This is a genomic window from Pantoea sp. FN0302 (assembly GCF_050113775.1).
In the GTDB taxonomy this organism is placed as follows: Bacteria; Pseudomonadota; Gammaproteobacteria; order Enterobacterales; family Enterobacteriaceae; genus Mixta; species Mixta alhagi.
The window spans coordinates 1,842,622-2,260,127 of the sequence record NZ_JBNJSM010000001.1 but is presented as its reverse complement, the minus strand read 5'-3'; the positions used below and the strand labels follow the sequence as shown (position 1 = coordinate 2,260,127).

The 417,506-nt window shown below is 54.2% G+C and carries 379 protein-coding genes, 16 tRNA genes, 1 rRNA gene, 3 other RNA genes, 12 pseudogenes, 1 riboswitch and 1 other annotated feature (1 of these 413 running past the window's edge); of the genes and pseudogenes, 230 read left to right on the top strand and 181 right to left on the bottom strand.

Annotated features, from left to right (window positions below):
- The first annotated feature begins 7 nt into the window (after window positions 1-7).
- Window positions 8-123, top strand: a 5S ribosomal RNA gene (rrf, locus tag ACQE32_RS10630).
- A 73-nt stretch (window positions 124-196) separates the two neighbouring features.
- A tRNA-Asp gene (locus tag ACQE32_RS10625) sits at window positions 197-273 on the top strand.
- A gap of 203 nt (window positions 274-476) precedes the next feature.
- Here ACQE32_RS10625 and yafC read toward each other — a convergent pair.
- On the bottom strand, window positions 477-1,373 hold the full coding sequence (yafC, locus tag ACQE32_RS10620; protein ID WP_427021737.1) for a DNA-binding transcriptional regulator YafC: 897 nt from the start codon (window positions 1,371-1,373) through the stop codon (window positions 477-479).
- Between the two features lie 194 nt (window positions 1,374-1,567).
- On the opposite strand from yafC, the gene ACQE32_RS10615 reads away from it, so the two are divergent.
- A complete protein-coding gene (locus ACQE32_RS10615) occupies window positions 1,568-2,371 on the top strand; it encodes an endonuclease/exonuclease/phosphatase family protein (RefSeq protein WP_085067889.1) in 804 nt (267 codons plus the stop codon).
- 52 nt (window positions 2,372-2,423) lie between these two features.
- On the opposite strand, the gene mltD is transcribed toward ACQE32_RS10615, so the two are convergent.
- Window positions 2,424-3,806 (bottom strand): murein transglycosylase D, encoded by a 1,383-nt coding sequence (gene mltD / locus ACQE32_RS10610; protein ID WP_427021736.1) that lies wholly within the window; start codon window positions 3,804-3,806, stop codon window positions 2,424-2,426.
- A 70-nt stretch (window positions 3,807-3,876) separates the two neighbouring features.
- Window positions 3,877-4,632 carry a hydroxyacylglutathione hydrolase gene (gene gloB, locus ACQE32_RS10605; RefSeq protein ID WP_250651909.1) on the bottom strand — a complete coding sequence of 252 codons (756 nt, stop codon included), beginning with the start codon at window positions 4,630-4,632 and terminating at the stop codon, window positions 3,877-3,879.
- 42 nt (window positions 4,633-4,674) lie between these two features.
- Here gloB and ACQE32_RS10600 point away from each other — a divergent pair, with 42 nt between their 5' ends.
- Window positions 4,675-5,409 (top strand): class I SAM-dependent methyltransferase, encoded by a 735-nt coding sequence (locus ACQE32_RS10600; RefSeq protein WP_426982258.1) that lies wholly within the window; start codon window positions 4,675-4,677, stop codon window positions 5,407-5,409.
- On the opposite strand, the gene rnhA is transcribed toward ACQE32_RS10600, so the two are convergent.
- Window positions 5,394-5,960 carry a ribonuclease HI gene (rnhA, locus tag ACQE32_RS10595; protein WP_250651911.1) on the bottom strand — a complete coding sequence of 189 codons (567 nt, stop codon included), beginning with the start codon at window positions 5,958-5,960 and terminating at the stop codon, window positions 5,394-5,396. The genes ACQE32_RS10600 and rnhA overlap by 16 nt on opposite strands.
- On the opposite strand from rnhA, the gene dnaQ reads away from it, so the two are divergent.
- Together dnaQ and ACQE32_RS10585 are read left to right on the top strand one after the other, a co-directional pair.
- The gene (gene dnaQ / locus ACQE32_RS10590) at window positions 5,914-6,645 is read left to right on the top strand and encodes a DNA polymerase III subunit epsilon (protein WP_426974740.1); all 732 of its coding nucleotides are present in this window, start codon (window positions 5,914-5,916) and stop codon (window positions 6,643-6,645) included. The two genes, rnhA and dnaQ, sit on opposite strands and share 47 nt — an antisense overlap.
- Before the next feature lie 133 nt (window positions 6,646-6,778).
- A tRNA-Asp gene (locus ACQE32_RS10585) sits at window positions 6,779-6,855 on the top strand.
- Between the two features lie 46 nt (window positions 6,856-6,901).
- On the opposite strand, the gene ACQE32_RS10580 is transcribed toward ACQE32_RS10585, so the two are convergent.
- The gene (locus ACQE32_RS10580) at window positions 6,902-8,392 is read right to left on the bottom strand and encodes an NCS1 family nucleobase:cation symporter-1 (protein ID WP_426982256.1); all 1,491 of its coding nucleotides are present in this window, start codon (window positions 8,390-8,392) and stop codon (window positions 6,902-6,904) included.
- 144 nt (window positions 8,393-8,536) lie between these two features.
- Between ACQE32_RS10580 and ACQE32_RS10575 the strand changes: the two genes are divergently transcribed.
- The 3 genes from ACQE32_RS10575 to puuE are packed head-to-tail and all read left to right on the top strand — an operon-like array spanning window position 8,537 to window position 10,986.
- Window positions 8,537-9,259, top strand: a complete 723-nt coding sequence (locus ACQE32_RS10575; RefSeq protein ID WP_427021735.1) for a GntR family transcriptional regulator — start codon at window positions 8,537-8,539, stop codon at window positions 9,257-9,259.
- On the top strand, window positions 9,256-9,993 hold the full coding sequence (locus ACQE32_RS10570) for an aspartate/glutamate racemase family protein (protein ID WP_426974737.1): 738 nt from the start codon (window positions 9,256-9,258) through the stop codon (window positions 9,991-9,993). The genes ACQE32_RS10575 and ACQE32_RS10570 overlap by 4 nt, the downstream gene beginning before the upstream one ends.
- A 33-nt stretch (window positions 9,994-10,026) precedes the next feature.
- Complete coding sequence (gene puuE, locus ACQE32_RS10565; protein ID WP_427021734.1) at window positions 10,027-10,986, top strand: allantoinase PuuE; 960 nt, start codon at window positions 10,027-10,029, stop codon at window positions 10,984-10,986.
- A gap of 46 nt (window positions 10,987-11,032) precedes the next feature.
- Here the strand turns inward: puuE and hpxZ are convergent, their stop codons facing one another.
- Genes hpxZ through ACQE32_RS10545 form a run of 4 tightly spaced genes read right to left on the bottom strand, consistent with a single transcriptional unit; the run spans window position 11,033 to window position 14,630 of the window.
- Window positions 11,033-11,422 carry an oxalurate catabolism protein HpxZ gene (hpxZ, locus tag ACQE32_RS10560; RefSeq protein ID WP_427021733.1) on the bottom strand — a complete coding sequence of 130 codons (390 nt, stop codon included), beginning with the start codon at window positions 11,420-11,422 and terminating at the stop codon, window positions 11,033-11,035.
- A gap of 4 nt (window positions 11,423-11,426) precedes the next feature.
- Window positions 11,427-12,854 (bottom strand): AtzE family amidohydrolase, encoded by a 1,428-nt coding sequence (locus ACQE32_RS10555; RefSeq protein WP_427021732.1) that lies wholly within the window; start codon window positions 12,852-12,854, stop codon window positions 11,427-11,429.
- Entirely contained in the window at window positions 12,851-13,033 is a 183-nt protein-coding gene (gene hpxX / locus ACQE32_RS10550) for an oxalurate catabolism protein HpxX (RefSeq protein ID WP_427021731.1), read from the bottom strand. Before hpxX ends, ACQE32_RS10555 begins: the two co-directional genes overlap by 4 nt.
- Before the next feature lie 10 nt (window positions 13,034-13,043).
- Entirely contained in the window at window positions 13,044-14,630 is a 1,587-nt protein-coding gene (locus ACQE32_RS10545; RefSeq protein ID WP_427021730.1) for a gamma-glutamyltransferase family protein, read from the bottom strand.
- Between the two features lie 119 nt (window positions 14,631-14,749).
- On the opposite strand from ACQE32_RS10545, the gene hpxU reads away from it, so the two are divergent.
- From hpxU to ACQE32_RS10510, 7 genes and pseudogenes are all read left to right on the top strand, one after another.
- Complete coding sequence (hpxU, locus tag ACQE32_RS10540; RefSeq protein ID WP_427021729.1) at window positions 14,750-15,589, top strand: MurR/RpiR family transcriptional regulator HpxU; 840 nt, start codon at window positions 14,750-14,752, stop codon at window positions 15,587-15,589.
- A 272-nt stretch (window positions 15,590-15,861) separates the two neighbouring features.
- Window positions 15,862-16,105 (top strand): annotated as a pseudogene (locus ACQE32_RS10535) (amino acid ABC transporter ATP-binding protein); the annotation flags it as partial.
- A gap of 13 nt (window positions 16,106-16,118) precedes the next feature.
- Window positions 16,119-17,360, top strand: coding sequence for a pyridoxal-phosphate-dependent aminotransferase family protein (locus ACQE32_RS10530; RefSeq protein ID WP_250651922.1), 1,242 nt, complete (start codon window positions 16,119-16,121; stop codon window positions 17,358-17,360).
- Between the two features lie 8 nt (window positions 17,361-17,368).
- The gene (gene hpxK / locus ACQE32_RS10525) at window positions 17,369-18,649 is read left to right on the top strand and encodes an allantoate amidohydrolase (RefSeq protein ID WP_427021766.1); all 1,281 of its coding nucleotides are present in this window, start codon (window positions 17,369-17,371) and stop codon (window positions 18,647-18,649) included.
- Complete coding sequence (gene uraD, locus ACQE32_RS10520) at window positions 18,649-19,140, top strand: 2-oxo-4-hydroxy-4-carboxy-5-ureidoimidazoline decarboxylase (protein ID WP_427021728.1); 492 nt, start codon at window positions 18,649-18,651, stop codon at window positions 19,138-19,140. Before hpxK ends, uraD begins: the two co-directional genes overlap by 1 nt.
- Window positions 19,137-19,472, top strand: a complete 336-nt coding sequence (gene uraH / locus ACQE32_RS10515) for a hydroxyisourate hydrolase (protein WP_426974730.1) — start codon at window positions 19,137-19,139, stop codon at window positions 19,470-19,472. The genes uraD and uraH overlap by 4 nt, the downstream gene beginning before the upstream one ends.
- Before the next feature lie 64 nt (window positions 19,473-19,536).
- On the top strand, window positions 19,537-20,862 hold the full coding sequence (locus ACQE32_RS10510; RefSeq protein WP_427021727.1) for a nucleobase:cation symporter-2 family protein: 1,326 nt from the start codon (window positions 19,537-19,539) through the stop codon (window positions 20,860-20,862).
- Between the two features lie 55 nt (window positions 20,863-20,917).
- Here ACQE32_RS10510 and ACQE32_RS10505 read toward each other — a convergent pair whose 3' ends face one another.
- From ACQE32_RS10505 to ACQE32_RS10485, 5 genes are all read right to left on the bottom strand, one after another.
- Complete coding sequence (locus ACQE32_RS10505) at window positions 20,918-21,406, bottom strand: hypothetical protein (protein ID WP_426974728.1); 489 nt, start codon at window positions 21,404-21,406, stop codon at window positions 20,918-20,920.
- A gap of 105 nt (window positions 21,407-21,511) precedes the next feature.
- Window positions 21,512-22,297: an AraC family transcriptional regulator gene (locus tag ACQE32_RS10500; RefSeq protein WP_426974727.1), complete on the bottom strand. Its 786-nt coding sequence runs from the start codon at window positions 22,295-22,297 to the stop codon at window positions 21,512-21,514.
- Window positions 22,298-22,313: 16 nt separating this feature from the next.
- Window positions 22,314-23,681, bottom strand: a complete 1,368-nt coding sequence (locus ACQE32_RS10495) for an MFS transporter (RefSeq protein ID WP_427021726.1) — start codon at window positions 23,679-23,681, stop codon at window positions 22,314-22,316.
- A gap of 362 nt (window positions 23,682-24,043) precedes the next feature.
- On the bottom strand, window positions 24,044-24,814 hold the full coding sequence (locus ACQE32_RS10490; protein WP_427021725.1) for an amidohydrolase: 771 nt from the start codon (window positions 24,812-24,814) through the stop codon (window positions 24,044-24,046).
- Entirely contained in the window at window positions 24,802-25,962 is a 1,161-nt protein-coding gene (locus ACQE32_RS10485) for a pyridoxal phosphate-dependent aminotransferase (protein WP_427021724.1), read from the bottom strand. The genes ACQE32_RS10490 and ACQE32_RS10485 overlap by 13 nt, the downstream gene beginning before the upstream one ends.
- A gap of 148 nt (window positions 25,963-26,110) precedes the next feature.
- On the opposite strand from ACQE32_RS10485, the gene ACQE32_RS10480 reads away from it, so the two are divergent.
- From ACQE32_RS10480 to ACQE32_RS10470, 3 genes are read left to right on the top strand one after another with little or no spacing between them, the layout of a single operon-like run.
- Window positions 26,111-26,722, top strand: coding sequence for a methylthioribulose 1-phosphate dehydratase (locus tag ACQE32_RS10480; RefSeq protein WP_426974723.1), 612 nt, complete (start codon window positions 26,111-26,113; stop codon window positions 26,720-26,722).
- Complete coding sequence (gene mtnC, locus ACQE32_RS10475; protein WP_426982246.1) at window positions 26,722-27,411, top strand: acireductone synthase; 690 nt, start codon at window positions 26,722-26,724, stop codon at window positions 27,409-27,411. The genes ACQE32_RS10480 and mtnC overlap by 1 nt, the downstream gene beginning before the upstream one ends.
- Window positions 27,408-27,950 (top strand): 1,2-dihydroxy-3-keto-5-methylthiopentene dioxygenase, encoded by a 543-nt coding sequence (locus ACQE32_RS10470; protein WP_426982245.1) that lies wholly within the window; start codon window positions 27,408-27,410, stop codon window positions 27,948-27,950. The genes mtnC and ACQE32_RS10470 overlap by 4 nt, the downstream gene beginning before the upstream one ends.
- Window positions 27,951-27,957: 7 nt before the next feature.
- On the opposite strand, the gene mtnA is transcribed toward ACQE32_RS10470, so the two are convergent.
- Complete coding sequence (mtnA, locus tag ACQE32_RS10465) at window positions 27,958-28,980, bottom strand: S-methyl-5-thioribose-1-phosphate isomerase (protein ID WP_427021723.1); 1,023 nt, start codon at window positions 28,978-28,980, stop codon at window positions 27,958-27,960.
- A 107-nt stretch (window positions 28,981-29,087) separates the two neighbouring features.
- Between mtnA and mtnK the strand changes: the two genes are divergently transcribed.
- On the top strand, window positions 29,088-30,287 hold the full coding sequence (mtnK, locus tag ACQE32_RS10460; protein WP_426982243.1) for an S-methyl-5-thioribose kinase: 1,200 nt from the start codon (window positions 29,088-29,090) through the stop codon (window positions 30,285-30,287).
- A 91-nt stretch (window positions 30,288-30,378) separates the two neighbouring features.
- On the opposite strand, the gene ACQE32_RS10455 is transcribed toward mtnK, so the two are convergent.
- On the bottom strand, window positions 30,379-31,869 hold the full coding sequence (locus ACQE32_RS10455; protein ID WP_427021722.1) for a sensor domain-containing diguanylate cyclase: 1,491 nt from the start codon (window positions 31,867-31,869) through the stop codon (window positions 30,379-30,381).
- Between the two features lie 324 nt (window positions 31,870-32,193).
- Here ACQE32_RS10455 and ACQE32_RS10450 point away from each other — a divergent pair, with 324 nt between their 5' ends.
- The 3 genes from ACQE32_RS10450 to ACQE32_RS10440 all read left to right on the top strand — a co-directional run bounded on the left by ACQE32_RS10450 (window position 32,194) and on the right by ACQE32_RS10440 (window position 34,833).
- A complete protein-coding gene (locus ACQE32_RS10450) occupies window positions 32,194-33,669 on the top strand; it encodes a TrkH family potassium uptake protein (protein ID WP_426974717.1) in 1,476 nt (491 codons plus the stop codon).
- Window positions 33,670-34,038: 369 nt separating this feature from the next.
- Window positions 34,039-34,311: a DUF1778 domain-containing protein gene (locus ACQE32_RS10445; RefSeq protein WP_427021721.1), complete on the top strand. Its 273-nt coding sequence runs from the start codon at window positions 34,039-34,041 to the stop codon at window positions 34,309-34,311.
- Between the two features lie 3 nt (window positions 34,312-34,314).
- Window positions 34,315-34,833, top strand: coding sequence for an N-acetyltransferase (locus ACQE32_RS10440; protein WP_427021720.1), 519 nt, complete (start codon window positions 34,315-34,317; stop codon window positions 34,831-34,833).
- Window positions 34,834-35,166: 333 nt separating this feature from the next.
- Here the strand turns inward: ACQE32_RS10440 and fadE are convergent, their stop codons facing one another.
- Window positions 35,167-37,614 carry an acyl-CoA dehydrogenase FadE gene (gene fadE, locus ACQE32_RS10435; RefSeq protein ID WP_426974714.1) on the bottom strand — a complete coding sequence of 816 codons (2,448 nt, stop codon included), beginning with the start codon at window positions 37,612-37,614 and terminating at the stop codon, window positions 35,167-35,169.
- A gap of 290 nt (window positions 37,615-37,904) precedes the next feature.
- On the opposite strand from fadE, the gene lpcA reads away from it, so the two are divergent.
- Both lpcA and ACQE32_RS10425 read left to right on the top strand, forming a co-directional pair.
- A complete protein-coding gene (gene lpcA / locus ACQE32_RS10430; protein ID WP_084971004.1) occupies window positions 37,905-38,486 on the top strand; it encodes a D-sedoheptulose 7-phosphate isomerase in 582 nt (193 codons plus the stop codon).
- Window positions 38,487-38,642: 156 nt separating this feature from the next.
- Entirely contained in the window at window positions 38,643-39,410 is a 768-nt protein-coding gene (locus ACQE32_RS10425) for a class II glutamine amidotransferase (RefSeq protein ID WP_426974713.1), read from the top strand.
- Here the strand turns inward: ACQE32_RS10425 and dpaA are convergent.
- Window positions 39,381-40,118 (bottom strand): peptidoglycan meso-diaminopimelic acid protein amidase, encoded by a 738-nt coding sequence (dpaA, locus tag ACQE32_RS10420; protein ID WP_427021719.1) that lies wholly within the window; start codon window positions 40,116-40,118, stop codon window positions 39,381-39,383. The genes ACQE32_RS10425 and dpaA overlap by 30 nt on opposite strands.
- A 255-nt stretch (window positions 40,119-40,373) precedes the next feature.
- Here dpaA and dinB point away from each other — a divergent pair, with 255 nt between their 5' ends.
- The 3 genes from dinB (at window position 40,374) to ACQE32_RS10405 (ending at window position 42,638) form a co-directional block, all read left to right on the top strand.
- Window positions 40,374-41,429: a DNA polymerase IV gene (gene dinB / locus ACQE32_RS10415; RefSeq protein ID WP_427021718.1), complete on the top strand. Its 1,056-nt coding sequence runs from the start codon at window positions 40,374-40,376 to the stop codon at window positions 41,427-41,429.
- A 316-nt stretch (window positions 41,430-41,745) separates the two neighbouring features.
- The gene (locus tag ACQE32_RS10410; protein WP_426974711.1) at window positions 41,746-41,877 is read left to right on the top strand and encodes a hypothetical protein; all 132 of its coding nucleotides are present in this window, start codon (window positions 41,746-41,748) and stop codon (window positions 41,875-41,877) included.
- A 158-nt stretch (window positions 41,878-42,035) separates the two neighbouring features.
- Window positions 42,036-42,638 carry a hypothetical protein gene (locus tag ACQE32_RS10405; protein ID WP_427021717.1) on the top strand — a complete coding sequence of 201 codons (603 nt, stop codon included), beginning with the start codon at window positions 42,036-42,038 and terminating at the stop codon, window positions 42,636-42,638.
- Window positions 42,639-42,712: 74 nt separating this feature from the next.
- On the opposite strand, the gene pepD is transcribed toward ACQE32_RS10405, so the two are convergent.
- The gene (gene pepD / locus ACQE32_RS10400) at window positions 42,713-44,167 is read right to left on the bottom strand and encodes a beta-Ala-His dipeptidase (RefSeq protein ID WP_427021716.1); all 1,455 of its coding nucleotides are present in this window, start codon (window positions 44,165-44,167) and stop codon (window positions 42,713-42,715) included.
- A 253-nt stretch (window positions 44,168-44,420) separates the two neighbouring features.
- Here pepD and gpt point away from each other — a divergent pair, with 253 nt between their 5' ends.
- The 3 genes from gpt (at window position 44,421) to crl (ending at window position 46,707) form a co-directional block, all read left to right on the top strand.
- A complete protein-coding gene (gene gpt / locus ACQE32_RS10395; protein ID WP_085067843.1) occupies window positions 44,421-44,879 on the top strand; it encodes a xanthine phosphoribosyltransferase in 459 nt (152 codons plus the stop codon).
- Between the two features lie 121 nt (window positions 44,880-45,000).
- On the top strand, window positions 45,001-46,245 hold the full coding sequence (gene frsA, locus ACQE32_RS10390) for an esterase FrsA (protein ID WP_426974708.1): 1,245 nt from the start codon (window positions 45,001-45,003) through the stop codon (window positions 46,243-46,245).
- Window positions 46,246-46,305: 60 nt separating this feature from the next.
- Complete coding sequence (gene crl, locus ACQE32_RS10385) at window positions 46,306-46,707, top strand: sigma factor-binding protein Crl (protein ID WP_426974707.1); 402 nt, start codon at window positions 46,306-46,308, stop codon at window positions 46,705-46,707.
- Between the two features lie 131 nt (window positions 46,708-46,838).
- Here crl and ACQE32_RS10380 read toward each other — a convergent pair whose 3' ends face one another.
- The gene (locus tag ACQE32_RS10380) at window positions 46,839-47,951 is read right to left on the bottom strand and encodes a porin (protein ID WP_427021715.1); all 1,113 of its coding nucleotides are present in this window, start codon (window positions 47,949-47,951) and stop codon (window positions 46,839-46,841) included.
- A gap of 244 nt (window positions 47,952-48,195) precedes the next feature.
- On the opposite strand from ACQE32_RS10380, the gene proB reads away from it, so the two are divergent.
- From proB to ACQE32_RS10365, 3 genes are all read left to right on the top strand, one after another.
- Entirely contained in the window at window positions 48,196-49,299 is a 1,104-nt protein-coding gene (gene proB / locus ACQE32_RS10375; protein ID WP_427021714.1) for a glutamate 5-kinase, read from the top strand.
- Between the two features lie 10 nt (window positions 49,300-49,309).
- Window positions 49,310-50,563, top strand: a complete 1,254-nt coding sequence (gene proA, locus ACQE32_RS10370) for a glutamate-5-semialdehyde dehydrogenase (RefSeq protein WP_427021713.1) — start codon at window positions 49,310-49,312, stop codon at window positions 50,561-50,563.
- A gap of 104 nt (window positions 50,564-50,667) precedes the next feature.
- A tRNA-Thr gene (locus ACQE32_RS10365) sits at window positions 50,668-50,743 on the top strand.
- A 13-nt stretch (window positions 50,744-50,756) separates the two neighbouring features.
- Here ACQE32_RS10365 and ACQE32_RS10360 read toward each other — a convergent pair.
- Together ACQE32_RS10360 and ACQE32_RS10355 are read right to left on the bottom strand one after the other, a co-directional pair.
- Window positions 50,757-51,914 (bottom strand): site-specific integrase, encoded by a 1,158-nt coding sequence (locus tag ACQE32_RS10360; protein WP_427021765.1) that lies wholly within the window; start codon window positions 51,912-51,914, stop codon window positions 50,757-50,759.
- Entirely contained in the window at window positions 51,797-52,147 is a 351-nt protein-coding gene (locus ACQE32_RS10355) for a helix-turn-helix domain-containing protein (RefSeq protein ID WP_426974703.1), read from the bottom strand. Before ACQE32_RS10355 ends, ACQE32_RS10360 begins: the two co-directional genes overlap by 118 nt.
- A 141-nt stretch (window positions 52,148-52,288) precedes the next feature.
- Between ACQE32_RS10355 and ACQE32_RS10350 the strand changes: the two are divergent.
- The 4 genes and pseudogenes from ACQE32_RS10350 to ACQE32_RS10335 all read left to right on the top strand — a co-directional run.
- Window positions 52,289-53,050 (top strand): annotated as a pseudogene (locus ACQE32_RS10350) (VapE domain-containing protein); the annotation flags it as partial.
- Window positions 53,051-53,203: 153 nt separating this feature from the next.
- The gene (locus tag ACQE32_RS10345; protein WP_427021712.1) at window positions 53,204-53,461 is read left to right on the top strand and encodes a hypothetical protein; all 258 of its coding nucleotides are present in this window, start codon (window positions 53,204-53,206) and stop codon (window positions 53,459-53,461) included.
- 101 nt (window positions 53,462-53,562) lie between these two features.
- Complete coding sequence (locus ACQE32_RS10340) at window positions 53,563-53,742, top strand: hypothetical protein (RefSeq protein ID WP_426974701.1); 180 nt, start codon at window positions 53,563-53,565, stop codon at window positions 53,740-53,742.
- Between the two features lie 345 nt (window positions 53,743-54,087).
- A pseudogene (locus ACQE32_RS10335) lies at window positions 54,088-54,261 on the top strand (transposase domain-containing protein); the annotation flags it as partial.
- An 8-nt stretch (window positions 54,262-54,269) separates the two neighbouring features.
- Here the strand turns inward: ACQE32_RS10335 and ACQE32_RS10330 are convergent.
- Together ACQE32_RS10330 and vapB are read right to left on the bottom strand one after the other, a co-directional pair.
- Window positions 54,270-54,686, bottom strand: a complete 417-nt coding sequence (locus ACQE32_RS10330; protein ID WP_427021711.1) for a type II toxin-antitoxin system VapC family toxin — start codon at window positions 54,684-54,686, stop codon at window positions 54,270-54,272.
- Entirely contained in the window at window positions 54,683-54,913 is a 231-nt protein-coding gene (gene vapB / locus ACQE32_RS10325) for a type II toxin-antitoxin system VapB family antitoxin (protein WP_085067815.1), read from the bottom strand. The genes ACQE32_RS10330 and vapB overlap by 4 nt, the downstream gene beginning before the upstream one ends.
- Window positions 54,914-55,223: 310 nt before the next feature.
- Here vapB and ACQE32_RS10320 point away from each other — a divergent pair.
- Window positions 55,224-55,569, top strand: a pseudogene (locus ACQE32_RS10320) (DUF523 domain-containing protein); the annotation flags it as partial.
- A 169-nt stretch (window positions 55,570-55,738) separates the two neighbouring features.
- Here the strand turns inward: ACQE32_RS10320 and lysC are convergent.
- Window positions 55,739-57,100: a lysine-sensitive aspartokinase 3 gene (gene lysC / locus ACQE32_RS10315; protein WP_427021710.1), complete on the bottom strand. Its 1,362-nt coding sequence runs from the start codon at window positions 57,098-57,100 to the stop codon at window positions 55,739-55,741.
- A 627-nt stretch (window positions 57,101-57,727) separates the two neighbouring features.
- Here lysC and ACQE32_RS10310 point away from each other — a divergent pair.
- From ACQE32_RS10310 to ACQE32_RS10295, 4 genes are all read left to right on the top strand, one after another.
- Window positions 57,728-59,113: a diaminobutyrate--2-oxoglutarate transaminase gene (locus ACQE32_RS10310; protein WP_250651962.1), complete on the top strand. Its 1,386-nt coding sequence runs from the start codon at window positions 57,728-57,730 to the stop codon at window positions 59,111-59,113.
- Between the two features lie 17 nt (window positions 59,114-59,130).
- Window positions 59,131-60,594: a pyridoxal phosphate-dependent decarboxylase family protein gene (locus ACQE32_RS10305; RefSeq protein ID WP_427021709.1), complete on the top strand. Its 1,464-nt coding sequence runs from the start codon at window positions 59,131-59,133 to the stop codon at window positions 60,592-60,594.
- 439 nt (window positions 60,595-61,033) lie between these two features.
- Window positions 61,034-62,587, top strand: coding sequence for a peptide MFS transporter (locus ACQE32_RS10300; RefSeq protein WP_426974693.1), 1,554 nt, complete (start codon window positions 61,034-61,036; stop codon window positions 62,585-62,587).
- A 1,286-nt stretch (window positions 62,588-63,873) separates the two neighbouring features.
- Window positions 63,874-65,226, top strand: coding sequence for an esterase-like activity of phytase family protein (locus ACQE32_RS10295; RefSeq protein ID WP_427021708.1), 1,353 nt, complete (start codon window positions 63,874-63,876; stop codon window positions 65,224-65,226).
- Window positions 65,227-65,370: 144 nt separating this feature from the next.
- Here ACQE32_RS10295 and ACQE32_RS10290 read toward each other — a convergent pair whose 3' ends face one another.
- The 3 genes from ACQE32_RS10290 to fsa form a co-directional block, all read right to left on the bottom strand.
- Window positions 65,371-66,132, bottom strand: coding sequence for a DNA-binding transcriptional regulator YciT (locus ACQE32_RS10290; RefSeq protein WP_426974691.1), 762 nt, complete (start codon window positions 66,130-66,132; stop codon window positions 65,371-65,373).
- Window positions 66,133-66,274: 142 nt separating this feature from the next.
- Window positions 66,275-67,537 (bottom strand): DUF1479 domain-containing protein, encoded by a 1,263-nt coding sequence (locus tag ACQE32_RS10285; protein ID WP_426974749.1) that lies wholly within the window; start codon window positions 67,535-67,537, stop codon window positions 66,275-66,277.
- A 211-nt stretch (window positions 67,538-67,748) separates the two neighbouring features.
- On the bottom strand, window positions 67,749-68,411 hold the full coding sequence (gene fsa / locus ACQE32_RS10280) for a fructose-6-phosphate aldolase (protein ID WP_427021707.1): 663 nt from the start codon (window positions 68,409-68,411) through the stop codon (window positions 67,749-67,751).
- A gap of 135 nt (window positions 68,412-68,546) precedes the next feature.
- On the opposite strand from fsa, the gene ACQE32_RS10275 reads away from it, so the two are divergent.
- The 8 genes from ACQE32_RS10275 (at window position 68,547) to ACQE32_RS10240 (ending at window position 79,879) form a co-directional block, all read left to right on the top strand.
- Window positions 68,547-69,446 (top strand): glycyl-radical enzyme activating protein, encoded by a 900-nt coding sequence (locus tag ACQE32_RS10275; protein ID WP_427021706.1) that lies wholly within the window; start codon window positions 68,547-68,549, stop codon window positions 69,444-69,446.
- A gap of 4 nt (window positions 69,447-69,450) precedes the next feature.
- Window positions 69,451-71,886, top strand: coding sequence for a formate C-acetyltransferase/glycerol dehydratase family glycyl radical enzyme (locus ACQE32_RS10270; RefSeq protein WP_427021705.1), 2,436 nt, complete (start codon window positions 69,451-69,453; stop codon window positions 71,884-71,886).
- A 355-nt stretch (window positions 71,887-72,241) separates the two neighbouring features.
- On the top strand, window positions 72,242-72,988 hold the full coding sequence (locus ACQE32_RS10265; RefSeq protein WP_427021704.1) for a metal ABC transporter ATP-binding protein: 747 nt from the start codon (window positions 72,242-72,244) through the stop codon (window positions 72,986-72,988).
- Complete coding sequence (locus ACQE32_RS10260; RefSeq protein WP_427021703.1) at window positions 72,985-73,848, top strand: metal ABC transporter permease; 864 nt, start codon at window positions 72,985-72,987, stop codon at window positions 73,846-73,848. Before ACQE32_RS10265 ends, ACQE32_RS10260 begins: the two co-directional genes overlap by 4 nt.
- A 7-nt stretch (window positions 73,849-73,855) precedes the next feature.
- Window positions 73,856-74,737, top strand: a complete 882-nt coding sequence (locus ACQE32_RS10255) for a metal ABC transporter substrate-binding protein (RefSeq protein ID WP_427021702.1) — start codon at window positions 73,856-73,858, stop codon at window positions 74,735-74,737.
- 310 nt (window positions 74,738-75,047) lie between these two features.
- Entirely contained in the window at window positions 75,048-77,009 is a 1,962-nt protein-coding gene (locus ACQE32_RS10250) for a glucose PTS transporter subunit IIA (protein ID WP_427021701.1), read from the top strand.
- Between the two features lie 136 nt (window positions 77,010-77,145).
- Complete coding sequence (locus ACQE32_RS10245; protein WP_426982224.1) at window positions 77,146-78,135, top strand: LacI family DNA-binding transcriptional regulator; 990 nt, start codon at window positions 77,146-77,148, stop codon at window positions 78,133-78,135.
- Window positions 78,136-78,289: 154 nt separating this feature from the next.
- Window positions 78,290-79,879: a methyl-accepting chemotaxis protein gene (locus tag ACQE32_RS10240; RefSeq protein WP_426974683.1), complete on the top strand. Its 1,590-nt coding sequence runs from the start codon at window positions 78,290-78,292 to the stop codon at window positions 79,877-79,879.
- 89 nt (window positions 79,880-79,968) lie between these two features.
- On the opposite strand, the gene ACQE32_RS10235 is transcribed toward ACQE32_RS10240, so the two are convergent.
- Window positions 79,969-80,937 carry a magnesium and cobalt transport protein CorA gene (locus tag ACQE32_RS10235; protein WP_426974682.1) on the bottom strand — a complete coding sequence of 323 codons (969 nt, stop codon included), beginning with the start codon at window positions 80,935-80,937 and terminating at the stop codon, window positions 79,969-79,971.
- Window positions 80,938-81,130: 193 nt separating this feature from the next.
- On the opposite strand from ACQE32_RS10235, the gene ACQE32_RS10230 reads away from it, so the two are divergent.
- Window positions 81,131-81,343: a hypothetical protein gene (locus ACQE32_RS10230; RefSeq protein ID WP_426974681.1), complete on the top strand. Its 213-nt coding sequence runs from the start codon at window positions 81,131-81,133 to the stop codon at window positions 81,341-81,343.
- A 122-nt stretch (window positions 81,344-81,465) separates the two neighbouring features.
- On the opposite strand, the gene dbpA is transcribed toward ACQE32_RS10230, so the two are convergent.
- Entirely contained in the window at window positions 81,466-82,845 is a 1,380-nt protein-coding gene (dbpA, locus tag ACQE32_RS10225; RefSeq protein WP_427021700.1) for an ATP-dependent RNA helicase DbpA, read from the bottom strand.
- A 297-nt stretch (window positions 82,846-83,142) separates the two neighbouring features.
- On the opposite strand from dbpA, the gene ACQE32_RS10220 reads away from it, so the two are divergent.
- The gene (locus tag ACQE32_RS10220) at window positions 83,143-83,502 is read left to right on the top strand and encodes a DUF1971 domain-containing protein (RefSeq protein WP_426974680.1); all 360 of its coding nucleotides are present in this window, start codon (window positions 83,143-83,145) and stop codon (window positions 83,500-83,502) included.
- A 61-nt stretch (window positions 83,503-83,563) separates the two neighbouring features.
- Here the strand turns inward: ACQE32_RS10220 and ACQE32_RS10215 are convergent.
- A pseudogene (locus ACQE32_RS10215) lies at window positions 83,564-83,875 on the bottom strand (ABC transporter substrate-binding protein); the annotation flags it as partial.
- 348 nt (window positions 83,876-84,223) lie between these two features.
- On the opposite strand from ACQE32_RS10215, the gene ACQE32_RS10210 reads away from it, so the two are divergent.
- The gene (locus ACQE32_RS10210) at window positions 84,224-84,514 is read left to right on the top strand and encodes a hypothetical protein (RefSeq protein ID WP_427021699.1); all 291 of its coding nucleotides are present in this window, start codon (window positions 84,224-84,226) and stop codon (window positions 84,512-84,514) included.
- Between the two features lie 474 nt (window positions 84,515-84,988).
- Here ACQE32_RS10210 and ACQE32_RS10205 read toward each other — a convergent pair whose 3' ends face one another.
- From ACQE32_RS10205 to ACQE32_RS10190, 4 genes and pseudogenes are all read right to left on the bottom strand, one after another.
- Window positions 84,989-85,747 carry an ABC transporter ATP-binding protein gene (locus tag ACQE32_RS10205; protein ID WP_426974679.1) on the bottom strand — a complete coding sequence of 253 codons (759 nt, stop codon included), beginning with the start codon at window positions 85,745-85,747 and terminating at the stop codon, window positions 84,989-84,991.
- Window positions 85,744-86,727, bottom strand: a complete 984-nt coding sequence (locus ACQE32_RS10200) for an iron chelate uptake ABC transporter family permease subunit (RefSeq protein WP_250652674.1) — start codon at window positions 86,725-86,727, stop codon at window positions 85,744-85,746. Before ACQE32_RS10200 ends, ACQE32_RS10205 begins: the two co-directional genes overlap by 4 nt.
- A gap of 10 nt (window positions 86,728-86,737) precedes the next feature.
- Window positions 86,738-87,697 carry an ABC transporter permease gene (locus ACQE32_RS10195; protein WP_426974678.1) on the bottom strand — a complete coding sequence of 320 codons (960 nt, stop codon included), beginning with the start codon at window positions 87,695-87,697 and terminating at the stop codon, window positions 86,738-86,740.
- Window positions 87,698-87,804: 107 nt separating this feature from the next.
- A pseudogene (locus tag ACQE32_RS10190) lies at window positions 87,805-88,758 on the bottom strand (siderophore ABC transporter substrate-binding protein); the annotation flags it as partial.
- A gap of 358 nt (window positions 88,759-89,116) precedes the next feature.
- Between ACQE32_RS10190 and ACQE32_RS10185 the strand changes: the two are divergent.
- The 7 genes from ACQE32_RS10185 to ACQE32_RS10155 all read left to right on the top strand — a co-directional run bounded on the left by ACQE32_RS10185 (window position 89,117) and on the right by ACQE32_RS10155 (window position 110,202).
- Window positions 89,117-91,303 (top strand): TonB-dependent siderophore receptor, encoded by a 2,187-nt coding sequence (locus tag ACQE32_RS10185; protein ID WP_427021698.1) that lies wholly within the window; start codon window positions 89,117-89,119, stop codon window positions 91,301-91,303.
- Window positions 91,304-91,647: 344 nt separating this feature from the next.
- Window positions 91,648-93,321 carry a ShlB/FhaC/HecB family hemolysin secretion/activation protein gene (locus ACQE32_RS10180; RefSeq protein ID WP_427021697.1) on the top strand — a complete coding sequence of 558 codons (1,674 nt, stop codon included), beginning with the start codon at window positions 91,648-91,650 and terminating at the stop codon, window positions 93,319-93,321.
- 12 nt (window positions 93,322-93,333) lie between these two features.
- Window positions 93,334-105,588, top strand: a complete 12,255-nt coding sequence (locus ACQE32_RS10175) for a hemagglutinin repeat-containing protein (protein WP_427021696.1) — start codon at window positions 93,334-93,336, stop codon at window positions 105,586-105,588.
- Window positions 105,548-105,847, top strand: a complete 300-nt coding sequence (locus ACQE32_RS10170; protein ID WP_427021695.1) for a hypothetical protein — start codon at window positions 105,548-105,550, stop codon at window positions 105,845-105,847. Before ACQE32_RS10175 ends, ACQE32_RS10170 begins: the two co-directional genes overlap by 41 nt.
- Window positions 105,848-106,136: 289 nt before the next feature.
- A complete protein-coding gene (locus tag ACQE32_RS10165; protein ID WP_427021694.1) occupies window positions 106,137-106,520 on the top strand; it encodes a hypothetical protein in 384 nt (127 codons plus the stop codon).
- A gap of 578 nt (window positions 106,521-107,098) precedes the next feature.
- The gene (locus tag ACQE32_RS10160; protein ID WP_427021693.1) at window positions 107,099-108,796 is read left to right on the top strand and encodes an Hsp70 family protein; all 1,698 of its coding nucleotides are present in this window, start codon (window positions 107,099-107,101) and stop codon (window positions 108,794-108,796) included.
- Window positions 108,793-110,202 (top strand): hypothetical protein, encoded by a 1,410-nt coding sequence (locus ACQE32_RS10155; RefSeq protein ID WP_427021692.1) that lies wholly within the window; start codon window positions 108,793-108,795, stop codon window positions 110,200-110,202. The genes ACQE32_RS10160 and ACQE32_RS10155 overlap by 4 nt, the downstream gene beginning before the upstream one ends.
- A 105-nt stretch (window positions 110,203-110,307) precedes the next feature.
- Here ACQE32_RS10155 and tehB read toward each other — a convergent pair whose 3' ends face one another.
- The 3 genes from tehB to norV are packed head-to-tail and all read right to left on the bottom strand — an operon-like array spanning window position 110,308 to window position 113,790.
- A complete protein-coding gene (gene tehB / locus ACQE32_RS10150; RefSeq protein ID WP_427021691.1) occupies window positions 110,308-111,171 on the bottom strand; it encodes an SAM-dependent methyltransferase TehB in 864 nt (287 codons plus the stop codon).
- A gap of 14 nt (window positions 111,172-111,185) precedes the next feature.
- Entirely contained in the window at window positions 111,186-112,319 is a 1,134-nt protein-coding gene (gene norW, locus ACQE32_RS10145; RefSeq protein ID WP_426980942.1) for an NADH:flavorubredoxin reductase NorW, read from the bottom strand.
- 4 nt (window positions 112,320-112,323) lie between these two features.
- On the bottom strand, window positions 112,324-113,790 hold the full coding sequence (gene norV, locus ACQE32_RS10140) for an anaerobic nitric oxide reductase flavorubredoxin (RefSeq protein WP_427021690.1): 1,467 nt from the start codon (window positions 113,788-113,790) through the stop codon (window positions 112,324-112,326).
- Between the two features lie 157 nt (window positions 113,791-113,947).
- Between norV and norR the strand changes: the two genes are divergently transcribed.
- The 6 genes from norR (at window position 113,948) to ACQE32_RS10110 (ending at window position 121,408) form a co-directional block, all read left to right on the top strand.
- On the top strand, window positions 113,948-115,465 hold the full coding sequence (norR, locus tag ACQE32_RS10135; protein ID WP_426974668.1) for a nitric oxide reductase transcriptional regulator NorR: 1,518 nt from the start codon (window positions 113,948-113,950) through the stop codon (window positions 115,463-115,465).
- Window positions 115,466-115,643: 178 nt separating this feature from the next.
- Entirely contained in the window at window positions 115,644-116,165 is a 522-nt protein-coding gene (locus tag ACQE32_RS10130; RefSeq protein ID WP_427021689.1) for a DUF2778 domain-containing protein, read from the top strand.
- A complete protein-coding gene (locus ACQE32_RS10125; RefSeq protein ID WP_426980947.1) occupies window positions 116,146-116,430 on the top strand; it encodes a hypothetical protein in 285 nt (94 codons plus the stop codon). The genes ACQE32_RS10130 and ACQE32_RS10125 overlap by 20 nt, the downstream gene beginning before the upstream one ends.
- A 178-nt stretch (window positions 116,431-116,608) precedes the next feature.
- Window positions 116,609-117,988, top strand: a complete 1,380-nt coding sequence (locus ACQE32_RS10120) for a glycoside-pentoside-hexuronide (GPH):cation symporter (RefSeq protein ID WP_250652008.1) — start codon at window positions 116,609-116,611, stop codon at window positions 117,986-117,988.
- Window positions 117,985-120,027 carry a glycoside hydrolase family 31 protein gene (locus ACQE32_RS10115; RefSeq protein ID WP_427021688.1) on the top strand — a complete coding sequence of 681 codons (2,043 nt, stop codon included), beginning with the start codon at window positions 117,985-117,987 and terminating at the stop codon, window positions 120,025-120,027. The genes ACQE32_RS10120 and ACQE32_RS10115 overlap by 4 nt, the downstream gene beginning before the upstream one ends.
- A gap of 427 nt (window positions 120,028-120,454) precedes the next feature.
- Window positions 120,455-121,408, top strand: a complete 954-nt coding sequence (locus ACQE32_RS10110) for an Rpn family recombination-promoting nuclease/putative transposase (protein WP_426980949.1) — start codon at window positions 120,455-120,457, stop codon at window positions 121,406-121,408.
- Window positions 121,409-121,557: 149 nt separating this feature from the next.
- Here the strand turns inward: ACQE32_RS10110 and ACQE32_RS10105 are convergent, their stop codons facing one another.
- The 3 genes from ACQE32_RS10105 to ACQE32_RS10095 all read right to left on the bottom strand — a co-directional run bounded on the left by ACQE32_RS10105 (window position 121,558) and on the right by ACQE32_RS10095 (window position 126,868).
- Window positions 121,558-122,352 carry an SIR2 family protein gene (locus tag ACQE32_RS10105; RefSeq protein ID WP_426974663.1) on the bottom strand — a complete coding sequence of 265 codons (795 nt, stop codon included), beginning with the start codon at window positions 122,350-122,352 and terminating at the stop codon, window positions 121,558-121,560.
- Window positions 122,349-122,909, bottom strand: coding sequence for a non-canonical purine NTP pyrophosphatase (locus ACQE32_RS10100; protein ID WP_426974662.1), 561 nt, complete (start codon window positions 122,907-122,909; stop codon window positions 122,349-122,351). Before ACQE32_RS10100 ends, ACQE32_RS10105 begins: the two co-directional genes overlap by 4 nt.
- Before the next feature lie 155 nt (window positions 122,910-123,064).
- Window positions 123,065-126,868: an NAD(P)-binding protein gene (locus ACQE32_RS10095; protein WP_427021764.1), complete on the bottom strand. Its 3,804-nt coding sequence runs from the start codon at window positions 126,866-126,868 to the stop codon at window positions 123,065-123,067.
- A gap of 695 nt (window positions 126,869-127,563) precedes the next feature.
- Between ACQE32_RS10095 and zapE the strand changes: the two genes are divergently transcribed.
- The gene (zapE, locus tag ACQE32_RS10090) at window positions 127,564-128,595 is read left to right on the top strand and encodes a cell division protein ZapE (protein ID WP_426980951.1); all 1,032 of its coding nucleotides are present in this window, start codon (window positions 127,564-127,566) and stop codon (window positions 128,593-128,595) included.
- A 160-nt stretch (window positions 128,596-128,755) separates the two neighbouring features.
- Window positions 128,756-129,613, top strand: coding sequence for a glucose 1-dehydrogenase (locus ACQE32_RS10085; RefSeq protein WP_426974660.1), 858 nt, complete (start codon window positions 128,756-128,758; stop codon window positions 129,611-129,613).
- 47 nt (window positions 129,614-129,660) lie between these two features.
- On the opposite strand, the gene ACQE32_RS10080 is transcribed toward ACQE32_RS10085, so the two are convergent.
- The 5 genes from ACQE32_RS10080 to ACQE32_RS10060 form a co-directional block, all read right to left on the bottom strand.
- The gene (locus ACQE32_RS10080) at window positions 129,661-130,482 is read right to left on the bottom strand and encodes a Cof-type HAD-IIB family hydrolase (RefSeq protein WP_426980952.1); all 822 of its coding nucleotides are present in this window, start codon (window positions 130,480-130,482) and stop codon (window positions 129,661-129,663) included.
- A 164-nt stretch (window positions 130,483-130,646) separates the two neighbouring features.
- On the bottom strand, window positions 130,647-130,982 hold the full coding sequence (locus ACQE32_RS10075) for a hypothetical protein (RefSeq protein WP_426980953.1): 336 nt from the start codon (window positions 130,980-130,982) through the stop codon (window positions 130,647-130,649).
- A gap of 59 nt (window positions 130,983-131,041) precedes the next feature.
- Window positions 131,042-132,430, bottom strand: coding sequence for a succinate-semialdehyde dehydrogenase (gene sad, locus ACQE32_RS10070; protein WP_426974657.1), 1,389 nt, complete (start codon window positions 132,428-132,430; stop codon window positions 131,042-131,044).
- A gap of 576 nt (window positions 132,431-133,006) precedes the next feature.
- Complete coding sequence (locus ACQE32_RS10065) at window positions 133,007-133,243, bottom strand: hypothetical protein (RefSeq protein WP_085067774.1); 237 nt, start codon at window positions 133,241-133,243, stop codon at window positions 133,007-133,009.
- A gap of 148 nt (window positions 133,244-133,391) precedes the next feature.
- A complete protein-coding gene (locus ACQE32_RS10060; RefSeq protein ID WP_249893730.1) occupies window positions 133,392-133,562 on the bottom strand; it encodes a hypothetical protein in 171 nt (56 codons plus the stop codon).
- Between the two features lie 479 nt (window positions 133,563-134,041).
- Between ACQE32_RS10060 and ACQE32_RS10055 the strand changes: the two genes are divergently transcribed.
- Entirely contained in the window at window positions 134,042-134,236 is a 195-nt protein-coding gene (locus ACQE32_RS10055; RefSeq protein ID WP_085067772.1) for a hypothetical protein, read from the top strand.
- A gap of 53 nt (window positions 134,237-134,289) precedes the next feature.
- On the opposite strand, the gene ACQE32_RS10050 is transcribed toward ACQE32_RS10055, so the two are convergent.
- The 6 genes from ACQE32_RS10050 to ACQE32_RS10025 all read right to left on the bottom strand — a co-directional run bounded on the left by ACQE32_RS10050 (window position 134,290) and on the right by ACQE32_RS10025 (window position 140,038).
- Complete coding sequence (locus ACQE32_RS10050; protein ID WP_427021687.1) at window positions 134,290-134,964, bottom strand: ABC transporter ATP-binding protein; 675 nt, start codon at window positions 134,962-134,964, stop codon at window positions 134,290-134,292.
- Window positions 134,957-135,796: an ABC transporter ATP-binding protein gene (locus ACQE32_RS10045; protein ID WP_426974655.1), complete on the bottom strand. Its 840-nt coding sequence runs from the start codon at window positions 135,794-135,796 to the stop codon at window positions 134,957-134,959. The genes ACQE32_RS10050 and ACQE32_RS10045 overlap by 8 nt, the downstream gene beginning before the upstream one ends.
- Window positions 135,786-136,643: an ABC transporter permease gene (locus ACQE32_RS10040; protein ID WP_427021686.1), complete on the bottom strand. Its 858-nt coding sequence runs from the start codon at window positions 136,641-136,643 to the stop codon at window positions 135,786-135,788. The genes ACQE32_RS10045 and ACQE32_RS10040 overlap by 11 nt, the downstream gene beginning before the upstream one ends.
- Window positions 136,640-137,692, bottom strand: coding sequence for an ABC transporter permease (locus ACQE32_RS10035; protein WP_426974653.1), 1,053 nt, complete (start codon window positions 137,690-137,692; stop codon window positions 136,640-136,642). The genes ACQE32_RS10040 and ACQE32_RS10035 overlap by 4 nt, the downstream gene beginning before the upstream one ends.
- Entirely contained in the window at window positions 137,692-139,260 is a 1,569-nt protein-coding gene (locus ACQE32_RS10030; protein WP_426974652.1) for an ABC transporter substrate-binding protein, read from the bottom strand. Before ACQE32_RS10030 ends, ACQE32_RS10035 begins: the two co-directional genes overlap by 1 nt.
- A gap of 121 nt (window positions 139,261-139,381) precedes the next feature.
- A complete protein-coding gene (locus ACQE32_RS10025; protein WP_426974651.1) occupies window positions 139,382-140,038 on the bottom strand; it encodes a CPBP family intramembrane glutamic endopeptidase in 657 nt (218 codons plus the stop codon).
- A 216-nt stretch (window positions 140,039-140,254) separates the two neighbouring features.
- Between ACQE32_RS10025 and ACQE32_RS10020 the strand changes: the two genes are divergently transcribed.
- The 3 genes from ACQE32_RS10020 (at window position 140,255) to ACQE32_RS10010 (ending at window position 144,230) form a co-directional block, all read left to right on the top strand.
- Window positions 140,255-142,867, top strand: coding sequence for a bifunctional diguanylate cyclase/phosphodiesterase (locus ACQE32_RS10020; protein ID WP_427021685.1), 2,613 nt, complete (start codon window positions 140,255-140,257; stop codon window positions 142,865-142,867).
- 262 nt (window positions 142,868-143,129) lie between these two features.
- Window positions 143,130-143,426 (top strand): I78 family peptidase inhibitor, encoded by a 297-nt coding sequence (locus tag ACQE32_RS10015; protein WP_085067765.1) that lies wholly within the window; start codon window positions 143,130-143,132, stop codon window positions 143,424-143,426.
- A gap of 261 nt (window positions 143,427-143,687) precedes the next feature.
- On the top strand, window positions 143,688-144,230 hold the full coding sequence (locus ACQE32_RS10010; protein WP_426974648.1) for a GNAT family N-acetyltransferase: 543 nt from the start codon (window positions 143,688-143,690) through the stop codon (window positions 144,228-144,230).
- 44 nt (window positions 144,231-144,274) lie between these two features.
- Here ACQE32_RS10010 and ACQE32_RS10005 read toward each other — a convergent pair whose 3' ends face one another.
- Window positions 144,275-144,529 carry a biofilm development regulator YmgB/AriR family protein gene (locus ACQE32_RS10005; RefSeq protein WP_085067763.1) on the bottom strand — a complete coding sequence of 85 codons (255 nt, stop codon included), beginning with the start codon at window positions 144,527-144,529 and terminating at the stop codon, window positions 144,275-144,277.
- A gap of 398 nt (window positions 144,530-144,927) precedes the next feature.
- Between ACQE32_RS10005 and cspE (ACQE32_RS10000) the strand changes: the two genes are divergently transcribed.
- Window positions 144,928-145,140, top strand: a complete 213-nt coding sequence (cspE, locus tag ACQE32_RS10000) for a transcription antiterminator/RNA stability regulator CspE (RefSeq protein ID WP_085067762.1) — start codon at window positions 144,928-144,930, stop codon at window positions 145,138-145,140.
- Window positions 145,141-145,324: 184 nt separating this feature from the next.
- Here the strand turns inward: cspE (ACQE32_RS10000) and ACQE32_RS09995 are convergent, their stop codons facing one another.
- Window positions 145,325-145,498 (bottom strand): general stress protein, encoded by a 174-nt coding sequence (locus ACQE32_RS09995; RefSeq protein ID WP_250652022.1) that lies wholly within the window; start codon window positions 145,496-145,498, stop codon window positions 145,325-145,327.
- 486 nt (window positions 145,499-145,984) lie between these two features.
- Between ACQE32_RS09995 and iraP the strand changes: the two genes are divergently transcribed.
- On the top strand, window positions 145,985-146,239 hold the full coding sequence (gene iraP, locus ACQE32_RS09990) for an anti-adapter protein IraP (protein WP_085067761.1): 255 nt from the start codon (window positions 145,985-145,987) through the stop codon (window positions 146,237-146,239).
- Window positions 146,240-146,283: 44 nt separating this feature from the next.
- Here the strand turns inward: iraP and proC are convergent, their stop codons facing one another.
- Window positions 146,284-147,096, bottom strand: a complete 813-nt coding sequence (proC, locus tag ACQE32_RS09985; RefSeq protein ID WP_426974747.1) for a pyrroline-5-carboxylate reductase — start codon at window positions 147,094-147,096, stop codon at window positions 146,284-146,286.
- A 157-nt stretch (window positions 147,097-147,253) separates the two neighbouring features.
- Between proC and ACQE32_RS09980 the strand changes: the two are divergent.
- Together ACQE32_RS09980 and ACQE32_RS09975 are read left to right on the top strand one after the other, a co-directional pair.
- Window positions 147,254-147,364: pseudogene (locus ACQE32_RS09980) on the top strand (YetF domain-containing protein); the annotation flags it as partial.
- Window positions 147,365-147,375: 11 nt separating this feature from the next.
- Window positions 147,376-147,861, top strand: a complete 486-nt coding sequence (locus ACQE32_RS09975) for a YaiI/YqxD family protein (protein WP_426974647.1) — start codon at window positions 147,376-147,378, stop codon at window positions 147,859-147,861.
- A gap of 101 nt (window positions 147,862-147,962) precedes the next feature.
- Here the strand turns inward: ACQE32_RS09975 and ACQE32_RS09970 are convergent, their stop codons facing one another.
- Window positions 147,963-148,694 (bottom strand): DUF2076 domain-containing protein, encoded by a 732-nt coding sequence (locus ACQE32_RS09970; protein WP_426974646.1) that lies wholly within the window; start codon window positions 148,692-148,694, stop codon window positions 147,963-147,965.
- Window positions 148,695-148,954: 260 nt separating this feature from the next.
- On the opposite strand from ACQE32_RS09970, the gene aroL reads away from it, so the two are divergent.
- From aroL to ppnP, 4 genes are all read left to right on the top strand, one after another.
- On the top strand, window positions 148,955-149,479 hold the full coding sequence (aroL, locus tag ACQE32_RS09965) for a shikimate kinase AroL (protein WP_426974645.1): 525 nt from the start codon (window positions 148,955-148,957) through the stop codon (window positions 149,477-149,479).
- A 185-nt stretch (window positions 149,480-149,664) separates the two neighbouring features.
- Complete coding sequence (locus ACQE32_RS09960) at window positions 149,665-149,856, top strand: YaiA family protein (protein ID WP_250652027.1); 192 nt, start codon at window positions 149,665-149,667, stop codon at window positions 149,854-149,856.
- A gap of 802 nt (window positions 149,857-150,658) precedes the next feature.
- Window positions 150,659-151,336 (top strand): AroM family protein, encoded by a 678-nt coding sequence (locus ACQE32_RS09955; protein ID WP_426974644.1) that lies wholly within the window; start codon window positions 150,659-150,661, stop codon window positions 151,334-151,336.
- Window positions 151,337-151,414: 78 nt separating this feature from the next.
- Window positions 151,415-151,699: a pyrimidine/purine nucleoside phosphorylase gene (ppnP, locus tag ACQE32_RS09950; RefSeq protein ID WP_085067753.1), complete on the top strand. Its 285-nt coding sequence runs from the start codon at window positions 151,415-151,417 to the stop codon at window positions 151,697-151,699.
- Between the two features lie 79 nt (window positions 151,700-151,778).
- On the opposite strand, the gene rdgC is transcribed toward ppnP, so the two are convergent.
- Complete coding sequence (gene rdgC / locus ACQE32_RS09945) at window positions 151,779-152,690, bottom strand: recombination-associated protein RdgC (protein ID WP_250652029.1); 912 nt, start codon at window positions 152,688-152,690, stop codon at window positions 151,779-151,781.
- Window positions 152,691-152,834: 144 nt separating this feature from the next.
- Between rdgC and mak the strand changes: the two genes are divergently transcribed.
- Window positions 152,835-153,743, top strand: a complete 909-nt coding sequence (mak, locus tag ACQE32_RS09940) for a fructokinase (protein ID WP_426974643.1) — start codon at window positions 152,835-152,837, stop codon at window positions 153,741-153,743.
- A gap of 16 nt (window positions 153,744-153,759) precedes the next feature.
- Here the strand turns inward: mak and ACQE32_RS09935 are convergent, their stop codons facing one another.
- The 3 genes from ACQE32_RS09935 to sbcD form a co-directional block, all read right to left on the bottom strand.
- Entirely contained in the window at window positions 153,760-154,131 is a 372-nt protein-coding gene (locus ACQE32_RS09935; protein WP_426974642.1) for a cell envelope integrity protein TolA, read from the bottom strand.
- Between the two features lie 70 nt (window positions 154,132-154,201).
- Window positions 154,202-157,876 carry an AAA family ATPase gene (locus ACQE32_RS09930; RefSeq protein ID WP_427021684.1) on the bottom strand — a complete coding sequence of 1,225 codons (3,675 nt, stop codon included), beginning with the start codon at window positions 157,874-157,876 and terminating at the stop codon, window positions 154,202-154,204.
- Window positions 157,873-159,102 carry an exonuclease subunit SbcD gene (gene sbcD, locus ACQE32_RS09925; protein WP_426974640.1) on the bottom strand — a complete coding sequence of 410 codons (1,230 nt, stop codon included), beginning with the start codon at window positions 159,100-159,102 and terminating at the stop codon, window positions 157,873-157,875. The genes ACQE32_RS09930 and sbcD overlap by 4 nt, the downstream gene beginning before the upstream one ends.
- Window positions 159,103-159,338: 236 nt before the next feature.
- Here sbcD and phoB point away from each other — a divergent pair, with 236 nt between their 5' ends.
- The 6 genes from phoB (at window position 159,339) to proY (ending at window position 166,740) form a co-directional block, all read left to right on the top strand.
- Window positions 159,339-160,028, top strand: a complete 690-nt coding sequence (phoB, locus tag ACQE32_RS09920) for a phosphate response regulator transcription factor PhoB (RefSeq protein ID WP_085067747.1) — start codon at window positions 159,339-159,341, stop codon at window positions 160,026-160,028.
- Window positions 160,029-160,042: 14 nt separating this feature from the next.
- Window positions 160,043-161,362: a phosphate regulon sensor histidine kinase PhoR gene (gene phoR / locus ACQE32_RS09915; protein ID WP_426974639.1), complete on the top strand. Its 1,320-nt coding sequence runs from the start codon at window positions 160,043-160,045 to the stop codon at window positions 161,360-161,362.
- Window positions 161,363-161,374: 12 nt separating this feature from the next.
- Window positions 161,375-162,292, top strand: coding sequence for a PstS family phosphate ABC transporter substrate-binding protein (locus ACQE32_RS09910; protein WP_427021683.1), 918 nt, complete (start codon window positions 161,375-161,377; stop codon window positions 162,290-162,292).
- Between the two features lie 194 nt (window positions 162,293-162,486).
- Window positions 162,487-163,590, top strand: coding sequence for a cobalamin-independent methionine synthase II family protein (locus ACQE32_RS09905; RefSeq protein WP_426974638.1), 1,104 nt, complete (start codon window positions 162,487-162,489; stop codon window positions 163,588-163,590).
- A gap of 405 nt (window positions 163,591-163,995) precedes the next feature.
- A complete protein-coding gene (gene brnQ, locus ACQE32_RS09900; protein ID WP_426974637.1) occupies window positions 163,996-165,315 on the top strand; it encodes a branched-chain amino acid transporter carrier protein BrnQ in 1,320 nt (439 codons plus the stop codon).
- 69 nt (window positions 165,316-165,384) lie between these two features.
- Window positions 165,385-166,740 carry a proline-specific permease ProY gene (gene proY, locus ACQE32_RS09895; protein ID WP_426974636.1) on the top strand — a complete coding sequence of 452 codons (1,356 nt, stop codon included), beginning with the start codon at window positions 165,385-165,387 and terminating at the stop codon, window positions 166,738-166,740.
- Window positions 166,741-166,863: 123 nt separating this feature from the next.
- Here the strand turns inward: proY and ACQE32_RS09890 are convergent, their stop codons facing one another.
- On the bottom strand, window positions 166,864-168,126 hold the full coding sequence (locus tag ACQE32_RS09890; RefSeq protein ID WP_426980965.1) for a mechanosensitive ion channel family protein: 1,263 nt from the start codon (window positions 168,124-168,126) through the stop codon (window positions 166,864-166,866).
- Between the two features lie 110 nt (window positions 168,127-168,236).
- Complete coding sequence (locus tag ACQE32_RS09885; RefSeq protein ID WP_426974634.1) at window positions 168,237-168,818, bottom strand: ACP phosphodiesterase; 582 nt, start codon at window positions 168,816-168,818, stop codon at window positions 168,237-168,239.
- Window positions 168,819-168,921: 103 nt separating this feature from the next.
- On the opposite strand from ACQE32_RS09885, the gene queA reads away from it, so the two are divergent.
- From queA to secF, 5 genes are all read left to right on the top strand, one after another.
- A complete protein-coding gene (gene queA, locus ACQE32_RS09880) occupies window positions 168,922-169,992 on the top strand; it encodes a tRNA preQ1(34) S-adenosylmethionine ribosyltransferase-isomerase QueA (protein WP_427021682.1) in 1,071 nt (356 codons plus the stop codon).
- A gap of 70 nt (window positions 169,993-170,062) precedes the next feature.
- Entirely contained in the window at window positions 170,063-171,187 is a 1,125-nt protein-coding gene (gene tgt, locus ACQE32_RS09875) for a tRNA guanosine(34) transglycosylase Tgt (protein ID WP_250652041.1), read from the top strand.
- Between the two features lie 24 nt (window positions 171,188-171,211).
- On the top strand, window positions 171,212-171,544 hold the full coding sequence (yajC, locus tag ACQE32_RS09870) for a preprotein translocase subunit YajC (protein WP_085067738.1): 333 nt from the start codon (window positions 171,212-171,214) through the stop codon (window positions 171,542-171,544).
- A 27-nt stretch (window positions 171,545-171,571) separates the two neighbouring features.
- Complete coding sequence (gene secD / locus ACQE32_RS09865) at window positions 171,572-173,419, top strand: protein translocase subunit SecD (protein WP_426980967.1); 1,848 nt, start codon at window positions 171,572-171,574, stop codon at window positions 173,417-173,419.
- Window positions 173,420-173,429: 10 nt separating this feature from the next.
- Window positions 173,430-174,398 (top strand): protein translocase subunit SecF, encoded by a 969-nt coding sequence (gene secF, locus ACQE32_RS09860; RefSeq protein ID WP_426974631.1) that lies wholly within the window; start codon window positions 173,430-173,432, stop codon window positions 174,396-174,398.
- A 95-nt stretch (window positions 174,399-174,493) separates the two neighbouring features.
- Here the strand turns inward: secF and ACQE32_RS09855 are convergent, their stop codons facing one another.
- Window positions 174,494-175,033 (bottom strand): DUF3251 domain-containing protein, encoded by a 540-nt coding sequence (locus tag ACQE32_RS09855; RefSeq protein WP_427021681.1) that lies wholly within the window; start codon window positions 175,031-175,033, stop codon window positions 174,494-174,496.
- Between the two features lie 170 nt (window positions 175,034-175,203).
- Between ACQE32_RS09855 and nrdR the strand changes: the two genes are divergently transcribed.
- The 6 genes from nrdR to pgpA all read left to right on the top strand — a co-directional run bounded on the left by nrdR (window position 175,204) and on the right by pgpA (window position 179,281).
- Window positions 175,204-175,653, top strand: coding sequence for a transcriptional regulator NrdR (gene nrdR, locus ACQE32_RS09850; protein ID WP_038627640.1), 450 nt, complete (start codon window positions 175,204-175,206; stop codon window positions 175,651-175,653).
- A gap of 3 nt (window positions 175,654-175,656) precedes the next feature.
- Window positions 175,657-176,763 (top strand): bifunctional diaminohydroxyphosphoribosylaminopyrimidine deaminase/5-amino-6-(5-phosphoribosylamino)uracil reductase RibD, encoded by a 1,107-nt coding sequence (gene ribD / locus ACQE32_RS09845; protein WP_426980968.1) that lies wholly within the window; start codon window positions 175,657-175,659, stop codon window positions 176,761-176,763.
- Between the two features lie 89 nt (window positions 176,764-176,852).
- Window positions 176,853-177,323 (top strand): 6,7-dimethyl-8-ribityllumazine synthase, encoded by a 471-nt coding sequence (ribH, locus tag ACQE32_RS09840; protein ID WP_085067733.1) that lies wholly within the window; start codon window positions 176,853-176,855, stop codon window positions 177,321-177,323.
- A gap of 19 nt (window positions 177,324-177,342) precedes the next feature.
- Window positions 177,343-177,762 (top strand): transcription antitermination factor NusB, encoded by a 420-nt coding sequence (nusB, locus tag ACQE32_RS09835; protein WP_085067732.1) that lies wholly within the window; start codon window positions 177,343-177,345, stop codon window positions 177,760-177,762.
- Window positions 177,763-177,819: 57 nt separating this feature from the next.
- Window positions 177,820-178,797, top strand: coding sequence for a thiamine-phosphate kinase (gene thiL / locus ACQE32_RS09830; protein WP_427021680.1), 978 nt, complete (start codon window positions 177,820-177,822; stop codon window positions 178,795-178,797).
- Complete coding sequence (gene pgpA / locus ACQE32_RS09825; protein WP_426974746.1) at window positions 178,778-179,281, top strand: phosphatidylglycerophosphatase A; 504 nt, start codon at window positions 178,778-178,780, stop codon at window positions 179,279-179,281. Before thiL ends, pgpA begins: the two co-directional genes overlap by 20 nt.
- Before the next feature lie 144 nt (window positions 179,282-179,425).
- On the opposite strand, the gene dxs is transcribed toward pgpA, so the two are convergent.
- The 3 genes from dxs to xseB are packed head-to-tail and all read right to left on the bottom strand — an operon-like array spanning window position 179,426 to window position 182,452.
- On the bottom strand, window positions 179,426-181,291 hold the full coding sequence (gene dxs / locus ACQE32_RS09820) for a 1-deoxy-D-xylulose-5-phosphate synthase (RefSeq protein ID WP_427021679.1): 1,866 nt from the start codon (window positions 181,289-181,291) through the stop codon (window positions 179,426-179,428).
- Between the two features lie 19 nt (window positions 181,292-181,310).
- A complete protein-coding gene (gene ispA / locus ACQE32_RS09815; protein WP_250652047.1) occupies window positions 181,311-182,210 on the bottom strand; it encodes a (2E,6E)-farnesyl diphosphate synthase in 900 nt (299 codons plus the stop codon).
- The gene (gene xseB, locus ACQE32_RS09810) at window positions 182,210-182,452 is read right to left on the bottom strand and encodes an exodeoxyribonuclease VII small subunit (protein ID WP_085067726.1); all 243 of its coding nucleotides are present in this window, start codon (window positions 182,450-182,452) and stop codon (window positions 182,210-182,212) included. The genes ispA and xseB overlap by 1 nt, the downstream gene beginning before the upstream one ends.
- A gap of 231 nt (window positions 182,453-182,683) precedes the next feature.
- Between xseB and thiI the strand changes: the two genes are divergently transcribed.
- Window positions 182,684-184,132 carry a tRNA uracil 4-sulfurtransferase ThiI gene (thiI, locus tag ACQE32_RS09805; RefSeq protein WP_426974626.1) on the top strand — a complete coding sequence of 483 codons (1,449 nt, stop codon included), beginning with the start codon at window positions 182,684-182,686 and terminating at the stop codon, window positions 184,130-184,132.
- Window positions 184,133-184,170: 38 nt separating this feature from the next.
- Here thiI and yajL read toward each other — a convergent pair whose 3' ends face one another.
- Both yajL and panE read right to left on the bottom strand, forming a co-directional pair.
- Complete coding sequence (yajL, locus tag ACQE32_RS09800) at window positions 184,171-184,773, bottom strand: protein deglycase YajL (RefSeq protein WP_427021678.1); 603 nt, start codon at window positions 184,771-184,773, stop codon at window positions 184,171-184,173.
- Window positions 184,727-185,647: a 2-dehydropantoate 2-reductase gene (gene panE / locus ACQE32_RS09795; protein WP_426974624.1), complete on the bottom strand. Its 921-nt coding sequence runs from the start codon at window positions 185,645-185,647 to the stop codon at window positions 184,727-184,729. Before panE ends, yajL begins: the two co-directional genes overlap by 47 nt.
- A 132-nt stretch (window positions 185,648-185,779) precedes the next feature.
- Between panE and ACQE32_RS09790 the strand changes: the two genes are divergently transcribed.
- Entirely contained in the window at window positions 185,780-186,271 is a 492-nt protein-coding gene (locus ACQE32_RS09790; protein ID WP_250652051.1) for a YajQ family cyclic di-GMP-binding protein, read from the top strand.
- A gap of 325 nt (window positions 186,272-186,596) precedes the next feature.
- Here the strand turns inward: ACQE32_RS09790 and ACQE32_RS09785 are convergent, their stop codons facing one another.
- From ACQE32_RS09785 to ACQE32_RS09750, 8 genes are all read right to left on the bottom strand, one after another.
- A complete protein-coding gene (locus ACQE32_RS09785; RefSeq protein WP_426974623.1) occupies window positions 186,597-187,961 on the bottom strand; it encodes an MFS transporter in 1,365 nt (454 codons plus the stop codon).
- A 126-nt stretch (window positions 187,962-188,087) separates the two neighbouring features.
- The gene (gene cyoE / locus ACQE32_RS09780; RefSeq protein ID WP_085067720.1) at window positions 188,088-188,975 is read right to left on the bottom strand and encodes a heme o synthase; all 888 of its coding nucleotides are present in this window, start codon (window positions 188,973-188,975) and stop codon (window positions 188,088-188,090) included.
- 13 nt (window positions 188,976-188,988) lie between these two features.
- The gene (locus tag ACQE32_RS09775; protein WP_141176762.1) at window positions 188,989-189,321 is read right to left on the bottom strand and encodes a cytochrome o ubiquinol oxidase subunit IV; all 333 of its coding nucleotides are present in this window, start codon (window positions 189,319-189,321) and stop codon (window positions 188,989-188,991) included.
- Window positions 189,321-189,932, bottom strand: a complete 612-nt coding sequence (locus ACQE32_RS09770) for a cytochrome o ubiquinol oxidase subunit III (RefSeq protein ID WP_085067718.1) — start codon at window positions 189,930-189,932, stop codon at window positions 189,321-189,323. The genes ACQE32_RS09775 and ACQE32_RS09770 overlap by 1 nt, the downstream gene beginning before the upstream one ends.
- A complete protein-coding gene (gene cyoB / locus ACQE32_RS09765; protein ID WP_426974622.1) occupies window positions 189,932-191,914 on the bottom strand; it encodes a cytochrome o ubiquinol oxidase subunit I in 1,983 nt (660 codons plus the stop codon). Before cyoB ends, ACQE32_RS09770 begins: the two co-directional genes overlap by 1 nt.
- Before the next feature lie 4 nt (window positions 191,915-191,918).
- Complete coding sequence (gene cyoA / locus ACQE32_RS09760) at window positions 191,919-192,845, bottom strand: cytochrome o ubiquinol oxidase subunit II (RefSeq protein ID WP_085067716.1); 927 nt, start codon at window positions 192,843-192,845, stop codon at window positions 191,919-191,921.
- 441 nt (window positions 192,846-193,286) lie between these two features.
- Window positions 193,287-194,762 carry a muropeptide MFS transporter AmpG gene (gene ampG / locus ACQE32_RS09755; RefSeq protein WP_427021677.1) on the bottom strand — a complete coding sequence of 492 codons (1,476 nt, stop codon included), beginning with the start codon at window positions 194,760-194,762 and terminating at the stop codon, window positions 193,287-193,289.
- 54 nt (window positions 194,763-194,816) lie between these two features.
- On the bottom strand, window positions 194,817-195,395 hold the full coding sequence (locus ACQE32_RS09750) for a lipoprotein (RefSeq protein ID WP_426974620.1): 579 nt from the start codon (window positions 195,393-195,395) through the stop codon (window positions 194,817-194,819).
- Between the two features lie 277 nt (window positions 195,396-195,672).
- Here ACQE32_RS09750 and bolA point away from each other — a divergent pair, with 277 nt between their 5' ends.
- The 9 genes from bolA to ACQE32_RS09705 all read left to right on the top strand — a co-directional run bounded on the left by bolA (window position 195,673) and on the right by ACQE32_RS09705 (window position 206,254).
- Window positions 195,673-195,987, top strand: a complete 315-nt coding sequence (gene bolA, locus ACQE32_RS09745; protein ID WP_427021676.1) for a transcriptional regulator BolA — start codon at window positions 195,673-195,675, stop codon at window positions 195,985-195,987.
- A gap of 308 nt (window positions 195,988-196,295) precedes the next feature.
- Window positions 196,296-197,600: a trigger factor gene (tig, locus tag ACQE32_RS09740; protein ID WP_427021675.1), complete on the top strand. Its 1,305-nt coding sequence runs from the start codon at window positions 196,296-196,298 to the stop codon at window positions 197,598-197,600.
- Between the two features lie 340 nt (window positions 197,601-197,940).
- Complete coding sequence (gene clpP, locus ACQE32_RS09735) at window positions 197,941-198,564, top strand: ATP-dependent Clp endopeptidase proteolytic subunit ClpP (RefSeq protein ID WP_085067711.1); 624 nt, start codon at window positions 197,941-197,943, stop codon at window positions 198,562-198,564.
- 129 nt (window positions 198,565-198,693) lie between these two features.
- On the top strand, window positions 198,694-199,968 hold the full coding sequence (gene clpX, locus ACQE32_RS09730) for an ATP-dependent protease ATP-binding subunit ClpX (RefSeq protein ID WP_085067710.1): 1,275 nt from the start codon (window positions 198,694-198,696) through the stop codon (window positions 199,966-199,968).
- Between the two features lie 188 nt (window positions 199,969-200,156).
- Window positions 200,157-202,511, top strand: coding sequence for an endopeptidase La (gene lon, locus ACQE32_RS09725; protein WP_426974619.1), 2,355 nt, complete (start codon window positions 200,157-200,159; stop codon window positions 202,509-202,511).
- Between the two features lie 337 nt (window positions 202,512-202,848).
- Window positions 202,849-203,121, top strand: coding sequence for a nucleoid-associated protein HU-beta (gene hupB / locus ACQE32_RS09720; protein ID WP_038627591.1), 273 nt, complete (start codon window positions 202,849-202,851; stop codon window positions 203,119-203,121).
- Window positions 203,122-203,367: 246 nt separating this feature from the next.
- The gene (ppiD, locus tag ACQE32_RS09715; RefSeq protein WP_426974618.1) at window positions 203,368-205,236 is read left to right on the top strand and encodes a peptidylprolyl isomerase; all 1,869 of its coding nucleotides are present in this window, start codon (window positions 203,368-203,370) and stop codon (window positions 205,234-205,236) included.
- Window positions 205,237-205,375: 139 nt separating this feature from the next.
- Entirely contained in the window at window positions 205,376-205,747 is a 372-nt protein-coding gene (locus ACQE32_RS09710) for a ComEA family DNA-binding protein (protein ID WP_427021674.1), read from the top strand.
- A gap of 108 nt (window positions 205,748-205,855) precedes the next feature.
- The gene (locus ACQE32_RS09705; RefSeq protein ID WP_250652058.1) at window positions 205,856-206,254 is read left to right on the top strand and encodes a YbgC/FadM family acyl-CoA thioesterase; all 399 of its coding nucleotides are present in this window, start codon (window positions 205,856-205,858) and stop codon (window positions 206,252-206,254) included.
- A 42-nt stretch (window positions 206,255-206,296) separates the two neighbouring features.
- On the opposite strand, the gene queC is transcribed toward ACQE32_RS09705, so the two are convergent.
- Entirely contained in the window at window positions 206,297-206,992 is a 696-nt protein-coding gene (queC, locus tag ACQE32_RS09700) for a 7-cyano-7-deazaguanine synthase QueC (protein WP_427021673.1), read from the bottom strand.
- A 115-nt stretch (window positions 206,993-207,107) separates the two neighbouring features.
- Window positions 207,108-208,145, bottom strand: coding sequence for a PLP-dependent cysteine synthase family protein (locus ACQE32_RS09695; RefSeq protein ID WP_427021672.1), 1,038 nt, complete (start codon window positions 208,143-208,145; stop codon window positions 207,108-207,110).
- Between the two features lie 116 nt (window positions 208,146-208,261).
- On the opposite strand from ACQE32_RS09695, the gene ACQE32_RS09690 reads away from it, so the two are divergent.
- The 5 genes from ACQE32_RS09690 to amtB all read left to right on the top strand — a co-directional run bounded on the left by ACQE32_RS09690 (window position 208,262) and on the right by amtB (window position 214,221).
- Window positions 208,262-208,723: an Lrp/AsnC family transcriptional regulator gene (locus ACQE32_RS09690; RefSeq protein ID WP_426974615.1), complete on the top strand. Its 462-nt coding sequence runs from the start codon at window positions 208,262-208,264 to the stop codon at window positions 208,721-208,723.
- A gap of 50 nt (window positions 208,724-208,773) precedes the next feature.
- Window positions 208,774-210,552, top strand: coding sequence for a SmdA family multidrug ABC transporter permease/ATP-binding protein (locus ACQE32_RS09685; protein ID WP_426974614.1), 1,779 nt, complete (start codon window positions 208,774-208,776; stop codon window positions 210,550-210,552).
- Window positions 210,545-212,314, top strand: a complete 1,770-nt coding sequence (locus tag ACQE32_RS09680) for a SmdB family multidrug efflux ABC transporter permease/ATP-binding protein (protein ID WP_426980971.1) — start codon at window positions 210,545-210,547, stop codon at window positions 212,312-212,314. Before ACQE32_RS09685 ends, ACQE32_RS09680 begins: the two co-directional genes overlap by 8 nt.
- 249 nt (window positions 212,315-212,563) lie before the next feature.
- The gene (glnK, locus tag ACQE32_RS09675) at window positions 212,564-212,902 is read left to right on the top strand and encodes a P-II family nitrogen regulator (RefSeq protein ID WP_007886947.1); all 339 of its coding nucleotides are present in this window, start codon (window positions 212,564-212,566) and stop codon (window positions 212,900-212,902) included.
- Between the two features lie 35 nt (window positions 212,903-212,937).
- Window positions 212,938-214,221 carry an ammonium transporter AmtB gene (amtB, locus tag ACQE32_RS09670; protein ID WP_427021671.1) on the top strand — a complete coding sequence of 428 codons (1,284 nt, stop codon included), beginning with the start codon at window positions 212,938-212,940 and terminating at the stop codon, window positions 214,219-214,221.
- A 54-nt stretch (window positions 214,222-214,275) separates the two neighbouring features.
- Here amtB and tesB read toward each other — a convergent pair whose 3' ends face one another.
- Window positions 214,276-215,136: an acyl-CoA thioesterase II gene (tesB, locus tag ACQE32_RS09665; RefSeq protein ID WP_426974611.1), complete on the bottom strand. Its 861-nt coding sequence runs from the start codon at window positions 215,134-215,136 to the stop codon at window positions 214,276-214,278.
- 215 nt (window positions 215,137-215,351) lie between these two features.
- Here tesB and ACQE32_RS09660 point away from each other — a divergent pair, with 215 nt between their 5' ends.
- Window positions 215,352-215,906, top strand: coding sequence for a YbaY family lipoprotein (locus ACQE32_RS09660; protein WP_250652063.1), 555 nt, complete (start codon window positions 215,352-215,354; stop codon window positions 215,904-215,906).
- A 30-nt stretch (window positions 215,907-215,936) separates the two neighbouring features.
- On the opposite strand, the gene ACQE32_RS09655 is transcribed toward ACQE32_RS09660, so the two are convergent.
- Window positions 215,937-216,245 carry an MGMT family protein gene (locus ACQE32_RS09655; protein WP_426980973.1) on the bottom strand — a complete coding sequence of 103 codons (309 nt, stop codon included), beginning with the start codon at window positions 216,243-216,245 and terminating at the stop codon, window positions 215,937-215,939.
- Between the two features lie 210 nt (window positions 216,246-216,455).
- Between ACQE32_RS09655 and ffs the strand changes: the two genes are divergently transcribed.
- Window positions 216,456-216,552: signal recognition particle sRNA small type (ffs, locus tag ACQE32_RS09650), an RNA gene on the top strand.
- 39 nt (window positions 216,553-216,591) lie between these two features.
- Here ffs and ACQE32_RS09645 read toward each other — a convergent pair.
- From ACQE32_RS09645 to ACQE32_RS09615, 7 genes are all read right to left on the bottom strand, one after another.
- Complete coding sequence (locus ACQE32_RS09645) at window positions 216,592-216,810, bottom strand: HHA domain-containing protein (protein ID WP_071883698.1); 219 nt, start codon at window positions 216,808-216,810, stop codon at window positions 216,592-216,594.
- A gap of 27 nt (window positions 216,811-216,837) precedes the next feature.
- A complete protein-coding gene (gene tomB / locus ACQE32_RS09640; RefSeq protein ID WP_085067696.1) occupies window positions 216,838-217,218 on the bottom strand; it encodes an Hha toxicity modulator TomB in 381 nt (126 codons plus the stop codon).
- Between the two features lie 148 nt (window positions 217,219-217,366).
- Window positions 217,367-217,720: a hypothetical protein gene (locus ACQE32_RS09635; protein WP_426974609.1), complete on the bottom strand. Its 354-nt coding sequence runs from the start codon at window positions 217,718-217,720 to the stop codon at window positions 217,367-217,369.
- A gap of 345 nt (window positions 217,721-218,065) precedes the next feature.
- Window positions 218,066-218,206, bottom strand: coding sequence for a type B 50S ribosomal protein L36 (ykgO, locus tag ACQE32_RS09630; RefSeq protein WP_085067694.1), 141 nt, complete (start codon window positions 218,204-218,206; stop codon window positions 218,066-218,068).
- Window positions 218,207-218,221: 15 nt separating this feature from the next.
- Window positions 218,222-218,479: a type B 50S ribosomal protein L31 gene (locus ACQE32_RS09625; protein WP_085067693.1), complete on the bottom strand. Its 258-nt coding sequence runs from the start codon at window positions 218,477-218,479 to the stop codon at window positions 218,222-218,224.
- Between the two features lie 183 nt (window positions 218,480-218,662).
- A complete protein-coding gene (locus ACQE32_RS09620; RefSeq protein WP_426974608.1) occupies window positions 218,663-221,812 on the bottom strand; it encodes an efflux RND transporter permease subunit in 3,150 nt (1,049 codons plus the stop codon).
- 17 nt (window positions 221,813-221,829) lie between these two features.
- Entirely contained in the window at window positions 221,830-223,026 is a 1,197-nt protein-coding gene (locus tag ACQE32_RS09615) for an efflux RND transporter periplasmic adaptor subunit (protein ID WP_426974607.1), read from the bottom strand.
- Window positions 223,027-223,166: 140 nt separating this feature from the next.
- Here ACQE32_RS09615 and acrR point away from each other — a divergent pair, with 140 nt between their 5' ends.
- The gene (acrR, locus tag ACQE32_RS09610) at window positions 223,167-223,796 is read left to right on the top strand and encodes a multidrug efflux transporter transcriptional repressor AcrR (RefSeq protein ID WP_426974606.1); all 630 of its coding nucleotides are present in this window, start codon (window positions 223,167-223,169) and stop codon (window positions 223,794-223,796) included.
- A gap of 7 nt (window positions 223,797-223,803) precedes the next feature.
- On the opposite strand, the gene rsmS is transcribed toward acrR, so the two are convergent.
- A complete protein-coding gene (gene rsmS / locus ACQE32_RS09605) occupies window positions 223,804-223,959 on the bottom strand; it encodes a pleiotropic regulatory protein RsmS (RefSeq protein WP_426974605.1) in 156 nt (51 codons plus the stop codon).
- 10 nt (window positions 223,960-223,969) lie between these two features.
- Window positions 223,970-224,212, bottom strand: coding sequence for a GlsB/YeaQ/YmgE family stress response membrane protein (locus ACQE32_RS09600; protein WP_426974604.1), 243 nt, complete (start codon window positions 224,210-224,212; stop codon window positions 223,970-223,972).
- Between the two features lie 129 nt (window positions 224,213-224,341).
- Here ACQE32_RS09600 and ACQE32_RS09595 point away from each other — a divergent pair, with 129 nt between their 5' ends.
- From ACQE32_RS09595 to ACQE32_RS09555, 9 genes are all read left to right on the top strand, one after another.
- Window positions 224,342-224,719, top strand: a complete 378-nt coding sequence (locus ACQE32_RS09595; protein WP_426974603.1) for a DUF454 family protein — start codon at window positions 224,342-224,344, stop codon at window positions 224,717-224,719.
- Window positions 224,720-224,926: 207 nt separating this feature from the next.
- A complete protein-coding gene (gene apt, locus ACQE32_RS09590; protein ID WP_085067686.1) occupies window positions 224,927-225,478 on the top strand; it encodes an adenine phosphoribosyltransferase in 552 nt (183 codons plus the stop codon).
- A gap of 79 nt (window positions 225,479-225,557) precedes the next feature.
- Entirely contained in the window at window positions 225,558-227,501 is a 1,944-nt protein-coding gene (dnaX, locus tag ACQE32_RS09585) for a DNA polymerase III subunit gamma/tau (protein ID WP_426974602.1), read from the top strand.
- Window positions 226,843-226,904: a sequence feature (DnaX frameshifting element), on the top strand. (Overlaps the previous gene by 62 nt.)
- Window positions 227,502-227,555: 54 nt before the next feature.
- Complete coding sequence (locus ACQE32_RS09580) at window positions 227,556-227,885, top strand: YbaB/EbfC family nucleoid-associated protein (protein ID WP_085067684.1); 330 nt, start codon at window positions 227,556-227,558, stop codon at window positions 227,883-227,885.
- Window positions 227,885-228,490, top strand: coding sequence for a recombination mediator RecR (recR, locus tag ACQE32_RS09575; RefSeq protein WP_085067683.1), 606 nt, complete (start codon window positions 227,885-227,887; stop codon window positions 228,488-228,490). The genes ACQE32_RS09580 and recR overlap by 1 nt, the downstream gene beginning before the upstream one ends.
- A gap of 103 nt (window positions 228,491-228,593) precedes the next feature.
- Window positions 228,594-230,462 (top strand): molecular chaperone HtpG, encoded by a 1,869-nt coding sequence (htpG, locus tag ACQE32_RS09570; protein ID WP_427021670.1) that lies wholly within the window; start codon window positions 228,594-228,596, stop codon window positions 230,460-230,462.
- A 249-nt stretch (window positions 230,463-230,711) separates the two neighbouring features.
- Window positions 230,712-231,356 carry an adenylate kinase gene (adk, locus tag ACQE32_RS09565; RefSeq protein ID WP_426974600.1) on the top strand — a complete coding sequence of 215 codons (645 nt, stop codon included), beginning with the start codon at window positions 230,712-230,714 and terminating at the stop codon, window positions 231,354-231,356.
- Between the two features lie 232 nt (window positions 231,357-231,588).
- Window positions 231,589-232,548, top strand: coding sequence for a ferrochelatase (hemH, locus tag ACQE32_RS09560; protein WP_426974599.1), 960 nt, complete (start codon window positions 231,589-231,591; stop codon window positions 232,546-232,548).
- 56 nt (window positions 232,549-232,604) lie between these two features.
- Complete coding sequence (locus ACQE32_RS09555) at window positions 232,605-233,909, top strand: inosine/guanosine kinase (RefSeq protein WP_426974598.1); 1,305 nt, start codon at window positions 232,605-232,607, stop codon at window positions 233,907-233,909.
- A gap of 34 nt (window positions 233,910-233,943) precedes the next feature.
- On the opposite strand, the gene ybaL is transcribed toward ACQE32_RS09555, so the two are convergent.
- Window positions 233,944-235,635: a YbaL family putative K(+) efflux transporter gene (gene ybaL, locus ACQE32_RS09550; RefSeq protein ID WP_427021669.1), complete on the bottom strand. Its 1,692-nt coding sequence runs from the start codon at window positions 235,633-235,635 to the stop codon at window positions 233,944-233,946.
- 504 nt (window positions 235,636-236,139) lie between these two features.
- Here ybaL and ushA point away from each other — a divergent pair.
- On the top strand, window positions 236,140-237,852 hold the full coding sequence (ushA, locus tag ACQE32_RS09545; protein ID WP_426974745.1) for a bifunctional UDP-sugar hydrolase/5'-nucleotidase UshA: 1,713 nt from the start codon (window positions 236,140-236,142) through the stop codon (window positions 237,850-237,852).
- 38 nt (window positions 237,853-237,890) lie between these two features.
- Here ushA and ACQE32_RS09540 read toward each other — a convergent pair whose 3' ends face one another.
- Window positions 237,891-238,322 carry a multidrug/biocide efflux PACE transporter gene (locus ACQE32_RS09540; RefSeq protein ID WP_427021668.1) on the bottom strand — a complete coding sequence of 144 codons (432 nt, stop codon included), beginning with the start codon at window positions 238,320-238,322 and terminating at the stop codon, window positions 237,891-237,893.
- A gap of 122 nt (window positions 238,323-238,444) precedes the next feature.
- Here ACQE32_RS09540 and ACQE32_RS09535 point away from each other — a divergent pair, with 122 nt between their 5' ends.
- Window positions 238,445-239,311, top strand: coding sequence for a LysR family transcriptional regulator (locus ACQE32_RS09535; protein WP_426974595.1), 867 nt, complete (start codon window positions 238,445-238,447; stop codon window positions 239,309-239,311).
- On the opposite strand, the gene ybaK is transcribed toward ACQE32_RS09535, so the two are convergent.
- The 3 genes from ybaK to copA form a co-directional block, all read right to left on the bottom strand.
- The gene (gene ybaK / locus ACQE32_RS09530; RefSeq protein WP_426974594.1) at window positions 239,308-239,787 is read right to left on the bottom strand and encodes a Cys-tRNA(Pro)/Cys-tRNA(Cys) deacylase YbaK; all 480 of its coding nucleotides are present in this window, start codon (window positions 239,785-239,787) and stop codon (window positions 239,308-239,310) included. The two genes, ACQE32_RS09535 and ybaK, sit on opposite strands and share 4 nt — an antisense overlap.
- Before the next feature lie 167 nt (window positions 239,788-239,954).
- Window positions 239,955-240,758: a TraB/GumN family protein gene (locus ACQE32_RS09525; RefSeq protein WP_427021667.1), complete on the bottom strand. Its 804-nt coding sequence runs from the start codon at window positions 240,756-240,758 to the stop codon at window positions 239,955-239,957.
- A gap of 116 nt (window positions 240,759-240,874) precedes the next feature.
- Window positions 240,875-243,460, bottom strand: coding sequence for a copper-exporting P-type ATPase CopA (gene copA / locus ACQE32_RS09520; protein WP_427021666.1), 2,586 nt, complete (start codon window positions 243,458-243,460; stop codon window positions 240,875-240,877).
- A gap of 173 nt (window positions 243,461-243,633) precedes the next feature.
- Here copA and cueR point away from each other — a divergent pair, with 173 nt between their 5' ends.
- Window positions 243,634-244,041, top strand: a complete 408-nt coding sequence (gene cueR, locus ACQE32_RS09515) for a Cu(I)-responsive transcriptional regulator (RefSeq protein ID WP_426974591.1) — start codon at window positions 243,634-243,636, stop codon at window positions 244,039-244,041.
- Between the two features lie 35 nt (window positions 244,042-244,076).
- On the opposite strand, the gene ACQE32_RS09510 is transcribed toward cueR, so the two are convergent.
- From ACQE32_RS09510 to tesA, 5 genes are all read right to left on the bottom strand, one after another.
- The gene (locus ACQE32_RS09510; RefSeq protein ID WP_426974590.1) at window positions 244,077-244,541 is read right to left on the bottom strand and encodes an NfeD family protein; all 465 of its coding nucleotides are present in this window, start codon (window positions 244,539-244,541) and stop codon (window positions 244,077-244,079) included.
- Window positions 244,541-245,458: an SPFH domain-containing protein gene (locus tag ACQE32_RS09505; RefSeq protein WP_250652079.1), complete on the bottom strand. Its 918-nt coding sequence runs from the start codon at window positions 245,456-245,458 to the stop codon at window positions 244,541-244,543. Before ACQE32_RS09505 ends, ACQE32_RS09510 begins: the two co-directional genes overlap by 1 nt.
- A gap of 55 nt (window positions 245,459-245,513) precedes the next feature.
- Entirely contained in the window at window positions 245,514-246,371 is an 858-nt protein-coding gene (locus ACQE32_RS09500; RefSeq protein WP_427021665.1) for a co-chaperone YbbN, read from the bottom strand.
- Window positions 246,372-246,451: 80 nt separating this feature from the next.
- Window positions 246,452-247,225, bottom strand: coding sequence for an SDR family oxidoreductase (locus tag ACQE32_RS09495; RefSeq protein ID WP_426974588.1), 774 nt, complete (start codon window positions 247,223-247,225; stop codon window positions 246,452-246,454).
- A 31-nt stretch (window positions 247,226-247,256) separates the two neighbouring features.
- On the bottom strand, window positions 247,257-247,877 hold the full coding sequence (tesA, locus tag ACQE32_RS09490; RefSeq protein ID WP_250652681.1) for a multifunctional acyl-CoA thioesterase I/protease I/lysophospholipase L1: 621 nt from the start codon (window positions 247,875-247,877) through the stop codon (window positions 247,257-247,259).
- On the opposite strand from tesA, the gene ybbA reads away from it, so the two are divergent.
- On the top strand, window positions 247,848-248,534 hold the full coding sequence (gene ybbA, locus ACQE32_RS09485; protein ID WP_250652082.1) for a putative ABC transporter ATP-binding protein YbbA: 687 nt from the start codon (window positions 247,848-247,850) through the stop codon (window positions 248,532-248,534). The genes tesA and ybbA overlap by 30 nt on opposite strands.
- Window positions 248,531-250,939, top strand: coding sequence for a putative ABC transporter permease subunit YbbP (gene ybbP, locus ACQE32_RS09480; protein WP_426974587.1), 2,409 nt, complete (start codon window positions 248,531-248,533; stop codon window positions 250,937-250,939). The genes ybbA and ybbP overlap by 4 nt, the downstream gene beginning before the upstream one ends.
- A gap of 36 nt (window positions 250,940-250,975) precedes the next feature.
- Here ybbP and purK read toward each other — a convergent pair whose 3' ends face one another.
- The 4 genes from purK to ppiB all read right to left on the bottom strand — a co-directional run bounded on the left by purK (window position 250,976) and on the right by ppiB (window position 253,905).
- Window positions 250,976-252,043, bottom strand: a complete 1,068-nt coding sequence (purK, locus tag ACQE32_RS09475; protein ID WP_427021664.1) for a 5-(carboxyamino)imidazole ribonucleotide synthase — start codon at window positions 252,041-252,043, stop codon at window positions 250,976-250,978.
- Entirely contained in the window at window positions 252,040-252,549 is a 510-nt protein-coding gene (gene purE / locus ACQE32_RS09470; protein ID WP_250652085.1) for a 5-(carboxyamino)imidazole ribonucleotide mutase, read from the bottom strand. Before purE ends, purK begins: the two co-directional genes overlap by 4 nt.
- Before the next feature lie 145 nt (window positions 252,550-252,694).
- Complete coding sequence (gene lpxH / locus ACQE32_RS09465; RefSeq protein WP_426980986.1) at window positions 252,695-253,411, bottom strand: UDP-2,3-diacylglucosamine diphosphatase; 717 nt, start codon at window positions 253,409-253,411, stop codon at window positions 252,695-252,697.
- Entirely contained in the window at window positions 253,411-253,905 is a 495-nt protein-coding gene (gene ppiB, locus ACQE32_RS09460; RefSeq protein ID WP_249893841.1) for a peptidylprolyl isomerase B, read from the bottom strand. The genes lpxH and ppiB overlap by 1 nt, the downstream gene beginning before the upstream one ends.
- A gap of 245 nt (window positions 253,906-254,150) precedes the next feature.
- Here ppiB and cysS point away from each other — a divergent pair, with 245 nt between their 5' ends.
- From cysS to ACQE32_RS09445, 3 genes are all read left to right on the top strand, one after another.
- Window positions 254,151-255,530, top strand: a complete 1,380-nt coding sequence (gene cysS, locus ACQE32_RS09455; protein ID WP_427021663.1) for a cysteine--tRNA ligase — start codon at window positions 254,151-254,153, stop codon at window positions 255,528-255,530.
- Window positions 255,531-255,710: 180 nt separating this feature from the next.
- Window positions 255,711-256,469 carry a DeoR/GlpR family DNA-binding transcription regulator gene (locus ACQE32_RS09450; RefSeq protein ID WP_426974584.1) on the top strand — a complete coding sequence of 253 codons (759 nt, stop codon included), beginning with the start codon at window positions 255,711-255,713 and terminating at the stop codon, window positions 256,467-256,469.
- The gene (locus ACQE32_RS09445; RefSeq protein WP_426974583.1) at window positions 256,462-257,553 is read left to right on the top strand and encodes an oxidoreductase; all 1,092 of its coding nucleotides are present in this window, start codon (window positions 256,462-256,464) and stop codon (window positions 257,551-257,553) included. The genes ACQE32_RS09450 and ACQE32_RS09445 overlap by 8 nt, the downstream gene beginning before the upstream one ends.
- Window positions 257,554-257,630: 77 nt before the next feature.
- Here ACQE32_RS09445 and ybcJ read toward each other — a convergent pair whose 3' ends face one another.
- Together ybcJ and folD are read right to left on the bottom strand one after the other, a co-directional pair.
- Window positions 257,631-257,843 carry a ribosome-associated protein YbcJ gene (ybcJ, locus tag ACQE32_RS09440; RefSeq protein ID WP_426974582.1) on the bottom strand — a complete coding sequence of 71 codons (213 nt, stop codon included), beginning with the start codon at window positions 257,841-257,843 and terminating at the stop codon, window positions 257,631-257,633.
- Window positions 257,843-258,709, bottom strand: coding sequence for a bifunctional methylenetetrahydrofolate dehydrogenase/methenyltetrahydrofolate cyclohydrolase FolD (gene folD / locus ACQE32_RS09435; protein ID WP_250652090.1), 867 nt, complete (start codon window positions 258,707-258,709; stop codon window positions 257,843-257,845). The genes ybcJ and folD overlap by 1 nt, the downstream gene beginning before the upstream one ends.
- 181 nt (window positions 258,710-258,890) lie before the next feature.
- Here folD and ACQE32_RS09430 point away from each other — a divergent pair.
- A tRNA-Arg gene (locus ACQE32_RS09430) sits at window positions 258,891-258,967 on the top strand.
- Window positions 258,968-258,985: 18 nt separating this feature from the next.
- Here ACQE32_RS09430 and ACQE32_RS09425 read toward each other — a convergent pair.
- The 3 genes and pseudogenes from ACQE32_RS09425 to ACQE32_RS09415 form a co-directional block, all read right to left on the bottom strand.
- Window positions 258,986-259,318: pseudogene (locus ACQE32_RS09425) on the bottom strand (tyrosine-type recombinase/integrase); the annotation flags it as partial.
- A gap of 525 nt (window positions 259,319-259,843) precedes the next feature.
- Complete coding sequence (locus ACQE32_RS09420) at window positions 259,844-260,161, bottom strand: colicin E3-like toxin immunity protein (protein ID WP_427021763.1); 318 nt, start codon at window positions 260,159-260,161, stop codon at window positions 259,844-259,846.
- Window positions 260,076-260,255: a colicin E3/pyocin S6 family cytotoxin gene (locus tag ACQE32_RS09415; protein ID WP_427021762.1), complete on the bottom strand. Its 180-nt coding sequence runs from the start codon at window positions 260,253-260,255 to the stop codon at window positions 260,076-260,078. Before ACQE32_RS09415 ends, ACQE32_RS09420 begins: the two co-directional genes overlap by 86 nt.
- Window positions 260,256-260,448: 193 nt before the next feature.
- Between ACQE32_RS09415 and ACQE32_RS09410 the strand changes: the two genes are divergently transcribed.
- The 3 genes and pseudogenes from ACQE32_RS09410 to ACQE32_RS09400 all read left to right on the top strand — a co-directional run bounded on the left by ACQE32_RS09410 (window position 260,449) and on the right by ACQE32_RS09400 (window position 261,952).
- On the top strand, window positions 260,449-260,637 hold the full coding sequence (locus ACQE32_RS09410) for a hypothetical protein (RefSeq protein WP_250652092.1): 189 nt from the start codon (window positions 260,449-260,451) through the stop codon (window positions 260,635-260,637).
- A 232-nt stretch (window positions 260,638-260,869) separates the two neighbouring features.
- Window positions 260,870-261,019 (top strand): annotated as a pseudogene (locus tag ACQE32_RS09405) (helix-turn-helix domain-containing protein); the annotation flags it as partial.
- A gap of 111 nt (window positions 261,020-261,130) precedes the next feature.
- Entirely contained in the window at window positions 261,131-261,952 is an 822-nt protein-coding gene (locus tag ACQE32_RS09400) for a Cof-type HAD-IIB family hydrolase (RefSeq protein ID WP_250652094.1), read from the top strand.
- Here the strand turns inward: ACQE32_RS09400 and ACQE32_RS09395 are convergent.
- Window positions 261,949-263,091: an iron-containing alcohol dehydrogenase gene (locus ACQE32_RS09395; protein WP_427021662.1), complete on the bottom strand. Its 1,143-nt coding sequence runs from the start codon at window positions 263,089-263,091 to the stop codon at window positions 261,949-261,951. The genes ACQE32_RS09400 and ACQE32_RS09395 overlap by 4 nt on opposite strands.
- Before the next feature lie 291 nt (window positions 263,092-263,382).
- Between ACQE32_RS09395 and gntT the strand changes: the two genes are divergently transcribed.
- Complete coding sequence (gntT, locus tag ACQE32_RS09390) at window positions 263,383-264,699, top strand: gluconate transporter (protein ID WP_085067644.1); 1,317 nt, start codon at window positions 263,383-263,385, stop codon at window positions 264,697-264,699.
- 87 nt (window positions 264,700-264,786) lie between these two features.
- Here gntT and ACQE32_RS09385 read toward each other — a convergent pair whose 3' ends face one another.
- On the bottom strand, window positions 264,787-265,032 hold the full coding sequence (locus ACQE32_RS09385; RefSeq protein WP_426974082.1) for a hypothetical protein: 246 nt from the start codon (window positions 265,030-265,032) through the stop codon (window positions 264,787-264,789).
- A gap of 1,326 nt (window positions 265,033-266,358) precedes the next feature.
- Here ACQE32_RS09385 and cspE (ACQE32_RS09380) point away from each other — a divergent pair.
- The 4 genes from cspE (ACQE32_RS09380) (at window position 266,359) to tatE (ending at window position 268,533) form a co-directional block, all read left to right on the top strand.
- Window positions 266,359-266,568: a transcription antiterminator/RNA stability regulator CspE gene (gene cspE, locus ACQE32_RS09380; protein ID WP_038627478.1), complete on the top strand. Its 210-nt coding sequence runs from the start codon at window positions 266,359-266,361 to the stop codon at window positions 266,566-266,568.
- Window positions 266,569-266,909: 341 nt separating this feature from the next.
- Window positions 266,910-267,335, top strand: a complete 426-nt coding sequence (locus ACQE32_RS09375) for a GNAT family N-acetyltransferase (RefSeq protein WP_250652096.1) — start codon at window positions 266,910-266,912, stop codon at window positions 267,333-267,335.
- A 45-nt stretch (window positions 267,336-267,380) separates the two neighbouring features.
- On the top strand, window positions 267,381-268,172 hold the full coding sequence (locus ACQE32_RS09370) for a deaminated glutathione amidase (protein ID WP_427021661.1): 792 nt from the start codon (window positions 267,381-267,383) through the stop codon (window positions 268,170-268,172).
- A gap of 160 nt (window positions 268,173-268,332) precedes the next feature.
- Window positions 268,333-268,533, top strand: coding sequence for a twin-arginine translocase subunit TatE (gene tatE / locus ACQE32_RS09365; RefSeq protein ID WP_085067639.1), 201 nt, complete (start codon window positions 268,333-268,335; stop codon window positions 268,531-268,533).
- A 90-nt stretch (window positions 268,534-268,623) separates the two neighbouring features.
- On the opposite strand, the gene lipA is transcribed toward tatE, so the two are convergent.
- The 13 genes from lipA to leuS all read right to left on the bottom strand — a co-directional run bounded on the left by lipA (window position 268,624) and on the right by leuS (window position 282,163).
- A complete protein-coding gene (gene lipA / locus ACQE32_RS09360; protein WP_085067638.1) occupies window positions 268,624-269,589 on the bottom strand; it encodes a lipoyl synthase in 966 nt (321 codons plus the stop codon).
- A gap of 172 nt (window positions 269,590-269,761) precedes the next feature.
- Window positions 269,762-270,421 (bottom strand): lipoyl(octanoyl) transferase LipB, encoded by a 660-nt coding sequence (lipB, locus tag ACQE32_RS09355; RefSeq protein ID WP_426974084.1) that lies wholly within the window; start codon window positions 270,419-270,421, stop codon window positions 269,762-269,764.
- Window positions 270,422-270,505: 84 nt separating this feature from the next.
- Complete coding sequence (ybeD, locus tag ACQE32_RS09350; protein WP_085067636.1) at window positions 270,506-270,769, bottom strand: DUF493 family protein YbeD; 264 nt, start codon at window positions 270,767-270,769, stop codon at window positions 270,506-270,508.
- Window positions 270,770-270,868: 99 nt separating this feature from the next.
- On the bottom strand, window positions 270,869-272,080 hold the full coding sequence (dacA, locus tag ACQE32_RS09345) for a D-alanyl-D-alanine carboxypeptidase DacA (RefSeq protein ID WP_426974085.1): 1,212 nt from the start codon (window positions 272,078-272,080) through the stop codon (window positions 270,869-270,871).
- 149 nt (window positions 272,081-272,229) lie between these two features.
- Window positions 272,230-273,321 (bottom strand): endolytic peptidoglycan transglycosylase RlpA, encoded by a 1,092-nt coding sequence (rlpA, locus tag ACQE32_RS09340; protein ID WP_426980995.1) that lies wholly within the window; start codon window positions 273,319-273,321, stop codon window positions 272,230-272,232.
- 10 nt (window positions 273,322-273,331) lie between these two features.
- Window positions 273,332-274,444: a peptidoglycan glycosyltransferase MrdB gene (gene mrdB, locus ACQE32_RS09335; protein ID WP_250652683.1), complete on the bottom strand. Its 1,113-nt coding sequence runs from the start codon at window positions 274,442-274,444 to the stop codon at window positions 273,332-273,334.
- 8 nt (window positions 274,445-274,452) lie between these two features.
- On the bottom strand, window positions 274,453-276,357 hold the full coding sequence (mrdA, locus tag ACQE32_RS09330; RefSeq protein WP_426980996.1) for a peptidoglycan DD-transpeptidase MrdA: 1,905 nt from the start codon (window positions 276,355-276,357) through the stop codon (window positions 274,453-274,455).
- Between the two features lie 53 nt (window positions 276,358-276,410).
- Entirely contained in the window at window positions 276,411-276,881 is a 471-nt protein-coding gene (rlmH, locus tag ACQE32_RS09325; protein WP_085067632.1) for a 23S rRNA (pseudouridine(1915)-N(3))-methyltransferase RlmH, read from the bottom strand.
- A 3-nt stretch (window positions 276,882-276,884) separates the two neighbouring features.
- The gene (rsfS, locus tag ACQE32_RS09320; protein ID WP_085067631.1) at window positions 276,885-277,202 is read right to left on the bottom strand and encodes a ribosome silencing factor; all 318 of its coding nucleotides are present in this window, start codon (window positions 277,200-277,202) and stop codon (window positions 276,885-276,887) included.
- Window positions 277,203-277,290: 88 nt separating this feature from the next.
- Window positions 277,291-277,935 (bottom strand): nicotinate-nucleotide adenylyltransferase, encoded by a 645-nt coding sequence (gene nadD / locus ACQE32_RS09315; protein ID WP_426980997.1) that lies wholly within the window; start codon window positions 277,933-277,935, stop codon window positions 277,291-277,293.
- A complete protein-coding gene (gene holA, locus ACQE32_RS09310; RefSeq protein ID WP_426980998.1) occupies window positions 277,936-278,967 on the bottom strand; it encodes a DNA polymerase III subunit delta in 1,032 nt (343 codons plus the stop codon).
- The gene (lptE, locus tag ACQE32_RS09305; RefSeq protein WP_250652102.1) at window positions 278,964-279,566 is read right to left on the bottom strand and encodes an LPS assembly lipoprotein LptE; all 603 of its coding nucleotides are present in this window, start codon (window positions 279,564-279,566) and stop codon (window positions 278,964-278,966) included. The genes holA and lptE overlap by 4 nt, the downstream gene beginning before the upstream one ends.
- Before the next feature lie 14 nt (window positions 279,567-279,580).
- The gene (gene leuS / locus ACQE32_RS09300) at window positions 279,581-282,163 is read right to left on the bottom strand and encodes a leucine--tRNA ligase (protein ID WP_427021660.1); all 2,583 of its coding nucleotides are present in this window, start codon (window positions 282,161-282,163) and stop codon (window positions 279,581-279,583) included.
- A gap of 288 nt (window positions 282,164-282,451) precedes the next feature.
- Here leuS and ACQE32_RS09295 point away from each other — a divergent pair, with 288 nt between their 5' ends.
- Complete coding sequence (locus ACQE32_RS09295; protein ID WP_427021659.1) at window positions 282,452-282,934, top strand: zinc ribbon-containing protein; 483 nt, start codon at window positions 282,452-282,454, stop codon at window positions 282,932-282,934.
- A gap of 47 nt (window positions 282,935-282,981) precedes the next feature.
- Here ACQE32_RS09295 and ACQE32_RS09290 read toward each other — a convergent pair whose 3' ends face one another.
- The 9 genes from ACQE32_RS09290 to miaB all read right to left on the bottom strand — a co-directional run bounded on the left by ACQE32_RS09290 (window position 282,982) and on the right by miaB (window position 292,249).
- Window positions 282,982-283,707, bottom strand: coding sequence for an amino acid ABC transporter ATP-binding protein (locus ACQE32_RS09290; RefSeq protein WP_426974091.1), 726 nt, complete (start codon window positions 283,705-283,707; stop codon window positions 282,982-282,984).
- Entirely contained in the window at window positions 283,708-284,385 is a 678-nt protein-coding gene (gene gltK / locus ACQE32_RS09285; protein WP_250652684.1) for a glutamate/aspartate ABC transporter permease GltK, read from the bottom strand.
- Complete coding sequence (locus tag ACQE32_RS09280; protein WP_426974092.1) at window positions 284,385-285,125, bottom strand: amino acid ABC transporter permease; 741 nt, start codon at window positions 285,123-285,125, stop codon at window positions 284,385-284,387. Before ACQE32_RS09280 ends, gltK begins: the two co-directional genes overlap by 1 nt.
- Window positions 285,126-285,279: 154 nt before the next feature.
- On the bottom strand, window positions 285,280-286,176 hold the full coding sequence (locus tag ACQE32_RS09275) for a glutamate/aspartate ABC transporter substrate-binding protein (RefSeq protein ID WP_085067622.1): 897 nt from the start codon (window positions 286,174-286,176) through the stop codon (window positions 285,280-285,282).
- Window positions 286,177-286,560: 384 nt separating this feature from the next.
- The gene (gene lnt, locus ACQE32_RS09270; RefSeq protein WP_427021761.1) at window positions 286,561-288,093 is read right to left on the bottom strand and encodes an apolipoprotein N-acyltransferase; all 1,533 of its coding nucleotides are present in this window, start codon (window positions 288,091-288,093) and stop codon (window positions 286,561-286,563) included.
- A 44-nt stretch (window positions 288,094-288,137) separates the two neighbouring features.
- The gene (gene corC, locus ACQE32_RS09265) at window positions 288,138-289,016 is read right to left on the bottom strand and encodes a CNNM family magnesium/cobalt transport protein CorC (RefSeq protein WP_085067620.1); all 879 of its coding nucleotides are present in this window, start codon (window positions 289,014-289,016) and stop codon (window positions 288,138-288,140) included.
- A 77-nt stretch (window positions 289,017-289,093) separates the two neighbouring features.
- Entirely contained in the window at window positions 289,094-289,567 is a 474-nt protein-coding gene (gene ybeY / locus ACQE32_RS09260; protein ID WP_426974093.1) for an rRNA maturation RNase YbeY, read from the bottom strand.
- Window positions 289,564-290,616, bottom strand: a complete 1,053-nt coding sequence (locus ACQE32_RS09255) for a PhoH family protein (RefSeq protein WP_426974094.1) — start codon at window positions 290,614-290,616, stop codon at window positions 289,564-289,566. The genes ybeY and ACQE32_RS09255 overlap by 4 nt, the downstream gene beginning before the upstream one ends.
- Before the next feature lie 208 nt (window positions 290,617-290,824).
- Window positions 290,825-292,249: a tRNA (N6-isopentenyl adenosine(37)-C2)-methylthiotransferase MiaB gene (gene miaB, locus ACQE32_RS09250; RefSeq protein WP_426974095.1), complete on the bottom strand. Its 1,425-nt coding sequence runs from the start codon at window positions 292,247-292,249 to the stop codon at window positions 290,825-290,827.
- A gap of 175 nt (window positions 292,250-292,424) precedes the next feature.
- Here miaB and ubiF point away from each other — a divergent pair, with 175 nt between their 5' ends.
- Window positions 292,425-293,597, top strand: coding sequence for a 3-demethoxyubiquinol 3-hydroxylase (gene ubiF / locus ACQE32_RS09245; protein WP_085067616.1), 1,173 nt, complete (start codon window positions 292,425-292,427; stop codon window positions 293,595-293,597).
- An 86-nt stretch (window positions 293,598-293,683) separates the two neighbouring features.
- On the opposite strand, the gene ACQE32_RS09240 is transcribed toward ubiF, so the two are convergent.
- The 11 genes from ACQE32_RS09240 to nagB form a co-directional block, all read right to left on the bottom strand.
- Window positions 293,684-293,758, bottom strand: a tRNA-Gln gene (locus ACQE32_RS09240).
- Between the two features lie 26 nt (window positions 293,759-293,784).
- Window positions 293,785-293,859, bottom strand: a tRNA-Gln gene (locus ACQE32_RS09235).
- Between the two features lie 6 nt (window positions 293,860-293,865).
- Window positions 293,866-293,942, bottom strand: a tRNA-Met gene (locus ACQE32_RS09230).
- A gap of 21 nt (window positions 293,943-293,963) precedes the next feature.
- Window positions 293,964-294,038 (bottom strand) — tRNA-Gln (locus tag ACQE32_RS09225).
- Between the two features lie 35 nt (window positions 294,039-294,073).
- Window positions 294,074-294,148 (bottom strand) — tRNA-Gln (locus ACQE32_RS09220).
- Window positions 294,149-294,170: 22 nt separating this feature from the next.
- Window positions 294,171-294,255: transfer RNA gene (locus ACQE32_RS09215), tRNA-Leu, on the bottom strand.
- Between the two features lie 7 nt (window positions 294,256-294,262).
- A tRNA-Met gene (locus tag ACQE32_RS09210) sits at window positions 294,263-294,339 on the bottom strand.
- 219 nt (window positions 294,340-294,558) lie between these two features.
- On the bottom strand, window positions 294,559-296,226 hold the full coding sequence (gene asnB / locus ACQE32_RS09205) for an asparagine synthase B (RefSeq protein WP_085067615.1): 1,668 nt from the start codon (window positions 296,224-296,226) through the stop codon (window positions 294,559-294,561).
- A gap of 291 nt (window positions 296,227-296,517) precedes the next feature.
- Complete coding sequence (gene nagC, locus ACQE32_RS09200) at window positions 296,518-297,738, bottom strand: DNA-binding transcriptional regulator NagC (protein ID WP_085067614.1); 1,221 nt, start codon at window positions 297,736-297,738, stop codon at window positions 296,518-296,520.
- Window positions 297,739-297,744: 6 nt separating this feature from the next.
- Window positions 297,745-298,893, bottom strand: coding sequence for an N-acetylglucosamine-6-phosphate deacetylase (gene nagA, locus ACQE32_RS09195; protein ID WP_250652110.1), 1,149 nt, complete (start codon window positions 298,891-298,893; stop codon window positions 297,745-297,747).
- A gap of 67 nt (window positions 298,894-298,960) precedes the next feature.
- Entirely contained in the window at window positions 298,961-299,761 is an 801-nt protein-coding gene (nagB, locus tag ACQE32_RS09190; RefSeq protein WP_085067612.1) for a glucosamine-6-phosphate deaminase, read from the bottom strand.
- A 342-nt stretch (window positions 299,762-300,103) separates the two neighbouring features.
- Here nagB and nagE point away from each other — a divergent pair, with 342 nt between their 5' ends.
- The 4 genes from nagE to chiP all read left to right on the top strand — a co-directional run bounded on the left by nagE (window position 300,104) and on the right by chiP (window position 307,176).
- Window positions 300,104-302,131: an N-acetylglucosamine-specific PTS transporter subunit IIBC gene (nagE, locus tag ACQE32_RS09185; RefSeq protein WP_427021760.1), complete on the top strand. Its 2,028-nt coding sequence runs from the start codon at window positions 300,104-300,106 to the stop codon at window positions 302,129-302,131.
- A 155-nt stretch (window positions 302,132-302,286) separates the two neighbouring features.
- Window positions 302,287-303,954 (top strand): glutamine--tRNA ligase, encoded by a 1,668-nt coding sequence (gene glnS, locus ACQE32_RS09180; protein ID WP_250652112.1) that lies wholly within the window; start codon window positions 302,287-302,289, stop codon window positions 303,952-303,954.
- A gap of 201 nt (window positions 303,955-304,155) precedes the next feature.
- Complete coding sequence (gene mtr / locus ACQE32_RS09175) at window positions 304,156-305,406, top strand: tryptophan permease (RefSeq protein ID WP_426974097.1); 1,251 nt, start codon at window positions 304,156-304,158, stop codon at window positions 305,404-305,406.
- A gap of 366 nt (window positions 305,407-305,772) precedes the next feature.
- Window positions 305,773-307,176, top strand: coding sequence for a chitoporin ChiP (gene chiP / locus ACQE32_RS09170; RefSeq protein WP_426981004.1), 1,404 nt, complete (start codon window positions 305,773-305,775; stop codon window positions 307,174-307,176).
- A gap of 77 nt (window positions 307,177-307,253) precedes the next feature.
- On the opposite strand, the gene fur is transcribed toward chiP, so the two are convergent.
- From fur to ybfF, 4 genes are all read right to left on the bottom strand, one after another.
- Window positions 307,254-307,697 (bottom strand): ferric iron uptake transcriptional regulator, encoded by a 444-nt coding sequence (fur, locus tag ACQE32_RS09165; protein WP_085067602.1) that lies wholly within the window; start codon window positions 307,695-307,697, stop codon window positions 307,254-307,256.
- A gap of 361 nt (window positions 307,698-308,058) precedes the next feature.
- Window positions 308,059-308,589 (bottom strand): flavodoxin FldA, encoded by a 531-nt coding sequence (fldA, locus tag ACQE32_RS09160; RefSeq protein WP_085067601.1) that lies wholly within the window; start codon window positions 308,587-308,589, stop codon window positions 308,059-308,061.
- A 138-nt stretch (window positions 308,590-308,727) separates the two neighbouring features.
- Window positions 308,728-309,003, bottom strand: a complete 276-nt coding sequence (ybfE, locus tag ACQE32_RS09155) for a LexA regulated protein (protein WP_085072204.1) — start codon at window positions 309,001-309,003, stop codon at window positions 308,728-308,730.
- A 155-nt stretch (window positions 309,004-309,158) separates the two neighbouring features.
- Window positions 309,159-309,923 carry an esterase gene (gene ybfF / locus ACQE32_RS09150; RefSeq protein WP_426974099.1) on the bottom strand — a complete coding sequence of 255 codons (765 nt, stop codon included), beginning with the start codon at window positions 309,921-309,923 and terminating at the stop codon, window positions 309,159-309,161.
- Window positions 309,924-310,175: 252 nt separating this feature from the next.
- Between ybfF and seqA the strand changes: the two genes are divergently transcribed.
- Window positions 310,176-310,727, top strand: a complete 552-nt coding sequence (seqA, locus tag ACQE32_RS09145) for a replication initiation negative regulator SeqA (protein ID WP_426974100.1) — start codon at window positions 310,176-310,178, stop codon at window positions 310,725-310,727.
- Between the two features lie 24 nt (window positions 310,728-310,751).
- Window positions 310,752-312,392, top strand: a complete 1,641-nt coding sequence (gene pgm / locus ACQE32_RS09140) for a phosphoglucomutase (alpha-D-glucose-1,6-bisphosphate-dependent) (protein ID WP_250652117.1) — start codon at window positions 310,752-310,754, stop codon at window positions 312,390-312,392.
- A gap of 60 nt (window positions 312,393-312,452) precedes the next feature.
- Here pgm and kdpE read toward each other — a convergent pair whose 3' ends face one another.
- Complete coding sequence (kdpE, locus tag ACQE32_RS09135) at window positions 312,453-313,130, bottom strand: two-component system response regulator KdpE (protein WP_250652687.1); 678 nt, start codon at window positions 313,128-313,130, stop codon at window positions 312,453-312,455.
- A gap of 262 nt (window positions 313,131-313,392) precedes the next feature.
- Between kdpE and ACQE32_RS09130 the strand changes: the two genes are divergently transcribed.
- From ACQE32_RS09130 to nei, 11 genes are all read left to right on the top strand, one after another.
- On the top strand, window positions 313,393-313,596 hold the full coding sequence (locus tag ACQE32_RS09130) for a YbfA family protein (protein ID WP_250652118.1): 204 nt from the start codon (window positions 313,393-313,395) through the stop codon (window positions 313,594-313,596).
- Window positions 313,597-313,767: 171 nt separating this feature from the next.
- Window positions 313,768-314,721: a YbgA family protein gene (locus ACQE32_RS09125; protein WP_426974101.1), complete on the top strand. Its 954-nt coding sequence runs from the start codon at window positions 313,768-313,770 to the stop codon at window positions 314,719-314,721.
- A gap of 21 nt (window positions 314,722-314,742) precedes the next feature.
- Window positions 314,743-316,206, top strand: coding sequence for a deoxyribodipyrimidine photo-lyase (phrB, locus tag ACQE32_RS09120; protein ID WP_427021658.1), 1,464 nt, complete (start codon window positions 314,743-314,745; stop codon window positions 316,204-316,206).
- Window positions 316,193-316,936 (top strand): type 2 GTP cyclohydrolase I, encoded by a 744-nt coding sequence (locus tag ACQE32_RS09115; RefSeq protein WP_250652121.1) that lies wholly within the window; start codon window positions 316,193-316,195, stop codon window positions 316,934-316,936. The genes phrB and ACQE32_RS09115 overlap by 14 nt, the downstream gene beginning before the upstream one ends.
- Before the next feature lie 175 nt (window positions 316,937-317,111).
- A complete protein-coding gene (gene pxpB / locus ACQE32_RS09110; RefSeq protein WP_427021657.1) occupies window positions 317,112-317,768 on the top strand; it encodes a 5-oxoprolinase subunit PxpB in 657 nt (218 codons plus the stop codon).
- Window positions 317,762-318,694 carry a 5-oxoprolinase subunit PxpC gene (pxpC, locus tag ACQE32_RS09105; protein WP_427021656.1) on the top strand — a complete coding sequence of 311 codons (933 nt, stop codon included), beginning with the start codon at window positions 317,762-317,764 and terminating at the stop codon, window positions 318,692-318,694. Before pxpB ends, pxpC begins: the two co-directional genes overlap by 7 nt.
- Complete coding sequence (gene pxpA / locus ACQE32_RS09100) at window positions 318,684-319,424, top strand: 5-oxoprolinase subunit PxpA (protein ID WP_427021655.1); 741 nt, start codon at window positions 318,684-318,686, stop codon at window positions 319,422-319,424. Before pxpC ends, pxpA begins: the two co-directional genes overlap by 11 nt.
- A gap of 44 nt (window positions 319,425-319,468) precedes the next feature.
- Complete coding sequence (locus tag ACQE32_RS09095) at window positions 319,469-320,197, top strand: DUF969 domain-containing protein (protein WP_427021654.1); 729 nt, start codon at window positions 319,469-319,471, stop codon at window positions 320,195-320,197.
- Window positions 320,197-321,213 (top strand): DUF979 domain-containing protein, encoded by a 1,017-nt coding sequence (locus ACQE32_RS09090; protein WP_427021653.1) that lies wholly within the window; start codon window positions 320,197-320,199, stop codon window positions 321,211-321,213. The genes ACQE32_RS09095 and ACQE32_RS09090 overlap by 1 nt, the downstream gene beginning before the upstream one ends.
- A 7-nt stretch (window positions 321,214-321,220) precedes the next feature.
- Window positions 321,221-321,868, top strand: coding sequence for a pyroglutamyl-peptidase I (pcp, locus tag ACQE32_RS09085; RefSeq protein WP_426981015.1), 648 nt, complete (start codon window positions 321,221-321,223; stop codon window positions 321,866-321,868).
- A gap of 12 nt (window positions 321,869-321,880) precedes the next feature.
- On the top strand, window positions 321,881-322,669 hold the full coding sequence (gene nei / locus ACQE32_RS09080) for an endonuclease VIII (RefSeq protein ID WP_426974109.1): 789 nt from the start codon (window positions 321,881-321,883) through the stop codon (window positions 322,667-322,669).
- Window positions 322,670-322,772: 103 nt separating this feature from the next.
- On the opposite strand, the gene ACQE32_RS09075 is transcribed toward nei, so the two are convergent.
- Window positions 322,773-324,056: a citrate synthase gene (locus ACQE32_RS09075; protein ID WP_085067587.1), complete on the bottom strand. Its 1,284-nt coding sequence runs from the start codon at window positions 324,054-324,056 to the stop codon at window positions 322,773-322,775.
- Window positions 324,057-324,678: 622 nt separating this feature from the next.
- Between ACQE32_RS09075 and sdhC the strand changes: the two genes are divergently transcribed.
- From sdhC to ACQE32_RS08945, 26 genes are all read left to right on the top strand, one after another.
- Window positions 324,679-325,068, top strand: a complete 390-nt coding sequence (gene sdhC / locus ACQE32_RS09070) for a succinate dehydrogenase cytochrome b556 subunit (RefSeq protein ID WP_426974110.1) — start codon at window positions 324,679-324,681, stop codon at window positions 325,066-325,068.
- Window positions 325,062-325,409, top strand: coding sequence for a succinate dehydrogenase membrane anchor subunit (sdhD, locus tag ACQE32_RS09065; RefSeq protein ID WP_085067586.1), 348 nt, complete (start codon window positions 325,062-325,064; stop codon window positions 325,407-325,409). Before sdhC ends, sdhD begins: the two co-directional genes overlap by 7 nt.
- A gap of 2 nt (window positions 325,410-325,411) precedes the next feature.
- On the top strand, window positions 325,412-327,178 hold the full coding sequence (gene sdhA, locus ACQE32_RS09060; protein WP_085067585.1) for a succinate dehydrogenase flavoprotein subunit: 1,767 nt from the start codon (window positions 325,412-325,414) through the stop codon (window positions 327,176-327,178).
- Window positions 327,179-327,195: 17 nt separating this feature from the next.
- The gene (locus tag ACQE32_RS09055) at window positions 327,196-327,912 is read left to right on the top strand and encodes a succinate dehydrogenase iron-sulfur subunit (protein ID WP_085067584.1); all 717 of its coding nucleotides are present in this window, start codon (window positions 327,196-327,198) and stop codon (window positions 327,910-327,912) included.
- A 254-nt stretch (window positions 327,913-328,166) separates the two neighbouring features.
- Window positions 328,167-330,974 (top strand): 2-oxoglutarate dehydrogenase E1 component, encoded by a 2,808-nt coding sequence (gene sucA / locus ACQE32_RS09050; protein WP_426974111.1) that lies wholly within the window; start codon window positions 328,167-328,169, stop codon window positions 330,972-330,974.
- 13 nt (window positions 330,975-330,987) lie between these two features.
- Window positions 330,988-332,211, top strand: coding sequence for a 2-oxoglutarate dehydrogenase complex dihydrolipoyllysine-residue succinyltransferase (gene odhB, locus ACQE32_RS09045; RefSeq protein WP_427021652.1), 1,224 nt, complete (start codon window positions 330,988-330,990; stop codon window positions 332,209-332,211).
- Window positions 332,212-332,280: 69 nt separating this feature from the next.
- Window positions 332,281-333,447: an ADP-forming succinate--CoA ligase subunit beta gene (sucC, locus tag ACQE32_RS09040; RefSeq protein ID WP_085067581.1), complete on the top strand. Its 1,167-nt coding sequence runs from the start codon at window positions 332,281-332,283 to the stop codon at window positions 333,445-333,447.
- Window positions 333,447-334,322, top strand: coding sequence for a succinate--CoA ligase subunit alpha (gene sucD / locus ACQE32_RS09035; protein ID WP_085067580.1), 876 nt, complete (start codon window positions 333,447-333,449; stop codon window positions 334,320-334,322). The genes sucC and sucD overlap by 1 nt, the downstream gene beginning before the upstream one ends.
- Before the next feature lie 706 nt (window positions 334,323-335,028).
- A complete protein-coding gene (gene cydA, locus ACQE32_RS09030; RefSeq protein WP_426974113.1) occupies window positions 335,029-336,597 on the top strand; it encodes a cytochrome ubiquinol oxidase subunit I in 1,569 nt (522 codons plus the stop codon).
- An 11-nt stretch (window positions 336,598-336,608) separates the two neighbouring features.
- Complete coding sequence (gene cydB, locus ACQE32_RS09025; protein WP_427021651.1) at window positions 336,609-337,748, top strand: cytochrome d ubiquinol oxidase subunit II; 1,140 nt, start codon at window positions 336,609-336,611, stop codon at window positions 337,746-337,748.
- Between the two features lie 15 nt (window positions 337,749-337,763).
- Window positions 337,764-337,877, top strand: a complete 114-nt coding sequence (gene cydX / locus ACQE32_RS09020) for a cytochrome bd-I oxidase subunit CydX (RefSeq protein WP_085067578.1) — start codon at window positions 337,764-337,766, stop codon at window positions 337,875-337,877.
- Window positions 337,877-338,170, top strand: a complete 294-nt coding sequence (gene ybgE / locus ACQE32_RS09015) for a cyd operon protein YbgE (protein WP_426974115.1) — start codon at window positions 337,877-337,879, stop codon at window positions 338,168-338,170. The genes cydX and ybgE overlap by 1 nt, the downstream gene beginning before the upstream one ends.
- Window positions 338,171-338,396: 226 nt before the next feature.
- Complete coding sequence (gene ybgC / locus ACQE32_RS09010) at window positions 338,397-338,801, top strand: tol-pal system-associated acyl-CoA thioesterase (RefSeq protein WP_250652134.1); 405 nt, start codon at window positions 338,397-338,399, stop codon at window positions 338,799-338,801.
- Window positions 338,798-339,484 (top strand): Tol-Pal system protein TolQ, encoded by a 687-nt coding sequence (gene tolQ, locus ACQE32_RS09005; RefSeq protein ID WP_085067575.1) that lies wholly within the window; start codon window positions 338,798-338,800, stop codon window positions 339,482-339,484. The genes ybgC and tolQ overlap by 4 nt, the downstream gene beginning before the upstream one ends.
- Window positions 339,485-339,497: 13 nt before the next feature.
- Window positions 339,498-339,926, top strand: coding sequence for a colicin uptake protein TolR (gene tolR, locus ACQE32_RS09000; protein ID WP_038627352.1), 429 nt, complete (start codon window positions 339,498-339,500; stop codon window positions 339,924-339,926).
- Between the two features lie 31 nt (window positions 339,927-339,957).
- Entirely contained in the window at window positions 339,958-341,166 is a 1,209-nt protein-coding gene (tolA, locus tag ACQE32_RS08995; RefSeq protein WP_427021650.1) for a cell envelope integrity protein TolA, read from the top strand.
- Between the two features lie 124 nt (window positions 341,167-341,290).
- On the top strand, window positions 341,291-342,586 hold the full coding sequence (tolB, locus tag ACQE32_RS08990) for a Tol-Pal system beta propeller repeat protein TolB (protein WP_426974117.1): 1,296 nt from the start codon (window positions 341,291-341,293) through the stop codon (window positions 342,584-342,586).
- Between the two features lie 44 nt (window positions 342,587-342,630).
- Window positions 342,631-343,158: a peptidoglycan-associated lipoprotein Pal gene (gene pal, locus ACQE32_RS08985; RefSeq protein WP_085067572.1), complete on the top strand. Its 528-nt coding sequence runs from the start codon at window positions 342,631-342,633 to the stop codon at window positions 343,156-343,158.
- 9 nt (window positions 343,159-343,167) lie between these two features.
- On the top strand, window positions 343,168-343,953 hold the full coding sequence (cpoB, locus tag ACQE32_RS08980) for a cell division protein CpoB (protein WP_426974118.1): 786 nt from the start codon (window positions 343,168-343,170) through the stop codon (window positions 343,951-343,953).
- A gap of 164 nt (window positions 343,954-344,117) precedes the next feature.
- Window positions 344,118-344,193 (top strand) — tRNA-Lys (locus tag ACQE32_RS08975).
- A 73-nt stretch (window positions 344,194-344,266) separates the two neighbouring features.
- Window positions 344,267-344,342 (top strand) — tRNA-Lys (locus ACQE32_RS08970).
- 76 nt (window positions 344,343-344,418) lie between these two features.
- A tRNA-Lys gene (locus ACQE32_RS08965) sits at window positions 344,419-344,494 on the top strand.
- Window positions 344,495-344,506: 12 nt separating this feature from the next.
- Window positions 344,507-344,633: non-coding RNA, RtT sRNA (locus ACQE32_RS08960), on the top strand.
- Between the two features lie 75 nt (window positions 344,634-344,708).
- A tRNA-Val gene (locus ACQE32_RS08955) sits at window positions 344,709-344,784 on the top strand.
- A gap of 2 nt (window positions 344,785-344,786) precedes the next feature.
- Window positions 344,787-344,862: transfer RNA gene (locus ACQE32_RS08950), tRNA-Lys, on the top strand.
- 29 nt (window positions 344,863-344,891) lie between these two features.
- A non-coding RNA gene (locus ACQE32_RS08945) (RtT sRNA) lies at window positions 344,892-345,016 on the top strand.
- A gap of 72 nt (window positions 345,017-345,088) precedes the next feature.
- Here the strand turns inward: ACQE32_RS08945 and ACQE32_RS08940 are convergent.
- Window positions 345,089-346,549, bottom strand: a complete 1,461-nt coding sequence (locus tag ACQE32_RS08940) for an AlkA N-terminal domain-containing protein (RefSeq protein WP_427021649.1) — start codon at window positions 346,547-346,549, stop codon at window positions 345,089-345,091.
- A 168-nt stretch (window positions 346,550-346,717) separates the two neighbouring features.
- Between ACQE32_RS08940 and ACQE32_RS08935 the strand changes: the two genes are divergently transcribed.
- The 3 genes from ACQE32_RS08935 to pnuC all read left to right on the top strand — a co-directional run bounded on the left by ACQE32_RS08935 (window position 346,718) and on the right by pnuC (window position 349,159).
- Entirely contained in the window at window positions 346,718-347,209 is a 492-nt protein-coding gene (locus ACQE32_RS08935) for a methylated-DNA--[protein]-cysteine S-methyltransferase (protein ID WP_426981021.1), read from the top strand.
- Window positions 347,210-347,370: 161 nt separating this feature from the next.
- Window positions 347,371-348,429 (top strand): quinolinate synthase NadA, encoded by a 1,059-nt coding sequence (gene nadA, locus ACQE32_RS08930; protein ID WP_426974120.1) that lies wholly within the window; start codon window positions 347,371-347,373, stop codon window positions 348,427-348,429.
- Window positions 348,430-348,451: 22 nt separating this feature from the next.
- A complete protein-coding gene (gene pnuC / locus ACQE32_RS08925) occupies window positions 348,452-349,159 on the top strand; it encodes a nicotinamide riboside transporter PnuC (RefSeq protein ID WP_250652140.1) in 708 nt (235 codons plus the stop codon).
- A gap of 4 nt (window positions 349,160-349,163) precedes the next feature.
- Here pnuC and zitB read toward each other — a convergent pair whose 3' ends face one another.
- The 4 genes from zitB to ACQE32_RS08905 form a co-directional block, all read right to left on the bottom strand.
- On the bottom strand, window positions 349,164-350,096 hold the full coding sequence (gene zitB / locus ACQE32_RS08920; protein ID WP_427021648.1) for a CDF family zinc transporter ZitB: 933 nt from the start codon (window positions 350,094-350,096) through the stop codon (window positions 349,164-349,166).
- Window positions 350,065-353,211 (bottom strand): ATP-binding protein, encoded by a 3,147-nt coding sequence (locus ACQE32_RS08915; RefSeq protein WP_427021647.1) that lies wholly within the window; start codon window positions 353,209-353,211, stop codon window positions 350,065-350,067. The genes zitB and ACQE32_RS08915 overlap by 32 nt, the downstream gene beginning before the upstream one ends.
- Entirely contained in the window at window positions 353,193-353,780 is a 588-nt protein-coding gene (locus tag ACQE32_RS08910) for a response regulator (RefSeq protein WP_427021646.1), read from the bottom strand. The genes ACQE32_RS08915 and ACQE32_RS08910 overlap by 19 nt, the downstream gene beginning before the upstream one ends.
- Before the next feature lie 174 nt (window positions 353,781-353,954).
- Entirely contained in the window at window positions 353,955-354,311 is a 357-nt protein-coding gene (locus ACQE32_RS08905) for a YbgS-like family protein (protein WP_426974124.1), read from the bottom strand.
- Between the two features lie 293 nt (window positions 354,312-354,604).
- On the opposite strand from ACQE32_RS08905, the gene aroG reads away from it, so the two are divergent.
- Entirely contained in the window at window positions 354,605-355,657 is a 1,053-nt protein-coding gene (gene aroG / locus ACQE32_RS08900; protein WP_427021645.1) for a 3-deoxy-7-phosphoheptulonate synthase AroG, read from the top strand.
- 67 nt (window positions 355,658-355,724) lie between these two features.
- Here the strand turns inward: aroG and gpmA are convergent, their stop codons facing one another.
- The 6 genes from gpmA to modE all read right to left on the bottom strand — a co-directional run bounded on the left by gpmA (window position 355,725) and on the right by modE (window position 362,482).
- Window positions 355,725-356,477, bottom strand: coding sequence for a 2,3-diphosphoglycerate-dependent phosphoglycerate mutase (gene gpmA / locus ACQE32_RS08895; RefSeq protein ID WP_085067561.1), 753 nt, complete (start codon window positions 356,475-356,477; stop codon window positions 355,725-355,727).
- 146 nt (window positions 356,478-356,623) lie between these two features.
- Window positions 356,624-357,655: a galactose-1-epimerase gene (gene galM / locus ACQE32_RS08890; protein ID WP_426974126.1), complete on the bottom strand. Its 1,032-nt coding sequence runs from the start codon at window positions 357,653-357,655 to the stop codon at window positions 356,624-356,626.
- Window positions 357,649-358,797 (bottom strand): galactokinase, encoded by a 1,149-nt coding sequence (gene galK / locus ACQE32_RS08885; protein WP_426974127.1) that lies wholly within the window; start codon window positions 358,795-358,797, stop codon window positions 357,649-357,651. The genes galM and galK overlap by 7 nt, the downstream gene beginning before the upstream one ends.
- Window positions 358,794-359,846: a galactose-1-phosphate uridylyltransferase gene (gene galT / locus ACQE32_RS08880; RefSeq protein ID WP_426974128.1), complete on the bottom strand. Its 1,053-nt coding sequence runs from the start codon at window positions 359,844-359,846 to the stop codon at window positions 358,794-358,796. Before galT ends, galK begins: the two co-directional genes overlap by 4 nt.
- A 307-nt stretch (window positions 359,847-360,153) precedes the next feature.
- Window positions 360,154-361,623: a molybdate ABC transporter ATP-binding protein ModF gene (gene modF, locus ACQE32_RS08875; RefSeq protein ID WP_427021644.1), complete on the bottom strand. Its 1,470-nt coding sequence runs from the start codon at window positions 361,621-361,623 to the stop codon at window positions 360,154-360,156.
- A 76-nt stretch (window positions 361,624-361,699) separates the two neighbouring features.
- Window positions 361,700-362,482 carry a molybdenum-dependent transcriptional regulator gene (modE, locus tag ACQE32_RS08870; RefSeq protein WP_426974130.1) on the bottom strand — a complete coding sequence of 261 codons (783 nt, stop codon included), beginning with the start codon at window positions 362,480-362,482 and terminating at the stop codon, window positions 361,700-361,702.
- 164 nt (window positions 362,483-362,646) lie between these two features.
- On the opposite strand from modE, the gene ACQE32_RS08865 reads away from it, so the two are divergent.
- The 4 genes from ACQE32_RS08865 (at window position 362,647) to modC (ending at window position 365,479) form a co-directional block, all read left to right on the top strand.
- Window positions 362,647-362,802 carry an AcrZ family multidrug efflux pump-associated protein gene (locus tag ACQE32_RS08865; RefSeq protein ID WP_426974131.1) on the top strand — a complete coding sequence of 52 codons (156 nt, stop codon included), beginning with the start codon at window positions 362,647-362,649 and terminating at the stop codon, window positions 362,800-362,802.
- A 150-nt stretch (window positions 362,803-362,952) separates the two neighbouring features.
- The gene (modA, locus tag ACQE32_RS08860) at window positions 362,953-363,729 is read left to right on the top strand and encodes a molybdate ABC transporter substrate-binding protein (RefSeq protein WP_426974132.1); all 777 of its coding nucleotides are present in this window, start codon (window positions 362,953-362,955) and stop codon (window positions 363,727-363,729) included.
- Entirely contained in the window at window positions 363,729-364,418 is a 690-nt protein-coding gene (gene modB, locus ACQE32_RS08855; RefSeq protein WP_426974133.1) for a molybdate ABC transporter permease subunit, read from the top strand. The genes modA and modB overlap by 1 nt, the downstream gene beginning before the upstream one ends.
- A complete protein-coding gene (gene modC, locus ACQE32_RS08850; RefSeq protein WP_426974134.1) occupies window positions 364,418-365,479 on the top strand; it encodes a molybdenum ABC transporter ATP-binding protein ModC in 1,062 nt (353 codons plus the stop codon). The genes modB and modC overlap by 1 nt, the downstream gene beginning before the upstream one ends.
- A gap of 93 nt (window positions 365,480-365,572) precedes the next feature.
- On the opposite strand, the pseudogene ACQE32_RS08845 reads toward modC, so the two are convergent.
- Window positions 365,573-365,797: pseudogene (locus ACQE32_RS08845) on the bottom strand (HAD hydrolase family protein); the annotation flags it as partial.
- A gap of 113 nt (window positions 365,798-365,910) precedes the next feature.
- Between ACQE32_RS08845 and ACQE32_RS08840 the strand changes: the two are divergent.
- The 3 genes and pseudogenes from ACQE32_RS08840 to ACQE32_RS08830 all read left to right on the top strand — a co-directional run.
- Window positions 365,911-366,540, top strand: a pseudogene (locus ACQE32_RS08840) (DDE-type integrase/transposase/recombinase); the annotation flags it as partial.
- 102 nt (window positions 366,541-366,642) lie between these two features.
- Window positions 366,643-367,104: an STM2901 family protein gene (locus ACQE32_RS08835; RefSeq protein ID WP_426974135.1), complete on the top strand. Its 462-nt coding sequence runs from the start codon at window positions 366,643-366,645 to the stop codon at window positions 367,102-367,104.
- The gene (locus tag ACQE32_RS08830) at window positions 367,089-367,418 is read left to right on the top strand and encodes a DUF1493 family protein (RefSeq protein WP_426974136.1); all 330 of its coding nucleotides are present in this window, start codon (window positions 367,089-367,091) and stop codon (window positions 367,416-367,418) included. The genes ACQE32_RS08835 and ACQE32_RS08830 overlap by 16 nt, the downstream gene beginning before the upstream one ends.
- 192 nt (window positions 367,419-367,610) lie before the next feature.
- Here the strand turns inward: ACQE32_RS08830 and ACQE32_RS08825 are convergent, their stop codons facing one another.
- Window positions 367,611-368,453, bottom strand: a complete 843-nt coding sequence (locus ACQE32_RS08825; protein ID WP_426981029.1) for a pyridoxal phosphatase — start codon at window positions 368,451-368,453, stop codon at window positions 367,611-367,613.
- A gap of 124 nt (window positions 368,454-368,577) precedes the next feature.
- Window positions 368,578-368,795: pseudogene (locus ACQE32_RS08820) on the bottom strand (HAD-IIB family hydrolase); the annotation flags it as partial.
- Between the two features lie 158 nt (window positions 368,796-368,953).
- On the opposite strand from ACQE32_RS08820, the gene pgl reads away from it, so the two are divergent.
- A complete protein-coding gene (gene pgl, locus ACQE32_RS08815) occupies window positions 368,954-369,949 on the top strand; it encodes a 6-phosphogluconolactonase (protein WP_426974138.1) in 996 nt (331 codons plus the stop codon).
- Window positions 369,925-370,095 (top strand): hypothetical protein, encoded by a 171-nt coding sequence (locus ACQE32_RS08810; RefSeq protein ID WP_426974139.1) that lies wholly within the window; start codon window positions 369,925-369,927, stop codon window positions 370,093-370,095. The genes pgl and ACQE32_RS08810 overlap by 25 nt, the downstream gene beginning before the upstream one ends.
- Here ACQE32_RS08810 and ACQE32_RS08805 read toward each other — a convergent pair.
- The 4 genes from ACQE32_RS08805 to bioA all read right to left on the bottom strand — a co-directional run bounded on the left by ACQE32_RS08805 (window position 370,092) and on the right by bioA (window position 373,680).
- Window positions 370,092-370,568 (bottom strand): kinase inhibitor, encoded by a 477-nt coding sequence (locus tag ACQE32_RS08805; protein WP_426974140.1) that lies wholly within the window; start codon window positions 370,566-370,568, stop codon window positions 370,092-370,094. The genes ACQE32_RS08810 and ACQE32_RS08805 overlap by 4 nt on opposite strands.
- Before the next feature lie 12 nt (window positions 370,569-370,580).
- Window positions 370,581-371,261, bottom strand: a complete 681-nt coding sequence (locus ACQE32_RS08800; protein WP_250652157.1) for a type 1 glutamine amidotransferase domain-containing protein — start codon at window positions 371,259-371,261, stop codon at window positions 370,581-370,583.
- Window positions 371,261-372,313: an NADP-dependent oxidoreductase gene (locus tag ACQE32_RS08795; RefSeq protein WP_426981031.1), complete on the bottom strand. Its 1,053-nt coding sequence runs from the start codon at window positions 372,311-372,313 to the stop codon at window positions 371,261-371,263. Before ACQE32_RS08795 ends, ACQE32_RS08800 begins: the two co-directional genes overlap by 1 nt.
- Before the next feature lie 74 nt (window positions 372,314-372,387).
- The gene (bioA, locus tag ACQE32_RS08790) at window positions 372,388-373,680 is read right to left on the bottom strand and encodes an adenosylmethionine--8-amino-7-oxononanoate transaminase (RefSeq protein ID WP_426981187.1); all 1,293 of its coding nucleotides are present in this window, start codon (window positions 373,678-373,680) and stop codon (window positions 372,388-372,390) included.
- 86 nt (window positions 373,681-373,766) lie between these two features.
- Between bioA and bioB the strand changes: the two genes are divergently transcribed.
- Genes bioB through bioD form a run of 4 tightly spaced genes read left to right on the top strand, consistent with a single transcriptional unit; the run spans window position 373,767 to window position 377,355 of the window.
- Window positions 373,767-374,798, top strand: coding sequence for a biotin synthase BioB (gene bioB / locus ACQE32_RS08785; RefSeq protein ID WP_427021643.1), 1,032 nt, complete (start codon window positions 373,767-373,769; stop codon window positions 374,796-374,798).
- Window positions 374,798-375,952 (top strand): 8-amino-7-oxononanoate synthase, encoded by a 1,155-nt coding sequence (bioF, locus tag ACQE32_RS08780; protein ID WP_426974144.1) that lies wholly within the window; start codon window positions 374,798-374,800, stop codon window positions 375,950-375,952. The genes bioB and bioF overlap by 1 nt, the downstream gene beginning before the upstream one ends.
- Window positions 375,933-376,691, top strand: coding sequence for a malonyl-ACP O-methyltransferase BioC (gene bioC / locus ACQE32_RS08775; protein ID WP_426974145.1), 759 nt, complete (start codon window positions 375,933-375,935; stop codon window positions 376,689-376,691). Before bioF ends, bioC begins: the two co-directional genes overlap by 20 nt.
- Window positions 376,684-377,355 carry a dethiobiotin synthase gene (gene bioD, locus ACQE32_RS08770; RefSeq protein WP_426974146.1) on the top strand — a complete coding sequence of 224 codons (672 nt, stop codon included), beginning with the start codon at window positions 376,684-376,686 and terminating at the stop codon, window positions 377,353-377,355. The genes bioC and bioD overlap by 8 nt, the downstream gene beginning before the upstream one ends.
- 7 nt (window positions 377,356-377,362) lie before the next feature.
- Here the strand turns inward: bioD and ACQE32_RS08765 are convergent, their stop codons facing one another.
- Window positions 377,363-378,079 (bottom strand): ATP-binding cassette domain-containing protein, encoded by a 717-nt coding sequence (locus tag ACQE32_RS08765; RefSeq protein WP_426974147.1) that lies wholly within the window; start codon window positions 378,077-378,079, stop codon window positions 377,363-377,365.
- A 913-nt stretch (window positions 378,080-378,992) separates the two neighbouring features.
- Here ACQE32_RS08765 and uvrB point away from each other — a divergent pair.
- A complete protein-coding gene (gene uvrB / locus ACQE32_RS08760; protein ID WP_250652165.1) occupies window positions 378,993-381,014 on the top strand; it encodes an excinuclease ABC subunit UvrB in 2,022 nt (673 codons plus the stop codon).
- A gap of 102 nt (window positions 381,015-381,116) precedes the next feature.
- On the opposite strand, the gene ACQE32_RS08755 is transcribed toward uvrB, so the two are convergent.
- A complete protein-coding gene (locus tag ACQE32_RS08755) occupies window positions 381,117-382,025 on the bottom strand; it encodes a gluconeogenesis factor YvcK family protein (protein WP_426974148.1) in 909 nt (302 codons plus the stop codon).
- Between the two features lie 305 nt (window positions 382,026-382,330).
- A riboswitch (molybdenum cofactor riboswitch) is annotated at window positions 382,331-382,462 on the top strand.
- Between ACQE32_RS08755 and moaA the strand changes: the two genes are divergently transcribed.
- The 5 genes from moaA (at window position 382,452) to moaE (ending at window position 385,151) form a co-directional block, all read left to right on the top strand.
- Window positions 382,452-383,438 carry a GTP 3',8-cyclase MoaA gene (gene moaA, locus ACQE32_RS08750; protein ID WP_085067538.1) on the top strand — a complete coding sequence of 329 codons (987 nt, stop codon included), beginning with the start codon at window positions 382,452-382,454 and terminating at the stop codon, window positions 383,436-383,438. It overlaps the preceding riboswitch by 11 nt.
- A 14-nt stretch (window positions 383,439-383,452) precedes the next feature.
- A complete protein-coding gene (gene moaB / locus ACQE32_RS08745; protein WP_250652167.1) occupies window positions 383,453-383,968 on the top strand; it encodes a molybdenum cofactor biosynthesis protein B in 516 nt (171 codons plus the stop codon).
- Window positions 383,969-383,970: 2 nt separating this feature from the next.
- Complete coding sequence (gene moaC / locus ACQE32_RS08740; RefSeq protein ID WP_085067536.1) at window positions 383,971-384,456, top strand: cyclic pyranopterin monophosphate synthase MoaC; 486 nt, start codon at window positions 383,971-383,973, stop codon at window positions 384,454-384,456.
- Complete coding sequence (gene moaD, locus ACQE32_RS08735) at window positions 384,449-384,694, top strand: molybdopterin synthase sulfur carrier subunit (RefSeq protein WP_085067535.1); 246 nt, start codon at window positions 384,449-384,451, stop codon at window positions 384,692-384,694. The genes moaC and moaD overlap by 8 nt, the downstream gene beginning before the upstream one ends.
- Window position 384,695: 1 nt before the next feature.
- Window positions 384,696-385,151, top strand: a complete 456-nt coding sequence (gene moaE, locus ACQE32_RS08730; RefSeq protein ID WP_426974150.1) for a molybdopterin synthase catalytic subunit MoaE — start codon at window positions 384,696-384,698, stop codon at window positions 385,149-385,151.
- Here moaE and ACQE32_RS08725 read toward each other — a convergent pair.
- Window positions 385,145-385,942 carry an OBAP family protein gene (locus ACQE32_RS08725; protein WP_426974151.1) on the bottom strand — a complete coding sequence of 266 codons (798 nt, stop codon included), beginning with the start codon at window positions 385,940-385,942 and terminating at the stop codon, window positions 385,145-385,147. The two genes, moaE and ACQE32_RS08725, sit on opposite strands and share 7 nt — an antisense overlap.
- A 151-nt stretch (window positions 385,943-386,093) precedes the next feature.
- Here ACQE32_RS08725 and ACQE32_RS08720 point away from each other — a divergent pair, with 151 nt between their 5' ends.
- Window positions 386,094-387,182, top strand: coding sequence for a DUF1615 domain-containing protein (locus ACQE32_RS08720; protein ID WP_426974152.1), 1,089 nt, complete (start codon window positions 386,094-386,096; stop codon window positions 387,180-387,182).
- A gap of 65 nt (window positions 387,183-387,247) precedes the next feature.
- Here ACQE32_RS08720 and ACQE32_RS08715 read toward each other — a convergent pair whose 3' ends face one another.
- The gene (locus ACQE32_RS08715; protein WP_427021642.1) at window positions 387,248-389,194 is read right to left on the bottom strand and encodes a methyl-accepting chemotaxis protein; all 1,947 of its coding nucleotides are present in this window, start codon (window positions 389,192-389,194) and stop codon (window positions 387,248-387,250) included.
- A gap of 205 nt (window positions 389,195-389,399) precedes the next feature.
- Between ACQE32_RS08715 and ACQE32_RS08710 the strand changes: the two genes are divergently transcribed.
- The 7 genes from ACQE32_RS08710 to chbG all read left to right on the top strand — a co-directional run bounded on the left by ACQE32_RS08710 (window position 389,400) and on the right by chbG (window position 395,787).
- A complete protein-coding gene (locus ACQE32_RS08710) occupies window positions 389,400-390,110 on the top strand; it encodes a Bax inhibitor-1/YccA family protein (RefSeq protein ID WP_250652173.1) in 711 nt (236 codons plus the stop codon).
- Between the two features lie 426 nt (window positions 390,111-390,536).
- Window positions 390,537-390,857 (top strand): PTS sugar transporter subunit IIB, encoded by a 321-nt coding sequence (locus ACQE32_RS08705; RefSeq protein ID WP_426981039.1) that lies wholly within the window; start codon window positions 390,537-390,539, stop codon window positions 390,855-390,857.
- A 74-nt stretch (window positions 390,858-390,931) separates the two neighbouring features.
- On the top strand, window positions 390,932-392,290 hold the full coding sequence (chbC, locus tag ACQE32_RS08700; protein WP_426981041.1) for a PTS N,N'-diacetylchitobiose transporter subunit IIC: 1,359 nt from the start codon (window positions 390,932-390,934) through the stop codon (window positions 392,288-392,290).
- Window positions 392,291-392,348: 58 nt separating this feature from the next.
- Window positions 392,349-392,696: a PTS N,N'-diacetylchitobiose transporter subunit IIA gene (gene chbA / locus ACQE32_RS08695; RefSeq protein ID WP_426981043.1), complete on the top strand. Its 348-nt coding sequence runs from the start codon at window positions 392,349-392,351 to the stop codon at window positions 392,694-392,696.
- 14 nt (window positions 392,697-392,710) lie between these two features.
- Complete coding sequence (gene chbR, locus ACQE32_RS08690) at window positions 392,711-393,550, top strand: transcriptional regulator ChbR (RefSeq protein ID WP_426974156.1); 840 nt, start codon at window positions 392,711-392,713, stop codon at window positions 393,548-393,550.
- 84 nt (window positions 393,551-393,634) lie between these two features.
- Complete coding sequence (locus ACQE32_RS08685) at window positions 393,635-394,978, top strand: 6-phospho-beta-glucosidase (RefSeq protein ID WP_426974157.1); 1,344 nt, start codon at window positions 393,635-393,637, stop codon at window positions 394,976-394,978.
- A gap of 47 nt (window positions 394,979-395,025) precedes the next feature.
- The gene (gene chbG, locus ACQE32_RS08680; RefSeq protein ID WP_427021641.1) at window positions 395,026-395,787 is read left to right on the top strand and encodes a chitin disaccharide deacetylase; all 762 of its coding nucleotides are present in this window, start codon (window positions 395,026-395,028) and stop codon (window positions 395,785-395,787) included.
- Window positions 395,788-395,868: 81 nt separating this feature from the next.
- Here the strand turns inward: chbG and ACQE32_RS08675 are convergent, their stop codons facing one another.
- From ACQE32_RS08675 to ACQE32_RS08665, 3 genes are read right to left on the bottom strand one after another with little or no spacing between them, the layout of a single operon-like run.
- Window positions 395,869-396,921, bottom strand: a complete 1,053-nt coding sequence (locus ACQE32_RS08675; RefSeq protein ID WP_426974159.1) for a lysylphosphatidylglycerol synthase domain-containing protein — start codon at window positions 396,919-396,921, stop codon at window positions 395,869-395,871.
- A complete protein-coding gene (gene clsB, locus ACQE32_RS08670) occupies window positions 396,921-398,165 on the bottom strand; it encodes a cardiolipin synthase ClsB (RefSeq protein WP_426974160.1) in 1,245 nt (414 codons plus the stop codon). Before clsB ends, ACQE32_RS08675 begins: the two co-directional genes overlap by 1 nt.
- Window positions 398,162-398,923: an endonuclease/exonuclease/phosphatase family protein gene (locus ACQE32_RS08665; protein ID WP_426974161.1), complete on the bottom strand. Its 762-nt coding sequence runs from the start codon at window positions 398,921-398,923 to the stop codon at window positions 398,162-398,164. Before ACQE32_RS08665 ends, clsB begins: the two co-directional genes overlap by 4 nt.
- A gap of 177 nt (window positions 398,924-399,100) precedes the next feature.
- On the opposite strand from ACQE32_RS08665, the gene ACQE32_RS08660 reads away from it, so the two are divergent.
- The 3 genes from ACQE32_RS08660 (at window position 399,101) to dusC (ending at window position 402,407) form a co-directional block, all read left to right on the top strand.
- The gene (locus ACQE32_RS08660; RefSeq protein WP_250652182.1) at window positions 399,101-399,493 is read left to right on the top strand and encodes a YbhQ family protein; all 393 of its coding nucleotides are present in this window, start codon (window positions 399,101-399,103) and stop codon (window positions 399,491-399,493) included.
- 237 nt (window positions 399,494-399,730) lie between these two features.
- Window positions 399,731-401,263 carry an ATP-dependent RNA helicase RhlE gene (gene rhlE / locus ACQE32_RS08655; RefSeq protein WP_426981046.1) on the top strand — a complete coding sequence of 511 codons (1,533 nt, stop codon included), beginning with the start codon at window positions 399,731-399,733 and terminating at the stop codon, window positions 401,261-401,263.
- Between the two features lie 172 nt (window positions 401,264-401,435).
- Window positions 401,436-402,407 carry a tRNA dihydrouridine(16) synthase DusC gene (dusC, locus tag ACQE32_RS08650; RefSeq protein WP_426974163.1) on the top strand — a complete coding sequence of 324 codons (972 nt, stop codon included), beginning with the start codon at window positions 401,436-401,438 and terminating at the stop codon, window positions 402,405-402,407.
- Here dusC and ACQE32_RS08645 read toward each other — a convergent pair.
- On the bottom strand, window positions 402,402-404,000 hold the full coding sequence (locus ACQE32_RS08645; RefSeq protein ID WP_427021640.1) for an inorganic phosphate transporter: 1,599 nt from the start codon (window positions 403,998-404,000) through the stop codon (window positions 402,402-402,404). The genes dusC and ACQE32_RS08645 overlap by 6 nt on opposite strands.
- A 776-nt stretch (window positions 404,001-404,776) precedes the next feature.
- Between ACQE32_RS08645 and ACQE32_RS08640 the strand changes: the two genes are divergently transcribed.
- Complete coding sequence (locus ACQE32_RS08640) at window positions 404,777-405,406, top strand: DUF481 domain-containing protein (protein ID WP_427021639.1); 630 nt, start codon at window positions 404,777-404,779, stop codon at window positions 405,404-405,406.
- 43 nt (window positions 405,407-405,449) lie between these two features.
- Here the strand turns inward: ACQE32_RS08640 and ACQE32_RS08635 are convergent, their stop codons facing one another.
- Both ACQE32_RS08635 and ACQE32_RS08630 read right to left on the bottom strand, forming a co-directional pair.
- Window positions 405,450-406,532, bottom strand: coding sequence for a L,D-transpeptidase family protein (locus tag ACQE32_RS08635; RefSeq protein WP_426974166.1), 1,083 nt, complete (start codon window positions 406,530-406,532; stop codon window positions 405,450-405,452).
- A 192-nt stretch (window positions 406,533-406,724) separates the two neighbouring features.
- Window positions 406,725-408,539: a glycoside hydrolase family 15 protein gene (locus ACQE32_RS08630; protein WP_426981048.1), complete on the bottom strand. Its 1,815-nt coding sequence runs from the start codon at window positions 408,537-408,539 to the stop codon at window positions 406,725-406,727.
- A gap of 114 nt (window positions 408,540-408,653) precedes the next feature.
- Between ACQE32_RS08630 and ACQE32_RS08625 the strand changes: the two genes are divergently transcribed.
- The 3 genes from ACQE32_RS08625 (at window position 408,654) to fetB (ending at window position 410,959) form a co-directional block, all read left to right on the top strand.
- Window positions 408,654-409,439 (top strand): SDR family oxidoreductase, encoded by a 786-nt coding sequence (locus tag ACQE32_RS08625; RefSeq protein WP_427021638.1) that lies wholly within the window; start codon window positions 408,654-408,656, stop codon window positions 409,437-409,439.
- Between the two features lie 108 nt (window positions 409,440-409,547).
- Window positions 409,548-410,201, top strand: coding sequence for an iron efflux ABC transporter ATP-binding subunit FetA (gene fetA / locus ACQE32_RS08620; protein ID WP_426974169.1), 654 nt, complete (start codon window positions 409,548-409,550; stop codon window positions 410,199-410,201).
- Window positions 410,198-410,959, top strand: coding sequence for an iron efflux ABC transporter permease subunit FetB (gene fetB, locus ACQE32_RS08615; protein WP_426974170.1), 762 nt, complete (start codon window positions 410,198-410,200; stop codon window positions 410,957-410,959). Before fetA ends, fetB begins: the two co-directional genes overlap by 4 nt.
- On the opposite strand, the gene ACQE32_RS08610 is transcribed toward fetB, so the two are convergent.
- Window positions 410,956-411,531, bottom strand: a complete 576-nt coding sequence (locus ACQE32_RS08610; protein ID WP_426981049.1) for a DedA family protein — start codon at window positions 411,529-411,531, stop codon at window positions 410,956-410,958. The genes fetB and ACQE32_RS08610 overlap by 4 nt on opposite strands.
- Before the next feature lie 177 nt (window positions 411,532-411,708).
- Between ACQE32_RS08610 and ACQE32_RS08605 the strand changes: the two genes are divergently transcribed.
- Entirely contained in the window at window positions 411,709-412,296 is a 588-nt protein-coding gene (locus ACQE32_RS08605) for a Yip1 family protein (protein WP_085067515.1), read from the top strand.
- An 86-nt stretch (window positions 412,297-412,382) separates the two neighbouring features.
- Here ACQE32_RS08605 and ACQE32_RS08600 read toward each other — a convergent pair whose 3' ends face one another.
- A complete protein-coding gene (locus ACQE32_RS08600) occupies window positions 412,383-412,763 on the bottom strand; it encodes a HigA family addiction module antitoxin (protein ID WP_426981188.1) in 381 nt (126 codons plus the stop codon).
- 253 nt (window positions 412,764-413,016) lie between these two features.
- Here ACQE32_RS08600 and pbpG point away from each other — a divergent pair, with 253 nt between their 5' ends.
- A complete protein-coding gene (pbpG, locus tag ACQE32_RS08595) occupies window positions 413,017-413,952 on the top strand; it encodes a D-alanyl-D-alanine endopeptidase (protein ID WP_426981051.1) in 936 nt (311 codons plus the stop codon).
- 4 nt (window positions 413,953-413,956) lie between these two features.
- Here pbpG and ACQE32_RS08590 read toward each other — a convergent pair whose 3' ends face one another.
- Window positions 413,957-414,499: an N-acetyltransferase family protein gene (locus ACQE32_RS08590; protein ID WP_427021637.1), complete on the bottom strand. Its 543-nt coding sequence runs from the start codon at window positions 414,497-414,499 to the stop codon at window positions 413,957-413,959.
- A gap of 188 nt (window positions 414,500-414,687) precedes the next feature.
- On the opposite strand from ACQE32_RS08590, the gene ACQE32_RS08585 reads away from it, so the two are divergent.
- Window positions 414,688-417,129 carry a DUF3772 domain-containing protein gene (locus tag ACQE32_RS08585; protein WP_426974174.1) on the top strand — a complete coding sequence of 814 codons (2,442 nt, stop codon included), beginning with the start codon at window positions 414,688-414,690 and terminating at the stop codon, window positions 417,127-417,129.
- Window positions 417,130-417,177: 48 nt separating this feature from the next.
- On the opposite strand, the gene dld is transcribed toward ACQE32_RS08585, so the two are convergent.
- Window positions 417,178-417,506 carry the 3' portion of a D-lactate dehydrogenase gene (gene dld / locus ACQE32_RS08580; protein ID WP_426974175.1) on the bottom strand. Its footprint extends 1,411 nt past the window's final position, so the window shows 329 of its 1,740 coding nt (coding positions 1,412-1,740); its start codon lies beyond the right edge, outside the window; it ends in the stop codon at window positions 417,178-417,180.

Below are 417,506 nucleotides of genomic sequence, written 5' to 3'. Positions count from 1 at the left end.
GAATTTGCCTGGCGGCGAGAGCGCGGTGGTCCCACCTGACCCCATGCCGAACTCAGAAGTGAAACGCCGCAGCGCCGATGGTAGTGTGGGGCCTCCCCATGCGAGAGTAGGGAACTGCCAGGCATCAAATTAAGGTAATACCTGAAAAGGTAACACCGGTTATCAGCGAGACCCCGCTGGTAATGCAGTATTCGGTGGTGCGGTAGTTCAGTCGGTTAGAATACCGGCCTGTCACGCCGGGGGTCGCGGGTTCGAGTCCCGTCCGCACCGCCACTCTATTAGCAATAGCCCTGACAGTAATGTCAGGGCTTTTTGCTTTTTCGTTTCCAGAAAATCGCCCCCTTATTCCGCTATCAGGCAATGCTCAAACCCTGCTTCGCGTGACAAAAGCTGAGCCAGCCACCGCTCAGCTCAGCAAATATCCCGGCAACTGAACATGCCAGCGCTTTAACATAACTGACGGCGCGGGCAATTTATTACACGTTATGAATGTTAATCCATTCGCTCAGGAAATCGATGAATGCCCGGACACGATTATTAACGGCACGATCGCTGTAATATACCGCATTAAATGGCATGGCAACCGGTAAGCGCTTCTCCGCTAACACCTCAACCAGGCTGCCTGTCTCAAGTTCTTTATTGATCATATAGTCAGACAGGCAGGCAATGCCGTTGCCGGCAAGGCAAAGCTGCTTCAGGGTCTCACCGCTATTAGCCGAGATCGTTGGCTGGATCGTATAGAGCTCGCCATCTGGCTGAGCGACAGGCCAGCGATTAAGAGCGGGCGTTTCGATAAATCCCAGACAACTGTGTAACGCAAGTTCATCCACCTTTATCGGGATGTCATTACGCGCAAGATAGGCAGGGGAGGCGACCAGTTTACGATAGCTGCTAAACAAGGGCCGCGCGCGCAGGCTGGAATCGGTTAGATTACCGGCGCGAATGGCGACATCCACCTTGCGTTCAATCAGGTTGATGAAGGTTTCAGAGGAGAGCAGAGATAAGGTTACCTCTGGATAGCGTTGACGGAAAGGCTCGACCATTGGCGTCAACAAGTGTAAAACCACCGGCGTCGCCGCATCCACACGCAGCAGTCCACGCGGTACCTGACGGCTTTCCATTAGCTCATTTTCCGCCGCTGCCATCTCCTGCAAAAGTTTTTGCACTTTACGGAAATAGCCTTCACCTTCCTGCGTCAGATTGATTTGCCGTGTTGTGCGCGTCAGTAGCTCCACTCCCAGCTTCGCCTCCAGCTTTTTTACTGCACGACTCACCGCAGAAGGAGCCAGTTCGAGCTGCTTTGCTGCCCGACTAAAGCTACCGCTTTCCACTACGGCAACAAAAATTTTTAGCTCTTCTGAAGACGCTTTCACATCTGCTCCTGTCGTAAATATATTGATTCCCACTGTGGGACGGATCGCGGATATGCTGAGTTTGTTGCTATCGTAACATTTGCTTGCTTGTCCGAAAGGTAAATTCAGCAGCTTTGATTGAAACTCTCTGCTGAAGCCCCTATAACTGAAAGCAGTAACTCAGTGACAGACATTTTTCAGAAATGGGCGGTATTGTGCGGAAAAAAACCTATGCCATGAGGTATGTAGCTGGCCAGCCAGCGGAAAGAATCTTTCCGCCCAGTGCTATGCTGCCTGTAGGGCAAGCGCTTCCGCCAGGCGCGCCAATCACCCCAGGAGTAACGCTACGCGTACTGGTATGGAATATATTCAAGCAGCAGCGAGCTGACTGGCTGTCGGTGTTACAAACGTTTGGCAAGGATGCGCAGCTGGTATTATTGCAGGAAGCGCAAACCACGCCAGAACTGGTACGTTTCGCCACTTCAAATTATCTGGCAGCCGATCAGGTGCCTGCCTTTGTTCTGCCCCAGCATCCCTCAGGAGTCATGACGCTGGCGGCGGCGCATCCGGTTTATTGCTGTCCACTGCGCGAGCGCGAGCCGCTGCTGCGGTTAGCGAAATCGGCATTAATAACGGCTTATCCTCTGCCGGATGGCAGAATGCTAATGGTCGTAAATATCCATGCGGTTAATTTCAGTCTTGGCATTGATGTTTACAGCAAACAGCTGGGACCTATCGGCGAACAGTTAGCGCATCATAACGGGCCGGTTATCATGGCCGGTGACTTTAATGCATGGAGTCGACAGCGCATGAATGCCCTGTATCGCTTTGCGCGGGATATGGGGTTACGGGAAGTACGCTTCACTGACGATCATCGGCGTAAGGCCTTTGGGCGTCCACTGGACTTTGTTTTCTATCGCGAGCTACAGGTGACGGAAGCCTCAGTACTGGTAACGCGCGCATCCGATCACAATCCACTGCTGGTTGAATTTGCCTCTTCAGGCTCTGAGACACCATAAAAAAAGCCGATCGAAAGATCGGCTTTTTTAACAGCTATCCTGTGCAGGAAGTTTAACTGTCTGGCGTCGCGTTGTTTTTAACGAACAGGGTAATTTTATCACCCGGCTGAATCGCACTACTGTCACTCAGCACGCTGTTCCAGCGCTTGACGTCTTTGATATTTACACCATGTCGACGTGCAATACTGGCAAGAGAATCACCCTTACGAACCTTATAGGTGATGCTGTTGCCGTTATCGGCCAGTTCACTTCCTGTCACGCCACTGACAAAGGTGAGCGTCTGTCCCGGTTTAATCTTGTTACCGCGCAAGTTATTGGTGCGCTGTAACTCTTTTACTGAAACGCCCATCCGGCTGGCTATGCCTGACAGCGTGTCACCATTACGTACCTTATAACTGCGGCTGCTCGCTGCGGCCAAACGCGTTGGCTGAACCGCTGCAATATCGCCAGAAGCCAGCGAATTACGTAACTTGGCGACATTCGCTTTCGGGACCATAATATAGTGCGGTCCGTTAGGCGCAGTAGCGCCGCGTTTATAGCCGGTGTTGTAGTTTTTCAGCTTGGTCACTGATAAGCCGGCCATTTCTGCCGCCTGCGTCAGTTCTATCTGCTGACCTACTTCAACACGCGCCAGCGCCCGACTTTCATTCGGTGCCGGTAAGCGTACGCCATAACGTTTGTTGTTTTTCAGGATATCCTGCAACGCCAGCATTTTAGGCACGTATAGCGTGGTCTCACGCGGTAGAGAAAGATGCCAGAAATCGGTTGGTTTGCCGCGCGCTTTATTTTGTTTAATCGCTTTCAGCACACGCCCTTCGCCGCTGTTATAAGCAGCGATGGTCAACAACCAGTCTCCGTCGAACATCCCGTTCAGACGTTCCATCATATCTAAAACCGCTCGGGTCGATGCGACAATATCGCGTCGGCCGTCATACCACTGATTTTGTTTTAAACCGTAATTCCGCCCCGTACTCGGCACAATCTGCCAGATGCCTGCGGCATTTGCAGCAGATGTGGCGTGGGGGTTAAAAGCGCTCTCCACTATGGGTAGTAGTACCAGTTCCATCGGCATCTTACGTTGCTTAATCTGCTCGACTATCCAGTACATATACGGCTCTGCCCGTAAAGTCACATCGTGGAGATAGCTCTTGTTTCTTAAATACTTTTGTTTCTGCTCTCGGATCCGGGGGTTTTCCGGAACCTCCATCTTCAGCCCGTCGCGAATGTAATTCCACAAATCCTGGTCCTGAGTAAGGGCCGTTCCATCATCCTGCCAACGCGGGGATAACATGCGATCTGTAAATTTTTCATTCTCATCTTGACCAGCTGAAGACAGACTCTGGGCATGCTGTTCAGGAATGTTGGCATCATGTCGCGATGCCTGGCATCCCATCAGCAAGACCGAGGCGAGAAGGATAATCGCTCTAGTCTTCATGTATGTGTCAATGGTTGCTTAAAAGACGAGCAATGATACGTGCTGGCGACCAACAACACAACCAGAAAAATCAAAAATCATCCTTCTTTTGACGTAGCAGGGCAAAAACGTCCCATGCGTGCTGAGGTGGGACTTTGAAGCCGAGGGCGCTTTGTAAATCAGTGTCTTGCGTACGTAAAAATAAATTTATTTGCCGTTCGAGCCCCAGTTTTGTGGGCAAAGTACTGCTATTTTTGGCGCGTAATTCCTTAATTTTCTGATAATAGCGATTTATCTCCATATCTTGCGGCAGCGTAGCGTTAGCAAATTTTAAGTTAGAGAGTGTGTACTCATGAGCACAGCAAACCAGCGTCTCATCAGGTAATTCAGCAAGCTTTTGAAATGATTCATACATCTGTTCTGGCGTACCTTCAAAAAGGCGTCCACAACCGCCGGAAAACATCGTATCGCCACAGAAAAGATAAGGTTCGCTGTAATATGAGATATGTCCTAAAGTGTGGCCAGGCGTAAAAATTACTCTAAATTCGCAGCCTAAAACAGGCAGGGTATCGCCTTCATAAACGACTTGCGTAGCCCCTTTATCTTGTGTCTCCTGCGGCCCATACACCACAAGATTTGGCCATTTTGTTAACAGTTCTTTTACGCCGCCAACATGGTCTTGGTGGTGATGTGTAAGCAGAATAGCCACCGGTGTCCATTGCTGCTGCTCAATAGCAGCCAGCACCGGCGCCGCTTCGCCTGGATCGACAATCAGGCATTGACCCTGGTTATCAGTTAATGTCCAGATGTAGTTATCCTGAAATGCTGGGATACTGTTAAGATTCATACACACCTCTCGCACGTCGTGAAGGAACACTGATGGTAGAACATGAAGCCAGCTAAAACACGTCAAATTCTGACCGCACCGCATTCATGGCGTGATATGCCGTGGGGAGAGTCGTTCCGCGATGCGTTAACCCAACATTTACAGCCCTGCCTTGGCAAACTGTATGGCTTTCATCTGTTAAAAATCGGCAACCTGAGCGTAGAGATTGATACGCAGGCCTGCGCTATTTCGCATCAGGTTAGCGTAGGGGATCAGGGACAGGAAGTGCAGGTGATTGCCGATCCGATGCATTTACCGTTTGAGGCAAAATCGATTGATGCCTGTTTGCTGGCGCATACGTTAAGCTGGAGTCAGGATCCGCACCGCATTCTGCGTGAAGTCGACCGCGTATTGATTGATGATGGCTGGATAGTGATCACCGGTTTTAATCCGCTAAGCCTGCTGGGAGTAGGCAAGCTGATCCCAGGTCTGCACCGTCGTCCACCCTGGAGCGGGCGCATGTTCAGCCAGATGCGGCTGCTCGACTGGCTAAGCCTGCTGAACTATGAGGTCGTCTACCGCAGCAGTTTTCAGGTGGTGCCCTGGAATCGCCAGGGCGGACTGATGATGAGCCGACACGTGCCAGCGCTGGGCTGTCTGAATATCATGGTGGCCCGCAAACGCACGCTGCCGCTCATCATGACGCCAGCCAGAAAGCTGGCCAGCAAAGTAAAGTTACGCGCGACGGTTAACGCCACGCGCCAGCTGCATTCGCTGGACGATCAGGATTCCGGCTGATAACCGATATCTTCAAACGATGGATTGGCCGCTGCGGAGCGCGCCAGTTCATCGCAGCGCTCATTCTCCGGATGGCCAGCGTGACCTTTAACCCACTCCCAGTTAATTTGATGATGGCTGAGCGCCGCATCAAGCCGCTGCCATAAATCGACATTCTTAACCGGCTTTTTATCTGCCGTCTTCCAGCCACGCTTTTTCCAGTTATGGATCCAGCTGGTGATGCCCTGACGCAAATACTGACTATCGGTGCTGAGCGTGATTTCACAGGGCTGGGTCAGCGCTTCCAGCGCAACGATTGCCGCCATCATTTCCATGCGATTATTGGTGGTGCGATAAAAACCGGCGCTAAAGGTTTTTTCATGCTGGCGATAGCGTAAAATAGCGCCATAGCCGCCAGGGCCGGGATTACCGAGGCAAGAGCCATCGGTGAAAATTTCTACCTGTTTGCGCATCTCTGGTAGACTTCCTCCTGATAAAACGCCAAGTCTGACATAAACGAGCCTTATGAGCACAGCAATTACACGCCAGATCGTTCTCGATACAGAAACCACCGGTATGAATATGGTGGGGGTTCATTACGAGGGCCATCGCATCATTGAAATCGGTGCGGTAGAGATCATCAACCGCCGTCTGACCGGCAACAATTTTCATATGTACCTGAAGCCGGATCGGCTGGTGGATCCGGAAGCATTCGGCGTTCACGGTATTGCCGATGAATTTTTGATGGATAAACCGACCTTCGGCGAAATAGCGGACGAGTTTCTGGATTACATCCGCGGCGCGGAATTGGTGATTCATAACGCGTCGTTCGATATCGGCTTTATGGATTATGAATTCAGCAAGCTGAACCGGGGCATCGGTAAAACGGAAACCTTCTGTCAAATTACCGATAGCCTGCTGATGGCGCGTAAGCTATTCCCGGGCAAACGTAACAGCCTCGATGCGCTCTGCTCGCGTTATGAGATCGATAACAGCAAGCGAACCCTGCACGGGGCATTGCTCGATGCCGAAATTCTGGCGGAAGTGTTCCTGACCATGACCGGCGGGCAGACATCGCTGGCATTCTCCCTGGATGGCGAACAGCAGCAGGATGACGGTGGCGGTGAGTATATTCAGCGTGTGGCACGAACGTCCGGGCTGCGCGTGGTGGCTGCCAGCGATGAAGAGGTCATGGCGCATGAACAGCGCCTGGATTTAGTAATGAAAAAAGGCGGGAGCTGTCTCTGGCGCGCATAAATGCTTTATTTTGCGCTAAAAAAAGCCAGTTAGATGAAAAAGCAGGCAAACGAACGCCGCGGTAAGAAAAATCGTTGACGGCTACGCGCACTCCCCTTAATATGCGCCTCGTTCCCGACGGGGAACACAGCGCGGTGCGGTAGTTCAGTCGGTTAGAATACCGGCCTGTCACGCCGGGGGTCGCGGGTTCGAGTCCCGTCCGCACCGCCAACTATTCAGAAAGGCCGATTCAGCAATGAATCGGCCTTTTGCTTTTTTACTCTTTCTGCATGACAACCTGTGCCACATAAGGCGTTGCCGCCGCTTCTTCCCGATCTTCCCGCGCCAGCCAACGATAGCAGCCGCCGCCAAGCGCGACGCCGATAAACCAGCTAAAGCTGGCGATCTCATGCAGCGCAGGGACAAAACTGAGCAGCACACCGATTGCCACCGACGGCAGCAGGGCGGCGATCGCTTTGGGATTACAACCGCCGCGATACCAGTAGCGTCCTGCAGGCGTGGCATTAAACAGATCGTCTACCACCACCTTTCCGCGTTTAATCAGATAAAAATCCACCAGCAAAATTCCAAACAGCGGCCCAATAAACGCCCCCAGCACGTCAAGCGTATAGTGAATCAGCTCTGGCGACTGGAACAGGTTCCAGGGCGTCAGCAGCACCGATCCCACCGCAGCAATCATGCCCCCGGCACGGAAAGTGATTTTCTGTGGCGCGCAGTTTGAAAAATCGAAGGCGGGCGAGACAAAGTTTGCCACGATATTGATGCCGATAGTGGCAGTAATCATCGTCAGCAGGCCGATAGCCACCGCAAGGTCATTTCCCACCAGGCTGACGGTTTCAATCGGATCGGTAATCATCTTGCCAAACAGCGAGCGGGTGCCGGAAACAATAATCACCGTCACCACGGAAAACAGCAGAAAGTTAAAAGGTAAGCCCCAGCGGTTGCCGCGACGAATATGTTCCATACTTTTTCCGTAGCGTGCAAAGTCGCCAAAGTTCAGCAGCGGGCCGGAAAAATAGGAGACCACAAGTGCGGTAGCAGTGATCATTTGCCAGCTCTGTTCACTGATGCTCAGCGTTTTGCTGGTCAGCGTAAAAGAGATCCCGTCAAAGCCGGTTTTGTATACAATCCAGCCGGCCAGCGCCATCATCACCACATACACGGCGGGCCCGGCAATATCAATAAAGCGCTTAATGGCGTTCATGCCGTGCCAGAATACCGCCGCCTGCAGCAGCCACATAATACCGAAGCAGATCCAGCCGAGCAGCGACAGCCCCAGCCAGGAAGATTGCGTCAGCGGCGAGAGCGCAGGCCAGAATTTTAATAACACCAGCATCAGCGCATTGGAAGCCAGCCAGGTTTGAATGCCATACCAGGCGAAGGCGATCAATCCCCGGATCACCGCAGGAATATTGGCGCCAAACACGCCGAATGCCTGCCGACAGATCACCGCATAGGGAACGCCCGCTATCTGGCTCGGTTTTGCCACCAGATTGGCGCACAGTTGTACGATACAAATTCCCGCCAGCAAACAGATCAGGACCTGCCAGCTCGCCAGCCCCAGCGTAAAGAAGCTGGCCGCCACCACATAGCCGCCCATGCTGTGCACATCTGACATCCAGAAAGAGAAAATGTTGTACCAGCTCCAGCTCTGCTGTGGGACAGGAGCAAGATCCTCATTGGTCAGGCGCGGACTGTACTCCGCATCGCTGCGAGCCGTTGGAGAAACGCTGGAATAATTTGGCATGAAACCTGCTCCTCTTTGAAAGGGTAACGGAGAAACCTTGTGTATCAGCATCTGCAGGATTCAGGCCAAAAGTTAAATCTTGTATATAAGGCCGCCGCGCCGGACAGGAGGTTTTGTATACAACCCTCGCCAACGGAGTAGGTAATGAAGCATGAAACCGGCCAGAAAACGGCCTCAGACCTGACGGATAACCATGAACCGGTCTATCAGGCGTTACTGACCGCGATTGTGGAACATCAGTTACCGCCCGGCAGCCGCTTACCGGAAGAGGCGCTGGCTGAAGTGTTTGGCATCAGCCGCACCGGCATTCGTAAAGTGCTACAGCGCCTCGCGGCAGTGCAAATGATCAGGTTAACGCCCGGGCGTGGTGCGCAGGTCGCTGCGCCCGATGCGCAAGAGGCGCGGGATATTTTCCATACCCGTTCGTTGATTGAATGCGCCAATCTGCCTGCGGTGAGCGCGCGCTGTCAGCCGCCGCATCTGGCGGCGCTTGAGCAACTGCTGGATAAAGAGCGTCAGGCATATCGGCAGCATAACGGATCGGCGGCGATTCGCCTTTCCGCCGCTTTTCATATTCAGCTACAGACGATTTCCGGCAATCAGGTACTCACGGAGCTGGTAACGCGATTGACGCAGCGCTCGTCGCTGGTGATTGCCGTCTGGGGCGCGCCCTGGCAACAGGGATGCCGCTGCGATCACCACCACAGGCTGGTGGACTATTTGCGTACCAGACAGCTAACGCAGCTGACGGACGCAATGCGGCAACATTTCGATCATATCCTTACATCACTGCGCTTTGAGCGCGGCGGTGACGTCCTGCCCAATTTTTCTCTGCTGTTTGCCCATAAAGGAGCGCCACAAAAATGAGTTCCCTCTGTATACAGGTCATCAACCCCAACACTACCCAGTCAATGACCGACACCATTGCCCGCGCCGCCCGTACTGCGGCCGCACCGACAACGGAAATTATTGCCGTTTCGCCGACGCAGGGCGTGCCGTCGATTGAAGGGCATGCCGATGAGGCGATCGCCGCGCTCGGCGTGCTGGAGCAGGTGAAGCGGGGACGCGAGCAGGGCGTCGATGGGCACGTTATCGCCTGCTTTGGCGATCCTGGCCTGCTGGCGGCGCGTGAACTGACCAACGGGCCGGTTATTGGCATTGCTGAAGCGGCGATGCATATGGCGACGCTGGTGGCGACACGTTTCTCCGTGGTCACTACGCTGCCGCGGACGCTGGTCATCGCCCGCCATCTGGTGCGGCAGTATGGCTTTACGCATCACTGCGCCGCGCTGCATGCGATCGATCTGCCGGTCCTGGCGCTGGAAGAGAGTAGCGGTCTGGCGCAGGAAAAGGTGCGCAGCTGCTGTCTGCAGGCGCAGCGTGAGGATGGCTGCGGTGCGATAGTGCTGGGCTGCGGCGGGATGGCGACGCTGGCGCGCGATCTGACGCAGGAATTAGGCCTGCCTGTTATTGATGGCGTGGGCGCGGCGGTAAAGATGGTGGAGTCGCTGGTGTCGTTGGGGTTAGGCACCAGCAAATATGGCGATTTAGCGTTTCCACGTGAAAAAAAGATAACGGGTGCTTTCCAGCACCTAAACTAACGGAAATCATCTGCTCAAGAAAGGAGCCAGTGAATGAGTCAGTCCCCTGAGAAGAAAGAATACAGCTTCAATAAAAGCTATCCGCGCGATCTGCGTGGCTATGCCGGTCATCCACCGCATGCCGCCTGGCCCGGCGAAGCACGGATTGCGGTCCAGTTTGTGCTCAACTATGAAGAGGGCGCAGAAAATAACGTTCTGCATGGCGATGCCGGCTCTGAGCAGTTTTTATCCGATATTATCGGTGCGGCCAGCTATCCTGACCGCCATATGTCGATGGACTCGCTGTATGAATATGGTTCGCGCGCGGGGTTCTGGCGGATTCATCAGGAATTTCAAAAGCGCGGTCTGCCGCTAACGGTATTTGGCGTGGCGATGGCGCTGGCGCGTCATCCGGAGATAGTACAGGCAATCGCCGATGCGCAATATGATGTTGTCAGCCACGGCTGGCGCTGGATCCACTATCAGTCGATGGATGCGAAAACCGAGCGTCAGCATATCCAGCAGGCGGTGGATGTGCTGATGGATCTGTTTGGTAAAGCGCCCACCGGCTGGTATACCGGGCGCGACAGTCCAAATACGCGCCGGCTGGTGGTGGAGCAGGGCGGATTCAGCTACGACAGCGACAATTACGGCGATGATTTGCCGTTCTGGACGCGCGTCACCTGTCAGGACGGCACGGTCAAACCGCATCTGATTATTCCCTACTCGCTGGAAACCAACGATATGCGTTTTGCCACGCCGCAGGGGTTTAACACCGCCGGGCATTTTTACACCTACCTGAAAGACAGCTTTGACGTGCTGTATGAAGAGGGTGAAACCGCGCCGAAAATGATGTCGGTAGGGATGCACTGCCGCCTGCTGGGAAGGCCGGGTCGCTTCCGTGCGCTGACCCGTTTCCTGGATTATATTCAGCAGCATGAACGGGTTTGGATTTGCACTCGCCAGCAAATTGCCGATCACTGGATCAAACATCATCCGGTGCCGGAAGCCTGACGCGGCTGCCTGATCTGCCGCAAGCGCATCAGGCGCCCGCGGCTTTTTATTGTCCTTCCAGCAGGCTGACCTGTGCGGCAACGATCTGCCAGCCCTGCGGCAGGCGTACCCAGCTTTGCTGCTGTCGGCCAGGACGCTCGCTGCCGGGACGGGTAAATTCGGTGCTGCAGACGGCAAAGTCAGTGCCAAAGGTGGTAATGACCGTATTGCGCAACTGGCGATATAAACCGGCGCTGGGGCGCGCGGCCCGAAATGCGCGAATCGCTTCAATGCCGTACAGATTCTCTCCGGCTCCCAGACGCACCGTGCGATCGTCATGCCAGAACAGCGCATCCAGCTCCGCAATGTCATTGCTAATCAGCGCCTGCTCATAGCGCTGAAAGGCTTCTGCCACTTCCGCTACCACAGCTGGCAGATTAATTTCGTTATTGTTCATACCATTAACTCCCTGACATAGCCGCCGTACCATCGGGCATTTCCTGCTGCGCTGCCGTAGCCACGGTAATTCCCATCTGCTCCAGCGCGCGGGCAGCCCGCAGGCAGTTTGCCTCCTGAAAAGGCGCGGCGATCAGCTGTAAACCAATCGGCAGACCGCTGGCGGTGCGTAACGGTACGGTGGTCACCGGCAGGCCAAGGAAAGAGATCGGCTGCGTCAATATTCCCATACTGGCGCGCACCGGCAGCGTTTGATCATTAATCTGCATGGTTTCCTGACCGATAAGCGTGGCGCTGCAGGGGGTAGCAGGCGCAATCAGCACATCAAAATCATCAAACAGCGTCAGCACCTTTTGCTGGAAATAACGGCGGAAGCGCTGGGCCTGCAGATACCAGGCGGAGGGCAGCATGGCGCCTGCCAGTAATCGTTCGCGCGACAGCGGTTCAAAGCGTTCAGGCTGGTTGCGTAACGCTGGTAAATAGCGATTGCCGCCCTCTGCGGCAGTAATAATAAACGCTGAAGCGCGGGCAAGATCCATCTCCTCCAGCTCCAGCAGTTCGTGGGCCTCCAGCGCGTGCGCGGCCGTGGCGACTGCCTGCTGCGCATCGTCATTGCTGAATCGTTGAAAATAGCCGCCGAGTACCGCACAGCGTAGCCCTTCCAGCCCTTGCTCCAGCTGCCTCAGCGCGGGCTGAGCCGCAACCTTTGCCTGAAAGGTGTCTTCCGCATCCAGTCCCTGCAGGGCATCATAGACACGGGTTAAATCTTCGCAGCTGCGCGCGAAAGGGCCGATATGATCGAGGCTGGCGACAAAGGGATGAGTGCCGTGGCGCGACAGGCGGCCAAAGGTGGGCTTCAGGCCGAAAATGCCGCACAGCGAAGCGGGCACGCGAATTGAACCGTTGGTATCGCTGCCAAGAGAAAAATGCACCAGTCCGGCCGCCACGGCCGCCGCCGATCCGCCGGACGAACCGCCAGCGATACGTTGCAGATCGTGAGGATTGCGCGTCGCGCCGTAGTGGCTGTTTTCGGTAGTAAAGCCGTAGGCGTAAGCATCCATATTCAGCATGCCGCTCAGCAGCGCACCCGCCTGGCTAAGCCGGTCTACTGCCCAGGCATCGCGTTCGGCAGGCGGCCGATCGCTGAACAGGCTGGCTCCGGCCAGCGTGCGCTGACCCGCTACGTCAAACAGGTTTTTTGCCGCCCAGGGCACGCCTGCCAGCGGCAGCAGCGGCTGGTCTTCGCGTCGTAAACGATCAAGGCGATCTGCCTGCTGGCGCATACGATCGGCAACGATCGTGGTCCAGGCGTTAAGGCGCGGATTTTGCTGCTCAATGGCGGCTAATGTTGCTTCAACAATTTCTCGGGCACTCAGCTCGCCCTTTCGCAGCGCCTGCTGCAGTTGAGTAATGGAAAGTTCACTCAATCTCATGCCTGATACACTCCCGCAACGTCCAGCCGATCATCCAGCGGGAAATCCATCAGCGGTTCGGCCATCTGTGCGATGCGGGTAAACTGCAGCAGCAGCTCGGCGCGCCGCGCCTCATCCAGCTCAATATCCAGTATCGCCGTCATCTGATCCAGATAAGTCGTCCAGTCGTTTGCCATCATTTTCCTCCTGTCAGAAACCTGCCGCGCTGCCGTTGCTGCGCGGATCGAATGCGCCTTCCAGCATGCCGTTGGTATGACGTACAATCGCGCCAGCGTGACCGACCGCTTCGCTAAAATCGGGCAGCGTATCTGTTTGATGACCCAACGCCGCCAGCCGGGCCAGCGTATCGGCGCTGAAGCGGCCCTCCAGTTTCAGGGTGTCTGAGGCGTCACCCCAGGTGCGGCCCAGCAGCCAGCGCGGCGCGCTTACCGCCTCCTGAAGCGGCATGCCCTGAATCACATGACGGGTAAATATCGCTGCCTGGGTTTGCGGCTGGCCGTCGCCGCCCATCGAACCGTAAACCATTACGCGTCCATCTTTCAGACGGGCAGCGGCGGGGTTAAGCGTATGAAACGGCTGTTTGCCGGGCAGCAGCGACAGCAAATGGTGCGGATCCAGGCTGAATGCCGCGCCACGGTTCTGCCAGACGATGCCGGTATCCGGCAGCACTACGCCGCTGCCAAACTCATGATAAATACTCTGTATAAAGGAGACCGCCAGGCCGCTGCTGTCCATAACGCCCATCCAGACGGTATCGCCAGGCCCGCGTCCGCTTCCCCAGGGCGCTGCGCGCTGCGGATTGATTTGTTGCGCGCGGGTCGCCAGCAGACCACTTTCCAGCAGCTGCTGCATCTCTTCACGCATATGCAGCGGGTCAGTGATATAACGGTCGCGCAGGGCAAAAGCCTGTTTTGTTGCCTCGACAATACAATGAATTGTCTGCACCTCATCGGCTTCCGCCATGTTCAGGCAGTCGGTAATGCCGAGGATCGCCAGCGAAACCAGCCCCTGAGTTGGCGGTGCCATGTTGTAAATATCACCGTGCTGATGGGCCAGGTGCAGCGGCCTGCGGCGTTTTGCCCGATGGCGCTGTAAATCTTCCAGCACGATCGGCATTTCCAGCTGTTTCATGCTCTGCGCCAGTCGATGCGCCAGCGGGCCGCGATAAAAGCTATCCAGCCCGTTTTCACACAGTTCTGAGAGCGTCCCGGCCAGCGCCAGTTGGGTAAAGCGGCTACCGTGACGCGGCGGTGCACCGTCGGGCAGAAAAGTGGCGGCGAAGCCGGGCTGACAGGCCAGCTCCTGCTGTTTGGCGTGGGTGGCCGCAGCCTGGGAGGCGGTTACCGGAATGCCGTCGGTGGCATAGCGAATCGCATCGCGCAACAGGCGCGGCAGCGGCAGCGAAGCGCCGTCATATTCCTGCGCAAGCGTAAGCGCTTCCGACCAGCCGCTCACGGTGCCTGCCACGGTCAGCGCCGCTTTGGGGCCACGATGAGGAATATATGGCAGCCCCTGATAAAAGTCGGGATGGGCCAGAGAACCGGCAGCGCCGCTGGCGTCAATGGCGATGGGATCGCCCTGCGGCGGCATAATCAACCAGAAGCCGTCACCGCCCAGACCGTTCATATGTGGATAGACCACCGCAATCGTCGCGGCGGCGGCGACCATCGCTTCGATCGCGTTACCGCCTTCGCGCAGCACCGCCAGTGCGCTTTCGCTGGCAAGATGATGCGGCGTGACCACCATTCCCTGAGGCGCCATATTACTTTGGATCATTGCGTATCCTTATTTGCTTCAGACAAAAACATCAAGCAAGAGCTGTTCCAGGTTTGGCAGGGCAGAGAGTGGATCGATTTATGCTATGTTCAGCTGAAACAAAAGTTACAGGGAAATTTATGAAGCAGCTTGATGAACGGCTCCGGCAACATTACGTTCAGCTTTCGCCGCAGGAGCAGCGCATTGCCGATTTTGTTTTTGACCATTTTGACGATTTAATCAGCTATAACAGCGCCGAGCTGGCACGCCTGAGCGGAGTCTCGAAAGCCACCGTCAGCCGTCTGTTCCGGCGGCTCGGCTATGAGAAATACAAGGATATGCGCGATGAGCTGCGGACTCTGCGCCAGAGCGGCATGCCGCTTACCGATAATCGCGATGCGGTGCAGGGCAACACGCTGCTGTCGCGTCACTATAAACAGGAGATCGCTAATCTGACGCAGTGGGTCAACAGTATCGATCCGCAGTGCTTTAGCGAGATTATTGCGGCGCTGGGACAGGCGCAACGTATCTTTATTATCGGAATGCGCAACGGCTGGCCGGTGGCGCTGCATCTGCGTCAGCAGCTGTTACAGGCGCGTGCGCAGGTACATATTCTGCCGCAGCCCGGCCAAACGCTTGGTGAAGAACTGGTGGATATCAGCGCGGACGATCTGGTGATTGGCGTTGCCTTCCGGCGGCGTCCGCGCATTATGAAATCTTTACTGCTACAGCTCCAGCAGCAGGCGGTGCCGGTGGTATTGCTTTGCGAGCCACAGGCGCAGTCGATTATTCCACTGGCACGCTGGCCGCTTTGTACCCCGCTTGACAGTGTTTCCGCCTTTGACAGCTATTCCGCCGCCATGAGTCTGGTTAATCTGTTGGCCAATGCGTTACTGCATGAAGGGCTGGCGCAGGGACGTCAGCGTATTCACGCTATTGCCGATCTTTACCAGCAGCTGGATGAGCTGGAACAGCGTTAATGGGGCACCAGTTTGGTGCTTTGCGCCTTTACAGCACACTCCATTTATCTCTCTGCTCTTTTGAGGACGGTCTGTTAAACGGGCCGTTTTACGCTTTTTATCTCCTTAATTCCTCTGTTCTGCACCTGGCACATTAGTTGCAAAAAGCTTTTTGACGAATCTTTTGTTGCAACGCTTCACTCCGGGGCAAAGCAGATATGAAAAAAGTATCCATGATCATGATGGGCGCGGCATTGATGTTCACGCAGTTGGGCAGCGCGCTGGCGTGGTAGATGCTGGAGAAAGTGGGTCTGGGCGATCGCATCGACAACTACCCATCGAATCTCTCTGGCGGCGGAGGGGATGACACCGATCCTGGTAACGCATGAAATGAATTTCGCCCGCGAAGTGGGCGACCGCGTGGTGTTTATGCACCAGGGGCGCATCTGGGAGCAGGGCGAGAGTAAAGCGCTGTTTGCCAGCCCACAGACAGCGGAGCTGAAACAGTTTATCTCTTCGGTTCGCGGACTTAACTGATAAGGAACAACGCATGGATATCTCACAATTCGAACAAATCAATCCGCCGCCGCGCCTGCTGATGGGACCTGGCCCCATCAACGCCGATCCGCGCGTGCTGCGTGCGATGTCGACTCAGCTGATTGGGCAGTACGATCCGGCGATGACGCATTACATGAATGAAGTGATGACGCTTTATCGCGGCGTTTTCCGCACTGAAAACCGCTGGACGATGCTGATTGACGGCACCTCGCGCGCCGGTATCGAGGCGATCCTGCTGTCGGCGATCCGTCCCGGCGATAAGGTGCTGGTGCCGGTGTTTGGCCGCTTTGGTCATCTGCTTTGTGAGATTGCGCGTCGCTGCCGCGCCGAAGTGCATGTCATTGAAGTGCCGTGGGGCGAAGTTTTTACGCCTGACCAGATTGAAGATGCCATCAGGCGTGTGCGCCCGCGTCTGCTGCTGACGGTGCAGGGCGATACGTCAACCACAATGCTGCAGCCGCTGGCGGAGCTGGGCGCGATTTGTCGGCGCTACGACGTGCTGTTTTACACCGACGCCACCGCCTCGCTGGGCGGCAATGCGCTGGAAAGCGATGCCTGGGGACTGGATGCGGTATCCGCCGGGATGCAGAAATGTCTGGGCGGCCCTTCCGGCACTGCGCCGATCACGCTCAGCGCGCGCATGGAAGAGGTGATCCGCAGGCGTAAACGCGTGGAGGAAGGCATCCGCACCGCTGAGCATCAGGATGGCGACGATCAGATGATCTGGTCCAACTATTTCGACCTCGGCATGATTATGGATTACTGGGGACCGGAGCGGCTGAATCATCATACCGAAGCAACCACTGCGCTGTTTGGCGCGCGCGAATGTGCCCGTTTAATTCTGCAGGAAGGGCTGGATAACACCATTGCGCGCCACCGGCTGCATGGTGAAGCGATGCTGACCGGTATCCAGGCGATGGGACTGGAGGTGTTCGGCGATGTGCGTCACAAGATGAACAATGTGCTGGGGGTCATGATCCCGGCGGGTATCAACGGCGAGCAGGTGCGGAAACTGATGCTGGAAGATTTCGCCATTGAAATCGGCACCTCGTTTGGCCCGCTGATCGGTAAAGTCTGGCGCATCGGCACCATGGGCTATAACGCACGTAAAGATTGCGTTATGCAGACGCTGAGCGCGCTGGAAGCGGTACTAAATCACCTTGGATTTAAAACCGTACAGGGCGCGGCGCTGCAGGCGGCATGGGACTGCTATAACCGTGAGGGCCGCCTGTGAATCCATCGATGAACCTCAGTGAGGCGGAGCGGGCTGCCGCCCGCGTAATGGCTCGCTGCGATGCGCTGGCGCAGATCAGCGAAAGCCCGGATGGTCTGACGCGGGTCTATCTGTCGCCTGAACATTTGCAGGTTAACGCGCTCGTCGGCGAGTGGATGCGGGCAGCAGGCATGCGTGTCTGGCAGGATGCGGTGGGCAACATTTGTGGCCGTTATGAAGGGGCAGAGCCTGGCGCACAGGCGCTGCTGCTTGGCTCTCATCTGGATACGGTGCGCAATGCCGGGCGCTATGACGGCATGCTGGGAGTGCTGAGCGCCATTGAAATCGTCAGCTGGCTGCATCAGCTGCAGCGCCGCCTGTCGCTGGCGATTGAGGTAGTCGGCTTTGGCGATGAAGAGGGCACCCGCTTCGGCATCACGCTGCTGGGCAGCAGGGGGCTTACCGGCAGCTGGCCGGAAAGCTGGTCCGCCGTAGCCGACGGCAACTCAATTACCGTTGCGCAGGCTCTGAAAGATGTCGGACTGGATATCGCCAATATTGGCAAAGCCGCACGTGCGCCAGAAGAGATCGCCGCCTATCTCGAACTGCATATTGAGCAGGGGCCCTGTCTGGAGCAGGCCGATCTGGCGCTGGGCGTGGTAACAGCAATTAACGGTGCGCGTCGGCTGAGCTGCCGCTTTCAGGGCGAGGCGGGTCATGCCGGAACCGTGCCGATGGCACAGCGTAAAGATGCGCTGGCCGCCGCCGCCGAATGGATTGTTGATATTGAACAGATGACCCGCCGCTACGGACAGCAACGCGTCGCCACCGTTGGCACGCTACAGTGCACCTCCGGCGCGGTGAACGTGATCCCTGGCGAGGTGGAGCTGTCGCTGGATATTCGCGGTCCTGACGACGCGCAACTGACGGCGCTGCTGGTGGATCTGCTGGCGCAGGGCGAGGCGATAGCGCGGCGGCGCGGCGTAACATTTCACTCCACGGAATACTATGCAATCAACGCCACGCGCTGTGACTCTCAGCTGCAGCGGGCGTTAAGCGATGCGGTAGCTCAGGTGCAGGGACGTTCGCTTTCTCTCCCCAGCGGAGCCGGTCACGACGCTATCGCTATTGCTGAGCGCTGGCCGGTCGGCATGCTGTTTGTACGCTGCGCCGGTGGTATTAGCCATCATCCGGCAGAAGCGGTCACTCAACCGGACGTGGCTCAGGCTGTACAGGCTGCGCTGCTGACGGTAGAGCGTTTCGCCGCCAGTTTTACGCCGCTGGCGATGCCGAGCCGGGAGGTTGTCTGATGAAGCTTGCCGGTTTTAATCAACTTCCTCCTGAGCAGGCGCAGGCTGTGCTGGCCCATTGCGTGGCGATTAAACGCTGGCAGCAGGCGATGGTTGCGGCGCGTCCTTATGCCTCGCTGGGGGCGCTCTGTCAGCAGGCGCGTCTGCTGGCGCAAGAGTGGGGAGAAGCGGATTTTGTGCAGGCGCTGGCGGCGCATCCGCGCATTGGCGAGCGTGCCTGTGGAGAGCATAAAGAGGCGGCGTTATCGCGGCAGGAGCAGGCTGCGGTTGGCGAAGACGCTGAGCTCAGGCAGGCGCTGCGCATTGCCAATCAGGATTATGAGCAGCGCTTTGGCCATCTGTTTTTGATTCGTGCTAAAGGCCGCAGCGGCCAGGAGATGCTGGCTGAACTGCGGCGGCGTCTGGCGAATACGCCAGCGCAGGAGCTGGAGGAAGCGTTAGGCCAGCTGCATGAAATTACGCTGTTGCGTTTACAGGAGAGCATTATATGAGTGCCATATCCACCCATATTCTTGATACCGCGCTGGGTACTCCGGCAGCGGCAGTTAGCGTGACGCTGGAACAGTGCAGTACGGAAGGATGGCTGACGTTAACAGCGGCAAAAACCGATGCCGATGGCCGCATCAAAAGCTTGTCGGCTGAACCGCTTACGCCTGGTCACTATCGCCTGACGGCAGAGATTGGCGACTATTTTGCCGGTAGCGGGCGTGATGCGCTGTATGTCAGTGCGCAGATCGATTTTGTTATCGCTCAGGCGGGCAGTCACTATCATTTGCCTTTTCTGATTTCCCCCTGGTCCTGGTCAACCTATCGCGGTAGCTGAGCGGTCGCGTTGATTTCCTTCCTCTCCGGTGATGTGCCGGTCCGCAACTGCAAAAGGTGTCACGATGAATGAGAATCGCGTCAGGCCTGAAGATGTGCGTTATCCGCTGGGTAAGACTTTCGCCTGGGGAATGCAGCATGTGTTAACGATGTACGGCGGGATTATTGCGCCGCCGTTGATTATCGGCAGCGCTGCCGGGCTTTCAGCAACGGATATCGGCCTGCTGATTACTGCCGCGCTGTTTGTTAGCGGCGTGGCAACACTGTTGCAGTCGCTGGGATTACCTGGTTTCGGCGCGCGTCTGCCGCTGGTGCAGGGCGTCTCTTTTGCCAGCGTTTCCACGCTGGTGGGGATCGCTTCCGGCTCTGGTGGGTTACCGGTGGTTGCCGGTGCGATTATCGGTTCGGCGCTGTTCGGGCTGTTGATCGCGCCCTTTTTCGCGCATGTGATCCGCTTTTTTCCCCCGCTGGTGACCGGCACGGTAATCACGGTAATTGGTCTGTCGCTGATGCCGGTAGCGGCACGCTGGGCGATGGGTGGCAATACAAAAGCGCCGGACTGGGGTTCGCCGCAGAATATAGGGCTGGCGGCGCTGACGCTGGCATTGGTTTTGCTGTTAAGCAAGGTGGCGCGTGGCGGGCTAAAGCGTCTGGCGGTGCTGGTGGCGATGGCGCTGGGTACGCTACTGGCAGCGGCGGTGGGCAAGGCGGATTTTTCCAGAGTAATGAGCGGAGATCTGTTCGCGCTGCCGGGCGTGTTGAGTTTTGGTCTGCCGCAGTTTGATTTGGCGGCCATCTTATCGATGGTGTTGATTGTGCTGGTATTGCTGACGGAAACCACCGCCGGGCTGGTGGCGATAGGGGAGATTGTCGGGACGCCGGTTGATGAGAAGCGTATCGCGCGCGGTTTGCGGGCCGATATGTTAACCAGCGCGCTGTCGCCGCTGTTTAATTCGTTTCCGCAGAGCGCCTTTGCCCAGAATATCGGGCTGGTGGCAATGACCGGTATCAAGAGCCGGTTTGTGGTAGCGGCGGGCGGCGTGATTTTGATTTTGCTCGGTTTGCTGCCGGTGCTGGGCAGAGTGATTGCGGCCATTCCGATGCCGGTGTTGGGCGGGGCAGGCGTGGTGTTGTTTGGTACGGTTGCCGCCAGCGGGATCCGCACGCTGGCGAAGGTGGATTATAAGGATAATATGAATTTAGTGATTGTCGCCACCGCCATCGCTTTCGGCACGATTCCGGTGGTGATGCCGGGCTTTTACGATCGTTTTCCGGGCTGGGTGCAGACGCTTCTGCACTCCGGTATTAGCGCTGCCTGCCTGGTTTCTGTGCTACTGAATGCATTGTTTAATCCGCTGCCGAAAAGGCTGGCGGTGGCGGATCGGGGTTGAGTCGTCTGCTCGCCGCTCTCCATGCTGCTGAGCCGCCTGTTTGATACGTGTTCCCTCAGCTAAAAAGCCGGGCAAAAGGGGAAAGGGTCAGCAGATTAATCTGCAACTGGCTGTGCATTAGCATCACCACCAGAATCAGCGCGGTGCAAACCATCTGTGTAATTACCGCCTTATGCAGACGAGAAACAGACGCCTGCCAGCCCTCATCTCCAGGCTGCAATGTCGCCAGCGCATCATTAGCCGGATCGCGCAAACGCTTCTCCGCCAGGGAGTCCAGCACAAAAATCGCTACGCTAAGTAAAAACCACAGTTGAAAAACACGGTGCCAATCCAGCAGCCAAAACATCACCGTTCCGCTCAGCATTAATACCCAACCGGCAATATTGTAATATCTGTCGGTAGCATCCAACCCGCGAAGCAAAATGGCCTGATTTTGGGGCTGACCGCGCTTCAAATGCGCAGACATCCACGGGGCGAAAAGCAATGGTCCGGTTGCCGCTACGGCAGCCAGGGCATGAACCAGTTTGATAACGTCATAACTCAACTCTTTTTCCTCCAGTAATAACAGCAATAAGCCATAATTTACTGGAGTCTAAGGGCACCCAGGAATGTTCAAAAAAACCATTTTACTGATTAAGACAGACAGAATTTATTTATCAGACTTGTATAAAAAGTGGGACTGTAATTGTTTGCGCACCTTGCCTGGGCAGGTATTGGCTACGCGCCGAAACCAGTGGCCAAATGAATCGCTGGATGAAAATCCCAGCATTAACGACAGGCGATCGTTTGAGGCACCATTTGCCAGCCCCTGCCACGCTACGGCCAACAACAGACGATTACACCATTCCGTATAACGCAGGCCTGTCTCTTTACGAAATAAGCGGGCCAGAGTACGCTCCGTCGCGCCGACGCGTTTTCCCCACTCGGCCAGACCCAGACGCTGAGTGGGATCGGCTATCAAGCTATCGGTCACCTTCTTCAGCCGCGCATCTTGCGGCAAAGGCAGCGTCAGATTACTGTCGGGTTTTTCTTCGATCTCTTCAAACAACATCTGCAACATGCTATTACGACGCTTTTCAGAAAGCGGCATGCTGCTGTCAGCCAGCCGCTCACACAGAGCTGAAATCAAAAAAGAAGCGTCAAACAGCTTTAGATGGGATGTAAAGGAATGGCACAGTGCCGGAGCAATATACAGTACCGTCAGATCAACGCGATTATAAGCCTGCCCCCAGTGCATGGTATCGGGCGGTATCCATACCGCCATGCCCGGTTTCATCAACCAATGCTGATCGGGTGTGTGACCATGCAGAACGCCACGTTTTACCAGTACAAACTGACCGAGCGGATGACGGTGGGGAACATTCTCCTCCACCGCAATATGTTCCAGAACACGCTCTATTACCAGAGCATCATAGTCTAAGGTTGCTGATTTCATCTGTTGCCTGTCATGCTTATCTGGCCGGATAAGCGCGGGGTAAAAAACGGGTAAAAAGCAACCCTACCAGCATAGTTACCCCAAGAATAATAAAGCAAATCTGGAAAGCGTAAACGCCGCTAAGCTGCAGTTGCACCGTCGCCAGCACGTTGACGCCCAGCGCCGCTCCCAGATTCCGCAAAAATTGTACGGTTGCGGTCCAGGTTCCCAACTGTTCCGCCGGCGCCGCGTTCTGTGCCAGCACCAGCGTCGTGGTAGCGGTTAAGCCCATTCCCAGCCCGATAAGCAACAGCGCCAGCGCCATCGGCAACGTGTTTAATCTTCCTATGGCTGGAATCATCAGCAGGGCACCGAAGGTTAACAACAGCATGCCGTAAAAGGCCATTCGTCGATAGCCGATGATTGCCAGTTTGCCGCCGCAAAAGGCAGCGCCTGCTACCCATCCCAGCGCGGCCAGCATAATCAGCAGGCCCGTTGATATCCCTGCGCCAGCATGATGATTCATTGCTAGCGGCAGCAGCGTTACCGAGGCATAAAGTCCGGCGCTGGAAAGCAGCACCAGCATCATGACGGCAAACAGGTCACGATGATTAAAAAAGGGTAAAGGCACCGGGCTGCTGGCTGGCCGCTGACGCACGCGCGCGATCAACATCAGTAATGCCAGCGCCAGCGCTGCGCCCAGCATTCCTGTTATTCCCGGCAATGCCATCGAACCAGAAACCAACAGCAGTAGGCTGCAGGTGAATATAATCAAGGCCAGCTGCGCCCAGCCATCCAGTGGCGCTTTAGCGGCACCCTTGCTTACGCCGGGGGTCATAAACAGCAGTAGCAGGGCTACCAGACCCACGGGGATATTGAGCCAAAAAATAGCGCGCCAGCCGAGCGTGGCGGAAAGCAGGCTGCCGAGCAGCGGTCCCGCTACCGCGGCCAACCCCCACACGCCGCTCAGCATCCCCTGCATTTTTCCGCGTCTGCTGGCATCAAATAGCGCCGCCAACAGGGCGTAAGAAAGTACAATAATGCCGCCCGCGCCGATGCCCTGTAGCGCTCGTGCCAGGATCAATAGCGGCATGGTTGGGCTCAGCGCAGCCAGCACGGAGGCGGCCAGAAACAACAGCAGGCACGCTTTAAGCGTGACGGAAACGCCCAGCTTGTCGCCGCATGCGCCTGCCAAAGGCGCAAACAGGGCTACCGGCAATAAAAAGGCGGACATCACCCATGGATAGAGCGTTGGATGACCCAACTGCCCGCTGATGGTCGGCAAAACGGTACTGACTATCGTGCTGTCCACTGCGGCCAGAAACAGGGCGGTGACAACTGCCGCGAAGGCAGGGCCGCTCTTGTTTGATAGCGCCGCTGCCGGCGCTAAAGTGGTTTCTTTCATCGTTGCCTCTATCAATATGCGGTATGAACCCGTGACGCATGAGAGAATTGCTGCACAATCGCTGCCGTTTCCCCCTTCATACAGTCATCCTGTTTCACAAGAACTTATTCCAGCCCCGTTTCACAGAGGGATAACCATGAAAATGTTAAATTACTTTTATGTAGTAGAGGATGTTCAAAGATGACCAGATATCGAACAGAACCGACAAAAAGAGGAGAGAGGTGAAAAAATTAAAAAGAGCTTATTTGTAAGGCAGGGATGTAACTTTTCTAGAAAGGCGCTGATAAAATCAGTGACAATACAACAGGATTTGCTGTGTATTGAGCTGGTCTCTTTGCAGGACTGACCAGCCCACCCAATACTTAACGCCAGTCAAACGCGTCGGCATCGCGCCAGGCGGGGAAGCGTTCGCGATATGACCGTAGCTCCTCCAGCGATAGCTCAGCATGTAACACTGCTGGCTGATGCGCTTCGCCACGGCCCAGAATAATGCCCTGCGGCGAAATAATCTGGCTATCGCCACTGTAGCGCAGCGATTTGCCATCTTCACCCACGCGGTTGCAGCCAGCAACGTAAGCCTGGTTTTCAATCGCGCGCGCCATCAGCAGCGCCTGCCAGTGATGAGCACGCGCCTCCGGCCAGTTTGCGACATACAGCGCCAGGTCGTAATCGTCGCGGTTACGGGAAAACACCGGGAAGCGCAGGTCATAGCAAACCTGCGGCAAAATACGCCAGCCGCGCCATTCCACGATCTCTCGCTGACTGCCTGCAACATAATAGTGATGCTCGTCGCCCATGCGAAACAGGTGGCGCTTGTCGTAATGGTGTACGCGGCCATCCGGCTCCACCAGCAGAAAACGATTTACCGCACCTTTTTCCGTTTGCAGCGCCGCACTGCCGCCCACCATAGCGTTAAGACGCCGCGCATGCTGATGCAGCCAGGCGACCACCCGATGCTGGGATAACGACTCACGCGCCGCTTCCATCGCAAAGCCGGTGGTAAACATCTCCGGCAGCACGATTAAATCGCACCCGGAAAGCGACGTCAGCAGCGTATCAAAATGGGCCAGATTGGCTTCGCCATCCATCCAGACCAGCGGTTGTTGTAACAGTGAAAGCGTTAAATTTGACACAGGCGCTCCGCAGCAGCCAGCAGGGTAGTTTCCTGCTTGGCAAAACAAAGACGAATCAAGCGATGAGGAAAGGCGTCGGCACAGAATACCGATAGCGGGATCGCCGCCACGCCGACTTCCTCTGTCAGCCAGCGACAGAAACTGACATCATCCAGATCGGATATTGCACTGTAATCCGCCAGCAGAAAGTAGGTGCCCTCGCAGGGCAGGATTTCAAAACGGCTACGGCTGAGCGCCTGAACAAAACTATCGCGGCGCGCCCGATAAAACGCAGGCAGATCGCGATAATGCTCTGGTTCGGCGCGCAGCATATCGGCCAGCGCCAGCTGAGCAGGCGTGTTCACGGCAAAGGTCAGATATTGATGCACTTTGCGGATCTCAGCGCTTAGCGCCGCTGGCGCAACGCAGTAGCCCACTTTCCAGCCGGTCATATGGTATGTCTTACCAAAAGAGGAGACGGCAATCGCCCGCTCGCGCAGTTGCGCATGCGCTAACACGCTGTGATGACCCTCGTCGGTGAAGCAGATATGTTCATATACCTCATCGCTCAGCACATAGATCTCTTCATCAGCAATGGCCTGCCACAGCGCGGCAAAGTCGCTCTGCTGCCAAACGGTGGCAGAAGGATTGTGCGGGGTATTCAGGATCACCAGCCGGGTTCGCGGCGACAGCAACTCACGAAACGCCTGCCAGTCAACGCGAAAGGCGGGTGGTTGCAGTGTCAGGCGCTTTATCACGCCGCCGGACAGCGTGACGGCGGGCGCATAGCTGTCATAGCTGGGATCAAAGCAGATCACCTCGTCACCAGGCCGCACCAGTGCAGTAATCGCAGCATATAACGCCTCGGTCGCGCCAGCGGTAATGGTAATGTCGGCGGTAGCGTCAGGGCGATGGCGGTAAAGTTCCGCCGTTTTATCGGCAATTGCTTCACGTAACGCCGCTACGCCGGTCATCGGCGCATACTGATTTGCGCCCTGGCTAACATGATGCGCCAGCCGCTGCTGCAAATAACGCGGGCCGTCAAAATCGGGAAAACCCTGCGAGAGATTAATCGCGTTGTGCTGCTGCGCCAGCGCGCTCATCTGGGTAAAAATGCTGGTGCCGAGCGACGGCAGCTTGCTTTGTGGGATCAACGGGTTAGAACGCATAAATAGCTCACCTTTCGTGCGGGTAGCGGCCCGATGTTACGGCTGTGTTGAGCCACTATAATCATGATGTTAGTATTTGGCAATCAAGATGGGTAGACGTCTAAAAGCAAAAATTTCCCGTAACGGCGAGGCCGATAAAAGGAGCGCAATGACCGTAACTCCACAACTGGCGCAGCTGGTGGCTGCCTGCCACTGGATTGGGCAACAGGGCTGGGCACCGGCGACCGGCGGCAATATGTCGATCCGTGCGGAGAGAGGATTATGCCTGCTCAGCGAATCTGGCAAGGACAAAGGCAGCCTGACCGCCGCCGATTTTATTGAAGTAGAGATCGCCAGCGGCCTGGCACCGTCAGGGCGCAAGCCCTCTGCGGAAACCGGCCTGCATACGCTTATCTATCGCCTGTTTCCGGAGGCGGGCGCGGTATTGCATACCCACAGCGTTAACAGCACCGTGCTGTCACGTATTGAAACAGGATCGGCGCTGCTGCTGCAGGGCTATGAAATGCAAAAGTCGCTGTCCGGTCAGCGCAGCCATCTGGATAGCGTAGCGATAGCGCTGTTTGATAACGATCAGAATATCAGCGCGCTGGCGGCACGTATTGAAGCCTGGGCGCAAACCAGGCCGCTGCGTTACGGTTTTCTGCTGCGCGGTCATGGCCTGACCTGCTGGGGCAGGGATGTGCAGGAGGCGCGTCGCCATCTGGAAGGGCTGGAGTTCCTGTTTAACTGTGAAATGCAACGTCGTTTGCTGGAGAGATAATGATCCGCGCAATTGTTACCGATATTGAAGGCACCACCAGCGACATTCGCTTCGTGCATAATGTTCTGTTTCCCTGGGCGCGTCAGCATCTGGCGGCGTATCTGCGTACTCATATGGCAGAACCGGCGGTGGCCGCTGCGTTGAACGATCTGCGTCAGGAGATCAACCAGCCGCAGGCGGATACCGAACAGCTGATTACCGTGCTGTATCGTTTTATGGATGAAGACCGTAAATCCACCGCATTGAAAGCGTTGCAGGGCATGATCTGGCGCAGCGGCTACCTTAACGGTGATTTTACCGGTCATCTCTATCCTGACGTATTGCCTGCGTTAAAGAACTGGCATGAACAGGGGATTTCCCTGTACGTTTATTCGTCTGGCTCGGTTGCTGCGCAAAAGCTGTTGTTCGGCTACAGCGATCACGGCGATATTACAGCGCTGTTCAGCGGTTATTTTGATACCCATGTCGGGGCCAAGCGTGAGGTCAGTGCTTATCAAAATATTGCCCGCCAGATTAATCTGCCTGCCAGCGAGCTGCTGTTCCTGTCTGATATTCGCCAGGAGCTGGATGCTGCGCAGCAGGCCGGTTGGTACACCCTGCAGTTGATTCGCGGCGAAGCGGATAATAAGAGTCTTCATCGCCAGGTAAACCGTTTTGATCAGATTAAGCTGGAGCTGTTTTCCTTATGAGTGAATTGACCATCTATACCGAAACAGAAACCACGGTGCCGGTGTGGCACAGCACCGATCCTGAGGCGATTCGCGAGCAGCTCAACGCGCGCGGTGTACGCTTTGAACGCTGGGAAGCCAACCGCGAATTAGGCGAAAACCCTGATGCGGAAACCGTGATTAATGCTTATCAGCATGCCATCGATCGACTGGTTGCGGAGAAGGGCTATCAAAGCTGGGATGTGATCAGCATGCGCGCCGATAATCCGCAAAAAGAGGCGCTGCGCAGTAAGTTTCTGGCGGAGCATACCCATGGTGAAGACGAAGTGCGCTTTTTTGTCGAAGGGGCCGGGCTGTTTTGCCTGCATCTGGAAGGGCGTGTCTACCAAATCCTGTGTGAGAAAAATGATCTGATCTCCGTACCGGCCGGTACACCGCACTGGTTTGATATGGGATCGACCCCGCATTTTACCGCGATCCGTATTTTCGATAACCCGGAAGGCTGGATCGCCAACTTCACCGGCGATCCGATTGCGGTTAGTTACCCGCGTCTACCCTGATTCTGGTTCATCGCGGCTGGAAATAACCGGCCGCCACCTCTTCAGGCGTTACCACGCCGCTATCCAACACCCAACCGCTGATTAATTCTGCTGGCGTCACGTCAAATGCCGGATTCCATACCTGCGCATTTTCCGGCGCCCACTGTAGCTGGCCAAAGCTGCCGGATACGCCAGTGACCTCGGAGGCGGCGCGCTGCTCAATCGGGATGGCGCTGCCGTTGGGGCAGTGCGGATCGAGTGTGGTATGCGGCGCGGCTACGTAAAAAGGGATGTGATGATAGCGCGCCAGCACCGCCAGACTATAGGTGCCGATTTTGTTAGCGACATCGCCGTTAGCGGCAATACGATCGGCACCGACCCAGATGGCGTCCACCTGTTTTTGCGCCATCAGCGCGGCCGCCATAGAATCGCAGATCAAACGATTGGGAATGCCCAGTTCGGTTAGTTCCCAGGCCGTCAGGCGGCCACCCTGTAATAGCGGGCGAGTTTCATCCACCCAGACCTGTTCGACTTTTCCCTGCTGAAAAGCCAGGGCGATAACGCCGATGGCGGTGCCAACGCCAGCGGTAGCCAGACCGCCGGTATTGCAGTGGGTTAAAATTCGGCTGCCGGGCGCTACCCGTTGGCTGCCCGCCTGAGCGATGCTGTCGCATAGCGCTTTATCTTCTTTCACCAGCCGCAGCGCTTCAGCGCTTAACGCATCAACGAAATTCTCCTGCAGCAGCGCCTGCTTCATCCTGTCCAGATTGTTCATCAGATTAACGGCAGTAGGACGCGCGGCGCGTAAGATCTCCAGCGCCTGCGTCAGCTGGTTTTTGGACATGCCATTTTCCGCCAGCAGCGCCAGCAGTAGACTGGCGGAGAGGCCAATTAATGGCGCACCGCGTACCCGCAGCGCATGAATATGGCTAACCAGCGCTTCCACGCTGCTCGCGTCCAGCCAGTTTTTTTGCTGCGGCAGAGCCTGCTGATCGAGGATCCACAGCTGGTTATCGCGCACCTGCAGGCTGGTGGTATGAAGAGTTTGCATAACAGTGAAATCCATGTTGCGTTAATGCAGCATATTGTGCCAACATGCGAAACGGAAGTATAGACGTCTGAACGGCTTTTACTACAGATTTGCAGAGGAAACGGATAATGTCGCAATACCGGACGTTCACTGCCGCCGATGCGGTGGAATATGCGCAGCGATTTGGTGGGCTAAGTGATGCATCTTCGCTGGTAACGGCTGAAGAGATTGGTGACGGTAACCTTAATCTGGTATTTAAAATCTTTGATCGCGACGGCATCAGTCGCGTTGTGGTAAAGCAGGCGCTGCCCTGGGTGCGCTGCGTTGGCGAGTCCTGGCCGCTGACACTGGAGCGTGCGCGGCTGGAAGCGGAAACACTCACGGAACATTATCGGCACTGCCCGCAGCATACGGTAAAAGTGTTGCATTACGATGCTGAGCTGGCGGTGATGGTGATGGAAGATCTCTCCAGCTATCGTATCTGGCGCGGTGAGCTGGTACAGGGACGCTACTATCCGCAGGCGACGCGTCAGCTGGGTGAATATCTGGCGCAAACGCTGTTTCATACCTCCGATTTTTACCTGCATCCTCATGAGAAAAAGGCGCGGGTTATCCGTTTTACTAATCCTGAAATGTGTGAAATCACTGAGGATCTCTTTTTTACCGATCCCTATGAAGATCATCCGCGCAACGATTACCCGGCACAGCTGGAAACTGAGGTGGCGGAGTTGCGTAGCGATGAACGGCTGCGTAACGAGGTCGCCGGACTAAAGCACCGCTTTTTCTCCCATGCGGAAGCGCACCTGCATGGTGATATCCACAGCGGTTCCGTGTTTGTTGCCGACGGTAGCCTGAAAGCAATTGATGCCGAGTTTGGGTATTTTGGGCCAGTGGGTTTTGACGTGGGTACGGCGTTGGGTAACCTGCTGCTGAACTATTGTGCGCTGCCGGGGCTGCTGGCGACGCGTGAAGCGGCCGACGGGCGCGAGCAGCGTTTACAGGATATACGCACCCTGTGGCTGACATTTGCCGAATGCTTTCAGGCACTGGCAGCGGAAAAAAGCCGCGATCGCATGCTGGCGTGGCCGGACTATACCGCGACCTGGTTGAAGAAAGTATTTGCGGACAGTATCGGTTACTGCGGCAGCGAACTGATTCGTCGTACAGTCGGCATGGCACACGTGGCGGACCTGGAAACCATTCAGGATGAAGCGATGCGCATTGAGTGTATTCGTCACGCGATTAGCCTGGGGAAAACGTTAATTGTTGCCGCGCCGCATATCGATAATATCGATACGCTGATTGCCCGTATTCGACAGAACGGCTAGGGTTTGCCCTGACTGGATGTGCAACCTTCCGTGGTGAAGGTTGCACATCGTTACAGACAAGAACAACAGAGCTGAGAGGCGCAGATTAAGGTTAGATCTCTCCCTGAGCCCGATTGCGTCCGTTGCGTTTGGCATGGTAAAGCGCATTATCTGCCTTTTTCTTCAGCAGCTCGGCTTCGTTGTCCTCACCATTTGAGATAATCGTACCGCAGCCGGCGCTGATAGTGACCACTCTCTCCGGTAGTTCCGTCGAGGTATGGACAATCGCGGCATCTCTGATCACCTTAACCGCCCGGTCAGCAAACTGCCTGGCATCCGGTGCGCTGGTAAAAGGCAGAATGATAGCGAACTCCTCGCCGCCGTAGCGCGCCACCAGATCGGTATGACGGTGAGTCGCACCTTTCAGCAGGCCGCCTACCTTTTTCAGACACATGTCACCTGCTACGTGACCGAAGGTATCGTTATAGCGTTTGAAAAAGTCGATATCTATCATGATTAATGACAGCGGCTCGCCAGTTTTTTTCGAGCGCTGCAGCCCTTCTTCAAGCACCACATCAAACTGTCTGCGGTTAGCCAGGCCGGTCAGGCCGTCAATCAGCGCCATCGACTGCAGGGTATGGTTAATGGTGGTAAGTTCATCTCTGACCTGCGTCAGCTCAAGCTGGTTTCTGACGTTGGCCCTGATTTGCTTCAGAATAAATACTCCCATTCCCATTATCATGGTCAGCAGGATCAGGTTAAGCACCACATCTGTGAGGTTGGTTTCAAGCCACGCTTTCTGCACTCTGTCACGATCATAGCCAGCGGTGACGACCAGCGGATACTGCTCCAGCCGGGCATAACCATAAATACGCTCAATACCGTCCAGCGCGGAGCGCCATGTTGCACTGCCGCTGGCGGATGTTTTAAGCGCGATTCTGAACAGCGGGCTGGCAGAAAGGCTTCGGTTAATCACTGAATCCGGCAGGGGGCGCATATACAATACGGTGGTATCGGCGAGGATAAGCCCCAGAACATCGCGTGCTCCCAGGGTGTAATAACCGTAAAATTGCCTGAAGTAGTCCACTTTAACCGTGGCCAGTGCGACGCCGGCAAAATGACCGGCGCTGTCGTTCAGGCGCATCGATACCGGGATAACCTGTTCACCAGTGGAACGGCTGCGAATAACGTGACCGATATGAACAGAGGTATCAGAGTGGCTACGGTGCCAGACAAAATATTCCCGATCTGCATTGCTGCCCTTTGAAGGGATATAATTGCCTGATGTGGCGATCCAGTTTCCCTGTGCATCGTAAATAAAAAGCCCATGCAGCTGCTGCAGTTTACCGTGCTGCTCTTTCAGCTGACGTGAAAAAGCCTCCGTTTTTGCATAGCCTGGCCCCTGCTGCGTGAGCTGCCTGACCGCATCAGAGAGGGTAATATCCACCTGAAGAAAGGCGTCTTCTGCCTGTTTTGCCAGCGAGACGGCGAGATTACGGGCATCCTCTTCGCGCTCTGTAATTCGCTGTTGCCAGGAGCTCCAGAGTGTCCAGGCATTAATGCCCATAACGGCCATGGCTGTCAGCAGCAAAAAGGCCGCCATACTTCTGCCAAGAGGCGTATGTCTGAGGCGGGAGGAAGTATTTGACGAATGTTTATTCAAGGCCAGGTTGTCCTGTTTTGTGCCGATACATAAGCGTAATTTATAAATTCACCTGTTACAACCGACAACGTTTTTAGTTCCACCGCTGACCAGGCGTGACAGCCAGTTTTATGGATGGGCTTTCCGTGGCCACACTCCTCAGAGCGCACAATACAATCTTCTGTAGATAATGAATATATTCATCCGTTGCTTTATCTGAGTTTGTGATATGCCCGGTAAGAAGGCATCATTGCTGCCGATCTTTTGTCATCAGGGAGCCTTGCTTTGCAACGCTATCTCACACTCAATTTTTCACAGGTGCGCGTGGTTATTCACCTGTGCGGTTTTCTGGTGTTTTTGTACAGCTTTTCCATGCTGCCGCCGATGCTGGTCGCTTTATTCAGCAAAGAGCGCAGCTGGTTTGCTTTTTTTACTACCTTCTTCACCTTTTTTATCCTGGGCGGCGGTGCCTGGCTTGCCACCAAACGTGCCGGTATACAGCTTAAAACCCGTGACGGCTTTCTGATTATTGTTCTGTTCTGGCTGTTGTTTTCGGTTATCAGCGCCATGCCGCTCTGGCTGGATGATTCGGTGGGGCTGAGTTTTATTGATGCGCTGTTTGAAGGGGTATCCGGTATCACCACCACGGGCGCCACCGTGATTGGCGACGTTAGCAACCTGCCGGCTGCCTATCTCTATTATCGGGCGCAGCTCAATTTTATCGGCGGGTTGGGAGTTATTGTTCTGGCGGTCGCGGTACTGCCGCTTTTGGGAATTGGTGGGGCGAAACTTTATCAGTCAGAGATGCCCGGCCCTTTTAAAGAAGAGCGCCTGACGCCGCGTCTGGCCGATACTTCACGCAGCCTGTGGCTTACCTATCTGCTGCTGGGACTGGCCTGTTGCGCCGCTTATATGCTGGCGGGGATGCCCGCTTTTGATGCGCTCTGTCATGGCCTTTCTACCGTGTCGCTGGGCGGCTTTTCCACACGCAGCGAGAGCATTGGTTACTGGAACAGTTCTGCGATCGAACTGGTTGCCGGGCTTTTCTCGCTACTGTCAGCAATTAACTTTACCGTGTGGTTTGTTGCCTTTACCCGACGCACATTACAACCGTTTCGCCGTAATGCAGAGCTACGCTTTTTCCTGCTGGTGACGCTGATTATAGTGTTGATAACCGCATGGCAGCTCTGGCATGTCGGCATGTATAACGCAACGGACAGTCTGGTGCATGCGTTCTTCCTGACCAGCTCTATGATTACCGATAATGGCCTGGCGACCGGCGACTATGCCAGTTGGCCTGCACATACTATTGTGCTGTTACTGACGGCAAGCTTTTTTGGCGGCTGTGTGGGCTCGACCTGCGGCGGTATCAAAGCGCTGCGCTTCCTGGTGTTATTTAAGCAAAGCCGCCATGAGCTACATCAACTGGCGCATCCTCGTGCGCTATTAAGCATTCGGGTTGGCGAGAGCGTGGTGACGGAACGCGTGTTGCGCTCGGTATGGAGTTTCTTTTTTCTTTACGTACTGTTCACGGTGTTTTTTGTCTGGATGCTCAATATTATGGGCTATGACCTGATGACCGCTTTCGCTACCGTTGCGGCCTGTATCAATAATATGGGGCTTGGCTTTGGAGAAACGGCATCCACATTTGGTACGCTTAGCGAAGGGGCTAAATATTTGATGTGCGCCGCCATGATAATGGGACGTCTTGAAATTTATCCGGTGCTGATACTTTTCTCGCGCTTTTTCTGGCGAAAATAGAGTCTTGCTCAGTTTGAAAACGATGCTTATTGCTGCGGCTGGCGTATTGATAATGTCGATACGTTGGCCGTGCTGGTTCAGCATACATTCAAGCTAATCTGCTCCAGGGTTCACTGCCGCACAGGCAGCTTAGAAAAGTATTACCTGTGGATTGAGGATGAACACGATGTTCACTGCCGTACAGGCAGCTTATCAAACGACTTTTACTGGTTTCTCGGTGGTATTTCTTGGGATCATATAACGATTGATTAAAAAATAGTCCGCCTCACCACATACTGCATGTACGGTAAGAGACCGTACATGCAGGCGTATCAAATCCTGAAACTGTGTTGCATAGCAATGCGTCAGTCATATGGACATAGAGGAAACATGGCAAATACATTAAAGAAACAACGCATCGATCTGCGTTTATCTCCAGAAGATAAAACGCTTATCGAAAACGCGGCCCCTCTCAGCAATCTAACCATCTCGCAATTTATGCTGGCAAGTGCTTCTGAACGGGCAGTTGAAGTCATTGAACAGCATCAACGTATAGTGCTCAATGAAGCATCATGGAAGCAGGTTATGGATGCCATCAGCAATCCACCTGAACCTAATGTAAAGTTAAAGCGAGCGGCCCAACGTCTACAGAACATGGAGTAAGTTTTGGACACTTTAAAAGTCGAGCTTTTCACGGATGAAGCTCAGTACAAAATAAATAACTTTGATTGTGACAAAACAACTTTAAATAAATTTCTGCTCGAGCATCTCAGACGTCAACATAACGGGAAAATATTAAGAGCGTATGTGCTGATAAATCACGAGGCGGAGCCAAAAGTCCTGGGCTATTACACGTTATCCGGCGGTAGTTTTGAAAGATCTAGCTTGCCCTCTAAAACGCAACAGAAAAAAATCCCATATAAAAATGTGCCATGCGTTACCCTTGGCAGGCTGGCGATAGATAAAACTCTGCATGGGCAAGGCTGGGAAAGCATGTTGGTTTCTCATGCGATGAGCGTTGTTTATCACGCGTCATTGGCGGTAGGTATACATGGCATGTTTGTCGACGCCCTGGATGATGAGGCTAAACAATTTTATACCAGTCTCGGTTTTATTGAATTGGCAGGTGAAAACGGCAGTTCATTATTTTATCCAATACAATCCATTGAAAAATTATTTCAATAATAATCCAGATGTTTATGAACAATGTGCCAGGGGTTTCAGCGAGGTGTTAATATAGAGTTAAGGAAATATTTTTTCTGCGCCAAAACAAAGTTTCTATATTAATTTTGTTTGCCTAAAGAAGTTATTTTTTGGTCTCGCCACTTAACTGAAAACGTTAAAACCTTATGCGCTTGTTCACTGCCGCACAGGCAGATAAAAGTAAAACTTCCGTTCCTGCTTTTCATAAAGAAAAGGCCAGAGCGTTACCGCTCAGGCCCTGGTTGCCACGCTAAAATGTCCGGTTTATTACCGCAAACGTGACGCTTGCTGGGTAGTCTTTATTTTTATTCGCCCTCAGGCGGCTTCGCTTTTACGCTCATGCGTCTGATTCTGCTTTACCGGCTGGGTAGCCAGCGCATCCGCCTCAAACTCATCAACGTTAATCGAACGCAGGCGACTGGCTTCGGCACGCACTAAAACATCCGCCTCCTGCTGTGTGATCCACTCCTCCTGCAAGGCGCGCTGTGCCAGCTCATCAAGTCGGGTAAATGACAAATGCTTTTTCAACTGCTTGCAAAGACGGTCGTGAATCACTTCCGCAGCCATTACATCCTGTAGCGCCGCTTCCAGCTGTCCGGCAGGATTATGTTCGCTCGGCGTTAAATACTGGCCGCGTCCCAGGCGAGAGCGCGTTGCGGACGGCGTCTGCAACAGTTTCGCTAACTGATGGTCCAGACGATCCGATGGCGCACGGCAGTGGCGGCCTGCCGGGAAAATCATCACACGCAGTGTGGCTGCAACCGCCGCGTTGGGGAAATTACGCAGCAGATCGTCAATAGCATTCTCTGCCTGATTCAGCGCATCCTGTACGCCCCAGTGCAGCAGCGGCAGATCCGCTACATTACGGCCTTCTTCGTCGTAACGTTTTAGCGCCGCCGAGGCAAGATAAAGCTGACTCAGAATATCGCCCAGCCGGGCTGAAACGCGTTCGCGTCGCTTCAGACTACCGCCCAGTACCGACATCGAAATATCTGACAGCAGCGCCAGGTTCGCGCTGATGCGGTTCAGATGCTGGTAATAGCGGCGGGTTGCATCGCGGGTTGGCGCAGCGCTGCCGTAACCGCCGGTAACACCCAGCCACAGGCTGCGAATCAGGTTGCTGCCGACATGTCCAATATGACTGAACAGCGCACGATCAAACTCTGGCAGGTCGTTACGCTCTGCGGCGCCCATCTCACGCAGGATATAAGGATGACAGCGGATTGCGCCCTGACCAAAGATGATCATGCTGCGCGTCAGAATATTCGCGCCTTCGACGGTAATTGCGATCGGTGCGCCCTGATAAGCACGGGCAAGGAAATTGCTCTTGCCGAGCATAATGCCTTTACCACCAGCAATATCCATCGCATCGATAATGGCGCGCTGGCCGCGATGGGTGCAGTGATATTTAACTATCGCCGAGAGCACCGCTGGTTTCTCGCCCTGCATAATGCCGCAGGTAATCAGCGTGGCGGCGGCATCCATCACATAAGCGTTGCCGGCGATGCGCGCCAGCGGTTCTTCAATCCCTTCCATCTTCCCGATAGAAACCCTGAACTGGCGACGAATATGCGCATAGGCGCCCGTTGCCAGCGCCAGGCTTTTCAGGCTGCCGGTGGAGTTGGAGGGCAGGGTGATGCCGCGACCTACCGACAGGCATTCAACCAACATGCGCCAGCCCTGACCGGCCATTTTAGGCCCGCCGATGATGTAGTCGATAGGGACAAAAATATCGTTACCGCGCGTTGGGCCATTCTGGAACGGCACGTTAAGCGGGAAATGGCGTTTGCCGATCTCAACGCCTGGCGTATGGGTTGGGATCAGCGCACAGGTAATGCCCAGCTCTTCGGTATCGCCCAGTAAATGCTCAGGGTCGGAAAGCTTAAATGCCAGGCCCAGCACGGTGGCAATCGGTGCCAGGGTGATATAGCGCTTGTTCCAGGTAAGACGCATACCCAGCACCTGCTGGCCCTGCCATTCGCCCATACAAACGATGCCGATATCGGGGATCGCGCCTGCATCGGAACCCGCTTCCGGGCTGGTTAATGCAAAGCAGGGGATCTCCAGGCCCTGTGCCAGACGCGGCAAATAATGCTTCTTCTGCTCATCGGTGCCGTAGTGCTGCAGCAATTCACCGGGGCCGAGCGAGTTGGGTACGCCAACGGTAATCGCCAAAATGCCGGATACGCCCGCCAGCTTTTGCAGCACGCGTGCCTGGGCGTAGGCAGAAAACTCCAGTCCGCCATACTCCTTTTTAATAATCATGGCGAAGAAGCGATGCTCTTTCAGGTAAGCCCACAGCTCCGGCGGCAGATCGGCCATTTCATGGGTGATCTGAAAATCGTTAGCCATACGGCAGGCCTCTTCCACCGGGCCATCAAGAAATGCCTGTTCTTCAGCGGTCAGACGCGGCTGCGGATAGTTGTGCAGTTTTTGCCAGTCAGGATTGCCACGAAACAGATCGCCTTCCCACCAGGTTGTGCCCGCATCGATCGCCTCTTTTTCAGTACGTGACATCGGTGGCATCACCTTACGGAAGGTGCGCAGCATGGGGGCAGAGACCATCGAACGACGCATCGACGGCAGGTTTAACGGCAGAAGTATCAGGGCCAGCGGAAGCAACAGCCAGGGCGTCCAGAGATCGAATAGGGCCATTGCTGCACTCCATAACAGCAGGATAGCGCTGCTGGCTGGAAGCGAAATGCGGTGCCAAAAAAGCGCGCCGATCAGAATCAGCGTCGCGACAATGCTAAGAACCATCATAATGAACCGCTCCGTAACAAGTAAGAGGTCTGACCTGTTGGTCTGGCTACAGGTTTAAAGCAGTTCTGTTTATTTAGCAATCTGGCAACAGAATAATTACAACCTGGCTCACATTCCATTCGCATCATTCGTCAAAGCATGAATTTTATCCCAGCCCGTTGTGGATTAAACCGATTATTACCCTGACAGCGCCCCGGTCTTTACATCTCAGCTTTACCCTGTAAGGCTTTGCGACCCGCTGGCATTTCGGTAAACTTGCGCTGACTCTTTCTCCTCCAAAGGACCTCCCTATGTACCAGGATATTATTCGTTCAGAACTTAACGAAGCAGCGGATACGCTAAATAAATTCCTGAGCGAAGACGCAAATATTCATGCGATCCAGCGCGCTGCCGTGCTGCTTGCCGATAGCTTTAAGGCGGGGGGCAAAGTGCTTTCCTGCGGCAACGGCGGTTCGCACTGTGATGCCATGCATTTTGCTGAAGAGCTGACTGGTCGCTATCGCGAAAACCGCCCTGGCTATCCGGCTATCGCCATCTCTGACGTCAGTCATCTCTCCTGCGTCAGTAATGATTTTGGCTACGACTACGTCTTCTCTCGTTATGTTGAGGCCGTAGGCCGTGCGGGCGATGTGCTGCTGGGTATTTCCACCTCGGGGAATTCCGCCAATATCATCAAGGCGATTGAGGCGGCGCGCGCGCAGGGCATGAAAGTGATCACCCTGACCGGCAAAGATGGCGGCAAAATGGCGGGCAGCGCAGACATCGAAATCCGTGTGCCGCACTTTGGCTATGCCGACCGCATTCAGGAGATCCATATCAAAGTGATTCATATCCTGATGCTGTTGATCGAAAAAGAGATGGAGAAAAAGTAACGGCGCACCAGCCGTTAACTTTGCCGCGTCAGCCCCGGCGCGGCTAATCCGAAGCAGCAGGGCGCTTGTCGCGTTCTGTTAACAAAAATGCTCTTCCGCTGCCAGTCTCCATTTGATTCGTTATAATCGTCACAAAACCGCGCCGGAGGCCTCTCTATGTGTGAACTGCTCGGCATGAGCGCTAATGTCCCAACTGATATTTGCTTTAGCTTTACCGGACTGGTGCAGCGCGGTGGTGGCACCGGGCCGCATAAAGATGGCTGGGGTATCACCTTCTACGAAAACAAAGGCTGCCGCACCTTTAAAGATCCGCAGCCCAGCTATAACTCGCCAATCGCGCGTCTGGTGCAGGAGTATCCTATTAAGTCCTGCTCGGTGGTGGCGCATATTCGTCAGGCGAACCGGGGACAGGTGTCGCTGGAGAATACCCATCCCTTTACTCGCGAGCTGTGGGGACGTAACTGGACCTATGCGCACAACGGGCAGCTAAGCGGCTATCGCCAGCTGGAAACCGGTAATTTTCGTCCGGTAGGCGAGACAGACAGTGAAAAGGCGTTCTGCTGGCTGCTGCATAAGCTGGCGACGCGCTATCCGCGAACGCCAGGCAACTGGCCTGCGGTGTTTCGCTATATTGCCGAACTGGCGACGGAACTGCGGCAGAAAGGGGTGTTTAATATGCTGCTGTCGGATGGTCGTTATTTAATGGCTTATTGCTCGACCAATCTGTTCTGGATTACGCGACGTGCGCCGTTCGGTAAGGCGAAGCTGCTGGATCAGGATGTAGAGATCGATTTTCAGAAGCAGACCACGCCAAATGACGTGGTCACGGTAATTGCCACTCAGCCGCTAACCGGCAATGAGACCTGGCATCGTATTGCGCCAGGCGAATGGCAACTATTTTGCCTTGGAGAGCGCCAGGAATGACTGCGAAGCGGCGGGCGTACCGCTGACCGGTGAGCCGTTCAGCACATACCTGCCGTTATTTACCGCTACCGTTGGCGGCTGGCGATGCTGTACAAACCACGCATAGCCCGGCTGCAGCTGTTTCCAGAAACTGGCGTAATAAGAGTTCCGGTGACGCTGCATATTGCTTTCGGTCATGCGGAACGGATAGATACTGACGGCCACTTCAGGCTGACCGTTACGCAAAGCCGCGTTTACGTAGCTGAAGATCTCATCCATATAGGCATTTGTCATGGCGTAACAGCCAACAGAGACGCAGGCGCCGTGGATCATCAGGTATTTTCCGTCATAGCCCTGCTGGCGGTCGTACTGGTTAGGAAAACCAATATTGATTGCGCGGTAAAAACGGCTGTCCGGCTTAAGCTGGCTCTGTTTTACGCTGTAAAAGCCTTCCGGGCTTTTAAAATCGCCCTGACGGCGCTTTGGCCCAAGGCCGCCAGAAAAGTTACAGATGCGATAGCTATCGAGCAGGCGGAACTCATTGCCGATCTTGCCGTAGAGTTCCAGCGTGCGTTCTTCTTTAAATATCTGAATGTAAACTGGCGTACCTAATAACTGCTTCTTTAACTCTTTGCTGACCGGTGCCAGTGGCTGAACTGGCTCAGGCGCGCTTGCCATGCTGAGGGCTGGCAGAAGAATCATCGCAAACAAAAGTGCGATTTTGCCCATTCTTGTTCCCTTGATGATGAGGGGGATTAAACTGCAACGCCCTGCGGCGTCTGTAACATGCATATAGGATAATTCCGCTATTGCTGCGCAACATTATCACTGTCTGTTTTTTTATCAAGATGCCAGCTAAGAAATAGCTGTTATTCCGGAGATGGCCCGCAAATTAACGTATGCCGTTACTGCATATTCATCGCGCTACGCCATTGAATCCCCTTAAGTTGGCTGTATACTTATCCAGTAATGGCGGAGGGGGCTATGCGCAAAATCATTCATGTCGATATGGACTGCTTTTACGCGGCGGTGGAAATGCGTGATAACCCCAGCCTGCGTGATATTCCGCTGGCCATTGGCGGCAACCGGACGCAGCGCGGCGTTATCAGCACCGCTAACTACCCGGCCCGTAAATATGGCGTGCGCAGCGCGATGTCCACCGCGATGGCGTTAAAGCTCTGTCCGCACTTAACGCTGCTGCCGGGCCGCTTTGATGCCTATAAAGTGGCTTCCGCCCATATTCGCGAAATCTTTTCACGTTATACCGCGCGTATTGAGCCGCTGTCGCTGGATGAAGCCTATCTTGACGTAAGCGACAGCCCGCACTGTCACGGTTCGGCAACGCTGATGGCGCGTGAAATCCGCCAGACTATCTCCCGTGAACTGGATCTTACCGCATCAGCGGGCGTTGCGCCGATTAAGTTTCTTGCCAAAATCGCTTCCGATCTGAATAAGCCAAACGGCCAGTATGTGATTACCCCGGATGAGGTGCCGCAGTTTTTACTGACGCTGCCGCTGGCCAAAATTCCCGGCGTCGGCAAAGTAACGGCAAAGAAGCTGGAAGATTTAGGGCTGCGCACCTGCGCCGATGTGCAAAACAGCGATCTGGCAATGTTGCTAAAGCGCTTTGGTAAATTTGGCCGGGTAATCTGGGAGCGCAGCCACGGTATTGATGAGCGTGAAGTGATTACCGATCGCGAGCGTAAGTCGCTCGGCGTTGAGCGCACACTGTCGGAAGATATTCATCACTGGGAGCAGTGCCTGGAGATTATTGATTTTCTTTATGACGAGCTGGAGCGGCGGCTGACGAAAATCAAACCGGATCGTCATATTGCGCGCCAGGGCGTTAAGCTTAAGTTCAGTGATTTTCAGCAGACCACGCAGGAGCATGTCTGGCCGGTGTTGAATAAAGAAGATTTGATTGCGGTAGCGAAAGAGGCCTGGGAAGAGCGCCGTGCCGGCCGCGGCGTCAGGCTGGTGGGGCTGCATGTCACGCTGCTTAACCCCCAACTGGAACGGCAACTGCTGCTGGGGCTGTAGGATGGTTAAGCCTTCTCACGCCAGAACTGATTTTTGAATACAGTATGTATCGATAAATAAACATAAAATGTGCTGCATGTAAAAGTAGCTGTTGTTATGTTCCTGCTGTTGACAGCCCCTGATCACTTTATCACGCGTTTAGAAAATTAAATTTGGTTAGCAGGCGTACTTCCTAACTTTGAATTTAACGCCCAAAGTAATATTTAATAGGCTAGCTATGTTCTGTGGTTTATTTTTGTACTTTATTATTGCTTTAGGACAATTTATCATTCATGCACCGCTAATCAGTTTTATCATGGAATGAAAGAGGATAATAATGAGTTTCACTGGCTACTCATCAGAAAAAAGCATGCTAAGTTATGATTTTGGTGGCATTTCTAACGCTGGAGTGAAAGCAGCAATGGAGGCGGGGCGTTACCCCAAACGTTTCCCCACAGAAGCTATTTAATGCCAATTACAAAGAGAATTATTAATTGCGATAAATAATACAGTAACTTTTTCTGGCAGTGGGGTGACAGGGACAATACGGAATCCGCAAAACATGGGGGTTAGCGCCAAATATGCCATATCTACTCTCCAGTCTTTTTCTGGTTTTTAAGAGGTACTATGTTATTAAAAATATTCCTGGCGCGCGTTCAGCGCTGCAGGACACTGGAGTTGGAGATTAAAAAAACGCCGATTGATAAATTGCCAGCTCTGCAAGAAAAAATTAACGCAGAGATGAAGGATTCCGTCGGGATGTTTAATTTTGCGTTTCCGCTGGTGCTTAGCGCTTTTTTTATGATTATGAGCTTTGCTATAGTGCAGTTTTCACTATGGCAGGCTGTAACGCAGTGGCTATTATTGCCACCTGCCATGACCATGGTCTTTTTGGTGATTGGTTCACTGGTTTGCAGCGTACTTTATATTATGCCGATATTTATCATGTCGAAAGGATTTATGGCTGGAGCGAAACTCCATCTGATATTGGCATATGCAACGCTGTTTAGCGCCGTTATATATTTCCTAAGCATGGCTATAGGGTGGATAGCTAGCGCGTTCACGACATGGGGAGGAATTATTAGCGCGTCATTAGTGTTAATCTTTATTGGTCTTAGCCTGTTTATCATACGCACCGAGCGCTTTTACTCATCCCTGTTGTTTACACTCTATTGCCGAACGCTCAGAAAATTACAGGCCAGCGGCGTTAAACAACGCGCTATAAAATAAATTGCGTAAAAAATAAAAAGGCCAGAAATGCTCTGGCCTTTGATTTTACTAATTGCGACGCGTTCCAGACGAAATTACTTCGCCGGAATCACTTTCAGCAGTTCGGTCAGCAGCTGCCAGTAAAGCGCTACGCTGCCAATATGCACCTGCTCATCCGGCGAGTGCGGGCCGGTAATGGTCGGGCCGATGGAAACCATATCCATATCCGGGTAAGGCTTCTTGAACAGACCACATTCCAGCCCCGCATGAATGATCTGAATATTCGGCGTCTTGTTAAACAGGCGCTGATAGGTCTCACGCACCAGCGCCATGACCGGCGAGCTGGCGTCCGGCTGCCATCCCGGATAGCTGCCTTTTGCTGCACCTTGCGCACCGGCCAGTTCACACAGCGAGCTCAGCATTGTCACCACATAATCTTTGCCGCTGTCGATCAGCGAACGGATCAGGCAGTTGATTTTTGCTTCCTGCTCGGTCATGGAAACCACACCGACGTTCAGCGACGTTTCCACCACGCCTTTCGCCACGTCAGAGTTGCGGATCACGCCGTTCGGCGTGCTGTTCAGCAGGGCGATAAAACGATCGCGGCTGTCAGCGGTCAGCGCCGCGCCACCCGCCACCGGCTCGGTTTGCAGGGTGATATTCTTCTCAATCAGGCCCAGCTCGTTCTGCAGGGTCGCCTGATAGCCCATCGCCGCAGATTTCAGCGTATCGATTTTTGCCGCTGGCAGAGCGAAGGTAGCGTAGGCTTCACGCGGAATCGCATTGCGCAACGTGCCGCCGGTAAAATCAATCAGACGCAGATCGTATTCACGTGCATACTGTGCCAGGAAGCGCACCAGCAGCTTGTTGGCATTGCCCAGGCCCAGATGGATCTCCGCCCCGGAATGACCGCCTTTTAACCCTTTCAGCGTCAGGCGCAGCGTTTCGTAATCGGCAGGAACCGCTTCACGCTGCAGCGGCAGCGTAGAGGTAAAATCGATACCGCCGGCGCAGCCCATATAGATTTCACCTTCTTCCTCAGAATCGGTGTTAATCAGGATCTCAGCCTGCAGCCAGTTCGGTTGCAGACCAAATGCGCCGTCCATGCCGGTCTCTTCCGTCATGGTCAACAGCACTTCCAGCGGACCGTGTTGTACGCTCTCATCAGCCAGTACCGCCAGCGCAGAGGCCATACCAATGCCATTATCCGCGCCCAGCGTCGTGCCGCGCGCTTTTACCCATTCGCCATCGATCCAGGGCTGAATTGGATCTTTAGTGAAATCATGGGCCGTATCGTTGTTTTTTTGCGGCACCATATCCAGGTGCGCCTGCAGCGCTACCGGCTTACGGTTTTCCATGCCTGGCGTGGCTGGCTTACGGATCAAGATATTGCCGACCTGGTCACGGTCGCACCAGAAGCCTTTTTCCTTTGCCCAGGAGAGAATGTGCTGCGCCAGCGCCTCTTCGTGAAATGAAGGATGCGGAATGGAGCAGATTTTAGCGAAAATATCCCACAGCGGTTGGGGAGAGAGTTGAGACAATTCAGACACGACAGGTCTCCTGTGTCATCGGTGCGCGGCTGCGCATCATTGCGAAATTTCCAGTAATCGATCGCCGTCAGCGAATCTGACGTGATGGGGTGAGAATAACATCCTTTATTGTCTGCTGTGCAGTCGGGCGCGTTAAAATGCGGCAACCGCGCAATCCGGTGCTGGTTTTTAACGCGTCAGATCCTTATAATGCCGCGCAACCTTTTCCCATTGCATATTTTTTAGGCCAATTCGATTGGTCGGGATTCCTTTTATGAGCGAAAAATACGTCGTCACCTGGGACATGTTGCAGATTCATGCCCGTAAACTGGCTCAGCGCCTGCTTCCTGTTGAACAGTGGAAAGGCATTATTGCCGTAAGCCGCGGTGGTTTGGTTCCGGCTGCGCTGCTGGCGCGTGAACTCTCTATCCGTTATGTCGACACCGTTTGTATTTCCAGCTATGACCACGATCATCAGCGCGAAATGAACGTGCTGAAGCGTGCGGAAGGCGATGGCGAAGGCTTCATCGTGATTGATGACCTGGTTGATACCGGCGGCACCGCTCAGGCGATCCGTGAAATGTATCCGAAAGCGCGTTTCGTCACTATTTTCGCTAAGCCTGCTGGCGCGCCGCTGGTTGACGATTATGTAGTGGATATCGCACAAAATACCTGGATTGAGCAGCCGTGGGATATGGGCGTTGCCTTTGTTCCGCCGATCGTCGATCGCTGATTGACCTGCATCAAAACAACGCCCGGTTCGTCCGGGCGTTGTCGTTTCTGCGGGTCGCACCCTGGGGATGGGTGAAGTACACTGTAGTCTCGTGATTGCGCGGCGGCAGGAGAGCGACACCATGTCAGCAAAAAATCTCAGCGAAGAGCTATTCAAACCCCGATTTAAACACCCGGAAACGTCATCACTGGTGCGCCAACGGCATCACGTTACTTCGACCGTTCAATCCACGCTGGATGGTGAGAGCCATACCGGCTGGTATCGCATGCTCAACCGCCTGCTCTGGAGCTGGCGCGGCTTGCCGCTGATTGAGATTAGCGAAGTGCTGGCGCGGATTGCTGTCAGTTCAGCAGAGCGCACCAGCGAAGATCTGCTGGATACGGTCATTGGCTATCGCAGCGGCAACTGGATTTATGAATGGAGCAAACAGGCGGCGCTATGGCAGCAGAAGGCGATGGACGCAGGCGAAACGCCGGAAGCGGGCGAGCACTGGCTGCATGCGGTTAATCTCTACAGCCTGGCCGCGTGGCCACATATCAAAGGCGATGAGCTGGCCGAACAGGCGCAAACGCTGGCTAACCGCGCCTATGAAGAAGCTACGCTGCGTCTGCCTGGCGAGCTGAAAGAGTTATCGTTCCCGATTCAGGGCGGCGGCTCGATTACGGGCTTCCTGCATATGCCGCCTAATGTTAGCGCGCCTTATCCTACGGTGCTGCTATGCGGCAACCTTGATAGCCTGCAGATCGATCACTATCGCCTGTTTCACGATTACCTGGCACCGCGCGGCATCGCGATGTTGACGATTGATATGCCGTCGGTGGGTTTTTCCTCTAAATGGAAACTGAACCAGGATACCAGCTTTCTGCATCAGCAGGTGCTACGCGGTCTGGATGCGGTACCGTGGGTCGATCATACGCGCGTGGCGGCGCTGGGCTATCGTTTTGGCGCTAACGTGGCGGTACGTCTGGCTTATCTGGAAGCGCAGCGTCTGCGCGCCGTCGCTACCCTGGGGCCAATTGTTCATGCGTTGCTGGCTAACTCCGCTCAGCAGGAGCGTGTGCCGGATATGTATATTGATGTGTTAGCCAGTCGGCTGGGTATGGCACGCGCCACAGATGACGTACTGCGCACTGAGCTAAATCGCTATTCGCTGAAAACCCAGGGGCTGTTGGGACGCCGTACACCAACGCCAATGCTGGCAGGCTACTGGCAGAACGATCCCTGGAGCCCGGAAGAAGATGCGCGTCTGATTGTTAACTCATCCGCAAACGGCAAGCTGTTGCCGATCGGCTTTTCGCCGGTGTTGGGCAACTTCGATCGGGCACTGCAAACCATCTGCGACTGGCTGGTACAACAGTTGAAGTGATAAGTTGCTATTTTGCATTAGTTTGCTAAAACTGTTAGCTCATTTAAGGAGGTGTAAACCATGACGTTACCGAATGGACATCCACGAAGCCGGTTGCTTAAACGTTTTACCGCGCTGGGTCCCTATATTCGCGAGAACAAATGCGAAAATGAGCGGTTCTTTTTTGATTGCCTGGCCGTTTGCGTCAATGTTAAACCTGCACCGGAAAGCCGTGAATTCTGGGGATGGTGGCTGGAGCTGGATGCGCAATCCGATCACTTTACCTATCAGTATCACTATGGCCTGCACGATAAAGATGGCAACTGGAAGCCATGCGCTATCAAAGGCAAAGAGAATGAAGAGAAGCTGGAAGAGACGTTGCGTAACTTCCACGAACGCCTGAAGTCTACGCTGGCTGAACTGGAACTGGGGTTATTGCCTGCTGAAGGCGCTAATGAACAGACGCTTAAGTTAACCGCCTAATCAGTCGTTTTTACAAAGAAAAGGGCAGACGCGAAGTCTGCCCTTTTCTGTATTATTACCGCATCAGGCGGCCCGCCTTCTGTTGCAGCAATACCGGTGTATTCAGAAGGCTGACCGGATGATGCCGAATATCAGAACTGGTAGGTCATACCCACTGCAACGATATCGTCAGTGTTGCGGTTCAGCGTGTTGTCATCATCCAGCAGGTTGATTTTGTAATCCACGAATGCGGACATGTTTTTATTGAAGTAATAGGTCGCGCCGACGTCAGCGAACTTATGGTAATCCGCATCACCGATGCCGCCTTCAATATCCTTCACCTTGCTCTGAACATAAGCCAGCGACGGACGCAAGCCGAAATCAAACTGATACTGCGCTACGATTTCGATATTTTGCAGTTTGTTAGCGTAGCCGCTGATATCTTCTACGGTGCCGTTAACGTTAACATCATTGCCGCTAATCGGGTTCATATTACGGGTTTCAGCGTAAGTGGCCGCCAGATAAACACCGTTGTTGTCATACTTAATGCCGGTTGCCCAGGCTTCGGCTTTCTCGCCACCGCCAAAGTCGCTGTTTTTCTGATTCAGCGTACGGTTAGAAGAAGAGACCGCGCCTTTAAGGCTCAGGCTATCGAGGATTTTATAAGAAAGCGATGCGGCCATGCCGTCGCCGTTAGAGACGCCGTCGCCGCGTGACGAGCTTTCATTTTTGCCCTGATATTGCAGCGCAAAATCCAGGCCATCCACCAGACCAAAGAAATTGCTGTTGCGATAGGTGGCGACGCCGTTAGCACGGTTCAGCATGTAGACATCAGCGGATGTATATGCAGTGGCACCAAATTCCGGCATCATATCGGTGATGGCTTCAACATCATAAATCAGGCCGTAGTTACGACCGTAATCCAGCGAGCCATAATCCGTGACTTTAATCCCGGCAAAGCCCAGACGCGTTTTATTGCCTGCGTTAGAGTTGTTTTCCGGGTTATTAGCGTTGTACTGATATTCCCACTGACCGTAACCGGTCATGATTTCGTTAATTTGCGTCTGGCCTTTAAAGCCGATACGCACATAAGATTTGTCGGCGTTGCTGCTGGCATTGGTTTCAGCATCGCTCATGTAACGCATTGCTTTCAATTTGCCATAGAAATCCAGCTTGTTACCGTCTTTATTGTACACTTCTACTGCCTGCGCTGCGGTGCTCAGGGTCAGGGCGGATACCAGTAGTGCCAATGCGCTCTTTTTCATTTGTTATTAATCCCAATGAGTAAAAAAATGTACCGCTCGGAAAACTCTTATGACTGCGGAAACGTTTTTACCGGGATTTGATGAATCTTTTATGAAGCTTTTCCGCTTTTATTGTTAAACGCGAACTTTTGGTCTACGCGGTTGTCAGGCATTTTCCAGGCTTTTCCCCTTAGTGCCTGTTGGCATCCTTGCCCACTCCTGATAAAAAGTCCTTTCAAAGACATTTTTACTACGGCAGGAAATCATGAGCGGCAGTCAGACCTTAGTGGTCAAACTGGGTACCAGTGTGCTGACCGGCGGATCGCGTCGGTTAAATCGGGCACATATTGTGGAGTTAGTTCGTCAGTGCGCACAGCAGCACGCGGCGGGCCATCGAATTGTGATTGTTACCTCTGGCGCAATGGCTGCCGGACGTGAACACCTGAACTACCCGGAACTGCCGCCTACCATCGCCTCAAAGCAGCTGCTGGCTGCGGTGGGGCAGAGCCGTTTGATCCAACTGTGGGAACAGCTGTTCTCTATCTATGGCATCAATATTGGTCAGATGCTGCTGACGCGAGCGGATATGGAAGATCGCGAGCGCTTCCTTAACGCACGCGATATGCTGCGTGCGCTGCTGGATAACAATATCGTGCCGGTGATCAATGAGAACGATGCGGTGGCGACAGCGGAAATCAAAGTCGGCGATAACGACAACCTGTCGGCGCTGGCAGCGATGCTGGCCGGTGCCGATAAGCTGCTTTTGCTGACCGATCAGCCGGGGCTGTTTACTGCCGATCCGCGTCATAATCCGCAGGCATCGCTTATTAGTGATGTGCATGGCATCGATGATGCGTTGCGCACCATCGCTGGCGACAGCGTTTCCGGCCTTGGCACCGGCGGCATGGCAACTAAACTACAGGCGGCGGATGTCGCCTGCCGCTCCGGCATTGAGGTGATTATCGCGGCGGGCGGCCGTCCGAACGTTATTGGCGATGTGATTGAAGGTAAACCGGTGGGCACGCGTTTCCATGCGCAACAGTCGCCGCTGGAGAGCCGCAAACGCTGGATTTTCGGCGCGCCGCCTGCCGGTGAGATTATTATTGACGACGGCGCGCTGTCGGCAGTGCTGGAGCGCGGCAGCTCGCTGTTGCCGAAAGGCATTCGTGAAGTGAGCGGCAACTTTTCACGCGGCGAGGTCATCCGCATTCGCAGCCTGTCTGGACGTGATGTGGCGCATGGGGTTTCACGTTATAACAGCGATGCGCTGCGGATGATTGCCGGTCACCACAGCCAGGAGATCACCGATATCCTGGGTTATGAATACGGTCCGGTTGCCATGCACCGCGACGATATGATTGTCAGCTAAGGAGCCTTCAGTGTTAGAAGAAATGGGTAAGGCGGCCAAAGCGGCCTCATATCAGCTTGCCACGCTGAGTACGACGGAGAAAAACCGTGTGCTGATGACTATTGCCGAACAGCTGGAAGCGCAGAGCGCGGAGATTCTGGCGGCTAACCAGCAGGATCTGGCGGATGCGCGTAATAACGGAATGAGCGAAGCGCTGCTGGATCGTCTGATGCTCAATCCCGCGCGTCTGAAGGGGATTGCTGATGATGTGCGTCAGGTTTGTCGGCTGGCCGATCCGGTAGGGCTGCTGATTGACGGCGGTCGGCTCGACAGCGGTTTACGCATTGAGCGCCGTCGCGTGCCGCTGGGCGTGGTGGGGGTGATTTACGAAGCGCGCCCGAACGTGACCGTGGATGTCGCCTCGCTGTGCCTGAAAACCGGCAACGCGGTGATCCTGCGCGGCGGTAAAGAGACCTGGCGCACCAACGGCGCAACGGTGCGCGTTATCCAGTCGGCCTTACAGCAGCACGGTTTGCCAGCAGGCGCGGTGCAGGCGATTGAAAGCCCTGACCGTGAGCTGGTTAATCAATTGCTGAAGCTGGACCGCTACGTGGATATGCTGATCCCACGCGGCGGTGCCGGATTGCATAAGCTGTGCCGTGAACAGTCAACCATTCCGGTGATTACCGGTGGCATCGGCGTTTGCCATATCTATATTGATGTCAGCTATGAGCCGGAAGCGGCGCTGAAGGTGATTGTTAATGCGAAAAAACAGCGTCCCAGCGCCTGTAATTCGGTGGAGACGCTGCTGGTTAACGAAGCCATTGCCGGCGCTTTTCTGCCTGCGCTGAGCCAGCGTATGGCGCAGGAAGGCGTGAAACTGCATGCCGACGCGCTTTCGCTGCCGCTGTTGCAGCAGGGCCCGGCAGCAGTGGAAGCGGTGAAACAGGGCGAATATAACGACGAATGGCTGTCGCTGGATTTAAATGTGCGGGTAGTAAAGGATATGGACGAGGCGATCGCGCATATTCGTGAGCACGGCACCCAGCATTCCGATGCTATTTTGACGCGCGATACGCGCACCGCCGAACGCTTTGTTAATCAGGTGGATTCTTCAGCGGTATATGTGAATGCCAGCACCCGCTTTACCGATGGCGGTCAGTTTGGTCTGGGCGCGGAAGTAGCGGTAAGTACTCAGAAACTGCACGCTCGTGGTCCGATGGGTCTGGAAGCGCTGACCACCTATAAATGGGTGGCTTATGGTGATGATACGGTGCGTTCATAGCTTAATTTTCTATAGCTGATGATAAAACCAGCATACGATGCGGCGCCTCTTGACTCAGGCGTCGCTTTTTTTTAACGTTACAGCCCGTAGCACCTCTCCGGAAAGCCGATATAGCTCAGTTGGTAGAGCAGCGCATTCGTAATGCGAAGGTCGTAGGTTCGACTCCTATTATCGGCACCATAAAATCAATAAGTTACATCCCATCAGTACCATCCCTTAACTCCATGTGGGACAGATTTGGGACAATCCTTCCGAAAATCGCATCAATCTGCTTCGCGTGTTCGGTCAGATGACTGGGTGCCAGGTGCGCATAACGTCGAACCATTTCGATACTTTCCCAGCCTCCCATTTCCTGCAGAACCGATAATGGCACTCCAGCCTGAACCAGCCAGCTCGCCCATGTGTGTCTCAGGTCATGGAAGCGGAAATCCTCTATCCCTGCCCGGCGAAGTGCGGCTCTCCATGCGGTGTTTGCGTCGTAACGCATTTTCCTTACCGTTGGCACTTTCGACCCGTCCGGTCGCGCGCTGCTTTCCTGATAAACAAAAAACCATCGATGATGGTTGCCGATTTGATTTTTCAGCACCTCGCATGCAGTATCGTTCAGCGCTATGCCAATAGCCCTGTTTGACTTACTTTCCTCCGGGTTTATCCACGCTACCCGGCGCTGCATATCGATTTGCTGCCATTCCAGATTGATGATGTTCGACCGCCTCAGTCCTGTTGCCAGTACAAACCTGACTACGGATTTAAGCAGCTCCGGGCATTCATCAATCAGCCTTTTCGCCTCGTGCGGTTCCAGCCAGCGGATTCGTTTGTTCTTCGGCTGCGGAACTTTCAGTACCGGCGCTCGGTCCAGCAACTTCCCATCCCTTTCTGCTGTCCTGAGCAGCGCCTTTATGAAGGCAAGATGCGTGGCCCTGGTCGCTACAGATGCGGGTTTCGGCACATACTCCGGCACTGGATTACCTCTTTTCTGTAGCGCATCAGTCTTCATCTTCCAGTTCTCATGATGACGCCGGTTCGGCATGCGCTGTATAACGTTGTAAATGTGGTTCTCAGTAAAGTCCTTCAGATGCATCCCTGCAAGGTGCTGGAGCCAGAATCCGATCCGGCTCTTGTCGTCATCGAGTAACTTCTTATTCGCTCTTTCTTTCAGCCAGCGCACGCATGCCTCTCCAAACGTTACGGCCGGAACTTCACCCAGTTTGCTGACACGCCATGCTTCGGCCTTCAGCTTGTCGTGAAGCTCGCTTGCCTGCCTTTTGTCCTTTGTCCCAAGAGACTGCTTAAAGCGCTTGCCGTCTGGCGCTGTGAAACTGGCGTACCATGTTTCACCCCTACGGAAGATGGACATGATGATTTCTCCTCATATGCACCTGCCGCGCTCACGGCGACAGTGTGCAACGGATTATTGAGAGCGGCAATACATGCCTGGCGGGTGACGAGATAGGGTGACTTCGTTTTGGACGGGTCTTTGCGTGTTGCTGCCAGGCGTCCCGATCGTATCCAGTTGCTGGCCGTGGGTCGGGAGATGCCGATAAACGCGCAGGCCTCATCCAGGGTAAGCGCGTAAGCTTCCATAGATGACCTCTACAGGTAGTTGAATATTGCTCTTGCGATGATGATCGCAATGATGGTGATGAGAAGGTGGAGTGTGGTGATCATGCGTAGCGAGGCCCCAGTACATGCCTTAACCACCACCTGCGCAGCATGTACAAGGTTATGGTGCCGATCCTGGTTGGCGCTCAGGGCTGTGGCAAATCGTCCGGTGTTGCGGCGCTGGCACCCGCGCCGGAATTTTTCACTGAAATATCGTTTACTGAACGCGACGACGATCTGGCGCGCAAAATGCGTGGCCGGCTCGTTGCGGAGATTGGCGAGCTGCGCGGGCTGAATACCCGCGACCTGGAAACGATAAAAAATTTCGTCACGCGTACACATGAGCATTGGGTACCGAAATATCATGAGTTTGCAACGCAGTTCCCGCTCAGGCTGCTGTTTATCGGCACGACAAACGAGCCCGAGTTTTTCAACGACACAACCGGCAATCGGCGCTGGCTGCCTGTTGACGTGCAGCGGTCGGTCGATGTCGCCGCGATACAGAGCGATTTGACGCAGCTATGGGCGGAGGCGCGGGAGGTGTTTAAACATGACGGAATCCAGTTCCGCGACGCGGAGCGGCTGGCGGGCGGTGTGCATGAACAGTACACGATACGCGACGCGTGGCAGGAGACTGTTGAGGCGTGGCTCGACACGCCAGATCTGATAACGGGTAACATTCTGCGAAATCGCGAATTTTTACGCGCCAGCGATGTGCTGCATGACGCGATTGGGCTGGACGCGTCGCGAATCAGCAAGCGCGAGGAGATGCGAATTAGTAATGTTTTGCAAAGCCGCGGATATTTACGCGTTCAGCGTCGTATCGATGACGTAAAAATGAGGGTTTTCGAGCCAGCGTCCCAGCCTGTCCCAACCTTGAAATAGAGGTTGTGGTTCTGTAATTATATGATTTATAGGGTTATTTACAACCGTTCCAACCTTTTTCCCAGAAACTCCATTATATATATAAGGCGCTCAGGGGAAAGGTTGGGACAGGTTGGGACACCCCCGGATACGTAAAATTTTACAGGTAATGAAATGCCAGTGATTGCGACAATAAAAACTGACTGGTTCCGCGTCATTTCAGATATCAACCGGCAGGGCATATCACTGAAAGAGATCGCGCGGGAGCTGGACGTATCGAAATCCGCTGTTATCGGCTGGCGAGCCGGTGCAGAACCCGGTCACGGTAAAGGCGAGGCGCTGAGCGAATTCTGGCAACACGTCACGCAGCGACCGCGCGACGACCTGCCCGTCAACGTCACCGGCAAGCGGTTTGTCTATTTTGGTAAATAAGATGATTTACCGCATGTAAACATTTAAATAACTGAAATTGATTTGTGTTGCTTATGTATCGTACAGGAATATGGAATTCCTGTTTAATAAAGGAGATAGGTATGAAACTATTAACTACGACAGAAATCAAAAAAGTTTCCGGAGCTGCTGGCGGATTTTATGAGGGATCTGTTAGTTGGCAATGTGCGTTCAATGCAGGTTTTTTGATGATTTCCCCATTCGGCGGGCCGTGGGCAATAGCGGGCGCTGCGGTCGGCGCAGCAACAGCGTGTCTCAGTTAATTGACCTGTCCAGTGCTGGATAAACTCATTGATATAGAGCGGAAATCGATATTATTTACGCATGCACGATGTAATATTATCGCATCGCTAATAATTTCTGTGCTATTTGCCGTTAGCATGTTCTGTGTTGAGAACAAAACTTGGTTGGTTTTTTTTACAGCTTTGCTGTTGTTTTGGGAGCGAGTATTGATATTAAAAATACATGCGCTAAAAAAACAACGTAGTAATTAACTGAAAAAAATCAAATTAAAAGCCCGTTAAATGCGTAATATCAGTTAAGGATCACTTGAACGATCCTACCGCTGTGTGAAAATCCGTAATTTCCTTGAGATTACGGATTTTTTTATGTTACTGAGTCAGGCGCTTGATGCCGTTCTTAAATTCACTCCTAAAGAATTTGCTGCATTGTCCGATTTGCTCTCACCTGAGCTTATCGATGAGTGCCTAGCCGATACGGGCGTCGTGACGATCCGAAAGCGCCGTCTCCCCATGGAGATGATGGTCTGGGCCGTGGCCGGTAACGAACGTCAGCGAACCCAGTCTTCCAGTGTTAGCCCTGGCACCCGCGCAAACTCCCGCACATTATTTGTGACCAGCACGGCGCCGGTGGCGATGGCATGCCCGGCAATCGCCGTGTCGTTCGGGCCGATCGGCGTACCGGCCAGCCGCAGCGCGGCCCGGATGTCCGTAGTGGCGTCCACTGCGGCGCGGTCCCAGGGCAGGATGGCATCGAGGCGGGCGCAGAATGCATCGACCAACTGGATGTGGCGTGGCGAGGCCTTCGGGCCAGTGGCGCCGAAGCGCATTTCGGCGTAGGTAATGGCCGAGACCACGATGCGCTGGTTGCGCAGCACCGCCTGCTCCAGGCGCTTCAGTACGGCTTCCGGCTGCTCACGCATAATGAACGAGCAGATACAGGTATCGAGCATATACATCTTGTTCATAAATCAAAACGTCCTTCGTCGCTGACAACGTCCTCACGCTCCGCCATAAAGTCCGGATCGGCCTTTTCCAGCTGCGCGAACGAGCCCCAGGTCGGCCGGACGGGACGCAGGATGATGCTGTCCCCTTCCCGGACGATCTCCAGCTCGCTCACTCCCTCAAAATCCAGATCTCGGGGCAGACGGATGGCGCGGTTGTTGCCATTTTTGAAAATGGATACGGTTCTCATGTACTTTCTCTCCCGAGCAGATAGATATGTGGTGCATATCCGGAATGATGTTCAGGGTACCGGGTATGCGCATATGCTTAGTATAGGCAGATGCGTTGCCTATGTATATGTCCAGCATATGTAGATACCCAGGGTATGTATGTGCATGACATATACAGATGTGAGGCACATGGATATGTGTGGTAATGCTTACTTCTCTCTTTTTGCGGTCAGATCCGAAAAAAGGCGGAACCGGATCTGCCGGTCATGAGAAGGACATTGAACCCTGACATCACAAGAGATTCGATGGGAGGCATTCTGATTAGGGAAGCGAGCCAGAATAATAGAAGATACGGGGCGGGATGTGACTGAGCACTATCAGCTTGCAGCCTGGTTGGCGCTCTGCACGGCACGGGCGGGCGGTTGGTTGTACTGCTGCGTTATTAACTAGCGGCAGCCCAACATGTGATAGTCAGTTTATCTACGACGGCTCTTTTAGCGGTCAGCGTAAGTCAGGTATGGGAGTCGCGGCATCACTACTCATTGAGCATGGTATCGCGGTGTTTTCTGATACGCAGGTCGCTGAGCTTGTTGCATGGATTGAAGAGAGGGAAAACCGAATCCCCATTAATGATGGAATTGTTGGATCACGTTGGTTTTCTGTATCGTTGTCTTAGCTGAATGATGCCTGGTTTCTGATGAGTACCACAGGCAAACATTTCTCACACCGCGATATATTAATAAATCAAGAGTAGTTCATCGAACTAGCGGCGCATGGTGATCCGTTTCTCCCCATGCGCCCACTATGTTGCCCGTGCTATCGGGCTTTGTGCGAGTCGGGCAGCGTTATTCTAACAGACCCCGGTGTAACGCTTTGACCGCGCTGTCTGCGAATTCCGCCGGAAGCAGGAAACAAAGAGTATGGCTGGACGCGCCGTGGCAGATCATGCGCACCGGGTGTTTTTCCAGTTCAGCAAAAACCTCTTTGCACACCGCAGTGGCCTGAGAGAGTGCGTTGCCAATCAGCGAGACGAGCGCCAAACCGGACTCGATTTCGACATGGCAGTGCGGCGACAGCTCGCTAAGCAGCGTAGCGGGCAGCATATCCGCCTCACCTGACGTTGAACTGGTGGCATTGAGGATCAGTGCGATACTCTTTTCCGAGATGGTCACCAGATCGGTCGCTATGTCGTGACGCGACAAAATCCCAAATATTTCAGCTAAAAAGCGGTGGGTGGGTTGCGCATTAATGCTGGATAATTTCAACAGCGTCTGCTGGCGGCGCACGGCCAGGGCGCGATAACGCGCTGGCTCCGGCACATCGCGGCAAACCAGCGTTCCGCCCGCTGATGGATCGTTGCTGGCGCCAACAAAAACCGGAATGTTTTTGCGTATTGCAGGCAGCAGCGTTGCCGGATGCAGCACTTTGGCTCCAAAGGTCGCCATTTCGCTGGCTTCAGAGAACGAGATGTTATCAATACGTTTCGCCTGGGCGACGATCCGGGGATCGGTAGTATAGATCCCAGCGACATCGGTCCAGATATCCACACGTGAGGCCTGTAGCGCCTCTGCCAGCAGGGAAGCGGTATAATCACTGCCGCCGCGACCGAGTGTAGTGGTTTGCTCTGCCGTATCGCTGCCGATGAAGCCCTGTGTCACAACCAGCGCCTGTTCAATACGCGGGCGTAAATGTTTTTCTGACAGATCTGCGATCGCGTTTATCGCCGGTGCCGCACAGCCAAACGTATCATCGGTGCGAATAACTTTGCGGGCATCAAACCATTGCGTTTCCACACCCTGTTCACGCAATACTTCCACAAACAACAGGGAAGACATCAGCTCCCCATGGCTAACTAACTCATCGCACAGCGCGGCTGAACGGGAATCGACAGCTATTTCAGCCAGGCGGCTAATATTGTCCAGCAGATGATCAATCTGCTGACTAACAGCTTCTGGCTGTTTCAGGCGTGAAATAATGTTGTATTGCAGGGCGCGCAGGGTTTCAATTTTGTCCAGCCGAAGGCTGCTTTCCAGACCGGAAGCAAGGCCAACCAACAAATTAGTGACGCCTGCAGAAGCAGACAATACAACCAGACGAACGTTTTTATCAGCAAGGACGAGGGTAGCGCTACGGCTCATCGCGTCAAAGTCAGCAACGCTGGTTCCGCCAAATTTGGCAACGATGATGTGTGGATAAATGCGAGTCATAACAATCTCATATCAGGGCGCCATAATCATATGGCATGAAAATTTTCATTCTCGGCATAAGGGAAGTGCTCTTCGCCTTACGAAATGTCCGCCCGCGAACATTTCTGTTTAAAACTCAGGATTCTGCTCCTGCTGTCGATAACCTGTATTGCCACTCACGGGTTACCGGGTATGATGCGGATTAATGGTTAAATAGTTATTTCCTTTTTTTCGTTTTAGGATTTTTAAGGCGGGCATAGTAAGTGAATAAATCCGCTGAATCGATATTTTCCTTAACATTTATAGTAAGTGGATGGAAAGTATCACTATTTTTTTTGCGCTTTGCGGGCAGGATTTTCCGTTAATAACATTGTGGCAACATAAAAGGCCATAAATGTTAAAGATATAGCGTTGTATACAATGCAGCCGATAATAGGCTTACACAGACCTGGTTACAATTTATACTGAGCAAATCCCGTTCAAAAATAAGCTTTCCCATTGATTTTTAAAGCAAATGATATAAAAAGCCCACACAAAATATAAGATTGAGAACGCTGCTGAAAAAACATATATTAGCCGCGTTTTTTTTACCCCCCTTAAACCTTTATCCAACCCGGTGTTAAAACGACCCCAGGTTGTAGGAGAGATATGATGACGGATAAAGTCCGTATTGATTCTTTGAATGCTAATTCATTACCGCAAAGCAATGAAACCTTTTTAGCCAGACAAGCTGAGTTTGAATCCAACGTCAGAAGCTATCCACGTAAATTGCCGTTAGCGATTGCTAAAGCGCAGGGCGTATGGTTAACCGATGTTGAAAATAAACAATATCTTGACTGTCTTGCGGGCGCAGGAACGCTGGCGCTGGGCCATAATCATCCTGATGTGATTCAAAGCATCCAAAGCGTCATTACCAGCGGCTTACCGTTACATACGCTTGACCTGACCACGCCATTAAAAGATGAGTTCTCCGCTTATCTGCTCTCTTTGTTGCCGGGTCAGGGGAAAGAGTATTGCCTGCAATTCACCGGGCCTTCCGGCGCGGATGCCGTTGAAGCGGCACTGAAGCTGGCTAAAAAAGTGACCGGGCGTTCTGGCGTGATCAGCTTCTCCGGCGGTTATCACGGTATGACGCATGGCGCGCTCTCGGTGACCGGTAACCTGTCGCCGAAAGAAGCGGTTAACGGCATGATGCCGGAAGTACAGTTTATGCCTTACCCGCACCAGTACCGTTGCCCGTTAGGCATCGGTGGCGAAGCCGGTGTGAAAGCGCTGACCTACTACTTTGAAAACCTGATCAACGACGTTGAAAGCGGCGTGCGTAAACCTGCTGCCGTTATCCTGGAAGCCGTGCAGGGCGAAGGTGGCGTTAACCCGGCACCGGTCGAGTGGCTGCAGCGCATCCGTAAAGTAACCCAGGAACATGGCATTCTGCTGATTCTTGACGAAGTACAGGCGGGCTTTGCCCGTACCGGCAAGCTGTTCGCCTTCGAACATGCTGGTATCGAACCGGACATCATCGTGATGTCTAAAGCGGTAGGCGGCGGTTTACCGCTGGCTGTGCTGGGCATTAAAAAACAGTTTGACGCCTGGGCGCCTGGTCATCACACCGGTACGTTCCGTGGCAACCAGCTGGCGATGGCGACCGGCCTCACCACGCTTAAGATCCTGAAAGAAGAGCGCATTGCCGATAAAGTCGCTGAGAAGGGCGAGTGGCTGAAAGGCAAACTGGCTGAAATGCAAAAACGTTACCCGGTTATCGGTCACGTACGCGGTCTGGGCTTAATGATTGGTATTGAGATCGTTAAACCGCATGAAGCGCAGGATCACATGGGTTGTTACCCGGCGGACGGCGAACTCAGCGCGCTGTTGCAGAAGAAATGTTTCGAAGCGGGCCTGATCCTCGAGCGCGGCGGCCGTGGCGGTTGCGTACTGCGTCTGCTGCCGTCGCTGCTTATCAGCAATGCCGAGCTGGAGATTTTCCTCGATAAGTTTGAAACCGCGCTGCTGGGCGCTGGCGTGAAGCCTGTTTAATCGGAGCAAATGAACGAATGTCTGATTTAAATCCGATTCTGTCTGGTTCCGCGCAGAGTATTGCCGCCTATCAGGAAGCGATTGAACAGAGCACAAAAGCGGTTGTGCAATGGCTCAAGCAGCCTGAAATGTACCAGGGCAAAACCGTCGGGGAATTACGTGAGCGTATCAATTTAGAGTTTAATTCTCAGGGCCTGGGCAACCAGGCCGCCATTGAGCGCGCCGTTGAGTATTTCCTCAAAGACAGCCTGTCCGTGCACCATCCGCAGTGTGTGGCGCATCTGCATTGCCCGAGCCTGGTGATTAGTCAGGCTGCGGAAGTGCTGATCAACGCCACTAACCAGAGCATGGACTCCTGGGACCAGAGCCCGTCGGCGACCATCATCGAGATGAAGCTGATCGAGTGGCTGCGTGACCAGGTCGGTTACCCGGCAGGCGATGCTGGTGTGTTCACCAGCGGCGGTACACAAAGCAACCTGATGGGCCTGATGCTGGCGCGCGATGCCTTTTTCGCTCGCCAGGGCCACTCCGTTCAGCTGGACGGTCTGACCGGTAATCTGAGTAAAATCAAAGTGTTATGCTCTGAAGATGCTCACTTCTCTGTGCAGAAGAACATGGCGCTGATGGGGCTGGGTTACCGGTCCGTAACGCTGGTGAAAACCGATGAATTCTCGCGTATGGATCTTAACGATCTGGCAGAGAAGCTGGCGCAGGCGAAAGCCAGAGGCGAGCAGGTGATGGCTATTGTCGCAACTGCCGGGACTACCGATGCAGGCGCGATCGATCCGTTAGCTGAAATTGCTGCGCTGGCGGCTGAACAGCAGATTTGGGTGCATGTGGATGCGGCATGGGGCGGCGCGCTGCTGCTGTCTGAGAAGTATCGCCACTTCCTGAATGGCCTGGAACTCGCAGACTCCGTCACGCTGGACTTCCACAAGCAGTTCTTCCAGACCATCAGCTGTGGTGCGTTCCTGCTGAAAGATGCGCATCATTATCAGCTAATGCGTTACCAGGCGGCGTACCTGAACTCTGACTTTGATGAAGAGCATGGCGTGCCAAACCTGGTGTCGAAGTCGCTGCAAACCACGCGTCGTTTCGATGCCCTGAAATTGTGGATGGGCCTGGAAGCGCTGGGTAAAAAGCAGTACGCCGAAATCATCGATAATGGCGTGACGCTGGCGCAGCAGGTGGCACAGTATGTTGCTGAGCAACCGCAGCTGGAGCTGGTAATGCAGCCGCAACTGGCCAGCGTCCTGTTCCGTTTCCGTGCGGAAAACAGCAACACCGCAGACGTTGCGTTGTTGAATCAGCGTATCGGTGATGCGTTGCTGGCCTCCGGCAGCGCCAACGTTGGCGTAACGGAAGCTGACGGTGTTACCTGCCTGAAAATGACGTTGCTCAATCCAACCGTTTGCCTGGAGGACGTGAAAGTTCTGCTGGCGAGCGTGATAGCCTGTGGGCAGCAGTTGCAGAACGCCTGATTGCTGCAGCAATAAAAAAAAGCCGACAACAGTGATGTTGTCGGCTTTAAACATCCACCTGATTTTCTCCTGTTTTTACCGCTCATCCCTTTTCCCCAAACCCTGTTCTTTATTTATAGATAGATCCTTCGCGTCTCACTACACATACAGCATCGCTAAACGCTCTTTAAGCCCATGTTTAAAAACAATAATGCTTCATTGAGCCTAATCTGACATGGTGTCAACGATTATCCCGTTTTTACCGACATAAAATCTGATAAAGTAGACGCTTGTCGACTTTTCAACTTTAAGTTTTGAAGGTAACACTAGAAAAAACTAGCATCCCGTTGTTAAGCGGTTAAATCCTGTTTTATGAAATGTTAAAACACGACCTGACAGCCAGATGGTCGACGTGCATTCAGCGCGTACGGGCACTGTGACACACCTTTTGGGAGAATTTATGCGTTCCTCTGTTCATAAAAATGAAAGCCGGACCTTCTTCGGTCATCCTTATCCGCTGGGCTCGCTGTTCTTCACTGAAATGTGGGAACGTTTCTCGTTTTACGGCATTCGTCCGTTACTGATCCTGTTTATGGCGTCTGCTGTCTACGAGGGTGGAATGGGGCTGGCGCGTGAAAATGCGTCGGCAATCGTGGGTATTTTTGCCGGTAGTATGTACCTTGCTGCGCTGCCGGGAGGCTGGCTGGCAGATAACTGGCTTGGTCAGCAGAGAGCGGTCTGGTACGGCTCAATTCTGATTGCGCTTGGTCACCTCTCAATCGCGCTCTCCGCCGTGATGGGTGACAATCTGTTTTTTATCGGCCTGATGTTTATCGTACTGGGGTCCGGCCTGTTCAAAACCTGTATCTCTGTGATGGTGGGCACGCTGTATAAAAAAGGCGATGCGCGTCGCGACGGCGGCTTCTCGCTGTTCTATATGGGCATCAACATGGGCTCGTTCATTGCGCCGTTGATCTCCGGCTGGTTAATCAAATCCCACGGCTGGCACTGGGGCTTTGGCATTGGCGGCATCGGAATGCTGGTGGCGTTGGTTATTTTCCGCATGTTCGCTGTTCCGGCAATGAAACGTTATGACAGCGAAGTGGGGCTGGATTCCACCTGGAACAATCCGGTGGCGAAAAAGCAGGGCGTGGGTGCCTGGCTGCTGGCTCTGGCGGCAGGCGTAGCGGTCATTACGACGCTGATCGCAATGGGCGTGATTGTGATTAACCCCGTAGCGGTTGCCAGCATGCTGGTCTATGTGATTGCGGCTTCGGTGGTGCTCTACTTTATCTATCTGTTCATGTTTGCTGGCCTGAACCGAAAAGAGCGCGCCAGGCTGTTGGTCTGTTTTATTCTGCTGGTTTCCGCCGCTTTCTTCTGGTCTGCATTCGAGCAGAAACCGACCTCATTCAATCTGTTCGCTAATGACTACACCAACCGAATGATCGGTGATTTCGAAATCCCTGCCGTATGGTTCCAGTCGATTAATGCGCTGTTTATCATTCTGCTGGCGCCGGTATTCAGCTGGGCGTGGCCGATGCTGGCGCAAAAAAACATCCGTCCGAGCAGCATTACCAAATTTGTTATCGGCATTTTATGTGCTGCCGCCGGTTTTGGCCTGATGATGCTGGCGGCGCAGGATGTGCTGAATAACGGCGGGGCAGGCGTATCGCCGCTGTGGCTGGTGGGCAGTATCCTGATGTTGACGCTTGGCGAGCTGTGCCTGAGCCCGATTGGTCTGGCGACCATGACGCTGCTCGCGCCGGAAAGAATGCGTGGTCAGATGATGGGGCTGTGGTTCTGTGCCAGTGCCTTGGGTAACCTGGCGGCAGGCCTGATTGGCGGTCATGTTAAGGCGGATCAGCTGGATATGCTGCCCAATCTCTTTGCGCGTTGTTCTGTCGCGCTGCTGATCTGTGCTGCCGTGCTGTTCTTACTGATTGTTCCGGTGCGTCGTATGCTGGAAAATGCGCAGGTTAAGCATCAACAGAAACCGGTAACCACCGCGTAACGGGCAATACTCCTACAAACCGGTGTTAACGCGCCGGTTTATCTGGCCTTTAGTCATCTCTGCATCGCAGATAAAATCCTGGCTGAGTGACTGAGTGACTGAGTGACTGAGTGACTGAGTGACTGGTTGGCTGGCTGCTGTGGGTTTGCTATTTCAATGGTTCAGGTTTTAGCAGGTGGGTTTTTGCCTTCGCTATAATATCTATAAAATCATCATAGTTAAACGCTATAACCCTGGCTGCGTTATTGCGGTTAGCTGTGGCAGGAAAGCGCGGCCTTGATTATTTTATACAGAACCAAACTAAAGTTGTTTTGTTAAAATAGATTACCACCCGGTAAGGAAACCGGGTTTAATTGTTAATTAATAGAAATTGTCCTGTGTAAGCTGCCTTCCCGTCGCAATAACTTCATCTTTATCAAAATATAAAAGGTATTCTTCATTATAAGGCTTTATTGAATATCCATATAATATGCCATCTTCCTCACTTACCCCCATTACTCCCCTTTTTTACCTGCATACTTCTTATTTATCTCTTTGCAATCAGGCGATATTGTTATCTCCTTTGCGGCCACAGCCTCCACTGTCGCCAATTCTATCGCACTTATCCCGGTCCCGATATTTATCCTTCCCAGGGTTAAGCCAGCCGCGATTGAGGTGCCAGCAATCAGTAAACCTTTGGCCCGGTCAGACATCATTTTTTCATAACCGGCAGGCGCATTGCTTCCCAGTTGTTCAGCGGTTTTTCTGAAATCTTCAGGATTGCCGTTATATATCCCTCCGGCCGCCAGTAGCCGTCCGGCGGCTTTGCTGTTGATCGTGCTGAGCGGAGCGGGCTGCGTTATCCCGGCTGGCAAAATGGTAGAGCGTGGTTTTCCGCCTCGGTTACTGTAGTCTCGCCGGGCGACGGACCTTTTATATTCACAAATAATGTCCTGCGCGCCGCCATATTCAAAATCAAAGGGCGAGCGACAAACCAGTTCACCGCAGTCGTCAATATAAAACAGCCAGCCCGCGGAGGAATAAGCGCTTTGATAAGTGGATAATCTGATGACCAGCGATCGTCAAAAACGTATTCGCGGTCAATGCACGGCCAGGCGAGCGAAGGGCTGAAAATGAATTCAAACTTAGATTTCTGGTAGCAAGTGAATTTTAATAAAATGCGCTATTCAGTGTTTTTGCAATGTAGGGAAAGGCATAAAGCTGGAGCGGTTGGCAACCCAACGTTGTCATAAATCCTTCATCAATTACTCTTATAACAGGCTCTTTCCCATTATGGATGTAAGCTGATGAAAATTAAATCTCTTGCCTTGCTGTGTGCCTCTCTGTTTCCGTTATATGCCAGCGCGGCGCAGCCGCAAATTGAACGTTACGTGGTGAGCTTCCCGCAGGGCGACCGCGTAGCGTATCAGGGTGCGTCAGCCAGTGCGTTTCCTGACGGCCTGCCGGTGGGGGTTGGCTCTGGCCTGCATTTTCTGCGTAAAGAGGGCGACGATCTGCTGTTCACGACCCTGACCGATCGCGGTCCCAATGCGGATGCGCCTAAAACCGGCAAGCGCGAGTCTAAAATTTTCGTTAATCCGGACTATACGCCGCTGCTGATGACAATCAGGGTTGGCAATAATAAGGCGGAAGCCATTGATGCCCATCCTCTGCATGACGAACAGGGCAATATTTCCGGGCTGCCGCTGCCGGAAGGTTTTATCGGTGCCACTAACGAAGCGGCGCTGAGCGAGTCGTTGCAATTACTTGGCAGCGACAAGCGCGGGCTGGATACGGAAGGCATTACCTCAGATGGCAACGGCGGCTACTGGATTTGTGATGAGTATGGTCCGTTTATCGCTCACATCAGCGCCGACGGCAAAATTTTGCAGAAGTATGGCCCGCAGGCGGAGTCCAGCGAGCAGAGCGTAGCCGGTGGGCTGCCGAATATTGTGAAATGGCGTCAGCCCAACCGTGGGTTCGAGGGGCTGACGCGCATGCCGGATGGCCGGATTATCGCTGCGGTGCAAAGCACGCTGGATATTGACGGCAAAAGCAAAAACAGCGCCCGCTTTACCCGTTTAGTGAGCTTCGATCCAGCGACAGGTAAAACCGCCAGCTACGGTTACCCCATTGATATTGAGGCTTATAAAAAAGCCAAAGATGCCAAAGTAGGCGATATCGTCGCGCTGGATAATCACCGCCTACTGCTGATTGAACAGGGCAAAGATAAAGAAAAAAACATGCGTAACCGCATCTATTTAGTGGATCTCAGCAAAGCCAGCGATCTGACCTCGTTCGACAAACAGCCGCCGGAGTTTGATGATGAGGCGGCGCTGAAATCACGCGGTATCGTTCCCGCCAGTAAACAACTGGTGGTGGATCTGCGTGCGTTGGGCTGGCAGCAGGAGAAAGTTGAAGGCCTGGCGCTGATCGATAACAAAACGCTGGCGGTGATAAACGACAATGATTTTGGCGTGCGCACTGAGCTGACCGACGCGCTATCCGGCAAGGATAAAATGGATGATTACACCGCTGACGGCAAAGGGCATCTGTTGGTCGACGGTGAAGTGGTAAAAACCAAAATTGCCGTGCGGCCACTGAATAAGCCAGAAAGCGAAAATGAACTGTGGGTCATTAGCCTGCCAGACGCGCTATAGCGCGCGCTGTCTAAAAAGCCTTTTTTGCCACACCGCGCAGCGCTTAAGTGAATAAAAGCAACCCGCCGCGCCTTTCGGGGCGCGGCTATATAAAGAGAGCGTTATTCAGTTATAAGGCGGGTATTATATGGGGTAAAACAATCCTCATACCGCCTCGGTTTGCTCTTTTACCAAATGCACATGGATAGATTGCCGCTCCAGCATCTGCTGATATTCAGACGATAAACCCGGATCGCTTATAACATGGCGGAAGGGTTTTTCCGGGGCGAGAGGATAGGGATGGATCAGGCCAAATTTAGAGGCGTCGGTTAAGGCGAAGGTTTCAATATCTTTTGCCATGACGGCATTCACAATATCGCTACGTAGCATATTTTTGCCGGTAAAACCGGTATCGGGATGCCAGCCATCAATACCGATAAAGGCTTTCTGAAAATGGACCTGATGAATACAGCTACGCGTTAACGGGCCGACAACCGATTCGCTGCTTTTCTGATAAAGGCCGCCCAGCACAATCACTTCACAGCGCGAATCTTTTAATAAACCGGCAATGTAATGGCTGACCGTGACAATGGTGATGCTGTCGTCGTTAGCAAGATAGCGGGCAAGCAGGGCATTAGTGCTGCCCCCTTCAATAAATACTGATTCACCGGCGTTAACCTGAGAGGCGGCATATTGCGCCAGGCTTTGTTTCAGTGGAAAGCGCGACTGCATCCTGGCCGCAATACTATCGCTTTCCATCGACACGGCAGAGCCATGAACGCGTTTCAGATAGCTGTTTTTTTCCAGCGTATTTAAATCCTGACGAACGGTAACCTCTGAAACTTTGGTAATACGGGACAGTTCGCTGACGCTGACGCTTCCTCGCTCATTAACCAGCTGAATAATCTGTAATTGCCTTGCGTTCATCTAACGTCTCGCCATCTGTTGCGGGGAAGGAAGTATATCAAAAGCGCAGAGGGATCACATTTGAGCTGGATCCCCTGCGCGTTAAGCGTGTTATCAATTTTCAGGTCGTTGGTGCATCAAAAGCCAGCAGTACAGCGTGACGCTATTCCATGCCCAGGGCGCGACGGCCATTGGCATTAAGATCGCTTAGCTGAAAGCGGTTTTGCCATGTCTGCTCATAATCTTCACGCGGAAAATCTGCCGGCGACGCGCCTTTTTCCAGCGCGGCGCGTACGCTGTGCGCATAAGCAAGGTTTTTCGCGCACGCCGGCGCGGCCGGAATATACATTACGTTGCCCCAGCCCTGCTGGTTTTCAACCGGCGCCACGGAATGAATCACGTCGCAGTGCCACCATACTGAATCTCCTGCCTGCAGCGTCGGGATGCTGCACAGCCCGGCGATCAGATGAGGATGCCACTTCTCCGATACCGGCAGCACTCTGCCTGGCGCAACGCCGCACAGTTCATCTTCAGGCACATCATCCAGTAAAGGGCGCAGTAATACATAGGCCATCGCTTCCGGCACCGGTACCACATGCAGCAGGCCCTGTCCGGCAATCATATCCGACAGCGCCGTCCAGCCCTGGAAAGTACGAAACGCCGAGCATTTGGTGGTGTTATCCACGTCATATTCATTAACCTCCGGGCGATAAGCCGCATCCCACGGATCATATTCCGCAAAGCGGTTAGTGAATATTTTGCTAAATACTTTCTGATAGGCGGGCAGCAGCCAGCGTTCCAGCGCGCCGGAATCGGTATGCGCGCCAAGCCCTTTCGAGGTAGTACCCGGCAGACGGCGGCGAATACGGTCGGGATAAATGATGTTCACTTCCGGGTTGAACCCGTCGCCGTCAGCATGCTGAAAGGTCCACAGACAGTTAAGAAACGTTTGCGTGGTGGCCATTTGCTGACTCTGGCGCGCTTCCATTTGCGCTTTTGACCAGTAGATAGGGTAAATTTCCGGGCGCGAAGCTTCCAGCGAACCAAAGAAATTATCGCCTGGCCCGCGATAAACCTCATCAAACTGGTTCTCATCCAGATAGCCAAGCATCGATTGATCCATTGCCAGCGCATGATCCCGGCTGAAGGTTTGTCGCACTACCAGGCAACCACGGCGCTTGATATGTGCAATCTGCTGTTCGCTAATATTGCCTGCCGCCAGATCGGTATAGTTAACTTCCGGCCAGGCGCTGCCGTTAGCTTGTTCTTCAGCGCGCGCTGCGGCAAGCTCTGCCTCTATTTTATCGCACACCTGGCGAAAGAGAGCTTCAACATCACCGATCTGTTCACGCAGAATGCGTTTCATTGCCACGATATTCTGTTTGTAATCTTCAGGTAGGGTTACTGAAGTAAAGGATGTATTCATCATCGTCTCCGCTGCTCAGGGTCAGGTGTATGGCTGAACGAAGGTTTTTTGCTTTCATTCGAAAGTAAAGCAAATATAGCAGAGTTGATAACACAAATATGTGAAGCTAAGCGTTGTATAGCATTTTTTTGGCTTTCATTCGAAGGTATGCGGCTATCGACACCAACGGAAGGGAGACCGCCGCACGAATAATCTTTTATTATTTAATTATTTAGAAACCAGGCGCGCCAAATGCGGCTAACCAGTCCTGCTCAAATTTTTCTACGGCGGCGCTTACTGCTGGCGTGGCGATCATCTGCTCTGCAACATCCAGCGGCAGCGTAATAGATTCACAGCCCGTCAGCAGACAATCCAGCGCCTGGCGCGGCGTTTTAAAGCTGGCCGCCAGCACTTTTGTTTCTGGCGCATGCAGTGTGAGTAACTGCTGTAACTCTTTTACCGTCTGGATGCCATTGCCGCCCTGCGCATCAATCCTGTTCACATAGGGCGCGATATATTCCGCACCGGCCAGCGCCGCCAGCAAACCCTGCGCCGCGCCGTAAACCGCCGTGCCCAGCGTTGGAATGCCTTGCTGTTTTAGCAGCTTAATCGCTGCCAGTCCCTGGGCCGTTACCGGAACCTTAACCACCAGATCAGGGATAATGGCGCGCAGTTTTCTGGCTTCCTCCACCATCTGTTCAGCGTCTCTTGCCATCACCTGCGCAAACAGCCGACCTTTTCCGCCCAGCGCTTGCTGGAATTCAGGCAGCACCACTTCAAGCGGCCTTTTACCGCTGGCGATAATGCTGGGATTAGTGGTCACGCCAGCCAGCGGGAAGATCTCCGCCAGGCGTCTCACGGCCACGACATCAGAGGTATCGAGATAAAGTTCCATAAAGGGTTCCTTAATAAATCGTGATGCTTAGCAAGTTTCGCTGAGTATATCCTCAGCGCCCGCTTTTTTATTGACTGAAGTCAACGTGACTTTCTTTCGAAAATTATTAAATCTTCAATCGTAAAAGGGGGCTTTATGATTTTTAATATCCAGCGCTATTCCACCCATGATGGTCCAGGCATTCGTACCGTGGTGTTTTTAAAAGGCTGCTCGCTGGGCTGTCGCTGGTGTCAGAATCCCGAGAGCCGTTCCCGCCAGAAAGATCTGCTATATGATGCCCGGCTCTGTCTGGCAGAGTGCGATCTGTGTCAGCAGGCCGCGCCAGCGGTGATTCAGAAGACCTTAAACGGCCTGATTATCCTGCGTGAAAAAATCGAACCTGACCATATCGCCGCGCTGGGAAATTGCTGTCCCACGCTGGCGCTGACCGTATGCGGCGAAGAGAAAGATGCCGCAGAGATTATGGCCGTGGTCAGGCGCGATCGGGCCTTTTACCAACGCAGTCAGGGCGGCGTCACGCTCTCTGGCGGCGAACCCTTTATGAATCCGCAACTGGCGGCCACATTGTTCCGTCAGTGTCAGCAGGAGGGGATCCACACTGCGGTAGAAACTTGCCTGCATGTGCCCTGGCGCTATGTCGAACCCTCGCTGCCGCATATCGATCTCTTCCTGGCCGATCTCAAGCATGTTGATGAACGCACCTTTAAGCAGTGGACCGACGGCTCGGCGAAACGCGTGCTGGACAACCTGCGCCGTCTGGCGGCGGCAGGGAAAAATATCACTATCCGGGTACCGCTGATCCCGGAATTTAACGCCAACCCGGGCGCGGTTACCGACATTGTTAACTTCGCTGCCGATGAGCTTGGCGTTAAAGAGATTCATTTTCTGCCTTACCACACTCTGGGCATGAACAAATATGCCCTGCTTCATCAGCCCTATCTGGCGCCGGATAAACCGCTGGATTGCCCGGCGCTATTAACTTTTGCTGAGACATACGCAAAACAAAAAGGCCTGACAGCGACATTAAGAGGATAAGAACATGACTACCCTGAAACTCGATACCCTGAGCGAACGTATCAAGGCCCATAAACAAGCCTTAATCCATATTGTTAAGCCGCCCGTCTGCACTGAGCGGGCGCAGCACTACACCAAAATTTATCAGGAAAATATGGATAAGCCGGTACCGGTGCGTCGGGCACTGGCCCTGGCGCATCATCTGGCGCACCGTACCATCTGGATTAAGCATGATGAAATGATCGTGGGGAATCAGGCGAGTGAAGTCCGCGCCGCGCCGATCTTCCCGGAATATACCGTAAGCTGGATCGAAAAAGAGATCGACGATCTTGCCGATCGTCCCGGTGCGGGTTTCTCCGTCTCTGAAGAGAACAAGCGCGTGCTGCATGAGGTGTGTCCGTGGTGGCGCGGGCAGACAGTGCAGGATCGCTGCTACGGCATGTTTACCCATGAACAGCAGGCGCTGCTTGCCACCGGCATTATCAAAGCAGAAGGAAACATGACCTCCGGCGATGCGCATCTGGCGGTAAACTTCCCGCTGCTGCTGGAGAAAGGGCTGGATGGTCTGCGCGACAAGGTGGCGGAACGCCGTGGCCGCCTTGATCTTACCGTGCTGGAAGATCTGCATGGTGAACAGTTCCTGAAAGCGATCGCTATTGTGCTGGAAAGCGTTAGCGACCATATCAAACGCTTCGCTGAGCTGGCGAACCAGATGGCAGCGCAGGAAAAGCGCGGTGCGCGTAAAGCGGAGCTGCTGCGTATTGCCGAAAACTGTGAAGTGATCGCCCACCAGCCGCCGCAGAATTTCTGGCAGGCGTTACAGCTTTGCTACTTTATTCAGCTGATCCTGCAAATTGAATCCAATGGCCACTCGGTATCGTTTGGCCGGATGGATCAATATCTCTATCCATTCTACCGGCGCGATGTCGAACTGGAGCAAACGCTGGGCCGCGAACAGGCAATTGAGCTGCTGCACAGCTGCTGGCTTAAACTGCTGGAGGTCAATAAAATTCGCTCCGGCTCGCATTCAAAAGCTTCGGCGGGCAGCCCGCTCTATCAGAATGTCACCATCGGCGGTCAGAACCTGATTGATGGCCAGGGCGTGGATGCGGTTAATCCGCTCTCTTATGCGATTCTGGAATCCTGCGGTCGCCTGCGCTCTACCCAGCCCAACCTGAGCGTGCGTTATCACGCAGGGATCAGCGATGATTTCCTCGATGCCTGCGTGCAGGTGATCCGCTGCGGCTTTGGCATGCCCGCTTTTAACAACGATGAAATCGTTATTCCGGAATTTATCAAGTTAGGTATCTCGGCGGAAGATGCTTATCAGTATGCTGCTATCGGCTGTATTGAAACCGCAGTGGGCGGTAAGTGGGGCTATCGCTGCACCGGCATGAGCTTTATTAACTTCGCACGCGTAATGCTGGCGGCGCTGGAGGGTGGACGCGACGCCACCAGCGGGAAAGTCTTTCAGCCGCAGGAGCAAGCCTTGTCAAAAGGCAATTTCAACAGCTTTGATGAGGTGCTGACGTGCTGGGACAACCAGATCCGTTACTACACCCGCAAATCGATCGAGATCGAATATGTGGTGGATACCGTGCTGGAAGAGAACGCTCACGATATTCTCTGCTCGGCGCTGGTGGATGACTGCATCGAACGCGCCAAAAGCATCAAGCAGGGCGGGGCGAAATATGACTGGGTATCGGGCCTGCAGGTGGGGATCGCTAACCTCGGCAACAGCCTGACGGCGGTGAAAAAACTGGTGTTTGAACAGGGTATGATCGATCAGCAGCAGCTGGCGGAGGCGCTGGCCAGCGACTTTGACGGCTTAACGCATGAGCAGCTGCGTCAGCGCCTGATTAACGGCGCGCCAAAATATGGCAACGATGATGACAGCGTCGATGCGCTGCTGGTGCGCGCCTATCAGACCTATATCGACGAACTTAAAAATTATCATAACCCGCGCTATGGTCGTGGCCCGGTGGGCGGCAACTATTATGCCGGCACCTCGTCTATTTCAGCGAATGTGCCGTTCGGCGCGCAGACCATGGCCACGCCCGACGGCCGTAAGGCGAAAACGCCGCTGGCGGAGGGTGCAAGCCCGGCTTCCGGCACCGATCATCTGGGGCCAACCGCCGTTATCGGCTCGGTCGGCAAGCTGCCAACCGGCTCTATTCTGGGCGGCGTGCTGCTTAACCAGAAACTGAATCCGGCGACGCTGGAAAACAATAACGATCGCCAGAAGCTGATGGCGCTGCTGCGCACCTTCTTTGAAGATCATAAAGGCTGGCATATTCAGTACAACATCGTATCCCGCGAAACGCTGATCGAAGCGAAAAAGCATCCCGATCAATATCGTGATTTAGTGGTCAGGGTCGCAGGCTATTCGGCTTTCTTTACCGCGCTCTCTCCGGATGCGCAGGATGATATTATCGCCCGAACCGAACATACCTTGTCTTAATATCCTAAGGCGCAGCGAGCGATGGCTGCGCCGATTTCTCTGTTTATTGGTTTCCCTGCTCTCACCTGTTTTTGATCATCAACCGTAACAAATGGTGCATTCCGCCCCGCTTTGTTATTCAGTATTGTTATGTTATAACATTCAAATCAACCACCAGAACGCGCGTTTCCTGTGCTGACATGGTTCCACACAGGTGGTCATGCCGCAGGCAGTGCGCGCGTCTTCTCATGTAACTAACTGATATTGAGTAACGTATGTTTGAAGCTTTCTCTTTCCGCAGGCGAATGGGTTTTACCTTACTGGCCCAATCCTCGCTTATCCGGGCGCTCTGGATCAGCCTGTTGCTGGCTGTACTGTGGGCTGCCATTCAATGGGCGGACGCCATCGCATGATCACGCTGGAGAAACTGGTTACAGGCTATCGCGGAGAGGCGCTAAGCCAGCCGATTAGCGGACAGTTCCGGCGCGGTAGCCTGACGGCCATTATGGGCGTTAACGGCGCGGGTAAGTCCACGCTGCTTAAAACCATTGCCGGTTTGCTCACGCCGGTCAGCGGGGCGGTGCGTTTTGAGCCAGAGGGCAGGCAGATCGCCTGGCTGCCGCAGCAAAGTGAGATCGACCATCACTTTCCGCTGCGGGTGATTGAAGTGGTGGCGATGGGAAGCTGGCCAGCAAACGGCATGCTCAGGGGCATCGGCTGCAGCTTGCATGAGCGGATTGAGACGGCGCTGGAGCAGGTTGGTCTGCAGGATCTGGCGGGACGGGCAATTAGCCAGCTTTCCGGCGGCCAGTTTCAGCGCATGTTGTTTGCACGCATGCTGGTGCAGGATGCGTCAGTGATCTTGCTGGATGAGCCTTTTACCGGCATCGACAGTCAAACCAGCACTTTTCTGCTGCGGGTTATCGAGAGGCTGCATGCGGAAGGCAAAACCATCCTGACCGTTTTACATAACCAGCACATGGTGGAGCATCATTTTCCGCAACTGCTCTATCTGCATGACGGGCATTACCACTGGGGAAAAACCGCTGACATTATGCCGGAAAACGCCGGGCGGCCGCTCTCGCCGGTGCGCAGCGCGGTGGGGCAGGGACTACGTTTATGACGCAACATATCCTTGAGGCCTTTACCGCTTTTGGCTTTATGCGCCGCTCGCTGGTGGCCTGCCTGGCCTTATCGTTAAGCGTAACGCCGCTGGGTGTCTTTTTGCTGCTGCGGCGCATGAGCCTGATTGGCGATGCGCTTTCGCATGCGGTTTTACCCGGCGTGGCGGTTGGCTACCTGCTTTCCGGCATGTCGCTGTTGGCGATGGGAGCGGGGGGATTTATTGCCGGTTTGCTGGTGGCGCTGCTGGCGGGCTGGGTAAGTTCTGTGACCACGCTACGTGAAGATTCCAGCTTCGCCGGGTTCTATCTGGGATCGCTGGCGCTGGGGGTGGTGCTGGTTTCACTACGCGGTAGCGGCGTCGATCTGTTGCATCTGCTGTTTGGCTCGCTGCTGGCGGTGGATCGAACGGCGCTGATCTTTATCGGCATTATCGCCACGCTAACACTGTTAACGCTGGCGTTGGGCTACCGCGCGATCGTCGCTGAAGCCTTTGATATGACATTTTTGCAAGTGCGCAGTCAGCATACTCCACGGCTGATCCATGCGCTGTTTCTGGCGCTGGTGGTGATGAATCTGGTTGCCGGGTTCCAGATCCTCGGCACGCTAATGACGGTGGGGCTGATGATGCTGCCCGCCATCGCCGCGCGCTGCTGGTCAAATCACTTACCAATTATTTTGCTGCTGGCGGTGCTCATCGGCATGGCCAGTTCCTTTATCGGGCTTACCTGGTCCTGGTATCAGTCGATACCGGCTGGGCCAGCTATTGTCTTAGCTGCCAGTCTGGGTTTCCTGATTTCGGTGCTGTTTGGCGTGGAAAAAGGTCTGTTTCGATTAACTTATAACCGGGTAAAAGGGTGAGGAAAACATGAAGTCTGTGTTGTGGAAATATTCTGTGCTGTCGTTGTTTATGGTCAGTCCGGCGCTGCTGGCAAAAACGGTCACCGCCGTCGCCAGTTTTTCGGTGCTGGCTGATATTGTGCAGCAGGTTGGCGGCGAACATGTGACGGTAACTTCGCTGGTGGGACGCAACGGCGATCCCCATGCGTTTCAGCCATCGCCCAGAGATAGCCTGGCGCTGAATAAGGCTGATGTGGTGTTTGTCAGCGGGCTGGGGCTGGAAGGCTGGATGGATCGGCTGGTCACTGCTTCCGGCTACAGGGGAAAAGTGATCACCGCTTCTGAGGGTATTCATACTCGTAGCATGGAGGAGGAGGGGCAAAAGGTAACCGATCCTCACGCCTGGAACAGCGCTAAAAACGGCGCGGTCTATGCGCGCAACGTGATGGAGGCGTTGATTGCCGCCGATCCGCAGGATAAAGCTTACTTTGAGCAGCGCGGCAATGCCTATATTCAAAAGCTGGAGAAGCTGGATGCCTGGGCCAAAGAGACCTTTGCCGCCGTACCCGCAAGCAAGCGTAAGGTATTAACCAGCCACGACGCGTTTGGTTATTTCGCCGCTGAATATGGCGTGCATTTCCTGTCACCGGTAGGCTTTTCCACCGAAGCGGAAGCCAGCGCCAGCGAAGTTGGCCGCCTGATCCAGCAGATTAAACAGGAAAAAATTAAAACCTATTTCATTGAGAATCAGACCGATCCGCGTCTGGTGAAACAGATTGCGGCGGCCAGCGGCGCGCAGCCGGGCGGCGAGCTTTATCCGGAGGCGCTCAGTGATGAAAAAGGACCGGCACCCACCTATGAAGCCGCATTTAAACATAACGTCGAGACCATTTACGCCAGTATGAAATAACGGTTATCGGCTATTTCCCGGGGAAAGCCGGTCGGCTTTCCCTTAGCAAGCTTCCAACTGTGGCACGCCAGCAGTAAAAGGCTAATCCCGCCCGCCGCTCTGCTTCTTATCCCTTGTTTTCAACGTACGCGAGTAACGCAGCAGCAGCCTTGCTTTGCTGTTTATCGTCTAAAACGCAGCGATCGGATTATTTTATCTCTCAGCAGGAAAACTGCGATGCGATGCACAGTTCCTTTTGAAACCGGTTGCAGAAAATAGTCTCGATGCCAGGATGAAACCGGTTTCAACTATTGAGCAGCAGGGAATGACCATGGGAAAAATAAGAGATTATTTTAAATTAGCCTCTGAGATTCTGAATGAGACGGGAGGGGAAACGAACCTGATCGGCTTTACCCGCTGCGCAACGCGCCTGCGGCTGGTGTTAAAAGAGGTGCCTGCCGGCGCGGTTGAAAAGGTTAAACAGCTGCCCGGCGTGATCACCGTAGTGCTTAGCGGCGGCCAGTTTCAGGTGGTTATTGGCACGCACGTCGCGGATGTTTATGATGCGCTTGCCGCCATCGTTGATCCCGATAAGCTGCAAAACAGCAGCGAGAAAAGGCGCTTTTTTGATACGGTGATCGCAACCATGTCTGCGGTATTTGCGCCGATTATCTATGTGCTGGCGGCAGCCGGTATTTTGCAGGGGATTTTGATCACCGTTAACTGGTTTCTGCCCTCGTTTCAGCAAACCGGCGCCTTTAGCGTGCTTAACTTTATCTCCTGGACGCCCTTTGCTTTCCTGCCGGTCTTTATTGCCGTTACCGCCTCTAAATTCTTTAAGTGCAATATGTTTATTGCGCTGTTCTGCTGCTGTGCGCTGATCAATCCCGACTGGGCGGTAATAGCCGCGCAGATCGCTAAAGGCGATGCGGTAACCTTTTTCTCTTTGCCGCTGGCTGAAACGGTCTATACCTCATCCGTTTTGCCGCCGCTGTTCCTGGTGCTGGGTCTTGCTTATCTGGAACGTTTTGTTGAGCGCGCATTGCCGCAGGTCATCGCCCCGCTGTTTACGCCGCTTATCTGTGCGGTGATTATGGTTCCCCTGACGTTGGTGCTGATTGGGCCGGTGACCTCTGGTCTTGCCAATGGCATCGCCTGGGGCTACAACTGGCTGTTTGACACCGCGCCCGCGCTGGCGGCGGCGGTAATTGGCGGCGTATGGCAGGTTATCGTGATCTTTGGCGTCCACTGGGGGATTACGCCCGTGGTCATGGCCAACTTTGACCTGCACGGACGCGATTCATTTCAGGCTTTTCAGACCATGGCCGTGGTCGGGCAGATGGCGGCCGCCTTCGCCTGCGCGCTGAAAGCCAGGCAACGCGGTTTTAAAACCGTGGCTTACTCTGCCGGACTGACCGGCGTGTTCGGCATTACCGAGCCTGCCATTTATGGCGTAACGCTGAAGCTGAAAAAGCCTTTTATTTGCGGCTGTATCGGCGGCGCAGTGGGGGCGATTGTCACCAGCCTGTTCGGCAGCTATTACTACGCCTATGCCGGTCTGCCGGGGCTGTTAACCATTGTGAACGCCATTAGCCCGGAAAATCCGATGTCCTTTATCGGGGAAGTTACGGGCGTGCTGGTGACAATGGCGGTAACCTTTATTCTGGTTTTCCTGGTGGGCTTTAAAGAGCCAGAAGCCAAAGCGGATGAGACGCGCGCCGCGTCGGGCCCAGCGTCCTCTGCCGCTGCCTCCAACACCGCCTCTCAAAATGCTGCCGCCCCACCACAGGCTGCTGTTTCCGCGACCGCGACCTTAGAGCGCGCCTCTGCAAATGTTACTTCAGCCTTAACGCTGATGAGTCCCGTGGCGGGCAAAGCGCTGCCGCTGAATGAAGTTAGCGATGAAATTTTTTCCGGTGGCCTGCTGGGCGACGGTATCGCCATCGTGCCGGAAGAGGAGACAATCGTCGCGCCCTGCGATGCTGAGGTGGCCAGTACCGTCGACAGCCATCACGCTGTAGGGTTGCTGTGCGCTAACGGCGCGGAATTGCTGATACATGTTGGCCTGGATACGGTGAAGCTCGGCGGGCAGCACTTTTCCACGCTGGTCAGCGTTGGGGATAAGGTCACGGCAGGCACGCCGCTGATCAGGTTTCAACGCCAGGACATTATCGCCGCCGGCTATGACATCACCACGCCTTTCCTGGTTATCAACGGTGAAGATTATCAGTTAACCAAATATATCCATAACGGCCCGATCGTCTCCGGCGCACCGGTAATGGCGCTCAGCTAACGATAAGTTAAAGGGTTCATCAGAACCCTTTTTATCGCCGACAACTTACTACTACCGGATGATCTTTACGCTATACTGGCGCCCGTTTTAGCCGCTCCTGTTAAAGGAGATCGTTCTCTCTATAAGCGAGGCTGTAATGGTGACAATGCTGGACGTTGCGCGCTGTGCCGGGGTATCCAAATCCACGGTATCGCGCGTACTAAATGGTAAAAACGTCGTCAGGGAGGAAGTTAAAGCGCTGGTGTATAAGGCGATTGCCGAGACGGGCTATCGTCCCAATCTGCTGGCGCAGCAGCTGGCCACGCAAAAAAGCAGCATGATTGGCCTGGTAATCACTAACGAAGTGTATAACGGTCCCTTTTTCTCTACGCTGGTTTATAACGCAGCGAAATTTTGCGAGCAGCATGACCACCGGCTTATTTTTGCTGATGGCAAACATTCCGCTGACGAAGAGATCAACGCTATCGATTTTCTGGTGCGAATGAAATGCGCCGGCATCATGGTCTATGCCCGCCATACCACCCAGGCGCAGCTGGAAAAAATCATTAATGAAAGTCCGGTGCCGGTAATGATCCTTAACCAGCGGCTTACCGTGCGTGCCGATCGCAATATTTTTATCGATCACTATCGCGGCGGTGAAATCATGATGGAATATCTGCTGAGTCAGGGACACACTCGTATTGCTTATATTTGCGGCAAAATGCCGTCTCCCAGCAATAAAGCGCGTCAGCGGGCGTGGCAGGATTACGTCAACCCGCACAGCGCCGCGCTAGTTGCTCAGGGCGACTGGAGTATGGAAAGCGGTTATCAGGCAGCGCTGACGCTAATTGATAGCGCAGAGCCTTTTACCGCGATACTGGCCGCCAACGATGACATGGCGCTGGGCGCGATCAAGGCAATTAAAGATCGTGGGCTAAGCGTGCCGCAGGATATTTCCGTCGCCGGGTTTGATAATGCCATAATCGGTCACTATTTTTCTCCGGCGCTGACCACGCTGGATACGCCAATTGAGCAAATGATCCAGTGCGCGGTAGAGCACATTCTTAACCTGTCGCCTGTTACGCCAGAGCAGGGCTTAACCGGAACCCTGGTCATCCGTGATTCTGTCGGCCCCGCGCCCGTATAAACTCTCCGTTAATGCTGCGGGCGCGTCAGCCGATAAACTCTTTTTTGCTCTCCGCGCTTATTCTCTGCATTAGCCATAAAGCCCCGTTGCCTCGCGGTCGATAACCCATGAACGCACCACACTGGAGGCGTTTTTTTATCACCACGGGAAAAATATGAAACTCAATCAGTTCAAAATCGGGCAACGTCTCGGTTTCCTTGCCACATTATTGCTGCTGGCCACGCTGTTTTGCGGGCTGCGCGGTATTAGCGTTAATGCCGAGGGGCTGGAAAAGATCAACGAAATCATGACCAGCGAAATGCGAGTGGCCGAAAGTATCGATACCGCGCGTAACGCCCAGGTGCAGTTCAAACTGCAGGTGCAGGAGTGGAAAAATATTCTGCTGCGCGGCACCCAGGGCGAAGAAACATTCAATAAATATCGTGCGGCGTTTCTAAAGCAGAGCGAGCAAACCCAGGGGTTATTGCAAAAGCTGTTAACGTTGCAGCAGGAGATCGGTATGGACCCGCAAGTAGTGCAGAAGACGCTACAGCTACATGCCAGCCTGCAACAGCAGTATATCGATGCGCTGCAACAATATGATATTTCAGATGCCAGCAGCGCCCAGCGTGTGGATCATCTGGTTTCCGGCATCGATCGCGAACCAACCAAAATGATCGACGAAGTGGTCACGCGAACCCTGGCGCATGCCCAACTGCTGAATCAGCAGATGTCAGAGCGCAGCCTGACGCAATACCAGCAGACACGTAACCTGCTCTGGCTCACGATGATTGCGGTATTGCTGGCAGGCAGCCTGATCACCTGGTGGCTGGTACGCAGCATTACTCATCCGTTGAAAGCTGCCGTATCGGTCGCGCGTACCGTGGCGTCCGGTGATTTGCAAACCGTTATCACTCCGCAGGGACGGGATGAAACCGCTGAGCTGATGACGGCGCTGCGCGAGATGAATGATAACCTGGCGTCAATTGTCGCCGGGGTACGCAACGGCACCGAAACCATCGCGACCGCTTCTATCCAGATCGCGACCGGCAGCCGTGAACTCTCTTCACGCAACGAATCACAGGCCAGCGCGCTGGAACAGACTGCCGCCTCGATGGAAGAGCTGACATCGGTGGTGAAAAACAACGCCCGCAACGCCGGTCACGCCAGCGCTATCGCCAGCGATACCAGCAAAATGGCCGGGCAGGGTGGCGAGATGGTGGATAAAGTGGTGGAAACGATGGGCGAAATCCACCAGTTTTCACGGCAGATTAACGACATTATCAGCGTTATCGACGGCATCGCTTTCCAGACCAATATTTTGGCGCTCAACGCCGCAGTAGAGGCGGCACGAGCCGGGGTAGAGGGACGCGGTTTTGCGGTGGTCGCCGCCGAAGTGCGCGCGCTGGCGCAGCGTTCAGCCAGCGCCGCGCAGGATATTCGCCGCCTGATCGACCGCTCAGTAAGCTGTGTGGAGGAAGGCAACGAACTGGTGAAAAGCGCGGGCGAGACCATGGCGGAGATTATTACCGGCGTGAAGCGCGTTAGCGAACTGATGGAAAGCGTTTCGGCTGCCAGCGAAGAGCAGAGTACCGGCATCGATCAGGTTAACCTTGCGGTCACGCAGATGGATACCGCGACTCAGCAAAACGCCTCGCTGTCGCAGGAATCCACGGCGGCGGCGCAGTCGCTCCAGCACCAGGCGGAAAAACTGCTGGAAAGCGTTGGGGTCTTTAAACTGCGTTCATCGCAAACAGAAAGCTAATGGGTAACCGTACGGGCAACAGTTGTGCCCGTACGGTATTCCATGCGCGGTTTCGCCAAAGCCACGATGTTTCGCCTCCGCTGGCCGCTTTACAGCCAGCGGGCGCGTTTCAAACGTAGATAGAGCGCCCCACAGGCCGCCAGCGTACCGCCAATCGCCAGCGGGTAGCCAAACGGCGAATGCAGCTCCGGCATACTTTCAAAGTTCATTCCATACATACTGAAAATCACCGTCGGGATCACCAGGATTGCGCCCCAGCCCGCCAGCTTTTTCACCACTTCGTTTTGCTGTACCGTCACCAGCGCCAGGTTGACATGCATGGCGTTGGTAAGAATTTCGCGCATATCATCGGTATCGGTGACCACGTGATGCGCATGATCCTGCACGTCGCGGATATAGGCGCGCAGCGGTTTAGGAATAATATTTTCATGCAGGCGAATCAGCTGGTTGCATATCTCATCAACCGGCATCGCTGCGTTACGCAGTGCCAGCAGCTGACGTCGCAGCGTATAGACCTCCTGCACTGACCGGCGATCGAATTCGGTGCGGAACATCGCGCCCTCCAGCTCGTTGATACGCCCGCTGAGCGCGGCGGTGATGTTGCTGTAGTTATCCACGATAAAGTCAAAAATGCAGTAAAGCGGAAAGCCGACCCCTTTCCCTAACAATTCGGTACGCTCTTCCGCGCGCAGGCGGATCGGCGCATAGCTGTCTGAAGCCCCGTGACGCACGGTAATCAGGAATTTTTCGCTGACAAAGAAGTGGGTTTCGCCAAATTCAATGCGGTTCTCTTCGGTCAGGTGCGCCGTTTTCAGCACAATAAATAGCGATTCGCCATACTGTTCAATCTTGGGACGCTGGTGGGCGGTAAGGGCATCCTCAATCGCCAGTTCATGCAGGCCAAATTCTTCCTGCATCTGCTTCATAAACGGCGGATCGGGTTGGTATAGCCCCAGCCAGATAAACGCATCCGGCTCATTGATAATGTCGCTGATATTTTCGGGAGCAATCACTTCTCCCCGCTCTCCGTTGCGATAAACGATACTGTTCACAACCATAGCTTACGTGGCTCCCTTTATAATCTGGTTTCTTCCCAGAATAAGGGTAGACGTTATTGTCAGCGCAGCTAAAGAAAATCTGGAAAATCACCGGCTTCGGGTCGATTGCTGGGAAACCCTAACCTCTCTGAATTAACATAGCTCACCGCCAGCATTCGGCTTTAGCGGACATTATTGATTTATGGGGTTGTTTATGGCTGTTGTAGCAGATAAAGCATCATTACCCGTTTTGTCTTCGGAAGAGTGGATTCGCATTGGACAGTGGTCAACGCTGCTGCGTGAGCTGCTGAAGGGAAAAGGAGAGATGTGGAGCGCGGCCGATGAAACGCTGTTCATCCAGTTGCAGACCGCGTTGCAGTTAACAAATAAAGAAAGGGTGGAGAGCAAAGAGCCCGTTACGCCGTAAAAGAGTGACGGCATCGCCTTTATCATGTTGCCGACAAGGAAATTCGTTCCGGGAAATTGACGCCTGTGGATGAACCCAGGCAGCGGGCGCGCTTTCAGCTAACGGAAAGCGCGCCGCACAGGTTATTTCAGCAGAATAGCGCGGCAGCTTTTGCCCTTGATTTTGCCCTGTTTGAGCTTGATCAGCGCCGCTTTCGCCTGAGCGGCGGCGATAGCCACATAGGCGTGCGTTGGGGTTAAATCAATCTTTCCGATCAGATCGGCACTGAATCCCGCCTCGCCGGTTAGCGCACCAAGAATATCACCCGGACGGATTTTCGCTTTGCGACCACCGTCGATACAGAGCGTCATCATCGCGGCGGGCAGCGCCTGTGACGGCTGATTTTTCAGCGTAGCCGAAGAGACCCAGTTCAGCGTCTGCTGTAAATAGTCTTCCAGCGCATGCGCACGCACCATCTCGTCCGGCGCGACAAAGCTGACCGCCGTACCTTGTTCACCGGCACGCGCGGTGCGGCCAATACGGTGAACATGCACTTCCGGATCGAAAGAGAGCTGATAGTTCACTACCATCGCCAGCGCTTTGATATCCAGCCCGCGTGCGGCGACATCGGTTGCCACCAGTACCCGGCAGCTGCCGTTAGCAAAGCGGATCAGCACCCGATCGCGATCGCGCTGTTCCAGATCGCCATGCAGCGCCAGCGCACTGATATTGCTGTTCTCCAGCGCGGCGGCAATATCGTCGCACTCGCGTTTGGTATTGCAAAACACCACGCAGGAGGTGGGCTGCCGCTGGCTGAGCAGGGCGATCAGCAGCGTTAATTTTTCCCGGCTGCTCGCCTCATAAAAGTATTGTTCGATGGTTGGCAGCTCGGTGACATCTTCCGTGGCGATAGAGAGCGCATCATGCTGAAAACGCTTGCTGATGGCAATAATGCCGTGCGGCCAGGTGGCGGAAAACAGCAGCGTCTGACGCTGCGGCGGCGTATGGCTGACAATCACTTCCATATCTTCCAGGAAGCCCATCTCCAGCATGCGGTCCGCTTCATCCAGCACCAGCGAACGCAGCTGAGAAAGATCCAGCGTTTCACGCTTCAGGTGATCCAGAATACGGCCCGGCGTGCCCACCACAATATGCGGCGCATGCACCAGTGAATCGCGCTGTGCGGCTACCGGCTGGCCGCCGCACAGCGTCAGAATTTTGATATTGCGCGTAAAGCGCGCCAGGCGACGCAGCTCATTGCTGACCTGTTCAGCCAGTTCACGCGTAGGGCACAGCACCAGCGATTGGGTCTGGTATTGCGCAGTATCAATATGTTGCAGGATGCCCAGCCCAAACGCAGCGGTCTTGCCGCTGCCGGTTTTTGCCTGGGCGCGCACGTCGCGACCGTCAAGAATGGCGGGCAGAGAGGCGGCCTGAATGGGCGTCATGGCATCGAAGCCCATTTCGCGCAGGTTATCGAGCTGGCTGGCGGGCAGTTGCGTCAGGGTGGAAAAAGCAGTCACGGGAAAATCTCTAATCAGGCGGGTTTGCGGCGCTCAGTTTAACAGAAGTTGCGCGGGCCGACAGTAAAACGCGCAGCAAGGTTATGCCTGACGGTATAGGCTTTAACCAGCGGCAGAGTATTGTCAGTAAGACGATTGACTGTCAAAGCGACTGCGTTGGGTAAAGTCTTTTTAACAATCTGGCGTAGCGGTGAGTAATGTAACTTATTGATTTTAAAGTGCTGAACCAGGATGGCACGGAGGTTGCAAAACAAAAATTAGCAGAAAGATTAAATGCAAAAATAAGAGGAACTCATCATGGCACATCGCATTCCTGCCCATTTCGTACATACCCGTTCCACCCCGTTCTGGAATAAAGAGAGCGTGCCGCGTGCGCTGCTGACCCACCACAACACTAAAAAGGGCGTTTATGGTCGCCTTTCGGTGATGCAGGGCGCGGTGAAATATTATGGCTTTGCCAGCGAGCATGACGAAACGCCGGAAATTGAAGTGGTGATCGAGGCCGGGCATTTCGGCATCAGCCCTCCGGAATACTGGCACCATGTGGAACTGCTTACCGACGACACCTATTTCAATATCGATTTCTTTGCCGATCCGGCAGAAGAGCTGCAAGGCAAGGGCATCGGTCAGGTGGTGAACACCCATAAAGGCGCATAGTTTCTTAGCCTGGCGTGTCGGCAGGCGCATCGCTACCTGCCGACGCTTATGCCAGACAGGCTTATTCCGGCAGCAAAATAGCCTGAATTTGCCGATCGCTTAAGCTAACGCCAAAAAAGTCGTGGTAAAAACGCCGCGTTTCCTGCTGCATATCAATATCCTGAAAGCGCTGCGGATAAAGCGTTTTTGCCAGCCATAAAAACTGTAATGCTTATTCTCTGGTTTTGCGGCACCACCAGAACATCCCTTGCGGGTTGACATAAACGCGATGCTGTTGCATCGCCGCAATTCCCTGCCACTGTGCGGAGTTGCGTATAATTTCGGCATCGCGCCGATTCATCGCCACCATTACATCGGGATTAGCCTGCGCCACTCAATAACGAAGCCGCGAGTATTATTCCAGTAAATAGACGTATATTTACCAACAAAAGCTCACACCCTTCACAAAATAATATTCTGGAGGGATAATGTTTGACCTTGTTATCTACTCATGCGCAGGTGCAAATAACAAAGCCCCAATTTTACCCGGAGCTTTTTCCGTGGCCAGATTAGCAGCCATTTACAGAACAATTATGCTTAGCTCACTAATGTGCCCGGCGGAACAGGATTAAATATATAGAGAAATTACTAATATATATATCTGATATGCCTCACAAAAAAAGGCAATTCACTTTGATATAAATCCAACGCAGCAATTATTTTAAAAAGGAGTTTAAACGTCATGCAAGAATTAACTATCTCGCAGTGCAACCTTTTATCTGGCGCAGGTGGTAACTATCAAATGGCAGTAAATCTTGAGATTGCCCAGATTGTCGCAGCCAAATTAAATAACTGTAATGTTCGTGATCTTACACAGGATATGATTGCCTCTGCGTTAACCGGAGGAGCTGTCGGAGCATTTGGCGGTAGTGTAGCTGTTCCTGTTGTCGGTTCAATTCCCGGATGGTTAGCTGGCGCCATATCTGGCGCGGGCACGGGCGCACTTACTGATGGAGCTTCCTGCTGGTGGTAGCAACGAGAACGAGATTTATTAAATCGTTATGTGGCACGATATTTTTTATAGTTGCATTCTCAATCTTTAAATATTTCACTACGGAGAATTTTTTTGACTTAAAAATTATATTCCAGATCGGAATGACTGGCGTTTTGATGGGTGCCATTTTTTACAGATTTCTATTCAAATAATAAAGGCGGGCCATCGGGCCCGCCTTTATTTGTTTTTAGGGTCCTGCTCAAATTTTTGTTAAATGGTGGAATTCGCCGCGTTGCTCATGGTATCGGTCTGAACAGCCCCTGGTAAAGTCAGCATTAAAGCGGCAAAAGAGAATTTGTTTATTATCTGCTCACTGTCATATCAATATTTATATTACGGTGGCGAAAATTAGCACCTTTTGATTTTCATCACAAATCATGGCGGGAATAAACATCTTGACGGCGGCGACTGTTAACGGGGCGCGCCCGCAGGCCGCGGGCGCAAGAGAAAGGTTTAACGGTAATAGATAGCGACAGGCTGGCCGTGCAGGGTTTCGATATGCACACGAGTATCGAAAATCGCTTCGATAATCTCCGGTTGCATGATTTCCTGCGGTGTACCGCGATAGAGTACCTCGCCCTGTTTCATGGCGATGATATGGTCGGAATAGGCTGCGGCGAAATTGATATCATGGATCACCAGGATAATGGTTTTATGCAGCTCATCCGCAGCGCGACGCAGCTGTTTCATCATCGCCACGCTGTGTTTCATATCCAGATTATTCAGCGGTTCATCCAGCAGTACGTAATCGGTATCCTGGCACAGCACCATCGCAACGCAGGCGCGCTGACGCTGGCCGCCCGACAGCTGATCCAGATAGCGGTCTTTCAGCGGCAGCAGATCGAGAAACGCCATTGCCGTAACAATATGCTGATGATCCTCTGCGGTTAACCGCCCTTTAGACCAGGGATAGCGTCCAAAGCCGACTAAATCTTCTACCGTCAGGCGGCTGGTAAAGTGGTTTTCCTGACGCAGCACCGACAGCACTTTCGCCATCTGCTCATCAGGCGTTTTCGCCACCTCCAGGCCGTTTACCCATACGCTGCCGCCGTCAGCCGTCAGCAGGCGGCTGATCACCGACAGCAGCGTGGATTTTCCAGCGCCGTTAGCGCCGATAATCGAGGTAATGCCGCCCGCCGGAATGGTTTCGCTGATGCGGTCCAGCACTTTACTGTTTTGGTAGCTTTTACAAATCTCTTTAACTTCAATCACACCGCAGCCTTTTTAATCAAAAACCAGAGGAACAGCGCGCCGCCAACGAACTCAATCACCACGGAAAGCGAACCGGCCATATGTAGCCCCCGCTCCAGAATAACCTGACCGCCGACCAGCGTAATGATGCCGATCAGCACCACGCCGGGCAGCAAATAGTGATGACGATGCGAGCCAATAAGCTGATAGCTCAGGTTTGCCACCAGCAGGCCGAAAAAGGTGAGCGGCCCGACCAGTGCGGTAGAAAGCGCCACCAGCAGCGAAACCAGCAACAGAATCCACGTAACGTGTCGACGCCACGGCACGCCCAGCCCAATCGACATATCGCGTCCCAGCGCAATCACATCCAGGCTGTGACGCATCCGCCACACCAGCAGCGCTACCGCCAGCACCGCCACGGCGGAAATTGCGATGATCTCCGGCGCCGCGCGGGTAAAGGTAGCGAAAATACGGCTTTGCAAAATAGCGAATTCGCCCGGCTCCAGCAGACGCTGCAGCAGGCCGGAAATGCTGCGAAACAGCGTGCCGCACACCAGGCCCACCAGCAGCACCATATGGAGATTGATACCGATCCTGCCCAGCAGCCAGCGGTAAAGGAAAGTGGAAAACAGCACCAGCAGCGCCGCTTCACAGATAAACTGTCCCACCGTGCCCAGCATCTTTAAGCCGTTAGCATCAATAAAAAAGATCAGCATGGTCTGGATCAGAATAAACAGCGTCTCCAGCCCCATTACCGAAGGGGTCAGGATGCGGTTGTTGGTGACGGTTTGAAACAGCAGCGTGGCAATGCCGGAGGCGAAGGCCACCAGCAGCATAGTGGCGAGGATCAGGCCGCGATGCATCAGAATATAGTTAATATTGCCGCCAAGGTTAATGGTCATAAACAGCACGATGGAGAGCAGCGCCAGCGCGCTTAATCCCATTAACCGTTTAGCGGGCGTAGCAAAGCAGAGACGCAGCGAACGCCGCGCCGGTCGCATTATGGAACTGTCAGCCTGCATAGCGGCGGCTCCTTAAAATCAACAGCAGAAATATCGCCGCGCCCAGGCAGCCGAGGATCACGCTAACCGGGATCTCCCACGGAAAACTGATCAAACGACCAATGATATCGCACAGCACCACCAGCCCGCCGCCGCACAGCGCTACCCACGGAATGGTGCGGCGCAGGTTATCGCCGATGGCCATGCTTACCACATTGGGTACGATCAGACCAAGGAAGGGCAGTACGCCCACCACCACGATCACCACGCCGCTGATCAGCGCAATAATCGCCATACCGAGAAAGACCACCTGGCGATAGTTCAGGCCGACGTTAACCGCGAATTCCCGCCCCATCCCGGCGACGGTAAAGCGGTCAGCGATAACACAGGCCAGCACGGTTAAGATGCCGGTCAGCCACAGCAGCTCGTAGCGGCCCTGCAGTACGCCGGAAAAGTCTCCTGCTTCCCAGCCGCCCAGCGACTGCAGCAGATCAAACTCCATCGCCAGAAAGGTGGTCACCGCGCTGAAAATTGCGCCCAGCATAATGCCGGTAAGCGGCACCATCAGCGGCGTTTTAATCCGCATCCGCTGCAGTACCAGCAAAAACAGGCCGGTGCCTGCCAGTGCAAACAGCGTGGCGACGCCCATCTTTACTATTACCGGCGCGGCAGGATTGACGATCATCACCAGCAGCAGGCCAAGGCTGGCGGACTGCGTGGTGCCAGCAATGGAAGGCTCAACGAAGCGATTCTGCGTCAGCATCTGCATAATCAGCCCGGCCACGCTGACCGCGCTGCCGGCCAGCAGCAGGGCGAGGGTGCGCGGCACGCGGCTGAGAAAGAAAACGTCGCGCACTTCCGCATCGCTCCACAGTCGGGAGAGGGTAATGGGGCTAACGCCGACAAACAGACTCCAGGTCATCAGGCCCAGCAAAATGACCAGGCCTGCGACAAAGCTGAAACTCTTCATTAGGTTAATGATTACTCGCTTTCAGCGCTGTCCGTGGCGCTTTCTGTGTCAGCGCCGGTGCTTTCCATCGTGCCGTTAGCGCTTTCCATGGCGGCGCTGGCGCTCTGCTGTGACGCGCTGGCATCGTTCAGCATGGTGCTGATGTTATCCATCAGGCGCGTATAGCTCTGAATACCGCCAGCGATATAGAGCGACGAGGAATCAAGGTAGACGATATGTTTGTTCTGCCAGGCTTTGGTTTTATGAATCAGTGCGTTATCCAGCACCTGCTGAGCAGATTCCCCTTCGGCGCGGCCAATGGCGCTGTCGCGATCCAGTACAAAAAGCCAGTCAGGATCGGTATTCATAATAAATTCAGATGTCACCACGTTGCCGTGCTTGCCCGCCTGAGAAAAGGTGGCCGCAGGCTTAAAGCCCAGCTCGTCGAAGATAAAGCCAAAGCGGGAGCCTGGCGCATAAGCAGACATTTTGCCGCCGCTTACCATGATCACCATAGCGTTGCCGGCATGCTCAGCTTTTTCGCGTAGGGCAGCGATTTTTGCCGTAAAGGCATCGGTCAGCGCTTTCGCTTCTTGCTGCTTGTTAAAGATCTCACCCAGTTGCCCTACGCGTTGGATCAGACTTTGCGTGAACTGTTTGGTATCGACGTCCAGCGCAATGGTCGGCGCGATCGCGCTGAGCTTATCGTAGGCGTCGTGGGCGCGGCCGCCCGCAATAATCAGGTCAGGTTTGGCATTGCTGATGGCTTCAAAATCTGGCTCAAACAGCGTACCGGCATTCAGGTAAGCGTCGCCCTGATATTTCGCCAGGAAAGCGGGCAGGTGCGTACTGTTTTTCGGCACGCCGGCGACCGGGATCTGTAATGCATCGATGTTATCCAGCGTGGAGGGATTCAACACAATGACTTTTTTCGGTGCCTGAGCAACCTCGGTGGTGCCCTGCGCATGCTCAACTTTAAGGGTATTGGCTGAGGCAGCGGTTTGTGCCGTAGTGTCATCACATCCGGTAAGCGCTAAGGCAGAAGCCAGAATCGTAGTGGTAAAGAGGGCAGACAGACGCATTTTCTCTCCTGAAAATGTTAACAGAACAAAAGTAACTGTTAATGCATATGATTCGCATTCTTGATGCAGCGCCCGAATCATACCGCCGTCTCGCCAGCTTGAACAGCACTCTGTCGCCGCTCTCATCCGGGAAAAAAGAGCAGAATTCGGTAACCAGAAGCGGCCACTTAATCAGCTAAAATAATTTATATAATTGTAATTAAAGAATTTTTATCGAGATGGTATAGGTTTGCTGTTTTTTATAGCGGTGAATTATGGAGATTTTGTGAAGATTAGCGTTTAGGGAGTGTAATGCAAATAATTATCGTTATCATGCATGCGCAGAAACAACCTTATACATTTAACAGGGATTAGTAGCATGATTCATACAAAACCTTTTCAGATGCGTCCTTGTGCACTGTTATTACTGCTTTGCTTTAACGGTAGCGCCCTGGCGGCTGATGAAACGCCAGCGGACGAAGGCGTAATGACGGTGCGCGCCACGGCAGAAGAAGAACTCAAACAGCAGCCTGGCGTTTCGATTATCACTGCTAAAGACATCGAAAAAAGCCCGCCCGTAAACGATCTCTCTGACATTATCCGTAAGATGCCGGGCGTTAATCTGACCGGTAACAGCGCCAACGGCAGCCGTGGCAATAACCGCCAAATTGATATTCGCGGCATGGGCCCGGAAAATACCCTGATTTTAATTGATGGCGTGCCGACTACCTCGCGTAATGCGGTGCGCTATAGCTGGCGCGGCGAGCGCGATACGCGCGGCGATACCAACTGGGTGCCGCCGGAAATGGTGGAACGCATTGAAGTATTACGTGGTCCGGCGGCGGCGCGCTATGGCTCCGGCGCGGCGGGAGGCGTGATTAATATCACAACCAAACGTCCGACCAACGACTGGCACGGCAGTATGTCGCTGTTTACCAGCCAGCCGGAAGATAACAAAGAGGGGGCGACCAAACGCACTAATTTCAGCCTCAGCGGACCGCTGGCGGGCGATGCGCTGACTATGCGTCTCTACGGCAACATCAACAAAACCGACGCCGACGCCTGGGATATCAATAATGCGCAGAATGGCTCTTTTGCCGCCGGACGCGAAGGGGTGCGCAACAAAGACATTAACGGCTTGCTTTCATGGAAGCTGTCCCCAACCCAGATCGTGGATTTTAATTATGGTTATAGCCGTCAGGGCAATATCTACGCGGGCGATACCCAGTACAGCAACGGTAATATCAGTCCCGGAAACCTGATCCAGACGCTTTACGGCCACGAAACCAACCGCATGTACCGTCAGTCTTACGGCATTACCCATAACGGCATCTGGGACTGGGGGCAGTCGCGCCTGGGCTTTACCTATGAAAAAACCAATAATACCCGACTGCAGGAAGGCGCAGGCGGCAGAGTTGAAGGGATGATTAACAGCACCCAATTTAAAACCAGCCGTCTGGAAAACTACCGTGCCAACGGCGAAATTAACCTGCCGCTGGATCTGCTGGTAGAGCAAAATATTACGCTGGGCGCGGAATGGAACCGTGAAGAGCTGAACGATCCGGCGTCCACCTCAATGCTGAACGTTGGCGATATCGATATTGGCGGTGTCTCTGGCGATCCGGCGAAGCGCAACAGCAAAAACAATGCGGATCTCAGCGCCGTTTATTTTGAAGATAATATCGAGCCGCTGGCAGGGACGAACCTGATCCCTGGCCTGCGCCTGGATCATCACAGCAAGTTTGGCAACAACTGGAGCCCCAGCCTGAACTTGTCACAGGAGCTGGGCGACTATTTCAAGCTGAAGGCGGGCATTGCGCGCGTCTTTAAAGCGCCCAATCTTTATCAGTCCAGTGAAGGCTATCTGCTTTCCACCAGGGGCAACGGCTGTCCGCTCGGTATCAAACGTCAGTGCTACCTGATGGGCAATAATGATCTCGACCCGGAAGTGAGCGTGAATAAAGAGATCGGGCTTGAGTTTACCAATGAAGGCTACAATGCCGGTATTACCTGGTTCCGCAACGATTACAAAAACAAAATTGTTTCCGGCACCGAGCTGGTTGGCATCGCCAGCAATGGCTACCATGTACTGCGTTGGGAAAACGGCGGCAAGGCGGTAGTGGAAGGGCTGGAAGGCAACCTGGTGATCCCGGTGGTGGAAGATACCCTGAGCTGGCGCACCAATGTCACTTATATGATCACCTCGGAAGATAAAGAGACCGGCAACCCGCTGTCGATTATCCCGAAATATACCATCAACACCATGCTGGACTATCAGGTCACCGATAAGCTCTCGGCGAATGTTAACTGGACGATGTACGGTCGTCAGAAGCCGCGTGCCTATGCGGAAATCAATAAAGAGCAAAAAGACGGCATGTCAGATAAAGAGGTCGGCGCCTATTCTGTGGTTGGCCTGAACGTTAACTATGATCTGATGAAAGATTTACGGCTGAACGCCGGGATCAGCAACCTGCTGGATAAACGCGTTTACCGTGAAAACGATGGGGCTTCCACTTACAACGAGCCGGGTCGCGCTTATTACGCGGGCGTCACTCTTTCTTTCTGATTTCCACTATTTCACTCTCCTGGAGCCTGCTTTAACAGCGGGCTTTTTTATTTGCCGGTGGGAGAAAATACAAGTTAAATGGTTTACTGATGTCACTATTAACCTGGGAAACAAAAAGCGAACGGTACTATTTCACTAACATTTATTTTGCCTGATGGTGCAAAAAGCTCACGATGAGCAGGCAAATAAATAGATCATTTATGTTTGTGGAATAATAAATTTTTCTCTAACTCAAATAATTAAAGAATCGTCTTTTTTTCGCTATCGGTGAAACTTTAATTGTTTAGCTGTTATTCTGTGCGCCATTAAAAATAAGATTAATCTCATTCACCATTTGGCCCTTAATGATGGCAAAGACAAGGAAAAGAGTCGCGCTGGCCGCTGCGTTATTCCTGGCGAACGCCCACGCGGCGCTGCTTTCGCCTGCGGATCGCAATCAGGTTGAGTTTGAACAGCAGCGGCTGCTGCAGCAAAACCAACAGCAGCGCGATGAGTTACAGCGCAGCACCGACACCGATACGCATTTGCCCATCAGCGCTGCGCCCGGTGAGGCACCCGATGGCTGTATCGCCGTGCAGCAGATCATTATTGAACAGGCCACACGGCTTAGCAAAAAACAACAACAGCGCTTGACTGCCCCTTATTCTGGCCACTGCCTGGGCATGCCGCAAATTAATCAGCTGATCCGTGACGTATCGCAGTGGTATATCAGCCGGGGCTATATTACCAGCCGCGCCTTTATTACTGAACAGAACCTTGCCAGCGGTCAGCTGCATATTACCGTGCTGGAAGGAAAACTACAGGCAATTCGTCTGAACGGCGGCGATGCGCGTCAGTTAAGTATGGCGTTCTCGGGTCTGGTCGGCAAACTGCTTAATCTGCGTGATATTGAACAGGGCATGGAGCAAATTAACCGGCTGCGCACCACACCGGTTCAGATTGAGATATTGCCTGGCGATAACCCCGGCTACTCGATTGTTAATTTAACCGCCACGCCGGAATTCCCGCTCACCGCCTCGCTGAGCTTTGATAACAGCGGGCAAAAAAGCACCGGCATGGGGCAGCTTAACGGCTCGCTGACGGCTAATAACCCGTTGGGCCTGGCGGATAAATGGTTTATCAGCGGTGGCCGCAGCAGCGCTTTCTCTCACGCGCGCGATGCGCAAAACGTTCAGGCTGGCGTCAGCGTGCCTTACGGCTACGGCCTGCTGGATTACAGCTACAGCTGGAGCGATTACCGCAGCACCATCAATAACAACGGCTTTAACTGGCTATCACACGGCGACAGCCAGGCGCATCGTCTCTCCGGCTCCTGGGTGCTGTTTCGCAACGGCGATATCAAAACCGGCCTGATGGCGGGCATAAGCCAGCGCAGCAGCCATAACTGGCTGAACGACACCTTGCTGCACAGCAGTAGCCGTCGCCTGACCAGTTTTCAGCTTGGTATCAATCATACGCAGAAAATCGCAGGCGGCGTTGCCACCTTTAATCCCACCTTCAGTCGCGGCATGCCCTGGTTTGATGCCGAACATGACGCAGGGAAAAGCGGAGATCTGCCGAAGGCGGCATTTCGTAAATGGAGCCTGAACGCCAGTTTTCAGCGTCCGCTTACTCAGGATCTCTGGTGGCTGACCAGCGCCTATGCACAGTGGTCGCCGGACCGGCTGTACGGCAGCGAGCGCCTGACAATTGGCGGCGAAAGCTCGGTGCGCGGCTTTAAAGAGCAATATCTCTCTGGCGATAACGGCGGCTACTGGCGCAACGAACTCAACTATCGCCTTTTCACCCTGCCATATATCGGCGACGTGAGCAGCACGCTGGCGCTGGACGGCGGCTGGCTGCAAAAGGATGCGCAGGATCCCTGGGCCTCCGGCACGCTGTGGGGCGGCGCCGTCGGGCTTGGCAGCCGTAATCGCTACTTTTCTACCCAGTTCACGCTTGGCGTTCCGCTTAGCTATCCCGGCTGGCTGGCACCGGATCATCTCAGCATTAACTATCAGGTCGCTTTGGTTTTTTAAGGGGCAAAGATTATGGACAATCAACAACAACCGGTACGCCTTTCTCAACGTCTGCTGAGCTACCTGATTTGCGCATTAATAGCCTGGCAACCGCTGTTGCCTGCGCTGGCGGCGGGCATCGCCCCAACCAGTAAAGGCACCCAGCTGGATAAGGCCGCTAACGGCGTACCGGTGATCAATATCGCCACGCCAAACCAGGCGGGTCTCTCTCATAACCAGTATCAGAATTACAATGTGGGCAAAGAGGGGCTGATCCTTAATAACGCCACCGGCCAGCTCACCCCGACGCAGCTGGGCGGCCTGATCCAGAACAACCCCAATCTGAAAGCCGGGCAGGAAGCCAAAGCGATCATCAACGAAGTAACCGGCGCGAACCGTTCGCAGCTACAGGGCTATACCGAAGTGGCTGGGAAAGCGGCCAACGTGATGGTGGCGAACCCTTACGGCATTACCTGTAACGGCTGCGGTTTTATTAACACACCCAATGCCACTCTGACTACCGGCAAGCCGGTCATGGATGCGCAGGGCAACCTGCAGGCACTGACGGTCAGCCAGGGCACCATTACCGTGGAAGGGCAGGGGCTGGATGCCAGCCAGAGCGACGCGCTTTCCCTTATTTCACGCGCCACCGAAATCAACGCAGCGATCCACGCCAACGATCTGAAGCTGATCGCCGGGGCCAACCGGGTGGCGCAGGATGGCAGCGTCACGCCGATTAGCGGCAGCGGCGCGGCGCCGGGCGTAGCGGTGGATACCGGCGCGCTGGGCGGCATGTATGCTAATCGCATTCATCTGGTCTCCAGCGAAAAAGGCGTCGGGGTTAACCTTGGCAACCTGAATGCCCGCCAGGGCGATATGGTGCTGGATGCCAGCGGCAGACTGACGCTGAAAAACAGCCTGACCAGCGGCGCGCTGACGGCCAAAGGCGAGAGCATCGCCCTGAGCGGCGATCATAAAGCGGGCGGCGCGGTAACGCTGAACGGCGTACAGGAGGTGGCGGTTAATGCGGGATCGCTGGTCAGCGATAGCACTATTAGCCTGACCGGCAACGGCAAGGTTGCTCTTAACCAGGGCAAACTCACCGCCGGAAAAGATATTCAGCTCAGCGCCGCAGAGATAAAAACCGATAAGGCAAGCACGGCTGACAGCGGCAACAATATCAAACTCACGGCGCGTAACGGGGTAGAGAATGCCGCGCAGCTTACCGCAGGTGGCACACTGACGCTTAGTGCAGCACAGGCGAAAAACAGCGGCGCGCTGCTGGCGCAGCAGCAAACGCTGCATGCCGATACGCTGGAGAACAGTGGGCAGATTCAGGGCGGCCACATGCTGGATATTAGCGCCGCGCAGATCGGCAACAGCGGCACGATGCATAGCAACGAGGCGTTAACGCTCAATGCCGGACAGCTGAACAATAGCGGAGAGATGCAGGGCAATCGCACGCTGGCGCTGACGGCTGATGCGCTGGAGAACAGCGGTACGCTCTCTGCCGATAGCCTGACGCTGAAAGGAAAAACCCTGACCAACAGCGGCGATATCCTCGGCGGCAGGCGCAGTGAAATTAGCGCCGATCGGCTAACGCAAAACGGCACGCTGAGCGCACAGGGCACCACGCAGATCGCGGTGACGCAGCGGCTGGATAACGGCGGCGAAACCAGCGCGCAGGAAGCGCTGAATATCAGCAGCGAAAGCCTGTTTAATCAGGGATCGCTTATTGCGCCGCAGCTGTCGCTCAACAGCCCGCAGCTCACCAATAGCGGCCTGATCCAGGGCAACAGCACGCTGCATATCACCGCCGACGAGTTGAATAACGGCGGCAGGCTGACGGGCGATGACCTGCTGGTTCACGGCAAGAACCTGACCAACAGCAAAGATATCCTCGGCGGCAAGCGCAGCGAAATCATCGCCGATCGGCTGACGCAAAGCGGCACGATAAACTCAGGCACCACGCAACTGACCCTTGCTGATACGCTGGACAACAGCGGCGCTATTGCCGGTCAGGATGCGCTGATGATCACCAGTGGCAATCTGTTTAATCAGGGTTCGCTGAGCGCGCCGCAACTGACGCTCAACAGCCCGCAGCTTACCAACAGCGGCCTGATTCAGGGCAGTAAAAATCTGGGGCTGACTGCCGATCGGCTGGATAACCTGAGCGGCGGCAGTATCGCCTCCGCCAGCGACCTCTTGCTTGACTTACCTGAGCTTAACAATAGCGGCCTGATCAAAAGCGACGCCGGACTGCTGCTCAGCGGCGACAGCTTAATCAACAGCGGCGAGATCAACGCTGCCACGCTCAACGCCAGCCATAACCAGCTGCTTAACCAGCAGGGTGGATATTTGCTGGCGCAGGGGGCAATGCAGCTACAGCAAAAACAGCTGAGTAACGAGGGGCAACTGGCGGCAGACAGCCTGGTGATCAACGCCGATACGCTGCACAACAACGGCCTGCTGCAGGGTAACAAAGATCTTGCCATTACCGGCAGTGACCTGACCAACGGCGGAACGCTGCTCAGTGGCGGCAAACTGACGCTACAGGGCGACAGCCTGGATAATCAGGGGCTGACGCAGGGCGATGCGCTGGCGGTAAACGTTAACGACTGGCAGAACAGCGGCAACGCGCTCAGCGAGCACGACGCCGACTTACAGACCAAAACGCTGCACAACAGCGGCAAAATTTTAGGCCAGCATGGCGTTCTGCTTCAGGCTGACAGCAGCGATAACAGCGGCTGGCTGGTGGCTCAGGCATTAACGCTGCGCGGCGATCTGATTAACAGCGGCCTGCTACAGGGCAACGACGAGCTAACGCTGCATGGCGACACGATCGGCAACCAGAGCAGCGGACAGCTGCTTAGCGGCGGCACACTGGATCTCGCCGCCACGCAGCTGGATAACCAGGGCGTTTTGCAGGCGGATACGCTGCGGGTTAATGCGCAAAGCTGGCAAAACAGCGGCAGCGCACGCGCCTCCTCGCTGCTGGATGCGCAAGTTAATAATGACATCAACAATGGCGGCAGCCTGATAAGTGAGCAAGCGCTTACTTTAACCGGCGATCGCATCCTTAACCAGGGCAAGCTGGCAGCGGATCGCCTTAACCTTACCTCGCCGCAGCTCACCAACGGCGGACTGCTGCAGGGCAACAGCATCCTGACGCTGAACAGCAGCCAGCTTAACAACCAGCAGGATGGCGAACTGCTGAGCGGCGGGCCACTGGCGTTAACGCTGGATCGGCTGGATAACGCCGGGCTGTTGCAGGTGGATGGCGCGCTGGATCTCAACGCCCGTCAGGCCGGCAACGGCGGCAAAATGCTGGCCGATACGATTTCCGCTCAGGTTAATGAAACGCTGACCAACAACGGCGAACTGCTGGCGCAGCAGGCCACGCTCAATGCGCAAACGCTGGAGAACAACGGCGCGCTGGCCGCACAGAACCTGACGCTAACGGCCAATACGCTGCATAACCGTGGTGCGCTGCAGGGCGATGGTGTGCTGGATATCACTGCGCAGCAGCTGGATAACCAGGCCAGCGGCACGCTGCTGAGCGGCGACAGTCTGCTGCTGCACGGTGATCGCTTCAGCAATGAAGGCGGCTGGCAGGGCAAAAAGATTGAGATTAACGGCAATACGCTGGAAAACCTGGGCACCATCAACGGCATCGACCAGCTTACCGGCAGCCTGCGTGATGAGCTAAACAACGGCGGCAGCCTGTTAAGCCAGGGCGATGCCAGCCTGACGGCAAACAGCCTGACCAACCAGGGAAAAATCCTTGCTGACGGCCTGACGCTGCGCGGCCAGACGCTTAATAACAGCGGGCTGTGGCAGGGCAGTTCTCTGCTGGATGCTCAGGGCGACAGCCTGACCAGCGCGGCGGGCAGCCGTACGCTTTCCGGCGGGCTGTTAGCGCTGAACGCCGATCGGCTAACGACCAGCGGCACCCTGCAGGGTGAACAGGCGCAGGTTAGCGCCAACAACTGGCAACATCAGGGATCGCTGCTGAGCAACGGCGGGCTGACCGCGAACGTTGCGGGGCTGCTCACTAACAACGGCGATCTGCTCAGTCAGGATGCCGCGCAGATCCACGCGCAGACCCTGACCAACCAGGGCGATGTGCTGAGCGCGGGCGCGATGACGCTCACCGGCGACAGCCTGAACAACAGCGGTTCGGTACAGGGAAAAACGCTGCATATCGCACCGGCGAAAGTGATTAATCAGGGCAGCCTGATTGGGCTACAGGCGCTGACGCTGGGCGCGCTGCCGCAGATGGCGGGCCGCATGATGCTGATGGCACTGACCACGCCCGCGCGTGAGCTGATCAATAACCAGGGCGGCGCGCTGCTGACGCAGGGCACCTTAACCATCAATAGCGACAACGTCACTAACAACGGCAGCTGGCAGGGGCAACAGATTCTGCTGAACGCGCAGCGGCTGACCAATGGCGGCGCGATCCAGAGCGCCGACGGTATGCAGCTGATGCTCGCGGATAAGCTGGACTCCACTGCTGGCAGCAAAATCAGCGCTAACGGCACGGCGGCATTGCAGGCGCTGGCGTTAACCAACCAGGGACAATGGGCAGCCAAAAACCTGACGCTGAACGGCAACACGCTAAATAACGGCGGCGATATCAGCGGCGTTAACGGCCTGACGGTAAAACTTAACGGGGCGCTGACCCAGCAGCAGGATAAAACCCTGCTGACGGCGGGTAAGCTGGATCTGCAGGCGGCATCGGTAAATAACGCCGGACGTATTCAGGGCGGCGAACTGCAGGTGATTAGCGGCGCGCTGGAAAACCGTGGCCGGATGCAGGGCGATAACAACCTGCTGCTGACGCTAAGCGGTCGTTTAACCAATGCGGCTAACGGCACATTGCTCAGCCAGAAGGCGCTGACGCTTAAAACGCCGGAGCTGTTCAACTACGGCCTGATTCAGGGCGGCGGAACAAGCGGAATTAACGCCACCGGCCTGGCGAACAATAGCGGAAAAATACTTTCCGGCGGCGAACTGACGTTGAACACCCCGCAGCTCACCAACAGCGGCTGGCTGCAGGCGACGCAGCTGATCCTGAATGCCGCCAACGCCAACAATAACGGCACGCTGCTGGCGCAGCAGCAGGGCACCCTGACCGGCAACGGTTTGAATAACCAGGGCAGCGTGCAGGGCAACAACCTCAGCGTTAACTATCAGCAGCTGACCAACGGCGGCACTCTGTTGGGTAACCATCAGCTGAACGTCACCGCCACGCAGGTAAACCAGCAGGCGGCAGGCAAACTGTTCAGCGGCGGCAACCTGGTGCTGAACAGCAACGGTCTCGACCAGCCTGGGCAGGTGGTGGCGTTGGGCAATGCGACGCTGAAGCTGATTAACGCCTTTACCAACAAAGGCACGCTGGCCGCCGGTAACCAGCTGAGCGTGAGCAGTAACGGCGCGCTGGAAAACCTGGGCACCATGCAGGGCCAGGCGCTGACGCTTGGCGCGGGCGGCGATCTGATAAACAACGGCCAACTCACCAGCGGCAGCGGCGACAGCACGTTAAGCGGCAACCGCATCGTTATGAACGGCAGTGGCACCTTGCAGGGTGGCGGCAATATCAATCTCACCAGCCGCAGCGATATTGCGCTCGACGGCTTTACCGGCACGCTGGGCAACCTGACGCTCAGCGCGCCGGGCAGCATCGTGAACACCGCGCTGCTTTACGCGGCGAATAACCTTTATCTCTACGCCAACAGCATCAAAAACCAGCAGGGTGATGTACTGGCGGGTAACAGCCTGTGGATGCAGCGCGACGCGGCGGGCAATGCCAATACCGAGGTGGTAAACACCTCTGGCACCATCGAGACGCAGAACGGCGATATCACGGTTAAGACTGGACATTTGTTGAATACAAGAGAAGGACTAAAGGTTAGCCAAAAAATTGAGCAATTATCCACACCGGAAGGCGTAGGAAATGCGACGATAAAAATATCGATTTTCCAGTTACCGCTGGGTAGCTACGGTTATTACACCACCTTGGTTGAAAGTGAAGACAGATTGGGTTGTGGCTCTCATGGCAGTTGTTCAACTCACATCACAAGAAAAATCTGGTATGCGCCGCTGGAAAATAAAGAGGCGATTATACAAAAGTTCGCTGTTAGCAAAACTCAGGTTGATGTAGTTAGTAATGGCGGAGCCGCTCGATTAGCCTCCGGACGCGATCTCACTATTGCCGCCAAAACGCTGGAGAATCAGGCCAGTGATATCCTGGCAAATAAGAATATGTCTTTGTCGGGAGAGCAGTTAAACAATCAAAGCTGGCAATCAGGCATCAGTAACGAATATCTGGTCTATCACTATGGTACAGGTAATCCACCGGTTGGACCGTATGCCGAAATTCCATTAACAACACAAAGAACCCAGGATGGCGCAAAAGGAAGCAACTTTACCTATCAGCTTACCGGTCATGAAACAGAGTTTAGTCCTGGAGCGCTTTACCGATCGGTTATTCAGGCTGGTGGCAATATCAATGCAAGCTTTAGCGATAATATTAGCAATAGCGCTACTACGGCTAATTCGGGCGTGGTCAGCCATTCGTTAGCTGCGCCAACATTAATCCGACTGAGCCAGCAAAATATTAACGGTGCGCAGCAAACACAATCACTAACTCCCGTTACGGGGCTTGCCATTAATTCACCGCAGTGGCGCGATCAGCTGCAAAATGCATTGCAGGCGATTAACGGCGGTGGCTCGCTGGAGAAGAGCAGCGGATCCAGCGCAGCGCTTAATCAGTATGATGGTTCGCGTAAAGGCGCATCGCCGTTAGAGAAGGCGGCACAGCTGGCCGCTGCTAATACTACAGGTCAGGCGTTAAATAACTATCAGGGCAACCAGGTTGATACCAGCGCCTATCCCTTACCGAGCGGTAACAATGGCTACTTTGTGCCTTCCACCGATCCAAACAGCCATTATCTGATCACCGTAAACCCGAAATTAAACGGCTTAGGGCAGATGGATAAGGAACTGTATGGCGATCTCTATGCCTTACTCGGTACGCAGCCGGGAACCGCGCCAGCGCAGGAAACGCGTACTCAGTTCACTGATGAAAAAGCCTTTTTAGGGTCTTCCTATTTGCTGGATCGCCTGAATCTGCACCCGGAATATGACTATCGTTTCCTGGGCGATGCGGCATTCGATACGCGTTACGTCAGCAATACGGTAATCAATCAAACCGGCAGCCGCTACATTAACGGTATCGGTTCCGATCTGGAACAGATGCGTTACCTGATGGATAACGCTGCCGCCGCACAGCAGTCGTTGGGCCTGCAGTTTGGCGTATCCCTGACCGCCGATCAGATTGCCTCGCTTGATCACAGCATTATCTGGTGGGAAGCCGCCACCGTTAATGGTGAAACGGTGATGGTGCCGAAAGTTTATCTGTCGCCGAAGGATGTGACGGTAAATAACGGCAGCGTGATTGCCGGTAATAACGTCAAGCTGGACGCAGGTAATATCACCAATAGCGGCAGCACGCTTACCGCTAAAGCGGATCTAAACCTTGATAGCCAGAACAGCATTAATAACCTGAATCAGGGGCTGATTAATGCGGGCAGCGATCTCCAGCTGAGCGCGTTAAACGATATCAATAATATCGGTTCTGCCATCAGCGGGAAAAAAGTCGCGCTGGAAAGCCTGGACGGCAGCATTAATAACATTACAGAAACGCAGGTATGGAAAAGCAATGCCAGCCGTAAAAATGGCATAAGTGTTAATTTAACAAAAACGGATAATGGTAAAACGGCCAGCATTAGTGCACTAGAAGATCTCAGCATAAGTGCTGGGAAAAATATCAGTGTGCAGGGAGCTGAAATTATATCGTCAAAAAGTTTGTTAATGCAGGCATGGGGCGATATTAGCGTAACAGCAAATGAAATAAAACAGGAGCAAAGCCAGTCCAGTGCTTATCGTAATTGGTTCGATCGCGGCCAAAGCAATAGCAACATCACACTTGATAACCAGCAAAGTATTATATCAGCAGGCGGCAGCGCAATTATAAATGCAGGAAAAGACCTTACGCTTAATGCCAGCACAGTTACTGCTAATCAAAACATGTCAATAACTGCAGGTAATGATATTAACTTAAATGCTGCAGCCAACCGCCAAAGCAACAGTAAAAATAAGATAGCTTCTGATAGTCAAGGTTATGATCGTACTTCCCTGAGCAGTGGTGGAAACCTTGTTTTAACGGCTGGACGTGATGTCCATAGCCAGGCAGTCAGTATTAGAGCAAAAGGCGCTTTGGCTGCGAAAGCTGAACGCGATCTCAACCTCAACGCTGCAACCACGCAGCAAAACAGCCGCAATGGCAAATCGGAGTCTCACGCCTCTGGTCTGGATCGCACCACTATTTCCAGCGGCAGCGATTTGCAACTGGCGGCAGGGCGCGATCTCACCAGCCAGGCGGCAGGTCTGGCGGCGGAAGGTGACGTGGCATTGCTGGCGGGACGCGATCTTAATCTGCTGGCAGAAGAAACCCGTTCCGGCAACAGCTACAAGGCGGGCAAAAAGCAGGAAATCAATGAGCATGTACGCCAGCAGGGCACCGAAGTCGCCAGCGGTGGCGATACCTCATTATTGGCCGGGCGCGACCTGAACAGCAGCGCAACCCAGGTCACCGCGCAGCAGGATATCGCGGTTGCCGCCGGTCATAACGTTAACCTGAACACCGCGACCGAAAGTGATTATCACTACAAAGAGGAAACCAAAACCAAAAAAGGTTTCCTGAAGAAGAAAACCACGCACACCATCGAAGAGGACAGCGCCACGCGTGAGGCGGGCACGCTGCTGAGCGGTAATAATGTCGCGGTCACGGCGGGCAACGATCTGCTGGTCAAAGGCTCGCAGGTGGTGGGCGATGGCAGCGTTGCACTGAGGGCAGGCAACAATGTAGATATTGCAGCGGCTACCAACACCGACTCCAGCTGGCGCTTTAAGGAAACCAAAAAAAGCGGCCTGATGGGCAGCGGCGGCATTGGCTTTACCATCGGCAGCAGCAAATCGGTGCACGATCTGCGTGAGAAGGGCACCACGCAAAGCCAGAGCGTCAGCACCGTGGGCAGCACCGGTGGCGATGTGGTGATTACCTCAGGCGGGCAAACGCATATTGGCGGGGCGGATTTGGTGGCAGGCAAAAGCCTGGATATCAACGGCGATGCGGTAGTGATCGAGCCGGGCCACGATAAGCGTACCCGTGACGAACGCTTTGAGCAGAAAAAGAGTGGTCTGACGCTGGCGCTGTCCGGCGCGGTAGGCGAAGCCATCAATAGCGCAGTGGCAACCGCGCAGGCGGCAAAAAGCGAAAGCGACGGCAGACTCGCGGCGCTGCAGGCGACCAAAACCGCGCTCTCCGGCGTACAGGCAGTGCTGGCGTCACAGCAGGCAACGGCCAGCGGCGATCCGAATAATGGCGTAGGCATCAGCGTCTCACTGACCACGCAAAAATCGAAATCGCAGCAGCATCAGAGTTCTGATACGGTTAACGGCTCCACGCTGAACGCCGGTAAAGATTTGACGATTACCGCTAACGGTAAAGGCGACAGCGCGCACAGCGGCGATATTCTGATTGGCGGCAGCCAGATGAAGGTGGCGGGCGACAGCACGCTGAACGCCGCCAGGGATATCCTGTTAACCGGCGCGGCCAGCACGCAGCAGAGCAGCGGCAAAAACAGCAGCAGCGGCGGCGGCGTGGGCCTAAGTTTCGGCGTGGGCAGCGGTAGTGCGGGCATAAGCATCTTTGCCAGCGTCAACGGCGCGAAGGGCAAAGAGAGCGGCAACGGCACGCGCTGGAGCGAGACCACGCTGGACAGCGGCGGCAACGTGGCGCTGAACAGCGGGCGTGATGCCATGCTGAACGGCGCGCAGGTCAGCGGCAACAAGGTCACGGCGGATATCGGGCGTGACCTGACAATTAGCAGCCAGCAGGACAGCGATCGTTACGACTCGAAGCAGACCAGCTTCGGGGCGGGCGGTAGCTTTACCTTTGGCTCGATGAATGGCTCCGGTTACATCAGTCTCAGCCAGGACAAAATGCGCAGCCGCTACAACAGCGTGCAGGAGCAGAGCGGCATCTTTGCCGGCGAGGGCGGCTTTGACATCACCACCGGCAGCCACACGCAGCTGGACGGCGCGGTGATTGCCTCAACGGCGAGTGCGGATAAGAACCGCCTCGACACCGGCACGCTGGGCTTCAGCGATATCGGTAACGCGGCGGACTATAAGGTCAGCCACAGCGGCGTCAGCGCCGGGATGTCCAGCAAGGGTTCGCCAGGCGGTCAGCTGCTGTCGAATGCGCTCTCTAACACTGCCGGCACGCTGCTGGCAGGGCTGGGCAGCAGCGGCCATGCGGAGGGCACCACGCAGTCGGCGGTGGCCGACGGCACTGTCACCATCCGTAACCAGGACCGGCAGCAGCAGCGCGTGGCGGACCTGAGCCGCGACACGGAGCACGCCAACGGCAGCATCAGCCCAATCTTTGACAAGGAGAAAGAGCAGAAGCGGCTGCAGATGGCGCAGATGGCGGGTGAAATCACCGGCCAGATGAGCAATATCGTGCAGACCCATGGCGATATCATCGCGCTGGAGAAAGCCAAAGAGGAAACCGGCAACCAGCAGCCAGCGGGGGCCGGTGAGAAAGAACGGCAGAAATGGCTGGATGAACTGCGCAGCAGTGATGCCTACCAGAAGGAGATGCGGTCCTGGGGCACCGGCAGTAAGAATCAGATGGTGGTGCAGTCGCTGGGCGCGATTATCAGCGGCGTTGCGGGCGGCAACGCGATGCAGGCGGCGGCAGGCGGGCTGAACCCGTGGGTGGCACAGGTCATCAAACAGCAGACCACCGACGCGGAAGGCAACGTGAACGTGGCGGCGAATGCGGCAGCGCACGCGGTGTGGGGCGCGGTGGCCGCACAGATGGCGGGCGGCAACGCAGTGGCGGGCGCGGCGGGCGCCTTCAGCGGCGAGCTGGCGGCGCGCTATATTGCTGAGCAACGCTTTGGCGCGGATACTCAGGAAAAGATTGATGCGCTGAGTGAGGAGCAGCGTCAGGAGCTGAGCCTGATGAGCACGCTGGCAGCGGGTCTGGCGGGCGGCCTTGCCGGTAACAGCACGGCATCCGCGACCACCGGCGCGCAGGCCGGGAAAAATGCGGTTGAGAATAATTCGCTGAGCGGTGAAGACGCTCAGGAAAAAAACAGCATTGAACTAGCACTGTCAAAAACCGGACTGGCCCTGCACCCCAGAACGCCTGAAGAAGTGGCTGAACTGGAGGCGCGCCACGAACAGCTGGTCCGGCTTGATGCTGAAATTGATAAGTATGCTCAGGATGCATGCGCAAAAGGAAAAACTTCAGAGGCCTGTCAGGATGCAAACGCCCTGATGCAGGGCCTGAAAGAAAGTTACAACGGTTATGTGGGTCAGCTGACCTACCGGGAGCTGAACCGGGAAGACTACGCTAAAGTCAGCCAGATAGTGGCGAACACCAGCGCTGATAAATGGGATTACGCAATAGAGGGTTACGCGAAATCACAGAATATCAGCTACCAGGAAGCGAAGAACAAGTTTGCTATAGCTATCAATATTAACCAGGCGGCAGATGTTGCCGGAATATTGTATGGTCTGAAAGGGCCGAAAGTCAGCAAAGGCGCTGTCAGCGGCGCAGCGGCAACGCTGAAAACGGTACTGTCGAAGTACGATGAGTTTAAGCAAAACATTGCGGCCAGCACAAAAGGCAATAACGATGCGCTGGCGATGGCCGGGGCGGGAAATGTTGGTGGTTCTCCGGCTGGCGGTGGGCTGTCCTCGAATGCGTATCTGTCTACGGGGACTGGAGGGAATAAAGCTAATTCTATTCCAGTTAAAGATCCTGTTACGGTCAATAATGGGGCGGGGCTGATTAACGAGGGCAGTCAGCAGATCCCAGCGAAAGCTAAAGATACTCAGATTTGGACGGAAACCAAGAAAAAAGACCCTGTATCAAATGCTTTCGGCCACTGGGACAAGCACAAAAGTGAATTCCCTGAATATCAAAACTCTAAGCAATATGTGGAAGCGACGCATTCTTTTGTCACTAAACCGCCTGCTGGTACTTTGGTAAAAACGCGTCCTAATGGTGATACTTTGTATTACAATCCTGCCACAAATACATTTGCAGTGAAAAGGGCTGATGGGGCGCCTAAGACGATGTTTAAGCCTGATCCAGCAGACCATGGGTATAAAACTAACTTGGATTATTTTAATGCACAATAGCAAAGAACTTTATGTATGCAGAGTCTGCGGAGCGATGCAATCGGACCCGCCCTGGGGTGAAGATGGAAAGGATGCAAGCTTTAATATCTGTGATTGCTGTGGAGTAGAATTCGGTTATGAAGATGCAACTCTTGTAGGATTAAAACGCTATAGAGAGAAATGGTTATCTGCCGGTGCTAAATGGAACAATCCAAAATATAAGCCCGAAAACTGGTCATTGGATGAGCAGATTAAAAATATTCCCAATCAATACCTTTAATAAAGATCCCGGCCACCGATCCGGGATCTGTTTAACTGCCAATCATTCTTCAGCTTGCCGGATGATCATCTCGCCCCGCTCACAAACCACCTCAATCTTTTTTCCGGCTTCAAAACCCAGCGCTGCCATCAAGCCGGACGTTCTGAGGCAGAGCTTGAAAGAGCGTTACAATGATTATCAGAGCCAACTGGCCTGCAGTTCCAGGGAAAGCAGTGAAACAAGTTATACCATTCGAAGGGAATGAGAAATCCTTTGAAACAATATTTAAGCAGTTAAATAGGTGATTTTGATGACTTTGTTTGATGAGTGTAAAGAAGCGCTTAGGACTGATTTTAGTGTCGTTGAAGGGGAATATGAGAAAATTGCTATTAATATTTTAAAAAGCTATCCGTTTGTTAATGGGGCTGTTCGTTGGGATGATATTAAATACTCTGATTACGAAAATGCTGATAGACTGCTGGAAATGAATTTTATGCCAGGTGAAAGTGTTTTTGTATTGGCTGATGATATAGGAATCTCTATTTTTAAAACAAATTTAAAAATTGTTCTTGAAAACATATATGATGTTACAGCATTATCCCCAAAGATATTTGTTTTCAGTAAGGTTTTCATTTTACAGCCTCTTTTTCCATCTGAAGCAATCCGCTTAGGATTAAGACGCGGGATTATGTAAACCGAATCCCATCTTTTACCGGCGGGATGTTAATTTAAATCGGTCAGCTTCTTATCAACGGCCAGACCGATGATCAGCTGCTCCGGTCCAGCGATTACTCCGATCTTCTTCCCGATCTCAAAAACCAGCACCGGCATCCATCATTTTTAAGTCTAATAGACGGCGACGGCTCAAACTTGCTCTGATCCCGGATATAGCTCATATCATGAATAGCCCGGCTGAGTTGCATATGTTGTACGCGTTATAATTTACTATTGGTTTAGTCATATATCAGCTTTAGTAGAGAAAAGGGCGAAAATATCGGAATGGGAAACCACGCTGCAAAGCGTCACCACGTTTTACCATAATTTCAGCGTACAGCGACTCGCATTGACTTCCTTCTTTATATACGCGTTGTTTTGCGCCGCTGAAACATATTTGTCCTCGTCGCACGGCACGCTCTGATGCCGCGCAGGCGCCTAAAGATTCGATACAATACGACGATAAACCCCTTTATCAGGTTATTCATTTAAGGCTCTGCGCCGCGCGGCCAGCTGAACCCGGCCGGGACGGGCAGGATGCCTCAACAGGAAGAACGTATGACAACCAGGCAGGTAATCGGCATCGATCTGGGCACCACCAACAGCGCGGTCGCGCTATGGCGCGAAGGGCAATCGCAGCTGATCGCCAACAAATTTGGCAGCGTGTTAACCCCTTCCGTCGTCGGTTTAGATGACGAAGGCAATCTGCTTACCGGTCAACCGGCCCTTGCCCGTCTCAGCACCCATCCTCATCTGACTCAGGCCAGCTTCAAACGCTATATGGGCACCGAAGCGACGCTGACGCTGGGGAATCAAACTTTCCGCGCTGAAGAACTCTCCGCCATTTTATTGCGTCAGCTGAAGGAAGATGCGCAAAGCTGGCTCGGCCATCACATCGAAGACGCGGTGATTACCGTTCCCGCCTATTTTAATGACGTGCAACGGCGCGCGGTGAAAACCGCCGGCGAACTGGCGGGCCTTAACGTGTTGCGTCTGTTAAATGAGCCGACGGCGGCCTCGCTGGCGTTCGGGCTGCTGGAAAACCGCGAGCAAAAATACCTGACCTTCGATTTAGGCGGTGGCACCTTCGATGTCTCGGTTATCGACATGTTTGAAGGCGTGGTTGAAGTACGCGCCAGCAGCGGCGATGTGCAGTTGGGCGGCGATGATTTCAACGAGGCGATCTGCCAGTGGATGCTTAATCAGCAGCCCGCGTTAAAAGCGGCGCTGCCAGCGGTGAAGCCCGCATTGCTGGAGCAGGCTGGTTGGCTGAAGCTCGCCCTGAGTCACGCGCCGGAAGCCAGCGTCGAGTTGCTATGGCAAATGCAGACCTGGCGCTGGACAATGGATGAAGAGCAGCTTGCCCGCTGCTGTCAGCCGCTGCTTGCCCGCCTGCAGCAGCCGGTCATGCAGGCGCTGCACGATGCGCGATTCTCGCTACAGGATCTCGATCATGTGCTGCTGGTCGGCGGCGCGACGCGTATGCCGCTGGTGCGTCAGGCGGTTGCGCGCCTGTTCGGTCGCTTTCCCCGTCACGATCTCCATCCCGATGAAGCGGTCGCGCTGGGTGCTGGCGTGCAGGCAGGCATGGTGATGAAGGATGCGGCGGTCGAAGACGTCATTCTGACCGATGTGATGCCGTTTTCGCTTGGCGTGGAAACGGCAAAAGAGAGTCACGGCAGCCTGGAGAGCAGCTTTTTCCTGCCACTGATTGAGCGCAACACCTGGCTGCCGGTGAGCAAAAGCAAAACGGTAAGCACCGTTGCCGACAACCAAACCAGCGTTCTGCTGAAAATTTATCAGGGCGAAGGTCGGCGGGTAAAAGATAACGTCTATCTCGGAGAGATGAATATTGACGTGCCGCCGCGCGGAGCGGGCGAGGTGGCGCTGGATATTCGTTTTACCTATACGCTGGACGGCCTGCTGGAAGTTCAGTGCCAGCAGATCGACGGCCCAAACAGTGCCCGACTGGTGATAGAGAAAGTGCCGGGACAGATGACGGCGGAGCAAATCGAGCAGAGCCTGCAAAAGCTGAACAATCTCAAGCGCCACCCGCGCGATCGCCAGGAGAACCGCGATTTGCTGCTGCGCGGCTCGCGTCTGTTTGAACGGTTGCTGGCAGAAGAGCGCGTCTGGATCGATAACGTCATGAGCGTCTTTGAACAGGCGCTCGACAGCCAGGATGAACGGCGTATCGCAGACGTGCGCCAGAAGGTCTGCGAGGCACTGGACTCTGTTGATGAGATATTATTGTGATGAACTGCTGGCAAATTTTAGGCATTGAGCCTACCTGTGACGAAGTACTGATTCGTCGCGCCTATGCGCGCGAGCTGAAAACATGCCGCCCGGACAGCGATCCAGAAGGGTATCAGCGGCTGCGTGAGGCATTTGAATGGGCGAAAAGCAGTGCCAACGCGCCTCAGCCGGACGAGGCTGACGACTATCCTGAGAGCGTCCATGCTGCTGAGAGGGACGCCGCGCATCGCCCTGAAGAAACCGCTGTTGCTGAGGCGGACGCTGATGCCTCAATTACCCCGACATTTGATGCCGAACCCTGCCAGGAGGCCGTTGCGGCTTTCCCGCCTTCGCTTACGTCGATCTATACCCCAGAGGAGATGCAGGCGCTGGCTGCCGGGCTGGTGAAAGAGGGGAACGGGAATCTTACGGCGCTTGACGCGCTGCATCAGCGGGTGAGCAGTGAAGGCAACCTGATACAGCAGCAGCAGTTTCATCAGGATCTGGCTGCCGCGCTGGCGGAGCAGCCCGGCCTGTCAGAATGGCTGGTGGAAAAAATCAGCGATGCGTTACAGTGGGAGCTAAACCAATACAGCAGCGGCTATCTGGTACCGGAAGCGTTGCAGGAAGCGCTTTATGCGCAAATTCGCGCAACCGAGCGCGAGCGGGCCTGGCATGAGGTGAAAAATGAATCGCTGCACGGCGATCTCTCCACGCGCCTGGCGCTGGAGCTGCTGTGCGGCGAGCGCGCCGCCGCACCGTTTTGGGTGCGTCTGGTGCCGGGGCTGATCGCGAAAATGACGCGACAGGTCAATACGCTTAACGAGACTTTTCCTGAGCTAGTCCAGCGGCTTAATCCCGCGATACTCGAATTCATCAGCGCGCGCCGCTGTGCGTTGAGCTGGCAGGGACTGTTTCTGATGGCGTTCTGGGGTGGGATTCTTCCTTTGGCGATCTCCGGCTCTCCGCCAGGCCCGCCTGTCGGGCCGATCGCGTTCGCTATTGTCGTCTATTATCTCTACCTCAGCGATCCGATCCTGATGGGGCTACAGCGCAGGCCGTCGCTGATGGGGCTATTTATTCTGCTGGATTGTCTGGTTTCGGTGGCGTTGTTAATGGCTTTGTTTAGCGGCGTGCTGACGCTGTCTATTAGCAACAGCGCCGCAAAAGGGGAAGGCTTTTCCGGCATGACTCCGCTGTTTATCGTGCTGATTGAATGGCTTATTCTCTGGTCGGTCTGGTCGAAACAGGTTCCCGGCCTGCGGCGTCCGGGCATTGCCGTCGCGCGGCTGCTCAGCAGCCCCTGGCGCCTGCTGGAAACGCTGGAGTTTAGTGCGGCGAGCTATTGCCTTCTCGCCGTCTATGCCACCTTCTGCTGCCTGCTGTTGGATGCGCTGCTGAATCTGGCCGCCAGCTTTTATGGCTAGCAGAATGATTTAATCGCTATCGGCGCGTTTATTCCGGTTGCACTGCTGTGACATAAAAAAGCCCAGCTTTACGCCGGGCTTTTCCTTTTTAACTTACCTTCACACTCAAACTGGCCTGCGTGCCAGCAGCGTAGCGAAACGCAGCTTGATGCGATTGCCCTGGGCGTCGGTTTTATGCAGCGCGCCGGGGTTCTCGTTGTACTTCAGAATATCCCAGCCGTCGTAATAGCCCAGCAGCTCGCTGCGGCTAAAGGTAAAGGGGAACGGCATCGGACAGGGATAGTCCGGCGTACTCATTGCCGCCACAATCAGATTGTGGCCGCCCGGCGTGGTGGCCTGCTGCATCTGAGCAATCAGCCCCGGGATCGTCTCCGGCTGCAAAAACATCATCACCACGGTAGAGAGCAGAAAATCGTACTGCTTCTCAATCGTGACCTGATTTAAATCGCACTGCTGCAGGCGAATCCCCTCCAGCGCCTCGGTGGCAATAATCTGCCGCAGGCCGTTCAGGCTGTCGCTGTTTTTATCCCAACCCTCAACCTCAAACCCCTTCTGATGCAGATAAAGCACATTGCGCCCGTTGCCGCAGCCTAAATCCAGCACGCGCCCCGGCGGAATGTTTTTTGCCGCTTCCACCACCTCAGAATGCGTCGGCGTTAGCTGATAGCGGCGGTGATAGTAATCCTCCGGCTTGCAGTAAAGTGCCAGCTGGCACTCCATGTCCGGGCTGAAACCGGTCACGCGATGCAGTTGCTCCGGCCCCAGACGCGGCGGGCGGGAATCAGCGGTTAAGGTTAAAGTCTCGGTTATCTCGCCCAGCTCAGTCAGCAAGGCGAGATCCAGCGTGCCTTTATACAGCTTCGGCTGCGCCCAGCTGCCCGCCTCGGTGCGGTAAGGCTGCTGCCAGGCGGGCGGCAAGGTATCACTGTTCCAGCGCGGCAGCGTTTGATAACAAATCAGGTCGGTCATGTTTGGCTCCGTGTTTAACGGGTTAACTGTTTCAACAGGGGAAGCGCCTGCTTCATATGATCTTCACTGACCACGAACGCTTTGAGCTGTCCGACAGCGTCCACTCCTTTTGCCACAATGCCCGCTTTACTGAACTGCATCTCCCAGTTCAGATCGGGATCGCCCGCGCTGCCTGCCAGGTGCAGCGGCAGATCCGGCGTTTTAACCCTTACCAGCATCGCCGGCAGGCTCAGGCTGGCGCTGTTGCCGGTCAGGTTTTTCGCCAGCGTCATCGCTGCCAGCTGAGCCGGTTGCAGGTACGGCATCAGTTTGCCCTGGATCTCTGCACAGTCGCCCAGCGCAAAAATATCGGGATGCGACGTGGTCAGCCGATCGTCTACCACGATGCCGCGCCGCGTGGTCAGGCCCGCCTGTTGGGCCAGTGCAATGTTCGGACGCAGGCCAATGGCACATACCGCCGCATCGCAGGTGATCTGCTGGCCGTTGCTCAGCGTGGCGACCAGCGTATCGTGATAGCGCGCCAGCGAAGCCAGTTCGCTGTTAAAGCGCATCTCCACGCCTGCTTGCAGCAGGCGATGTTGCAAACGACCGCTGATTTCCGGCGGCATCAGCGCGGATAACAGGCCGCCGCTGCGATCGATTACCGTTACCTGTTTACCGGCGCGATTAAGGTCCATCGCCAGTTCAGTGCCGATGAGTCCGCCGCCAAGCAGCAGCACGCGTTGCGCGCCCTGCAGGCTCTCTTCACACTGCCGATACTCCTGCTGGCTGTTCAGGGTATACATTAACTCGCTGCCGCTGACCGGCGGCACCAGTGCCTCGGCTCCGGTAGCCAGCACCAGCTTGCCGTAGGCGAAGTCGCCTGCCGTGGTCTCAATGCGATGCGCGGCGGCATCAATACGCGTTACCCGCGTATGCGGATGCAGCATGATGTTGTTCTTCTCCGCATACTCAGCGGCGGTAACGCGGGTCAGATCGTCGGCCCGCTGCGCCAGAGAGAAAACGTGGCTCAGCTCTGGCTTATGGTATTCATCGCAGCTGTCCGCCGCGATCAGGCGGATAGCGATCTCTTTATTCTGCTGACGCAGATTTTTAATCAGCTGTCGGGCGGCAAAGCCGGAGCCGATAATGACAATATCTGATGACATAGTCTTAGCCCTCGTACGGGTCAAAAACGTCTTTACCCATGCCGCATTCCGGGCAGAGGAAGTCGTCCGGTACGTCAGCCCAGGCGGTGCCCGGCGCAACGTCCTGGGAATCTTCGCCGGTCGCCGGGTCATAGACCCACAGGCATACGCTACAGATCATCTTTTGTTCAGCATCGCCTGCGGCGGCGCTTTCCGGCGCGGCGCTAATCGGCACATTCAGCGCGGCGGCAGGTGCAGCGGCAGGCTCCGGCTGGGCAACGTTTGCCGGCAGCGGAGAGAGTGCCCACTGACGCGCAATAGTGCGGCCATGCTCACGGCACGCTTCCAGCGCTTTGCCGTCCGGACGCCATTTAGTTTTCAGGCTAAGGGACATCTCAAAGCCTGCGTCCTGTAAGCGGGTAGAGAGGCGATCCACCGCACCGCCGCTCCAGCCGTGCGAGCCGAAGGCGCTGGCGTGTTTGTTGCGGAAGCGCAGACCGGTTATCTCTTCAACCAGTCCGGCGATTTTCGGCATCATCACGTTGTTCATGGTAGAGGTACCCACCAGCACGCCTTTTGAGCGGAACACATTGGTCAGCACTTCGTTTTTGTCGCTGCGCGCCACGTTAAAGATTTTCACTGCCACGCGCGGGTCAACTTCGTTAATGCCCTGAGCAATGGCATCGGCCATCATGCGGGTGTTATTGGACATGGTGTCGTAGAAGATGGTAATGCGATCTTCCTGGTAGTCCGCCGCCCATTTCAGGTACAGCTCTACAATCTGCGTCGGGTTATCGCGCCATACCACGCCGTGAGAAGTGGCGATCATGCTCACCGGCAGGTTAAAGCCAAGGATTTCATTGATTTTCGGCGTTACCAGGCGGCTGAACGGCGTCAGAATGTTGGCGTAGTAGCGCTGGCACTGCTCAAACAGCTCAGTCTGGTCTACTTCGTCATTGAACAGATGTTCATCGCAATAGTGCTGACCAAAAGCATCGTTACTGAACAGCACCGCATCTTCGGTCATATAGGTCATCATGCTGTCCGGCCAGTGCAGCATTGGCGTTTCCACAAAGATCAGCTTTTTGCCGTTACCGATATCCAGCGAGTCGCCGGTTTTCACCACATTAAAATTCCACTCCGGATGATGGTGATGGCCATTAATTGAATCGATAGCGTTTTCAGTGCAGTAGATCGGCGTATTGGGAATACGCGTCATCAGCTCGGTCAGCGCGCCCGCATGGTCTTCTTCCGCATGGTTGATGATGATGTAGTCGATTTTATCCAGATCGATTTCCTGCATCAGGTTGGTCACGAATTCACGGCTGAATTTATGATCGACGGTATCAATCAGGACGTTTTTCTCTTCTTTGATCAGATAGCTGTTGTAGCTGCTGCCTCGCAGCGTTTTATATTCGGTACCATGAAAATCACGTACTTCCCAGTCACGTTGGCCTACCCAGGTAATGTTATTTTTAACGTGAATGCTCATTTTGGTTCCTCAACAGGTTCATAAAGTTTCTTTTCTTATTGCATGTGGCGTGCCAACTTTTATTTAATTGATATTTAAGGGTTTTAATTTTTGTGATTGTTAAAGTGACAATTGAGGTTTATTGTGTTTTCAACAATGGCATTGTGGAAAAGACAGCATGACTATCTCAGTTGAAGGCCTGGCCGCGCTGGCCGTAGAGATCCAGAACGGACTTTCCCGCTCCGATCGTTTTAGCCGGATGATCGCCAGTATTCATCACCTGCTGCGGTGCGATGCCACCGCGCTGTTGCGCTATGAGGCGCAGCATTTTCGTCCACTGGCGACCGCCGGACTGGCGCCGGATGTAATGGGGCGTCGTTTTAAAATCGAAGCGCATCCGCGTCTGGAAGCGATTGCCCGCGCCGGAGATGTAGTGCGTTTTCCGGCGGACAGCGATTTACCCGATCCCTATGATGGATTGATCCCCGATCGGCATGAGCTGCATGTGCACGCCTGCGTTGGGTTGCCGCTGTTTTCCGGTCAGGATCTGATCGGTGCGTTGACGCTGGACGGCATGAATGCCAGCCAGTTTGATGATTACAGCGATGAAGAGCTGCGTGTGGTGGCAAGCCTGGTCGGCAGCGCTCTGAACAACGCGCTGCTGCTGGAACAGCTGGAGCAGCCGGGCAACGCCTTTACGCTCGGCGCTCACCGGCAAAGTACAGGCGAAAGCAGCGAAATGATTGGCGAGTCGCTGCCAGTGCAGCAGCTAAAGAAAGAAATTGCGGTGGTGGCGCCTACCGATCTTAATGTGTTGATCAGTGGTGAGACCGGTGTGGGGAAAGAGCTGGTGGCGCAGGCGCTGCATCGCCAGTCGGCGCGTGCTGCCAGCCCGCTGATTTATCTGAACTGTGCGGCACTGCCGGAAACGGTGGCGGAAAGCGAGCTGTTCGGTCATGTGAAAGGGGCTTTTACCGGTGCGGTACACGATCGTACCGGCAAGTTCGAAATGGCCGATAACGGCACGCTGTTTCTGGATGAAATTGGTGAGCTGACGCTGACGCTACAGGCAAAATTGCTGCGAGTACTACAGTATGGCGATTTGCAGCGCGTCGGCGAAGACCGACATCTGAAAGTGGACGTGCGCATTCTGGCCGCCACTAACCGTGACCTGCGGCAGGCGGTGGCGGAGGGCAGTTTCCGCGCCGATCTGTATCATCGTCTGAGCGTATTTCCGTTGCAGGTTCCGGCGCTGCGCGAGCGTGGCGAAGATATTATTTTACTGGCCGGTTACTTCTGTGAGAAATGCCGGGTGAAATTTGGCCTGCAGCATATCGCGCTCAGCGCGGCGGCACGCAGCATGTTGAGCGGCTACGGCTGGCCTGGCAATATTCGTGAGCTGGAACATGCTATCTATCGCGCCACTATCGTTGCGCAGGCGGATGCCCGCAACGGCGATATTTTGCTGATGCCGCAGCATTTTTCCCTGGACAGCGCAACGGAAGTGGCGGCGACGGCGACGCTGGCAGAAACCCTGCCGCAGCAAAGCCTGCAGGACGCCACGCGTGATTTTCAGCGACAGTATATTTCCCGGGCGCTACAGGCCAGCAATAATAACTGGGCCGCCTGCGCCCGGCGGCTGGAAATGGACGCGGGTAATCTGCACCGTCTGGCGCGCCGGTTAGCGTTGAAATAGGGCAAAAGGTAGCTATGAGCGGCCTTTTGCTACCCAGTTGTAAACAGGATAAATTACAAGATTCGGTTAATTTAATAATTAACTCATTGAAAATTATTAAAAATAAACATTTACAGTGGGGCTTGGCTGCGTATTATTTGTGCATAGTGAGGATAATATGCAATGCAGGGAGGTATCTGTGCCGCTACATGGAAAGTTCGTTATTAACGATGCTGATTACGCGCCGTTGACAATATATGGTGTTGGCACCTTTATGGCCTGGTCGGGAAACGATATTTATCGTAATAAAGGAGGCTGCGTAGCTATACCCGATAATGGCCCTTTACCACCGGGGAAATACTGGATCGTGGATCGCGCATCCGGTGGCCCAGGTTCTATAGCTAAAGCGCTGATAAAAGATACCGCCAACGGTTTTTTAGGGGATCCGTCTAATCATTGGGAGTGGTTCGCCCTTTACCGTGATGATGCCAGGATAGATGATTTTACCTGGATTAATGGCGTGCAACGCGGTCAGTTTCGTCTTCATCCAGCTGCTGGGCAAAAACAATCGTTGGGATGTATCACTTTACTGCATAAACCAGATTTTCAGCTGATTCGTACCCTGTTGCTCCACACCAATAAAATTAGAGTTCCGCGTGCTGAAGGGCTTTTATCATATGGCACTATTGAGGTGGTTAGCTATGGCAACAGCTGTCCGTAAAACCTGGCGGATTGTACTGTTTATTGCGCTGTTTCTGTTTTCGCTGCGCTTTATCCATCCGTACCCGATACAGTTCACGATCAAACAGTCTGGCCAACTGACTCAAATCGCAAATCGCCTGGGCTTTCGTGATCCGGAGATGTTTTATCTACTGGCGGTTATGCTCATCAATACGCTTATCACCTGCATACTCTATTTTATAGCCGTGCGTGGCTGGCGGCTGTGGCGGCAAAGAAAAGCGAAACCCGAACATCGTAACCCGTAACGCAATTTATCGTGGGCGGTCACCACAATCTACAGTCAGCTTGTTACCCGTATCACATAAAATAAAAAACATAAGACTTTAATCAGATCCCGCAATTGTTGTCGTTTGCCTGGCTCCCTATAACTGCTTTTCAGAGCCAGGGAGGGTGCCCCTTTGCAAACCAACAAGGCGGACCAAGATGCGAGCAACCTTATCGGTTAAAGAAAAAGTCAGTTACGGTCTGGGCGATATGGCAAGCCATATCGGCCTGGAAAACGTTATTATTTTTCTCACCTTCTATTACACCGACGTGGTCGGCTTACCGGCAGTGTTTGTCGGCACGCTGTTTCTGCTGGCGCGCATTGCCGATGCTATCGTTGATCCGGCGATGGGGCTGATCGCCGATCGCACCCATACGCGCTGGGGGAAATTTCGCCCCTGGCTGCTTTGGCTGGCGGTGCCGTTTGGTATCAGTTGCCTGTTAATTTACGCCGTACCTGAGTCGCTGTCGCTGACCGGCAAGATGATTTACGCCAGCGTAACCTACTGCCTGATGATGCTGCTTTATACCGCCATCAATATTCCCTACTGTTCGATGGGCGCGATCATCACCTCTGATGATACCCAGCGTGTTTCTCTGCAATCCTGGCGCTTTTTCCTCGCCACGCTGGGCGGAGCGATGTCCACTTTCCTGATGATCCCGCTGGCGGAGTGGCTGGGCGGCGGCAATAAGCTGGATGGCTATTTCAACGCCATGGCGGTGATGGCGAGCCTGGCGGCGGTAATGTTTTTGCTCTGCTTTTACAACACCCGTGAACGCGTCAGCGTCAAAGGCACCCATGAAAACTTTCGTGCCGACCTGCGCGATATGTTGCGTAACGATCAGTGGCGTATTGTCGCGCTGCTGGTGTTTTTTAATATCGCCTTCGGCGTGGTGCGCCTTGGGGCGATGATGTATTACGTTACCTATTATCTGGGCGATGCCAGCCTGTTTATGTGGCTGCTGGCCGCGCATATTGTTGGCAAATGTGTCGGCAGCGGGCTGGCAAAGTGGATGACCCGGCATCACAGCAAGCTTAAAGCCTTTACTTTTAGCGCCGTCGCCTGCGGTTTGTTAAGCATTTCCATTCTGTTTCTGCCAGCAACGCTGACGCTGCTGGTGGGCATGACCTTTATCGTTTCCAGCTTCTATCAGGTCACCACCACGCTGATGTGGGTCATGATGTCCGATGTGGTGGACTACGGTGAATATCGTCAGGGTAAACGCATGGACGGCACCATTTTTTCCACGCTGCTGGCGGTGCTGAAAATGGGCATGGCGGTGAGCGGAGCGATTGTCGGCTGGACGCTGGGGCTCAGCGGCTACGTGGCGCAGGCACCGCAGCAAAACCCCGCCGCTATGCTGGCTATCATTGCGCTTTTCTCCGTGATCCCCGGCGTGCTTTCACTCTGTAGCGCCCTGACTATGCGCTGGTATCGGCTTAATGACGACACGATGCGCCAGATTAACCAACATAAAACCGTGGCGGCGCAGCCCGCCGACGGATCCAACGCTTTGCAGCCACAGGAGTTGTCATGAGTGAATTACGTGCAGAATCGCACCGTCTAATCTGGCAGTTCGATCGTCAAACGCTCATTATCGAGCCGTGGGGAGAGAACAGCCTGCGGGTACGCGCCAGCTGCCAGCCTGACATTACGGATACTGACTGGGCATTGCTGCCAACGGCACCGCTGCCGGTAGAAATTACACAAGGAAACGAGACGCTTAGCCTGCGTAACGGCAATATTACCGCCACGCTGAACCAGCGCGGCCAGCTGGCTTTTTATAATCAGCACGGCGAACTGTTGCTGGAAGAGTTCTGGCGTCAGCGCACCACGGTAGGTATTGGTGCCACGGAGAAAAGTCAGGATAAATATATCAGCGCGCTGAAGCTGGATGGTCGCGAGTTCCGTCCGATTCCGGGCGGTAAATATCAGCTGACGGTGCGTTTCGAGGCGCGGCGTGACGAAAAGATTTACGGGATGGGGCAGTATCAGCAGGAGGGGCTGGATCTCAAAGGATGTACGCTGGAACTGGCGCAGCGTAATTCTCAGGCCAGCGTGCCTTTTATGGTTTCCAGTCTCGGCTATGGCTTGCTGTGGCATAACCCGGCTATTGGCGAGGCGACCTTCGGTAAAAATATTACCCGCTGGCAGGCGCAGGTCACCGATCAGATGGATTACTGGATCACCGCCGGCGATTCACCAGCGCAGATTGTGCGCCAGTATGGCCGCGCGGTAGGCACTGCGCCAATGATGCCCGATTTCGCTACCGGTTTCTGGCAGTGCAAGTTGCGCTACCGCACCCAACAGGAGGTGCTGGAGGTGGCGCGCGAGTACCGCAGGCGTCAGCTACCGCTATCGGTCATTGTGATCGACTTTTTCCACTGGCCAAATCAGGGCGACTGGTGCTTTGATCCGCTCGACTGGCCAGATCCGGCGACGATGGTCAAAGAGCTAAAAGAGATGGGCATCGAAACCATGGTCTCGGTCTGGCCGACGGTGGATAGCCGAAGCGCCAACTATGCGCGTATGAAATCGCGGGGATTGTTAGTCAACAGCGATCGTGGCGTATCGGTTAATCTGGATTTCCTCGGCAATACCACCTTTTTTGATGCCACGCATCCGGCGGCGCGAGAGTTTGTCTGGCAGGAGGTGCGGCGCAACTATTACGATCTCGGTATTCGTACCTTCTGGCTGGACGAGGCGGAGCCGGAGTATCGCGCTTACGATTTTGATAACTATCGCTACCATCTGGGGCCGGTGCTTGAGGTGGGAAATATCTATCCGCAAAAGTTTGCGCAAGGCTTTTGGGAAGGACTGCAACAGCAGGGCGAAACGGAGATCGTCAACCTGGTGCGCTGCGCCTGGGCGGGCAGCCAGCGTTATGGTGTGCTTGCCTGGTCGGGAGATGTCCATTCCTCATTTCATGCGTTGCGTAATCAATTCTCGGCTGGTCTGAATATGGCGATGGCCGGTATTCCCTGGTGGACCACCGATATTGGCGGCTTTCAGGGCGGAAATATTCACGATCCCGGTTTCCATGAACTGCTGATCCGCTGGTTCCAGTGGGCGGTATTCTGTCCGGTGATGCGTCTGCACGGCTATCGTGAACCGCAAATTCAGCCGCAAGAGGCCTGGCGTAACGGCATTGCGCAATGCAACAGCGGGTCGCCGAATGAGGTCTGGAGCTATGGCGAGGAGAACTACGCGCTGATGAAGGAATGTCTGCTGTTGCGCGAGCGTCTGCGGCCCTATATTCGTCAGCTGATGCAGGAAGCGCATCAGCAGGGCGATCCGGTGATGCGTCCGCTGTTTTATCACTATCCGCAGCAGGCGGAGAGCTGGCAGATAGAAGACCAATATTTGCTGGGACAGGATCTGCTGGTGGCGCCGGTACTGCATGCCGGTCAGCGTGAGCGCCGCCTTTGGTTGCCCGCAGGCGATTGCTGGATTACGCGCAGCGGGACGCAGTATCAGGGCGGTCAGTGGCTGACAGTAGAGACGCCATTGCATGTCATTCCGGTGCTGGTACGTGCCGAGGCTGACCCGGCGTTGGTGGCGGCGATGCGCGCCTGATTAATCGTAACCCTTTGCCTGAGGAATAACACCTCAGGCAATCAACTTAGCCAGAAACGCGCCAGCGTCTTATATGGCGCATCCTCCTTCGAAACACACTTCGTACCATCAGGCTCAATCCATTTTTATTAGCGCGTTATTAGCGAAAAAAGTGGCTGGGGATAAATTATAAATAGTGACGGAATAGCAAAGAAAATAATTTGTCTTTTTTAAACTTGCCCGCTAATAAGTAATTATTTTATGATAATTGAAATTATTTGACTGTTTTTTAAAGAGATTGATAATTATAAGTCATAACGTGATGCGTTAATTTATTTTGCTGATAATTACGTTATATTCATCGCTCAGAATCGTAATGTTGCCGGTAAATTAATTCAGGGAAGTTAATTATGAAGGGCTCTGTTTATCATTTTCAAAGTATGCGCGGATGAAGAAAAAAGGTTACACGCCAACGCCGCACGATGCCACGTTCCGGCTGTTTCTGACGCAGCCGGAGATCGCCCGGGATTTCATGGAACTCCATCTTCCGAAGGAGCTGCGCGTCATTTGCGATCTTAATACGCTAAAGCTGGAATCCGGCTCTTTTGTCGAGGATGATCTTCGTCAGTACTTCAGCGATGTGCTTTACAGCCTGAAGACCTCCGCGGGTGATGGCTATATCCACGTCCTGGTAGAACATCAGTCGGCTCCGGATAAGCATATGGCGTTCAGACTGATACGCTATGCCGTGGCGGCGATGCAGCGTCATATCGAGGCGGGCCATAAAAAGCTGCCGCTGGTGATACCCATGCTGTTTTACACCGGTAAACGCAGCCCCTATCCCTATTCCACCCGATGGCTGGATGAGTTTGATGATCCGGCACTGGCAGAAAAACTTTATAGGAGCGCTTTCCCACTGGTGGATATCACTGTAATACCTGACGATGAAATTATGAACCATCGCAGCATGGCAGCACTTACGCTGCTGCAAAAACATATTCACCAGCGTGACATCGCTACTCTTATTGATCGTCTGGCTACGCTGCTGATGGCTGATTATCTCTCTTCACCCCAGGTAATGGCACTGATACACTATCTGTTACAGGCGGGTGAGTCAGCCGATGCCGAAACCTTTGTTCGAGAACTGGCACAGCGTGTGCCGCAACACGGAGACGCACTTATGACCATCGCACAGCAGCTTGAACAGAAGGGGATTGAGAAAGGTATCGAAAAGGGGATTGAGAAAGGTATCCAGCTTGGTGAACAGCGCGGCATTGAAAAAGGGCGTAATGAAGGCAAACTTGAAGTTGCACGCAGCCTGCTGAAAATGGGCATGTCTCGCGAGTCTGTTTTGGAAGCCACCGGTCTTACTGAACACGAGCTGGCACAGCTTCGTCACTGATGTTTCATCCTTTACACTCCCTGCCTGGTCGTCAGCATTAGAGTAAAATGTCGGCCACATAAAGGGAGCGTGCGCTGCTCTTCCAGCAAAAGAGGCGATTTACCCCATCTCCTCTTTGTGGCCGTGCATAGCCACCCGCAGGGTAAGCCTCAGGCAATCAACTCAGCCAGAAAATCCCCCAGCGCCTTACGCGGATCATCCTCTTCCGAAACAATCATCTCAATACCCCACTGGCCTAATACCTCTTTTGCCACCGGATTACTCCGGTTAGTAAACAGATAAGAAGTGGGACGAGCGGAAGCCAGTCCGGTGCGGCCCCACATTTTTGTCAGACGATAGAACAGCAGGCGGATATTAAAATCGCTGATGCTGTAGCCGACAAAAAGCACTGAATTACCCATGACATCGTGCGTCAACTTAATATCCAGCGGCGAATCAAAATAGAGACGTTCAAAATAGCTGCTTTCATCCAGCACAATAGAGGTATCGTCATCAAAATCGCCGTGCAGCTTAATAATATGACGGCGGTTTTCAGTAAGTGAAACCAGATCGGCGGCGTTCGCCACTTTGTAATAGGGCACCTTGTGCGCGTCATGCGCCATCTCCAGCCAGCGATCGTAGTTGGTGGTATAGATGCGTGAAAAATGTCCCTGGGTAATCATGGTGTGAATTTCTGAGGAACGCACATCAATATCAGGACGGTGCCACTCGCGATCCATCCAGCTGCGCAGCGGACCCAGCGATCCCTTTTTCTGCTTGTAATACTCCGCCAGTGACAGATGGGTGCCGTAAGTATTGAAAATTTTCGGATCGTAGCCCAGCTCCTGTGCAAGATGAGCAATCAGCTCATGCCACTCCGGCAGGCCCAGGTTGCGTGAAACGCCTGCCCCGGCGAAAAGAATTAACTTTCCGGCATCGTAGGCACGTTTCAGTTCAGGTTTCATGGCAGATTCCTTGCGGTTTTCAAAAAGGCAGCAAAGCGATCCAGCGCCAGCCGCCGCATCGAAATTTCATGCTTTAGCTCACCCATTTCGGCAAAAGTCTGCGTATGGCCTTCCGGCACAAAGATGCAATCCCAGAGAAATTCACGCGAACCCGCAGGCTCAGCGATGATCTTACCGCGTACCTCGCCGGAAAACTGATACATTTTGCGCCCGTCGCAGTAGCCCAGAACGGTTTTCGCCGTGGCGCTCTGGCTGTCCAGCGCCTGCACCAGCGCGGTAAAGCGATCGGCATCCAGTCGATGCCAAAAAATGCGTGTCAGCCCGGCGGGCAGGCCGTTCAGCCCGTCCAGGTAAAGACCGGTATGCTCGACAAACAGCGGCCGCCCAATCAGGGAAAAGGCTTTGGTAAGTTTGTCGTGTACCAGCTCAACTTCATCTTCCGTTTGTATTTCCTCAATCCGACAGGCCACGGAGAGCACTTCTACACCGATGGGCTCAAGGATTTTACGTACTTCGTCCAGCTTGAGTTCATTACTGGAAAGAAACCGTATTTTCATTGCTTCACCTAATTCTGTCTCTGCCGGTATGGTTATGATTATGTGCGCAGGAAAGCGCCGACCGGTGTCAACCAGTGTAGACCAGATAGGGATGGGAAGGCAGCAGGGAAAAGCAGGGAAGGGGCATCGGGCAGAAAACCCGATGCCAGTTAATTTTAGTAGCCGGTTTCCTGTGTTTTCAGCGATCCTGCACGCTCTTTAACAAATTCCGCCGCGCGCTTACCTGCAAGGAAAGCGTGATCGGAGTTGTAGTATTCCCACTCGCTGTAGCGCCCCGATAGCAAAATATCCTGCTGTAGCAGCCAGTCGCGAATCAGCGCAATACTGGCTTTACGCGCATGATCGTACACCACGTAGGCATAGGGAATATCAATCTGATTAGCAGTAAGAATCGGGTCGTCGGCGGTAATCATACCCACCGCGATACACTCCTGGATGCAGCGCTCAATTAACGCATCGCCCTCTGCCGGCAGCGGCTTATCCGGCGAATAGCTGATCTCGAAAGTTAAACCGCAGCCTCCGAGCGGATTACAGAGCGGACTGGCATTACCCTGTACAAAGATGCGATGAAACAGGGTATCGCCCGGATAATAGATCCAGTGCTTCTCGGTTAGATTGGCGCGTCCCACGCCGATATTGACGCAGCGAATGGATACGTGACGCAGTTTTGCCACCGCATCGTGGATCTCCTGCGGCGCTTCATCGCCAATCATTGCAATCAACTGTGGCAGCGGCATGGTGCTGATCAGCTGATCGTAGCGATAGCGCCGTCCGTCAGTCAGCACGGCGATATGCTGTTCAGGATGCAGTTCGGCCAGCATGCTGTTGGTCTCCAGCTCACAGGCGAGATGCGGCAGAAAACCGTTCATCAGCGCCTGGAAGCCGCCTTCCAGCGGATAGCCAAAGCGCGCGTTCGGCCCCATGGGTTTCTCCAGCGGTGCCAGCGCGCCCTCAATGATTTGCGCCAGATCCGGCAGCGGTACGCGTCCGCCCAGCCAGGAGGTTTCCATCTCCGTTAGCGGCAGCGCCCAGAGTTTGCGGTTATATGGCAGGGCGAAATGTTTAGCGATGCCGCGTCCCCAGGTACGGAAAATAAACTGTTCAAAGTTCTCTGGCTGCGTCGTATTTTCCTGTCCGGCGAAGAGATCGCCATCTGGCACCGTGCCGTCGGCGCAGCAATCATGGCGTCTGGTTACCGATAGCGCGCTATTTGACGCTTCTGCGGCTTCATGGCTGACGCCGTAGCGCGCCTCAATTGCGCCAAGGATACACTCTTTAATCACCTCGGCAGGCAGGCCATAGAGTGAACCCTGGAAGGGGTAGCGGGTATAAATGCCGTCGTTATAAACCCACGCTTCGCGCATCTGCCAGTGCAGGTTATCGCCCAGCAGCATTTCATACATTTTCAGGACATATGGGTCCTGCGAAAACATGATGTGTCCGGCATAGTCAAAGGTGAATCCTTTGTCCGTAATCGAACGACACCAGCCGCCTGGCGTGGCATTTTTTTCCAGTATCACGGCGCCTTTACCATAATGGTAGCCCGCGCTCAGTCCGGTTGGTCCGGCACCGATAATCAGACAGGGAACCACTGACTGTTGCTCGGTAGCAGGATTCAGGCGGCGGGTGATTTGCTGTACTTCATCGGCAATCACTGGCATGACGCTTTCCGGCACGGGCATAGGTGTTTTGGCAGCCCCTTTTTTCATCAGCGAGAACATCTGTTCCGCTGCCGCATCCCACGATGTGGCTGCCACCACCGCCTGCATGCGCTGCGCCAGCTGCTCACGATCGTCGGGGCTGATGCTCAGCGCCCGCTCACAGGCGTGAATAAACTCTTCGGGACGGTAAGCGATTGCGACCAGCTCTGCATAATGTCGTGCGACATCGGTAATCGCGGTGCTGACAATAGGCAGTTGGGCCGCCATATACTCCAGCACTTTGGTCGGGCTGATAAATTTTGTTGAGGCGTTTAAAGCGAAAGGCATCAGGCACACATCCCAGCCGGCAAGAAACTGCGGCAGCGCCTCGTAAGGTTGCTGACCCAACCAGTGGATATTAGCGCGCTGCGGCAGCGTAGCCGGATCGATTTTCACTACCGGACCAACCATCACAATTTGCCATTCCGGGTGCGCATCGGCCAGCGCGGCTACCAGCGACAGATCGAGGCGCTCATCAATTACGCCGTAATAGCCAAGGCGCGGGCGCGGTAGCATCTGCTGCTGTGGATGTCCGTTGCTGCGATCCAGCGCCTGTTCAAAATGAATGGCATCGACGCTGCTGGGAAAGCAGTAAATGGCGTGATGCTTGTGCTTTTTCGCTTCATACAGGCTGGAGCCGCCGGTAAACACCAGATCGGCACGCGCCATCAGCGCCGATTCACGTTGCTGAAGCTGGCGCGGAGCCATATTAAAGGCGGAAAGCTCATCCATGCAGTCATAAACCACCAGCGAAGGTGTAAAGGGCGTAAGCAGAGGCAGCGCCATCGGCGTATAGAACCAGACGACCGGTTGCTCTTGTTCATCCACCAGTGACGTCAGTAACAGCTGCAGCGTTGCGATTTGATCATCATGAAAACCCGGCGCGGCGATTGGCGTATGCGGCTGAATAACGGTGACGTTGGGAGCAGGATTCGAATAATGCAGCGCTGGCGATCCCGCCTCGTAAATCGGCTCTTCAATAAACAGCACGCGATAATGCTGTGCCAGACGAGACAGCAAATGCTGCGGACGCTGAAAAACAAAACCCCAACGCAAATGGCTAAAAACGATCAAAGTCTTTTGCTGCATACCATTCTCCTTATTCTCCGCGGTCGGAGCGATAAATGACTGAAAGTTCTGTAAAGTACGCTGCGCCTGGCAGAGCGCCGTGGCGTAGGGTTGATTGATAATGCGAAGAAAAGGATCGGGGCCATGGTGGTCGAGATCCCACAGCCCGCTACGCGGCCAGGCAAGCGGGTCATTCCATGCTGGTCGGTCGATAATGGGATAGAGGCAGACGCCGCACAGCTCAGCGCCGCTGAGCTGTGCCTGCGCAATATGCGCGGTCACCTCCGCGATCCAGGCACCGCGTCCGCTGCCTATATGGCTGGTTTCCGAGAGCAGTACCGGGCGTTGATAACGCTGATGCAGCTCCGTCAGCATTTGATGCAGCGGCTTGCGCCGACGATCGCCCAGATGCCAGTGCAGCCGATTCATGGAAGGGAATGCCCACTGATTATCGTGATAATAATTCGCGCCGATCAGGTCGAGATAGTGCGCCGCGCCGCCCAGCTCCGGCGCCAGTCTGCCGCTCAGCATATCCCATGCCTGAAACTGCGCGTTACTGTGGGACTGTGCCGTCAGCTTTGCCTCTGGCGTATCCTCTTCTGACACCAGATGGATAATGGGATCGCAGTGCAGAATGCGCGCCCGGCTGTCGGCCTGCCAGATTGCGTCGCAGGCGGCCAGTGTCGCCTTAACTAACTGACGTTTACAGGCGTCGGCGGGATCGGATTCCGGCAGGTTAGCGCAGGGAAACAGTCCAACGGCAATCCCCCAGCTCAGGAAAGAGATTTCATTTATCGGCGAGTAGATCGGCAGTGTGGAATAAGGCGCAAGGAAACGCACGGTGGCCGCGCAAAAGGCGGCAAAGCGTGGAATAAAATCGTCAGAGAAAAGAGTAAGATCTTCTGGCCAGCCATAGTGACAGAGTGTCCAGCAGATTTGAATGTCCTGCTCCTGCGCCGCCTCGATACGCGAAACCAGCGAGGAAAAATCATATTCACCGTTGCGTTCGATAAGCCGCCAGCCCACACTTTCACGCACCGAATTAATATTAAAGGCTTCTAGCGCTGCATAATCCTCTTTAACCCGTATCAGGTGAGCGTTAGTGTCATTCATCGCTAACCGGGTGCCGTGCGGGTTAATATGATCCGCGCCTTCATAACCTGCCTGCCAGAATGAGGCAAAGGGTGTCATCATTATTTCTCCTGCAGCTTTGCCAGCATAAAAAAGCGCGCAGCCGCATCCGCTGAATCAAAAGTAACGGCAAAAGCCGCTCAAATTTGTAGGCCATTAAAAAGCATGCCAGAAGGCAGAACCTGGTGGCTGTATAAGCAAGAGTAGAGGCTGGGGAGCCCTGGCAAATTAATAAAGTGATAAAAGACTAATTACGGTTACGCTTGTTTATATTGATTTAATTAAATAATTTAACAATGAGAAGGGTTAGCTTAAGTATAGGCAAGCCTGATCGCTGCGCAAGAAATGCGCGCCTAACCCTAATAAGTTAGGAATATCCTTATAGTGGTAAAGATAAAGAGGTGATTTTTATTAATGCATTTAGCAAAATAAGCGTGACGGTAACAGCGCCAGCTTATTTATTAATAAACGCCGCCAGAGAAAATTAAAATGATAAATAATAGAGTGTTGAAAAATGGTTTCGCTTTTTTTCCAGTAATAACCGGGCATGCGCGTGTTATGAATGTTTGAGCTACTTAAGCGCTTTGGTTATATATAAAAAAGCAGAAAGATGAGGGGCAATTTTAAAAAGATGGATGCTAAATTCTGTAACCGCATAACGCTCGGCGTTTTCCTCTACAGCGCGCCTTCGCCCTGCTGTTATTACTTTCTGCCCCGGCTATGATAGCGAAGAGATAACGCAACGGGACAGTGAAATGATGGAAACACGGCGGCAGGATACATCTGTTTTTCAACAGGTCATGCAGCAGCAGGCCGCAGAAAAAAACATCGTTCTGGACGGGCAACAGCTACAGCTTATTACCCGTCTGGATGCGTTAATCGCACCGGTGCTGTCACGCGCTCAGCGGTTTCATCACGGGCTCTACATCTGGGGCGAACCGGGACGCGGCAAATCATTTATTGCTGATGCGTTTTTTAACTGGGCACCGCTGGCGCAGAAAAAACGCGTGCACTTTCATCTTTTTTTCCGCGAACTGCATCAGATAATTGCGCGCGGCAGTAGCGTTGAGGCCGCGATCGAAGCCTGCATTGGCCGTTGTCAGCTGCTCTGCTTTGATGAATTTCATCTGCATGATATTGGTGATGCGATGCTCATCAAGCCTTTGCTGGAGCTGCTGTTTCAGCGCGGCGTATTGCTGGTTGCGACCTCAAATCATCCACCGGAAAATCTGCTGGCTAATCCGCTCTATCACCAGCGCTTTCTCTCATCGATTGCGTTAATCAGAGAGAAAATGGAGGTCATCGCACTAACCGGAGAAAAAGATTACCGCACGCTAACGCATGAAGCTCAGGGCGCGTTCAGATGTGGCGGACTGCTGATTGGCGCCACGCAGGCGCAGCGGGAACGGCTGGAACTGCCTGCACCGGCAGAAGCACCGGTGCCGTTAAAGGTAGGCTATCGTATCCTTGAAACGCTCTCACCTGCCGGGGCGTTTCTGCATTTTTCTTTCAGCGCGCTGTGCGCCGCGCCAACAGCGGTGATGGACTATTTACAGCTCTGCGAGCAATACCCGCAGTGGCTGGTGGAAGATGTGCCGCCGTTGGCCCAGGTTTCGCCTGCTATTCAGCAGCGTTTTATTAATGTGATTGATGTGCTCTACGATCGCCAGTGCCGGCTGTTTTTAACCACGGATTATCCCCTGGCGACGCTGACGCAGGGTGTGGAGCTGGATGATATTCAGCGCACCCACAGCCGCCTGAATGTGCTGCCGGTTTATCAGAGATAATGCCGCTGCGCTTGCGTTACGAGCGAGTCAACTATACTGAAACGGTATTCGGTTATTCAGTCATAGCAGCTTATGCTGCTGTATTAACTGAATAATAAGATGTTCCTGCATTGTATTGACGGCCTTTGTCGCCGTTCACCTGAAAGGAGACGTTTCTGTTATGACCAGTCGACCACAGCCGCCGCAGCCAGAGCAGCAGCAAGATGTACCCGGCACTATTTTTGATATGCAGCCAGCGCCCGATCACGGTGAAACCAGCTATAAAGGTTCGGGCCGCCTTGCGGGTAAAAAAGCGATTATTACCGGTGGCGATTCCGGGATTGGCCGCGCCGTGGCTATCGCCTATGCACGTGAAGGGGCCGATGTACTGATTTCCTATCTGAATGAGCATGAAGATGCCAAAGATACCGCTCGCCTGATTGAAGAAGCAGGGCAAAAAGCTGTGCTGGTGCCGGGCGATATTACCGAAGCGGAACACTGTCGCCATATTATTCAGCAGGCGGTCAGCAACTTCGGACAGATCGATATTCTGGTCAATAATGCGGCCTTTCAGATGACCCGGGATTCGTTGGATGAGATCAGCGATGAAGAATTTGACCGTACGATGAAGACCAATCTTTACGGCATGTTTTATCTCTGCAAAGGGGCGGTGCCGCATATGCCTGCCGGCTCATGCATTATTAATACCGCCTCGGTTAATGCCGACCAGCCGAAACCGAAACTGATTGCCTATTCAGCAACCAAAGCGGCAATCGTTAATTTTTCCGGTAGCCTGGCTGCGCTGCTGGCTGAAAAGGGGATTCGCTCTAATGTAGTGGCGCCTGGCCCCATCTGGACGCCGTTGATCCCCTCCACCATGCCCGTAGAGCAGGTGAAAAATCTGGGTAGTGAAGTACCGCTCCAGCGCGTCGGGCAACCGGCCGAGCTGGCACCCGCCTATGTGATGCTTGCCAGCGATGAGGCCAGCTATATTTCTGGCTCAACCGTTGCGGTTACTGGCGGCGTTGCGGTTATCTGATACGAGAGTACGGCAGCCACACGCTGCCGTGATTCAGCAAAGCGGGATCAGTTGAAGGGATACTCTTTTGCCAGCAGGCGTGCAATGACATTCAGCGCGCCTTCATCATCATGACTCTCTGTACGGTAGCGCGCTGCCGCCGTTACCGCTTCTGTGGCGTTCGCCATTGCAAAACTGTAGCCCGCCTGACGCAGCATTTCGATATCATTGCCGCTATCGCCGATCGCCACTACCTCGCAATCGTCGATGCCCCAACGCTGCTGAAGCAAGCCGATCCCGTGCGCCTTGTGCAGGCCAGGAATAATCAGGTCAACAAAGCCGAAACCGCTGGAAACCGGATGCACAATATTCTTTGCCGTATTAAGCGCTTTGGTTAACCGCTCAATTAGCGGAGCGACACCATCATGCGGCAGATTAAGCGAAAATTTAAAAATGGTGTCATCGATATTGTTGAGATCGGCGCACTTTTCCAGGCGACGATAGTGATTTGACAGCAGCGCCACCACCTCGTCCGGCATCGAGGGAGAGATATAAGCACTACGCTTGCCGCAAACCACAGTATGAATTTCCGGCTCTTCGGCTAAGATTGCCAGCACCTGCCGGACACTCTCCGCACTAAGCTCTCCGCAAAATACCTCTTGATTTTGATCGCTGATCCAGGCGCCGTTTTCCGCCACAAATGCGATTTCATCAGCGATTTCACGGAAATAGCTGTGCAGCTGATAATACTGATTGCCGCTGGCCACCACAAAACGGATGTTTCGTTCTTTCAGCTGAGCATACTGACGCAAAAAACGCGTTTTGTTATAACGCTTGGCGGAATCAAGAAATGTTCCATCCATATCAACCGCAACCAATTTTACCGCCACCGGGTTCTCCTTCAGATAACAGATCGAGTTTTCGCCGCGCCGCGCCAGCAAAGGCGGAGTGGGTCGCTAAGATTAACAAGGATAGTGGCTGGAAGAGCGCTGTAAATGAGAATGTGAAAAAGCGGATTAGCGCCAGCTTTTTCACAGGGAGAAGCAGAGGGGGTTTACGGATTAACCACTAAGGTAGCCAGAGCATGCTGACAGGCATTTGTATCCTGAGCCAGTTTGATTTTTTCCGCGTCAGGCACTGTTTCCCAGGCATTTATCGCCCGGTCGGCTGCGATATGGTTAAACCTGATACGTTGCAACGCATACTCATTATTACTTCCTTCAATGATATTACGCATACTCGCAGCGTAGTTATCGTTCTGCTTACCAACCACGCCACACAGGATCCCTGAATAATAATCCTGATCGTCAGGATCGACATAGGTTAGGTAGCGCCATGTCATCACGCCTGCCACGCCCAGCAATAGCAGAGCTATCCACTTTTTATACAAACGTCTGTTTCCCTTATAGCAAAGGCCTGAAATAACGCCTTTCAGGCCAGATCATGATATTAGCGACGGTTACGCCACACGGTCTGCACATTACAAAACTCATGCAGGCCGAAGTGCGACAGCTCACGACCAAAGCCGCTTTTTTTCACGCCGCCGAAAGCAACGCGTGCATCGCTGGCGCTGTAGCCATTGATAAACACGCCGCCGCACTCCAGACGTTCCGCCATGTCAGCCGCCAGCGCGTCGTCTGCGCTGTAGATGGTAGCCATCAGGCCGAAATCGCTGTCGTTCGCCAGCTGTAGCGCATGCCCGGCATTATCTGCCACGGTGATTGCCGCTACCGGACCAAACATCTCCTGACGAAACGCCGTCATCGCGGGCGTCACGTTGCCCAGCACGGTTGGCATGTAGTAGTTGCCTTCACCAGCCAGCTTCTCTCCTCCTGCCAGCAGGGTTGCGCCTTCAGCCAGCGTTGCCATAACCTGCTGATGAAGTTCATCGCGCAGGTCGTAGCGCGCCATCGGACCGACGGTGTTGTCTTCCATGCGCGGATCGCCCATTTTCAGCTGCTTTGCGGCCGCGACAAACTTTTTACTAAAGGCGTCGGCAATGTCACGTTCAATAATAAAGCGCTTGGCTGCGGCACACACCTGCCCGGTATTCTGATAGCGTCCGGCAACGGCAGCCTGCACCGCCGCATCCAGGTCGGCATCCTTCAGAACAATAAAGGGATCGGATCCGCCCAGTTCCAGCACGCATTTTTTCAGCGCCGCGCCAGCCTGTGCGCCGATAGCCGCTCCGGCACGTACGCTGCCGGTAACCGTTACCGCCGCAACACGCGCATCGTTAATCGCCTGACTTACGCCGTCGTTGGTGGCGTTAATCACCCGGAGCAGGTGAGAAGGTAAACCGGCATCGTTAAACAGTTCCTCAATCAGCAGAGCGCAGCCCATTACGTTCGGCGCATGTTTCAACAGATAACTATTGCCCGCCAGTAAAATCGGTATGGCGCCGCGCAACACCTGCCATAGCGGAAAATTCCAGGGCATTACTGCCAGCACCGGGCCAAGCGGACGATACTCAATCACGGCCTGATTATTTTCTACCTGCGTCGGCTCGGCTGCCAGCATGGCGGGGCCATGTTCAGCATACCAGTCGCAGAGCTGCGCCGATTTTTCTACCTCGCCGCGCGCCTGCAGTATTGGTTTACCCATCTCGGCGGTAATCATCTGCGCCATCTCTTCGCCACGCGCCCGGATAGCGGTAGCCAGATCGCGTAATTTTTGCGCACGCTGCGCCAGCGGCTGCTGTCGCCATTGCTGGAAGGCCTGATGGTTTTCGGCGATAGCCGCATCAACCTGCTGCGCGCTGATGTAAGCAAGGGCGGAAAGAATTTCGCCGCTGGCAGGATTGCGCGAAATAGCATGCGTTTCTGGGGGAAATGACATAAGGGTTCCTTAAATATTTATATTGCTGATGGACTTACCTTAACGGTGATGAGTCGTGATGAAAAGTGAATAATGATGAGGGAATTACTGTCAAAAAAAGAAGAGTTGCTGTAATTGTGCACCAGAATTGGAACAGCTTTTGTTATTGTCCCGATCGGATAGCGCTTCCTGCCTGCTAATTAGCGTCCGGCACAGAGGCAACTGCTGGGGAAAAGTCAGCTGGCGCGATAAAAGCAGGCATGAAAACAGCGAGGCCAACGTTTTAGCTACAGTAACAAAGCTTATTGATATGTTCGGCTGTGTAACGTCCAGGGAGAAGGTGATGTTGCTGAAGCTACTGATTAATCTGGCGTAACAGGATTTTCCTTACGATTCCTTAACGCCAGAATAGTTAAGATTGTGTTATCTTAACTGCGCACTGCTGGTGATGTGGCATTGTGCGCTTCAGTTTGCCATTTATGATGGCTTTTCCCCTTTGAGGTATGGAAACACTTTCCCGACGCGTATTTACGGTCGGGTTTTTCATCAGTTACAGGGGAAGCGATGACATTATGCGTAACAGACAGATTTATTACTTCAGGCCGCTTCAGGCCAGTGCAGACGGCGTGCCGGACGATTACCAGAGCCGGGAACGCGCCAGGCCTTGGCCGGATCGCCCGCGACAAACTCCAGCGTGGGTGAGAAATAGAACGGCAACCAGCCGTCGTAACCACTTTCCCACTCCCAGCGTACCGGGCAGGGCCAGAGAATACCATCTTCCAGAATGTAATAAATCCATCGTCCGCTGGGACGACGGGGCTTACGATTTTTCATGGGATTCACAACGATGTTGGTAAGTGCAATAACAGCTCATATTTTGACCTTTTTAATGGCGGATAGCAACCTGCCATCCGCCATTAAAGGAGATGTTTACGTTCTCTTACCTGATGCCTGGTGAACAAGAAGGTGCCCGCACAGAGCATTAACGATGAACTTCGCCACACAGCAGAACCGCATTAGGGCGGCGCTGATGAATACGCGCGGCCATGTGTTCGCAGGCGGCACGGGTGGGATAAATATGTTCGGTAACCGGCAGGGCATCACAGGCGTCATGACCACAGGCGCTAACTAAAAGCACAAATCCAATCAACATTCTCAGCTCCTTTTGCGCGCCCGGTGTCGGCTTCTTTTTTTCTTCCGTTGTTAAGTATAGCTGATAAGGCTGTATGAAGATTTGTTTACCTGAGCTAAGCCTGGTCCTGACATTACGCTAAACAACGAAACCCGGCGTAATCTCACAGGAGTGCAGGCTTATTCTTTTAGCCTTAGCACTGCGGATTGCCAATAAAAACTGCTGTCTGTCAGGAATAAGGAAGCGATGCCATTCTAAAAAACAGACATTCAGTGAGACGTCTGATAATCAGCGGATCGTCGCAGAACCTCAATAGTTGAGGGTTCGTTATCCTCATGCGCAGCAGATAAAACGCATTATTGGTATTGGTAAAAATAAAAACAGAGCGATTTATCTGATTCAATAAAAATCAGCCAGCTAACGCCACGTGCAGGCGCGGTTTTTTGGCGGCGTTTAGGCTAAACTCTGCCATTTCCACCCTTAATGACAGGAACGTTTTTATGTCGAATGAAATTGCTCATCCTTCCAGCAGCCCAAAACAGGCTGCGCTGCAGCTGGTAATTGAACTGGTACGCGCCGGCAAACTTAGCCCGCTTCAGGGCGATGCCAGCAACATGATCTCTATTTATGAGCAGTTCAAAACGCATTTTGAATCAGACAAAAAGAAAGACGCCTCCGATTCTGCGATCTCCTGAGTAGCTTAAAGCGCAGCAGGTACAGAGCAAAAGGTTACGTGTCCCGCGCCGTTTCAGGCGCGGGTAGCAATAATACGGCCTTCCGCCAACTGTACCGCGCGATCGCACATATGATCGATAACATCCGGATCGTGGCTCACCAGCACCATGGTTAAGCCGTCCTGCTGCTTTAGCTGATTAAGCAGATTGAGGATTTCCGCCTGTACCGACATATCCAGCGCGGAGGTCGGCTCATCCAGCAGCAGCACTTTCGGCTTTAACAGCAGCGCACGCACAATCGCCACGCGCTGACGCTGACCGCCGGAAAGCTGATGCGGGTAGCGATCGGCCAGCGCCGGATCCAGCCCAACGTGGCGAAAGCCTGCATTAATGCGATCGTTAATATTATCCTGCTTCAGCAGTTTTAACGGCTCGGCCAGAGTACGGCGCAGCCGATGGCGCGGATGCAGCGAGGCATACGGATCCTGAAAAACCATCTGCACCTCGCGACGCAGGTCGCCGGTAAAGATTTTACCCGGCAGTGCCTGGTGTCCGGCCAGCTGCATCTCTCCCTGCCAGTGCGGATTCAGGCCCGCCATGACCCACAGCAGCGACGACTTGCCGCAGCCGGAAGGCCCGACCAGCCCAAAGCATTCACCAGCGTTTACCGTCAGAGAAACCTCATGCACCACGGTGCGTAAATCGTAGCCCTGGCGATGTGCCACGCTAAGGTTCTGCAAATCAATCATGCTCAGGCTCCTTCTCCAGCATGCTGCGATCCAGCACCGGCAGCGGCTGACCATGCGTAGCCTTGCTGGGGCGGCATGACCACAGCGTGCGCGTATAAGGATGGGTAGCGCGCGGTAGCTCGGCGGCGGGCAGATTATCAAGCAGCTGACCTTTATACATCACCATCACCCGTTCACAATGTTCAGAAACCTGTTGCAGATCGTGACTGATCAACAACAATCCCATGTTGCGTTCTTCAACCAGTCGGCGGATCAGCGCCAGCACCTGATCGCGCATCGCATGGTCAAGCGCGGAGGTAGGCTCATCAGCGATCAAAAACTGCGGATCGGCGATCAGCGCGATCGCCAGCATCACGCGCTGCCCCATGCCGCCCGAAAGCTGATGCGGATAGCGTGTCATCAGCTGAACCGGCTGCGGCAATCCGACCGCAGCCAGCATCTCGGTAACCTTTTCCCGACGCTCGGTGCGGCTCAGACGATGGTGCAGTCTCAGCGGCTCCTCTACCTGCCAGCCGATGGTACGCGTGGGGTTAAGGGCATATTTGGGGTCCTGCATCACCATCGCCAGTTCGCTGCCGCGCAGCTGGCTCCAGCGTTTTTCATTCAGCGTCAGCGCATCGCGTCCGGCAACCTGCAGCTGCCGCGCCTGCAAATGCAGACCCGGGGCCAGCAGACCCATCAGAGAGCGTGCCGTCAGCGATTTCCCCGAGCCGGATTCGCCAACCAGCGCTACGCGCTCGCGGCCCAGGGTAAAACTTACCTGCCGTACCAGCGGTGTGACATGGCTGTGAATCGTCAGGTTATCGGCGATGATCAAAGGTTCAGTTGCCATGGCGGGTATCCAGTCGGTCACGCAGGCCGTCGCCTGTCAGGTTAAAAGCAAGGCTGGCGAATAAGATGGCGCAGCCCGGCGCAGCCGCCACCCACCACTGATCGAAAATCACTTTACTGCCTTCCGCGACCATTGAGCCCCATTCAGCGGTAGGCGGCTGTACGCCCATGCCAAGAAAGCCAAGACCGGCGGCGGAAAGAATAATCCCGCCGAGGCTGAGCGCGGCGCGCACCACGGCGCTGGGCAGACAGAGCGGCAGAATATGCCCAAACATCAGGCGCAGCCCGGTTATGCCCTGCATTCGCGCGGCAGCCAGATAATCACTGCGGCGCAGCGCCAGCGTTTCCGCACGCGCCTGACGCGCAAAGGGCGGCCAGCTGGTTAACGCCAGCGCCAGTGCGCCGTTAAGCAGGCCGGGACCGAGGATGGAAACCAGCGCCAGCGCAATCACCAGATTAGGCAGCGACAGGAAAATATCAGTGATCCGCATCAGCACACGCTCGGTCCAGCCGCCGAGGTAGCCCGCGACAATGCCGATCAGCAGCCCGAACGGAATGGTCAGCACTAAAATCAACGACACCAGCAGCAGCGTTGGGCGTGCGCCATAAATCACGCGCGACAGCAGGTCGCGACCAAAGCCGTCGGTGCCAAACCAGTGAGCGGCAGAAGGGGGCAGCAAACGGGCAGAGATAGTTTGCGCATTGGGATCGAAAGGCGCCAGCAGCGGAGCCAGCAGCGCGGTCAGTACCAGAATGGCCACCAGCGTGGCGCCAACTGCCAGCGTCGTCAACCGACGGCGGTGCGGTGCCGGCGTGACGATTTCCGCGTCGGATAAATGTTGTGTCATCGGGTTCTCGGATCGGTTAACCAGGTCAGCGCATCAACCAGCGCATTAAGCAGCACAAAGCAGCTGCCGATCAGCAGCGTTGCACCAAGAATGGCGGGCACGTCGGAGGCAAACAGCGCGGTCGTCAGATAGCGGCCCAAACCGGGCCAGGCAAAAACCGTTTCCGTTAATACCGAGCCTTCCAGCAGCGTGGCGTAGGAGAGCCCCAGTACGGTAATCAGCGTGCCGCGTACGTTAGGGAAGATATGACACAGCAGAATACGCCCGCGGCTGGCGCCTTTCGCCCGCGCCAGCGTGACATACTCTTTGCTGTTTTCTTCCAGCAGGGCGGCGCGCAGCAGGCGGGTAATGCCCGCCATCGACAGCATCCCCAGCACCACCACCGGCAGCCATAAATGTGCAATGGCGTTGCGGAACATCTCTCTGTCGCCCGACAGCCAGCTGTCAATCAGCACAAAGCCGGTTTTCGGCTCCAGCGTGTAGATCCAGATGTCATCCAGCCGTCCCGGCCCGGCAGACCAGTGCAGAACCGCGTAGAAGAGCAGCAGCCCCAGCAGCCCCAGCCAGAAAACCGGCACCGAATAGCCCAGCAGCGAAATCAGACGCGCCAGATTATCCAGCAGGCTGCCCGGCTTCCAGGCTGCCAGCAATGCCAGCGTAATACCGAATACCGCGCCGAAAATCATGGCGCAGGTGGCCAGCTCTAACGTGGCCGGAAAGGTGCGCGCCAGATCGCTGGCGACCGGCTGGCTGGTGATATTGGAGACGCCCAGTTCGCCGTGTGCCAGATGGCTCAGATAACGCCAGAACTGTACCGGCAGCGGCTTATCCAGACCTAAATCGTGACGCACCTGCTGATAAGTGGATTCGCTGGCGTGATCGCCTGCCACCTGTAACACCGGATCGACCGGCGACAAATGGGAGAGCATAAAGGTGAAAGCCAGCAGGCCCAGCAGCGTGACCAGCAAGGAGAGCAGGCCCGTGACGAGACGACGGCCACCGCGCCAGAATTGCCGGGCAAGCCCGGCATGCGTTGTGCGGGTTGCCATTACTTACTGACCTGGCTGTAGTAAACCATATCGGGGTTGATGCCCTGAACGTAGCCTTTCAGATTATCGCGTACGGCGATCAGGTTACGTGCCTGCAGGCCGACCACGTAAGGAGAGTTTTTCATCACTTCGCGCTGCATCGCCTGATAAAGCGCAACGCGCTTCGCCGGATCGCTTTCTGCGGTAGCGGCCAGCGTTTGCTTACTCAGCTCAGGAATATGCCAGTTAGAGCGCCAGGCGAGGGTTTTGCTGCCATCTTCCGGGTTATAGGCGAAGGCGGAGGCGTTGGTATTCGGATCGAAATAGTCCGCTCCCCAGGCGTTTAACGTGGCCTCATATTTATGCGCTTTCACATTGGTCGCGACTTCGGTGCTCAGGCCGGGGATCAGCTCTACCTTGATGCCGCCTTTTGCAAAGCTGGCCTGCAGTGCCTGGGCGATATCCAGATAGGGCGGCTGGTTACTGACCACCAGTTTAAAGCTGACATTGTTCAGCCCCGCTTTGGCTAAAATCGCCCTGGCTTTTTCCGGGTCGTACTGATAGGGCGTTTCGTTCAGCGCGCCCGGGAAACCTTCCGGCAGGAAGGATTGATGCACCTGGAACTGGCCTTTCAGCAGGTCGTTGGCGATACCCTGATAGTCAAACAGGTAGCGTGCAGCCTGCCACAACGCCGGATTTTTCAGCGCGGGCTGCGCGTCGATATTGAACTGCATGTAGTAAAGCGAGGCCATCGGGATCGCCAGCGGTTTGACGCCCGGTTTGCCTTTCAGCGCGGAGATCTGGTCAACGCCAAGATTACGGGCAATATCTGCATCGCCCTGTTCCAGCAGCAGGCGACGGGTCGCTGCTTCCGGAACGTTTTTGATCAGAATATTTTTCAGCTTCGGCGCATCGCCCGGAGAACGGGGATTGGCGGTCAACAGCACCACTTCATGCGGCACAAAGCGACGGATCTGGAAGGGGCCGCTACCGGCGGAATGGGTAGCCAGCCATTTGTTGCCCAGATCGTTATTTTTCTGGTTAGCCAGTACGGTTTTGGCATCCACAATCGAGGAGACCGGCGCGGCCAGCAGGCTCAGCACATAGGTTGGGCTGACATTGGCCTGCCAGCTAATCTGCACGTGGCGATCGTCGATTTTCTTCAGCTGGCTATCCACATTCTCTTTGGTCCAGCCGAGCTGGGTAAGAATAAAGGAGGGATCAAGGTTCAGCTTAACCACGCGCGCAAGGGAAAACATCACATCTTCCGGACGCACCGGATTGCCAGAGGCAAAGGTAGCGCCGTCGCGCAGCGTAACGATCAGGCTACGGTTATCTTTGCCCGCTTCCCAGTGGCTGGCCAGGGTTGGTTTCAGCTCGTTAGGATTCTGCGGATCGGACTGTAACAGGCGTTGATAAAGGTTGGTAAAAGCCTGCACGGAGGTGAGTTCAAATCCTTCAGCCGGATCGAAGCTACTGGCATCATCAATTGACTGGGCGATCACCAGCGTATCGGGAGGCGTTGCCGCGTTAGCAGCAAAGCTGGCGCTCAGGGCCAGCGTCAGAACTGCGGGAGCAAAAATTTTCATGACGTTCCTTACCGTTTTTTTCGCGAGTGTAAGGGAACTGAACAGCAGGCTGATAGTAGATTATTCGCTATGCTTAGCAGAAAAAGTTATAAAGCCGTTAAAATAGTTATAAATCCGCACTTCAGGCGTGTTGCACAAACCAGATGGACGGCAGCAGGGCAATCAGATTATTAAGCATATGCAGCACTACCGGCAGTAGCAAACCGTTGCCGCGCAGGCGCGCATAACAAAGCAGCACAGAAAATAGCGTCAGCACCGCCAGGGTTTGCCAGTGGATATATTGCGTATGCATTACGGCAAACAGCAGCGATGTCAGCAGAATGCAGGCAAAGCGGCTACGCGGCGCCCACAGCAGAAATGCCTGCAGCAGAAAGCCGCGAAACAGAATCTCTTCAAAAATCGGTGCCAGCAGCACGGCCGAAAACAGCAGAATGCCGAGCGAAAACGGCGTCTGTTGCGCCTGATCTTCCAGCCAACGCTCCGGTTGTAAAAACTGCGTTTGCGCCACCATCAGCCCCAGCAGCAACAGCATAAACAGCAGCGTGGTTTTCGGCTGCAGCCGTCCCAGAGGAATATCACTGCGGCGCGTTTGATAAAAACGATACAGCGGCCACAGCACGGCAAACTCAAACAGACAGAGAACCGGCACCAGCAACCCTTGTTGTTGTAGCGCGCTGTAATTGGGAAACCAGGTGATCGCAAGGGTAATCAGGTAATAAAGCGCAAAACTGCCGAGGTAAAACAGCGTCAGAAAGACTCTGCCGTATTGGCTTTTCATAGGCGGCTTAAACAAAAAGGGAAGAAGGGAAGTGTAACAACCGCCAGAATCGCTGTCGAGACGTCGGAGCGGCGCGCTTTTTTGCTAAACAGTGGCCGCCAGAGGCCGATAAGGAATATACGCGTGAAAAAAGCAGGAGCATACGCCGCGCCGCGATAGTTGCTGCGTAATGAATAGCGGAGGTTACGTAAACGCATTATTACCGGGGTTTTGTTGATGAATCTACCTTCTTTATTATCTTTTAACCTTCGCACTGAGGACACGCCCGCGACGCTTTTTACGCGTCGAACGCTGTTGGTTCTGGGCTGTATGTTTGCCACCGTGTTCCTGACTACCGCAGTGTTTATTATCGCTATTGCGATGCGGCAGAATACCACCGCACTGACGCAGGAGAAGTTCTTGTTGCGCAATGCCTGGCAGGATCGCCAGCAGTCTATTCTGAGCGATATCCGTGATTACGCATTCTGGGGCGAGGCCTGGAATCATCTGCATTTACAGGTAGATAAAGAGTGGGCCTTTACGCAGCAGAATTTTGGGCCGGGGCTATATAAAGAATATCACTATGAAGGAATCTTCGTTGTGGATGGCAGCGGTCGGACGCGCTATGCGGTGATTGATGGCCAGCTCTCCGATATGCCCATTGAATCACTGCTGGGCAAACAGGGCACCGTCATCGTGCAACAGGCGCGATCCTTTACCAGCGGAGATAACGCCCTGATCAAAAACGCACGTATTAAAGGATGGCCTGCAATTGTTGCCGCTGCGCCAATTACATCGGGTAAAGTGCCGGGGCTGGGGACGATTCCCGGACCGCCATCGGTGATGATTTTTGTTGACCGCTATACGCCGAATAAACTGCTGGCGCTGGGCCACAGCATTGGTATCAAAAACATGCATGCCCCTGTTGGATCGCAAACCGTAGCGACAGGCCTGATGCTGACGATAGAGCAGAGCGAACCTTTGCTTCTTGCCTGGGATAGCAGTACGCCCGGACACCATTTGTTAATGGTGACTGTGCCGCTGCTGGCGCTAACCATGCTCATGCTGGGTATTATTTCCCGGCGGGTGATCCAGCATGCGATGGATAACGCCCGGCTTTCCGACTGGCGCTTTGAGCAGCTCCGTCAAAGCAAACGTGAACTGAGCGACAGCGAGGCGCGCTTTCGCGATGTGGCGGAGGCCTCTTCTGACTGGATATGGGAAACCGACTCACGGGGCGTGCTGACCTATCTCTCCTCACGTTTTACGGCTGTAACCGGCTATGAGATTGCGATACAGCTTGGCAAACCGATAGATTGCCTGCTGGGCAGCTGCAGCCAGCCAGTTTCGGAATGGATACAGCGACAAAATAACAGCAACGACCGGCGTACGCTGCGCTGCCATTATCATTCGGCACAGGGCGAAGAGCGTATCTGTAGTCTGGTGGCGAAGCCGATAGAGGTGCAGGGCATAAAGGTCGGCTTTCGCGGCACCGTCTCGGATATTACGCTGGAAGTAGAAGCTCAGGCGCGTATCCAGTATCTGTCGCAACACGATACGCTGACCGGCCTGCCGAACCGCCACCGGATGAATGAATTTTTAAACGGCAAACTGCAGGAGCAGCCAACCGCCGCACAGCCGCTGGTAATGTTCAGTCTCGATCTCGATCACTTTAAGCCGATTAACGATCTGTATGGTCATGCCGCTGGCGACCAGGTATTAAACGAAGTCTCGCAGCGGCTGCGCGTCTGTCTTGGCGAGGAGGATCTACTGTCGCGACAGGGCGGCGATGAGTTTATTTTGCTGCTGAGCGGCCTGAGCAGCCATGAAGAGATTGAAGCGCGCTGCCGTTGTTTGATGGATGAGATCCACAAACCCTTTAATGTTGCCGGACAGTTGGTGAATGTTGGCGCCTCGATCGGGATTGCGTGTGCGCCGCAGGATGCGCTACAGCCGGAAGAACTGCTCAGAATGGCTGATATTGCGCTGTACCAGTCTAAAAATCTGGGGCGTAACCGCTGGGTTTTTTATTCGCCGGAAATGTCAGAGCAGCTGGTGCGGCGACGCGAAATGGAGCGCGCGCTGGGCCAGGCGGTGGTGCGCGATGAGCTGCGCCTGTTTTATCAACCGCGCTATTCGCTGCACAGCGGCAGCATGGACGGCGCGGAGGCGCTGCTGCGCTGGCAGCCGTCGCCGCCTGCGTTGGTGATGCCTGATAGCTTTATTCCACTGGCGGAAGAGACCGGACTGATTATTCAGATCAGCGACTGGGTGCTGCAGCGCGCCTGCCGTGATGCGTTGAGCTGGCCTAAGCCCTTCTATGTATCGGTGAATATTTCGCCGGTTGAGTTTTGCCGTGACGATCTGGCGGAACGTGTTGCCACGGTTTTGCGGGTAACCGGGCTGCCTGCGGAGCGTCTCGAACTGGAGATCACTGAAAATGTCACGCTTGAAAAGCCGGATAAAGTGCTACGGATTATGCAGCGTCTCAAGGCGCTTGGTGTGCGGCTGACGGTCGATGACTTTGGATCGGGCTATGCCTCATTGGGTTATCTGAAAACCTTCCCGTTTGATGGCCTGAAGATGGATCGCTCTTATATGAGAGATTTCCCGCATTCGCAGCAGGCGCACTCTATCGTTAACGGCATCATTGGACTGGGCAAAGCATTTTCACTGGTGATTACCGCTGAAGGCATAGAAAACGCGGAACAGTTTGCCGAACTGCAGGCGATCGCCTGTGATGAAGGGCAGGGATATTATCTTGGCCGACCAATACCCGCTGCGGATTTTATACATATGCTGGAGACGGTCGGGCAGAAACAAGTCAGTGAAACGGGTCAGCCGGGCTGACCCGTAGGGCGCTTAACGAACACGGATGGCCACGCAGGTCATCAGCACCGCAAAGCCGATAAAGACAACCAGTTCCATACAGCACCTCCTAAGAATAATCTTAGAAAATTATACGAATGGGGTGGTTGTTTTTTAGGCGATTTGTGCCGTTTTTATGACTGGGATCACAGTTCACTGTGGGTTAAGCCTTTCTGCACGTGCCAGACGATCGGTTAGGCTTTAAGGTCGGTAACTGAACGACTGGCCAAACAGGAGAATCGTGGTGAAATTTTATGGAAAGCTCGCGCTGATTACGGCGCTGGTTACGCTGGCGGCCTGTCAGCATGGGCAAAAAAATAGCGATAGCGCGGCGGTGACCGATCCTGATGCCGATCGCTGCGGCGCATCTGCCTATCAGAATTATGTTGGGCAGCCTTTATCGGCGCTGAGCAAGTTGCAGTTTGAGCATCCGGTACGGGCGATCCCTTACAATTCAGCCGTAACGATGGATTTCAATCTTAACCGGTTAAATTTCCTCGGCGATAAAGATAACGTTATTACCCGCGTCTATTGCGGCTAATAGTGTAACGGGCATGGCCGGAAAGTGTTTATGTCATCACTGTCACGCTGTTGTCATCATTAGCCGCCAGGATACAGGGAAACAGAATGATCTCCCCGTCATATAACACTGCAATGCTCGTCTTATTCATCCCGCCGCGTGCGGGATTTTTTTTGCCTGTTGCGTATCGCAGAATACAGCACGACCACAATCGGCTACGCTTGAAAAAAACGGCGCAGTGGCCGGATGGTTATAGCGATAGCGATAGCGGGAGCAGGGAACATGCAGAAAAAAAGTACAGAGGTGATTGAGGCCACCACCGATTTGCTGGCGGCGCTACAGTCGCTGGACTACCGTTTTACCATTACCCAGGAGCTGGAAGCCGTTTTCGATCGCCCGGTGCGTGATGGTCTCTATTCCGTTACGCCGCGGGAGAAAAATTATTTTAACGATCCGCAGCAGTTTAGCCCGTTAGTTGATAGTCGCGACGGCGCGCTGTATGTGGCGCGGGTAGAAGGACAGCCAGCAGGTTATCTGGCGGTAAGGCGCAACTGGAATGGTCTGGCGCTGGTGGAGGATATTGCCGTTGACGGCGCTTTCCGGCGCTGCGGCTGCGGCTGCGCGCTGTTACAGCGTGCCATCCGTTGGGCGCGTGAACAACAGCTGGCTGGCGTGACGCTGGAAACGCAGAATACCAACGTGGCCGCTTGCCTGCTGTATGAAAAAATGGGGTTTGAGCTGGGCGGCATTGATCGCCAGCTTTATCGGGCGCTGCATGCGCATCCGGCGGAAACCGCGCTCTACTGGTATCTGTGGTTTCATTAAGCGCTTCGCCGCCGAAAGCAGAGTTGTTACAGCTGCGCCACTGGCTAAGGCATTTCGGCGGTGCTACTCATCAGCTGCGCCAACACATTACGATAGCTCTGCAGAACGCTTTCATCTTTTTCTAAATCCAGCTTCTTGATGACGCTGGCAATCAGCGCCTTATCGGTAGTGGGTTGGCCCGTCTGCATCAGCTCCGTCATAATGATAGCTAACAGCTCCGCTTCTTTGGGGGCATGCCATGCCGGGCTGTTAAAATAGTCGGTTATTTCCCGGCCAGCGCTGGTGGATTGTGTTCGCATTGTCAACCTCCAAAAACGCAGCATCGACCCACCATAAAGCGGGCCGTCAGATAATTAACAGGAAAAGCATGCCTTCGTCAGGCAAAACCGAGGACGTTGTCATCGTCTGTAAATATTGGCTATTTTTTAAACATAGAAGCGACAGCGAAAAAAGTCAGTAACAACCTGAAATATTTTTAGCGCGAAAATCTTGCTTGCATTGCCCCAGCGATTATGAGTAAATGCATCGTCGGTTTGTTAAACAGAACCGGGTATGCGAGCAGTTTTAGTAAAGCAGTCTGCAGTGTAAGAGTTATCTCTGATATCCCTTCTTCAGTATCGCCTTCCTGAGTGCCCCATAACATCTGTACACAAACCTGTTGCCCTCAGGGCGTTAATATCGAATGAAGGAAAGACAAATGTCTGCAAAACTGACTGGTTTAGTAAAATGGTTCAACGCTGAGAAAGGCTTTGGCTTTATTTCTCCGGCTGACGGCAGCAAAGATGTATTCGTACACTTCTCGGCCATCCAGAACCAGGGTTTCAAAACGCTGGAAGAAGGTCAGAGCGTTGAGTTCACCATCGAAAACGGTCCGAAAGGCCCGGCTGCTGCTAACGTAAACGTACGCTAAGCTGCCAGAATTCAAAAAACCCGCCTTTATGGTGGGTTTTTTATTGCCTGTTTTTTGCCGTCAGGTGACTTAGCGACCACTGCCGCCGTAAAAACAGACAAAAAATAACCCCGAAACAGCATTACTGCTCCGGGGTTTTAGTATCCTGCATTACCACAGCAGATAGCTTGGCAATGAAACCGGGTCAGGACTTACGGCCACTATTGCTGCTTTGTCCGCCTTTCTTACCCGCTTCGGAGGCTTTTTCACGATCGTTCTTGAAGTTGCCGCCGCTCTGCTGACCACCTTTTTTACCGGCTTCAGAGGCTTTTTCTCGGTCTTCTGCGAAGTTTCCTGAACCACCACGACGTTCTGCCATTATCGTCTCCTGATTACTTTTCCAGTTTGGTAAGCATCTTAGAATATGTATTATCAGTTGATTAATGCATATTCTGCGTTGTATCAATATGAATAATAGATGACTTCATTGATACTTCCAGTTATTGTAATTTACGGTTTCGTTTATTTAATTGATTGTTTTTAATAGAATTTATATAAGGATTTTTTTGCATTTTATATAAGTGACTGATGGTTAACAGAATAAATAATATTCAACCAAAGGTTTTACTTATCCTTTCAGGATCAATCTTAATAAGGTGCAGGGTTATATTTCGCTACGCTTGTTAAATGAATTAATCTGTGGATTATGAAGGCTAAATGCGATCTCAGCGCTCACTTATGTATAAAAAATCATCCTTTTTAGCAAAGCTATTCTATAAATATTGAAAAATATCAGCACCATCTGCTGTCATTTTGTTAACTGTAGTGATAGTGTCTGCGTTTACATTGTTACTGGGATCGTGTGATGAAACAGCTCATTGCAGAACTACTGGTTAAGTTGGCGGAAAAAGAAGCAGAGTCTAAAGAACTGGTTGCCCAGGTTGAAGCGTTAGAAATTGTGGTAACAGCGCTACTGCGTAAATTGGGTGACGAACAGCGTCAGGAGCTAAACAGAGGTATCAGCGAGGCGTTAATCGTCGCCTCGGACGGCGCCAGCGCCGAAGATGCCAATTTGCTCCATGGCTATATCGACAAGCTGCTTAATCATCCCCGCTATTGATAGTAAAACAGCCACATCGCAATCTGCGATGTGGCTGGTTGATCTCAACGCTTGCTTAATGCTTCCGAGCGCGCCATGCAGGCCTCCATTGAGGCGATCACGGCCGAGCGCAGCCCTTTCTGTTCCAGCACTTTAACCGCCTCGATGGTGGTGCCGCCTGGCGAACAAACCATATCTTTCAGCTCGCCGGGATGCTTGCCGGTTTCCAGCACCATTTGCGCGGCGCCTTTTACCGCCTGTGCGGCAAATTCATACGCCTGAGCTCGCGGCATTCCGCCCAGGACTGCGGCATCCGCCATTGCCTCAATAAACATAAAGACGTAGGCCGGCGCCGAGCCGCTAACCCCAACCACCGCATGGATAAGATATTCTGGTACAACGGCAGCTTTACCAAAACTGTTGAAGATCGCCACGATTTCGTCGACTTCTTCCGGGGTGACCAGCGGATTCGGCGTAACAGAGGTCATGCCTTCGTTAACCAGTGCAGGCGTATTGGGCATAACGCGCACAATTTTACGATCGTGTCCCAGCGTCATTGCTAAGGCATCCAGCGTTACGCCTGCGGCAATCGAAACCACCAGCGTCTCTTTATTCAGCGCGCCGGCCGCATCCTTAAGCACTTTCAGAATCACATTGGGTTTTACCGCGCCGAATAAAATATCCGCTTCTCGCGCAACCTCGTCGGCGCTTTGCGCGGGGGTAATGCCATATTGCTGCGCCATAGCCTGGTTGGTTTCTGTTTTATGGTCATAAACCCAGATGTTTGCTGCATCAACCTGGCCACCTGCAATCAGTCCGCCAATTATTGCTTTGGACATATTTCCGCAGCCAATAAAGCCTATTTTTTTCTCCAGCATGGTATTTCCCTCTGCGTAGCCATTTTTCATTACGCATCAGCTTACGTGATTCTGCCGGTTTATTCAGCTTCAGCTAAACTCCAGAGAGGTATAAGGAGAAAAAATGGAAAATTTTCAGCAAGATGAAGATAAAGAATGCCACTATCCGGGAACCGCAGAGCGTATCCTGACTTCAGCGCGAAATAGGCAGGGGTTGGAGCGCCTTGATCAGATAAAGTTTGCCATTCTGGAGAAGAACGGCAAAATCAGCATTATTCCTCAATCCTGACAGGAAAGCCGATGCCAATTTGGGTGGATGCGGATGCGTGTCCAAAAGTCATAAAAGAGGTGCTCTATCGTGCCGCAGAGCGCAGTCAGACAGAACTGATTCTGGTAGCTAATCAGCCGCTCAGCGTGCCGCCATCACGTTTTATTCGTACGCTGCGTGTCGCGGCCGGTTTTGATGTAGCGGATAATGAAATCGTGCAGCGCGTGAGCCGCGAAGATTTGGTTATCACTGCTGATATTCCGCTGGCGGCGGAAGTGCTGGCAAAAGGGGCGGCGGCGCTGAATCCTCGCGGTGAACGCTACAGCGATGCCACTATTCGTGAACGCCTGACGATGCGCGATTTTATGGATACGATGCGCGCCAGCGGTGTGCAGACCGGCGGGCCGGCAACGCTAAATCAGCGCGATCGGCAGCAATTTGCGGCAGAGCTGGATAAATGGCTGTTACAACAGCGGCGTCATCGTGAGCAGGGCAACGCAGCGGGACAGCGTGGTTAGCAAATAAAAACGCCGGTGGAGCTATCTTCCACCGGCGTTACGCTTTAGCACTGGCTTGTCAGCCTGACGGCTGTGTGGCTTATGCGCGTCAGGAAGGCGCTTCAGATAAAGCTGTCATCGTCATTGAAATCGTCATTGCCGAAATCGTTGCTGTCGAAACCGGCATTATCATCCTGCTGCCAGCTGGCATCCTGTAAAAATGCCCGATCGTCGACATTATTAAACGTATCCAGGCTGGTATCGAGCGGCTGAGGATCGGGCAGGGCAGGCTCATTAATAATGTTCACAATCTCTTCCGGCTGGGAGTGATGGAACATGCTGGTCAACATATCCGCCATTACTACACCACCCGCCACGCCCACTGCCGTTTGCAGCGCGCCGCCAAGAAAACCGCTACCGCCGCGTGCGGCGCCGTAAGGCTGCTGTGCATAGGGCTGCTGCGGGGCATTATTGTACGGCTGTTGCGCGTAAGGCTGCTGCGGGGCGTTATTCCATACCGGCTGCTGCGGCGTAGACTGGCGCTGTCCGCCGCCAAACAGGCTGGAAAGAAAACCGCCGCTGCTCTGGCGAGCCGGTTGTTGCTGTGCCTGAGATAGCTGCTGTTGCGCCTGCGTCAGCTGGTTTTCCAGTTCGGTAACCTGTGCGCTCAATTTTTTCATTGCCGCTTCCTGAATCAGGATCGCCTGCGCCATATAGTAGGGCGCAGAGGGCTGCTGGCGGAGCTGCTGTTCAATCAGGCGCTCTGCTGCGGCATCACGTGGCGCAGACTGGCTTTCAGCCTGTTTTAGTCGGCTAAACAGACTTTCAATTAGACGTTGTTCTTCGCTCTGCATGGAACCTCCTTAAACAAGCGGTATCTCTTTATTTTGGTCGCGCAATGGTGAAAGTAAATTAGCACTGCGTAAGTAAATATTGCCGGGAAGAACAGAGCATTCCGTTTCTGCTAAAAAGCGATGCATGGTTAAAAGCCTTTCCGATGCGTAAAAACAACGTTACAGCTGGCCCACAATATTTTTTCTCGGTATGATGCCCGCCATGCATAATTTGATGACCAGCTGCGGCGGAACGCAGTCATGGCGGAGGACAGGCTGTCATGTCGTTACCCATTTTTCTCATTGGCGCTCGGGGTTGCGGTAAAACCACGGTAGGTGAATCACTGGCGCAGGTACTGGGTTATGCTTTTTGCGATACCGATCATTATCTGCAGCAAAGCACAGGAAAAACGGTAGCGGAGATTGTCGCTGCCGAAGGCTGGGAAGGGTTTCGTCAGCACGAAACTGACGCCTTGATTGCGGTTACCGCACCGGAAACCATTATCGCTACTGGTGGCGGCATGGTGTTGGCGGAAGCCAATCGTTGCTTTATGCAGGAGCGGGGGCAGGTTATCTGGCTACAGGCCAACGCTACGGTGCTGGCAGCTCGTCTGGCCGATTATCCGCAAACCTCGCAGCGTCCTACTTTAACCGGCCGTTCTATCACTGAAGAGATGGCGGAAGTGCTTGATGAACGCGCAAGCCTTTATCAGCAAACCGCACATCATATAATAGATGCCATGCAGGCGCCTGAACGGGTTGTCATGGCTATCCTGAACGCCTTACCTGTGGCGCGCGCCAGCTAAGCATGAGCCTCGCCTGCGGGGCCGTCGGTTATTAATCCGTCTGTTTTTGTTACCTTTCTTTTCCATTTCCCTGCCGCACTGGCGTGATTGTCTATACTTACTGCTACGCGCGCAAAAGCGAACGTTCTCGGCAGCAAGCGGCCTGAGAGTAGCGGAAACCACTTTCACCATAAGAGGGAAGAAAAATGCCAACAAGACCACCCTATCCACGTGAAGCCCGGGTTGTTCAGGTTGATAAAGGCGCTACAGGACAAGGCGCAACGCGCTACGAACTACGCGCCGATCACCCGAAACCCAACTCGCTGATTAGTGAGCATGAAAGCGAACAGGAAGCGCTGGATGCGAAAGAACGTTACGAGAATAGCGACAAAGAGTAATTCAGTCGGGCAGGGATGCCTGTGTAATAGCCTGCCGGATATACCCCGCTTAATAAGCCTGTTATTTGATCAATTAAATTAATCTTTCTCCGATTTTCTTTTGTTATTTTATCCAGATATTTTGCTAACCCTCTCCTCTTACTAAACGCGACTTGATAAAAATTACTGTTCTCTTTGAGCGTATAAAGGATCTCGCCTCAATGGCGGTTAAGGCTTGACTCCTTCCGGTTGATATTTTATTTTGCCCCTGCATTAATAATCGCCTGTGCTATCTACTTTTTACAGCTGTTAACCTCTGATGTCGTTTTTGTCATAAAACTGCTACCCTGCTGGCCAGCCTTTTGAAAGAAAAATGTTGGGAGCTGAGCATTTAATCGCTTAATATTCAGTCAATATAAGCCTGAAGAAAATGATGACCAGAAATAATCGATTTTTCAGTGATTAATCATCGAATCTGCGGGTGGTTTTTCATCAATTGTTATGCCAGCATAATATTAAATCGCTGATTGATTTATTAGCAGAATAATATTTTATTAATTTGCCATTACGGCAGTTAATAAGCCTGTTGCAAATAAATGACCGGGCTACCGTCATTAAGGGTACGATGATTTTTATTAGTACAAGGTTAAATAACCTTTATGAAAAAGCGGTTTTTTATTGGGCAGAAATAATTAAAATCAGCGGCAGAAATATTGCCGGGCACCTGTTTTACGCCTGTTGCCGGTAAAACGGCACCCTAATGGCATAACGAATAGCTGGCCTGTAACCGGCCCGGCAATTTACTTGTATCGAAGAAGTAAATATGAAACAGACACTGGTAATACTTACCATCGCATACTCGCCGGACTATGATATCTCGCCGTTACTGTTGGAATCGCTGTCTGAAGCACAGCTGGAGCCAGTCAGTCTGCTGAACGCGCTTTCCTGCGAAGAGATAAATGAAAAATATGCTCCGCGTAAGGGCGAGAAGGCGCAGATAGTGCGGTTAGCGGAGGGCACAGAGATGCTGCTCGCGACCAGCCGCATTGAGCGGGGTCTGCAGCAGCTTATCAGCCAGCTGGAGTCGCGCGGCGTTGAAAATATTCTGTTGCTGGGTTGCGGGCAGTTTACTGAACTGCAAGCCCGCCATGCGCTTCTTATGGAGCCGGACCGCCTGATCCCTCCGCTGGTCGGCGCGATTGTCGGCGGCCATCAGGCGGGCATTATTGTTTCGGCTAATGAACTACTGCGTCAGCAGGCAGGTAAATGGCGCGTTCTGCGTAAGCCCGCCTGTTTTGCCGTTGCCGATCCGCTGCAGAGTGATAATCAGGCATTATTTGATGCCGGACTGATGCTGCTGGAGCAGGGCGCGGATGTGGTGGTGTTGGACAGCCCGGCCTATCACTCGCACCACTGTGACAGCTTACAGCAGTTGCTGGGTATTCCGGTGCTGCTCTCCTGGCAATCGCTGGCGGAAATGGTCGCCGGAGTGCTGGCATAATCGACAATTTCAGATGACAAAACACGCGTTTAGCCCCTACACTGCCGATTCATCTATTGTGGTTTCGGGGGACGATGCATGCTGAACGTAAGCGAGTACTTTGAAGGAAAAGTGAAGTCGATCGGTTTTACCAGTGCCAGCACCGGACGCGCCAGCGTTGGGGTGATGGTGGAAGGTGAGTATGCCTTCGGAACCGGTCAGCCAGAGGAGATGACGGTGATCAGCGGCGCATTAAACGTGCTGTTACCCGGCGAAACCGAATGGAAAATCTATGAAGCGGGCGGTGTGTTCCACGTTCCCGGTCACAGCGAGTTTCATTTGCAGGTCGCAGAGCCAACCGCCTACCTTTGCCGTTATCTGTAACGCTAAATGTGCGCCGCCAGCGGCGCACATCCGTTATTAGCGCAGGACTCGGGAGACAGCCCGCGCTGTGCAGCGCTGATTAACGCTGCGCCTCGCCGCCTAACGCTTCGGTCAGGTTGCTGACCAGCGCCGCCAGTTCGCTGGTCATCAGAATAAAGTCTGCATCGAAACGCTGCGCAAAATCTTCCCGATCGATATCATCGTTTTGTTCACGTAGCGTATCGGCAAACTTCAGGCGCTTCAGAGAGCCATCATCCGCCAGCACCAGCTGAATACGTTCCTGCCAGTCCAGCGCCAGTTTGGTTACCAGCTTGCCTGCTTCAATATGGTTAGCAATCTCATCGCAAACCAGATCCTGTTTCTTACAGCGGATAACGCCGCCATCTTCCAGAATGGCTTTTAGCTCCGCTTCATCCATCAGTGCAAAGCCTGCCGGCAGATCGCCGGAGCGTACCCATTCGGTTAAGGTCAGCTCAATCGGGTTTTCCAGCGTCAGCGGCACCACCGGCAGCGAACCGATGCTTTTACGCAGCAGCGCCAGGGTATCTTCCGCTTTTTTCGCGCTGGCGCAGTCCACCATAATCAGGTTATTGACGCTGTCGATCCAGAGATAAGTCTGGCTGAAGCGGCTAAAGGCGCGCGGCAGCAGACTATGCAGCACCTCATCCTTCAGCGAATCTTTTTCTGTTTTTTTCAGCTTGCGCTGCTGCTCTGCTTCCAGTTTCTCAATTTTGGCTTCCAGCGCCTGCTTGATCACTGGAGAAGGCAGGATTTTCTCTTCTTTACGGGCGCAAATCAGGATCTGTCCGTTATTGACATGCGTCAGGGCTTCACTACGCGAACCCATTGGCGAAACCCAGCCGGTTTTCGCCATATCCTGACTGCCGCACGGGGAAAAGGAAAACGCAGCGAGTTGTTTTTCCAGGTCGTCTGCGGACAGTGGAATGTCACGATTCAGACGATAAATCATCAAGTTTTTAAACCACAACATAGGGTTTTCCTTTGCCGGATGTGTATAAATTCACAGGTCATAAACGGTGCGCGCATGATAGCGAAACATCGGCGACGGGTCATTGCCTTTCCGGGCGCTGCCTTCTAATGTAACGCTCATCCTGACAAAAAAGAGGAATATCCTGTGCGTATTGGCATTGATTTAGGCGGTACCAAAACAGAAGTGATTGCCCTTTCTGATGCCGGTGAAACCTTGTTTCGCCATCGCGTTCCGACGCCGCGCCATGACTATCCGCAAACGCTACAGGCGATTGTCGATCTGGTCCGGCTGGCGGAGGAGAAAACAGGTCAGCAGGGCAGCGTCGGGCTGGGTATTCCCGGTACGCTGTCGCCTTACAGTCAGCGGGTTAAAAATGCAAACTCCACCTGGCTGAACGGCCAGCCGCTCGACAGAGATCTGGCGCGTCTGCTGGATCGTGAAGTGCGCATTGCCAACGATGCCAACTGTCTGGCGGTTTCAGAGGCGGTAGATGGCGCGGCGGCGGGCAGGGCGCTGGTTTTTGCGGTGATTATCGGCACCGGTTCCGGCGCGGGTATCGCTATTAACGGTGTCAGCCATGCTGGCGGCAACGGCAATGGTGGTGAATGGGGGCATAATCCGTTGCCGTGGATGGATGAGGATGAGCTTCGTTTCCGTGAAGAAGTACCGTGCTACTGCGGGCAGAAAGGCTGTATCGAGACCTTTGTGTCCGGTACCGGCTTCGCGACTGATTACCAGCGTCTGAGCGGGAAAAGCCTAAGCGGCGCGGAGATCGTTGCGCTGCTGAACCAACAGGATCCCTTAGCTGAACTGGCAATGAGCCGTTATGAGTTGCGTCTGGCGAAGTCGCTGGCACAGGTGGTTAATCTGCTCGATCCCGATATTATCGTACTGGGCGGCGGAATGAGTAACGTTGAGCGCCTCTATCAGACATTGCCAACGTTGATGAAGCCCTGGGTGTTTGGCCGTGAATGCGAAACGCCAGTGGTGAAAGCGCAACACGGCGACTCCAGCGGCGTGCGCGGCGCCGCCTGGCTGTGGCCGCTGGCCTGATCGAGGCGGAAAGCGCTTAGCCAGGGCGAAAGGTCACCATAATATTTTGCGGCGCGCCCGCTGGCGGCGTGGGGAGCTGCCGATCGCTGCTGACAGCCTGCCAGGCTTTCAGACAAAGCGCTTCGTCGCCCTCAGTGCGTAACACCTGATAGCCGCGCCGGGGATCGTAACCGATCGTTACATCGCAGCGCTGACCGTGATAACGATCCGCACGATCAAAATGGCGGGATACGCGCTGTTCTATTTCATTCACCCACGCGCAGTGCGCATGCTCCGCGTCGCTACAGCGGGCGGCAGAGTCAGGATGCGCGGGAGCGGGCTGAGGCGAGAGCTGACAACCGCTCAGCGCCAGTAGGGCAAACGCCGGGGCGAGGCGAAAAAACCACATATTTTTTCCTTACAGACTGATGAGTTGCGCAGCGCACGGTATCATGCGCGCTGCGCCGACAACAGGCGCATCAGACTGAAAATTGCCGCTCCAGTCGGCTGTAGCCAAGGCCGTTAACCTTACGCACTTTTATCTGTACCGGAATGCGCTCTTTCATCGCCTCGACATGGCTGATCACGCCAATGGTTTTGCCACTGGCGTTTAACGCATCCAGTGCATCCAGCGCGGTATCCAGCGTATCCGCATCCAGCGTACCGAATCCCTCATCAAGGAACAGGGATTCAATCCGGGTTTTATCACTGACCAGATCCGAAAGCGCCAGCGCCAGCGCCAGGCTTACCAGGAAGCTTTCGCCGCCCGACAGCGTGCGCGTGTCCCGCCTGGCATCAGCCTGCCAGGTATCCATTACCTGCAGCTCCAGGGTATCGCTTGATTTACGCTGCAGCAGATACCGCCCATGCAAGCGATCAAGCTGCTGATTCGCCAGCCAGACCAGGTGATCAAGCGTCAGACCCTGCGCAAAGCGCCGGAATTTATCGCCGCTGCTGGAGCCGATCAGCTGATTAAGGTAACCCCAGTCTTCGACCTGCTGGGTATTCTCTTCAATTTGCTGCAGCAAACTCTGCTGCTGCTGACGCTGCGCATTATCGCTCTCCAGCTGCTGACGCCGTTGCCCTTGCTGACGAACCGTGTCATGCAATAGCTGCTGCTGCGCTGCCAGTACGGCTTCCAGCTCCGGTAGCGTGAGCTTTACATCATCAGGACGTTCAAGCTCATGCTGCGCCAGGCTTTGTTCAGCGCGCAGCGCCAGCGTCATGGCCTGCTGACGCTGCGCCTCCAGCTGCTGACAGCGCTCACGCAGCGCCTGCGCCTCCTGCTCATCCAGCAGTGCGGCACGGAAAGCCGCTTCATCACTAAAAGGACTCGCCTCCAGCGCCTGATTAAACTGCATTAACCGCTCGTCGTAACGTTTCTGTGAGGTCTCCAGCTGCTGCGCCAGCGAATTATGCTGTCCGGTCAGATTATTTAACTGGTCCTGACTTTGCTGCCAGCGCTGTTGCTGTTCACGCGTCTGATTTTCCGCCTGCAACAGACGCTGCTGCCACTGCTGACGAACTTCGGCAATTGTGCTGTCACCCAACAGGCCGTGGCGTTGCTGACGCAGCGTCTCCAGCTGCTGCTGCTGTGACCGCAGCAGGGTTTCAGCACGTTGTTTCTGCTGCGCCAGCTGGGCCAGCTCTTCGTTGACCGCGTTCAGCGCCGTATCGCAGGCGGCGAGGCGCGTCGCAATATCGGTAAGTACTTGCTCGCTTTCCTGCCAGCGCCGCCATTCCTTCTGACGCGCTTCCAGCCACGCCTGTTCGGCCTGCGGCTCCGGCGGCGTAAGCTGATGCTGAGCCAGTTCCTGTGCCAGCGTTTCAGTAAACTGTTGTCGCTGCGTCGTGAGTTGCTGACACTGCTGTTCCGCATCCTGCCGCTGCTGCTGACTGTAGCGCAGCTGCTGTTCCGCCAGCTGGCGCGCCTGTTGCTGTTGTTGCCAGCGTTGCTGACAGGCCGCCAGCGCCTCTTTTGCCTGCTGCAGGCTGCGGGCAGCCTGTTCCAGCTGCTGAAGCTGCTGCTGTAGCCGCTGCTCCTGCTGCTCCTGCTGGCCGATCCAGGCGCTAAGCCCCGCTTCATCCTCCAGAGACAGCGCCAGGTTCGCCGCTGCCAGCAGCGTTTGCCATTCATCCTGCTGGCGCAACAGCTCGCTATGAAGCGTCTGCTGCTGCTGGCTTAGTCGCGCCTGCTGGTTTTGCAACGCCTTTAGCTGTTCGCTACAGGTGACGCCGGCAATTTTTAACTGCTCCTCCTGCTGGCGTATCTCTTCAAGGCGCTGCTGATTTTCCGTTAAGGTCAGCGTCTGGTAGCGTTCCACCGCCGGATGCTCGGTGGATCCGCATAGGGCGCAAGGCTCACCGGCGACTAAGCGCGCGCGTTCCTGCTCAAGGCTAACAATGCGGCGTTCCAGCTCCAGACGCTTTTCCAGATCGACGCGATGCTGATGCTTCTCTTTCCACGCCTGGCGCTGCTCTGTAAGCTGCTGCGTTTGTAGCAGGATCTGCGTATCCAGCGCCTGCAGCTCCTGCTGTTGCTGGGCGTAACGCTGGCTCAGCGGGCGCAGCGTAGAGGAGACGATAGCCAGTTGCTGCCGCAGCGGGCGCTGCTGCTGTAGCTGCTCCAGCTGGTAACGCAGCGTGCTTTCCGGCTGTTGCTGAAGTGCAGTAAGTGCTTGCTCTGCCTGCTGTACCTTCTGGCGCGCCAGCTCCAGTTCGCTTTCCAGCGGAGCGGCCTGAGTCATCAGTTGCGCAAGCTGCTGTTGCTGTTCGTCGCACTGTTGCTGATGCTGGCGCTGCCGGTTCTGCAATATGCTCAGGTTCTCCTGAAGCTGTTGCTGTTGCTGAAAACGCGCACGCCAGCCGCCCAGCAGATCGCCCCAGTTCACAACCTGAGCATGATCGCTGCGCCACTGTTGCTCTTGCTGCTGTTGCGTATGCAGCGTCTGATGTTCACTGCTCAATTGCTGCTGACGCTGTTGGCGCTGCTGTAGCGCCTGTTGGTTTTCCTGCAGCGTTTGCTGCTGAAGGCTAAGCTGCTGCGTCAGCGTATCAATTTGATGGTCAAGCGGGATCACCTGTTCGTTGATCAGGCTTTCCTGCTGTCGCCATTGCGTATTCAGCTGCTGCTGTGCCTGTTCAGCCTGTTGCTGTTTGTTCTGTAAAGTTTGTAACTGCTCACTGGCCTGCTGAAGTGAAGCAAAGAGCTGCTGTGCCTGCTGGTTAAGCTGTGCCAGATCCTGCTGTAGCTGCTGACGCTGCTGCCAGAGCGGACGCAGTTTTTCCGCCGGTTCCGATCGCGCCAGTTTCTGACGTTCCGCCTCGGCACATTGCCAGTTATTTTCCGCCTGCTGCTGCGCGCTGCGCGCCTGGTTTTTTTCTTGCTCCAGACGCTGCTGCTGACTCAGCCACTGCTGCTGCTGTCGTAGCGCGTTAAGCTGGAGATGCAGTTGGTTTTCCTGCTGCGCCAGCGCCGCTATTTCACTTTGCAGCGCTATTCGCGTCGCTTCATCCAGCAGCGCCATGCCAGCGGCGCGCGCCCGAAGCTGATCCAGCTCCACGCGCGCCTGTTTATGTTGCTCATAAATACGCGATGAGAGCTGACCGTAAATCTCAGTGCCGGTCAACTCTTCCAGCAGCTCGGCACGATCGTTGGCGTCAGCGTTCAGGAAGGCGGCAAATTGTCCCTGCGACAGCATCATCGATTTGGTAAAGCGGGCAAAATCGAGACCGGTTAACTGAGCGATCATCTCCAGCTTATCTTTCACCTTATCAGCAACGATGACGTTATCCGCACAGCGCGCCAGCTCCACACGCGGCGCCTGCAGATTGCCGTCCACCGCGCCGCGCGCCCGGTTCTGGCTCCAGAAGGCGCGCCAGGCCTCACCTTTCACCTCAAACTCCACTTCGGCGAGGCATTCGGCGGTATCGCGGCTGATCAGCTCATTTTGCGTTTGGGATATTTTCCCCAGACGTGACGTTTCGTGATAAAGCGCCAGGCAAATCGCATCAAGCAGGGTGGTTTTACCGGCACCGGTTGGGCCGGTGATGGCGAAAAGTCCGCTGCTGGCAAAGGGCTCGCGGGTGAAATCAATTTTCCATTCGCCTTTGAGCGAGTTGATGTTTTTAAAACGCAGGGACAAAATTTTCATGGCTGGCTCTCCTCGCCCTGATAAAGCGCATCCAGCGTGCCGCTAAATAACTGGCGTACGCGCGTGCGCCGCGCCTCATCCATTTCCTCTTCCTGTTCCAGGCGTCGTTCAAAAACCTCCTCTACCTTTAGTTCGTTCAGCGTCTCATTTTGCAGACGAGCAAGCGCTCGCTCACGCTGTTCGCGGCTGCGGCGCATCAGCAGCACCTCCACCGGTAAACCTTCAGTTAGCGCCTGGATATGCTGCTGCATGTTATGCAGATATTCCTGAGTGGTGATTTCGATATCCAGCCACACCGGACGTGACGGAGAGGCATTGGCAAAGGGTTTTAGCTGCTGCTCGATCTCTGCCAGCGTGCCCTTGATGGTCTGCATTGGCTGAAAACCAGGCACCGGCAGCGGCTCAACGCTGGCCAGCTTGCCGTCGGCAAAACTCACCAAAAACACGCTTTTCTCGCTGCCCAGCTCATCGAAGCTGAGCGGCAGCGGAGAGCCGCTGTAGCGAATATGTTCGCTGCCGGCGATGCGCTGTGGGCGATGAATATGCCCGAGGGCAATATAGTCAGCGGCGGGAAACGCCTGCGCCGGAAACGCATCCAGCGTGCCGATATAGATATCGCGCACCGCTTCGCTTTTGCTGACGCCGACGGTGGTCAGATGGCCGGTAGCGATTACCGGCAGCGGTTTTTCCGCCTGCTGGCTAAGCTGACGAGCATGCTGGTAGCTGCGCTGATAGTGCTGCGTAATGGCGTTCAGCAGGCTGATCTGCTTTTGTTCGCCGGACTGACCCGCCTGGCTGCGCATAATGTCACGTGGCCGCAGGAAAGGGATGGCGCACAGCACCGCGCCCGGTGTGCCCTGGCGCGTGGTTAAGGTCAGCACCTGCTCTTCGGGATCGCTGCTGGCAGCGGCAATCACGCGCGTGTTCAAACAGGCCAGCAGTTCGCGTGATTCGTTGAGCGTGGCGACGGAATCGTGGTTGCCGCCCAGCACAATCAGCTGGCAGCCGGTGCGATGCAGATCCACCACGAAACGGTTATAGAGTTCACGTGCATAGCTGGGCGGCGATCCGGTATCAAAGATATCGCCGGCGACAATCACCGCATCGACCTGATGCTCTTCAACACGCTCAATCAGCCAGTGAAAAAAGGCCTGATGCTCGGCGGCACGGCTGCGGGTATAAAAAAACTGACCGAGATGCCAGTCTGAAGTGTGAATAATGCGCATAAAACTCCCAGCTAATAGCAGAACGCCGGGGCGATTATAACCAGAGCTAAGCTGCAGAGGGGAACTGGATTGATCATTACCTGCGTCTGGGTTTCAAAAAATGGTTACTGATTGCTTCACAAAAGCGTTACGAAAGCACCATTGGGGCCGTGCATTTTTCATAAATCTGTCATAAAACTGACGCATAATGACGCCGCAAATCCCCGTGACCAAGAGTCACATTCGCAGGAGCAATAATGGCTAAGCGCATTCTGGTTGTCGAAGATGAAGCCCCCATCAGGGAAATGTTGTGTTTCGTGCTGGAGCAAAATGATTATCAGCCCATCGAAGCGGATGATTATGACAGCGCTGTCAACCTGTTAATCGAGCCATGGCCCGATCTGATCCTGCTGGACTGGATGTTACCCGGCGGCAGCGGCATTCAGTTTATCAAACATCTCAAGCGCGAAGCGATGACGCGCGATATCCCGGTCATGATGCTTACCGCGCGCGGCGAAGAAGAAGATCGCGTGCGCGGCCTGGAAGTGGGCGCCGATGATTACATCACTAAACCGTTCTCGCCAAAAGAGCTGGTGGCGCGCATCAAGGCGGTAATGCGCCGCATTTCGCCGATGGCGGTTGAGGATGTGATCGAAATTCAGGGGCTGAGCCTGGATCCTTCTTCGCACCGCGTGATGTCAGATACCACGCCGCTGGAGATGGGCCCGACAGAATATAAATTGCTGCACTTTTTTATGACGCACCCGGAGCGCGTGTACAGCCGTGAACAGCTGCTGAACAATGTCTGGGGCACCAATGTTTACGTTGAGGATCGTACGGTTGACGTGCATATTCGGCGGCTGCGCAAGGCGCTGGAGCTGACCGGTCACGATCGCATGGTGCAAACCGTACGTGGAACGGGTTATCGTTTCTCCGCTCGTTACTGATCGGAGTCTGCCTCGTGCTGGAACGCCTCTCCTGGAAGAGATTATTACTGGAACTGGTGCTGGTCTGTTTGCCCGCGCTGCTGGCTGGACTGATTATCGGCTATTTGCCGTGGTTCCTGCTGTGCGCCGTACTGCTGTTGCTGGGCTGGCACTTCTGGAATTTGCTGCGTCTGTCACACTGGCTGTGGACCGACCGCTCTATGACGCCGCCTGGCGGTCAGTGGAGCTGGGAGCCGCTGTTTTATGGGCTTTACCAAATGCAGCTACGCAACCGCCGCCGTCGCCGCGAATTGGGAAACCTGATTAAGCGGTTTCGCAGCGGGGCGGAATCCCTGCCCGATGCGGTGGTGCTGACCACCGATGAGGGCACTATTTTCTGGTGCAACGGTCTGGCACAGCAGCATCTGGGGCTGCGCTGGCCGGAAGATAACGGTCAGAACATCCTTAATCTGCTGCGCTATCCTGAGTTTTCCCGCTATCTGCGTCAGCAGGATTTTGTTCGTCCGCTGACGCTGGTGATGAATAATCAGCTGCATATGGAATTTCGCGTAATGCCCTATAGCGAAGGGCAGTGGCTACTGGTGGCGCGCGATGTTACGCAGATGCACCAACTGGAGGGCGCGCGCCGTAACTTCTTTGCCAACGTCAGCCATGAGCTGCGCACGCCGCTTACGGTGCTGCAGGGCTATCTGGAAATGATGGGCGATGCGGTGCTGGAGGGAAAATCCCGTGAAAAAGCGCTGCAAACCATGCAGGAGCAGACGCGCCGGATGGATGGTCTGGTTAAACAGCTGCTGACGCTTTCACGCATTGAGGCTGCGCCCGCTATCGATCTGGCGGAGAAAGTGGATGTGCCGATGATGCTGCGCCTGCTGCAGCGCGAAGCGGAAACCCTGAGTAATGGCCGGCATCATATTGCGTTTCATGCCGATGCGCAGCTAAAGGTGTTCGGTAACGAAGAGCAGCTCCGCAGCGCCATCTCTAACCTGGTCTATAACGCGGTCAACCATACGCCGGAAGGCACGCATATTGAGGTCAGCTGGCAATTCTGCAAACAGGGCGCGCTGTTTGCAGTGAAAGATAACGGGCCGGGCATTGCCCAGGAGCATCTGCCGCGTCTGACCGAGCGATTTTATCGGGTGGATAAGGCGCGATCGCGGGCCACCGGCGGCAGTGGACTGGGGCTGGCGATTGTTAAACATGCCCTGAGTCATCACGGCGCTCGCCTCACCATTACCAGCCAGCCGCATAAAGGGACCTGTTTTAGTTTTATCCTGCCGACAAGGTTGATTGTCAGCCAGCATCTGCCGGACAATGCGGCGCGTAAAATCTGACGGATGCAAAGTATGAAAATCATCATGGTGCTGCTGCTGCTGTTTTCCGGCGCGCTGCAGGCAAAACCCGCGCTGCTGGCAGGGAATCTCAGCAGCGTTGGCTCAGATACGCTGGGCAACCTAATGGCGCTGTGGGGCGAAAGTTTCAATCTTCAGTATCCGGGCGTTAATGTGCAGGTACAGGCCGCCGGATCCTCCACCGCGCCGACCGCGCTTGCCGCAGGCGCGGCACAGCTGGGCGCAATGAGCCGTCCAATGCAGATTTCGGAACGTCAGCTTTTTCAGCAGCGCTACGGCTATCCGCCGCTGGCGGTGCCGGTCGCGCTGGATGCGCTGGTAGTGGTAGTGAATCAGGATAATCCGCTGACCCGGCTCAATGCGCAGCAGCTGGACGCGATTTTTTCCGTGACGCGGCGCTGCGGCGCACCCCGTTCACCGCATACCTGGGGCGATTTAGGATTACAACAGCTCAGCTGGCGCGATCGTTCGCTACAGCGGCTGGGGCGTAACTCGGCGTCCGGCACCTGGGGGTTTTTCAAGCAGCAGGCGCTTTGCAACGGCGATTTTCGTCGTGACGTGGGCGAATATCCTGGTTCAGCGGCAGTGGTGCAGGCGGTAGCGGGCAACCTTAATGCCATCGGCTATGCCAGCTTTGGCTTCCATATCAGCGGCGTGAAAACGCTGGCGCTGGCAAAAGAGGGCGAAGCGGTAATGCCCGATGCCACAACGATTCGTAATGGGCGCTATCCCTATGCACGCCCGCTTTATATCTATATCAATAAGCCGCCAGGCAAGATGCCGGAGCCGCTTACCGCCGCGTTTTTACGTCATGTGCTTTCTCCGCAGGGGCAGGCGCTGGTGACCCAGGCGGGCTACTTACCTCTTTCCGAACGGCAAATCCATCAGGCAAAGGCGCTGCTGGGATTATAAGCGCGCCGGTTTTTTCAGCATAGACATGAATATTTTTCATGTCTTGTGAATTTTCCTCCCTTGCCGCTGAACAAAAGTCATGAGACGCTGATTTCAGACATTTAGACATCCAGAAGTCTTAAAGATAAAGTTCTGAAACTATTTCATCGGTAAATCAGCGGGGCGGGATCGCCTCGTTACAGGAGTTGAAAATAATGCAAAGAACAACCGCCCCTTTCCGTGCCGACGTGGTTGGCAGCTTTTTACGGCCTGCAGCGATCAAGCGCGCCCGCGAGCAGTTTGCCGCCGGAGAGATTGATGCTGCGGCGCTGCGTCGTGTGGAAGATGAAGCGATCCGCCACGTCGTAGAACAGCAGCGCGCCTGTGGTTTGCAGGTGGTAACCGATGGTGAATTTCGTCGCGCCTGGTGGCACTTTGATTTCTTTGACGGTCTGCAGGGCGTGGAGCGCTATGAGGCGGAACAGGGGATTCAGTTCAACGGTATTCAAACCAAAGCGCGCGGCGTGCGCGTAACCGGCAAGCTGGGCTTTGGCGATCATCCGATGCTGGAAGATTTCCGCTTCCTTAACAGCATCAGCGGTGACGCTGTCGCTAAAATGACCATCCCCAGCCCGAGCGTGCTGCACTTCCGTGGCGGACGCAAGATGATTGATGCTGAGGTCTATCCAGACCTGGCGGACTATTTTGACGACCTGGCATTAACTTACCGTGATGCCATCAAAGCCTTTTATGATGCAGGCTGCCGCTATCTGCAACTGGATGACACCGTGTGGGCCTATCTCTGCTCGGAAGATCAAAAGCGTCAAATTCGTGAGCGCGGCGATGACCCGGAAGAGCTGGCGCAAACCTATGCGCGCGTACTGAACAAAGCGCTGGAAGGCAAACCAGCAGACCTGACCGTTGGGCTGCATGTCTGCCGGGGTAACTTCCGTTCTACCTGGATCTCTGAAGGTGGCTATGAGCCGGTAGCGGAGATTCTGTTTGGCGGCGTCAATATTGATGCCTTTTTCCTGGAGTATGATAACGAGCGCTCCGGCGGCTTCGAACCGTTGCGCTTTATTAAGCCGGGCAATCAGCAGGTGGTGCTGGGGCTGATCACCACAAAAGTCGGCGAGCTGGAAGATCCGGAAAGCGTGAAGGCGCGTATCGCTGAAGCAACGCAGTATATCGATATCAATCAAATTTGCCTCAGCCCGCAGTGTGGCTTTGCCTCCACCGAGGAAGGCAATAATCTTACCGCGCAGCAGCAGTGGGATAAACTGCGTCTGGTAGTGGATATTGCAAAAAACGTCTGGTGAGTGGCGTAAATGTGTGCAAACAGGCGCGTAAAAACGCGCCTTTTGTGCATTCAGGCCGACAACAATGAAGAAATTAACGCCGGGCTGGTGAAAAAAAAGTCACATCATGTAATGTGCTTTAGGCATAGCTTGAAGTGATTCTCTGGTCTGAAGCCTATATTCGTTATATCACTCTGCTTTTCCGATCCTGTATTGCCTTTCTTCGCTATAAACGTTTTACTTACGCCGCTTATCGCGGCTTTCCTCTGTGAAAAGAACAAAATTAGCTCATATCACTGCGTTTGCGGTCGTGAACAGACATTACTTAATTGATTTGTCCTATCCGACAGCATGTTAGCGTAGAGAGGGTGCAGTAAGCATTCACACAACATCCACCGCAACATCTGTAGCAGGCAATTCAGCTTTATGACACATCGTTTAACGTCGAAAGACATCATTGCGCTGGGCTTTATGACTTTTGCCCTGTTTGTTGGCGCAGGCAACATCATTTTCCCTCCCATGGTCGGTTTACAGTCAGGCGAACATGTCTGGATGGCGGCGCTTGGGTTCCTGGTTACCGCAGTGGGTCTACCGGTTATTACGGTGATCGCGCTGGCACGCGTTGGCGGCGGTATCGATGCGCTAAGCTCGCCAATAGGCAAAGCGGCTGGCCTGCTGTTGGCTACGGTCTGCTACCTTGCTGTAGGGCCGCTGTTCGCCACGCCGCGCACGGCGACCGTTTCCTTTGAAATCGGTATTGCTCCGCTGACCGGCGATGGCGCGATGGCGCTACTGGTTTATAGCCTGATCTATTTCGCGCTGGTGATCGCTATTTCACTTTATCCGGGCAAACTGCTGGATACGGTGGGGCATATTCTGGCACCGCTGAAAATCTTTGCGCTGTTTATTCTGGGCGTGGCGGCGCTGCTGTGGCCTGCGGGAACGCATATTCCGGCTACCGACGCCTACCAGAACGCGGCCTTTTCCAGCGGTTTTGTTAACGGCTATCTCACAATGGATACGCTGGGTGCGCTGGTGTTCGGCATCGTTATCGTTAATGCCGCGCGTTCACGCGGCGTGGACGACGCACGTCTGCTGACGCGTTACACCATTCTGGCCGGTCTGATTGCCGGTGTCGGCCTGACGTTGGTCTACCTGAGCCTGTTTCAGCTGGGGTCCGGCAGTGGTTCGCTGGCCGATCAGAATGCCAACGGCGCGGCAATCCTGCACGCCTATGTGCAGCATACCTTCGGCGGAATGGGGAGCTTCTTCCTGGCGGCGCTGATCTTTATCGCCTGTATGGTAACGGCGGTGGGGCTGACCTGTGCCTGTGCCGAATTTTTTGCGCAATATCTGCCGTTTTCCTATAAAACGCTGGTGTTTATTCTGGGCCTGTTCTCGATGGTGGTCTCTAACCTGGGCCTGAGTCATTTGATTCAGATCTCCATTCCGGTGCTCACTGCCATCTATCCGCCGTGCATCGTACTGGTTGTGCTCAGCTTTACCCTGAGCTGGTGGAACAAAAGCGCCCGCATTATTGCGCCGGTTATGCTTGTTAGCCTGGTATTTGGTATCATCGACGCGATTAAAACCACCGGCTTTAAAGATGTGCTGCCTGCCGTTAGCCAACACCTGCCGCTGGCCGAGCAGGGGCTTGCCTGGCTGCCGCCTTCGCTGGTTATGCTGATCGTTACGGCATTAGCCGACCGCATGATGGGGCAAGAGCGGGTCAGGGCGCATCATTAAACCTGATACAATTCGGTCTTAACCACGGGCATGCCCGTGGTTTTTCATTTCCACAGGTAAGATGTCATTATGCAAGAAACCAATAAGCTCAAACGCGGATTGAGCACACGCCATATTCGTTTTATGGCGCTGGGATCGGCGATTGGGACCGGGCTGTTTTACGGTTCTGCCGATGCAATAAAAATGGCCGGGCCGAGCGTGCTGCTGGCCTACGTTATCGGCGGTGCCGTGGCGTACATTATTATGCGTGCGCTGGGCGAAATGTCCGTCAACAATCCGCAGTCCAGCTCTTTCTCGCGTTACGCGCAGGATTATCTTGGCCCGATGGCGGGCTACATCACCGGCTGGACCTACTGCTTTGAAATCCTGATAGTTGCGATTGCCGACGTTACCGCGTTCGGTATCTATATGGGCGTCTGGTTCCCCGACGTGCCGCACTGGATTTGGGTTCTGAGCGTGGTGCTGGTGATCGGCGCCGTTAACCTGATGAGCGTCAAAGTCTTTGGCGAGGTGGAGTTCTGGTTCTCTTTCTTCAAGGTCGCCACCATTATCATTATGATCGCAGCGGGCCTGGGCATGATTATCTGGGGGATCGGCAACGGCGGCCAGCCAACCGGCATCCATAATCTGTGGACCAATGGCGGTTTCTTTGCGCACGGCATTGTTGGCATGCTGCTGTCGCTGCAGATGGTGATGTTTGCCTATGGCGGCATTGAAATTATCGGTATCACCGCCGGTGAAGCGGAAGATCCGCAAAAATCGATTCCGCGTGCCATTAATTCGGTGCCCTGGCGTATTCTGGTTTTTTACGTGGGTACGCTGTTTGTGATTATGTCGATCTATCCGTGGAACCAGGTTGGCACGCAGGGCAGCCCCTTTGTTTTGACTTTCCAGCATCTGGGCATTGCGGCTGCGGCCTCTATTCTGAACTTTGTGGTGCTGACCGCCTCGCTCTCGGCGATTAACAGCGATGTATTTGGAGTAGGGCGCATGCTGCACGGTATGGCGCAGCAGGGCCATGCGCCAAAGATGTTCATGAAAGTCTCCGATCGCGGCATTCCGTGGGTAACGGTTGTAGTGATGATGCTGGCGATGTTGATTGCGGTTTATCTGAACTACCTGATGCCGGAAAAAGTGTTCCTGGTTATCGCCTCGCTGGCCACCTTCGCCACCGTTTGGGTATGGATTATGATCCTCTGTTCGCAGATCGCTTTCCGCCGTACGTTGAGTAAGCAGCAGGCGCAGGCGCTGAAGTTCGCGCTGCCGGGCGGCAGCTATACCGCCATTTTCGGCGTGCTGTTCCTGGTGTTCATTATCGGTTTAATCGGTTATTTCCCGGATACCCGCATTTCGCTCTATGTCGGTGCGATCTGGATTGTGCTGTTGCTGGCGGGCTATAAGCTGGTGCGTAAGAAGTCAGCATGATAAAAAAAGCCGCAGCGATGCGGCTTTTTTTATGGGTATAGTAATTAATGCCTTTCTGGTTATTAACCGCCCTGAATGAAGTCTGTATTTCAGGGCCAGATATAAACAGAGTTGGGTGGCTGACTAAAGGTGAGGCTTATTCTCTGCGTTAGCGGCAAAAGCACGCCAGTCATAACCGGTCGGCGTTTGATGGACGCGCAGACCAAAGGCTGGCAGCACCGCATAGATATAGTCAAAAATATCAGCCTGAATACGCTCATACTCCAGCCATACCGTGGTATTGGTAAAAACATAAATTTCCAGCGGCAGTCCATCGGTACCGGGTGCCAGTTGTCGCACCATCAGGGTCATGTTTTGATGGATCTGCGGATGACTTTTCAGCCAGGCCTCCAGCCAGGCGCGGAAAGTACCGATATTAGTCAGATGGCGTCCATTTAACGGTATGTTTAAATCGCTGCTTAAATGCGCATTATGCTGTTCGATCTCAACCATTTTCTGTTTGATATAAGGCGTTAATAGCTGCGCATGCTGTAGCTGTTCCAACTCATCCTTGTTCAGAAAGTGAATGCTGGTGGTATCGATATTGATGCTGCGCTTGATCCGGCGTCCGCCTGATTCCGACATACCACGCCAGTTTTTAAACGAGTCGGCAATCAGCGCATAGGTGGGAATAGTGGTGATGGTGTTATCCCAGTTGCGCACTTTTACCGTTGTCAGCCCAATATCGATTACGGCACCATCTGCGCCATATTTAGGCATATCCAGCCAGTCGTTCAGCTTTAACATGTCGTTTGCCGACAGCTGAATACCCGCCACCAGACCCAGAATCGGATCTTTAAACACCAGCATCAGCACGGCGGTCATCGCGCCCAGGCCGGTAATCAGCACCAGCGGCGATTTACCCATCAGCACTGAAATAATCATGATGGCAAACAGGATAGCTGCCACCAGCTTGATACTCTGAAAAATACCGCGCAGCGGCAGCTGTCGGGCAAGCGTGCTGTTAGCTGATAGCTCCAGCAGAATGTCTAACAGCGAAAACAGCATCAACAGTAAAAAGAGCATCATCCAGACCTGAGAAAACACCAGCAGAACGGCGTGCAGCGGCTCACTGTTGGACAAAAACAGGTCGATCTGGATATTGAGCAGAACGCCCTGCAGCAATAGGGCAAAGCGGTTAAAAAGGTGATTATCGATTAATGATTTCGCCCATTGCTGGCTTGAGGCGTAGGCGCGACGTTTTAACATCGGCAATACGGCACGGTGAAGCAGCCAGTGAGCGAGCAGCGAGATCAGTAATACGATAGCAATAACTATCGCTAAAGAGAGCGGCGTGGCGTAAGGCACATCAAAATGATGAAGCCAAAAAAGAATTTGGTGTTGCATATTATCTCCCTGAGAATAGTGCTCTTCCTGTTGAAATAAGAATTCCGCAACTGCCCTGCGGAACAGGCCCGGCCTGCAGGAACCAACATAACGGCCAGGCTGAGAAAAAGCTACAGCTGCTGTGCGGCAGCGCGTGCCATTAATTGTGGATAAAATTGCCAGAAAAAAGTTTCAAGCGCCGCGTAATTATTAAAAAAATCCTGCCAGGAATCGGCCAGCGCCGCCAGACGCGGACGCCGTGCTGCCATTCCGCATAAAACCTGTTGCAGGTAATCGGCTTCGGCGTAGCGTTCCATCCAGCGTTCACGCCACAGATAGCCGTTAAGCCGCTGAAAACCTTCTGGCAACTGCGGCAACATCGGCTCGATTTGCGCCTGAGCGCGCGCCAGAAACAGCGGCAGCGACACCTCTGGCTCAATGCGATCCCAGTGACGTGATAAAAAATGATCCCACACCACATCCAGCGTAACAGGCGCAACCCGACGCGTTTCGGGACGAAACAGCCGTTTGGCGCTCAGGACTTCGGGTAAGGAGTCGGTAAGGGCATCAAGGCGACGGTGTAGCGCGATGCCGGCGGCGATATCGGCAGGCCACTGTAGGTGCGGATTGCCGCGTACATAGTCCGCCATCAGGTTGCCTGTCAGCGAGCTGTTGGCAAGCCGGGCTAAATGGAGATGAGCAAGAAAGTTCATCCTGGCATTATACGCTAACAGAATGGTTACCGGGTAACAGTTCAGAATTTCCCGCTTTTCCGCTAGACTATGCCGCCTGTTTGTTAGCCGTAAGACATTGAGCATGCGCGTCGCTGATTTTTCTTTTGAATTACCTGAATCATTAATTGCCCACTATCCGCAGCCTCAGCGTAGCGGATGCCGACTGCTGTCGCTGAACGGTCCTGATGGCGCTTTAAGCCACGGCGTGTTCACCGATGTGCTGGATAAGCTTAACCCCGGCGATCTGCTGGTGTTCAATAACACCCGCGTCATCCCGGCGCGTGTCTATGGGCGTAAAGCCAGCGGCGGTAAGATTGAAATGCTGGTAGAACGCATGCTGGATGACAAGCGTGTGCTGGCGCACGTCCGCGCCTCTAAAGCGCCGAAGCCGGGCGCAGAGCTGCTGTTTGGCGATGATGAAAGCGTGCGGGCAACAATGGTTGCGCGTCATGATGCGCTGTTCGAAATTCAATTTGATGATGAACGCGACGTACTGGGCATTCTCAACGCTATCGGTCACATGCCGCTGCCGCCCTATATCGATCGTCCAGATGAAGAGGCTGACCGCGAGCTTTATCAAACGGTTTACAGCCAGAAGCCGGGCGCAGTGGCCGCGCCGACCGCTGGTCTGCACTTCGACGAGCCGCTGCTGGCCGCGCTGCGGGAAAAAGGCGTTGAGATGGCATTTGTGACGCTGCACGTGGGCGCGGGAACCTTCCAGCCGGTGCGCGTGGACAGCATTGAAGATCACATCATGCATTCCGAGTATGCTGAAGTGCCGCAGGAGGTTGTGGATGCGGTGTTAGCCTGTAAGGCGCGCGGCAACCGGGTGGTCGCTGTGGGCACCACCTCGGTGCGCTCGCTGGAGAGCGCGGCGCAGGCGGCACAGGATGCGCTGATTGCGCCGTTCTTCGACGATACCCAAATCTTTATCTATCCCGGCTATCGCTATCAGATTATTGATGCGCTGATCACCAATTTCCATCTGCCGGAATCCACGCTGATTATGCTGGTTTCCGCGTTTGCTGGTTATCGCCACACCATGAACGCCTATCGCGAGGCAGTAGCTGAGCAATATCGCTTTTTCAGCTACGGCGATGCGATGTTTATTACCCGCAATCCCCAGGCGCCGGAGGAAAAAGTCGGCGGCTGATTAACCGACGCCGCAGCTGCGGCGTCGTGATATTAACCATGCATCAGACTGTTTCTCTGATGGAGGCAACGTGAAGTTTGAATTAGATAAAAAAGATGGCCGCGCGCGTCGTGGTCGTCTGGTTTTTGATCGTGGCGTCGTAGAAACCCCGGCCTTTATGCCGGTGGGCACCTACGGCACGGTAAAAGGCATGACGCCGGAAGAAGTCAAAGAGACCGGCGCGCAAATCCTGCTGGGCAATACGTTCCACCTTTGGCTGCGTCCGGGGCAGGAGATTATGAAGCTGCATGGCGATCTGCATGATTTTATGCAGTGGCAGGGGCCGATTCTCACCGACTCCGGCGGTTTTCAGGTCTTCAGCCTTGGTGACATTCGTAAAATCACCGAAGCGGGCGTCCATTTTCGCAATCCGATTAACGGCGATGCGATCTTCCTCGATCCTGAGAAATCGATGGAGATCCAGTACGATCTCGGTTCCGATATCGTGATGATCTTTGATGAGTGCACGCCTTACCCGGCGGACTGGGATTATGCCAAACGCTCGATGGAAATGTCGCTGCGCTGGGCGCAACGCAGTCGTGATCACTTCGATAAGCTGGGCAACAAGAATGCGCTGTTCGGCATTATTCAGGGCAGCGTTTACGAAGATTTACGTGATGTCTCAGTCAAAGGACTGGTGGAGATCGGCTTTGATGGTTACGCTGTGGGCGGCCTGGCGGTCGGTGAGCCGAAGGAAGATATGCACCGTATTCTGGAGCATGTCTGCCCGCAGATCCCGGAAGATAAGCCACGTTATTTAATGGGCGTTGGCAAGCCGGAAGACCTGGTTGAAGGCGTACGTCGCGGTATCGATATGTTCGATTGCGTCATGCCGACGCGTAACGCGCGTAACGGTCACCTGTTTGTCACCGACGGCGTGGTTAAAATCCGTAATGCCAAACATAAAGATGATACGTCGCCGCTGGATGCAGAGTGTGATTGCTACACCTGTCGCAATTACAGTCGCGCCTACTTGCATCATCTTGATCGTTGTAACGAAATACTCGGTGCGCGTCTGAATACCATTCATAACCTGCGTTATTACCAGCGCCTGATGGCGGGTTTACGCCAGGCTATTGAAGAAGGTAAATTAGAGTGCTTCGTCAGTGAATTCTATACGCGGACGGGCAAAGCGGTTCCGCCATTAAACGCTTGATAATTAAACAATGAGGGAAAGTTGATGAGTTTTTTCATTTCTGACGCAGTGGCAGCAGCAGGCGCACCGTCGCAGGGAAGCCCCTACACGATGGTTGTGATGTTGGCGGTTTTTGGCCTGATTTTCTATTTTATGATCCTGCGTCCGCAGCAAAAACGTGCCAAAGAGCATAAAAAACTGATGGACTCGATCGGCAAAGGCGATGAGGTATTGACTACCGGTGGTCTGGTGGGTCGCGTGACCAAAGTGGCCGACAACGGCTACATTGCTATCGCACTCAACGATAACAACGAAGTAGTTATCAAACGTGATTTCGTGGCTGCCGTCCTGCCGAAAGGTACTATGAAGGCGCTGTAATTCTTTGTTTTCCCTAAGGGAACTGCCGTGTTAAACCGTTATCCTTTGTGGAAATACATTATGCTGATCGTGGTGCTTGCCGTCGGTCTGCTGTATGCACTTCCCAACCTTTATGGAGAGGATCCGGCTGTTCAAATCACTGGCGCGCGCGGAAGCGCCGCCAGTGAGCAAACGCTGGACCAGATCCAAAACGTCTTAAAACAAGAGCATATTCAAAGCAAATCTATTGCGCTGGAGCAGGGCGCTATCCTGGCGCGTTTCTCTACCACAGATGTGCAGCTGCGCGCGCGTGAAGCGCTGATGAAAACGCTGGGCGACGATTACGTCGTCGCACTCAATCTGGCGCCTGCCACGCCGAAATGGCTGGATATGCTGGCAGCGCAGCCGATGAAGCTCGGTCTGGATCTGCGCGGCGGTGTCCACTTCCTGATGGAAGTTGATATGGATACCGCGCTGGGTAAGCTGCAGGAGCAGAATACCGACAGCCTGCGTAGCGATCTGCGTGAGAAAGGCATTGCCTACACCAACGTACGCAAAATCGAAAATTACGGCGTGGAAATCCGCTTCCGTGACGCCGATGCGCGTGACAATGCCGTTAACTATCTTTCAACGCGTCATCGCGATCTGGTGATTAGCAGCCGTGGCGATAACCTGCTGCGTGCGGTAATGAGCGATGAGCGTTTGCGTGAAGCGCGTGAATATGCTGTTCAGCAGAACATTAACATTCTGCGTAACCGTGTTAACCAGCTGGGTGTAGCGGAGCCATTGGTTCAGCGTCAGGGAGCCGATCGCATCGTGGTTGAGCTGCCGGGCATTCAGGATACCGCGCGCGCGAAAGAGATTTTGGGCGCAACGGCAACGCTGGAATTCCGTCTGGTGAATACCGTGGTGGATGCCACTGCAGCGGCTAAAGGCCGTGTACCGGGCGATTCAGAAGTGAAGCAAACGCGCGAAGGCCAGCCGGTTGTGCTGTACAAACGGGTGATCCTCACCGGTGACCACATTACCGATTCCACCTCCAGCACCGACGAATATAATCAGCCGCAGGTTAATATCTCGCTCGATAGCGCGGGCGGCAACATGATGTCGACCTTTACCAAAGATAATATTGGTAAGCCTATGGCGACGCTGTTCGTTGAATATAAAGACAGTGGTAAGAAAGATGCCAACGGCCGCTCTATCCTGGTGAAACAGGAAGAGGTAATTAACGTAGCGAATATTCAGTCACGCCTGGGCAACAGCTTCCGTATTACCGGCATCAACAACCCGAATGAAGCGCGTCAGCTTTCGCTGCTGCTGCGCGCCGGTGCGTTGATTGCGCCGATTCAGATTGTTGAAGAGCGCACCATTGGCCCAACCATGGGGCAGCAGAATATTACCCAGGGTCTGGAAGCCTGTCTGTGGGGCTTGATCGCCTCGATCGTATTTATGGTGGTTTACTATAAAAAGTTCGGCGTCATTGCCACCAGCGCGCTGGTGGCCAACCTGATCCTGATCGTCGGCATTATGTCATTGCTGCCGGGCGCGACCTTAACCATGCCGGGCATTGCCGGTATCGTTCTGACGCTGGCGGTGGCGGTGGATGCTAACGTGCTGATAAACGAGCGTATCAAAGAAGAGCTGAAGAATGGCCGTACCATTCAGCAGGCAATTCATGAGGGCTATAAAGGGGCGTTCTCCAGTATCATTGATGCCAACCTCACCACGCTTATCACCGCGATTATTCTGTATGCGGTTGGCACCGGCTCGATTAAGGGCTTTGCCATCACCACCGCCATTGGTGTGGGAACCTCGATGTTCACTGCCATTGTTGGTACGCGTGCCATCGTTAACCTGTTGTATGGCGGCAAACGCATCAACAAGCTGTCTATCTGAGGAGTAGGTTGTGGCACAGGAATATAGTGTTGAACAATTAAACTACGGCCGTAAAGTTCATGACTTTATGCGCTGGGATAAGCTGGCCTTTACCCTGTCAGGGTTGCTGCTGATCGCATCAGTGATCATCATGGGCGTACGCGGGTTTAACTGGGGACTCGATTTTACCGGCGGTACGGTAATTGAAATTTCTCTGGAAAAACCTGCCGAGCTGGATACGTTGCGCGGCGCTCTGGAGAAATCAGGCTTTGTTGAGCCGCAGGTGCAGAATTTCGGCAGCAGTCGTGACGTAATGGTCCGTCTGTCGCCGAATGCCGGCAACGCAGGGCAGGCGCTGGGCAATAAGGTGGTCTCGGTAATCAACGAGGCTGCCGGCCAGAATGCGACCGTTAAGCGTATTGAGTTTGTTGGCCCCAGCGTCGGCAGCGATCTGGCGCAGGCGGGCGGTATGGCGCTGTTGATGGCGCTGATCGCTATCCTGATCTATGTGGGCTTTCGCTTCGAGTGGCGTCTGGCGCTTGGTGCCGTGCTGGCGCTGGCGCATGACGTCATTATTACGCTCGGTATCCTGGCGCTGTTCCATATTGAGATCGATTTAACCATCGTCGCCTCGCTGATGTCGGTTATCGGTTACTCACTGAACGACAGTATCGTGGTTTCCGACCGTATTCGTGAAAACTTCCGTAAGATCCGTCGCGGAACGCCTTATGAAATCGTGAACGTTTCGCTGACGCAGACGCTGAGTCGTACCATTATGACCTCAGCAACCACGCTGGTGGTGGTGCTGATGCTGTTTATTTTCGGCGGCGCGCTGCTGGAAGGGTTCTCGCTGACGATGCTGATCGGCGTTTCCATCGGTACGGTTTCTTCTATCTACGTTGCTTCCGCGCTGGCGCTGAAGCTGGGCATGAAGCGTGAACATATGCTTCAGCAGAAAGTAGAAAAAGAGGGCGCTGACCAGCCTTCCATTCTGCCGTAAGGCAACGGTGGTAAGCTAAATAAAAGGCCGCGTAAGCGGCCTTTTTCATTTCCGCAAAGCGCGGCCTAATCCCTTTAACCTGTTGTTTGCGCCGCTCAGTTTAACGGCTCAATATTCTGTACCCGTACATATCCTAACTGCTGCGGCGACAGGCCGCTCAGGCGCAGCGGAACCGGCTGTCCGGCTTTAGGCAGCAGAGTATTACGTACCTCAATGGTTTGCGACAGCGCACCGGCGCTGAGAGGTTTGCCGGTGGCGCTATCCAGTTCTCCCCATTCGACCTGCATTCTCAGGTTTTGCAAAGGGCGATCGTCTGCCGAACGCAGCGTAAGCAAGGCGCGGGTGCCGCTCGCCTCTGGTTCAATGCGCGTCAGCGTTAACATCAGTGGCCCCGCCTGGCTTTTTAGCTCAACGCGCGTATTCGCCGCTGGCAGCAGCCATGCGCCCTGGCTGGAGTGGCTGTTTAACTGGTTTTGCTGTTCCAGCGCGCTGGCCTGGCGCGTCAGCTGATTAACCTGCTGATTAAGCTGTTTCACCTCGCTCTGTAGCGCCTGATTTTTTGCCGGAGAAGGAGCAGCGCAGCCGTTAAGCAGCGCTGCGGTCAATAACGGCAGCAGAAAAAGACCCTTTTTCATTTTCACTCTCCTTTTAACGCTTTTACTTACAAGCTTAGGTGAAAGCGTACGGGAGGGCGAAAAAGCGCACGGGCCGCACAGAAAAATGCGTCGTCAGCCCGCCGAGGCTTTGGTTGTCAGGGGCTTCGGGGTACACTAAGGTTTCATTTCGTGAAGAATCAGGATATGTCATGCATTGCCCATTCTGTTCCGCCGTGGATACCAAAGTAATTGATTCTCGTCTGGTTGGTGAAGGCACCTCTGTGCGCCGCCGCCGTCAATGCCTGGACTGCCATGAGCGTTTTACCACCTTTGAGGTGGCGGAACTGGTGATGCCACGCGTGATTAAAAGCAACGATGTCCGCGAGCCGTTTAATGAGGATAAGTTGCGCAGCGGCATGGTTAAAGCGCTGGAAAAGCGCCCGGTTAGCTCTGATGCCGTTGAAAACGCCATTAGTCATATCAAAACTCAGCTGCGCGCTACAGGCGAACGCGAAATTCCCAGCAAAATGATCGGCAACCTGGTGATGGATGAGCTGAAAAAACTCGATAAAGTTGCCTATATTCGTTTTGCATCCGTCTATCGCAGCTTTGAAGATATTCGTGAATTTGGCGAAGAGATCGCCCGTTTACAGGATTAAGCTATGCGCGATGAAGAGTATATGGCGCGCGCGCTGGAACTGGCGCGGCGCGGTCGTTTTACCACTACGCCGAATCCCAACGTTGGCTGCGTTATCGTACGCGATGGCGTTATCGTGGGCGAGGGCTGGCATCAGCGCGCCGGTGAGCCGCACGCGGAAGTGCATGCATTGCGGATGGCAGGCGAGCAGGCCAGGGGCGCGACCGCTTACGTTACCCTGGAACCCTGTAGCCATCACGGTCGTACGCCGCCGTGCTGTGAAGCGCTGATTGCCGCTGGCGTCAGCCGGGTGGTTGCGGCGATGCAGGATCCTAACCCGGAAGTGGCTGGACGCGGGCTTTATCGTCTGCAGCAGGCAGGGATCGACGTCAGTCACGGGCTGATGATGGCGGAAGCTGAAGCGCTGAACCGTGGTTTTTTAAAACGCATGCGCACCGGCTTTCCCTTCGTTCAGCTAAAACTGGGCGCATCGCTGGATGGTCGTACGGCGATGGCCAGCGGCGAAAGCCAGTGGATAACCTCGCCCGAAGCGCGGCGTGATGTGCAGCGCCTGCGCGCGCTCAGTTCTGCCATTCTTAGCAGCAGTGCGACCGTGCTGGCTGACGATCCGGCGCTGACGGTTCGCTGGGAGGAACTGGGTGCCGCCACGCAGGCACACTACCCGCAGGAAAATTTACGCCAGCCGGTACGGGTGATTATTGACAGCCAGAACCGGGTAACGCCGCAGCATCGCCTGCTGCATCAGCCGGGTGAAACCTGGCTGGCGCGCCTGCAGGCAGATGAGCAGCAAAGCTGGCCGCAGGCGGTGCAGCAGTTGCGAGTTCCGCCGCGTGATAACCGGCTCGATCTGGTTTCGCTGATGATGCTGCTGGGTAAACAGCAGATCAATCAGGTGTGGGTCGAAGCGGGCGCTCAACTGGCGGGTGCGCTGCTGGAAGCGGGCGTGGTGGATGAGCTAATTGTTTATATGGCGCCGAAGCTGCTGGGCGATAGCGCCCGTGGATTGTGCGCTTTACCCGGCCTGAGCGAGCTGCGTGACGCGCCGCTGTTCAGCTTCAGCGATGTGCGTCAGGTAGGCCCGGATCTGCGCCTGACGCTCAGGCCGGTTTAACGCCCTGCGGAAAAGCGGAAGCAGAGTGCGAAAGAGTGTGGTAGAATCCGCCCCCCTGCGGGGCCAATAAGAACCCTGAAAGGAAAATTATGAAAATTATCGAAGCTGCTGTTGCTACGCCAGAAGCGAAAGTCGCGATTATCATTGCGCGTTTCAACAACTTCATCAATGAGAGCCTGCTGGATGGCGCGATTGATGCGTTAAAGCGCATTGGTCAGGTGAATGATGAAAACATCACCGTTATCTGGGTGCCGGGCGCCTATGAATTACCTATGACGGCTCGCGCCGTTGCCAATGCCGGAAAACATGATGCGGTTATTGCCCTGGGCACCGTAATCCGTGGCGGCACTGCGCACTTCGAATATGTTGCCGGTGAGGCCAGCTCAGGTCTTGCCAGCGTCGCTATGAACAGCGACATCCCGGTCGCCTTTGGCGTCCTGACCACTGAAAATATCGAGCAGGCTATTGAACGCGCTGGTACCAAAGCGGGCAATAAAGGTGCGGAAGCTGCACTGACCGCGCTCGAAATGATTAACGTATTGAAAGCCATTAAAGCCTGATTTTTGTAAGGGGATTTTTGTGAAACCTGCTGCTCGTCGCCGCGCCCGTGAGTGTGCTGTCCAGGCGCTTTATTCCTGGCAGTTGTCCAATAATGACATTGCTGATATTGAATATCAGTTTCTCGCGGAACAGGATGTCAAAGATGTTGATATCAACTATTTCCGCGAGCTGCTGGCTGGCGTTGCGACCAACAGCGCATACCTTGACGGTTTGATGAAGCCTTACCTGTCACGCCAGCTGGAAGAGCTGGGTCAGGTAGAAAAAGCCATTCTGCGCGTCTCTCTGTATGAACTGAGCAAACGCAGCGATGTGCCCTATAAAGTGGCTATCAACGAAGGTATCGAGCTGGCGAAAGTGTTTGGCGCTGAAGACAGTCATAAATTTGTTAACGGCGTGCTGGATAAAGCCGCTCCGCAAATCCGCCCCAACAAAAAATAAGCAATCGAGGCCGGATTCTTTCCGGCCTTTTCTATTCAGGTTCAGCGGAACTTCATTATGTCATGTGGCGAATTTGAACTGATCGCGCGTTATTTTAATCGCGTGACAAGCTCACGTCGCGATGTGGAAAAAGGCATCGGCGACGACTGCGCGTTACTGAACGTGCCGGAAAAGCAAACCCTGGCCATCAGTACCGACACGCTGGTAGAAGGCATCCACTTTCTGCGCGATATCCATCCTGCCGATCTCGGTTATAAGGCGCTGGCGGTTAATCTGAGCGATCTCGCCGCCATGGGTGCCGATCCTGCCTGGCTGACGCTGGCGCTGACGCTGCCGGATGTGGACGAAGCCTGGCTGAAAGCGTTCAGCGACAGCCTGTTTGAACTGCTGGATTACTACGATATGCAGTTGATCGGCGGCGATACCACGCGCGGTCCACGTAGCCTGACGCTGGGTATTCACGGTCTGGTGCCTGCGGGGCGCGCTTTGCGCCGCAGCGGTGCACGTCCCGGCGACTGGATTTACGTTACTGGCTCGCTGGGCGACAGCGCAGCAGGTCTGGCGCTGTTGCAGCATCGCGTGCGTATTACCGATCCTGCGGTCCATGAGGCGCTGATAAAGCGCCACCTGCGTCCCATGCCGCGTATTTTACAGGGGCAGGCGCTGCGTAATCTTGCCAGTGCGGCCATTGATATTTCTGATGGGTTGATCTCCGATTTAGGGCATATCCTCAAGGCCAGCGAGTGCGGCGCACGGGTAAATATCGACGCTCTGCCGTTATCTTCCGTGCTGCGCGATCATTTCGAACCGGAGCAGGTGCTGCGCTGGGCGTTAAGCGGCGGTGAGGATTACGAGCTCTGCTTTACCGTGCCTGAAATCAACCGTGGCGCGCTGGACGTAGCGTTGGGTAAGCTGGGCGTGCCCTATACCTGTATCGGCCAGCTGGCACCGGAATCAGAAGGGTTGGTGTTGTTACAGGATGGCAAACCAGCCATGCTGAAATTGAAAGGATTCGATCATTTTGACGCGCGATAAAGATCTGGCGAAAAGTCGCCTGCGCCTGAGCAATCCGTGGCACCTGATGGCAACCGGTTTCGGTAGTGGCCTGTTCCCGTGGGGGCCGGGCACCATGGGATCGCTGGCGGCGCTGCCATTCTGGTGGCTGATGACCTTTTTACCGCAGGATATCTATTCGCTGCTGGTGATGTTCGGCATCTGTATCGGCGTTTATCTCTGTCACCGTACCGCCAAAGATATGGGCGTTCATGACCACGGCAGCATCGTCTGGGATGAGTTTATCGGTATGTGGATTACGCTGATGGCCATCCCAGTCAATAGCTGGCAATGGGTGCTGGCTGGCTTTGTGACTTTCCGCGTGCTGGATATATGGAAGCCCTGGCCGATCCGCTGGTTCGATCGCAACGTGCATGGCGGGATGGGGATTATGGTGGACGATGTGATTGCCGGGATCCTCTCGGCCGCGCTGCTGTGGTTTATTGGGCATCACTGGCCGCTGTAACGGCTGAAGCGTTGCCCGACCCGAACAACACCTTTATCGCAAAAGTAGCAGGTAAAGGAGCGCTGTACAGAGAGCGTGGGGAAGCATACAGCCGAACAATGTAGCGCCGGTCAGCGGTTTACGCAGCTCCGGCGCTAAACAGCGTTACTGGGCCAGCCACTCAGCGATCTGCTGCTGAATTCCTTCAGCGTCCAGCTGATAGTCGTGTCGGATCTCATCCTGGGTGCCCTGCGGGATAAACTCATCCGGCAGACCGATATTCAATACCGGCACCGCAACACGCTTCGCCATCAGCAGTTCATTAACGCCGCTACCTGCGCCGCCTTTAATCGCGCCTTCCTCCAGCGTCACCAGCGATTCATGGCTGGCCGCCAGTTCCAGTATCAGCGCCTCATCCAGTGGTTTAACGAAACGCATATCCACCAGCGTGGCGTTCAGCGCGTCGGCTGTTGCCTGTGCTTCCGGCAGCAGCGTGCCGAAGTTGAGGATCGCCAGCTTTTCACCGCGACGTTTTACTACGCCTTTGCCCAGCGGCAGTGAGACCAGCGGCTGCATAGGCGCGCCGGTGCCGGTGCCGCGCGGATAACGCACTGCGCTTGGCCCGGCCTGATAGTGATAGCCGGTATAGAGCATTTGACGGCATTCGTTTTCGTCGCTGGGCGTCATGATCACCATGCCGGGAATGGTACGCAGGAAAGCGAGATCGAACGCGCCCTGGTGCGTTTGTCCATCCGCGCCGACAATACCGCCGCGATCGATAGCGAACAGTACAGGCAGCTGCTGAATTGCCACGTCATGAATCAGCTGATCGTAAGCGCGCTGCAGGAAAGTGGAGTAGATTGCCACCACCGGCTTGTAGCCGCCGATAGCCAGTCCGGCAGCAAAGGTCACCGCATGCTGCTCGGCAATTGCTACGTCGAAATATTGGCCCGGATACTGGCGTGAAAAGCCCACCATACCAGAGCCTTCACGCATCGCTGGCGTAATCGCCATCAGCTTGTTGTCGTCTGCTGCGGTTTCGCACAGCCAGTCGCCGAAAATCGCGGAGTAGGTGGGTAAACCGCCAGAACTTTTAGGCAGCGCGCCGCTGGCCGGATCGAATTTAGGCACGGCATGCCAGGCGATAGGATCGTTCTCCGCCGGCGCGTAGCCTTTGCCTTTTTTCGTCATGATATGCAGAAACTGCGGACCTTTCAGATCGCGCATATTGCTGAGGGTATGCACCAGCATCAGTACATCGTGACCATCAACCGGGCCGATATAGTTGAAGCCCAGTTCCTCAAACAGCGTTCCAGGCACCACCATACCTTTAAGATGTTCTTCGGTACGTTTAACCAGCTCTTTAATCGGCGGCAGGCCGGTTAGCACCTTTTTGCCGCCTTCACGCAGGCGTGCATAGGTTTTACCAGAGAGGATTTGCGCCAGGCGATTATTAAGCGCGCCAACGTTTTCTGAAATCGACATTTCGTTATCGTTCAGAATCACCAGCAGGTCCGCTTTGATATCACCGGCATGGTTCATCGCCTCAAAGGCCATCCCGGCGGTGATAGCGCCGTCGCCAATAATACAGGCGGTACGACGGCCCTGGCCCTCTTTGCCTGCGGCCACCGCCATACCAAGACCGGCGCTGATTGAGGTAGAGGAGTGTCCCACGCTCAGCACGTCATATTCGCTTTCTGCCCGCCAGGGGAATGGATGCAGGCCATTTTTTTGGCGAATGGTGCCGATGCGGTCGCGGCGTCCAGTCAGAATTTTATGCGGGTAGGCCTGATGACCGACATCCCACACCAAATGATCGAACGGCGTGTTATAGACGTAGTGAAGCGCGACGGTCAGTTCAACCACCCCGAGGCCCGAAGCAAAATGGCCGCTGGAGCGGCTGACGCTGTCCAGCAGGTACTGACGTAGTTCATCGCACAGTGCCGGCAACTTCTCTTTCGGCAGTTTACGCAGTTCTTGCACGGTATCGGCAAGCGCCAGCGTCGGGTATTTTGCAGTATCAAAACTCATCAGAGACTCATTGTGGAAGTTATTTATCGCGTTCGATAATGAAGCCTGCCAGCGCATGTAAGGCGGAGGTGTCCAGAGAAAGTGCGGCCAGCTGATCCAGCGCGCCGAGCGCTTCCTGATAGAGGTCCTGCGCTTTCTGGCGGGCATCGTCCAGCCCCATCAGAGCCGGATAGGTGCTTTTGCCAAGTTGCTGATCGGCACCCTGCTGTTTGCCCGTTACTGCGGTATCGCCCACCACATCCAGAATGTCATCCTGAACCTGAAAGGCGAGCCCGATCGCATTGGCATAACGATCGAGCAGCGGCAGGGCTGCACGCCCGCGTTCGCCAGCGCTCAGCGCGCCAAGACGAACGGCAGCGCGAATTAACGCACCGGTTTTATGACGATGAATTTTTTCCAGCGTCGCTAAATCGATCTGCTGACCTTCCGCCGCCAGATCCAATGCCTGACCGCCGCACATGCCTGCCACGCCGCTGGCCTGCGCCAGCTCAGAAATCATGGCGATGCGGTCCTGCGGTTGAACGCCATGCATCGGCGCATCGGCAAGGATCGAAAAGGCCAGCGTTTGCAGCGCATCGCCCGCTAAAATAGCGGTATCCTCGCCAAATTTAATATGGCAGGTTGGCTGTCCACGGCGCAGGCTATCGTCATCCATAGCCGGAAGATCGTCATGAATCAATGAGTAGGCGTGAATGCATTCAACGGCGGCGGCGGGCGCGTCCAGGGTATCCGTGTCGGCCTGTAACATATCGCCGACCACATATACTAAAAACGGACGCAGCCGTTTACCGCCTAATAATGCCCCATATTGCATGGCATTAACCAGAGGAGAACTCTGAAAGGGCAGGGGAGCAATAAAACGCGACAGCGCAAGGTTCACCCGCTGATGGTAGTGGGCAAGCAGTTCAGCAAAATCCATTATTCAGCATCCGGCGTAAAAGGCGTCAGGGCGGCATCTTTATCATCGTTAAGCAGGATCTGAACGCGCTGTTCCGCCTGCTGCAGGGTTTTTTGCCCTACTTTTGCCAGCTGTACGCCGCGCTCAAATTCATTCAGCGCCTCTTCCAGCGGTAAATCGCCGCTTTCCAGACGGGTAACTATCTGCTCCAGCTGCTGCAGGGACGTCTCAAAACTAATGGGCTGTTCGGCTTTTTTTGGCATAGTGATTATTGGCTCACAGGTTTTTTATCTATAGCAAGCGGACATGGTAGCCGACTCGAAATGATTAGCAAAATAATGATAGAGCATGACGGTAAAACAGGCAGCTTAAAGACAAAAGTGATATACTGCCGCGCCTCGGAAGCAAAGGACGCAGGTGACTTTGCAATTCATTGATTTTATCAGTTAAGTGCCGCTGTTTTTAGCACTTAATTATCTCAGAGCTGTGCTGCCATGAAGTTTATCATTAAATTATTTCCTGAAATCACCATCAAGAGTCAGTCGGTGCGCTTGCGCTTTATCAAAATCCTTACGGGTAATATTCGTAACGTACTGAAGGATCTTGATGAAACTCTGGCAGTGGTGCGTCACTGGGATCATATTGAAGTACGATCCAAAAATGAAAGCCTGCGTGAAGTTTATGTCGATGAGCTCACGCGCATTCCCGGTATCCATCATGTGCTGGCAGTAGAAGATCGTACATGGACCGATATGCACGATATTTTTGAGCAGACGCTGGCCGTTAACCGCGAACGTCTGGAAGGGAAAACCTTCTGCGTACGCGTTAAGCGTCGGGGACAGCATCCGTTCAGCTCGCAGGATGTGGAGCGCTATGTCGGCGGCGGTCTGAATCAGCATATCGCCAGCGCGCAGGTAAAGCTTTCGCATCCGCAGGTTACGGTCAATCTGGAGATTGAGAACGAGCGCCTGATACTGGTGACCGGCCGCCATGAAGGCCTGGGCGGCTTCCCTATCGGTACGCAGGAGGATGTGCTGTCGCTGATTTCCGGCGGTTTCGACTCCGGCGTTTCCAGCTATATGCTGTTGCGTCGCGGCTGCCGCGTACATTACTGCTTCTTTAACCTTGGCGGCGCGGCGCATGAAATCGGCGTTCGTCAGGTGGCACACTATCTGTGGAATCGTTTTGGTCGCTCGCATCGCGTGCGTTTTGTCGCCATCAATTTCGAGCCGGTGGTGGCGGAGATTCTGGAAAAAGTGGATGACGGCCAGATGGGCGTGGTACTGAAGCGCATGATGGTGCGTGCGGCTTCGCAAATCGCCGAGCGCTACGGCGTGCAGGCGCTGGTGACCGGCGAGGCGCTGGGTCAGGTATCCAGCCAGACGCTGACTAACCTGCGCCTGATTGATAACGCCTCTGATACCCTGATCCTGCGTCCGCTGATTTCGCATGATAAAGAGCACATCATCAATCTCGCGCGCCAGATCGGCACGGAAGACTTTGCCCGTACCATGCCGGAATATTGCGGTGTGATCTCGAAAAGCCCAACGGTCAAAGCGGTGAAGAGCAAGATCGAAGCGGAAGAAGCGAATTTCGATTTCAGCGTGCTGGAGCGTGCGGTGCAGGAAGCGACCAACGTTGATATTCGTACCATCGCAGAACAGTCACAGGAAGAGGTGGTGGAAGTAGAAACCGTTGCTTCTGTTTCAGCGAACGAAGCGCTGCTGGATATTCGCTCGCTGGATGAGCAGGAATCTAAGCCGCTGAAGGTGGAAGGGATGGATGTGACATCGCTGCCGTTCTTCAAACTGGCCACCCATTTTGGCGATCTTGACCAGAGCAAAACCTGGCTTTTGTACTGCGATCGCGGCGTGATGAGCCGTTTGCAGGCGCTCTATCTGTATGAGCAGGGCTTTAAGAACGTGAAGGTGTATCGTCCTTAAGCCAGTAGTGAGGCCAGCCGTCCGGCTGGCCTTAAAGCTTAAAACGGGTCGCGATAATCGTAAATCCCCGCCGCCATCACCAGCTGTTCCCCCACTTCCCGTGCTTTCTCTTTTCCTGCCAGCAGATCGATCAGCTTCAGGGCAAAATCTATCGCCGTGCCTGGCCCCTGGCTGGTCAGTAAGTTAACGCGGGGATCCCAAACCACGCGTTTTTCCACCCATTTTTCCGCCGGGATAGTCTCTTTTAATCCAGGAAAACCGGTCATATTCCCCAGTGGAAAGAGATCGTGCGGCACCAGTACCGTGCCAGCTGCGGCGCAAATGGCGGCAACAATGCGTCCGGAAAGATGAAACTGGCGCACCGTCTCCACCAGCAGCGGACTATCGCGGAAGGCCTCCGCGCCCTTCAGGCCGCCCGGCAGCATGATAGCCGCAAAATCGTTGTCTGCAACCTCGACCAGCGGCGCATCCGCCAGCAGTCGCACGCCACGTGAACAGACAATTTCGCAACTGCCATCGCCGTTGACGCTGGCGGTGGTGACATGAATTCCACCGCGCACCAGCAGGTCGATAGTGGTGACGGCTTCGGTTTCTTCAGTGCCATGTGCCAGGCAGACCAGCACCGATACGTTCGCGTTCATAATCTTGTTCCTTACGCTTGATCAGCTCATATAGCCGGGCATTCTCCGGCACGGCAATCCCCTGCGCCCGCGCGCGCTGCAGCAGATAACCAGTAATATATTCAATCTCAGTGCGACGCTGGGACCGGATATCCTGCAGCATAGAGGAGACATTAAGCGCGGTGCTGGCAATCACGGAATAAATATACTCCTTCAACTGACCGGCGCTGGTATGCAGCCCTTCCCGCGTCATAACCGCCGCAACCTCATCACAGAGCAGGGAAATTTGCTCCGGCCAGGCGATCAGTTCGCCGTTTAAGCAGTCATGGATGGCGCTGAGAGGATTGATAACACAGTTAACGGCCAGCTTCTGCCAGCATGCGGCAGAGACATTATTATGCCAGGCAACATCCGGCAGCGCCTGATGCAGCATTTCAGCCAGATCGCTTAACGCCGCGCTATCAGCGGAGCCCGGTCCAATATGTGTGGTGCCGCTGGCAACGTGCAGGATAACCGTACCGTCATGTTTAGCTGCATGGGTAGTAACGCCACGCAGTAACGGCTGCGTCAGGCTTTTCAGCTCTTCCAGCGTGCCCATACCGTTATGCAGCAGCAATACTGGGCAGTCTGGCGGCAGCAGGCTTTGCAGATTCTTTACCGCGCCGGAAACTTGCCAGGCTTTAACCGTAACCAGCAGAAGATCGCACTGGCTAAGAAACAGTGGATCGTTGGCAATAAAGGTTTTATTTACCACTGAACCGTCGGTATCAATAACGTTCACCGAACACCAGGGCTGCGGAACCCGTAGCCAGCCCTGTACCTCATGCCCCTGTCGATCGAGCGCCGCCAGCCAGAGCTGACCAAGCGCGCCGCAGCCAAGTACCGTAATTTTCATGCGTCCTCCCGCAGGCGGTTTTCAGAGCCTTACCGGCGAGTTAATTGAGTATAGCTATGCCTAAGGGCTATTTTCCTTGCCATGCACAAGCAGGTATTATGCCTGTCACTTTGGAGTCTGGAGAAAAAAATTATGCCATCTTTCGATATCGTTTCTGAAATCGACATGCAGGAAGTACGAAACGCGGTAGAAAACGCCAACCGTGAGCTGTCAACCCGCTTTGATTTTCGTAATGTCACTGCCAGCATTGAGCTGAATGAAAAAGCGCAGACCATTAAAGTCACCACCGAGTCCGATTTTCAGGTGAAACAGCTGGTGGATATTCTGCGTGAGAAGCTACTTAAACGCGGAATTGAAGGCGCAGCGCTGGAAGTGCCGGAGCAGATCGAGCATAGCGGCAAGAGCTGGAGTCTGGATGCCAAACTCAAGCAGGGTATCGAGACCGATATGGCGAAGAAGATTGTTAAGCTTATCAAGGACAGTAAGATTAAAGTTCAGGCGCAGATTCAGGGAGAAGAGGTGCGCGTAAACGGTAAATCGCGCGACGATCTGCAAAGCGCCATAGCGCTGGTGCGCGGCGGAAACCTGGGCCAGCCGTTCCAGTTTAAAAACTTCCGCGATTAATTAAATGTGATAGCACCGTATCGATAAGCGGGGCGCGTAATGTACTGACAGACATCACCGACGTCTGCGGCACAGGCAGGCCGGGCAGAAGAGTAAAGCGTCCCGCGGCAGGGACGCCGCGGGCCGAGCTGTCAGGGATGACGTTTTTTGCGTCTTTACGATCGGACCGGCCTGCCTGTGCAGGCACCGGCCCTTATTTGAAGGCTGCCCATACTGCCTTTCTGCGCCTCAGACCGCAGTGATGGTATCAGGCCGCGTTGATAGTGCCAGGCCGCGTCATGCGGCCCTGATTGTATCGATGCTGCCAGCGGAGAAGGGCAACGCGTCAGGCGCTGGCAATCAACGCTTCCAGCTCAACCCGGCTGGTCACCTTACTGTCGATTTTAATATAGGCGCTACGCTCTTCCGGCACGATAAACACCGAAGAGACGCCGCGCTGCGCTTTAAGTTTTTGCTCAAGGCGCGGATCGTTAAGCGCATTCTCACTCAGCACGATACGCAGGCTACTGACATAAGGCGGCTCCTGCATGGTACTGCTAAGCAGCAGCCACAGCGTAGCGACAATCGAGCCCAGCAAAAACACCGTTTGCGCATCAAACCGATCGAAAACCCAGCCGCCCATGCTGCCGCCTATCGCCACGCCCAGAAACTGGCTGGTGGAATAAATTCCCATCGCGGTGCCTTTATAACCGGCCGGTGATTCTTTACTGATTAATGAAGGCAGAATGGCTTCCATCAGATTAAAGGCGAGGAAAAAAAGCTGCACGCCAATCACCAGCGTCCAGAAGTGATTTCCTGCTCCCCAAAGTACAATCTCGGCGATAAGGATCAACGCGACACAGCAGATAAAAACCCGCTTCATACGGCGTTTCACTTCGGCATAGATAATAAAAGGCACCACGCCAACAAACGCCACCAGCATGGTGATCAGATAAACCTTCCAGTGCTGCTCAGCCGGGAAACCCGCCAGCTCAAACTGACCGGGCAGAGCAACGAAACTCGACATCAGCAGAATATGCAGGCAGAAAATGCCGATATTCAATTTCAACAGGCGCGGCTGCATCAGCACTTCGCGAATACTGCCTTTCACCATTCCCGATTCGCGGTTCAAAACATGATGCGGCGCGTTAGGCACCACCAGCAATGTAATCACAATACCGCAGCTGGCCAGAATGGCGATCATCCAGAACAGCGCATGCAGGCCGAAGGCATGCGTAATGATCGGACCCAGCACCATCGCAATGGCAAAGGTCACGCCAAAGCTGATGCCGATAAACGCCATCGCTTTGGTGCGGTTCTGCTCACGTGTAAGATCGGAGAGCAACGCCATAACCGCGGCGGCAATCGCCCCGGAGCCCTGCAGGGCGCGACCGAGAATGACTCCCCAAATCGAGGTGGTACTGGCTGCAATCACGCTGCCGAGCACAAAAACCAGCAGGCCGCCGACAATAAGCGGTTTCCGGCCAATACGATCGGAGAGCAGGCCAAATGGTATCTGGAAAATAGCCTGAGCCAGACCATAAATACCAATCGCCAGGCCAATGAGCGCTTCGCTTGCACCCTGTAAAGCCATGCCGTATGTGGTGAGCACCGGTAAAACCATAAACATGCCCAGCATACGCAAAGAAAATACGGTGCCTAAACCCCAGGTTGCGCGCAGCTCAACCGGTGTCATTTTGTTATCGTTCATTGCAACCTCAATATTATTACTGACACTATTTTAAGGAGCAGGGCAGGGCGGGTAAAACGGAAGTTTTTAAGCAGTCGTAACAAAAAGAAAGGGCGCAAGAAGCGCCCTTAGTGATGTAGCTTACGATTAGCGTACGTAAGTCAGCAGGTTTTCTGACACCGGTGCCATAAAGTCAACCGACATCATCACGCTTAGCGCCGTGATAGCGACAATGGAGAACACAAACAGTTTACGAGCCCAAACGCGATCGTTTGACGTTTTATAACCTGAAAGTGCCATTCCCAGCCACCAAACGCTTACTGCCGCCGCAACCACCAGATATTTGTAGCCAGCGTAGCCGCCCAGCGTCAGCATCAGCGTGGCAATCATAAACGCCAGAATGTAGAGCGTAATATGATTTTTTGCCACGGAAATCCCTTTCACCACCGGCAGAACCGGAATATTTGCTGCCTGGTAATCTTTAAAGCGGAAGATAGCAATCGCATAGGAATGCGGCATCTGCCACAGGCTAAAGATCGCCAGCAGGATCAGCGCGCCAGCATCAAACTCGTTAGTCACTGCGCAGTAGCCAATAACCGGCGGCGCAGCGCCGGAAAGACTACCAATCAGCGTACCGTAGACTGATTTACGCTTCATATAGAGGCTGTAAATGCCGACGTATACCACGAAGCCCATGACCGCCAGCCACATGGCCAGCGGGTTTGCTCCGAAATACAGCAACGCAAAGCCAGCAATACCTAATGCGGTTGCATAAACCAGGGTTACTTTCGGAGAGATGAGGCCTTTTACCAGCACTCGATTCTTGGTTCTCTCCATTTTTCTGTCGATGTCGCGGTCGATAAAGTTGTTATAAACACAACCTGATGCGACCACCAGTGAGACACCAACCAGGGCGGTGAGAAACAGGGTGTAATCAATACTGCCTTTCGAAGCCAGCAGAAAACCCCCGATAACAGAAATTAAATTCCCGAAAATAATTCCTGGTTTTGTTACTTGCAGGTATTGCTTAATCATCACGAGCGACTCTTTAGTGGGACATCATCATGTTGTAGTTGAGGTTCCACATGATCCACAGCGAGCCGACGACAACAATCAGAATAATTATGGCGGAGAACACAATCGCCACAAAGTTCCAGCCGCCTTCAGATTTGGTATCAAGGTGCAAGAAGAAGACCAGGTGAACAAGCACCTGAACTACCGCACACACCAGAACCACGCTGAGAATTGTGCCATGCGAAGCGCCGCCATCCATTACCATCCAGAACGGAATAGCCGTCAGGATGACAGAGAGGATGAAGCCAATCATGTACGATTTCACGCTGCCGTGAGATGCGCCATGTTCGTTAACAGAATGACTCATTACATGGCCCCCATCAGATAGACAACGGTAAATACGCAGATCCATACCACGTCGAGGAAGTGCCAGAACAAGCTCAGACACATGATACGCGCGCGGTTGGTGGCATTCAGACCATTTTTAGCAATCTGGAACATCAGAACCAGCATCCAGATCAGACCAGAGGTTACGTGCAGACCGTGCGTACCAACCAGCGTAAAGAAGGCTGACAGGAAGCCGCTGCGATCCGGGCCGAAGCCTTCTGCGATCAGATGATGGAACTCATAGATTTCCATCGCGATAAAGCCAAGTCCGAACAAGAACGTCAGCGCCAGCCAGCGGTTAACCGCGCCTTTTTTGCCGTTGTTCATGCCGATAACGGCCATACCGTAAGTAATGGAGCTCAACAGCAGCAGGGCGGTTTCGACCAGTACGAACGGCAGTTCGAAAATGTCTTTACCTGCCGGACCACCGGCAGTGTTGTTGACCATAACTGCATAGGTCGCAAACAGCGTTGCGAAGATAATGCAGTCGCTCATCAGGTAGATCCAGAAGCCAAAAATCTTATTGGCTCCCGCATCGTGATGCCCATGCTCCGCATGGGCGTCGTGCTGTTTAGACAGTGTTTGTGCCATTATTTCAGACCTGCTTTGCTGATATCTTTGAAGTGCTGATTTTCAATTGCTTCGACCTCTTTGACCGGAACATAGTAATCAACGTCTTCATCGAAGCTTTTAACGATCCAGCTAACAATCATCGCCACGAAGGACAGACCCATCAGCCACCAGATATGCCAGATGGCAGCGAAACCAAAGACCGTTGCGAACAGGGCGATAATCAGGCCCGCGCCGCTGTTTTTCGGCATATGGATCTCTTCATAATGAGCAGGCTGCTTATACGCTTCACCTTTTTCTTTCATTTCCCAGAAGGCATCACGCTCATTGATGTGCGGAACCACTGCGAAGTTATAGAACGGCGGCGGAGAGGAAGTTGACCACTCCAGCGTACGGCCACCCCATGGGTCACCGGTCAGATCGCGGTTCAGGTGACGGTCGCGTACAGAAACCCAGAACATGATCAGCTGAGAGAGGATACCCAGCGCAATCAGGCCAACACCTACGGCAGCAACAACCAGCAGCGTATGGAACTGCGGATCGATATCCTGGCTCAGACGACGGGTCATGCCCATAAAGCCCAGCGCGTACAGCGGCATAAAGGCAACGAAGAAACCGATAATCCAGAACCAGAAAGCGCGTTTACCCCAGGTTTCGTTCAGGGTGAAACCAAATGCTTTCGGGAACCAGTAGGTCACACCGGCCATACAACCGAATACCACACCACCGATAATCACGTTATGGAAGTGCGCGATCAGGAACAGACTGTTGTGCAGCACGAAGTCAGCACCCGGAACCGCCAGCAGAACACCGGTCATACCACCCACAGAGAAGGTGACCAGGAAGCCTACGGTCCACAGCATGGCAGAGTGCATCTGAATGCGGCCCTGGTACATGGTGAACAGCCAGTTAAAGATCTTAACGCCGGTCGGGATGGCGATAATCATCGTCATAATGCCGAAGAAGGCGTTAACGTTCGCACCCGCACCCATAGTGAAGAAGTGGTGCAGCCAAACGATAAAGGACAGAACGGTAATGACCACGGTTGCCCACACCAGCGAGGTATAACCAAACAGGCGCTTTTTCGAGAACGTGGCAACCACTTCTGAGAACACACCGAACACCGGCAGAACCAGAATATAAACTTCCGGATGGCCCCATACCCAGATCAGGTTGACATACATCATCATGTTGCCACCCATATCATTGGTAAAGAAATGGAAGCCCAGATAACGGTCAAGGGTCAACAGCGCCAGCGTCACGGTCAGTACCGGGAACGCAGCGATGATCAGCACGTTAGTACACAGTGATGCCCAGGTGAAAACCGGCATTTTGAACATGGTCATGCCCGGCGCACGCATTTTCAGGATAGTAACGAAGAAGTTAATACCTGTTAATGTCGTACCGATACCGGAAAGCTGCAGACTCCAGATCCAGTAATCTACCCCAACGCCTGGACTGTATTCCGCGCCTGACAGCGGGGGATAGGCCAGCCAACCGGTCTGAGCAAACTCGCCCACGGCCAGAGAGAGGTTAACCAGAATCACGCCGACAGCGGTGAACCAGAAACTCAGGTTATTAAGGAAAGGGAACGCCACGTCGCGCGCGCCGATCTGCAGAGGAACAGCAATGTTCATCAGACCAACAACGAACGGCATCGCTACGAAGAAGATCATAATTACGCCGTGGGCGGTAAAGATCTGATCGTAGTGATGAGGAGGCAGGAAGCCCGCTTCCCCGGCGGAGGCCAACATCTGTTGACCACGCATCATGATAGCATCGGCAAAGCCACGCAGCAGCATGACAAATGCCAGGATCACATACATGATACCCAGTTTTTTGTGGTCGACTGACGTCAGCCATTCGGTCCACAAGTATTTCCACTTACCGAAGTAAGTCAGCGCAGCGACAAGGGCCAGACCACCAAGAATGATGGCGGCCACCGTAACCATGATAATAGGCTCATGGTACGGCACTGCATCCAGTGTTAATTTTCCGAACATCGTATTATTCCTCGGCTCCCGCGTGAGAGGCTTCACTCATGTCCATGCCTTCATGACCTGACATGTCCATCGTCCCGTGGTTCATCTTGAATTTTTCAATAACCTGCTTGAACAATTCAGGATCCGCACTGGAGAAGTACTCAACCGGATGGTTTTCGCTTGGCGCTGCCAGTTTTTCGAATTCATCCATGGTGGTTAAGGTATTCGGTGCCTGTTTCGCTTTGGCTACCCATTGCTCGAAGCTTGCCTGATCGGGAGTAGCAATAGCGTTAAACTTCATTCCTGAGAAACCACGACCGCTAAAGTTAGACGAGATGCCCTTAAAGGTACCCGGCTCGTTAGCAATCAGGTGCAGCTTGGTCTGCATCCCCGCCATCGCGTAGATCTGGCTGCCGAGGGTCGGAATGAAGAAGGAGTTCATGACGGAGTTTGAGGTGATTTTGAAGCTCACCGGAGTATTCGCCGGGAACGCAATCTCATTAACCGTGGCAATACCCTGTTCCGGATAGATAAACAACCATTTCCAGTCCAGTGCGATAACATCGATCTCAACCGGTTTCACGTCAGAAGCCAGCGGTTTGCCAGGTTCCAGCGCGTGGGTTGATTTCCAGGTCAGCACGCCAAGGAAGAGGATGATCAGGATCGGAACGGTCCAGACCACTGCTTCCACTTTATTGGAGTGGGACCAGTTAGGGCTATATTTTGCATTAGTGTTGGACGCACGATACTTCCATGCGAACACCACGGCCATCAGAATTGCGGGTATAACAACGATCAACATCAAGCCAAAGGCTGTCAGTATCAGCGAACGTTGCTCCATTGCAACCTGTCCTTTGGGATCTAACAACGCACTATCACAGCCACTTAACAATAAAGTGCCTGCAATTAATGACAAAATCCCCAAACTTTTATTGTATTTCCTGAGTCTCATTTAACGACCTCAATGACAAGGGCTCTATTGTCGTTTAAGTGTGGCGGCATTTTACGGGAAGGTTTATGCAGTGTAAACCAGCTTAAGAACGTGTCAGAAGGGTGTTGACACCTTTTGCCAAGGGTGTCACATCTGTTGCAGAAGGTGACGGAATATTAATGTAGACAGGTGGTTGAGTTAATATAACGAAAAAGGATGTCTCAAATGAATTATAGGAAGGGATGATTCTAAACAACGTAATCGCGCCTCAATAGTTTAACAAGCCTGTATCATTTGCGAGATAATTATTAAACATAAATAATTACGCACCGTTTTTTAATATTAGACGCAGTTTGTTGAACCCGACGGATAATTTTTTTCGTAAAATTAGTTGGTAGAAAAATTCAATGCTGAAGGCTTTTATTAGGTCCGGACGGAAACTATTTTTACCGTCCGGCTTAATTAAGCGGGTAACGTTTTGCGCTGCGCCAGGTAGTCCAGCAGCGTACCGGTAAATATACCCAACAGCATCAACAAGCAGCCGAGGTTAAACAAAGGAAACAACGAGGGCAGGCTCATCAACCCGGCGGCTTCCAGCGCCAGTGCTAACAGCCAAAACGCCAGCAGCGCGCTGCCAGTGGCCAGCAGACGCAGCGCCCAGCGATAGCCAACAGGCCAGCGCTGACGCGGATTAAAGTGCTGACTCTCCTGCGACTGCAGAAGGCTCTGTTTGCTGGCTGCCAGCAGCAGCAGGCCTGGCAGAGCAGCAATTACGGAGAAAGCATAAAATGTCGGCCAACCCCACAGCTCTACCAGCCAGCCCGCTGCCGGACCAACATAAACCCGCCCGACTGCCGAGAGCGCCGAGAGTAAAGCGAACTGCGTAGCGGAAAATGAACGATTACACAGGCTCATCAACAGTGCGACAAACGCGGCAGTGCCCATTCCGCCACACAGGTTTTCCACAAATACCGCGCCAGCCATACTCCACATATGCGGCGGCGTAACGGAAAGCAGCCAGTAGGCCAGATTAGAGAAAGCTTGCAGTACGCCAAACAGCATTAGCGCACGAAACAGACTCAGACGCTGCATTAATACGCCGCCGTAGAGCGCGCCGATAATGGTCGCCAGCAGCCCGAGCGATTTATTGACCAGCCCGACGTCGCCAGCGGAAAAGCCGACGCCGCGAATCAGAAAAGTGGTGGTCAGGCTGGCGGCAAAAGCATCCCCCAGCTTATAAAGCACAATCAGCGACAGCATCAGCCAGGCATTATTGCGGTTGAAGAAGTCGCGCAGCGGCGCCATCACGGCTTCTTCCAGCGTACGGGGCCGGGCAACCACATCGGTCGGCTCCTTTGCCAGCAGGGTAGCAATAAAACCGGGCAGCATCATTAACGCCATCAGCCAGTAGGTTGCCTGCCAGCCTAAATAGCGATCCGCCAGCCACAGCGCCAGCCCGCCCGAAACCAGCATCGCCAGGCGATAGCCTAATACGGTGATTGCTGCGCCGCTGCCGCGCTCTTCCGGCGGCAAAACATCGGTTTTCCAGGCATCGAATACAATATCCTGCGAGGCGGAACAGAAGGCGACCAACACCGCCAGCGCGGCCAGTAGGGTCAGATGACGCGAAGGCTCCATGCTGCCCATCAGCGCAATGCCGCCGATCAGCAAAAGTTGCGTGATCACCAGCCAGCCGCGACGCCGTCCCAAAAAAGGCGGCGTAAAGCGATCCATCAGCGGCGACCAGAGAAACTTAAAAACATAGGCTTGTCCAACCAGCGAAAAAAAGCCGATGGTTTTAAGATCCACACCCTCAACCGTCATCCACGCCTGTAGCGTACCGGAAGTCAGGGCGAGGGGAAGGCCGGAGGCGAAGCCCAGCAGGAGCAGGATGGCTGCATTGCGCTGGGTAAACATACGCAGAAACTGATTATCCATAACGACTCTTTTCCTGTAGGCACGCCCGGCATCCTGCCGGGCTACCGAAAATCATTAACGCGCGTTCTGCTTGATAAAGCTACTCACACTGGTGTCCTGTGCCATATCAGAAATGACATCGCTCAGGGTAGAGTTAACGGCCTTGGTGATTTTTTCATTGGTGGCGTTAAATGCGCCTTCGACGCTGTAGGTCTGGCGATAATTTTTCACCTGCTTATTGCCGTTTTTGGCGTTGGCAATAATGGAAATGTCCGCTTTGGTGGTGATGCTATAGCGCAGGTTGCCCTGAGTGACATCGGCATACAGGTTGTTCACCACGATCTGCAAATCTACCGCGCCGTTAGGGCCAATCATATAACCGCGAGCGGTCATCTGCTTCTCCAGCACTTCCTGCAGCAGGAAACGCAGATCGCGGCTTGGCGTCAGCGTCACCAGCTGAGCATCGCGAGTAACTTTGGCCAGCGCCTGGTCGGAACGTTGATCGGCACCGTTAATGCTAACCGTAACGCCCATCAGGCTCGGATCTTGCTGAGGTAGCTGGATAGTAGGTTGGACATCAATCGTATTGCTGTTGTTCGCACAGCCAGCCAGGATAAAGGCAGCCAGCAGAGGGAAGAAAAGTTTTTTTAGCATGCTTATTTTCTCGTAAGTCTGAATGATATTGCTGACAAAACAGCGGGCATCATATCATTGCGTTTCTGTGAAGAAAGCCCCGACGGCGTGTAAATTCATCACTCCGCTTGTTTTTTCAACATAGCGTAACGCGATTTACTGTGAGCAGGCGCGCAGTCGCACGCTCTGGTCGTAACAAGCGGGACAGTTTTTTTTACATTAGCTGCGGAAACGGGTTAAAACCGACTAATATTTAAAGGGATGGGGCGTAGCTCTCTGCCGTAGAGGAGTGGATGTCATGATTCGCGAAGAAATAGAAGAAAAGTTAAGAACCGCCTTTCAACCGGCCCACCTGGAAGTTCATGATGAGAGTTATCGTCATAATGTCCCTGCGGGATCGGAGAGCCACTTCAAAGTGGTGATCGTCAGCGATAGTTTTACCGACCAGCGCTTTTTAATGCGCCACCGTGCTATTTATAGCACCCTGAGCGAAGAGCTGGCCGGCAGCATTCACGCGCTGGCGTTGCATACCTATACGCTGAAAGAGTGGGAAGGGTTGCAGGATACCGTACTCCCTTCGCCTAACTGTCGCGGAGCAGGGATGTTGGCCTGAAACGAGGAATTAACCAAAACGGCCTGAGGGCCGTTTTCTTTTGTCTGAATTTCGCCCAGTTCAGCACCTGAATAAAGATGTTTTTCACTTATTTTCCACCAAACTGCGAACCGGTGCCCGGTTTGCGTTCTCGACGCGGTAAAACGATGCCGCTATAATGCTGCGTCTATTTTTCCGGAATTGCTTCGGGACGCTTCTGGTAACAGGGAATGGTTCTTCATCAGAGGCCGTCCCGGTTGTTGGATAGCGCGGACTTTTATCTGCGCTATCTGAAGTTGACCGAGCTCGTGATTTTTTGAGGTAACAAGATGCAAGTTTCAGTAGAAACCACTCAGGGCCTGGGCCGTCGCGTTACGATTACTGTCGCTGCTGACAGCATCGAGAACGCTGTGAAAAAAGAGCTGGTCGATGTAGCGAAGAAAGTCCGTATCGACGGTTTCCGTAAAGGCAAAGTGCCGATGAGCGTTGTGGCGCAGCGTTACGGCGCCTCTGTTCGTCAGGATGTGCTGGGCGACCTGATGCAGCGCAACTTTGTTGACGCCATCATCAAAGAGAAAATCAATCCGGCCGGCGCGCCGAATTACGTACCGGGCGAATACAAACAGGGTGAAGATTTTACTTACTCTGTAGAATTTGAAGTGTATCCGGAAGTTGAGCTGCAGGGTCTGGACGAAATCGAAGTTGAAAAACCGATTGTAGAAGTGACCGACGAAGATGTGGACGCAATGCTGGACACCCTGCGCAAACAGCAGGCGACCTGGAAAGAAAAAGAAGGTGAAGCGGCCGCTGAAGATCGCGTTACCGTTGATTTCTCCGGCTCCGTAGACGGCGAAGAGTTTGAAGGCGGTAAAGCTTCTGACTTCGTACTGGCTATGGGTCAGGGCCGCATGATCCCGGGCTTCGAAGAAGGCGTTGTGGGTCATAAAGCTGGCGAAGAATTCACTATCGACGTGAAATTCCCGGAAGATTACCACGCGGAAAACCTGAAAGGGAAAGACGCGAAGTTCGCTATCGTGCTGAAAAAAGTTGAAGAGCGCGAGCTGCCGGAACTGACTGAAGAATTCATCAAACGTTTCGGCGTGGAAGATGGCTCTGTTGCTGGCCTGCGTGCGGAAGTGCGTAAAAACATGGAGCGCGAGCTGAAAGGCGCCGTGCGTAACCGTGTTAAAACTCAGGCGATTGACGGCCTGGTAAAAGCCAACGATATCGACGTGCCGGCTGCACTGATCGACAGCGAAATCGACGTACTGCGTCGTCAGGCTGCACAGCGCTTTGGTGGCAATGAGAAACAGGCTCTGGAACTGCCACGTGAACTGTTCGAAGAGCAGGCTAAGCGTCGCGTAGTAGTGGGTCTGCTGCTGGGCGAAGTGATCCGCACCAACGATCTGAAAGCAGATGAAGATCGCGTGAAAACGCTGATCGAAGAAATGGCTTCTGCCTACGAAGATCCGCAGGAAGTGATCGAGTTCTACAGCAAAAACAATGAGCTTATGAACAACATGCGCAACGTTGCTCTGGAAGAGCAGGCAGTTGAAGCGGTTCTGGAAAAAGCGAAAGTGACTGAGAAAGCCACTAAGTTCCAGGATCTGATGAATCAGACCTCAATGGCTTGATTTTTCATGCGTTAAATGTTGAAAGCCCGCTGCCGCAAGGAGCGGGCTTTTTATTTATCCCTTTCAGAAAACGCTTTTTGTGTACCTTTTTGACTAATTAAGCGTCAGGTTATTCGGTATGATGCTATTCCAGGTTAGCGATTGAAGAAAACGTTGTTATGCTTGAAACAACGGGCACACGCCCCAAGATAGTTTTCCGAATATCGTGAAAAGTGAAAAGCTGGCTGATTGACCGTCCGGATGGCGTCGGAGAGTGGCAACGTGAAGCATGGTTTTCATGTTCTCACTTAAGTAGAATCGGTACAGAATGTTGCCAATGAAATTTATCCAGGAGACGGTAATGTCATACAATGGCGAACGTGAATTTTCAGCACCTAACATGGCGCTGGTGCCCATGGTGGTCGAACAAACCTCGCGCGGCGAGCGTTCTTACGACATTTATTCCCGCCTGTTAAAAGAGCGCGTCATTTTCCTTACCGGTCAGGTTGAAGATCATATGGCGAACCTGATCGTGGCCCAGATGCTGTTTCTGGAAGCGGAAAACCCAGAAAAAGATATTTACCTGTATATCAACTCACCGGGCGGCGTGATTACCGCTGGTATGTCGATTTACGATACCATGAAGTTTATCAAGCCGGATGTCAGCACCATTTGTATGGGGCAGGCTTGCTCAATGGGGGCTTTCCTGTTGACGGCTGGCACTAAAGGCAAGCGTTACTGCCTGCCTAACTCCCGTGTAATGATCCACCAGCCGCTGGGCGGCTATCAGGGCCAGGCGACAGATATCGAAATTCATGCCCGTGAGATTCTTAAAGTTAAACAGCGCATGAACGAACTGATGGCGGAACATACCGGCAAATCGCTTGAGCAAATCGAACGTGACACCGAGCGTGACCGTTTCCTCTCAGCGAGTGAGGCGGTAGAGTATGGTTTAGTTGATTCTATCCTTACGCATCGCCAATAAGACTCCATCCCGCTGCATACGCTATAGTTACAGCAGACAATGGGTGAAGAGTGGCTACGAATGAGGGCAGTCAGTCTGGCTGCCATCGCCGCATTTAACTGCGGACGAGATAAATAAAGAGGTTAGCTGATGACAGATAAGCGCAAAGACGGTTCAGGGAAGCTGCTGTACTGCTCTTTTTGCGGTAAAAGCCAGCATGAAGTGCGCAAGCTGATTGCCGGGCCGTCAGTGTATATCTGCGACGAATGTGTCGATTTATGTAATGACATTATTCGCGAAGAGATAAAAGAAGTCGCGCCGCATCGAGAGCGTAGCGCGTTACCGACTCCGCACGAAATTCGCCATCATCTTGACGATTACGTTATCGGTCAGGAAAGGGCGAAAAAAGTGCTGGCGGTGGCGGTGTATAACCATTACAAACGCCTGCGCAATGGCGATACCAGCAACGGTATTGAGCTGGGCAAAAGTAATATTCTGCTGATTGGTCCAACCGGTAGCGGTAAAACGCTGTTGGCCGAGACGCTGGCGCGTCTGCTGGACGTGCCCTTCACGATGGCGGATGCCACCACGTTGACCGAAGCAGGTTATGTGGGTGAAGACGTTGAGAATATTATCCAGAAATTGCTGCAGAAATGTGACTACGACGTGCAGAAAGCGCAGCGTGGCATCGTTTACATCGATGAAATTGATAAAATTTCCCGTAAATCAGACAACCCGTCGATTACGCGTGATGTGTCCGGTGAAGGCGTGCAGCAGGCGTTGCTGAAACTGATCGAAGGCACGGTTGCTGCCGTACCGCCGCAGGGCGGACGCAAGCACCCGCAGCAGGAATTTTTGCAGGTTGATACCTCCAAGATTCTGTTTATCTGCGGTGGCGCTTTTGCAGGCCTGGATAAAGTCATTTCCCAGCGTGTGGAAACCGGCTCCGGCATCGGTTTTGGCGCGACGGTAAAAGGCAAATCGCAGAAAGCATCGGAAGGGCAACTGCTGGAGCAGGTTGAGCCGGAAGATCTGATCAAATTTGGTCTGATTCCTGAGTTTATTGGTCGTTTGCCGGTGGTGGCGACGCTCAATGAGTTGAGCGAAGAAGCGTTAATTCAGATTCTGCGTGAGCCGAAAAACGCACTGACGAAACAGTACCAGGCGCTGTTTAACCTGGAAGGCGTTGAGCTGGAATTCCGTGACGAAGCGTTGACGGCCATTGCGCAGAAAGCGATGTCGCGTAAAACCGGTGCCCGTGGCCTGCGTTCTATCGTAGAAGCCGCTCTGCTGGATACGATGTACGATCTGCCTTCAATGGATGATGTGGAAAAAGTGGTGATTGACGAGTCTGTGATTGAAGGGCAGTCAAAACCCATGCTTATCTACGGCACTCATGAAGCGCAGCAGGCATCTGGCGAATAATTCGTCAACACAACCAGCAAGTTAGTTATAAAAGGGGGAATTTGTCCCCCTTTTGTTTTTCTCACGTCCCGGACATTGAATGTCTGGCAAACATCCCCATATACTCAATTACCTGTGGGTTCCCTGGCACATAGCCTGCACTATGCGGTACCCATCACCTGGCGGACTTTAAACTAAGAGAGAGCTCTATGAATCCTGAGCGTTCTGAACGCATTGAAATCCCTGTGTTGCCTTTGCGCGACGTAGTGGTTTATCCGCACATGGTAATTCCGTTGTTTGTTGGTCGGGAAAAATCGATTCGGTGCCTCGAAGCCGCAATGGATCATGATAAAAAGATCATGCTGGTAGCACAGAAAGAGGCTTCAACGGATGAACCTGGCATTAACGATCTCTTCTCTGTAGGGACCGTTTCTTCTATTTTGCAAATGCTGAAACTGCCGGACGGCACTGTAAAAGTGCTGGTTGAGGGGTTACAGCGGGCACGTATTACCCAGCTTGCCGATAACGGTGAGCATTTTACCGCCCAGGCGGAATACCTGGCTTCTCCTGAGATTGAAGAGCGCGAGCAAGAAGTGCTGGTGCGCACCGCCATCAACCAGTTTGAAGGCTATATCAAGCTCAACAAAAAAATTCCGCCTGAAGTACTGACCTCGCTGAACAGCATCGACGATGCCGCGCGCCTGGCCGATACCGTGGCGGCGCATATGCCGTTGAAGCTGGCTGATAAACAGTCTGTGCTGGAAATGTCCGACGTTAACGAACGTCTGGAATATTTGATGGCGATGATGGAATCGGAGATCGACCTGCTGCAGGTAGAAAAACGTATTCGTAATCGCGTCAAAAAACAGATGGAAAAAAGCCAGCGCGAGTACTATCTGAACGAGCAGATGAAGGCCATTCAGAAAGAACTGGGCGAAATGGACGATGCGCCAGATGAATATGAGGCGCTGAAGCGTAAAATCGACGCATCCAAAATGCCGAAAGAGGCGCGCGAAAAAGCTGAAGCCGAGCTGCAGAAGCTGAAAATGATGTCGCCAATGTCAGCAGAAGCGACCGTGGTACGCGGCTATATCGAATGGATGGTTCAGGTTCCATGGAATGAGCGCAGCAAGGTGAAAAAAGACCTGCGTAAAGCTCAGGAAACGCTGGATACCGACCATTACGGCCTCGAGCGTGTGAAAGACCGCATTCTGGAATACCTGGCGGTACAGAGCCGCGTTAACAAAATTAAAGGGCCGATTCTGTGTCTGGTTGGGCCGCCGGGCGTGGGTAAAACCTCGCTGGGACAATCTATCGCTAAAGCGACCGGACGTAAGTATGTGCGTATGGCGCTGGGCGGCGTGCGTGATGAGGCGGAAATTCGCGGGCATCGTCGTACTTATATCGGCTCTATGCCTGGCAAACTTATCCAGAAAATGGCGAAGGTTGGCGTGAAAAACCCGCTGTTCCTGCTGGATGAGATTGACAAAATGTCATCTGACATGCGCGGTGACCCGGCTTCAGCGCTGCTTGAGGTGCTGGATCCTGAGCAGAACGTCGCTTTTAACGATCACTATCTGGAAGTGGATTACGATCTCTCCGATGTGATGTTTGTTGCGACCTCTAACTCAATGAATATCCCGGCGCCGCTGCTGGACCGTATGGAAGTGATTCGTCTCTCCGGCTATACCGAAGATGAAAAACTCAATATCGCCAAACAGCACCTGTTGCCGAAACAGATCGAGCGTAACGCGCTGAAATCCAGCGAAATCGCCGTAGATGACAGCGCGATCGTCGGCATTATTCGTTATTACACGCGTGAAGCGGGCGTGCGTAGCCTTGAGCGTGAGCTCTCCAAACTGTGCCGTAAAGCGGTGAAAGCGCTGCTGCTGGATAAAAATCTGAAGCATATCGAGATCAATGGCGATAACCTGAAAGATTTCCTTGGCGTACAGCGCTTCGATTACGGTCGCGCCGACAACGAAAACCGCGTTGGTCAGGTAACTGGTCTGGCGTGGACGGAAGTGGGTGGCGATCTGCTGACTATCGAAACCGCCTGCGTGCCGGGCAAAGGCAAGCTGACTTATACCGGCTCGCTGGGCGAAGTTATGCAGGAGTCAATTCAGGCGGCATTAACCGTGGTACGCGCGCGCGCAGAGAAACTCGGCATCAACGGGGATTTCTACGAGAAACGCGATATTCACGTGCACGTGCCGGAAGGCGCCACGCCGAAAGATGGACCGAGTGCCGGTATTGCGATGTGCACCGCGCTGGTTTCCTGTCTGACAGGCAACCCGGTACGCGCTGATGTGGCGATGACCGGCGAGATCACGCTGCGTGGTCAGGTGCTGCCTATTGGCGGCCTGAAAGAGAAGCTGCTGGCAGCGCATCGTGGCGGGATTAAAACGGTGTTGATCCCGGATGATAACAAGCGCGATCTGGAAGAGATCCCGGAAAACGTGCTGGCCGATCTGGACATTCATCCGGTTAAACGCATTGAAGATGTATTGACCCTGGCGCTGCAAAACGCACCTTATGGGATGCAGGTTGTCACGGCAAAATAGTGACTATCCCTAAATAATTCGAGTTGCAGGAAGGCGTCGAGGCAGGGAGTCCCCAGGAGCTTACTGTAGTAAATGACTGGGGTGAGCGAGGACAGCCAACGCGCATGCAGCTTGAAGCATGACGGGTATAAAGACAAAATCAGTTAAAAAGCGTAGCTGGCAAGTCAAATGGGACTTGCCAGCTTTTTTTTGTGCCGCTAATTTAGAGGGCTGTTGAAACAACGACCCAGAGAATTCCCGTTGTTTCGGCTCAACAACCTTGATATAACTGGCTGCGCGTTCGCGTCTGGCTGGAAGTCGGCTGCGATAGTGAATAATAAAAGAGGGGATGAACAGAGTGAATAAGTCACAATTGATCGACAAAATTGCCGCAGACGCTGATATTTCTAAAGCGGCAGCAGGACGTGTTTTAGATGCTTTTATTGGTTCAGTTTCTGATTCCCTGAAATCAGGCGAAGAAGTGGCTCTGGTTGGCTTTGGTACGTTTTCCGTACGTGAGCGTTCTGAACGCACTGGCCGTAACCCGCAGACAGGTAAAGAAATTACCATTCCAGCAAGCAAAGTACCTGGCTTCCGTGCCGGTAAAGCACTGAAAGACGCGGTGAACTGATTTACGGTTAACACCATTAGAGCAATTTCTTTGGTGGAGAGAGGACGGATATTGCGTTCTCATGTAACATACGGGCACATCAGACAATTGATGTGCCTTTTTTATTCTGACAGGTGACAAACGTCAGCAGCGGATGTCAGAGCATGGCCAGGCACAGTCGGCCTGAAAGCAGCAACGCGCACGCCTGCAAGGATGGGGTGCCTGCGTGAGGTTTACATTCACATTACAGCGGAGTGTTGTCATACCATGATGGACAATTTACGTGCGGCGTCGAATCATGTCGTGCTCAAGATTATTCTGGGACTGATTATCCTGTCATTCGTGCTGACCGGCGTTGGCAACTATCTGATTGGCGGTAACGGCGATTACGCAGCCAAAGTCAATGGCCAGGAGATCAGCCGTGCCCAGCTGGATCGCGCATTTAACAACGAGCGTAGCCGCCAACAGCAGATGCTGGGCGAGCAGTTCTCGCAGCTGGCAGGCAACGCAGGCTATATGCAGCAGATGCGTCAGCAGGCGCTGGCTCAGCTGGTAGATGAAATGCTGCTGGATCAGTACGCCAAAGAATTAAATCTGGCTATCAGCGATGAGCAGATCAAACAGGCCATCTTTAATCAGCCAGCGTTTCAGACCAACGGTAAGTTTGATAACGCCAAATATCTGAGCCTGATTAACAACATGGGCTTTACCGCCGACCAGTATGCTGAAGCGCTGCGCAAACAGTTAACCACCCAGCAGCTTATTTCAGCTATCGCCGGTACTGACTTCATGCTGAGCGGTGAAACCGATGCGCTGGCGGCGCTGGTTTCCCAGCAGCGCGTTGTGCGTCAGGCCACGCTGAATGTGGATGCGCTGGCAGCGGCGCAACAGGTTAGCGATGACGAAATCAAAAATTACTACGCTCAGCACAAGAGCAGCTTCCTGGCACCGGAGCAGTTCCGCGTAAGCTATATCAAGCTTGATGCAGCCAGCATGCAGGAAAGCGCCAGCGAAGCGGATATTCAGAGCTGGTACGAGCAGCACAAGGCTGAGTATGCCCAGCCTCAGCGTAACCGCTACAGCATTATTCAGACCAAGAGCGAAGCTGATGCACAAGCTATTCTGGAACAGCTGAAGAAGGGCGCCGATTTTGCCGCGCTGGCGAAAGAAAAATCCGCCGATCCGATCTCCGCACGTAAGGGTGGCGATATGGGCTGGCTGGAGCCTTCCACCACACCGGATGAACTGAAAGAGGCTAACCTGACCAGCAAAGGTCAGCTGTCAGGCGTAGTGAAATCCTCCGTTGGTTTCCTGATTGTGCGTCTGGATGATATTCAGCCAGAGCAGATCAAACCGCTGGCGGAAGTGCATGATGCGATTGCGGATAAAGTGAAGCAGGAAAAAGCGCTGGATGCTTACTATAAGCTGCAGCAAAAAGTCAGCGATGCGGCAAGCAACGATAATGAATCGTTAGCCAGCGCAGAGCAGGCGGCAGGCGTGAAGGCGGTGGAAACCGAGTGGTTTGGCCGTGACAATATTCCGGAAGCGCTGAACTTTAAGCCAGTTGCCGAGGCGATTTTCAACGGTAATCTGCAGGGCGAAAACGGCACGCCGGGCAGCAACTCCGATATGATCACCGTTGATGGCGATCGTGCTTTCATCCTGCGCGTGAACGACCATAAGCCGGAAGCGGTCAAAGCGCTTGAGGAAGTGAAAACGCAGATCGCTGAAACGCTGAAGCATGACAAGGCGGAAAAACAGGCTAAAGCGCAGGCGGAAAAAATCCTGGCCGATCTGAAAGCAGGCAAACAGGATGCATTAAAAGCAGCGGGCCTGGCGTTTGGGGAGGCGAAAACCTTCACGCGTAACGATCGTGATGCCATTGTCCAGTCCGTGTTTGCATTGCCACAGCCACAGGCGGGTAAACCGGTTTATGGCAGCAGCGAAGATATGCAGGGCAACATTGTGCTGCTGGCGCTGGATGAGGTAAAAGCCGGAAGCCTGCCTGACGCGCAGAAAAAAGCCCTGGCGCAGGGCGTAACCCAAAATAATGCGCAGATCGTCTTTGATGCGTTGTTAAGCAATCTGCGTAAGGATGCGAAAATCAAGTACGGTGCTGCGGTAGAAATGCAGTAACTCCCGCATAAAAAATGCAATCCGTTGCAAATATAAAGGCCGCTTTCGCGGCCTTTTCCATATCTTATCTTTGCCTTTTGTACTGAACCTCCGTTGTCTTTACTGTCTCTCCTGCTGTTACACACAAGGAGACATCAGCATGCATAAGAATTTTCTTTCAGCGCTCTGCTTATCATTAACCATGAGCGCCTTCTGCTGGACATTGACGGTTCCAGGCGCGCTGGCAGCCAGGGAGAGCGACAGCGCTATTCCAGCAGCGGCCAGCACGGTTAACGCATCCCGGGCGGAAAGCGCCGACAAACCACAGGCAGCAGAAACCATGGTGAGCATTAACAGCGCATCGGCACAGGAGCTGGCGGCGGTAATGAACGGGGTCGGGTTAAAAAAAGCGGAAGCGATTGTGAGCTATCGTCAGCAGTTTGGACCCTTTACGGAACTGGAACAGCTAAAAGAAGTGCCGGGGATTGGCAGCACGCTGGTGGAGCGTAACCTGTCACGGCTTAAATTGTGATCCTGTTCCCAGCGCGAAGGACAACTTTTTCAGCCGCCGCGCACCGCTGCTAATCTGAAGAGGTCATACCAGATCGTATGACCTTTAACATTGATAAGGCAAGGCGCTATGCAGACCCTGATAAAAGTACGTGGCTATCATTTGGATGTTTATCAACATGTTAATAACGCGCGCTATCTGGAGTTTCTGGAAGAGGCGCGCTGGGAATGGCTGGAGAAGCTAAACGCTTTCCACTGGCTCATGGAAAACAAGCTGGCCTTTGTAGTGGTAAATATCAATATAAATTACCGCCGCCCGGCGTTGCTGGGCCATGTGCTCTGTATTAATAGTCGGCTACTGCAGCTGAACAGCAAAAGCGGAGTAATAGGTCAGGAGGTAACGCTGGAAGAGGATGGCTCTGCGATTGCCGATGCAACCTTGACCTTTGTCTGTATTGATCTGAAAACGCAAAAAGCGTTGCCGCTGGAGGGAGAATTACTTACGCGAATGGAGACGCTACTTAGCTAACGATAACAGCCGGGAAGGGCCCGGCTGCTTTTACCCAACTGTTTAGCCTAATCCGGTTTTCTGCTGCATGCTGTGCATCACGGCGGCGGGATCGTCCTGATAGCTTTTTAGCCCGTTTGCCCGTAAATGGCAGGCAGCACACTCACCGCAGCCGTCACCCTTGATACCGTTATAGCAGGTCAGCGTATCCTGACGAACCAAAGGCAGCTGTTGCCAGTAGTCTGCCAGCGCCCAGGTCTCTGCTTTATTCAGCCACATCAGCGGCGTTTCAAAACGTACGGCGCGCGCCATACCCAGTTCGATAGCGTGATTTAACGCTTTGACAAACTCATCGCGACAGTCCGGATAGCCAGAGAAATCCGTCTCGCAAACGCCGGTAATCACCGCCTCAGCCTCAACCTGATAAGCATAAATTGAAGCCAGAGTAAGAAAAAGAATATTGCGTCCCGGCACAAAGGTGCTGGGCAAACCGCTGGCGCTGGCGTCATAGTGCGGTACCGGAATGTTATCGCGTGTCAGGCTGCTGATCGCCAGCTCATTCAGTAACGTAACGTCCAGCACCTTGTGAGCGCGAGCGCCAAGCCGTATTGCCAGTTCGCGCGCAACATCGATCTCCTGACGATGACGCTGACCATAATCGAAGGTAACGCAGTGAACTTCGTCATATTGCGCTAATGCCTGAATCAGGCAGGTTGTGGAGTCCTGCCCGCCGCTGAAAACTACCACTGCTCGTTTCATTTTTTAGCCTTACTGAACTTGTTCACACTTATGGTAATGCCTGAAACGCAAGAAAGGTAGTCCACCCGCTGTACGGGGCAGAGCAGCCAAAGCGTCTTAAACGCATGGCTTTTGATTAACTATGCATCTGCTCCAGCCATGGCGTCAGGTCGCCTACCTGATTTTTAACCCAGTGCGGATCATACCAGGTATCCAGATAGCGATCGCCGCTGTCGCAGAGTAGCGTCACAATAGCGCCTTCTCGCTGCTGCTGGCGCATCCGCTGCGCAACCTGAACCGCACCCCAGAAGTTGGTGCCGGTAGAGGCGCCCGGTTTACGACCGAGGATCTGGGCCAGATAATGCATTGCGGCGGCGGAAGCCGCATCGGGAACGCGTAGCATCTCGTCAATAACATCGGGTATAAAAGAGGGCTCGACGCGTGGACGACCAATTCCCTCGATACGACTGCCGCTGATGTTACGTAAGGCTTTATCGCGCGTATGCCAGTAATCATGGAACACAGAGTTTTCCGGGTCCACCACCAGTAAATGCGTAGCATGTCCCTGATAATGTAAATAGCGCCCAATCGTGGCTGAGGTGCCGCCGGTGCCGGCAGACATAACAATCGTATCCGGCACAGGAAAAGGTTCGCTGGCCATCTGTCGAAAGATGCTTTCTGCAATATTATTATTGCCGCGCCAGTCGGTAGCGCGTTCGGCGTAGGTAAACTGATCCATAAAATGGCCGTTAAGATCGCGCGCCAGCCTTTCAGACTCTTCATAAATGGCGCAGGGATCGTTAACAAAGTGGCACTGACCACCATAAAAGGTAATCTGTTCAACTTTACGGCGTGCGGTGCTGGCAGGCATCACGGCAATAAACGGCAGGCCAAGCAAACGTGAAAAATAAGCTTCGGAAACGGCAGTGCTGCCAGATGAGGCTTCGACAATCGTGGTGCCAGGTTTAATCCAGCCGTTACACAGGCCATAGAGAAACAGGGAGCGGGCCAGGCGGTGCTTTAAACTGCCGGTTGGATGCGTGCTTTCATCTTTAAGATAAAACCAGATGCCTGGAAACTGGGGGAGCGTAAACCGAATCAGATGTGTTTCGGCGGAGCGCTGAAAATCCGCATTGATTTCATTAATTGCGTATTTAACCCACTGGCTGCTCATGATCCTGTTTCCCCCGGTAATAAAGGCAATCATCGTAAGGCATTCAGCGGAAAAAATGTTTGCCTTATTTCCTGTATAATTGGGTATCCATAGCAAAACTTTCTCCGGAGACGCCGGTGTTAGATAAAATCGATCGCAAGCTGCTGGCGTTGCTGCAGAAGGACTGCACGCTGTCGTTACAGGCGCTAGCCGATGCTGTTAATCTCACTACCACGCCCTGCTGGAAACGGCTCAAAAAGCTGGAGGATGAGGGCATCATTCGCGGGCGCGTTGCGCTGCTGGATAGTGAAAAGCTGGGGCTGGGATTAACTGCCTTTATGCTGATTAAAACACAACAGCATAACCGGGAGTGGTATCAGGAGTTTGTTAGCGTGGTAAAGGACCAGCCCGAAGTCATGGCGTTTTATCGCATGGCGGGCGAATATGATTATTTGTTACGCATCCAGGTGGCCGATATGAAACAGTATGATGCGCTCTATAAGCGTCTGGTCAACGGCGTTAACGGCCTGATTGACGTGACCTCCAGTTTTGCCATGGAAGAGATAAAATACACCACGGCATTACCTGTTGAACCCTGATTTTTTCTGCAGCCTTTTGGCTGATCATTTAACCCTGCGGGACAATTTTTGTGCGATTGTTTAGCCAGTTAAGTTGGTATTTTCTTCGTGAGTGGCGGCGCTATCTCGGCGCGGTTTCTCTGTTAATCGTCATTGCGATTTTGCAGCTACTGCCGCCTAAAATCGTGGGCATTATTGTGGATGGCGTAACGCTGCATCACCTGAGCGCTGGCTCAATCATGATGTGGATTGGCATCATGCTGGTAACCGCGCTGGTGGTCTATCTGCTGCGCTACGTCTGGCGTGTACTCTTGTTTGGCGCCTCTTATCAGCTGGCGGTAGAGCTGCGGGAAAATTTTTACCGTCAGCTAAGTCGCCAGCATCCGGAGTTTTACCTGCGTCACCGTACCGGCGATCTTATCGCGCGGGCGACCAATGATGTAGACCGCGTTGTTTTTGCTGCCGGTGAAGGGGTGCTGACGCTGGTGGACTCGCTGGTGATGGGCTGCGCGGTACTGATTGTGATGAGCACGCAAATCAGTTGGCAGCTCACGCTACTGGCGCTGGTGCCAATGCCGGTTATGGCGCTGATGATTAAGCGTTACGGCACACAGCTGCATCAGCGTTTTAAGCTGGCGCAGGGTGCATTTTCCTCCCTCAACGATCAGGCGCAGGAAAGCCTGACCAGCATCCGCATGGTGAAAGCCTTCGGTCTTGAGGATCATCAGTCCCGGCAGTTTGCGGCGATAGCGGCGGACGCCGGTGAGAAAAACCTGCGCGTGGCGCGCGTGGACGCCCGCTTTGATCCTACGATCTATATCGCGATTGGCTTATCTAATTTGCTGGCGGTTGGCGGTGGCGGCTGGTTGGTCTGGCATCAGCAGATGACGCTGGGCCAGTTAACCAGCTTTGTTATGTATCTGGGCCTGATGATCTGGCCAATGCTGGCGCTGGCGTGGATGTTTAACATTGTTGAGCGCGGCAGCGCGGCGTGGAGCCGTATTCGTTCGCTGCTGTCAGAGGCACCGGCGGTGGCAGACGGCAGTAAGATATTGCCGGAAGGACGCGGCGTGCTGCAGGCGGCAATCCGCGAATTCAGCTATCCAGGCAACGCGCAGCCTGCGCTGCGCAACCTGAATTTTAATCTCAGGCCTGGGCAGATGCTGGGTCTGTGCGGCCCCACCGGGGCGGGGAAAAGTACGCTGTTGAGCCTGATTCAGCGCCATTTCGATATCTCTCAGGGCGATATTCGCTATCACGGTATCCCGCTGACGCAGCTGCGGATTGATAGCTGGCGCGGGCGGCTGGCGGTGGTGAATCAAACGCCGTTTCTGTTTTCCGATACCATAGCGAACAATATTGCGCTGGGGCGTCCTGGCGCCAGTCGCGATGAAATTGAACGCGCCGCTAAGCTGGCAAGCGTTCATGAAGATATTCTGCGTCTGCCGCAGGGATATGAAACCGAGGTGGGCGAACGCGGCGTGATGCTCTCCGGCGGTCAGAAGCAGCGTATTTCTATCGCGCGCGCCCTGCTGCTGAATGCCGAAATCCTGATACTGGATGATGCGCTTTCGGCAGTGGATGGGCGTACCGAGCATCAAATTTTGCATAACCTGCGTCGCTGGGGACAGGGTCGAACAGTGATCATCAGCGCTCATCGCCTGTCGGCGCTTACCGAAGCCAGTGAAATTTTGGTTATGCAGCATGGCGTTGTGGCGCAGCGTGGCGAGCATAACGCGCTGTTACAGCAGAAGGGGTGGTATAGCGATATGTATCGTTATCAGCAGCTGGAAGCCGCGTTGAGTGAGGATGAAGTTAGCCGCAGCAGTGAGGAGAAACAGCATGGCTGATACCAGAAAACTTTGGCCGACGCTGAAAAGGCTGCTCTCCTACGGCAAACCCTGGCGTAAAGCGCTCTCGCTGGCGGTGCTGATGCTGTGGATCGCTGCCGCTGCCGAAGTGCTGGGCCCGGTGCTGATTGGTTATTTTATCGATCATTTTATTGCGCAGCATCAAATGCCCATTGGGCTGGCGATTGGCCTGGCCTGTGCGTTTATTCTGCTGCAGGGGCTGGCGGCGCTGTTGCATTACTGGCAGGCGTTATTGTTTAACCAGGCGGCGGTGGGTGTTGTTCAGCGACTGCGATCTGATGTGATGGATGCGGCTTTGCGTCAGCCGCTCAGCGCCTTTGACCAGCAGCCGGTGGGCCAGATTATTTCACGCGTGACCAATGATACTGAAGTCATAAAAGATCTCTGGGTGACGGTTGTCGCGACCGTATTGCGCAGCGCGGCGCTGGTTGGCGCAATGCTGATCGCCATGTTTAGCCTGGACTGGCGCATGGCGCTGGTAGCGGTGGTGATTTTCCCGCTGGTGTTCACCGTGATGCTGATCTATCAGCGCTATAGTACGCCAATTGTTCGGCGGGTTCGCAGCTATCTGGCCGATATCAATAATGGCTTTAATGAAGTCATCAACGGCATGAGCGTTATTCAGCAGTTTCGTCAACAGGCACGATTTGGCGAGCGGATAGGGGAGGCCAGTCGATCGCACTATCTGGCACGCATGGAGACGTTAAGGCTGGACGGCTTTCTGCTGCGTCCCTTGCTCAGCCTGTTTTCAGCGGCTATTTTGTGCGGTTTGCTGATGCTGTTTAGTTTCTCGTCGGTTGGCGTATTTGAGGTTGGCGTGCTGTACGCCTTCATCAGCTATCTGGGACGGCTAAATGAACCGCTAATTGAATTGACCACGCAGCAGTCGATGCTGCAGCAGGCGATTGTTGCTGGCGAGCGCATTTTTGAGCTCATGGATGCACCGCGTCAGCATTACGGTCAGGAAGATCAGCCTTTGCAAAGTGGCCGCATCGATATTGAACATCTGAGTTTTGCCTATCGTGACGGACGCAATGTGCTGGAAGACATTTCACTTCAGGTTCCTTCACGCAGCTTTGTCGCCCTTGTCGGTCATACCGGCAGCGGTAAGAGTACGCTTGCCAGCCTGCTGATGGGCTACTATCCAGTGAAGCAGGGGCGCATTTGTCTGGATGGACGTCCGCTGGAACAATTCAGCCATCAGGCGCTGCGTCAGGGAGTGGCAATGGTTCAACAGGATCCAGTGGTGCTGGCCGATAGCTTCTTCGCCAATGTAACGCTGGGGCGTGATATCAGCGAACAGGCGGTTTGGGAGGCGCTGGAAGCGGTTCAACTGGCAGAGCTGGCACGCGGCCTCTCTGACGGCATCCATACGCGCCTTAATGAACAAGGTAATAATCTGTCGGTAGGGCAGAAGCAGCTGCTGGCGCTGGCGCGTGTCCTGGTTGCCGAACCGCAGATCCTTATTCTGGATGAGGCGACAGCCAATATCGATTCCGGCACCGAGCAGGCGATTCAGCGTGCCCTGCAACAAGTCAGAAAGAAAACCACGCTGGTGGTTATTGCGCACCGTCTTTCTACCATTACCGAAGCGGATACGATTCTGGTGTTACATCGTGGACAGGCCGTTGAGCGCGGCACGCACACTGAGCTACTGGCGCGGCAGGGGCGCTACTGGCAAATGTATCAGCTGCAGCAGGTAGGCAGTGAGCTGACAATGGGCATTACTGAAGGAGCCTGATCCCTTCTTGCACCTTTTTCAGGCGTGATTATCAGAATGTTCTCTGGAAATGCGCACCAGGTTGTCATAACGCACCTTTATGGTGCGTTTTTTTCTGCTGTGTGCGGCCATTTTTCCTGTCACAGGCGCGCTCGTGCCGATTACGCCGCTTCCTGCTCTACTTTCACTCTCGGTCCATAGCTGGCACAACCTTTGCTTTACCCTCCCTGTGTCAGATGCCTGACCAACATGATTAAGCAAGGGGAGCGTATGAAGCTGGTTACCGTTGTCATCAAGCCATTCAAACTGGAGGATGTGCGCGAAGCGCTCTCTTCTATCGGCATCCAGGGATTGACCGTCACAGAGGTTAAGGGATTTGGTCGTCAAAAAGGCCACGCTGAACTCTATCGTGGCGCTGAATATAGCGTGAATTTTCTGCCGAAAGTCAAAATCGATATCGCCATTGCTGACGATCAACTGGATGAAGTAGTGGATGTGATCAGTAAGGCGGCCTATACCGGCAAAATTGGCGACGGCAAAATTTTTGTTGCTGAGCTGCAACGCGTTATCCGTATTCGCACCGGTGAAACTGACGAAGCCGCTCTTTAAGTCGGGTTCGGTAACTTGTGATGGGATGGAATAAAATGAATAAATTAATGACCAAAGGCCTCGCTGGCCTGGCGCTGTTACCATCGCTGGCGATGGCGGTGCCTGCCGTTGCGGATAAGGCGGATAACGCCTTTATGATGATTTGCACCGCGCTGGTGCTGTTTATGACAATTCCCGGGATAGCGCTCTTTTATGGTGGCCTGATCCGCGCTAAAAACGTTCTGTCACTGCTGACGCAGGTCTCTGTGACCTTCGCTATGGTGTGCGTAATCTGGGTGCTGTATGGCTACTCTCTGGCATTTAGCGAAGGTAACGCCTTTTTCGGTGGCCTGGAGTGGCTAATGCTGAAAAATATCAGCCTGACGGCATTAAGCGGCACCATTTATCAATACATTCACGTGGTCTTTCAGGCCTCTTTCGCCTGTATTACCGTTGGACTGATTGTTGGCTCTATTGCCGAGCGCATTCGCTTCTCAGCCGTACTGATCTTTGTGGTTATCTGGCTGACGCTGGCTTACCTGCCTATTGCCCATATGGTCTGGGCGGGCGGCTTCCTGGCGCAGGATGGCGCGCTCGATTTTGCAGGCGGAACCGTGGTTCATATCAACGCCGCCGTTGCCGGCCTGGTTGGTGCTTACCTGGTAGGTAAACGCGCAGGCTTTGGCAAAGAGGCATTTAAACCGCATAACCTGCCGATGGTATTTACCGGCACGGCGATCCTCTATGTTGGCTGGTTTGGTTTTAACGCCGGCTCAGCGGCGGCGGCCAACGAGATTGCTGCGCTGGCTTTCCTGAACACCGTGGTAGCCACAGCGGGTGCCGTACTCTCCTGGACCTTTGGCGAATGGGCGCTGCGTGGAAAGCCTTCGCTGCTTGGTGCCAGCTCCGGCTTTATCGCAGGTCTGGTAGCGATTACGCCTGCCTGTGGCTACGTTGGCGTTGGCGGTGCGCTGCTGATTGGTCTGATTGGCGGCCTCGGCGGCCTGTGGGGCGTCACTGTCCTGAAAAAATGGCTGCGCGTGGATGACCCGTGCGATGTGTTCGGCGTACACGGTGTTTGCGGCATTATTGGCTGCATCCTCACCGGTGTTTTCGCCTCCTCTTCACTGGGCGGCGTGGGTTACGCTGAGGGCGTCACCATGGGCCATCAGATTTGGGTACAGCTGTTTAGTGTGATTTTAACAATCATCTGGACCGGCGTGGTAGCCTTTATAGGTTTCAAAGTCGCGGACATGCTGGTAGGACTGCGTGTGCCGGAAGAGCAGGAGCGTGAAGGGCTTGATGTTAACAGCCACGGCGAGAATGCTTATAATCAGTAATCGACATTAAATAAAAGAAAAGGACGATACCCGGTATCGTCCTTTTTCATGGTATCAACTGCGCTGACGCATTACGCCTTCCTGCACCGTGGAAGCAACTAACACGCCTTCCTGGGTATAAAACTCTCCACGTACAAAGCCGCGCGCCCCGGAAGCCGACGTGCTTTCTACGCTGTATAACAGCCACTGATTCAAATCCACCGCACGGTGAAACCACATAGAGTGATCGATGGTGGCAACCTGCATACCTGGCTCCAGAAAACCTTTGCCGTGAGGCTGTAACGCAACCGGAAGAAAGTTCAGATCGGAAGCGTAGCCCAGCAAATATTGATGGATACGCGCGTCATCAGGCATTGCACCGTTAGCGCGTAGCCACACCTGGCGCGTTGGCGCATCGACATGACCTTTTAACGGATTGTGGAAGGTTACCGGGCGGATATCTAATGGCTTTTCGGCAAGGAACTTTGCGCGCACCTTTTCCGGGATCATGTCGGCCAGCCGCTGGGCAATCTCCGTTTCGCTGGGCAGTCCCTCCGGACCGGAAACATCAGGCATCGGTTTTTGATGTTCAAAGCCGCTTTCCGGTGCCTGGAAGGAGGCGGTCATGTAAAAGATAGGTTGGCCATTTTGAATAGCGGCAACGCGGCGCGCGCTGAAGCTGTGGCCATCCCGCAGCGTTTCGACATCATAAATAATCGCTTTCTGGCTATCGCCCGGTCGCAGAAAATAGCTGTGGAAAGAATGGATATTCCTTTCCACAGGCACGGTGTGCTTGGCGGCATGCAGCGCCTGTCCCACGACCTGCCCGCCAAAAACCTGGCGCAGACCTAAATCCTCGCTTTGGCCGCGAAACAGGCCTTCCTCAAGTTTCTCCAGCTGCAACAGGTTAAGGAGATTTTTTAATGCCTGGCTCATCAGATGTTCCTCAATAACATTACCGCTTTAGTTTGCGAGATCCGACCAGCTCCTGCAACTGTGCCAGACGCTAAAGGTTCAGTTAATAAAAATGAACCCGGCAGTCGCCAGGCAAAAAAGCGGATCCTGTGCCAGAATTAAGCACATACAGCGTCTTATAGCTGTTTCGGCCAATTTGTCGCCGACACGACATTGATCAGAAGGAGAGGTTATCAATGAAATTCTGGCATGTAATGAGCGGAGCAGCGCTGGCCGTTGCCCTTGCAGGTTGTGCAGATAAAAGTGCAAATATTCCTGTTCCCACGCCGGGCGCAGAGTTAGCAGGACAACCCGTTATTGCCCAACCCAACGTGAGCGGTTCCATCTATATCCGGCAAAAAGTGGCGTTACCGCCGGATGCAGCATTAACGGTAACCCTTTCAGACGCATCCCTGGCGAACGCTCCGGCCAAAGTGCTGGCGCAGCGCGTGGTTCTTACCGAGGGTAAACAGGCGCCTTTCCGTTTTACTTTGCCTTTTAACCCGGCCGATATTCAGCCTGACGCGCGCATTCTCTTAAGCGCAGCGATTACTCAGGATAATAAGGTTATTTTTATGACCGAATCGGTTAAACCGGCAATCAATAGTGGCGGAACAAAAATCGACTTAACCCTGGTTCCGGCTACATCGGTTGCTATGCCGACCCGCAGTGGCGCAGCGACAACCGTTCCGTCTACGTCGCCGACTCAGGTTACTCCATCCTCATCAATACCTGCACCAACCAGTTTCTAAATATGTTTATGGGGGCCAGCGTTGCTGGCCTTACCATTGCCATCGGTAACGCGCCAGATCAACTTCTCCGGCATCGCTGATTTCAATTCCTTCCGCTTCCAGCGCATCACGCTGCCGCAGCAAATCATCCCCTTGCAGGGATATCTGTCCGTGGCGGTTAATAATCCGATACCAGGGCAGGCGACTATCGGCAGGCAGACGCTTTAATAATCCGCCAACCTGACGCGCTGCACGTGGCGAGCCGGCCAGGCGCGCCACATCGCCATAGGTAGCAACGGTGCCAAAGGGAATAGCGGCGATAACCTGTATCACACGCTGAGAGAAAGAGTCATTTTCCATAGCGGCTCCTGCTTTAGGTTTGTGCTTATCCTCGCAAAAAGCAGCATGCAAAGAAATATGCCAAAGCGGTAACACTGCCATGAGAGAAAATACTCAAGAAAAACGGAGGGTTGTTTAATAAAACAACGGTTGAGGGCCTGCGGCTTGCATTTACCCCAGGCATCATTGATAATGCCTTCGCTCTGTAACGGAGCACGTCAATGGGGGCCCTGTTGGTTCTCCCGCAACGCTAACTTGTGAACTCGGTCAGGTCCGGAAGGAAGCAGCCGCAGCAGGTGACGCGTGTGCCGGGATGTAGCTGGCAGGGCCCCCACCATTTTTATCCATCCCGTTATTCCTCATCTATTTAGCGTACATATTTCCATACTGATACTGGGACTTTATCGTACAGCTTATTCATTGTTAATTCAGCCAAACGATGATCCGCAGCAGAATAAAAAACAGCCAGTTCATCATCAGGTAATTCATATTTATTCTTTTCAATAACACGCTCAAGTGTATCAATGGATCGGCAACGTCTTAAGCGCATTAGATAGTCAGTCTTGGTCATAATTTTTTCTGTCATGGTTAAACCATAATAAATTAACGGTTGCTAAAATGAATGGCTTGGCTGTAAAGGAAGCTGAGCGCACTCTTCTGCGAAAAGGTTAAACAAACGTCTGGCGGAACGCTGCCAGCGTTGTAGATCCTGGACATTGATGCCGTAATTACTGAAAAGCATAAAGGTATCATCGAGGTAATCATCTATTTGAACAATGAGATCCTCATCCTCAGCATGCTTAATTTTATAATTCATAGTGAATGAAGCAATATGTTCAATCAGATCATTCAGTTGTAAATTAGAAGCGGACGTAGGATCATTAACCCAGCCATGATGGCTGTCACCTAACGTTGCCATACTTTCGTCGTACAGATTTTCACACAAGAAATTCAACTGGGCAATATCATGCCGTTTCGGTGAGTATTCGTCCATCTTTTTTCCCTCCATACATCGACCATTGTCTGCATGCGAAACAGTGAAAAAAGCACCGTACTATAGGGTTAATATTAAGATTCGTTAGTTGATCAGACAAGGTAAATATAACGTAAGCTTGCTCTTTTCAGATAAGGTATGAGTAAATTTAAAGTTCATCGGCGGTGGAAGGGCGCGTATCATCAATAAAATTAAAGGCCAGTGCGCCAGGAATTACCTCAAACTCAACGCTTTCCCGTTGGGATTCTGTCTGATTAATGTCAAGACAAGCATTGAATACATTCCAGTCGAACTGATAGTACAGTTTATATCTTTCATCATTTATTGGCTCTACAGAAATAATCTTAACCGATCCCGGAACAAAAAGCGCATTCTGTGAATACCATTGCAGGTCGCCGATCAGCATTTTTTCTATTTTGGGAATATTCTGTAGGATTAGACTTTTTAATTTTAGCGGGTTTCTCTCATCTTGCAAAATATCGCACGGGATAATTTTTCTCACTTTACCTCCGCTGAGCGTATCCAGACTTAGGATAAGAATGAGATTAAGTATGCCAGAAGACAAGCAGGGTTAATTAATATTGAGCCTAAATTTATGCCAGTAAATGTCATGCTTTTACAGGCTAATGTTTAACTGATGTAAACTTACTTCGTTGAATTTTATAAATTTAGAGCAAAGCGATAGCCCAATCAAGCTACTTTATTGACATAAAAGGATACAATTTTCCTACAGCTATGGTTTAAGCCGCAGTGGTTGATTGCTGTTTAGCGTGATGAAAAGCAGAGAATAAAAAGCGATTGAGCAAAAAAAGTATCAGGCCAGCGTAATCGCCAGCCTGCTACCTGTTTAACGTTTTTTCTTACCGCCCTGAACGGCTTTGAAGCGCGGATTACTTTTGCAAATGACATATACGCGACCGTGCCGGCGAACTATCTTGCAGTCCTTGTGACGCTGTTTAGCCGCGCGTAACGAGCTTAAAACTTTCATAACCCCTTTTTCTCCTTAATCATTTTTGCCGAAAAAACGGCCATAACGTTGATTAAAGCGCGCTGAGCTTCCTTCACGGCTGTAGTCTTTTTGCTTGCCCGTATAATGTGGATGCGAAGCAGAAGAGACATCCAGCGCAACATAGGGGAAAGTTTCACCGTCGATTTCAATTGTCCGGTCGGTTTTAATCGTCGAACCTGTTTTAAAGTAGTGATCGACGCTGGTGTCGTGAAAAACGACGGTACGGTAATGGGGATGAATACCCGGTTTCATAGCGGCTCCTTTTGATATGTTATATCATAACATAAATTAATTATGCGCCTTTCATTTGCGTTATGCAACGGGTCGATGCTGCCGCACAGAAGATGAAGTGAACCGCGAGGGATAACAGCCTGGGCAGGGGATGAACCAGGTAAAAAAAGAGGCCACATAAAGTGGCCTCTGGTTAACGCATTATTAATGCTGGTGTTCTACAGGATGGCCCTGTTCCAGCTCTTCCTTATGTTTGCTGAAGCGGCGACGCACCACCACAAAGAACACAGGAACAAAGAAGATAGCCAGCACAGTCGCCGTTACCATGCCGCCCATGACGCCGGTACCTACCGCGTTCTGCGCGCCAGAACCTGCGCCAGTACTGATAGCCAGCGGCAATACGCCGAGGATGAATGCCAGAGAGGTCATCAGGATAGGACGCAGACGCATACGGGTTGCTTCCAGCGTCGCTTCCACCAGTCCTTTCCCTTCTTTTTCCATTAGATCTTTGGCAAATTCAACAATCAATATCGCGTTCTTCGCTGATAGCCCCACGGTAGTTAACAGGCCTACCACAAAGTAGACGTCGTTACTCAGACCGCGCAGCGTAGTGAAGATCAGGGCACCAATCACCCCTAACGGCACTACCAGCATAACGGCGAACGGAATTGACCAACTCTCATAGAGCGCTGCCAGACACAGGAACACCACAATCAGTGAAATGGCGTAGAGCGCAGGTGCCTGGTTGCCGGAAAGGCGTTCCTGATAGGACATACCGGTCCAGTCATAGCCAATACCCTGCGGCAGCTGTGAAGCTAACTCCTCCATCAATGCCATGGCATCACCCGAGCTGCGGCCTGGTGCCGCCTGTCCCAGAATTTCCATGGCCGGGAGGCCGTTATAGCGTTCCAGGCGCGGCGAACCATACTGCCACTGCGCTGAAGAGAAGGCAGAGAAGGGCACCATATCACCGTTAGACGCGCGCACGTACCATTTATTGATATCGTCCGGCAGCATACGTGAATCGGCTTTACCCATCACATAGACTTTTTTCACGCGGCCGCGATCGATAAAGTCGTTAACGTACGAGCCACCCCAGGCAGCGCCCAGCGTGGTGTTGATATCGGAAATGGAAACGCCCAGCGCCTGTGCCTTTTCCTGATCAACCGTCAGCTTGTACTGCGGCGTATCTTCCAGACCGTTGGGGCGTACGCCCACTAACGTATCAGGATGCTGTGCCACCATGCCCAGCAGCTGATTACGCGCCTGCATAAGTTTGTCATGACCCAGGTTAGCCTGATCGATCAGTTCAAAGTCGAAACCGGTGGCGTTACCCAGCTCGATAATTGCCGGCAGGTTAAACGGAATAACCATGGCATCTTTAATTGAGCTGAGCGCCTGCATGGCGCGACCTGCAATGGCTGGCACCTTGTTTTCTGCGCCGCCACGCTCTTCCCACGGCTTAAGGCTGACGAAGGCGATACCGGTGTTTTGTCCGCGACCAGCAAAGCCGAAGCCGTTAACGGTAAACACCGACTCAACGCTGGCTTTCTCTTTGGTCAGGAAATAGTGAGTGACCTCATCCAGCACCTTCTGCGTACGCTCCTGCGTTGCGCCTGCGGGTAGCTGAGCCTGGGCCAACAGCAGACCCTGGTCCTCTTCCGGCAGGAACGAGGTAGGCAGACGCATAAACAGCACGGCCATGCCGATTACAATCAGCAGATAAAGCAGCAGATAACGACCGGTACTGCGTACGATATGCCCAACGCTATCCACATAGTGGTTAGTGCTCTTATCAAACAGGCGGTTAAACCAACCGAAGAAACCGGTGGTTTTGCCGTGATCGCCTTTTTTGATCGGCTTCAGCATGGTGGCGCAGAGCGCCGGAGTCAGGATCAATGCCACAATTACCGACAGCACCATTGCAGAAACAATCGTAATGGAGAACTGACGATAGATAACCCCGGTCGAGCCACCAAAGAAGGCCATAGGAACAAACACGGCGGAGAGCACCAGCGCAATACCTACCAGCGCGCCCTGGATCTGTCCCATCGATTTACGCGTCGCTTCTTTTGGCGACAGCCCTTCTTCAGCCATAACGCGTTCGACGTTCTCTACCACCACGATGGCGTCATCCACCAGCAAGCCGATAGCCAACACCATCCCGAACATCGTCAGGGTGTTTATCGAGTAGCCGAACGCATTAATAATGGCGAAGGTCCCTAACAGAACCACCGGCACCGCAATCGTTGGGATAAGCGTGGCGCGGAAGTTTTGCAGGAACAAATACATGACCAGGAACACCAGCAAAATCGCTTCAAACAGCGTTTTTACCACCTCAAAGATAGAGATTTTAACAAACGGTGTGGTGTCATAAGGGTAAACTACTTTCAACCCGGCAGGGAAAGTGGGCGAAAGACGCGCCAGCTCAGCTTTTACCGCTTCGGCAGTATCCAGCGCGTTAGCACCGGTTGCCAGCTTAATACCGAGACCGGAAGCGGGCTGGCCGTTAAAGCGTGCGATGATTTCATAGTTCTCACCGCCCAGTTCAATGGTTGCCACATCACGCAGACGAACCTGAGATCCATCCGAATTTACTTTCAGTAAGATCTTACCGAACTCTTCCGTGGAGGTCAGACGCGTTTGCGCGATGATTGAGGCATTAAGCTGTTGACCTTTCACCGGCGGCGTACCGCCCAACTGACCGGCCGCGACCTGGGCGTTTTGCGTAGAAATCGCATTCACCACGTCAACCGGCGTCAGCTGATAATTATTCAGCTTATGCGGGTCCATCCAGATACGCATAGCGTACTGCGCACCAAACAGCTGGGTATCGCCCACGCCGGTGGTACGGCTGATAGGGTCTTTGATGTTTGAAGAGACAAAGTCCGCAATATCGTTCTGCGTCATGCTGCCATCTTCACTCACAAAGCCCGCTACCATCAGGAAGCTGCTGGAGGATTTTTCAACCTGGATACCCTGCTGCTGAACTTCCTGCGGCAGAAGCGGCATCGCCAGCTGCAGTTTATTCTGTACCTGCACCTGGGCGATATCGGCATTAGTACCCGACTGGAAAGAGAGGGTCAGCTGCAGCGAGCCGGATGAATCGCTATTGGAGGACATATACATCAATCCATCAATACCGTTCATGTTCTGCTCAATAACCTGCGTTACCGAGTCCTGCAGCGTTTTAGCATCCGCACCTGGATAGTTTGCGTTAATCTGTATCGCTACGGGAGCAACGTTTGGATATTGCTCAATCGGCAGCTTAAGAATCGATAGCGCACCCGCCAGCATGATAATGATGGCGATTACCCACGCAAATATGGGGCGATCGATAAAGAACTTAGCCATGTATCAGTGGCTCCTGTTTAAGACTGAGGTTTTTCAGATTGCTGTTGCGACTGCTGCTTCGCTTTCGCATCATCTGTTACTTCCTGTGGCGTGACTTGTGCGCCAGGTTTTGCACGTTGAATGCCGACCGAAATCACGCGATCGCCAGCCTGTACGCCCTGGGTTACCAGCCACTTATCACCAATTGCCTGCTGAGCGGTCACGTTACGCATGGCCACTTTATTATCCTGGCCCACCACCATTACCGTTGCCTGACCGGTTGGCGTGCGGGTTACCGCCTGTTGCGGAACCAGGATAGCGTTTGGATTGGTGCCTTCTTCCAGACGCGCACGAACAAACATACCCGGCAGTAGACGATGATCCGGGTTTGGGAACACCGCACGCAGCGTAATCGAGCCGGTTGTCTCATCAACGGTAACATCAGAGAATTCCAGGGTACCTGGATGCTGATATTCGGTACCATCAGGCATCATCAGCGTTACGTTGGCTTTGCCGTCGGTTTGCTTTAACTGGCCCGACTCCAGTTCGTTACGCAAGCGCAGATATTCATCGCTGGACTGGGTCACGTCGACATACATTGGATCAAGCTGCTGTACGGTCGCCAGCGCATTGGTTTGCCCGGTCTGCACCAGCGCGCCTTCGGTAACAGACGATTTACCGATACGGCCACTAATAGGAGAGGTAACCCTGGTGTAGGCCAGATTGATGCGCGCCGTCTCCACGTTAGCTTTAGCGACGGCTACTGCGGCGGCCGTTTGGCTCTGCGTGGCCATCGCCTGGTCGTAATCCTGCTGGCTGATATATTTCGTACCCAGAAGCGGCTGATAACGTTTTACCGTGACGGCGGCAATTTGGGCATTGGCCTGCGCCTGGGCGAGATCGCCTTTGGCACTGTTATAAGCGGCCTGATAAGGCGCAGGGTCGATCTGGTACAGCGATTCGCCAGCCTTAATATCGGTGCCTTCCACAAAATTACGTTTCAAAATAATGCCTGAAACTTGCGGACGTACTTCCGCCACGCGATAGGCGGAGGTCCTGCCCGGTAGCTCCGTGGTAATTTTCAACGGTTCGCTTTTCAGCGTTACTACACCAACTTCCGGCGCCTGCTGCTGTTGGCCTGCCTGTTCGGACTTATCATCACATCCTGTAAGCAAAAAGCTGCCTGAAAGCATCAGGGCGGCCGCCAGAGGCGTTAACCCTCTGTTATTTTTCATAAATCAACCTCGAGTGTTCGATATCGATTGGTCAATGGATCACAAACCGTTGAGCCATTGCTGCGTTTAAATTATGGTCATGCTATGGTACATACATTCGCAAATGTATGTAAATCTGCCGCTTGGTAAAAGCACTCACTATGGCACGAAAAACCAAACAGCAAGCCCTTGAAACACGACATCAAATTATTGATGCCGCCATTGAACGCTTCTCGGAATTCGGTGTTTCGGCGACCTCGCTTGCTGATATTGCCACCGCGGCTGGCGTAACGCGTGGCGCTATCTACTGGCATTTTAAAAACAAGACCGATCTACTGAATGAGATCTGGGCGCAGTCTGAGACTGGCCTGGAGGACGTTGAGCAAGAGTATCAGGCAAAATACCCAGACGATCCACTTTCTGTGATGCGCGCCATGCTGCGTTATGTTTTTGAAGCGCCAGCGCGCGACAAACGGCGGCGCTCACTGCTGGAAATTATTTTCCATAAATGTGAATTTGTGGGTGAAATGCTGCCGTTACAGATTATGCAGCAGAACCTCTATCTGGAATGTTACGAAAAGATAGAGCAGTCCCTGAGCCACTGCATCAAGGCCGGACAACTGCCCGCTGAGCTTAATATGCGGCGGGCGACGATTGTGATCCGCGGCTATGTTACCGGCATTGTCGAAAACTGGTTGTTTATGCCAGAGAGTTTCGATATTGAACAGGATGCGCCGATCCTGGTGGAAACGCTGATTGATATGCTAAAAACCAGCCCCAATCTCAGTTAGCCCGTCCTTAGCTAAGTACAGAAAATTGCTGTTTTTTTTCAAAATCACGGCGCACAATCTCCAGCGCTGCCAGCACGGTTTCTGGCGGGATCTCGTTTTGTTCCAGCAGCATAATCAGATCCACCGCCAGTTTTATCTCATCAGAGGCGCTTTCCAGCGACATATTGTGCTCCTTAACGTCGTATAACCCGTGCAACCGCCGTCAGCAGTAATGCACCCGTCAGCGCCAGCAACAGCGCGCGCGGATGCAGGCTGGCCAGCGTGCCCCAGTTAAAATACACGCTAACATAGCCGCCGACCAGGGCGCCAATGGTCGCTAAAACCAACGTTGGTAGCCAGCTGCCGCGCCCTGACATCAATTTGCTTGCTGTCAGACCAACCAACAGACCCACAACCAGCCAGGATAACAGTCCCATATTGATGTCCTTATTAAGCGCCAATTTTAAACCTGTAAATAACAATAGATAAAATAGCCTGTCAGCGGCTGCAGCACAGCCCGCGGGCTGTGATAAAGTGATCCCGGTAGTTTTTTCACGGGACAGGGCATGCAGCGTATCATCTTACTGATTATTGGCTGGTTGGCGATCGTGCTGGGCACGCTGGGTGTGGTTTTACCGCTGCTGCCGACCACGCCGTTTATTTTACTGGCTGCCTGGTGCTTTGCCCGTTCTTCGCCACGCTTTCATCAATGGCTGTTGTATCGCTCCTGGTTTGGCGTGTATCTGCGTCACTGGCAGCAATACCGTGCGCTGCCACCGGGCGTAAAACCGCGCGCCATAGTGCTTATTATCTGTACCTTCGCCATTTCAATCTGGCTGGTGAAAATCTTCTGGCTGCGGATTATGCTGCTCTGTATGTTAGCGGCGCTGCTGCTGTTTATGTGGCGGATGCCGGTGGTTGCAGGGGATAAAACCGAGGGTTAAGGCATAAATTGACTTTTTACCTTATCGATTTTCAAACACTTAAACTGCCAGCATGGCAAACAGAGTTGCATTTGTCCTGCGGTTTGCTTAGATTTGTTCGTTTTCGTGCGTGGCTTCCCTGATTTCCTTATTTTTCGTCTGCGGAATTATCCGTCAGCGTAAAGCGAGGCTGCGCGAGTCAGTTTAGTATTCACCAGGCATAACATTATGACCGCGACTGCACAGCAGCTTGAATTTCTTAAAGACAGTATTAAAAGCGTTCCGGACTATCCGAAACCGGGTATCCTGTTTCGTGATGTTACCAGTCTGCTGGAAGATCCGCGCGCTTTCGCCACAACGATTGATCTGTTCATTGAACGCTTCCGCGATCGGGGAATTACCAAGGTAGTGGGTACCGAGGCGCGTGGCTTCCTGTTTGGCGCGCCGGTAGCGCTGGGTCTGGGCGTTGGCTTCGTGCCGGTGCGTAAGCCGGGCAAACTGCCGCGGGAAACCTATAGCGAAACCTACGATCTGGAATATGGCAGCGACCAGCTTGAACTGCATCGCGATGCGATTAAGCCAGGCGATGTGGTGCTGGTGGTGGACGATCTGCTGGCTACCGGCGGCACCATTGAAGCGACCGCTAAGCTTATCCGCCGCGCCGGTGGTGAAGTGAAAGACGCCGCCTTTGTGATCAACCTGTTCGATTTGAACGGCGAAGCCCGCCTTAACGCGCTGGGTATTGATTGCTACAGCCTGGTCGCCTTCCCGGGCCACTGAGTTTCCCGCCTTCAGCCTCGCCGTAGCGGCGGGGCTGTGTTAGCATGTCCCACTGGTTTTCAACACATCTTGTGAACGAATGAGTTATCAGGTCCTTGCCCGCAAGTGGCGTCCACAAGCGTTTTCCGATGTCGTTGGTCAGGAGCATGTTTTGACTGCGCTGGCGAACGGTTTGTCGCTGGGACGAATCCACCACGCTTATCTTTTTTCCGGCACCCGAGGCGTCGGGAAAACCACCATTGCGCGTTTGCTGGCCAAAGGGCTCAACTGCGAAACCGGTATCACCGCCACGCCCTGCGGCGTTTGCGATAACTGCCGCGAAATCGAACAGGGTCGCTTTGTCGATCTGATTGAAATCGATGCCGCCTCGCGAACTAAAGTTGAAGACACCCGCGATCTGCTGGACAACGTGCAGTACGCGCCCGCGCGCGGTCGCTTTAAGGTCTACTTGATCGATGAAGTGCATATGCTGTCGCGTCACAGCTTTAACGCACTGCTGAAAACCCTTGAAGAGCCGCCAGCGCACGTTAAATTCCTGTTGGCCACCACCGATCCGCAAAAGCTGCCGGTGACCATACTTTCCCGTTGCCTGCAATTCCATCTCAAAGCGCTGGATGTCGATCAAATCCGACAGCAGCTGGAATATGTGCTGGAGCAGGAAAATATCACTGCGGAGCTGCGCGCATTGCAGCTGCTGGCGCGTGCGGCGGACGGCAGTATGCGCGATGCGCTGAGTCTGACCGATCAGGCGATTGCCAGCGGCGAAGGGCAGGTTACCACTGAAAGCGTCGCCGCGATGCTGGGCACGCTGGATGACGAGCAGCCGCTGGCGTTAATCGAGGCATTAGCCGCCGCCGATGGTCAGCAAACCATGTCGCTGCTGCAACAGGCGGCCAGCCGTGGCGTTGAATGGGAAGCGCTGCTGGTGGAGATGCTGCGTCTGCTGCACCGTATCGCCATGATCCAACTGCTGCCTTCAGCGCTTAGCGAAGAGTATGCGGCAGTGGAGCAGCGCCTGCGTGAACTGGCGCGCGTGGTTCCGCCAGCCGATGTGCAACTCTATTACCAAACCATTCTGATGGGGCGTAAAGAACTGCCGCTGGCGCCCGATCGCCGTATGGGCGTAGAAATGGCGCTGCTGCGCGCGCTGGCTTTTCACCCGCAGGTAGAGATCGCCGAGCCGGTCACGCGACCGGTGATGTCGCCGCAGCCTAATGTACAAACGCCGCCTTCCGCCGCTGCCGCCGCGTTTTCCGCTCCGGAAGCAGCGCAACCGCAGCCGGCACCCGCCTCTGGCGCGCCGGAGACGCCTCTGCCCGACACAACCAGCCAGCTACTGCAGGCGCGTACTCAACTATTGCGCCAGCAGGGAGCAACCAAAACAAAAAAGAGTGAGCCGGCAGCGCTAAGTGCGCGGCCGGCAGGCTCGGCGCTGGAACGTCTCGCTCAGGTAACGGAGCGCGCCGCCAGACGACCAGCGGCAGAACCGGCAGCGCCAGCGAAAAAAGAGGCCTACCGCTGGAAAGCGCAAAATACGGTAGCCGAAAGCGAAGCGCCGCAGGTAGCGACGCCGAAGGCGCTGCGTTCCGCACTGGAGCATGAAAAAACGCCGGAGCTGGCCGCCAGACTGGCTGAGGAGGCGCTGGAGCGCGACGCCTGGGCCGCTGAGATCGCCACGCTGACATTGCCGAAACTGGTGCAGCAGCTGGCGCTCAACGCCTGGAAAGAGGAGACGGCGCAGGGGATTTGCCTGCATTTACGCAGCAGCCAGCGTCATCTTAACTCTACTTCAGCACAGCAGGTATTAACCGAAGCATTAAGCAATGCCAGCGGTAAGTCGGTTGAATTGACTATCATTGAAGATGATAATCCTGCGATATTGACGCCTCTGGAGTGGCGTCAGAAGATTTATGAAGAAAAACTGGCGCAGGCGCGTCAGTCCATCATTGCGGATAGCCATATTCAGACGCTGCGTCGTTTTTTTGACGCCGATCTGGATGAGGAGAGTATTCGCCCCGTTTGAATCGCCGCATAACCGGTAACGGCTTACGCGGCCCGAGCAAAAAGAGAGAACGCTATGTTTGGTAAAGGCGGTTTGGGTAACCTGATGAAACAGGCCCAGCAGATGCAAGACAAAATGCAGCAGGTACAGCAAGAGATTGCTGAAATGGAAGTCACCGGCGAATCTGGCGCTGGCCTGGTTAAAGTCACCATTAACGGTGCGCACAACTGCCGTCGTGTAGAGGTGGATCCAAGCCTGCTGGAAGATGACAAAGATATGCTGGAAGATCTGGTCGCTGCGGCTTTCAACGATGCGGCGCGCCGTATTGCTGAAGCGCAGCAGGAGAAAATGTCATCCGTTTCCGCCGGCATGCAGCTGCCGCCGGGCTTTAAGATGCCGTTCTGATGCAAACCAGCCCTTTGCTGGAATCGCTAATGGAAGCGCTGCGCTGTTTGCCGGGCGTTGGCCCGAAATCAGCACAGCGCATGGCGTTTCAGCTATTGCAGCGCGATCGCAGCGGAGGCATGCGCCTGGCTCAGGCGCTGACGCGCGCTATGTCAGAGATTGGTCACTGTACGGACTGCCACACCTTTACCGAACAGGAAATTTGCACCATCTGCGCGAACCCGCGTCGCCAGCAAAACGGGCAAATTTGCGTGGTAGAAAGCCCGGCAGATATCCATGCTATCGAGCAAACCGGGCAGTTTGCCGGACGTTACTTTGTGCTGATGGGGCATCTTTCACCGCTGGACGGCATCGGTCCGCATGATATTGGGCTGGACAGGCTGGAACAGCGGCTGGAAAAAGAGACCATCCAGGAAGTGATCCTGGCGACCAACCCCACGGTGGAAGGCGAAGCCACGGCGAACTACATCGCCGGGCTTTGTGCGCAGTACGGCGTGGATGCCAGCCGTATCGCGCACGGCGTGCCGGTTGGCGGCGAGCTGGAAATGGTTGACGGCACCACGCTGTCGCATTCGCTTGCCGGACGCCATAAGATTAAATACTGACCACTTGCTGGCACATTCTCATGTGCCAGCTTGAAAATAGTTTTCCCATCCCCATCTCTTCCTCAACGTTCGATAAACCTGTTTCAGTTGAGGTAGCAAAACCATGAAAGGACAAGAGACGCGTGGTTTCCAGTCAGAAGTTAAACAGCTTCTGCACCTGATGATCCATTCCCTCTATTCGAATAAAGAGATCTTTCTGCGCGAGCTGATTTCCAACGCTTCGGATGCGGCGGATAAGTTGCGCTTTCGTGCACTTTCCACGCCGGATCTGTATGAAGGCGATGGCGAGCTGCGCGTTCGGGTTTCTGTCGATAAGGAAAACCGCACGTTGACGCTGAGCGATAACGGCATCGGTATGCGTCGCGATGAGGTGATCGAGAACCTCGGTACCATCGCTAAATCGGGCACCAAAGCTTTCCTCGAGTCGCTTGGCTCCGATCAGGCAAAAGACAGCCAGCTGATTGGTCAGTTCGGCGTCGGCTTTTACTCTGCGTTTATCGTTGCCGATAAAGTCACCGTACGTACCCGCGCAGCGGGAAGCGCGCCGGAAGAGGGTGTGTTCTGGGAATCTGCTGGCGAAGGCGAATACACCATTGATGACCTGACCAAGGCGGATCGCGGCACTGAAATCACGTTGCATCTGCGTGAAGGTGAAGATGAGTTCCTCGACAGCTGGCGCGTACGCAATATCATCAGTAAATATTCCGATCACATCGCGCTGCCGGTTGAGATCGAAACCAAAGATGAAGAAAACGACACCACCAGCTGGGAAAAAATCAACAAGGCGCAGGCGCTGTGGACCCGCAACAAAGCGGAAGTCAGCGATGAAGAGTACAACGAATTCTATAAGCATATCGCTCATGACTTTAGCGATCCGCTGACCTGGAGCCACAACCGCGTAGAGGGCAAACAGGAATATACCAGCCTGCTCTATATTCCGGCGCGCGCGCCGTGGGATATGTGGAACCGCGACCATAAACATGGCCTGAAACTTTATGTTCAGCGCGTCTTTATCATGGATGACGCTGAGCAGTTTATGCCGAACTATCTGCGCTTTGTGCGCGGCCTGATCGACTCCAACGATCTGCCGCTGAACGTCTCGCGTGAAATTCTGCAGGATAACCGCATTACGCAAAACCTGCGCAGCGCGCTAACCAAACGCGTTCTGCAGATGCTGGATAAGCTGGCGAAAGATGATGCTGAAAAATATCAGCAGTTCTGGAGTGAGTTTGGTCTGGTGCTGAAAGAAGGCCCAGCCGAAGATCACGCGAACCAGCAGGCGATCGCGAAACTGCTGCGCTTTGCCACCACCAGCAGCGAAGGCGCGGCGCAAACCGTCTCGCTGGAAGAGTATGTCAGCCGCATGGTGGAAGGGCAGGAGAAGATCTATTACATCACCGCCGACAGCTATGCCGCAGCGAAAAGTAGCCCGCATCTGGAGCTGTTCCGTAAGAAAGGCATTGAGGTTCTGCTGCTCTCCGATCGTATCGACGAGTGGATGATGAGCTACCTGACCGAGTTCGATGGCAAAGCCTTCCAGTCAGTGAGCAAAGCGGACGAAACGCTGGATAAGCTGGCTGACGAAGAGAACGAAGCGCATAAAGAAGCGGAAAAGGCGCTGGAGCCGTTTGTTGATCGCGTGAAAACGCTGCTGGGCGAGCGGGTGAAAGAGGTACGTCTGACGCACCGTCTGACCGATACGCCCGCTATCGTGACCACCGACGCCAATGAAATGAGCACCCAGATGGCCAAGCTGTTTGCAGCGGCCGGGCAGGCGGTGCCGGATGTGAAATACATCTTTGAGCTGAACCCGGATCACGCGCTGGTGAAACGCGCGGCGGATACGCAGGAGGAAGCGCGCTTTGCTGAATGGGTTGAGCTGCTGCTCGATCAGGCATTGTTTGCTGAGCGCGGTACGCTGGAAGATCCGAACCAGTTTATTCGTCGCATGAACCAGCTGCTGCTGGCCTGAATATCATCAACGTAAGCGTTAAGCCGGCCAGTGCGCCGGCTTTTTTACCACGGCATTGATTCTGAAAAACAGCGGTTCCTTGCCGTCAGGCTGGATCCTATGGATAAATCGGTTAATGATAGCCGCAGGTAACGCACCCATTATCGCCAGAGCCGCTTCCAGACCCGTTTCCTTGTGATGATCGGGGCTTAATGGTATGTTCTTGGCCTTCTCAGTTAGATCAAAGCGATTCGCAAGGGGATTTACGCAATGCGTATTATTCTGCTCGGCGCTCCGGGCGCAGGTAAGGGCACACAGGCTCAGTTCATTATGGAGAAATACGGTATTCCGCAAATCTCCACGGGCGACATGTTACGTGCGGCGGTAAAAGCCGGTACGGAGCTGGGCAAACAGGCGAAAGCCATTATGGATGAAGGCAAACTGGTTACCGACGATCTGGTTATCGCGCTGGTAAAAGAGCGTATTGCCCAGGACGATTGCCGTAACGGTTTCCTGCTGGACGGTTTCCCGCGCACTATTCCGCAGGCTGATGCGATGAAAGAAGCTGGCATCAAGATTGACTGCGTACTGGAATTTGATGTGCCGGACGAACTGATCGTTGAGCGTATCGTTGGTCGTCGCGTTCATGCGCCTTCTGGCCGCGTGTATCACGTAACCTTTAATCCGCCGAAGGTGGAAGGCAAAGACGACATCACCGGCGAAGAGCTGACCATGCGCAAAGACGATCAGGAAGAGACGGTTCGTAAGCGCCTGGTGGAATACCATGAAATGACCGAGCCGCTGGTGGCTTATTATCAGCAGGAAGCGCAGGCGGGTAATACTCAGTACCATAAAATCGACGGTACGCGTAAAGTGACCGAAGTCAGCGCTGAGCTGGCGAAAATTCTGGGCTAACGCGCCGCGTTGATTCCATTGTCAGGAATATCCGCTGGATATTCCTGATTCATCTTCTTTCTGCCACTGTTTCCCCATTCTCTCTGCCTGTTTCGCACTATCCTCTATACTTTGCCGCTAAGCGTTTTCATCTCTTGTAAGGAAAGGTTTTTCCGGCGAGCTTATCTGTCTCAGCCAGGGTAAAATCAGCGCGTAAAACGAATTAATCCATTTGAAAAAACAGGGATATACGATGAGGCAAGATAAACCCGGCGTCTTGCTGGTCAACCTGGGTACGCCCGATGCGCCAACCACGCCAGCGGTTAAACGCTACCTGAAACAGTTTCTCAGCGATAAGCGCGTGGTGGATACGCCGCGCTGGCTCTGGTGGCCGATTCTGAACGGCGTCATTCTGCCGATCCGCTCTCCGCGCGTATCAAAGCTGTATGCGTCGGTATGGATGGAAGAGGGCTCGCCGCTGATGGTATTCAGTAAACGTCAGCGTAATGCGCTGGCCGCGAAGCTGGATATTCCCGTCGAGCTGGGCATGAGCTACGGCAATCCCAGCCTGAAAAGCGCGGTCGACAGTCTGATGGCGCAGGGCGTAACGCGCCTGATTGTGCTGCCGCTCTATCCGCAGTTCTCCTGTTCAACGGTGGCGGCAGTCTGGGATGGTCTGAGCAGCGTTTTCGCCGGCTATCGTTCGATGCCAGACGTGCATTTTATTCGCGATTATGCTGAGCATCCGGCCTATATTGCCGCGTTGAAAGCATCGGTTGAACGCTCCTTCGCGCAACATGGAAAGCCCGATCTGCTGGTAATGTCTTATCACGGTATTCCGCAGCGTTTCGCCAACGAAGGCGATGACTACCCGCAGCGCTGCCGCGATACAACTGAGGCGCTGACGCGTGCGCTTGGGCTGAGCGATAGCGAAGTGATGATGACCTTTCAGTCACGTTTTGGCCGTGAACCCTGGCTGACGCCCTATACCGATGAAACCATGCGTGGCTTACCGGCGAAAGGCGTGCGCCATATTCAGATTATGAGCCCAGGCTTTTCTTCCGACTGTCTGGAGACGCTGGAAGAGATCAGCGAACAGAACCGTGAGTTCTTTATGCATGCTGGTGGTGAAAAGTTTGAATATATTCCGGCACTGAATGATGACGCTGAGCATATTGATATGATGCTGGCGTTGGTGAATGCGCATCGCTGAGTAACGGCGGGGAGTGTGGTATCATTCTCCGCCTGTTTATTCTGAAGCTATCAACCATGAAATTTCCCGGCCAACGCAAATCCAAACACTATTTTCCCGTCAACGCCCGCGATCCGCTATTACAGCCGGTGCAACCTGAAAGTGAAACTGGCACCAGTTGGGTGGTCGGCATCGACCAGACGCTGGTAGACATTGAAGCAAAAGTGGATAACGCCTTTGTGGCGCGTTACGGACTCAGCGTTGGTCACTCGCTGGTCATTGAAGATGATGTGGCGGATGCGCTCTATGCCGAGCTGATGCGTGAAAATCTGATTACCCATCAGTTTGCCGGGGGCACCATCGGCAACACCATGCATAACTACTCGGTGCTGGCCGATGACCGCTCGGTGCTGCTGGGCGTGATGTGTAATAACGTGCAGATTGGCGGTTACGCCTATCGCTATCTGTGTAATACCTCCAGCCGGACCGACCTTAACTATCTGCAGGGCGTGGATGGTGCTATTGGCCGCTGCTTTACGCTCATCAGCGATAACGGCGAACGGACTTTTGCCATCAGCCCCGGCATGATGAATCAGCTGCGGCCGGAGAATATTCCTGAACAGGTAATTGCTGGCGCTTCAGCGCTGGTGCTGACATCCTACCTGGTGCGCTGCAAAGCAGGTGAACCGATGCCGGAAGCCACCATGCAGGCGGTGGCCTGGGCAAAGCAATATAACGTGCCGGTGGTGCTGACGCTGGGAACCAAACATGTGATTGCCGAAAATCCGCAGTTCTGGCGTGACTTCCTGCGCGAGCATGTCGCTATTTTAGCGATGAACGAAGAGGAAGGGCTGGAGCTGACCGGTCATGCCGATCCGCTTCTGGCGGCGGATAAAGCGCTGGAGTGGGTAGATCTGGTGCTGTGCACCGCTGGTCCAAATGGGCTTTACATGGCGGGCTACACCGAAGAGAGCGCGAAGCGACAAACTAATCTGCCGCTATTGCCTGGTGCAATTGCAGAATTTAATCAGTATGAGTTCAGCCGTGCAATGCGCTATCAGGATTGTCAGCAGCCGCTGCGCATCTATTCGCATATCGCGCCCTATATGGGCGGGCCGGAAAAGATCATGAACACCAATGGCGCAGGCGATGGCGCGCTGGCAGCGCTGCTGCATGATATTACCGCTAACAGCTATCACCGTAATAATGTGCCTAACTCCAGCAAACATGTGCGTAACTACCTGACTTATTCCTCTCTGGCTCAGGTCTGTAAATATGCTAACCGGGTAAGTTATCAGGTACTGAATCAGCATTCGCCGCGTCTGACACGCGGCCTGCCGGAGCGGGAAGATAGCCTGGAAGAGGCGTACTGGGAGCGATAATGACCATGGCGCGGCGTAACGCCGCGCCATCTGTTTATGAAGGATTGTGCGGCGTTAGCATTGGCTGCGTTTCCAGCCCGGCTTTCAGCATCGCCAGCATACTGTTGGCGATCTCCCGTTCGCCCATAATGACGTTATCAGCGCCGCGCTCCAGAATGTAATGCACTTCATCGTCATAATGTGCACGGGCGATAATCTCCAGATGCGGATGTTTTTCACGCGCTGCCGCGATAATTTCACCTGCCTCATAGCCGTTGGGAATGCTCATCAGCAGCCAGCGTGCGCAATCCAGTCGCGCCAGCTCCATGGTTTCAGCACGCGCCGCATTACCTAAAATAACCCGGATGCCTTGCTCACGCAGCGCTTCAACGCGCGGGCGTGAATGCTCTATCACCACAATCGGGATTTCAGCCTCTGTTAACAGCTGGCTCACCAGGCAGCCCACACGACCATAACCGACAATCACCGCATGGTTACAGATATTGACCGGGAGCTGTTTTTCTTCTTCCGTGGCCTCTTCCAGACTCCGCTCTTCGAAATTCTCATTTTTATCCAGATAGCGTTCCAGCAGAGTAAACAGAATCGGGTTGAGCATGATCGACAGAATCGCGCCAGCCAGTACCAGGTTACGCCCTTCATCGCTGAGCATATTCAGCGAAATACCCAGACCGGCAAGAATAAAGGCGAACTCGCCGATTTGCGCGAGGCTGACTGAGATAGTCAGTGCGGTGCGCCGCGAATGGCCCAGCAGGGTCACCAACAGCCAGGCCGCCAGCGACTTACCGAAAACGATAATAGCCAACACGCCCAGCACCGCCAGCGGTTGCTGAATAAGTATCATCGGGTCGAACAGCATGCCCACGGAAACGAAAAAGAGTACGGCAAAGGCATCGCGTAACGGCAAGGTATCGTGCGCGGCGCGATGGCTTAACTCCGACTCATTCAGCACCATGCCAGCGAAGAAGGCACCCAGCGCAAAGGAAACATCAAAAAACTCCACCGCGCCAAAGGCGATGCCGAGCGCCAGCGCCAGCACCGACAGCGTAAACAGCTCGCGTGAGCCGGTGGCGGCGCTGCGTGCCAAAATCCAGGGAACGACCCGGCGGCCTACCACCATCATCAGCACCATAAAGGCGGCGACCTTACCAATGGTAAACAGCAGATCCCATGCCAGCAGCGCAAAGCTGGCATTGCCTTTTTCCATCATGCCGGCAATCGCTGGTAGCAGTACCAGCGTGAGGACCATAACTAAATCTTCAACAATCAGCCAGCCTATTGCAATCTGACCGCGCTGCGTATCAATCAGCTGGCGCTCTTCCAGCGCCCGCAGCAGCACAACGGTACTGGCGGTAGAGAGACAGAGACCAAACACCAGCCCGTTCATCCATTCCCAGCCCAGCGCCATGCTCAGCCCCATTCCCAACAGCGTGGCAACGGTAATTTGCGCAACAGCGCCTGGAATTGCGATCGCTTTGACCGCCATAAGATCTTTCAGCGAGAAATGCAGCCCGACACCAAACATCAGCAGAATAACGCCCAGCTCCGCCAGCTCCTGCGCCAGACTCATATCTGCAACGAAACCCGGTGTGAAGGGACCTGACAGAACACCCGCCAGCAGATAGCCCACCAGAGGAGAAATGCGTAGCTTGCTGGCGAGCATTCCTAAAAGAAAGGCGAGGACAAGGCCTCCGACGATGGTGGTAATCAGCGGGGTGCTGTGGTGCATGCTTTCTCCTTCTGTGTGTAACTGTGTCCGGTTGTAAATAGTGTAAAACAATATGGGGTCATCGGTTTGAAAATAAATGGATAAAAACTTAAAAACAGAAGGGTTCTCTAAAAATAAATGGATAAGTGCGATTTGTTTTACTTATGATTGGTTAATCTTGATAAATAAGGTGTTCTTTTATTGATGGAATTGCAAAAAAGTTGAGGTAAAAACAGCTAATTTGTCATATCAGATTAATGAAATGGCGGTAAAAGAACATAAAGATAAAGAGACTACTGTTTTACTGTTAATTTTCTGCTGCGGCAAAATTAGTGTCCTGGAGTCGCTGGCAGCATTGCGGGGCTGGCGCACTTCAGGCATAACTAGCCTTAGCATAGCGTCTGCGTTACAAATCCGCAGGTTTGCCTTACTATTATGGCAGCAAATGCCAGTCTGCTACCGGCTGACCGGTCAGAAAGCGTGTCGACAAGGAGAATAACGTTGCGTTTCATCAATACTCTTATCATGGGCGGGATACTCTCCCTGAGCATGCTTTCATCACAGGCGCAGGCCTGGGAAAAGGGCCGCGTCTATAAATTTACCGTACTGCATACCAACGATCACCATGGTCGCTTCTGGCATAACGAACAGGGCGAATATGGTCTGGCGGCGCAAAAAACGCTCATGGACACCATTCGCTATGACGTTCAGGCGCACGGCGGCGCGGTACTGATCCTCTCCGGCGGCGATATCAATACCGGCGTGCCGGAATCGGATCTGCAGGATGCGGAGCCCGATTTTCGCGGTATGAATCTGGTTGGTTATGATGCGATGGCGATCGGCAATCATGAGTTTGATAATCCGCTTTCCGTCCTGCGTCAGCAGCAAAAATGGGCCAAGTTTCCTCTGCTCTCGGCCAACATTTATCAAAAAAGCAGCGGCCAGCGTCTGTTCCAGCCCTGGGCATTATTTAACCGGATGGGGTTAAAAATAGCGGTTATCGGCCTGACCACCGATGACACCGCTAAAATTGGCAATCCTGAATACCTGACGGATATCGAATTCCGACCTCCGGCCAGCGAAGCGAAGCAGGTAGTGGAAGCGCTGCGCGCCAGTGAAAAGCCGGACGTGATCATTGCCGCCACCCATATGGGGCACTACGACGACGGTAAGCATGGTTCTAACGCGCCGGGCGATGTGGAAATGGCGCGCGCCTTGCCGCAGGGCTATCTCGATCTGATTGTCGGCGGCCATTCTCAGGATCCGGTATGCATGGCGCAGGATAATCTGAAGCAGGTGGATTATGTTCCCGGCTCGCCCTGCGTGCCCGATCGTCAGAACGGCACCTGGATTGTACAGGCGCATGAGTGGGGCAAATATGTTGGCCGGGCCGACTTTACTTTCCGTGACGGCGTGTTGACGCTGGAAAATTATCAGCTGATCCCGGTTAACCTGAAGCACAAGGTAAAGAACAGCGAAGGCAAAGATGAGTGGATTAACTACCAGCAGGAGATCGTGCCGAACAGCGCCATGATGAAGCTGCTGACGCCCTTCCAGAAAAAAGGCGAGGCGCAGCTGAATGTGAAAGTCGGCAGCGTTGACGCGCGGCTGGAAGGCGATCGCAGCAAGGTACGTTTTGTACAGACCAATCTGGCGCGCCTGCTTCTTGCTTCGCAGATTGCCCGCACCAAAGCGGACTTTGCCGTGATGAGCGGCGGCGGAGTGCGCGATTCGATTGAGGCTGGCCCCATCAGCTATAAAGATGTGCTCAAAGTCCAGCCGTTCGGCAATACGCTGTGCTGGGTTGAGATGAAAGGCAGCGAGGTAGAGAAATATCTGGCGGTGGTGGCGAATAAGCAGGTGGATTCTGGTGCCTATGCGCAGTTTGCTAACGTCAGTCTGATCGCAGACGGGCAGGGCGTGAGCGAAGTAAAAATCAACGGCGAGCCGCTGCAGGCGGAGAAAACCTACCGCATGGCAACGCTGAGCTTTAACGCCAACGGCGGTGATGGCTATCCGGTTATCAATACGCTGCCGGGCTTTGTGAATACTGGTTTCGTGGATGCGGAAGTGCTGAAGCAATATATCGAACAGCATTCACCGCTGAAGGCGGAGGCGTATGCGCCGAAAGGCGAAATTATTTATCGTAGCGCGGCGGAAAAGCAGGAACTGGAAAAGCAGGAGAGCCGCCGCCGCACTTATCCCCAGATGATTCTGGCCTGGCTCAGCGGCAAATAGTGTTGTCAGGCCCGTGGGTTTACGCGACGGGCCTGAATTTAACCGCTATGGCAGGGCATGCGCCATTTTTCCCGCAGTTTGTCCCAAATCCAGTTATAAACCACCGTGTAGGGCAGAAAGAACAGGAAGAAGCCAACTTCCAGCATAAAGGCCTGCAGCAACCCAATGCCCAGCATCATCGACGCAACCGGCAGGCCAATAAGAATAAAACCGCCTTCAAAGCAGAGGGCATGCATTATGCGCAGCCACACTCCGCGCTTGATGCGATTGCGTGGAAAGAGCCGGTCAAACACAGCGTTATAAATAATATTCCATACCATAGCGATGGTTGAAAGCGCCAGCGCCAGCGCGCCTATCTGGAACAGCGGTTTGTTCATCACTGCCGCCGCCAGCGGCGACACGATCAGGATAGCCAGCGCCTCAAAACCTACCGCGTGTAATACGCGTTCTTTAAACGAACGGGACTGCATAATATCTCCTTCAGAGCCAGGCAATGACCTTTACCGCACAGGCTCTTAATAAGCCGGACCTTATTTTCGCCGCGCTTTGCGTTAGAATGAAGTTATCTCCCATCGGAAAAAGCGATAGAACCATGCGTTACTCACCGGAATCATTGCAGGCTTTTGTCCAGACGGTGGAAAAAGGATCTTTTTCTGCGGCGGCGCGCGCGCTGGGAAAAAGTCAGTCTACCGTTAGCGCCGCGATTGCCAATCTGGAAGCGGACCTGGGGTTTAAACTGTTCCATCGCGCCGGGCGTGAACCGGTACTGACCGAAGCGGGGGCGCATGCGCTGCGTCAGGTGCAGGAGATTTTGTCAGCCAGCCAGCGGCTTGATGAACTGGCCGTGCGGCTGTCAGATAATGTTGAGCCGCGTCTGAGTATGGCGATTTCCGATTTCTGGCAGGCGGATCACCATGAGCAGCTGCTGAAGCGTTTTGCCGCACGCTATCCGCATATTGAGTTCGAATGTATGATTGCTGAGGATGAAGACGTTATCGACCTTCTGCAAAGCAATCGCATTCATCTTGGCGTTATTCGCGTGCAGACAGCGTTACCTGTGACCATCGCCGCCTCGCGTTTGCAGGTCCAGGCGCAAATGGCAGTATTTATTCATCGCGACCATCCGCTTAGCGCACAGAGCCAGGTGAGTCAGGCGGAGCTGGCGCAGGTCAGGCAGCTAAAGCTCAATACCTGGGCTGGCGTAAGGGAAAATATTTCATGCGGCCAGGTCTGGTCGGCACCTTCATATTTGCTGCTGCTGGAGATGGCGGAGCAGGGGTTTGGCTGGTCGATTCTGCCGCGCTGGCTGGTGGAGCAGTTTGGTCACGGCGTATTGCATATGCTGCCGGTTGCGGGCTGGCCGCAAAATATTGCGGTGGATGCCGTGTGGTCAACGCGTACCCCGCCGGGACCGGCAGGGCGCTGGATGATCGATCAGCTTTGCGCGCAGCGCGCCTAATCCTGACGCGCGATATCTGTCAACGTCGCCTCTAACAGCGCAGCCAGATCGCTGGCGGCCAGTTCTATATCCAGACCGCGCTTGCCGCCCGAAATAAAGATAGTGGGAAATGTTGCAGCCTGACTGTCAATAACCGTCGGCAAACGTTTCTTTTGCCCCAGCGGGCTGATGCCGCCAATCAGGTAGCCGGTAACGCGCTGAGCCTGCTGCGGATCGGCCATTTCCGCTTTTTTTGCGCCCAGAGCTTTCGCCAATTTTTTCAAATCAAGCTGGCTGGCGACCGGCGTTACCGCGACGGCCAGCTGTTTGTCGTCGCCGTTCAGCGCTACCAGCAGCGTTTTATATACCTGCTGCGGATTCAGGTTAAGCTTACGCACCGCCTCATCGCCGAAGTGCGTTTCGTTGCTGTCATGCTCATAAGGATGCAGCGTAAAGGAGATCTTTTTCTTTTCCAGCAGTTTAATTGCGGGCGTCATTGCTTTTTCCTGACAGTGAAAAATGACAATATGGTGAAAAATAGCGCTGGTGAAATCATCGGCTTTGAGAGAAAATTGCCTCGCGTCAGTAATTCCGTTGCTGATGAATAACCAAAATCATAAACAAATTCCTCTTTGACGGGCCGATAGCAATATTGGCCTTTTTTTTATCTGCGTCTTAACAGGTCAGGCAGATTATTCTCGCCGTAGAGGTGCAGCGCGCCAACCGCCACAACATAACGCCCTGGCGGTAGCGCGCGCAACAGGCTATTCCAGCGCTGATTGCGCTGGCGCATCAGCAGATCGTTGAGCTCAGTGCTGAAGGTGGTCGGCAAGGCGGTCTGGCTCTGCTGCGGCGGCTTTTCAAGCCACCAGCTAATCATGGTTTGCAGCAGGCGGGCATTGGTATGCCAGTGTTCCAGCGTATCCGCCAGCAACGACTGACCATTTTCCGGCAGGGTTTTAAGAATATCGAGCTGCTCGCTGGCGCCTTCCAGTTCGATGATGCGTCGTCCCTGCGCCTGCGCTGCCTGCAACAATTGATAATCGATACCGTAATCGGGACGGAGCCCCAGCCGCTGTGCCTGTTGCGCCTGAAGCATCAGCGCGATTTGCCATAAAGGCAGCGCCTCAAGCTGTGCCAGATCAAGATGCATTTCATCGCACAGGCGGCTCAGCTGCTGCAGAGTGGCGTCATCCACTCTTTCCGCCAGCGGGGGCTGTGCCTCGCTATAGGTAAAAGGAGAGGCGCTGCCGGTAATATCCGCTTCAACAATCAAAGCATCCGCTTTTTCCAGACGCTTCAGCAGTTGCGGGGGCAGCGGCATCATATTGCGGGTGCCCATATGAATACTGCCGACCAGATGCAGTTCGCGCTTGCCCGGCAGCCAGATATCCGTGGCTGGCCAACGGTAATGCTTCGGAACCAGCATGCGAAACAGCATTGTCAGGTTGTGCCGCCATCTATCCATTCTTTCACCCTTTGCTGCCAGTAAACTCCCCATGCTAGCGGTTTCACTTACCGATGAACAGGTGAAAGCGCTGACTTCCGTTCAGCAAGCCAGCGCCAGGCGCAGAGGAAGTCACGTTACTGTCCGGGTGGCTGAAAGCGCAACAGCCGGTTAGCGTTGCTCACCACGGTGATCGAGGAGAGCGCCATCGCCGCACCGGCAATAACCGGACTGAGCAGCGTGCCGGTCAAAGGCCAGAGCACGCCAGCGGCGACAGGAATCGCCAGGGAGTTGTAGATAAAAGCGCCCAGCAGATTTTGCTTCATATTACGCAGCGTGGCTTTGGCAATCGCCAGCGCATCCACCACGCTGTGAAGATCGTGGCGCATCAGCGTAATGGCCGCGGTTTCGATCGCTACGTCGCTGCCGCCGCCCATGGCAATCCCGACATCGGCCTGAGCCAGGGCGGGCGCATCATTAATTCCATCGCCAATCATCGCCACCTTATGCCCCGCCTGCTGCAACTGAACAATTGCCGCTGCTTTGCCATCCGGCAATACACCCGCAATCACCCGATCCAGCCCGGCCTCGCGCGCAATGGCGTTGGCAGTGATTTCATTATCCCCGGTCAGCATAATCAGCTGATAGCCCAGCCCATGCAGGCGCTGCAGCGCGCTAACGCTCTCTTTACGCAGCGGGTCGCGGATTGCCAGCAGGCCAGCCAGCTGGCCCGCCACCGCCAGAAATACCGGCGTCGCGCCTTTAGCTGCCTGTTCACTGGCAAGGGATGCGGCCTGTTCCGCCTCAATCTGCTGCTGCGTCAGCAGGGCAGCATTACCCAGCAGCATCGGCTTGCCCTCCAGCTGGGCGCTAACGCCCATACCGCGTAGGGTGCGAAACTGGCTGTTTTCCGGCAGGGCCATCTCCCCGGCGCGATCGCGAATCGCTTTCGCCAACGGATGGTTGGATCCTTGCTCCAGTGCCGCCGCCCAGCGCAAGACCTGCTCTTCGCTAAAGCCGTTAAAAGTAATGATCTGCGTGACCTGAGGCGCGCCCTGCGTTAGCGTCCCGGTTTTATCAAATACCAGCGTATCCAGTTCGCTGGCACGCTGTAGCGCATCGGCATCGCGCACCAGGACACCAAACTCCGCCGCTCGCCCAACGCCTGCAATAATCGACATCGGCGTCGCCAATCCTAAGGCACAGGGACAGGCGATAATCAGCACGGTAGTGGCAATCACCAGCATATAGACCATTGAAGGCTGCGGGCCGAAGAAATACCAGACGGCGGCGCTGAACAGCGCGATCATAACCACCACCGGTACAAAGACGGCGGAAATACGATCGGCCAGCTGTCCGATTGCCGGTTTGCTGCTCTGTGCCTGACGCACCAGCTGGATGATGCGCGACAGCGTGGTGTTCTTACCGACGGCGCTGGCGCGGAACAGCACGCTACCGTCCTGTACCAGCGTACCGGCATGTAAGGCTTCGCCTGCCGATTTTTGCTGCGGCAGCGGCTCGCCGGTCAGCATCGACTCATCCAGCCAGGCCTCGCCCTGGGTGATAATGCCATCAACCGGAACGCGATCGCCTGTAGCCAGCCGTAAAACCATTCCCAGCTGAACGTCGCTTAATGCAACGGCTTGCTCGCCGTCAGGGGTGACGACACGTGCCGTGGCTGGGGTTAAATCCAGCAGCCGCTCCAGGGCTTTTGACGAACGCTGACGCGCCCGCTGCTCCAGCGCATGACCCAAATTAATCAGGCCGATGATCATCGCGCTGGCTTCATAATAGAGATGACGTGCGGCGGGCGGGAAAAATTCTGGCCACAGATTAACGCTGATGGAATAGAGCCAGGCCGCGAGCGTACCCAGCGCAACCAGCGTATCCATTGTGGCGGAGCGGTTCAGCAAGCTGCGCCACGCGCTGCGATAAAAATGTCCGCCTGCGACCACCATCACCAGCAGCGTCAGGACGCCGACCACCAGCCAGCCGCTACGGTTGCTGGCGGTCAGCATCATATTGTCGCCGAACATGCCATAAATCATCAGCGGTACGCCAAGCGCCAGCGCCAGCGCTGATTGCCAGCTAAAGCGCCGCATCGCCTGGCGCGCGCTGACCTGCTGTTTTTCGCGCCGCTCGCTCTCATCGCCAATCACTTCAGCGCCGTAGCCCGCAGCCGTTACGGCGGCAACCAGCGCATCTGGCTGCACGGAGCCTATTACCAGAGCGCTGCGCTCGGCAAGGTTAACGCGTGCCTGCTGTACGCCTTCAACCTGAGCTAACGCTTTTTCAACCCGGCTCACGCAGCTGGCGCAGCTCATGCCGTCGATCAACAGCTGATAGCTCTCTGCGGCTTCGTCTGCCTGCGTTGAAAGCGCCGCGCTATGCGCTGCGGCGTCGGCTTTAGTTGAAAAGTGTGCATGACCCGCTACCGGCTCGGCCTGAGCGGGAGTTGATACCTTATCCGCTGCCAGCTGGCTTTCTGATGCTGACAGCGGTTCAGGCTTTGGGTGCGCATTGTCCTGCAGACTCGCCTGATAGCCCGCCTGCTCAACGGTAGCGATCAGCGCTTCTGACGCGGCGTCGCCGATCACCCGCGCCTCGTTCAGCGAAACCTCGGCTTGCTGTACGTCCTGACGCTGCTCCAGCGCCTCTTTTACGCGTTTCACGCAGTGGCCGCAGGTAAGGCCATCCAGCGCTAACAGAGTGGTATGTGACATAAGCTTCTCCCTCTTTTCAGGCACAACAGATTATCAGAGCTGTAAGCTTAAACCTTCCATTAAGGGGAAGGTCAAGTTTTTAGCAGGCGGACGCTTTGCATGATCGTGATTTTTGTAAAGCACAGGCGGCGGATCGGCGTTATCCTGCCTGTAATGGTCTGAAGGGGAACAGAATGAACATTAGCGATGTGGCTAAAAGAACCGGCTTAACCAGTAAGGCAATCCGCTTTTATGAAGAAAAAGGGCTGGTAACGCCGCCGTTGCGCAGCGAAAACGGCTACCGCAGCTATACGGCACGTCATCTGGACGAGCTGACACTGCTGCGACAGGCGCGGCAGGTAGGTTTTACGCTGGACGAGTGCCGTGAACTGGTGCATCTGTTTAATGATCCGGGGCGTCACAGCGCAGATGTCAAACAGCGCACCCTGCTGAAAGTTAAGGAAATTGAAGCGCATATCGATCAGCTTAAGGCAATGCGTGAACGGCTGCTGGCGTTGGCGGAGGCGTGCCCCGGCGATGAGAGTGCAGATTGTCCGATTATTGATAACCTGGTCGGCTGCTGTCATCGCAACGAAAAATAGCGGCCTGTCCAGGAGCGATCTATCTTTGGTAAAAGTCAGCGGCCTGCATTTTCAGCCGCCAGCGGCCGGATGCGTAAGGTCACGCCTTCCACGCAAATCACCACTACACGCGTACCGGCGGGGAGATCGCTGTCAGCCTGCACGCGCCAGCTGCTGTCGCCGACGCGCACATGACCCAGCCCGTTAACCAAAGCTTCATCCAATGTCAGATGCATACCCGTCATCTGCATCCCACGCTGGTTAAGCAACATGCCGGGCTGTTTTTGGCGCAGCGCGAGCCAGCGATACCACAGAAAGGCGGCGAGTAACGTCAGCAGCGCGAACAGCACCCCCTGGGTTCCCCATGAAAAGGGCAGCAGCCAGCGGATGATGCCCACCGCCAGTGCCGCCAGACCGCTCCAGAGCAGATAGCCGCTGGTACCCAGCATTTCCGCAATCAACAGCAGGCCGCCCAGCGTTAACCAGAACCAGTGAGGATGATTAATGACGGCCGCCAACATTATTTATTACTCCGCGACTGTTTGCTTTCGTTCAGCAGCTCGCTGATCCCGGCAATGGAACCCATAATGCTGGTGGCATCCAGCGGCATCAGCACCACTTTGCTGTTATCGGCAGAGCCAATTTTTTGCAGCGCATCGGTATATTTTTGCGCAACAAAGTAGTTCACCGCCTGGATATCCCCGGCAGCAATCGCTTCCGATACCATTTTGGTGGCGCGTGCCTCGGCTTCCGCGGCGCGTTCACGCGCTTCCGCCTGCAGGAAAGCGGCCTGACGATCGCCTTCCGCTTTTAATATTTCCGACTGTTTTTCCCCTTCGGCACGCAGAATCGCCGCCTGACGAATGCCTTCCGCCGCCAGAATATCGGCGCGCTTGGTGCGCTCTGCTTTCATCTGGGCGTTCATGGCGGCGATCAGCTCTTGCGGCGGGCGCACATCGCGAATCTCTATACGTGTCACCTTGATGCCCCACGGGTTGGTTGCCTCATCCACAATATGCAACAGGCGGGTATTAATACTGTCACGCTGCGACAGCATCTCATCCAGCTCCATGGAACCAAGCACAGTACGGATATTGGTCATCGTCAGATTAAGGATCGCCTGGTCAAGATTGCTGACCTCATAGGCGGCGCGCGCCGGATCCACTACCTGAATAAAGCAGACGGCGTCAATGGTGACATTGGCGTTATCTTTGGAGATGACTTCCTGAGAAGGGACATCCAGCACCTGCTCCATCATGTTGATCTTGCGACCAATACGATCCATAAAGGGTACTAAAAGATTTAAGCCGGGCTGCAGCGTTTTGGTATAGCGACCAAAGCGCTCCACGGTCCACTGGTAGCCTTGTGGCACAATTTTTATGCCTGACCAGACGATAATTAACGCAACGACAATAAGCACGGGGATCACAGCAAGCATAAAACCTCCAGACTGTTTTATGACGGGCCAAACCCTGGCCCGTTGTCGGCAGAGATTAGTAGAGCAGGGAGTATAACAGGCGGCGATATTTAGCCGCCAGCGCATCGCCGGTGCCGAGCGCCGCCAGGATCTCCTGCAGCATTTTACGTGTTTGACCGTCGGCGGCGTTGAGATCGGTTTTCAAAAAGCGGTAAAGCAGCTCAAGCGCCTCTTCGTTACGGCCAACCTGATGCAGCTGCAGCGCCAGTTTGCTTGCCAGCTCGGCATTCTGCGGCTCGCTCTCCAGCTGCTGCTGAAGCTGCTGGATTTCCGGAGTATTCGCCGCCTGCTTCAGCAGGTCGATCTGCGCCATCAGCCCCTGATAGCGGGTATCCTGATCCTGCAGCGGAACTACTTTCAGCACGCCTTCCGCCTCATCGCTGCGGTTAAGCGAGATCAAGACTTCAGCCAGCAGAAAGCCGATTTCGCTGGATTGATTACTGAGCTGCCAGGCCTCTTTCAGCAGCGGCAGCGCGTCCAGCGGTTTCCCCTGCTGCACCAGCTCGAGCGCCTGCTGCGCCTTTAGCTCTTCTTCACGCGGCAGCACTTTCTGCAGCAGGGCGCGAATAGCCTCTTCCGGCTGCGGTCCCTGGAAGCCATCAACCGGCTGACCATTCTGGAACAGATAAACCGTAGGAATGGCGCGCAGGCCGAACTGGGAAGCAACCATCGGCTCATTATCACAGTCCAGCTTCGCCAGCACGAACTGCCCGGCATACTCCTGTGCCAGACGCTCCAGCACCGGCGTAAGCTGCTGGCAGTGCTGGCTGCGTTCAGACCAGAAATAGAACAGCACCGGCACCGTCATGGACTGTTCCAGCGTCTGCTGCAGGTTAGATTCGTTGATATTAATAATCGAAGCGTGTAATGACATGTATGCGTCTCTTTGTCTGATGACTTTAATACGATATTGGGGCGTTGCCTTCGGCTTCAAGCCAAATTTGCGCTGCCGCGTTAGTTGCCGCGTAAAATGCGATCCAGTATCCAGCCTGGCAGCAAGCGCCGCAGCCAACTCATCACATGCGCGACCAGCGTCACAGGATAGCGCAGGCGTGGATGACGGCTCTCCAGCGCATGACGCAGCTTGGGCAGTATCGCCTCCGGTGGCAGCGTAAAGCGTGCCGCAATACCGGGATTTTTAATGGGTTTTTCCTGCTGTGTCTGATTCACGTTGTCGGTAAAGCGCGTATGAATAGGACCGGGCTCTATCAGGCTAACGCGAACGCCGCTGCCATGCAGCTCCATACGCAGAGCATCGGCCCAGGCCTCCAGCGCATATTTACTGGCGGCATAGGCGCCGCGTCCCGGCGTGGAGATCAGGCCCATGACCGAACTGGTATTGATAATGCGCGCATCACCGCTGGCGCGCAGGGCAGGCAACAGTAGCATTGTTAACTGATGAGTGCCGAACAGGTTGCTGGCAAACTGTTGCTCCAGCTGCTGACGCGTCAGGGTTTCCAGCGGGCCATAAACGCCATAGCCAGCATTATTAAACAACCCATACAGCCGCCCTTCGCTCAGGGCGATCGCCTGTTCCGCCGCCTGCGTTACGCTCTGTGCATCGTTGAGATCGAGCTGAATTCCGGTAAATCCCAACGCATTCATGCGCGCCACATCTTCCGGCTTGCGACAGGCGGCCAGCACGCGATAGCCGCGCATCAAAAGATCGTTGGCTGCAACCAGGCCGATTCCGCTGGAGCAGCCGGTAATTAATACGTTTTTTTGCATAACTTTACGTCCGTGGCTTCTGTGCCGTTTATTACTCATGCTTAACTAGGGGAGCCAGTTCTTTATCCATCAGATCGGTAATAAATGCCTGCGCATCCGGTGCGGGGTGAATACCGTCTTGCTGCATCCACTGTGGTTTAAGATAGACCTGCTCCATAAAGAAGGGCACCAGCGGAATATTGTGTTGTTGGGCCAGTTTGACATAAATGTTATTAAAAGCATCGTTATACCGACGACCATAGTTCGCCGGCAGACGGATCTGCATCAACAGAGGTTGAGCATTGGCCGCCTGAACCGTTGTGATGATTTTACTTAAGTCCTGCTCGATATTTTGCGGTGGGAAACCGCGCAGGCCATCATTACCGCCCAGCTCGATCAATACCCAGCGAGGATGATGCTGTTGCAGCAGCGCAGGCAGACGCGCCAATCCTTGCGCAGCGGTATCGCCGCTGATGCTGCCGTTGATCACCTCTGGCTGCTGCTGCCATTTTTTATCCAGCAGGGCTGGCCAGGCCTCACTGGCCGACATGCGATAGCCCGCACTCAGGCTGTCGCCGAGAACCAACAGTGATTCTGCGGACGCCACACGCGTAAGTAACAGTAATAACAACAGGAAGGGATAATGCCAGCGGAAAACATTGTTGAAGTTCATCATCTTACTAAATCCGTCGGTGAAGGGGAGCATCAGCTGTTCATCCTTACCGGAGTTGACCTGGTTGTCAAACCGGGGCAGAGCATCGCCCTGATTGGTGAATCAGGATCGGGCAAGTCTACTCTGCTGGGCATTCTCGCCGGGCTGGATGATGGCAGTAGCGGAGAGGTCTGGCTGTGCGGCGAACCGCTGCAAAAAATGGACGAGGAGCAGCGCGCGCAGTTGCGGGCGCGTCATGTCGGCTTCGTCTTTCAGTCTTTTATGCTGGTTCCCACCCTGAACGCGCTGGAAAACGTACAGTTACCTGCATTACTGCGCGGCGATCCTGAGCGACAGAGTCGTGATCAGGCGCAGGCGCTGCTGGAGCAGCTGGGACTGGGCAAGCGGCTGCATCATTTGCCGTCGCAGCTTTCCGGTGGCGAACAGCAGCGCGTGGCGCTGGCGCGCGCCTTTAATGGTCGTCCTGACGTGCTGTTTGCCGATGAGCCGACCGGCAATCTCGATCGGCAAACCGGCGATCGCATTGCCGATCTGCTGTTCTCAATGAACCGTGACAACGCTACCACGCTGATTCTGGTGACCCACGATCTGCAGCTGGCGGCGCGTTGCGATCGGCGGCTGCGCGTGCGTGATGGCAAGCTGTGGGAGGAAGCATGATCTGGCGCTGGTTCTGGCGCGAATGGCGCTCGCCCTCGTTGCTGATCGTCTGGCTGGCGCTCACCTTGTCGGTTGCCTGCGTACTGGCGTTGGGCACGCTGGGCGACCGCATGGAAAAAGGTCTGACGCAGCAAAGCCGCGAGTTTATGGCGGGCGACCGCACATTAAGCAGTACGCATCCGGTGCCGCAGCCGTGGCTGGATCGGGCGCAGCAACTGGGCCTGAACGTCTCCGCCCAGCTCACCTTTATGACCATGACCTTTGCGGGCGAAGCGCCGCAGCTGGCGGCGGTAAAGGCGGTGGACCAGTCTTACCCGATGTTTGGCGAACTACGCACCGAACCACCGGGGCTGAAACCGCAGCCCGGCAGCGTACTGCTGGCACCACGGCTGATGACGTTGCTGGGCGTTAAACCGGGCGATGAACTGGACATCGGCGATACCCGGTTGCATATCGCCGGAGCGGTTTTACAGGAGCCGGACGCGGGTTTTAATCCTTTTCAAACCGCGCCGCGTCTGCTTATGAATCTCGCCGACGTTGAAAAAACCGGCGCGGTGCAGCCGGGAAGCCGCCTGACCTGGCGCTATAAAGTAGCTGGCGCTGGAGAAGCGTTAGGACGCTACGATCGCTGGATTACGCCGCTGTTAAAAAGCGATCAGCGCTGGCTGAGCGTGGAAAACTCAGAAGATGCGCTGGGGCGATCGATGCAGCGTGCCCAGCAGTTTTTACTGCTGTCTGCCCTGTTGACGCTGCTGCTGGCGGTGGCGGCGGTGGCGGTGGCGATGAGCCACTATTGCCGCAGCCGCTACGATTTGGTCGCGGTACTGAAAACGCTGGGTGCCGGACGCAGCGCCTTACGCAAACTGATTGTCGGCCAGTGGCTGGCGGTGCTGCTGCTGGCGGCGCTGGCCGGTAGCGTGCTGGGGATGGGCTTTGAGCGCCTGCTGTTAACTCTGCTGCGTCCGGTTCTCCCTGGCGAACTGCCCGCCGCCGGACTCTGGCCGTGGATCTGGGCGCTGGGCGCGCTGTTTACCATTTCCCTGCTGGTGGGTCTGCGTCCTTATCGGCTGCTGTTGGCGACGCAGCCGCTGCGTGTGCTGAGACAGGATGTCATCAATGCCGTCTGGCCGTTGCGCTACTATTTGCCGATCATGGCGCTGGTGGTGATTGCGCTGCTGGTGCTGCTGGTGGGCAGCAGTAAGCTGCTCTGGGCATTGCTGGGCGGGGTGGTGTTGCTGGCGGCGCTGTTGGCGGGGTTGGGATGGGGAGCGCTCTGGCTGCTGAGCCGACTGACCGTACGTCGACTGGCGCTGCGCCTGGCGATAAATCGTCTGCTGCGCCAGCCGTGGGTAACCTTAAGTCAGCTGGCGGCTTTTTCGCTCTCTTTTATGCTGCTGGCCCTGCTGCTGGTGCTGCGCGGCGATCTGCTCGATCGTTGGCAGCAGCAGTTGCCTGCCGACAGCCCTAACTATTTCTTGCTGAATATCAGCCGTGAACAGGTAGCGGACGTGCAGCGTTTCCTGACGCAGCATCAGATTGAGCCCGGCACTTTTTATCCCGTTGCGCGCGTGCGTCTGACGGAAATTAATCAACAGGCCGTGGATCCACGCCGTGACAACGCGCTAAACCGCGAGCTTAATCTGACATCGTTATCGCGCCGCCCGGAACATAATCCGATTGTGGCCGGACAGTGGCCGCCGCGCGCCGGAGAGGTGTCGATGGAAGCGGAGCTGGCCGATCGTTTAGGCGTGAAGCTCGGCGATACCCTGACCTTTACCGGCGATACGCAGCAGTTTAGCGCTAAAATTAGCAGCCTGCGTAAAGTTGACTGGGAGAGCCTGCGGCCTAACTTTTTCTTTATTTTCCCGCCGGGAGCGCTGGATGAGCAGCCGCAAACCTGGCTTACCAGCTTCCGTTATGATGGCGGCACCGGGACGCTGGCCCAGCTGAACCGTGCTTTTCCGACGCTCAGCCTGCTGGATATCGGGTCGATGATGCGCCAGATAGGGCAGGTGCTGACGCAGGTGAGCCAGGCGCTGGAAATTATGGTGGTGCTGGTTACCGCCTGTGGCCTGCTGCTGCTGCTGGCTCAGGTGCAGGTAGGGATGCGACAGCGACGGCAGGAGCTGGTGGTTTATCGCACGCTGGGTGCCGGGAAAAAGCTGCTGCGTTCAACGCTGTGGTATGAGTTTACGCTGTTAGGCATTGTGGCGGGTGTGGCGGCGGCGCTGGGCGCTGAGGCGGCATTATGGGGATTGCAGCGTAAGGTGTTCGATTTTCCCTGGGAGCCTGACTACCGGCTCTGGATTGCGTTGCCGTTAAGCGGGGCGCTGCTGCTTTCATTGTGCGGCGGCTGGTTGGGAGTACGGCTGCTGCGCGGTAAAGCGCTGTTCCGCAGTTTCTGATGCTGGCGGTCCGCCGAAAACGGACCGCCATACCGCTTAGCGCAGCGTAGCCTGCGCCCATTCAATGCCGCTGGCATACTCTGGCGGCAGCATCGGCACCAACGCCTGAAGCGCAGCCGCAAGGCGCTGCCTGTCGGGATCGCTCAGATTCAGGTGGCCTACTTTACGACCGGGCCGCACCTCTTTTTCATACCAGTGCAGATGCACCAGCGGCTCGCTGAGCCACTGCTGATTAAGCGCCGTGCCGATCAGGTTCACCATCACCGATGGCATACTCACTACCGGCAGCGGCAGCGGCAGGTCAAGAATCGCACGCAGGTGCAGTTCAAACTGGCTGATGGAGGCGCCATTTTGCGTCCAGTGCCCGCTGTTATGCACGCGCGGTGCCAGCTCGTTGATCAGCAGGCCTTGCGGCACCACAAAACATTCCATCGCCATGACGCCAACGTAGTTAAGCTCATGCATAATCGCGCTCAGCATCTGCTCCGCCTGCTGCTGCAGGGCCGGTTCAGACTGCGGCAAGGCTACGCTGGTGCGCAGGATCCCATCCTGATGCAGGTTATGCGTCAGCGGATAAAACACTGTCCTGCCGTCATGTCCACGCGCGCCCACCAGCGAAACTTCACCAGAAAAGTTGATGCCCTGCTCAACGATGCATTCGCCGTAGCAGTCTCCGGGCAGCGCATCGGTTTCTCCGGCGCGCAAACGCCACTGACCGCGGCCGTCATAGCCGCCGGTACGACGCTTAACAATCGCCAGTTTGCCCAGCTGCGCGAACACCTGCGGCCACTGTTCAGCAGAAGAGAGCAACTGCCAGGGCGCGGTTGCCAGCCCCAGCCGATCGAGCAGCTGCTTTTGCGTTAAACGGTCGGCAAGCAGCGGAAAAATATCGCGGTTCACAAAGGCTGAATGGCGCGCCAGTTCACGCGTCAGCGCGGTTTCCGGCCAGCGCTCAACTTCAGCGGTGATCACGCTCTGCTGAATCGGCAACGCTTCCGGCTCAGCATCCAGACCAACTGGATAAACCGCGATACCCAGCGGTTCGCCCGCCTGACGCAGCATTCTTCCCAACTGACCATTTCCCAGTACGCAAACCGGCTTCATGCTTCCTCCCGCGGATCGGGGTTATTTAGCACCTCATCGGTTTGCGCCTGTCGCCAGGCGGCAAGTCGGGTCGCTAGCTCACGATCGTGTGTCGCCAGAATTTGCGCTGCCAGCAGTGCGGCATTGGCCGCGCCCGCTTTACCAATCGCCAGCGTACCCACCGGAATACCACGCGGCATCTGCACAATAGAATAGAGGCTATCAACGCCGCTCAGCGCCGCGCTCTGTACCGGCACGCCCAGCACCGGCACCAGCGTTTTTGCCGCCAGCATGCCAGGCAGATGCGCCGCGCCGCCGGCACCGGCGATAATCACCTGAAAACCGTTATCCGCCGCGCCTTCGGCAAAGCTGAACAGCTTATCGGGCGTGCGATGCGCAGAAACGATTTCAACATGGAAAGGAACGTCCAGAACGGTAAGGATTTCCGCAGCGAACTGCATAGTGGCCCAGTCACTTTTTGAACCCATGACAATGGCGATGCGGGTCGGGGCGGCGTTAAGAGACATGCGGATGTGACTCCTGTGATTATCCAAAGGTCACCGGCGTGGTTTTCACGCGGTCGGGAAGGGCACAGAGAATAACATGACTCAATCGGAAGGAAAACGGTTGCGTAGCGGGTTTACCTGAGTAAAAGCGGCGTGCTGACCGCTTTTAAAAGGGGAAGTGGATCAGAGACAGGTGCTGCGGGGTAACTTCAATCATTGACCCTTCGCTGTGCCAGGCACCCAGCACCAGACGTTCCGCTGGCTGGCCATTCACTGTCAGCGTATGTACCGCCGGACGATGCGTATGGCCATGGATCAGCCACTGCACCTGATGGCGTGCCATCGTCTCCATTACCGCCTGAGGATTCACATCCATAATCTCAACCGCTTTATGCTGATTAGCATCTTTACTGCTGTCGCGCATACGCAGCGCAATACGCTGACGCAGCCGCAGTGGCAGGGCGAGAAACAGCCGTTGCAGCCAGCGCTGATGCACTTTACGGCGAAAACGCTGATAGCCTTCATCATCGGTACAGAGCGTGTCACCATGCATTATCAGCACCGATCGACCATAAAGATTCAGCACCTGCTCTTCCGGCAGCAGCTGCATGCCGCTGGCGCTGGCATAGCGTTTGCCCAGTAGAAAATCGCGATTGCCATGGATGAAGTAAACCGGCAGCGGCAGCGCCTGCAGCGCAGCGGCAATCTGCTGATGCAGTGGATTGGGATCGTCATCGCCGATCCAGGCCTCAAACAGATCGCCCAGAATGTACAATGCATCAGCATTTTGCGTTTCGCGCTGTAAAAAACGCAGAAAACCGGCAGTAATTGCCGGTTCTTGCTGACACAGATGCAGATCTGCGATGAATAGCGTGCGTGACATTACTCGCTAACGGTGACTTTCTGAATGATCACGTCTTCTTTCGGTACGTCCTGATGCATGCCGCTGCGGCCGGTGGCTACACCTTTGATTTTATCAACCACATCCATGCCTTCTACCACTTCGGCGAACACGCAGTAACCCCAGCCCTGCAGGCTTTCGTCACGGAAGTTCAGGAAGTCGTTGTCTGCTACGTTGATAAAGAACTGCGCGGTAGCAGAGTGCGGTGCGGAAGTACGTGCCATCGCCAGCGTGCCGCGGGTGTTTTTCAGGCCGTTGTTGGCCTCGTTACGGATTTCCGCTTTGGTGGCTTTCTGCTGCATGCCCGGCTCAAAGCCGCCGCCCTGGATCATAAAGCCATTGATCACACGGTGGAAAATGGTGTTGTCGTAGAAACCTTCACGACAGTAGTCCAGGAAGTTCTGCACGGTTGCAGGCGCTTTGTCATCAAACGTTTTGATCACGATATCGCCATGATTAGTCTGGAAAGTAACCATAATCTCATCCTGTAAAGGTTGGTGTTTTCAAGATACTGTACCCGCACGCTGAAGCAGAGTGCCAGGCCAGTTTTAACAGACGCCCCTTATAACATAATTCGCGCGCTGGCGTCAGTAAGCGCAATGGGCCTTTTCTGCCTGCCGCAAGTGCGCTGCGCGGTGTACTTTCTTGCATTGCGCGACGCTTACGTGAAAAATAGACCTTCTGGTTTCGTTTATCCGCACACGCTTATACGGAAAGTTCAATGCTTAAAATTTTTAATACCCTGACGCGACAAAAAGAGGAATTTAAACCGATTCATGCCGGAGAAGTGGGCATGTACGTGTGCGGCATTACCGTTTATGACCTCAGCCACATCGGCCATGGCCGTACTTTCGTGGCTTTTGATATTGTGGCGCGCTACCTACGCTACAGCGGCTATCAGCTGAAATATGTGCGCAATATCACTGATATTGATGACAAAATTATCAAGCGCGCCAATGAAAACCGGGAAACGGTAGAAGAGCTTACCAACCGCATGATCGCGGAAATGCATGCTGATTTCCGTGCGCTGAATATTCTGCCGCCCGATCTGGAACCGCGCGCCACACGCCACATCAGCGAAATTATTGAGCTGGTGGAAAAGCTGATTGCTCGTGGTCACGCTTATGTTGCCAGCAATGGCGACGTGATGTTTGCCGTGGACAGCGATGCGGATTATGGCTGCCTTTCCCGTCAGGACCTGGAGCAACTTCAGGCGGGCGCCCGGGTGGAAGTAGCAGATGTGAAACGCAATCCGATGGATTTCGTTTTATGGAAAATGTCGAAGGCGGACGAGCCAAGCTGGCCGTCACCGTGGGGCACCGGACGTCCGGGCTGGCATATTGAGTGTTCGGCAATGAACTGCAAACAGCTGGGCGAGCATTTCGATATTCACGGCGGCGGATCTGACCTGATGTTCCCGCACCATGAAAATGAAATTGCGCAATCTACCTGTGCGCATGACGGCCCGTACGTTAATTACTGGATGCACTCCGGCATGGTGATGGTGGATCGCGAGAAGATGTCTAAATCTCTTGGCAACTTCTTTACCATTCGCGATGTGCTGCAGCACTTTGATGCGGAAACGGTGCGTTACTTCCTGATGTCCGGTCACTATCGTAGCCAGCTTAACTATGGCGAAGAGAATCTGAAACAGGCACGCGCGGCACTGGAGCGCTTGTATACCGCACTGCGCCACACCGATGCCAGCGCTGAAGCCGCAGGCGGAGAAGCTTTTGTGGCTCGTTTCCGTGAGGCAATGGATGATGACTTCAATACGCCGGAAGCCTATTCGGTGCTGTTCGATCTGGCGCGTGAGGTCAACCGCCTGAAAGCGGAAGATATGACTGCCGCAAACGGGCTGGCCGCACGCCTGCGCGAGCTGGCGGGCGTGCTGGGCCTGCTGGGTCAGGATCCTGAACTGTTCCTGCAGGGCGGGGCGCAGGATGACGATGTCGCGGAGATTGAAGCGCTGATCAAGATGCGTAACGATGCGCGCCAGGCCAAAGACTGGGCGCAGGCGGATATCGCGCGTGACAAGCTGAATGCGCTTGGCATTGTGCTGGAGGATGGGCCTCAGGGCACTACCTGGCGTCGTAAATAAACCTCTGTAAGGCCGGTACTCACCGGCCTTTTTTTTGCTCTCTTTACTTCCCGCTAACGCTATCCTTTAGCGAGCCCTTTCTGATAAGCTTGCAGTATCTTGCAGTATCTTGCAGTATCTTGCAGTATCTTGCAGTATCTTGCAGTATTCTGCTGTATATTGCTTTCATGGAGGATATTTATGCATAAAGCCGCACGGCAAAAAGCCTTATTAACGCTGCTCAGCGAGCAGGGACAATCCAGCGTGACGCAGCTTGCTCAGATAATGCAGGTATCGGTTGATACCGTGCGCCGCGATCTGAACGATCTGCAACAGCAGGGGCTGGCGCAGAAAAATCATGGCGGGGCGATTGCGCTGGATCTACCGGCCATGACGCGTCGGGCGCGCAGCGCGCTACTCAACACAACCAAACAGCGGCTGGGAGAAGCGGTTGCGGCGCAGATCCCGCCGGGCAGTACGCTGATGCTGGATGCAGGCAGCACGGTGCTGGCGGTAGCCGCTGCGCTGACCGTTCCGGCGCGGGTAATTACCGCCTCGCTGGATATTGCTTGGGCGCTGAACGATCGCCCGGGGATTGAGCTCATTTTGCTGGGCGGGCAATGGGACACTGAGCAACGCCTGTTCGCTGGTGCCGCCACGCTGGCGATGCTGCAGCGTTATCGTGCCGATATTGCTGTGCTGGGCGCCTGCGCGGTGCATCCCACGCTGGGACTTAGCGCCAGCCATGAGGCGGATGCAGAAATCAAACGCGCCATGCTGGCATTCAGCGCCCAGCGCTGGCTGGTAGCCGATCATTTAAAACTGAATCGCTGCCAGCCTCATCGGGTCGCGGATTTAGCTGAGATACAACGCCTGTTTATCGATCGTCGCTGGGATGAGCTGCCTGCTTTATCCTCTACCGACGTCTCTGTTATCGCTGAAGGAGAACAACATGAGTAACACCGCTACGCCTGCAAAGATGCTTAACGTTGTGCTGATTGGCTATGGTTTTGCCGGTAAAACCTTTCATGCACCGCTGATCTCCGCTACGGCGGGCCTGAACTTGTATGCTATCGCCTCCAGCGATGCCGCCAAAGTCCATGCCGATTTTCCTGGCATGCGTGTGATCGCTGAGCCACAGCAGGCGATCGCCCATCCCGAAATCGATCTGGTGGTGATCGCCTCGCCGAACACCACGCACGCACCGCTGGCGCGTCAGGCTCTGGAAGCGGGCAAGCATGTGGTGGTTGATAAACCCTTTACGCTGGATATGCAGGAAGCGCGGGAGCTGATCGCGCTGGCGCAGGAGAAAGGGCTGTTGCTGTCGGTATTCCACAATCGCCGCTGGGACAGTGACTATCTCGGCGTGCGCCAGGCAATAGAGCAGGGGCAGGTGGGGCATGTGGTGCAGTTTGAATCACATATTGATCGTTTCCGTCCGCAGGTTCGCGTGCGCTGGCGCGAGCAGAACGTGCCGGGCAGCGGCCTGTGGTTCGATATCGGCCCACATCTGATTGATCAGGCGCTTCAGCTGTTTGGCTTGCCGGAGAGCGTTCAGGGCAATATCGCCACGCTGCGTGATAATGCGGAAGTGAATGACTGGGCGCATGCGGTCTTAAATTATCCGTCGCATCGCGTGATCCTGCATTGCAGCATGCTGGTGGCCGGTGGCGTAGCGCGCTTTAGCGTACACGGCACCAAAGGCAGTCTGATTAAAGCACGGGCCGATCGCCAGGAAAGCCAGCTGCTGGCTGGGGTGACACCTGGCAGTGCAGGGTGGGGCGAAGATGATGAAGCGATGGTGCTTTATAGCGGCGAAGCGCAAACGCAGCTGCCTGTGCCAGCGGGCGATCAGCGTCAGTATTATATTCAGATCGCCAATGCGCTGAACGGTGCGCAGCAGAATCCGGTACCGCCTGAGCAGGCGCTGGCGGTAATGGCAGTACTGGAGGCGGCAGTAAAAGCATCAGAAAGCGGTCAGGCCCAGTCGCCAGCGCTCAGCGCCGGGGAAAAGAGTGCGCTGCGTTTTCCGCAGGTGCAGTAACGGTGCAGCAATAAAAAACAGCCGGCTTAGCCGGCTGTTTCACATTCAACAGTGGCGATCTCATCGCCTCAGCGGCATCAGGCCGTTACTGTTACGCGCTGACCCTCAAACTCAACCGTTTGTCCCGCCACAATCTTGCAGCGTTTACGGGTTTCAACCTGGCCATCAACGGTAACCAGTCCGTCGGCAATCAGATTTTTGGCCACTGCGCCGCTCTCTACCCAGCCTTCAAGCTTCAGCAGGTCGCATAAATCCACATGCGCATGTTTACCCAGGGAAAATGTCGCCATTATACGGCTCCTTTATCGTGATAGTCTTCGCACGCCTGCAGCGTATTTTGGATCAGCGTTGCCACCGTCATCGGTCCAACGCCGCCTGGCACCGGGGTAATCCAGGATGCACGTTCGGCCGCGCCCTCGAAATCGACATCGCCCACTACTTTGCCGCTTTCTAAACGGTTAATGCCCACATCAATCACAATGGCGCCCGGCTTAATCCATTCACCAGGAATAAAGCCCGGCTTACCGACGGCGACCACCAACAGATCGGCGTATTGAATATGATGACGCAGATCTTTGGTAAAGCGATGCGTAACGGTGGTCGTGCAGCCTGCCAGCAACAGTTCAAGGCTCATCGGACGTCCAACGATATTCGATGCGCCAACCACTACTGCATTCAGGCCGTTGGTTTCAATGTTATAACGCTCCAGCAACGTGATAATGCCGCGCGGCGTGCAGGGACGCAGCAGCGGAGCGCGCTGGCACAGGCGGCCTACGTTATACGGGTGAAAACCATCTACGTCTTTATCCGGGGCAATGCGTTCCAGCACCTTGACGTTATCAATACCCGCAGGCAGCGGCAGCTGCACCAGAATACCGTCGATCTCGTGGTCATTATTCAGGGCGTCAATCAGCGCCAGCAGCTCAGTTTCGCTGGTGGTGACGGGCAGATCGTAAGAGCGAGAGATAAAACCGACTTCTTCGCAGGCGCGGCGCTTGCTGCCAACATAGATCTGAGAAGCGGGATCTTCTCCCACCAATACCACGGCCAGACCCGGCGCGCGTTTTCCGTGCGCCAGACGCTGTTTCACTTTTTCGGCAACTTCAAGGCGCACCTGCTGCGCAATCGTTTTACCGTCGATAATTTTTGCTGCCATCAGTGAAGAAATCCATCTGTTTGAGTGAATCGGGGAATGGGGCATATTTTGTCAGAAGCACAGGCTGCTGTCAGTCCCTGAATCACGCTGGCTGGTTACATCTTCGGCGATGGGAACGACACGGCTGCAAAAACGTTGACTCGTTGTCTTTGCGCCGTATAATTCGACGCAACGCATCAATGCGCCCTTAGCTCAGCTGGATAGAGCACCGGCCTTCTAAGCCGTAGGTCACAGGTTCGAATCCTGTAGGGCGTGCCATTAAATATCAACCACTTATCACTCGCCTCCAGCTTTCAGATTTTCAACGTGGGACAGATTTGGGACACGACTTCCAAAAATCGCGTCAATTTGCCTCGCATGCTCCGTTAAATGGTTAGGCGCCAGATGTGCATAACGCTGCACCATCTCGATGCTTTCCCAGCCACCCATTTCCTGCAGCGCGGATAGCGGAACTCCTGACTGAATGAGCCAGCTTGCCCAGGTGTGTCGCAAGTCGTGAAACCGGAAATCCTCAATGCCTGCCCGCTTGAGTCCGATCCGCCACGCTGTGTTTTCATCGCACCGCATTTTCCTGACCGCCGGAGTCTTGGTTCCGTCAGGCCGGGTTGCCATCCTTCCTACAGTTTTCTGCTCTTCCTCGCCGGTAATGGTTGATATATCGCGCCCGGCAAAATGATCGAGGAAGAACTCTATATTCACTTTGTCATCGTCCAGGTTGAGCTTATGCTCCTTTTCATCAAGCCAGCGCATGCAGGCTTCTTCAAATGAGCGTGCTGGTAAGTCGTCTAACTCTTCAACGCGCCATCCTTCAGCCGGTCATACAGCTTCTGAACTTGCTTCTTGTCCGCTGCCCTAAGCGAGCGCCTAACCCTTTTGCCATTTGGAGTAAATAAATGACAGTGTCATACACCGTCTCTGAGGGTGATTGACATGATGGTCCTAATTACACATGCGTTAAACGGCATGCAGCAGCTAACGCTTCATAGGGAGTAAAGGCACTAAGCAGGAAGTAATGATAAGTTTTTTTATGTTTTAGGGCATGAAAAAGCTGCGTCTGACGCGGCTTACGTTGAAAAAGACTAATTAACCGTTTTAAGATTTTCGCCACACGTCATGGAACGTGAACGAAATTAGCTAGTCGTACTCTTTTAGCAAAAGAGGGGATTTGAAGAACGGCTGAATTTTCTCAACCCAGTTATCTGGGACGTCAAATTCACCATTATTAATGACTTCATTAGGAATGAACCCCAAAGACTTAACAATATCAAAATTCCCACCTAAATCTTTAGATGATTCCTCTCCAATAATGTTATTACCATTCTTCTCACACCAATAAAGCTCAAGTTTTAGACCCAAAATAAACTCCTTATAAATATTTTTTGATGTTTCTTGTCTTATCCGGTCCTTTAAGCTGCTTACCGGTTGCGGGATCAAAACTGCCAAGATGCGCACCGTCACTTGAACGATAACCATCTAACTTCACCCCTTGTGAATCCCATTCATAAATTTTGTTACCTTTGTCAGCTGTCCATCGACGTCGATAGATTTGGCCTTTATGGCAGATAAGACTTACACTATTACTGTTGTGCGTTTTTTGCTCAGAAGGCTTTTTTGCTGGTGCGTCGTTAGCGAGACCTTATGGTTACCGCCTGATGAAGCATTATCAGGAACAAACGATGCTTTGATAAGTTATCAAATTATCGTTAAGCCTGAATTTCATGTTATTAAAAGGATCGTTTATGCAACGTGTTCAGCTTAATCATATTACTTTCGATATTGGTTTCGATAATGGGCTTTACTTTGCTCATGCTACGTCAGGCCCGTCATCGACAGGCAAGAGTATTGAAGAATTATCTTCCAGTCTGGCTGAACTCACTGGAATCAAAAAAGAAGATTTATCTGCACATATCAGCGATATACTTTCCTGATGATATATCACCAGGTGCTCTCGTAAGAAAGCGTCTGGTGAGCATCTTTAATCGGCTAAAATTAAGATATTCTCTGGTTAACACCGTTGATTTTTACACGCTGCTCCGAACCAGAAATCAAACGATCCTTGATATTTCATCATCTTCTCCTTTTTACCGAGCCACCGTTTCGATGCATCGGCCCTTATCCGTTATCCATACTGACATGCCGGAAGAAACGCCTCCGGTAATGAACGTTCTCGATGAGCGCGAACGTATTTTTCAGGTGTTGAAAGAGACTAACGGGGTGGTTGCCGGTCCTCGCGGTGCGGCCTGCCGTTTAGGCTTAAAACGCACCACGCTGCTGTCAAGAATGAAAAAATCAGGTATCAAGGCGAAGTAAAACGCATTAGCCAGCCGTTAAAAGAGCGGCCAGCGTTAAGATGTTGCAGGAGGCAGCAAAAGCGATCGTCAGCTAAGATCACCCTCAGTTAGCGTAAGCAGAGGCAAAATAATGGCGGATATCAAACTTATTGCTGTTGATATGGATGGCACCTTTCTTGATGACCGGAAAAATTATAACCGTGCGCGCTTTGCCGAACAGTATGCAGAGCTTAAGGCACGCGGTATTCGGTTCGTGGTTGCCAGCGGCAACCAGTATTATCAGTTGCGCACCTTTTTTCCTGACATTGCACATGAGCTCGCCTTTGTGGCAGAGAATGGCGCTTATATCGTTGAGGCGGGCGAGGATCGCTTCGTGGGCGAGTTTCCAGCTGGCGATGTGGCAAAAATTATCGATACGCTGGCACGCGGCAATTACCCTGCGCTGAATTATGTGCTGTGCGGCTACCACAGCGCCTGGTATTTTTCCTCGGCGCCCGCTGCCTACATTGAAAAAATGCGCCGCTACTGTTATCGCCTCCAGCCAGTAGAACGGCTGGATGAGATTCACGATCGTCTGTTTAAATTTGCGCTGAATCTCTCGGATGAGTACGTTCCGGTATTGATGGCAGATATTGAACGACATCATGCTGGCGTCGCGACCGCCGTGACCAGCGGCCATGGCTCTGTTGATCTGATTATTCCCGGCTTGCACAAAGCGCACGGCCTGGCGCTGCTGCAGCAGCGCTGGGGAATAACCCATCAACAGGTGCTGGCGTTTGGCGACGGCGGCAACGATCTGGAGATGCTTAGCCAGGCCGGTTTCGGTTACGCTATGGCTAACGCGCCCGAAAGAGTGAAGGCGGCAGCAAAGTATCGGGCACCGTCAAATAATCAGGAAGGCGTGCTGGATGTTATCCAGTTGCTGCTGGACGGACGCCCTCCCTTTGATTAGTCGGTACAGCAGTACGCCTGCTCCAGCATCCAACGCCTTTGCGCGAGGCTGTAATTAACCAGCGAATTTTTACTGTTGGCGCGCGCCACTATCCACTCGACTTCGCTGGCGCTGAGCGCAAGCCGTTGCTGCCAGAAAGGAAATACAGCATGCTGTTGAAGCCACTGCGACAGATAGCTTGCCGGCGTCGGGTGTGCTGCGCCAAACAGCGCCAGCTGTAGCTCGGCCATTAATGCCTGCTGCTGCGGATGTTCGCTGTTGTCCAGCAGCGCTAAAAAGGGCAACAGCAGGCGGCCACAGACTTCACCGTGATGCCAGGCTTTGATAGCGCCCAGCTCGCCCGCAATACCGTGGATAACGCCTAACCCGGCCATGCTCAGGCTTAACCCTCCCAGCCACGACGCCATCAACATCGCCTCGCGCGCTTCGGCTCCGCGTTCATCCTGACGATTAAGATCCGGCCAGCCCTTAATAAACTGACGCATACCGTTAAGCGCGGTTTGCCGGGTGAACATATTCCCTTTGGCTGAAAGCCAGGCTTCAAACAGATGAGTAAAGGCATCGATAGCGCAGCAGGCGAGGACCTTATCGGGCGCGCCGCCGAGTAAATCAGCATCAAGAATGGCAACCTGCGGCACAAAATTAGCGTGACGTAATGAAGCCTTAACCTTGTTATCGCTCTGGTCGGTGACTACCGCATTTTGCGTCACTTCGCTCCCGGTGCCCGCCGTAGCTGGAACGGCAATTAATGGCAGCGTTTCGCCGCTGACCGGCGTATCGCCTGTTTTTTCCAGATAGCGCAACGTGTTAAGCGGGTGCTGGCTCATGGCGGCGAAGGCTTTGGCCGCATCCAGAACGCTGCCGCCGCCAATTGCCACCACGCGTTCAACCTTGCCGCGCCAGCGCGCGACCCAGTGGTCAATATTATCCGGCGAGGCTTCATGAGTAACGACTTCATAGCCGATAAGCAACGGCTTAAGCGCCGGACTGATAGCAGCGTAGTGCGAGCTGTTAAGGAAAGAGCGGCTGCAAAACAGGAGTGTCGCTTGCGGTGTTTGCTGAAGTAGCGGTAGCAGCTGTTGCAGGCTGCCCCGGCCAAAAAAAGTTTGTCGGTTAGCGATCGTCTGGCTGGTCAACACGTTTACTCCCGCCACGGTTTAGTAAGGAGAGGTGAGTTTAACAGTCAACCGCTCCGCTATGGATAGCTTATGAACGTTAACATGGCGGTAAAAAGTTGATCATCTTCGCAAATCAATAATTCTACCTGCGGCTCTGATTCCAGTGACAATTTGTTACCGCTACCATGTTATCGGTAACAATACGGCAACGCTTTCACTTGCTGCTAAGCATGTCACTCAGTTTATTCCTGTCGTGACCCACAATGATAAAGTCGGCCGTTATTCCTGGCGGCCATTCACCGGAGAAAAATTATGCCATTAGTTATCGTTGCGGTTGGAGTCGCGCTGCTGCTCCTGCTAATGATTCGCTTCAAGCTTAATGGATTTATTGCGCTTATTTTGGTTGCGCTGGTGGTGGGAATAATGCAGGGAATGCCGGTCGATAAAGTGATCGCCTCCATTAAAGCTGGCGTTGGCAGCACACTTGGCAGCCTGGCGCTGATCATGGGATTCGGCGCAATGTTAGGGAAGCTTCTGGCGGACTGCGGCGGGGCGCAGCGGATCGCCACTACGCTGATTGCTAAATTTGGCCACCGTCATATTCAGTGGGCCGTGGTATTAACCGGCTTTACCGTGGGTTTTGCTCTGTTTTATGAAGTGGGGTTTGTGTTGATGCTGCCGCTGGTGTTCAGCATTGCAGCCTCGGCGCGCGTGCCGCTGCTCTACGTTGGCGTACCAATGGCCACCGCTTTATCCGTAACGCATGGCTTCCTGCCGCCGCACCCGGGTCCGACCGCTATTGCCACGCTGTTTAACGCCGATATGGGGAAAACGCTGTTGTTCGGTACGCTGCTGGCGATTCCAACGGTAATACTGGCGGGGCCGGTTTATGCGCGCTTTCTGAAAAACATTGATAAGCCTATTCCGGAAGGGCTTTACAACCCGAAAACCTTTAGCGAAGAGGAAATGCCAGGCTTTGGCGTCAGCGTCTGGACCGCGCTGGTACCGGTTGTGCTGATGGCTTTACGTGCCGTAGCGGAAATGGTTCTGCCTAAAGATAACCCGTTGCTGCCCTGGGCGGAGTTCTTTGGCGATCCGGTAATGGCAACCCTGATAGCGGTACTGATTGGTATTTTTACCTTTGGCCTTAATCGCGGCCGTAGTATGGAAGAGGTGATGGATACGCTGACTGATTCCATCAAGATTATTGCCATGATGTTGCTGATTATCGGCGGCGGCGGCGCCTTTAAACAGGTGTTAGTGGACAGCGGCGTGGACAAATATATTGCCGGTCTGATGCATGCTACTAACCTGTCGCCTATTTTTATGGCCTGGTCGATTGCCGCCGTACTGCGTATTGCGCTGGGATCGGCAACCGTTGCCGCCATTACCGCGGGTGGTATCGTCGCGCCGCTGATTGCCACTTCCGGTGCCAGCCCTGAGCTGATGGTGATCGCTGTGGGAGCAGGCAGCGTTATTTTCTCGCACGTTAACGATCCTGGCTTCTGGCTGTTCAAAGAGTATTTTAACCTGACCATTGGTGAAACCATGCGATCATGGTCAGCGCTGGAGACCATTATTTCGGTTTGCGGGCTGGTGGGGTGTTTGCTGCTCTCTGCTCTTATCTAAGCTAAGGCAGCAGCGACGCTGATATTCCCGGTTGCGCTGCTGCCCGAAGCATCAAGCGCCAGGGCATCCTGCGGGGTCCCTGGTCATTTAATGCGGCTGATTAAAACCCGCTTTTATCATTTGCTCGCGCAGCGCCCGCGTAATTTCACGATTGCCGCCGGTGACCGGATAGATAACGTTATTAACCACATCATCCAGATAGTGCTCATCAAACTCCTGTAAAGAGAGCTGGTCGCCGCCCTCATCGTTGATGGCAATCGTCCCCTTGATATGATTACCGGCATGGTTCGCCTTCAGACAATATCTGCCCATATTGGTATCAATCGTACTCATAAGGCCTCCTTTTTACAGGCTGACAAAAAGTCACTAAGACACCGGGTTGATACCCGCCTTAAGTTTAGCTTTCTTTATTGCACAGAGCGAAGCGGCAGGGCAGGGGGAAAGGTAAAGAGCGCGACCGGGCTCGCAAAATGCAAAATCCCAATCCTTAACTATACTTAAGCGACAGATAACGTTGCGGTTGTTGACCAAATGGCGCTCATGTTTTCTTAAAAACTGACCGCAGCGCACTTTACTTATCGACTCATCGCCATAGTCGTCTACAGGGAGAATAGAATGAAGATTATACTTTGGATTATTGCAATTATCTTTATCGTTGGGTTACTAACGCTTACCGGCGTATTCAAGATTCTGTTTTAGTTTAACTGGCGGCACCTCAGGCAGGTGCCGCTTTTCTAAGGCCTGAGTCGGCTATTGCGCTGCCTGATAAGGCAATGGGCAATAGGATCTATTTCTGTATGGGGTAATACATCCTGTACGGTAAAAGGTTTAAAGCAATAAGCACATACCGCGCCGTGGTGAAATTTCCCTTTTTGGTCCCCGGTAGTATAGCGAAACCTTTTGCTGCCACAGGCGGTACATCGTACTTTCATGACCATCCTTATCTTCCTTACTGCTGATTTCGCGGCGTGAAATATCTTAGCAAAAACACATGAAAGATCTATAAATTTACTTAATCTGTTTAAGGTTGTTATGATCACGCGCTAAATAAATGAAAAGTAAGTAAATTTAAAGCATGCTTTTCACTGGACCAGGCTATAAAGATAAGAAAAAGCTGATTTCAATGATTTTTCTCAATAAGAGAGCAATTTTTAATCGGTAGATATTCCTTTCTCATTAGAAAAAGGAAAGAGTGTGATGCGTGCTACCTCTGATATTGCCTTGATGCACAAGAGGCCTGCTGTTAAAAGCTAAAGCCAGGCTAAATGAGATGGGTGTGGGATAACTTTACGGCGATATAAAATGCTGTTTAACTTTTGCTCAATGTTGTTATCGTCTGGCATGGTAATTTTTCGCCGCAAAGGTTGAGACGCTGGAAAACATCCGTTGTTACCGCGTTTTTTTAGAGAGCAGATCAATATCAAAATTTACCTTAATTAAATCATTGGGTTATGATTGATTGAGATGAGGAGGTGAAGGCGACTGCTCTGGAAAGACGATTCTCTGTGGTATTTAATGACTTCTACAAAGTAGTCACATACGAAAAAAAGGCGATATTTATCACTTTTTCTTCACGACGCACTGGACAAAAGGCGCGGCAATTGCTGTACTTAACCCCGACACAGTTTAGTGTCCATTTTTCATGTAAAGGTAATATAGATGTCCAAGATCAAAGGTAACGTTAAGTGGTTTAATGAGTCCAAAGGATTCGGCTTCATTACTCCGGAAGATGGCAGCAAAGACGTATTCGTACACTTCTCTGCTATCCAGAGCAATGGTTTCAAAACCCTGGCCGAAGGTCAGCGCGTTGAGTTTGAAATCACTGACGGCGCAAAAGGCCCATCTGCTGCTAACGTTATCGCTCTGTAAGTTAACAGTCAGAATTTTAAAAACCCGCCTGCTGGCGGGTTTTTTTTTGCCTGAGTCAGCGGTAGAGATATAAACCGATAAAACCAATCAGCGAAACGCAGCTTAACGTCAGAGCAAAGAGTTCAGACAGGCTACGCGGCATCAAATTTTTCATTATTACTCCTTCCCGTAAAATCTTCCCTCAGTGTGCCGTCGTAAGGTTAAGGAAACATTAATTATTGCGTGACCGCACATAAAAAGCGGGAGTTATGTTTTACCTGCGGTATCCGCTTGCTTCCCTGCCTTAACTACAGCTATAAACAGGTAACCCCAACGCGGTAAGCGTATCTGAAGGAGCCGCAATGAACATCAGGCCAGCTCAAACTAAAGACAGTTTCGCCTTAATCTCTTTACTGCATGAATTAGGCTACGGTGGCACCGAAGGCCTGATGAACCACCGCTTACAGCAGTTGATTGACCATCCCGATGAGATGTTGATGGTGGCCGAGGACAGGCAAACCGTGCTGGGCTTTTTATCACTGCATTTTATTCCACAGCTGGCGCTGGCCGGTGACTTTGCTCGTATCAGCTATTTCTGTATTGCCGACGGTGAGCGTAGCAAGGGCGTCGGGCAGCATTTGCTACAGCATGCTGAACAGCTGGCGCGTGAACGGGGCTGCGATCGCATGGAGGTGCATTGCCATGAGGCGCGTATCAAAGCTAACCAGTTTTATGCGCGTGAAGGCTATAGCGAATCGCCCTGCTACCGTATCAAACGGCTGGCGTAAGAGATCATGGTTCTGACAGCGGGTCAGCGTAAGGGAGGGAAGAAGATGAAAGTCGCTATGGGGCAGTTTGCTGTCGCGCGTGAATGGCAGCAAAATGCGCATACCTGTATTGAGCTGATGCAGCAGGCGCAGCAGGCAGACGCTGCATTGCTGGTGCTGCCTGAAGCGGTATTAGCGACCGATATCCAGGACCCAGGGCTGGCGGTAAGAGAGGCACAGCCGCTGGATGGCCCTTTTCTGACTCAGTTGCTGGCTGCCAGCCGTGAAAGCACGCTAACGACGATATTGACCCTCTATGTCCCTGATGGCTCACAGCGGGCGATTAACGCACAGGTGGCTCTGCGCGGCGGGGAAATTGTTGCACGCTACGATAAGCTGCATCTTTACGATGCATTCGCGATGCAGGAATCACAGCACGTCACCGCTGGCCTGGCTGTTCCGCCTTTGCTGAAAGTGGGCGAAATGAAAGTCGGCATGATGACCTGTTACGATATCCGTTTCCCGGAGCTGGCACGTCGCCTGGCGCTGGATGGTGCCGATGTGCTGGTACTGCCATCGGCGTGGGTCAGAGGGCCGCTAAAAGAGATGCACTGGGACGTGCTGGTTACCGCAAGGGCGCTGGAAAATACCTGTTATGTGATTGCGGTAGGCGAATGCGGACCACGTAATATCGGCAGCAGCCTGATTGTCGATCCGCTGGGCGTCGCCATTGCCCGCGCTGCGGAAAACCCGGCGCTGGTATTTGCCGAACTGGATGCGCAGCGCGTTAAAAGCGCCCGCGAAAGGCTGCCGGTTTTAGCCAATCGTCGCTTTAGCCGCCCCGAACTGAATGCCTGACGCCTGATATCGCTCAGGCGAGCCGGAGCTGAATAAGCAACCACCCCCTTGTTTTGCGCGTCAAAAAAATTTGTAATCTGTTACAAGTGGCGGTTGTATTGGGTAACGTTCTGCGCGTTAATAGCCGACGTTGGCTTCTCGTTTAAGGTAAATAGGTGTTATGGAAGGTATCAGCATTGCCAAGTTACTGGTTATTGGTGCGTTGATCGTACTGCTGTTCGGTACGAATAAACTCCGTTCGCTGGGTGGTGATTTAGGTGCCGCCATTAAAGGCTTTAAAAAAGCGATGAAGGATGAGGATGCGGCACCGGCTGCGAAAGCAGAAGAAATGCCTGCTGAGCGCGTCACCCATAAAGAGTAACCCCTGCGGCAGCGTTAAGTTACAAATTGTAACTTCGCAGCGGTAATAAAAAAACGCAGCTCATGGCTGCGTTTTTTTGCAACAAAGCGCTTATTTAACTTCCAGCCCTTTCGCCTGCAGATCGGCGTGATAAGAAGAGCGTACAAAAGGACCGCAGGCGGCGTGGGTAAAGCCCATCGCCAACGCTTCTTCTTTCATTTCATCAAATTCTGCCGGGCTGACATAGCGCTGAACCGGCAGGTGATGACGGCTTGGCTGCAGGTACTGACCCAGCGTAAGCATGGTCACGCCATGACGACGCAGATCGCGCATCACTTCGATAATTTCCGCATTGGTTTCGCCCAGACCCACCATCAGGCCCGATTTGGTCGGGATATCCGGATGTGCTTCTTTGAAACGCTCCAGCAGTTTCAGCGACCACTCATAGTTAGCGCCGGGACGCACCTGACGATAGATACGCGGCACGTTTTCCAGGTTGTGGTTAAACACATCCGGCGGCGTTGCGGTCAGGATCTCCAGCGCACGATCCATACGGCCACGGAAATCTGGTACCAGCGTTTCGATTTTTATCGTTGGGTTTTTTTCACGAATTGCGGTGATGCAATCGGCAAAATGCTGTGCGCCGCCGTCACGCAGATCGTCGCGATCCACTGAGGTCACGACCACATAGCGCAGGCCCATATCGGCAATGGTTTGTGCCAGTTTGGCTGGCTCGTTGCTGTCTGGCGTAAGCGGGCGACCATGCGCCACGTCGCAGAATGGGCAGCGACGAGTACAGATGGCACCCAGGATCATAAAGGTGGCCGTACCGTGGTTAAAACATTCTGCAAGGTTAGGGCAGGAGGCCTCTTCACAGACAGAGTGCAGACCGTTTTTACGCATCGCCGCTTTAATGCCCTGAATACGGCTGGAGTCGGCGGGCAGTTTGATCTTCATCCATTCCGGCTTGCGCAACAACTCCTGGCGCTCGGTTACCACGGTTTTCACCGGGATTAACGCCATTTTGTCTGCGTCGCGATATTTGACGCCGCGTTCCATCTGAATCGGTTTACTCATAAGCTTGCAGTTTCCAGGTTGGATTGCAGTTTGAAAAGAGGCGGTAACTCAACGAGCCGGCTGCTTTTTCAACTTTATTTGAAAAAAGTGCAAAAATTATATCATTTCAGCGCCTGACAAACAGCCTGACGGCGTGCTAAAAAGTTGCAAATTTGTAAAGCAGCCTGCACCTTTACAAAAAAGCAGAGTGCTCCGCTGGTTGCCAGCTGGCCGACGGGATCGCCACCTGCTGCAAAAACTTTTCAATCAGCACGGGCTGCACCTCTTGCGGCGTGATACCAGCACGAAACGCACTTAGCTGCGTCATCTCCAGTCCGGCGTAGCCGCAGGGATTAATGCGCTGAAAAGGCGCAAGGTCCATAGCGATATTCAATGCCAGCCCATGAAAAGAGCAGCCCTGACGAATACGTAGCCCGAGCGAACAGATTTTTTTGCCATCCACATAGACGCCGGGAGCATCGGGGCGCGCATAGGCTGCCACATCATAATGCGCCAGCGTCTCAACCACCGTTTGTTCGATAGCGGTAACCAACTGACGTACACCCAGCTTGCGGCGTTTCAGATCGATTAATACGTACAATATCTGCTGCCCCGGGCCGTGATAGGTCACCTGGCCGCCGCGATCGCTCTGCACCACGGGAATATCGCCGGGCATCAGTAAATGCTCAGCCTTACCCGCCTGACCCTGCGTAAAAACCGCAGGATGCTCTACCAGCCACAGCTCATCCGGCGTATCGGCAGTACGGCTATCAGTAAACTGATGCATGGCAAGAGAGACAGATTCCCAGGGGCGCAGACCCAACGGGCGAACAATAAGAGGAGGCTGCTGCAAAACGTGCTTTCCGTTCCAGATAAAGAGGGAAGTATAACGCTGCTCCTGGACGAGCTCTACCCGCCCAGGCTGACGCGCATGGAATTACAGCACCATACGCACAATTTCGATTTTGCCCAGCTCTTCATACAGCGTTTCAACCTGCTCAATATGCGTCGCGGTGATGGTAATCGAGACAGAGTGATAGTTGCCTTTGCTGCTGGGTTTTACATCTGGCGTATAATCGCCTGGCGCATGACGCTGCACCACTTCCACCACGTGATCAACCAGCTCCGGCTGTGCCAGTCCCATGACTTTATAGGTAAAAGAACAGGGAAATTCGAGCAGTTCGTTCAGTTTGGTTTTCATAGAGACTCCGGTGCTAAAAAAAAGACTCCCGCCGCAGCGGGAGCTTACACATAATCAGGATATAAGGGCGAACAGAGCGAATATCAACCGCCTCGCGCCTTAACCGAACCAGTGGTGGAACATCAGCTTAATATAATCCACGATGCGGCTAAAGAAACCCCCTTCCGGCACTTCATTCAGTACCACTAACGGGCGTTGCTCAATTGTTTTGCCATCCAGCTGGAAGTTAATGGTACCGACCACCTGATTTTTCTGCAGCGGCGCATGCAGTTCGGTATTGCTCAGCACGTAGCTGGCTTTCAGATCTTTCATCCGTCCGCGTGGAATGGTCAGATACATATCCTTACTGACACCAAGCTGAACGCGATCGCTGTTGCCAAACCATACTGGCTCAGAGGCGAACTCTTTTCCAGCTTTCAACGGCGCAACGGTTTCAAAGAAACGGAAGCCCCAGGTCAACAGCTTTTTACTTTCAACTTCACGGCCTTTATAAGTATGGCCGCCCAGTACCGCCGAGATCAGACGCATCTGGCCTTCAGTCGCAGACGCGACCAGGTTATAACCGGCTGCGGAGGTATGGCCCGTTTTGATGCCGTCGACGTTCAGGCTGGTATCCCACAGCAGGCCGTTACGGTTCATCTGACGAATATTGTTGAAAGTGAACTCTTTCTCTTTATAAACCGCATACTCTTCCGGCACATCACGGATCAGCGCCTGACCAATCAGCGCCATATCGCGCGCGGAACTATACTGGCCATCTGCATCCAGACCATGCACCGTCTGGAAGTGAGTGTTTTGCAAGCCCAGCGCTTTGACATAGTTGTTCATCAGGCCGACAAACGCATCCTGACTGCCTGCCACATAGTCTGCCATAGCGACGCAGGCATCATTGCCGGACTGCAGCACGATACCGCGCGTCAGCTGGGAAACCGGTACGCGATCACCCGGCTTCAGAAACATCAGCGAAGAACCACGGAACACCGGATTTCCGGTCGCCCAGGCATCCTGGCCCACGGTAACCATATCGTCCTGATGAATTTTGCCTGCTTTCACCGCCTGGCCAATAACATAACTGGTCATCATTTTGGTCAGGCTGGCCGGGTCGCGACGCGCGTCGGCATTCTTTTCAGCAAGGACTTTCCCGGAGTTATAGTCGATCAGGATATACGCTTCTGCGTCAATCTCCGGTACGCCAGGGATCATGGTTTTAAGATTAATATCTTCAGCCAGCGCGGCCTGGCTCAGGCTCAGGGCAATCACGGTGCCCGCCGCCAGGCGCTTAAAATAGTGACAGGTTTTCAGCGTATTCATGTTAAGGACAACATCATCCGTGGAGGTTAGTGAAAAAAAGTGCCTTACTATAGCAAAAGGCGTTTTTACAGGCACCCAACTTTGCGTTGACAAAATAAACAGCCAGCCTGTTTTCTGTTGTCTTAACGCAAAGTGGCCGCCGTTGGTTTTTACATGCCGCTTTGAATCACGGTAATAAAGGATTGCTGACTGGCTTCACTAATCAGCCGCTGCTGCAGCGCCGCCGCCTGTTGACGGGAAGCAAACGGTCCCAGCTGTACGCGATAAAGTTTACCGCTGCTGGCTACCGTACCCGGTACGCCAAACTGCGATTTCAGTTTCTCCGCCCACTGTTGCGCCCGACCGGCATCGCTGAGCGCGCCAACCTGGACCACATAATTTCCCGCTGCCGCAGAGGGTGCCGCCGCCGACACGCTGCCAGCCGCAGGCGATGGCGAGGCCGCTGGCGTTTCTGGCTCGCTGCCTTCCAGTACGCCCGCATGGAGCGGCGTTGGTGCACCAAGGAAGCCGCTGCTGCGTACCGGTGCGCCGATTGAGCTATCGCTGGTGAGCGTACTGTTATCCACTGGATGTATATTTTGCGGCTGTTCAGTCGCTGCTGGCTGTCCCGCCGCAGCGGAGCCGCCCATCATCATGGTTCCGCCACCGATATCGGGAGGCGACGGTAAGGCGTAGCTCTGTTTGGCAACCACGGTGCCAATGGTGCCAGGACCGGAAAGCGAGCCGTCCGGCGCAACCTTGATGTAATCAACACGTACGCGCGTGTTATTAGATATGTTCAGTCGATCCCCGGCCGCGCGCGAAAGGTCAATAATGCGGCCTGGCGTGTAAGGGCCGCGATCGTTAACGCGCACCACCAGTTGCCTGCCGTTGGCAAGGTTGGTTACCCGCACATAGCTGGGCAGGGGCAGGGTAGGGTGAGCTGCGGTTAACCCTTCCTGATCGAAGGTTTCACCGGTAGCGGTACGCGTACCGTTGGCCTGCTCGCTATACCAGCTGGCCAGTCCGGTTTCGCTATAGTTAGAGGGATCTTTTATAATCCGCCAGGTTTTGCCATTGACGCTGTAATCCTGGCTGGTGGCCGGATTTATCGGCTCATAGCGCGGCTCGACGCCGCCGATCTCCACAACCGGGCCGTTATAAGCAGGCTGCTGCGGAGCGGGCGTCTGCTGTTCTGTGGGAGTCGTACAGGCGGCGAGCAGCAGCGAAGCTGCACCCACCCAAAGCCAATCCTTACGCATCGAGAGCCTCTTAAACGCTTTTAGACAATAATTTTCGGTGTGTGTGAATCGACATAACGATGCCAAATCCAGCCATCAGTACAATCAGCGCCGAGCCACCGTAGCTTACCAGCGGCAAAGGAACGCCAACCACCGGTAAGATACCACTAACCATGCCAATATTAACGAAAACGTAGACAAACAAAATCAGCATCAGGCCGCCAGCCATTACCCGGCCAAACGTGGTTTGAGCACGCGCAGCGATAACCAGGCCGCGCATGATCAGCATCAGATAGAGGGCCAGCAGGATCAGGACGCCTACCAGCCCCAGCTCTTCAGCCAGCACCGCAAAGATAAAGTCGGTATGACGCTCCGGCAGAAACTCCAGCTGTGACTGGGTGCCATGCAGCCAGCCTTTACCGCGCAGGCCACCAGAGCCGATAGCGATCTTCGACTGAATAATATGATAACCGGCACCTAGCGGATCGCTTTCCGGGTCGAGCAGCATCATCACGCGGTCACGCTGATAATCGTGCATCAGGAAAAACCACAGTATCGGAATAAAGGCGGCGACCAGCAGTACGGCCACGCCGATCAGCTTCCAGTTCATACCGGCTAAGAACAGCACGAACAGGCCAGAAGTGGCAACCAGAATCGAGGTGCCGAGATCGGGCTGAGCGGCTACCAACAGCGTGGGCACAAAAATCAGCACCAGCGCAATACCGGTATTCTTTAACGTCGGCGGGCAAATATCGCGGTTAATAAAACGCGCCACCATCAGCGGAACGGCGATTTTTGCGATCTCCGAAGGCTGAAAGCGAACTATGCCAAGATCCAGCCAGCGCTGCGCGCCTTTACTGATATGCCCGAAGGCATCTACCGCAATCAATAGCACCACGCAAACCAGATAAAGGTAGGGCGCCCAGCCTTCATAGACGCGCGGCGGCACCTGCGCCATCGCCACCATTACCGCCAGTCCCATAAAAATCTGGCCGATTTTACGCTCCATCATGCCGGGATCCTGACCGCTGGCGCTCCACATAACAAAGGCACTGTAGATCAGCAGGCAGGAGATAATAATCAGGAACAGGGGATCGATATGAATCTTGGTCCAGATCGATTTTTTTTGCGGATTATCGTTCATGGACATCGTTATTCACCTTCATAACCGGGCGGGGTCGGCGCGGCATCCGGCAGCACCGTATTATTATCGCCTAACATAATGTGGTCGAGGATCTGGCGCATCACCGTGCCCACAGCCGGACCTGCACCGCCATTCTCCAGGATGATGGTTACCGCTACGCGCGGCTTATCGTAAGGTGCAAACGCAGTCATTAACTTATGGTCGCGCAGCCGTTCTGCAATTTTGTGCGCATTATAGGTTTCATTCTCTTTCAGGCCGAACACCTGTGCCGTACCGGATTTTGCGGCAATTTTATAGGGCGCGTTGTCAAAACTTTTATGTGCGGTGCCGTTAGGCCGGTTAGCTACGCCGTACATGCCATCTTTTGCAATCTCCCAATAGCCGGAGTGAATATCGCCAATCGGGGCAGACGGCGGCTGACGATAAGGCACCAGCACGTTGTTTTCCCGCGTGGCGCGCAGCAAATGTGGCGTTTTGATTAAGCCGTCGTTGATTAAGATCATCAACGCTTTGTTCATCTGCAGCGGCGTTGCCGTCCAGTAGCCCTGACCGATACCCACCGGAATAGTATCACCCTGATACCACGGCTTTTTAAAGCGCTTCATTTTCCATTCGCGCGTCGGCATATTGCCGGGGTTTTCCTGCGGCAAATCGATACCGGTGCGCTGGCCGTAGCCAAATTTATTCATCCACTCTGACAGGCGATCGATACCCATATCATAGGCAACCTGATAGAAGAAGGTATCCGCTGACTCTTCAAGGGATTTGGTCACATTCAGCCGACCGTGTCCCCACTTTTTCCAGTCGCGGTAACGTTTTTCAGAGCCGGGCAGCTGCCACCAGCCAGGATCGAACAGGCTGGTGTTACGATTGATAACCCCGGCGCTTAACGCGGAGACGGCGACATAGGGCTTCACTGTTGATGCCGGCGGATACGCGGCCTGAATCGCACGGTTATAAAGCGGGCGGTTTTCATCCTGCAGCAGCGCCTTATAATCCTTGCTGGAAATGCCATCAACAAACAGGTTTGGATCGTAGCTTGGCGTGGAAACCATCGCCAGAATCTCGCCGGTACGCGGATCGCTCACCACCACCGCCGCGCGGCTGCCGACCAGCAGCGTCTCAATATATTGTTGCAGCTTAAGATCGATGGTCAGCCAGATATCACGCCCGGCCTGCGGCGACTGCTCATGTAACTGACGGATCACACGGCCACGGTTGTTGACCTCAACCTCTTCATAGCCGGTTTTGCCGTGCAGCACATCTTCGTAATAGTTCTCAATGCCCAGCTTGCCGATATCGTGCGTTGCCGCATAGTTAGGCCATTTACCCTCTTTATCCAGGCGCGCTACGTCACGATCGTTAATTTTAGAGACGTAGCCCACCACATGGGTCAGCGTTTGACCGTAAGGGTAGTAGCGCCGCTGGTAACCTTTTACCTCAACGCCGGGAAAGCGATACTGGTTCACGGCGAAACGGGCAACCTGCACATCATTCAGCGCGGTTTTTAAGGGGATGGAGGTAAAGCGACGCGACCGCTTGCGCTCTTTCTCAAAATTCTCAATATCATCATCGGTGAGATCGAGCACCGGCCGCAGCGCCTGTAGCGTCTGTTTGAGGTTATCAACTTTTTCCGGCACCAGCTCCGCCTGATAAATGGTGCGGTTCAGCGCCAGCGGCGTGCCGTTGCGGTCATAGATAATGCCGCGGCTGGGCGCCACCGGCACCAGCTTGATGCGGTTTTGGTTAGAGCGGGTGCTGTAATCTTCGAAGCGTAAGATCTGCAGATGATACAGGTTGAAGACCAGAATACCGGAGAGCAATAAAATACCGACGAACGCCAGCAGCGCCCGCCGTACAAACAGGGTTTGCTCGGCAGTATAGTCACGAAAAGCGTTACGTTGAGATTTCATCCGCTGTTTGAGATGTCCGTTTGGCCTTATCGGATTATTCACGATGATCCGGATTATTCACGATGATAAGGATGATTCGCAGTAATGCTCCATGCACGATACAGGCTTTCTGCAACCAACACGCGTACCAGCGGATGAGGCAGCGTAAGCGCTGAAAGAGACCAGCTCTGTTCCGCTGCAGCTTTGCAGGCTGGCGACAACCCTTCCGGGCCGCCAATCAGCAGGCTGACATCGCGGCCATCCTGTTTCCAGCGCTCCAGCTGTTGGGCAAGCTGTGGCGTTTCCCAGGGTTGTCCGGGAATATCCAGCGTCACAATACGGTTACCCTTGCCGACGGCAGCCAGCATCGCTTCCCCTTCTTTTTCAAGAATGCGTTTGATATCCGCGTTTTTACCGCGCTTGCCGGCAGTGACCTCGGTCAACTCCAGCGGCATATCTTTTGGAAAGCGACGCAGGTATTCCATAAAGCCGGTTTGAACCCAGTCCGGCATTTTGGTGCCTACGGCAACAAGCTGCAACTTCACGACTTAACTCCAGAGCTTTTCCAGCTCATACAGGTGACGACTCTCTTCCTGCATGACGTGAACAATAATTTCACCGAGGTCGACCACCACCCAGTCGGCAACGTTTTTCCCTTCCACGCCAAGCGGGATCAGGCCCGCAGCGCGGGACTCTTCCATAACGTGATCGGCAATAGACATCACGTGACGGGAAGAGGTGCCGGTACAGATGATCATACAATCGGTAATGCTGGATTTACCCTGCACGTTGATAGCAATAATGTCCTGACCTTTCAGATCATCAATCTTATCAATAACGAAATCTTGGAGTTCTTTACCTTGCAAAAGGTTCACCTTTTAAGCGTTTCTGTTGTCTGTCAAACGCGCTTCGCGGCGCCTGAAAAATTGAGCGGCGCAGTATAACATGCGCTTATCAAGGGCGATATAAGCCCTGATGATTGATATAGTCGATAACCGCGGGCGGAAGCAAATCTTCACAGGAGAGCCCCTGATGACGACGGCGACGAATATCGGTAGCGGAAACCGGCACCAGCGGCGTATCTGCCAGCCAGATCAGGCCGGCAGGCTGCTGATGTAAGGCTGAGGCGTCCGCTGTCTGATGCTGCTCAAGCCAATCCTGAAGCGCTGACGTTGGCATCGCGCGATCGTAACCTGGGCGCTGGCAAACCAGCAGATGACAGAGATCCATTAGCTGTTGCCAGCGATGCCATGTATGCAGGCTAAGCAGTGAGTCCTGACCAATGATAAAGGCCAGCGGCTGATGCGCCCCGCGTTCAGCGCGCAGCTGCTCCAGCGTTTCCACCGTATAGGAAGGGGTCTGACGTTCCAGCTCGCGCGTATCAAGGTTAAACAACGGACGATCGGCAATCGCCAGCCTGACCATCGCAACGCGTTGCTCGGCGCTGGCTTCAGGCTGAGGGCGATGCGGCGGGACATTATTCGGCAGCAGTGTAACCTGATGTAAACCGACCTCCTGCGCCAGTGCCTGAACGGTTTTCAGATGGCCGTAGTGGATCGGATCAAAGGTGCCGCCAAAGAGCGCATGCAGAGAAGCCATTTAAAATTCGCCTAATTCCGCAGGAAGGGCTTTATTACACAGCAGCAGCGAAAGAGTTTCTATCTCCGGCCACAGCCGCTGGCCGTAATCCTGTTTAAGAGTGATTTCCAGGCGCGTTAACAGCTGAATAGCCTGACGGATTTGCACTAACGTCAGGCGTTGCAGCGCTTCGCTGAACAGAGCGCGACGATTTTGCCATACGCGATGCTGATCGAACAGAGTTCGCAGCGGAACGTTGCTCTGCTGGCGCTGTAGCGTCAACAGCAGCAGCAATTCACGCTGCAAAGTGCGGATTAAAATCACCGGCTCGCTCTCTTCGGCGGCAAGCTGCCGAAGGATATGCAGGGCGCGTTTGCTTTTCCCCGCCAGCAATGCATCAACCCAGTGAAAAGGCGTAAAGTGCGCTGCATCGCTGACCGCCTGCTCCACACGCGGCAGCGTGAGTTTGCCGTCCGGCCAGAGCAGTGATAAACGTTCCAGAGCCTGTGCCAGCGCCAGCAGATTCCCTTCATAGCAGTAGCACAGCAGCTGACAGGCAGCTTCATCCAAATCCAGCTGCATGCTTTTGGCACGCGCGGCAACCCAGCGCGGAAGCTGGGCATGCTCAGGCGTTGCGCAGGGCACCAGCACCGCCTGGGCGCTGAGTGATTTAAACCAGGCGCTGTTTTCCTGCGCTTTGGTCAGCCTGTTGCCGATAATAATTGGCAGAATATCGTCATGCAGCAGCGTACTTAGCTTTTCCAGCTGGCTGGCCATCGCTGCGTTGGGACCGTTTTCCGGCAGCGTTAAGGTCAGCGTCTGGCGACTGGCAAACAGGCTCATCGCCTGACAGTTGCCAAATACGCTGTCCCAGTCGGTCTGGTTATCCAGCACCACGCTGAAATGTTCAATAAACCCCTGCTGCTGCGCACTGGCCTTGATGACATCATGGCTCTCCTGCAGCAGTAGCGGTTCATTGCCCATTAGCAGATAACAGGCACGCAGCCCCTCATGGAGCTGCGTGCGGAGTTGCTCAGGGTAAATCCTGATCATTGCAGGCTGGTAGCCGAAGAGGAGGAGACTTCCGGTGAATCTTCACCCGGTGCCAGCACATCTGATGACGGCAGCGTCTCTTTATCATTCAGCTGGGCGGTGTGTACTGTCAGCAGCTTACGGACCAGTTGCTCCGCGACACGCTGACGCATTTCATCACGGATGATGATTTGCTCGGCATCTTTCGCCAGCGCTGCCAGCGGGTTATCCACGAAGGAACGATAAGTCGTGGCGCTGATCGGGTAGATCCCCTTACCAGGGATAACCACCTGAGCGCTGACGGTCATTACCATGGAATACTCCGCCGTGACGCCGTTCTGGAACACCGATGCCGTATCCTGACCCTGACGTTCTGCTGCCAGGCGCAGGGTAGGCAGATCGGTACGGGTGCCCGCATTCTCTGCTTCCACAATCGTAATGTTATTCAGGCGTAGCTGCTGACGCACCGTGCGCGCTAACGGACCGTAGGGATCGCTGCTTTGCAATACCAGGGTACGCAGCTCATGCGGCACCTGAGTGGTGCTACGCAGATGGAAGCCGCAGCCGGCGGTAACCAGTACCGCCAGGCCAAGTAAAAAGGTAAAAATCGGATGTCGCACAGTTCCTCCTGAACTTAACCTACCACCAGGTTAAGCAGTTTGCCCGGGACGTAAATCACTTTACGAATGGTGACGCCGTCCAGGTATTTCGCTACCAGATGCTCCTGCGCAGCCAGCGCCTGAACCTGCTCCTGAGTCGCATCCGCCGGCACGGTAATTTTACCGCGCACTTTGCCATTAACCTGTACCACTACCAGCACCGAATCTTCCACCATAGCGGCTTCATCGGCTACCGGCCACGGCGCATTGTCAATTTCACCTTCGCCACCCAGCGCCTGCCACAGCGTAAAGCTGGCGTGCGGAGTGAAAGGATAAAGCATACGCACTACGGCCAGCAGCGCTTCCTGCAGCAGAGCGCGATCCTGATCGCTTTCCTGCGGCGCGCGCGCCAGTTTGTTCATCAGTTCCATGATCGCCGCGATGGCGGTGTTGAAGGTCTGACGGCGGCCAATATCATCAGAAACTTTAGCGATGGTTTTATGCAGATCGCGACGCAGCGCTTTCTGGTCATCGTTAAGGCTGTTGATATCCAGCGCGACGGTAGCGCCTTTCTGACTGTGTTCGTAAGCCAGCTTCCATACGCGTTTCAGGAAGCGGTTAGCGCCTTCAACGCCTGATTCCTGCCACTCCAGCGTCATCTCTGCCGGTGAAGCAAACATCATAAACAGGCGAACAGTATCCGCGCCGTAGCGCTCTACCATCAGCTGCGGGTCAATACCGTTATTTTTCGATTTTGACATTTTGCTCATGCCCGCGTAGATCACTTCTCGGCCTGAGGCGTCGGCCGCCTTAACGATACGCCCTTTCTCATCGCGTTCAACGGTGACCTCTACCGGAGAAACCCAGTTACGCTCGCCGTTTTCGCCCAGATAATAGAAGGCGTCCGCTAACACCATGCCCTGGCACAGCAGGCGTTTTGCCGGCTCGTCAGAGGTGACCATGCCCGCATCACGCAGCAGCTTATGGAAGAAGCGGAAATACATCAGATGCATGATCGCGTGTTCAATGCCGCCGATATATTGATCCACCGGCAGCCAGTAGTTAGCCGCAGCAGGATCGAGCATGCCCTGATCGTAGTCGGGACAGGTGTAACGTGCGTAATACCAGGACGATTCCATAAAGGTATCGAAGGTATCGGTTTCACGCAGCGCTGGCTGGCCGTTAACGGTGGTTTTTGCCCACTCCGGGTCTGCCTTAATCGGGCTGGTAATGCCATCCATAACCACATCTTCCGGCAGGATAACCGGCAGCTGATCTTCCGGCGTTGGCATTACCGTGCCATCTTCCAGGGTGACCATCGGGATCGGCGCGCCCCAGTAACGTTGACGAGAAACGCCCCAGTCGCGCAGACGATAGTTAACTTTACGTACGCCCACGCCTTTTTCAGCCAGACGGTCAGCGATGGCGTTGAAGCCCGCTTCATGACTAAGACCATCAAACTCAGCAGAATTAAACAGCGCGCCTTTGTCGGTCATGGCGGCTGCACTGACGTCTGGCTCGCTGCCGTCGAGATTCAGCACCACCGGTTTAATCGGCAGGTCATATTTTGTGGCGAATTCCCAGTCGCGCTGATCGTGAGCGGGAACAGCCATTACCGCACCGGTGCCATACTCCATCAGTACGAAGTTAGCGACCCAAACCGGCACTTTTTCACCGCTCAGCGGATGAATTGCGAACAGGCCGGTCGCCATGCCTTTTTTCTCCATGGTAGCCATTTCAGCTTCTGCTACCTTGGTATTACGGCACTCGGCAATGAAATCAGCCAGCGCCGGATTATTCACCGCCGCCTGAGTGGCCAGCGGATGACCTGCGGCTACCGCCACGTAGGTTGCGCCCATAAAGGTATCGGGACGCGTGGTATAAACGGTAACTTTCTCTTCGCTGCCGTCCACATCAAAGGTGATTTCCACCCCTTCAGAACGCCCGATCCAGTTACGCTGCATGGTTTTAACCTGTTCCGGCCAGTCTTCCAGCTTGTCCAGGTCGTTCAGCAATTCGTCGGCGTAGTCGGTGATTTTAATAAACCACTGCGGGATCTCTTTACGCTCAACTTTGGTATCGCAGCGCCAGCAGCAGCCATCAATAACCTGCTCATTCGCCAACACGGTTTGGTCGTTGGGGCACCAGTTAACCGCTGAAGTTTTTTTATAAACCAGGCCTTTTTCATACAGCCTGGTGAAGAACCACTGTTCCCAGCGATAATATTCCGGCTGACAGGTGGCCAGTTCGCGGCTCCAGTCATAGCCAAAGCCCAGCAGTTTCAGCTGGTTCTTCATGTATTCGATATTGGAATAGGTCCAGGGGGCCGGCGCGGTTTTGTTTTTTACCGCGGCGCCTTCCGCAGGCAGACCGAAAGCATCCCAGCCGATCGGCTGCAGTACGTTTTTACCCAGCATACGCTGGTAACGGGCAATCACATCGCCAATGGTGTAGTTGCGCACATGGCCCATATGAAGGCGACCAGAAGGATAGGGCAGCATTGAGAGGCAGTAATATTTCTCTTTGCCTTCTTCTTCGGTCACTTTGAAGGTCTGTTGTTGATCCCAGTATTGTTGAACATGGGATTCGATCTCTTCCGGGCGGTATTGCTCTTGCATGGCAGCCTGTGGTCCTTTATGAATAGCGCGAAGCCTGAACTGTGTAGATAAGATCCGCATAGCATAGCCGATAAGGCTTTGCTGCAACAACACCTGACGGCAACCGGCAGGCCATTTCTCTGCAAGCTGGAAGCATGGCTGCAGAATTTGCTGCGAATCGCGGCGCAGGCAGAGTAAATTCGCGAGAAGCGCTAGAATTAATGACAACCCCGCTACACAGAGTGCTGACCAACCCAACGCGCGGAGGGCGCAGGCTCGTAGTCATCAATCGCGATAACAGGAGAATATATGAATAAGGTGGCGCAGCATTATCAGCAATTGATCTCTTCGCTCAGCGAACGTTTAACGCAGGGGGAACGCGATATCGATGGAATGGTAGAGCGTGCCAGGCAGCAGCTTATAATGAACAGCGATTTGTCACGTAACGAGGTGAACGAAGTCACGCGAGCGGTCCGGCGTGACCTGGAGGAGTTTGCCCGCAGCTATCATGAAAATGAAAACGACCCCACAGACAGCGTTTTTATGCGTGTAATCCGTGAAAGCGTATGGAAAGAGCTGGCTGATATCACCGATAAAAGCCAGCTGGAGTGGCGTGAGATTTTCCAGGATTTGAATCACCATGGCGTTTATCAGAGCGGCGAAGTGGTGGGGCTGGGTAATCTGGTTTGTGAAAAGTGCCACTTTACCCGGGCGATCTATACGCCAGAGACGCTGACGCTTTGCCCTGAGTGCGGGCATGACCATTTCCAGCGCCAGCCTTTTACGCCCTGAACCTAATACTTTTGCGTAGCAGGGCAGCCAGCAGGCTGCCCTGAAGATCAATGCAGGATTTTGGCCAGAAAGTCTTTAGCGCGATCGGAGCGCGGATCGGCAAAAAAGGCCTCTTTCTGAGTGTCCTCAATAATTTTGCCCTCATCCATAAAGATGACCCGGTGCGCCACTTTACGGGCGAAGCCCATTTCATGGGTCACCACCATCATCGTCATGCCTTCATGGGCCAGCTCCACCATCACATCCAGCACTTCGTTAATCATTTCAGGATCGAGCGCCGAGGTGGGCTCGTCAAACAGCATGGCGACCGGATCCATACAGAGCGCGCGCGCAATGGCTACGCGCTGCTGCTGCCCGCCGGAGAGCTGAGCCGGAAATTTATTGGCGTGCGCGGAGAGCCCTACGCGCGCCAGCAGTTTCTGGCCTTTGTCGCGCGCCTCATCTTTGTTGCGCTTCAGTACTTTAATCTGCGCCAGCGTCAGGTTTTCTATAATGCTGAGGTGAGGGAAGAGCTCAAAGTGCTGGAATACCATCCCGACTTTAGCGCGCAGCTGGGCCAGATTAGTTTTTTTATTGTTCAGCTGGATGCCATTGACCTCAATGGTGCCCTGCTGAATGGGTTCCAGCCCGTTTACGGTTTTGATCAGCGTCGATTTGCCGGAGCCGGAAGGGCCGCACACTACCACCACTTCGCCTTTATTAACTTGGGTTGAACAATCGGTCAGCACCTGAAAGTGACCATACCACTTCGAAACGTTTTTCAGGGTAATCATTTAAACCGTCCTTTTTCTTTTTAGATAGCTGACCAGCATTGACGCGCTAATACTGATAACGAAATAAACCAGACCGGCAAACAGGATCATCTCTACCTGAGTGCCGTCACGCTCGCCAATCGACGTGGCGGTGCGGAAAAAGTCAGCCAGACTTAACACATAAACCAGCGAGGTGTCCTGAAACAGCACAATGCCCTGCGTCAGCAGCAGCGGCACCATGGCACGAAACGCCTGCGGCAGAATAATCAGCCGCATGGTCTGAAGCGGCGTCATGCCGAGCGCCAGTCCGGCACTGGACTGACCACGAGAAATACTTTGAATACCGGCGCGGATGATTTCTGAATAGTAGGCTGCTTCAAACAGCGAAAAGGCCACCATAGCTGAAATCAGGCGAATATCGGTTTTGGGCGAGAGTCCCAGCACCTGCTGTAAAAAGCTGGGCACCACCAGATAAAACCACAGCAGCACCATGACCAGCGGCACGGAGCGGAACAGGTTCACATACAGGTTGGCAAACCAGCTGATTGGCTTAAACGTAGAGAGGCGCATTACCGCCAGCAGAGTGCCCCAGAGAATGCCAAATACCACTGCCGTCACGGTGATTTTCAGGGTAATGACCAGGCCGTTAATCAGGTAAGGCAGGCTGGGGATAATCGAAGTCCAGTCAAATTCGTACATCATTTACTCCCCATATTGCCGGGCAAACGCACCTTGCGCTCTACAAGGCCCATTAACAGCATGATCACCAGATTAATGCCGATGTAGGCGAGCGTGATGGCGGTAAAGGATTCATAGGCGTGGGCGGAATAGTCCAGCAGCTTGCCCGCCTGCGCGGCCATATCCACCAGGCCAATAGTGGAGGCGATAGCGGAGTTTTTTACCAGGTTCAGCATTTCCGAGGTCATCGGCGGTACGATCACGCGATAGGCGTTAGGCAGCAGCACATAACGATAGGTTTGCGGCAGCGTTAACCCCATTGCCAGGCCAGCGCTCTGTTGTCCACGCGGCAGCGACTGAATCGCTGCGCGCACCTGTTCACAAACGCGTGCGGCGGTAAAAAGCCCAAGACAAATGGTCGAGGAGAGGAAAAACTGCAGGTTAGGATCGAGTTCGGCCTTAAACCACATCCCCACATCTTCACCCACCAGTTCCGGCGCTACCAGATACCAAAAAAAGAACTGAACGATTAAAGGAATATTACGGAACAGCTCAACATAGCAGGTGCCAATTGCTGACAGCAGGCGGCTGGGGGCCGTACGCAAAATGCCAAAAAAAGAGCCAACGAAAAAGGCGATAATCCAGGCGCATAACGAAACGGTAACCGTGGTTTGCAACCCTGACCACAGCCAGCCGAGATAGGTGGTGTTTCCAAACGGGGCCTGTTCAAAGAAAATGCCCCAGTTCCAGTCAATACCCATAACAAACTCCGGTAAAAAAGGGTAGCTAAGCTACCCTGAAGATTGATGAGAGGCTTCTGTGGATCGTGAGCCGGGGAACGACCGACTCACGCTGTCTGTCCGAGCCTGTTTTCAGCAATCGAGTGGGCGACGCATCGCCCTGTTTTCATTGTAATTAATTCAACGCTTTGTCATTTGGCGTTTTAAACAGCGTTTTCATGTCTTCAGAAAGCGCAAAGTTCATATTGAGGTTTTTCGGTGGGATAGGCTGTTTAAACCAGGTATCAAACCACTTTTCTGCCTGACCGGAGGTTTGCGCCTTCGCAATGGTTTCATCGACCAGCGCTTTAAACGCCGGATCGTCTTTGCGCAGCATACAGCCGTAAGCCTCTTTCGACTGCGGCGTGCCGACAATTTCCCAGTTATCCGGCTTTTTGGCTTTGGCGCGTTCACCCGCCAGCAGGGCGTCATCCATCATAAAGGCCACGGCGCGGCCGGTTTCCAGCGTGCGGAAGGAGTCACCGTGATCTTTGGCGCTGATAATGCGCATCTCCAGTTTTTTCTCATCGTTCAGCTTATGCAGCAACACCTCTGAAGTGGTGCCCGATGTCACAACCACGGTTTTGCCTTTCAGATCGGTGAAGTCTTTAATCGGGCTGCCTTTTTTAACCAGCAGGCGCGTACCGATAATAAAGACCGTATTGGAGAAGGCGGCCTGTTTCTGGCGTTCCAGGTTATTAGTGGTGGAGCCGCACTCGAAATCGTAGGTGCCGTTTTGCAGCAGAGGGATGCGGTTTTGCGACGTCACCGGCAACATTTTGACCTGCAGATCGGGTTTATTCAGTTTGGTCTTAATGGCATCGACGATGGCGTTAGAATAAGCCTGAGAGTAACCCACCACTTTCTGTTGGTTATCGTAATATGAAAAGGGAACGGAAGACTCACGATGCCCGACAACAATCACGCCGTTATCATTAATTTTTTTCAGCGTGCCGGTGAGTTCTTCGGCCTGGGCTGCGCCTGCTGCTGCACTGAGCAACAGCAGAGACAGTGCAACTTTGCGCATCTGCATGTTCCAACTCCTTCATGTTTTTGGCACCTAATTCAGGGACCGAGATAGGTTATTAATGCCTGCCGCTTTTCTTTTGGTTCCAGAACGGGTTCTGAATAATTCTTAACATAGCGGAATGTTAACGTAATGAAACAGAAAAGTTTGTTTTTTGCGAAGTCCGCCGCACCAAATCAATGCATTTCTGCTGCTCTGCGCCAAAGGGGAGCACTGGCTGACCCTGCATGGTGCAAAAGCTGACGGCCCGTTGGCGTGAGCGCAGAAAGCACGGTTTCGCTATCAAACTAATGCAAAGCCTGTGCCAGTGAAGGTATGAAAAAAAGATGTCGGTTTGATGAAACAAGAGCAGAGGGGAAAACAGGCGAAGCATGGGCTTCGCCTGGAAAGTTAGCGGCGAGAGCGGCGCGCCGTAAAAATTGCAGCCAGAGTAAACAACAGCGTTATCAACCAGACGGTAAGATTGCCGGTGCGTGCGTAAGGCGTCAGACCGGTTGTCGGCGTGACCTTCGCTTCCAGTACCTGACGAGTAAACTGCGGAATAATGTGCTGCACTTCGCCATCGGCGCCAACAACGGCGGTTACACCGTTATTGGTGCTGCGTAATAGCGGACGGCCAAGCTCCAGCGCGCGCATGCGCGCCATCTGGAAGTGTTGCCACGGGCCGATAGAGTGACCAAACCAGGCATCATTCGAGACCGTTAGCAGAAAATCGGTTTGCGCAGTGAAGTTATCCCTGACCTGCTGGCCCAGCACAATTTCATAGCAGATAGCCGTGGTCAGATTATAGCCCGCCGCCTGTAGCTGAGGCTGTAGATAGTTGCCACGGCTGAAAGAGGACATTGGCAAATCAAAGAAGGGAGCCAGCGGACGCAGTAACGACTCCAGCGGCACAAATTCACCAAAAGGCACCAGATGATTTTTCTGGTAGCGATTGCCGCCGTAATAGTTGTAGGGCTCTTTTCCGCCCAGCACGATCACCGAGTTATAGTCGTGATAGCGGTTGCCTTCCAGGCGTGAATCCACGATGCCGGTAATCAGCGTACTGCCACCCGCCTGCAGGGCATCATCAAGCTGGTGTAAAAATGGCTGCTGGTTTACTTCCAGATCGGAAACGGCGGATTCCGGCCAGATGATAATCGGCGCTTTGCCCATATAGTGACGCACGCTGTCGCTGTAAATGCGCAGCGTATTACGCAGCTGTTCCGGATCCCATTTCAGCGACTGCGCAATGTTTCCCTGCACCAGCGCAACGTTTACCGCTCGCGCTGGCTGCGCCTGATACCAGCTAATATAACGCAACGGCCAGGGCAGCAGCAGCAGCGCCAGCGCCGCCAGCGCTGGCCACAGACGTCGCTGCATTAATGCGTAAACTGCCAGCCCGGCGATAATCATTAGCAGGAAGGTGACGCCTTCCACGCCCGCCAGCGGAGCCAGCCCTTTTAGCGGACCGTCAATCTGACTGTAGCCGAACTGCAGCCACGGAAAACCGGTCAGGATCCAGCCGCGCAAGAACTCGCTGACCTGCCAGGCAACCGGCGCCAGTAATACCAGCCTTAACAGGCTCGCTTGTGGGCTAAGACGATTCACCACTGCGGCAAATAGTAGCGGATAGAGCGCCAGATAAGCAGCCAGCAGAATAACCAACAGAACATTGACCGGGCCAGGCATGCCGCCAAAAGTGGCGATGCTGACGTATACCCAGTTTATGCCGCTGCCGAACAGGCCAAAGCCCCAGGCGAAGCCGATAGCGGCAGCCTGTGGCGTGGTGCGTTGTAAGGTCAGCGCCTGTAAGCCGATCAGCGAAAGCAGCGCGGCAGGCCAGAAATCATACGGGGAAAAAGCCAGGGTGCCGACGGCGCCGGCACCTAAAGCCAGCAGCAGGCGAACCTGCTGACGGGCGTAAACAGAGGCAATAGCCATAAATGTGTTATTCATCCAGAATCAGGCAATAGCCCTACAAAGCGTTATTCATCCAGCACAGGCAGTGGAGCATTTTCCGGTATCCTTACATGCACCTGAATGATACGACGGCTGTCCGCCATCGCGACTTTAAACTGATAGCCTTCAATGTCGATGCTTTCACCACGCGCCGGCAGATGACCAAACGCCTGCATCACCAGACCACCAATAGTATCGACCTCTTCATCGCTGAACTGCGTGGCAAAGGCTTCATTGAAGTCTTCAATCGGCGTCAGCGCACGAATGGTATAGGCGTGACGACTAAGCTGACGAATATCACGATCTTCTTCATCATCATATTCATCTTCAATTTCACCCACGATCAGCTCAAGAATATCTTCAATGGTCACCAGGCCGGAAACACCGCCAAACTCATCGATCACGATCGCCATATGGTAGCGCTGAGAACGAAACTCTTTCAGCATGCGGTCCACGCGCTTACTTTCCGGCACGACAACGGCTGGACGCAGCACCTTTTCCATGCTGAACGGCTCTGATCCACTGCTCATAAACGGCAGTAAATCTTTTGCCATCAGGATCCCTTCGACATGATCTTTATCTTCGCTAATCACCGGGAAGCGGGAATGGGCAGACTCAACAATGACCTGCAGACACTCTTCCAGGCTTTGATTGCGCTTCAGCGTAATCATTTGCGAGCGGGGGATCATGATATCGCGGACGCGCTGCTCAGCGATATCCATGACGCCTTCCAGCATGTCACGCGTATCCTGATCGATCAGTTCGTTCTGTTCGGAATCACGAATGAGTTCCAACAGTTCTTCACGGTTTTTAGGCTCACCATGAAAAAGCTGGTTGAGAATGAGGGAAAAAAAGCCCTTTTTACTACTGGGACTGTCGCTGTTTTGTGAATGGTCGTCGCTCATGGCGTTCTGGTATGGGTCTCTCTTTATGAGGATCGGCCTGCCAGCCTTTGCCGGCAGGATTTAACAACAGGCAGCCTTTACGGCGCCTCTTTCTCCGAAATGTACGGATCGGGATAACCAAGAGCAAGCATTATCTCGGTCTCCAGCGATTCCATCTCTTCGGCTTCATCATCTTCGATATGATCGTAACCCAGCAAGTGCAGGGTGCCATGAATAACCATGTGCGCCCAGTGCGCCTCCAGCGCTTTCTCTTGCTCGGCGGCTTCCTGCTCGACAACCTGACGGCAAATCACCAGATCGCCCAGCAGCGGTAACTCTATGCCGGGTGGCGCTTCAAAAGGAAAAGAGAGCACGTTAGTCGGCTTATCCTTTCCGCGCCAGGTCAGGTTAAGATCGTGGCTTTCCGCTTCGTCCACTACGCGAATAGTGACTTCGCTTTCGGGCTGAAACTGCAGCAGCACCGCTTCCAGCCAGCGACGGAAATCCGTTTCGGTCGGCAGGCCGCTGGCCTGTTCGCAAGCCAACTGTAAATCGAGAATAACCTGACTCATTTCTGTTCCTGTGCAGCTGCCTGCGCTTCGCGCTTACGTTCTTCGGCCAGTTTATCACGACGCTTCTGATCGGCCTCTTCCCAGGCCTCATAGGCCGTTACGATACGGGCAACAACCGGATGACGCACCACGTCTTCGCTGTGGAAGAAGTTAAAGCTGATCTCTTCGACGTTTGACAGCACCTCGATCGCATGGCGCAGACCTGATTTGGCGTTGCGCGGCAGGTCGATCTGGGTAATGTCGCCGGTAATAACCGCTTTGGAGTTAAAACCGATACGGGTCAGAAACATCTTCATCTGCTCAATGGTGGTGTTCTGACTTTCGTCGAGAATGATAAACGCATCATTCAGGGTACGGCCACGCATATAAGCCAGCGGGGCAACCTCAATCACGTTACGCTCTATCAGCTTTTCTACGCGCTCAAAGCCCAGCATTTCGAACAGCGCGTCATAAAGCGGGCGCAGATAGGGATCGACCTTCTGGCTTAAATCACCGGGCAGAAAGCCCAGCTTTTCACCCGCTTCGACGGCCGGACGCGTCAGCAGAATACGGCGTATTTCCTGGCGCTCCAGGGCATCAACCGCAGCAGCCACCGCCAGATAGGTTTTACCCGTACCCGCAGGGCCTACACCGAAGGTGATGTCATGGTCGAGGATGTTAGCAATATACTGCGCCTGATTCGGCGTACGTGGCTTAATAACGCCGCGTTTGGTTTTGATATTTACCGCTTTGCCATATTCAGGCACGCTTTCCGCCGTCTGCTCCAGCACGCGGCTCTCTTTAATCGCCAGATGGATCTGTTCCGGCTCGATGTCCGGGATAACGCCGCGTACCGGCGCGGTATCCACATACAGAGTACGCAGGATATCCACAGCGGCATTTACGCAGAGCGCGCGTCCAACCAGCTTAAAGCTGTGATCGCGATGGCTGATCTCAATGCCCAGCCGACGCTCCAGCTGCTTCACGTTATCGTCAAACGGACCACACAGGCTCTGCAACCGGTTGTTATCAGCAGGTTCTAATTCTATTTCGCGTGTTTCGATATTCAAACTAATCCTTTGGGTCGCTCAGGGCCAGGTTGATAATTAACAGGGACTTGCCGCCTGAGATACAGGCGAACCATAGCAGAAGTATTTATGGCATGACCAAAAGGCGCAAGCTGTAAAGCCGATATTTGGGCGTTGCTTTCAGAAAGCAAGTGCAATGAGGTGAAATTGTGCGGTGGGCAAGCGCTGCCCACCGTTGAATGACATCATATCAGGGTTGGAAAATGGCCACGCCAATTTCATTTTCTTTACGGGTACGCGCAATGACGGAAGCCGGGCTTTCTGCAACGCGCAGGCCCATCTCTTGCTCGGTACGAACCACCACGCCACGCAGAGAGTTAGTATAGACGTCCACGATTTCCACATCGACGAACTTGCCGATCATCTCCGGCGTGCCTTCAAAGTTCACCACGCGGTTGTTTTCCGTACGGCCTGAAAGCTCCATCACATTTTTACGTGACGGCCCTTCAACCAGGATGCGCTGCACGGTGCCCATCATGCGACGGCTCCATGCCATTGCCTGCTGGTTAATGCGATCCTGCAGGATATAGAGACGCTGCTTTTTCTCTTCTTCGCTGACATCGTCCGGCAGATCGGCAGCCGGCGTGCCGGGACGCGCAGAATAGATAAAGCTGAAGCTCATATCGAAGTTAACGTCGGCGATCAGCTTCATGGTTTTTTCAAAGTCTTCCTGTGTTTCGCCAGGGAAGCCGATGATAAAGTCAGAGCTGATTTGAATATTCGGACGCGCTTCCCGCAGCTTGCGGATAATCGCTTTATACTCCAGCGCCGTATGGGCACGCTTCATCAGGGTCAGGATACGGTCAGCACCGCTCTGCACCGGCAGATGCAGGAAGCTCACCAGTTCCGGCGTATCGCGGTAAACCTCGATAATATCGTCGGTAAATTCGATCGGATGGCTGGTGGTAAAGCGAATGCGATCGATACCGTCAATCGCCGCCACCAGACGCAGCAGTTCGGCAAAAGAACAGATGCCGCCATCGAAAGCAGGGCCGCGATAAGCGTTAACGTTCTGGCCCAGCAGGTTCACTTCACGAACGCCCTGAGCGGCGAGCTGGGCAATTTCCAGCAGAATATCATCGCAGGGACGGCTGACTTCCTCACCGCGCGTATAAGGCACCACGCAGAAAGTACAGTATTTGTTGCAGCCTTCCATAATGGAAACAAACGCCGTCGGACCTTCAGCGCGCGGCTCCGGCAGGCGGTCAAATTTCTCAATTTCCGGGAAGCTGATATCCACCACCGGGCTTTTCGAGCCGCGCACGGTGTTGATCATTTCCGGCAGGCGATGCAGGGTTTGCGGGCCGAAGACAATATCGACATAGCTGGCGCGCTGACGAATATGGTCACCTTCCTGCGAGGCGACGCAGCCACCCACGCCAATAATCAGTTCAGGATTACGCTCTTTCAGCGTCTTCCAGCGGCCCAGCTGATGAAAGACTTTCTCCTGTGCCTTTTCGCGGATAGAGCAGGTATTAAGCAGCAGAATATCAGCTTCTTCCGCCACTTCCGTGAGGGTATAGCCGTGCGTACTCTCCAGCAGGTCGGCCATTTTAGATGAATCGTATTCGTTCATCTGACAGCCCCAGGTTTTGATATGCAGTTTTTTACTCATCTAACTTGCCATTTATCAGTGCAGGAAGGATTGCAGGGCGCGTATTGTAATGCTTTGCTGCTGTTGTGACCAGTGTATCGGCTTTTCTGTTTTTCGCAGGATTTCCGGTACACTTTAACTTAACGGGCTCGCGGACCTGTCGCCGCGAGACGGCAGGGCACAAAAGGATAAATTTATGCATCAAACGCAATTCGATGTCGTCGTGGTTGGCGGAGGTATGGTTGGCGCGGCGCTGGCAAGTGGGCTGGCGCAGCAGGGCTTTCAGGTTGCCGTACTGGAGCGAGACGTTCCGGCGGCTTTCGATCCTGACGCGCCGCCAGATATTCGCATTTCCGCCATCGGCTGCGCCTCGGTGGATTTACTCAAACAGCTGGAAGTCTGGCCGGCCGTACAGCAAATGCGCTGTGCGCCCTATCGTAAGCTGGAAACCTGGGAATGGCAGACGGCGCGCGTACAGTTTGATGCCGCAAGTCTTGGTCTGCCAGAGTTGGGTTACATGGTGGAGAATTCGGTATTGCAGCTGGCGCTGTGGCAGCGTCTGCAACAGCAGCCGGTTAGCCTGTTCGCGCCAGCGAAATTGAGTGCCTTGCAGCAGCATAACGGCGGCTGGCAGCTGGTGCTGGAAGATGGCCAGACGCTTACGGCCCGGCTGGTGATCGGTGCCGATGGGGCGAACTCTCAGGTGCGCCAGCTTACCGGTATTGGCATTCAGGGCTGGAACTATAGCCAGTCCTGTATGCTGATAAGCGTGGAGTTGGATCATGCGGCAGGCGATACCACCTGGCAACATTTCACGCCAGAGGGGCCTCATGCGTTGCTGCCGCTGTTTGATCGCTGGGCGTCGCTGGTCTGGTATGACAGCCCGGCCCGCATTCGCCAGCTGCAGACGCTGTCGCCAGAACAGTTGCAAAAAGAGGTAGAACGCTGTTTCCCGTCGCGTCTGGGGCGTTTTCGCGTGCAGCAGGCTGCCTCTTTCCCGTTAGTGCGTCGTCACGCCAATCGTTATGTGCAGCCGGGGCTGGCGCTGGTAGGTGATGCGGCGCATACCATCAATCCGCTGGCCGGGCAGGGGGTAAATCTGGGCTACCGCGACGTTGATGCGCTGATTGAGGTGTTAACCACGGCTCGCAACCAGGCGGAAGAGTGGTCTTCAGAGCGGGTCTTGCTGCGTTATCAACGTCAGCGCCAGAAAGATAATTTGCTGATGCAGAGCGGTATGGATCTTTTCTATTTTGCCTTCAGCAACCGCCTGCCACCGCTGCGCGTGCTGCGTAATGTGGGATTGATGGCGGCAGAACATGCTGGCGTGCTGAAACGTCAGGCGCTGCGTTACGCGCTGGGATTGTAAACGAGGCGGGCGGAAGGCAGCGCCCGCTGAAATACCAGATACGCAGACGCAAAAAAGCCCGCAGAAGCGGGCTTTTTTACACTGTTTGGCTGGGGTGCAGGGATTCGAACCCCGGAATGCCGGAATCAGAATCCGGTGCCTTACCGCTTGGCGACACCCCAATAAAATGGGATAAACAGTTTTTAATTGGCTGGGGTACGAGGATTCGAACCTCGGAATGCCGGAATCAGAATCCGGTGCCTTACCGCTTGGCGATACCCCAATAAAATGGTGGCTACGACGGGAATCGAACCTGTGACCCCAGCATTATGAGTGCTGTGCTCTAACCAGCTGAGCTACGTAGCCAAATTTTATTGCTTTCTGATGTGGCTGGGATACCTGGATTCGAACCAGGGAATGCCGGTATCAAAAACCGGTGCCTTACCGCTTGGCGATATCCCAAGATCCGATTACGCATCAGTTTCACATCAGAAATATGGCTGGGGTACCTGGATTCGAACCAGGGAATGCCGGTATCAAAAACCGGTGCCTTACCGCTTGGCGATACCCCATCCGCTAAACCGATGACTGAAATGGTGCGGGAGGCGAGACTTGAACTCGCACACCTTGCGGCGCCAGAACCTAAATCTGGTGCGTCTACCAATTTCGCCACTCCCGCAAAAAGATGGTGGCTACGACGGGAATCGAACCTGTGACCCCAGCATTATGAGTGCTGTGCTCTAACCAGCTGAGCTACGTAGCCATCTTTTTTCGCGCTACCTTCATCGGCGTTGCGGGGCGCATTATGCGTATTGCACTCAAGAGCGTCAACAAGTTTTTTGTCGTTTTTTACCATTCGCACACTGTTTGACTGGCTTGTAACCAGCATGATGATAAAAACGACAATTTTTGATCGTAACACCGCCAGATGCAATAAAAAAACGGGCCGCGCAGGCCCGTTTTATCAGTGATGTGAGATCGCTTATTTATAGGCGGACTGGTGTACGCCAACAGCGCGCCCAGACGGATCGTCCATGCTTTTAAAGGCTTCATCCCACTCAATGGCTTTAGCAGAAGAGCAGGCCACAGACGGACCGCCTGGAATACACTCTGCCGCGCTGGGTAGCGGGAACAGCTCTTCGAAGATCTCGCGGTAGAGATAGGCTTCTTTTGATGTTGGCGTGTTGTACGGGAAGCGATAGCGCGCAGTTTCCAGCTGCTGAGCGCTTACCTGCTGTGCGGCGACTTCTTTCAACGTATCAATCCAGCTGTAGCCTACGCCGTCAGAGAACTGCTCTTTCTGACGCCAGGCCACGCTTTCCGGCAGGTAAGAAGAGAAGCATTCACGCAGAATATGTTTTTCCATTTTGCCGTTGCTGCCGCACATTTTATCCTGTGGGTTGATGCGCATCGCCACGTCGAGGAATTTTTTATCGAGGAAGGGCACACGCGCTTCCACACCCCATGCGGACATCGCCTTATTGGCACGCGCACAGTCATACATGTGCAGCGCCAGCAGCTTACGGACGTTTTCCTCATGGAACTCTTTCGCGTTTGGTGCCTTATGGAAGTAGAGATAGCCGCCAAACACTTCATCGGCACCTTCGCCAGAGAGCACCATTTTAATGCCCATCGCTTTAATCTTACGTGACATCAGGTACATCGGCGTAGAGGCGCGGATGGTGGTGACATCATACGTTTCAATGTGATAGATCACATCGCGAATCGCATCCAGACCTTCCTGCACGGTAAAGTGAATCTCATGATGCACCGTACCCAGGTGATCGGCGACGGAACGGGCCGCTTTCAGATCGGGCGAGCCTTCCAGACCAACGGCGAAAGAGTGCAGCTGCGGCCACCAGGCATCGCTCTTATCCTGATCTTCCACGCGTTTGGCCGCAAAGCGTTTGGTGATCGCTGAAATAATGGACGAATCCAGACCGCCTGAAAGCAGCACGCCGTAAGGCACATCAGACATCAGATGACCTTTTACTGACTCTTCCAGCGCATTTTTCAGCGCGGTTGCATCGGTAGAGTTGTTGGCGACGCTGTCATATTCCATCCAGTCACGCTGGTAATAACGACGAATTTCGCCGTCGGTGCTGGAAAGATAGCTTCCCGGCGGGAATTCTTTAATGGTGCGGCATACCGGCACCAGCGCTTTCATCTCTGAAGCCACAAACAGGTTGCCATGCTCATCGTTGCCCATATAGAGCGGGATAATCCCGATATGATCGCGGCCAATCAGCCAGCTTTTCTTTTCGCTATCGTAAAGGATGAAAGCGAACATGCCCTGCAGGTCGTCCAGGAAATCAACGCCCTTCTCCTGATAGAGCGCCAGGATCACTTCGCAGTCGGAGCCGGTCTGAAACGCATAGCGATCGCTCAGCTCTGCGCGCAGCGCCTGGTGGTTGTAGATTTCACCGTTAACGGCCAGAACGTGGGTATGGGCTGCGTTGTACAGGGGCTGCGCGCCGTTGTTAACGTCAACAATCGACAAACGTTCATGCGCCAGAATGGCATGATCGTCAGCATAGACACCGGACCAGTCCGGGCCGCGATGACGCATCAGGCGTGAAAGTTCTAACGCTTTTTTACGCAGTTCTGAAGCGTCGCTTTTCAGATCGAGTACACCGAAGATTGAACACATAACCTACTCCTGATCTCACCTAAACGGTGATGTTTTCATTAAGTGATGTTGGATAAGCAACGCCTGTCGTTGCGTGATGTATAAGAAAATGCGCTATCTGGTACATGCAATGCAAGCGATTTCCCTTTTTCTTGATAAAAAGGTTGTTGTCAGGCGTCGGATATTAGATTTTATCTAATAAAAAGCGCTGAAAATTGTGGATTCATCAAAAAAGATGCTCCGATGAGCAAAAAACATCCGTGCGGGCGCAACGCAAAAAAAAAGCCAGCCGTGAAAGGCTGGCGTTAGCGGTTATTCTTCCAGCAGATGCTGGAGCAGGGCACCATTCAGCATGGCGCGTTTGGCCAGCGCGAAAGCGCCAATGGCGGAACGATGATCCAACTCCGAGCGCACGACCGGTAAATTTTTACGAAACGCCTTTAACGTTTGCGCATTGATACAGCTTTCAATAGCCGGGAACAGCACCTTTTCCGCTTCGGTGATCTCGCCAGCCAGCACGATTTTTTGTGGATTAAACAAATTAATCGCAATCGCGATCGCTTTACCTAAATAGCGCCCGGCATGCTCAATCACTTCCGTCGCCAGCCTGTCACCGCGATTGGCTGCTTTGCAGATAGCGTGAATCGTACAATCATCCAGCGTTAACGTACTGGGGTAATCTTGCTGCAACAGACGACGCACGCGATTTTCCAGCGCGCCGTTGGCGGCAATGGTCTCCAGACAGCCAAAGTTGCCGCAGTGGCAGCGCTCGCCCAGCGGATCCACCTGAATATGACCTATCTCCCCTACGTTGCCGTTGCTGCCAAGGAAAATATGACCGTTAGTGATGATGCCCGCTCCGGTGCCGCGATGTAAGCGCACCAAAATAGAATCTGCGCAGTCGCGACTTGCACCGAAATAGTGTTCCGCCAGCGCCAGGCTGCGAATGTCATGACCAACAAAGCTGGTAACGTGAAAACGCTGTTTAAGATTGGCGACCAGCGGCCAGTTATTGACTGTGATATGTGGCATATAACGGATGATGCCACTATGGGGATCCACCAGGCCCGGCAAAATAACAGAGATGGCAATCAGCTCACGCAGCTTACGCTGATGAGCGGCAATAAAGTGATCGATGGCATTGAAAAGCGCATGCTCCAGCGTCTCCTGGGTGCGCTCAGGCAGCGGGTAATGCTCCTCCGCCAGCGACTTACCGCTCAGGTCGTAGAGCGTGAGCGTGGCGTCGTTACGCCCAAGGCGCACGCCGATGGTATGAAAGCCTCGCGTTTCGGTAACGATCGAAATAGCGCGACGACCGCCGGTAGAGGCCTGCTGATCGACCTCTTTTATCAGACCGCGCTCAATAAGCTGGCGGGTAATTTTTGTGACGCTGGCTGGCGCAAGCTGGCTATGCTCCGCAATCTGAATACGGGAAATCGGACCCATCTGATCGATAAGACGGTAAACCGCTGCGCTGTTTAACTGCTTTACGAGATCGACATTTCCTATTTGTGCCTGGCCGCCAGTGGTCATCAATGATTACTCGCTAAAGACTTCGTTACCGTTAACGATAGTCTTGATAATGTGATAATCGCGTGTGAAAACAGCCAGGTTTGCTACTTTTCCAGCTTCAATAGAGCCTAACTGTTTATCCACGCCCATTGCACGGGCTGGATAAAGCGTTGCCATACGCAAGGTTTCATCCAGTGAAATGCCGACATGTTCAACGCAGTTCTCTACTGCTTCGATCATCGTTAGCGCCGATCCGCTCAGTGTCCCGTTTTCGTCAACACACAGCCCGTTTCGATAGTATATTGTTTTACCGGCAAAAATGAACCGGTCAATGGCTGCACCGGCCGGCGCGGTGGCATCAGTAACCAGTACCAGCTTATCGCCTTTGATGCGTTTTGCGTTGCGCACGTTAGCGTAGTGAACATGCAGGCCGTCGGCAATAATGCCGCAGTAAACTTCTGGCGTATCCAGCAGTGCGCCAATCAAACCAGGTTCGCGACCGGTTGTTACCGGCATGGCGTTATATAAATGGGTGGCAAAGCTGATACCGGCGGCAAAACCGCTACGCGCTTCATCATAGGTAGCATGAGAGTGCCCGGCGGAAACAATAATGCCAGCATCATGTAATTGACGGATCACTTCGGTGCCCGCCATTTCTGGCGCCAGGGTAACTTTGGTAATCACATCGGCGTTATCGCACAGGAATTTCACCAGTGCCGCATCGGGTTTACGGATTAACTCTGCGTGGTGGGTGCCTTTTTTCGCCACGTTCAGCCACGGGCCTTCAAGATGCAGGCCGAGCGCCTGATGGGAATGCAGTTTCAGCCAGCTACGCATCACCTCGACCGCCCGCACCATCAGCTCATCGCTGCTGGTAATCAGGGTAGGAAGAAAGCTGGTGCAGCCTGACTTTTCATTCGCTTTTTGCATAATAGCCAGGGTTTCCAGGCTAATCGCATCAATATCATCATTAAACTGGACGCCGCCGCAGCCATTTAGCTGAACGTCAATAAAGCCGGGAGCAATAATTGCACCGCCCACATCACGCTGTTCGCATTCCGCTGGCAGCTCATTGTGAGGGCAGACACGTTCAATCAGGTCGTTATTAATAATAACAGCGTGATTATCCAGGATCTCATGGCCGGTAAACACGCGACCATTTACTAAAGCGTACATAATATTCTCCCGACTCAAGGCGGCATCTGTCCGGCAGGTTAACCGGACAGGGGGTTAAATCCAGTGATTATAAATTCTGCATATTTTCCGCTTCCATTTCGCGGAAATACTTGACCGTTTTTACCTTCAGCTCCATGGTGGAAGGCTCATCGCAAACCACTACTGCTTTGGGATGAAGCTGCAGACAGCTGATCGTCCACATATGATTAACGTTGCCTTCGACTGCTGCCTGTAGCGCCTGCGCCTTCACATGGCCGGTCACCAGAATCATCACTTCTTCAGCATCCAGCAGCGTGCCAACGCCCACCGTTAAGGCATACTTAGGTACCTGATTCACATCGCCATCGAAAAAGCGTGAGTTAGCGACGCGGGTATCATGCGTCAGCGTTTTGATGCGAGTACGGGATGCCAGCGAAGACGCAGGTTCGTTAAAGGCGATATGACCGTCATTGCCTACGCCGCCCATAAACAGGTGGATTTTTCCATAAGCACGAATTTTTTCTTCATACTGGCGACATTCTGCGTCAATATCCGCCGCATTTCCATTAAGAAGATTGATGTTTTCTCGCGGAATATCAACGTGATCGAAAAAATTACGATACATAAAGCTGTGGTAGCTTTCAGGATGTTCTTTCGGCAGGCCGACATATTCATCCATATTGAAGGTGACGACGTTCTGAAAGCTAACCTGGCCCGCTTTGTGCATTTCAATTAAATGTTTATAGGCTTCCAGCGGCGTACCACCGGTGGGCAGACCAAGTACAAAAGGGCGTTCGCGCGTGGGTTTAAAGGCGTTAATACGGTTTACGATATGACGAGCGGCCCATTTACCTACCTGGGAAGCATTTGCCAGGGGAATTAGTCTCATAGTTGACCTCGTTTAAGGAGTATTATTCAAACCGGTTAATGGACGGTAAAGCCACCTAATCTAAGCGTATTTTGATGTGTTAACACTTACCGTAAAGGAGATCGCCGTCCGGATATTTTTAATCATAAAATAAGTAGGGGGAGATAACCAGCGCTATGCAACCTTCAATCAAGTTTATGGTGACAACTGTCACATACGGAGCGGTTTTAATTTGCGAAGCGAATTAAATTCTTTTTACACTGCATAGCATGCTGTACTTTCGTTAGGTTATCTGAGGGATGTGATAATAAAAGTAACAGCTTCAGACGCCTTTTTTGATTCTCACAGGGGGAAAGAGTGAATATTCTTAGTTATTTGCAAAAGGTGGGCCGGGCGCTGATGGTGCCTGTTGCTACGCTACCCGCCGCCGCAATTTTAATGGGCGTCGGTTACTGGCTCGATCCCGATAGTTGGGGAGCGGGTAACGCACTGGCCGCGCTGCTGATTAAATCGGGTGGCGCGATTATCGAACATATGCCTGCGCTGTTTGCCGTGGGTATTGCTTATGGCATGTCGAAAGATAAAGACGGTGCCGCGGCGCTATCGGGCTTTGTAGGCTTTCTGGTCGTGACCACGCTCTGTTCTCCAGCGGCAGTGGCGATGATTCAGAAAATGCCGCTGGAGCAAGTGCCAGCCGCATTCGGCAAAATTGATAACCAGTTTGTCGGTATTCTGGTGGGTATTCTCTCTGCTGAAGTTTATAACCGCTTCAGCCACGTAGAACTGCCGAAAGCGCTCTCCTTCTTTAGCGGACGCAGGCTGGTGCCCATTTTGGTCTCCTTCCTGATGATCCTGATCGCCTTTATTCTGATGTATGTCTGGCCGCTTATTTTCAACGCGCTGGTCACTTTTGGCGAACATATTCAAAAACTGGGTTCTGCTGGCGCCGGCGTTTATGCCTTCTTTAACCGCCTGCTGATTCCGGTCGGTCTGCATCATGCGCTGAACTCTGTTTTCTGGTTTGACGTGGCGGGCATCAACGATATCCCTAATTTCCTCGGCGGCGCGCAGTCCATTGCCAGCGGTAAAGGGATTGTTGGCGTAACGGGGCAATATCAGGCGGGCTTCTTCCCGATCATGATGTTTGGTCTGCCGGGCGCTGCGCTGGCGATTTATCAGTGCGCGCATCCGGAAAATCGCGCCAAAGTAGGCGGCATTATGATCGCCGCAGCGTTTGCGGCTTTCTTTACCGGTATTACCGAGCCGCTGGAATTCTCCTTTATGTTTGTGGCACCGGTGCTTTACTTTATCCACGCGGTCCTGACCGGTATTTCAGTGTTTATCGCTGCGAGCATGCACTGGATTTCCGGTTTCGGCTTCAGCGCCGGGCTGGTGGATATGGCGCTGCAATCGCGCAATCCGCTGGCAACCCAGTGGTATATGCTGATCCCGCAGGGGCTGGTGTTCTTTGTTATCTATTATCTGGTGTTCCGTTTTACCATCAAACGCTTCAACCTGCTGACTCCGGGTCGTGAACTGGCGGTTTCCGGTGATGAGACGGATGGCTACGATGTAAATGTTGAAAATAACCTGCAGGGCGAAACGGAAACCGAATCCCTGGCGCGTCGCTATATTAGCGCGGTAGGTGGTTCAGCTAACCTGACGCATATTGATGCCTGTATTACGCGTCTGCGTCTGAATGTAAAAGACAGCGCAGCGCTGAACGAACAGCTGGCGAAGCGTTTAGGCGCATCCGGCGTGATCCGTCTGAACAAGCAGAGCGTACAAATTATTGTCGGCACCCAGGCGGAATCCATCGCCTCAGCAATGAAAAATGTCCTGGCAAAAGGACCGGTAGCGGCATCCGGTGGCGCAGCGCCACTTATCGCCGCTGAGCCTGCAGTAAAAGCGGCTCCGGAAAGCGCTCAGCAAACTATTGCCACCCTGGTCGCGCCGGTAAGCGGTGAAATTGTGCCGATTGATCAGGTGCCTGATGAAGCTTTCGCCAGCAAAGCCGTGGGTGATGGCGTAGCGATCAAACCTACCGGTAAAACAGTGGTAGCACCGATTGCCGGAACGGTAGTGAAAATCTTTAACACCAATCATGCATTCTGCCTGGAAACGGCAAATGGCGTGGAAATCGTGGTGCATATGGGGCTGGATACCGTGGCGTTAGCGGGTAAAGGCTTTACGCGACTGGTGGAAGAGGGCGCAACCGTAAGCGCCGGTCAGCCGGTGCTGGAAATGGATCTCGATTTCCTTAATGCCAACGCCCGCTCCATGATCAGCCCGGTGGTGGTGAGCAATATCGACGACTTCACCGGAATGACATCGCTGGCCACCGGAACGGTGATTGCAGGCGAAAGCAAACTGTACGAAATCCAGAAATAACGCGCCTCTGCGTTAAACCTCTTCAGGCAGGAAGCGATTCCTGCCTTTTTTCTGTCTCAGCGCTAACAAACGGTTGTTTCCCTTGCACGCTTTGTGGATCATATCCGTTATTTCATGGTTATAACGACCAGACATTTCGTGTTGAGGATACAGTGATGAGTGAGGCTGAAGCCCGCCCAACTAATTTTATTCGTCAGATCATCGACGAAGATTTGGCGAGCGGCAAGCACAGCAGTGTGCATACCCGTTTTCCACCGGAACCAAATGGCTATTTGCATATTGGTCACGCAAAATCTATCTGCCTGAACTTTGGCATCGCGCAAGATTATCAGGGCGAGTGTAACCTGCGTTTTGACGATACCAACCCGGTAAAAGAAGATATCGAGTATGTCGAGTCAATCAAGCGTGACGTGCAATGGTTGGGTTTCCAGTGGAGTGGTGAAGTTCGTTACTCCTCCAACTATTTTGACCAGCTTTATCACTACGCCATTGAGCTGATCAACAAAGGTCTGGCTTATGTCGATGAATTGTCGCCGGAACAGATCCGCGAATATCGCGGCACGCTGACCTCGCCGGGTAAAAACAGCCCATACCGCGATCGCAGCGTAGAAGAAAACCTGGCGCTATTTGAGAAAATGCGCAACGGTGAATTTGCTGAAGGCACCGCCTGCCTGCGCGCTAAAATCGATATGGCATCCAACTTTATCGTCATGCGCGATCCGGTGCTGTATCGCGTGAAATTTGCCGAGCATCATCAGACCGGCAACAAGTGGTGCATCTATCCGATGTACGATTTCACCCACTGCATTTCCGATGCGCTGGAAGGGATCACCCATTCGCTTTGTACGCTGGAGTTCCAGGATAACCGCCGTCTGTATGACTGGGTGCTGGATAACATCACCATCCCGGTACATCCGCGTCAGTACGAATTCTCTCGCCTGAATCTTGAATACGCCATTATGTCCAAGCGTAAGCTGAACCTGCTGGTCACAGAGAAAGTGGTGGAAGGCTGGGACGATCCGCGCATGCTTACCGTTTCTGGTCTGCGCCGCCGTGGTTATACCGCTGCGTCTATCCGCGAATTCTGCCGCCGCATTGGCGTGACCAAGCAGGATAACATCGTGGAGATGGCGGCGCTGGAATCCTGTATTCGTGACGATCTGAACGAAAATGCGCCGCGCGCAATGGCAGTGCTCGATCCGGTGAAAGTGGTGATTGAGAACCTGCCCGCCGGTCATGAAGAGATCATCAGCATGCCAAATCATCCGAATAAGCCGGAGATGGGCACGCGTTCAGTGCCTTTTAGCCGTGAAGTCTGGATCGATCGCGCTGATTTCCGTGAGGAAGCGAACAAGCAGTATAAACGTCTGGTGCTGGGTAAAGAGGTGCGTCTGCGCAATGCCTACGTTATCCGTGCCGAGCGTATCGCGAAAGATGAAGAGGGTAATATTACCTGCATTTTCTGCACCTGCGATGTTGATACGCTGAGCAAAGATCCGGCGGATGGCCGTAAAGTGAAAGGCGTTATCCACTGGGTATCGGCAGAACATGCGGCACCGGCCGAGTTCCGTCTTTACGATCGTCTGTTTAGCGTGCCGAATCCGGGCGCGGCGGAAGATTTCCTGGCGACCATTAACCCGGAATCGCTGGTGATTAAGCATGGCTTTGTCGAGCCAGGCCTGAAGCAGGCTGAAGCCACCTCGCCTTACCAGTTTGAACGCGAAGGCTATTTCTGTGCCGACAGTGTTTATTCCAGTCCGCAGCATCTGGTATTTAACCGTACCGTTGGCCTGCGTGACACCTGGGCTAAAAGCGGCGAGTAAGACGTTTCAATAATCAAAGGCGGCTTAGTGAGCCGCCTTTTTTTTGCTTGTTACAACCCTGGCAGCGCATTGAGCCGTTTTTTATGACATGTACTAGTTCATGAGTTCACTATCGGGTAGAATATCTTCCTTAATGGCCTCTCAGCCAGACAGAGTGCCAACTGAACATTAAATGAACAAATATCATTCTAAGGACATGTTATGGAAACAGCGGTTTCCGCCAGCAAGCTTCCCTCAATACTATGGGGCACGCTGATCATTACCGGTACGATAGTCGGAGCCGGTATGTTTTCGCTGCCGGTAGTGATGTCCGGTGCCTGGTTTAGCTGGTCATCAGCTATTTTATTATTTACCTGGCTCTGCATGCTGCTGTCCGGGCTGATGTTTCTGGAGACGAGCCTGCACTATCCGGGCGGGGCGGGCTTCGATACGCTGACGCGCGATCTGCTGGGCCAGCGCTGGAACCTGCTTAACGGCGCGTCCATCCTCTTTGTGCTGGGTATTTTGACCTATGCCTATATTTCAGCCAGCGGCGCTATTTTGCAGCATACCTTTGCTACGCTGGCGATGCCGGTTTCTGCCAGAGCGGCGGGACTGGGTTTTACACTGTTGGTGGCGCTGTTTGTCTGGCTGGGGACGGCCGCAGTCAGCCGCGTTACGCTGATCTTTCTGGGCGCGAAAGTTATTACTTTCTTTCTGCTGTTCGGTGGCCTGCTTGGACATGTTAAGCCGGCGTTGCTGTTTGATACCAACGCAACGGAAAGCCATTATCTTCGCTATGGCTGGATGGTGATTCCTTTTTGCCTGGCCTCGTTTGGTTACCACGGCAATATTTCCGGACTGCTCGGCTATTACCAGGGCAATGGTAAAAAAGTGGCGCGCTGCTTATTGCTGGGAACCCTGGCGGCGCTGATGATCTATCTGGTCTGGATTATTGGCACCATGGGGAATATTCCACGCACGGACTTTATTGCGATAGCCCAACGCGGCGGCAATATCGATGCACTGGTTGACGCGTTAGGTAATCTACTGCAAAACGCCTCGCTTAGCGTACTGCTCACTATTTTTTCAACTTTCGCCGTTGCCAGCTCATTTCTTGGGGTTACGCTGGGGCTGTTTGATTATCTGGCCGATTTGCTGAAAATGGATAAGGGTGCGACAGGGCGGTTAAAAACCACGTTGATCACATTTGTTGTGCCGCTTTCCGCAGCGTTAATCTGGCCGAATGGTTTTCTGGTGGCGATTGGCTATGCCGGGCTGGCCGCCACCGTTTGGGCAGTTATCACACCGGCGCTGTTGGTCTGGCGTGCCAGACAACGCTTTCCGCAACCCCAAGGCTGGCGTTTAAAAGGCGGCAATCTACCGGTACTGCTGGTGCTGTTGTTTGCCGTTCTGAATATCGTGGTGTCGTTACTGAGCTACGCTGATTTACTTCCGGTCTACGCCCGCTAAATTTATTCTCAGGACGTTTTATTTACCGTCCTGAGAATAAGCATCACGTTTGTATTTATTTGTCAGATTAATTACTGTGAAATAAATTATTTAATTAGCGCTATTTTTAAGGCTATTTCCCGCTATTGCCCATCCCTTTATCAGGCAGGAAAAATCGCCTGAATATAATGATGTTTTTATAATAAAAAACTTTATCTGCTTGTTAAAATTCAACGTCTGTTATGCGGCTAAGATCATAGTTTAATACATTAATCTCTTTTGCGTATTGATAATTTATGATGTGAAAAATATTCTTACTTACGCAGCTGAATCTATTTCCCAATGTTTGCTGCTGTTTTTTATTTTTCCGTCAAAGAGGAATTAATCATGCGCGCCTTAACAGGGAAGCGTAAGGCTACTGGCTGGTCAGTTTCCATTATCACTGCGCTTTCAAGCCTTATTATCCTTCCACCTGCTCATGCCACCGGCTTTTTAGAAGATGCATCGCTTACGGGCGCTGTTTATTACTGGCAGCGGCAGCGCGATCGTAAAGATATGGATCCTGCAAGCGAAAAGTATGGGCAATATCAGGCTAATCTGCATCATGCCACCTTTAACAGCAGCCTGGATTTTAATTCCGGCTACGCGGCAGATTTTATCGGCCTGGATGTGGCGTTATTTGGCGCGTGGGAAATAAGCAATAGCGGCCCGGCAGCGCCAAATGAAATCGGCTTCAGTAAAGCGAGAACGGCCTGGGATGAAGAGTGGGGCGGCGATCGCAGCGGTGCCAGTTTGTATAAAGCGGCTTTAAAAATGAAAGTGGGAGATTACTGGTTGCGGGCAGGATATTTGCAGCCTCAGGGGCAAACGCTGCTGACGCCGCACTGGAGTTTTTTACCCGGCACCTATCGCGCTCTGGAGGCTGGGGTGCATCAGGATCTGTCTGACGCGGGGGCGCTGGATATCTCCTGGATTTGGAGCGATCGCTATAAAGCGCCCTGGTATCAGCATCTGTATTCGTTCCGCAAGGCCGATGGCAAAACCGGTATTCCCTGGCTGCATGCGGTCGGTGCCCGCTATGATTTTAAAAACCGGGTAATCCTGGAAGCTTCATGGGGCCAGGCGGCAAATTATATGGATCAATATTTCGCCAAAGCCTCATGGACCATGCCGCTGGCGGGTAATGATCTGCTTACCAGCTATCAATTTTATGGTGCGCATGACCATGAAAAAGGTGGGGCAGCGAACGGCAACGATGTTTATGATGGGGTGGCCTGGCTGCAGGCGCTGACTTTTAGCTATAACCAGGGACCTGTTGATTTCCGTCTGGAAGGAACCTGGGTGAAAGCGGAAGGCAATCAGGGCTACTTTCTGCAGCGTATGACGCCCTCCTATGGCAGCTCTAACGGGCGTCTTGATATCTGGTGGGATGCGCGCTCCGACTGGAACGCCAATGGTGAAAAAGCGATTTTTACCGGGGTGATGTATGACTTAAGCGGCTGGGATCTTCCTGGCTGGACGGTCGGAACCTCTTACGTCTGGGGCTGGGATGCCAAACCCGCTACCCATCCGCAATGGGATCAGCAACAGCGCATCAGGGAATCGGCCTGGAATCTGGACCTGCTTTATACCATTCAACAGGGCAGGGCGAAGGATACGCTGTTTAAGCTGCACTTTACCCGTTACGACAATCACAGCAATCTCCCCAGTTACGGCGGCGGATACGGTAATATTTTCCAGGATGAGAAAGACGTGAAGTTTATAGTTATCGCCCCGTTCACTGTTTTTTAACGCATGCGGGCAGCCTGAAGGGTAAAAAAAACCGGTGCCTGAGCACCGGTTTTCATTTTACTGCATAGCATAATTGATTATTTATCGTGTAATGTTTCGTCTTCGCGGCAATCGCCCAAAGCGCAATGACCATACAGATAAAGGCTATGGTTGGTCAGCTTGATACCGTGACGCGTGGCGATTTCACGCTGGCGGGATTCGATAGACTCATCACTAAATTCGATTACCTTGCCGCAGTCCAGGCAGATCAGATGATCGTGGTGCTGCTGCTGGGTCAGTTCGAAAACGGATTTGCCGCCTTCAAAGTTATGGCGGGTAACGATACCGGCATCGTCAAACTGGTTCAGGACGCGATAAACCGTCGCCAGCCCGATCTCTTCGCCCATATCAATGAGTCGCTTGTATAACTCTTCCGCACTGACGTGATGGCTCTCAGGTCCCTGAAGCACTTCCAGGATTTTTAGTCGCGGAAGTGTGACCTTCAGTCCGGCCTTCTTTAATGCGGTGTTATTGTCAGTCATGCGGATATTGTCCTGTTACTTTGCTAGTCACAATGTGGCTGAACAGCCATGAACATCGGTCGACGCTAAGCTAATAGCGTCTCATTATAGAACTGATGCTTCGAAATGAAAACCGTAAGGGTGCGCGTGAAATCGCAAGTGGAAGTAAAGAGAAGATCGCTACGTCCGGCGTTGTTCATGCCCATATGATGCTGTGTTTACATTTCGCTTGATCCTGCCGCTTTACAGCACCACGGCAGGAAAGCGCGCGACCGATACGGGTATTCTACCGACTCAATGATAAAATTTTCAAACCCGTATCTATCATTTCTATAGGAAATACCTGTTACGCAATGTGATTTACAGCACAATGCGCGTTAAATCAGGCTTCCAGAATTTCCTGCAGGTGCAGTTCTGCATAAATCTGTTTAACCCATTTATCAACGCGTTCGTTAGTCAATTCGGGCTGACGGTCTTCATCAATGGCTAAACCAAGGAAATGCTTATCATCTGCCAGGCCTTTCGACGCTTCAAAATGATAACCTTCGGTTGGCCAGTGACCAACAATCACCGCGCCGTTTGGCTCGATGATATCGCGAATAGTCCCCATCGCGTCGCAGAAGTATTCAGCGTAATCTTCCTGGTCGCCGCAGCCAAACAAGGCCACCAGTTTGCCGTTGAAGTCGATCTCTTCCAGCGTCGGGAAAAAATCGTCCCAGTCACATTGTGCTTCGCCGTAGTACCAGGTCGGGATGCCTAACAGCAGAATATCAAAAGCTTCCAGGTCTTCTTTACTGCTCTTGGCAATATCATGCACTTCGGCAACATCGCTACCGAGCTGTTTCTGGATCATCTTTGCAATGTTTTCTGTATTGCCGGTATCGCTGCCAAAGAAAATACCTACGATTGCCATGAGTTTAGTAACCTCTTGAAACTTAAAATATGGTAACTGCCCGTTGTATGCAGATTACGGCAATAATAGCAGAGACCGTCAGGAGGCGGAACTCGTAAAGCCGCTGCATTTGTTTCTTAGTGCGCTTCTTCCAGCCGTTCAAAGCGCCTGCAACTGGGCGAGAATCATCTCTTCGATCAGCTCGCTGCGGCTGACGCCACGTTCGGCAGCCATCGCATTAAGCGCATCGACGGCCTCACTGTTCATCTTCAGTTCAACGCGCCGTAACCCGCGGACTTTGTCACGCTTCAGCTGGTTGCGCTTGTTGATACGAAGTTGTTCATCACGCGACAGCGGACTGGTTTTCGGGCGACCCGGGCGACGTTCATCTGCGAAGAGATCGAGCGTGGTCCGGTCCGTTTGTTCTTTTGCCATAGAATCGTGATACTGAATGGGCTGCGCGTGTGCGCCGCGCATGGTGACGTTTGGGCCGGTTTGCCGCCAGTTTAACAGCGGCAAAATTTTAGCGCGCCATCATACCCTGACCAAAGAGCGAGGACAATCTTTGTTAGCCCGTTAACATATTGCTTTTACAGCGCTAAAAAACGCCGCACGGCCCGCAGCACCGCATCCGGTTTCTCAGCATGAACCCAGTGGCCTGCGCTGGCAATCACGTGCGCCCGCGCCGCTGGAAACTGCGCCAGCAAAGCATTGCGATGAATATCATCAAGATAGGGAGAAAGCTCGCCGCGAATAAACAGCGCCGGGCCGTGCCAGGCGGGCACATTTTCCCAGCCGGAGATGCTGCTGTAGTTGTCCCAGAGCGCCGGAACGTTAAAACGCCATGCGCCGTCGTGGAAAGATTTCAGCAGAAACTGGATAACGCCTTCGTCAGCGATGATCCCGCGCATTACGCTGGCTGCTTCACTGCGCAATTGCACTTTCGCGGCGGTTACAGCATTAACCGCCGCGAAAATTTCATCATGACGCCGGGTGCGATAGTTAACCGGGGCGATATCAATTAATACCAGCTGTTCGATCCGCTCAGGTGCCAGCGCCGTCATGGTCATGGCGATTTTCCCGCCCATGGAGTGACCCATCACTGCGATTTTATCGATGCCGTGCGCATCGAGCGTATCCAGCATATCCTGCGCCATGGCTGCATAGGACATTTCATCGCTGCGCGGTGAAAGGCCATGATTACGCACATCCACCTGAATCAACGGACGATCCGCTTTTAAGCCGCGCGCCAGCACGCCTAAGTTATCAAGGCTGCCGAACAGGCCATGAATAAGCAGAAGGGGGAGCGCGTCCGGATCGGACTGTTCAGTTTGCAGGCGAGTATTCAAATTCATGGCAAAGTTCTTACAGTTGAAAGGAAAGCATAGGTTATCATGATTTATAGACTGCCTGCCGGTCAGTGGTTGTTTGCCGGATTGCTTTGCGGCATATTCTGACTTTTGCCTGCAAGCGCCAACGTCGCTACCGACCCGCAGGATTTAACTTTATAATCCTTATGTTAGAACCAGCGCACAGATTGTACAGCTGAAATTTGCTATTACGCGCTGCGCCTGGATCTGCCACAAGCAATTACCGTACGGATAAAGATGAAAACGATTGAAGTCGACGAAGAACTCTATCGCTATATTGCCAGCCACACGCAGCATATCGGTGAAAGCGCCTCCGACATTTTACGGCGGATGTTGAAATTTACCGCTGGTCAGAGCGCGCCGGTTGCGGTTGCGGCCCCGGCACCTGCTGTTAGCGTGAGTCAGGAAAATGAAGTCAGCAAGCCAACCACGCGTGCGCAAGATCGGGTGCGTGCTGTACGCGAGCTGCTACTCTCTGATGAGTACGCCGAGCAGAATAAAGCGGTAAATCGCTTTATGTTGATTTTATCTACACTATATCGTCTTGATCCCGAAGCGTTTGCTGAGGCCACCGCATCGCTGCAGGGACGCACCCGCGTTTATTTTGCCGGCGATGAACAAACACTGTTGCAGCATGGCACCCATACCAAGCCGAAGCATGTTCCCGGCACGCCGTACTGGGTGATCACCAACACTAACACAGGCCGCAAATGCAGCATGGTAGAACATATCATGCTGGCTATGCAGTTCCCACCGGAGCTGTCAGATAAGGTTTGCGGCACCATTTAACTGAAGCGTCAGGGAGAAGCGCCAATGGCCAATCACCCCCGTGCCGGGCAGCCAGCCCAGCAGAGCGATTTGATTAACGTTGCACAATTAACATCCCAGTATTACGTTCTGCAGCCAGAGAAAGGGAATGCGGAACACGCGGTGAAGTTTGGCACATCAGGGCATCGCGGCAGCGCCGCACGTCAGAGTTTCAATGAAACGCATATTCTGGCTATTGCTCAGGCCATTGCTGAAGAACGTAAAAAGAACGGGATCGCTGGCCCTTGTTACGTGGGTAAAGATACCCACGCGCTGTCAGAGCCGGCGATCATTTCCGTGCTGGAAGTGTTAGCGGCCAACGGCGTTGATGTCATTGTGCAGCAGGATAACGGTTATACGCCAACCCCGGCCATCTCTAACGCAATCCTTGAATATAACAAAGCGGGCGGCGCTCAGGCTGACGGCATCGTGATTACGCCTTCCCATAATCCGCCGGAAGATGGCGGTATTAAATATAATCCGCCTAACGGTGGCCCGGCTGACACCAACGTTACCAAAGTGGTGGAAGACCGTGCGAATCAGCTGATTCAGAATGATTTGCAAGAGGTTAAACGCCTGTCGCTGGAGCAGGCCTGGGCCAGCGGCCATATTCAGGAAAAAGATCTGATTCAGCCTTATGTTGAAGGGCTGGCCCAGGTTGTGGATATGGAAGCGATTAAAAAAGCGGGCCTGAAAATCGGCGTTGATCCGCTGGGCGGCTCCGGTATGGAATACTGGAAACGCATCGCCGAGCATTATCAGCTCGATTTGACAATCGTTAACGACGCTATCGACCAGACATTCCGCTTTATGCATCTGGATAAAGATGGCGTGGTGCGCATGGACTGCTCATCAGAATGTGCGATGGCCGGTCTGCTGGCGCTACGTGATAAATTCGATCTGGCGTTTGGCAATGACCCGGACTACGACCGTCACGGTATCGTCACGCCTGCAGGTCTGATGAATCCGAACCACTATCTGGCTGTGGCAATCAACTATCTGTTCCAGCATCGTCCGCAGTGGGGCAAAGAGGTTGCCGTAGGTAAAACGCTGGTTTCCAGCGCCATGATTGACCGTGTGGTTAACGATATCGGCCGTAAACTGGTGGAAGTGCCGGTGGGCTTCAAATGGTTTGTGGATGGTCTGTTTGACGGCAGCTTCGGCTTTGGCGGCGAAGAGAGCGCCGGGGCGTCTTTCCTGCGCTTCGACGGTACGCCGTGGTCTACCGATAAAGACGGGATCATCCTCTGCCTGTTGGCGGCGGAAATCACTGCCGTAACCGGTAAAAACCCGCAGCAGCACTATGACGAGCTGGCAGAACGTTTCGGCGCGCCAAGCTACAACCGCTTACAGGCGTCTGCGACCTCTGCACAGAAAGCGGCGCTGTCAAAGCTGTCGCCGGAAATGGTAAGCGCGGCAACGCTGGCGGGCGATCCTATCACCGCGCGTTTAACCAGCGCGCCAGGCAACGGCGCTTCGATTGGCGGCCTGAAAGTGATGACCGAAAACGGCTGGTTTGCTGCACGTCCTTCCGGTACGGAAGATGCTTACAAAATCTATTGTGAAAGCTTCCTCGGTGCGGAACATCGCGAAAAAATCGAAAAAGAAGCCGTAGAGATTGTGAGCGCAGTGCTGAAAAACGCCTGAGTTTAATCGCTACGAAAAAGGCGCTGAATCTCAGCGCCTTTTTTTATGGCCAGCGTAGCGCTACGGCATAAAGCGATAGCCGATACCGGTTTCGGTAAGCAGGTGCGCCGGACGGGCGGGATCCTGTTCCAGCTTTTGCCGCAGATGGCCCATATAAATGCGCAAATAGTGACTGTGTTCCACCGCGTTCGGCCCCCAGACATGGCTTAACAGCTGCCGCTGTGTCAGTACCTTGCCTGGATTATTCAGCAGCAGCGCCAGTAAACGAAATTCGGTAGGCGTCAGATGCAGAGTCTCACCATTACGCACAATATGATGCGCAGCCAAATCAACCTGAACCTGAGCGAAATGCACCACTGGATCTGGCGTCTGCAGCCCTGTGTGACGGCGCAACGCAACGCGAACGCGCGCCAGCAGTTCACCAACGCCAAACGGCTTAGTAAGAAAATCGTCTGCGCCGGCATCCAGCGCCATGATTTTGTCCTGCTCCTCGCTGCGTGCGGAAAGCACAATCACCGGGACGCTGCTCCACTGGCGAAAATCACGAATAAAGTCGATGCCGTCGCCATCCGGCAGGCCAAGATCAAGGATAACCAGATCGGGTTTGCGGGTCGCGGCTTCCATCAGCCCACGCTGTAAAGTTTCGCTGTCATAAACGCGCAGGGCTTCGTTTTCCAGCGCCACGCGCAGAAAACGGCGAATCTCTTTTTCATCTTCAACAATCAGTACGCTGGTCAAAATCATGCTTCCCCAACGTCATAAAGCAATGACGGAAAGCGCACTTTAGCAAAACCCGCTGCGCTTTGCGTGGCAATCGGTTTTTCCGGCACAAGATGATCACTTTAAATCAACATTTATGTAACTTTATTACAGGTAAAATCAGAGGATGCACTTTTTTCCAGCGATCGAGTGGTCGGATGAGTAGTAAAATTACACAATGCGGCGTATGATGATTAACTAATGAACAATTATTCGCTGTTTAACCCTCCGGGAGGCCCAGGTGAGCTATTCAATTTACCCTTTGCATAAAATTATCCTGCGTCGCAGCGTTGTAGTGGTTATTGGCCTGCTGGCGCTTCCGGTCATGCTGTTTCGCAGCGATCGTGCACGCTTTTACAGCTATCTGCACCGCGTCTGGAGTAAAACCAGCACCAAACCCGTTTGGCTGGCGCAGGCTGAAGCCGCAGGCGGAGACATCTACTAGCCCTGGTTTTTTCCACGCCCGGTTCAGCCTTGATGATAACCGCTCACTGAGATCCCGCCCTGTTGGCGGGATTTTTTTGCGTTGTACCACAGCATCGCTGCATTTTCGGTGCGTCATTCAACAGCTTCAGCTACACTTAAACTTATACAAGAAGTTATGGGTTGTACAAGTATGAGTGAGAAAATCCCGGTAGGAATCAGCGCCTGTCTGTTGGGCGACAGCGTGCGTTTTGATGGCGGACATAAACGGCTGACTTTTGCCACGCAAGAGCTGGCTCCCTATGTACGCTATGAGCCCATCTGTCCGGAAATGGCGATTGGCCTGCCTGTGCCGCGTCCGGCCCTGCGTCTGGTGAAACATCAGGACGAGATTTCACTCTGTTTCAGCAAAAACGGTGGTGAAGAGATTACCGCTCAGATGCGCGATTTCGCCACGCGGAAAGTTGCTGAGTTGCATCATTTGTGCGGCTATATTCTGTGTGCCAAATCACCCAGCTGTGGGATGGAACGGGTACGCATTTATGAACCCGACGGCAAGAATAACCGCAAAGAAGGCATCGGGATTTTCGCACAGGCGCTACAGCAGGAGATGCCCTGGCTGCCAATGGAAGAGGATGGGCGTTTGCATGATGACACGCTGCGTGAAAATTTTGTCGGGCGCGTTTATGCGCTGCATGAGTTTAATCAGCTCTGGCGCGAAGGGTTAACGGCCCATAAGCTGATGTCGTTCCATACCCGCTACAAGCTGCTGCTGCTGGCGCATTCACAGCCGGAATATCGTGAACTGGGGCCGTTTGTGGCGGCAATGAACGATTACGCTTCGCTGGAGGCGTATGCCGTTGAATATCGCAATCGACTAATGAAACTCATGAAGCATCCCGCCACGCGCCGCAATCACACCAACGTGTTAATGCACGTTCAGGGCTATTTTCGTAAACAGCTGACGTCGTCGCAGCGGCAGGAGCTGGCCTCGTTGATCGATCGCTATCGTCAGGGAGTGCAGCCGCTGTTGGCCCCCATCACCTTGCTCAAACATTATATGAAAGAGTATCCGCAACAATGGCTGTCGCAGCAGCGCTATTTTGAACCCTATCCAGAAACGCTGCGCCTGCGCTACGGCCGCTGAGTTGAGCATACAGGAGAGGTAATGGCCACCCATTTGGTCTGGCTGCGCAATGATCTGCGTATCAATGACAACAGCGCGCTCTGGGCCGCCTGCCGTCAGCGCGATGCAAACGTCATGGCGTTATTTATCGCTACGCCGCAGCAGTGGCGTCAGCATGATATGTCGCCACGCCAGGCTGACTATATCTGGCACAGCCTGCAGCTCCTCCAGCAAGCGCTGGCGGCAAAAGGTATCGTTCTGCATTATTACCAGTGTGCTGACTTTAGCGCGTCCGTTGATTATCTGGCGGCTTTTTGCCGTGAACAGCAGGTTGATGCGCTGTTCTATAACTACCAGTATGAGTTTAACGAGCGGGAGCGGGATGCGGCGACGGAGCGCAGGCTGACGCAGCAGGGCGTCACGGTACAGGGTTTTGATGACAGCGTTCTCCTGCCGCCAGGCAGCGTCCGTACCGGCAGTCAAAAAATGTATAAAGTTTTTACTCCCTTTAGTAAAGCTTACCTGCAACGGTTGCGCATCTCGTTGCCGGAATGCCTGCCCGCGCCGGAACCGCGCAGCCAGACGCTGCCGCAGACGTTACCTGCATTAGCGCCCTTTGATTATCCCCGACAAGCGTTCGATCATCAGCTTTTTCCGCCAGGCGAAGCCGCGGCGCTACAGCGTCTGCGTGCGTTTTGCAGACAGCCGGTGCTGAACTATCCTGAACAGCGCGATCTGCCTGCGCTGGACGGCACCAGCAGACTATCGGTCTGTCTGGCGACGGGAACTTTATCGCCGCGCCAGTGCCTGCATCGTTTACTGCGCGAACAGCCACAAACGCTGGAACAGGGGCGGTCCAGCGTCTGGCTAAACGAATTAATCTGGCGAGATTTCTATCGTCATTTGCTGGTGGCTTTTCCGGCGCTGTGTAAAAACCAGCCCTTTATGACCTGGACGAAACAGGTTGCCTGGCAGGATAACCCTCACCATCTCACCGCCTGGCAGCAGGGAAAAACCGGCTATCCGATTGTGGATGCGGCGATGCGCCAAATGAACCGCACCGGCTGGATGCATAACCGGCTGCGCATGATTACCGCCAGCTTTCTGGTTAAAGATCTGCAGATCAACTGGCAACTGGGCGAACGCTATTTTATGTCGATGTTAATTGATGGCGACCTGGCCGCTAACAATGGCGGCTGGCAGTGGGCGGCCTCAACCGGCACCGATGCGGCGCCGTATTTCCGAATTTTTAATCCCACCACGCAGGGCGAGCGTTTTGACAAACAGGGCGAGTTTATCCGCCGCTGGCTACCGGAGCTGGCGAAGGTGCCGGATAGCGACATCCACGATCCGCACGGCTGGGCAAAGAAAAATAATCAGCGACTCGATTATCCGTCACCAATCGTGGAACATAAGGCGGCAAGAGAAAAAACGTTAGCTATTTTTGCCGCGGCGCGCAAAGCGTCCCATGTTATGCCCCTGGAGTCGATGAATGAACAATTTTGAACTGGAGAAAATCGTTAACCAACAGCTGAACAGCGCCGCCTTTAGCGACTATGCGCCAAATGGTTTGCAGGTTGAGGGGCGCGATGAGGTGCGGAAAATCGTGACCGGCGTAACCGCCAGCCAGGCGTTGTTGGATGAGGCGGTGCGTTTACAGGCGGATGCGGTCATGGTGCATCATGGCTACTTCTGGAAAAACGAAGCGCCAGTGATTAAAGGCATGAAGCGCCGTCGCCTGCGTACCTTACTGGCGAACGATATTAATCTCTATGGCTGGCATTTGCCGCTGGATGCGCATCCGCAATTAGGCAATAACGCACAGCTGGCGCAGGCGCTGGATATTAACGTACAGGGCGAAATACAGCCGCTGGTGCCGTGGGGAGAGCTAAAGGAGAGCCTGAGCGGAGCGCAGCTGGCGGAGCGCATTAATCGCGTATTAGGACGTCAGCCGCTGCACTGTAGCGACAACGCGCCGTCGCAGATTCGCCGTATCGCCTGGTGTAGCGGCGGTGGACAGGGCTTTATCGACAGCGCTGCGGACTTCGGCGTGGATGCCTTTATCACCGGCGAAGTATCGGAACAGACGATCCACAGCGCCAGAGAAAACGGGCTGCACTTTTTTGCCGCCGGTCACCATGCCACTGAACGCGGCGGCATTCGTGCACTGGGCGAGTGGCTGGCAGCGCATCATCAGCTGGATGTGACGTTTATTGATATTGCTAACCCAGCCTGAGTTCCTTGCGATTTTCCCCTGACGGCTCTTTTCCTGACGATGACGACGGCGTTTCCGTCGTCATTTTCGTAACTTCACCTGATGCAAAGCGGTTGACACGCCTGCCTCATCTCATCATAACTATCTGCTCAAAATAGATAAGTTTTAGCGACTTAGTGATAACAGGAGGTAAGTTTTGCAAAGAGCACGTTGTTACCTGTTGGGAGAACGCGCGGTCGTGCTTGAACTGGAACCGCCTGTATCGCTGTTCAGCCAACAGCGAATTTGGGGATTAACCGAACGCCTGCGTGACTATCCGCAGGTGCTGGAAGCGATCCCTGGAATGAATAACCTCACTGTCATTCTGCGTGACCCACAGCATCAGGCGCTGGACGCCATTGAGCGTCTGCAGACCTGGTGGGAAGAGAGCGAAGCCGCAGTGCCGGAATCGCGCGAGGTCGCCATTCCGGTGGTCTATGGCGGTGAGGCCGGCCCCGATTTGGTGGCGGTGGCGCGCCATTGTCAAATGACGCCGCCGCAGCTGGTTGAGGCGCACGCCGCCGGTGATTATGTGGTCTATTTCATCGGTTTTCAGCCCGGCTTCCCCTACCTGGGCGGGTTAGACAGCCGCCTGCACGCGCCGCGCCGCGCTGAACCGCGCGTGCTGGTGCCCGCGGGCTCGGTGGGCATCGGCGGCAGTCAGACCGGTATCTATCCGCTGGCCTCGCCCGGTGGCTGGCAACTGTTGGGACGAACCACGCTAGCGTTATTTAATCCTCAGCATCAGCCGCCCACGCTGTTGCGCCCGGGAGATAAAGTGCGCTTTGTGCCGCAGAAGGAGGGCGTATGCTGAAAATTATCCGTGCCGGAATCAATACCACACTGCAGGACTGCGGTCGTAGCGGCTGGCGTCAGCTTGGCATCAGCGGCGGCGGCGTGCTGGATGAACCGGCGATGCGCACCGCAAACCTGCTGGTGGGTAATCCGCAAACAGCGGCGGTGCTGGAAATTACGCTGGGCCAGTTTTGTGCGGAGTTCGATCGCGACGGCTGGTTTGCATTAACAGGGGCTGGCTGCAATGCCGATATAGATGGTCGCCCCGCCTGGACCGGCTGGCGTCTGCCGGTAAAAAAAGGCCAGCGTTTGACGCTATCGATGCCGGTACGCGGTATGCGCAGCTACCTGGCGATTAACGGCGGCTTTGATATTGCTCCGGTGCTGGGATCCTGTAGCACCGATACCAGGGCGGAATTTGGCGGCTGGCAGGGGCGGCGTCTGCAGGATGGCGATCTGTTGCCGCTGGCGGCACCCACGCATGATTTCAGCAAAACCGCCGGTGTACGACAGCTGTTGTGGGGCAATCGCCTGCGCGCGCTGCCAGGGCCGGAGTATCACGAGTTCAGTAAAGAGTCTCAGGAAGCCTTCTGGCGCGTTTCCTGGCGGCTCGATCCGCAGAGCAACCGTATGGGTTATCGCCTTCAGGGACGGCCGCTGACGCGCAACGTTAATCGCGAGCTGCTTTCACATGGCCTGTTGCCGGGCGTGATTCAGGTTCCCCATAACGGTCAGCCAATTGTGCTGATGGCCGATGCGCAGACCACCGGCGGCTATCCGCGCATTGCCTGTGTGATCGAAGCGGATCTTCATCATCTGGCGCAGATCCGTCTGGGCGAGCCGATCCACTTTATACACTGTACGCTGGAGGAGGCGTTACAGGCGAAGCGGCAGCAAGAGCAGGTTATTGAGCGCATGGCATGGGGGCTGGAAGATGAAAATTGATTTAAACGCGGATCTGGGCGAGGGCTGCAGCCATGACCGCGAGCTGCTGCAGTTAGTGACCTCAGCCAATATCGCCTGCGGTTTTCACGCGGGCGATGCGCAAACCATGCTGCAGTCGGTACGCTGGGCGCGGGAATTTGGCGTGGCGATTGGCGCGCATCCCTCTTTTCCCGATCGGGAAAATTTTGGACGCAGCGCTATGCAGCTGCCGTCGGAAACGGTCTATGCCCAGGTGCTGTATCAGATTGGCGCATTAAAAGCCCTGGCGGAAAGCGAAGGTGGAGAACTGACGCACGTTAAGCCGCATGGCATGTTGTATAACCAGGCCGCGCGCGATGGGCAACTGGCGGATGCGATTGCCCGGGCGGTTAAGGCGGTGAGCCCTGAGCTGCTGCTGGTGGGGCTGGCGGGCAGTGAATCGATCCGCGCCGCGCAGCATCACGGATTGCGCACCCGGGAAGAGGTCTTCGCCGATCGCGGTTATCAGGCCGACGGCTCGCTGGTGCCACGTAATCAGCCGGGCGCGCTGATTGAAGAAGAAGAACAAGCCATATCTCGTACCTTAAGCATGGTGCAGCAGGGAAGAATCGCCAGCGTCACCGGTGAGTGGGTAACACTGCGTGCACAAACCGTTTGTCTGCACGGCGACGGCCCGCATGCATTAACGTTCGCACGCCGCCTGCGTGACGCGTTTGCTGCGCAGCATATTACTGTTAGCAGCGAAATCTGACAGTGCACCCCTGATCGTAGCGGGGTTTTTTAGCAGGAGATACTATGCAACCTCTGGTAAGCCTGTGGCCCCTGTCGGGGATCGCAGCCATTGTTATCGGTTTTTTACTGCGTTTTAACCCGGTGCTGGTGGTGCTTCTGGCCGGTCTGGTCACTGGCCTCGCCGCGCATATGCCGCTGGCGGATATTCTGGAAAAACTGGGCTCGGGATTCCTGAATACCCGTAACCTGCCGTTTATTCTGCTGTTGCCGCTGGCAATAATCGGGCTGCTGGAGCGGCATGGATTAAAAGAGCGTGCCCAGGCATGGATCGCCACAATTAAAACGGCCACCGCAGGTCGCCTGTTAATTATCTATCTGCTGGTGCGTGAAGCCACGGCGGCGCTGGGGCTAACCAGCCTGGGCGGACACCCGCAAATGGTGCGCCCGCTACTGGCGCCGATGGCGGAAGGTGCCACAAAAAACCGTTATGGCGAGCTGCCCGCTGAGGTACGCTACCGTCTGCGTGCCATGTCAGCGGCAACCGATAACGTTGGGCTCTTTTTTGGCGAAGATATTTTTGTCGCCTTTGGTGCCATTATTTTCATGCATAACTTTATGCTGGAATCGGGCGGTATCCACACCGAGCCATTGCACATTGCGCTATGGGGCATTCCTACAGCGGTGTGCGCCTTTATTATCCACGCTCTGCGTCTGCGTCGGCTGGATAAGAAACTGGCGGCAGAGCTAAGCGCGCTAAATCAGGCGGCGCTGCAGCAGAAGGAGGGCCGCTAATGTTTCAGCAACAGTATCTGTTTTATCTGGCCGGATTGATTTTGCTGGTAGTGGCGCTGATGTCATGGCGTGATAAGGCCAATCCGCGACGTTTTACCACCGGGCTATTCTGGGGCCTGTATGGCCTGATCTTTTTTATCGGTGACTGGGCATATCAACTGGCGACGCAGTTAACCGGATCCGGCGAGGCTGGCGCGCGTAATCTGCATATTTTTGTTGGCGTGCTGGTGATGTTAATGGGCGTGATTGCTGGCCTGGGCGGGTTAAAACTCGGGCGCTATCACCAGCGCAGCGAAGAAGAACGTCAGCAAAGCGCCAGTCGGCTGGGCAATCGCCTGTTCCTGCCGGCGCTCTCTATTCCGCTGGTTACGGTAGCGGGCGTGCTGGCGTTTAACCATATTGCCGGGCTGGAAACGCTGGTGTTCGGCACCGGCAACCACGCTACGTTGGTCACGCTCTTTTCAATGTCCGTGGGCTGTTTGGTGGGCTGGCTGGTGGCATTGAAAATCAGCCATGAGCGTCCGGCGCAATCGTTGCAGGAAGCGCGCCGCCTGCTGGACTCCATCGGCTGGGCCTTTGTTTTGCCGCAGCTCCTTGCCACCCTGGGCTTGCTGTTTACCACTGCAGGCGTTGGCAGCGCGATCGCTCACCTCACGGGGGAATATCTGGCGGTGGATAATCGTATGATTGCCGTAGCGGTCTATGTGACTGGTATGGCGCTGCTGACCATGATTATGGGCAATGCCTTTGCTGCGTTTCCCATTGTCACTGCCGGTATCGGTATTCCGATCCTGGTGCTGCAGCACGGCGGCAACCCGGCCGTTATGGCCGCTATTGGGATGTTTTCCGGCTACTGCGGCACCCTGATGACGCCGATGGCAGCCAATTTTAATCTTGTTCCTGCGGCGTTACTGGAGCTGCCGGATCGCAATGCGGTCATCAAGGCGCAGACGCCTACCGGCGTGCTACTGTTAATTGTGAACATATTCCTGCTCTATTTCCTGATGTTCCTGTGAGGCGATAATGAGAAAAGTACTGATTACGGCGTTTGAGCCTTTTGGCGGTGAGCAGATGAACCCTTCATGGGAAGCGGTGCGTCAGCTGCATGAGCGTATGCTGTGCGGTTTTCAGGTAGTAGCCAAAGAGTTGCCCTGCGTCTTTGGCGATGCGCTCACTACGCTTTACGCTGAAATGGAGGCACTGCAGCCAGAATTAATTATTGCGGTAGGGCAGGCGGGTGGGCGCGCCGATATTTCCGTAGAGCGCATCGGTATCAACATTAACGATGCGCGTATCCCTGATAACAAGGGTAATCAGCCCATTGATGAACCGATTATTCCCGGCGGTCCGGCCGCCTACTTTTCAACCCTGCCAATTAAGGCGATTGTTGAAGGGATACGTGAAGCTGGCATTCCCGCATCGGTATCACAAACGGCAGGTACCGACGTCTGCAATCATGTGATGTATGGGCTGCTGCATCGTCTTGCTCAACAGGGCAACGGGGTGCGCGGTGGGTTTATTCATATTCCTTATCTGCCGGAACAGGCGATTAACCATCCCGGCGCGCCGAGCATGGCGGCACAAACCGTGATTCTGGCGCTGGAAATGGCGATTACCATTGCGCTACGAACTGAACAGGATTTGCGTCTGGTTGGCGGCGCAACGCACTAACAGGATATCTCTATGCCAGAAGGACCCGAGATCCGTCGGGCGGCGGATCGGCTGGAAAAAGCCATCGCGGGCAAGCCCCTGACGGAGGTCTGGTTTGCTTTTCCGCAGCTAAAAACTTATGAAAACGCGTTAATTGGTGAAACGATCACCGCCATTGAAACCCGAGGCAAAGCGCTGCTAACCCACTTTTCCAACGGATTAACGCTTTACAGCCATAACCAGCTCTATGGCGTCTGGCGGGTGATCAAAACCGGTAGCGAGCCGGCAACGCAGCGCATATTACGGGTGCGTCTCGGCTGCGCCGACCAAACGATTTTGCTCTATAGCGCGTCTGATATTGAAATGCACAACAGCGACACGCTGGCGGCGCATCCTTTTTTGCAGCGCATCGGGCCCGATGTTCTGGATATGACGCTTACCGAAGAAGAGGTGTGCGAGCGCCTGCTTTCACCGCGCTTTCGTCGGCGTCAGTTCAGCGGGCTGTTGCTGGATCAGGCTTTTCTGGCGGGCTTAGGCAATTACCTGCGTGTGGAGATTTTATGGGACGCAGCGCTGGCACCGCAGCATCGGGCGCAGGATTTAACCGGGGCGCAGCTACAGCGCCTGGCGCATGCGCTGTTGGCGATTCCGCGTCACTCTTATCGGATGCGTGGCACCATGAAGAGCGCACATCACGGCGCGGCCTTTCGTTTTAAAGTCTTTCATCGGGCTGGCAAACCCTGTGAGCGCTGCGGCGGAATCATTGAAAAAAGCACGCTTTCATCGCGTCCTTTTTACTGGTGCCCCGGCTGTCAACATTAATCTGTTAGCGCTAATAAAAAAGGGCCCGCAGGCCCTTCAGACGCCGGGCGATCGCCGGAACAAATTTTAAGGGCCCGCAGGCCCTTTTTCTTTGGCAGGAAAATTATTTCTGCAGCTGGGATTCGAACTCACGCTGTGCGTAACCGGTATAGAGCTGACGCGGACGGGCAATTTTCATGCCTTCGTCATGCATCTCTTTCCAGTGGGCAATCCAGCCAACGGTACGCGCCATGGCAAAAATCACGGTGAACATAGAAGAGGGGATGCCCATCGCTTTCAGAATAATGCCAGAGTAGAAATCGACGTTCGGATAGAGTTTGCGCTCAATAAAGTATGGGTCGTTCAGCGCAATATGCTCCAGCTCCATCGCCACTTCCAGCAGGTCATCTTTCATACCCAGCTCATTCAGCACTTCATGACAGGTATCGCGCATAACGGTTGCACGCGGATCGTAGTTTTTATAAACACGATGACCGAAGCCCATCAGGCGGAAAGAGTCATTCTTATCTTTCGCACGCCTTACAAATTCCGGGATATGCTCTTTATGGCTAATCTCTTCCAGCATGCGCAGACAGGCTTCGTTTGCGCCGCCGTGCGCCGGTCCCCATAGCGAGGCGATACCGGCAGCGATACAGGCGAACGGGTTAGCGCCGGACGATCCTGCGGTACGTACCGTTGAAGTGGAGGCGTTCTGCTCATGATCCGCGTGCAGGATCAGAATACGATCCATGGCGCGCTCCAGCACCGGGTTCACTTTATACTCTTCACACGGGGTAGCGAACATCATATGCAGGAAGTTACCGGCATAAGAGAGGTCATTGCGCGGATAGACGAACGGCTGGCCAATCGAATATTTGTAACACATGGCTGCCATGGTCGGCATTTTAGAGAGCAAGCGGAACGCCGCAATTTCACGGTGACGCTCAATATTCACGTCCATTGAGTCATGGTAGAACGCCGCCAGCGCGCCGGTGACGCCGCACATAACCGCCATCGGATGCGAGTCGCGACGGAAGCCATGAAACAGACGGGTAATCTGCTCATGAATCATGGTATGGCGCGTAACCGTGATACGAAACTCTTCAAACTGTTCTGGCGTCGGCGCTTCACCATTCAACAGGATGTAACAGACTTCCAGATAATTAGAGTGGGTAGCGAGTTGGTCGATGGGATAGCCACGATGGAGCAGAATGCCTTCATCACCATCAATATAGGTAATTTTGGATTCGCAGGACGCAGTAGAGGTAAAACCAGGGTCAAACGTAAACAAACCCTGTGAGCCAAGGCTTCGGACATCGACAACATCCTGGCCCAGCGTGCCCTGTAGCACGTCCAGCTCAACAGGAGCTTCACCGTCAAGGGTGAGCGTCACTTTTTTATCAGCCATTTACAGTCTCCTTAGCGCCATATTTGTAGGATCTTTGACACCGAAGTTACCATCATGCTGCAAATTGCGTGAAGTAATTGCAGACTATCTACTCTGTGGCATGTTTTGCTTGCAGGGTACAGAGTGACGGGCGCAGTCGGAAGTTTCCGACAGCCACGATGCTAATGCGTTCTGTGGTTGTTAAAGATCCGTGCTGGTCATTATGAATCTTAACTAATAACCTGATGCGTTTAGCAATTTATTTCATCACTGTTACATAACTTGCGTTGAGGGGTAAAGTGTATCCCCATAACTTTTGCGCATCATAGGACTTTCGTGCGTTAGTTTGTAACTGAATTGTTGAAGTTTTGTCAAATCAGATAATTGAATTTGTTTAAAATATGAAAACCGTGAGGTTGATCACTGTTCCACTTAAATCTCGCTAAAGCGTTTGTAGAGCAATTGTAATGAGAATGTGATCGTCCTATACTGCCGCCAGGTCTCCGGAATACCCTGACACCAGGAGCCACCCAGCGTTTTTATCGCTTCAATTAACACTGGATGTTGCTGTTATGGTGCCGGTGCACGAGTCGTGTTCGGCTATCACCTTCAGGCCCGGAGGAAGCAAAATAAGAAAAGCTGTGTGGGCAAAACCGTGAAAAAACAAAGACCTGTCAACTTGGATCTCACTACGATCCGGTTTCCCGTTACTGCAATATCGTCCATTCTCCACCGCGTTTCCGGCGTCATTAGTTTTGTGGCTGTTGGGATCCTGCTCTGGTTACTCGGACTCTCGCTCTCCTCTCCTGAAGGCTTCCTGCAGGCATCTGCCGTGATGAACAGCTTTTTCGCTAAGTTCATTATGTGGGGCATTCTCACCGCCCTGGCCTGGCATACTGTTGGCGGTATTCGCCATATGTTGATGGATTTCGGTTACCTGGCGGAAACGCAGCGTGTCGGCAATAGCTCTGCACACTTCTGTTTCGCTATTACTATCGTGCTTTCAATTCTGGCTGGAGTCCTCGTATGGTAAGCAATGCTACTGCACTGGGTCGCAATGGTGTGCAGGACTGGCTGCTGTTACGTGCCACTGCAATCCTCATTACGCTCTACACCTTATATATTCTTGGCTTCATCATTGTGTCAGATACGCTGACCTATGATATCTGGCGCGCCTTCTTCGCCTCTTCCTTTACTAAGGTCTTTACCCTGTTGACGCTGTTTTCTACCGTGATCCACGGCTGGATCGGTATGTGGCAGGTGCTGACAGACTATGTTAAACCTCTGGCATGGCGTCTGCTGTTGCAGCTGGTCATCGTTGTTACGCTGTTGGTTTATGCAATTTATGGAACTGTTGTGGTGTGGGGTGCGTGAGAATGAATTTGCCAGTCAGAGAGTTTGATGCCGTAGTTATCGGGGCAGGCGGCGCAGGTATGCGCGCGGCCCTGCAGATTTCACAGTCGGGCCAGAGCTGCGCCCTGCTGTCTAAAGTTTTTCCTACCCGTTCCCATACCGTTTCTGCGCAGGGCGGTATTACCGTCGCGCTGGGTAATACCCATGAAGATAACTGGGAATGGCACATGTACGATACCGTTAAAGGCTCCGACTATATCGGCGACCAGGACGCGATCGAATATATGTGTAAAACCGGCCCGGAAGCGATTCTGGAGCTGGAACATATGGGCCTGCCATTCTCCCGTCTGGAAGATGGCCGCATTTATCAGCGTCCGTTCGGCGGACAGTCGCGTAATTTCGGCGGCGAACAGGCGGCACGTACCGCGGCGGCCGCTGACCGTACCGGCCATGCGCTGCTGCACACGCTCTATCAGCAGAACCTGAAAAACAAAACCACCATTTTCTCAGAATGGTATGCGTTGGATCTGGTGAAAAATCAGGACGGCGCCGTAGTGGGCTGTACCGCGCTGAGTATTGAAACAGGCGAAGTTGTCTACTTCAAAGCGAAAGCCACGGTGCTGGCGACCGGCGGCGCAGGCCGTATCTATCAGTCCACCACCAATGCCCATATCAATACCGGTGATGGCGTGGGTATGGCGCTGCGCGCGGGCGTGCCGGTGCAGGATATGGAGATGTGGCAGTTCCACCCGACCGGCATCGCGGGCGCTGGCGTGCTGGTGACCGAAGGTTGTCGTGGTGAAGGTGGCTATCTGCTGAATAAACATGGCGAACGCTTCATGGAACGTTACGCGCCGAACGCCAAAGATCTGGCGGGCCGTGATGTGGTCGCGCGTTCCATGATGATTGAGATTCGTGAAGGCCGCGGCTGTGAAGGCCCGTGGGGTCCGCACATTAAACTCAAGCTGGATCATCTGGGTAAAGAGGTGCTGGAGTCGCGTCTGCCGGGCATCCTTGAGCTGTCCCGTACCTTTGCTCACGTGGATCCGGTAAAAGAACCGATTCCGGTTATCCCAACCTGCCACTATATGATGGGCGGCATTCCGACCAAAGTGAGCGGCCAGGCGCTGACCCTGAACGAAAAAGGGGAAGATGTGGTGGTGCCGGGTCTGTTCGCCGTTGGCGAAATTGCCTGCGTATCGGTACACGGCGCGAACCGTCTGGGCGGCAACTCGCTGCTGGACCTGGTCGTGTTTGGCCGTGCGGCAGGCCTGCATCTGCTGGAGTCGATTCAGGAGCAGGGAACGCTGCGCGATGCCACTTCAGAAGATATCGACGCCGCCATGGCGCGCTATCATCGCTGGGATAACAACACCACGGGTGAAGATCCGGTTGAAATCCGTAAGGCGTTGCAAAGCTGCATGCAGAATAACTTCTCTGTGTTCCGTGAAGGCGATGCGATGGCGCAGGGGCTTGAGGATCTGAAACAGATCCGTGAGCGCCTGAAACATGCGCGTCTTGACGATCGTTCCAGCGATTTCAATACCCAGCGCATCGAATGCCTGGAGCTGGATAACCTGATGGAAACCGCTTTTGCTACTGCGGTAGCAGCGAATTACCGCACGGAGAGCCGCGGCGCCCATAGCCGTTTTGACTACCCGGAACGTGACGATGAGAACTGGCTGTGCCATTCGCTCTATCTGCCGCAAACCGAAAGCATGACGCGCCGTGAGGTGAACATGCAGCCGAAACTGCGCGCCGCTTTCCCGCCGAAAGTGCGTACCTACTAATTTGCGGAGAAGAGACGATGAGACTCGAATTTTCCATTTATCGTTATAACCCGGACGTGGATGACGCGCCGCGCATGCAGGATTACACCCTGGAAGCGGAAGATGGCCGTGACATGATGCTGCTGGACGCGCTGATCAAGCTGAAAGAGAAAGACCCGACGCTGGCCTTTCGGCGTTCCTGCCGTGAGGGCGTTTGCGGCTCTGACGGCCTGAATATGAACGGTCGTAACGGTCTGGCCTGCATTACGCCGGTTTCAGCGCTGGGCAACGGCAAGAAAAAAATCGTTATCCGTCCGCTGCCGGGCCTGCCGGTAGTCCGTGACTTAGTCGTGGACATGGGGCAGTTCTACAAGCAGTATGAGAAAATTAAGCCTTACCTGTTGAATAATGGCGCAAATCCGCCTGCACGCGAGCATTTGCAGTCGCCGGAAGATCGTGCGCACCTGGATGGGTTGTACGAATGTATTCTGTGCGCCTGCTGCTCAACGTCATGCCCGTCATTCTGGTGGAATCCGGATAAGTTTGTTGGGCCTGCGGGGCTGCTGGCTTCCTATCGCTTCCTGATCGACAGCCGCGATACCGAAACCAATGCGCGTCTGGACGATCTCAGCGATGCTTTCAGCGTATTCCGTTGCCACAGTATCATGAACTGTGTCAGCGTCTGTCCTAAAGGGCTGAACCCAACGCGCGCTATCGGCCATATTAAGTCGATGCTGCTGCAGCGTAACGCATAACAGCACTATGCTCCGGGAACCCCGGTTCCTGGAGCATTTACGGAGACCCTGGTAAGGTCTGTCACGGCGCGGTGAAAAACCTTACCAAGGTTCCCTTACGGGCCAGGGCATCGATTGCCCCGTGCTTGTATCGATGAACTGGATCTGGCTGTGGCGGGCACTTTCCAAGCAGGTGCGCGACACAGCGTTGGGCAAGCCGGTAACCCGGCAACAATGAAACCTCGAAAAAAGCATGTAATGCTTAAGGGATCACAATGCAGAACAGCGCAATGAAGCCCTGGCTTGACTCTTCCTGGCTGGCCGGCGCGAACCAATCTTACATAGAACAGCTCTATGAGGATTTTCTCACCGATCCTGACTCTGTTGATGCTGTATGGCGCGATATGTTCCAACAGCTTCCCGGCACCGGGCTCAGGCCTGAGCAGTTCCACTCCTCTACGCGCGACTATTTCCGTCGTCTGGCAAAAGATACCTCGCGTTACGCCGCTTCCGTTGGCGATCCCGATGCCAATGCCAAACAGGTTAAAGTCCTGCAACTGATCAATGCCTACCGCTTCCGTGGACATCAGCACGCTAACCTCGATCCGCTGGGCCTCTGGCAGCAGGAGCAGGTTTCCGATCTCGACCCGGCTTTTCATGGCTTAAGCGAGGCGGATTTTCAGGAAACTTTCAATGTCGGCTCTTTTGCCATCGGCAAAGATCGCCTGCAGTTAGGGGAACTGATTAATGCGCTGAAGCAAACCTATTGCGGCTCAATCGGCGCGGAATATATGCACATCACCAACACCGATGAAAAACGCTGGCTGCAACAGCGTATCGAATCGGCTGTGGGACGCGCATCTTTCTCCGCTGAAGAGAAAAAAGGCTTTCTGAAAGAGCTAACCGCCGCAGAAGGGCTGGAGCGCTATCTGGGCGCTAAATTCCCCGGTGCGAAACGCTTCTCGCTGGAAGGCGGCGATGCGCTGGTGCCGATGCTGCGTGAGATGATTCGTCACGCCGGCAAAAGCGGCACGCGTGAAGTGGTACTGGGGATGGCGCACCGTGGTCGCCTGAACGTATTAATCAACGTACTGGGTAAAAAACCTCAGGATCTGTTTGATGAGTTCGCCGGTAAACACAAAGAGCATCTCGGTACCGGTGACGTAAAATATCATATGGGCTTCTCTTCCGATGTGGAAACCGAAGGCGGTATGGTTCACCTGGCGCTGGCGTTTAACCCGTCGCATCTGGAGATCGTCAGTCCGGTAGTTATGGGCTCGGTACGTGCCCGCCTCGATCGTCTGGATGAGCCGGTCAGCAATAAAGTGCTGCCGATTACCATTCATGGCGATGCGGCGGTCATCGGCCAGGGCGTGGTTCAGGAAACCCTGAACATGTCGCAGGCGCGAGGTTATGAAGTGGGCGGTACGGTGCGTATCGTGATTAACAACCAGATCGGTTTTACCACTTCAAACCCGAAAGATGCCCGTTCAACACAATACTGTACCGACATCGGTAAAATGGTGCAGTCGCCTATTTTCCACGTTAACGCCGACGATCCGGAAGCGGTCGCCTTTGTTACCCGCCTGGCGCTCGATTTCCGTAATACCTTTAAGCGCGATGTCTTTATCGATCTGGTTTGCTATCGCCGTCACGGCCATAACGAAGCGGATGAGCCAAGCGCAACCCAGCCGGTGATGTACCAGAAAATCAAAAAGCATCCGACGCCGCGTAAAATCTACGCCGATCGTCTGGAAACGGAGCAGGTGATTAATCTGGAAGACGCTACGGAGATGGTTAACCTTTACCGTGATGCGCTGGATGCAGGTGAATGCGTAGTGCCGGAATGGCGTCCCATGAGCCTGCACTCTTTCACCTGGTCGCCTTATCTCAACCATGAGTGGGATGAGAGCTACCCGGAAAAAGTGGAACTCAAGCGTCTGCAGGAGCTGGCGAAACGCATCAGCCAGGTGCCGGAATCCGTTGAAGTGCAGTCGCGCGTGGCGAAGATCTACAACGACCGCGCTGAAATGGCAGCAGGCAATAAGCCGTTTGACTGGGGCGCAGCGGAAAACCTCGCCTACGCCACGCTGGTGGATGAGGGGATTCCGGTGCGTATTTCCGGCGAAGACTCCGGGCGCGGCACCTTCTTCCATCGTCATGCGGTGATTCATAACCAGGCGAACGGCTCAACCTGGATCCCGCTGCAGCATATCCATAACGGCCAGGGCCAGTTCAAAGTCTGGGATTCGGTGCTGTCGGAAGAAGCCGTGCTGGCGTTTGAATATGGTTACGCTACCGCTGAGCCGCGTACCCTGACCATCTGGGAAGCGCAGTTTGGTGACTTTGCCAACGGCGCTCAGGTAGTTATCGATCAGTTCATCAGCTCCGGCGAGCAGAAGTGGGGCCGTATGTGCGGCCTGGTGATGCTGCTGCCGCACGGCTATGAAGGGCAGGGACCGGAGCACTCGTCGGCGCGCCTGGAGCGTTATCTGCAACTCTGCGCAGAGCAGAATATGCAGGTCTGTGTACCGTCGACCCCGGCGCAGGTCTATCACATGCTGCGTCGTCAGGCGTTGCGCGGTATGCGTCGCCCGCTGGTGGTCATGTCGCCGAAGTCGCTGTTGCGTCATCCGCTGGCGGTTTCTACCCTGGATGAACTGGCTAACGGCAGCTTTAAGCCCGCGATTGGTGAAGTCGACGCGCTGGATGCCAAAGCAGTAAAACGCGTAGTGCTGTGTGCCGGTAAGGTCTATTACGATCTGCTGGAGCAGCGTCGCAAAAATGAACAAAGCGATGTCGCTATCGTGCGCATTGAGCAGCTTTATCCTTTCCCGCACAAAGCGGTACAGGAAGCGCTGCAGCCTTACGCGCACGTGCATGATTTCGTTTGGTGTCAGGAGGAGCCGCTAAACCAGGGCGCCTGGTATTGCAGCCAGCATCACTTCCGTGAAGTGATTCCTTTTGGTGCTTCTTTACGTTATGCCGGACGTCCGGCTTCCGCTTCACCTGCTGTAGGTTACATGTCTGTACACCTGAAACAGCAGCAAGACCTGGTTAATGACGCGCTGAACGTTGATTAAATAAGGAAAGATAATGAGTAGCGTAGAAATTCTCGTTCCCGACCTGCCTGAATCTGTTGCTGATGCCACTGTAGCAACCTGGCATAAGAAACCGGGCGATGCGGTAAGCCGCGATGAAGTACTGGTAGAAATCGAGACCGATAAAGTGGTGCTGGAAGTGCCAGCCTCTGCTGACGGCGTGCTGGAAGCCATACTGGAAGAAGAGGGTGCAACCGTGACCTCGCGTCAGATACTGGGACGCCTGAAAGAGGGTAACAGCGGCGGCAAAGAGGCCTCTGTTAAAACGGAAAGCAATGAATCCACTCCGGCGCAGCGTCAGTCTGCTTCGCTGGAAGAAGAGAGCAACGATGCCCTCAGCCCGGCGATCCGTCGGCTGATTGCCGAGCACGATCTGGATGCGGCGGCGATTAAAGGCACCGGCGTAGGCGGACGCATTACCCGCGAAGATGTGGAAAAACATCTCACGCAGCAGCCGGCGAAAGCCGAGTCAAAACCGCAAGCCGCCGCGCCGCAGGCACAGCCTCAACCGCTGGCTGGCCGCAGCGAGAAGCGCGTACCGATGACGCGTCTGCGTAAGCGCGTTGCCGAGCGTCTGCTGGAAGCGAAAAACAGCACCGCCATGCTGACCACTTTTAACGAAGTCAACATGAAGCCGATCATGGAACTGCGTAAGCAGTACGGCGATGCCTTCGAGAAACGTCACGGCGTGCGTTTGGGCTTTATGTCCTTCTATATCAAAGCGGTTGTGGAAGCGCTGAAACGTTATCCGGAAGTGAACGCTTCCATCGATGGCGATGATGTGGTGTATCACAACTACTTTGACGTCAGCATCGCCGTTTCCACGCCGCGCGGCCTGGTGACGCCGGTTCTGCGCGATGTCGATACGCTGAGCATGGCGGATATCGAGAAGAAAATTAAAGAGCTGGCGGTAAAAGGCCGTGACGGCAAGCTGACGGTCGAAGAGCTGACCGGCGGCAACTTTACCATCACCAACGGTGGCGTGTTCGGTTCGCTGATGTCGACGCCGATCATTAACCCGCCGCAGAGCGCCATCCTGGGCATGCACGCAATCAAAGATCGCCCAATGGCGGTTAATGGTCAGGTTGTGGTGCTGCCGATGATGTATCTGGCGCTCTCTTACGACCACCGTCTGATTGATGGCCGCGAATCCGTGGGCTATCTGGTGGCAGTGAAAGAGATGCTGGAAGATCCGGCGCGCCTGCTGCTGGACGTTTAATGTTGCCGGGCGCGGTTACTGCCGCGCCCAACCTTATTAATCTTTTCAGACCTGAATGGATAGAACATCATGAACTTACACGAGTACCAGGCGAAACAGCTGTTTGCACGGTATGGCTTACCGGCACCGACCGGTTACGCCTGCACTACACCACGTGAAGCGGAAGAAGCGGCCTCTAAAATTGGCGCAGGTCCGTGGGTAGTAAAATGTCAGGTTCATGCCGGTGGCCGTGGTAAAGCGGGCGGTGTGAAAGTGGTTAACAGCAAAGAAGAGATCCGTACTTTTGCTGAAAACTGGCTGGGTAAACGTCTGGTCACTTATCAAACGGATGCGGAAGGCCAGCCGGTTAACCAGATTCTGGTTGAAGCCGCTACCGATATTGATCAGGAACTCTACCTGGGTGCCGTGGTTGACCGCAGCACGCGTCGCGTGGTGTTTATGGCCTCCACCGAAGGTGGCGTTGAAATTGAAAAAGTGGCGGAAGAGACGCCAGAGCTGATTCATAAAATGGCGCTGGATCCGCTGACTGGCCCGCAGCCTTATCAGGGCCGCGAGCTGGCGTTTAAGCTGGGTCTGAGCGGCAAGCAGGTCAATCAGTTCACCAAAATTTTTATGGGTCTGGCGACGCTGTTCCTGGAACGCGACCTGGCCCTGGTTGAGATCAACCCGCTGGTTATCACCAAACAGGGCGACCTGGTCTGCCTGGATGGCAAACTGGGCGCAGACGGTAATGCGATGTTCCGTCAGCCGGAGCTGCGTGAAATGCGCGATCCGAGCCAGGAAGATCCGCGCGAAGCGCATGCGACGCAGTGGGAACTTAACTACGTTGCGCTGGAAGGCAACATCGGCTGTATGGTAAACGGCGCCGGTCTGGCGATGGGCACCATGGACATCGTGAAACATCACGGTGGTCAGCCAGCTAACTTCCTTGACGTTGGCGGCGGCGCAACCAAAGAGCGCGTTACCGAAGCCTTTAAAATCATCCTGTCTGACGACGCGGTAAAAGCGGTATTCGTTAACATTTTCGGCGGCATCGTACGCTGTGACCTGATTGCTGATGGCATCATCGGCGCGGTGGCAGAAGTTGGCGTCAACGTACCGGTAGTGGTGCGTCTTGAAGGGAACAACGCTGAGCTGGGCGCACAGAAACTGGCGGACAGCGGTCTGAACATTATTGCAGCAACCAGCCTGACCGACGCGGCCCAACGCGTTGTTGCTGCAGCGGAGGGTAAATAATGTCCATTTTGATCGACAAAAACACCAAAGTGATCTGCCAGGGTTTCACCGGCGGCCAGGGTACATTCCACTCTGAACAGGCGCTGGCCTATGGTACGCAGCTGGTTGGCGGCGTAACGCCAGGCAAAGGCGGCACCACGCATCTGGGCCTGCCGGTATTCAATACCGTACGCGAGGCGGTGGAAGCGACTGGCGCAACGGCATCCGTTATCTATGTTCCGGCTCCTTTCTGCAAAGACGGTATTCTGGAAGCGATCGATGCGGGTATTAAGCTGATCATCACTATCACTGAAGGCATCCCGACGCTGGATATGCTGACGGTAAAAGTGAAGCTGGATGAAGCGGGCGTGCGCATGATTGGCCCGAACTGTCCGGGCGTTATCACCCCAGGCGAATGTAAAATCGGCATTATGCCGGGCCACATTCACCAGCCGGGCCGCATCGGTATCGTTTCACGTTCCGGTACGCTGACCTATGAAGCTGTGAAGCAGACTACCGATATCGGCTACGGCCAGTCCACCTGTGTGGGTATCGGCGGCGACCCGATCCCTGGCTCTAACTTTATCGATATCCTGCAGATGTTCCAGGATGATCCGCAGACAGAAGCCATCGTGATGATCGGTGAAATCGGCGGCAGCGCAGAAGAAGAAGCGGCAGCCTACATCAAAGAACACGTTACCAAACCGGTTGTTGGCTATATCGCTGGCGTTACGGCGCCGAAAGGCAAGCGTATGGGCCATGCTGGCGCGATCATTGCCGGTGGCAAAGGTACGGCGGATGAGAAATTCGCTGCGCTGGAAGCGGCCGGTGTTAAAACCGTCCGTAGCCTGGCGGATATTGGTGACGCGGTAAAAGCAGTCCTCCCTCTTAAATAATCGGTATCAGCTTATTCCACAGACTGGCCACCTACGGGTGGCCTTTTTTATGAGTTTTATTCCTGCTATAAGGGATGTTTGTTAATAATAAAATGAATTTCGGTTTAATAATTGTGAAGTTAAATGCAGTAAAAATCTATTTTTCTTTTTATCAATGGAATTGAAATGAAAATTTAAGACTGCTCTTGCGAAAGGAATAGACATTTATGCGGTATGATTTCCGCTGTTTTTAAATAAAGTTTTAATAAAGTCATTTAGCCAAAACATATTATTAACATATGTTTTACCTGTTTGGTTTATATTGATTATTATATTTAACCTTATTTTAATTTTATAGCTAAGTCATGGATGTTTAAGTGATTTTTGAGATTGTTTCTCATTTTTGATCCTATTACGCTATGTCATATCAAGCCTTTATAACACTTTCAGGTTAAATGCGGGTCCAGATCAAAAAATATCCCGGAGATCACAATAATTTTTCTTTACCGTATCGTTTGTAAGGGTATGATATTGCCGTCTCACTTACGGTGAGTTATCAACTCTCTTTTATTTGCTGCCTGCGGGTGTGATTTTCCCTGTCCGTTTAACAGCAAACTATAAATATCGTTTTATTGAAAACAGCAATCAGCATGGCGCTATTTGCCAACGCTTTCCGGCAAATGAACATCATGCATTAACTGCTTTTAGCAAAGAGCAAGGGGTTAAGATGTTTGATATCGTCGAACTGTCGCGTTTACAGTTTGCCCTGACTGCGATGTACCACTTCCTTTTCGTGCCGTTAACGCTGGGTATGGCGTTTCTGCTGGCGATTATGGAAACCGTTTATGTCCTGTCGGGTAAACAGATCTACAAAGATATGACCAAATTCTGGGGCAAGTTGTTTGGTATCAACTTTGCACTGGGCGTGGCAACGGGCCTGACCATGGAGTTCCAGTTCGGCACCAACTGGTCTTACTACTCTCACTATGTCGGCGATATCTTCGGTGCCCCGCTGGCCATTGAAGGCCTGATGGCTTTCTTCCTTGAATCCACCTTTGTTGGCCTGTTCTTTTTTGGCTGGGATCGCCTGAGCAAAGTGCAGCATATGGCCGTCACCTGGCTGGTGGCCCTGGGTTCCAACCTCTCTGCGCTCTGGATCCTGGTGGCAAATGGCTGGATGCAAAACCCCATCGCCTCTGAATTTAATTTTGAAACCATGCGCATGGAGATGGTGAGCTTCTCAGAGCTGGTGCTTAACCCGGTCGCGCAAGTGAAGTTTGTGCATACGGTTGCGGCAGGCTATACCACCGGCGCAATGTTTATTCTTGGCATCAGTGCATATTACCTGCTGCGCGGGCGCGATCTGGCATTTGCTAAACGCTCCTTTGCTATCGCCGCCAGTTTCGGCATGGCGGCGGTGCTGTCGGTGATCGTGCTGGGCGATGAGTCAGGCTACGAAATGGGCGATGTGCAAAAAACCAAGCTGGCAGCGATCGAAGCCGAGTGGGAAACGCAGCCCGCCCCGGCAGCCTTTACCCTGTTTGGCCTGCCCAATCAGCTGACGCAGGAAAACAGCTACGCGATTCAAATTCCTTATCTGCTGGGCCTGATCGCTACCCGTTCGGTCGATCAGCCAGTTACCGGCCTGAAAGATCTGCTGGCACAGCATGAAGTGCGCATCCGCAACGGGATGAAGGCTTATCACCTACTGGAAGAACTGCGTGCAGGCAATACCGATCCGGCAGTGCGTGAAGCCTTTAACGGCCACAAGCAGGATCTGGGTTACGGTCTGCTGCTGAAACGTTATACGCCAAATGTTGTCGACGCCACGGAAGCGCAAATCAAGCTGGCTACTCAGGACTCAATTCCGCATGTTGCGCCGCTCTATTTCTCTTTCCGCATTATGGTGCTGTGCGGCGTGCTGATGCTCGGCATTATCGGCCTCTCGTTCTGGAGCGTTATTCGTAACCGCATCGGGAAAAACCGCTGGCTGCTGAAAGCGGCGCTGTATGGCATTCCGCTGCCGTGGATTGCCGTTGAGGCGGGCTGGTTTGTTGCAGAGTATGGTCGTCAGCCGTGGGCGATTGGCGAGGTGCTGCCAACGGCCGTGGCGAACTCAACGCTTACCGTCGGCGATCTGCTGTTCTCAATGGGACTGATTTGCGGCCTCTACACGCTCTTCCTGGTGGTGGAAATGTATCTGATGTTCAAATTTGCCCGCCTGGGACCAAGCAGCCTGAAAACCGGACGCTATCACTATGAGCAGTCCACTCTCGCCTCGCAGTCGGTGCAGTAAAGGAGCCAGCCATGTTGGATTATGAGGTTGTACGTTTTATCTGGTGGCTGCTGATCGGTATTTTGCTGATTGGCTTTGCGGTCACCGATGGTTTTGATATGGGCGTGGGCATGCTGTCGCGCATTCTCGGACGTACCGATACGGAACGCCGGGTCATGATCAATAGCATTGCGCCGCACTGGGATGGAAACCAGGTCTGGCTGATTACCGCCGGCGGCGCACTGTTTGCCGCCTGGCCGATGGTCTATGCCGCCGCCTTTTCCGGTTTCTACGTTGCGATGATTTTAGTGCTGGCCTCGCTGTTTTTCCGGCCGGTGGGCTTTGACTACCGGTCGAAAATTGAAGATATGCGCTGGCGCACGCTGTGGGACTGGGGCATTTTTATCGGCAGCTTTGTTCCGCCGCTGGTGATTGGCGTGGCGTTTGGCAACCTGTTGCAGGGCGTGCCTTTCCATATCGACGCCTATCTGCGTCTCTACTACACCGGTAATTTCTTCCAGCTGCTGAATCCGTTTGGTCTGCTGGCGGGCGTGGTTAGCCTGACGATGATCCTGACGCAGGGCGCAACTTACCTGCAGATGCGCACCCATGGCGAGCTCTGTTTACGCGCTCGTGCCACTGCGCAAATCTGTGCGCTGATCATGCTGGTTGCCTTTGCGCTGGCGGGCGTTTGGGTGGTTTACGGCATTGATGGCTACGTAGTGACCAGCACGCTGGATCATGCCGCATCCTCAAATCCACTTAATAAAGAAGTGGCGCGCGAAGCAGGCGCCTGGCTGATTAATTTCAAGCAGCATCCGCTGCTGTGGCTGATTCCGGCGCTGGGCGTGGCGTTGCCGCTGTTCACCGTCGTCTGTTCACGCATCGGGAAGGGCGGCTGGGCGTTTCTGTTCTCTTCGCTGACGCTGGCCTGCGTTATTTTGACCGCTGGCGTAGCGATGTTTCCATTCATTATGCCCTCCAGCATCCAGCCTGACATGAGCCTGACCATGTGGGATGCCACGTCAAGCCTGTTGACGCTGAAGCTGATGCTGTTTGTGGCGATGATCTTTGTGCCGCTTATCCTGATTTACACCAGCTGGTGTTACTACAAAATGTTCGGACGTATCACTAAAGAACATATTGAAAGCAACACTCATTCACTCTATTAACGGAGGCGTTAAACCATGTGGTATTTTGCCTGGATTCTTGGAACGCTATTGGCCTGTGCCTTCGGGATTATCACCGCGCTGGCGCTGGAGCATGTAGAAGATAGCGCCCAGCAACAGGATAAACCCTGATGCGTCAGCAGCTACAACAGCTCTATTTCATCATGGATAAGCGCCCGCTGCGGGCGCTTTCTCTGGTGCTGGCATTGCTGCTGGCAGGCTGCCTGTTCTGGGATCCGACGCGTTTTGCCGCCAGCACCAGTTCGCTCACCGTCTGGCAGGGTTTTTTACTGATATGGGCGGTATGCGCTGGCGTGGTGCATGGCGTTGGATTTCATCCTCGACGGGTACGGTGGCAGATGTTTTTCTCGCCGCTGTTGGCCCTGATTGCCCTCTCGCTGGGAACGTTCTTTTTCTTTTTTTGATGCGATTGCAGGCCTGAAACATGAGTACAGGCTCAGGTCTGCCTGACGCTGAAAATTTATGTCAGCAAACGTCTGTTTAGCGCCGTTTTTTTTCAATGATTATCCTGCCATTTTTGTCAATAGTTTCCATTCTATAATTATTTTCTCCACGCTCTGGTGACCCATTCCAAAGCCGTTTGCACTTGCGTATAGTAGCAACGTTTAAAAAGCATTACCGGGATGTAAAGTGAGTACAACGCTGTTTCGATGGCCGGTGCGTGTCTATTACGAAGATACCGATGCCGGTGGGGTGGTTTACCACGCCAGCTATATCGCTTTTTATGAACGAGCGCGTACGGAGATGCTGCGCCAGCATCATTTTCATCAGCAATCGCTGCTTGAACAGCAGATTGCTTTTGTTGTACGTCGAATCACGGTTGATTATATTGCCGCCGCGCGACTGGATGATATGCTTGAAGTGCAGAGCGAGGTGACGTCGATGACCCGTGCCACTATGACGTTCAGGCAACGCATCGTTAATGCAGAAGGCAAATTGCTCAATGAGGCAGAAGTCCTTATCGCCTGCATCAACCCACACCTAATGAAGCCAATAGCGCTTCCCAAGTCTATTGTCGCGGAGTTCAAGCAGTGACTGACATGAATGTTCTTGATTTGTTCCTGAAGGCAAGCCTTCTGGTTAAACTTATCATGTTAATTTTGATCGGGTTTTCCATTGCGTCCTGGGCGATTATTATCCAGCGCACCCGCATTCTTAACGCGGCGGGACGCGAAGCGGAAGCGTTTGAAGACAAATTTTGGTCGGGCATTGAGCTATCCCGCCTTTATCAGGAAAGCCAGGCGCGTCGCGATGAGCTAACCGGTTCAGAGCAGATCTTTTACGCCGGTTTTAAAGAGTTTGCGCGTTTGCATCGCGCCAACAGCCATGCGCCGGAAGCGGTGCTGGAAGGCGCCAGTCGGGCAATGCGTATCTCAATGAACCGCGAGCTGGAAAGCCTGGAAAACCATATTCCCTTCCTTGGCACCGTGGGTTCCATCAGTCCTTATATTGGCCTGTTTGGTACCGTGTGGGGGATTATGCACGCCTTTATCGCGCTGGGCGCGGTGAAGCAGGCCACGCTGCAGATGGTTGCGCCGGGTATTGCCGAAGCGCTGATTGCGACCGCTATCGGCCTGTTTGCCGCTATCCCTGCCGTAATGGCGTATAACCGCCTGAACCAGCGCGTTAACAAACTGGAACAGGGTTATGACAACTTTATGGAAGAGTTCACGGCTATCCTGCACCGTCAGGCATTCTCCAGTGAGAATAAAAAGTAAGCAGAGGTGACGTATGGCCAGAACGCGTGGTCGCGGTCGTCGCGATCTGAAGTCTGAAATTAACATCGTTCCGCTGCTGGACGTGCTGCTGGTGCTGCTGCTGATTTTTATGGCCACGGCGCCCATTATCACCCAGAGCGTTGAAGTGGATCTGCCGGACGCCACGGATTCTAAAACGGTGTCCAGTGATGATAATCCACCGGTGATCGTAGAGGTTTCCGGCGTTGGGCAATATAGCCTGGTTGTCGATCACGATCGTATGGAGCAGTTGCCTTCAGAGCAGGTGGTGGCGGAAGCACAGCGCCGACTGGAAGCGAATCCGAAAACGGTATTTCTGATTGGCGGCGCAAAAGATGTGCCCTATGACGAGATTATCAAGGCGCTGAACCTGCTGCACCAGGCGGGTGTGAAATCAGTCGGCCTGATGACGCAGCCAATTTAATTATTCCGTAACCGTTTTTTGGGAACCGAGCGTGTCGAAGGCATCCGAACAAAACGATAAGTTAAAACGCGCGATAATCATCTCAGTGATATTGCATATCGTCCTGATTGCATTACTGATTTGGAGTTCGTTTAACGAAAAAATCGAGGCCAGCGGTGGCGGTGGCGGTAGCGATATTGATGCCGTTATGGTCGACCCAGGTGCGGTGGTTGAACAATATAACCGCCAGCAAAATCAGCAAAGCGACAGCCAGCGCGCCGAGCAGCAGCGTCAGAAGCAGGCGCAGCAGCAGGCGGAAGAGCTGCAGCAAAAGCGCGCAGCTGAGCAGCAGCGATTGAAAGAGTTGGAAAAAGAGCGGCTTCAGGCGCAGGAAGAGGCGAAACAACAGGCCCAGGCGCAGGCTGAACAGCAGCGCCAGGCGGAAGAAGCCACCAAACGCGCCGCAGAGCAGCAAAAAGCTGCAGAAGCCGCTGCAGCGAAAGCGAAAGCAGAGGCGGCGGAGCAAGCTAAAGCTGCGGCAGCGAAAGCGAAAGCAGAGGCGGCGGAGCAAGCTAAAGCTGCGGCAGCGAAAGCGAAAGCAGAGGCGGCGGAGCAAGCCAAAGCTGCGGCAGCGAAAGCGAAAGCAGAGGCGGCGGAGCAGGCTAAAGCGGCGGCTGCTGAGGCAAAGGCCAAAGCGGCGCAGGAAGCAAAAGAGAAAGCGGCTGAGGCCAAGGCCAAAGCGGCACAGGAAGCAAAAGAGAAAGCGGCCGCTGAGGCAAAAGCCAAAGCGGAAGCGAAAGCAAAAGCCGCCGCTGAAGCTAAAGCGAAAGCAGCGGCTGAAGCGAAGAAAAAAGCAGCGGCGGAAGCCGCCAGCGACAGCAGCGCGGTTGATGATTTACTGGGCGGCCTGACCTCAGGTAAAAACGCACCGAAAACCGGCCAGGCTGGTGGCGGTGCGGCAGGGAAGGGCACTCAGAAAAAATCAGGCGCTTCCGGCGCGGCGATTGACAGCTATCTGGGACAGGTAAAAGGCGCGATAGAGAGTAAATTCTATGATGCCGATACCTTTAAGGGGCGCACCTGTGACGTTCGTATCAAGCTGGCGCCTGATGGTTTGCTGATTTCAGCTACGGCGGCGGGCGGCGATGCGGCGTTGTGTCAGGCGGCGATCAATGCGGCGCGTATGGCGCGTATGCCTAAACCACCAAGTCAGGATGTCTGGCAGGCGGTAAAAGATGCGACGCTGGAATTCAAGCCGTAAGAATGCAGTAACAAATGGCAGGTTGAACTATGGTTAGCTTGCCGTACTCTGTATGGTTTTAGTTAATCGTCGTCAGGAACAGTGCGAATTATCGAGAACATGGCGTTCAGATAAGGGAGAGAAAATGAAGCAGGCACTACGTGTAACCCTAAGCTTTTTTCTTCTTCTGTGGGCAGCAGTGCTGCATGCAGAAGTACGCATCGAAATCACCCAGGGGGTGAATACGGCGCGTCCGATTGGTGTTGTGCCGTTTAAATGGGAGGGGCCGGGCGCGGCGCCGGAAGATATTGGCGGCATTATCGCTGCGGACTTACGCAACAGCGGTAAATTCAATCCGCTGGATCGCTCTCGTCTGCCACAGCAACCTGGCAGCGCGGCGGAAGTGCAGCCAGCCGCCTGGACCGCGCTGGGTATTGATGCCGTCGTGGTGGGGCAGATTCAGCCGGGTGCTGATGGCAGCTATACGGTCTCTTATCAGCTGGTGGATACTTCCGGCTCGCCGGGTACCGTGCTGGCGCAAAATCAGTACAAAGTCACCAAACAGTGGCTGCGTTATGCCGCACATACCGCCAGCGATGAGTCTTTTGAAAAGCTGACCGGCATTAAAGGCGCATTCCGTACCCGTATCGCTTATGTGGTACAGACCAATGGCGGCCAGTTCCCTTATGAACTGCGCGTAGCGGATTATGATGGCTATAACCAGTTTGTGGTACACCGTTCACCACAGCCGCTGATGTCACCGGCCTGGTCACCGGACGGCAGCAAGGTGGCCTATGTTACGTTTGAGAGCGGCAAGTCTGCGCTGGTAATTCAAACGCTGGCTAACGGTGCGATTCGTCAGGTTGCCTCTTTCCCGCGTCACAACGGTGCGCCGGCCTTCTCGCCGGACGGTTCTAAGCTGGCGTTTGCGCTCTCTAAAACCGGCAGCCTTAACCTTTATGTAATGGATCTGGGATCGGGTCAGATTCGTCAGGTGACCGATGGTCGCTTTAACAGCACCGAACCTACCTGGTTCCCGGATAGCCAGAGCCTGGCGTACACTTCGGATCAGGCCGGACGTCCACAAATTTATAAAATTAATGTCAATGGCGGCGCGCCGCAGCGTATTACCTGGGAAGGTTCACAAAACCAGGACGCTGACGTTGCTACTGACGGCAAATCTATGGTGATGATCAGCACCAACGGCGGCGCTCAACACGTCGCCAGACAAGATCTGGAAACGGGAGCCGTTCAACAATTAACGGACACGTTCCTGGATGAGACGCCAAGTCTCGCACCTAACGGCACGATGGTAATCTATAGCTCTACTCAGGGGATGGGTTCCGTGTTGCAGTTGGTTTCGACAGATGGGCGTTTCAAAGCGCGTCTTCCGGCGACTGATGGACAGGTCAAATTTCCTGCCTGGTCGCCGTATCTGTGATGCATGTGTAAATATGTATGGCAAACTAATAACAGGATTTAGAAATGCAACTGAACAAAGTGCTGAAAGGTTTAATGCTGGCTCTGCCGGTAATCGCTGTAGCTGCATGTAGCTCGCACAAAAACAACGACAACGACCAGACCAACGGTATGGGCGGCGCTGATGGTGCATACGGTAGCGGCAATGGCATGAACGGCGGCAACATGTCTTCTGACGAGCAGGCGCGTCTGCAGATGCAGCAGCTGCAGCAGAACAACATCGTTTACTTTGACCTGGACAAATATGACATCCGTTCTGACTTCGCTCAGATGCTGGATGCGCACGCGACTTTCCTGCGTAATAACCCGTCCTACAAAGTTACCGTTGAAGGTCATGCGGATGAGCGCGGTACGCCGGAATACAACATTGCACTGGGCGAGCGTCGTGCTAACGCAGTGAAGATGTACCTGCAGGGTAAAGGCGTTTCTGCTGATCAGATCTCTATCGTTTCTTACGGTAAAGAGAAGCCTGCGGTTCTTGGTCATGACGAAGCGGCTTACTCCAAAAACCGCCGTGCCGTCCTGGTATACTAAGAGAGTCACATGATTAGTAGCTTCAGACCTCACTTGTTGAGTCTGTCGTTACTGATTGGCTTAGCGGCCCCCTGGGCCGCTAATGCTCAGGCATTAATCAGTAGCGTCGGCTCCGGCTCGGTAGAAGACCGTGTCACCTCCCTTGAGCGCATTTCCAATGCACAGGCTCAGCTTCTTCAACAGCTTCAACAGCAGCTTAACGCAACGCAAAGTGATATCGATTCGCTGCGTGGGCAGATTCAGGAAAACAGCTATCAACTGAATCAGGTTGTTGAGCGGCAAAAACAGATCTATCAGCAAATTGACAGCCTGAGCAGCGGCGCTGCGGCGGCGAGCAGTAATGCTGCCCCTGATGCCGGCGGTGATACTGCAGCGGCCCCGGCAGAGACAGGTGCAACGTCAGCGGCACCGGTACAAAGCGGTGACGCCAATACTGATTACAACAGCGCCGTTGCGCTGGTACTGGAAAAGAAACAGTACGATCAGGCTATTGCAGCGTTCCAGGCTTTTGTGAAGAAATACCCTGATTCAACCTATCAGCCTAATGCAAATTACTGGCTGGGACAGTTGAATTACAACAAAGGCAAAAAGGATGATGCGGCATATTATTTCGCTACCGTGGTGAAAAAATATCCGAAATCACCAAAAAGCTCGGAAGCGCTGTATAAGGTGGGCGTTATCATGCAGGACAAAGGTGATAACGCAAAAGCCAAAGCTGTTTATCAGCAGGTCATTAAACAGTATCCAAATACCGAAGCAGCCAAACAGGCGGAAAAACGCGCTGCCAGCCTTTAAGCGCGTAATAATGACCAGATTTCGCTGGATTTCTGGTCTTAACGCATGAAAGGTAAGCAGTTGAACCTTCTGTGGGAAAATAGTGGTTGCGCTGGAAAGGTAAATCAGTAATATATGCCGCCGTTGACGAGGCTTAAGCAATTAGGTTTCGGACGGCAAAAAGTGGGTCGTTAGCTCAGTTGGTAGAGCAGTTGACTTTTAATCAATTGGTCGCAGGTTCGAATCCTGCACGACCCACCACTTAAAGCCGTACCCGATGTAGATCGGCAGGAAGCGAACCTCATTTCTTCCTGAACAGCAGTAACCGCATTGCGGGTCGTTAGCTCAGTTGGTAGAGCAGTTGACTTTTAATCAATTGGTCGCAGGTTCGAATCCTGCACGACCCACCATTATTAAAGCCGTACCCGGTGTAAATCGGCAGGAAGCGAACCCCGTTTTTTTCCTGAACAGCAGTAACCGCATTGCGGGTCGTTAGCTCAGTTGGTAGAGCAGTTGACTTTTAATCAATTGGTCGCAGGTTCGAATCCTGCACGACCCACCATTATTAAAGCAGTATCCGGTGTAAATCGGCAGGAAGCGAACCTGCAGCAGGTTCGGGTCGAGCATAAGCGAGACAACGTTGCCAGCGGCAACGGCCCGAAGGGCGAGGCGCAAGCCGAGTTATCCTGCACGACCCACCATTATTAAAGCAGTATCCGGTGTAAATCGGCAAGAAGCGAATCCCGTTTCTTCCTGAACAGCAGTAACCGCATTGCGGGTGATTAGCTCAGTTGGTAGAGCACCTCCCTTACAAGGAGGGGGTCGGCGGTTCGAACCCGTCATCACCCACCATCGGGTCGTTAGCTCAGTTGGTAGAGCAGTTGACTTTTAATCAATTGGTCGCAGGTTCGAATCCTGCACGACCCACCAGTGTAGAAAGGCGCCCTAAAGGCGCCTTTTTGCTATGCAAAATCGGCAGGATGAGAACCTGCAGCAGGTTCGGGCCGAGCGAAGCGAGACAACGTTGCCAGCGGCAACGGCCCGCAGGGCGAGGCGAAGCCGGGTTATCCTGCACGACCCACCAGTGTAGAAAGGCGCCCTAAAGGCGCCTTTTTGCTATGCAAAATCGGCAGGATGAGAACCTGTATTCACCACGCTATTTTTTTGGCCCCAGATTTTTCCAGATATGCATTACCGCATAGCTGCGCCACGGTTGCCAGGCCACAGAGCGTGCCTCTGCCTGCTTTGCGCTGATCTTGCCAAGGTTATTGCGCACCACAATATCGCCAGCGGGAAAAGCATCTGGCCAGCGCAACGCGCGCATGGCGATATAGGCAGCCGTCCAGTCACCGATGCCCGGCAGCTGCTTAAGCTTTTGCATCATTTCTTCGGGGTGAGTACAGGTATCCAGTTGCAGATCGCCCTGGGCACAGGCGGCGGCCAGCGCCAGAATAGAACGCGCCCGGGCGCTGACAATGCCCAGGCTGGCGATCTCGTCAATGCTCGCCTCAGCAATACGCTGCGGCAGGGGAGCGAGACAGTTAAGCTCAGGGAAAGGCGTTTCAAACGCCTCACCAAAGGCGCTGACAAAACGGCCTCCCAGCGTCGTGGCTGCTTTAACCGTAATCTGCTGACCCAGAATAGCGCGTACCGCCATTTCAAAGCCGTCAAAAGCCCCCGGGACTCGCAGGCCGGGATCGCCATCGATGCTGGCGGTTAGCAAAGGATCCTGGCGTAAACGCTCGTCAATACACTGCGGATGCGCATTAAGATCGAATAAATTACGCAGACGTCGCAGCAACGCAGGCAGCGCCCCGGTCAGCGCGTGCGAAAACTCTACCTGCAATGCGTTTTTCTGCGGAGCATGGGTCACACAAATCCAGCCGCGATAGCGCCCCAGCTGCACTGTTCTGAGGTAGCGAGTCTCATCAACCCACTCCACATTCTTTAACGCACGCAGGCGAAGAAAGTCGAGCATGGTCTGCCAGTTATAGGGGGGCCGATAACCCAACAGCAGGGTGGATGAACCTAAATGACCGAAATCTTTTTCTCCGGTAGCGGCTTCTTTACGCAGATGGCTGGGCGGCATACGATAACGCGCATTAAAAACATCGTTGAATCGGCGTAGGCTACTAAAGCCGCTGGCGAAAGCGACTTCGGTGATGGGCAGGCGCGTTTCGGTCAGCAGCTGCTTAGCCAGCAGCAGGCGGCGCGTCTGTTTCAGCTCAAGCGGGGAAACCCCCAGCTCCTGCTGCACAATGCGTCGTAGCTGGCGCAGGCTAAGATGGAACCAGGCGGCAACCTCTTCCAGGCTGCTGACTTCATCAATCATGCCTTCATCAATACGCTGCAACAGCAGATCGGTTATCCGATGGGCGCTGTCAACTGGCGCATTGCCTGGTGCCAGCTCAGGACGGCAGCGCAGACAGGGGCGAAAATCAGCCTTTTCCGCCGCTTCGGCACTGGCAAAAAAACGGCAGTTCTCCCTTCGCGGCGCTTTCACCGGACAAACAGGGCGACAATAAATGCCGGTCGAAGTTACGCCAACATAAAACAGGCCGTCAAAGCGTGTGTCTTTAGAGGTCAGGGCTTGATAAGCGGTATCGCCGTTAATCATTGTCTTGCTCCGCCAGAGGTCATAAACCTTATCTTATGCTCTGGTTTAGTATAAAACTCGCTGTTTTCGGACAGGCATATTTTTTGTTCTGCTGACCGGAAACAGCGAGTAAGCGCCAGAGAAGGCGCGATAATAAGCAAACAGTGCGAGTGAACGGAGGTAAATACCATGAGCTACTACAGCAAAAAAATGGCGTCGCCGGTTGGTGAGTTAACGCTGTTCGCCAGCGAACGCGGGCTGGCTGCGGTGCTGTGGCCCAATGAACTGAGACGCATCCGGCTGGTTCCGGTAACGGAAGATCCCCGGTATCCTCTGCTGCTGGAAGCAGAACGTCAGCTTAACGCCTATTTTAACGGCGAGCTGCGGCAGTTTACCGTGCCGCTCGATTTTAACGGCACCGAATTTCAGAAAAAGGTCTGGCAGGCGCTGGTGGCGATTCCCTATGGAGAAACGCGCAGCTACGCTGACATTGCCCGGGCGATAGGCCATCCTGGAGCGGTAAGAGCGGTCGGTGCCGCCAACGGCAGAAACCCCGTTTCTATTATTGCTCCCTGCCATCGGGTCATTGGCTCTAACGGCAAATTAACCGGATTTGCCGGTGGTCTGGAGGCCAAGGCTTTCCTGTTGGCGATTGAAAAGCCTGACCTGCTGAGCCAGTGAAAGACGCGGCGCGCCTGTTTCACCAGCCGCCGCCTAAAACGCGCGACAGCGGCCTCGTTTTCCATTATCTTGTTTAGCATAAAAAACAGATGTGGGTTTTTATGCCGTTATACAACGGTGTAAATGCTAAATAAGTTAAATTGATAAAACGAGAGCGCTGAATGAGCCTGTTGCCCGATTTCAATGACTTCTATCCTTTCCCGCCCAAACCGGGTCGCCTGACCGCTGATGAAAAACAGCACTATCGCGAGAAAATTAAACGTCTGCTGCGTGAGCGTAATGCGGTAATGGTGGCCCACTACTATACCGATCCAGAAATTCAGGCGCTGGCGGAAGAAACCGGCGGCTGCGTTGCCGACTCGCTGGAAATGGCGCGTTTCGGCAGCGCCCATTCCGCTTCAACATTATTGGTTGCTGGCGTGCGCTTTATGGGTGAAACGGCAAAAATCCTCAGCCCGGAAAAAACGATTCTGATGCCTACGTTACAGGCGGAATGTTCGCTGGATCTCGGCTGCCCGATTGATGCGTTCAATGCCTTCTGCGACCAGCATCCTGACCGCACCGTCGTGGTTTATGCTAATACCTCGGCGGCGGTAAAAGCGCGGGCTGACTGGGTGGTCACCTCCAGCATTGCCGTTGAGCTGATAGAACATCTTGACAGCCTCGGCGAGAAAATTCTGTGGGCGCCGGACCGACATCTTGGACGTTACGTGCAGCAGCAAACCGGAGCCGACATGCTGTGCTGGCAGGGCGCCTGCATTGTTCATGATGAATTTAAAACCCAGGCGCTGCAGCAAATGAAAGCGCTGTATCCGCAGGCGGCGGTGCTGGTTCATCCGGAATCGCCGCAGGCGATAGTGGATCTGGCCGATGCGGTTGGCTCTACCAGTCAGCTGATTCAGGCGGCGAAAACATTGCCGCATCCGCAGATGATCGTGGCTACCGATCGCGGCATTTTCTATAAGATGCAGCAGGCGGTGCCGGAAAAGGTTCTGCTGGAAGCGCCTACCGCAGGCGAAGGCGCAACCTGCCGCAGCTGCGCGCACTGTCCCTGGATGGCGATGAATGGTCTGCAGGCGATTGCAGAAGGGCTGGAGCAGGGCGGTAAGGCGCATGAGATCCATGTGGATGAGGCACTGCGTGAGCGGGCGCTGCTGCCGCTTAACCGTATGCTATCTTTTGCAGCGGAACTTAAACTTAACGTAAAGGGTAATGCCTGACGGCTTACTTCAGGGTGCCAGGATGGACTTTTTAAGCACGCAAAACATTCTGATTCACATTCCGCTGGGCAAAGGCGGTTACGACTTATCATGGATTGAGGCGATTGGCACTCTGGCGGGTCTGCTTTGTATCTGGCTGGCCAGCCGGGAAAAAATCATCAATTATCTGTTTGGGCTGATCAACGTCACGCTGTTCGCCATTATCTTTTTCCAGATCCAGCTCTATGCCAGCCTGCTGCTGCAGCTGTTTTTCTTTGCCGCCAATCTTTATGGCTGGTACGCCTGGAGCCGACAGGAGGGAAACCAGGCGGCGTTGCAGATTCGCTGGCTACCGCGCAACAAAGCGCTTGGCTGGGGCGTGGGCAGTCTGCTAGCGATAGCCTTAATGACGTTATGGATCGACCCGGTGTTCGCTTTCCTGACCGAGGTGGCCGTGATGCTGATGCAGGCGCTGGGGCTACAGGTCACCATGCCGGAACTGCAGCCTGATGCCTTCCCGTTCTGGGATTCCACCATGATGGTGTTATCGATCGTGGCGATGATTCTGATGACGCGTAAATATGTCGAGAACTGGCTGCTGTGGGTTGTGATTGATGTGATCAGCGTGTGGATTTTTGCCCGTCAGGGCGTCTATGCCATGTCGCTGGAATATCTGATTTTGACGCTGATTGCGTTAAATGGCAGCTGGCTGTGGATCAAAAGCGCGCGTCAGCATCAACGCGCGCGTTAAAGGGTTAGTGATGGTGATGATGGGCGTGCGACGACGCGCCCAGCGTCAGGCCGCAGTCCCCCCCTTCGCAGGCCTGGTATTCCATCTGAACCGTAGCGTGATCGATCTGATAGCGCTGATGCAAATAGTGATGAATACGCTGCAACAGCGCGTCATGATCGTAAGGGGGGATCACGTGAACGTGTAGCGTGACGACAGGCTTTTCGCCTACCTGCCAAAGATGAACATGATGCACATTACGCACTTCCGGAATATTCAGCGTTAAATCACGCTTTAGCTTCTCTGCGTCAATCGCCGCAGGCGCGCCTTCCAGCAATTCATGCAGGCTCTCTTTAAGCAATGCCCAGGCGCTGCGTAGCACCAGCGCGGAGACCACCAGCGACAAAATGGGATCCACAGGCGTCCAGCCGGTAAACATAATAATTAACGCCGCAACAATCGCTCCCAGAGAGCCGAGTAGATCGCCCAGCACGTGCAGCGCCGCCGCCCGCACGTTCAGATTGCTTTCGCTGCTGCCACGATGCAGCAGCCAGAAAGAGAGCAGATTGGCCAACAGGCCGCCAATGGCGATAGCCAGCATCATCCCGCTTGCTACCGGTTGCGGCTGATAAAAGCGCTGCATCGCTTCCCAGACAATCAGTACGGTAATCACAAAGAGCGCGATGGCGTTAACAAAGGCAGCCAGCGTGGTCAGGCGCAGCCAGCCAAAGGTATGGCTGGCGTTCGGCTTACGCTGCGCAAAATGTACCGCCAGCAGAGCCATCAGCAGCGCGGCGGTATCCGTCAGCATATGACCGGCATCGGCCAGCAGTGCCAGCGAGCCGGAGAGCAGCCCGCCTGCCACTTCTGCCAGCATAAACAGGGCGGTAACAATAAAGGCCGCGAGCAGGCGGGAGCGGTTGCCGTCATGTTCCGGGTGTGAATGATGATGCGTCATAGTTTTCCAGTCTGGCTAATAAATCTTTGATTAATAATAACAGTAAACGGCTGGTTTCCCCGCACGCCTGCCGCGCCTGCGCCTGCGCGCCCAGCTGCTGGCAAAGCTGCTTGCCTTCATCAATACCTAACAGCAACCAGCTGCCCTTCATGCGATGAGCATGTTTTTCCAGCTGCGCCCAGTCCTGTCGATCGAGCGCCTGCTGAATAGCCTCGCTGTCTTCCTGAAGCGTCTGACGCAGCGTGGTGATGACCCGTGGTAAGAATGCCGCATCCCGGTTGGCCAACTGCCAGAGTTGTTGCTCCAGCTCATCCTGGATCTGGGTAGCCGGCTGGCTGGTTAACAGGGTTCGCAGCGCCGTGAGGCTGACCGGCTTCAGTATCACTTCGTCCGCCTCGCGCCAGGCTTCCGGGTGCTGTGGCAGCTGAACGTCGGCGCTACAGTAGATAAGCCGGGTGCGTTTTTCCGCACCGCGTTCGCGTCGCCGTAAAATGCGCGCCACCGTTGGGCCATCGGGATGCGGCATATTGTAATCGATAAAAATAATATCGAAGCGGGTACTTTGTGCGGCCCGCAGCAGCGCGCGCCCTTCAGCGAACACCTGAACATGTGCGCCCAGCCAGTTGAGCTGCTGCTGCATAACCAGCAAGTTGGTAGGATGATCGTCAACTACCGCAATCGTTAGATGCTGAAGCTCTGAGGGATTATTGGCGGAAGATGCCGTAATCAATGACGCTTCGGAAGTGAAGGTCAGCGGTAGCGTCACGGTGACCCGGGTGCCCTGGCCGGGCTGCGAGTATAGAATGATATCGCCACCCATTCGGCGCGCTATTTCACGACAAATCGAGAGTCCCAGTCCGCTTCCCTGGACAGAGCGCGCACGCCCTGAAGGTGTCTGATACCAGGGTTCAAACAGTCGCGCCTGCTCATCCGCAGGGATACCGTAGCCGCTATCGGTAACGCATAGCGTAAGCTCACTATCCGTGGCGCTCAGCGTCAGGGTAATGGTGCCCTGAGCGGTAAATTTCAGCGCATTGCTGATCAGGTTTGTGGCAATCTGCTGCAGTCGGCCGCCATCCAGCAACACGCGCCGGGGCAGGGCGCTCAGCGCTTTCACGTTGAAGGCGGGACCGTTGGTACGCATCAGCGGCGACCAGAAGCGGGAAAGATCCTCCAGCCACTGTTGGAGATCCAGCGGGACCGGCTGCAAACTAAAGGTGTTATTTTCGATCCGCGCATGATCCTGGAGATCGTTTAATAACGACATCAGTGAGGTGGCGCTGCTGTGGATTAATCTCAGGCGGCTTGTCTGTGGCTGATGGGCCAGCTCCAGCTCCAGCAGGCCGAGAATCGCCTGCATTGGCGTACGCAGTTCATGGCTGACGCTGGCGATAAACTGGCTTTTCATGCGGTTGGCTTGTTCTGCCGCCTCGCGCTCCTGCTCAAGCCGTAAACGCTGCCGCGCTTCCAGGCGCTGTTGCCGCCAGCGGCGTACCAGCAACGCCAGCAGTAGCAGAATAGCGGCCAGGGCGAGAATCAACAGCGTCAGAATAACGGGGCGCATGGTGCCGCTATCCGCACCGCCGGGCTGATTTTCATTGCTCCATGCGGCTCGCATACGTTGCTGGGTATCGGGTGGAATCTGCTGCAGTCCTTTATCGAGGATGGCACGCAGCAGCGGCTGCTGACTGTTGACGCCCATCGCGATCGGCCAGGCAATATCGCTGGCGGCAAAGGCGAAGCGCACGGCCTCGCCGTAGCGGCTTTGTATCAGCCAGCGTGCCGAGAGCACATTATCTACCACCGCATCCAGCTGTCCGTTGGCCAGCGCATTATACAGTGTGGGGGCATCGTCAAAAGGTTGCACGGTAACGCCTTCAGGGAGCAGCTGTAGTGCTAAATCGCCACGCCGGATACCCACGCGTTTGCCCTGTAAATCCTGCCAGCGGGTAAGGTTGGGCGACAGCGCGCCGACATAAACGCCCCATAGCGCACGCCAGACCGGAAGCGTGCTGCTTTCCATGCCATCGCTGCCGGTCAACGGCTGCACCAGCTCAATCAGCGCCTGGCCTGTGCTGACCCGTTCCCGCGCCTGCTGCGGATTATTAACCCACAGCGGGGTAAAGCGCAGGCCGGTACTTTGTCCGATGGCGTTCAGCAGGTCGACGCTGTAACCGCGCGCTTCGCCGCTGGCGCTGCGGTAGCTCCAGGGATAATTATCCGTTAGCGCACTATAGACCACCTGCGGATGCTGCTTCAGCCAGGCCTTTTCCATTGCGGTAAGATGCAGCGTATTGGTATCCGAGTAGCGCGGTAGCTGCATGCTCCAGCGCCCCTGGATACCATTAATCACTTCGACCGGCAGTTGCCGAATCGCCTGATTCAGCGCGTCGCGCAGCGCGACCTGCGGCGTAACGGCGTACAGGCTCAGTTCACCCGGCTCAAGCGTGGAGGCGATCTGATAAATTTCTCCCTGCTGTAGCTGGCTGAGCAGAAAGCCCGCGCTGGTTTCATCCGCCACAACATAATCGTTTTGCCGATTGAACAGGGTATAGAGCGCCTGTAAATCACTGCTGTAAGTTTCCCAGCGGTGACGATGCGCAAAGTCAGGATCAACTTGCTGCAGCGTGCTGGCGCTAACCGCAATGCGTGCCTCCTGCGAATTAAACATGACCGGGCGATGATTCTGGCGGCTGCGGTAGATGCGTAGCGGGGTACTAAACCAGGGGCGGGTGGCGTAAAGATCGTCGGCGATCGCCTGACGCGGGATGCCAAAGGCGAGATCTTCCTTGCCCTGACGCAGCGCATCCAGCAGCGCAGCGTTAGTCGGATAGCTGTTAATGGCAAAGCGCGCGCCGGTCAGATTACCCAGCGCCACCAGGTAATCGGCGTTGATGCCATATAAATCCTTACCGACAAACATATTCCACGGCGCGCTGCTGGCCTGCAGCACGCCTACGCGCAACGTTTTTCCCTGCCAGGGCCCTGTTTCGCCGCCCGGCATCATCAGCTCCTGCGGCAGCGGCATACTGCTTACCGGTCGCCAGGCGGCGGTGGCCGGAAGGCTCAGCAGCAGCGCCAGCAGCAGCAGGCGAGCTATTGCTGAGCTTTCCATAAGGCGGCGAGATCCAGGACGGAATGGGCTCCGGTTTTCTCCAGAATATTCTTTTTATGCGTACTGACCGTTTTATTGCTGATATGCAGCTGTTGAGCGATCTGCAAATTAGACAAGCCCTGTGCCAGTAAGGAAAGCACCTGCTGTTCTTTGCCGGTCAGTGGCAAAGCGCCTGCAGCGGAAATATCGGCGGCGAAAACCGTCTTCCCGCCCAGCACCGCAAGAATAGCGCTCAGCAATTGCGGCATACTCTGACTTTTTACAATGTAGCCAGCGGCACCGGTAGCCTGCGCCATTTGCATATACAGGCGCTCGGTTTGAGCAGAGTAGATCAGCACCGGCAGATCAGGAAAACGGCGTTTAAGCAGCTTGAGCATCTCCAGCCCATTGCTGTCAGGCAGGCTGATATCCAGGATCACCAAATGGGGCATTTGCTGCTGCAAAGCCTGAAAAGCGGCGGCTTCGTTATCCACTGCCGTCAGGCTCAGGCGAATAGGCGCATTTGCCAGTGCAGCTTCCAGCGCAACCTGCACCAGCGGATGGTCGTCAATAAGTAACAGATGCACCATAGAAATATTTCATTGATCGTTATTTGATTTATTACAGCATCTTAGAATAGCGAAAAAAGCGGTGGAAGCAATGTCTGGCAGAAGAGAAGGCGGTAAACCAGCAAAAATTTATCGTGGGTCAAAATAAAAGAGAGCCGCGGCTCTCTTTTATTTAATCAGCATGACGGCGTCATGTTATTGCGTCGTGCCGTCGGTTTTACGATCAACGTCGCCACCGCCCTGCTGCGTCTGAACTTTTTCATTGATGTTAGGGCATTTGCCGTCTTTACACTGCGCGTTTTTATCCATTTCATCAGCGCTCATGCCGTTGCTGCCAGCGGTTGGCGTGCTGCTGGTATTATTATTAATACCGGAATTGTTAATCTGGCTATTATCAACATTATTCGGCGGCAAATTTTCTTTTGCGCCTGGCGCTACTGCGCCGGCATCCGCTGCCTGGTTTGCTGCACCGTTATTACCGTCTGCGGCCAGTGCGGCACCGCTGCCCAAAGTCATGGCTGCTGTCAGAATTGCAATGGCAAACTTATTCATAATTATGCTCCCGTTAATTATTGATAGTTGCTGACGAAACCTGATAAAACGTTTAAGTCATTTTCTCGTGCAGGCAAAACAATATATCGCCACAGCAACATATGGCGAAAACTTGTGATGAAAATAATAAATTTTTAAGAACTAACGGTTAAAAGTGTAGTAAGGAACCAAAGAAACGCAAATCCCAAATGCCCTTTGTTTAGGGAAACGCGATTTACAGCGCGGCAGTGACGGGATAGATTGGGCAAGGTGTGCCAGCTGCATGACAGGCAAAATATAAAAATGGATAGCTTATGAATTACCAGAATGATGATTTAAGAATCAAAGAGATAAAAGAACTGTTACCTCCGGTTGCGCTACTGGAAAAGTTTCCCTCGACGGAAAAAGCTGCGACGACCGTTGCCGCTTCGCGTCAGGCGATTCACAAAATTCTGAAAAATGAAGATGACCGTTTGCTGGTGGTGATCGGTCCCTGTTCTATTCATGATGTTGAAGCAGCCAAAGAATATGCTGACCGTCTGTCAACGCTGCGTGAAGCGTTAAGCGGCGAGCTGGAAATCGTGATGCGCGTCTATTTTGAAAAGCCGCGTACCACGGTGGGCTGGAAAGGGCTGATCAACGATCCGCTGATGGACGGCAGCTTCCAGATCAATGATGGTTTGCGCATTGCCCGCAAACTGTTGCTGGACATCAATGACGCCGGTCTGCCGACGGCGGGTGAATTCCTGGATATGATCACCCCGCAGTATCTTGCCGACCTGATGAGCTGGGGAGCAATTGGCGCACGTACCACCGAATCACAGGTGCACCGTGAACTGGCTTCAGGCCTTTCCTGCCCGGTAGGCTTTAAGAACGGCACTGACGGCACCATTAAAGTGGCGATTGATGCGATTAACGCGGCCGGATCGCCACACTGTTTCCTGTCGGTGACCAAGTATGGCCATTCTGCGATTGTTGAAACCAGCGGCAACGGTGACTGCCATATTATCCTGCGCGGCGGTAAAGAGCCGAACTACAGTGCGCATCATGTCAGCACAGTAAAAGCGGGTCTGGAAAAAGCGGGTCTGCCGGCTCAGGTTATGATCGATTTCAGCCATGCTAACAGCAGTAAGCAGTTCCAGCGTCAGATGGTAGTGGCTGAGGATGTTGCACAGCAGATCGAAGGCGGAGAGCAGGGCATTATCGGCGTGATGATCGAAAGTCATCTGGTGGAAGGTAATCAAAGCCTGGAAAGCGGCGAGCCGCTGGTTTACGGCAAGAGCATTACCGACGCCTGCATCGGCTGGGAAGATACGGAGAAGGTACTGCATCGGCTGGCCGCTGCGGTAAAAGCGCGCCGGGGCTGAGCGTCGTCTTAGGCGTAGGCAGCAATAAAAAACCCGCCGTCTGGCGGGTTTTTTTGCAAATAACGAATTACTTCGCTTTGCCCTGGTTCGCTACCGCTGCGGCTTTCGCTGCGATTTCGTCAGCGTCGCCCAGATAGTAACGCTTAAGCGGCTTGAAGTTTTCGTCGAACTCATAAACCAGCGGTACGCCAGTTGGGATGTTCAGTTCGAGGATCTCTTCTTCGCTCATGTTATCCAGATATTTCACCAGCGCGCGCAGTGAGTTACCGTGAGCGGCAATGATCACTTTCTCACCGCTTTTCAGGCGCGGCAGAATAGATTCATTCCAGTAAGGGATAACGCGTTCAATGGTCAGCGCCAGGCTTTCCGTGGTAGGCAGCTGTTCAGCGGTCAGTTTCGCATAGCGCGGATCGTGGCCCGGGAAGCGTTCATCTTCGCGATCCAGTTCCGGCGGGGTAACGGCAAAGCCGCGACGCCACTGTTTTACCTGCTCGTCGCCATACTTCTCAGCGGTTTCTGCTTTGTTCAGGCCCTGCAGCGCACCGTAGTGACGCTCATTCAGACGCCAGGATTTTTCAACCGGCAGCCAGGCCTGATCCAGTTCGTCCAGAATGTTCCACAGAGTGTGAATTGCGCGCTTCAGCACGGAGGTGTAAGCGAAATCGAAGGTGAACCCCTCTTTTTTCAGCAGCTGACCTGCTGCTTTTGCTTCTCCGCGGCCTTTATCAGACAGATCCACATCGTACCATCCGGTAAAGCGGTTTTCGTTGTTCCACTGGCTTTCGCCGTGGCGCACCAGAACCAGCTTAGTTACAGCCATAGCTTAACTCCTTAACGCTCGTATGATAATGAAACCATTATATTGCCGTCGCGCGCGGCACGGCAATCGATAGTGCCCTACCATAGCGGAATTCTACGCACGGCGTAAGTACTCAACCTGCGCGATGCCTGTTTTTCAGCCTGATGTTATTCCGCCGTTAACGTATAGCGGGTAACACTGTGATAGGTTTCGCCCGGTTGTAACCAACAGTCAGGCTGGGGCCATTCAGGATGGTTAGGTGAGTCGGGTAAAAACTCACTCTCCAGCGCGATGCCCTGGAAAGCAGTATAGCTCTCCTGGTCACGTGCCGGCGTTCCTGCCAGATAATTGCCGCTGTAAAACTGCAGCGCCGGCGCGCTGGTATGCACCGTCAGCTTAAGTTTGCCGTCTGCCGACCAGAGCTGCGCTGCAGGTTGCGCGGCATCGCGTTCATTCAGCAGAAAGGCATGGTCGTAGCCCTGTACCAGACGCTGATCCTCATCCTGCAAAAAGTCACGGCTAATGGATTTGGGCTGGCGGAAATCAAAGCCGCTGTTCTCTACCGTCTGTAGCGGCGCGCGCGGAATGCCTTCGCTGTCTACCGGCAAATAGCGATCGGCGCTGAGCTGCAACCTGTGCTGACGCGCATCGCCGTGATGCGCGTCCAGATTGAAATAGGCGTGATTGGTCAGATTGACCGGGCAGGAACGATCCACCTGCGCCTCCCAGTTAATCCACAGGCAGTTATTATCATCCAGCCGATATTCCACCTGAGCGATAAGATTGCCGGGATAGCCCTGGTCGCCGTCGGGTGAATCGATACGGTAAATAACGCTGTTTTCGTTCTGGCGAACAATCTGCCAGCGGCGTTTATCGAAACCTTCCGGGCCGCCGTGCAGCTGATGCGCGCCCTGATTTGCCGCTAAAAAAATATCCGCCTTGTTCAGACGCGCACTGGCGATACGGTTGGCGTAGCGGCCTACGGTCGCGCCAAGATAAGCGGTCTGCTTAAGGTAGTCGGCAGGCGTTGCGCAGCCGAGCAGCGCTTCACGAATGCTGCCATCTTTCATGGGGACGCGCGCCGAGAGCCAGGTCGCGCCCCAGTCCATAAAGGTGGCGACCATGCCCTTGCCGTTGCGCAGTACGGTAATGCGCCACGGCTGGCCGTCGGGAGCCAGTGAAGTCGCTTCGTTTAGCATTGTCCCGCGCCCTCCGATGCCTTGCAGACATAAAAGGTCTCTTTAATCCCGGTTTTGGCTTCGTACTGGCTGGCAACGGCGGCTTTTACCGGCTCCACCAGGTCAACCGGAATCAGCGCCACCACGCAGCCGCCAAAGCCGCCGCCGGTCATCCGCACGCCGCCCCGATCGCCGATAACGTCTTTCACTATCTCAACCAGCTGGTCGACAGGCGGTACGGTGATCTCAAAATCATCGCGCATTGAGGCGTGTGATTCCGCCATCAGCTCACCCATGCGTTTCAGGTCGCCTTTGCTTAGCGCCTCGGCAGCTTCCAGCGTGCGGGCGTTCTCGGTTAATACGTGACGCACGCGTTTGGCAACCTGCGGATCCAGCTCATGTTCTACTGCTCTGAACTGATTGATATCCACATCGCGCAGCGCGGGCTGGCTGAAGAAACGTGCGCCGGTTTCGCACTGCTCGCGGCGCGTGTTGTACTCACTGCCTACCAGGCTGCGACGGAAGTTCGAGTTAATAATCACCACCGCCACATCCTGCGGCATCGGCACCGCACGCGTGCCCAATGTGCGGCAGTCAAGCAGCATAGCGTGATCTTTTTTACCCAGCGCGGAGATCAGCTGATCCATGATGCCGCAGTTACAGCCGACGAACTGGTTTTCCGCTTCCTGACCGTTTACCGCGATCTCGGCGCCATCCAGCGGCAGATGGTAAAGCTGCTGGAATACGGTACCCACTGCCACTTCCAGCGACGCAGATGAGCTGAGTCCAGCCCCCTGCGGCACGTTGCCGCTGATCACCAGGTCCGCGCCGTTAAAGTTGCCGCTGCGCTTTTGTAAATGTTTCACCACGCCGCGCACGTAATTCGCCCACATCGGCTCTTTAACGCTCATAATCGGCTCATCCAGCGAGAAGCTGTCCTGCTGATTATCATAATCTACCGCGATAACCCGCACCTGACGATCGTCACGCCTGGCGCAGCTGATCACCGTCTGGTAATCAATAGCGCAGGGCAACACAAAGCCGTCGTTGTAATCGGTATGTTCACCGATCAGGTTGACGCGGCCCGGTGCCTGAATGGTGTGTGTCGGCTGATAGCCAAACTGCTGCTGGAAAATCTGATCGGTAGTGGTTTTTAACGTCATTCTGAGTCTCCCGTCTGGCGGAAATGAATATCACTGACGGAACGCAGGCGCTCCGCTGCCTGTTCTGCGGTTAAGTCGCGCTGGGTTTCTGCCAGCATTTCATACCCAACCATAAACTTACGTACCGTCGCCGAACGCAGCAGCGGCGGATAAAAATGTGCATGCAGCTGCCAGTGCGGGTTCTCTTCGCCATTGAACGGCGCGCCATGCCAGCCCATGGAGTAGGGGAAAGAGCACTGGAACAGGTTATCGTAGCGGCTGGTAAGCTTTTTCAGCGCCAGCGCAAGGTCGCTGCGCTGCGCATCAGTCAGATCCACAAGGCGCTGAACAGCCGTTTTCGGCAGCAGCAGCGTTTCAAACGGCCAGGCCGCCCACCAGGGCACCACCGCCAGCCAGTGTTCAGTTTCCACCACCGTGCGGCTGCCGTCTTTTAGCTCACGCGCCACATAATCCACCAGCATCGGTGAGCCGTGCTGCTGCCAGTAAGCGCGCTGATGCTGATCTTCGCGCTGCACTTCGTTTGGCAGGAAACTGTTTGCCCATACCTGACCGTGCGGATGGGGATTTGAGCAGCCCATCGCCGCGCCTTTATTTTCAAACACCTGTACCCAGGGATAGTCGCGGCCCAGCTCGGCGGTCTGCTGCTGCCAGGTGGCGACTACCTCTTCCAGCGCCGACAGACTTAATTCCGGCAACGTTTTGCTGTGGTCAGGAGAAAAGCAGATCACCCGGCTGGTGCCGCGCGCGCTTTCGCAGCGCATCAACATATCGTCGCTTTGCGGCGCTTCAGGCGTATCAACCATCAGCGCGGCAAAGTCGTTGTTAAACACCCAGGTGCCGGGATAATCGGGATTTTTGTCGCCGGTCACACGGGTATTCCCCGGACAAAGAAAACAGTCAGGGTCGTGTTTCGGCAGTTGCTGCACGGCCGGTGCCTCTTGCGCGCCCTGCCATGGGCGTTTCGCACGATGTGGGGAAACCAGCACCCACTGATCGGTCAGCGGGTTATAACGGCGATGAGGATGATCGACCGGATTGAATTTTTCCATGTTGTGTCCTGATAGCTGACTAAAGCGGAGATCGCAGAATAAAAAATAGCACAGTGTAAAACCTGAAAGCGTGATCCAGTCTGGATAAATGGAATCGTTTACACAAGATGAAAATTCTTATTTGCCAGTGTTAATAGCACCTGATGCTTTGTGGGTTGATTAGACAGGGTGAAATAATGGTAACGGTTACATAATGAATGCCGCTTTGTGATGCGCAGCAAATGCAACAAGAGCAGGGGAAATCAGGAGATAACGATCGGCCTGCGTTTGTGGCTTCATTATGGCCCGGTTTGCCCGGGCCATAACATTAACTCAGCGCGGCAATTTCATAGCGGTAACGATCGTCCTGCGGCACAAAGCTCAAACGGTGGGTAATACATTGCGGCGCATCTTCAGCATGATGTGAAACAAACAGCAATTGCGTCTCGCCTTCGGTAATCAATATATCTACAAAGCGGCGTACCAGCTGTCGATTGATGGGATCCAGCCCCTGTAGCGGCTCGTCCAGAATCAGCAGCGCAGGGTGTTTCACCAGCGACCGCGCAATCAGCACCAGCCGCTGCTGCCCCCACGACAAACTGTGGAAAGGCGTATCGCCCTGCGTCGCCATTCCCAGCAGCGCCAGCCAGTTATCAGCCAGCTTGCGTTGGCGGTCGGAAACCGCCTGATACAGGCCGATAGAGTCGAAATAACCGGAAAGGATCACGTTGCGCACGCTGATGGCGACGCGGTAATCCAGATGCAGGCTGCTGCTGACATAGCCAATATGCTGTTTGATATCCCAGATGGTTTCGCCGCTGCCGCGCCGACGACCAAACAGGGTTAAATCGTTGCTGTAACCCTGCGGATGATCGCCGGTTACCAGGCTCAGCAAGGTCGATTTCCCTGCGCCGTTAGGCCCGACGATTTGCCAGTGCTCGCCTGGCTTAACCTCCCAGGTCAACCCGTGTAAAACCGGTTTATCGTTATAGCTGACCACGCCGTTTTTCAGCACGATGCGCGGTACGTCAGGCGCCAGCCGCGGTTGCTGAGCAGGATTATCTGCTTCCGGCACCGCCATGCCCGCCAGCTGTTCGCTGTGCGCCAGCTGCGCCACCAGCGCTTCTGCCAGCACCGTTTCGCGTGCGCCGACATAGGTGAGACTACACTCCGCCAGCACGCCGGTACGCTCGACAAAAGCGGGGATATCGTCAAAGCGATTTAACACCAGCACCAGGGTATATCCTTGCTGATGCAGCTGCTCAAGCAGCGCCGCCAGGCTGGCGCGCGAAGCCACATCCAGCCCATCAAAAGGTTCGTCCAGTACCAGCAGATCCGGCTGAGCCATAAGCGCCTGACAAAGCAGGGTTTTGCGCGTTTCACCGGTGGAAAGATATTTAAAGCGGCGTTCCAGCAGGTATTCAATGCCGAACAGCTGCGCCAGCTGGCGGCAGCGCGTTTCATCTTTTACCTCCTCCTGAATCATTTCCGCCGCCGTGCGCCCGGTATCCTCTTCGCCTTCGCTCAGGAGATCGGTATTGTTACGCTGCCACTCCTCCTCAACCAGCTTTTGCAGTTTTTCCAGCGACAGGCGCGTCGGGCGGATAAAGTCGCTGGAAAAGCGGCCCTGCAGCGGCGGCAGCTCACCTGTCAACGCGCGCGCCAGAGAAGATTTACCGCTGCCGTTAGCGCCAACAAAAGCCCAGCTTTCTCCGCCGCGCAGCGTTAAATCATTAAGGGTCAGGATCCGGGTATCGCTAAGACGAAACGTGCCTTGCGAAATTTGCAATGTAGCCATTTTTCATTCCGTTTTTTGCAGCGTAAAAAGGATTTTTAATGGCTGGCTGAAAGCTTGTCAAACAACCGTGACCAATTCAGAGCAGCGTCGCGATAATCACCCGATCGGCATTGAAATGTGCCAGCACCGTCGCCTCTGGCTGTAGATTTTGCTGCGCAACCTGCTGATTGCTTAACGTGGCGCACAGGGTTTCGCCGCTGGTCAGGCGCATCAATACTTCGCTTTGCTGCTCACCATGCTCAATCGCGCTGATGGTACAGGGAAGTTGGTTATCCGCCCCGGAAGGCGTATGGCTTACCTCGATCCAGGGCGCTTTGATCAACAGTAACACCTCCTTGCCCGCGCTCAGCTGCAAGCGATCTGCACTCTGCCGGGTCAGGGCAGCTTTCAGTCGCGTCTGTTGATCGGCTAACAACACCTCAACGTGCTGCTGCACCGACTGCGCATCGCGATTCACCAGGGTGCCAAACAGCTGATTGCGCGCGCTGGTTTGCAGCGAGAAACGGGCGATGGCTGCCAGCAGGCTATCCAGCGGCAATTGGTCATCCTGCAACACATCAAACGCTTTTTGCTGAATCTGCTCCAGCAGACGGAACAGCTCAATTAAACGTTCGCCATAGCGCGTAAGCTGCGCGCCGCCGCCGCCTTTGCCGCCCGTTGCGCGCTCTACCAGCGTGCGCTCCGCCAGCTGATTCATCTCATTGATCGCATCCCATGCGCTTTTGTAACTGATGCCAGCCAGCTTTGCGCCCTGGCTAATTGAACCGGTGTGTTTGATTTGCTGCAATAACGCAATCCGGCGCGGATCGGCAAACAGCTTCTGCTGTAGTCGAATAATCAGAGAAATATCAGCCTGCATGCTAAATCCCAAAAAGTGGTAATCATCGGATTGTAAAAGAGGCGGCAGGGAGTGTCACGGCGTTAAGCATTGCCGCTTAAGGAAAGGTAAAGCGCACAAAATAGCAGTGCGTTTTCTGCCACGCTGGTTAAAATGGTTTTTTTACCGTAATAAACGAGGCAACTATGCTGGAGTTATTAAAAAGCCTTGCTGTCGCCGTGATCATGGTGCCGATCGTAATGGCGGTCATTCTTGGCCTGATTTATGGCCTGGGCGAAGTTTTCAACGTCATTTCTAAATTCGGTCATCGTAATGACCAGCCGGCAAAGCATCGCCAGTAATCCCACCGCGCGATTCTCTTCTTTTAGCAGGGCGGACATGATGTCGGCCCTGCTGTTTATCTACCTATTCGCCGCTATTTGATCAAACGTATGACATACCTTCCTGTCTCGTTATATTATGCGCTATATAACGTAACCAGGAGAAATGCTATGTCTGCTGTTAAATGGAGCCGCTGGCTGGGTGCTGCCGCCATCAGTTTGAGCGTATCGGGGCACGCCGTTGCCGCGCAAAATGTAACGGTGTTTGCCGCCGCGTCGCTGACCAATGCGCTACAGGATATTGTCAGCCAGTATGAAAAAAACAAACATGAGATTAAAATCGTTACCTCTTACGCCTCCTCGTCGACGCTGGCGCGTCAGATAGAGCAGGGCGCGCCGGCCGATCTGTTTATTTCCGCCGATCAGCAGTGGATGAATTACGCGGCGCAAAAAAACAGTATCGAGGGCGATTCGCGCTATACGCTGCTGGGCAACGATTTGGTGCTTATCGCGCCTGCCGATGCACAGGCGAAAGCGGTTACCATTGATAAAAATACCCACTGGAAAAGTCTGCTAAAGGGGCAGCGTATTGCTACCGGCGATCCGGATCATGTTCCGGCCGGTATTTATGCGAAAGAGGCCTTACAAAATTTAGGCGCCTGGGATACGCTGTCGCCGGTTATGGCGCGCGCCAATAATGTACGCGCCGCGCTGGCGCTGGTGGAACGTAACGAAACCCCCTACGGAATTGTTTACGGCTCTGATGCAGTCGCCAGCCATAACGTGACGGTGGTCGGGCATTTCCCGGCAAACAGCCATAAACCGGTGGAATATCCGATGGCCATTGTCAAAGATCACCGCCATCCTGCCGTCAGCGCATTTTATGACTACTTAAAAGGGCCTGAGGCGGCAGCAATATTTAAAAAATATGGATTTACGCCACGCTAATGATATTGAGTGATGTTGAATGGCAGGCTGTCGAGCTCAGCCTGAAAGTTTCTGCTATTGCTGTGTTATTCAGTTTGCCTTTTGGCATCTTGCTCGCCTGGGTGCTGGCGCGCCGTGAGTTTCGTGGCAAAGCCCTGCTGGATAGTTTGATCCATCTGCCGCTGGTGCTGCCGCCGGTGGTGGTGGGTTATCTGCTGCTGCTGTCGCTTGGGCGGCGCGGCTGGCTGGGCGCATGGCTCTATGACTGGTTTGGCATCAGCTTCGCGTTTAGCTGGCGCGGTGCAGCGTTGGCTGCCGCCGTGGTGGCGCTGCCGCTGATGGTGCGCGCTATTCGCCTGGCGCTGGAGGCGGTCGATCCGAAACTGGAGCAGGCGGCGCGTACTCTCGGGGCCGGACGCTTGCGCGTGTTTTTTACGGTTACTCTGCCGCTTACGCTGCCGGGCCTGATCGCCGGTACCGTGCTCGCCTTTGCCCGCTCGCTCGGCGAGTTTGGCGCCACCATTACTTTTGTATCCAATATTCCTGGCGAAACCCGCACTATTCCACTGGCGATGTTTACGCTGCTGGAAACGCCGGGAGCCGAAACGAATGCCGCCAGACTCTGCCTGATCGCTATTGCGCTGGCGCTGATTTCATTGCTGCTGTCGGAATGGCTGGCTCGCTGGGGCCGTAAGCGTCTGGGGGGCTGATGCTGGAACTTAACTTCACGTTGCAACAGGGCGACAGCTCGCTGCAGATCGATACGCAGCTGCCCGCCAGCGGTATCACCGCCATTTTTGGCGTCTCGGGCGCGGGCAAAACCTCATTGATCAATGCCATTGCCGGGCTGGCTGCGCCGCAGCAGGGCTATATCCGCCTGAACGGGCGCACGCTGAGCGATGCGGAACAGGCTGTCTGGCTACCGCCGGAGAAACGGCGCGTCGGCTATGTGTTTCAGGAGGCGCGCCTGTTTCCGCATTACCGGGTGCGCGGCAATCTGCGCTACGGTATGGCCAAAAGCCGCCAGGGGCAGTTTGATGCGCTGGTCAGTTTGTTGGGTATTGGCGACCTGCTGGATCGCTTTCCCTGGTCGCTCTCCGGCGGTGAAAAGCAACGCGTGGCGATTGGACGCGCGCTGTTAACCGCGCCCGATATCCTGCTAATGGATGAGCCGTTGGCGGCGCTGGATCTGCTACGTAAGCGCGAGCTGCTGCCCTATTTGCAGAAGCTGGCAAAGCAGGTAGATATTCCCTTGCTTTACGTGTCGCACAGTCTGGATGAGATCTTACAGCTGGCGGATCGGGTGCTGGTACTTGATAACGGTCAGGTTAAAGCGACCGGGACGCTGGAAGAGGTATGGAACGGCAGCGCGCTACGTCCGTGGCTGCCGCGTAGCGAACAGAGCAGCGTACTGCGCGTGCAGGTACTGGAGCAGCATCCCGATTATGCCATGACCGCACTGTCGCTTGGCGACCAGCATATCTGGGTCAGCCGGGTAGACGCGCCGCTGAAAACGCCGCTGCGTATTCGCGTTCAGTCATCGGACGTGTCGTTAATTCTGCAACCGCCGCTTAACAGCACCATTCGTAATGTGTTGCCCGCGCAGGTCAGCGAGCTGATTGAAGTCTCCAATCAGCAGATTGAAGTCAAGCTGCGTATCGGTTCCAGCGAGCTGTGGGCGCGCATCACGCCGTGGGCGCGCGATGAGCTGGCGATCAAACCGGGAATGTGGCTGTACGCCCAGATCAAAAGCGTTTCTATCACGCCCTGAAAGCGGCGGAGCCGTCCCTGGCTCCGCGGTTTTTTCTCTGCCTGTCAGGTAAGGCAGCAACGGCGGGTCCGTTGATGTATGGCACTTAAGGCTTTACAGCACTTCGCGCCGAATGGTTTCTGCAATCCCTGGTTCCAGGTTAGTGCCAATAACCCGCGCGGCGCGCGCTTTAATCGCCTCATCGGCGTTGCCCATCGCGACGCCCAGCCCCACCGTTTCCAGCATGCTGAGATCGTTATAATTATCGCCGAACGCCAGCACATCTTTCATTTCCAGTCCCTGCGAAGCGACCCATTGCGCCAGCCGTTTGCCTTTTGAAGTGGTTTACTGAATTTGGCCACCTGAACAGAGGTGATATGTTTACCTCAGAACAACACAGGTGCACCAATGAAAAGAAGAAATTTTAGTCGTGAATTCAAACGTGAATCCGACGAAGCCAGGTGCTGGATCTGTATAACATCAGCCATGGTCGGAGCAAGGAACATCTCCACAATGGCGACTCAGAGAAGCTATCGGATGGGGCGCTGGCTTGCTGGCAGACTTATGAAAGAGCTGGAGCTGGTCAGTTGCCAGCAGCCGACTCATCAATATAAACGTGGCGGCCATGAACACGTCGCTATCCCGAATCACCTTGAGCAGCCGTTCGCAGTGACAGTGCCAAATCAGGTGCGGCGACGTGACGTATAGTTAGACAGGTAAGCGCTGGAAATGGCATGGGAAGCGCGCGGCAAGCCAGGTGGAGTGATGTTCCACAGTGATCAGGGCAGTCATTATACAAGCAGGCAGTTCCGGCAGTTACTGTGGCAGTGCCCGATCAAATAGAGTATGAGTCGACGTGGAAACTGCCGGGATAACAGCCCGATGGAGCGAGGAGCCTGAAGAATGAGTGGGTGCCGGTGACAGGTTACATAAGCTTCAGTGATGCTGCCCATGCAATAACAGACTATATCGTTGGAGATTACAGCGCGCTCAGACCGCACGAATATAACGGTGGGTTACCACCAAACCAATCGGAAAATCGATACTGGAAAAACTCTAAAGATGTGGCCAGTTTTTGTTGACCACTTCAAGTAGACAATTGCGTATAACTCCCATAATTGTTAGTTAGAACAACGAGATTGTGTGTTGTATAATTGTTCGTCATGGTTAGAGGGAGTGAGTAAATGGACACTACTGAAACACTGAATGGTACGTACTTCTACGGCGGGTTATCAAACCTGACACCACAACAACTATGGTGGGCTATAACCATCGCCGTTGTGAGCAATCATCTGGGGATCTCGGCGGTTGATGCTGCACTGGTGATCTCAGGACAGCCAATCATAGGTACGAGAGCCAAGCCAGGAACGGCAACGCCGGGTACATCTATTGCTTCTAAGTACATCAGTCATTGGCTGAATTATAAACTGCCACGTGGGATCAGATTACCAACGTTGACAGGTAAAACTATCAATAGCTTAAGATTAAGTTCAACCAATAATTTAGGTCGGTTCGTTGGTCGTAATGTTCCCTGGCTCGGTTGGGTTATGACATTTACTACGATTTATGACATTCAGAGAGATGTTAAGGATACATATAATCGTGTAGCGGCTCCTAAAGATCGCATTCAGTGGACATACTTCTAATGAGAGATATTGAGAAAGAAATTATCGATTTTATCGATCAGGAATATAACACAAAAAAGTACTTTCTCTTTGGGCCAAAGCGAACCATTACGCTTGATACAAGTATTAGAGACGATCTAAAACTCGTATTTGAAGATAGTGAAGAGTTACTACATGAATACTTTAAGCGTTGGAATGTAGATTCAGGAAAATTTGAAATACTTAACTATCTGAATCCAGAATATCTTGGAAGTAAAGAGCCAGATCCGTATAAGCCTCTAACAGTTGGTATGCTCGTTGAAAGTGCTAAAGCTGGACGTTGGTTATATAGTTGAATGATATATTACAGTTCATTTTAAATGCCCAATGTATGGGCATTTTTTGTTTTAAGATTAACAATGTGATTTAATCCGTGTTTTTATAGTCATTAATAAATACACAGAAAGGTTAGCCGTACTAACTGTTCATCAATGTAAGTTCGCATTCCATTTTCTGGTATAAATTGTATCATTTCATACGTTCCTGTTTCAGTTGCACGCTGTTGATTGTTGTTCTGAAAAATACTTATTAACTATTTCTGCTATTCCTGGCTCAACATTAGTACCTATAACAAGATCAGCGCTATCTTTAACCTTATCAGAAGCGTTACCCATTGCTACACCAAGACCAGCATTCTTTAGCATACTAATATCGTTGTAGTTATCACCAAAAGCGATAACCTGGCTCATAGATAAACCCTGAGATTCAACCCATTGTGCTAAGCGTTTACCTTTACTGTTTCCGCTTTGGGCTATATCTACCTGATCATGCCAAGACCACTCACAAGCAAGGCCAAGCTCGCTTTCAACCACATCAGTAAAGTTTTGCAACTTCACTATATCAGTATCAGTAAGAGCAAATTTCCAGATTGCCGATACGTCATCTGCGGCTTCTCGTATTGAGTTTACTTTTTTAAACACAGGACGCTGCGATGCTGGTAGGGCTCTTGCCCAATTTTCAGTACGGATGATGTGCCCGGTTGCTTCTTGATAAATCATGGCGTCATCGGCGTACATCAATCCATGAACATCGTAACTATCAAGCAGATCAATCAACTTAATAGCTTGTTCAGCTTGCAGGGGATCAGACTCAAGCACCTTCTTTTCTTGGTAATTGTACAATAATGCACCATTACAGCATATCGCAGGGGTATCTAATGCAAGTGATTGATAAAATGGGTGAATTGCAACAAAATGTCTTCCGGTAACAATGATGACTTTTGCACCAGACTTACGGGCATTCTCTAAGGCAGTGAGTGATTCAGAGAGGATTTTTTTTTCTGGGGTCAATAAAGTGCCGTCCAGATCGAGAGCTATTACCTGATAATCCATGCTATTTTCGCAGTGTCTTAGTTAGAAGATGTACTGATAGTACACCGCTTGCTTTGTTGATCAACACTTGTAAGTCATGGGAAGGGAAGCATGGACAGGATTTTTTTGTAGTAATGCTTTACCCATACAAACAGGCACCATTACAGCAGATTGCAGGTGTATCTAACGCCAGCGCCTGATAAAAAGGATGGATGGCGCAGTGATGACGTCCGGTAACGATCAGGACTTTTACCCCGGCCCGTTGGGCTTCGGCAAGGGCGGCCAGCGATTCAGGAAGAATGGTTTTACGCGGCGTCAGAGCAGCGTACCGTCAAGGTCGAGGGCAATCACGCGATAGCTCATAGTTAATTCCGCCAGTCATTATTAGCAAAGCAGCGATGTTACACCCTGTGGTGCTGGTCACCAAACCATAGCGGCACAATCAATCCGCCGAGTCTGGTTAAAACACGCTACCCTTTGCCACAGGCCAACAATTACAGGTAATCAGACAAGGAGAATTCATGAAGCAAGTTGTTTATACCGCCAGTCCGGAAAGCCAACAGATTCACGTCTGGCGTATGAATGAGGATGGCGCGCTGACGCTGTTGCAAGTGGTGGATGTCGCCGGTCAGGTGCAGCCGATGGTGGTGAACCCCACCCAGCCTTTTTTATACGTAGGCGTGCGCCCGCAGTTCCGTACTATTGCATATCGTATCGCTGAGGATGGCACGCTGAGCGAAGCGGGGCAGGCCTCGCTGCCGGGCAGCCCGACGCATATCTCTACCGACCATCAGGGCCGGTTCCTGTTCTGCGGATCCTATAACGACGCCTGCGTCAGCATTAGCCCGATCGGCGCGGATGGCGTACCGCTGGAGCCGAGCCAGATTATTAACGGGCTGGAAGGGTGCCATTCCGCGAATATCGGCAGCGACAACCAGACGCTATTTGTACCAGCCCTGAAGCAGGATCGTATCTGCCTGTTTGATGTTCATGCCACCGGAAAACTCACGCCGCATCAGCAGCCGCAGGTCACTACCGTTGAGGGCGCAGGCCCGCGTCATATGGTGTTCCATCCCAGTCAGCAGTATGCCTACTGCGTCAATGAGCTTAACAGCACCGTTGACGTCTGGAAGCTGCGCAACGCCCACGGCGAAGTAGAGTGCGTACAGAGTCTGGATATGCAGCCTGCCGACTTTACCGACACGCGCTGGGCGGCGGATATTCATCTGACGCCGAATGGTCGTCATCTTTACGCCTGCGATCGTACCTCCAGCACCCTGACTATTTTCAGCGTCAGCGAAGATGGCAGCATGTTAACTCTGCAAGGGCATCAGCCGACGGAAACCCAACCGCGCGGCTTTAACATCGATCGCAGCGGCCAGTATCTGGTTGCGGCAGGGCAGAAATCGCATCATATCGAAGTCTATCGTATCGATGGCGAGCAGGGGCTGCTGACGCCGCTGGCGCGCTATGCGGTAGGGCAGGGGCCGATGTGGGTGGTGATCCACGCGCTGTAAAACTTGAGCCGCATCGCAGCGCTGCGGCAATGGTGGCAAGGCTGCACAATAACACGCAGTTCAGTCAGCAGATGGTAAAAGCAAAAGAGGAATTCAGGCGGCTGGCAGCAGGCGGAGCGCACCAGCGCCCCGCTGAATACTATTAGCTGTAATGCACGGTAATCGATGCGCTGGCGAGGCGGTGGAAATGGACATTAAAGCCCACCATCGCGCCGCTGGCGTTTTCATCCACCTCGATTTTATCCACGTCCAGCGCATGTACGGTAAAAATATAGCGGTGGCTTTCGCCCTGCGGCGGGGCCGCGCCGCCGTAGCCCGCTTTACCAAAATCGGTGCGCGTCTGGATCGCCTCTTCAGGCAGCGATGCCTGGCCGGAACCCGCGCCCTGTGGCAGTACCGTGACGTCAGCAGGAATATTCGCCACCACCCAGTGCCACCAGCCGGAACCGGTCGGCGCATCAGGATCGTAGCAGGTCACGACAAAACTTTTCGTGCCTTCCGGCACCTCATCCCAGGCAAGATGCGGTGAAATGTTATCGCCCTGATAACCCATGCCATTAAAGACATGGCGTTCCGGCATCTTTTCGCCGTCGTTGAAATTGTGACTATAAACCCTCATCGCCTCTCCATTTTATTGATGCAACAGTTTCAGTAACTCTTCGGCGGTGGCGGCAGAAGAAGCGGGATTCTGGCCGGTGATCAGATGACCATCGGTTACCGTCCAGACGCCCCAGTCCTGGGTGCGTTCAAACAGGCCGCCCTGCTTCTTCAGCTCATCCTCTACCAGGAAAGGCACAATATCTGACAGTCCGACTGCCTGCTCTTCGCTGTTGGTAAAGCCGGTGACGCGTTTACCCGCTACCAGCGGTGTACCGTCTGGTTTTTTCACATGGCGCAAAACGCCAGGCGCGTGGCAAACGGTAGCGACCGGCTTACCGTTAGCGAACAGATTTTCAATCAGCGCGATACTGTGCTTATCCTCGGCCAAATCCCATAGCGGACCGTGGCCGCCGGGATAAAATACCGCGTCGTACTTGCTGCCATCAATGGTTTCCAGACGTTGCGTATTCGCCAGCGCCTGCTGAGCAGCAATATCCTGACGAAAGCGTTGGGTATCGTGGGTCTGCGCATCTGGCTCGTCGCTTTTCGGATCGAGCGGCGGCTGCCCGCCCTGCGGCGAGGCAAGTACCACGCTGATACCGGCATCCTTGAAGATATAATAAGGCGCAGCAAACTCCTCCAGCCAGAAGCCGGTTTTTTTGCCGGTATCGCCCAGCCGATCGTGGGACGTTAAGACCATTAAAATTTTCATTACTGCTCTCCCGGTTGATCCGTTGCTACCCGAATAACCAGCTTGCCGAAGTTTTTGCCTTCCAGCATGCCGATAAAGGCTTCAGGCGCGTTTTCCAGCTCATCAACCCTATGTTCACGGAATACCAGGCGATCTTCCGCTACCCACTGGCTCATCTGACGGAAAAACTCCTCAAAACGATCGCCGTAATCCTGATTGATAATAAAGCCCTGCACCCGCAGGCGCTTACGCAGAATGGCTCCCTGGAACAGCGGTAAATGATCCTGTCCCTGCGGCAGGTCGGTGCTGTTATAGTCGGCAATCAGACCGCACAGTGGGATTCGGCCTTTGCTGTTCATCAGCGGCAATACCGCGTTGAATACTTTGCCGCCGACATTTTCAAAATAGACGTCGATGCCGTCAGGGCAGTGCTGCTTCAGCTGCTGCGCCAGATCGTCGCGGCGGTGATCGACACAGTGGTCAAAGCCCAGTTTTTCCATAGCGTAGCGGCATTTTTCTTCGCCGCCGGCGATGCCGACCACGCGACAGCCTTTCAGCTTCGCGATTTGACCCACTACCGAGCCAACGGCACCGGTTGCGGCGGCCACCACCACGGTTTCGCCCGGCTGCGGATTACCAATATCCAGCAGCCCCATATAGGCGGTAAAGCCGGTCATTCCCAACAGGCTCAGCGCCCACGAAGGGTGCTTTAATACCGGGCCCTGTAATTTAAACAGCCCGCGACCATCCGACAGCGCATAGTCCTGCCAGCCGCTCTGGCTGACCACCCAGTCGCCATGCTGATAGTCGGGATGCTGCGACTGCTCAACAATCGCCACCGTACCGCCGCCCAGCACATCTCCCACGGCAAAAGGCTCAACGTAGGAAGGCGCATCGCTCATGCGACCGCGCATATAAGGGTCGAGTGAGAGATAAACCGTCCGTAACAGCAGCTCTCCCTCGCCGGGCGTGGGAACCGGCTGCGTATCAAGACGAAAGTTGGCGGAAGTCGGCGCACCATGTGGACGCGAGACCAGAATGACGCGGCGATTATGCTCTTTCTGCTGTGACATTATTCACTCCTTGGCTAATGGGGATGCTAAAAGCGTAGTTTATCCCACGGCCCCGCGCTTAACGGCGGTCGGCATTAGCCCGGCAGAAACAGTTCGGCGTGATCCAGGGCCGCCTTAATTGCTTCAGTTAGCTGGCTCAGCTGCTGCGATGTAATCACATAGGGCGGCATCAGATAGATCAGCTTGCCAAAGGGACGGATCCATACGCCGTGCTCAACGAAAAAGCGTTGTATTGCCGCCATATTCACCGGCTGACGGCTTTCAATCACGCCGATAGCACCCAGCACGCGCGCGTCCGCTACCTGCGGATGAGCCGCCAGCGGCAGCAGCGCGGTGCGTAGCTGTTGTTCAATGGTCGCTACCTGCGTTTGCCAGTCGCCTTCCTGCAGCAGCGCCAGACTGGCATCGGCCACGGCGCAGGCCAGCGGATTGCCCATAAAGGTTGGTCCGTGCATAAAGCAGCGCGCCGCACCATTGCTGATGGTGTTCGCCACTTCGCGTGTGGTCAGCGTGGCGGAAAGCGTCATGGTGCCGCCGGTCAGCGCTTTGCCCAGACAAAGAATATCAGGTGCGATACCGGCATGGTCGCAGGCGAAAAGTTTGCCGGTACGGCCAAAGCCGGTGGCGATCTCATCGGCAATCAACAGTACCTGATAGCGATCGCACAGCGCGCGGACCTGCTGCAGATAATCAGGATGGTAAAAGCGCATCCCGCCAGCGCCCTGCACAATCGGCTCAAGGATCACGGCGGCGAGGCTGCCTGCATGCTTGGCAATCTGCGCGGCAAATTCGGCAATATCCTGCTCATCCCAGCAATCATCAAAGCCACACTGCGGCGCGGGCGCAAACAGATGCGTAGGCAGATAGCCCTGCCACAGGCTGTGCATTGAATTATCGGGATCGCAAACCGACATGGCGGAGAAAGTATCGCCATGATAGCCGCGTCGCAGGGTCAAAAAGCGTTGCCGCCGCTCACCGCGCGCCTGCCAGTATTGCAGCGCCATTTTCATTGCCACTTCCACTGCCACCGAGCCGGAATCGGCCAGAAACACGCACTCCAGCGGCGCAGGCGTCATGGCGACCAGACGGCGACAGAGCGCCACGGCGGAGGGATGCGTAATACCGCCGAACATCACATGCGACATTTGCGCCATCTGTTGCTGCAGCGCCTGATTCAGACGAGGGTGGTTATAGCCGTGGATCGCCGCCCACCACGAGGACATGCCATCCACAAGTTGGCGGCCATCGGCCAGTTGCAAATGAACGCCCTGCGCGCCCACTACCGGATAACAGGGCAGCGGTTCGCTCATGGAGGTATAAGGGTGCCAGATATGGTCGCGGTCGAAGGCGAGATCGTCAGAAGTCATGATCACTTGTAAACCAAAATAAAAAGATTTAGTTTACAAGTCTACATCAGATACCATGATAAAAACGACCCTTTCTGGAGTAAGCAATGTCAATGCGCTGGACGCTGGCACAGGCTCAGGCCCTGTTTAATAAGCCTTTTCTTGAACTTATGTTTGAAGCGCAGCAGGTACACCGGCAGCACTTCGACCCGCGTCAGGTACAGGTGAGTACGCTGTTATCGATTAAAACCGGTGCCTGCCCGGAAGATTGCAAATACTGTCCGCAAAGCGCCCGTTATAAAACCGGGCTGGAATCGGAACGCCTGATGGAAGTGGAAGAGGTGCTGGCCTCGGCGCGTAAGGCGAAAGCGGCAGGCTCCTCCCGTTTCTGTATGGGCGCGGCATGGAAAAACCCCAACGATCGCGATATGCCTTACCTGGAAAAAATGGTGCAGGGCGTAAAGGCGATGGGGCTGGAAACCTGTATGACGCTGGGTACCCTTAACGATGAGCAGGCACAGCGGCTGGGCGCAGCGGGACTCGATTTTTACAACCATAACCTTGATACCTCGCCGGAGTTTTACGGCAATATCATCACTACCCGCACCTATCAGGAGCGACTGGATACGCTGGAAAAAGTGCGCGAGGCGGGGATCAAAGTCTGCTCCGGTGGCATCGTTGGCCTGGGGGAAGAGGTAAAGGATCGCGCCGCGCTGCTGGTACAGCTGGCGAACCTGCCGACGCCGCCGGAAAGCGTGCCGATCAATATGCTGGTTAAGGTCAAAGGCACGCCGCTGGCGGATAACGAGGATGTCGATCCTTTTGATTTTATCCGTACCATCGCCGTGGCGCGCATCATGATGCCGCGTTCGCACGTGCGTCTCTCCGCCGGACGCGAGCAGATGAGTGAGCAGACCCAGGCAATGTGCTTTATGGCGGGCGCGAACTCTATTTTCTACGGTTGCAAACTGCTCACCACGCCTAACCCGGAAGAGGATAAGGATCTGCTGCTGTTCCGTAAGCTGGGCCTTAATCCTGAGCACACCCACACTCACGCCGGGGATAACGAACAGCAACAGGCGCTGGCGCAGCAGCTGGTTAACGCCGATACCCCACAGTATTACAACGCGGCCCGGTAATGAGCTGGCAACATCGGATTGCAGCAGCGCTGACCGAGCGTCAACAGCAGCAGCGCTTTCGTCAGCGCAGTCTGCTGGAACAGAGCCGCGCGGGCTGGCTGCTGCATAACGGAAAACGCTACCGCAACTTCGCCAGCAATGATTATCTCGGGCTGAGCCATGATGCGCGTCTGGTGCAGGCCTGGCAGCAGGGCGCTGAACGCTACGGCGTGGGTGCCGGGGCGTCGGGCCATGTCACCGGCTATGCGTTGCCGCACGCTCAGCTGGAAGCGGAGCTGGCTGACTGGCTTGGCTATCCCTGTGCGCTGCTGTTTAATTCCGGCTATGCCGCCAATCAGGCTGCGATCGGCGCGCTGGCAAAGGCGGGCGACCGTATCCTGGCGGATAAACTGTCACACGCCTCGCTGCTGGAAGCGGCCAGCCTTAGTCCGGCCACGCTGCGGCGTTTTGCCCATAATCAGCCAGAGAGCCTGCAACGTCTGTTAACCCCGCAAGAGGCGGGCGAAACGCTGGTGGTCACCGAAGGCGTATTCAGCATGGATGGCGACAGCGCGCCGCTGGGCGCGCTGCATCAGCTTACTCAGCAGGCAGGCGGCTGGCTGCTGGTGGATGATGCACATGGTATCGGCGTACAGGGCGAACAGGGACGCGGCAGCTGCTGGCAGCAGGGCGTCAGGCCAGAACTGCTGATCGTGACCTTTGGCAAAGCGTTTGGCATCAGCGGCGCGGCGTTGCTGTGCGATAACGACACCGCTAATTATCTGCTGCAGTTTGCCCGCCATCTGATCTACAGCACGGCAATGCCGCCAGCGCAGGCCGAAGCGCTGCGTGCGGCATTGCACGCTGTCCAGCAGGGCGACGATCTGCGTCAACAACTGGCGGCGAACATTGCCCGCTTTCGTCACGGCGCCGCGCAACTCTCCTTGATGCTGCTGCCTTCCTCCACCGCTATCCAGCCGCTGCTGGTGGGTGAGGATAGCCAGGCGATGACGCTCGCCAGCCGTCTGCGTCAGCGCGGCTGCTGGGTTACAGCGATTCGCCCCCCCACGGTGCCGCCGGGCACGGCACGCCTGCGTCTTACCTTAACCGCAAGTCACACGGCGGACGATATCGATCGGCTACTGGAGGCGCTGTATGACGCACAAAGTGAATAAGCAGGCGGTGGCGCAGGCATTTGGCCGCGCGGCAGGCGGTTACGACCGCTTTGCCGAACTGCAGCGCTACAGCGGAGAACGCCTTATGGCGTTGCAGCCTGCGTTATCCGGCGGAACCGTGCTGGATGCGGGTTGCGGCACCGGCTGGTTCAGCCGACGCTGGCGCGAGCAGGGTCATCAGGTCGTTGCCCTCGATCTTTCGCCAGGCATGCTGGCACAGGCGCGGCGCGATGAGACCGCGCATCACTATCTGCTGGGTGATATTGAGGCGCTGCCGCTGCATGCGCGTTGCGTGGATATCTGCTGGAGTAATCTGGCGATGCAGTGGTGCGACGATCTGGCGCAGGGGCTGCGCGAGCTGTGTCGGGTAACGCGCCCTGGCGGACGGGTGCTGTTTTCTACTCTGGCGGAGGATTCGCTGTATGAGATGCGCAGCGCCTGGCAGGCACTGGATGACTATCAACATGTGAATACCTTTCTTTCCGTGGCGGCGATCCAGCGTGCTGGCGACGACCTGGGGCTGCGGCTGAGCAGCGAAACGGTTGAGCAGCGCTTTCCCGATGTGCGCAGCGCGCTGCAATCGCTAAAAGGCATCGGTGCCACTCATATTCATCAGGGGCGTGCCAGCGGGCTATTAACGCGCCAGCGCCTGCAGCAGCTGGCACAGCACTGGCCGCAGGATGAACGCGGCTATCGCCTCTCTTATCAACTGGTAACCGGAGTAATTGATTGTGAGTAACTGCTGGTTCCTGACCGGAACCGATACCGAAGTAGGCAAAACCGTTGCCAGCAGCGCGCTGCTGCAGGCCGCTAACCGCGCGGGCTTTCTTACCGCAGGCTATAAGCCGGTGGCCTCCGGCAGTGAAATGACGCCGGAGGGCATCCGCAACGGCGATGCGCTGGCGCTGCAGCGTAACAGCAGCGTGCCGCTGAGCTATGAAGAGGTGAATCCGCTGGTGTTTATGGAGCCGACATCGCCGCATATTGTCAGCGCCGATACCGGTCAGCCGATTGAATTTGCGCGGCTTTCCGCCGGGCTGCAGACGCTACGGGAAAAAGCTGAATGGGTGCTGGTCGAGGGCGCGGGCGGCTGGTATACGCCGTTGTCGGAGCAGCAGACATATGCTGACTGGGTGCGCGAGGAGCAGCTGCCGGTGATCCTGGTGGTGGGCATTAAACTGGGCTGTATCAACCATGCGATGCTCAGCGCTGAAGCGATCCTCAATGCAGGGCTGCCGCTGGCGGGCTGGATCGCCAACGATATTCAACCGCCGGGCCGACGTCATCAGGAATATATGGCGACCCTGCAACAGCGCCTGCCTGCGCCGATGCTGGGCGAAATCCCCTGGCTGGAACAGGTTGATAACGCCGCGCTGGGCGACTATGTTCGTCTGCCCGTCTGACGCGCGTTTAGCTCACCGCCAGCCATTTATCCACTACCTTTTCATCCAGTTCCGCAACGTGGCCCTGCGCCACGTTGCGTCCACGATGCAGCAGCAAAAAATAGTCCGCTACGCGACGAATAACCGAAACCCGCTGTTCCAGCAGCAGGATCGTCAGGCCGAACTCATGATTCAGTCGATGCAGCAAATTACCGGTTTCCTCCTCCAGCCACGGCGACATGCCTTCGGTTGGTTCATCTAAAATCAGCAGTTGCGGCTGCAGTGCCAGCGCGCGGGCCAGCGCCAGATTCTGCTGCTGCTCCAGGGTCAGATCGCCGCTGCGCTGATGGCGCAGCTGCCACAGCGTGGGAAACAGTTCATAAACCAGCGGCGGAATGGCACTGTGGCGATCCTGCTGACCAGCCAGCAAGGCGATCAGCAGATTCTCCTCCACGCTGAGCTGGGAAAAAATCTGCCGTCCCTGCGGCACATAGCCGATCCCCAGCCGCGCGCGCGTTGCCGCTGGCTGCATCAGTAAATTTTCCGGCGGCGATCCAGCCTGCTGCCATATCATGCTGCCGCTGTTAATCGGCAGGTGGCCCATAATACAGTTTACCAGGGTGGTTTTTCCCATGCCGGGCTGCGCGATGATGCCGGTACAGGTGCCGGGCGGCAGGTCCAGATCCACATCCCACAGGATATGGTTTTTACCGTAAAACTGATTCACCGAACGTAAACGCAGCATCTGATATTCTCCTTCCGTACAGTTCAAATCATTCCGCCGCCTGCCTCAGGTCAGGCAGGTAACAGATGTCGGCGAGGTGATATCACCGCCTTATCCCCTGGAGGCTCAAGGGCCAATCCAGATGGGAGGTTCATGCTTTCTTGCAATCCACAGGCCAAATCATCGAAAACGGGCAGAAGACGGGCTGTTATGGCATGCACAGCAGACGTTGAATGGTCAGAAATACTTAATAATTTAATCGTGTAATAAATGGGCTGCACGCTGACGGTGCCAATGAGACCACGCTTATGGTGCAGAAGAACCACCATAAGGCAGAAAAATTTATTAATAACGGCTTGACGTTTAGGGTAGAAAAATCGCGGTAACGCCGAATAGCAGGCGTTAAACCAGAAAATTCAGGGGCAGGTCAGGCTGAAAAACGCGAAAAAAAAATATTTCATCCGTGTTACAGCCTGGGGCGTAATTTTATCCATCCCCGATGTTGCGGGGCCTGTAAACAGTTATCCACTATTCCTGTGGATAACCATGTGCATTACCGAGTGAAAACAACGTGCAAGCCAGAGCGGGCGCGGCTTTTTCCTGAACTGGCGCGAAACTGGGCTTTATTTATATTTTATTAAATTTCAACATGTTAGTTAAAATCAAGCCTGCTATTGCGTACGCTTTTTTCCGCTATGGCTTTTGCGCTGCGCCTATTGACAAATGTTAAATGCTGCCCGCTGTTGGGGATAACCTTGCGTCTCTTAATATTATCCCCATGTAATGATAAGTCTTTAAATTGTCGCTTTGCCTTTTTCATGGGTATCGGGCAAAATAACTGATTATTTATCCAGTGTCACGCGCTGGAAAAATCATCGAAGCGGAGTAAAATTATCCTCCTGTCCGTGCAATTCTTCAGCAGAGATCATTCCTAATGAGTAAAGCCTTTAAACTTAACTCCGCCTTTCAGCCCTCCGGCGACCAGCCAGAGGCGATACGTCGTCTGAAAGAGGGGCTTGAGGACGGTCTGGCACACCAGACGCTGCTGGGGGTGACCGGCTCCGGGAAAACCTTCACCGTTGCCAACGTGATTGCCGATCTTAACCGGCCAACGATGGTGTTAGCGCCCAACAAAACGCTGGCGGCGCAGCTGTATGGCGAGATGAAAGAATTCTTTCCCGATAATGCCGTCGAGTATTTTGTTTCCTACTACGACTACTATCAGCCTGAAGCCTACGTGCCCAGCTCCGACACCTTTATTGAAAAAGACGCCTCGGTGAACGAACATATCGAGCAGATGCGTCTTTCCGCCACCAAAGCGCTGCTGGAGCGGCGCGATGTGATCGTGGTGGCATCGGTTTCGGCTATTTATGGCCTTGGCGATCCCGATCTGTATCTGAAAATGATGCTGCACCTGTCGCGCGGTATGCTTATCGACCAGCGCAGTATTTTGCGTCGCCTGGCTGAGCTGCAGTACAGCCGTAACGATCAGGCGTTTCAGCGTGGTACTTTCCGCGTACGCGGCGAAGTGATCGATATTTTCCCGGCGGAATCGGACGATCTGGCGCTGCGCGTGGAGCTGTTCGATGAAGAGGTAGAGCGGCTGTCGCTGTTCGATCCGCTGACCGGACAGATAGATTCCGTGGTGCCGCGCTTTACCATCTATCCGAAAACGCACTACGTTACGCCGCGCGAACGTATTTTGCAGGCGATGGAAGAGATCAAACTTGAACTGGCCGACCGGCGTAAAACGCTGCTGGCGAACAACAAGCTGCTGGAAGAGCAGCGCCTGACGCAGCGTACTCAGTTCGATCTGGAGATGATGAATGAGCTGGGCTACTGCTCCGGCATCGAAAACTATTCACGTTATCTCTCCGGGCGCGGGCCGGGCGAGCCGCCGCCGACGCTGTTTGACTATTTGCCTGCGGATGGGCTGCTGGTGGTGGATGAGTCCCACGTTACTATTCCGCAAATCGGCGGCATGTACCGTGGCGACCGGGCGCGCAAAGAGACGCTGGTGGAGTATGGTTTCCGTCTGCCGTCGGCGTTGGATAACCGCCCGATGAAGTTTGAAGAGTTTGAGGCGCTGGCGCCGCAGACCATCTATGTTTCGGCGACGCCGGGCAACTACGAGCTGGAAAAATCCGCTGGCGAAGTGATCGATCAGGTGGTGCGTCCTACCGGTCTGCTCGACCCGATTATTGAAGTGCGCCCGGTCGCCACTCAGGTGGACGATCTGCTGTCGGAAATCCGCAAACGCGTTGAGATCAACGAGCGCGTGCTGGTGACCACGCTGACCAAGCGCATGGCGGAGGATTTGACCGAATATCTGGAAGAGCACGGCGAGAAGGTGCGCTATCTGCACTCAGATATTGATACCGTTGAGCGTATGGAAATTATCCGCGATCTGCGTCTGGGCGTATTCAACGTGCTGGTGGGCATCAACCTGTTGCGTGAAGGGCTGGATATGCCGGAAGTGTCGCTGGTGGCGATTCTGGATGCCGATAAAGAGGGCTTCCTGCGTTCTGAACGCTCGCTGATTCAGACCATCGGACGTGCGGCACGTAACGTTAACGGCAAGGCGATCCTTTACGGCGATCGGATTACGCCTTCGATGGCGAAAGCGATCGGCGAAACCGAGCGTCGCCGCGAGAAACAGATCGAGTACAACACTGAGCACGGTATTGTGCCGCAGGGCCTGAACAAGAAAATTACCGATATTCTTGAACTGGGCAAAAGCGCGACCAAAGGGAAAACACGCGGCAAGAGCAGCAATCGTGGCGCTGCTGAGACCGAAGCCAGTTATCTGGCGCTTACGCCGCAGGCACTGCAGAAAAAGATCCACCAGCTGGAAACGCAGATGCAGCAGCATGCGCAAAACCTGGAGTTCGAAGAAGCCGCCAACGTGCGCGATCAGTTACATCAGCTACGCGAGCTGTTTATCGCTGCTTCGTAAATAATGCGTCCTGAAAAAGCCGCCGCCTGAACCGCTGCGGCTTTTTTTATGGCCGTGTCAGAAGCCACCGCCCGGAGACGGCTTCGCTGCGGGCGGCGCGCCTTAGCCGAGCGCCTGAAGCGCCTGCTCCAGCGCCAGACGCAGCAGCTGGCGATCGTGACGGTAGGGGATATCCGCCGCTTCCAGTGGCTGTTGCACAATCAGCCGATCCTGAACGCCCTGTACATCCACTCGTGGGCCGACCACCACCGCGTCAATCACCTTTTTACCAATATACTTTTCCATGATCGCCAGCTTATCTTCCAGCCTGAGGCTGGCTGCGGCGGGGCTAAGTTCCCGGCCCAGATTAGCAATAAAAATCAGCGGAGCGGGCGTGCGGCGCAGCGCCTGCGCCATTTCATCCATCAGCAACAGCGGCATCAGGCTGGTAAAAAAGCTGCCGGGTCCGATCAAAATCAGATCGGCTTCGGCAATCGCCTCTATCGCCTCGCGCGTTGGCGCCACGTTGGGATGCAGCATTAAATCCTGCGGTACCCGCGCCAGCGTATCGATTGCCGTTTCGCCGTAAACCATATGACCTTCGCAGTCGGTTGCCATTAAATCCACCGGCTGCTCCGACATAGGGATCAGCATGGCATCCACCTTCAGCATATCGCGTATCAGATTAATCGCCTCCAGCGGGCGTACGCTGAGATGATCGAGCGCTTTCAGCATCAGGTTGCCAAGGTTATGTCCCGACAGCTCGCCATTGCCGGTAAAGCGGTACTCAAACATTGCCGACGCCACGCCCGGCTCGGTAATCAGCTGGTTCAGGCAGTTACGCGTATCGCCCCAGGCTATGCCGCCCTCCGATTGTCGGATACGACCGGTAGAGCCACCGTTATCGGTGGTGGTTACGATGCCGGTCAGACGTGAGCCCAGCGAAGCAAGGGCCGACATCACGCGCCCCAGTCCATGTCCGCCGCCCAGGGCCACCACCCGATCCAGATCCGTAAGGGTACGATTACGCATAATTCTCCTGACAATAAGTGACGGTAATCTTAACCGTCGAATTGCCACAGGATAATCGTTTCTCTGGGCGTTTAATACTCTCTGGCCGTAGCAGTACGGCTGTGATTTGCCAAACAACGCGCAAAAATGCGCTATCACAATCATCGTTCGGGCTTCGCTTGTGACTAATTAAAATCATCATGCAGCAAACTGTCGCTATCATGCAGATAAATGCACCGAAGTAGCGATATGCATCTAATTATATAGCGAAATTCACCGTGGCATACCCGGACAAATGGCGTTACTATTTGCAGATTCCTGTTTAACAGGCAAAACCACACTCAAGCCTTTGCGCCTACGTCGACAGATAGGGGGCACTGGCCGCAGCCGCGAGCTGCCAGGGTGCAGAAAGAAATGACTGCATCTCCCATTTGGAAAGGTGTTCTGGTGACCCAATTTATTGATTCCTATGCCCGCAAGTTCTATTACTTGCGTTTGTCGATCACGGATGTGTGCAACTTTCGCTGCACCTACTGCCTGCCCGATGGCTATAAGCCGCAGGGCGCGACAAACAAAAGTTTCCTTTCGCTTGATGAGATCCGGCGCGTTACGCGCGCATTTGCCGATGCCGGTACGGAAAAGGTCCGTCTGACCGGCGGCGAACCGAGCCTGCGCCGCGACTTTGTCGACATCATCGCTGCCGTGCGTGAAAACCGGGGGATCCGTCAGCTGGCGGTCACGACCAACGGCTACCGTATGGCGCGCGATGTCGCACGCTGGCGCGATGCAGGCCTGACCTCCATTAACGTTAGCGTCGATAGTCTTGATGCGCGTCAATTCCACGCCATTACCGGTCAGGATAAATTTCACCAGGTCATGCGCGGTATTGACGCAGCCCTGGAGGCCGGTTTCAGCAAAGTGAAAGTCAATAGCGTGCTGATGCGCGATGTTAACCATCACAGCCTGCAAACCTTCCTCGACTGGATTCGCCACCGCCCCATTCAGCTACGCTTTATTGAGCTGATGGAAACCGGGGAGGGCAGCGATCTGTTTCGACGTCACCATATTTCCGGCGAAGTGATCCGCGATCAGCTGATTATGCAGGGCTGGCAGCGCCAGATTCGGGCGCGCAGCGACGGTCCGGCGCAGGTGTTTAGCCATCCTGACTATCAGGGCGAAATCGGCCTGATCATGCCTTATGAACGCGATTTTTGCGCCAGCTGCAATCGCCTGCGGGTATCGGCCACCGGCAATCTGCATCTCTGTTTGTTTGGTGATGGCGGCGTGCCGCTACGCGATCTTCTGGTTTCTGATGCGCAGCAGCCTGAGCTACAGGCGCGCATCGCCGAAAGCCTGGGGCATAAAAAGCAGACGCACTTCCTGCATCAGGGCAACACCGGCATTACGCAGAATCTTTCATTTATCGGCGGTTAAACGCGGAGTAAAGCATGGGCAAAGCCACAATGGAGTTTCAGGCGCTACAGGTTGCGGTACTGACCGTTTCCGATCGCCGCGACGCCTCAGATGATACCTCAGGCGACTATTTACGCGAGGCGGTGACCGAAGCGGGTCATCAGGTGCTCGATCACGCGATTGTTGCAGACAATCTCTACCGCATCCGTGCGGTGGTCTCCAGCTGGATTGCCAGCGATGATATTCAGGTGATCCTGATCAACGGCGGCACCGGCTTTAACAGCAAAAACAGTACGCCGGAAGCGCTGCTGCCGCTGTTTGACCGGGAAATTGAAGGCTTCGGCGAAGTGTTTCGCATGCTGTCATGGGAGGAGATTGGCTCTTCAACTCTGCAGTCACGTGCGGTGGCCGGTCTGGCTAACCAGACGCTGATTTTCGCGATGCCAGGCTCGACCTCTGCCTGCCAGACCGCCTGGGAACGTATTATCTGTGAGCAGCTCGACGCCCGCACGCGCCCCTGCCAGTTTGTATCACATCTGAAAAAATCATAACTATGTCGCAATTAACCCACATTAATGCCGCAGGCGAAGCGCATATGGTTGACGTTTCTGCCAAAGCGGAAACGCTGCGTGAAGCGCGCGCGGAAGCCTGCGTCGTGATGGCGCCCGCCACGCTGCAAATGATCATTGAGGGACGTCATCATAAAGGCGACGTCTTTGCCACCGCCCGTATCGCCGGTATTCAGGCAGCAAAACGCACCTGGGAGCTGATCCCGCTCTGTCATCCGCTGATGCTGAGCAAAGTTGAAGTGGAACTCACCGCCGAGCCGGAAAAAAATCGGGTGCGGATTGAGTCGGTTTGTCGGCTAACCGGCAAAACTGGCGTAGAGATGGAGGCGTTAACCGCCGCGTCCGTAGCTGCGTTGACCATTTACGATATGTGTAAAGCAGTACAGAAAGATATGGTTATTGAGTCAGTGCGCCTGCTGCAGAAAAGCGGCGGCAAATCAGGGGATTTTCAGGCGGTGGATAATGATTAACGTGCTGTTTTTCGCGCAGGTACGCGAACTGGTGGCGACCTCTTCTTTATCGCTGCCGGCGGAATATGCCACGGTAGAAGAGCTACGCGCGGCGCTGGCCGCCCGTGGCGATCGTTGGGATCTGGCGCTGAGCGCGGGCAAACTGCTGGCCTCGGTAAACCAGACGCTGGTATCGCTACAGCATCCGTTACAGGATGGCGACGAGGTCGCTTTCTTTCCGCCGGTCACCGGAGGTTAATATGACGACCCGTATTCGTGTGGGGCAGGCGCCATTCAATATGGCCGAAGAGTATCAGTGGCTCTCCGCCTGCGACCAGGATGGCGCGGTGGTGACCTTTACCGGCAAAGTGCGCAATCACAATCTGGGGGAGCACGTTTCCGCTCTGACGCTGGAGCATTATCCCGGCATGACGGAAAAAGCGCTGGCAGAGATTGTGGAACAGGCGCGCGCGCGCTGGCCGCTGGAACGGGTGAGCGTGATCCATCGCATCGGCGAGCTGTTTCCCGGCGATGAGATTGTTTTTGTCGGCGTTAGCGCGGCGCATCGCGGTGCGGCCTTCGCTTCCGCCGAATTTATCATGGACTATCTGAAAACCCGCGCGCCGTTCTGGAAACGGGAAGCGACGCCCGAAGGCGATCGCTGGGTTGAGGCGCGCCACAGCGACCAGCAGGCGGCCGGACGCTGGGATCAGTGAGGGGTTTTGTGGCGCTTCGTCTGTTCTGAGGTGCCAAATTCCGTACTGCCGTGGGCATGCTCACCGCCGCCCTTGACGCGCTGGAGCTGGATCACCTCACCATCCTGCCAGGCGTTAGCGCCTTTGACTACCGGATGCGCGATGATATCAGCACGCTGCTGGCGCATCTTACGTGTATCAATTCCCATTCGTTCGTCGCGATCTTTCAGCAGGCGCTGATCGAGCTGACCGTCGGCGGTGAAGCCCATCATCAGCGCTGGAATACCAAACGGCAGCGTTTTATCGCGGTCGGTATGCCAGGTGTGCCAGGTTTTACCATAGGTGTTAACCAGTTTGGTCATCAGCGCTTTATCTGCCGTGTCCGGCAGTCCCGGTGCCACCAGCGTGCCCGATTTCACCTCATAGCTGTGGCTGTGCCAGAGCTTTTTCTCTTCCGGCGGCAGCGTTTTGTACAGCCGCTCGCTGATAATATATTCCACGCCCATTAAACGGGCATCGCGTGTGTTGCCGTCATAAATCAGCGCCTGCATTACATCATCATTCAGGATAGTGACGTAGTGGTGCGCTTCCATCTGACCATCTTTGTCGCCGTTGTAAAAATGAAAGCCGTCGAGATAGGCGTTAATGGCGTCAATCGGCGGGCGTGACTGCATTGCGGCGGCGCCGGTATCCAGCAGCTTCATTTTTGTTGAAGTCGGCGCGCCGGGAGTGTTCACCTGCGCCGGGGTATTATTGCCGCCGCAGCCAGCCAGCATCAGCGCTGCGACCACCGGTAACCATGAGGTTTTCATTGATAACTCCTGTAATAACAATTAACAAAACTTAACGTTAGCGTAAAACTGAGAAATGGGAAGGCGAGGGGGCTATGAATGAAAGCGGTGCTGGCATTTCGCTGCGGCAGTGGTTAAGGTGCGCTTATTTTCAAAAACGATAAGGACAGGTATGTCATCTCAGTTACTTCGCCTTATGCCGCTGGTTGCGCTGCTGGCGCTGGCGGGCTGTACCAGCAAACAGAAAGAGACGCCGCAGCAAACGCCGCAGCAGATGCAGGCGCGCATTACCGCGTTAATGCCGGGGCATGTGCGGCAAAAAGCGGACTGGTCCAGTGATATGGCCACTGCTTTTCGTACCCAGCAGATCGAGGCCAGCGACAGCAATATTTGCGCCGTGATTGCCGTAGCCGATCAGGAAACCAATTTTAACGCCGATTCACCGGTGCCCGGCCTGCCAAAAATTGCCTGGGGCGAGATCAACAAACGGGCGGCACGGCTGCATATTCCCGCCTTTCTGGTCCGTACCGCGCTGCTGATTAAATCGCCCAACGGGCGTAGCTATGCCGATCGGCTGGACAGCGTGCGTACAGAAAAAGAGCTGAGCGCCATTTTTGATGACTTTATTAATATGGTACCGATGGGGCAGACGCTGTTTGGCAACCTGAACCCAATTCATACCGGCGGCCCGATGCAGGTAAGTATCGCCTTTGCTGAGGCGAATGCGCGAGGCTATCCGTGGCCGGTGGAAACCTCCATCCGGCAGGAAGTCTTTACTGGTCATGGCGGCATCTGGTTTGGCGTTAAACACCTGCTGGGCTATCCAGCTAATTACAGCACGCCGCTGTACCGTTTCGCCGACTTTAACGCAGGCTGGTACGCCAGCCGCAATGCAGCATTTCAGGCAGCGGTGGCGCGCACTACCGGCATGAAGCTGGCGCTGGACGGCGATCTGATTATCTATGGCTCCGATAAGGCGGGTGCAACAGAACTGGCGGTACGCACGCTGGCGGGGCAAATCGATATGAGCCCTCGGGCGATCCGTCGCGATTTAGAAAAGGGCGATAAGCTGGAGTTTGAAAAAAGCGAACTGTGGAAGCAGGTCTTCGCGCTGGCCGATAAACAGGCCGGGCGCCGAATGCCGCGTGAAATGCTGCCCGGCATCCGTCTGGAAAGCCCGAAAATCACCCGCAACCTCACTACCGCCTGGTTTGCCCAGCGGGTCAACAGCCGCTATCAGCAATGCATGGCGCGGCGTTAAAAAAATGCCCGTGACGTTAATCCATCACGGGCGGGCCGTTTTGTTATAAGGGATTATGCTCTGGCTTAGCGCTGCTGCTCCAGCTGGAAGGTGGAAACCGTATCGGCCAGCTGGCGCGCCTGATCTTCCAGCGAGGCGGCGGCAGCCGACATTTGCTGCACCAGCGCGGCGTTTTGCTGCGTAACGCCATCCATCTCATTGACCGCCACGCTGACCTGACTGATGCCCTGCGACTGCTCATCGGAAGCATTAACGATTTCGTCGATAATCGACTGCACCGCCGCCACGGACTCGGTCATGGTTTTCATGGTTTTGCCGGTCTCATTCACCAGCGAGACGCCGGTGCTGACCCGTGACGAGGACTCGTCGATCAGCGCGGTGATCTCTTTTACCGCATTGGCGGAACGCTGCGCCAGATTACGCACTTCAGAAGCCACTACTGCAAAGCCGCGTCCCTGTTCACCGGCGCGCGCCGCCTCTACTGCTGCGTTCAACGCCAGAATATTGGTCTGAAAAGCGATGCTGCTGATCAGGCTGGTGATATCACCAATTTTGCGCGAGCTTTCGTCAATCTGCGCCATGATCTCTACCACCTGCTGTACCAGCGCCTCGCCGCGTCCGGCTATTGCCGTGGCGTTGTCGGTCAGCTCCGTGGCCTGGTGCGCGTTATCGGCATTCAGCTTCACCGTGGCGGTTAGCTCCTCCATGCTGGCTGCCGTCTCCTGTAGCGCGGAAGCCTGCTGCTCAGTGCGTGCAGAGAGATCGAGGTTGCCGCTGGCGATTTCGCTTGCGCCGCTGCGTACCGAGGCACTGGCGGTCATGATCTCGCTCACCATGCTACGCAGCTGCTGTTGCATGGTTTGCATGGCGTAAAAAATACTTTGCTGATCTTTCGCCTGCACATTGATGGTGCGGCTTAAATCGCCTTGTGCAACCGCCAGAGCAAGGCTTGCTGCTTCGGCCGGTTCGCCGCCAACGGGACGTGCGATTTTACGACTGAAGATCAGGCCCAGCACGCCGCAGACCACCATAATGCTGACCAGCATCAACACCAGTGCCCAGATAAGCTGACGGTTAGCGGCGGCCATGACATCACTGACTGGTGCGACAATCGCCAGCTGCCATGGCGTTTCGCTGTTGCCGATATGGATTGGTTGCCAGCTAATAAATGTGGCTTGCTTCAGGAACGGATCCTGATATTCATGCACCGTGAGGTTTTCACCTTTTTCTCCCTGCCAGGCTTTGCCTGCCAGCGATGGATCGGGGCTGGCGATAACTTTACCCTGATGCGACAGCAGCATCGCATAACCCTTGCCCTGCCACGGCTTGATGGCGCCAATCACTTTTTGCAGTGTCTCCAGCGAGAAGTCAGCGGTGACCACGCCTTTGAACTGACCATCCTTGATGATCGGCGCGGCAACCGAAGTCAGCATCACCTCTACGCCGTTATAGGGATAATGATAAGGTTCGAGGATCACATCTTTCATGCGCTGACGCGGCAGCAGGTAATAGTCACCAATACCCGGCTTCTCATAGTCTACCAGGTTATGGAGCGCGAGCTGACCCTCACTGTTGCGATCGGTATAGCGTGCATAGCGACCGGTAGCATCCTGGTCCGGCTGGCCTGCAAATTCCGCATCTCTGCCGTCAAACGCGTTGGGTTCAAAGGCCAGTGCGACTGAAAGGTAATCCTGATGCGAACCCAGCGTAGCGGTCAGCATACGATCCAGCGCCCGGCGCTCCGGCACGCCCGCCTCTTTTAAGCTCCAGCTGTCATTACCCAATGCACGCGCAGTGTGTAATGCCTCGTCGAGCTTGTTTTGCACCTGTTGCGCGTTGGCCCTGGCGATTTGCTGCAGGTAATCCTGCGCCAGCTGGCGCTGCTGATCGCGTGACTGGCTACTGAGTAAGCCGATAGTGAGAATAAACCCGAGGGAGATGGTAATGACGCCGGTTAGCAGCATCAGGGTCTGGGTGCGCATTTTGCGCCGACTGGCAGATAAAGTGGTCATGTCATTCCCCGGAAAAGTAAAAAATTAAAATAACCTCCTGTCAGTGAGTGTCCTTCTGTACAGCTTATCGGCAATAAATTAATAAAGTTGAGTGATGATTACATATACTTACTTTATCCGTTGCGTTTATTAGCGAGATATGCATAGTTCGTCAAATCTATGCCACACTTGAGAGACCTGTTACTTCACATAATTAGGGGGATCAATGAATCGATTTCCACACTCGCAAGAGACTATCGTGCAGCGCGCCGGTACCGGCCTGCAAACTTACATGGCGCAGGTTTATGGCTGGATGACTTGTGGTCTGCTGCTGACTGCCTTTATTTCCTGGTATGCGGCGAATACGCCTGCGGTAATGGAGCTGGTATTCGCCAACCGTATTACGTTTTTTGGGCTGATCATTGCGCAACTGGCGGTGGTATTTGTGCTTTCAGGCATGGTGCATAAGCTTAGTGGTGCGGTGGCCACTGCGCTGTTTATGCTCTATTCAGCAATGACCGGTTTAACCTTAGCCAGTATTTTTCTGGTGTATACCTATTCATCTATCGCCAGCACCTTCTTTGTCACCGCCGGGATGTTCGGTGCCATGAGCTTTTGGGGCTACACCACCAAACGCGATCTCAGCAAAATGGGCAGCATTTTATTTATGGCGTTGATTGGCCTGCTACTGGCTTCGCTGGTTAACTTCTGGCTGAAAAGCCCGGCGCTGATGTGGGCGATTACCTATATTGGCGTGTTGGTGTTTGTCGGCCTGACGGCCTATGACACGCAAAAGCTAAAGGCAATAGGAGAAAATATTGATACGCGTGATAAAGAGAACCTGCGCCGCTATTCAATTATGGGCGCGTTAACGCTCTATCTGGACTTTATCAACCTGTTCCTGATGCTGCTGCGCATCTTTGGCAACCGTCGCTAGAGGTATGCTGCGCATCTTTCACAATCGCCGCCAGGGCATATTGCGCATCTGCGGCAACCGTCGGCAGAGCAGCACCAGACCTGTATTCAGGCCAGTGCCCCTTGTAGAGTAAGTAACCCCGCTGCGGGTGAACAAAGCACCGGAAGATCCGTTTTTCGGTGCTTTATTTTTTGGTGAAAAAACAGAGCTGCAAGAGGCACCTCCATGCCAGCTATTATTTCGCTAAAATGTGAAGAGAGTCATAAGGCCAGGTCAAGCAGAGACAATTTTCAGTGGCCGATAAATATTCCCTCCCTGAGTGATGCCGTATACTCCTCTCAGGCAATGAAATGCTTATTTATTGTTTAACGCTTGTTCCGTTAGATAAACAGGCAAAGAAGGCGCTTCTTCGAATCAGTAATTTATTCGGGATATAAGGATTTTGTTATGGGAAAGAAAACGATTTACTTGTTTTGTTCCGCTGGAATGTCTACTTCATTGCTTGTTTCTAAAATGAAAGCGCAGGCGCTGAAATATGAGGTCCCGGTAATCATTGAAGCATTTCCGGAGTCTCTGGCGGCTGAAAAAGCTCCCGAGGCGGATCTTATTCTGTTGGGACCGCAAATAGCCTGGATGCTGAAGGATATTCAAAAATTCGTGCCAGAGAAACCGGTTGAGGTTATTGACTCAGCGTTATATGGCAAAATAGATGGATTAGGCGTATTAAAATCGGCCGTCGCCGCAATAAAAAAAGCAGCCGGAAATTAAAGCAGGTTTATTTTTCGTCAAAGAGACTCTTTTCACGCCTGGCCGCCAGACTGGCGGCATAAAAGGAAAATAAAATGAGTAAACTCATTGATTCACTTGAAAGGGTGCTGCTTCCCTGCGCCATAAAACTGGGGAAGCAGCCGCACGTTAACGCCATTAAAAACGGATTTATTAAACTGATGCCGCTGACCCTGGTCGGGGCGATGTTTGTCCTTATTAATAACGTATTTCTGAGCTTTGGCGCAGGCTCATTTTTTTATTCCCTGGGAATTCGCCTGGATCCGGCAACCATTGAAACGCTAAATGGATTAAAAAGCATCGGCGGCAACGTTTATAACGGCACGCTGGGAATTATGTCGTTAATGGCGCCTTTTTTTATCGGCGGCGCGCTGGCGGAAGAGCGTAAAGTTGATATGCTGGCGGCAGGCGTGCTGGCCGTAGCCGCCTTTATGACCGTCACACCCTATAACGCAGGGGACGCCTATGCCGTTGGGGCAAACTGGCTGGGCGGCGCTAATATTATTTCCGGCATTGTCATTGGTTTGATTACGGCTGAAATGTTTGCCTTTATTATCCGGCGCAACTGGGTGATTACGCTACCGGAAAGCGTACCTGAATCCGTATCCCGTTCATTCTCGGCGTTGATTCCCGGTTTTATTATCCTCTCTGTTTTCGGCATTGTTTCGTGGGTGCTGGCACTATCCGGCAGCAATTTCCATCAAATTATTATCGACTCCATCTCTACGCCATTGGCCTCAATGGGCGCGGTGGTTGGCTGGACCTACGTTATCTTCACCTCGCTGCTGTGGTTCTTTGGCGTGCATGGCTCGCTGGCGCTGGCGGCGCTGGACAGCGGTATTATGACCCCGTGGGCGCTGGAGAATGTCGCCATCTACACCCAATATGGTTCGGTCGAGGCGGCGCTGGCTGCTGGTAAAACCTTTCATGTCTGGGCCAAACCCATGCTCGATTCCTATATTTTTCTTGGCGGCACCGGCGCCACGCTGGGCTTGATTATCGCTATTCTTATCGGCTCGCGACGTGCCGATCATCGTCAGGTGGCAAAACTGGCGCTTCCTTCCGGCATCTTCCAGATCAACGAGCCCGTGCTTTTCGGCCTGCCGATTATCATGAACCCGGTGATGTTTATCCCCTTTATGTTGGTCCAGCCCGTGCTGGCGGCGATAACGCTGGCTGCATATTACTTAGGGATCATTCCGCCCATTACCAATATCGCGCCCTGGACCATGCCAACCGGCCTTGGCGCCTTCTTTAATACTAACGGAAGTATTGCGGCTCTGCTGCTGGCGCTGTTCAACCTGTGCATCGCCACGCTGATCTATCTGCCTTTCGTGGTGATTTCCAACAAAGCCAACAGCGCTATTGCCCAGCAAGAGAGCGAAGAAGATATCGCTAAGGCGTTGAAATTTTGATTACCGGGGCTGAAACCCTTTCAGCCCGCGTTAACTCCCTTAATGTTGCGAGGTAAACATGTTTAATCTGGATAATCAGGCTGAAGCCGCACAGCAAACCGAGGAGCTGGAAGAGGTGGTGATGGGGTTAATCATCAACGCCGGGCAGGCCCGCAGTCAGGCCTACGCCGCCCTGAAACAGGCAAAAGCGGGAAACTTTGCACAGGCGCAGGCGCTGATGACATCGTCCCATCTGGCGCTAAATGAGGCGCACCGCATACAAACCCGGCTGATTGAAGAGGATCAGGGCACCGGTAAAACCCACCTTAGCCTGATCCTGGTGCATGCGCAGGACCATCTGATGACCTCAATGCTGGCGCGTGAGCTTGTGACGGAACTCATTGAGCTGCATGAAAAAATAAAATAACGTGTGGAGTCACAATGATGCAGCCACGGGTATTGAGCATGGAGATTAAAACGGCGCATGAAAGCCAACTGTTTGACGGCCAAAATTTTCATGTGTTTATCTACAACAAAACCGAAAGCATCTCCGGGCTGCATGAGCATGACTATTATGAATTCACCGTGGTGCTTACCGGACGTTATTATCAGGAGATAAACGGCAAAAGAGTGCTGTTAGAGCGGGGCGACTTTGTTTTTATTCCGTTGGGTTCAAACCACCAAAGCTTCTATGAGTTTGGCGCTGCCAGAATATTAAATGTCGGCATCAGCAAGGCCTTTTTCGATCGCCACTATTTGCGCCTGCTGCCGCCTCATTTTGTCGCTTCGCAGGTTTATCAGATCAAAAGCGAGTTTCTTAACTATATCGAAACCATGGTTTCTTCGCTCAACTTCAGAAACGGCGAGTTTAATGAGTTTCTGGAGATGGTAACCTTTTATATTGTCAACCGACTGCGGCATTACCGCGAAACGGAAGCGATAACGCATATTCCACCCTGGCTGGAGACCACGGTTGAGAAAATGCATGATAAAGCCTGGTTCGGCGATAATGCGCTGGCAAATATGGTAGCGATCTCCGGAAAGTCGCAGGAGTATTTAAATCGCGCCACACAGCGTTATTATGGCAAGACGCCAATGCAAATCATTAATGAGATACGTATCGACTTTGCGAAAAAACAACTTGAAATAACCAACTACTCGGTAACGGATATCGCTTTTGAGTCTGGATATAGCAGCCCAAGCCTGTTTATTAAAAATTTCAAACGGCTAACCTCTTTTACGCCGAAGCATTACCGAAAACAGCTGTGCCGTATGAATTAGCCTGGCGCTAACCGTCTCAGGCTGGATTCAAATATTTATTTGCTGATTTAATTTGCAGTGCCGCGCCACTGTACAGGAGTTCCTATGAGCAAAAAAGTGAAAGTCGTCACCATTGGCGGAGGCAGCAGTTATACCCCGGAATTACTGGAAGGTTTTATTAAGCGCTACGATGAATTACCCGTTAGCGAGTTATGGCTGGTGGATGTTGAGGCGGGTAAAGAGAAGCAGGATATTATATTCGATCTCTGCCTGCGCATGATTAAACGTGCCGGCGTGCCGATTACGCTCTATAAAACCCTCGACCGTCGCGCCGCGTTGGTTAATGCTGATTTTGTTACCACGCAGCTACGCGTAGGGCAATTAAAAGCGCGCGAACTGGATGAGCGTATTCCGCTCAGCTATGGCTATCTGGGACAAGAAACCAACGGGGCTGGCGGGTTATTCAAAGGGCTGCGCACCATTCCGGTGATTTTCGACATCATCAAAGATGTAGAGGAGATTTGTCCGCAGGCGTGGATCATCAACTTTACCAATCCGGCAGGCATGGTAACCGAAGCGGTGTTTCGCCATACCGGCTTTAAACGATTTCTTGGCGTATGCAATATCCCGGTTGGGATGAAAATGTTTATCCGCAACGTGCTGCAGGTAGCGCCGCAGGATAACCTGTCGATCGATCTTTTTGGCCTAAACCATATGGTGTTTATCAAAGATGTTCTGGTTAACGGCACCTCGCGTTTTGCTGAACTGCTGGAAGGCGTGGCTTGCGGAACGCTGAAGGCCAGCGGCGTAAAAAACATTTTTGATTTGCCGTTCAGCGCCGGGTTAATCCGCTCGCTGAAGCTGATCCCCTGTTCCTATCTGCTTTACTACTTCAGGCAAAAAGAGATGCTGGCTATTGAGACGGCCGAGTTCTACAAGGGCGGCGCGCGCGCAACGGTGGTGCAACAGGTTGAGAAGCAGCTTTTCGAGCTGTATAAAAATCCTGAGTTAGACACGAAACCCAAAGAGCTTGAGCTGCGCGGCGGGGCTTATTACTCCGATGCGGCATGCGAAGTGATAAGCGCCATCTATAACAACAAGCAAACCGAACATTACGTCAACTTCCCGCATAAGGGCCATATCGATAACATTCCAGCCGACTGGGCGATTGAAATGACCTGTACCATCGGGCGCGACGGTGCCACGCCCACCTCACGCATCAAACATTTTGATGAGAACGTCCTCGGGCTGATTTATACCATCAAGAGCTTTGAGGTGGCGGCCAGCAGGGCGGCGCTGAGCGGTGAATTTAATGATGTGCTGCTGGCGCTGAACCTGAATCCGTTGATTCACTCCGATAAGGATGCGGAAAGCCTGGCGCGCGATATGCTGCTGGCGCATCAGGCCTATCTGCCTGAATTTGCCCAGGCGATAGCTCAGCTGAAATAACCCGGTATCGGCGCCTGCTTCGGCGAGGCGTTCTCAAAGGGAGAATTATGGATAAATTGTTGATCGTAAACGCCGATGATTTTGGCCTTAGCAGAGCGCAAAATTACGGCATCATTGAGGCATACCGCGACGGCATTGTGACCTCCACGACCGCCATGATGAATGCGGCAGGCGCAGAGCATGCCGCAGCCTTAAGCAAGCTCCATCCTGAACTGGCCGTGGGCATGCACTTTGTCTTAACGCTGGGGAAGCCGCTTTCAGCGATGCCGAAATTAGTCAATGCGCAGGGCGAACTTGATAAAGGGATCTGGCAAAGAGCACAGACGGATACCTTGCCGCTGGAAGAGATCCAGCAAGAACTGGCCAGGCAGTTTGCACGCTTTATCGCCTTGTTTGGTTATGCGCCGACCCACATCGACAGCCATCACCATGTCCATATGATCCCGCAAATCTTTCCTATCGTCGAAGCGTTCGCGAAAGAGAAGGGAGTAGCGATACGCATCGATCGTCGCGAGATAACCGCGCATGGCATTAAGCTTCAGGGCGCAAAAAGCACGCAGGATTTCGCCACTGACTTTTACGGGGAGGCGATTACGGAAGCGTTACTGCTGGAGACGCTGGATAGGGCGCAGGCACGCGGGGTGCAATCTCTTGAGGTTATGTGTCATCCCGCCTTTATCGATCGCCCGCTTCTTACCAGCAGTTATTGTTGGCCACGGCTGGATGAACTTGATGTGCTTACGTCAGCATCGTTGAAATATGCGATTGCCGAACGGGGTTATCGGCTGGGAACATTCAGGGATCTATAGCTGCCGTTTTTAGCGGAAAGGCGTGCTGTCTGCGCATGTAGCTCAAACCCGGCATCATCAGCGTGATGCCGGGTGATATGGTTACTGTGTGAGTTTGCTGTGCGAGTTTAGCCTGTCGTCCGTTTCGTGTCGTTCCTGGTGCTTATCCTGTTCCGCCGGTTGCTCGTTATCTTGCTGCTGCATTTTTCGCTCGTTTTTTACCCGCAGATGTTTCGCCCGGCTTTCCAGCCACAGGTAAAGCACCAGCGCCAGTAGCAGCGGCAGGATAAAGTAGAGCACGCGATAGGCGAGCAGGGCGGCGATAATCTGCCCATGACCAGTATGCTCATCACGCAGCAACGCCAGAAATACCGCTTCCAGCACGCCGATACCGGCCGGGATATGGACTATCACCCCGGCGATACTGCTGATCAGCAACACGCCCAGCACTACCGGATAATTCACTTCCTGTCCCAGCAGCAGCCAGATGATTGCCCCCATGACCATCCAGTTAGCGCTGGAGATAGCAAACTGAAACAGCGCCATACGCAGCGAAGGCAACGCCAGTTTTTGCCCTTTGACTGTCCAGCGACGTCGTTTAGAAAAGGCGCAGGCGCCCAGGTAGGCAAGAACCAGCAGCGCCAGAATGCCGCCGATCAACCGCAGCGTCCCTTCGCCAATAAACCAGCCGGGCGGTACCGGCACCATACCGGCGGTAAAAATAATTCCCGCCAGCAGGATATAGCCGAGCCAGTTGGTGGCGATACTGAGAGAAAAAATACGGGTGATAGTGCTGCCGCTCAGCCCCAGCCGGGAGTAAAGCCGATAGCGCATCGCAACGCCGCCCACCCAGGTACTTAGCGTCAGGTTAAAGGCGTAACAGATAAACGACACCAGCATCACCTGACGTTTGGCCAGCTTATGACCGCAGTAGGCGCGGCCAATCAGATCATAGCCGCCGTAGGCGAGATAACTCAGGATCACCAGGCCTACCGCGCTGAGAACCGCTATGCGGTTATAGTTGACGATCACCTTCCAGACATCTTCCCAGTCTACTTTGCCGGCATAGACCCCCAGCAGTACAATAACCGCAATAAAGAACAGCCAGGTGAGGATTTTTTTGGCCAGCTTCCATTTGGGATGGGCTTTTGACATCAGGATTTTACCCCTTGTTTTTCGCTATCAACGCGATCCTGGGTTTCCAGTTCCGGCTGAACCGGCGGCGGCACCTGCTTTACTTTAGGCGTATGGGCAGGCAACCAGCCGGCAATAGCAGGGAAATGGCGCAGGAAGTGGAAAACAATCACGCTTTTAGTCAGCTGCAGCCAGGTGCGCTTCGGTAGTTTATCTTCCCGTACGCGCACACAGTCTTTCTGTAACAGCTGCTCCAGATTATCGCGCAGCGTCTGGTTAAACTGTCGATCATGAATAATCAAATTTGCTTCCAGATTCAGCGACAGGCTAAGCGGATCGAGATTACTGGAGCCGACCGTGGCCCACTGTTGATCCTGTACCGCTACCTTTCCGTGTAGCGGACGGCGAATATATTCATACACCTCCACGCCGCCTCCTACCAGGTAGTTATACAGCAGCTCCGCGCCTACTTTAACAATCGGCATATCGGGTTCGCCCTGTACGATCAGACGCACGCGCACGCCGCGCTGGGCGGCATTTTTCATCTCGCGCAGCAGGCGATAGCCGGGGAAAAAGTAGGCGTTGGCGATAATCACATCCTGTTTAGCGTTGCTGAGCATCTCCATATAATGCTGTTCAATATCGTCGCGATGTTTATCATTATCGCGAAAAACAAACAGCGCCTGTGCATCGCCGGGCTTCTGGTTGCGCGCCGGGCGATGAGAACGTTGCCCCCACCAGCGGCGCGTATTCGCTTCGCTGCCAAAAGCCTCCGCTACAAAAGCACCGATATCGTCGACAATCGGCCCTTTAACCTCAACAGCGTAATCCTGCTTGGCTTCCGGGCCGAAATCGGTGTTGTGCTCGGCGGAAAAGTTAATGCCGCCGACAAAGGCGATAACGCCGTCGACAACCACAATTTTACGGTGCAGCCGACGGAAGACATTGGTGCGCATGCCCATCACCAGCGGGCGAGGGTCATAATAGAGAAAGCGCACGCCAGCAGAGGTAAGGCTGGAAATAAACTCATCAGACAGATCGGGTGAACCGTAGCCATCAACCATCAGCTCGATTTTTACGCCGCGCTTCGCGGCAGCCAGCAGTTCGCGATGCAGCGCCTTGCCAACGTTATCCTCAAACAGAATAAAGGTTTCCAACAGCACACTTTGCTGTGCGCGCTGAATCGCCCCAAATACGCGTGGGAAAAACTGTTCACCGTTTTCCAGTAACTGGATACGGTTACCATCGCGCCAGTTCATTGTCATAAGTGAATCTCCACAGCCAGCGGCGCATGATCGGAAAGATGAGACCAGGGCCGCACAGGTAATGCCCAGGGATGACTGGTTGCGGCGTTACGCACATAAATACGATCGAGGCGCAACAGCGGAAAACGCGCCGGGAAAGTGCGCGCCGGGCGTCCGTGCTTACGGCTGAATACCTCATCAAGATTGGCGCAACGTTTTAACATTTTATTGGCGCGCATTTGCCAGTCATTAAAATCACCTGCCACCACCAGCGGCGCATCGGAGGGCAGGGCGGCGATCATCTCGCACATCATCTTCATTTGCGCATGGCGATGCGCATCGCGCAGACCAAGGTGAACGCACATAACATGCAGCGTCTGATCGCGGTCAGGAAGCTGTAACTGACAGTGCAGTACGCCGCGCCTCTCGGTGCCCGCTACTGAAATATCGCGGTTCTCATACTCAACGATTGGGAAGCGGGAAAGCACTGCGTTGCCGTGATGCCCTTCAGGATAGACAGCGTTACGTCCGTAAGCGAAATCGTTCCACATGGTATCAGCGAGAAACTCATAGTGCGGGGTGTCCGGCCAGTTTTCCACCTGCAGTGGATGCACAGCGTGCGTACCCATTACCTCCTGTAAAAAAACGATATCAGCGGACGTCGCGCGTACTGCTTCGCGCAGTTCAGGTAAAATAAAGCGCCGGTTGAAAGTAGTGAAACCCTTATGTGTATTAATTGTCAGGACTTTAAAGGAAAATCCTTGCGCTTTTTGTGACATACTGGGGGCGCTCTCCTTTTGATTTTGATTTCCGATAAAGTGTAGTCTTTGTCACAAAAGGGCGCTGACTTCCGCCGCGTTTTGCGGCATTGTCCGAAAACTGCGTTACATTATGGACATCCGTCGTTGGCTTTGCCGACTACTTGGATCGCATTTAAACGCGATCAGGAGAAGAGAATGAAATGGTTTAACCGTATACAGATTGCCACTGGCCAACCCTGTCTGCACATTTCTTTGCATCTGGTGATGCTTGTGGCTCTGGTTTGGGGCTGGCGGGAACGGGCGTTGGTTGAAGTGAGCAGCGTACTGGTTGCCGCCTATGCTGCGGTATTTATCGCTATGCTGCTGACGCAGCGTATACCGCGTCTGCGGCGCACCGGTGATTTTTTAGAAGAGATCACCACCACCTACTATTTCGGCGCGGCGATGCTGCTGCTGTTTTTGGTTTCACGCATCCTGCATAACAATCTGCTGCTGGCCTGTCTGGGGTTGGTGATGCTGGCAGGACCGGCGCTGGTTTCGCTGCTGGTGAAAGAGCCGCCGCCGCGTATCGAAAAGAAACGTAGCTAAGCCTGCTGCTCTTCTGCTGTCAGGGCCGCCTTGTGCGGCCCTGGTTTTTTCTGCCGCACACGCTTTTTGACGCCACAGCGCCACGCCGCTATCGCCCCGACGTGTAAACTGTTACACTGATCTCATTACGCACCGTAGTTTGTGCCCTTTCAACCGCTTGCTCAACAAGCGTCATGATCTCCCCCCTGGAAACTGCACCGTTAACGACGGTCAGGGTGGAACCGGAGTTGAACCCCTATGTCCTTTGATTCTCTCGGCCTGAACGCCGATATTTTGCGTGCCGTGGCCGAGCAAGGCTATCGTGAGCCTACCCCTGTACAGCGCCAGGCTATCCCGGTGGTACTGGAAGGTCGCGACCTGATGGCCAGTGCCCAAACCGGCACCGGCAAGACGGCAGGCTTTACGCTGCCTATTCTGCAGCGTCTGAGCGCGAAACCGCTGGCGGCGAAAAGCCGTCGCCCGGTACGCGCATTAATTCTTACCCCGACGCGTGAACTGGCGGCGCAGGTAGGCGAAAACGTACGCGACTACAGTAAATATCTGAGTCTGCGCTCGCTGGTGGTATTTGGCGGCGTCAGCATCAACCCGCAGATGCTGAAACTGCGTGGCGGCGTGGATGTGCTGGTGGCAACGCCGGGCCGTCTGCTCGATTTGGCGCAGCAAAATGCAGTCGATCTGTCACAGGTAGAAATCCTGGTGCTGGATGAAGCGGACCGCATGCTCGATATGGGCTTTATTCATGATATCCGCCGCGTTCTGGCGCGCCTGCCGGCGAAACGTCAGAATCTGCTGTTTTCCGCCACCTTCTCCGACGAAATTAAAGGTCTGGCGGAAAAACTGCTGGATAACCCCAGCCAGGTTGAAGTTGCGCGTCGCAATACCGCTTCTGAACAGATTACTCAGCATGTGCATTTTGTTGATAAAAAACGCAAGCGGGAACTGCTGTCGCTGATGATTGGCCAGGGCAACTGGCAGCAGGTGCTGGTATTTACCCGCACCAAACATGGCGCGAACCATTTAGCCGAGCAGTTGAATAAAGATGGCATTACTGCCGCTGCGATCCATGGTAATAAAAGCCAGGGCGCGCGTACTCGTGCGCTGAGCGACTTTAAAGGCGGTCAGATTCGTGTGCTGGTGGCGACCGATATCGCCGCGCGCGGCCTGGATATTGAAGAGCTGCCGCACGTCGTTAACTATGAACTGCCCAACGTGCCGGAAGATTATGTGCACCGCATCGGTCGTACCGGTCGCGCCGCCGCAACCGGCGAAGCGATATCGCTGGTCTGTGTGGATGAGCACAAGCTGCTGCGTGATATTGAGCGTGTACTGAAGCGTGAAATTCCACGTATGGCGCAGCCAGGTTTTGAGCCGGATCCGAGCATTAAAGCGGAGCCGATCCTCAATGGCCGCCAGCAGCGTGGCGGCGGCGGTGGACGTAGCCAGGGCGGTCGCGCTCAGGGCGGCGATCGTCAGCCTTCAGGCCAGCGTCAATCCGCTTCAGCGGATCGTCAGCCGCGTCGCGCTTCCGGCGAACGTGATGGCAATCAGCCGCGTCGCGCCTCTGGCGATGGCAGCAATCCGCGCCGCGCTTCCGGCGAACGTGATGGTAATCAGCCGCGTCGCGCTTCTGGCGATGGCAGCAATCCGCGCCGCACTTCCGGCGACAGCAGCCATCCACGCCGTCTTTCCGGCGATGGCAATCAGCCGCGCCGCACTTCCGGCCAGCGCCCGGCACAGGCGCGTAGCGATAAGCCTTCCGGCAATCGTTAATTTCGCCTGGCTAAAAACGGCTACCCTTGCGGTAGCCGTTTTTTTTGCTGCATACCGCGTTAGCTTCCCGCTGTTTTTTTATCCGCTTCTGTAATAAACGCCTGCCCGGGTGATTCTCACTTTCAGGCAAAAGGCGTAAACTTGCGCGTCAATTTTGTCAAAGGTATTTCTCATGCGGGTGTTACTGGCGCCGATGGAAGGCGTACTTGATTCTCTGGTACGCGAATTACTGACCTCAGTGAATGATTACGATCTTTGCATCACCGAATTTTTACGCGTGGTGGATCAGCTGCTGCCGGTAAAATCTTTTCTGCGTCTCTGCCCGGAGCTACAGCACCAAAGCCGTACCTCTTCCGGCACCTTAGTCAGAGTTCAGCTGTTGGGACAGCATCCGCAGTGGCTGGCGGAGAACGCGGCGCGGGCGGTAGAGCTGGGTTCGTGGGGCGTCGATCTCAACTGTGGCTGCCCCTCGAAGCTGGTGAACGGCAGCGGTGGCGGGGCTACGCTGCTGAAAGATCCGGAGCTGATCTATCGCGCGGCTAAAGCAATGCGCGAAGCGGTGCCCGCTACGCTGCCGGTAACGGTAAAGGTGCGTCTTGGCTGGGACTCTGGCGAGCGACGTTTTGAAATTGCCGATGCGGTACAGCAGGCAGGCGCCAGCGAACTGGTGGTGCACGGGCGCACCAAAGAGGATGGCTACCGTGCCGAGGCGATTAACTGGCAGGCGATTGGTGAAATCCGTCAGCGTTTATCGATCCCGGTGATTGCCAACGGTGAAATCTGGGACTGGCAAAGTGCACAGGCATGTATGGCGACAACCGGCTGCGATGCGGTAATGATTGGTCGTGGCGCGCTTAACGTGCCTAACCTGAGCCGGGTTATTAAAGAGAATGCGCCGCCGATGCCCTGGCCGCAGGTGATGGCGCTGCTGCATCGCTACACCCGGCTGGAAAAGCAGGGCGATACCGGGATGTACCATGTGGCACGTATCAAACAGTGGCTGGGCTATCTGCGCAAAGCATATCCGCAGGCGGATATGCTGTTTACTACCGTCCGCACCCTGAAAAACTCCCCGGAGATCGCGGCGGCGATCGATCGTCAGTGCCAGCTGGCCGAGGCTTTATCACTTAACGAGGCGTTATAGCATTACCAGCAGCGTATAAAACAGCGCGGCCATTAGCGCGCAAGCCGGTAATGTCAGCAGCCATACCAGGCCCATGCGTTTCAGCGTTTGCCACTGCAGGGCGCTGCGATTCGCCACCATGCTGCCTGCGACGCCGCAGGTCAGCACCTGAGTAGTGGAAACCGGCAGGCCAAACTGCTCCGCCACGCCTAATGTTGTCATGGTGACCAGTTCGCTGCTGGCGCCCTGCGCTGCGCTAAGCGGCGCTTTACCGGTGCGTTCGCCAATGGTAATAGCGATGCGCTGCCAGCCGGTCAAGGTACCCAATCCCAGCGCCAGCGCCACCATGATTTTTACCCACCAGGGGATTAGGCTGCTGGCGTGATTTAACTGTCCGGCCAGCGCCGTCAGCAGTGCGCGCTCATTATGCGTCAGCGGCACAGGGCTGTTTACCAGCTGATGCAGGGTTTTGCTGGTCAGCGACATTTGCAGGCGCAGGCGGGTTGCCTCACTTGTTGAGAGCCGATCGAAGCGGGTCAGGGCGCTCAGCTGTTGATGCAGGCTGCCCGTCACTTTGCCCAGCGCTGGCAATACCTCTTGCTGCCAGCGCTGCTGCTGTAAATAGCGCTGCAGTTCACTTTCTGCCATCGGCAGTGTGAGATCGCTGCGCTGCGGCAGCTGCGCCTGCGCCTGTGCGGTCAGCACGGTTAAGCTGGCTATTTCGCGCTCCGGCAGAGTGCGGTTCAGGGCAAACGTGCCCGGCAGCGCGATCAGCAGGATGACCATAATCAATCCCATACCTTTCTGCCCGTCGTTGGCTCCGTGCGCGAAAGAGACGCCGCTGCTGGTCAGCAGCAGCATGCCGCGCAGCCAGAGCGGAGGAGGGCGTTGCAGATCGGCAGCCTGAGTGAGCTGGCGATTCGGCAATAGCGCCTTCATTGCCAGCAGCAGCAGCCCGGCGGCGACAAAACCCAGCACCGGCGACAGCAGCAGCGCCCAGCCAGCCCAGCCAGCCTGATGCCAGTCGATGCCGGTCAACGCGCCATTGCCGTTCAGCAAGCTACTGGCACCGCCCACGCCTACCATCGCTCCCAGCAGCGCATGAGAAGAGGAGGAAGGGATAGCGAAATACCAGCTGGCAAGATTCCAGCTAATCGCCGCCAGCAGCAGGGCATAAATCAGCGCGTAGCCATGACGGGCATCCAGTTGCAGCAGTCCCTCTGCTGGCAGCAGAGATATGACGCCCCAGGCCACCACGCCGCTTGCCAGCAGCACGCCCAACATATTCGCAATGGCGGAAATCAGCACTGCCCGCCCCGGGGAGAGCGTACCGGTATAAATTACTGTCGTAACGGCATTGGCGGTATCGTGCACGCCGTTAACAAAAACAAAGCCCAGAGCCAACAGCAGGGCGCCGCTCAGCAGCAGGTCAGGAGTAAAAACGTTGCCCGAGGCGCGCATCTCAGCCGCAAGCTGTGCCATCATCCAGCCGATCGCTACCAGCAAAAGCAGGCCAGCCATTGCCATTCGCAGACGCTGTTGTCGACCGGATCGTGCCGGATAAAGCGTGGGGAAGCGTGAGGTATAGCGGGCAAAGGTGCTGTAATCGCTCATATCACACCGTAAAATTATGGAATGCTCCTGTGGTGATACGCTTTTTATATGACAACAGTATGACGTGATGGAAAGGCCGGCAGCAAAGACATTCCCTGCGCACGGCAAGCCACAACCGCAAAGAGAGTGAGATAAAGCGTCAAGGGAGAAATTAATGCGGCCTAATAACAGTAAGCCGCTTTCATATTGTTATGATCTGTTGTTCAGATAACGATTAGCGAATAAATCAGTGCTGCCTGATGAAATAGCATATCAGGGTGATAAAAAGAGAGTGGCAATTAGTCGCAGCCCGCCGACATAAACGGTGGCGGGCTGCGTGACGGAGCAGGAATAACATTCCCTGGTGTGAAAAAAAAGAAAGAAGATATTTATTTATCACCTTTCAGGTGATGAAAGGATTAATGATAAAGTTTTATTTTCCGTCAACCGTTTATTTGTAGGCTACAGGATAAAAATAGATAATTTTATTTACGGTTAATGTCTGCTTAATGATAATTGATTTTGTGCTAATTAATAATTAACCTTAAAATAAAAGACATATTATTATTCAAACGAGATGGCGTTATTTATCATCCCGCCAGCGACGAGAAAGTGACGTTCACCGCGCCGGTAAATAGTGGTTTCAGAATTATCTTCTCTTTTACTGCTGCCGGTTCGCTGCCAGGCTTACTCCTTTGCCCGTCAGGGATCTAAGAAACCAGGCCATGCTCTATTTCAACATTTCCCGCCTCCTTTTTCCTGCCCTCTGGCTGGTTGCGCTGTGGTGCAGCGCAGCGATGGCCGACACCGTTTGGCTAAAAAATGGCGATCGCCTTAGCGGTAACGTACGCTCGCTGGAAGACGGAAAATTAATTATGGATACCGACTGGGGCGGTACGCTGTCACTAAACTGGCGCGCAGTCAGCACGCTTAACAGTAAAAACCTGGTTACTTTACGCAATAGTCAGACTGGAGAGAGTTATAGCGTCAAACTGGAGGCGGCTGAAGCGGGCTGGCTGACGGTGGTCAGCAGTAATCAGCAGGAAGAGAAGGTCGCGGTTTCCCGTATCGACGATTTTATGAAAGCGAAAGTCAAAAGCGAGCGGCTTAACTGGAGCGGCAACGTGGATGCAGGCATTAACCTGAAACACGCATCGACCGAAACGCAGGATACCCATTTCTCTTTCAACAATAAAATTAGCCAGGGTAAATGGCGGCATAATTCCGGCGCAACCTGGAATCGCGAAACAGAAGACGCCAGCGTCAAAACCTATAATTACAGCCTGCGCTATGCGATTGATTATACCTTTCGTGAACAGTTCTTCTGGCAGGGACGCGCCAGCTATAAGCGTGACTGGGTTGAAGATCTGGCGCATCAGGCGCTCATCGGCACCGGGCCAGGCTATCAATTCTGGGATAAATGGTAAAAAAAGGGCGATAATCATCGCCCTTTTTGATACTGCTTTATGCTCAGGAACCACTATTTTCGTCAGCAGGCGCTACAGGCTGAGATTGATCCACAGGCGCAGGGTTGCCGTTTTGCTCGGCAGCATTGGTCGGCAGCGTCTGATTTGGTGCCTGGGTATCAGCATTTTGCGGAACCACTGGCTCAACCGGCGCTTCTTCCGCTAATCCGTTAACCTTCACCGGCATACCGGAGCGCGCTCTCATCGCCTGATCGACGATCGTCTGGTTTACGCTGGCGTCAGACAAGATTTTGCTCACCGCAGGCGTTAACGTGATCGGTACCGGCGCACGCGATTTAAACTGCTCTTCAGTAGTGGAGAGCGGATTATGGATCTCAACATAACGCGAACCATCCGGCTCTACCGACGCCTTAACCGGCTGATCGATAAACTGCACGCGCGTGCCAACCGGCACGTTATCGAACAGCCATTTAATATCGTCAGCACGCAGACGTACGCAGCCGTGGCTTACGCGCAGGCCAATACCGAAGTTAGCGTTGGTGCCGTGAATCGCATAGAGGCGACCGATATAAAGCGCATAAAGTCCCATCGGGTTATCCGGACCGGCCGGGAACACTTCAGGCAGCGTCTCGCCGCGCGCGGCGTACTCTTCATGCATTTTTTTGGTTGGCGTCCAGGTCGGGCCCGCTTTTTTGCGCTGCACGGTGGTGGTCCAGTCTACTGGGGTATCCTTGCCCAGTTCGCCAATGCCGATAGGCAGCACGACAACGGTTTTGGTGCCTTTCGGGTAATAATAGAGACGCATTTCGGCGCTGTTGATGACAATCCCTTCACGCGGCGCGTCGGGCAGAATCAACTGGTGGGGAATAATCAGTTTTGAACCGGCCTGCGGCAGATAAACGTCAACGCCGGGGTTGGCTTCGAGCATATTGCTCAGGCCCATTTGATATTGTGCAGCAAAAGCTTCCAGAGGAAGTTTGCTGTCCTGCGGGATGGTAATTTCCAGGTTTTCTCCCGTCAAACGGCTGTTGGCCGGAGGCAGAGGATAAACCACAGCAAGCGCCTGCTGGCTAAATGCCACCAGTGCTACTGCCAGTGAAGCGATCGCGCGAATGCTCTTTTTCATCTTATTTCAATTGATTAATGCCATTAAATGGCTTGTTAGAGAGTCGACCCAGGTGCGGCCATTGTGACCGGCTGCACATTATATGTGCATAACCTCTGATTGTGGAACCAGGATTTTTCGTAACCGCACCAGCTTTCCTTAACTCTATGTCATTTCACACAATCTTGCCGGGCCTGAAGGCATTTTTTACATTCAGGGCTGCCATTGCGGGTCATCGCCATCCAGTTTGCGATTCAGGAAAAAGGCGGCGCTGATCAAAGCCAGATGGCTGAGCGCCTGCGGAAAGTTGCCCAATGCGTAGCCATGAAAATCAAACTCCTCGGCATACAGGCCCAGCGGACTGGCGTAGCTCAGCAGCTTCTCAAACTCGAAATGCGCCTCCTCAACCCGTCCGGCCCGCGCCAGACACTCCACGTACCAGAATGAACAGGCCACAAAGGATCCCTCACGACCGCTTAGCGCATCGGCAGGCGTCTCTTCACGGTCATAGCGCCAGACCATACCGTCGCGCACCAGCTTCGCCTTGATCGCATCCAGCGTTGAGAGCCAGTCGGGATCGGTTGCGCCCACAAAGCGCACCAGCGGCATCAGCAACATCGAGGCATCCAGCGATTTACCGTGGCGCGTAGCGGTAAAGTGTCCCTGTTCAGGATCCCAAAAATCCTGCCAGATCTCCTGGCGAATTTCGCTGCGCACGCGATCCCAGCGCTCATAGGGCATCGGTAACGATCGTTTCATGCCAAGGCGCAGCGCACGATCCAGCGCCACCCAGCACATCAGGCGCGAGTGCAAAAAGTGTTGCGGTTCGCCGCGCATTTCCCAAATTCCGGCGTCCGGCTCCTGCCAGTGCTCGCACAGATAATCGATGGTGCTGCAGACGTTGCGCCAGCCGTGCTCAGAAATCGCCTCGCCATACTTGTTGGCGAGATAAACCGCATCCATCAGTTCGCCGTAAATATCGAGCTGCGTTTGCCGCCAGGCATCATTACCGATACGTACCGGACGCGAATCACCATAGCCGGAAAGATGCGGCAGCTCGCTTTCATGCAGCTCGGTGGCGCTGTCAAGGCGGTACATGACCTGCAGCCGCTCTTTGTCATGATGGCTGTTTTCCACGCAATGACCTACCCAGTGCGTAAAGCGTTTCGCTTCATCAACATAGCCAAGGCGCATCAGGGCATAAACGCTAAAAGAGGCGTCGCGGATCCAGGAGGCGCGATAGTCCCAGTTACGTTCGCCGCCCAGCTCTTCCGGCAATCCGAAGGTTGCGGCGGCGGCAATCGAGCCGTGCTGCCACGAGGTCAGCAGCTTCAGCGCCAGCGACGAGCGTTTCACCATCTCCTGCCAGCGTCCGCGCCAGTTGCTTTGATGGCACCAGCTGCGCCAGTAACGTAGCGTTTCCTTAAAGCAGATATCGGTTTGCAGGTTATCCAGATGCTCATCCTGCGCGCAGCCGAAAATAAATTCCGCGTGCTCGCCCGTTTTCAGGGTAAAGCTCGCTACTGCCGCCTGACGATCCAGAGAGAGCGGTACGGTGGCGGTCAGGCGCAGCGTAGGCTGGCCGTCGGCGCTGAACAACACGGCATTATCGCGCAGCTTCGCTTTGGGTGTGGCGCGTGCATAGTCATGCACCGGCGCGCAGCGCAGCGAAAAACGCCCCTCGCCGCGAACCATCTTCAACCGGCGAATAATGCGCGGTTTGGTGTCCTGTTGCTCGCAGATCGGCATGTAATCGGTAATTTCCGCTACGCCTTCGGCAGCCAGCCAGCGTGTTTGCAGAATATTGGTATCCGGCAGGTAGAGCTGCTGGCGGCGGCTCGCTTTCCACTCTGGCGTCAGACTAAAGACGCCCGCCTCGTCACTGTCCAGCAGGGCAGTGAATATCGAAGGGCTATCCAGATTGGGCCAGCAAAAATAGTCGATAGTGCCATCGTCCGCCACCAGTGCGCAGGTACGCAGATCGCCAATGACGCCGTGATTACCGATAGGTCGTTTGATATCAGCCATGCCGTTCCCCGGTTGCGCTGTGTGAACTATTACTATAGCCAGGCTGGGCGGCGGCGGCGGGCAGAGCAGCTATACTTGCTGTTCGTTTATTGAGCGTGACAGAGGAGTAAAGCTATGCCGACAAACAAGGTTGCAGTGGTCACCGCATCGGATTCCGGTATCGGGAAAGCCTGTGCGGTGATGCTGGCAGAGCAGGGTTACGATATCGGCATTACCTGGCGTTCGGATGAGAAGGGCGCGCAGGAGACAGCTGAAGAGGTGCGTAAGCTGGGACGCCAGGCGGAACTGGTGCAGATGGATCTTTCCGATCCGCAGCAGGGAGGGGAAGCGCTGGCGTCGCTGATTGAAAAGCTGGGTCGCATCGATGTGTTGGTGAATAATGCCGGTACCAACGTTAAGGGCGACTTTCTGGATATTGCCTTTGATGACTGGCGCAAAGTTTTTACCGTGGATGTCGACGGCGCTTTTGTTTGCGGGCAGATTGCTGCGCGTCAGATGGTCAAACAGGGCGAAGGCGGTCGCATTATCAATATCACCTCGGTGCATGAGCATACGCCGCTGCCGGGTTCGGTCTCTTATACCGCGGCTAAACATGCGCTGGGCGGCCTGACCAAGGCGATGGCGCTTAGCCTGCTGCCGCAGAAAATTTTGGTTAACGCGGTTGCGCCGGGCGCTATCGCCACGCCAATGAACGATATGGAAAATGCCGACGCGCACAAGGTTTCCCTGCCCACTATTCCTGCCGGTCGCCCCGGCGATACGCGCGAAATCGCCAGCATGGTTGCCTGGCTCTGCTCTGAGTGGTCTGGCTATACCACTGGTCAGTCTTTTATTATTGACGGCGGCTTTATGCTCGCTAATCCGCAGTATGCCGCCGCGCAACAGCAGGCCGCTCAGTAATTTCCGGCGCTTTAGCGCGCTTACGGGGCAGGCTGCTGCCCCGTTTTGCTTTTCCGTTCCGCCTCCTTCCGCGTTATTATTTGGCGCACAATCAAGAAGGAAGCGTATATGGCTATGGAGATCCCACTGCTGGCGGTACGTGACGTCAGCTATCGTCTGGCGGATAAAATGCTGCTGGCGCCTCTCTCTTTTACTTTGCAGCAACATGAAATCGTCTGGCTCACCGGTGCTTCGGGCAGCGGTAAAACCACATTACTGAAAATTCTTGCTTCGTTACTGCCGCCCAGCAGCGGCAGCATCGCGCTTCGCGGCGAGGAGAGCACCACGCTAAAGCCGGAGACCTGGCGTCGCCAGGTCTCTTACTGTTTCCAGACGCCGCAGCTGTTTGGCGAAAGCGTCTATGACAACCTGGCTTTTCCCTGGCTAATCCGTCAGCAGCGGCCTGAAAAGCAGGCGCTGCGCGCCAGCCTGGCGCAGCTGAATGTAGACCCGGAAATACTCGAGCAGCCCATCGGCGATCTTTCCGGCGGCGAACGGCAGCGGGTGGCGCTGCTGCGCAATTTACAGTTTCCTCCGGCGGTTCTGCTGCTGGATGAGGTTACCAGCGCGCTGGATACAGAGAATAAAGCTCAGGTAAAACAGCTTATTCGCCAGACGGTGCAGCAGCAGCCGATGAGCGTGCTCTGGATCAGTCACGACCCGCAGGAGATCGACGATGGCTCCCGCATTATCTCTTTAACCCGCATGGACGCAGCGCAATGAATCATCCCGAAATTAGCAATACCTCGCTGGCGCTGGCCTTTATGCTGGTGCTGGTGGCCCTGTTTGTCAGCCAGAAAGAGAAGCTGGGACTGCATAAAGATATTTTATGGAGCGTGGCGCGTGCCATCATTCAGCTCACCCTGGTGGGCTACGTCCTGCACACGCTGTTCGATTTTAATAACCGCTGGCTGACGCTGCTGATGGTGCTGTTTATCTGTATCAATGCGGCGCTGCATGCACGCAAACGCAGTAAACGCATCGGTAACGCCTTTGTTATCTCTTTTACCGCCATTACTTCCGGCACCGCCCTGACGCTGACCATTCTGGTATCAAGCGGCGCGATTGATTTTGTGCCGATGCAGGTGATTCCGGTTTCCGGCATGATTGCCGGTAATGCGATGGTGGCAGTGGGATTATGCTACGCCCAGTTGAATCAACGCTTCGCTGATAATCGTCAGAAAGTGGAAGAGATGCTGAGTCTTGGCGCATCGGTTAAACAGGCTTCGGCAACCCTGGTACGCGACAGCATTCGCGCCGCGATGAGCCCAACGGTAGATGCGGCGAAAACCGTGGGGCTGGTTAGCCTGCCGGGCATGATGTCAGGCCTGATCTTTGCCGGTATCGATCCGGTGCTGGCGATTAAATATCAGATCATGGTGACCTTTATGCTGCTGGGAACGGCGGCGATCTCAACAATCATCGCCGCCTGGCTCGGCTATCGGCGCTTTTATAACGCCCGCTCGCAGCTGGTATTTTAATCGTCGTTTCGCCGCGACCAGCGGCGAAACGCCAGACGCAGCAGCAGCACAAACACCACCGCACCAGCCAACCACAGCAGATGCTTCAGATGATGATCGAGGCGATGCAGCCAGGGCGTGATCATCTCACCGGCAAAATAGCCGAGCGTTACAAAGACCAGTGACCAGATAAAGGCACCGATGGCATTAAAAATCATAAATTTCAGCGGACTGAGGCGGCTGGCACCGATAATAATGGGTCCGATAATGCGAAAGCCGTACATAAAGCGCACGCCAATAATAAACAGCACCGGATAACGACGGATCAGGCGATTGGCGCGCTTCAGTTTGCCCTGATGTTTCTTAAAGCGCCGCAGTATGCGGGAACCGAATCGACGACCAATATAGTAAAGCAGCTGATCGCCAAGAAAGCCGCCGAGCATCACCGCCAGCACCACGCCGCTATAGCGCAGCAGCTTTTCGTGCGCCATGATGCCGCCCAGCAGCGCGAACGTTTCCCCTTCGGCAATACAGCCAATAACCACGGCCAGATAACCATACTGCTGAATAAACTGGTTGATATCGAAATGCAAAACGTACCGTCCCTTTTAGCCTTAGCGTCAGGGTAAGTGTACACCTCGTTAACTCTGCCTTGCGAAAAAAGGCGATACGGGGAAAAGGTTGCGCCCGTGATTGGTGAAAAAATAGGCAGATGACGTATACTTAAGTCACCGTCGCCAGATTGGCGGCAAGGTACTGAGGGCTATATCATGAATCATGTCTGGGGCCTGCTGGCGCATCCCGATCGGGAAATGCGCAATATCGAACGGGAAAACGAAAGCGTTTCCCACCATTACACCCATCACGTTTTACTGATGGCGGCGATTCCGGTGATTTGCTCCCTGATTGGTACCACCCAGATGGGATGGTATCTCGGCGGAGGGCGCTCGGTTCCGCTCGCGCTGTCGACCGGACTGATGCTTGCCGTGCTGTTTTATCTGTTAATTCTGGGCGGCGTGGCGGTAATGGGTCGGGTCATTCACTGGATGGCGCGTGATTATCCGCAGCGTCCCAGCATGCAGCGCTGTACGGTTTTTGCCGGCTATGTCGCTACGCCGCTGTTCCTGAGCGGCATCATCGCGCTTTATCCGGTTGTCTGGCTCTGCGTGCTGGCAGGAGCAATCGCGCTTGCCTGGACCGGCTATCTGCTCTACGTGGGCATTCCGCAATTGCTTAATATCGATCGCGATGAAAGCCTGCGTTTTTCCGGCTCAACGCTGGCCATCGGCATTCTGCTGTTTGAGGTGTTGCTGGCGCTAACGGTGCTGCTGTGGGGCTACGGCTTCCGTATGGGATAAGCCGCTTGCCTGCGCACAGACACTGCCGATATTTTGGTCTTGCTAAAAAAGCCACCTGCGGGTGGCTTAATCATGCTTTTAAAGCTTTATGCGATATCTTTAATCGCCACTTCACGGCGAGCCAGGAAATCACTTACTGTACCTATACGGTTAAGTTCTTCCTGGGCATGGGTATCATTTTCTACCTCCCATATATTTACAGCCGACTGAATATTTAGCCAAAAATCCACGGTTGTATCGAAAGCCTTTGCCAGACGAAACGCCATATCTGTAGTGAGTTTGCGATGATTGTTAACTAAAGCGCTGACCGTATTGCGGTGGACGTTAAAGGAGGCTGCCGCATTGATCATATCAAGTTTACGTGCAAGCGTAGTTTGAAGATCAGGCGGTATTTTGCTGGCTGGCGTTGCGTATTGAAAAAAGGCGTCCAGCCAGGCATCACGGAAGCTTCCAATACTTTTTAATATTCCCTTTTATCCTTCTAATCCCTGTGCGCTAATCTTAACGCACTCATGCACCGTGCTCAGGTGCGTGGGCGCGGTGACGCTTTTTCATAAAGACAATTTCTTGCCCGTTTACGCCCGGAAACGAATCTCTGATAGGAATTTACTGAGCGCCCGGCGTATTATTCTGTCTGCCAGCCGTTGCACCTGTTGACTCTTGTGACGGCAGCCTGTGTTACACACAGCGCGCAATCCTGAACCGGTAAGTTGTTAAACGATGCCCGCAAAATTTCGTTATTCGTTGCTGAGCCTGGCTTTTCTTTTCTCCGCGCAGAGCCTGGTGGGTCAGGCGCTGGCCGCTTCGCCATTAAGCACGCCTGCGCCGCTCTCCCAGCCGCAAATCGCCTCCGGCAGCGCGATGATTGTCGATCTGAATACTAATAAAGTGCTGTATGCCTCGCATCCGGATCGGGTAAGGCCAATCGCCTCGATTACCAAAGTGATGACGGCGATGGTGGTGCTGGATGCGCATCAGCCGCTGGATGAGATGCTGAATATTGATATCAGCCATACGCCGGAAATGCGCGGCGTGTTTTCTCGCGTACGCCTGAAGAGTGAAATCAGTCGCAGAAATATGCTGCTGCTGGCGCTGATGTCGTCGGAAAACCGTGCTGCCGCCAGCCTGGCGCATCATTATCCCGGCGGCTATGACGCCTTTATTCGCGCCATGAATGCCAAAGCGCGTGCGCTGGGCATGACCAATACCCATTATGTGGAGCCGACCGGCCTGTCGATTCATAACGTTTCCACCGCCCGCGATCTGACAAAGCTGCTGATCGCTACGAAACGTTATCCGCTGTTGGGTCAGCTCAGCACCACCCATGAGGAGATGGCGCACTTCAGCAATCCGGACTATACGCTGCCTTTCCGTAATACCAATCATCTGGTCTATAAGCCGGACTGGCACATTCAGCTCACCAAAACCGGCTTTACCAATCAGGCGGGGCACTGTCTGGTGATGCGCACCATGATCAAACAGCGTCCGGTCGCGCTGGTGGTGCTGGATGCCTTTGGCAAATATACCCATTTTGCCGATGCCAAACGGCTACGCGACTGGCTGGAGACCGGCAAATCCGCCCCGGTTCCGGCGGCGGCGCTGGCGTATAAAAAGCAAAAAACCGCTAATACCGCCAGCAATAACGCGATCGATTAGTGTGTTACTCCTCCGCTGGGCGGTCAGCGGAGGAGAGCGCACGCTGCATGATCAGCGTATCGCGCCAGGCACCATGCTTATATCCCACCCCTTTTAATACGCCCGCCTGGCAGAATCCCAGCCTGAGATGTAGCTTCAGCGAGCCGATGTTCTGCTCGCCGTTGCCGATAATCGCCAGCATCTGCTGCCAGGGACCTTGTTCACAGCGCGCGATCAGCGCCGCCAGCAGGGCGCTACCGATGCCGCGTCCTGCCGCGTCGTGTGCCAGATAGATCGACTCTTCCACGCTATAGCGGTAAGCAGGACGCGGGCGATAGGGTGAAGCGTAGCTAAAGCCAATCAGGCGGCCTGCCTGTTCAGCGACCAGATACGGCATTTCCAGCGCCTGCACCTTGAGAAAACGGGCCTGCATTTCCGCCGTATCGGGCGGCGTCTCCTCAAAAGAGGCGCAGCCATACAGCACATGCCAGGCGTAAATTTCGCTGACAGCGGCGATATCAGCCGCGCATGCATCACGAATCAGCAGGGGTTCGGCCTTCTCAGACATAACTTCTCCTTATACCGGATGAAAGTCTTACTTTGACACAGGCGCGCGGTAGCCCTTCATAACAAATTCTTATGCAAAAAGAGCGATTTTTCTTCACGCTTTCCTATAGTGAAGCGGCAGGCAAAAGCATAAACTGGCGCGCGATCGCGGCGAGGCCGTGGAACAGAAACAGAGTGGAATGACCTTCGATGTCAAAGTGGTTACGATTAATGCGCACAAGCCTGCTGGCGCTGCTGGTAATGGCGTCATTTGTGATTCACGCGGCGGAAAACGCTGAGGATAGCGCGGCGGCAGGTGAAGAGACTGTAGTAAAGGTAAATGCGTCGGCAGAACTGCCGAAAATGCAAAAAATCCTCGATAAAATCAAAGGGCAGGTTTCCGGCGAAACCAATGATGCACAGCTTTCCCAGCTCAACGAAATGGCGCTGGAGCTGTCGGGCAATGCCGATACGCTGGGACAGGCGCTGATCCCGCAACGGCAACAGTTAATGGCGCAGCTGGCAGTATTAGGCCCGGTGCCACAAGCGGACAGCGGCGTGAAAGAGACGCCGGAGGTGACGCGCAAGCGAAGCACGCTGGAAAATCAAAAGCAAAAGCTGGACGAACAGATTAAACAAGCGGAGACGATCAAAAGCGGCTCGCTTAACCTCAGCGCGCAGATTGTTAGTCTGCGGCGCGATAATCTGAAAACCCAGCTGGCATTGAACTCTGGCAGTATTTTTGGTCCGCGTTTCTGGGCACCGCTGTTTGGTATGCAGCAAAGAGATGGCGATAAGCTGGCTAACTTCCGCGATGAGCTAACGGACACCGTGGCGCTGGCCTGGGAGCCGGGTTGGCGGCTCGGCACCGTGTTGTGGCTGGTAGCCGCGGTGCTAATCGCTACGCTGGGCCGCCGCTACGGAGAGGAGTTCCTCGCGTGGATTAGTATTAACAAGTTGCCGGAAGGGCGTCTGCGGCGCAGCTTCCTGGCGGCGGCGATCGCCCTTACCACGCTGGTGGCGGTGGTGCTGGCGTTTAACTTTCTTGATCAGGCGTTTACCCGCCGCGAGGAAGTTTCTGATGACGTCCAGAGCTTTGCTGATCGTCTGGTACAGCTCAGCCTGTTCTGCGGCCTGATTGCCGGGCTGGGACGGGCGTTTCTGTCGACGCGTCGCCCTTCATGGCGTCTGCCGGCGATTTCCAACGAGGTGGCGCAGGCGCTGAAACCCTACCCGCCGCTGACCGCGCTTCTGGTATTTATTTTCCAAACGGTAGAAGCGCTGAATACCACCGTTGGCACCAGCGTCGGCACCACCATTCTGGCAAACGGCATGACGGCGCTACTGGTGGGCGCTACCGCGCTCTCTATCAGTTTCCGCTCCAGCCGCGTTCGTCGTTGTCTGGTGCAGGAAGGGCAGACGCCAGAGGCCCGATCCACCTTAGTCGGCCTGGTTCAGATGTCGATTACGCTTATCGGTCTGGCAATCATGCTGTCGCTGATTATCGGTTACGTTACCCTGGCGCGCTTTCTCAGCTATGAGCTGGTCTGGCTGGGTATCGTCTGCGGCGCTTACTATTTCCTTAGCCATCTGGTGAGCGATGGCTGCGAAACGCTGCTGTCGGTAAATAGCCTGACCGGCAAGCGGATGCAGACCTCGCTGAACATCGATGAGCGGCATCTTTCGCAGGCGGCGGCGCTGCTGTCGGCGCTGGGAAAAACCATACTGCTGCTGTTTGCGGTAGTGGCGGTGCTGAACGGCACTTTCGGCACCTCGACGCCGATTGAACTGCTGCAAAAGGCGGTAGAGTTCTGGGGCGGCAAAGGGCTGGAGTCGCTGAATATCGTGCCTGCACATCTGGTCAATGCGCTGCTGTGCATGGTTATTGGCATCTATGTGCTGCGCGCGGTGCGTCGCTGGCTGGATAACGACTTTCTGCCGAAAACCACCATGGATATCGGCATGCGCGTTTCGCTGGTAACGCTGTTCAGCAATATCGGCTATGTGCTGGTTATTCTGTTAACGCTCTCAACCATGGGCGTGCAGTGGAACAAGCTGGCCTGGATTGTCAGCGCCCTGTCGGTGGGTATCGGTTTCGGCCTGCAGGAGATTGTGAAAAACTTTATCTCCGGCCTGATCCTGTTGACTGAACGTCCGGTGAAGGTGGGTGACCTGGTAAGCATCAGCGGGATTGAAGGCGATATTCGCCGGATCAACGTGCGCGCCACAGAGATTCAGCTGGGCGACAAATCTACGGTGATCGTACCGAACTCGCAGCTGATCTCGCAGAACGTGCGTAACGCCACCATGGGTAATGCTCAGGGCGTGGTTACCATTACGCTGACGTTCCCGCTGGATATCGATCCGGTGCAGGTGCGGGAGATTTTACTGGGGGTCTATCAGGAAAACGAACGCATTCTGGATACGCCAGAGCCCTCGGTCAGTTTCAAAGATCTTACCCCGCAGGGAATTGTGCTGAGCGTAACCGGAAATGTCTCTAACCAGCGGCAGATTGGCGGCGTGAAAAGCGATCTGCTGTTCGATCTGCTGACGCGCCTGCGTAAAGAGGGCATCGTGCTATCGCGCCCGCAAACCATGATCATTGAGCGCAAGAATGGTGAGGTGGTCGTTAAAGATCCACAGCAAAGCTAAGCCGCGCCAGGGCCGCCTTTTCGCATGGAAACGGCGGCCTTTGGGCGTTTAATCGGCCGAGTGATGCGCATCGCAGCCGCAGCCCGCCCAGTGTTTTAGTTTGCTGGTTTTACCAATGCCGGGGTTAAAGCTGTTAGTCGGATCGAGCTGCTGATAGAACGCTTTCAACTGCGGCTTCGCCTGGTAAAGATGGCCGACGTTATGCTCCGCCGGATATTCCGCGCCGCGCTGGTTAAGGATCTCCAGCATTCTCTCTTTCAGCGCATGCGCGTCCACGCCTTTCTTCACGATGTAATCCTGATGAAACACATGGCACATAAAGTGGCCATAGTAGAGGCGATGCACCAGCTTATCGTCAAACTCCGGTGGCAGCTTCT

Coding starts and splice junctions, on each gene's coding strand:
- ACQE32_RS10175 (WP_427021696.1), top strand. CDS start 93,334: ATGGACAATCAACAACAACCGGTACGCCTTTCTCAACGTCTGCTGAGC.
- miaB (WP_426974095.1), bottom strand. CDS start 292,249: ATGAGTAAAAAACTGCATATCAAAACCTGGGGCTGTCAGATGAACGAA.
- nagB (WP_085067612.1), bottom strand. CDS start 299,761: ATGAGACTAATTCCCCTGGCAAATGCTTCCCAGGTAGGTAAATGGGCC.
- ACQE32_RS10245 (WP_426982224.1), top strand. CDS start 77,146: ATGGTGACAATGCTGGACGTTGCGCGCTGTGCCGGGGTATCCAAATCC.
- ACQE32_RS10065 (WP_085067774.1), bottom strand. CDS start 133,243: ATGAAAAATCGTAAGCCCCGTCGTCCCAGCGGACGATGGATTTATTAC.
- norW (WP_426980942.1), bottom strand. CDS start 112,319: ATGTCATCAGATATTGTCATTATCGGCTCCGGCTTTGCCGCCCGACAG.
- galT (WP_426974128.1), bottom strand. CDS start 359,846: ATGGAAAAATTCAATCCGGTCGATCATCCTCATCGCCGTTATAACCCG.
- modE (WP_426974130.1), bottom strand. CDS start 362,482: ATGCAGGCTGATATTTCTCTGATTATTCGACTACAGCAGAAGCTGTTT.
- cyoB (WP_426974622.1), bottom strand. CDS start 191,914: ATGTTCGGAAAATTAACACTGGATGCAGTGCCGTACCATGAGCCTATT.
- ACQE32_RS10240 (WP_426974683.1), top strand. CDS start 78,290: ATGAAACTCAATCAGTTCAAAATCGGGCAACGTCTCGGTTTCCTTGCC.
- chiP (WP_426981004.1), top strand. CDS start 305,773: ATGCGCGCCTTAACAGGGAAGCGTAAGGCTACTGGCTGGTCAGTTTCC.
- clsB (WP_426974160.1), bottom strand. CDS start 398,165: ATGACAATGAACTGGCGCGATGGTAACCGTATCCAGTTACTGGAAAAC.
- hpxK (WP_427021766.1), top strand. CDS start 17,369: ATGAACCTCAGTGAGGCGGAGCGGGCTGCCGCCCGCGTAATGGCTCGC.
- glnS (WP_250652112.1), top strand. CDS start 302,287: ATGAGTGAGGCTGAAGCCCGCCCAACTAATTTTATTCGTCAGATCATC.
- ykgO (WP_085067694.1), bottom strand. CDS start 218,206: ATGAAAGTTTTAAGCTCGTTACGCGCGGCTAAACAGCGTCACAAGGAC.
- ACQE32_RS10455 (WP_427021722.1), bottom strand. CDS start 31,869: ATGGCGGCCTTTTTGCTGCTGACAGCCATGGCCGTTATGGGCATTAAT.
- ACQE32_RS08640 (WP_427021639.1), top strand. CDS start 404,777: ATGGCCGACACCGTTTGGCTAAAAAATGGCGATCGCCTTAGCGGTAAC.
- queA (WP_427021682.1), top strand. CDS start 168,922: ATGCGCGTCGCTGATTTTTCTTTTGAATTACCTGAATCATTAATTGCC.
- sbcD (WP_426974640.1), bottom strand. CDS start 159,102: ATGCGCATTATTCACACTTCAGACTGGCATCTCGGTCAGTTTTTTTAT.
- tolB (WP_426974117.1), top strand. CDS start 341,291: ATGAAGCAGGCACTACGTGTAACCCTAAGCTTTTTTCTTCTTCTGTGG.
- ACQE32_RS09885 (WP_426974634.1), bottom strand. CDS start 168,818: ATGAACTTTCTTGCTCATCTCCATTTAGCCCGGCTTGCCAACAGCTCG.
- purE (WP_250652085.1), bottom strand. CDS start 252,549: ATGTCTCTTAACGCCGCCCCGACCCGCATCGCCATTGTCATGGGTTCA.
- ACQE32_RS10020 (WP_427021685.1), top strand. CDS start 140,255: ATGAATCTACCTTCTTTATTATCTTTTAACCTTCGCACTGAGGACACG.
- aroL (WP_426974645.1), top strand. CDS start 148,955: ATGTCGTTACCCATTTTTCTCATTGGCGCTCGGGGTTGCGGTAAAACC.
- cyoE (WP_085067720.1), bottom strand. CDS start 188,975: ATGATTAAGCAATACCTGCAAGTAACAAAACCAGGAATTATTTTCGGG.
- zitB (WP_427021648.1), bottom strand. CDS start 350,096: ATGACGCATCATCATTCACACCCGGAACATGACGGCAACCGCTCCCGC.
- ispA (WP_250652047.1), bottom strand. CDS start 182,210: ATGGATTTTGCTGAACTGCTTGCCCACTACCATCAGCGGGTGAACCTT.
- sdhA (WP_085067585.1), top strand. CDS start 325,412: ATGAATTTGCCAGTCAGAGAGTTTGATGCCGTAGTTATCGGGGCAGGC.
- pgl (WP_426974138.1), top strand. CDS start 368,954: ATGAAGCAAGTTGTTTATACCGCCAGTCCGGAAAGCCAACAGATTCAC.
- nadD (WP_426980997.1), bottom strand. CDS start 277,935: ATGGCTTCTCTGCATGCGCTCTTTGGCGGCACCTTTGATCCGATCCAC.
- gloB (WP_250651909.1), bottom strand. CDS start 4,632: ATGAATCTTAACAGTATCCCAGCATTTCAGGATAACTACATCTGGACA.
- dacA (WP_426974085.1), bottom strand. CDS start 272,080: ATGAATACGCTGAAAACCTGTCACTATTTTAAGCGCCTGGCGGCGGGC.
- chbA (WP_426981043.1), top strand. CDS start 392,349: ATGTTTAATCTGGATAATCAGGCTGAAGCCGCACAGCAAACCGAGGAG.
- clpX (WP_085067710.1), top strand. CDS start 198,694: ATGACAGATAAGCGCAAAGACGGTTCAGGGAAGCTGCTGTACTGCTCT.
- ACQE32_RS09535 (WP_426974595.1), top strand. CDS start 238,445: ATGCGTTACTCACCGGAATCATTGCAGGCTTTTGTCCAGACGGTGGAA.
- corC (WP_085067620.1), bottom strand. CDS start 289,016: ATGAGCGACGACCATTCACAAAACAGCGACAGTCCCAGTAGTAAAAAG.
- pxpA (WP_427021655.1), top strand. CDS start 318,684: ATGAAAATTGATTTAAACGCGGATCTGGGCGAGGGCTGCAGCCATGAC.
- ACQE32_RS09295 (WP_427021659.1), top strand. CDS start 282,452: ATGAATAAGGTGGCGCAGCATTATCAGCAATTGATCTCTTCGCTCAGC.
- ACQE32_RS09600 (WP_426974604.1), bottom strand. CDS start 224,212: ATGGGACTGTTATCCTGGCTGGTTGTGGGTCTGTTGGTTGGTCTGACA.
- cyoA (WP_085067716.1), bottom strand. CDS start 192,845: ATGAGACTCAGGAAATACAATAAAAGTTTGGGGATTTTGTCATTAATT.
- rsmS (WP_426974605.1), bottom strand. CDS start 223,959: ATGTCGCTGGAAAGCGCCTCTGATGAGATAAAACTGGCGGTGGATCTG.
- ACQE32_RS08625 (WP_427021638.1), top strand. CDS start 408,654: ATGCCGACAAACAAGGTTGCAGTGGTCACCGCATCGGATTCCGGTATC.
- ACQE32_RS09890 (WP_426980965.1), bottom strand. CDS start 168,126: ATGCAACACCAAATTCTTTTTTGGCTTCATCATTTTGATGTGCCTTAC.
- ACQE32_RS10285 (WP_426974749.1), bottom strand. CDS start 67,537: ATGAATACATCCTTTACTTCAGTAACCCTACCTGAAGATTACAAACAG.
- ACQE32_RS10060 (WP_249893730.1), bottom strand. CDS start 133,562: ATGTTGATTGGATTTGTGCTTTTAGTTAGCGCCTGTGGTCATGACGCC.
- ACQE32_RS08590 (WP_427021637.1), bottom strand. CDS start 414,499: ATGTCTGAGAAGGCCGAACCCCTGCTGATTCGTGATGCATGCGCGGCT.
- ACQE32_RS10305 (WP_427021709.1), top strand. CDS start 59,131: ATGTCTGATTTAAATCCGATTCTGTCTGGTTCCGCGCAGAGTATTGCC.
- ACQE32_RS08835 (WP_426974135.1), top strand. CDS start 366,643: ATGGACACTACTGAAACACTGAATGGTACGTACTTCTACGGCGGGTTA.
- ACQE32_RS08720 (WP_426974152.1), top strand. CDS start 386,094: ATGTCATCTCAGTTACTTCGCCTTATGCCGCTGGTTGCGCTGCTGGCG.
- ACQE32_RS10445 (WP_427021721.1), top strand. CDS start 34,039: ATGGCAAATACATTAAAGAAACAACGCATCGATCTGCGTTTATCTCCA.
- ACQE32_RS09995 (WP_250652022.1), bottom strand. CDS start 145,498: ATGGCAGAACGTCGTGGTGGTTCAGGAAACTTCGCAGAAGACCGAGAA.
- copA (WP_427021666.1), bottom strand. CDS start 243,460: ATGTCACATACCACTCTGTTAGCGCTGGATGGCCTTACCTGCGGCCAC.
- ACQE32_RS08660 (WP_250652182.1), top strand. CDS start 399,101: ATGAAATGGTTTAACCGTATACAGATTGCCACTGGCCAACCCTGTCTG.
- ACQE32_RS09905 (WP_426974638.1), top strand. CDS start 162,487: ATGCAAAGAACAACCGCCCCTTTCCGTGCCGACGTGGTTGGCAGCTTT.
- hpxU (WP_427021729.1), top strand. CDS start 14,750: ATGAAGCAGCTTGATGAACGGCTCCGGCAACATTACGTTCAGCTTTCG.
- ACQE32_RS10120 (WP_250652008.1), top strand. CDS start 116,609: ATGCGAGCAACCTTATCGGTTAAAGAAAAAGTCAGTTACGGTCTGGGC.
- ACQE32_RS10010 (WP_426974648.1), top strand. CDS start 143,688: ATGCAGAAAAAAAGTACAGAGGTGATTGAGGCCACCACCGATTTGCTG.
- norV (WP_427021690.1), bottom strand. CDS start 113,790: ATGAGCATTCACGTTAAAAATAACATTACCTGGGTAGGCCAACGTGAC.
- ACQE32_RS09705 (WP_250652058.1), top strand. CDS start 205,856: ATGCAGACCCTGATAAAAGTACGTGGCTATCATTTGGATGTTTATCAA.
- modC (WP_426974134.1), top strand. CDS start 364,418: ATGCTGGAACTTAACTTCACGTTGCAACAGGGCGACAGCTCGCTGCAG.
- ACQE32_RS08865 (WP_426974131.1), top strand. CDS start 362,647: ATGCTGGAGTTATTAAAAAGCCTTGCTGTCGCCGTGATCATGGTGCCG.
- ACQE32_RS09695 (WP_427021672.1), bottom strand. CDS start 208,145: ATGAGCAGCCAGTGGGTTAAATACGCAATTAATGAAATCAATGCGGAT.
- ACQE32_RS10095 (WP_427021764.1), bottom strand. CDS start 126,868: ATGACACCCTTTGCCTCATTCTGGCAGGCAGGTTATGAAGGCGCGGAT.
- ACQE32_RS09955 (WP_426974644.1), top strand. CDS start 150,659: ATGAAACAGACACTGGTAATACTTACCATCGCATACTCGCCGGACTAT.
- gpmA (WP_085067561.1), bottom strand. CDS start 356,477: ATGGCTGTAACTAAGCTGGTTCTGGTGCGCCACGGCGAAAGCCAGTGG.
- ACQE32_RS10290 (WP_426974691.1), bottom strand. CDS start 66,132: ATGAACGCAAGGCAATTACAGATTATTCAGCTGGTTAATGAGCGAGGA.
- ACQE32_RS09370 (WP_427021661.1), top strand. CDS start 267,381: ATGAAAGTCGCTATGGGGCAGTTTGCTGTCGCGCGTGAATGGCAGCAA.
- ybfF (WP_426974099.1), bottom strand. CDS start 309,923: ATGAATTTGAATACTCGCCTGCAAACTGAACAGTCCGATCCGGACGCG.
- leuS (WP_427021660.1), bottom strand. CDS start 282,163: ATGCAAGAGCAATACCGCCCGGAAGAGATCGAATCCCATGTTCAACAA.
- ACQE32_RS08645 (WP_427021640.1), bottom strand. CDS start 404,000: ATGAGCGATTACAGCACCTTTGCCCGCTATACCTCACGCTTCCCCACG.
- ACQE32_RS09115 (WP_250652121.1), top strand. CDS start 316,193: ATGAACAATTTTGAACTGGAGAAAATCGTTAACCAACAGCTGAACAGC.
- phoB (WP_085067747.1), top strand. CDS start 159,339: ATGGCTAAGCGCATTCTGGTTGTCGAAGATGAAGCCCCCATCAGGGAA.
- ybcJ (WP_426974582.1), bottom strand. CDS start 257,843: ATGGCGACATTTTCCCTGGGTAAACATGCGCATGTGGATTTATGCGAC.
- ACQE32_RS09290 (WP_426974091.1), bottom strand. CDS start 283,707: ATGATTACCCTGAAAAACGTTTCGAAGTGGTATGGTCACTTTCAGGTG.
- ACQE32_RS10485 (WP_427021724.1), bottom strand. CDS start 25,962: ATGCGTTCTAACCCGTTGATCCCACAAAGCAAGCTGCCGTCGCTCGGC.
- ACQE32_RS09125 (WP_426974101.1), top strand. CDS start 313,768: ATGAGTGAGAAAATCCCGGTAGGAATCAGCGCCTGTCTGTTGGGCGAC.
- bioF (WP_426974144.1), top strand. CDS start 374,798: ATGAGCTGGCAACATCGGATTGCAGCAGCGCTGACCGAGCGTCAACAG.
- hpxZ (WP_427021733.1), bottom strand. CDS start 11,422: ATGAACAATAACGAAATTAATCTGCCAGCTGTGGTAGCGGAAGTGGCA.
- ushA (WP_426974745.1), top strand. CDS start 236,140: ATGGGCGGGATACTCTCCCTGAGCATGCTTTCATCACAGGCGCAGGCC.
- sdhD (WP_085067586.1), top strand. CDS start 325,062: ATGGTAAGCAATGCTACTGCACTGGGTCGCAATGGTGTGCAGGACTGG.
- dinB (WP_427021718.1), top strand. CDS start 40,374: ATGCGCAAAATCATTCATGTCGATATGGACTGCTTTTACGCGGCGGTG.
- recR (WP_085067683.1), top strand. CDS start 227,885: ATGCAAACCAGCCCTTTGCTGGAATCGCTAATGGAAGCGCTGCGCTGT.
- nagA (WP_250652110.1), bottom strand. CDS start 298,893: ATGTACGCTTTAGTAAATGGTCGCGTGTTTACCGGCCATGAGATCCTG.
- ACQE32_RS10025 (WP_426974651.1), bottom strand. CDS start 140,038: ATGAAAAGCCAATACGGCAGAGTCTTTCTGACGCTGTTTTACCTCGGC.
- puuE (WP_427021734.1), top strand. CDS start 10,027: ATGAGTCAGTCCCCTGAGAAGAAAGAATACAGCTTCAATAAAAGCTAT.
- modA (WP_426974132.1), top strand. CDS start 362,953: ATGTCTGCTGTTAAATGGAGCCGCTGGCTGGGTGCTGCCGCCATCAGT.
- tesB (WP_426974611.1), bottom strand. CDS start 215,136: ATGAGCCAGGCATTAAAAAATCTCCTTAACCTGTTGCAGCTGGAGAAA.
- lpxH (WP_426980986.1), bottom strand. CDS start 253,411: ATGTCACGCACGCTATTCATCGCAGATCTGCATCTGTGTCAGCAAGAA.
- sucA (WP_426974111.1), top strand. CDS start 328,167: ATGCAGAACAGCGCAATGAAGCCCTGGCTTGACTCTTCCTGGCTGGCC.
- moaD (WP_085067535.1), top strand. CDS start 384,449: ATGATTAACGTGCTGTTTTTCGCGCAGGTACGCGAACTGGTGGCGACC.
- folD (WP_250652090.1), bottom strand. CDS start 258,709: ATGGCAGCAAAAATTATCGACGGTAAAACGATTGCGCAGCAGGTGCGC.
- hpxX (WP_427021731.1), bottom strand. CDS start 13,033: ATGATGGCAAACGACTGGACGACTTATCTGGATCAGATGACGGCGATA.
- ribH (WP_085067733.1), top strand. CDS start 176,853: ATGAAAATTATCGAAGCTGCTGTTGCTACGCCAGAAGCGAAAGTCGCG.
- ACQE32_RS10545 (WP_427021730.1), bottom strand. CDS start 14,630: ATGATCCAAAGTAATATGGCGCCTCAGGGAATGGTGGTCACGCCGCAT.
- mrdA (WP_426980996.1), bottom strand. CDS start 276,357: ATGAAATCTCAACGTAACGCTTTTCGTGACTATACTGCCGAGCAAACC.
- cspE (WP_038627478.1), top strand. CDS start 266,359: ATGTCCAAGATCAAAGGTAACGTTAAGTGGTTTAATGAGTCCAAAGGA.
- dnaQ (WP_426974740.1), top strand. CDS start 5,914: ATGAGCACAGCAATTACACGCCAGATCGTTCTCGATACAGAAACCACC.
- dpaA (WP_427021719.1), bottom strand. CDS start 40,118: ATGGGCAAAATCGCACTTTTGTTTGCGATGATTCTTCTGCCAGCCCTC.
- ACQE32_RS08710 (WP_250652173.1), top strand. CDS start 389,400: ATGAATCGATTTCCACACTCGCAAGAGACTATCGTGCAGCGCGCCGGT.
- vapB (WP_085067815.1), bottom strand. CDS start 54,913: ATGAGAACCGTATCCATTTTCAAAAATGGCAACAACCGCGCCATCCGT.
- ppiD (WP_426974618.1), top strand. CDS start 203,368: ATGATGGACAATTTACGTGCGGCGTCGAATCATGTCGTGCTCAAGATT.
- ACQE32_RS09855 (WP_427021681.1), bottom strand. CDS start 175,033: ATGAAAAAGGGTCTTTTTCTGCTGCCGTTATTGACCGCAGCGCTGCTT.
- ACQE32_RS10200 (WP_250652674.1), bottom strand. CDS start 86,727: ATGCGACCGGCGCGGCGTTCGCTGCGTCTCTGCTTTGCTACGCCCGCT.
- ACQE32_RS10180 (WP_427021697.1), top strand. CDS start 91,648: ATGATGGCAAAGACAAGGAAAAGAGTCGCGCTGGCCGCTGCGTTATTC.
- ACQE32_RS10530 (WP_250651922.1), top strand. CDS start 16,119: ATGGATATCTCACAATTCGAACAAATCAATCCGCCGCCGCGCCTGCTG.
- dnaX (WP_426974602.1), top strand. CDS start 225,558: ATGAGTTATCAGGTCCTTGCCCGCAAGTGGCGTCCACAAGCGTTTTCC.
- ACQE32_RS09385 (WP_426974082.1), bottom strand. CDS start 265,032: ATGAGTACGATTGATACCAATATGGGCAGATATTGTCTGAAGGCGAAC.
- ACQE32_RS09580 (WP_085067684.1), top strand. CDS start 227,556: ATGTTTGGTAAAGGCGGTTTGGGTAACCTGATGAAACAGGCCCAGCAG.
- moaB (WP_250652167.1), top strand. CDS start 383,453: ATGGGCAAAGCCACAATGGAGTTTCAGGCGCTACAGGTTGCGGTACTG.
- tig (WP_427021675.1), top strand. CDS start 196,296: ATGCAAGTTTCAGTAGAAACCACTCAGGGCCTGGGCCGTCGCGTTACG.
- apt (WP_085067686.1), top strand. CDS start 224,927: ATGACCGCGACTGCACAGCAGCTTGAATTTCTTAAAGACAGTATTAAA.
- ACQE32_RS08705 (WP_426981039.1), top strand. CDS start 390,537: ATGGGAAAGAAAACGATTTACTTGTTTTGTTCCGCTGGAATGTCTACT.
- galK (WP_426974127.1), bottom strand. CDS start 358,797: ATGACGTTAAAAACCACTACCGATCAGATTTTCCAGCAGCAGTTTGGC.
- ACQE32_RS10270 (WP_427021705.1), top strand. CDS start 69,451: ATGACTACCCTGAAACTCGATACCCTGAGCGAACGTATCAAGGCCCAT.
- ACQE32_RS08725 (WP_426974151.1), bottom strand. CDS start 385,942: ATGAAAACCTCATGGTTACCGGTGGTCGCAGCGCTGATGCTGGCTGGC.
- zapE (WP_426980951.1), top strand. CDS start 127,564: ATGATGGAAACACGGCGGCAGGATACATCTGTTTTTCAACAGGTCATG.
- mtr (WP_426974097.1), top strand. CDS start 304,156: ATGGAAACAGCGGTTTCCGCCAGCAAGCTTCCCTCAATACTATGGGGC.
- ACQE32_RS09505 (WP_250652079.1), bottom strand. CDS start 245,458: ATGCTTGCTGTGATCCCCGTGCTTATTGTCGTTGCGTTAATTATCGTC.
- tesA (WP_250652681.1), bottom strand. CDS start 247,877: ATGAACTTCAACAATGTTTTCCGCTGGCATTATCCCTTCCTGTTGTTA.
- norR (WP_426974668.1), top strand. CDS start 113,948: ATGACTATCTCAGTTGAAGGCCTGGCCGCGCTGGCCGTAGAGATCCAG.
- ACQE32_RS10555 (WP_427021732.1), bottom strand. CDS start 12,854: ATGAGATTGAGTGAACTTTCCATTACTCAACTGCAGCAGGCGCTGCGA.
- ACQE32_RS09625 (WP_085067693.1), bottom strand. CDS start 218,479: ATGAAACCGGGTATTCATCCCCATTACCGTACCGTCGTTTTTCACGAC.
- proC (WP_426974747.1), bottom strand. CDS start 147,096: ATGCTGGAGAAAAAAATAGGCTTTATTGGCTGCGGAAATATGTCCAAA.
- ACQE32_RS09495 (WP_426974588.1), bottom strand. CDS start 247,225: ATGCAAAAAAACGTATTAATTACCGGCTGCTCCAGCGGAATCGGCCTG.
- queC (WP_427021673.1), bottom strand. CDS start 206,992: ATGAAACGAGCAGTGGTAGTTTTCAGCGGCGGGCAGGACTCCACAACC.
- ACQE32_RS10470 (WP_426982245.1), top strand. CDS start 27,408: ATGAGTGAATTGACCATCTATACCGAAACAGAAACCACGGTGCCGGTG.
- ACQE32_RS09785 (WP_426974623.1), bottom strand. CDS start 187,961: ATGAACGATAACAAAATGACACCGGTTGAGCTGCGCGCAACCTGGGGT.
- ybeD (WP_085067636.1), bottom strand. CDS start 270,769: ATGAAAACCAAACTGAACGAACTGCTCGAATTTCCCTGTTCTTTTACC.
- odhB (WP_427021652.1), top strand. CDS start 330,988: ATGAGTAGCGTAGAAATTCTCGTTCCCGACCTGCCTGAATCTGTTGCT.
- fetA (WP_426974169.1), top strand. CDS start 409,548: ATGGCTATGGAGATCCCACTGCTGGCGGTACGTGACGTCAGCTATCGT.
- ACQE32_RS09935 (WP_426974642.1), bottom strand. CDS start 154,131: ATGTGGTTTTTTCGCCTCGCCCCGGCGTTTGCCCTACTGGCGCTGAGC.
- bioC (WP_426974145.1), top strand. CDS start 375,933: ATGACGCACAAAGTGAATAAGCAGGCGGTGGCGCAGGCATTTGGCCGC.
- ACQE32_RS09970 (WP_426974646.1), bottom strand. CDS start 148,694: ATGCAGAGCGAAGAACAACGTCTAATTGAAAGTCTGTTTAGCCGACTA.
- ACQE32_RS09090 (WP_427021653.1), top strand. CDS start 320,197: ATGTTTCAGCAACAGTATCTGTTTTATCTGGCCGGATTGATTTTGCTG.
- tomB (WP_085067696.1), bottom strand. CDS start 217,218: ATGGACGAATACTCACCGAAACGGCATGATATTGCCCAGTTGAATTTC.
- phrB (WP_427021658.1), top strand. CDS start 314,743: ATGGCCACCCATTTGGTCTGGCTGCGCAATGATCTGCGTATCAATGAC.
- ACQE32_RS10045 (WP_426974655.1), bottom strand. CDS start 135,796: ATGGCAACTGAACCTTTGATCATCGCCGATAACCTGACGATTCACAGC.
- ACQE32_RS08935 (WP_426981021.1), top strand. CDS start 346,718: ATGAGCTACTACAGCAAAAAAATGGCGTCGCCGGTTGGTGAGTTAACG.
- htpG (WP_427021670.1), top strand. CDS start 228,594: ATGAAAGGACAAGAGACGCGTGGTTTCCAGTCAGAAGTTAAACAGCTT.
- ACQE32_RS09525 (WP_427021667.1), bottom strand. CDS start 240,758: ATGGATAGATGGCGGCACAACCTGACAATGCTGTTTCGCATGCTGGTT.
- ACQE32_RS10125 (WP_426980947.1), top strand. CDS start 116,146: ATGGCAACAGCTGTCCGTAAAACCTGGCGGATTGTACTGTTTATTGCG.
- glnK (WP_007886947.1), top strand. CDS start 212,564: ATGAAGCTGGTTACCGTTGTCATCAAGCCATTCAAACTGGAGGATGTG.
- crl (WP_426974707.1), top strand. CDS start 46,306: ATGACGTTACCGAATGGACATCCACGAAGCCGGTTGCTTAAACGTTTT.
- cspE (WP_085067762.1), top strand. CDS start 144,928: ATGTCTGCAAAACTGACTGGTTTAGTAAAATGGTTCAACGCTGAGAAA.
- mtnA (WP_427021723.1), bottom strand. CDS start 28,980: ATGCAAACTCTTCATACCACCAGCCTGCAGGTGCGCGATAACCAGCTG.
- aroG (WP_427021645.1), top strand. CDS start 354,605: ATGAATTACCAGAATGATGATTTAAGAATCAAAGAGATAAAAGAACTG.
- ACQE32_RS09450 (WP_426974584.1), top strand. CDS start 255,711: ATGCATAAAGCCGCACGGCAAAAAGCCTTATTAACGCTGCTCAGCGAG.
- uraD (WP_427021728.1), top strand. CDS start 18,649: ATGAAGCTTGCCGGTTTTAATCAACTTCCTCCTGAGCAGGCGCAGGCT.
- yajL (WP_427021678.1), bottom strand. CDS start 184,773: ATGAACGCGAACGTATCGGTGCTGGTCTGCCTGGCACATGGCACTGAA.
- hemH (WP_426974599.1), top strand. CDS start 231,589: ATGAGGCAAGATAAACCCGGCGTCTTGCTGGTCAACCTGGGTACGCCC.
- ACQE32_RS10410 (WP_426974711.1), top strand. CDS start 41,746: ATGAGTTTCACTGGCTACTCATCAGAAAAAAGCATGCTAAGTTATGAT.
- mtnC (WP_426982246.1), top strand. CDS start 26,722: ATGATCCGCGCAATTGTTACCGATATTGAAGGCACCACCAGCGACATT.
- ACQE32_RS09400 (WP_250652094.1), top strand. CDS start 261,131: ATGGCGGATATCAAACTTATTGCTGTTGATATGGATGGCACCTTTCTT.
- pxpC (WP_427021656.1), top strand. CDS start 317,762: ATGCTGAAAATTATCCGTGCCGGAATCAATACCACACTGCAGGACTGC.
- ACQE32_RS10275 (WP_427021706.1), top strand. CDS start 68,547: ATGATTTTTAATATCCAGCGCTATTCCACCCATGATGGTCCAGGCATT.
- ACQE32_RS09510 (WP_426974590.1), bottom strand. CDS start 244,541: ATGTTGGCGGCCGTCATTAATCATCCTCACTGGTTCTGGTTAACGCTG.
- ACQE32_RS09615 (WP_426974607.1), bottom strand. CDS start 223,026: ATGAAAAATAACAGAGGGTTAACGCCTCTGGCGGCCGCCCTGATGCTT.
- uvrB (WP_250652165.1), top strand. CDS start 378,993: ATGAGTAAAGCCTTTAAACTTAACTCCGCCTTTCAGCCCTCCGGCGAC.
- nadA (WP_426974120.1), top strand. CDS start 347,371: ATGAGCCTGTTGCCCGATTTCAATGACTTCTATCCTTTCCCGCCCAAA.
- moaE (WP_426974150.1), top strand. CDS start 384,696: ATGACGACCCGTATTCGTGTGGGGCAGGCGCCATTCAATATGGCCGAA.
- rhlE (WP_426981046.1), top strand. CDS start 399,731: ATGTCCTTTGATTCTCTCGGCCTGAACGCCGATATTTTGCGTGCCGTG.
- ACQE32_RS09095 (WP_427021654.1), top strand. CDS start 319,469: ATGCAACCTCTGGTAAGCCTGTGGCCCCTGTCGGGGATCGCAGCCATT.
- dxs (WP_427021679.1), bottom strand. CDS start 181,291: ATGAGTTTTGATACTGCAAAATACCCGACGCTGGCGCTTGCCGATACC.
- panE (WP_426974624.1), bottom strand. CDS start 185,647: ATGAAAATTACGGTACTTGGCTGCGGCGCGCTTGGTCAGCTCTGGCTG.
- ACQE32_RS09975 (WP_426974647.1), top strand. CDS start 147,376: ATGCCAATTTGGGTGGATGCGGATGCGTGTCCAAAAGTCATAAAAGAG.
- ACQE32_RS08630 (WP_426981048.1), bottom strand. CDS start 408,539: ATGGCTGATATCAAACGACCTATCGGTAATCACGGCGTCATTGGCGAT.
- thiL (WP_427021680.1), top strand. CDS start 177,820: ATGTCATGTGGCGAATTTGAACTGATCGCGCGTTATTTTAATCGCGTG.
- lon (WP_426974619.1), top strand. CDS start 200,157: ATGAATCCTGAGCGTTCTGAACGCATTGAAATCCCTGTGTTGCCTTTG.
- ppnP (WP_085067753.1), top strand. CDS start 151,415: ATGCTGAACGTAAGCGAGTACTTTGAAGGAAAAGTGAAGTCGATCGGT.
- ACQE32_RS09910 (WP_427021683.1), top strand. CDS start 161,375: ATGAAAATCATCATGGTGCTGCTGCTGCTGTTTTCCGGCGCGCTGCAG.
- gltK (WP_250652684.1), bottom strand. CDS start 284,385: ATGTACGAATTTGACTGGACTTCGATTATCCCCAGCCTGCCTTACCTG.
- modF (WP_427021644.1), bottom strand. CDS start 361,623: ATGGCTACATTGCAAATTTCGCAAGGCACGTTTCGTCTTAGCGATACC.
- fldA (WP_085067601.1), bottom strand. CDS start 308,589: ATGGCAATCGTAGGTATTTTCTTTGGCAGCGATACCGGCAATACAGAA.
- ACQE32_RS09500 (WP_427021665.1), bottom strand. CDS start 246,371: ATGTCATTACACGCTTCGATTATTAATATCAACGAATCTAACCTGCAG.
- ACQE32_RS10055 (WP_085067772.1), top strand. CDS start 134,042: ATGTCGAATGAAATTGCTCATCCTTCCAGCAGCCCAAAACAGGCTGCG.
- chbC (WP_426981041.1), top strand. CDS start 390,932: ATGAGTAAACTCATTGATTCACTTGAAAGGGTGCTGCTTCCCTGCGCC.
- cydX (WP_085067578.1), top strand. CDS start 337,764: ATGTGGTATTTTGCCTGGATTCTTGGAACGCTATTGGCCTGTGCCTTC.
- pbpG (WP_426981051.1), top strand. CDS start 413,017: ATGCCCGCAAAATTTCGTTATTCGTTGCTGAGCCTGGCTTTTCTTTTC.
- ACQE32_RS10255 (WP_427021702.1), top strand. CDS start 73,856: ATGAAGTCTGTGTTGTGGAAATATTCTGTGCTGTCGTTGTTTATGGTC.
- ACQE32_RS10050 (WP_427021687.1), bottom strand. CDS start 134,964: ATGATTGATTTGCAGAACCTTAGCGTGGCACATCGCCAGGGCTACGAT.
- ybbA (WP_250652082.1), top strand. CDS start 247,848: ATGCCAGCGGAAAACATTGTTGAAGTTCATCATCTTACTAAATCCGTC.
- thiI (WP_426974626.1), top strand. CDS start 182,684: ATGAAGTTTATCATTAAATTATTTCCTGAAATCACCATCAAGAGTCAG.
- lipA (WP_085067638.1), bottom strand. CDS start 269,589: ATGAGTAAACCGATTCAGATGGAACGCGGCGTCAAATATCGCGACGCA.
- galM (WP_426974126.1), bottom strand. CDS start 357,655: ATGCTAAACGAAGCGACTTCACTGGCTCCCGACGGCCAGCCGTGGCGC.
- ybgE (WP_426974115.1), top strand. CDS start 337,877: ATGCGTCAGCAGCTACAACAGCTCTATTTCATCATGGATAAGCGCCCG.
- ACQE32_RS08905 (WP_426974124.1), bottom strand. CDS start 354,311: ATGAATAAGTTTGCCATTGCAATTCTGACAGCAGCCATGACTTTGGGC.
- ACQE32_RS10035 (WP_426974653.1), bottom strand. CDS start 137,692: ATGGCAACCCGCACAACGCATGCCGGGCTTGCCCGGCAATTCTGGCGC.
- ACQE32_RS09275 (WP_085067622.1), bottom strand. CDS start 286,176: ATGCAGATGCGCAAAGTTGCACTGTCTCTGCTGTTGCTCAGTGCAGCA.
- nrdR (WP_038627640.1), top strand. CDS start 175,204: ATGCATTGCCCATTCTGTTCCGCCGTGGATACCAAAGTAATTGATTCT.
- ACQE32_RS09930 (WP_427021684.1), bottom strand. CDS start 157,876: ATGAAAATTTTGTCCCTGCGTTTTAAAAACATCAACTCGCTCAAAGGC.
- ACQE32_RS09645 (WP_071883698.1), bottom strand. CDS start 216,810: ATGACAGAAAAAATTATGACCAAGACTGACTATCTAATGCGCTTAAGA.
- ACQE32_RS10110 (WP_426980949.1), top strand. CDS start 120,455: ATGAAGAAAAAAGGTTACACGCCAACGCCGCACGATGCCACGTTCCGG.
- ribD (WP_426980968.1), top strand. CDS start 175,657: ATGCGCGATGAAGAGTATATGGCGCGCGCGCTGGAACTGGCGCGGCGC.
- ACQE32_RS09055 (WP_085067584.1), top strand. CDS start 327,196: ATGAGACTCGAATTTTCCATTTATCGTTATAACCCGGACGTGGATGAC.
- ACQE32_RS10220 (WP_426974680.1), top strand. CDS start 83,143: ATGGCACATCGCATTCCTGCCCATTTCGTACATACCCGTTCCACCCCG.
- cydA (WP_426974113.1), top strand. CDS start 335,029: ATGTTTGATATCGTCGAACTGTCGCGTTTACAGTTTGCCCTGACTGCG.
- cpoB (WP_426974118.1), top strand. CDS start 343,168: ATGATTAGTAGCTTCAGACCTCACTTGTTGAGTCTGTCGTTACTGATT.
- lysC (WP_427021710.1), bottom strand. CDS start 57,100: ATGACTCGCATTTATCCACACATCATCGTTGCCAAATTTGGCGGAACC.
- holA (WP_426980998.1), bottom strand. CDS start 278,967: ATGATCAGGATTTACCCTGAGCAACTCCGCACGCAGCTCCATGAGGGG.
- ACQE32_RS10235 (WP_426974682.1), bottom strand. CDS start 80,937: ATGGTTGTGAACAGTATCGTTTATCGCAACGGAGAGCGGGGAGAAGTG.
- ACQE32_RS09540 (WP_427021668.1), bottom strand. CDS start 238,322: ATGCAGTCCCGTTCGTTTAAAGAACGCGTATTACACGCGGTAGGTTTT.
- ACQE32_RS10580 (WP_426982256.1), bottom strand. CDS start 8,392: ATGCCAAATTATTCCAGCGTTTCTCCAACGGCTCGCAGCGATGCGGAG.
- ACQE32_RS10330 (WP_427021711.1), bottom strand. CDS start 54,686: ATGAACAAGATGTATATGCTCGATACCTGTATCTGCTCGTTCATTATG.
- gntT (WP_085067644.1), top strand. CDS start 263,383: ATGCCATTAGTTATCGTTGCGGTTGGAGTCGCGCTGCTGCTCCTGCTA.
- pgm (WP_250652117.1), top strand. CDS start 310,752: ATGGCCAATCACCCCCGTGCCGGGCAGCCAGCCCAGCAGAGCGATTTG.
- ACQE32_RS09410 (WP_250652092.1), top strand. CDS start 260,449: ATGCAACGTGTTCAGCTTAATCATATTACTTTCGATATTGGTTTCGAT.
- sad (WP_426974657.1), bottom strand. CDS start 132,430: ATGTCATTTCCCCCAGAAACGCATGCTATTTCGCGCAATCCTGCCAGC.
- ACQE32_RS08605 (WP_085067515.1), top strand. CDS start 411,709: ATGAATCATGTCTGGGGCCTGCTGGCGCATCCCGATCGGGAAATGCGC.
- moaC (WP_085067536.1), top strand. CDS start 383,971: ATGTCGCAATTAACCCACATTAATGCCGCAGGCGAAGCGCATATGGTT.
- ACQE32_RS10185 (WP_427021698.1), top strand. CDS start 89,117: ATGATTCATACAAAACCTTTTCAGATGCGTCCTTGTGCACTGTTATTA.
- pnuC (WP_250652140.1), top strand. CDS start 348,452: ATGGACTTTTTAAGCACGCAAAACATTCTGATTCACATTCCGCTGGGC.
- ACQE32_RS10510 (WP_427021727.1), top strand. CDS start 19,537: ATGAATGAGAATCGCGTCAGGCCTGAAGATGTGCGTTATCCGCTGGGT.
- modB (WP_426974133.1), top strand. CDS start 363,729: ATGATATTGAGTGATGTTGAATGGCAGGCTGTCGAGCTCAGCCTGAAA.
- ACQE32_RS10100 (WP_426974662.1), bottom strand. CDS start 122,909: ATGAAAATACGGTTTCTTTCCAGTAATGAACTCAAGCTGGACGAAGTA.
- tolR (WP_038627352.1), top strand. CDS start 339,498: ATGGCCAGAACGCGTGGTCGCGGTCGTCGCGATCTGAAGTCTGAAATT.
- mrdB (WP_250652683.1), bottom strand. CDS start 274,444: ATGAACGATAATCCGCAAAAAAAATCGATCTGGACCAAGATTCATATC.
- dusC (WP_426974163.1), top strand. CDS start 401,436: ATGCGGGTGTTACTGGCGCCGATGGAAGGCGTACTTGATTCTCTGGTA.
- ACQE32_RS10310 (WP_250651962.1), top strand. CDS start 57,728: ATGATGACGGATAAAGTCCGTATTGATTCTTTGAATGCTAATTCATTA.
- ACQE32_RS10340 (WP_426974701.1), top strand. CDS start 53,563: ATGAAACTATTAACTACGACAGAAATCAAAAAAGTTTCCGGAGCTGCT.
- ACQE32_RS08805 (WP_426974140.1), bottom strand. CDS start 370,568: ATGAGGGTTTATAGTCACAATTTCAACGACGGCGAAAAGATGCCGGAA.
- ACQE32_RS09680 (WP_426980971.1), top strand. CDS start 210,545: ATGGCTGATACCAGAAAACTTTGGCCGACGCTGAAAAGGCTGCTCTCC.
- bioB (WP_427021643.1), top strand. CDS start 373,767: ATGTCAATGCGCTGGACGCTGGCACAGGCTCAGGCCCTGTTTAATAAG.
- ACQE32_RS08585 (WP_426974174.1), top strand. CDS start 414,688: ATGTCAAAGTGGTTACGATTAATGCGCACAAGCCTGCTGGCGCTGCTG.
- ACQE32_RS10405 (WP_427021717.1), top strand. CDS start 42,036: ATGTTATTAAAAATATTCCTGGCGCGCGTTCAGCGCTGCAGGACACTG.
- ACQE32_RS08795 (WP_426981031.1), bottom strand. CDS start 372,313: ATGTCACAGCAGAAAGAGCATAATCGCCGCGTCATTCTGGTCTCGCGT.
- ACQE32_RS10295 (WP_427021708.1), top strand. CDS start 63,874: ATGAAAATTAAATCTCTTGCCTTGCTGTGTGCCTCTCTGTTTCCGTTA.
- ACQE32_RS08685 (WP_426974157.1), top strand. CDS start 393,635: ATGAGCAAAAAAGTGAAAGTCGTCACCATTGGCGGAGGCAGCAGTTAT.
- ACQE32_RS10210 (WP_427021699.1), top strand. CDS start 84,224: ATGCAAGAATTAACTATCTCGCAGTGCAACCTTTTATCTGGCGCAGGT.
- ACQE32_RS10115 (WP_427021688.1), top strand. CDS start 117,985: ATGAGTGAATTACGTGCAGAATCGCACCGTCTAATCTGGCAGTTCGAT.
- sucD (WP_085067580.1), top strand. CDS start 333,447: ATGTCCATTTTGATCGACAAAAACACCAAAGTGATCTGCCAGGGTTTC.
- ACQE32_RS09075 (WP_085067587.1), bottom strand. CDS start 324,056: ATGGCTGATAAAAAAGTGACGCTCACCCTTGACGGTGAAGCTCCTGTT.
- ACQE32_RS10160 (WP_427021693.1), top strand. CDS start 107,099: ATGACAACCAGGCAGGTAATCGGCATCGATCTGGGCACCACCAACAGC.
- ACQE32_RS08715 (WP_427021642.1), bottom strand. CDS start 389,194: ATGACCACTTTATCTGCCAGTCGGCGCAAAATGCGCACCCAGACCCTG.
- ACQE32_RS08915 (WP_427021647.1), bottom strand. CDS start 353,211: ATGGAAAGCTCAGCAATAGCTCGCCTGCTGCTGCTGGCGCTGCTGCTG.
- tatE (WP_085067639.1), top strand. CDS start 268,333: ATGGAAGGTATCAGCATTGCCAAGTTACTGGTTATTGGTGCGTTGATC.
- ACQE32_RS09750 (WP_426974620.1), bottom strand. CDS start 195,395: ATGCTAAAAAAACTTTTCTTCCCTCTGCTGGCTGCCTTTATCCTGGCT.
- mtnK (WP_426982243.1), top strand. CDS start 29,088: ATGTCGCAATACCGGACGTTCACTGCCGCCGATGCGGTGGAATATGCG.
- ACQE32_RS08825 (WP_426981029.1), bottom strand. CDS start 368,453: ATGGATTATCAGGTAATAGCTCTCGATCTGGACGGCACTTTATTGACC.
- ACQE32_RS09655 (WP_426980973.1), bottom strand. CDS start 216,245: ATGGAAAATGACTCTTTCTCTCAGCGTGTGATACAGGTTATCGCCGCT.
- fsa (WP_427021707.1), bottom strand. CDS start 68,411: ATGGAACTTTATCTCGATACCTCTGATGTCGTGGCCGTGAGACGCCTG.
- ppiB (WP_249893841.1), bottom strand. CDS start 253,905: ATGGTTACTTTCCAGACTAATCATGGCGATATCGTGATCAAAACGTTT.
- ACQE32_RS09775 (WP_141176762.1), bottom strand. CDS start 189,321: ATGAGTCATTCTGTTAACGAACATGGCGCATCTCACGGCAGCGTGAAA.
- tehB (WP_427021691.1), bottom strand. CDS start 111,171: ATGACCGACCTGATTTGTTATCAAACGCTGCCGCGCTGGAACAGTGAT.
- brnQ (WP_426974637.1), top strand. CDS start 163,996: ATGACACATCGTTTAACGTCGAAAGACATCATTGCGCTGGGCTTTATG.
- rlpA (WP_426980995.1), bottom strand. CDS start 273,321: ATGCGTAAGGATTGGCTTTGGGTGGGTGCAGCTTCGCTGCTGCTCGCC.
- ACQE32_RS09710 (WP_427021674.1), top strand. CDS start 205,376: ATGCATAAGAATTTTCTTTCAGCGCTCTGCTTATCATTAACCATGAGC.
- nagC (WP_085067614.1), bottom strand. CDS start 297,738: ATGACCACTGGCGGCCAGGCACAAATAGGAAATGTCGATCTCGTAAAG.
- lnt (WP_427021761.1), bottom strand. CDS start 288,093: ATGGCTATTGCCTCTGTTTACGCCCGTCAGCAGGTTCGCCTGCTGCTG.
- proY (WP_426974636.1), top strand. CDS start 165,385: ATGCAAGAAACCAATAAGCTCAAACGCGGATTGAGCACACGCCATATT.
- ACQE32_RS09555 (WP_426974598.1), top strand. CDS start 232,605: ATGAAATTTCCCGGCCAACGCAAATCCAAACACTATTTTCCCGTCAAC.
- ACQE32_RS10260 (WP_427021703.1), top strand. CDS start 72,985: ATGACGCAACATATCCTTGAGGCCTTTACCGCTTTTGGCTTTATGCGC.
- lpcA (WP_084971004.1), top strand. CDS start 37,905: ATGTACCAGGATATTATTCGTTCAGAACTTAACGAAGCAGCGGATACG.
- mltD (WP_427021736.1), bottom strand. CDS start 3,806: ATGAAGACTAGAGCGATTATCCTTCTCGCCTCGGTCTTGCTGATGGGA.
- ACQE32_RS09770 (WP_085067718.1), bottom strand. CDS start 189,932: ATGGCACAAACACTGTCTAAACAGCACGACGCCCATGCGGAGCATGGG.
- adk (WP_426974600.1), top strand. CDS start 230,712: ATGCGTATTATTCTGCTCGGCGCTCCGGGCGCAGGTAAGGGCACACAG.
- bioA (WP_426981187.1), bottom strand. CDS start 373,680: ATGACTTCTGACGATCTCGCCTTCGACCGCGACCATATCTGGCACCCT.
- ACQE32_RS10300 (WP_426974693.1), top strand. CDS start 61,034: ATGCGTTCCTCTGTTCATAAAAATGAAAGCCGGACCTTCTTCGGTCAT.
- chbR (WP_426974156.1), top strand. CDS start 392,711: ATGATGCAGCCACGGGTATTGAGCATGGAGATTAAAACGGCGCATGAA.
- ACQE32_RS10500 (WP_426974727.1), bottom strand. CDS start 22,297: ATGAAATCAGCAACCTTAGACTATGATGCTCTGGTAATAGAGCGTGTT.
- ACQE32_RS10480 (WP_426974723.1), top strand. CDS start 26,111: ATGACCGTAACTCCACAACTGGCGCAGCTGGTGGCTGCCTGCCACTGG.
- fadE (WP_426974714.1), bottom strand. CDS start 37,614: ATGATGGTTCTTAGCATTGTCGCGACGCTGATTCTGATCGGCGCGCTT.
- amtB (WP_427021671.1), top strand. CDS start 212,938: ATGAATAAATTAATGACCAAAGGCCTCGCTGGCCTGGCGCTGTTACCA.
- asnB (WP_085067615.1), bottom strand. CDS start 296,226: ATGTGTTCAATCTTCGGTGTACTCGATCTGAAAAGCGACGCTTCAGAA.
- ACQE32_RS10250 (WP_427021701.1), top strand. CDS start 75,048: ATGGGAAAAATAAGAGATTATTTTAAATTAGCCTCTGAGATTCTGAAT.
- ACQE32_RS08940 (WP_427021649.1), bottom strand. CDS start 346,549: ATGATTAACGGCGATACCGCTTATCAAGCCCTGACCTCTAAAGACACA.
- ACQE32_RS09790 (WP_250652051.1), top strand. CDS start 185,780: ATGCCATCTTTCGATATCGTTTCTGAAATCGACATGCAGGAAGTACGA.
- ACQE32_RS10040 (WP_427021686.1), bottom strand. CDS start 136,643: ATGACACAACATTTATCCGACGCGGAAATCGTCACGCCGGCACCGCAC.
- ACQE32_RS10575 (WP_427021735.1), top strand. CDS start 8,537: ATGAAGCATGAAACCGGCCAGAAAACGGCCTCAGACCTGACGGATAAC.
- iraP (WP_085067761.1), top strand. CDS start 145,985: ATGAAACAGCTCATTGCAGAACTACTGGTTAAGTTGGCGGAAAAAGAA.
- ACQE32_RS09660 (WP_250652063.1), top strand. CDS start 215,352: ATGAAATTCTGGCATGTAATGAGCGGAGCAGCGCTGGCCGTTGCCCTT.
- acrR (WP_426974606.1), top strand. CDS start 223,167: ATGGCACGAAAAACCAAACAGCAAGCCCTTGAAACACGACATCAAATT.
- ACQE32_RS10600 (WP_426982258.1), top strand. CDS start 4,675: ATGAAGCCAGCTAAAACACGTCAAATTCTGACCGCACCGCATTCATGG.
- rdgC (WP_250652029.1), bottom strand. CDS start 152,690: ATGTTGTGGTTTAAAAACTTGATGATTTATCGTCTGAATCGTGACATT.
- ACQE32_RS10195 (WP_426974678.1), bottom strand. CDS start 87,697: ATGAAGAGTTTCAGCTTTGTCGCAGGCCTGGTCATTTTGCTGGGCCTG.
- cysS (WP_427021663.1), top strand. CDS start 254,151: ATGCTTAAAATTTTTAATACCCTGACGCGACAAAAAGAGGAATTTAAA.
- gpt (WP_085067843.1), top strand. CDS start 44,421: ATGAGCGAAAAATACGTCGTCACCTGGGACATGTTGCAGATTCATGCC.
- seqA (WP_426974100.1), top strand. CDS start 310,176: ATGAAAACGATTGAAGTCGACGAAGAACTCTATCGCTATATTGCCAGC.
- cydB (WP_427021651.1), top strand. CDS start 336,609: ATGTTGGATTATGAGGTTGTACGTTTTATCTGGTGGCTGCTGATCGGT.
- fetB (WP_426974170.1), top strand. CDS start 410,198: ATGAATCATCCCGAAATTAGCAATACCTCGCTGGCGCTGGCCTTTATG.
- ybeY (WP_426974093.1), bottom strand. CDS start 289,567: ATGAGTCAGGTTATTCTCGATTTACAGTTGGCTTGCGAACAGGCCAGC.
- proB (WP_427021714.1), top strand. CDS start 48,196: ATGAGCGGCAGTCAGACCTTAGTGGTCAAACTGGGTACCAGTGTGCTG.
- ampG (WP_427021677.1), bottom strand. CDS start 194,762: ATGGATAATCAGTTTCTGCGTATGTTTACCCAGCGCAATGCAGCCATC.
- ACQE32_RS09960 (WP_250652027.1), top strand. CDS start 149,665: ATGCCAACAAGACCACCCTATCCACGTGAAGCCCGGGTTGTTCAGGTT.
- chbG (WP_427021641.1), top strand. CDS start 395,026: ATGGATAAATTGTTGATCGTAAACGCCGATGATTTTGGCCTTAGCAGA.
- ACQE32_RS10105 (WP_426974663.1), bottom strand. CDS start 122,352: ATGAAACCTGAACTGAAACGTGCCTACGATGCCGGAAAGTTAATTCTT.
- clpP (WP_085067711.1), top strand. CDS start 197,941: ATGTCATACAATGGCGAACGTGAATTTTCAGCACCTAACATGGCGCTG.
- sucC (WP_085067581.1), top strand. CDS start 332,281: ATGAACTTACACGAGTACCAGGCGAAACAGCTGTTTGCACGGTATGGC.
- yajC (WP_085067738.1), top strand. CDS start 171,212: ATGAGTTTTTTCATTTCTGACGCAGTGGCAGCAGCAGGCGCACCGTCG.
- ybaL (WP_427021669.1), bottom strand. CDS start 235,635: ATGCACCACAGCACCCCGCTGATTACCACCATCGTCGGAGGCCTTGTC.
- ACQE32_RS08675 (WP_426974159.1), bottom strand. CDS start 396,921: ATGTCAAAAGCCCATCCCAAATGGAAGCTGGCCAAAAAAATCCTCACC.
- ACQE32_RS08635 (WP_426974166.1), bottom strand. CDS start 406,532: ATGAAAAAGAGCATTCGCGCGATCGCTTCACTGGCAGTAGCACTGGTG.
- xseB (WP_085067726.1), bottom strand. CDS start 182,452: ATGCCAAAAAAAGCCGAACAGCCCATTAGTTTTGAGACGTCCCTGCAG.
- ybbP (WP_426974587.1), top strand. CDS start 248,531: ATGATCTGGCGCTGGTTCTGGCGCGAATGGCGCTCGCCCTCGTTGCTG.
- pal (WP_085067572.1), top strand. CDS start 342,631: ATGCAACTGAACAAAGTGCTGAAAGGTTTAATGCTGGCTCTGCCGGTA.
- cueR (WP_426974591.1), top strand. CDS start 243,634: ATGAACATTAGCGATGTGGCTAAAAGAACCGGCTTAACCAGTAAGGCA.
- ACQE32_RS08765 (WP_426974147.1), bottom strand. CDS start 378,079: ATGCTGCGTTTACGTTCGGTGAATCAGTTTTACGGTAAAAACCATATC.
- ACQE32_RS08910 (WP_427021646.1), bottom strand. CDS start 353,780: ATGGTGCATCTGTTACTTATTGACGACCATCCGCTGGTGCAGGTTGCG.
- ACQE32_RS10085 (WP_426974660.1), top strand. CDS start 128,756: ATGACCAGTCGACCACAGCCGCCGCAGCCAGAGCAGCAGCAAGATGTA.
- fur (WP_085067602.1), bottom strand. CDS start 307,697: ATGACTGACAATAACACCGCATTAAAGAAGGCCGGACTGAAGGTCACA.
- ACQE32_RS10230 (WP_426974681.1), top strand. CDS start 81,131: ATGGCTGTTGTAGCAGATAAAGCATCATTACCCGTTTTGTCTTCGGAA.
- ACQE32_RS10030 (WP_426974652.1), bottom strand. CDS start 139,260: ATGAAAATTTTTGCTCCCGCAGTTCTGACGCTGGCCCTGAGCGCCAGC.
- uraH (WP_426974730.1), top strand. CDS start 19,137: ATGAGTGCCATATCCACCCATATTCTTGATACCGCGCTGGGTACTCCG.
- ACQE32_RS08665 (WP_426974161.1), bottom strand. CDS start 398,923: ATGTCACAAAAAGCGCAAGGATTTTCCTTTAAAGTCCTGACAATTAAT.
- ACQE32_RS10355 (WP_426974703.1), bottom strand. CDS start 52,147: ATGGAAGCTTACGCGCTTACCCTGGATGAGGCCTGCGCGTTTATCGGC.
- ACQE32_RS09280 (WP_426974092.1), bottom strand. CDS start 285,125: ATGGGTATTGACTGGAACTGGGGCATTTTCTTTGAACAGGCCCCGTTT.
- ACQE32_RS09620 (WP_426974608.1), bottom strand. CDS start 221,812: ATGGCTAAGTTCTTTATCGATCGCCCCATATTTGCGTGGGTAATCGCC.
- ACQE32_RS10380 (WP_427021715.1), bottom strand. CDS start 47,951: ATGAAAAAGAGCGCATTGGCACTACTGGTATCCGCCCTGACCCTGAGC.
- ybfE (WP_085072204.1), bottom strand. CDS start 309,003: ATGGCAAAAGAACAAACGGACCGGACCACGCTCGATCTCTTCGCAGAT.
- pcp (WP_426981015.1), top strand. CDS start 321,221: ATGAGAAAAGTACTGATTACGGCGTTTGAGCCTTTTGGCGGTGAGCAG.
- ACQE32_RS09595 (WP_426974603.1), top strand. CDS start 224,342: ATGCAGCGTATCATCTTACTGATTATTGGCTGGTTGGCGATCGTGCTG.
- ybaK (WP_426974594.1), bottom strand. CDS start 239,787: ATGACGCCCGCAATTAAACTGCTGGAAAAGAAAAAGATCTCCTTTACG.
- ACQE32_RS09445 (WP_426974583.1), top strand. CDS start 256,462: ATGAGTAACACCGCTACGCCTGCAAAGATGCTTAACGTTGTGCTGATT.
- nei (WP_426974109.1), top strand. CDS start 321,881: ATGCCAGAAGGACCCGAGATCCGTCGGGCGGCGGATCGGCTGGAAAAA.
- ACQE32_RS09375 (WP_250652096.1), top strand. CDS start 266,910: ATGAACATCAGGCCAGCTCAAACTAAAGACAGTTTCGCCTTAATCTCT.
- ACQE32_RS10005 (WP_085067763.1), bottom strand. CDS start 144,529: ATGCGAACACAATCCACCAGCGCTGGCCGGGAAATAACCGACTATTTT.
- ACQE32_RS08755 (WP_426974148.1), bottom strand. CDS start 382,025: ATGCGTAATCGTACCCTTACGGATCTGGATCGGGTGGTGGCCCTGGGC.
- ACQE32_RS08800 (WP_250652157.1), bottom strand. CDS start 371,261: ATGAAAATTTTAATGGTCTTAACGTCCCACGATCGGCTGGGCGATACC.
- ACQE32_RS10425 (WP_426974713.1), top strand. CDS start 38,643: ATGTGTGAACTGCTCGGCATGAGCGCTAATGTCCCAACTGATATTTGC.
- ACQE32_RS10570 (WP_426974737.1), top strand. CDS start 9,256: ATGAGTTCCCTCTGTATACAGGTCATCAACCCCAACACTACCCAGTCA.
- purK (WP_427021664.1), bottom strand. CDS start 252,043: ATGAAGCCGGTTTGCGTACTGGGAAATGGTCAGTTGGGAAGAATGCTG.
- ACQE32_RS10345 (WP_427021712.1), top strand. CDS start 53,204: ATGCCAGTGATTGCGACAATAAAAACTGACTGGTTCCGCGTCATTTCA.
- ACQE32_RS10170 (WP_427021695.1), top strand. CDS start 105,548: ATGGGTATAAAACTAACTTGGATTATTTTAATGCACAATAGCAAAGAA.
- ACQE32_RS10165 (WP_427021694.1), top strand. CDS start 106,137: ATGACTTTGTTTGATGAGTGTAAAGAAGCGCTTAGGACTGATTTTAGT.
- ubiF (WP_085067616.1), top strand. CDS start 292,425: ATGCATCAAACGCAATTCGATGTCGTCGTGGTTGGCGGAGGTATGGTT.
- frsA (WP_426974708.1), top strand. CDS start 45,001: ATGTCAGCAAAAAATCTCAGCGAAGAGCTATTCAAACCCCGATTTAAA.
- ACQE32_RS10495 (WP_427021726.1), bottom strand. CDS start 23,681: ATGAAAGAAACCACTTTAGCGCCGGCAGCGGCGCTATCAAACAAGAGC.
- bolA (WP_427021676.1), top strand. CDS start 195,673: ATGATTCGCGAAGAAATAGAAGAAAAGTTAAGAACCGCCTTTCAACCG.